Below are 449,144 nucleotides of genomic sequence, written 5' to 3' on the forward strand. Positions count from 1 at the left end.
CCGGCGAAGCGGCCGGCAGAGAGAGCAACAGCAGGGCAAAAGCGGTGATGCGCATGGGTCGGTCGGGATGGACAGGCCTGGAGGACCCGGGAAAGCCGGGTCCACGAAACGGACCTGACGGTACAACTCTGGCGAGACTGTGTTGGAATTTCGTTAAGCATGCCGGGAAAGCGAAAAATCCCCCCTTCCATGGCCGATTTCCCGCAATTTTAACGACATTTTGGTCTGGATAGGAACCGCGGGCCACCTAAAATGCCCGCTTTAAGGCCCTCTGCCGGAGAATCCAGATGACCCACAAGACGCTCGCCGCCGCACTCCTGTCCGCCCTGGCCCTGGCCGCGCTGCTGGCGCCCGGCGCGGCTCAGGCGCGGACCCACCGCCATCACCATTATCATCTGCATTCTTATGGGCTGCCCTACGACATCAGCTATCTGCACAATTACGGACCCGGCTCCGTGCCCGGCCGCTTCGCCTTTTACGACGGTCCCTCGAATAATTACTGCGCGCTGGGTTCGGCGGCTTATATCGGCCAGGACCATCGCAAATATCCCTGCTTCTGAGCGGTGCGCTGACAGGCGCCGCGAATGCCGATGGGGTGTCGTTGCCGGGCTTGACCCGGCAATCCATCTTCTTCGAAACCAACTTCTTTGCGAAGATGGGTGCCCGGATCAAGTCCGGGCATGACGAGTGTGTTTGCGTACACACCAATCACAATTTCAAACATCACGTATCTCGACCTTCATTGCGAGATACACCTTCGCGATCTCGCCGCAGGTGTGCGCGAGGTTTGGCCTGCACGTTCCGCCCCCTCATCAGGGCGCAGGGAATGCCGGGCGTCCGATGCGCCCGATAGCCGCGCGTGCAATGAGTGTGATAGAACGCACACGCGTTAGTCAGGTCACACCGGAAACGTCCGGCATTCCCCGCGCAATGGTTTTACGGCTTATTTCGTACTCTCCCCGGCGATCGGGCTTTCTTGTCACCGTCGCCTGCGGAAATCGCTTCCCGCAAACTTGACGCCAGCGTCGAGGCGTCAGGACCATACGACTTCGCCGTCCGCGAGAAAGCGCTCTCGTCTTTAGCGCTTCCAGCGTCCACCGCATCCCGCTCCGCGTTTCGTGACGTTGCGCAACGCCCCTCCGAGGAACGGGACGGCGACTATATGGACTGATTTGCTATTTCTGAAAATCAGAATATTTTTTCAAAAGGGGCTGGACAGAGGGGTTGATGAATCGCCCAGGTGATTTGCCCGTCGGGCCGGATCGCGCAGCTCCGCCACCGCTCCCTGGCCCGCCGCAGACTGGCACAACGGCGCCGCCACGACGCCCGCCTGTTTTTCGATTTGGTCTTGAGGTTCGAATTTTCGTCTTAGGGAAGGTGCCCGTCGCCGGCAGCGGCTTACGTCGAGCGGCTCGCGGCGGCGGCCGGCTGATCCTGCGCATTCAAGCCTTCACGCGTCAGCAAGAGATCGAACCGGTCGGCGGAATAGACATCCCCGCTTGGGGTCGTTATCGAAACCGCAGAGCCGTCGGCAACAAGCTTGCGGGCCAGGTCCACCGCGACGTCGGCCCGCGACCGGAAGTCGGTGGTGCGGCGCCGGTCTTTGATCGATTCGATAATGAACGTCATGTGATCCGCATTCCCATTCAACTGATGTCGCCGATCGCAGGCCATCGGGCCCGGATCGGCTTAAAATTTTCTCCGCGCGCCAAATCATGCACACGGTAATTTGCGCGATCTATCCGCGAAAATCGGATAGGCAACAAGCCCGCTATTGACCGCGCGGCACGGTGACCATACCCATATTGAGTAGGGCTCGAAATCTCCGGTTCGCGCCGGATAAAACGCAATTCATTTCGCTAAAAACGAAACCTTATTCGAAGCAGCTCGAACGCTCGAAGCCGTGAATGCTGGCTGATGCTTCTCGCGCAGATGGAGATTTAATGGCAGGCAAAAGTAAAGACGACAAGAACGCCGCGGATCGAATCCGAAGCATTTCCCGCCATTCGCTGGCCTATATGCTGTGCGCGATGAGCGAGATGCTCCGTTTTTACGACTTCGATCTCATCGATTTGCTGATCATCCACGCCGTCCTGAACGCCAACGTGATCCCCGTCATGAAGGACCCCGACCTCGATCGCCGCTTCGGCAGCGTCGAGACCGTCGAGCCCGACGCCATCAAGCAGGGCGTCTCCCGCGCCGCGCTCTCCCGCTTCCTGGCGATGCCGATCGAAACCGTCCGCCGGCGCGCCAATGCGCTGAAGAAGAAAGGCGTTCTTCGCGACACCAACGGGGGATTGATCGTGACCGAGGCTAATCAATTCAAGTTCGGCAACAACCACGTGCTGCAGAACGTCAATGTCCTGCTGGTGCGGAAATTCCTTCGCGACATGATGGAAGCGGGCATCGACGTTCCCGGCGGCATTTGAGGTGGACGCCGCAACGTCCTTGCCGCGCTCGTCTTACCAACATTTCATCCAGCTTTTCTGTTGAACCGGGCTGCACCGGCTCCATCTGGCGGGAATGAGTTTAGCTGATCTTTATCGTGATAATGCTGCTGACTGCGCCTTCCTAGCTGAACGAGCCGAAGACGAGGAGACTAAGGTTACCCTGATGCGGATGGAGGCCGCATGGCGTACTTTGGCCAGCCAACAGGAGCGGCTGGACACCAAAAGATGGAAAAGGCCGCCGGGGTGAGACGGCTCTTTCGAAGCACACCGGATGTTTGAGTAAGCGTTGCCGTCTTTCTCCGGCGCGGACGACATTCAAGGCTGTCTCGGCGTACCGATCGATGGCGAGCATCAATCGTTTGGACATGGTCGAAGCGAAACCCCTCTCGCGTACCCCACGTTCGGACGTTGGCCAGCGCCTCAGTCCACGGCGTTTTCCGCTTCGGTTCGTACTACTTCATTCCCTTGACCGTGGCCGAGAAGGGTAGGCCGCTGGACGTGAACTCCCTCACCAGTTTGGGCCGGGTCGCGTTTGAAGCCGCCGCAGCCTTCCTCGCAGCCCACGGGTCGTACAGCCCGATTACGAGTAAAACTTCGGTCGAGGCCGCAGGCTAAAACCCCTCTGAAACGCTCAAAAAGGCCCCTAAAACGCGAGTTTGGGGGCTTTTGAAGATCTACGCCATTCAGCGAATCGGCTAGCCTATGCCTTATCGCCCCTTCTGGAGGCTGCCATGGATGATGAAAATTCAGTACTTGAACAGACGACCGACGTGATGGCCGACGCGGCGCATGCTACAAAAGAACCCGCCAAATCGGCCTTCAGAAGTGTAAAAAAGACGGCCAAGAAAATGATGCCGAAGAAGGCGAAAGCAAAGGCCGCCGCAAAGAAAAAGACCACCAAGAAGGCTTCAAAGAAGTCGGCCAAGAAGGTTGCGAAGAAAAAGAAGGCGAGGAAGTCGAAGCGCTGACGGCCTCGGATTCGCTCTACACGCTCCTATGACGTTGCTCTCTATTGCGGGGGCATGGATCATGTCTCATGAGATCAATTTCTCCGTGCCAGCTAGCTTGAGAAAATACCCTTCGTTGCATGGAAGGCGGAATTCGGATGCGCGATACGCGAACCCCTACCTGCTGCTTGACGGAACATTGGACGAGTGCATCCAGCACTTCATGAGCAGGCCTGCTTCACAGCACCACTTATACGAGATTCATACCAAACCCCAGGCGCCATTAGTGACCGAGGTGCTGAAACCCGAGCACATAGTTGAATTGGCACGGTTGCGGGAGTTTCTCTGACGTGGGCGGCTTTCGCATCAGCAAATCCTCTTTATCGACCCGTTCCTGAATTGCGTCCCGTACAGACCAGTTTGATCAACTCATACGTTTCGCTCTGCGGCACCAACGACTGGGCGGCATTGGCGCGATAAAGCGTCTGCGATTATTTCAATAATGCCGCTACGAACGCTGCGAGTGCGGCAACGCAAAGAGCGACGGTGACGATCAGACCAATCCGATGGCGCCTGCCCGGCCCGGTGTAATCCCGCGGGGCCAGAATGCTTTGCGCTTCCAATGATTCCATAGTCGGAGTTATCAGCTGATAATTGTCGTTCGCCGGCACGAGTTTCTCATTCAGCTCCGGGTCAGGAATTTCAAATATCTGATTGTGCTTCATGGAACTCTCGGAACGCTATCGTCCTGCCCCATTCAACCATATGCAGGCCCGCGCGCAAGGGTTGTTATCCCCGCCCCAGCGCTGGGCCAAATGGAACCTTCGTTATATTTGGCTGATGGATACATCAGACGCAGGGAGATTGGGCGCGACAGCAACTAACAAGAAGCTCAGCAAAAAGCAGCGGAAAGCAAATGCTCGCAGGGCTGCAAAGGCACGCTGGGCCAAGCGGCTGGATTGCTTCTGGCGACTTGCAGCGGATTGTCGCTGAGAAAACCTCGTACGGTCCACAAAACGCTGGGCGCCGACTTCGAGAGCTGGCAGAGGAAGGGAAGCTGGACGTTATGTATGTCCGCAATCACGCGCATTACCGGTCAGCGCAAATCGGAGGGCGCAACTCTGCCCTGGAAGGGGGGCTTGCTCAGGACAGAGTTGCGCTAGCCGATGAAGGCTGACGTTAGGTTACAACGTTGCATCCCCAGTCGGAGTCAAAGTCTGGTGCCGGGTTATCACGTTCGAAGGAGCTAACGTTTCCATTGGTTACAAGATGAAAGGCCGTCCCTATCGCCGGAAGCCAAGTTTTGAACACTGTCGCGTTTGCGACCGAAAAGTTTTCGCTGACTATCCATATTGCGAGAAGCACAAGGAGATCTACGAAATTGCCAAACTCGAAACCAGGACGCACGACCTACCCCGACGCGGGGCTGGTGTCGACGGGGAAGGTCGTGCAAGCCAAAACTGTCCATAATGGCCTGCCAATCTAATTCCCAGGTTGTGAAAGTAGTTCCTCTAACCCTTAGGATATTTCGTCATTCTTCCCCCCGACGCCGCGGGGCTTGTTCAAAAAGAATTGCCGGTTGCCCAAGTCGGCTTCCGCATACCGGTCGATCGTGAGCATGATCGCCCGGACGTGCTCGAAAGAGTGCCCTTCCCGTGTCCCCCAGCCGTCAGACATCAGCCAGCGCCCTAATCCAGGGCGAGCTTTCAACCTGAAGATCGTACCACTTCAAATCCTTGGCCCTAGCCCATGAAACATTTGGAGAACGAAACGGCAGGCCGCCAGGTTTAGATGTGCCGCCACCCACCCGGACTGTGCGGTCCATCACACAAGAAGGAGGCGGTTAACCGGTCGTTAAGAAGTTGGTGAACAGTTTAGAGGTCCCCGCCGTCCAATTGGCAGGAGCATTCGAATGACCCGCGCCGAACGTCAAGAACTGGATCGAAAGCTACAGCAGGCTCGCAGGCTTGCGCTAGAGCCCACAGATCCGGTCACGAGAGAGCGACTAGCTCAGCTTATTGAAGAGTTGGAATCTCAACTGCAGGACCACCGCATGGTCGCCTAGCACCCCTCGGAGAAGTCTGGTATCCGATCTCAGCCAAAAATATTTTCGGCAGTCGTTTTCAGTGCCTGGTCGGTGCCTAAGAAATTAGGCGTCCGGCTAAACCATTGAAAAGACTCACGCGCTCGTAGCTCAGCTGGATAGAGCATCGGACTTCGAATCCGAGGGTCGGGAGTTCGAATCTCTCCGAGCGCGCCATTTCCCGATCGTATGATAGGGTGCGACCTCGCCTCCCATTGTAACGCGGCACACGCGCTTATGTCGCCGAATTCCCGCCGCGGTGTATAGACCCGGTACATGGAGCGCCCTCGACACCAAGCCGGGCTCGATCACCGGCCCAATCACGCGTTCATGTACCGTTGCTGCAATTTCGCGTCAAAAGAGGCAAGCAGCCGCGCCAGTGTTCAGCTTGTCGCGCTGGAACAGCATCAGCTCAAAGCCGTTCACCTGTTGAAGGGTCACACGTTGGGCTATCATTTCGGGATGGATTGCAGAACTACTGACGAGCTCATCGCCATGGCAGAGCACGACCGAAAGGTCAGTGACGAGCTGGCGGCGTCGGGAGCGCTGTACGAGGGCTATGATCCACGTATGGCCGCCGTTCACGAGAAGAATGCGCTGCGGCTCCGGGCGATCATGGCCCAGATCGGATGGCCGACGGAGCGCCTGGTCGGCAAACGAGCCGCGGACGCCGCCTGGCTGATCGCCCAGCACGCCATCGCGCACCCGGAATTTCAGCGCTCGTGCCTTAAGCTCCTTGCTGCGGCCGCGCACGAGCACTTGGTCCCAGCTTGGCAGCCGGCCATGCTGGAGGACAGGATCCGTGTGTTCGAAGGTAGGCCGCAGCTCTACGGCACCCAGCTTGAGCCCGACGCGCACGGCAACATGCGGCCCCACACGATCGAGGATCCGGACGGAGTGGACGAACGACGTCGCGCGGTAAGTCTCGAACCGCTCGCTGAAATACTTGCTCGTGCTAAACCGCAACCGCTGCCAGCCGACCGTAAACGGTTCGAGCACGACTATCACGAGTGGCTCATTGCGGTCGGTTGGCGCACACGCCCCCAGTCGTGGAGTAAGGGGCCAGCATGAGGCTTGCCCGAATACCCGTCCAGCAACAACCTCCATAGCCAGCCACTCATCGTCGACGTATTGGATCGTCGACGACCGATTGCGGTACAGGTGAGACCGTCCTTTTTTATGACAGCTATCTCATCGGCGGAAATCTGGGCCCCTCGGCTTCAATCCTCACGGCCGAACGCGTCACGGCTGCACAGTGTGGGATACGCCGGTCCGGCCGCGCGGCAAACTACTGGAAAAGGCCATACGTGCGACAAATTCGGCGATTCGGTCGTTGCCAGCGGACTGCTCACGAACTTACACGACACGCCGGCTGGATCGGACCAAGGTTATGACGGAGTAGTTCGAGCGCAGAGCCCGGGCGCAAGCGTGAAGTGGCTTGCCTTGACCATTAGCGACTTTGCGGTACGCTGCGCCAATCCGCCAAGTGGCTTTGTTCGACGGGAATTGCAAAGACATAGCCGACGCCGCGTTCGGTCTTGATGACACGTGGCGCCTTCGGGTCTGCTTCCAGTTTGCGCCGCAGCCGCAGCACCTGTACATCGATGCTGCGATCGAAGACGTCTTCGTCGTGAAGCCGGGTCGCCTGCAATAGATGCTCGCGCGAAAGCGGCCGCTCCGACGCATCGAGGAAGGCCAGCAGCAGAGCGTACTCGCCCTTGCTTAAGGCAACCAGCCGTTCCTGCGGATCGATCAGGCGCCGGCTGCGACGATCTAGCCGCCACCCGCCGAACTTGTATCCGCCCCGCTCCACCTCGCTGGTGCGCAATAACCCTCTGTTCACACGGCTCCGCCGCACGGCGCGAAACCGGGCATACAATTCGCGGATACCGAACGGCTTGGTGAGGTAGTCGTCGGCACCGAGTTCGAGTCCGACCACACAGTCAACTTCATCGCGGGAGCGACCTGACAGAAGAATGACCGGGACGTCCGAACTGGAACGAATTTCCCGGAGCAGATCGAGCCCATTGTCGTGGCCGAGGTGAAGGTCGAGAATGATCGCGCTTGTGTCCCCGCCAGCTAATTGACGGGCCACCCCCGACCGGCTCGTCGCCGAAACGGTCTGTATGCCGTACTGCCCGAAATAATCCGAGATCAGATGTCGGACCGCCGGATCGTCATCCACGACAAGGATATGGCTTGAGCTGCAGTCGGTGGCCACAATGCGGCTGGGCTCGACCTTGGTCAACATGTGATCCGGCGTCCGCATGGCTGCTGCGGACCGCGCAGAAGCAAAAATTGACACACGCGAAATCTCGGCGGTCGCCATGGCGGTACCTCACCCAACGGATAAATTCGGGAAATCTACGGCCAGGCAGTCGCGTGACGGAACGGTGGATCAGCGGAACTCCGCCATCGATGCAGGGCCGGCTGCGTCCCGCCCCGCTGCGGTCGACGCCAACAAGACTCTGTTAGCAGTCTAGACGATGAATGGATTGTAAGAATCGGCCATGCCCGGCGCCGCTTCCGTGCCGCGTAATCCCCACCGCAGTGTCGTACCGAAGAACTCGGCCGGCGTTCCGCCCACGATCGTGCCGAAATCATGGATCAAGTGCGCCTGATCGACAAAGCCGCAGGCATATGCGACATCCGCCCAACCTAGGCCGTTTTTCCGCGCGGCGACAACCTTTTCGATCCGTGCCAGTCGCGCATATTGTTTAGGGCTGGTGCCGAATGTCGCGCGAAAACCGCGTGACAGCTGCCGCTCGCTGAGATCCAATAGCGAGGCGAGTTTTCGTATGCGCAGGCCCGGATTGCGACGCAGCCACGAGGAAGCGCGGGAAAAAACCGGATCTTCGCGGTCCTGACCCAGATTCTGAAAGAGAAAACGTTCGACGCAGGCGATCCGTTCGCGGCTGCTGCCTGACTCCATCACCCTTTCCTCCAGCAGGGCGATATCGCGATCCCTGAAAATGTTGCGCAGTCCGATCTTGACGTTCATGAGCTCATGCATGGACGCCCGCGCCAGCCGGGAGGCCGCCTCGGGCTTGAGCCGGACGGTGATGACACCAAGCGGACCGCGAGGACTGATCGCAAAGCTTCCGCTCTGGGTCTGGGTCAGCACATGGCCGTAGTTTTTGTGATCGTAACTGTCGTCGCCAAGTTGCCATCTGCAATGCGTCAGCGTGCGGTATTGAACGACGAAATACGGCGCGGTGCTCGGCGGCACCTTGATCGTAAAGGCCGTCGCCGCATCGCTGTCCGGAATGTCCCAATCCCAGATTGCCTCGACGAGGTCGGCAACGGCGGCGGCGGGCCGGATGCTCCTCGAAAAGCCGTCGGGAACGATGTGTTCGCCGCCCGATTTGGGTGGCGGCTCCCGTTGCGGAAGCCAGAGAGGTGGTCCGGATACCACGAGGAAAGCTCCACTCTGCTGCAAGAGCCAGAACGGGCCGCCTAAGCCAGCGCGACGCCTCATTCGGTGTTAAGCGCACATTAGAAGTCGTCCGTGGCTTTTTCTGGCCACCATTATTACCGTTGAAACATCTCGCCACGAGGCAAGCGTTCGAAGAGACTACGGATGTCGTCCCATACCCCGTCCAACTGGGCAGCAAATATCATGACGGGAAACCTGCCAGCCGTTGAAGCGGTAGCACCCGGAAGCGGTAGCAGCCCGCTCCGCTGTTCAAAACGGCTTGACTATAGCCGTAAAGATATAGCCAACGCCGCGCTCTGTCTCGATTACACGTGGCGCATTCGGCTCGATCTCGAGCTTGCGTCGCAAACGCAAGACTTGGACATCGATGCTTCGGTCGAAAATGTCGTCGCGGACTCGCGTTGCTTGAAGAAGCATCTCCCGCGTGAGCGGCCGTTGTGGAGCTTTGAGAAACGCGAGCAGCAAGGCGTATTCGCTTTTGGTCAGCAAAACCGGCGCGCCGTCCGGATTGGCGAGGCGACGGGTGCGACGTTCAAGCGACCAGCCATTAAACCGGTACCCGCCCCTCTCCGGGTCGCGGGCTCGCGCTGCGCGGCCCGTTTCGTGCCGCCGTAAGACGGCGCGGACGCGCGCCAGCAACTCCCTGAGGCTGAACGGCTTCACCAAGTAGTCGTCCGCACCGAGTTCGAGACCCACCACGCGGTCCACCTCCTCACGGCTGTGGCCTGTCATGATGATGATAGGGACGTTTGAATGAGACCGGATCTCTTTCAAGACGTCCAGCCCGTCCTCTTGGCCGAGCCGCAGATCCAGAAGGATCAAGCTAGGATGTGCCTTTTCGAGGTGGCAGCTCAAGTCCTGCCGGCACGACACGGAAGCTGCCGGCACATTGTGTTCTTCCAAATAATTGGTGATCGTCTGCCGCACCATCGCGTCGTCATCGACTACAAGGATGTGGCCCACCTCGCCGGTGTCGCCGGGCATTCCTCCGCTCCTGGTTTCGATAGCTGACTGTTTGCCAGCCTAAGAACTCAGACAACCGAATGCAGCTTGAACAAACCTTTGGCTGTCCTTGGATCATGGGATTTGTCCGCAATTGGACTCAATTGTGGATTTCAAAATTCAGCCCATACCGCTTTGAGAGCATCGCGCCACCGCTGCGTAACGTCGGCGTCGAAGTCGCTAAATTCGGCGGCACTGCCTACGACAAGGCACCCGCGTTGCCTTCGAGGCCATGGTATCAGCTTTCCCGCCGGTCTTAAGTCCAAGACACGTTACGATCGTAACGAAGTTTTTCTGCACTGACACCGAGCCGCAACACGGCCCCCACATCTTCGGCAGCGGATGGCATAGAGTTTTGATATGGGACAGATCATCCGGAACCATGCCTACCCGACGATCGCATCACGGCCAACAGGATGATCGTCGTGCGCATCAACGAGAGCGTTTCGCCGTCGATCGAGACAAGTTCAGCGTCGTTGCCCCCACGGACGAACGTTACAGGATTGGGGCCAGGTGAGAAGTGACCCTTTTATCACGCCTATTCGTGTTGGTGGCTGTCGCGCTGCTGCCCGTGATCGCAATCCAAATGTACAATGAGTTCGACCTGCGCCGCGCGCGCCAGGTTGAAGTACAGGACCACGCGCTCAGCCTGGCCAAGCTCGCCGCGGCAGAACAGCAGCAGATCGTCCAGGGAATCCGTGAAGTCCTGATCGCGATGTCGGAGCTCCCGACGATAAAAACGAAGGACAGCCAAGCATGCGATGCTTACCTGGCTGCGTTGCAACAGCGATTTCCGGCGTTCGTTACCTTTCTCGTCGCCGAGTTGGATGGTCGATCCTTCTGTGACACGAACAGCGATCACAGGCCAATCAGCATCGCTGCGCGGCCCTACTTTGCCAACATCTTGAAGACGGGCACATTCACGGTCGGAGAATTCTCGGCAGGTCTGTCAACCGGTCGGAACGTCCTTCAGTTTGCGTTGCCGTTCTACGACGACAGTGGCCGCATGGGCGGTCTCATCGTAGCGGGTCTCAGCCTCGACTGGCTCGCTGACTACATTGCTCGAAAGGGCGTTCCGGAAGGAGCCGCGCTTGCCGTCACAGACCGCAACGGTATTTATCTCGCCCGCTACCCCTATAACGACCGGTTCGTCGGCACAAAGATGCCCGGTGGCAAATACCTGAAAATGGACGACCGCGGCGCGGTCGATATCCTAGACATCGACGGCGTGGAGCGGATCGAAGGCTACTCAGCCTTGCGGGCTGATCTCGGTGGGCTTGTTGTCAGCTTTGGCCTCAACAAGGCGCAGGCTTTCGCCGCGATTCAAGATCAGACGCAACGCGACATCCTCCTGATCGTCCTGGGCATCTCCCTGATGCTGGTCCTGACATCGTTGGGGGCCCGGCGGTTCATCCATCGCCCGCTTGGCCAATTGGTCGACGCCGCAAACCAATGGCGGCTCGGCGAATTCGCCCAACGTGTGAACATCCGGGATAAATCCGAAATCTCCCGGGTCGCCGACGCGTTCAACACCATGGCCGACGCATTGGAGCACCGCGAGCACGAATTGTCCGAGGCGAAGGAAAACGCCGAGGAAGCCGCGGCTCGGATCACGATGATCTTTGAGAGTACGACTGACAGCGTAATCATCGTCGATCGGGATTGGCGCATCAGCTATCTTAACGGACCTGCCTGGGTCGAAATCGCCGAAGGCCGCAATCTCATCGGCATTGACCTAGGGGAGGCCTTTCTCGAGGATCATTGCGCGCAAATTTTCAGTCAACTTCGGGAGGCCATGTCGGATCAACGGCCGGCCTCGTTCGAAGCGTTCTGCCGTCGCCGCGGTACCTGGTACGCGGTCAATGCGTTCCCCTCCAGCCAAGGCCTTGCGGTCTTCTTGCGAGACAACACCGAACACAAGCACGCCGTGGAGGCGCGCCGCTTGATCGAGGAGCAGTTCCACCAGAGCCAGAAGATGGAGTCCGTCGGCCAGCTCACCGGCGGCGTCGCGCACGACTTCAACAATCTGCTTACGGTTGTATCCGGAAACCTCGAACTCATCGAGGAAGCCGCGGATATTGGCAGGGTCCGTCAGTTCGCCACAGCCGCACGGCATGCCGTTGATCGGGGAGCCAAACTAACGGCGCAGCTTCTCGCCTTTTCCCGTCGGCAAAGACTGCACCCAAAACTGGTCAACGCGAACGAGCTGATTTCTGAATTCCAGGGAATCATCCGCCAAGCGGTCGGAGGGGGATGCGAAGTCAAGCTGCGGACCGATGAGCGACTGTGGCTGTGCCACGTCGATCCGCCGCTGCTGGAGACCGCTCTCCTCAACCTGGCCCTGAACGGGCGCGACGCCATGCCAGACGGCGGCGCACTTGAGATCGAGACGCGGAACGTCGTCCTGGATGAGGGAGCCGTGGCCGGGTGCTTGCCCGGATCGTATGTCAGGCTGTCCTTCAAGGACAGCGGCTGCGGGATGCCTCCTGAAGTACGGGATCGGGCTTTTGAGCCCTTCTTCACGACCAAGGAGGTCGGCAAGGGCACCGGACTCGGCCTCAGCATGGTCTATGGCTTTGTCCGACAATCCGGGGGCCATATTGCTATCGAAAGCGCGCCTGGAGCTGGGACCACGGTCGCTCTGTATCTGCCTAAAGCCACGCAAAAGCCTGATGCCGGGGTGGAAGCCATCCAACCGCAGGCCATCCCTGAGGGTTCGGAGCGAATCCTTGTGGTCGAGGACAATGAGGATATCCTGGAAGTCACGTCGGCAATGCTAACCACGCTCGGCTACCGGGCTCTTTGCGCCGGGAATGGTGCGGAGGCCATCCAGATCCTCGAGAGTGGCCAGGAATTTGAACTCTTGTTCAGCGATGTCGTGATGCCAAACGGAATGAATGGCGTTGAGCTTGCCCGCGAAGCGAGACGGCTACGCAAAGACATCAAGATCCTGCTCACCTCTGGCTACGCGCGGGATGTGCTGGAACGACATCAGGCGGTAGACGAGTTTCCGATCATCGACAAACCTTACCGCCAGGCAGACTTGGCGCGGCGGCTGTGGTCAATCCTGCACGAATCGCAGGATCCTCATGTCCCCTCTTTGCCTGCTCGCACGGGCACGGCCATCTGACATTTGCGAATGGTGACCATTTGACTGGCGATCCATTCCGCAGTCGGGTGTGCGGTGACCCCAAGCCACAGGATCTCTCGCCACTCGGGCCGCACAATCAACAAGCCATATAGCAGACGATCGATCGTAACGATCAAGCCAACGGGCGCGCCGAAGAACGAGTAATTCTTGGCGGTCCGGTTGGCGCGCGCCTCTATGTCCGTTTGCGCAATGCCGAGCGAGCCGTAAAACAGGCTTCCGAATTCCTGCCGGCGGCTCAAATACGGTTTCGGCAGAGCCCTGACCACCATTATCCGCATAGAGCGAGAACATATCGGTCAGAACACCGATCTTAACAGGTGCTTCTTGAGCTTCCGGCTTCTACAGCATCGTCTTGGCGTACTGGATGCCGACACCGAAGGCGCCGCCGAACTTCATCGCAATGTCGATTGTGATATCGTAGGTCTCGAGACGGGCCCAATCGCGTTGCAGCTCGAGAAGATAGGTGAGCGAGGTGATCGGACGCGCGCCTGCCTGTATCATGCGCTCGACTGCCCGCTCGTGGGCCTCAACCGAACAATCACCGCATGCATCAGTGACCACATAAACCTCGTAGCCCTGGTCCAGCGCTGACAATACGGGACCGTTGCAGCAGACAGAGGTCCATAGGCCGCAGATGACGAGGCGATCCTTGCCGATGGCGTTGACGCGGGCAATGAAATTCTCGTCCTAACAGGCATTCGAGGTCGTGCGGTCAGTGACTTCCGCGTTCGGGAATGCGTCCGTGATCTCGTCGAATAGCGGGCCGGCGAAACTGTCCTTTGAAATCGTCGAGAGGATCGTTGGGACGTTGAAGCCCTTCGCCGTATGAGCAAGGATTCCAGTATTCGTGCGCAGAGCAGTCACGTCGATTGACCTGGTGTTGAACGCCATCTGCGACTGGTGATCGATGAGCATAAGCGCGTGATCCTTGGGGCTGAGAAGACTTCTGGCAGGTTTGGCGACTGCTTTGATGCTCACGTTGGTTTCCTTTCTGGTGCGCCAGGATTTCCGGGATACCCTCGGCATGGTGATACGGAGCGTTGACTGTCCGACGATCTTCGGACCGTCAGGGAGTTAGGACGCAGGCATTCAAACCGCGAGCGGCATCGCTGCAAAAGTTCTTTTGCAAATTTGCAGCCGGCCGGCCGTCATCCACTCGTCGCAGCGACGGCGGGCTTTCCCATCGCTCACGGCGCCCGATGCTCCCTTCCCTCGATGAGAGCGCGCTGCCTCGATATGGACGCCATGCAATGGGCCATGAACGCACACACCCTTCCCGACTTACGAATGTCGGGATGGGTGAGTATCCACAATTCGTCACTCAGTTCCGGCTCCACAGGACCAACGCGCACAAGCCTGTCGGAGAGGTCACCGTGCATGCAGGGCAAAAATCCTACACCGAGGCCGGCAGCGATCGCTGCGGCCATGCCGGCAACAGAGTTGCTTCGATAGGCGATCTTCTCGCCCGGAACACGCTCCTCCACGAATTTGAACGCCCTCAGGCCGGAGAGGCTGCTTCCGTACGATGCCCATTGACGCTGATAAAGCTCGTCAGGACTTGGCATGCGCGCTGCAACGTCCGAGCGGCGGCCATAGGCGGCCCAGGCAATGGTGGCGGCCTTCCGTCCGAACAGGTTTTCCGGTGGCGCCGCGGTCACCGCCCGGATGGCGATATCCGACTCACCTCGCGCGAGGTTCAGCGAACTGTTTCCGACGATGACCTCGATCCGTACCTCGGGATTGGATGCCCTGAAGTCCGCGACGATCGGCGTGAGGAAATCGAGCAGCAGTGCATCACTCGTCGTGATGCGCAGGTCGCCAGCGTGGCCTTGCGCATGACCTGAAACGCGTTTTGCCACCCCGACAATGTCAACTTCAACTTGCCGGGCAAGCGCGATCAACTCGGCGCCAGAAGCGGTCGGCCGGTATCCCGTGCGACGCCGGTCGAAGAGAACGGCCCCCACCACTTGCTCGAGCCGCGACAGCCGCCGGGAAATGGTTGTATTGTTCAAGCCGAGCCTCATCGCGGCGGCCGCAAGACCGCCGCTCTCGCCGATTGCCTTTATGATCCGCAGGTCATCCCAGGAGAGCTTGTCCAGGGGATCACTCATATTTCCCTCGCTCCAGCCGAAGTCGTCCAACAGGCCTGGACGAAGCTCGACGTGCCGCAATGCGGCTATTGCCAATCCGGTCAGGTGCTCGCGGCAGTCGCCCTGCTCTCCTACCGGCGTTGTACCAATGTCATTGATCGGACCGAACCATGTCTGCCGCCTTTTCGCCGATCATGATCGTCGAAGGGTTTACGCGCGATCTAACTTGCGCGCTTCTCTCGTGAGACAGACGCTTTGCGCGATTCGATCTCACGTACCACCCGGATTAGGTTTCCGACAGGGACACGATTCATTTCGATCCCATCGCGCTCTAGAAATCGAAATCGCTGAGGTCGGGATGGTCGTCCGGCCTGCGCCCCAGCGGCCAAAGGAACATCCGGTCGGGTTCCGCGATCGGATGGCCGTTGATACAAGCGATGCGCCGTCGTATCAGGCCGTCTGGATCAATCTCCCAATTCTCGTTCCCGTAGGCCCTGTAGCAATTGCCGTTGACGTCGTGATATTCGTAGGCAAACCGAGCCGCTATCCGATTGTCGGTGAAAGCCCAGAGTTCACTGATGTGCCGGTACTCAAGTTGCTTGGCCCATTTGCGCGTGAGAAACGCCTCAATCGCCGCGCGCCCGGACAGAGAGTCGGTGCGGCTTCGCCAGAAACCGTCGATTGTGTAGCCAAGCGCCACGAGAGCGGGCTCTCGAGTATTCCAGCTGTCCTCGATGGCCCGGACCTTTTCTGTTGCGGCCTTCCAGGTGAAGGGAGGCAAAGGGGCGCGTGACATGATCGTTGTTCCGGCGAATATAGGGATCGTGCCGAACCTGAAGCAATGCCCGACTGGTGGCGAGTATATTGGTGTGAAGAAGTGTGAATGCTCTCGTTGGGCAAGGCCGCCCGTGCGGTATCCTGCGAAAAGACTGCCCTTCATAAAGCTATTGTTGGCTCCTCGGTATCGAGCCGTGAGAGGGGTGGCTGGTCAGCCGGGAGGAAGCAGCTCAACGATGTGAGGTCCGGGCCCCGGTTGCACGAAGCTGACGTTCCGCCTCACTCAGATCAGCAGTCTCGAACCCTTCCGTGAATCGCTCGTAGACGTCAGCAAGCAAAGTTCGTGCTTCGCCCCCGCGGCCATGATCCGTCCACAGGCGGCCCAATGCAATTGCCGCACGCAGTTCCCACCCGAGCGCGGACTGCTGCCGGGCGCAGTCGAGCGAGGCCATGAGCGAGGCCTCGGCCGCTGGCCAGTTCTCGCGCGACGTCGCCAACAAAACCTCCGCTCGAGCCCGCAGCAAGTTGGGTAATTCGAAGGTTCCGGAACCGCACGCGGCGCCCGCCACAAGCGCATCAATGATAGTGGTCGCTTCTGCTGCCTGCCCGCTGCGACCCAAGCCTTCGGCTAAGGCCCGAGAAAATGCGAACGAGAGGATATATTGCCGCTCCGTTTGCAGCGTCGACAGCGCAGTACGCAGGGCCTCGACACCAAGCTTTATCTCTCCTCCCGCTAACATAAGCTCACCCCGCAGACCCAGGCCGCCAGCATAGTACGGCGCGAGCGAGTACCTGGCAGCATAAGCGACGAGCCGTTCTATGAGGTCCTCTGCGATTTGCTGGTCTCCCCGCCATAGAAACACCGGCGTGGCATAAAGAAGGCAGATGCAAAGCGTGACGGGGTGCTCTTGTCGTCCAGCCACCTCAATGCCTTGCTGTGCAAGTTGAGCCGCCTGATCGGGGAAGCCTCGCAGCCACAATGTCCGTGCGTACCCGATTAATGCCCTCACCTGGTGATCATAGCCATAGAAGTGCAGCTGGCTTACGTCGGCTGCTGCAGCACGTGCGAAGCCGGTTTCATAGCTTTGCTGCGCCGAGGCTTGATTTCCCACCAGGTGCTGGCTCGCTCCCAACATCCACTCGGCCGCCACGATCTCTCGCGAACCGCCAAGTTCCTTAGCCGCAGCAGCGTAGCGCTCTGCGGCCGCCAGCGCGCCGCCGAAATCCGAAAGGCGAGTCCGAAAGAGATTGAGACCGGAGAGGAAGTGCAGTTGGTACTCGGTATCTCCCAAGGACTCGGCAAGGCTGAGGCCGCGCTCTAGCGCCGTCCCAACCTCGTCGCTGTTGCCGTGGACGTAGGTCGAGGAGATCGCCAGTGATAGTTGCAGAGCGAGTTCAAGCTTTGTTCCGCGATCTTCCTCGCCCAATGCAAATATCGTCTGCCGGCACCAGCGCAGGCACTCACTCAGCAACGACAGCCCGAGAAATAGTGGCACTGCCCCGGCGCCCAATTCCACACCGATCGAAGTGTCACCTGATGTTGAAAAACTCCATTCGAGCGCTGCTCTGATGTCGCCTATTTGCCGCGCGTAGGCCGTTAGATCACGATCCTTCAGGACATTCGCCTGAAATCCCACGAGGCGTTCCGCATAATGGAGTGCGTGCCGCCTCGCCGCTGTCTTCGCCTCTCCTCGCTCCTTTAATTTGATCGCAGCATACGCTCGGGTCGTATCGAGGAGCCGGTATGAATTTGCGCCTTCTGTCTGCGAAACCGAGATCAGCGACTTTTCGGCAAGGCTCGCTACGTCATTTGCAACTTGCGATCCGTCACGGTGCCGCCCGGATACAATGGCTTGCGCCATTTCCAACGTGAATGCCCCTGCAAAGACGGAGACCGCGCACAGAGCCGCCCTTTCGCGTTCCGACAACAGATCGTAGCTCCAGTCCAGCATTGCCTGCAGGGTCTGGTGCCTTGGCACGCTACGCCGCCTCTGCCAAAGCAGCATCAGGCGGTCGCCGATCAGTTGGGCCAGTCCGCTGATGCCATAGGTGCTCGCCCTGGTCGCTATCAGCTCGATTGCGAGCGGCATCCCGTCAAGTTGATGACATATGTCGGCAACAACCGGCGCCTCCCTGTCGGTGAGCTTGCCCCGGTAACCGCCGGCCGCGGCCCGCTCCATAAAGAGCTGTACCGCGGGAGAAGCCAGTGCCTGAACCGCCGTCAACTTCGGTTCGCTCGGTGGACTCTCGAGAGATTGAAGTAGATGAATGTTCTCACCTTCGACCCGCAACGCTTCGCGAGTGGTCGCAATCATGTGCACGAGAGGTGCTTCGCGGAAGAGATGCTCAGTGAGCACCGCGACTGACTCAACCACGTGCTCGCAGCTGTCGAGGACCAGGAGGATTCGCTTGTCCGCGACGAATGCCAGGAGACGCGGCAGGGAGTCTTGCGTCTGTTCAAGGCACCCGACAGCTGACGCAACCGCGGGAATAACAAGCGCATCGTCCTGCAGAGCACCGAGGTCCACGAAACAGATCGCGTCTTGGAAATCGGTCATCATCCCGTGCGCGACTGCGATGGCGACCGTCGTTTTGCCGACGCCGCCAGGTCCCACGATGCTGACAAACCGACGAGACGTGACCTCGGAGCGCAACGTTTCGACAATCCTGTCGCGACCGACCATCCGCTCCAGGCGCGCAGGCAGAGTCCGGAGTTGGCGGCGTCCCGCCGACACACCCGTGGGCGGGCCGTTTTGCCCCGAGCGTTGGACGGATCCAACGAAGCAATAGCCTCTGCCGGGCAGATTGGCGATGTAGCGCGCCTCGCCTCGACCATCACCAAGCGCTCTGCGGAGCCCGGCGATATGGACCCGAAGACTGCTTTCCTCGACGATGACGTCCGGCCAAACCCGCTTGACCAATTCCCTGTGGCTCACGACATCCCCTGCCCGCTCGACCAGAGCAATCAGTATGTCGAGAGCACGGCTGCCTAGCGCCACCGGCTCGTTCGCTTTCAGCAGCAATCTTTCGGGCGCGATCAGTCGGAACGGCCCAAATTGGAATGTCTCCGATTTACTGGATCGTTGCTGCACGGCAGCTGCCTCAAAAAATTAGCGCTTCTTCCTACGGTTCGATCGATGTGCGGGGTTTGCCGATCCTGCATTTACATCATATCTGCCCGGAAGGGGACCCCCAAAGGGGTTGGCGTGCTCCAAATTTGGCACATTCTGACCGCTTAAAGTAAGAGGATGCGGTGCATCCTCGTGGTCAAAGAATGAGCGCTCGCGACAACGGCGCGCGACTGCCGCGGGGAGCGAGTTTGTATTACGCAGAGGTTAAGGGACCGATCGGCTGGGCGACGCCGGCGGCGTTCGGGCCGCTGCCGCGTGTCCGCATCGACGCGTGCATGCTATTCGTGACCGGAGGATTTCCATCAATTCACGGTACAGGAGGTCAGCCAGTTTCGCGCAGCTTGGCTTGAAACTCATGTACTCAACAACGACGGTTACCTAATCGAGGGAATGCGCCGCAAGAATCCTGACATCGCGCATAGCTGCAGGAGAACGTGAAGTCCCTGTATCCGCTCGCGGCGAGGGCGACGGCGTCATTGTATGGCGACCAAAGCACTGGACACCAAGGAAGCGGCCCGCGAGCGCACAGGAGCGCGCAAATAGGGGCAGCTTGATGCCGGCGCTCCTCCGCTCGCTCTTGGCGTTAGACGATGTCCCCGCAATCTTTCAGATTTCAACAGCTTTGCTACCGGCCTGAGACCGTTCCACATGATCTCCCTTCACGCGTCTGCTACTAGCCCCGCGCATTCGTGCATCGACCCGTGTTGGTCGACTGTCGGTAAGCGCGTGGGGCCAGGATGGAGAACCTCGTTCCACGAGAGACAACGGAGCTCACGTCAACGCGATGTCCGAGCATGGCGATCGCTTGTCGCACGATGAAAAGGCCAATACCGAAACCGTCGCTGTGGTTGGAGTCGAGGCGAGTAAAAGCGTCGAATATCCTCGACATATCCTCATCGGAAATACCAATTCCCGTGTCGAAAACGTCAACGCGGATGCTATCCTGGAAATGACGGCACCCGAAAAGGATCTGTCCGCCCGGTTCTGTATATTTTATCGCATTGCTGAGCAGATTGCGAAGAACCGCACTGAAAAGAAAGGCGTCGCTCATCACCCGGGAAGCGGTCGATACCAGGCGAATTCGAATCCCTTTCTGAAGGGCTGTCCATTCATTCTCCCGGTAGGCTTCTTGCAGCATAGGCCCCAGATCGACTGGAGATAGCTGGATTGGCTTGGCATGTTCTCGGAGGCGAAGGGCGTTCAAGAGCTGATCGAGCTGTTCGGTCAATCGGTTAATCGCGCTTTGGCCCAATTGCAGCAGGTGCGGCTCCGGCCTGGTCCCGACGGCGCGGCCAAGGCTGTCGTGAACGTTCTGGATGATCTGGAGCGGCTGACGAAGGTCATGACCGGCCATCGCGAGAAGCAGTGTTTCGAATTCGCAATCGTCTTTCGGTGGTCCCGTCATTTTCACGCCCGTGCAGCAATGCGCTGAAACGGTGCGGCTGAAGCGGGTCGGGCCGGATCCGCAAGTTCAACAAAACGGGCGCGCAAATGTTCGGAGGCGCGTTTCAGCATCGCACGCAGCCACTCCTGCGGTGGATCAGCCGTGTTACGCTCATGCCAGAGAACGCCAACTTCCACTGACGTGGTTTTGTACGGCAACTCGTGCGTAGATAACGGGTGTATGCGGGCCAGTGACCTGGCAAGTGGTCGCGGTACGATTGCAGTCAGCCGCGCATTCTCGAGTAAGGAGGGAAGCGCGAGAAAGTGTTGCTTCATTGGCTGCTCTCCGTTCAATTCTCAGAAATCATTGGTGGCCGCGGTGGCCGCTCGGAGAAACTTGCGGGACCAGGCAGGAATTCGCGAGTTGATTGTATGGCTGTAACGCCCGGATCGCATCGGGGCCACGTTAAATTCCGGGAATCTGTGAGAGCTCTTGTGAAGCGGAATCGTGCGCCGACCGGACATGAAGTCACGCATCAGTCAGCGTTGAGAAAAAGTGTGATCAACGCCCAGACCGTCCAGCCTGAGCCGTCCCTGTTTGCGCGACGACTGCTGTGGGGGCTCCGGGAGGCCGCGGGGCTTTTGTCGCGGCGGCGTCAGAACATTTCGAAATATTCGCGCTGCTCCCATTCGGTGACCTCGGCCTGGAAGCGATCGATCTCCGCATTCTTGATGTGGACGTAATAATCGACTAGTTCCGCACCCATCGCCTCGCGGAAGAACGGATCCTCCTGCAGGGCGAACACCGCCTCACGCAGCGATTTCGGCAGCAGGCTTGCTTTGGTCTCGTAGGGCGTATCGGCAGAGGGACCGGGATCCAGCGCGCGATCGACGCCATCGAGGCCGGACAGGATTTGCGAAGCCATATAGAGGTATGGATTCGCGGCGGGCTCCCCTACTCGGTTTTCCAGCCGCGTCGCCTTATCATTGGCGCCGCCAAGCGCCCGGATCATCACGCCGCGATTGTCGCGGCCCCAGATTGCGCGGTCCGGCGCCAGCGAATAAGAGCGATAGCGCTTGTAGCCGTTGATGGTCGGCGTGGTGAAAACGGTTGCTGCACGGGCGTGTTGCAGCAGCCCCGCGAGATAGTGCTTTCCAAACGACGACAGCGCTTCGCCCGCAACCTTCGACATGAAGGCATTGTTGCCGTCCTTGCGCGAAACCAGCGATTGATGCAGATGCCAGCCGGACGACACCACGTTCGGGATACGCGGCCGGCACATGAACGTCGCGTGATAGCCATGGCGATGGGCGATCTGCTTCACGGCGCTGCGAAAAAGGACCATGGTGTCCGCCGGCGCGAGACCGACAGTCGGCTGGAAGGTAAATTCGGCCTGGCTCGGGCCGAACTCCACTTCCATAGAACGCAGCGGCAAGCCGAGCGCGACCACATCGCGCCGGATCAGCTCGAGCGCCGGCTCCATCTGATCGTAGCGCTGCTCGGTCAGATATTGGTAGCCGTGCGACAGCAGGCCAACTTCCGGTGGCTCGCCGGGCTGCCCGGCATGCTCCGGCTGCATCTTGGAATCGGTGACCTTGAAGATGTGAAACTCGACCTCAAGGCCCGCGACGAAATCATAGCCGCGCTTGGCAAGCTTCTCCAACACCAACTTGTAGAGACCGCGGGTAGCAAACGGCACCGGACGACCGTCGGCAAAATAAAGGTCGCACAACAACCACCCCGTGGTCGGCGCCCAGGGCAGCACCTTGAACGTGGTCGGGTCCGGGACCATCAGGACGTCGCAACCGCCCTGCATTTCGCTAATACCGAAGCCGCCGCCGGCGGTAAATACCGGAAATACCGTGCGGTGCGACGTGTCCTTTGCCAGCATCGTAGTCGTGATCGAGCAACCGCTCTCGAGCGAGTCCAGCGCTTCCGATGCAATCAGCGTCTTGCCGCGCAGGATGCCGTGCTGGTCCGGGAACGACAGCCTGATGGTCTCAAGCTTGCTGTCTGCGCCGACCCGCCGCAGACGGACCGCCGCTTCGCGTTGTTCATCGGACCACAGTCCGTGCTTCCTGATGAAACTCAAAGCAATTTCCTTGCCTAGCGCGGGAATCCGATTACTCGGCTGCGGTCAGATCAGACGACGCGATCTGCACCGGAACGGATGCCGCCCAGGGTGCTTCTCGGCGTCGCTTGACGTCGACTTCCATCCAATATGTCTCCCAACCCTTGGTCGGGCCGATACCGTCCATGGTCGGGGGACCCTGAATGCTCTTGGCATGCGCTTGGTCGAGGAACATGAAGGGCTTGCCGCCTTGCGTGACCTTCTCGATCTCCTGACGCAGCAGACGTCGATATTGAATGATCGCCTTGTCGGACTGGCCGAGATGCTCGCGCGTGCGATCCTGGATCGCGCCCATCGATTCCACGGCCCACTGGTCGTGCACGTTGATGTCGGCGCCCATGCCGGTGTAGGTATCGTGCGCCTGCTCATGCGGATCGAAGCCATAATCGTTCGACTTGTTCTTGCGCGAGCGATAGTCGGGAAGCTGATAGAGCTCGAGGCGCTGCTCGCGCATCTTCTTCTTGTCCATCGGCGCGGTGTAGCTGGTGAAGATCGCGTACCAATAGCAATGCGTATCATCGACGGGCACGTGCCACTGTGTGATCGTCATCTCGGTGCTCATCGGGATCACGAAGGCGTGCGGGAACAGCGCGTTGGTCACCCGCACATGGGTCCGCCTATCGTCAATTTCACGTAGCGCGACGAGCCGCAGGCCATATTCGGTTTGCTCGACATTGATAATCGGCCGATCGTACTCGCGAAGCACCTTCGTCATCGGTATTTCGCTATCGGCGGACGCGCCGCGAAACTGCTTGCCATACGCGATCGAGGTGTCCTCGTCCTCGAAGAAGCGGTGCAGGAACGAGGCATGCGCCGGATCAATTCCGACTTCGAAAGCCTGCAGCCAGTTACATTCGATCAGTCCCTTGAACGCGAAGGTGTAGGCATTGGGAGCTGCAAAACAGTCGATCTCCGGAAACGCGGGCGGCTCGCCTTCGCCGAGATAGGCCCAGAGGATGCCGCCCTTCTCCGTGACGGGATAGGCACGCTGCTTGATATTCTTGCAGAGCGAGGAGCCGACCGGCTCCGCTGGCGTCTCAAGGCACTGCCCCTTGACGTCGAACAACCAGCCATGGAATGCGCACCGCAGGCCGCCATTCTCGAGCCGGCCGAATGCGAGGTCGGCGCCGCGGTGCGGACAATCGCGATCCACCAAGCCGTAGCGGCCATTTTCATCACGGAACAAGACGAAGTTCTCGCCGAGCAACTTGACCGGCTTGATCGGCCGCTCGCCCTCCAGTTCATCGACCAGGGCTGCCGGCTGCCAGTACATCCGCATGAATTTGCCGGCGGGATCCGCAGGACCGATACGGGTGATCAGATCATTCTGCTGTTGGCTCATCATGGTGCGGGTCTCCTCAGGTCTTGTTCGACAGTGCTGCGGCTCAGCGCTGGAATACGACTTTGCCGCCGACCACCGTGATGGAAGCCTTGATGTCCTTGATCTGGTCTTCCGGCACGGTCATGTAGTCTGCCGAGAGCACCACCAGATCCGCCAATTTGCCCGGCTCGAGTGTGCCCTTTTTGGCTTCCTCGAACGTGTAGCGTGCGGCCGCACTGGTATAGAGACGCAGCGCCTGTTCACGGCTGATGGCCTCGGAAGCACCGTAGACGTTCCCGTTCGGATCCTTCCGCGTCACCATGATGTACATGTTGAGCAGCGGGTTGATCGGATTGACGGGGAAGTCAGTGCCGGCGCCGAGATTGTCGAGGCCCATTTTGTCGATCAACGTTTTGGTGGGCAAGGCGCGATCTGCGACGGCGCGACCGAGGAAGCGCTCCACCGTCGCCGCCTTGTCCCACATGAAGACATTCTGGAAGTCGATGCGGACGCCGAGCTTGTGGGCGCGCTCCATCTGTTCGGGCCGGATCAGGCTGGCGTGGATCAGGATAAAGCGGCGATCCCGGATGGACTTTTCCTTGTCGGCCGCCTCGAACGCGTCGAGGACCTGATCGATACCGAGATCACCGACGACGTGGACGCCGACGCGCCAGTTGTAGCGGTTACAGATCGAGATAAGCTGCTTCAGCCGTTCCGGCGTCTGTTGCGCGATACCGTGATAGTCATCGTGCGAGTCCGGATAGACATCGCGCATCAGCGCGGTCTTCAGCGTCATGCCGCCATCGTAGAAGATCTTGATCCCCGCAAATTTCAGCCAATCGTCACCGAAGCCGGACGACGCACCGTTGCCGGACATGATCGCCTCCCACGCCGCCATCTCCGCCGGCGGTTCCGGCCGGAACATCAGGCCGACACGAAGCGTCGCCTCTTTGGCGAGCGCGATCTTCTGCAGCGTCCGGATGTCACGCGCTTCCGTCGCGCCCTCGACCGCGCTGGTGATCCCGAAGCCGTTGAGCACGCTCTCTGCGAGTTTGAACTGCTGGATCTCGTCCTCGTCCGACCACGGCGGCACGGCTTTCTCGACCCGATCGATCGCGGTCTCGACGAGAACGCCGGTCAATTCCCCCGCGGCATCCCGCTCAAAGGAGCCACCGCCTGGATTGGCCGTGCTCTTGTCCACGCCCGCGCTCTGCAGCGCCATGCTGTTGGCCATCGAGAAATGGCCGACGGTGCGCAGATAGACCGGATTGCTCGGAGCGACGCTGTCGATTTCCTGCCGGGTAAGATACCGCTTCTCCGCGAGCTGCGATGGCGGATGCCACGCACCGCCGATAATCCATTCGCCCGGCTTCTTCTTGCCTGCGAACGTTCTGATCGCGTCGAGCGCCTCCGCGACAGTCTTCGCGCGGCTCATATTCACGACGTATTCAGCCATACCCGCCGCCTTGAAATGCGCGTGGGTGTCGATCAATCCGGGAACAACGGTCTTGCCGCCCACGTCGAATACGCGCGTCTGCGTGCCGATCAGCGCCTTAATCGATGCGCTGGTGCCGACCGCGAGGATCTTACCGTCCCTGATCGCAGTTGCCTCCGCGACTGAGGAACTGGCGTCCATGGTCAGGATTTTTGCGTTGATCAGAACCAAGTCGGGCGAGTTCAGATCCGCCTGCTGCGCGGCCGCATACGTGGCGCTGGCGAGATACACGCCCACCCCTAAAACCGACAAAGCCTTCAATTTCCCAAACATGGACATTGGCTCCATTTATCTGTTCGATAGACGAACATTGGTTCGAAGATTATAGAATGCTCCTAATTTCGTTTCCGTGCAAGTGTCCATTTTGCACACAGCGCCAAGTTTTGGATTGCCCAGGTGTCCCTTCCGAGACCAAGCCCTAATGCTGACCGGAAATCCTGCTTGATATATCCGTTATACGAACATACGTTCGTTAGTCGAACGAACGGAGAATGTGGAATGTCGAAGGTGAATTTCGTTCGCCAAGACGGCACGGCGTGCGTCGTCGAGATCGGATCAGGCGTCAGCGTGATGCTCGCCGCGGTCCGTAGCGGCATATCGGGAATCGAGGGTGAATGCGGTGGCTGCCTCGATTGCGCAACCTGCCACGTCTATGTCGACGACGCTCAGATCGGCGCACTTCCTTCGCCTGATGCGGAAGAGCTCGAATTGCTCGGCTCCGTCAAAGCTCCTCGAAAACCCAGCAGTAGACTGAGTTGTCAGCTCAAGCCGCCGTTCCCTATCGAGACGCTCACCCTCCACATCCCCGAGGTACAATCATGACTGCTCTTGTCGTCATCGGCGCTTCCTATGCCGGCATCCAGGGCGCACTCTCCGCACGCGATGCCGGCTACGCCGAACCGATCACCGTGGTAGCGGATGAAGCGTGGCTGCCATATCAGCGGCCTCCTCTGTCGAAGGATTTTCTGACCGAACTCGCGACGGAAGAAAGCCTCATGTTGCGCGACAAGGCTTTCTTCGCCAACAAAAGTATCGACCTCATGCTTGGCGTTCGCGCCACTGGCATTGAGCGGCGATCGCGAAAAATCCTGCTTGGCGGCCATTCCTCGCTAGTGTTCGACAAGCTCCTGATCGGGACCGGATCCCACGCGCGGAAACTCGCTGCTCCCGGAGCCGACCTCGATGGCGTCCACTACCTGCGAACGATGCAGGACGCCATCGATCTCAAGGCTTCGTTGCGCGAGGCGTCCGAAATTGTCATCGTCGGCGGCGGGTTCATCGGTCTCGAAGTCGCGGCTTCGGCGGGCAAACTCGGCAAGAAAGTCACTGTGCTCGAAAGCGCGTCCCGCCTGCTGGAGCGGGCCGTATCGCCCGTGGTCTCGGAATTCCTGCTCGATATGCATTTGCAGCATGGTGTGGATGTGATCCTCGGCGAGACCGTGGTGTCGATCAACGGACAAAACGGCCGCGTCACGTCGGTCAGTTGCGGGAACAACGCGAGGATCCGCGCCGACCTCGTCTTGGTCGGCGTCGGCGGCCTCCCCAATGACCAGATCGCAAAGGATGCGGGATTGGACTGCAGCAACGGGATTGCGGTCGACGAGCACGGCCGCAGCAGCGATCCCGACATCTTCGCAGCAGGCGATTGCGCCACGCACTACAATACCTTTGCGCGCGATTGGCTTCGTCTCGAATCCGTTCAGAACGCGCAGGATCAGGCTAGGGCCGCGGGTCTCGCAATCGCCGGCAGCACCGGGCCATACGACAGCGTGCCACGGTTCTGGTCCGATCAGTACGATGCCAAACTGCAGATCGTCGGAATATCGCGCAATTTCGACGATCAGGCGATCCGCGGTTCGGTCGAGGACGGAAAATTCTCGGTCTTCTACTACAGACAAGGCAGGCTGATCGCGGTCGACAGTGTCAACCGGTCCGGCGACCAGATGGCGGCCAGACGAATGATCGCCCGCAGAATCTCGCCAAGTCCGGACCAGGTCCGGGACGCCTCGTTCGACCTCAAATCGCTGCTCAACTCGGCTAACGGCGTTGGTGTATAATCGGGAGATTCGGCGGCATCTCGACGACCCAGGCCGAGTAACGGGGAACGGACAGCTCACACGAAATGCCAAAACTCAAGCGGACGGCTGAAGAAACAGAGGCCAGGCGAGAGGGTCCTGAATTCATCGAAAGCCTCGATCGCGGCTTGCGCGTCCTGCGATCCTTTGGGATCGATCGCCGGCCGATGACGCTCAGCGACATCGCGAAGGCCTGCAACCTGCCCCGTGCCACCGCCCGTCGCATACTGATGACCCTGCAAAAGTCCGGTTACGTGGTTGGCGATGAGCGGCTGTTCTCCCTGACGCCGCACGTCCTGACGCTGGCTTCAGCCTATCTCGCTTCCAATCAAATCAGCACCATCATGCAACCGCTGATGGACGAGGTTTCGGCCAAGGCCAAAGAGATCTGCTCACTGGCCGTGCTCGACGGCGACGATGCCGTGTTCGTGGCCCGGGCCAGCCCGGCGCGGGTGTTCCCCTCCGGCATCGACATCGGCTACCGGCTGCCAGCGTTTTGCACGTCGGTCGGACGCGTGCTGCTTGGTCGTCTTTCGAACGAGGAACTCGCGGCTGCAATCGACGCGACCTGCCTGAAGTCCCAGACGCCGGAGACGATCATGGACAAATCCCTGATCGTCGCGGCCATCATCATCGATCGAAGCAAGGGTTATTCGATGGTGGATCAGGAAGCCGAGGCCGGCTTCCGTTCGGTCTCGGTCCCGATCCATCGATATGACGGCGGGATCATCGCGGCCGCCAATATCGGGGCGCATGTCGATCGCATCACCACCGGCGAGATGATCGACCGCTTCCTTCCGCTGTTGAAAGAGATGGCTGTGACGGCAAAGCCCCTGCTGGTCTGAGGTCGCTGGCGTCTAGCCCCGCGAAACCCGTCGTTTGACAGCGCCTTTTTTCGCGGGCGCGCCAAGCTTGACCGTCTTGACGCTCAGGAGTTTCCGCATCGATCGGTCCAGCACCGCGATTTCCTGATCGGTCAAGCCGCTCTCGATCGTCACCTGCTCCACCACGCGAGCGATCTCGGCAATACCGCAGTCCGCCACCGCCAGTCCCTTCGCGGTCAGCCGCACCAGTTCCGATCGACCGTCGTCATTGGCCGAGACCCTCAGGATGAACCCCCCCTCCTGAAGCCGCGCGACGCGCTTGGTCATTGCGCCCGATGTCACCAGCAGCGCGCGGAACAGGTCGGTCGGACGCAATTCATAGGGTTTTCCGGAGCGACGCAACGCGAGCAGCACGTGCAGCTCACCGGTGTGCAGCCCGACCGTCTTGGAGATCGCCTGAACCCGGGCCTCGTGCAGATGATTGGCGCGCTCCATGCGCAGCAGGGTGCAGGCGACCGCGAGATTGAGATCTGGCCGTTCGGTCAGCCACGCCGATTCGATATCGTCGTAGATCGCATCAGGCTTTCGTCCCGCAGCTACCTTCGAGCCCGCATTGCCCTTCTTCATCCGGTCAGTCCTCAAGCGCAATTTAGCGACCTCCGAGCGTCCGACACGTGAATCCGGCCGCAGAAATCTTCTCAACGACTAGCATCAAACCCGAGCACTGTCCGCTCGTAAGTTGGGGGAGCCGGGGCTGGATCGCGACGTCGTCCCCGGTCGCTTGACAATTTACCTTCCTTGGAAGATATTTTATCGAATTAACAGCTTGCAGGGGTCCACGTTGATTAGTCCCAATCTGACACGTCGCTTGCGGTGGCTTACCCTTACGGCCATCGTGACCACCACGATACCGGCCGCGAACGGCGCCGATTCAGAGATAGTTCTGGGGCAGACCATGCCGTATAGCGGCGCGGCTTCGGCACTCAGTTCGGTCGGTAAGGTCCAGACGCGCTATTTCGAGATGATCAACGAGCGCGGCGGCATCAACGGACGCAAGGTCAGGCTGATCTCGCTCGATGACGGTTACAGCCCGCCCAAAGCCGTCGAGCAGACCCGCAAGCTGGTCGAGAGCGAAGAGGCGATCGCGATCTTTGGCAGCATGGGCACGGCGCAGAACTCGGCGGTGCAGAAATATCTCAACGCCAGGAAGATACCTCAGCTGTTCGTCTTCGCCGCCAGCGATCGTTTCGCGGACCCAAAGGTCAGTCCCTACAGCTTGTCGGGCATGACCTTGTTCAGCACGGAAGCGACGATCTACGCGGATATCGTTGCCGACACCATCCCACATGCCAGGGTCGCTGTACTCTACCAGAACGACGATTACGGCCGTGAATATCTGCGCAGCTTCAAGACCCAACTCGCCAAGCGCGATCCTGCTGCGGAGATCGTTGCGGCATCGGCCTACGAAGTGACGTCTCCGAGCGTCGAATCCCAAATTGTTGGGCTCGCCGCCACCAACGCCAATGTTTTCCTGAACGCCTCGACCGGAAAGTTCACCTCGCAGGCGATCCGCAAGGCCGGTGAGATCGGTTGGCATGCGCAGCAATTCCTCCCGATCGGCAGCAATTTCATCTCGACCATCCTGCGTCCCGCCGGCCTCGACTACGCCAAGGGCGCGATCTCGGCAACACCCACCAAATCGGTCGGCGACCCCGAATGGACCTCCGATCCCGGCTATCTCGAGTGGCTCGCCTTCATGAAGAAATACTACCCCGGGGGCGATCTCGAGGATCAGTTGAACTTCACGGGGTGGAATATCGCGGTCCTGATGGCGAAAGTGATCGAAGCCTGCGGGTCCGACGTCTCCTCCGCGAATTTGATGAAACAGGCGACGTCGCTTAACAGACTGGAACTCCCCGGCCTGATCCCGGGCATCACCGTCAATACCAGCGCCGACGATTATCGCCTGATCAAGACACTGCGTGCGGAACGTTTCGATGGCACCCACTGGACGCCACTCTCCGAGAAATTGTCGCTGCAATAACAGTAACCCGGTCGTGATACCGCACCGCCCCCGGCGGAGCCTTTCGGGCTCTGGTATCGCGACCAGGAGGCGGTCAGGTCGCGTCCGCGGTTTCGAGGTCGACAAACACCTCGCCATCCCTCACTTCCACCGCGTAGCTCCGGACGTCCTTATAGGTCGAGGTCTGGCACCGCCCTGACCTGACGTCGAACATCGCGCCGTGCAAAGGACACTCGATGACGTATTCCTCGAGAAAGCCCGTGGACAGCAGCGCATAGGCATGCGGACAGATGTCGTCCGTCGCGAACAACTCGCCGTTGACCCTATACAAGGCGACGCGCAGGTCGCCTAATTTGACCCCGACCGGCTCTCCTTCGGAAACCCTGGAGACCGGACACAAAGCTTGCCAGGCCGACATCTGGATATTCTCCTGATCCAATAGTGGGCGGCGCGGCGATCCTGCCGTCGCGCCCGATCGCCGGTTGCGCTACCGCGCGATTTGTCTCCAATCCTCGGACGCCGACGCCAGCCGACCGCCGACGGCGCGAATATCCCGGTACGACATCGTCTCGCATTGCGCGCTCTTCGGGGTCTTACCGGCCATGAATGCCTTGACCTCCTCGAGCAGTTGCCGCCGCACCCGGACGATCGCCTGGTCCGCCGAACACAAATACTCCTGCGAGCGGTCGACGATCGGCCCCATACTGACCATGACCACAAAATCCTCGAGCACGATTTCGAAGAAGCCGGTGTTGTTGCCGGCATCCATGATTTGGCGGTTCTGGCCCCAATTGGTGCTTTTGTCGCCGGGCAGCCCGCCCGCCATCGGCCATTGATTGGCGCGCTGGGTGCGGCGCCAGGAATCGACCGGCTTTTCGGGGTTGTAATAGATGTACCACTGGATCAGGTTTTCATCGTCGATCGGCACCGCGATGATGGCCGTCCTGTCCTGGTTCGGCCCGGAAAAAATCGGCGCGATCAACCCGTAGTACGGCATTACGAATTCCGTGACGCGCGCGATGCAGGATCCGTCTCGCGTTGACCGCAACGCCGCGGCACGAAAACCGTAAGCCTTCTTGTCGAATTCATAGGTGACCGCGGTGTTCTCGCGGGTCGCGCCGAAATCGGTGGCGGAATTGCTGGTCCAGCTCGTATGCAGCAACGCGACATGCGACGAGTCGATCGTGGCCTCGACCCCTTGCAGCCAGTTGGCGTTCAGTTCGATGCCGGCGGCGTAAACCTGCTCGGGCGGCAGATCCATCCATTCGAAGTCACAGCACGGCGGCGCCTCACCCTCGCCCAGCCACACCCAGATCAGCCCGGCGCCTTCGCGGACCGGATAGTGCTTCACCTTCACCGTCTTGGCGAACTCCTTCGGATTGTTCGGCTCATTTGGCACCTCCAGAACCTCGCCGGCCGAACTGATTTTCCATCCGTGGAACAGACATCGCAGCGAGCAATCCTCAACCCGCGCCAACGCGAGCGACGCGCCGCGGTGCGGACACGCCTCGTCAAGAAAGCCGACGTTGCCGTCAGCGCCCCTGAACGCGACAAAGTTCTGGCCGAACAATTTGACCCGTACCGGCGCTTCGCCCTTCCTGACGCGAACCGACAAAATCGCCGGCAGCCAGTAATGCTGTCGCAGCATCTTCCCCATCGGGGCATCGCCGGTGACCCGGCACAACAATTCGTTTTCTTCCCTGGTAACCATTTGGGCCTTCCCTCGATTGACGTTGACGTGAGGAAGCGATGACCGTAACATTATCTTCCTAGGAAGATTTATTGTCAATCCGTGCTTTCGCGGCTCGTTTTGCGACACAAACGAACCCGGCACTTTCGCGAGCAGGAGTTACCCATGTCCCGTAAACCTCTCGAAGGCTTCGTCGCGCTGGTGACGGGCGGCAGCCGGGGCGTCGGCAAGGGCGTCGCCATCGGGCTCGCGGAGTCCGGCGCGACAGTCATTGTAACTGCGCGAACCCGCAAGAGCGGCACCGCGGAATGGCCGGGCTCGCTCGACGAAACGATCGCGGAAATAGTGGAGGCGGGTGGCAACGGCTTCGGACTAGAGTGCGACCACAGCAACGATTTGGCCGTGCAAGACGTCTTTACACACATCCAGCGCGACCATGGCGGCCTCGATCTGCTGGTCAATAACGTGTTTGCCGCGCCGAACGTGATGCCGATCAATGTCCCGTTCTGGAAGGTCCCCGTCTCGGTCTGGGATCTCATGCATAGCGTCGGCCTGCGCTCACATTTCGTCGCAAGCCAGCACGCTGTTCCCTTGATGCTGGGTCGCCAGCGCCCGCTGATCGTGAACACCTCCTCTGGCGGAGGCATCCGGTATACTTTCAACGTGCCGTTCGGCGTGCAAAAGGCGGGCGTGGACCGGATGGCGCGCGACATGGCGCATGAGTTGAAGCCGTTCGGCATCGCCGCCGTCTCGATCTGGCCAGGCTATATCAAGAGCGAGAAGCTGGCCGCGCAACCCGACCGCGTTCCGCCCGCGCTTGCCAAGCTGATCGCGGAGCGCGGCGAGACACCGGTGTTTGTCGGCCGCGCGGTTGCGGCCTTGGCCAACGATCCCCGCGTGATGGAGAAGACCGGGCATATCCTGCTCGCGTCTGAACTAGCCGGGGAATACGGCTTCACCGATGTCGATGGACGGGTGCCGCCGGCGCCGAGCCGCGATCCAGCGCCGTTGTCCGTATTCAAGCCCGCCGGCTCCGATGCGCCATGACGCGCGACGCAAATCAACACATCTCGCTCTGACTCGACGAAAAGGAATGGCGCATGTCCGAGGAATTTGAAGTCACCGACCGCTCCAGGGTGCGGTTGTTCGGAAGCCGGGGCAGCCATCGGAAAGACGACATCTACGCCGCAATCGATGGCTCGCTCTATGGAACGATCGCCTATTCGATCGGCGACCAACCTTACGCGACACCGACGATGGTCTGGCGCCGTGGCGACTACATCTACTGGCATGGCTCCGCAGGGAGCCGAATGCTGAAGACCGTCGCCGCTGGCTGCAATGTCAGCATCACCTTCGTTCAGGTTGACGGTTTCGTTCTGTCCCGCCTGGCATCGGCGCACGCCATGAACTACCGCTCGGTGATGGTGTTCGGCAACGCCGAACCGGTCGAGAGCCTCGAGGAGCGTCGTGGTCAACTTGAATTCTTCCTCACGCGCCTGTTTCCCGGCCGTTGGGATGAGGTGAAACAACCTTCACTCGACGAGTTGAAGGGTATCATCATGGTCCGCATGAGGGTCCAGGAGGGCTCGTTGAAGAGGCGCGCCGGACTGCCCGGCGATGGCCGCCCGGTGTTCGGCGGCGAGAAGCTTTACGAGCAGTCCTGCTGGGCCGGCACGCTTCCGATGGCGACGTGCGTGGGATTAGCCGAAGACGCCAACCGGCTGAACGAGTCGGTCGGGCTTCCCGCTTATATCTCGAATTTTGCGCAACGCTTCGGAATGGGCACCAAGGCTGAATACCGGGAATCCAGTATTCGCGCCGAGGTCATCGACATTCGCCAGGTCGCCCGCTCCGTCAAACTCTTCAGGCTCAAACCGAGGTCGGGACGTTTCCCGAGGGTTGAAGCTGGAGCGCATCTGAGGGTCGGCGTGGTGCTGACCGACAGGACCAGGGATTACCGGCAATACACCATCGTAAATGCTGATCCAGATGGGCGCTGGTACGAGATCGCGGTGCTTCGGGAGGCCCGCGGGCGCGGCGGCTCGCTTTACATGCATGACGAGATCGATCTCAGGAAAACGGTGATCGTGTTGCCGCCTGAAAATGATTTTCCGCTGGATCAGGACGCAGCGCATCCGGTGCTTATCGCCGGCGGCATCGGCATCACCGCAATCCTTGCAATGGCGCGCGCACTCGAGGCTTCAGGACGAAGTGCGACGATGCATTACAGCGCCAGGGGCGCCGAAGAAGCTGCGTTTCTCGAGGAACTACGTGACTTCAAAACGGTGCGTAGCCAGTTCTACGACACCTCGCTCGGCCCGGACGGCCGGATGCGGCTTAAAAACGTGATTGGCCCCTTTGAGCCGGGCAAGCACATCTACGTTTGTGGCCCCCACCAGCTGATCGCTGACACGCTCGCCGTGGCCGGACGTCTTGGGTATCCGCCCGAAGTCGTCCATAGCGAAGCCTTCGCCGCCCCAGCGCCGCAAGCCAACGACGTGCCGGTCGAGATCAAATTCGCAAAGACCGGAAAGTCCGTCACGGTCTATCCGGGTCAGTCCATTCTCGATGTCGCCCTGTCGGAAGGTTTCGAGATCAGCCACAGCTGCAAACGCGGCGAATGCGGCCTTTGCACCACGATGGTCGTCGAGGGGGCGCCGGATCATCGGGATCGCTTCCTGACCGCCACCCAAAAACAGCAGGACGGCAAGATGTGCATCTGCGTGTCCTGGGCAAGATCGCCATCGCTGGTACTCGACCTGTAGGAAATCCCGCGCGGGACAACTTCCTTCCCCCGAAGATTAATGGACAAATGCGATGCCCAATCTGCTGCATATTTCGGCTTCCCCTCGCGGAGAACTGTCGCACTCCCGCGCCGTCGCCAGGGAGTTCCTGGACGATTATTGCGTGGCCAATCCCTCCCATGGCATCGACACGATCGACCTCTGGCATCACGATTTGCCGGCACTGGATGATGCCGCCATCGCCGCCAAGCATGCGGTGCTCCGCAAGCTTCCGCACAGCGACCTGCAGGCCGAAGCTTGGTCGTCGATCGTCGCAGAGGCGAGCCGGTTATTTTCCTACGACAAGCTGCTGTTCAGCGTGCCCATGTGGAACTGGAGTATCCCCTTCGTCCTGAAGCGGTTCATCGACGTCATCACCCAACCCGGCGTTCTCTTCGAATGGTCGCCGGCGACAGGTTACGTCGGCCTCCTGAAGAAGCCGGTCGCGATCATCTACAGCAGTTCGTTCGCCTACCCGGCCGACGGCGACATGCAGGGGTTCGACCACCAGAAGAGCTATTTCGAGCATTGGCTCAAGGTGATCGGCTGCAACGACATCTCAACGGTGACGATTGCACCGACGGCGGGTCCGGAAGCCGTGGTGTCGGCAGCCAGGGAAGCCGCGCGCCAACAGGCCAAGCATCTGGCCCTCGACTTCTGACCGCGTTCAGCCCTTCAAACGCTTCTTGTAAGCGTCGGGATCCATGTCGCGGATATCCACGCTGAGGCTATGGGTGTCCACAAGGAGCGCGACGAGCGCCTTGCGGATTTCCACGCTGAGCGTTTCCTTTTGCTGCGGCGTCCTGCGCGCTAGCATATAAAGAGTGACGTGGAAGAACGACTTCTGCTCGCCCGCCACGAGATAATCGTCGAACGACTGGGCGCGAAGTTTCAGATCCGCGGCCTTGACAACTCCGGTCGAGGCCGCCGCGTGATGCAACGCGAGCAGAATCTCGCGCATCGGCGGCATCTTCTGGCCGGCCGAATAATGATAAACTATATGCGGCAATGAATCTCTCCCTCGGGCAGTGCGTCGCGGAGAGCCGCGCGCCGATACAATCTATCAGAGATCGAAGGACACGGTCTCCCGATCACCCTGCAAAAGGCCGCATGCGGCTCGGCTCCGATTTTCAGGATGGCGCCTTGAAATCGTAGGAGATCCGACCGGCGGGAAGATAGAACAACGCGATCAGGGCACCGCCCTTCACTTCCGGATAATGGCGGCTGCCGGGATCGGGCGCCGTCCACCCCGGCCCCTGCCAACCCTGCAATCCCCTGAGTTCGGCGCCCTCATCGAGTGGGATCACCATGTTCAATTCACCATAGGGGTGCCCGTGATACTGGCCGCGCAGCACGACGTCGTCGTGCTCATCCTTGAAACGCCTGGGGTCCTTGCTGTCCATGTATACTGCGGTGATACTGAACTGGAGGGTCTCCGGCGAGGGCTCGGCGATCTTGCTGCGCCGATAATTCGGCCCGTCCACTTCCTGATTGGCAGCCCATCCTTCTTTCACCCCGAGCTTGATCAGCCTGGCGAGATCCTTGTAGAGATCGCTGTTCTCGCCGTATTTCTCGTTCAGCCATTTTTCCATCTGGGCGCTCGGAGTCATGTCCTTGACCTCCTGCAAAAACGGAATGCTGCGCTCGATGAGTTCTTCGCGATGTCCCATGTCGTCTCTCCCTTCGTTCGTTCAGTTTTCGAAACCCATGAATTGAGCGAATTCCTCGACGGCCACCTTCGGCATCAGACTTCCCGTATTCAGGCAATCGTCTTCGGCAAATCTGATTCGCGGAATATGCCTCTCTATCGGAGTAAATTAGCTCGCCCTTCGACGCAATTTCCCAAAGATCTGGGAATCTCCTGCGCGCAGCGCAGCAGAGGAGTGAGGGGGACTCCGACTTTTTTGTCCTAGCAAAGGACTATATTCGACTCACCGAGATCAAAATAGCCAGCCTCACGCATGACGCGATCAGCAGTATTCTGCGCTCGAGTAGGAACTTCGCGATCTGACGCCTCATTGCGGATCGCCCGACGGATCTCCTCGCCAAGAATTGCTTAAAGTATCAGGTGTTCCGGTACTGGCGGTCCAGGCCAGGACTTCAGAAGATTTCATTGGCGAGCCGATCTACCACGCTGACGATGGGCGATGTGGCCGCGGCCTCGGGGTCGGCGCCTACGCTAGAGGGGGCGCAACACGAACAGCATCCGGCTGCGGTGCGGCAAAGCCGGACGTGAGCCACCTTCACGATCACCGTGACCTCACTCAGCGGAGGAAATTGAAATAAAAAATTCCAAGAATAGCAAAATGTTACACTGCCAGTTCGAATCTCTCCGAGCGCGCCACTTCGGTGTTTTCACGGCGGTGAAGCCCGAGCCGCCGCGCGCGGATGTCGGCGGCGTACTTGGCGATGCATCATCCCGCCTTGCTCCATCAAGCTATACTGCCTACTCGAGCTTGCGGTAGTAGAGACGGACCAGCTCCTGCGGCGTCTTATCGGTCTTGATGGCGCCCGACTCGATCCGCGTCTTGAACGCCCGCTCGAGCGCGAGCGCCGGGTCGAGCTGGCTGTCGAAGCCGAGGCTCTTCACGGCCTTGACCGATGCCTCGACCGGGACTGCCGCGCCATAGTAGCCAGCCGCTTGTGCGGCGAGCACCGCCTCGCGCGGGTGCTGGCCGGCCCATTCCCGTGCGTGCCTGAATGCCCGTGCGATCTTGGCCGCGGTCTCGGGGTCGTTGTCGACGATCGCGCGCTTGATGACCGTGAGACAGCAATATTCGTTGTTGTACGTTGTATCGTTCTGGGTGACGAGCCGCCGAGCGATGTGCTTGTCCTCCATCAGCGATGGGCGTGGCTCTCCCACGGCGACCGCGGCGAACTTCCCCGTCTTGAACCCCTCCGCCACATAGTCGTTCAGACTCGGCAGCGCCTCCCAGGGCATGGTCATCAGTGTGATGTCTCTGGGAGCATCCAGCCCCGGTGCCTTCAGCCAATGATGAAGCCACATATGACCGTGCAGCAAGAACGGTTCGACGGCATATGGAAGGATCTCGATCGTCTTCCCCTTGAGGTCGGCGGGGGACTGGACCGGCGCGTCGGGCGCGACCATCACCGACCAGCAGCCGAAGTGGTTGCCGTCGACGATGTAATAGTCGACATTTCCGGCCACCATGTGATGAAGCTGGTCCGTGTCGAAATATCCGAAATCGGCCTCCGTGAGCCCCGCGTCGGTCTTCACCCAGAGTCGATGGGATCTGCCCTCGGAGACGGCAGTGCGATTGTCGAGCGCGGCGATGCCCCGGACCCGCAGGCCTTCTTCGGCGAAGAAGCCTTTCGCGAGAGCCGCATACTGGCCGAGGTGACAGGCCGGCCCCGTCGGGTCGTAGCCCATGATGAAAGTCTTCTCGTCCGCGACGCCATTAGGCGCCCCACATAACAAGTAAACGAGCCCCATGGTCATGATGACTGCAATAAAGCGTCTCATTGTCAGCTCCTTTATGTGGTCATGAGTACGTAACTCCCTTCTTAAAGAACTAATATCGGCGGGCTGCGCTCGGCTTCTTGCGGTGGCTCGGGTTATTGCAGCAGCCCCTCTATCGCCAGTCGGCTGTTCGCATCCAGCCAGTCCCGCGCACCGATTTCCTGGACAACTATGTTGCCGGCGCGATCGATGAGATACGTGGTGGGTAGACCAGCGACCCGATAGGTTCTGGCGATAGACGATGACGGATCCAACCCAACGCGAAACGTCGTCCCCAATTCACCCACCAACGCTTGCACCTTTGAAGTGGTGGCCGCATCGAGATTGACGGCCAGCACCTCGAGTCCACGATTTTTGTAACGCCGATATAGCGCATCGATGGTCGGCATTTCCGCCCGGCACGACCCGCACCACGTCACCCAGAAGTTTAGGAGGACCACTTTGCCGAGTAGATCCGAGAGGCGGACCGGCGCCCCCGACAGTGTGGGCAAGGTGAAGTCAGGAGCCGGGAAGCGCGTCAAATGAGGGGGCGGATGATCCCCGACCGGCTCGATCGTAACAATCACCCATTCAGTGCCACGAGCCTGAAGGGCGAATCGCACCAGCGCACCCGCCTGAAGTCCCACGAGTTGCTCAGCCCGCTGTACCGGAAAGGCCATTTGCATGGCCGGCATGAGACCCGAAATTGGACCGTGGTCCAAGGTCACTATGCCTTCGCTCTCGTCGAGTGCCACCACGCGGCCCTCTCCCTCGAAACGGGATTGGGCATGCCCAGAGACTAAAGCCAGATGCAAATTACAGCAGATGGCGGTTAAGACCAGCATTCGACGCCAAGGGCGCAGGCGATGCTTATCCATTGTTACGCCTCCAATCGCCAAGCAGCCATCGCCCCTTCCACAGCCGGGAACGAAGTCGGTGCGCGATTAGTTCTTATGAATGCGCCATCGATGCCGGCCTAACGCTTCGATCCGAAATGGTGAGACGTTCAGCGCGACCGTGGACAAATGGAACAACGACCATTGGCAGCAGCTCGCAATGACAAAGCCGAGCGCGAACACATCAATGTTTCGATCATGAACCGGGGCCTCCGATCCAGAACACCGCTGAGGAACGACACCACGCCGACTTGTCGTTGGCAACACGATAATCGTGGTGTCTGGGGTATCGGCGCTATTCCATTCCTGCCAGAACCGTGAGTCAAGCCAGGTTCACAGCACAATATCGCAGGCCGTCGCAGATTTACCGGTTGGAGCGCGTGCGAGGTTCCAGCATCAGAGCGCCACGGCGAAGCAATAGTGCCCATCTTCATCGGCCGCGGCGCGCCATTTGCCATCACTCAGAACAAGAACTGTGAACCCTTAGTGGATTGGGGAAAGGCGGCCCGCCCGTTCAATCTCCGACCGCCTTCCAGTTTGCCCTTTTGAGCGCTGCAAAAAATGCAGCGTATCAAGCAGGAGGCCATGTACAGGACGCGAATGCCAGAACGAGCGGACTTCTATCGTCCGCGGTTTCCTCCCGGGCGACCACCTGCCGGGCGACCACCTCCCGGGCGATTGCCGCCTGGACGGTTGATACCCGGGCGGTTGCCGCCTGGGCGATTAATTCCGGGCCTGTGAATCGGTCTATGCCAACCACGCCATCCGACCGGGCCGCCCCAACCAAAACCTCGGCGCCAATGATAGCCACACCAGTACCAGCCGGGGCCGCGCCAACCGTCATCGTACCAACAATAGCGCCGACCTTGCCAGACGAACTGAGCGGTCTTGATGACGGCCAATTCATCCGCCGCAATACGCAAGCCCGCCGAGGGGCCGATCACGGCAGCCTGAGCGGCACCGCCGACGTACGTAGCGGTAAGGGCCACGGTTGCGATGAGGAGCACGATTTGCTTTCGCATAGTATCCTCCCTCTGCGCCGTGAAAACGGAGCAGTCAGTGGTTGCCGTTCGCGCGGCCCTTGGCCGCGAGACCACAAAGCTCACAATGGTTTTTTGTTCCGCGCTTAAGGGGGGCGTCGTGATCGATGAAATGGCCGGGCGCCACTTTCACGTTCGAGCTGAAATAGGGATCGGCCGGTGCTGCGTTGACCCTGGTCCGTGTCAGCGATCTGAATTTCCAGCCATGCGGGAGCATGCAACCGCGATACCCTGCGGAGGGCATGCCGTACTGCGCGCCGGTGGCGTCGTTGGAGGTTTCCGTATCCACCTGAAGCTGGACGGCCTCTGCGCGCTGGTCATCGCGGGTTTGCGCATATAGGCGTAGTTCCCGGTGTAGTCGTAAGTCGCCGCGTTGGCGGCCGAGCTGACGACGAGCGCGGCGAACAGTGCAATATGCTGGACGGTCGTGTGTTTGCTGGCAACGTATTTCATGACGACCTCCTTTTTTGGATGAAAATTTGTCGCGGCCGCCGGAACTGCCGTTCGACACGGACGGATTACAAATAGGCAATCATGGTCGCGTGGCCGGCCGCGTCGAGGCGGTCTCCTCCGAGTGCGCCGCGACTCGCGAACGGGCCGACGAGATCGATCAATCTCTTCGCAAAATGCATACGGCCCACGCGGCAAGCTCGGTTGTCCTTCCGGGACAACAGGCCAATTAAAAACGCGGGGCGAGCCATGCTCTGCAACGACCGACGCATCCAGCACCGGTCGGGTGCACGGCTCAGTCGGGCGGAGACTTAGCCAGGGAAAAAACGCGAGGAAAAAAACGATGATCAACTACAAAACACTTGTTGCCGCATCTTTGATGTCGATCGCTCTGACGTCTGCGGCGTCGGCGCAGTGCGCGGACTGCGCAACCTATCCGGATCGCGATTACCTGAACAACGGCGCGCAGACGCCCGCCGCCAAGATGGGTCTGATGAAGCCGGGTGGCGCGGCAGGTTCACCTTCTACTGCGAACACGGCGAATTCCGCAAACGGTGCCAACAATGCACGCAATGCACGCGCCGAAGTCCGGCCCTCTCACCTGCGGCGATCCAGCCATGGAAGCGGCGTCAACGCCAATCGCGTGAAGTAAGGACGCCTGAAGCAAGGACCTGTGGAGTCCCCAGAGTCGGCTTCGCTGAAGAGTCGGCTTCGCTGACGCTCTCAATTGACCGCCGTTGCATCTTTGCAGCGGCGGTCGGGCCGATAGCAAAACCGCCGGTCGCGTCTCAGGTTGAAACCGAGCCGCCCGCGCTCGCTCCCCCGAACCCGGCACGCGATGCCGCCGATGTGACCGATCGTGAAGCCGCTCCAGATGGGGGCGGTGCCGGCGTCGCACCACATGGGAACTCACGGCAGTTCATGTGGAGCAGATTCGATGCGTTCGGTTTTGGCCTCTTCGGTTTTGGCCTCTTCGATTTCAGCCTTGGGCCTTTTGATCGGGCTGTGCGCGCCCGCCGGCGCCGCTACGGTGCATCATTTTCGCTCGCGCCATGATGTCATCGTTCGTCCCAGCCGGGATGTGCCCATTCCCCCGGGGTGGTACAAGTTTCCCGGCTATCCGCCGATACCGCCGGAAGAGAACAGAAATCTCGACCCGTCCAATATCGGAAGCGGTTGAGCTTCGTCAGGGCAGGAAGGGGCGTACCTCATCCTGTGATACGATCGGCACCAAGCCGTGTCTTCACTTCGGCCGCCGCGAATCCCTTGCCGGCTGCACCGGCGTGCGCGGCCCCGATGGTCGCGTTCAGCGTCGGCTTCGTGGCCGCACCGCATACCAAACGGCCCCGGCGCGGGGAATGGCGCCGAGGCCGTCTTGTCTGTGAAATCCGCAGGGCGGCTACGGCTTCCTTTCCCATCGAAACATGCGGCGCCCCGGCATCGCTGTTCCGTTTTGACCACTCTTGCCGGTTGTCCCCAGAAGAGGCAGATCGGGCGTCCCGACTACCGGGGTCGCGACGTAGCGGTCCGTTTGGTAGCTGATCGGCGACCAGGTCCTTGCGAACGCAAAAAAGCCCGGCAACTCCGGGCGCAGGTTTGTGCAGGTTCCCCTGGAACAACGGCAGCGGCGGATATCTCCACCTGACTGATGCGGTGCAAGGCTGGCTTGTGCCGGGCAAAAACCCGTTCGGTCTTTATCTTTACCTCGAGGACGTCGACGCTCTCGCCGCCGAATTCGGTAGCGAAATAATCGGGAAGAACGCACCGGAAGACAAACCCTGGGGCATGTACGAGTTCGCCCTTTCCGATCCGGACCAGACGCTGGTTCGGATCGGCTGGCCAACCCGGCTTCGACGATCAAAGTGAGCCGCCTCTCACGCCAACAGCTGCTTTTCGATCTCATGGACCGGCATCTTGACGAGGTCCTTGTGCAGCTCGCCATGAATGGCCTTGCGCAAAGCAGGCGAATAATCCGCCCTCATCATGCCGAGCGCGCGGGGCGACGCCACCATGGTCAGCCCGGTGGTTTCGCGAGGTTGAGCCGTCCCGCCAGCGTCTTGAGAAATGCGCGTTCGGATTCCTCATGCCAGTCGGTCTGCTCGATCGAACTCCGCGCCCCGCCCATCGATTGGTGCACGCTGCCGGGCGGAGAGCTTCCCTGCGCCGAGGTCGGCTGGTCCGGGTGTTCGTGCACTTCCCTGGTGTGCAGGTTGGGAAACATGCGGTCGCCGATATTTTCCAGGATAAGCGCCTTGCGGCCATCGCAGACCAGGATCCAGTCACCGGTGCCGATTTTTATTTTTTCCATCAAGGAGCTCCACAGAAAGTAAGTCTTGTGCGTCAGAATGGTTCAAAGGTGCTCTTCGAAATCCTCGAAGGATTTGCCGAACTGCGATAGCGCCTCTTCGAGATAGTCCGCGAGCATCGGCGTCCCGATCAGATAGGAGGCCGTCCGGTTGTTATGGACGCGCGAGGCCTCGCTGCGAAGATCGCGCCAATTGTCGAGATCGCCGTCGCCGCGGCCGAGCCACATCAGCGCGACGAGGTCGATCTGTTCGTCGACATTCAGCCCTCGAATGAAGGTGGAAAGCTCGGAGCGGTCGGTCTTCTTGCTGTGGTCCTCGAGCCCAAAGACGGCATCGTCGTCGCCGAGGCCGGAGGCCAGGTCCGACTCGGTGGCCTTGTCGTCGGTTTGACGCGCCTTGGCGACGATGAAAAACGCCTTTTCCGGCGAGATCGACAGGTTCGGAACTTTTCGCATGCCATACACCTCCTGAGAGCAGGCGTAAGTCTTCTTCCCGACCGCAGGGATCACCTAACGAAGTCCAGACTAGGAGTTCCCGGCAGGGGGCACCTTGCGCAAGATCAAGGCAAGGCCGGTCGATCCATCCCTGACCGGACGCGGATTCTCCCGATCTGCCCGCCCCGATTTTGCCGTGAGCGGTACTATGATGGCCCGCACGGTTCAATCACGAGAACGGCTCATATGATGCGCACAGCATTCTCCGCCCTGTTCGCGGCAGGCCTGGCCACGGCGCTGCTGACGGTATCGACCTGGTCAGCCGGTGCGCGTGGCCACGGATTCGGCGGTCACGGATCTGGGCATGGGCTCGGCGGTCACGCCGCCATGCACGGTGCCCAATTCGCCGGCGACCGCCGCCACGGCAACGACACCTATGTTAATGCGACCTCCGAGGAGCGTGACCGGCTCCTGGACAAGGAGATCAAGAGCATCTGCCGCGGCTGCTGAGGATTGGCAAACATCCCGCGGCATCAGCCACGGCCGCCGATCGACTCACCAGGTGCTGTTGCCGAACAGGCTGAATTGCGGCTGCTGCGCCACCAGCATCACCGGCGGGGCCATATGCCGCCTGGCGATCGTGCGTTTTCGCGGCACCGGCTTTCCCGGCTTCTTCGGCTCGGTCAGCTGGGCTTGCTTTTGCTGGGGCGGCTGCAACTGGGCGAAGGAGTTGCGTGCCTGGGCCGAAGCTTCTCCGGCCGCCGCGGGGACCGGGGCGCTGGCGAGCGTATTCGCGCCTGCCGCCGCTGGCACGATGGTCGCGCGGTTGGTGTCGAAGACAACGCGCTCAGGCCATTTGCGATCGGAGTGAATGCGGATCACCGGCAGCTCGGAATCCGCCCTCACCTCATCGGGCATTTTCGGAAAAAACGCACTGGTTACGAACAACAGCACGAGCAACGCGCCGCCCACAAAGACAAAATAACGCAATAAAGGCATTTCCCGACGCCGCTCCATCCGCGCGAACACACGGATCAAGCCGTTAACTGGGGATGGTGCGATTGGTTCCTAGGGCGGCATCGGCAAGATAACGAGGAAGTTACCGCTTCGTTACCGCGGTTATTCCGACATCAATCAAATGTGTCGCGCCGCAACCGGCGAGCATTTGGCCTTGCTGGCGTTGACGTTGACGAAACCGACATGCATGCGCGCAAAGGTTTTCCGGCTTCGCATGTTGAGAGTGTCGTGGATCACGCGCGAGCGGTCGGTCAAATGGCTCCCATCGCTGCGGCTGAAGGCGCAGGAGATCGCGATGTCCTTGACCGCGTAGTCGTTGGAGTTGCGCAGCGTAAACGTGACCAGGGCGTTCGACCCCAGCCCGCCCCTTCGCCAGTATTGCGACGAGATCTTCAGCCCGTCGACGGGCGCGGTTTCCTCCGGCACGATCGCCTCGCCCTCCGCCGTCGGTGGATTGAACGCGACCACGGGGGCCGCGGCGGGCGCGGGCGCGACGGCGGCCGCCAGCCGCACCGGTTCGCTCTCGGCAGGTTTGCCGGCATCCAAGGACAGCAGCGTCCAGGCGCCGAGACCCGCGATCAGCGCCGCCGGCAACCAGACAAACCGTGACCTCAGATATCTGACCGTTGATTTCTCCGGCGAACCCGACGGGTGGTCGTCGCTGAGCCCGGCCAATCCGATGCGGGAAAGCTCTACGCCCATCGTCATGCCACCGATAGGCGGCGAAACAGGCATTGCTTGCTGCGCCGCACCGTAAAAAAGCCGCGCGGGCGTTACACCGCACGGCTCCAAACACGACTGCCGATTGCGCGGTTCCGCCGCTTCCTCATTAATTGATGAGGCCGGCAATGGTTCCACCCAAACCGGACAATATTGGGACATGATCTCGCCCGGGTCTGGCCGAGGGATGGCCACGGGTAAACACGGCGGCTAAAACTGTCCCACGCCGCGATGAGGCGGCATGGCGTCAGGCGACGCCCAAGAAGCCAACGGGAGATCGAAATGCCGATAGTCACCTGGGATCACGTCCACCTGCGCAGTCCGGATCCGGAGGCGACCGCGGCCTGGCTCGAAGACGTGCTCGGCGGCGTCATCATCCGCGGCCCCGGCCGAATCGACGTCAAGCTCGGCGGTGCCAACCTGTTCATCGCGCCGGTGACCGCCGGCGACGGCGTCAACACGCCGCCGGTGACACCCTATCAGGGGCTCGACCATTTCGGGCTGACGGTAAAGGACATCGACGCGGTCGCCGCCGAGATCAAGGCCAAGGGGGTCGAGTTCACCAAGGAGCCGACGACGATCCGGCCCGGGGTCCGCATCTGCTTCATCCGCGGGCCGCAGGGCATCTCGATCGAGCTTTTGGAGCGCGACAAGAAATACGCGTGAGGTTCACTGCTTCCAATCGCTAGCCAGAGCACTGCAACGGTTTGGCCGAAGCAGATGCAGCGGGGGCCGGATCGGACAGCGCCTTAAGCGCCGCGGCCTGATCGACGATGCCGATGTCGGGACCGGTGTCCGGACGCTGCAGCGTTCCCCTGATGGCTTCCATCAACCTGGCAGGCTCTTTGATGCCGGAGCCCGAGGCAATATTGGCAATCGCCGCCGCCGCCGTGGCGGCGGCGAAGGGACTGCCGTAGGTGGTTTGCCACGTCCCGTCGGAGGTCAGCCTGGGAATGCGCATGCCCGGCGCCCAGATCGCCCCGGGATAACTCGCGATCGAATCGTCCGATGACAGCAGCCCGGCCTTGAACCTGCCATCGACATCAACGTTGGCGACGAACCCGGCAGGGATCGCGCTGACGTCCTCCTTGATGATCTTGCATTGATTGAGCCTGGAGGGCGCGGGCGACACGATCAACGCTTGCGACGCAAATTTCTTCGCTGTCGCAACCCGCATTTTCCAGGCATTTCCAAAAGCGAGATACGCTACCAACACGATATCCGCTTTTGCTTTGACGGCGGCGTCGACGGCCTGCGTTATTTCAGCTTCGTTGACCGTGAGGGCGAGCCCGCGGGAATGACTTTTGGGTCCCAAGGGGACGAACATCAGTTTCGCCGTGGGCGCCAATGTCGTCACGATCAGCCCGAGCGTATCCGCATAATTATCCAGACCATATTTTCCCGGAAACCAATCTCCGATCGATTTGAATTTGTAGCCGATGTTCTCACGCTGCGGGATTCCGCCGACAATGGCGATCGTGATCTCCTGTTTCGCTGCGATCGTGCCGACCTTCATGAGATCGCGATGCTTGGCAAAGGCATCTGCGAAAACCGTCTCCGCGGATGTTCCGGCATTGAGGAGTTCGACAGAAGACAGCGCATTACTCGAAATGACACGCTCGCGCTGTACCACGAGCGAATTGTATTTATTGAGAAACTTTCTCGCCAATTGGCCGGAATCATCCTCATCGGCGTCTCCGTCCTGGGTGTGCTGGGCGGCCGCCGACCGGCTGCGGTCGCGCTCCTCTCGTGCTTGGTCCAAAAACACCCTGGTCCGGTCCAGATAAGCGAGTGCGCGGTCGACATTTCCGGCCTTCATCGCGACTTCGGCCCCAAACGTCAAAAGCGACTCAACGTCAGGCGCTTTATCTATCAACGTTGCGATGTTCGCGTCGTGCGCCGTGTAATCCGCCCTCTTCGCCTGTGATCGCAAACGCGTGGCATCCAGGATAGTACGGTGTAGCAGCCGGACGTCACTCCAGTTCAGCGCCACGAAATCCGGTTGCTGGGCGATCAGGCGATCGCGAAGCTTGGAATAGGCGACCGCCGCGACGATCTCCTCGCTGCCCTTTACCTTGGCATAGATATGGGACCTCCCGTCCGGAGTGAGAGCCCCCGAAACCAGCGCGTCGCCGTCCGACTGTTCAGCGATGGTGATTTGCAGCGCGCGGCGCATCGCCAACCAGTTGACGATCCCGTTCAGGATTCCGCCGACGTCAACACCCTGAAATTTCAGATCCAGATCCAGCTTCTGATAGACATTCAGCGACTTGGACTCCGAAGTATCTTGGTCCGGAGCTTGGGTATCGGGATCGGCGACCGAATCCTGCCCCAGGATGTCGTCGAGCACGCTCGCGTGCTGAAACAATTCCGCCACTTGGGCCTGGTACGCCGCCGCAAGCGCCATCCCCCTCTGCTTGTCATCGCTGCCGCTGATGGCGAATGGCGCGATCGATGAAAATTCGCTGCTCGACCCGGCCCAAAAGAAGCCGATGATCGAGCCCACCACGATGCAGGTCACCAGCACACCGGCGATCGCGATGGCGTATCCGCGCACCTCGTCCAGCGAGGGCATATGGTCCTGCCAAAAATCCGAGATGCTCTGATCCTGGCTTCGCAGCCAGAAAAAGGCGATGATGGAAATGGCAAGACCCGCGGCCAGAACAACCACCCCTGAGTCCAGATTCTTGACCGAGGAGAACAGATCCCGCAGGCTGGATTCCTCGCTCTGCCATGCCGCTGCGAGGACCTTCCAGAGCGCGATCGCCACTACGACCGCGAACAGCGCGAGTCCGGCTATCATGGCGATTTGTTGGAGTTTGCCCAGCGACGGCCACGGGCCGGAATCGGCGACTGGACGAAACCGGAAAAAGTAGATTGCGATAGCGAGCGCCGCCAAAGCCAAGGCTAGAAATATAAACCCGGGAAAATTGCCCGCTGCCTTCGCATCGCTCATGATTCCGCCCCCCGCAATATTGCTGAGCGCTTGACGGCCGATGCCTGCTGAATTACGGCGCCGCGGCGCTTTTCTTAAAGTTGATTACTGAAAAAATCGCATCCGAAAGATGAGTATGTCATCCCGAATGGCGTCAGGCAATGCGCGGGGTCGGGATCGCGATGCCACGGCAGCACCGGGCGTCGCGCCGCAGGATCAGGTCATGCTGCCCGGCATGAAGCAGCGGATATAGAGCCCGCCCACGCCGTCCCGGATCGGCCAGACCATGGTTCGGCCGACGCGGTTCGGCTCGGTGATGACGGCTTCGTCAGGTACATTGACCCACTCGCCATCGATGCGGACGCGGTAGTGGCCGTTGCCGCTTTCCCAATCAGCGTCGCTGATCGCGCTTCCGTCGGCATCGGAGCAGCACGGCCCCTTGCCGCTTTTCAGGGCGTTGAACCACGCCCGCAAGTCGGGGTTGACGTTGGCAAATTGGCCGCGGTCGCGGGCGTGGCCGAGTTGCGATGCGAGCCCCGGCAGCAGCACCGCAAAGGCGATAATCAGCGCCGCTCTCCAGCGGCGCGCGGGGCCTTGCCGGTTTTCCGGGTCTCGGTTTTCCCAGTCTTCGTCAGTCCACGGAGGCGGCGCAGCGCCGCCGGAATCGATCCAGTTGCTCACCTGTCTTTTGCTCCAGCACCCACCGGCCAGTGCAATCTGATCCAAGCATTTCGCGTGCCAACTTTGCGGACGCGGAGTCCACTGTCATCCCAGCGTCACATAAGACATTGATCCAAGGTCAAGCTGCCGCGTTGACGCTGCATCCTGCTTTGGCATAACAAAACGCCGACCCCGCGGTGACGGCGTCGCAACCGGCTTGATCATGAAAAACGGTCTGTATTCGATCCATGTGAGCCTGCAGGACGGGCGAACGGGCAAGGGCAGCGGCGTGGTCATGTTCCGGGATGGCAAGATCCTCGGCGGCGACGCCTATCTGTTTTACACCGGCAGCTACACGACCAACGGCGACAGCTTCAAGGGCGAGGTGCTGGTGCAGCGCCACACCTCCAGCCCCGACGCCAATCCGCTGTTCGGCGGGCCGAGCCCGGTCGGTGTCGGCGTCTCCGGTACCATCACCGACAAGGGTGGCGTCATGAGCGGAACGGCGCTGGTTGGCAAGGCCAGCCAGATCTTTTCGGCGACCTTGCGCAAACTGGCCGACACGGATTGACTCGCTATTCCGCGGCCTGCTCCAGCGGCGCCACCCGCGGCAGGATGATCTGGATCCGCGTGCCGCCGCCCGGCTCGGAGTCGAGGTCGAGCCGGCCGCCCAGCCGGTTGGTCACGATCGAGTAGACGATGTGCAGGCCGAGCCCGGTGCCGCCCTGATCGCGGCGGGTGGTGAAGAACGGATCGAAGGCGCGGCGGCGAACGTCGAGCGACATGCCGCAACCATTGTCCGAGAAGATGATCTCGACATTGTCCTTGCCGCATTCCCGTACCTGGATATCGACCACACCGGCCTTGCCCTCCGGGAAAGCGTGCGCCACTGCGTTGAGGAACAGATTGGTGAGCACCTGGCCGTAGGGACCGGGATAGGAGTTCATGGTGAGGTTGGGCTGACAGTCGACGTTGAGTGACAAATTGTGCTTCCGCAATCCCGGCCGCAGGCTCAGCACCACCTGCTCGGTGAGGTCGCCGAGATCGAACACGCGCTGATCGGAATAATTGCGGTCGGCGGCGACCTGCTTGAACGAGGTGATCAGTTCGGCGGCGCGGTTGAGATTGGCCACCAGTTGCGAGGACGCATCGCGGCTGGCTTCGAGAAACTCGTTGAGACTGGATTTCCTGAGATCGCCGCGCGCCACATCGGCGGTGAACAAAGCGGTCTTGCGCTCCAGCGACGAGGCCACCGTCAGGCTGATGCCGACGGGATTGTTGACCTCGTGGGCGACGCCCGCCACCAGCCGGCCGAGGGCGGCGAGCTTTTCCGCCTCGATCAGCGATTGCTGGGTCTCCCGCAGATTGCGCAGCGCCGCTTCCGCGGCATCCTTGGCCTTGCGCATCTCGGCTTCGCCGCGCTTGCGCTCGCCGATGTCGAGCGCGACCGTGACAATGCTCTCGATGTCGCCGTCGGGGTCGAGCAGCGGAAGCTTGTTGACCAGCCAGTGCCGCATATTGCCGGCGGAATCCAGATATTCCTCTTCGTAGAATCCGAGCCCCGTGCCCGCCGCCAGCACCCGCTTGTCGTTCTCGTCGGTCTTTCGCGCGCCATAGCGCGACATCAAGTCGCTGGTGGTGCGGCCGATGGCTTCGCCCGGCTCGACGCCGAAGATACCGGCCATATAGCGGTTCATCAGGATATAGCGGAGCTGCTTGTCCTTGACGTTGATCACGGCGGGCACGGTGTCGATCACCTGCTGCAGCAGGCGGCGGCCTTCGGCGATCGCATCCTCGGCGCGCCTCTGATCGGTGATGTCGCGCACGGTGCCTTCATAGCGGATGATGTCGCCTTTTTCGTCGCGCACGGCGGTGGCGCTGTCGGAGAGCCAGAGCACCGTGCCGGCGCGCTGACGCACCTGATATTCGAACTCCCGCACCATGCCGTCGCGCTGCATCAACAACTGGTATTCCGCACGCGCCTCCGGATGCACGTAGATGGTCTGGCTGATGTCGCCGATGCCGCGGATCAACTCCTCCGGCGTATCGTATCCCATCATCCGCGCCAGCGCCGGATTGGCATTGAGCAGCGCGCCGGCCGGCGTCGTCACGTAGATCCCGTCGACCGAGCCTTCGAACAGCTTGCGGTAGCTTTCCTCGGCGAGCCGCTGCTCGGCCAGCGCATGAACCGCCGCTTCGCGCGCGGCATCGGCGTCGACCAAGGTGCGGCGGAACACTTCAGCGGCGCGCGCGATCTCGCCTATTTCGTTGTTGACATGGGTCAATGGGATCGAGGCGGCCTTCTCGCCACCGGCCAGCGCCCGTATCGAGGTCGCGATCGACGCCAGCGGACGCACGGTGCGGCGGACCACGAACAGCGCCGCGAATATCCCGATCAAGACGCCGGCCGTACCGAGCACGATGCTCTGCCACTTGGCCTCCGCCAGCGTCCGCGCGAAGTCGCGCGAGAGCACCTTTCCCCGCCGCGCGCTGAGTTCGCGCAGCAATTCGGTGACGCGCCCGATCAGCCGGCCTTCGGTGCCGAGGACTTCCTTGTCGAGCTTGGCGATCTCGGCCTCCGTCCCCGAAATCGTGGTGATCGCGCCGGCGTAGGCGTCGGCCGCCGCACGCAGCGAGGGATCGTCGATCGGCAGCGCCCGCATGCTCTGCGCGGAGCGCTCCGCCGCGTCGGGATCGTGCGCCAGAAGTGCGGCGGCAACCTGGTTCTGGGCGCGGAACAGGGCCCTGGCGGTGGTCCGGTCAGGCACCGCTGATATCGCCGCCTCAAACTTCTCGCGCACCGGCGGCAATGCCTCGATCAGTTCCGCGCGGCGCGCGATCAGGGCGGTCACGCGCTCGATCCCGCCGCGGTAGTTCTGCAGCCGCGCGCTGACGCCGTCGATCATGTCCTGCTGCTCGGGCGCGAGCTCGAGCCGGGTCTTTTTCAGGAGCGCGGTCAGGTCGGAAGCAACCTCGCCGACCCGGTCCGGCCGGGCGCCCTGGTCGGTGACGAAATCGCGCGCCGCCAGCCGCAGTTCGTTCATGCGCCGGTCGATCTCCTCGGCGAGGTCGCCCACGTCCTGCAACCGCTGCAGTTCGGCGAAAGTCGCATCGATGTGCCGGATCGCGATGACGCTCGCCATGCTGGTGGCCGTGATCACCGCCAGCAGCAACAGGAAGCTGCCAAAGGTCAGCTGACCGATCGAGAGTGAAAACGATCGTATCCTTGCTAGCAATGCCGCGAATGCAGGTGGCATGGTTATTGAGACCGGGCTCCAATCAGCCTCAATATATACGACGTTATGCATGTCAGGGGGAACATGCTGGCGACCGTCATATGGCCGGCGATACCGGCCCGGTTGTGCCGGCACGGCCTTTTGCCGTCATTATCTTGCCTTTTGGAGCCCGGATTCCCGGCATTTTACGGCCGCGGCGGGGCGTCGCCAGGCTGAAACATGACGTGGCCGCTGCCGCCGAGCGGGGCCACCTTCCTTGCCGGCAGCGTCATCGCGGCGACGCCGATCACCACGCAGCCGAGGCCGATCCATGCTGTCGGCGTCAGCTTTTCGCCGAGAAAGGCGACGCCGAGCGCAACGCCGATCGGCACCCGCAGATAAGCCTGCGCGGTGGTGCCGACCGAGCCGAGCGTCTGCACCAGCCGGAAATAGATCACAAAGGCGAGCGCCGTGGAGAACACCGCGAGCGCGAGCAGCGCCGATAGCGAGTTCATCGACGGCGCGAGCGTCCATGGCTGGTCCACCACAAGGCTGATAGGAACGAGGATCGCGGCGCCGCACAGCAGCGATCCTGCCGCCGGCGCCATCGGATCGAGGCCCTTGAAACCGCGGCTGAAGATGGCGCCGCCCGCATAGCAGACGGTTGCAACCACGGTGGCGATCTCGGCCGCAAGCTGCTCGCCGAGGCCGGCCAGCGCCTGCACGCCGACGATCAGGCAGATGCCGGCCATCCCGGCGGCGACGCCGAACAGCTTTCGGGCGCTGATCGCCTCGTGGCGCGTGACAGCCAGCGTCAGGAAGAATGCAAAGATCGGCGAGGTGGAATTGAGAATGGTCGCAAGCCCCGCGTCGAGCGAACGTTCGGCCCAGGCAATCAGCGTCCACGGGATCACGCTGTTGAGGCAGGCCTGGTACAGAAAGCGCCGCCAGGTCGCGGCGTCCTTCGGCAGGCGCAGGCCGCGGCCGTGCATCACGACCAGCAGCAACAATCCCGCGATCAGTGTCCGCGCCGCGATCAGCGTAATCGGCGGAATGGTCGCCACGCCGAGCTTGATGAAGGTGTACGATCCGCCCCAGAGTGTGGCGAGCAGCACGAGCAGCGCGAGTTCGATCGCGATGGTCTGAGTCTGTGGGTGGCTTGCTTCCGTGTTCATGGTTCCGGCTCTCGGGTTCGAGGCGGAACATAAAGGGTCGATATCTCAGATATTTCGTCGCTCGTCGAACTGTGAGATCGTCATTGCGAGGAGCGAAGCGACGAAGCAATCCAGCCTCCGCGCTCGTGGAGAAATGGATTGCTTCGCTGCGCTCGCAATGACGGAAATAGCGGCCCCGACAATCTTTGGAATAACAAGACAGGCGGATCACCCCACCGCGCCGACCTCGAACACCTCGCCGTCGTAGCCGGCTTCGAGCGGGATGCGAAGCTGACGGCCGCCGTTGAGTTTTGTCATCACCGGCATCACGGTCACGACCTTCTTGCCCCGGCTGTCGTCGAGCGCGGCCTGCACGCTTGCCTGTTTGCCGAGCCTGATCAGGTTGCGCGTGGTCGGAAACGGCAGCTTGAACCGCCCGCTCTCGCCGCCTTCCAGCGCCTCGCGCGGCGACACCCAGATCGAGTCGGTGGATTCCTTGCCGTCATGCGCGCCGGCCTGCTCCGGCGGGGCCGAGGCAAGGAAGAACCAGGTGTCGAACCGCTTCGGCATGCCCTCCGGCGTGATCCAGTGCGCATAGGGCACGAGTTCGTCGAGCGCCAGCAGCAGGCCGTTGTCGGTGAGCACTTTCAGAAACGTGATCTTGCCGTCACACAATTCCGTGCGATGCGCCACTTCGATCTCGGCGGCCCGCCTCGCATCGACCAGCGCGTTTGAACCACGCGGACGGGCAAGCAGGATGCCGCTCTCCTCAAACGTTTCGCGGATGGCGGCGATCCGGAAACTCAGATCGGCGGCATCGAGGCCCTCGCCGCCCGAATAAAGCGCAGGATCAGCGATGATTTCCTGATCGCCCTTGTCGACGCTGCCGCCGGGAAACACCAGCGCGCCGGAGTTAAAATCGATCTCATAATGACGCACCATCATGAAGACCTCGATTTCGTCGCGGCTCTTGCCGTCGACACGGGCGGCACTGTCGCGCAGCAACAGGATGGTGGACGCGGGACGCGGCGGTTTTGCGATATCGGTCATGAGATCAACCCGCCGCGCTGGATTGCGGCTGCAGATTGGCGCGGCGATCGACGCGCGCCACTCGCGACAGCAGATAGTCCACTTCGGCCTTCGCGGTCGCGGTGATGGTTGCCCCCGGCTTGCGCTGCGCGCTCGAGGCGATCACGCCACGCTTCTGCAGCACGTATTTGCGCACCGCCAGTCCCGCGCCGGGCTGCTGCTCGTAGCGGATCAGCGGCAGATGCGCGTCGAACAGATCGTGCGCGGCGTCGCGGCGGGCCTCCTTCGACAGCCTGACGACGTCGATCAGCAGTTCCGGAAAGGCGTAGCCGGTCATGGCGCCGTCGGCGCCGCGCTCCATCTCGAAGTCGAGAAACAGCCCGCCATTGCCGGTCAGGATCGACAAGGGCCGCAGCGAGCCGTCTTTCTGAAACGCGCGCAACGCGCTGATCTTTTCCAGCCCCGGCCAGTCCTCGTGCTTGAGCATCACGCAGGACGGAGAGTCCATCACGATCTTGCGGATCACCGCCGGCGTGAACACCACCGTCAGGGTCAGCGGATAATCCTGCAGCACCCAGGGAATGTCGTCACCGATCGCTTCCTGCGCCTGCTTGAAGTATCCGATGATCTGGTCGTCGGTGCGCAGATGCGGCGGCGGTGCGATCATCACCCCTGCCGCGCCGGCATCCATCGACGCTCTTGCCAGCGAGCGCATGGTGGCAAATCCAGGCGCAGAGACGCCGACGATGATCTGCATGTTTTTGGCGCGCTTGACGAAGCGGATCGCCACCTGCTCGGCCTCGGCGGCATCGAGCTTGGGCGCCTCGCCCAGAATGCCCAGCACGGTTACCCCGTCGCAGCCGACTTCGGCGTAAAAATCCGTCAGGCGGTCGATCGATTTCTCGTCGATGCGGCCGTCATCGTGGAACGGTGTCGGCGCGATGGCAAAGGTGCCGGCGGCCTTGGGGGTGAGTTTTGTCATGTGTTGCCTCTGTTCTCTTTCGTCATTCCGGGGCGATGCGCAGCATCGAACTCCGATGTACAATTGCACACCGGAGAATCTCGAGATTCCGGGTCTGGTCCTTCGGACCATCCCGGAATGACGAATTGCTAAAACCTTCGCGCGCCCATCTTGATCTCTTCCTCGGTGAAAAAGATCTCCTTGGCATGTTCGAGGATATCCTCTGCCTTCCATCCCGCATGTGGCGGTTTCCAGCCGGGCTTTTCCATCATCCGCATCTCGCGTACGCCGCGCGGGCCGGAGACGCCGAGCGTCTTGCCGGTCTGGTCGCCCGAGAGATCACTGACCATGTATAGCACGGCCGGCGCGATGCCGTCCGGTCCCAACGCCGCGCTGGGGTTCTCGATATAGCGCGGCAGGTCTGCGGTCATGCGGGTCAGCGCGCCCGGGGCCAGCGTCCAGATCCGGATGTTGTATTTGCGGCCCTCGATCGCCAGCACGTTGGACAGGCCCCAGATACCGCCCTTGGCGGCGCCGTAATTGCTCTGGCCAAAATTGCCGATCAGGCCCGAGGTCGAGGAGGTGTTGACGATGACGCCGCCGCCGTTCTCGCGCATCCAGCGGAACACCGGCTGGGTGACGCAGAAGGTTCCCTTCAGATGCACCTTCAGGACCTTGTCCCAGGCGGCATCGGTGGCCTTGGCAAAGGTCTGGTCGAGCAGGATGCCGGCATTGTTGACGAGAATATCGGCGCGCCCAAAATGCTTTATCGCATCGTCGAATACCGACCGGCCGCCCGCCAGCGTCGAGATGTCGGCGCCATTGGCGACGGCACGGCCGCCCTCCGCCAGAATCGCATCGACCACCTTCTGCGCCATCGAGACATCGGCGCCGGAGCCGTCGCGGGGGCCGCCGAGGTCGTTGACCACGACCGCCGCCCCCTCGCGCGCGAACAATCTGGCATAGGCCTCACCAAGCCCGCCGCCCGCGCCGGTGATCAGCGCTACCTTGCCGTCGAGTAATCCCATGGTGGTTTGCTCCCTTTGGTACCGTCATTCCGGAGCAGCCCGCAGGGCTGAACCCGGAATCCGGAGATAGTTAGCTCGAGATTCCGGGTCGGGTCCTTCGGACCATCCCGGAATGACGATTAACCCAGCACCGTCTTGCCGCTCTTGATGACGGCGACGCTGCGCGCCTTCACTTTGGCCTCGAACGAAATCACATCGCCGTCCTTCCACAGATCCATGGTCACGGTCTCGCCGGGATAGACCGGCGAGGAGAACCGCGCGGCGTGCTGCCTGAAGGCCGACGGATCGTAGTCGGCATAGGTCTGCAGGATGCCGCGGCAGGTGATGCCGTAGGTGCACATGCCGTGCAGGATCGGCTTTGCAAAGCCGGCGCGTTCGGCAAATTCGGGATCGCTGTGCAGCGGATTGCGGTCGCCGCAAAGCCGGTAAACCAGCGCCTGGTCCGGGCGCGTGGTGATGTCGACGGTCCTGTCGGGACTGCGCGTCGGCACCTTGTGCGGTTCGGGCTGGCCTTCCGAAGGCCCGCCAAAACCGCCGTCGCCGCGGGCGAACCGGGAAGCCACCAGCGTCGCCAGTTTCTCGCCCTGCTCGTCCCGGAGCACCGTCTGGTGCCGGATCACCGCGCCCTTGTCCTTGCCCTTGTCGAACACGTCAAGCACGGTCGAATCGGCGGTGATGCGCGCCGCGATCGCCAAGGGCTTGTGGAAGGTGATGTCGCGCTCGCCATCGACCACCATCACGCGGTTGAGATTCATTTCGCCGGGCCCCGCGCCCCACGCCGCAACCGACGCAAAGGTCGGCACCACTTTCAGCGGTCGCGGTGTCGCGACCGCCTCATTGACGAACGCCAGCTCCTTCCCGTCCATGGGATCGGCGCCCATGCCGATGCCATAGGCGTACAGCATGACTTCGCGATCGCCATAGGCATATTTCTGGCCGAGGTTTTTGAGCGCCATCAGCTCTTCGTATTTGATCGGCATGTCGTCAGCTTCTCCCGAATGTTCTTATCGTCACCCCCGCCACCCGGTCCGGCCGTTGGCCGGCCGGATGACAGGCTCCAGCGGGGGTCCAGTAATCACCGGCGTCTACTGGATCCCCGCCTTCGCGCGGATGACGACCTTTGCTCGGCGCGTTTCGCGCGCAACTTCATCCTCACACCGGCGTAAAGAACGGCAACGGCGGGCCGTCGGTGGTCTTGAACACCACCTTGACCTTCTGGCCGATCTTCAGGGCTTTCATGTCGCAGTCGACGAAATTGGTCAAAAGCGACGGGCCTTCCTTCAGCGTGACGTAACCGATCGCGTACGGCCCCGAGGCGGATTTGCGCATCAGGCTGAACGTGTAGATCTCGCCCTCGCCCGAGCTTTCCTCCCACACCGTCTTGTCGGAGAAGCAGAACGGGCAGATCGAACGCGGAAAGTAATGCGCTTCGCCGCAGGCGGTGCAGCGCTTTATCAGAAGCTTGCCTTCGACCGCTTGCTCCCAGAAATGCTTTGTCTCGGGATTGCCCTGCGGGGTCGGATATTTCACGGGATTGTCCATCACACGCGCTCCAGAATGCAGGTCGATGCGGCGTGGCGGACGCCGAGCAGGCCGCCAGTGCCGTGCGCGATGGCGAGATCGCAATTCGGCACCTGCACCTTGGGATGCGCCTCGCCGCGCAACTGCCGCACCGCCTCGATGATCTTCGTCATGCCGCCGCGGTTGACGGGATGATTGCTGCAGAGACCGCCGCCGTCGGTGTTGAACGGCAGCTTGCCGACGCCGGAAATCAGGTTGCCGTCGGCGACGAACTTGCCGCCCTCGCCTTTCCCGCAGAAGCCGAGGTCCTCGAGCTGCATCAACACCGTGATGGTAAAACTGTCGTAGATCGAGGCGTATTTGATATCCTTAGGGGTCACGCCGGCCTCTTCGAACGCGCGCGGCCCCGACCAGATTCCGGCGGAATAGGTCAGATTGAGATCCTGGCCGCCGCGCGGTCCCTTCAGCGCCTCGCCGTGGCCGATCATCCGTACCAAAGGCTTCTTCAGGCTCTTCGCGATCGCCTCTGAGGTAACGATCAGCGCGCCGCCGCCGTCCGTGACGACGCAGCAATCCATCCGGTGCAGCGGATCGGAAATCATCGGCGAGTTGAGTACGTCCTCCACAGTAACGACTTCCTTCAGCATCGCGTGCGGATTGTATTGCGCGTGATGCGAGGCCGCGACCTTGATCCAGGCCAGTTGCTCGCTGGTGGTGCCGAACTCATGCATGTGGCGCATGGCGCACATGCCGTAAACATTGTGGGTGGTGGCGCCGTACGCGGCCTCGAAATCGAGCTCGGCGCCGGTGGCGCGCGGCGGCATGGCGCCGGTGCGCGGCTTGCCGGCCAGCGTGATCAGCGCGATCGAGCATTTGCCGGCGGCGATCGCCTCGGCGGCATGGCCGAGATGGACCAGATAGGAACAGCCGCCGGTATCGGTGGAATCGAAATGGCGCACTTTCAGGCCGAGATAATCGACCATCGCCATCACCCCGCCCGGGGCGTCGCCGGCGCAGAAATAGCCGTCGATATCGGCTTTGGTCAGCCCTGCATCTTCCAGCGCGCCCTTGGCGACTTCGGCATGGAGCTGCGAGGTGGATTTATCGGGTGCATGCCGGGTGGGATGCTCGTAGATCCCGGCGAGGTAGGCCTTGCCCTTGATGCTCAACTCGTTCTCCGCTGGCGTTTTTTGTTCGCTAGCGGTTTTCTCGCCTTTCGGGGCTGCCTTGGCAAGCGTCCCGGCTGTCGAAATCGCCAAGGGCAATCCCGCGACACGGAATGGCGGCATGCGTCCACGGCCCCGCAGCGCATTTGCGCCCGAGCTTTGCCAAAAGTTTCCTTACCCTCTTGATCAGAGGGCGCAGGGAATACCGGGTGCACGCTGCACCCGCGGTCTCGTGTGCAACAGTGCACAAAGAAACGCACACGAGCATACAGGTTCAGCGGAGGCAATCCGGCATTCCCTGCGCAATGGTTTTACGGCTTATAGCGCGCTCTCCCTGGTGATCGGGCTTGTTTGACACCATCGCCTCGCGAATATGGTTTTGTCCGCCCGGTCGGGCTCGCAAAACCTCCGCGAGACTTGACGCCAACCGCTGAGGCGTCAGGACCACACGATTTTGCCGTACGCCGCCGTGCCGTTCGTCTGCGCGCCTGGGAAATCGCTCACGGATCGGTACGACCCACCCTGCGATCACTCTTGCGCGCGGGCACTGCCGCGTCCACCGCTCCCCGCCCCAACGTTCGTGACGATGGCCAACGCCCCTCTTTCGGAACGGGATGGCAAATCATAGCCTGATTTGCCACTTCGGAAAAACAGAAATATTTTTGCCCAGAGGACTGGACAGGGCAAATCACGTTGATCCGCCTCGACAAATTAGATTTTTGGCGCAACGCCGCACGCTCGCGCTGGAAGACTGATGGCAGCCCCGTCCGGGCAAATCAGTTTTTAGCTGTTGCCCAGAGGGAGCGCGGCCCCGTTGCTAAAGCTCTCGCGCTTTTTTTAAGCTATTTCCGCTTTCGGGGCTTTTCGGATGTGCCGGGTCGCCCTGACGATGTCAGTTCCTGGGGGAAGATCGGAAGTGGTCTGCCGGCGGCCAAAATGACGCGATTGATCCTTAGCGGACGCGAGCGTGATTCAGGTGGTGCTATTCAGCACCCCGAATGGACCTTCCGCGCGTGCGGTGATGTTGCCATCCCGCTCTGGGGAGCGGATGAATTTTGGTCGGAGGACAATCGCTAACGCCGCTCGCCAGACCGAGGCCACACTATCACCAGCCAGGCGAAGGCAGGACACTATCGTCGGAAGATTTCGAGCGACCATGCCGGCCGGTCGCGGCTTGCGCCCCTTTAGCCAATAGTTTTCATACCAGGAACTATCGACTTGAAAGACGCGCATCGCGAAGTCGAGGTCTCTCGGAAAGCGATGCGAATAACGGGCTGGCATGGCACTCTCCTTTGCATTCAGACGAGGTCCGTCATCGGGCCGCAAGTGACCCAATGCTGAAGTCGGTTCCGAGGCATGGTGCGTCTTGTCGTGCCCAATTCCGGCCATCCACCCGGTGCCAGATATCAGACGTTTATTCGGCGGATCGGATACCTTCGCGGTCGATACCTCGGTTCGAGGCGACATAGTCGATCTCGCCGCGCGTAGTACCGATATCCATGAGCTCCCTGTCACTTAGGTCGCACAATGTGGCTCGTAACCTCCGGCGCTTGCAACGTTCTAAAAACGCAACCCAATATCTCTTGAAAAAACTGGAGACGCGCGTCGATGCGGCCGTCTGTCCCAACCCTGTTGCACCGTAGGTCGTACTCATGGCGGCATCTCCTGAGTGTTGTTTCCACCCAGACGAGAGTGCCAAGGCATGAGGGAGCGCGCTTGACATCTGGCTTACATTTTCCTCACCGGCGGCTTATTCTTTGCGTTGCAACCGATGCTAGAGGCTCGACGATCCATGGCCACCTGAGGGAATGGCAACTTGCGCTACATCTTCGAGAACTACGCAATCGACACTGACCGGCGCGAGCTGCATCGCGGAGCGGACGTCGTCTCCGTCGCGCCACAGGTATTCGACTTACTCGACTACCTGATCCGCAACAGGGAGCGCGTCGTCAGCAAAGACAACCTCATCAACGCCATTTGGAACGGGCGCAGCGTGTCCGATGCAGCGCTGACCACACGCCTCAATGTCGCCCGGAGTGCAATCGGCGATTCCGGCGAGGAGCAGCGCCTCATCAAGACACTGCCACGTAAAGGCTTCCGATTCGTCGGTGCGGTCCGGGAAGAGCGCGCGCCGGCAACCGCGGCAGCAGCCGAGGGTCCGATAGAACCGCGCAAGCCAACCCTCGCGCTCCCCGACAAGCCCTCGATTGCCGTCCTCCCCTTCCAGAACCTTAGTGCCGACCCTGAGCAAGAGTATTTCGCCGATGGCATCGTGGAAGACATCACGATGGCACTATCGCGCTTTCCTTGGCTGTTTGTGATCGCACGCAATTCGAGTTTTACTTACAAAGGCCGACCCGTGGACATAAAGCAGGTCGGCCGCGAACTCGGGGTGCGCTACGTGCTCGAAGGTAGCGTGCGCAAGGCTGGAAATCGCATTCGTATCGCCGGTCAGCTTATCGATGGCGAAACCGGGGCACATCTCTGGGCAGACCGCTTTGATGGGGCGCTCGAAGATATCTTCGATCTACAGGACCAAGTGACCTCTACCGTCGTGGGTGCAATCGCGCCCCCATGCTGCAGCGCGAAGAAATCAAGCGAGCCAGGCGTAAGCCAACCGAGAATCTAGACGCATACGACTATTACCTGCGTGGGTTGGCGAGCGCTCGTCGGTGGACCAAGGATGCGAACAGCGAAGCGCTCCAGCTCTTTTGCAAGGCGATCCAACTCGACCCCGGTCTGGCGTGCGCCTATGGCATGGCCGGGTGGTGCTACATCCAACGCAAAGCGCGTCGCTGGATGATCGATCGTGTGCAGGAAAGTGCCGAAGCTACGCGGCTAGGCTGGAAAGCAGTGCATCTGGGAGCAGATGACCCGGCAGCGATGTGTATGGGTGCATATGTACTCGCCTTTATAGCCTATGAGTTCGATGATGCTATTGCTTTCGTGGATCGCGGACTTGCGATCAATCCGAACTTGGCGCAGGCTTGGAATCTTGGTGCCTGGGTTAGAGCTTTTAGAGGCGAGCCCGACCTCGCACTTGATTACGCTGCGCGTGCCATGCGCCTGAGCCCGATCGATCCTTCTATGTACGCCATACACGGAGCCGTGGCGTATGCTCATTTTCTGTCGGGCCGCTATGATATGGCGTCGTCATGGGCCGAAAAAGCATTGCGCGACAATCCGGATTTCCTGTTGGCAATCTGTATGTTCGCAGCCAGCAGTGCGCTCGCCGGGCGGCTTGAGCCAGCACAGAAAGCTATGGCACGGGCACTCGGATGCAGTCCCGTTTTGCGCGCCTCCAATCTAGAAGATCTAGCACCATTTCGTCGAGCGGAGGATCTAGCCCTTTTTGCCAAGGGTCTTCGCGAAGCAGGGCTTCCGGAATGATTGTGAGTTCGCGGCCACCCTAGCAGCAACTCGAACGAGGTAAGTGGGTCTCTGTGTGCGACACCCAAGGTCCGGTTTGGGGCAAAGGCAGACATCGATAAAGCCGCACCAATCAATCTCGATGATGAGTACGCGCCCCTAATGAGCGCGCGCCCTGGCACGCTGTGCCGCGCCTAGATTCACCGCGCACGTCTCTGGAATACTGGACGCCCGATCTTTGCGGAGGATGACAGTTGCACTTACCGAACGCACTGTCGCCGCACACACAGCCTCAGCAAATACCGACCTCATCCTGAGGAGCATCGCGCAAGCGACGCGTCTCGAAGGATGGATGCAGCGGCGGTGCTTGCTGCCATCCTTCGAGACGCTTGCTTCGCAAGCTCCTCAGGATGAGGGCGGAGATACATTCACAACCTCTCACGATAAGGTCGAAGATAAATTTGCGGATTCTCACCGTCGGGTCCGAGATTACTCCGCCGCGATCTGGCGCGGGGCCGGCGGCGGGTTGGCGAGGTCTTTCGCCAGCTGCGCGTAGCGGGCCTTGGCGTCCTGCACCGACTTCTCCTTCACCGGCCCATAGCCGCGGATGCGGTCGGGCAGCGAGAGAATCTCGATCGCGGTGTCCAAGGTCAGTGGCGACAGCACGCTCAGCACGTGGGCGACGTCCTTTTCGTAACCAGCGATCAGGTCGCGTTCGAGCCGGCGGTCGGGGCTTTGACCGAAGATGTCGAACGCCGTGCCGCGCAGATGGCGCAGCTTCGCCAGCAGCCGGAACACCGGCATCATCCAGGGACCGAACGCGCGCTTCTTCGGCCGTCCCAGCGCGTCCTTGCCGCCGCCCATGATCGGCGGCGCCAGATTGAACTTGATCTTGAAGTCGCCGTCGAACTGGTCGCGGATCTGCTTTTCGAAGCGGCCGTCGGTGTAGAGCCGCGCTACCTCGTACTCGTCCTTGTAGGCGAGCAGTTTTACATAATTGATCGCGACCGCCCGCGGCAGTTCCTCGCCGAAGCCGCCGTTCAGCGCCGCGTCGCGCACCTGCGTCACCAGCTTGCGGTAGCGCTCGGCAAGCTTCTTGTCCTGGTAATCCGTCAGCAGCGCGCTGCGGTGGGCGATGATCTCGTCGAGCGACATCGCCTCCAGCGTCTTCGGCGCGACCGTGTCGTCCTGGCCTTTCATCATCGCAACGATGCGCGCCGGATCGGCCGCGGCCAGGCGCCCGAGCCGGAACGCCTGCGTGTTCATCTTGATCGCGACGCCGTTGACCTCGATCGCCTGCTCGATTGAGGCCGCCGACAGCGGCAGCAATCCCTTCTGATAGGCATAGCCCATCATCATCATGTTGGTGGCGATGGAATCGCCGAGCAGGGTTTCGGCCGGCTTGGTGAAATCGAGGAACGAGGAATCCTTGCGCAACGCGGTTTCCAGTACATGATTGACCTTGCCGCTCTGGAAATTGAAATCGCGGTTGAGGATGAAATCGGCGGTCGGGATCACGTGGCTGTTGATGACGCCATAGGTGCGGCCGGATTCGCACAGCGTCATGGTCTCCTTGGCCGCGGCCACCACCTCGTCGGCGGCGATCACGAGATCGGCGGTGCCGGTGACGATCCGCGAACAGGTGACGTCGGCGGTATGCTCGGACAGGCGCACATGGCTCAGCACCGCGCCGCCCTTCTGCGCCAGCCCCGACATGTCCAGGATCATGCTGGCCTTGCCTTCGATATGCGCGGCCATGCCGAGCAGCGCGCCGATGGTCAAGACGCCGGTGCCGCCGACGCCGCCGACCGCGACGTTGTAGGACCGCTCCAGCGAGGGTTTTGTGGCCGGTTCCGGCAGCTCGTCGATATTGCCGAGATCGGCCGGCGCGCGGCGGCGCAGCTTGCCGCCGTCGATGGTGACGAAGGACGGGCAGAATCCCTTGACGCAGGAATAGTCCTTGTTGCACGTCGATTGATTGATGGCGCGCTTGCGGCCCATCTCGGTCTCCAGCGGCTCGACCGAGATGCAGTTCGACTGCACGGAGCAGTCGCCGCAGCCTTCGCAGACCGCCGAATTGATGAAGACGCGGCGCTGCGGATCCTCCAGCGTTCCCCGCTTGCGGCGGCGGCGCTTTTCGGCAGCACAGGTCTGCACGAACACGATGGCCGAGGCGCCCTTGACCTGGCGCAGCGTCTTCTGGACCTCGTCGAGCTGGTCGCGGTGCGCAGTCTTGGTGCCGGGCGCGATCTCGGAAGCCGGATAGGCGTCGGGATTTTCCGATACCAGATAAATATCGCGGATGCCTTCGGAGTGCAGCTGGAAGGTGATCTGCTGCGGCGACAATTCGCCGTCGACATGCTGGCCACCGGTCATCGCGGTGGCGTCGTTGTAGAGGATCTTGTAGGTGATGTTGGCCTTGGAGGCGACCGCCTGGCGGATCGCAAGGCTTCCCGAGTGGAAATAGGTGCCGTCGCCGAGATTGGCGAACACGTGTTCTTCCCTGGTGAAGGGCGCGACACCGACCCACGGCACGCCCTCGCCGCCCATATGGGTAAACGTTTCGGTGCTGCGATCCATCCACAGCGCCATGAAATGGCAGCCGATGCCGGCAAAGGCGCGGCTGCCTTCGGGCACCTTGGTCGAGGTGTTGTGCGGACAGCCGGAGCAGAAATACGGCGTGCGGGTGACCGGCGCCACCGCCTGCATCTGGGTGGCCTGGCGGCCATTGAACCAGTCGGCCTTGGCGCGCAGCATCGCTGCGATTTCGGGATTGAGATTGAGCCGCAACAGCCGCTCGGTCAGCGAGCTCGCCAGCGACGCGACGCTGAGCTCCTCGGCAAAGGGCAGGAAGCGCTTGTCGTGCTCATCCATCTTGCCGACGATGCGCGGACGGACGTCGTCGCGCCAGTTGAATAGTTCCTGCTTCACCTGGTTTTCGACGATCTCGCGGCGTTCCTCGATGATCATGATCTCTTCGAGGCCGACCGCGAATTCGCGCACGCCTTGCGGCTCCAGCGGCCACGGCATGCCGATCTTGTAAAGCCGCAGGCCAATCTTGGCGGCGACTTCCGGCGTCACATCGAGTTCGCGCAGCGCCTGGCGAATGTCCTCATAGCTCTTGCCGGAGGCCATGATGCCGAAGCGCGCGTTCGGCGAATCCATGGTGATGCGGTTGACCTTGTTGGCGCGGGCAAAGGCGATCGCAGCGAAGCCCTTGTAATCCTGCAGGCGGCGGTCCTGGTCAAAGCGGTCATCGGGCCAGCGCAGATTGAGCCCGCCCGGCGGCATCTCGAAATCGGTCGGGATGATGAAGGGCTTCATCTCGTCGGTGAGATCGACCTCCGCCGTGGTCTCCACGGTTTCGGTGATCACCTTCATGCCGACCCAGCAGCCGGAATAGCGCGACATCGCGATGCCCAGAAGCCCCATCTCGATCATTTCGTGGATGCTGGAGGGGTAAAGGTAGGGCATCAGCGCCGAAATGAACGCGTGGTCCGACTGATGCGGCACGGTGGAGGATTTCGCGCCGTGGTCGTCGCCGGCAAGGCACAGCACGCCGCCGTTCTTTGCCGAGCCCGCGGCATTGCCATGGCGGAACACGTCGCCGCAGCGATCGACGCCGGGGCCCTTGCCGTACCAGATCCCGACCACCCCATCGTGTTTGGCGCCGGGCGACAGGTTGAGCTGCTGCGAGCCCCAGATCGCGGTGGCAGCCAGGTCTTCGTTCACGCCGGGCTGGAATTTGACGTTGTATTGTTCGAGGTGTTTGCGGGCCGCGAACAGTTGCTGGTCGTAACCGCCAAGTGGCGAGCCGCGATAGCCGCTGATGAAACCCGCGGTGTTGAGGCCGTTGGCGCGGTCGCGCCGGATCTGGGCCATTGGGAGGCGAACCAGCGCCTGGATCCCGGTCAGGAAAACGTGGCCTGACCCTTGCGTGTATTTCTGGTCGAGACTGATCGGACCCTGGTTGATTCCCATTCCACCCTCTTCACGCCCTCGCGAGGCATTGGCCGTGACCGGCTATATTACGTAGCCATTCGACTCATCAGAACAAGGCTAAGGGCCTGGTCCCAAATCCGAACTTTGTCACTTTATGTCGATTATCGCTGCCCGCACATCACAAATCTCGGCAAGGGAGTCCTGCGCCCCCGGTTCGCAATTTCGTGCCCAGAAAGGCTGGCCCGTTTTTCGCTTTGTGTCGCCGCGGGCGGTAACGGCGAAACGACCTGACGTGCCGCCCTCTTCGTTTCGCGCTATACTGCCGCCGACAGGAGCGAAAATGGTGCAGGGACGACGCCACGCCATGCGGGTGATTCTCGCGACGCTGCTTTTGTGCACCGCATTCAGCGCTGCCCAGGCAGAGACCGAACCCTTGGCGGAAACTCTTGCGCGCGGCAAGGCGCTGACCATTGCCGGCGATTGCGGGGGTTGCCACACTGCCGACCCGGCAAAACCCCTCGCGGGGGGAAAACGCATCGACACCCCGTTCGGCGCGATCTACTCGCCGAACCTGACGCCGGACCGTGAAACCGGATTGGGCGCCTGGAGCGACGACGATTTCGTCCGCGCCTTCCGCTACGGAATGGCGCCCGACGGCTCGCACTACTACCCGGCTTTCCCCTACCCATATTTCACGAAACTGACCCGCCAGGATCTAACGGCGATCCGCACCTATCTCGCGACGCTTGCGCCTGTCCGCACGACGCTGCCGCCGTCGCAACTACACTGGCCGCTGAATTATCGCGTGCTGATGCGGGCCTGGAATTACTTTTTCTTCCGGCCCGGAATATTCGAGCCGAACCAGCAGAAAAGCGCGGAATGGAATCGCGGCGGCTATCTGGTCACCGCCGCCGCGCATTGCGGCGCATGTCACACGCCCAAGAACCTCTTCGGCGCCGCCAGGCAGAGCCAAGCCTTTGGCGGACGAACGGTCGGCGGCTGGTTCGCACCACGCCTCGATGGCGCCGAACGCAGCGGGCTGAAATCCTGGAGTGTCGACGACATCGTCGAGTACCTCGCAAGCGGTCGCAACGGCAAGAGTCACGTCAACGGGCCGATGGCAGGCGTCGTGGTGAACTCGACCTCCCAAATGAGCGACGCAGATATTCGCGCCATCGCGGTGTATCTGAAGGATCTGCCAGCCGGCGAACCGGAGCCGGCAGTCTCCCCGCCGCCGCCGGCGCCGGCGGAGATGGCCGCGGGCAAGGCGCTCTACGACCGCGCCTGCGTCGCCTGCCATGAAGCCGACGGCAGCGGCGCGCCGCGCATCTATCCGCCGCTGCCCGGCAACGCCAATTTGCAGTCCGCCGACCCCGCCAGCACGCTTCGCATCATCCTCGACGGCGCGCAGACAGTGACGACACCGCGTGCGCCCAACAAAGGCTCGATGCCGGGATATGCCAGGCAATGGTCGGATCAGGAGATCGCCGACGTCACCAATTATATCCGCAATTCCTGGGGCAACGCCGCGCCGCTGGTCAGCCCGGCGCAGGTCGCAAAGGCGAGGAAAGAGCGATAGAGCCATGCGAACATTGCTGTTTCACACGAATAATCAGGCCCGGAAATCGCTCAACGGCGATCCTCGTTGAAGACAAATTTCGGCATTTCCCACTTGTAGCGGATCGCCAACAGTCGAAACGACAGGCCGAGCACGAAGGTCAGGATCGTCCAGGCTTCGTCATTCAGTTTGAGGCCGAAGGCGGTGGCGTAGAACAGCCCGGTGACCACGGAAACGCTGGCGTAGAGTTCGGAGCGAAACAACAGCGGCACGTCGTTGCAGAGGATGTCGCGCAGCACGCCTCCGGCGCACCCGGTGATCATCCCCGACACGATCACGATCGGCAGCGACGCACCGGTTTGCCAGGCGACGTCGCAGCCGGCCATGGTGAAGACCACGAGGCCGATCGCGTCGAGCACGAGAAACGCGAGAGACAGGCGATGCACCGCGCGCGCGATCAGGACGGTCACCAAGGCCGCAATGGCCGTCAGCGCGAGATAAGAAGGGTTTTGCACCCAGACCAGCGGATAATGCCCGAGCAGGACATCGCGGATCGTTCCGCCGCCCAGCGCGGTGATGCAGCCGAGCATGCATACGCCTACCCAGTCCATGCTGCGCTTTCCCGCAGCCAGCGCCGCCGTCATCGCCTGCGCGGCGAGCGCCACCAGCGACAGCAGGTACAAGACATTAACGCTCGGAAGCAGGCCCCACATCGCAACCCCAAGGAACAGATTCTGCAATCTACGCCGGGGGTTCCCTTCTGAACAGAATGAAAGTGGGGCAACGGTCGCAGTTTGCGGGACGAGAAAGAGATCATGTTCCCGGAACCCGCATGGGTGCCGGCGGGTTGTCTTCCCGCATTGGAGGAACCCAATCATGGCCTACGAACGCAATTCGGACGATCCCTATCGCACCAATCGCGCCGACGATGAGTTTCGCCGCGCGCAGCGTCTCGACAATGAACTGCAGGTGGATCCTGAACTGGCCGAGGGCCGGGCCAGCACGGGCAGGATCGCGATGTTCGCGGTCGCCGTCGCTGTGATCCTTGGCGCGGTCTTTTACGGCCTGAACAATTCGAGCATCAACCAGGCCGGCACGTCGTCGACGGCGCAGAACACGCCCTCCTCGCCGCCCGCCGCCCCTCCGGGCATGCGTGACGTGACGCCGCGCGCCAACACTGATCAGGGCGTGACGACCGGTGCGGCTCCGGCGCGGCCGCAGACGCCGCCGGCTTCCGCCCCGACGGGCACCGACGTGAATCGCTCCGGCAATCCGCCAACCGGCAGCGCGCCGGCCAAGTAACGCCGGAAGTTTGTGAGGAAGTGATCGAACGCAGCGGGCACAGCCGGCCCGCTGCTTCCTTTTGTCAGCCAAACATCTTGTTCAACTCGCCGCCGGCATAGCCATTGCCTAGTTCGGTGAAAGTCCCCTTCTCAGCGATCTCCTGCGCCGCGCGCATAAAACCGCCCCAGGCGGCGCGCGCCAGCGAGCCGCCGACGCTGATGCGGCGAACGCCGAGTTCGGCGGCTTCCGCGACCGAGAGGCCGGGCCATCCCAGCAGGAGATTGACCGGCTTCGGATCCACCGCCTTCACGACCGCCGAGATCTGCTCTTTGGTACGGATGCCCGGCGCGTACAGGCAATCGGCGCCGGCCTCCGCATAGGCCTGCAGCCGGTCGATCACCATGGCGAGATCCGCCTGCCCGACCAAAAATCCTTCGCAGCGGCCGACCAGCAGCACGCCGCTGGTGTCGGCATCGATCGCGGCCCGCGCCGCCTTGATGCGTTCGATTCCCAGGGCGCGCTCGTACAGCGGTTTGTCCTTGTCGCCGGTGGAATCCTCGATCGACAATCCGGCGATTCCGGTCCTGACCGCGCGCGCGACATTTGCGCCGACCTGCTCCGGCTCTTGCGCAAAGCCGCTCTCGAAGTCGGCATTGACGGGCAGATCGGTAGCACTGCACAGCGCGGTGAGATGCGCGCAGACCTCATCGAGCGTGACGCGGTTGTCCGCCTTGCCGATCGACCAGGCAAAGCCGGCGCTGGTGGAGGCGAGCGCCTTGAAGCCCATGTGCTGCAGCGCCTGCGCACTGCCGATGTCCCAGGGATTCGGGATCACGAAACATCCCGACCCGTGCAGCTTGCGGAATGTCGCGCGTTTTTCTGCGGTCGTCAGCGGCATGGTCTCTCCCCTTTCGGTTCCTTGTTGGCGCGACAATAACCGCACCGGTCTTTCGGCGCCAGTGCGCGGCCGTATCAGGCGACCACCTTGCGCAGGAAGCTGCGTTCCTCCGCGAGGATGAATTTGTTCTCCTCGGCAAATGCGAAATTGGCCATGCCTTCCTCGTCGGTGCGAAGCCTTGCGCGATAATTTTCATAGGCCGCTAGATTTTCAAAGGAAATCAGCGCGAAGGCGATGTTGTTGGTGCCTTCATGCGGCATCCAGTAGCCGTGAAGGTCGCCGCCGCATCGGGGGATGATGGCAAGCCAGCGTTTCGAATATTCCTCGAACAGCGTGCGCTTGAACGGATCGATCTGGTAGCGGATGAAAACGGTAATCATCAATGGAACCTCCAAAGTTTCTTACTCTCGTCATTGCGAGCGCAGCGAAGCAATCCAGCTTTCTTTCTTGCTGCTCCATGGATTGCTTCGCTGCGCTCGCAATGACGGACCCTTCACACTGGAGTCGAACGCGAGAATACCCACTTGACGACGTCGATGCTTCGGCTATCATCGAAGCATGAAAGCAGGTCCGGATATCGCCATGGTCGCCTCGCTGGTCGGCGACCCCGCGCGCGCCAACATGCTCACCGCGCTGATGACCGGCCGCGCGCTGACCGCGAGCGAACTCGCGCACCAGGCCGGCGTCACGCCGCAGACCGCGAGTTCGCACCTTTCCAAGCTCGAGGCCGGCGGGCTGGTCGAGCTGGAAAAACAGGGGCGCCACCGCTATTACCGGCTCAGCGATGCTGATGTCGCCGGCGTGCTCGAAGGCCTTGCGGGACTGGCCGCGCGCGCCGGTCACATGCGCGTGCGCACCGGGCCGAAAGACCCGGCCTTGCGCCGCGCGCGGATCTGCTACGATCATCTGGCCGGCGATCTCGGCGTGCAGATGCTCGACAGCCTGAAAAGACAGCGGCTGGTGCGCCAGAAAAAGCAGGACATCGAACTGACCGCCGAGGGCGAACGGTTTCTGGAAAGCTCCCTGCAGATATCGGCAGACACGCTGGCCCATCCGCGGCGCCCGGTGTGCAAGGCCTGTCTCGACTGGAGCGAGCGGCGCCATCATCTGGCGGGCACGCTGGGGGCCGCGATCATGACCCGGTTCACCGAACTCAAATGGGCCGCGCGCGACGCCACCCCCGGCAGCCGCGTCATTAATTTCAGCCGCAGCGGCGAGAAGCGTTTCGAGGCGCTGTTCGGCGATCACGAATAGCGGGCGAACCTCCCTCATCACATTGTCGTCATGGCCGGGCTTGTTCCGGCCATCCGCGCCTTGCTTTGCTGCTATGCCGTCAGACGTGGATGCCCGGGACAAGCCCGGGCACGACGACTCAAGCCGGACCTGTCCAATGCAACGAATTTTCTGCGCGATCTCTGCCGCCCTCCTTTTCATCCAGCCATCCATCGCCGCCTCCGCCGCGGAACCTGCCCCACGCGAGCCCTACGGCATCGACCTCGAAGGTTTTGCCTATCCCTACCCCGTCAATCTCCTGCCGCTCACCAATGACGGCGAACAGTTGCGGATGGCCTATATGGACGTGGCGCCGGCGCAGCCGAACGGCCGCGTGGTGGTGCTGCTGCACGGCCGTAATTTCCCGTCGAGCTATTGGGCGCCGGTCATCAAGACGCTCAGCGAGGCCGGCTATCGCGTGATCGTGCCGGACCAGATCGGCTTCGGCAAATCCTCGAAGCCAACGGGCGAGCTGCATTTCGACACGCTGGCGCGCAACACCGTCGCCCTGCTCGATCATCTGCAAATCGCGAAAGCCGATATCGTCGCGCATTCGCTCGGCGGCATGCTGGGCGTGCGGATCGCGCGCGCCTTTCCCGACCGCGTCGCGCATTTGTTGCTGGTGGCGCCGATCGGGCTTGAGGACTACCGGCTCTATGTGCCGCCGACGCCGACCGAAAAGATCGTTGAAAACGAGGACAGACTGACCGCGGAAGGCTACCGCAAGCAGCTCGAGACCAACTATTCCCTCAGATTGCCGCCGGACCAGGTGACCCCGTTCATCGATGCCCGCTTCAACATCAAGGGCAGCGGCGAATATCCGCGCTGGCTGCGTGCCTTCGTCTCGTCCGCGCAGATGATCTATCGCGAGCCGGTCGTCCACGAAATCCCTGAGATCACCGAGCCCACGCTGTTCATCATGGGCGCCGACGATCACAACGCGCCGGGGAGGCCGAACGCGCCGGAGGCGCTGCGGCCGAAGATGGGACAGAACGCCGAGCTCGCCAAGGCGCTCGCAACAAAGATGCCCAATGCGCGCGCCGAGGTGATCGCCAATGCCGGGCATCTGGTGTTTCTCGATGCGCCGCAAAAATTCAACGAGCTGATGCTGGCGTTTCTCGGCTCCCGCTAGCGAGCTCGCTGCAAGTTCGGCGCAGGTTGCATTCACTCCGCGTTCAGGTCGTCGTGACTAGGTTCCCCGCAATTCGACGTGGCCGATAATTAACGGGTCGAATTGTATCTGGATCAATGTGAAACGCCGCACCGCGGCCCCAGGCAGGGAGAAGACATGAAATATTTTTTCGCAGCAGTCGTCGTAGCCAGCACCTTCGCGAGCTTCGGCGCTGCCAACGCCGCCGGCGGCTGCGGCCTCGGCTTCCACCGCGGCCCCTATGGCGGCTGCCGTCCCAATGGCGGCGCGGTGGTCGTGGCACCCGGCGCGGTGGTGGTCGAGCGGCCGGTCGTGGTGGTGCCCCGCGGGCGCATCTGTCCCGTCGGCTTCAGCTGGCGCTATGGGCGCTGCCGCCCGCTTTGAACGCGGGATCATCGTCAATGACGGCAAAACCCCGCATCATGCGGGGTTTTGTTTATCCGCCCTGAAACGCGCAGACCAAAACAAAAGGGCGGGAAAACTCCCGCCCTTTTCTCGATCCTTACCAGTTGCGGAAGCAGCGCCGGCCGAACGGGCCGGAATGCCAGCCGGGCGGGCAATTATACATCGGGCGGCATCCGCCATAGGGACCCCGGTGCCAGCCGGGTCCGCAGCCGCCGGCGACGCGGATGATGTCGACCGACGCAGCCTGATCGAGCGGGGCCAGCGGCATGGCCCGCGACCCGGAGACCGCCGCAAGGCTGAGGCAAATGGCAAACGCAGAAGCGACGAGTATCTTCATAGTCCTTCCTTCCTCCCAATTTTGCCGCTGCGCGGCAGTTGCTAACCTGACGCAAAGAAGGTGACAGTCCGGTACTGATAAAGGCATGTCACCAGTGACGGCGCTGCCAGCGGCGCCAGTGCCGGCGACGCCAGCCCCAATGACGGTGGCGCCAACCCCAGTGGCGGCGGTGCCAGCCCCAGTGGCGGCGGTGCCAGCCCCAGTGATGCCCGTGCCCGTGTCCCCAGCGGACCTGTTCGGGCTTGAGATGCTCGACCTCAGCCTCGGTCGTGACGGCGGAATGAATATCCTGATTCGCTGACGGCAGCCGTTCATCTAGGCCAAGCGGATGCGGCGACAGCGGCGCGGCCTGCGCGCCCGCGGTCAGCGCGGCGGCTCCGGCGGCAAATCCAACGGCGAGCTGCAAAAAGTGGCGGCGTTCCATGACATCTCCCTGTTCACGGTAATGGCGAGTGATGCGGGGAGAGTTTGAATGCGTCGAGATGAATAGCCGCTGAATTGCGCGTTCAGGTACAGGCATCCGTACAGATCTATCGTCGTCCCGGCGAACGCCGGGACCCATAACCACCGATGTCAGTTGTCAGCAAGGGCAATTGCCACAGCGCCATAACGAGAGGACACGGCGTATAGGTCCGGCCTTCGCCGGGACGACGCTGAGACCTGTTGTGCGCCATCAGGCCGCGAATTCCTCCGCCAGCACCAGCAACTCGCGCGTGCGCGTCACCTCGGGCCAGCAGCGGTCGAACTCGGCGACCAGCGTCTTCAATGCGCCGCCGCCCATGGCGCGATCGAGCGCGGCCTGATCGGCGAATTCGTACATCGCCACATGCAGCGAGGGATCCGACAGACTCCAGAACCGCCGCGCGGTGCTGACGCCAAACGCCTTTGCGGCGTCGGGCAGATGTTCGGTTCTGTACCATTCATCGAACGCCCCGCGTTTGGCGGGATCGGCAACGGTGGCGCGGACGACGAAATAGGCTGAAGGCATTGGCGTTTCTCCCGGTGCGTTTTTTCCAGTCGTCATTCCGGGGCATCACGTCAGCGATGAACCCGGAATCTGGAGATTGTAACGTCGAGATTCCGGGTTCGCGCTCACGCGCGCCCCGGAATGACGAAAGGAAGGCTACACCCATCCGCCCCGCGCCATGATGGCGGCACACAGCAGGATGATGACGATCGCAAACAGCTCGCCGTGGATAATCCCGGTCACCAGTCTGAGCTTCCTGGCGCCGATCACCGGGACCCGCCCCGCCGTCAGCGCCCCGCGCCACGACAGGAATTCCCTGGTCGGAATGATCGACAATAGTCCGATCACGACGAACAGCGAGAGTTTCCCGAGAAAGGCGTGGCTGTGAAAATAATAGCTCGCGCCCTTCTCGAAGAAGAACACCCGCAACAGCCCGATCACCAGCAGCGCACCCGCGGCGATCCCAAGCACGAGGTCCGTGACCTGCAGCCGCCGCGCCGAGGCAAGCGTCAGTTCCTGCCGGATCAGCGTCAACTCGATGGCCACCGCTGCCACCAACGTGAAGGCGCAGACGTGGTGGAGGAAGGCGAACAGCGTGGACATGGCGCGGGCTCCGGTCAGCTAGCCTGGCAGTTTGCCACCGACAGATTTGTAGAACTGAGCAAGCTGGTTTGCGAGTAGAGAACCCAAAAGCTCTTCCATCCTTGAAACGTCGATCCTTCCGTCGTGGAAGGCCAAATCTGCGGCATCCAGGGCGTCGAAATAGGGCTTACGGTTGTCAACAATTTGATCCGGAATAGTGGGAGTACCCGGCAAGATCGAACCTGCGCGGATTGACAGCACGACATAGGATGCGATGCGGGAGGTGCGCCCGTTGCCATCCGCAAACGGATGAATCCAGTTCAGTCGCCACATCACGTAAGCCGCAAGATGTATCGGCGTGCTGCCTTCCCAATGATCGTTGACGTAATCGCACATGTCCTCGACCAGTTCCGGCACCAAATGTGCGCCGACCGGTTCGTGCTTGCTGCCTTCAATCGCGACGCCGCCGGGACGATAATTCCCAGCATAGGAGCTGATTCCGGCAAGCGCTTCCCGTTGTAAACCAAGAATGAGCGAGGGACGCAGCTTGAACGAACCCCGCTCCAGTGCACTATGGATTGCGCCGATCGCCGCATCGTATTGTCGAAACCCGTTCCTGGCTTCGGCGACGGCCTTTGCTTGAGGGTCAACGATCAACTCAGGCTCGAGCGCTCGGCTATCTCGCCGGTTGCGCTCGTCACCTGTCATTTTTCATCCTTGGCCAGCTTCTCGGCCTCGCGGTCGATCATTTCCCGCGTAATCAGCTCGTTCTCGAAATGCGTATTGCCGTAGACGAAGCTTCGCCGTTGCTGCTCCTGCTGTTCCGGCGTCGGCTTGGCAGTCTTGGCAGCTTCAAGAAGTTTTTTGAGGGCGTCGGTCATGGGGACAATATAGTCGAGTCTGTCTAGGGATGCCATTATGTCTTGTTCAATTTTACCTACAACGGCAAATTATCGTGCTTCTTCATCGGCATCTCGACATGCTTGTCCTTCAGCATCGCCAGCGCCCGCGCGATGCGGCGCCGGGTCGAGTGCGGCATGATGACGTCGTCGATATAGCCGCGCTCGGCGGCGATGAAGGGCGACAGGAACCGGTCTTCGTACTCCTTGGTGCGGGCCGCGATCTTATCGGAATCGCCGATGTCGCTGCGGAAGATGATCTCCACCGCACCCTTGGCGCCCATCACGGCGATCTGCGCCGTCGGCCAGGCGTAGTTCATGTCGGCGCCGATTTCCTTTGACGCCATCACGTCGAACGCGCCGCCATAGGCCTTGCGGGTGATGACGGTTACCAGTGGCACCGTGCACTGCGAATAGGCGAACAGCAGTTTTGCACCATGTTTGATCAGGCCGCCATATTCCTGGGCGGTGCCGGGCAGGAATCCGGGAACATCGACAAATGTAACAATGGGAATGTTGAAGGCGTCGCAAAACCGCACAAAGCGCGCGGCCTTCCGCGAGGCGTCAGAATCGAGCACGCCGGCCAGCACCATCGGCTGGTTGGCAACAAAACCCACGGTGCGTCCGCCGATGCGGCCGAAACCGGTGACGATGTTTTTCGCAAACGCTTCGGAGATTTCGAAGAAGTCGCCCTCGTCCACCACCTTGATGATCAGTTCCTTCATGTCGTAGGGCTTGTTCGGATGGTCGGGGATCAGCGTATCCAGCGACATGTCGACGCGGCCGATGTCGTCGAAGCTCGGCCATTCCGGCACGCCGTCGGTGTTGTTGGAGGGCAGGAAGTCGATCAGCCGGCGCATCTGCAACAGCGTCTCGACGTCGTTCTCGAACGCGCCATCGGCGATCGAGGAGCGCGTGGCGTGCACCGAGGCGCCCCCGAGCTCTTCCGCCGTCACCACCTCGTTGGTGACGGTCTTGACGACGTCGGGCCCGGTGACGAACATGTAGCTGGTGTTTTTGACCATGAAGATAAAATCGGTCATCGCGGGCGAATAGACATCGCCGCCGGCGCAGGGACCCATGATGACGGAAATCTGCGGGATCACGCCCGATGCGATGACGTTGCGGCGAAACACATAGGAATAGCCGGCGAGTGCGGCGACACCTTCCTGGATGCGCGCGCCGCCGGCGTCGTAGAGCCCGATGATCGGCGCCCTCGCCTTCATCGCCATGTCCTGGATCTTTACAATTTTCTGTGCGTGGGTCTCGGACAGCGAGCCGCCGAACACGGTAAAATCCTTGGCAAAGACAAACGTCTTGCGGCCGTTGACGGTGCCCCAGCCGGTGACGACGCCGTCGCCCGGCACTTTTGTCTTTTCCATGCCGAATTCGGTCGAGCGGTGTTCGACGAACATGTCGAATTCCTCGAAACTGCCCTTGTCGAGCAGAAGCTCGATGCGCTCCCGCGCGGTCAGCTTGCCGCGGGCGTGCTGCGCCTCGATGCGCTTTTCGCCGCCGCCCAGCCGCGCGCCGGCGCGCCGCTCTTCGAGGGTTTCAAGGATGTCTTTCATCTGCCCCGCCCATCATTTGGCTTAAAGATTTGACCGGGTTCTAACATGGCATTTTCCGAACCGGAAACCGGCTTTCAACAGCCGAAGGCAGCCCAAATGGCGGTTCGAAGGGGTACAGTTACCGGGCTATTTTTCGAGGAGACATCCATGAACGAGACCACCGCAACCGAGGCCACCGGCGCCGCCACCGGGGGCTGCCGAACCCTGCTCCGGCTGGAGGGCCTGACGCTGTTTGTCGGCATGACCATGCTCTACGCGGTCTGGGGCGGGTCCTGGTGGGTCTATGCGGTGCTGTTCCTGGTGCCGGATGTGAGCTTCGCGGCCTATCTCGCCGGGCCCCGCGTCGGCGCCTTCGTCTACAATACCGCACAGCTACATGGCACCGATGGTGCTGATGACGACCGGGTTCGGGCTGGCCTCGCCGCTGACGCTCTCGATCGCGCTGATCTGGCTGGCGCATATCGGCATCGACCGCGCACTCGGCTACGGCCTGAAATATGTTGCAGGATTTGGCTTCACGCATCTCGGCCGAATCGGCAAGGATGCGAACGCGACCTAGGCCGCGACAAGGGAAACCGTCATTGCGAGCGAAGCGAAGCAATCCAGAAACAAAATGGATTGCTTCGTCGCTTCGCTGCCTTGCGCGAACGCTTCGCGTTTGTCGCAGGCAATGGCGAACTCGCGATTTTGATTCCTTCAGCCCTCGTCCGCCCTACTTCTCGCCAACCTTGAACGGCTCCTCCTTGCCGGGCGGCACGGTCTCCTCCGCCATCGCCAGCAGCATCGCCACCATCACGTAGTTGCCGGCGACCACGGTCAGGTCGACGATCTGTTGATCGTTGAACGCCTTCTTCGCCCGCGCATAGGTTTCGTCCGAAACCTTCTGCGTGGTCGTGAGCTCGGTGACGAAGTCGTAGACCACGGCCTCATCCTCGGCCATGTTCGACGGCCGCTTGCCGGCCTTGAGCTCGGCGATGATGTCGGCCGACAGGCCCGCTTTGGCCGCCAGCGGCGCGTGCGCGAACCATTCGACCTGCGAGCGCCACTGCCGCCCGATGACCAGGATCGCAAACTCGTTGAGCTTGGTCGGGACCGAGGTCTGCCAGCGCAGATAATAGAACAGGTCGTACAGCCGCTGGCCCAGCACCGGGCTGCGGATCATCGGATTGTACGGCCCGCCGAGACCGACGCTGGAGACCTTCATGATCTGCTCGCCGAGCGGCTTTTGCGCGTCGCTGAGCTGGTCCATGGTCAGTTGCGGAAAACGGGGCTCCTTGCCGGTCGCAGGAGCGGCGAACATCGTGGCGGCGAACCAGCCGCCGGCTGCGGCAACGGCGAGCGACGACATCCAGATGGCAGATTTCATGATTTCCTCCGGGCTTTTCTTGAGGCTTTTGTCAGCCCGGAGAGGCTAATCCAGCCGCGTTGTCAGCGCCAGTCCGCACCGCAACAGACGGCGGCCATCAGAGCGCGCCGATATCGCCGAGGCATTGCTGCGTGATCGCCATGCGGTCGGCGGTATGGCGCGGCTCGAGGCAATCCATGTTGAGCGCGAACACCGTCCGGGCGTCGCCCTTCTCGGCCCAGCCCACCATCCAGCCCAGCGACGGCTTGCCGATTTCGGCGCCGAGCAGGCCGCTCTTGGCGCGGATGACGGTGTCGCCGACCTTGGTGACCGGCAAGATATCGCGCACCAGATCCTGGCTGCGCTTCGACACCGGCAAAACGCCGCGCCGCAGCCGGTCGACGAAATCGACCTGCTGCACCGGGTCGATGCGCAAATTGCCGGTCAGCCAGAACTGGTCGATGCCGCCGCCGATGTCGCGGTTGCCGTATTCGAAGAGATCGAGATATTTCTGCATCCGCTCCGCGCCGATGCGCCGCGCGATCTCCTGATAGACCGGCACCGCGGACACGGCGATCGCGCTGCGCAGGGTATGGTCCTTGTTCCAGGCCTCGATGGGTCTTGCGACGCCGTCCCACTTGAAGACGTCCTTGTCGGGATCGGCGACCACGCCGGTCTCCAGCGCGATGATGGAATTGGGGATCTTGAAGGTTGAGGCCGGCAGCTTCGCCTCGCCCGAGCGGTTCTTGTCGCTGGCGATCACGAGATAGTCGTCGACCTTGTAGCCGACGAAGGTGCCGACCGTGCCGACATCGAGAAAATGCCTGGCGAGGCTTTCGCGAATTTCGCTGCGCTGGGGTGCGACGTCGGCAAAGCCTCTCGACGGCAACAGGGTCGCGGCGGCAAGAAGACCGAGCGCGTAGCGGCGATGGATCATGGACAGCATCCGATGTGGGGAACGACGACGGCGGCGACGATGCTGACGACATCGTGGTGAAACGATGACAAACGCGAAAACGCGCCAGAGTGGGATGACTTTTCTTCGAATCGTCATCCCACTCTGGCTTTGTATTTGAGCATGATCTCCGAGCAAACGCTTCGCGTTTGTCGAGGGAAAACCGGTTCCCACTTTTCCGGATCATGCTCTAGCGAATTCGCCCCGACAGCCGCAGCACGAAGATCAAAACCTCCGCCACCGCCTTGTAGAGCTCGGCCGGAATTTCGTCGCCGATTTCGACGTTGGAGAGCGCGCCAGCCAGGAGCTCGTTCTCCTCGATCGGGATGTCGTGGGCCTTGGCGACCTCGATGATCTTGGCGCCGATCGTGCCCTTGCCCTTGGCGACGACCCGCGGCGCGCCGGTCCTGTTGTAATGCAGCGCGACGGCGAGCTGGTTCCGTGTCTCCACGCTCATAGCGCGCGATCCAGGAAATGCCCGGCACGGGCCGGCACCGGTTGCGGCGGCACGCCGTCGCGGATCACGATATCGCCGGGCTTAAGTTCGGCCTTGCAGAGTGCCTGGCTGAGCTGCGCGGCGCCGGCGCGCAATTGCGCGGCGGTCGCGGGCCGTTCCGCCCACATCCGCACCGACGTCCGGTCGCCGACCAGCGACACCAGCGCGTGAACCGGGCCGGCAGGCTCGACATCGAGCGAAAACCGCGCCCGCCACACCTGCTTGGCCGCCGCGACCTCGTTGCCGCCGCCGTCGCGCGAAATCTCGAACTGCGCCATCGCCGTCCCCTGCGGCGTCACGAACGGGATTTCGAAATTCCAGCGTTGCGCCACTGGATCGACCCGTCCCGTCGCCGGGTCGGCCTGTCCGGGCAGCGAAGCGACCTGCAGCAGGGTCTGGCGCGCGATCGCGGCGTCGGTATCGGCGAGCAACCGGTGCATGGCCGATTCCGCCGGCGAATTCGACACCAGCGTGGCCGGCAACACCGGCTGGGCTGTCGGCAGCGCACCGCTGATCGGCGGCGGCGGCACGTTGGTGTGCGCCATCTCGGCTTCATCGACGACGGGCCGAGCACCGCCGCTCACCGCCGGCACCAGCGCCAGCATCTGGTTGTTTTCGAGCAAGAGCCCCGACGGATTGATTGGGATCAGCGGCGTGGCCTGGACGGCTTCCTGCAGCAAATTGAGGGCGGCGCTACTGGCGGCTGCAAGCGCGACCGCGCCGGCCGGCGTCGATGGCGGCAGGATGATCTGGCTGGCGACGCCGGTGTTGAAGACAACCTCCGCATTCGGCATCGCCGCGCCTTGAAGCGTAACGGATGTGACGGTCCCGGTCGAAAGCAGCGGGGCAAGCGCCGGCGATGCCGCCAGCGGCGTTTCCTGCACCGGGGTCGTGGTGACCGGCTGCGCGGCGACCGTCGCGGAGGCCAGCGTGCCCTGCTCGATCACCAGCGCCGCCGCCGTGCCCTGCGGCACCACCGCCGCTGCGGCCGGCGTGGTCGCTTGTTGCGCGACTACGGCCGTCCCCTGCGGTACCACCATTACAGCGGATGCGCTGCCTTGCAGCACCAGCGTTGCCGCTGGAATCGTACCCGGCGCGACCACCGCCGCAGGCGCTTGCGCGCCGTTGAGCGAGGTCGCCAGCACCTGGCGCAGCACGATCAGCGCCGCCTTCAGATCGGGCGTGGCGGCCGCCGACGACGGCGTTCCCGCCGCCAGCGAGGCCTCCAGGAACAGGCCGGAACTCTGGAACGCCTGCTTGATGTCGTTACCGGTGAGATTTTGATCGAGGCTGGTTCGCTGCGCCAGCACCTGCGCCACCGCCTGCTGGAGCTGCGGCGGAAGCCCGGCCAGCCCGGAGGCGACGGCCAGATTGGCAAACAGCGGCGCAAGGCTGGTTTGCTGGGTGGCCGCGGTCTGGGTGGCTAGCGCGACCGCGAGCGTCTCCTGGGCGGTCAACTGGATCTGCGGCGCCGCCACGGCAGGCGTCGTCTGCGGGGCGATGCTCGCCACCGCGCCCGGCGCCAGGGTGACGGTATCCGGCGTTACGGCCGCGTTGGCGGCCTGCGCCGGGGCTTGAGCGGCCGCAGCGGCATCCTGCGGATTGACCACCGCGAGCCTGACCGTGCCGTCATTGGCCTGAGAAACCGCAAGCTGCAGGGTCTGGCCGGCCTGCAGCGGCACCTGCGAGAGCACGTCGATCGACTGTCCGGCGATCGCAATTCGCACGATGTTGTTGGTCAGAACCTGCTGAACCCGGGCGCTGATGACGCTGCCGGATTGCAGCACGACGGGCGTCGCGGCTTGCGCGGCGGCGGGCTGAATCAGCGGCGTGATAACGATCGACATCGGACTGGCTTCACCGGGTCATGCCCGGCCGACGCTATCGATCTGTCGTAAACCTCGCGTTAACCGAGCACCGGATTCAGGGCCCCAACAATACGGGCGGCGGCCCTGAAATCGACCAGGCGCGCCGCGCGGCGTGCCGCGACCTCGTCGTCCACGCCCCATTTCTCGCTGTTCCAGTCCTCATCGACATGGGCGGCGGCCCAGACCTGATCCGGATCCACCCCCCCGTGCTGAAGCGCCAAAGCGAGCAGCGCCGAGCCGGTCAGGGTCGTGATCACGTAAAGGGCGGCGATCGACCAGGGATCTTTGGGCAGCGCCGCGCGTGCGGCCGCGACCGCGGTTTCGGGCTGGCGGACATGCACGATGCCCTCGGCGAGAATGAAATGCGCGCTCAGCGTATCGGCCGCCCAGAACACCACGGGATCCCACAGTGCTGCCTCGCGCGCGACCAGCGCCTCGGGATGGCCGGCACGATAGAACAGCAGATCGGACTGGAAATATTTCGCCAAATCGTCGGTGACCGCCTCGACCCTGTCGACGACTGCATCGACCACACTGTTGGCGAACCGGGTCAGCGGCATGGTCAGGGGTTCGATGAACTCCTGCTGCGCCTCCCATTCGGCGACGATGGCGTCGGCGATCTCCTTATTGGGTACTACCACCTGGCGGCCGGAAGGCGTGCGGATCGGCTTGTCGTCGAGGGTGATGGCAAATCCGTCCTTGCCTTCGGCAGCCCTTGCCCGGGCGTAAAAGCGCTTGCGCCGCGGCGTGCGCGTCGCCCGCCGCACCAACTCCTCCGGATCGAGCGGCGATTTTCCCGCCACTTCGTCGAACAATTCACGCATGCGTTTTCGGCTTCTGGCTGTCAGCGGTCATTATGTGCGAGAGTATGACAATAACAGGCGCAGATAAAGCTGTAGCGGCGATGACAAGGTTCCTTGCAGCCCTCCTGATTCTGCTGGCCGGTCTCGGCCTCTCGACCGCTTGGGCCGGATTCCGCTCGCCGGAATCGGTGGTCCGCAACGTCTACGCCTATTACGGCGAGGGATCGTCCGAGTTCTCCCGGGGACTGCCGCACGATTCCGCCACCGCGCGCCAGTTCTTCGATCCGAGCCTGCGCGAAGCCTGGATTGCCCTGAAGAACGAGCCCTACGATTTCCTGGTCCAGAGTTCGAGCTGGAAGTTAGGTGCGGTCGCGATATCGATCCTGCGCCGGCAGTACGACAAGACCTATGTCGCCGCCGCCTTCACCAATCACAGCCGCGCGGTGATGATGAATTTCATTCTCGTCAACGGTCCCGACGGCTGGGTGATTTCCGACGTCGAGAGCCCGCATGACTCGTTACGGATGTTTCTCGCCCAATACAGGAACTGACCTTGCGAACAACCGTCGCGCTCCCAACTGAAAAGCAATCCAACTGCGGAGTTCGACAAACATGAGTGACAGGGATGAGCCGGCAACCGCCAGAGTGTTGCTGTTGAACGACGACGAAACCACTATGGAATTCGTCGTCCACGTGCTCGAGAATGTCTTCGGAAAGACGCGCGAAGAGGCCCTCAAGCTGGTACTCGATATCCATCGGACTGGAAGCGGCGAATGTGGGGTCTACGCACTCGAACAGGCCACTATCCTCGCCGCGCGAGTAGCCGAGCTGGCGCGTCGGAATCTCTATCCGCTGCGGTGCATCGTCGGATCCGGCCCAACAGACTGATGACCGATACCGCGACCCCGCACCTATCGATTGGCGCAGTTGCGTGAATAATTGGAGCGCTCGCTCGGACCGAGCCCGCTGGCGGCGGCATCGTCGAGGCACTTGCTGATCCGCTCGCCGAAAGACGGGCCCGGTGTCGGCGCATAATTCGGCTGCGGCAGCGCGTCCAGCTGCGGCACGACCGGCACCTCAATCTTCGGCGGCGGTGGCGGTGCCGGCAGCGGCGGGTTGAACTGCGACCCGCCGGGCGGAATGACCTGCGCGGAGGCCGCGCTTGCGAAAACGAGCGCCAGAAGCACCGCGCAGACGACCGATGCGTGTTTCATGCAGGGTATGTCGTGATACCCCCGCCGGACCGCAACTAAATTATTCTTCAGGCGCGTTCTCGATCGGGTCGAACCGGTCGGCCTCGAGGCCGAGCAGGTTCCACGATTGCAGCATGTGCGGCGGCAGCGGCGCGGTAACGTCGATGACGCCGCCGCGCGGATGCGGGATCATGATCCGGCGCGCCAGAAGATGCAGCCGTTTCTGCAGGCCGCCCGGCAGTTCCCAGTTCTCCTTGTTGAAATATTTGGGATCGCCGACGATGGCGTGACCGATATGCGCCATGTGCGCGCGCAGCTGATGGGTGCGCCCGGTGACCGGCTTCAGCGATACCCAGGCGAGCTTCTGCGCGGACGTCTCCACCACGGCATAATAGGTCACGGCGTGGCTCGCGCCTTCGTCGCCATGGGCGGCGATGCGCATGATGGTGTCATCCTCGCTCTCTTCCTTGGCGAGATAGGTCGAAATGCGGCCCTGCTTCGGCTTCGGCACGCCCGCCACCATCGCCCAGTAGATCTTGCGCGCCGAACGATGGCGGAACGATCCGGTCAGCGCGGTCGCGGCAAAGCGGGTCTTCGCAACCAGCAGGCAACCCGCGGTCTCCTTGTCGAGCCGGTGCACCAGCCGCGGTTTCTGTCCCTTGGCATCGCGCATCACTTCCAGCATATCGTCGACATTTCGCGTGATGCCGGAGCCGCCCTGCACGGCGAGCCCCGCGGGCTTGTTCAGCACCATGACGTCGGCGTCTTCGAACAGGATCATGTCCTTGAGCGCGGCAAGCGTCTTGTTGGCGGCTTCCGAGAGCTCACCGGCGACCTTGGGCGCATCGAGCTTGAGCGGTGGAATCCGGACGTTCTGTCCCTCCTCCAGCCGGTCCTTGCTGTCGGCGCGCTTGCCGTTCACGCGCAGCTCGCCTTTACGGACGATGCGCTGGATGTGGGAGAACGACAGGCCGGGAAAGCGCGCCTCGAGAAAGCGGTCGACCCGCATGTTGTTCTCGTCCGCCGTCACCACCACGGTCTGCACTTTGGTCGGCAGCGGCGGCGGCTCGGCGACGATCTTTTCGGGTTCGGCGATGAAAGGCGGCGGCTTCGCCGCGCGCGGGGCGGAAAAGCGCGCGGGCTTGGCGCCCGGCCGGTGCAACCGCTCGGCCTGCGAGCCGCGGTACGGAGGCGCCCCCTTCGGGCGATCGCCCCGGGCTTTCAGGGGTCTCTTGACGCGACGGCTCATGATGCTTTTCCAGACTTGCGTAGCGTCGACCGGCCTATACGACGTGGCAGTGCCGCAATTTTCGCTCCAACTTCATTTTCCGCGAGACGCAACTCATAGAGTTGCTGCAAATTCATCCAGAACTGTGGCGCGGTGCCAAACCAGTGCCCAAGACGCAGCGCCGTGTCGGCCGTGATGCCGCGCTGGCCGTGAATGATGCCTGTGATACGATTCACCGGCACATCGATTTGGCGCGAGAGTTCGGCAGCCGTGATGCCAATCTCGCGCAATTCTTCGGCAAGATGCTCGCCGGGATGGATGGGAGTGCGGGGCATAATGGTCTTCCTTCAATGATAATCGACGATCTCGACGTCCACGGGGCCGGGTGATCCTTCAGGCCACCTAAAGCAGATCCGCCATTGATCGTTGATGCGAATCGAAGACTGTCCGGCACGGTCGCCCTTGAGCGCTTCCAGCCGGTTACCCGGCAGTGCCGCCAAATCAGCGAGGCTCGTCGCGACCTCGAGCCGGTCAAGACGCATCTCGGCCTGCCGCGCGAAACCCGAGAACTCTCTGACATGTCGTCCGGAGGCAAACCGCTCGGTGGCCTTGTCCCGATAACTGACAATCATGGCATCAAAGATAGCACGATTTACGATTTACGTAAATAGTAAATACGACCCCGTTGGCATGACCTAAGCCGCGCTAGCCCCGCTCCCTCCGCAGCTTGGCCCAGTAATCCAGCCGCTTGCGGATTTCGCGCTCGAAGCCGCGGTCGGGCGGATCGTAGAAGGTCTGGTGGCCCAGCGCGTCCGGGAAGTATTCCTGTCCGGAAAAGGCCTCCGGCGTGTCGTGATCGTATTGATAGCCGCCGCCATAGCCCTCCGACTTCATCAGTTTGGTCGGCGAGTTCAGGATGTGCTTGGGCGGCAGCAGCGAGCCGCCCTCCTTGGCGACGCGCATGGCGGCGCCGAACGCGGTGTAGGCGGCATTCGATTTCGGTGCGGTGGCGAGATAGATGACGGCCTGCGCGATCGCGAGTTCGCCCTCGGGAGAGCCGAGGAAGTCGTAGGCCTCCTTGGCGGCGTTGCAGATCACCAGCGCCTGCGGGTCGGCCAGACCGATGTCCTCGACCGCCATGCGGACCACGCGCCGCGCCAGGAACAGCGGGTCCTCGCCGGCGTCCAGCATGCGCGCGAGATAATACAGCGCCGCGTCCGGATCGGAGCCGCGCACCGATTTATGCAGCGCCGAGATCAGGTTGTAATGGCCGTCGGCCGACTTGTCGTAGATCGGCGCGCGGCGCTGCAGGATCTCCTGCAACTTCGCGGCGTCGAAAATCTCGCCTTCCCGCGCGGAGCGCCAGACCTCTTCGGCCAGCGTCAGCGCGGCGCGGCCGTCGCCGTCGGCCATGCGCACCAGCACGGCGCGGGCTTCCTCGTCGAGCGGCAGCTTTCTGCCCTCGATGTTCTCGGCATGGACGAACAGCTTTTCGATCGCCGCCGGGTCGAGCGAATGAAACACCAGCACGCGTGCCCGCGACAACAAGGCGGCGTTGAGCTCGAACGAAGGATTTTCGGTGGTGGCACCGACCAGCACCACGGTGCCGTCCTCCATCACGGGCAGAAACGAATCCTGCTGCGCGCGATTGAACCTGTGCACCTCGTCGACGAACAACAGCGTGCCCTCGCCGGTCTCGCGCCTGGCGCGCGCCGCGTCGAACGCCTTTTTCAGATCGGCGACGCCGGAAAAAACCGCCGAGAGCTGCTCGAAATGCAGTTCGGTGGCATCCGCCAGGAGCCGCGCCACCGTGGTCTTTCCGGTGCCCGGCGGTCCCCAGAAGATCAGCGAACCGAGCGTGCGCGTCGCCAACATGCGCGTCAGCGCGCCGTCGGGGCCGAGGATGTGATCCTGGCCGACGACTTCCGACAGATTGCGCGGGCGCAACCGGTCGGGAAGCGGATGCGGCGCATCCTGCTCCATCCCCGCGGCGGCGAACAGGTTGGCGGCCTCGCGTGGTCGCTTCGGGCTCATCCGCCGAGCGTAACGTTGATCTGCTGGCCGCCGCGCACCAGCGTGATGCGCCAGATCCGCACAGACTCGCGCGTCGCCTTTTCGAGATCGCTGGTCCTGGCGATTTTCTGGCTGTTGACGGTCATGATGATGTCGCCTTTCTGGAAGCCGACATTGGCGGCGGTGCCGCCATCGGCCAGATCAGTCACCACGACGCCTTCAGTGTCCGAATCCAGATGCAGTTCGTCGGCCACGGCCGGCGAGATATTGGCGACCTTCGCGCCCTGCAGCGGCGAGCGCCCGGTCAGAACCAGCTCGTCGCGGCCGGTATCGGGCGCGGTCTGCAGCGGGATCGTCAGTTTCACCGTCTTGCCCGAGCGCAGCACATCGACCTGCGCGGTGCCACCGAGCGGACGCGTCGCGAAGCGGTAATCGAACGCGTTGGGATCCTCCACTGCCTGGCCGTCGACCGCGACGATCAGATCGGAGGGTTTCAGCCCTGCCCGCGCCGCCGGGCTGCTCGATACCACACTGGCGACCAGCGCGCCGTTCGGAAGCTTGAGCCCGAGGCTGTCGGCGATCTCCGGCGTCACGGCCTGCAGCTTGGCGCCGAGCCACGGCCGCTTGACCGCCTTGCCGCCGCTCTTGGCGGAAGCGACGACGACGCGCACCATGTTGGCGGGGATCGCAAAGCCGATGCCCTGCGATCCCCCCGAGCGCGAGAAGATCGCGGTATTGATGCCGGCGAGCCGGCCGGCCATGTCGACCAGCGCGCCGCCGGAATTGCCCGGATTGATCGCGGCATCGGTCTGAATGAAGAACTGGTAGTCGGTGATACCGACCTGGGTGCGAGCCAGGGCCGAGATGATGCCGTGGGTCACGGTCTGCCCGACGCCGAAGGGATTGCCGATCGCCAGCACGACGTCGCCGACCTGCAATTCATCGGAGTTGGCGAAATCGAGCGTCGGGAATTTCTCATGGGCGCCCTTGAGCCGCAATACCGCCAGATCGCTGCGGGGATCCTTGAGCACGATCTCGGCCTCGAATTCCCGCTTGTCGGCGAGTGACACCTTGACCTCATCGGCCCCCTCGATGACGTGCACATTGGTCACGACCAGACCCGACGGGTCCACCATCACGCCCGATCCCAGCGAACGCTGCATCTGCTCCGGCTGCTGGCCGGGCACGCCGAAGAAGCGGCGGAAGATCGGGTCGTCGAGCAGCGGGTTGTGATCCCGCACCACCTTGGCGGCATAGACATTGACCACCGCCGGTTGCACCCGCTGCACGATCGGCGCGTAGGAGAGCATGACCTCCGCCGGCGAGGCCGGCACACGCCGGTCCTGGGCGACGGCAATCGGAAGACTACCCCAAAGGGTCACAGCCGATAGTGCGGCAAGCATGGCGGCGCGGATCGATCGATACATTCCTACCTCTCGAAGAAGACGTTGAAATATAAGCGTGTTCGCCCGGCAATCAAAGGGCGCCCTGCCCGTTATCCCGGCATCGCGGCGGCGGCCGGAAGGGCGCCGCCAGCGGCGGCCGCGCGCTCTGTACGGGGGCTGCCGGATTTGATATGACGATCGTCATGCAATAAAACCTGTTGCATCCGGACAACAAGCGGAACCGTTCACTTCAGTAACCCTGGCGTTAGACAGCCAGATATAGTTCCAGGGATTCGCAGGTGAATGGGGCGGTTAATTCAGCGAAAGGGGTAATCACATGACCAAGTCAAAACTCTTGGCTTCAGTGGCGTTCAGCGTGGCGGGCGCATTGATGGCATCGCAGGCGCACGCACAATCCGCCGGCGGCAATGACACGGAAATCGCGTTGCTGAAACAGCAGCTTCGATTGATGGAGCAAAAGCTCGAAAAGCTCGAGAAACAAACCGCCGCCAATACCTCGGCCGCGGCGAAAGCCAACGCCAAGGCCGACGCCAAGGCCGATCCCAAGGTCACCGTGGCGAGCGCCAACGCGGCCTATCCCGTCAAGGGTACGATTGCGCCGTCCGACGTGGTCGTGACCATGCCGAACAACCGGCCGACCATCTGCACCGCCGACAATCAGAACTGCATCGCGATCACAAGCCGCGTTCACTTCGACGTCGGCGGCTACGACTATCACCCCAACTCGGCCTCAACCGTACCGCAGCGCCTCGACAGCGGAGAAAATGTTCGCCGCGCGCGTATCGGCGTGATCGGCAAGTTCCTCGAGGACTGGAATTACGCCCTGATCTACGACTTCGGCGGCGCTTCGGACGGCTTCGGCGGCACCGCCGGGGTTAATGGAGCGGCCGTCGGATTCCTCCCGGGCGGCGCGGTGTCGGGCATCGAAAACGCCTATCTGAGCTACACCGGTATCAAGCCGTTCGGTGGCAAACTCGCGGTCGAAGGCGGCATCATGGACCTGCCCTACACGCTGGACGAGGCCTCCAGCTCGAACGACATCCCGTTCATGGAGCGTGCCGCTTCAGGGATCACCGCCACCAACATCGCGGCCGGCGACTTCCGTTCCACCATCGGCACGCGCTGGTACACCGACACGTTCTGGGCCGGCGCCTATGTAACGGGGCCCGCGACGGGCGCCATTCACTCCGCCTCGAGCGTCAACCCCAACGGCACCACCGAACAATACGGCACGTTCGCCCGTGTCGCGGGCCAGGTCGTCAGCGGCAAGGATTACTCGCTGCATATCGGCGGCGATGCCGAATGGCTGATCCAGCCGCCGCATAACCTGATCGCGAACACGCAAACGCTCACTTTGAGCGACCGTCCGGAGGTGCGCATCGACCCGACCACGCTGGTGTCGACCGGCGCGATCGCAGACGTATCCGGTGCTCAGGTCTACAGCGCCGAAGTGGCGGGGACGTACGGGCCCCTGTTCTTCCAGGGCGAGTATTTCTGGTACAATATCGACCGTACCGCTTTTGCCCCGCTATCCAGCCTGAGATTCCAGGGCGGCTACGCGGAAGCAGCCTGGGTCCTGACCGGCGAAACCCGCCTCTACAACCCAGCAAGCGCCTCCTACGGCGGTATCGTGCCGGCCAATCCGTTCTCATTGAGCGGCGGCGGCTGGGGCGCATGGGAGATCGCCGGCCGGTACAGCACGATCGACCTCAACGACCAGGTCGGCACGGCGGTCGGCGTCGCCGGGGGCCGGCAGACCATCTATACGCTGGCGCTGAACTGGTACGCCAATCGCAATGTGCGCCTGATGCTCGATTTCCTTCACGGCGACATTGCCAAGCAGCTGAGCCCCACCAACTTCACCGACACCGGCTCGAAGTTCAACGCGCTCGCGATGCGCACCCAGGTGGCGTTCTAGATCCAGGGCAGCCACTCCAGATCCAGGGCAGCCACGGCTGCCCGGGTGCCCCTGGGTCTTCCCCGCATGGCGTCTGCCAAGACCGCTGGTCGAGCGGTCTTTCGGATGATCGCGGGGTTTGGCAGCGATTTTGCCTTATGGAGGGAACAAGTCCTTGTCTCCAATGAGGCACCGGGACGCAGAAATCCTGTGGAGCCTTTGGGCAGCCGGTTATGGGCCTGATTCGGCTTTCGTCATCACATCAGGCCGCGGGCGTTGCCGCTCGTGCCCTCTGGTGCGTTGGTGAATGCCGAACAATCCGTCCCTGAAGCCTTCTCAGAAACGGAAGCGAAGCCCAACCGTCGGATCGATCGAGCTCCGATTGAGGAAGCCGTTCACCAGGCCGCCATTGAACTGCGAGAACATGATTCCGGCGTAGGCATCGAATTTCTTCGCAAACTGCCAATCGGCGACGAAGGAAACGGCGTCGAACGTCCCGTGGCAGTTTGCGAACGCCGAGGGGTTGGTGCAGTTGACGAATGCACCAAAGGTGGGCTGCGTATAATGGTAGTAAGCGCCCATCAGATCCAAATTGTCAGTGACGGCGTATTTTGCGCCGGTCCAGAATACGTGGAATAACTTGTCGCCGGCGTCGAAAGCCGTGTTGCTGATGTTCGTGCCGTTGATCGCAGTGCAGGCGGCGCAGACGAAGTCTCCCGCGATATCACTAAAACCAGTACCGGGGGCAAACCGATTGCTGGGGGGCGCATATCGAATGAATTCGTACCCGGCAAACAGCTTGAGTGGCCCGTTACTGTATTTGCCAACCAGCATCACGGCTGTATTGTCGGAGAGCGTCGCAGTGAGTACCTGCGGCAGGACCGCCGGCAGCGTGTTGCCGCCAAGCGCCAGCGACACGCCGTTCTGGACGAAGCTGCCAATCGCGTCGAGCGAAAGCGTGCCGCCGGCCAAATTGGTAACGTCCCCGCCGAGTTGGAGCTGGTAGGAACCAGTCGCGGCGTTGTTCAGCTCGTAGCCGCCGAATTGCCAGAGCGCCGCAACCCTGAACTGGCCAATCTCGACACGATACTTCACCGACGTGCTAAACCGGGTGTCCTGGGTGTTGCCCCCGCCGGCGGTAATTCCCTGCCAGCCGATCGGCGAGAAGGCGTACGAAGCGCCCATCGGGTCGTAGGCAAAAACGGCGTCCAAAGTCAGCGTGTTTTGCCGGAAAACGGTCAAGGTGCCATAGGGTGAGCTGACGCCCAAATAGCCCACGGAATTGTAAAATTGCCCGGCCCGGCTGGAGTCGGCGTACGAATCCTGGCTGGTGAGCGGCACGCCGATGTTCTGAAAATCAGAGTGCGGTCCGTTGGAGAGGTGCAGGGAATAAGGATCGAACCCGGCCTGCAGATCGAAGATAAAATCCCATCCCTCGGCGAGCGGCTCTTTCCCCTTGATCCCGATGTTTGAATTGCTCAAACCGTTGGGCGCGAGATCCCACCGCGGGCCCCTGCTGTACTTCTGGATAAGATAATCCACCCCGACGGCGGATGTGCCATTGAAGGGCGCTCCATGGCTCCGCCATGTCACCCCCCCGTCGATCGTGCCGTAGACGGTGATGCCATTCCAGCTCAGCGGGCAGGCAGTGAGGACAAAGTCCTCAAGGCTGCCACACGTCGCTGGCTGCGACAGAGCCTTCGTGGTCGCGGCGGGCGGGGCCTTCGTTGCCATGGTGTCGTCAGCCAAAGCAGCCGTTGCGTACGCCGCGCCAGCGAGTCCGAAAATCATCGATGCGAAAACACCAACCATTTTCATACCGCCCCCTCCCGAATCGACCGGTTCCGAAGCTGCGCCGCGCTTACATATACACCGACAATTGTACTCGGTAAATCGCCGAGTGCTGCGCAGACTGATCAACACAGGGTGGCCGTGTCTTCGCGTTCGAAGCGGTAGCCAAGGAGCGAGGTTGGAACTCACGTCTGAAAGCGAGTCACTTTGCCGACTTAGCGGGTTGCGCCGTCATTCCGATCGCGCGCCGGTCACTTCCGGTCGACGCCGATAAAGCAGACATTATCAGAGCCTGTCGTCACTTCACTCCACAACCAGAAGTGCACAACGGCGATCGGTTCATCTCGGCGCGTTCAAACCCCGCCAACCGAGGCGACCAAAAGAAAAGCCTGAAGCTTGGAGTTCTCGATTCCTCCGGCCGACTGTCGAGCATGGAAAGTGTCGAGCATAAAAAAGAGCGGCTTGAGCCGCTCCTTTTTGGTTTTATACGCAAGGACGCCACTGCCCATCGTCGCCCATATACTTTCCGGACGCCCGGTCGTAGTACGCCCAACGCTGGGCGCAATGGGTAGCAGCGGCCTCGCTCGGTACGAACGAGCCGGTGCTTGCTTGAGCACCGCCGAACCCGCCGACGTCCATCGGATCGCCACCACGGACGCCGTGAAGTTCCACGGCGAAGGCCGGGGTGGCAACTGCTAACGCGAGTAACAGGGCCGCAGCCCTTACAATTCCAAGTTTCAACATTGCGCTTCTCCATAGAGTCTAAATCAGGAACATCGCCGTGAGGCTTAAGTCTGATGTAGGTCAGCAATCGGCTGCGCTGTACGCCCCGTGCTGGGAATGATTGGTGCGGGGCGCGCAACGCGCCGCGATTGTCAGACGCTCTCTGAGCCGGCTTATTCGGTAACGTCGTGCGAGGTCTTTTGCCGGTCCTCTGTCCAATCAGGATCCCAGTAGGGCGGCTTGCCAAAGCGTTTCTGGGCAAAATCCAGAAAGGCCCGCACCTTCGGTGGCACCATGCGATGTGGAGGAAAGACCCCGAAGATGCCACCCGGCTTAGTGGCGATCATGGAGGACCACTCGGGAAGCACGTGCCGCAGGCGACCCGCCTTGATATACTCGCCGACCAGCCATGTCGGGAGCAGCGCGACCCCCACGCCGGCAACCGCCGCATCCCGCAGGGGCTCGGCGTCGTCGGCGCGCAACGTCCCGGTGACGGGTACTTGCTCGAAAGCATCGCCTGCCTCGGTCTGGTGACGAAAAAACCAGCGGTCGGTCGGCTGCAACGTATAGACAAGACAATTATGCTGCAGCAGGTCGAGCGGCTCGGCGATCGGCGGCGTGCGGTCTAGATAGGCAGGGCTCGCGCAGGCAATGCGCCGGTGCGGCGCGAGCTTGCGGGCGAGCATGCTGGAATCGATGAGCGAGCCGATACGGATCGCGAGGTCCGCGCCGACGGCCAGCAGATCGACTCGCACATCGCTTAATGAGACATCGAGACGAATATCGGGATAAGCGGCCAGGAAGTCCGGCACGAACGGCATGATGTGCAGGCGGGCGAAGCCGCCCGGGACATGCAGACGGATCAACCCCTGTGGCCGCCCCTCTATTGCCGAGGCCGCATCCCGCGCTTCCTCCAGGCCCCGCAGAACGCCGCGCGCGTGCTCGTAGAATGTGGCGCCCGGCTCGGTGAGATGCGCGCGGCGGGTGGTGCGATGAAACAGGCTGACACCAAGATCCTCTTCAAGGCTGGCGATCGCGCGCGAGACGGTAGATGTCTTGGTATTCGTGGCAATTGCAGCCTTCGAAAAGCTGCCGACCTCTACCGCTCGCACGAACATGCGCAGCGCGCCGAGATAGTCCATTTTGGCGCCTCCGTATCGCCCTTGCGACGAAACGTCGAGCACTCGCCCGATCAGCCCCTTCGTGCGACCTTCGGTATTCGGCCTCGGTCGATTTCGGCCGGCACTCCAACATTTGTTTGCATGTTTCGCAACAATCATTTCCGGCTGCGGGCCGACGCCGCGGCATGGTGGCGGGACAATTACCGACAGGGCAGCAGGCGAGGAATACAAGCATTGGTTCCGGGCGAAATTCCTGCAGCAGCTCCGCCTGTTCTTTCGCTATCAGCAAACAGAGGGCGCCAAGATCATGTGCTTGCCCGGGTAAATGATGACTCAACCTTGCGCGCCTACGAAAGCGCAAACGACGCCTACGCTGTCTTTCGAAAAATGCTGAAGCGCGGCAACCCACCTGATACGTGGAGGGAACTGCTGGCGGCGGCGTCGGGAGAGTCGGGTAAACGGCGACTGTCGCGATCGGCACCGAGGGGATAGGCTATGACCGGGATCAATTGCCGCGAACAACGGCATCCCCCAAAACCTGCAACGCTCCTACTCCGACTCAAGCCGGGCGGGCCAGTGGTTCAACGCCAAGGTTATGTCGGCGTCAGTTCTCCGACCTATGGCACAGCGCCCAGCGATACGCAGACCGCCTTCACGGATATCGCGGGAGACTTTCCTTGCCAGGGCTGCCAGGCATTCAACAACACGAATATCAATAATGCCGCGTTCGGCGTGAACGGCCTTGGTAACAGGGTCTTATACCAACGGCCCTAATTATTGACTGTTGCCCATGTTCGGGTGGTTATTGACGCGATGCGCTTTGGATCTTTTTCAAAGAAGTTCCAAGCGTCGCAGGCTTTATCGACGATGCCGTCGTAGTCGTCGAAGACGGTGATCGCGAGTTTGTTGCCGCGCAGATATTCCCAGACGTTTTCGATCGGATTGAGTTCAGGCGCGTAGGGTGGCAGACGCACCAGGGTGACGGCGCCATCGAGGACAAGAGCGGCGTGGCTACCTGCCGCCACCTTGCGGCCGATCGCTGTGAGATGCAGCGACATGGCCTCGGCGTTCGCCGCCGGCATGACCAGACCTGCTGCGACGCGACGCTGCGGACAGGCCGCGCCGAACAGGTAGGCCCAGTCGTAGCGCTGGTCGTGCGGTGCGCGGGGCCTCGTTCCACGCTTGGCCCAGACGCGGGTCAGCGTGCCCTGCTGGCCGATCCGGGCCTCGTCTTGGAACCAGATTTCGATCGGCTTGTCTTTGGCGTGCTCGGGAATTTGCGCCCTGACGGTCGCGGCGAAGTTTTTTTAAACGTCTGCTGGGCTTCTTCGTCAGCCTGCGGGTGGCGGGGCCTTACCGACAGTTTGCGGTAGCCGAGCTTGGCTAGAACCTTCCCGACCGAACGCTCGTGGAGCGTGACACCGAAGCGCCGCTGCAATTCGTCGCGCAGATCGACCCGCCGCCAACGCACTACCCCGTGCACCGCGGGGTCGGGGCCGGCCTCGACAAGCTCGGCCAATTCGGCCTGCTGCCGCACCGTGAGTTTTGATCCGGGACCTGGCGATTTGAGATTGCGAAGCCCGGCCAGTCCCGCGGCGTTGTAACGGTGCACCCAGTCCCGCAAGGTCTGACGGTCCATGCCGCAGGTTTCGGCCGCCGTTTTGCGGTCCGAGCCATCGAGCACCAGCGCAAGCGCGAGTATCCGACGCGCCGCGGCGCTATCCTTCTCTCCGCTCGCCGCCTTGCGAAGCGCCGAAGCCGTCAGATCAAGTCGGGTGATCGATACCGCCGCTCCCATCGATGCCGCTCCTCTCAAAGGCTAGCATCGAGTCAGAGTTTCCCTGATTTGGGAATCCCTAATGAGTCACAGTTTCGAGCCGTTGGTATTACAGGTCATGTGGACCGGTGCGAAATACGCCGTCACGGATGATCTGGATGTGATCGGCGCCTATTACCATTACATCCAGAATTCCTTTTTCGGCACCCCCACGGGAGGGCCCGCCTTCTGCTCCGACAGCTCGCACTCACAATGCGCCGGGACGTACGATGCGATTTCTGCCGCAGTGGATTGGAGATTTGCGCCAAAGTGGGATCTCTATTTTGGCATGATGTTCAACCAGGTGCATGGCGGGTTGGGCTTCGGCTTCTTCCAGCACAGCAACATCGATCCCACGGTCGGACTGCGGTTCCGCTTTTGAATCTCCAGGCCGCGAAGATATCCGGTCGTTTTCCGCGCGGTCGCGGGTCTCCAGCGCTCTCCGGGCGTACGCAGGCGGCACCGGTTAAAATTCAATTTAATGGTGTCGCCGGATTCCGGACCTACATGGGGGTTGGGTGGATCAGCCTTGAATTCCCCGTGCAAGCACAGGAACGCGCAACGATCGGCGGTCAGTGCCCAGCAATCAGCGGATTGGCGAGACAGGCAAATGCACACGCAAAGAGAATACCGACCCAGCAGATCGATCCCCGTAATAGTGGCCGTATTTGTCGCAGTCGTGGGTCAAGCTATCGTTCTTTTCAACGATTTCGCACCGGGCAACGATTCGCCAAGCGGCGGCAGCGCGACGATGATCACAGCGGCGGCACTGTCCAGGGCCGGCGCAATCGAGATTCCATCCGGGCCGCCCGCCGGCCGGCCGACGGCCTAAAGGCCCTCGGCGGCGGGTGGGACCACTACCCGGCCATTGCGCCCATCCGGACGCCGGAGCCCGCGATCGCCGCCGCGATACGGGAATCCAGCGGACTGCGTCCGGGTTCGACAGAACCGGGTCCGTCGCAATTCCAACCCTGAGGCGCCGATCGCCGGCTTTTTAACTCCGCGGCCGCCGGCCGCGGCTTGCAATTGCTGCGCTGGCGGGACAAGTAGCTGATAGGGTGCCGCTATCATGGAGACAACGGGCATGAAGGCCGTCGGATACAAAAAATCTCTTCCCATCGATGCCGCGGATGCACTGATCGATTTCGAAACAGCCAAGCCGGAGCCCGGGGGCCACGATATCCGTGTCGCCGTGAAGGCGGTCTCGGCCAACCCGGTCGATTACAAGGTGCGCAAGCGTGCAGCGCCCCCGGAGGGCGAGACCAAGATCCTGGGTTACGACGCCGCCGGGATCGTCGATGCCGTCGGCCCCGATGTCAGCCTGTTCAAGGCCGGCGACGAGGTGTTCTATGCCGGCTCGATCCAGCGCCAGGGCACCAATTCGGAATTTCATCTGGTCGACGCGCGCATCGTCGGCGCCAAACCGAAATCATTGTCGTTCGCGCAGGCCGCCGCCCTGCCGCTGACCTCGATCACCGCCTGGGAATTGCTGTTCGACCGCCTTGGGGCGGTGCCCGGCAAGAGCCTCGATCCGCGGACGCTCTTGATCATCGGCGGCGCCGGCGGCGTCGGCTCGATCCTGATCCAGCTTGCCCGCCGCCTCACCGGCCTCACCGTCGTCGCTACCGCCTCGCGGCCGGAATCGCAAAAATGGTGCCTCGATCTCGGCGCCCATGCCGTGATCGATCACGCCGGGCCGATGAAGGAACAGATCGAGAAGCTGAAACTTCCGCCGGTCGGATTGGTCGCAAGCCTCACCAACACCGACCAGCACTACAAGGCGCTCGCGGAGCTCATCGCCCCGCAGGGAAAATACGGCTTGATCGACGATCCCCCGGAATTCAACGTCAGCGTCTTCAAGGGCAAGGCGGTTTCGGTCCACTGGGAATCGATGTTCACGCGCTCCTCGTTCCAGACGCCGGACATGATCGCGCAACATCATCTGCTGAACGACGTCGCCGATCTCCTCGACAAGGGCGTGCTGCGTACCACGCTCGATCAGACGTTTGGGACCATCAACGCCGCCAATCTGAAGCGCGCGCATGCGTTGCTGGAGTCCGGCAAATCGCGCGGCAAGATCGTGCTGGAAGGGTGGTAGACGAGAACTCAGCCGTAGGGTGGGTTAGCGGAGCGTAACCCACCAATTCTTCTCGCCCTGACGCGCCGATCCGATGATGGTGGGTTACGCCTGCGACTAACCCACCCTACGGTCTTCGAACCGCCGAAATCGGAACGCCTCACGCAAGGGTCTGAATGATGCCGCCTTCGGCGCGCAACGCCGCGCCGTTGGTCGCGGAGGATTCCCTTGAGGCGACGTAGACCACCATGTTGGCGATCTCCTCGACGGTTGCAAAGCGCTGCAGCAGCGAGGTCGGCCGGAACTGTTTTACGAATTGCGATGCCGCCTGTTCGACAGACTGACCGTTTTGCTTCGCGAGATCCTTGACGAAGGTTTCGACGCCTTCCGACATGGTCGGCCCCGGCAGCACCGAATTGACGGTCACGGCGGTGCCGCGGGTCAGCTCGGCCAGCCCGCGCGACACCGCGAGTTGCGCGGCCTTGGTCATGCCGTAGTGGATCATTTCCTTCGGGATGTTCAGCGCGGATTCCGAGGAGATGAAGACGATCCGTCCCCAATTGCGCTTCAACATGCCCTGCATATAGGCCCGCGACAGCCGCACGCCCGACATCACATTGGTCTCGAAGAACCGGCTCCAGTCTTCGTCGGGCGTCTCGAAGAAGTCCTTCGGCTCGAAGATGCCGGCGTTGTTGATCAGGATGTCGACCTCCGGCAGCGTTGTCACCAGCGTATTGCAGCCTTCGATGGTGGAGACGCTGGCGGCGACGCCGTGGACCTTGGCGCCGTGCACCGCCTTGGCGATCGCGGAAACCGCTTGGTCGACCTTGGCTTGCGTCCGGCCATTGACCGTGACCTCGGCGCCCGCGGCGGCCAGTCCCTTGGCGATCGCATGGCCGATGCCGGTGGTCGACCCCGTCACCAGCGCCGTCTTGCCCTTGAGATCGATTTTCATGAAACATCTCCCGTCAATGATGAAGGAGATATCGGGAGCGATTCACGTGGACGCAATCGCCGGCGGCGCATGACTTGTGCCCAATAAAAAAGCGGCGCACCGGGCGCCGCTCTTTAAAGTGCGATTTGGAAATAAGACTTACGCGGCTTCCGCGGCCTTTTCCTGCACCGGGCCGGAATCCTGGCCCTTGGCATCGACGTCGCGGTCGACGAATTCGATCACGGCCATCGGGGCGTTGTCGCCATAGCGGAAGCCGGCCTTGATGATGCGGGTATAGCCGCCCTGGCGATCCTTGTAGCGGGCGGCCAGAACGTCGAACAGCTTCCTGACCTGGTCCTGGTCGCGCATCTCGGAGATCGCCTGGCGACGCATGGCGAGACCGCCCTTCTTGCCGAGCGTGACCAGCTTCTCGACGATCGGGCGAAGTTCCTTCGCCTTGGGCAGCGTGGTGACGATCTGCTCGTGCTTGATCAGCGCCGCGCACATATTGGCGAACATGGCACGCCGATGCTCGGCGGTGCGGTTGAGCTTCCGGTGAACCTTGCCGTGACGCATGATATTTTCCTCAATACTTGTTCTGTCGCGACGGCTCGTCGGACAATCTGCTCAGGTGGGCCGCCTGCGTTCGCCCTGAATCGCGAGTAGCGAATAGCGAGTAGTTCGCCTCCATTCGCTATTCGCCACTCCCTATTCGCTCAGTAGTGGTCTTCGAAGCGCTTGGCCAGCTCGTCGATATTCTCCGGCGGCCAGCCCGGCACTTCCATGCCGAGATGCAGACCCATCTGGGCCAGCACTTCCTTGATCTCGTTCAGCGACTTGCGGCCGAAGTTCGGGGTACGGAGCATTTCCGCTTCCGACTTCTGCACGAGGTCGCCGATGTAGACGATGTTGTCGTTCTTCAGGCAGTTCGCCGAACGCACCGACAATTCGAGCTCATCGACCTTCTTGAGGAACGCCGGGTTGAACGCGAGATCGGGAATGATCTCCTGCGCCACTTCCTTGCGCGGCTCTTCGAAGTTGACGAACACGTTGAGCTGATCCTGCAGGATGCGGGCGGCATAGGCCACCGCATCGTCCGGGCTGATCGCACCGTTGGTCTCGATCGTCATGGTCAGCTTGTCGTAGTCGAGGATCTGGCCCTCGCGGGTGTTCTCGACCTTGTAGGACACCTTGCGCACCGGGGAGAACAGGCTGTCGACCGGAATCAGGCCGATCGGCGCGTCCTCGGGCCGGTTACGCTCGGCGGCGACATAGCCCTTGCCGGCGGCGACGGTGAATTCCATGCGGATTTCCGCGCCCTCGTCCAGCGTACAAATCTGCAGATCGGGATTGAGCACCACGACGTCGCCGACGGTCTGGATGTCGCCGGCGGTGACGACGCCCGGACCCTGCTTCTTCACGACCATGCGCTTGGGGCCTTCGCCCTGCATCTTGATCGAGATGTCCTTGATGTTCAGAACGATGTCGGTGACGTCCTCGCGAACGCCCGCGATCGAGGAGAACTCGTGCAGCACGCCGTCGATATGCACCGATTGCACCGCGGCGCCCTGCAGCGAGGACAACAGGATGCGGCGCAGCGCGTTGCCGAGGGTCTGGCCGAAGCCGCGTTCGAGCGGCTCGGCGACCAAGGTCGCAAAGCGGTTCGCGTCGCTGCCCGGCGTTACGTGGAGCTTGTTGGGGCGGATAAGTTCTTGCCAATTTTTCTGGATCGTCACTGTTTCACCCATGGGCCAGTCAATTCTGCCATCTAAATCACTGGCGTTGGAGATCGCGGATCAGTCCGCGCTTCAAAATTCCCAAAATCATCACAGGGGCGGCAGAGCCGCCCGCGCGGTCGATGTATCAAACCCGCCGACGCTTGCGCGGACGGCAACCATTGTGCGGGATCGTCGTCACGTCGCGGATCGATGTGACGGTGAAGCCCGCGGCCTGCAGTGCGCGAAGCGCCGATTCGCGGCCCGAACCGGGCCCCGCGACCTCAACCTCCAGCGTGCGCATGCCGTGTTCCTGCGCCTTCTTGGAGACGTCTTCCGCCGCGACCTGAGCCGCATACGGGGTCGATTTGCGCGACCCCTTGAAACCCATCGTTCCAGCCGAGGACCAGGCGATGGTGTTTCCCTGTGCGTCGGTGATGGTGATGGTCGTGTTGTTGAACGACGAATTCACGTGCGCAACGCCCGATGCAATGTTCTTGCGCTCACGGCGGCGTACGCGGGTGGCTTCCTTGCCCATTCCAGAACCTTTCCTGACGATCTCAACGCCGCCGTAATGCCAGCGGCTACACCTGAAAAGCGAGTGGCGAATAGGGAGTAGCGAATGAAACCATTCGCCACTCCCTATTCGCCATTCGCCAAATTACTTCTTCTTGCCGGCGATCGACTTGGCCGGCCCCTTGCGCGTGCGCGCATTGGTATGGGTGCGCTGACCGCGCACCGGCAATCCGCGGCGATGGCGCAGGCCGCGATAGCAGCCGAGGTCCATCAGACGCTTGATGTTCATGCCGGTCTCGCGACGCAGGTCGCCTTCGACCATATAGTCGCGGTCGATCACTTCGCGGATCTGCAGCACTTCCTGATCGCTCAGCTGATTGACGCGGCGATCAACGGGGATCTTGACCTTCTCCATGATCTCGGCCGCATTCTTCTGGCCGATGCCATGGATGTACTGGAGCGCGATCAGCACGCGCTTGTTGGTCGGAATATTCACGCCGGCAATACGGGCCACGGACTTCTCTCCTGTTGCCGGTTTTCGACCGGCCATGTTCTAGCTATTTCGGGCAGGTGTCCGCAAACGCGAACACGACGCCCTTCCCCTTGATTACTCGGGGCCCGGCATCGTTGGATAACTATCCGACTGGATACGGGCCTTATTAAAGGATTCAACTTGGTTTCGTCAACCGTCGCTACGCCTTAGCTCGCTTTTTCGTGACCTTTTTGGTCGCTTTCGTGGCCTTGGCGACGGCGCGGGTCCTGGAACCCACAGACGCCTTGCGGGCGGTCCCTTTAACCCCCTTTTTGATACGTTTAGCGGCCGGTTTGGCCACCTTGGCGCCCTTCCCAGTGGCCTTTGAGCCCTTTTTGGCGCTCTTCCTAGCGACCTTGCCTCGCGATTTGGGAGCCGCTTCGGCCGCCTTTTTGGCGGTCCGCTTGGCCGCGCCCGCCTTCTTGGAGACCTTGGCTTCCACCGCGCCGATCGCGGACAGGATTCGGTCGATTTCGCGGGTAACGGCCTCGATGGTCATCATGCCGTCGACCGTCAAGAGCTTCCGCCGTTCCGAATAATAGTGAATCAGCGGCTCGGTCAGCGCCCGGTAGCTGGCCAGCCGCTTGGTCAGCACCTCCGGCGTGTCGTCGATGCGGACTTCTTCGCCGCGCTCCCGCATCTGCGCGACCCGGGTCTCGACCCGCTCCAGGAGTGCGCTTTCGTTGACGCGAAGCTCGACCACGGCGTCCAGCTTCAGGTGCTTCTTCTTCAAAAGCCCGTCCAGCGCCTCGGCCTGCGGCACCGTGCGCGGGAAGCCGTCGAGGATGAAACCGTTCCTGGCGTCGGGCTGATCGATCCTGTCGGAAATGATCCCGATCACGATGTCGTCCGGCACCAGGCCGCCGGAGGCCATGACATCCTTGGCCTTGAGGCCGACCGGCGTCTGCGCCGCTACCGCGGCTCGCAGCATTTCACCGGTCGAGAGCTGGATGATGTTGTAGCGGTGAACCAGCCGCTGGGCCTGGGTTCCCTTGCCCGACCCCGGAGGCCCGAGAAGTATCAATCTCATTTTGTTCGCCCCCCGGCTCGGTGCGCAATTGAACGCACACCTTCGTTTCAAAATCCAAACACCAGCGCCAACCCCGATCAGCGCCGAGCGCGGATAGCGAAAGCGATGCAACGTACTTCGAGAGCCTCGGCCTTGATCTAGATCAAAACCGAGGCTCCAAATTTTACCTTGCGCATCTTCCCCTGCGCGAACCGGTGCCCACTCCGCCATTCAGGCGCGGGACAGGCCCTCGCCCGAAAACAGCTTAGCCGGGCGTCAGCGGCGACGTCCCCGCAATTTCGATTTCCTGATCAGCCCCTCATACTGGTGGGCGAGCAGATAACCCTGAACCTGCGCCACCGTATCCATGGTCACGCTGACCACGATCAAGAGCGAGGTGCCGCCAAAGTAGAATGGCACCGAGGCGTAGGAAATCAGAATTTCCGGAATCAGACAGACGATCGCGAGATAGATCGCGCCCAGCACCGTGATTCGGGACAATACATAATCGATGTATTCGGCGGTCCGCTCGCCCGGCCGGATGCCCGGAATGAAGCCGCCATGCTTCTTGAGATTGTCGGCGGTCTCGGTCGGGTTGAACACGATCGCGGTATAGAAGAACGCGAAGAACACGATCAGCGCCAGGTAGAGAATCAGGAACAGCGGACGGCCGTGGCCGAGCTGCGTGGTGATCCACTGGAACCATTCCGGACCGCGGCCGGCGTTGAAATTCGCCACCGTGGTCGGCAGCAACAGCAGCGAGGACGCGAAGATCGGGGGGATCACGCCCGAGGTATTCAGCTTGAGCGGCAGATGCGAGGACTGGCCTTCGAACATCTTGTTGCCGACCTGGCGCTTTGGATACTGGATCAACAGCCGCCGCTGCGCACGCTCCATGAACACGATGAAGGCGATCACCGCGACCGCCATCACGATCACGACCAGAATCAGGCCGGTCGACAGCGCGCCCTGGCGGCCGAGTTCCAGCATGTTGGCCAGCGCCGAGGGCAGCTCCGCGACGATGCCGGAAAGGATGATCAACGAAATACCGTTGCCGATGCCGCGCGAGGTGATCTGCTCGCCCAGCCACATCAGGAACATGGTGCCGCCGGTCAGCGTGATCGCGGTCGAAAGCCGGAAGAACATGCCGGGGTCGCTGACGACGTTGCCGGCGCCCTCGAGCCCGACCGCAATACCGTAGGACTGGAACGCGGCCAGGAGCACCGTGAGATAGCGGGTGTACTGGTTCAGCGTCTTGCGGCCGGCCTCGCCCTCTTTCTTCAGTGCCTCCAGCTGCGGCGATACCGTGGTCAGGAGCTGAATGATGATGGAGGCCGAGATATACGGCATGATGTTCAGCGCGAAGATCGCCATGCGGTGGATGCCGCCGCCGGCGAACATGTTGAACATGCCGAGAATGCCGCCGGCCTGGGATTTGAACACCTGTTCCCAGATATTGGGGTCGATGCCCGGCAGCGGAATGTAGGTGCCGAGCCGGTAAACCAGCAGCGCGCCCAGAGTGAACCAGATGCGCTTCTTCAGTTCGTCGGCCTTGGCCAGCGCGCCGAAATTGAGGTTTGCCGCCAGTTGTTCCGCTGCTGAGACCATGTTTGGCTTTCTCCCGCCGCCCTCGCGCTGTCATGCCCCAAGAGGCCTTGGGACACTCAGCGGACGCCGGACATTATTTGGTGCTCGGCTTCGATAAGTCCATCGTCCTGTCGCTCAGATGCCCGCCGGAGGGCGGGCGATGACGCAGATGTTACGCCGCCTCGCCTTCGTCCTTCTTGACCGGCGCCAGGATCTTCACCGTGCCGCCCGCCTTCTCGACCGCCGCGATGGCGGACTTCGAGGCGCCGTGAACCTCGACCGTCAGCTTGGCCTTGAGCTCACCGCGGCCGAGCAGCCGCACGCCATCCCTGGCGCGGCGGATCACGCGGGCTTTCACCAGCGATTCGGCGTTGATGGTGGTCTTGCCGTCCAGCAGCTTGGCGTCGATCGCATCCTGGATACGGTCGAGATTGATCTCGGCGAATTCCAGCCGGAAGATGTTGTTGAAGCCGCGCTTGGGCAGGCGCCGGTGCAGCGGCATCTGTCCGCCCTCGAAGCCCTTGATGCGCACGCCGGAACGCGCGGTCTGGCCCTTGCCGCCGCGGCCTGCCTGCTTGCCCTTGCCTGAGCCGATGCCACGGCCGACCCGCATGCGCTTCTTGCGCGCACCGGCATTGTCGGCGATATCGCTGAGCTTCATCGCCCTGTCTCCTTATCTGTCTTACTTCTCGCCGACGATGCGGACGAGATGTTGAACCTTGGCGATCATGCCGCGAATTGCAGGCGTGTCCTGCAGCTCGGTGGTGCGGCCGATCTTGTTAAGCTTGAGGCCGATCAGCGTCTCGCGCTGCGAGTGGTGGCGGCGGATCGCGCTGCCGGTCTGCTCGACCTTGATCGTCTTTGCGGCCTTGGCCATCGTCTTGAACTCCGTAACGCGCCAAAAGCGCGGCTTGATTATTCAGCAACCACTTCGGCGTCGCCGCCGACCCGGCGCGACTGCAGCGTCGACACCTTGATGTTGCGGCGCGCCGCAACCGAACGCGGCGAATCCTGATGCTTCAGCGCGTCGAAGGTGGCGCGAACCATGTTGTAGGGGTTCGACGAACCGATCGACTTCGCCACCACGTCCTGGATGCCGAGCGTCTCGAACACGGCGCGCATCGGGCCGCCGGCGATGATGCCGGTACCCGCCGGCGCCGCGCGCAGATAGACCCTGCCCGCGCCGTGACGGCCTGCGATATCGTGATGCAGCGTACGGCCTTCGCGCAGCGCCACCCGCGTCAGGTTGCGCTTCGCCGATTCGGTCGCCTTGCGGATCGCCTCGGGCACTTCGCGCGCCTTGCCGTGGCCGAAACCGACACGCCCCTTCTGGTCGCCGATCACGACCAGCGCCGCAAAGCCGAAGCGCTTGCCGCCCTTGACGACCTTCGCCACACGATTGATGTGGACGAGCTTGTCGACGAACTCGCTGTCGCGTTCTTCCCGGCCGCCCCTGTGGCCGCCACCGCGTTCGCGTTCACCTGCCATGGTGTTTTCCGATCCTTAAAAGACTTGCCCCGAGAGGCCCTTTTGTCCGTTCAAACCAATTAGAAGCTCAACCCGCTTTCGCGCGCGGCATCCGCGAGCGCCTTGACGCGACCGTGATAGAGATAACCGCCGCGATCGAACACCACTTCGGTGACGCCGTTCTTCACGGCGCGCTCCGCCAAGAGCTTGCCAACCGCTTTCGCCGCATCGATATTGGCGCCGGTCTTGCCGCTCTCGCGCATCGTCTTCTCCAGCGACGAGGCCGAGGCCAGCGTCTCGCCCTTCAGGTCGTCGATGACCTGGGCGTAGATATGCTTCGACGAGCGGAACACCGACAGGCGCGGGCGACCGTTCGCCGAACGGCGCAACGATAACCTCACGCGCTGCTTGCGCCGGGCATTCGTAATCTTGAGTCTCGACATGACCGGCTCCGTTACTTCTTCTTGCCTTCCTTGCGGAAGATGAATTCGTTGGCGTATTTCACGCCCTTGCCCTTGTAGGGCTCCGGCGGACGGTAGCTGCGGATTTCCGCCGCAACCTGGCCGACGCGCTGGCTGTCGTTACCGACGATGACGATCTCGGTCGGCTTCGGCACCGTGATCGCGATGCCTTCCGGGATCGGATAGACGACGTCATGGCTGTAGCCGAGCGCGAGCTGCAGGTTCTTGCCCTGCAACGCGGCGCGATAGCCGACGCCGGTGATCTCGAGCTTCTTCTCGAAACCCTTGGTGACGCCCTCGACGAGGTTCGCCACTTGTGCGCGCGCGGTGCCGTACATTGCCTGCGCGCGGTTGGTCTCGACCCTTGGCGCGACCTTGATCGCGCCGTTCTCGAATTTCACATCGACATCGTCATGCACGATGAACTGAAGCTGGCCCTTCGGCCCCTTCATCTTCACCGTCTGCCCTTCAACGGTCGCCGTCACACCCGACGGGATCGTCACAGGTCGTTTGCCAACACGTGACATGGCTGATCCTTCCTCAGAACACCGTGAAGAGAATTTCGCCGCCCACGTTGGCGTCGCGCGCCTCGTGGTCAGCCATAATTCCCTTCGGCGTCGACAATACCGAAATGCCGAGACCGTTGTTCACGCGCGGCAGGTTCTTCACCGAGGCGTAAACCCGACGCCCCGGCTTCGATACCCGCTCGATCTCGCGAATCACCGGCTCGCCGTCGAAATATTTCAGCTCGATCTCGAGCTCGCTGCGCCCCGAGGAATGCTCGACGCTGGCGTAGCCGCGGATGTAGCCTTCGGTCTTGAGCACTTCGAGCACGCTGGCGCGCATCTTCGAGCCCGGAGTCGAGACCTTGGATTTGGAACGCATCTGCGCGTTGCGGATGCGGGTGATGAGATCGCTGATCGGATCGTGCGTTGACATGTCCGACCCTCCTTACCAGCTCGACTTCACAAGGCCTGGAATCAGGCCCTTGGAACCGAGTTCACGCAGCGCGATGCGGCTGAGCTTGTTCTTGCGATAGACCGAACGCGGCCGTCCGGTCAGTTCGCAGCGGTTGCGAATCCGGGTCGCGGACGAATTGCGCGGCATCTCGGCAAGCTTCAACGTCGCCGCGAAGCGCTCTTCCATCGGCTTGCTCTTGTCGGCGATGATCGCCTTCAGCTTGGCGCGCCGGGGGGCCGCGTTCTTGGCCATCCGCTTGCGCCGGTTGTTCTTCTCGATCGAACTCTTCTTTGCCATGCTTGGCTCCTGGGTTTCCGCGTTTGAGAGGCTTGTCAGCGTCTCACTGCCGGAACGGGAAATTGAATGCGGTCAACAGGGCACGCGCCTCGTCGTCAGTGGCCGCCGTGGTGCACACCGTGACGTCCATGCCCCACGTTTCCCCGGCCTTGTCGAAGTCGATTTCCGGGAAAATGATGTGCTCCTTGATGCCGAGCGAATAGTTGCCGCGGCCGTCGAAGCTCTTCGGGTTCAGGCCGCGGAAGTCGCGCACGCGCGGCAGCGCGACGTTCACCAGGCGATCGATGAACTCGTACATCTTGGCCTTGCGCAGCGTGACCTTGCAGCCGATCGGCTGGTTTTCGCGCAGCTTGAAGGTCGCGATGGCGACGCGTGAATAGGTCACGATGGCCTTCTGGCCCGCGATCAGCGCAAGATCGGTGGCGGCGAGTTCCGCCTTCTTGCGGTCATTGACCGCTTCGCCGACGCCCATGTTGAGCACGACCTTGTCCAGCCGCGGCACCTGCATGGAATTGGCATAGCCGAACTGTTCCGTTAGCTTGCTGCGGATGCTCTTGTCATATTCCGCGCGCAGACGCGGGGTGTATGCGGTCTCAGCCATCGATCTCTGCTCCCGAGCGTTTGGCAACGCGTACCTTCTTGCCATCCGCATGAATCTTGAAACCTACGCGGGTCGGCTTGCCGTCCTTGCCGACGATCGCGATGTTGGACAGGTGGATCGGCGCCTCCTTGGAGATGATGCCGCCTTCCTGCGCCTGGGTCTGCTTCTGGTGACGCTTGACGAGATTGACGCCGCGGACCAGCGCCTTGCTGTCGTCGGGACGCACCTCGAACACTTCGCCGGTCCGGCCCTTGTCGCGGCCCGACAGCACGATGACCTTGTCGCCCTTCCGGATCTTGGCAGCCATCACAGCACCTCCGGCGCGAGCGAAATGATCTTCATGTGGTTCTTGGCGCGCAGCTCGCGCGGCACGGGCCCGAAGATACGGGTGCCGACCGGCTCCGACTGGTTGTTGATCAGCACGGCGGCGTTGCGGTCGAAGCGGATGACCGAACCGTCGGCGCGGCGGATGTCCTTGCGGACCCGCACCACCACGGCCTTCATCACGTCGCCCTTCTTCACCTTGCCGCGCGGAATCGCTTCCTTGATCGACACGACAATAACGTCGCCCACGGTGGCATAGCGGCGCTTGGAGCCCCCAAGCACCTTGATGCACATGACACGGCGTGCGCCTGAATTATCGGCCACGTCGAGGTTGGTCTGCATCTGAATCATTGATGCACCTCGTCCTCTTTCTGATGCGCAAAGTCGCGCCTAAAATTTCCCGAAAACCGTCCGGCTAAGCCGAACCGACCTCAGGCCGTTTTCTTCTGTTCACCCCGGACCACAGTCCAGCGCTTCAACTTCGAGATCGGCTTGCTTTCCTCGATCCACACCTGGTCGCCCGGCTTGAACTCGTTGTTCTCGTCGTGCGCGTGGTAATTTTTCGAGCGGCGAATCGTCTTCTTGTAGATCGGATGGGTGAAGCGGCGATCGACGCGCACCACAACCGTCTTGGCTTGCTTGTCGCTGACGACCACACCCTGAAGCGTACGTTTTGGCATGTCGGCCCCTTACTTCTTCGCGTCGCGCTTCTGCGCGGCGATGGTCTTGATGCGGGCGATGTCGCGGCGTGCTTCACGCAGCCGCGAAGTGTTCTCCAGCTGCCCGGTGGCGCGCTGGAAACGCAGATTGAAGCGCTCCTTCTTCAGATTGAGGACGGCGTCGTCCATCTGATCGGGGCTCATCGCGCGGATATCGGCGGTTTTCATCTCGGCCATGACCACTTTTCCTATTCCGCAATGCGCGCGACGAAGCGCGTCTTGATCGGCAGCTTGGCGGCGGCGAGCGTCAGCGCTTCCTTGGCGGTCTGCACGGTCACGCCGTCGATTTCGAAAATCACGCGGCCCGGTTTCACCCGCGCCACCCACAGTTCCGGCGTACCCTTGCCGGAGCCCATGCGGACTTCGGCGGGCTTCTTCGACACCGGCACGTCCGGGAAGATGCGGATCCAGACCCGGCCGGCGCGCTTCATGTGACGGGTCAGCGCGCGGCGGGCGGCCTCGATCTGACGCGCGGTGAGGCGCTCGGGCGCCATCGCCTTCAGGCCGAACTGGCCGAACGACAACGTCGCGCCCGAAGTCGCGGTGCCGTGGATCCGGCCCTTATGCGCCTTCCGGAACTTCGTCTTCTTTGGTTGCATCATGGCTTTAAGCCCTCAAACCTTCTCTAACGCCTCAAGCAGCGTCGCGGCGCGGCCGCGTATTGTCGCCTTCGGCCATCTTCTTGTCCTGGGCCATCGGGTCGTGCTCAAGGATTTCGCCCTTGAAGATCCAGACCTTGACGCCGCATGTGCCGAAGGTGGTGAACGCGGTCGCCACCCCGTAATCGATGTCGGCGCGCAGCGTGTGCAGCGGCACGCGCCCTTCGCGATACCATTCCATGCGCGCGATTTCGGCGCCGCCGAGACGGCCCGAGCAGTTGATACGAATGCCCTCGGCGCCAAGACGCATCGCCGACTGCACCGCGCGCTTCATGGCGCGGCGGAACGCGACGCGGCGCTCGAGCTGCTGGGCGATCGATTCGGCGACCAGCGTGGCATCGAGCTCCGGCTTGCGGATCTCGACGATGTTGATGACGACGTCGGAAGCCGTGATGTCGGCAACCTTCTTGCGCAGCTTGTCGATGTCGGCGCCCTTCTTGCCGATCACGACGCCCGGACGCGCGGAGTGGATCGTCACCCGGCACTTCTTGTGCGGACGCTCAATCACGATCCTGGCGACGGCCGCCTGCTTCAACTCCTTGTGCAGGATCTCGCGGATTTTGACATCCTCGTGCAGCAGCTTGCCGTACTCGTTCTTGCCGGCGAACCAACGGGAATCCCACGTCCGGTTGATGCCGAGACGCAGCCCGATTGGATTGATCTTCTGACCCATCGTTCTCTCCCGCGCCCGGTTTAAGCGCTCGCCTCGACCTGACGAACGACGATCGTCAGCTGCGAGAATGGTTTAAATACACGGCCCGAGCGGCCACGGCCGCGCGGTGCGAAACGCTTCATCACGATGCCGTTGCCGACATGAGCCTCGGAGACGATCAGATCGTCGACATCGAGGTCGTGGTTGTTCTCGGCATTGGCGATCGCCGACTCCAGGCACTTCTTGACGTCGACCGCGATCCGCTTGCGCGAAAACTGCAGGTCGGCAAGTGCTGCCGAAGCCTTCCGGCCGCGGATCAGCTGCGCGACAAGATTGAGCTTCTGCGGGCTCACCCGCAGCATGCGGGCAACCGCCTTGGCCTCGTTGTCCGGGAGGGTCCGTTCGCGCTTTGGTTTGCTCATCGCTTAGATCCTCAAGCCTTCTTGGCTTTCTTGTCGCCAGAATGGCCATGGAAGGTCCGGGTCGGCGAGAACTCGCCGAACTTGTGACCCACCATTTCCTCGTTGACCGATACCGGCACGTGCTTCTGTCCGTTGTAGACGCCGAACACCAGGCCGACGAACTGCGGCAGGATGGTCGAGCGGCGGCTCCAGATCTTGATCACGTCATGACGGCCGGACGCGCGTGCGGCATCTGCCTTCTTGAGCAGAGAGCCTTCGACGAACGGGCCTTTCCAGACTGAACGAACCATGTCCGGCGTTCCTTACTTCTTCCGCTTGTGGCGGCTGATGAGAATGAATCTGTTGGTCGACTTGTTCGAGCGGGTCTTCTTGCCCTTGGTGGGCTTGCCCCACGGGGTGACCGGATGACGGCCGCCGGAGGTGCGGCCTTCGCCGCCGCCGTGCGGATGGTCGACCGGGTTCATGGAGACGCCGCGGTTATGGGGCTTGCGGCCGAGCCAGCGGTTGCGGCCGGCCTTGCCGATCGAAATGTTCATGTGGTCCGGGTTCGACACCGCACCGATGGTGCCGGTGCAGCGGCCGTGGACCAGACGCTGCTCGCCCGAGTTCAGGCGCACGATCACGTAGTCCTGGTCGCGGCCGACGATCTGGGCGTAGGTGCCGGCAGAACGGGCGAGCTGGCCGCCCTTGCCGATCTTCAATTCCACATTGTGGATGATGGTGCCGATCGGCATGTTGCCGAGCGGCATCACATTGCCCGGCTTCACGTCGACATAGTTGCCGGCGATCACGGTATCGCCCACGGCAAGGCGCTGCGGCGCCAGGATATAGGCCTGGGTGCCGTCGGTATATTTCAAGAGCGCAATGAAGGCGGTGCGGTTCGGATCGTATTCCAGCCGCTCGACGGTCGCGGGCATGTCGACCTTGGTGCGCTTGAAGTCGACGATGCGATAGGACTGCTTGTGGCCGCCGCCGCGGAAACGCACGGTGATGCGACCGGTCGAGTTGCGACCACCCGCGGAGTGCTTGCCCTCGGTCAGCGTCTTGACCGGCTTGCCCTTGTAGAGCGCCGACCGGTCGACCATCACGAGCTGGCGCTGGCCCGGGGTCGTGGGGTTGAATGTCTTCAATGCCATCGCTGTGTCGCCTTATAGCCCGGTGGTGACGTCGATGCGGTGGCCCTCTTCGAGGGTCACGATCGCGCGCTTCACGTCCGACTGCGAACCGAAATTGCCGCGGAACACCTTGGTCTTGCCCTTGCGCACCAGCGTGTTGACGCTCTTGACCTTGACGTCGAACAGCTTCTCGACGGCTTCCTTGATCTGCGGCTTGGTGGCCTTGCTCGCGACCTTGAACAGAACCTTGTTGTGTTCGGAGGCCAGCGTCGCCTTTTCGGTCACGACCGGAGAAACGATGATGTCATAGTAGCGCGGATCGATATTCTTCATTTGAAGCGCGCCTCCAACGCATCGATCGCCGCCTTGGTCAGGACCAGTTTCTGGCGGCGCAGAATGTCATAGACGTTGATGCCCTGGATCGGCAGCACGTCCATGTTCGGGATATTGCGGGCGGCGATGGCGAAACCGTTGTGCAGCTCGGCGCCGTCGATGATCAGCGCGTTGGTCAGGCCGAGGCCCGAAAAGTGTCCAACCAGCGCCTTGGTCTTGGCGGCCTCGAGCCTGGCGGACTCGATGACGATCAGATCGCCGTCCTTGGCCTTGGCGGAGAGTGCATGGCGCAGCGCCAGGGCACGAACCTTCTTCGGCAGATCGGTGGCATGCGAGCGCACCACCGGACCGAACGCACGGCCGCCGCCGCGGAACTGCGGCACCCGGGCCGAGCCGTGACGCGCACCGCCGGTGCCCTTCTGCTTGTACATCTTCTTGCCGGTGCGCCAGATCTCCGCGCGGCCCTTGGCCTTGTGGGTTCCGGCCTGACGCTTGTTGAGCTGCCACTGCACGCAGCGCTGCATGATGTCCTTGCGCGGCTCGAGACCGAAAATCTCGTCCGAAAGCTGGACCGAACCGGCTTCCTTGCCTTCAAGGGTTGTGACTTTCAATTCCATCTCACGCGCCCTCCTGCTCGGCCGGCGCTGCAGCTGCCTGCTCGCCGCCGCCATCGGCCAGGCGGAACTTGCCGGGCTTCGGCGCGTCTTTCGGCAGCGCCTTCTTCACGGCATCGCGCACCGCGATCCATCCGCCCTTGGAGCCGGGAACGGCGCCCTCGACGAGGATCAGGCCGCGCGCGACGTCCGTCTGAACCACGCGCAGATTGAGCGTGGTGATGCGATCGACACCCATGTGACCGGGCATCTTCTTGTTCTTGAAGGTCTTGCCGGGATCCTGACGTCCGCCGGTCGAACCGATCGAACGATGCGATACCGACACGCCGTGGGTGGCGCGCAGGCCGCCGAAATTCCAGCGCTTCATGCCGCCGGCGAAACCCTTGCCGACCGAGGTGCCGGTAACGTCGACGAACTGCCCGACCACGAAATGGTCGGCCTGGATCTCGGCGCCGACCGGGATCAGCGCGTCTTCCGACACGCGGAACTCGGTGACCTTGCGCTTGGGCTCGACCTTGGAGACGGCGAACTGGCCGCGCTCCGCCTTCGGCAGATAGACGGTCTTGCGCGTACCCGAACCGAGCTGCAGCGCGACATAACCGTTCTTCTCGGTCGTGCGGTGACCCAACACCTGGCAGTTGCCCAGCTTCAGCACGGTCACGGGGATATGTTCGCCGGTCTCCGTAAAGACCCGCGTCATCCCGACCTTTTGTGCGATCACTCCGGAGCGCATCGGCGTGCTTCCTGTTCTTTCTGTCCGCTTACGTTCGGACGGGCTTAAAAATTAGAGCTTGATTTCGACGTCAACACCGGCGGCCAGGTCGAGCTTCATCAGCGCGTCCACGGTCTGCGGCGTCGGGTCGACGATGTCGAGAAGACGCTTGTGCGTGCGCATCTCGAACTGCTCGCGGCTCTTCTTGTCGACGTGCGGCGAACGGTTGACGGTGAACTTCTCGATGCGGGTCGGCAGCGGAATGGGTCCGCGCACCTGGGCACCGGTCCGCTTCGCCGTGTTCACGATCTCACGCGTCGACGAATCGAGAATCCGATGGTCGAACGCCTTGAGACGTATGCGAATATTCTGGCCGTTCATTGCCGATGTCTTTCTTTAAGAGCGAGTGGCGAGTAGCGAACAGCGAGTGGATTTAAGCCATTCGCTGTTCGCCATTCCCTATTCGCTTATTCGATGATGCTTGCGACGACGCCGGCACCGACGGTGCGGCCGCCTTCGCGGATCGCGAAACGGAGCTTCTCTTCCATCGCGATCGGCACGATCAGGTGCACTTCCATCGCGATGTTGTCGCCGGGCATCACCATCTCGGTGCCTTCCGGCAGATGGACGACACCGGTCACGTCGGTGGTGCGGAAGTAGAACTGCGGCCGGTAGTTGGTGAAGAACGGGGTGTGACGTCCGCCCTCTTCCTTGGTGAGGATGTAGGCCTCGGCTTTGAACTTGGTGTGCGGCTTGACTGAACCCGGCTTGCACAGCACCTGACCGCGCTCGACTTCCTCGCGCTTGGTACCGCGCAGCAGCGCACCGATGTTGTCGCCGGCCTGGCCCTGATCGAGCAGCTTGCGGAACATTTCGACGCCGGTGACGATGGTCTTCTGGGTGGCGCGCAGACCGACGATTTCGATTTCCTCGCCGACCTTGACCACGCCGCGCTCGACGCGGCCGGTCACCACGGTGCCGCGGCCCGAGATCGAGAACACGTCTTCCACCGGCATCAGGAACGGCTGGTCGATCGGACGCTCCGGCTGCGGAATGTAGCTGTCCACCGCCGCCATCAGCTCCAGGATCGCATCGTGGCCGAGCTTCTTGTCCTTGTCTTCGAGCGCCGCCAGCGCCGAGCCCTTGACGATCGGGATCTTGTCGCCGGGGAAATCGTACTTCGAGAGCAATTCGCGGACTTCGAGCTCGACGAGTTCGAGCAGTTCCGGATCGTCGACCATGTCGCACTTGTTGAGGAACACGACGAGGGCGGGAACGCCGACCTGGCGCGCCAGCAGGATGTGCTCGCGGGTCTGCGGCATCGGGCCGTCGGCCGCCGACACCACCAGGATCGCGCCGTCCATCTGCGCCGCACCGGTGATCATGTTCTTCACGTAGTCGGCGTGACCCGGGCAATCGACGTGGGCGTAGTGCCGGTTCTTGGTCTCGTATTCGACGTGGGCGGTCGAGATCGTGATGCCGCGCGCCTTCTCTTCCGGCGCCTTGTCGATCTGGTCGTAGGCGGTGAACGTCGCACCGCCGGTTTCCGCCAGCACCTTGGTGATCGCCGCCGTCAGCGACGTCTTGCCGTGGTCAACGTGACCGATCGTTCCAATGTTGCAGTGCGGTTTATTACGTTCAAACTTTGCTTTGGCCATTTGACTCTCCGTTCAGTCGTTAACTGCCGTCAACGACAATCAGGCAAACTTCTTCTGGACTTCCGCCGACACGTTGGCCGGCGCTTCCGCGTAGTGATCGAACTGCATGGTAAAGGTCGCGCGACCCTGGCTCATCGAGCGCAGGTTATTCACGTACCCGAACATGTTCATGAGCGGCACCATCGCGTTGATGACGTTGGCGTTGCCGCGCATGTCTTGACCCTGGATCTGACCGCGCCGCGAATTCAGGTCGCCGATAACCGAGCCGGTGTAATCTTCCGGCGTCACCACTTCGACCTTCATGATCGGCTCGAGCAGCACCGACTTGCCCTTTTGCAGCGCTTCGCGGAATGCCGCGCGCGACGCAATTTCGAAAGCCAGTGCCGAGGAGTCGACGTCGTGGTACTTGCCGTCGACGAGCTGAACCTTGACGTCGACGACCGGGAAGCCGGCGACCACGCCGGAGGTCAAAACGCTGTTGAGGCCCTTTTCGACGCCGGGGATGTATTCCTTCGGCACCGCACCGCCGACCACCTTGGATTCGAACTCGAAACCCTTGCCGGGCTCGTTCGGCTCGACGATGATCGACACTTCGGCAAACTGACCGGTACCGCCGGTCTGCTTCTTGTGCGTGTACTTGACCTCGGCGCGCTTGGTGACGCGCTCACGGAACGCCACCTGCGGCGCGCCGATGTTGGCGTCGACCTTGTAGGTGCGGCGCAGGATGTCGACCTTGATGTCGAGATGGAGTTCGCCCATGCCCTTGAGGATGGTCTGGCCGGACTCCAGATCGGTCGACACCCGGAACGACGGATCTTCCGCGGCGAGCTTCGCCAGCGCGACGCCGAGCTTTTCCTGGTCGGCCTTCGACTTCGGCTCGATCGCGATCTCGATGACCGGCTCCGGGAATTCCATCTTTTCCAGGATCACCGGCTTGTTCGGGTCGCACAGGGTGTCACCGGTGCGCGCTTCCTTCAGGCCCGCCAGCGCGACGATGTCGCCGGCATAGGCTTCCTTGATGTCTTCGCGGTTGTTGGCATGCATCAGCAGCATGCGGCCGATACGCTCTTTGCGGTCGCGGGTCGAATTGATGACGCCGGTGCCCGACAGCAGCGTGCCGGAATAGATGCGGCAGAAGGTAATGGTGCCGACGAAGGGGTCGTCCATGATCTTGAACGCGAGCAGCGCCAGCGGCTCCGTGTCGTTCGGCAAGCGCACGACTTCGTTGCCGTCCTCATCGACACCCTTGATGGCGGGAACATCGACCGGCGACGGCAGATAGTCGACCACCGCGTCGAGCAACGGCTGCACGCCCTTGTTCTTGAACGCCGAGCCGCACAGCACCGGAAAGAACGCGCCGGTCAGCACGGCCTTGCGGATCAGCCTCTTCAGCGTCGGCTCATCGGGCTCCTTGCCGTCGAGGTAGGCGGCGAGAACCTCGTCATCGAGCTCGACGGCGGCTTCCAGCAGCTTCTCGCGATATTCCTTGGCCTTCTCGCGCATGTCCTCGGGAATATCGATGTCCACGAACTTGGCGTCGAGCTTCTCTTCTTCCCAGACCACGCCCTTCATGCGGACGAGATCAACCAGGCCCTTGAAATTATTCTCGGAGCCGATCGGGAGCTGGATCGCAATCGGCTTGGCGCCGAGGCGATCGACAATATCCTGCATGCATTTGTAGAAGTCGGCGCCGGTCTTATCCATCTTGTTGGCGAAGACGATGCGCGGAACCTTGTACTTGTCGCCCTGGCGCCAGACGGTCTCGGTCTGCGGCTCAACGCCCTGGTTGGAATCGAGCACGCATACCGCGCCGTCGAGCACGCGCAGCGAACGCTCGACTTCGATCGTGAAGTCGACGTGGCCGGGAGTGTCGATGATGTTCAGACGCTTGCCGCTCCAGAACGCGGTGGTCGCGGCCGACGTGATGGTGATGCCGCGCTCCTGCTCCTGCTCCATCCAGTCCATCGTCGCGGCACCTTCGTGCACTTCGCCGATCTTGTGGCTCTTGCCGGTGTAATAAAGGATGCGCTCGGTGGTCGTGGTCTTGCCGGCATCGATATGCGCCATGATACCGAAGTTGCGGTAGTCCTCTATGGCATGAACGCGGGGCATGGGTTGTTCCTTAAAGTCCTAGGTTTCGCCGTTACCAGCGATAGTGCGAGAAGGCGCGGTTGGCTTCCGCCATCCGGTGCACGTCTTCGCGCTTCTTGACGGCGTTCCCCCTGCCATTCGACGCGTCGAGCAGCTCGGCCGAGAGCCGCTCCGTCATCGTCTTTTCGTTGCGCTCGCGCGCTGCCGTGATGATCCAGCGAATGCCGAGCGCCTGCCGGCGCACCGAGCGCACCTCGACCGGCACCTGGTAGGTGGCGCCGCCGACGCGGCGCGACCGGACTTCGATGGTCGGCATCACGTTTTCCAGGGCCTGCTCGAATACCGGCAGCGGACCCTGCTTGGTCTTGGTTTCGATCAGCTCGAGCGCGCCATAAACGATCGACTCGGCGGCGGACTTCTTGCCGTCGTACATGACCGAGTTCATGAACTTCGTAATGACGATGTTCCCGAACTTCGGATCCGGGTTCACTTCACGCTTTTCAGCAGAATGGCGACGAGACATCTGATCGGTTCCCGATTATTTCGGACGCTTCGCGCCGTACTTCGAACGGCGCTGTTTACGATTCTTGACGCCCTGGGTATCGAGGACGCCGCGGAGGATGTGGTAGCGCACACCGGGCAAGTCCTTGACGCGGCCGCCGCGGATCATGACTACCGAGTGTTCCTGAAGGTTATGGCCTTCACCCGGAATGTAGCCGATGACCTCGAAGCCATTGGTCAGGCGCACCTTTGCGACCTTGCGAAGCGCCGAGTTCGGCTTCTTCGGGGTCGTGGTGTAGACGCGCGTGCAAACGCCGCGCTTCTGCGGCGATTGCTGCAGCGCCGGCACCTTCTTGCGCGACTTCTGTACAACGCGCGGACTTGCGATCAGCTGGTTGATCGTCGGCATGTCAGCCTTCACCCTTTAGTTCATGCGAAACCGCACATCGGCTCCGCAAATTCATTTGGGGCCACCTGCCCCACCCGGCCGCCTCGCGCGGCAAAACATCCACGCAAAGCGAAATCGCGCCAACTGCTCATCACTGAGCGGAAAGCGCTTCGACGCCACAGAGGACCGCAGTCGTAACTGATCAGCTTGCGCTGCTCAGTCGGCTACCGAGGTCATGCATCCGATATCAATCTCAAGAGAACTTGCTCAAGAGAACCAAGATCGTCCTGGCAGTGCCTAGCTATCATCGACAGCGTTTGAGCGGCATTCGTCGAGGTTGGTGCCCGTCTAAATCCTAGGGGATTAAGAGGGTGATCCGTTCCGACGTTGGCGTCACTCACCGCCTGTCGTCAAGTGCGCAGGTTGTATCGGCGGTAGATAGGCAAGTCAAGACGAAACGACAAGGCAAGAAGCGCCTGCGCCACTGGGGGATTCGTCATGCGCGTGAAGTTTGGCGGATGCCGAAGTCACGCGCTTCGACGGTGGTGACCGCGAATCTCGTGAGCGTTCCCAGCGCACCATCCGCGGCCGCCTTCGGCGAGATGGTCCCGAATCAGCTGAATGTCAATATTACCCGGATAATATAAGGCCGTCAGGGCCCGTGGGGCGCCGCCAGGCTCAGTTTTTTCGACGCCGGATGCGACGCCGCGTTACGGAGCCGGTCGCGCCAATACCGCAAATACCGGTAGCCGAGTTGGCGGCCGGCCTCCAGCCGGTAGGCAAGCGATTTCTCCGGGCCGACATCGACCAGCATATCCACCATGGTCCGTCGTCCGGCCCAGAGCTGGGCCATGAAGCTTGCTTCCGCCGCGCAGGAATTGATGGCCTGGATCTGGGAACCGGCGAACAGCTCCTCGGTGATCTTGTCGATCAGGAGCGCGCCCGGCGAGTACTTGCCGTAGGTGGCGTCGAACGCGGTTTTCCAGGTATAGGCCGTGGCCCCGCAATACATCAGCACCTGTGCGGCGATGGCCTCGCCGTTGACCCGCAGTAGTGCCACCGATGCATTCCCTTGCGCGGCGAGATTTTGCAGCAACCGCCGCGCGAAGGCGGCGTCGCGCGGATCCGACAGCAACGCGGTGCCCTTCACGCCCTTCCAGCTGGCTTTTTCGAGCGCGAGAAACGTTTCAAAGGCCTGCCCGGCACCAGCGGGTGTTCTATCATTGACTACCTCAACGGCGCCGAGCGCCGTCAAGCGTTTCCAGTCCTGCCGCAGCTTTTTCCGGGTGGCGCCGGAGCGCTTCACGCCGAATTCCCGGGTCACGACCGGGCGCGCGTCTTCGGCAAGCATCAACGGCGCGACGCCGCGGATGGCCAGTTCGCGCAGCATCGCGGCATAGCTGGGAGATTCCGCGTCCAGCGAATGCAGGCTCACGACATCGGGCAGCGACGGGCTCTTTTCGATCGCCGCAAAGAACGCCGGAATCACCGCATTGACATAGGCCGGGTCGACGACGGGGCTGGAAAGAAAGGCGTAGTTGTAGGGCAGCGCTTCCAGCATCATCGGCCAGAACGGCGCCATCCTCCGCAATCGCAGCGCCCAGACCCCGACAAGCTTTCGTCCCTCCGCCCCCTCCTCCCAGGCCAGCAACATTTGAATCCGCGCGAAGTCGGTGACGCAGGCGGCCTGCAGCGCAGCCGGGTTCATGAAGACGTTGGAGGATGCACGCCGGACGAGGTCGTCCCAATGCGGGCCGATGTCCATGTTAGATGAATCAATCGTTACCGAAATCATCGGACCAATGCTTTGAGCGACCGCGGCGCGGCGGCGATCTTGTTCGTGCCGGATTGCTTTTCGGTTAAGTCGGCAGCCGGCGCGGACCTGTTCAGACGGTCGGTTTCAAGATTTGTTTGCCTTTTCGGGCGCATTGATAGGGCTTCGGTCGAGAGGCAAGGCATGCGCTACACGGATGTTGCGATCGTCGGCGGTGGTCTGGCCGGTTCAATCGCGGCGGCGATGCTGGGACGCGACGGCATCGCGGCGATCCTGATCGACCCTCATACCGTCTATCCGCCGGAGCTGCGCTGCGAAAAGCTCGGCGGCGAACAGCTCAACCTGTTGCGCAAGACCGGCCTTGCGGATGCCACCCTGCGGGCGACCACGCTCGACGGTGAGGTCTGGGAAGCGCGTTTTGGCTATGTCGTCGCCAGAAAACCCAGCGATCAGCACGGTGTGATGTACGACACGCTGGTCAACACCGTGCGGATGCAAATCCCCGAAAATGTCGAGACGATCCACGCCAAAACCTCCGAGATATCCAGCAGCGCGGAACGGCAGAAGCTCGTTTTGTCGAACGGCGAGGAAATCTCGGCACGGCTGGTGGTTTTCGCCAACGGCCTGAATGTCGGCCTGCGCCAGACGCTCGGCATCAAGCGCAAAGTCATCAGCGCATGCCATTCGGTCACACTCGGATTCAACCTCGAACCGGTCGGCCGCGCGGCGTTCGATTTCCCGGCCTTGACCTATTGGCCGAAGCGGGCGAGCTCGCGCATGGCCTACCTCTCGATCTTTCCGATCAATGGGACGATGCGCGCCAATCTGATGGTCTATCGCGACATGACCGACCCCTGGCTGCCGGCGTTCAAGCAGGCGCCCGAGCGGGCGATGGTCGCGATCATGCCGGGTCTCGAGAACATGATGGACGCGTTCAGGGTCAGCGGCCCCGTCAAGATCCGCCCCGCCGATCTCTGCGTCACCGAAGGCCATATTCGGCCCGGGATGGTGCTGGTTGGCGACGCCTTTTCCACCTCCTGCCCGGCCGCGGGAACCGGCACCACCAAGGTCTTCACCGACGTCGAACGGCTGTGCAACGTCTACATTCCGCAGTGGCTCTCGACCGAGGGCATGGGCGCGGAGAAGATTGCAGCGTTCTACGACGATGCGGAGAAAAAGGCGTGCGAGGCGCGATGCCTCGCCAAGGCCTACCATCTGCGCTCGCTGTCAACCGACAATGGCCTGTCATGGCGGGCGCAACGCTGGGCGCGGTTCATCCTGCGTTTGGCGCAAGGCACGCGGCTGGCGATCGGCAGGCAGTTTGCCGGCGGATCAATGCCGCGAAGGCTGGCGGCGAAACAGGCCGCGCATCCCTGAGGCCGCGACCTCGGCGGCCTGCGCCTCAATCCTCATCGTCGGCATCATCATCGTCATCGTCGTCGGTCTGATCGGCCGTTTGATGCGGCTGGTGGCTCTGGTCGTCCCAGAGCTTTCGATACATGCCATTGGCCGCGAGCAGCTTGGCGTGTGAGCCGCGTTCGACCGCCTTGCCGCCCGCTATCACCACGATCTCGTCCATGTCGACCACCGACGTCAGCCGGTGGGTCGAGAAGAGCATGGTGCGGCCCTTGGCGAGCTTCCACAGCGTCTTGTTGATCGCGGCCTCCGTGGTCTGATCGAGCGCGGAGGTCGCCTCATCGAGTAGCAAGACCGACGGGTCGCGCACGATGGCGCGCGCGATCGCGATGCGCTGGCGCTGACCGCCCGATAGCGTGTCGCCGCGTTCACCGACCTGAGTGTCGTATTTCTGCGGCAGGCTCATGATGTAGCGGTGGATCTCGGCCTTGCGCGCGGCCTCGACGACTTCCTCGTCGGTGGCACCCTCCTTGCCGAGCCGGATGTTTTCCCGGATCGACATGTTGAACAGCATGTTTTCCTGGAACACCACCGCCATGCTCCGGCGCAGGGACTCTCGGGTCACCTTGCGGATATCGACGCCGTCGATCGTAACGCGCCCTTCGTCCGGCACATAGAGGCGCAGGATCAGGTTGAGCAGCGTGCTCTTGCCGGAGCCGCTGGGGCCGACGATGGCAATGCTTTTTCCGACCTTGAGCTTGAGGCTGAAATTGTCGAGCACCGGCGTCTGGCTGCCTTCGTATTGGAAGGTGACGCGATCGAAGGTGATGTCGTTGGTGATGCGCGGCAGGTCGGGCGCACCGGCGCGATCGGCGCCGCGGGTCGGCGCATCCAGAAACTCCTGAATGTGGCGTACCGCCGCTGCCGACTGGATCGACACCGGGATGAAATGCATGATATGGCCGATATTGTAGGATACCTCCCAGAACGCGCTCTCGAAGGTGACGAAGGTTCCGATCGTGATCTGGCCCTTGGTGGCGAGATAGGCGCCGATCGCGAGCACCACGAGGTGCAGCAACAGCACGGAGATCGTGACGGTGCGCTCGACCATGGTCGAGAGGAACGCGGCGGACGCGATCTTGCGGCGTGCCTCGTGGTTGCGCATCGTGAACCAGCCCAGCGTCCGGCGCTGCAGCATGAACGCCTTGATCACCGCCTGGGTGGCGACGTTTTCCTGCACCATGCCGAGCAGCGCGGATTCGTTAAGCTTCTGCTCGTAATTCGCCTGCACCGCCTTCGGCGTCAGGATGCGCGGACCGATCAGGGTGATCGGAAACACCAGCAGCGACACCACGGCGAGCTGCCAGTTCAGGAACAGCATCAGGATGATGCCCGCGATCAACTCGAAGAACGGCAGCGCGGCGCTGTTGGCAAAACCCTTGATCGAGCCTTCGAACGCGGCCATGTCGACCGAAAACCGCGACAGGATCTCGCCTCGCTTGGTGCGCGCGTAATAGGCCGCGGGCAGATTTTGCAGATGTTCGAACAGCCGCGTCCGGACGTCCGAAATCAGCGACGCGGCCAGTTTGGCGTCCCAGCGCTCGTACCAGACCGCAACGATCGAGGTGACGATGCCGGCGACCGCCAGAACCGAGAGAATCTTGATCAGTGCCTCGAAGTCTTCCTCGCCGAGCGCGTCGTCGATGAGGAATTTGAGACTGAGCGGCATGAAGACGTTGAACAGGGTCTCGACCAGGACGCCGAAGCTGACGAATGCCAGGATCTTCTTGTAGTTCTTCAGGAAGGGTTTGACGAACGCATAGACCGTCGCCAGCGCGCCGGCGGCCTCCTTCGCGGTGAAGACGACGAGATCTTCATCGTCCTCCTCGTCGTCGTCGAGCCCAAGCTCGTCATCGTCTTCTTCATCATCGTCATCGTCGGGCGGAGGCGTCGGCGCCTTGTCGCGGACGACGGGACTCGCGGCTTGCGCATCCGTCAACAGCTTTTCGTCGGCTTCCGGCGCGAGAGCATCCTCCGCGACGGCCTTGATCCGATCATCCGGCGATGGAGGCTTGCGCGCCATGAAACCAACCGATGCTGCACGGCCGGCATGACCGTAAAATCCGGGAAAGTGGCCGAACGAACCACCGCGCCGATCCTATGCGATTGGCCCGCTTTCAGCAAAGCTGACAGTCGAAAACTTTCCGCAGGAGCCTTGCCGCGCAGGCCGACACCGTTACCGGTGAATCCACCGGCTCAATCGTCGTCGGCTTCGACCTTGTCGAAGAACGAATAGCGCAGGCTGTCCGAGTCGGCATACCACTGGCCGGGCCCCTTGTTGGCGGCAAGCGTCGCCACCCACAATTCGTCGGTGCAGTCGCGGCGGTGCATCGACAGGTCGAAGCCGTTGGAGAAGAACAGCTCCGACCATTCCCACCAGGTGCCGAGCTTTTTGACCCCGCGCAAGAGGTCGTAGCGGTCGATCAGCGCGGGCGCCATGTCCGACGTCACCGATCCGAACACCAGCCCGGTCTTCACAACCCGGTTCAACTCGCGAATCGCCCGCGGGACCTGCTTTTCCGCGACGTGGCACAGGCTGGTCTCGAACACGAAATCGAACTCGCCGTCCTTGAACGGCATGTCGACGATCGATCCAAGCTTGTTGTACTTCTTTAATTCCTTTGGCGCGCTGGCATGGATCGCGCGATTGTTCTCGATGCCCCACGCATCGATGCCGCGCGCGCGCAGCGCCCCCACCAGTTCCCCGCTGGCGGATCCGGCCACCAGCAGCTTGTAACCCCTGGCCCGGTTCCAGACGATCTTGATGAGACTGGTCAGGTAGCCGGGATCGGTGAACTGGCTCCAGACCTCGCTGTAGGGACCAAGGCCCCGGTAATTCTCGAAATAGCGGCGGTCGATCTTGTCGGACGCAGGCTTGGCGCCGTCGCCGTGCGCGTGGCGCAGCCGCATCATCTCGGTGACGATGATGTCGGTGGCGGCGTCGGAGGAATCGAGCAGTCCGTTCAGCGTCGAATCGAACAAATAGTCGCCGACCACGACGAGGCCCGGATGCTGCTTCGGCTCCGGCCGGTGATTGGTCATGACGTCGCGTGCCGGCAAGCCGCCGGGAATCGCGTTCACCGACGACAGCCAGCGATAGGTCTTGCCTTCCATGAAATGCTCGCGGGCGTTGCCGAACGAAGCCGGCAGCGACTTCAGCGCGGCGTCGATCAGTTCCTGATCGCCGAGATTGGCGAAAGCCAGCGCGTCGGAACCGGCGATCAGCCAATTCAGCACGCCGTGTTTGCCGACGTCGTGACGCGCGCCCTCGTTGTAAACGCAGCAGCCGCCAAACGCCTCCGACATGAACCAGGCGCCGGGGATCTTCTCGCCCCAGAACGGCTCATCGAACAGGATCGAGACCCGCAGATAATGCGCGGGTCGGTCGAAATAGGCGACGTGCTTGACCATCGACTTGCGCAGCTGCTCGCCTTCCCACCCCATGGTCGAGAGCCAGGAGTGCGGCAGGCACATCAGCACCAGGTCGAAATCGCGCGTTTCGGGCCCCTTGCCGTTCATCATATTGAGCTGGTAGCGGCCGGCCTCGGTTTTGCCGACCTTGAGCACCCGGTGATTGAGCTGGATATCGGCGTCTACCTCGGAATGCAGGCACTCGATCAGCTGCTCATTGCCGTTCTGGATCGAGTACAGGCCGATATAGCCGTCGACATCCATCACGAAGTTCTTCAGCGCATTCAGACCGTTGGTATTGTGGGTCTCGGTGGCGATATCGGAGCGCGCCATCACCTTGAAGAAGCGCTTGGCGGTCGCGTCGTCCACTTCCCTGTCGAGCAGTTCCTCGGCGGTGATGTAGGCCCAGGGATGCTCGTTGTCGTGGGCGCCGACGCCTTCGTAATATTCGGCCGGCGATACCATCTCGGCGCAACGCTTGCGGAACGCTTCGATCGCGTTCGCGGTCTTGGCGCCGTATTTGCGCCGCATGCCCGGCACGTCGTTCAGGAGTTCGCCGTCGAGCTGGACCTGCTCGGCATCCATCGGAATCGTCTGCAGCCCGAAATGCTGGATCAGTTCGCGCAGCGGATCCGGCCCGGTCATCGAATAATCGTAGATCTCGGCGACGCCGGCCTCGTACATCGCCGGCGCCGAATCGAACTTGCGCGTCAGGATCTTGCCGCCCAGCCGGTCGGACGCCTCGTAAATGGTGACCCGGCAAAGGTCGCCCAGCTTCTTTTTGAGATACCAGGCGCTCATCAGGCCGCCTGGCCCACCGCCCACGATTGCAAGATCCAGCATGTGTCTTCCGTGATCCCCCGCCGCCCCTGTCACGGAGCATCCGGTTTCCTAAGAGTCAGCCACAGCGCGACAAGCTGCTTTTTGTCATTAATCGCGCTGCGAATGATTGATTTAGCGCATTGCCGTGCCGCGAAGCCGCCCCCGCCCGGGTCGAGACCCGAGGACGTGCTGTTGGCGCTTCAAGCCCTTAGCAGAAGCGCTTTTCAGCCTGAAGGAAAGATGAACGAAGCAAGACATCGACGCCACAATAGTCAAAAAAATAGTAAAAAGGCCGGCTTTCGCCGGCCTTTTCCGTAATTCTGCGGCTCGCGGCTTTATTCGGCCGGCGGCAGCGCCAAGGGTTCCACTTCCGGAGCCGCCGGCACGATCGTGGCCTGCTTCTCGCGTTCGTCGAGAATCAGCTTGTCGCGCTTGACGGCGACTTCGCGGATCTTGGCCATCGAGGCGCCGGTGCCTGCCGGGATCAGCCGGCCGACAATGACGTTCTCCTTGAGGCCTTCCAGCGGGTCCACCTTGCCGTTGACGGCGGCTTCGGTGAGCACGCGGGTGGTCTCCTGGAACGAGGCCGCCGAGAAGAACGAGCGGGTCTGCAGGCTCGCCTTGGTAATGCCGAGCAGCACCGGCGTTCCCGTGGCGGGCTTCTTGCCCTCTTCCTTGGCCTTGGCGTTGAGCACGTCGAACTCGATCTTGTCGACCTGTTCGCCCGAGATCATGTCGGTCTCGCCCTGGTCAGTGATCTCCACCTTCTGCAGCATCTGACGGACAATCACCTCGATGTGCTTGTCGTTGATGAGCACGCCCTGCAGGCGGTAGACCTCCTGGATTTCGTTGACCAGATAGGCAGCGAGTTCCTCGATGCCCTTGATCGCCAGGATGTCGTGCGGTGCCGGGTTGCCTTCGACGATGAAGTCGCCCTTTTCGACGATATCGCCGTCCTGCAGATGGATGTGCTTGCCCTTCGGAATGAGGTACTCGCGTGTCTCCTCATTCTTGTCCATCGGCTCGATCGCGATCCGGCGCTTGTTCTTGTAGTCGCGGCCGAACCGGATGGTGCCCGCGATTTCCGCGATGATCGCCGCGTCCTTCGGCTTGCGGGCCTCGAACAGTTCGGCGACCCGCGGCAGACCGCCGGTGATGTCGCGGGTCTTGGCGCTTTCCGTCGAGATACGCGCCAGGATATCGCCCGGCTTGACCTTCGCGCCGACGTCGACCGAAAGGATCGCGTCAACCGAAAGCATGTAGCGGGCCTCGCCGCCGCGCGCGAGCTTGAGGACCTTGCCGTCCTTGCCCTTGATGACGATGGCCGGACGCAGATCCGACCCGCCACGCGTGGTGCGCCAGTCGATGACGACCCGCTTGGCGATACCGGTGGACTCGTCGAGCGTTTCCGAGATCGACTGACCCTCGACCAGATCCTCGAAGCCGATGGTGCCCTCGACCTCGGTGAGAACCGGCCGCGTGTACGGGTCCCACTCGGCGATACGCTGGCCGCGCTTGACCATATCGCCCTCATCGACCCGCATGCGCGCGCCGTACTGAATGCGATGGGTCGCGCGCTCGGTGCCGTCGGCGTCCGCCACCGCGACCACCATGTTACGCACCATGGCAATCAGATGGCCTTCGCTGTTCTTCTGGATCGCCTTGTTCTTGATCGTCACCTTGCCGTCGAAATTCGACTCGATGAACGACTGCTCGTTGATCTGCGCCGCGCCGCCGATGTGGAACGTACGCATCGTCAGCTGGGTGCCGGGTTCGCCGATCGACTGCGCCGCGATGACGCCGACGGCTTCGCCGTGGTTGACCGGCGTGCCGCGGGCAAGATCGCGGCCGTAGCATTTGCCGCAGATGCCGTTGACGAGTTCGCAGGTCAATGCCGAACGGATCTTCACTTCCTGGATGCCGGCTTGCTGGATGGCATCGACATGCGTCTCTTCCATCAGCGTGCCGCGCTTGACCACGATCTTGTTGGTCGCGGGGTCGCGCAGATCCTCGCCGTTGGTACGGCCGAGAATGCGGGACGCCAGCGACGCGACAACCGTGCCGGAATCGATGATGGCGCGCATCTTGATGCCGAGCTTGGTGCCGCAATCATCGGCCGTGATGATGCAGTCCTGCGCCACATCGACCAGACGCCGCGTCAGGTAACCGGAGTTCGCCGTCTTCAACGCGGTATCCGCCAGACCCTTGCGGGCGCCGTGGGTCGAGTTGAAGTATTCGAGCACCGACAGACCTTCCTTGAAGTTGGAAATGATCGGCGTCTCGATGATCTCGCCCGACGGCTTGGCCATCAGGCCGCGCATGCCGGCGAGCTGGCGCATCTGGTCCTGCGAACCGCGGGCGCCGGAGTTCGACATCATGAAGATCGAGTTGATCTGGGCCTCGCCGCCTTTCGGGTTCTTCTTGACGGCGGAGATTTCCGTCATCATGTCTTCGGAGATCTTCTTGGTGCACTTCGACCAGGCGTCCACGACCTTGTTGTACTTCTCGCCGTGGGTGATCAGGCCGTCATTGTACTGCTGCTCGAATTCCTTCGCGAGCGTGCGGGTCTCCTCGACGATCTTCCACTTCGACGCCGGCACCACCATGTCGTCCTTGCCGAACGAAATGCCGGCCTTGAACGCGTTGTAGAAGCCGAGCGCCATGATGCGGTCGCAGAAGATCACGGTCTCCTTCTGACCGCAGTGACGATAGACCTGGTCGATGACGCCCGAGATTTCCTTCTTCGTCATCAGCTTGTTGATGACGTCGAACGGGATCTTCGGCGACTTCGGCAGTACGTTGCCGAGCATCACGCGCCCCGCGGTGGTCTCGATCCAGCGCCGGGCCTGCTTGCCGGTTTCGTCGACGCCTTCCCAGCGATACTTGATCTTGGTGTGGAGGTGGATGACCTTGGAGTGCAGGGCATGCTCGATCTCGGCCATTTCGCCGTAGAGCTTGCCTTCGCCCGGCAGGCCTTCCCGCAGGATCGACAGATAGTACAGACCGAGCACGATATCCTGCGAAGGCACGATGATCGGCTGACCATTGGCCGGATGCAGGATGTTGTTGGTCGACATCATCAGCACGCGCGCTTCCAGCTGCGCTTCCAGCGACAGCGGAACGTGCACGGCCATCTGGTCGCCGTCGAAGTCGGCGTTGAACGCCGCGCAGACCAGGGGATGCAGCTGAATCGCCTTGCCCTCGATCAGAACCGGCTCGAACGCCTGGATGCCCAGGCGATGCAGCGTCGGCGCGCGGTTCAACAGCACGGGATGCTCGCGGATCACCTCGTCGAGAATGTCCCAGACCTCGGGACGCTCTTTTTCGACCAGCTTCTTCGCCTGCTTCACCGTGGTGGACAGACCCTTGGCGTCAAGCCGCGAATAGATGAACGGCTTGAACAGCTCCAGCGCCATCTTCTTCGGCAGGCCGCACTGATGCAGCCGCAGTTCGGGACCGACCACGATCACCGAACGGCCCGAATAGTCGACGCGCTTGCCGAGCAGGTTCTGCCGGAAGCGGCCCTGCTTGCCCTTCAGCATGTCGGCCAGCGACTTCAGCGGCCGCTTGTTGGCGCCGGTGATGACGCGGCCGCGGCGGCCGTTGTCGAACAATGCGTCGACGGCCTCCTGTAGCATGCGCTTTTCGTTGCGGATGATGATGTCGGGCGCGCGCAGCTCCATCAGCCGCTTCAGGCGGTTGTTGCGGTTGATGACGCGGCGGTAGAGATCGTTGAGGTCCGAGGTCGCGAAGCGGCCGCCGTCGAGCGGCACCAGCGGACGCAGGTCCGGCGGAATCACCGGCACCACGGTCAGGATCATCCACTCCGGCTTGTTGCCGGAATAGCGGAACGCCTCGACGATCTTCAGACGCTTGGCGAGCTTCTTGTGCTTGATGTCGGACTCGGTCTCCTGCATCTCGACGCGCAGGCCGCCCTCGAGCTTTTCGAGATCAAGCCCCTTCAACAGCTCGCGGATCGCCTCGGCGCCGATCATGGCGGTGAACGAGTCCTGGCCGTATTCGTCCTGCGCCTTCAGGTACTCGTCTTCCGACAAGAGCTGACGATCCTTGAGCGCGGTGAGACCCGGCTCGAGCACGACGTAATATTCGAAATACAGGATCCGCTCGAGATCCTTCAGCGTCATGTCGAGCAGCAGGCCGATGCGCGACGGCAGCGACTTCAAGAACCAGATATGCGCCACCGGAGCGGCCAGTTCGATATGGCCCATGCGCTCGCGCCGGACGCGGGACAGCGTCACTTCGACCGAGCACTTCTCGCAGATGATGCCCTTGTACTTCATGCGCTTGTACTTGCCGCACAGGCACTCGTAGTCCTTGATCGGCCCGAAGATGCGGGCGCAGAACAGGCCGTCACGCTCCGGCTTGAAGGTGCGGTAGTTGATGGTCTCCGGCTTCTTGATTTCGCCGTAGGACCACGACAGAATCTTCTCCGGAGACGCGATCGAGATCCGGATCTGGTCGAAGACCTGAGCCGGCGTCGTCGGATTGAACAGATTCATAACTTCTTGGTTCATGGTCTTCTCCTCGCGTGCCGATCGTCACCGGCAGCAAATTCGAAATTCTTTTTTCAGCGACGCGCCCCGCTCAACGTCCGAGCGCAACACGAATACCCGGCGCGAAACGCGCCGGGTATGACGCTTGTTGTTATTCGGCGGCCTCGGATGTCGGCGTGACACCGAGCTTCGAGTTGTGCAGGTCCACGTTGAGGCCCAGCGAACGCATTTCCTTGACCAGCACGTTGAACGATTCCGGGATACCCGCTTCGAACGTGTCGTCGCCGCGCACGATCGCCTCGTACACCTTGGTACGGCCGGCGACGTCGTCCGACTTCACGGTCAGCATTTCCTGGAGCGTGTACGCCGCGCCGTAAGCCTCGAGCGCCCACACTTCCATTTCGCCGAAACGCTGTCCGCCGAACTGCGCCTTGCCACCCAGCGGCTGCTGGGTAACGAGCGAGTACGGCCCGATCGAACGTGCGTGGATCTTGTCGTCCACGAGGTGATGCAGCTTGAGCATATAGATGTACCCAACCGTCACCTTGCGGTCGAAGGCGTCGCCGGTCCGGCCGTCGTAGACGGTGGATTGTCCGGAGGCGTCGAGACCGGCAAGCTTCAGCATCTCCTCGATGTCGGCTTCCTTGGCGCCGTCGAACACCGGCGTCGCGATCGGAACACCGTGGCTGAGATTACGGCCGAGTTCCATCAACTCGCTGTCGTTGAGCGATTTGATGGTTTCCTCGTCGCCGTAGATCTTTTTCAGGGTCTCCTTCAGCGGCTTGATGTCCTGCCTCGCATAGTAAGCGTCCACGGTCTGGCCGATGCGCTTGCCGAGGCCCGCGCAGGCCCAGCCGAGATGCGTTTCGAGAATCTGCCCGACGTTCATCCGGCTCGGCACGCCCAGCGGATTGAGCACGATGTCGGCGTGCGTTCCGTCCTCCAGGAACGGCATGTCCTCTATCGGAACGATCTTCGACACCACGCCCTTGTTGCCGTGACGGCCCGCCATCTTGTCGCCGGGCTGGATCTTGCGCTTCACCGCGACGAAGACCTTGACCATCTTCATCACGCCGGGCGGCAATTCGTCGCCACGCTGCAGCTTTTCGACCTTGTCGAGGAAGCGCTGTTCAAGGCCCTTCTTCGATTCGTCGTACTGCTTCCGCATCGCCTCGATTTCGGCCATCAGCTTGTCGTTGGGGGACGCGAACATCCACCATTGCGAACGCGGATGCTCGTCGAGCACCGCGCGCGTGATCTTGGTGTCCTTCTTGAACCCCTTCGGACCTGCGATCCCCTGGCGGTTTTCCAGGAGTTCGGCGAGACGGCTGTAGACGTTGCGGTCCAGAATCGCCTGCTCGTCGTCGCGGTCCTTGGCCAGACGTTCGATCTCTTCCCGCTCGATCGCCAGGGCGCGCTCGTCCTTGTCGACGCCGTGCCGGTTGAAGACGCGGACTTCGACGATGGTGCCCTGCACGCCCGGAGGCACGCGGAGCGAAGTATCGCGGACGTCGGAAGCCTTTTCGCCGAAGATGGCGCGCAGCAGCTTTTCTTCGGGCGTCATCGGGCTTTCGCCCTTCGGCGTGATCTTGCCGACCAGGATGTCGCCGGCGCGGACTTCGGCGCCGATATAGACGATGCCGGCTTCGTCGAGGTTCTTCAGCGCTTCTTCCGAGACGTTCGGAATGTCGCGGGTGATTTCCTCGGGTCCGAGCTTGGTGTCGCGGGCCATCACCTCGAATTCCTCGATGTGGATCGAGGTGAAGACGTCGTCCTTCACGATTCTTTCGGAGAGCAGGATCGAGTCTTCGAAGTTGTAGCCGTTCCACGGCATGAACGCGACTAGCACGTTGCGCCCCAGCGCGAGCTCGCCGAGATCGGTCGAGGGACCGTCGGCGATGATGTCGCCCTTCTTGACGATGTCGCCGACCTTCACCAGCGGACGCTGGTTGATGCAGGTCGACTGGTTGGAACGCTGGTACTTCATCAGCCGGTAGATATCGACGCCCGACTTGGTCGGATCGAGGTCCTCGGTGGCGCGGATGACGACGCGGGTAGCGTCGATCTGGTCGATCACGCCCGAACGGCGGGCCGCAATTGCGGCTCCCGAATCGCGCGCGACCACGCCTTCCATGCCGGTACCGACGAACGGCGCCTCGGCGCGCACCAGCGGCACGGCCTGACGCTGCATGTTCGAGCCCATCAGGGCGCGGTTGGCGTCGTCGTTCTCGAGGAACGGGATCAGGGCCGCGGCGACCGAAACCAGCTGCTTCGGCGACACGTCCATGTAGTCGACCTTGTCCGGCGTGATCATCAGCACGTCGCCGGCATGGCGGCAGACCACGAGGTCGTCGGTGAAGCGGCCCTTGTTGTCGAGCGCGACATTGGCCTGGGCCACGTGATAGCGGCCCTCTTCCATCGCCGAGAGATAGATCACCTCGTCGGTGACGCGGCCGTCCTTGACCTTGCGGTAGGGCGTCTCGACGAAACCATACTTGTTGACGCGCGCAAAAGTCGCGAGCGAATTGATCAGGCCGATGTTCGGGCCTTCCGGCGTCTCGATCGGGCAGATGCGGCCGTAATGCGTCGGATGCACGTCGCGCACCTCGAAGCCGGCGCGCTCACGGGTCAGGCCGCCCGGGCCAAGCGCCGAGAGACGGCGCTTGTGGGTGATCTCCGACAGCGGGTTGGTCTGGTCCATGAACTGCGACAGCTGGGAGGAGCCGAAGAATTCGCGCACCGCGGCGGCCGCCGGCTTGGCGTTGATCAGGTCCTGCGGCATCACGGTGTCGATATCGACACTCGACATGCGCTCCTTGATCGCGCGCTCCATGCGCAACAGGCCGATGCGGTACTGGTTCTCCATCAACTCGCCGACCGAGCGAACGCGGCGGTTGCCGAGGTGATCGATGTCGTCGATCTCGCCCTTGCCGTCGCGCAGGTCGACCAGCGTCTTGATGACGGCCAGGATGTCTTCCTTGCGCAGCGTGCGATGGGTGTCGGGCGCATCGAGTTCGAGGCGCATGTTCATCTTGACGCGACCGACCGCGGACAGGTCGTAGCGCTCGCTATCGAAGAACAGCGACTGGAACATGCTCTGGGCCGAGTCGATGGTCGGCGGCTCGCCGGGACGCATCACGCGATAGATGTCGAACAGCGCGTCCTCGCGCGTCATGTTCTTGTCGGCGTGCAGGGTGTTGCGGATGTAGGCGCCGACGTTGACATGGTCGATGTCGAGCAGCGGCAGTTCCTTGTAGCCGTGCTCGTTCAGCGCCTTCAGCGACTTCTCGGTGATTTCCTCGCCGGCTTCCGCGTAGATCTCGCCGGTCTTGGGATTGACGAGGTCCTCGGCCAGGTAGTTGCCGACCAGTTCCTCATCCGACAGGCGCAGTGCCTTCAGCCCCTTCTCCTGGAGCTGACGGGCGCCGCGGACGGTGAGCTTCTTGCCGGCTTCCAGCACGACCTTGCCGGTGTCGGCGTCGATCAGATCGTTGATGGTCGAATAGCCGCGGAAACGGTTGGCGTCGAACGGCACGCGCCAGCCTTCCTTGGTCCGCTTGTAGAGGATCTTCTTGTAGAACGTGGACAGGATCTGCTCGCCGTCGAGACCGAGCGCGAACATCAGCGAGGTCACGGGAATCTTGCGGCGGCGGTCGATGCGCGCGAACACGATGTCCTTGGCGTCGAATTCGATATCGAGCCAGGAGCCGCGATAGGGAATGACGCGCGCGGCAAACAAAAGCTTGCCCGACGAATGGGTCTTGCCCTTGTCGTGATCGAAGAACACGCCGGGCGAACGGTGCATCTGGGAGACGATGACGCGCTCGGTGCCGTTGACGACGAAGGTGCCGTTCATGGTCATGAGCGGGATATCGCCCATGTAGACGTCCTGCTCCTTGATGTCCTTGACCGATTTGGCGCCGGTTTCCTCGTCGATATCGAACACGATCAGGCGCAGCGTCACCTTCAGCGGCGCAGCATAGGTCATGCCGCGCTGGCGGCACTCGTCGACGTCATATTTCGGCGGCTCGAACTCGTAGCGGACGAATTCCAGCATCGAGGTGCCGGAGAAATCCGAGATCGGGAATACCGAGCGGAACACCGCTTGCAGGCCCTCGTCCAGCCGCCCGCCCAGGGGTTCATCGACCATCAGAAACTGGTCGTAGGACGCCTTCTGAACCTCGATGAGGTTCGGCATCTCTGCGACTTCCTTGATGTGTCCGAAGAACTTGCGAACGCGTTTGCGACCGGTGAATGTCTGCTGCGCCATCGTGGCCTCTCATTTCGTCGCCCGGCGGGGCGAACCTTCCGAAGCGCGATTGGCATCGCCCCCGGGTTGAATTTCGATTCGTTCCTAAATCTGGAAGCCCGCCTCAGGATTTAAGTCCTGAATCTGATCACCAGACCTTCAAAACGCAAAACGACGCGCGGGGCGCTTAACCGCACCCGCCCGTCAGAACCCATCGCTTCACGGACTGAAAAAGCCCGAAATTGCTTATCTCCCAACGGCTTACGCAGAGACGTCACCGTTCCCGCCGCCAACCGTGCTTTCGTGCTGCCGTCCCAATATGGGAGAGCAATCGTGGAGATTCGAGAGCTAACTTCCCGAATCCCCACACATTTTTGTGTACAACCGGGCTCGAAGGGAACCTCCGGGCCAAGTCGTTTTCGCCGCGATACACTATCTCCGTCATGGCTGAGCTCAACCCGGCCATCCACGGTGACGCGATCCCCAGGTCTCGCTTTGCTCTCCCGGGGGAATTGCCGCAAGCTTCGCTTACTTCAATTCCACCTTGGCGCCGGCCTTTTCAAGCTGGGCCTTGATCTTCTCGGACTCGTCCTTGTTCACGCCTTCCTTGACGGCCTTGGGCGCGCCCTCGACGAGGTCCTTGGCTTCCTTGAGGCCCAGGCCGGTGATGGCACGGACTTCCTTGATGACTTCGATCTTCTTCTCGCCGGCGGCGACGAGCATGACCGTGAACTCGGTCTTTTCTTCAGCGGGAGCCGCGGCGGCAGCGGCCGGACCGGCAACCGCAACGGCGGCAGCGGCGGACACGCCCCACTTTTCTTCAAGCAGCTTTGCCAGTTCGGCAGCTTCGAGCACGGTGAGGCTCGAGAGGTCGTCAACAATCTTCTGTAAGTCGGCCATTGATCTGTTTCCTTAAGCGTATTTGGTTCGAACCAGGTTTGAATTTTGCGAAGGGGGTCAGGCCGCTTCGCTCTTTGAGGCATAGGCCTGGACCACGCGCGCGAGCTTGGCTGCGGGCGCTGTGGAGAGCTGGGCGATCTTGGTCGCCGGCGCCACCAGGAGGCCGACGATCTTGCCGCGCAACTCATCGAGTGACGGCAGCGAGGCAAGCGCCTTCACGCCGTTCACGTCCAGGACGGTTTTACCCATCGAACCGCCGAGAATGACGAATTGCTCGTTCGTCTTGGCGAATTCGATGGCAACCTTCGGCGCCGCTACCGGATCGTTTGAAGTCGCGATCACGGTCGGCCCCTTCAACAGGGAACCGATGGCAACGACGTCCGTGCCTTCAAGAGCAATTTTGGCGAGACGGTTCTTCGAGACCTTCACCGACGCGCCCGCCTGCTTCATCTGCATGCGCAGCTTCTGCATCTGGGCCACGGTGAGGCCGGAATAGTGGGCGACGACTGCCACGCTGGTGGTCTTGAACAGACCGTTCAGCGCCTCAACCGCGTCCTTTTTTGCCGCTCTTTCCACAGCAAGCTCTCTCCGGTTGGCGGCCTTTGCCTGTGGCAGGACCGCCGGGTTGCACCCATCGCCCTACCTGAACCTGACCTCGAGACATTCCAGTCTCAGGACATTTCGGGCAGAACGACATTGAAAAGCCTGCCCTCCCGGACCAAAAGGCCACGGGGTGTCGAGGTTCGAACCAAATACGCTCGATGTCGCATTTCGAGCGACGCAAAGCGAAATCCGGTCTTCACCCGTCTATGCAGGCCATACGATTAAGCCGTTGATGAAACTCTGGGATTTCACCGCGGGCGCCTGCAGTCTTGGACAGGATTCGAGGCCGTCCGGCTTGCACCGAAAAACCCCTGCCCACACCCCTCCAAAACGATGGGTTTTCATCCTTTCGAGCAATCCATGCGGATGTCCTGAAAGGAATGATCTCCTAGCGCATCTGGTTTTCGGAATGCGAGCACAGACGTGCCAGCAACGGCCAGCACACCCGGAAGGGGTTGTTTAACGAGTCTTTTCCGGCTTGCCAAGCGTTAAATCGCCAGAATCGCTTGACGCGCTTTCCCCGCGAAATTCAGGCCGAAACGGGCGTTTCAGGCGCCCCGGACCGCATAAGGCAGCGGCTCACCGGCGAAAAACGCCTCGAGATTGGCGATAACGCAGTCCTGCATCGCCGTATGCGACTCCAAGGTATGGCCGCCGATATGCGGAGTCAGCACGACGTTCGGAAACGCGGTCAGCGCGTCCGGCGCATGCGGCTCTTTCTCGTAGACGTCGAGACCGGCGCCGGCGATGGTCTCGTCCGTGAGCGCGGCCACCAGCGCCTCTTCGTCGATCACCGAGCCGCGCGAGATGTTGACGACATAGCCGTCCTTGCCGAGCTTGCACAGGATATTGGCATCGACGGCGTGATGGGTGTCCGCGCCGGCGCGAACCGCGATCATCAGCACGCCGCACCATTCCGCCAGCGCCTCGAGGCTCGGCAGATATCGATAGGACACGTCATGCCGGCTGCGGCTAAAATAGGCCACATCGGTCTCGAAAGCCGCAACGCGCGCGGCGATCTTGCGGCCGATCTCGCCCATGCCGTAGATGCCGACGCGGCGGCCGGGATTGCCCGGCTGCGGCCGCATCAACGGCGAGGGCTTTACGTCGGACCAGTTTCCGCTGCGGACATAATTGTCGGCCGGCAATAGCCGCCGCGTCACCGCCAGCATCAAGGTCACCGCAAGGTCGGCAACGGCCGCCGCGTTCGCCGCCGGACTGTGGCCGACCGCAATCTTGCGCTGCGCGGCCGCCGCGAGATCAACGCCGTCATAGCCGGTGCCGTAACAGACGATGGCACCGAGTTTCGGCATCGTGTCCATGATGGTCCCGCCGAGCGGCGTGCCGCCGGCCGTGATCATGGCGCGGACGTCGGCGAGCTGATCGGCCGTGAAAACCTCCGCCGGCGGCTTTCCGCCGCCATCCATCAGCTCGAAACGTTCCCCGATGCGCAGCATCATCGCCTTGGGAAAGCGCGAATAGATCAGGACTTTGTTGAGCATCAGCTGGTTCCCTAACCTCAAAGACAAAGGGCGGAACAGGTTTCCCCGTCCCGCCCTCGTACTCATTCCTTCGTGCCGCCAGCCTTAGCCGAGCAGCGTGCCCGGCTCGACCTTGACGCCCGGACCCATGGTGGAGGAAACCGCCACGCGCTGGATGTAGGTGCCCTTGGCGCCGGCGGGTTTTGCCTTGGCGACCGCATCCGCGAGCGCCTTTATGTTTTGCACCAGCTTCTCTTCCGAGAACGACGCCTTGCCGACGCCGGCCTGCACAATACCGGCCTTCTCGACACGGAACTCGACCGAACCGCCCTTGGCGCCCTTCACGGCCGAGGTGACGTCCATGGTCACGGTACCGATCTTCGGGTTCGGCATCATGCCCCGCGGGCCGAGCACCTTACCCAACCGGCCGACCAGCGGCATCATGTCGGGGGTGGCGATGCAGCGGTCGAAATCGATCTGACCGCCCTGCACCTTCTCGACCAGGTCTTCGGCGCCGACGACGTCAGCGCCCGCGGCCTTGGCCTCATCGGCTTTGGCGCCGCGCGCGAACACGCCGACGCGCAAAGTGCGGCCGGTGCCGTTCGGCAGGGTGACCACGCCGCGGACCATCTGGTCGGCGTGACGCGGATCGACGCCGAGATTGATCGCCAGTTCGATGGTCTCGTCGAATTTCGACTTGGCACGTTCCTTGACCATCTTGATGGCCTTCGCGAGCGGATAAAGCTTCTCGCGGTCAACCCCTTCGCGGGCCTTCTTCAAACGTTTTCCGATTGCCATGACCCGTTACCCCGCAACTTCAAGACCCATCGAACGGGCGGAGCCCTCGACCATCTTCATGGCCGACTCGATGGTATCGCAATTGAGATCCTTCATCTTCTTCTCGGCGATCTCGCGCACCTGCGCTTTGGTCACCGCGCCGGCCTTGTCGCGGCCCGGGGCTTTCGATCCGGACTGGATTTTGGCCGCCTGCTTGAGGAAGAAGGACATCGGCGGGGTCTTCATCTCGAAGGTGAACGAGCGATCGGCGTAGATCGTGATCACCACCGGAATCGGGGTGTTCTTTTCTTCCTTCTGCGTCTGCGCGTTGAACGCCTTGCAGAATTCCATGATGTTGAGGCCGCGTTGACCAAGCGCGGGTCCGATCGGGGGCGAAGGGTTCGCCGCACCGGCCGGCACCTGCAATTTCAGGTATCCGGTCACTTTCTTTGCCATATGTCACTCCTGTTGTGCCGACCGGGGCCGGCTGTTTCAGGTTCCGTGGTACGGATCAGAACGGTTGGCGACCGCCCCTCACCTCCCACGGCCTCTTTGGAGACGTCGCCGTCTCCAGTTTCATCGATCAGACCTTCTCGACCTGACCGAATTCCAGTTCGACGGGGGTGGCGCGTCCGAAGATCGACACCGCGACCTTCACGCGCGAGCGCGCCTCGTCGATTTCCTCGACCACGCCGGAGAACGACGCGAACGGGCCGTCGGCCACGCGCACATTCTCGCCGATCTCGAACGAAACCGACGCCTTCGGGCGTTCCACGCCTTCCTGCACCTGATGCAGGATCCGCATGGCCTCGGCCTCCGAGATCGGCATCGGCTTGTTTTCGGCGCCGAGGAAGCCCGTCACCTTCGGGGTATTCTTGATGAGATGAAAGGCTTCGTCGGTCAGCTTCATCTTGACCAGCACATAGCCCGGAAAGAACTTCCGCTCGGCGTCGACCTTGCGGCCGCGGCGTACCTCGGTGACCTTTTCGGTCGGCACCAGCACCTGCTCGAACAACTCCTCAAGCCCGCGCTGCTTCGCCTGCTCGCGGATCGATTCGGAGACCTTCTTTTCGAAGTTGGAATAAGCGTGGACGATGTACCAGCGCTTGTCCGTCGTCTGCGTTGCGGTGGCTGTCATCAGTGAATGCCGAGCAAAAAGGTGACGAGATAACGGATGATCTGATCCGCGGCGAAAAAGAAGATCGAGGCCAGCGCCACCATCACGAAGACCATGATGGTGGTGATCGTCGTCTCGCGGCGGGTCGGCCAGGTGACCTTGGCGGTCTCCGAGCGCACTTCCTGCAGGAATTTGAACGGGCTGAAAGCCATCCTTGATGTGATCCGCGTTGGTGGACGACGTTGTTAAGGCGATGAGATATTCGTGGGAATCCGAACAGCCCTCTTAGGCCCAGCCCTCTCTTGAAGGATGAGCCGGCAAGCGGGCTCGATTGTTCGGGGTTTTCAAAGCCGCGCCGGATATCCGCGACTAGCGGGCCGGCAGCAGGTGCCGGTTATGTACTGCGACAGCGGCCAAAGGTCAAGGTGGCGCCCCCCAACGGACCGGCCCGGCCCCTTATGGGCTCAATGGATCGGTCACGGCCGCATGCGCGGCCGGAAATACGCATAGCCGCTCCGTACGAAAGACGCCGTCGCCCCGCGCTGACGCCGGGTTGCAACGATCGATGACGTAATCGATGCCGTTGCGGTCGGCATAGGCAACCCGCTGGTCCAGAGAGTTCAAGGCCTCGACCTCGGCCAACCTGGTTCGCCAGGCCTGGTAATAAGAAGGCATCCACATCACGGCCGCCCCACGCTTGTAGTCGACCCAGACCCGGCGATGGGAGACGAATTCAAAGATCGAGGTTCTCGACAGCGCAAGCTCGGAAGGATCCGGTTCGGATGCACCGCTGCCGCGGGGTCTGGGCGGGACCAGGAACATGGCGGTCGGGGACGTCGAGGCTCGCGCCCAGTCGCCTACAGCCGTCCACTCCGGGATGCTCTCGGCAAATAACCGGTTGAACCTGACGTTCTGCCAAGCGGACAGCGGCCAACCGATCGCCAGGACTACCGCGAGCATCAGATAACCCAGGACGCGCCTGGAGAGGAACCCAGCTTGCTGCGTCGCCTGGAATTGCATTGGCCGGGTGAAATACATGCCCAAAATGATGGGAATGCAGACAGCAAATGCGAGATTGCCGAGGCTCAGGGACAGCACTATCAGGCAGCCAGGCAGAAAGGTCGGCTCCTCGTCGCGGCGAAGCCAGCTTGTCGCCACGGCAGCCGCGGCCAATCCGGCAAGCAGATGAATGATCGTGCTCGACCGCAGCAGATGCAGGTTGAGAACAATGGGAGCGCTGGTGGAGAAGGGAACGGCGATGCCAATCGCATAGAGCAGGATTGCACCGCAATAGGCGGCCTGCAACTCCCGTGCGCCAGTACCAAACCAGTACAGCGCAACCGCGCCAAGAACTGCAACAGCCGCCAGGCCGAACATGCTCGGGATCGGTATCGAACCGATCAGAACGTGCCCCGCGAAATACTCGTGAAGGTAAGTCACGAAATCGAAATCGAGCGGTTTGCCGAGTTCCGGATTGGAAGCGATATTACCGAGAACGGGACCGGCCAGAAGCACACAGGGCAAGAGGCCGACCAGGATCTGCCAACAGATCCCTCCCACTGTCGCCTTCCGCTCGCTCAGAAGACTGATCGCGATACAGACGAGCAGCGGCACAAGCCAGACCGCGATGAAGGCGTTGATGAACAACGTCACGCCAAGCGCGATCGTCGCGGCAGTGAACCGGCATCTCGCCGCAAAATAGATCGCCAACAGGACGGTGCCGTTGGCGATCTCCGAGTGGGTGAAATAGTTCAGGAACAGGCCGCCGGTGCCGGCGTAGCTATCGCCGTATAGGAAGGAGAAGAAACAAAGGATCAGGCTGAAGACGACCTTGTCGCGCCTGTCGACGACACCAAGAAGCGAGGCGCAGCATAAGAACCCAACGAAACAGAGCCATCGGGAAAGATAGGCCAGAACCAGAAACAGCGCCTGCGTATGGCCGAAATGCTTTTCGAAACCGCCCAATAGCAACCAGACGCCGGAAGAAAAATACCGCAGCGACTGAATAAAGACATCGTCGCGGTATTGCGGCTCGTCATAGAGACCGCCGACGATCGGCAAATGAAAAACGTTGTTCTCGATGCCGAACAGAAATCCCTTGTACGCCAACGACAATGCCGCCGCGATGGCGGCCAGGGCCAGAGTCTCGAGGAAGGTGCCCGGAATGCTGATCGCACGCCTGCGGGCGACAATACTGGACTTTATGGTGATTTCCGTCATTCAAATCGCCGCCAGCACGATGCACATCATCGCCAGCACGACGATCCGGCTGGCATTGTCCTTGAACGTGTAGACGATGGGATCGTCAGCCATCTCCCTGCGATGCGCCAGCATCAGGGCGCGGCCAATCCAATACAGCAGCAGCGGATTGAGTAACCACAACATCCAAGGCCGGCTATAGGCCTGCGCGACGACCGGCGATGAGACATACAGCGATAGCACGGTAATCGCATTCATGCCGCTTGCGGCGGCCATCGCCGCAACGATCTGGAGATCGCTGATCCTGTAGTCCCGATTGACCGGATTGGAGAGCCCTGACTCCTGGCGCATTGCGAGTTCGCTGTAGCGCTTGATCAGCGCCAGCGAGGTAAAAACGAACAGCGAGAAGACCATCAGCCATTCCGAAAGATAAACGCCGATGGCAACCGCTCCGCCGAGAATGCGGACGGTGTAGAGGCCAGCAAGCGTCACGATGTCGACCAGCATCTTCTTCTTGAGAAAGAGCGAGTAGGCCATCGTCGTCGCGAGATAGGCGCCGAGGATCGCAACGAACACGCTCGATATCGAGAGCCCGGCGACGGCCGATGCGATCCAGAGGATCGGAATGGCGATCAACGCCGTCGAGATCGGCAAGGCGCCGGACGCGATTGCGCGATACCGCTTGCTCGGATGCTGGCGATCCGCGGCGAGGTCGAAGAGATCGTTGAGCAGATAGGCGCTGGATGCGCAAGCCGAGAACGCCATGAACGCCAGAAACGCGCTTCCCAGCGACGCCAGGTTCACCTGGTGCGACGTCAGAGCCGGGACAAACACCAATGTGTTCTTGGCATATTGGTGAACTCGAAGCGCATTGAGCCATGTCCGCCAGGAGGTGTCGCGTCCGCCGATTCTCTTCAAGGAAGGGTTCAGGAGTTCAAGCCGCTTCGAAAGATGATCTGAGCCACCGACGACATAGGTTGTGCATGCCGCGCGCCAGACACTTTCCGGCGCCCGTCCGTTGCCGATGTAATCGAAGCTCCCGGCATCGAAAGGCGGCGCGGGATTGGCTCTATTGGTCGTTTCCGCGCCGGCGGTAAGGTCGGCTAAAGTGACGACGCCATCGAAACCAAGGTGGGAGGCGATCGCCGTCGCATGATCCGGGTACCGCGTGGCGGCGATGTATATTTTGCGCCCCTGGGCCCGGGCAGCCAGACCGAGGTTGAGAACGTCGGTGTCGTAAGGAAGATGGGCATAGTCAATCTCGGCCGCTGCCAGGACTTGGTCGAGCAAAGCGCCCTTTCCGCCGAGGACAGCGTCCCGAAGGCAAGCCAACGATCTCGCTGCATTACTGAAAAGCGCTTCTTGAGCGAGATCGGAACGGAGCAAGACTCCCTCCAAATCGACCACGAGCGCACGTCTTTCGGCCATCGCCACCTTCGGCGTCGTCGCAGCGCAGTCTCGCACCCGTATTTGCTGCTCCATTCGAAAGCGCTCTTCTGGTCCGGAATTGTTCGGGGCAATGCTTGCGGGAGCGTATCGGTATCCCTTAAACGATTGATTATCCGGGCACACCCTGGCCGCCGCCAAGACGGGAAAAGCGGCCAATGCTGCGGCGAAAATGAACCACCTTCGGCGAACGCTAATGACCGGTTAATGGCCCGCCTGCGGTGACCATGCCAATTTGATTACAACTGGCGCAAGGCAGCTCGCTTGGCGGAAGGTGTTCCGTCGCCCGGTAGCGCATCGGACATCCGGGGATGGCGCCACGCGCGGCTCCGGCAAAGTCGCGCCGCCAGCGGCGGGAACCGAGGCCTTCGGTTCGACTCGGCCGTAACAGGAACGGTCAAAATCAAGGGCTTAGCGGGCTGGACGCACTGGCAGGAGTGGCAGGGCTCGAACCTGCGACCCCCGGTTTTGGAGACCGGTGCTCTACCAATTGAGCTACACTCCTGTGAGGACCCTGCGTCGCCGCCGATCCGCGCCGTTTCAAGCATAGGGAATACCCCGATTGCAAGGGCGAAGCGCGGTTAGCACCCTGTTCAACCCCGCCATTCCGCGCCAGAGTTCAACCAAGCCAAGCAAGAGCAAAGGGAGAGACCCATGACCCCGCAGCAAGCCGCGACAAAACAGCCGGCCGCCCCGCAGACGCCCCCGCTCCCGCAGGCCAAGCCGGAATCGCTCGGGCTTTCGCCGCTGCGGCTGCAGCGGATGTCGGACGCCTTCAAGCGCGAGATCGACAAGGGAACCCTCCCCGGCGCGACCGTGATGGTGGCGCGGCGCGGTCAGATCGGCTGGTTCGAGGCGCTGGGCCGACAGAACCCGGCGACGTCCGCGCCGATGGCGCAGAATTCGATTTTCCGCATCTTCTCGATGACAAAGCCGATCGTGTCGGTCGGCATCATGATGCTGATCGAGGATGGCCATTTCCTGCTCAGCGACGCGGTCGCCAAATTCATCCCGGAGTTTGCCGACCAGAAGGTCGGCGTCGAGCACAACGGCAAGCTCGATCTGGTGCCGCTCAAGCGCGCGATGACGGTCCAGGACCTGCTGCGGCACACTTCGGGCATTACCTACGACCATACCGGTAACAGCCTGGTGCAGCAGCTTTATCAGCAGTCGCGGCTGCGCAGCCGCAAGATCAGCAACGCCGAACATGCGGCGCTGGTCGCAAGCCTGCCGCTGATGTGCCAGCCGGGCGCGGAATGGAACTACAGCCGCTCCACCGACATCCTCGGCCGCATCATCGAGGTCGTTTCCGGCAAGACGCTGAGCGCGTTCCTGACCGAGCGGATACTGGCGCCGCTGCAGATGGCCGAGACCGCGTTCCATACCGGCCCGGAAAACGCCGGCCGGCTCGCCGAGCCGTTCCTGATCGACCCCTGGAACGGTGAGAAGGTGCAGCTCTTCAACATGCTGGAACAGCCGGTGATGGAATCCGGCGGCGGCGGGCTGGTCTCGACCACCATGGACTACGCCCGCTTCTGCCAGATGCTGCTCAACGGCGGCGTGCTCGACGGCAACAGGCTGATCGGCCGCAAGACGCTGGAGCTGATGGCTTCCGACCATCTCGCCCCCGACGTCAAGGTCGACTCGCCGCTGATGCCGGCCGGTCACGGTTTTGGGCTCGGCTTCGCCGTGCGTACCCACCAGGGCATGGCGCCGTTCCCGGGCTCGCTCGGCCAGTTCTTCTGGAGCGGCGTGGCCGGAACCTTCTTCTGGATCGACCCCGCGGAAAACATGTTCGCGGTGTTCATGATGCAGGGCCCCGGCCAGCGCGAATACATCCGCACGCTGCTGCGCGACCTCGTCTACGCGGCGGTGGAGTGAGGCGAAGCCGCCACGCGCCACAGCCTCCGTCGTCATGCTCCGCGAAAGCGGGGCATCCAGTACGCCGTGACGCTTTTTGAGATTCGAGACGCCGGCGTTTACCGGATCGTCCGCCGGAGCCTGTCGTCCGGCCGGCCAAAGGCCGGACCGGATGGCGGACGATGACAGCCGAGAGGGTTGCCGCCCGCTCCATCTCAACTGATCGTGGCGCCGCCGTCGATCACCATGGTCTGGCCGGTCATGAAGTTGCCGGCCGCCGAGCCCAGGAACACCGCGGCCCCCGCGATCTCGTCGGGAATGCCGATGCGCAAGAGCGGCGAGCGCGAGGTCGAGGCCTTCAGGTTTTCCGGATTGTCCCATAGCGCTTTCGCAAAATCGGTCTTGATCAGGCCCGGCGCAATGCAATTGACGCGGACATTGTGCGGGCCGTATTCGCAGGCGAGATTCCGTGCGAGCTGCATGTCGGCGGCCTTCGAGATCGCGTAGGCGCCGAGGATGGTCGAGCCCTTGATGCCGCCGATCGAGGACACGATGATGACTGAGCCGTCCTTGCGCTCGATCATCTGCGGCACCACCATGCTGGTCAGCCAGTTGTTGGCGACGATGTTGTTGTCGAGGATCTTGCGGAACTGCTCGTCGGAGATGCCGGCGAGCGGGCCGTAATAAGGGTTCGATGCGGCGTTGCAGACCAAAACGTCGATCTTGCCGAAGGCGCGGTTGGATTCGTTGACGAGATTCTGCAGGTTTTCCTTGCTGGAAATGTTGGCCGCGATCGCCACCGCCGTGCCCTTGCCGAACTTGTCGTTGATTTCCTTACTGACGGAATCGCAGACGTCCTGCTTGCGCGAGGAGATCACCACCTTGGCGCCGTGCTCGGCCATCCGTTCGGCGATGGCGCGGCCGATGCCGCGGGTCGAGCCGGTGATGACGGCGGCTTTTCCGGTCATATCGAACAAGGTCATGTTTCTCTCCCAGAACTGGTTTTGATTTTCGAGTTCGAGCTAAGCAGCGTTCCCGGCCTTCGACAACCAGGCTTCACGCGAGCTTGGTCTCCGGCACGACTTCCGGCCCGGCCGGCTGATGCATGGCGGCATGCGAGGGGTCGGCGATCCAGGGCTGCTGGTTCACCATCGGAAGCCGCCAGACGTTGCGGCCGTCGGCTGCGACATGATCGAGCCGGGTCACCGAACAATTGTCGATATCGAAGGCGAGGCCCTTGTCCGGCTGGCCGCCGAGCGCAAGTCCGACCGCCGCCTTGATCGTGCCGCCATGGGCGACGGCGATCACGTCCTTGCCGGCCTGTTCGGTGGTGATCCGTTCGATCGCACCGCGCGCGCGGTTGTAGAGATCCATGAAACTTTCGCCGCCCGGCGCCGGCTGGTCGATATCGGCGAACCAGTGGCTGCCGGCCGGCTGGCTGGCGAGGAACGCGGCGCGGTTCATGCCCTGCCACTCGCCGAGATGCTGCTCGGCCAGCGCCGCTTCGTGCTGCATCGTGGCGGGCCTCGGAAAACCAGCGGCCCAGATCGCTTCAGCGGTTTGATGCGTCCGCTTCAGATGGCTGGCGTACCAGACCGCGTCGCGCGGCAGGATCTTGCCGACGGCTGTGAACACCACGCGATCGCTGGTATCGCAGCCGAGGTCCTTCTGTCCGTAGATGCAGCCATTGTCCTCGCGCACCGGCGCGTGGCGCACCCACCACCAGCGCGTTGTGACGGCCTTGCCTGGATTGGACATCGCGAACACCCTTCCCTACTGTCTGCTGTCGCTGTACGTCAGAGCTCACATCGTCTCAAGTGACTTGAACGCGACTTGAACGTTTAAAATCTTGTTTGAAATTCCGCACCACGGCAAGCAAGCGCCGGGTGCATCAGGACCAGGGAGAAACGCATGGGCCGCCTCGAAGGCAAATCCGTCGTCATCACCGGCGCGGGCAGCGGCATCGGCCGCGCGGCATCGCTGCTGTTCACCAAAGAGGGAGCCAAACTGATCGCGGTCGACCGCGCCGACGGCGTCAAGGAGACGGTGGCGCAGGTCCGCAAGGCCGGCGGCACCGCCGAAGCCGTGATAGCCGACGCCGGCCTCGAAGCGGACGTCAAGGCCTTCATCGACAAGGCGGTGTCGGCCTACGGGAAGCTGGACGCGATCTGGGCCAATGCCGGCATCAGCGGCGGGCTGGTGCCGCTCGCCGAGCAGACCGTGGAACACTGGCAGGAGATCCTGCGCATCAATCTGATCGGCCCGTTCCTGGCGATCAAGCATTCGATGCCGCACATGATCAGGCAGAAATCCGGCGCGATCGTCTGCACCGCCTCGGTGGCCGGCCTGAAGTCCGGCGCCAGCGGCCATCCCTATGCCGCGAGCAAGGCCGGCGTCATCAGCCTGGTGCAGACCACGGCCTATTCGCTGTCCGGGACCGGCGTGCGCATCAACGCGGTCTGCCCCGGCCTGATCGAAACCGGCATGACAAAACCGATCTTCGACAACGCCAAACAACGCGGCACCGACGGCAAGATCGGCCAGCTCAATCCCTTGAAGCGCGCCGGCCAGCCGCATGAGCTCGCGGCGATGGGACTGTTTCTTGCCAGCGACGAGGCGTCCTATGTCAACGGCCAGGCCATCCCAGTCGACGGCGGACTCACCGCCTCGATGCCGTATGCGGGCAAACCGATTTGAGGTCTCGTCATTGCGAGGAGCGAAGCGACGAAGCAATCCAGCTTCGCGCTTGCTGAAAGATGGATTGCTTTGCTCCGCTCGCAATGACGCAAATTGCGAGATCGTGCTTTTGACTCGAGAAGCTGAGGCCATGACTTCGCTTTCTCGCGGCGCTGACGCGTCCGAGTTGGTGAAGCGAACCACCCTCGAGAAACAAGAGGGCGCAGGGAAGGCCGGGCGCCGATTGCACCCGTGGGTCCCGTGCAAAAAAAGCACGGGGGTAGGACCACAGGTTCAACCGGATCGACCGGCCTTCCCTGCGCAATGGTTTTACGGCTTACTTCTTACTCTCCCCGGTGACCGGGCTTTTTTGCCACCGTCGCCTGCGGATGTTGCCGCAAACTTGACGCCAGCGTCGGGGCGTCAGGACCATACGACTTCGCCGTCCGCAAAACGCCGCTCGTCCGCGCAAAGGATAGCGCCCGGCGATTTACGTCCATCGCGTCCCGCGCCCAACGTCCGTGACGATCGCGATACGCCCCTCTTGGTGGGCACGGGATGGCAGAGGTTATAAAGCTGATTTGGGTCTTCGGAAAATCAGAATATTTTTGCGAATAGGGCTGGACAGGTTTTTTGATTTGCCCGTCGGGTCCGATTGGATACGCAGGACGACACGATCAGCCACCCGACCTGTTCATCTTCTTCACTTTGGCATCCGTTGCCTCGATCGACGCCGCCAGTTCCAGGATCGCCTTCGCCAAGAGGTCGGCGGCTTCCTTGGGGTCCTGCGACCGCTCGGCGCGAAGCGCATAATTCTTTGCTGAGGAGAGTGACATCGACGACCTTTCCCACGGAAAAACCCGCCGGGTTGAGGCGGCGGGTTTCCGTACGCGTTACTTCTCGTGGGCGGCCTAAGGGCAGTCCGCGATTAGCTCGACCATAGCGGTGCCTGGTTAAGAAATCCTCGCGATGGAAATGGAACCGTGGGGTTCCGAGTTGCACCCAACTCGTCGTGGCCGAGCTTGACCCGGCCAATCCATCTTCTTCGCAGGATTCTTCTGAAGGTTCTTCGCAAGACTCTTCTGAAGATCGATGGATACGCGGGTCAAGCCCGCGTATGACGAGTTGTTGTTGTGAAGCACTGCGCTTCGTCGACGGCACTGCATACCGGATCGCCCGCTTTCGCGGGCGATGACACTGTTTGTAAGTCGGCTTGTTGTGAATTGCCTTGCTACTTCGCGCCCGCCTTCTGCGCGTAGGCCCACGCGTCCTTTGACAGCGGCACGGTGCGCTTGGCGGATTCCATGGCCTTGGCGTTCGCGGCGGTGCCGTCGCGGATGCGGCCGGCGATACCCTGGGTGATGCCGGCGAGCCGGAACAGATTGTAGGAAAAATACCAGTTCAGGTCGGGCACGGTGCCGCCGGTGACGTTGCAGTAGATCTGCGCCGCCTCCTCCATGCTCGGAATGTTCAGCGCCTTGAGATCGGCATTGGCGAGGCCCGGCATGGTCCACTGCATCAGCAGATAAGTGAAATCGGCCATGGGATCGCCGAGCGTCGACAGTTCCCAGTCCAGCACCGCCAGCACCCGCGGCTCGGTGGGGTGGAAAATCATGTTGTCGAGGCGATAGTCGCCGTGGACGATCGACACGCGCTCCTGTTGCGGCACGGTCTTCGGCAGCCATTCGGCGAGTTTCTCGAATTCCGGAATGTGCTGGGTTTCGGAGGCGCGGTACTGCTTGGTCCAGCGGTCGACCTGGCGCGCGAAATAATTGCCGGGCTTGCCGAAGTCGCCGAGACCGATCGCCTGCGGATCGTAGGTATGCAACTTCGCCAGCGTCTCGATCTTGCTGGTGAAGATCTTGCGGCGATCTGCCGGGGTCTGGCTCGGGAGTGCCTGATCCCAGAACACCCGGCCCTCCTCCATCGACATGATGTAGAAGGCCGAACCGATGACGCCGTCGTCGGTGCATAGCGCATAGGCTTTGGCGACCGGAAATCCCTGCTTGCCGAGCGCGGCGATGACGCGGAATTCGCGGTCGACCGCGTGCGCCGACGGCAGCAATTTGCCGAACGGCCGGCGCCGCATCACATAGGATCGCCCGGGGGTGTCGAGCCGGTAGGTTGGATTGGACTGGCCGCCCTTGAACTGCAGGACGACCAGCGGTCCCTGATAGCCCTCGACGTGCTCGCGCATCCAGCCGTCGAGCCGGAGCTCATCGATTCGATGCCGCTCCTCGACGGGCCTGGTGCCCGAAAACTCCTCGTCGCTTCTGACGCCGTCGGCCACGATGACGCTCCCTTATTTCTTTGGGGAGCGCCAAGTTTGGTGGGCTCCCGTTAGTGCGTGGTGGGAGAGTTTGCATACTTCCGAAGTTCAAGTCTGGCAATGGCGCGGTTATGGACCTCGTCCGGACCGTCGGCGAGCCGCATCGTCCGCATCGAGGCATAGTCCCGGGCCAGACCCGCGTCGTCGGAGACGCCGGCGCCGCCGAAGGCCTGGATGGCGTTGTCGATGATCTTCAGCGCCATGTTCGGCGCCGCCACCTTGATCATGGCGATTTCAAGCTGCGCGGTCTTGTTGCCGACCTTGTCCATCATGTCGGCGGCCTTCAGGCACAGCAGGCGGTTCATCTCGATGTCGGTGCGGGCCTCCGCGATGCGCTGTTCCCAGATCGAGTGCTCGATGATCTTCTTGCCGAACGCGGTGCGCGACGACAGCCGCCGCACCATCTTCTCCAGCGCCTCCTCGGCCTTGCCGATGGTGCGCATGCAGTGATGGATGCGCCCGGGACCGAGGCGGCCCTGGGCGATCTCGAAACCCCTGCCCTCGCCGAGCAGGATGTTTTCGGCGGGAACGCGAACGTTCTCCAGGAGCACCTGGGCGTGGCCGTGCGGCGCATCGTCATAGCCGAACACCGGCAGCATCTTCTCGACCTTGATGCCGGGGGTGTCGAGCGGCACCAGGATCTGCGACTGCTGCTGGTGCTTGGCCTGGGTCGGGTCGGTCTTGCCCATCAGGATCGCGACCTTGCAGCGGGGATCGCCGACGCCGGACGACCACCATTTGCGGCCGTTGATGACGTAATGATCGCCATCGCGCTTGATGCTGGTTTCGATGTTGGTCGCGTCCGACGACGCCACCGCGGGCTCGGTCATCAGGAAGGCGGAGCGGATCTCGCCGTCCATCAGCGGCCGCAGCCATTTGCGCTTCTGCTCCTTGTTGGCATAGCGCATGAACACTTCCATGTTGCCGGTATCGGGCGCCGAGCAGTTGAACACTTCCGAGGCCCAGCTGATATGGCCCATTTCCTCGGCGAGCAGCGCGTATTCGAGGTTGGTCAATCCCGCACCGCGGAATTCGTCGTCCTCATGCGCGGACGGCGGCATGAACATGTTCCAGAGGCCCTCGGCCTTCGCCTTCTTCTTGAGGTCTTCGAGGATCGGGATCACCTTCCAGCGCGGGCCTTCCTCGTCCTGCTTGCGATAGATCGGCACCGCCGGCCGGACGTGCTTGGTCATGAAGGCCTGCACCCGTTCGAGCCATTCCTTTTGCTTGTCCGACAAATTGAAGTCCATGGGATGCTCCTCGCCTGTTCCAGGATTGTTGGCCGCAACTGTCTGCCCGCCGTCCGCGCGCCGCAAGGCCATTTATCGAGAGGCTCGCGGCAATGATGACGAAGGCGTGACCAGCCGGAGATGCGATGCGCATGCCGCGCGGATTGACATTTCCGGCCCTTCAAACGATAGTTTCATACAATTGTTTGAATTGCAACTCCATCCCACGCCTGTCATTCCGGGGCAGCCCGCAGGGCTGAACCCGGAATCCAGAGATTGCAGAATCGAGATTCCGGGTTCGCGCTTCGCGCGCCCCGGAATGACGGGAAAAGGTTTGAGGCCATGGCGTCGGATCATACCAGGACTGCCATCCTCGCCGCCGCCGAACGGCTTTACGCCGATCGCGGCTTTGGCGACGTCACGCTGCGCGACATCGTGGCGGCGGCCGACGTCAATCTGGCGGCGGTGAACTATCATTTCGGTTCCAAGGACGAGTTGATCGCCGAACTGTTCGTCACCCGCTCGATCGCGACCAACCGCCAGCGGCTCAACGAGTTGAAGGCCGCCGAGGAAGCCGGCGGCGGACGCGCCGGGATCGATGCCATCCTGCGCGCGCTGGTGGGGCCGCCGCTGCACGGCTGCCTCGGGCCCGACCGCGAGGGCTCGACGGCGGCGCGCTTCATGATCCGCGCCTCGATCGAATCGGTCCCGCCGATCCGCCGCATCAAGAATCGCGAAGTCGACCACTTGCGAAAATTCGCCGCGGCGATGCGGCGCTCACTGCCCGACCGCAGCGAGGTCGATCTCTATTGGGGCCTGCACTTTGCGCTCGCCATGGCCCACCACACCATCCGCGAAAGCGAGCGCTTGACGCGGCTGTCGGACGGAAAATGCGACCTCAATGACGTCCAGGCGATCATCGAGCGCATCGTCGCGGTGTCGGTGATGGCGCTGACGGGGGCTGAGACGGAAAAGAAGCCGCCCGCGAAGCTGGTGACGCGCGACGCGCGGTGAGCGCGGTCTCGCTACGCTGGCCTCATGGTTCGAGACGCGCGGCATTGCCGCGCTCCTCACCATGAGGGTCTACGACCTCATCCTGAATAAGGGGTTGGACCTCATCCTGAGGAGCATCGCCAAAGCGATGCGTCTCGAAGGTTGAAGCCAAACGGGGACTAAATCTCCAGCGCCTCGATGCCGAGGCGGCGGAACAGCGCGGCGTCGTGGTCTTCGCCGGGATTGCCGGCGGTCAGCAGCGTATCGCCGACGAAGATCGAATTGGCGCCGGCGAAGAAACACAGGGCCTGCATCTCGTCGGTCATGGCGCTGCGGCCGGCCGAGAGGCGAACAAAGGATTTCGGCATCAGGATGCGCGCCAGCGCGATGGTGCGGACGAAATCGATCGGCTCGATCGGGTCGGCCTGCGCCAGCGGCGTGCCCGCGATCGGGATCAGCATGTTGATCGGCACGCTTTCGGGATGCTCCGGCAAATTGGCCAGCGTCACCAGCATGTCGACGCGGTCGCCCGCCTCCTCGCCCATGCCGACGATGCCGCCGCAGCACACCTTGATGCCGCACTCCCGCACATGGGCCAGCGTTTGCAGCCGGTCGGCAAAGCTGTGCGTGGAGATGATGTTGCCGTAATGGCGTTCGGACGTGTCGATGTTGTGGTTGAAATAATCGAGACCGGCTTCGCCCAGCCGCGCGGCCTGCGCACCGTCGAGCATCCCGAGCGTCATGCAGGTCTCCATGCCGAGCGCCTTGACGCCCTCGACCATGGCGACGACGGCGTCCATGTCGCGGTCCTTCGGGCTGCGCCAGGCGGCGCCCATGCAATAGCGGGTGGCACCGGCGTCGCGGGCCTTGCGCGCCTCTGCCAGCACGCGTTCCACCTCCATCAGCCGGGACGCCTTGAGGCCGGACTCGTGATGGCTGGACTGGCTGCAATAGCCGCAATCCTCGGGGCACCCGCCGGTCTTGATGCTGAGCAGCCGGCTGAGCTGGACCTTGTTGGGGTCGAAATTCCGGCGGTGGATGGTCTGGGCCTGGAACAAGAGATCATTGAACGGAGCCTCGTAAAGCGCAAGCGCCTCTTCTTTCGTCCAATTCTGGCGGATGTCGCCGTATAGCGGTCTCGCCGAATTCATCTCGCTGGAGCGCGCTGCAATCGTCATATCCCCTCCGCTGGAGCACCGGGCCGCAAGCCGGCCGAACGGCGCGACTTAGCCCGATTGCCGGCTGCCTCGCAATGCCGGGCGTCCCTCGAAACAGGTTTCTGACGGGCAAGTGAACGAAGCGCGGAGAATTCCCTCATGCGGCAACTAGATCATCGCGACGCAGTCGATCTCGATGTCGAAGGGTCCGGTCCATTCCGGCACGCAGACGAAAATACGCGCCGGCGGGTTCTCCGGAAAATAGCGCGCATAGATCGCGTTGACGGTCGCGAAGTGCTTGGCCGAGGTGCAGTAGATGTTGCACTTCATGACGTTCTCGAGGCTCGTGCCCGCGGTTTCCAGGCACAGCTTCATCTGTTCGAGGATCAGCTCGGTCTGCCGCTCGATCGGCGCCGGCAGGATCTCGCCGGTCTCGGGATCGAACGGCGGCAGGCCCAAGACGAACACCATGCCGCCGCCACGCGTGACCGGCGAAACGGGTGCGTTCCACCGCGCCAGATAAGAGGAGATCGGCTCGACGCGGATGGCTTCTCGCTTCATGGCATACCCTTCGGTTCGGATCGATCCGATGCCCGAAGCTAGCACGCGCGGCGCCAGCCATGTTTCGACCGCGGTGGAAGCATTGATGCTTCCAGAGTTCGCTGCCGCCTAGATAATCCCCTGCTCTTTCAACGCATCGAGCTTTGCCTCGTCATAGCCGAGCTTCGAGGCCAGCACTTCCCGCGTGTCGGCCCCCAAAAGCGGCGGCGCGCGATAGTCCTTCACCGGGGTCCCGGAAAACGTGAGGGGATTGCGGATCAGCGACAGCGCATGCTCGAAGGGATGGTCGACCTTGATCTCCATGCCGCGCGAGCGCACATGCGGATCGGCGAACACCTGCTCGAAATTGTTGATCGGTCCGGAGGGCACGCCGGCCTTCTCCAGCTCTTCCAGCCAATGGGCCACGGAGCTCTTCAGGAACAGGCCGGCGAAGATCGCCATGATTTCCTTGCCGTGAACGACGCGATCGTTGTTCTTGAGGAATTTCGGATCGGCGGCGAGTTCGGGCTGACCGAGCACGGCGCAGGTGCGCGCGAACTGTCCGTCGTTGCCGACCACGAGCATCAACTCGCCGTCGGTGCAGCGGAACACGCCGGCCGGCATGCCGCCATTGCCCCAGGTGCCGCGCCGCGGCGGCGTCTTGCCGTTGACGAGGTAGATCTGCGCCCAATGCGACAGCGACGCGATCACGGTGTCGAACAGGCAGACATCGACATGCTGCCCCTCCCCGCCATTGGCCTTGCGGTGATAGAGCGCCGCCAGGATGCCGATCGATGTATTCATGCCGGTCATGTAGTCGACGATGGAGGGGCCGACCTTCATCGGCCCGGCGCCGGGCTCGCCGTCCATGTGGCCGGTGACGCTCATCAAGCCGCCCATCGCCTGCAGGATCGCGTCATACCCGGCGCGCGACGCATAAGGCCCGGTCTGGCCGAAGCCGGTCACCGAGCAATAGATGATGCCGGGATTGATCGCCCTAATCGTCTCGTAATCGAGGCCGTAACGCTTGAGATCGCCGACCTTGTAGTTCTCCATCATCACGTCGCAGGATTTTGCCAGTTCGCGGATGATCGCCTGGCCTTCGGGTTTTGCGATGTTGACGGTAACCGACTGCTTGTTGCGGTTGGCGCAGAGATAGAACGAGTTGTTGTTGTTCTCCCTGCCCTCAGGGTCGACCAGATAAGGCGGCCCGAAGGCGCGCGCGTCGTCGCCGCCGCCCGGCCGCTCGATCTTGATCACCTCCGCGCCGAGATCGGCCAGCATTTGCGCCGACAGCGGTCCCGCCAGCACCCGCGTGAGATCGAGGATTTTGATGCCTGAAAGGGGCAGACCCGACATGAACACTTCCTCCGGAACTCGCGGCCTTAAGGCAGCGGGAGCGACCCGCCGGCGCGAATGAAATCTGCCGATACACTATTTTGACACCCGCGAGCACTGCGTTGGCGGCATGCAGCCATCCTTCCGCCGCGCCCGCGCCACCCTGGACCGGGAGAATTGTCTCACGCGGGACACGGTGGTATGTACCGGGGATGAGGGGTGCCCAAGCATGAGAATTATCCGTGCCGTCGCGATGATCGCGTTGCTGGCCGCCCCGGCTTTCGCCTCCGCGCAAGGTTTCGGCCAGAACCAGGGTCACGTCCAGCAGGCCGGAGAAAAGCCCGCCGAGAAATCAAGACAAGAGATCGAAGCCGACAAGGAAGCGGAAAGGGCCTACCACAAATCGCTGAGTAACATTCCTGACCACGCCGTTTCCGACCCGTGGGGCAACGTGCGCAGCGAGACTGCACCCAAAGCCGCCGCGAAGCCCCCGGCGAAGCGAACCAAGATCGGCGATACCGCGCACTAACCGGACCCTGTCAGCCTCGGGATGCGAATTTGCGGCGCGGGATCAAGCGTTCCTCGATCCGATTGCGCTGCGTCATTCGCCGCGGACCGTGGCTGCGGCGACAAAGATTTAAGGACATTGGAGCGGGTGAAGGGAATCGAACCCTCGTATTCAGCTAGGAAGTCGGGAAATCTTGCAGTGTTTTCAACGTGCACCACTATCCCAGTCGATACATCACTTGAACGTTTGGTCACAGCCGATCCCGCAATCCAAATGATCCAGCATGATCTTATGCTTCTGCATAAATCAAAGTTGAGCCCCACAATCGCGGCTGATGCATCATCTCGGTATGAAGGCGCGAGGCGCCTGGCCAGGCGCTGGGAGACACGACAATGCCGGTCAGTCCAGCCGACCATGGGTACAATGCAAAATCGTCCTAACCTATTGCTAGCAATTAACTTTCTGACGTATCCCGTCTGGGTGGCTTTTGGGCCGCAGTTTCGGTAATCGCAGAGTAAGACTTAGGTTCGCGAATTTCGCGAGCCCGCACCCAAATACTCCCTTGCCACCTGTCCTTGGCTAACAAGCTGGTCGAATCGGTTTGATGCTCGCCTATAAGGACGTGGTTGGCGCTGGTGTAATAGTCCGTGACGCAACTATTTAAACGACGCGAGTGCACCAGCGAGGCGGTGGAGATCGTGTTTATGCGGAGGCAAGCCAAAGCGCAGCAGATCATCGGCCCACTCGAAACGCCGGCACCAGATGTACTGCGCAGCGAGCACCGCATGCATTTTCGTTGCATCGGGGTGCTGCACGAGCCGGAACAATCCAGTTCCCCCAAGAATCGTGAGTCCCGCAACTGCGAGTACGGTGTCGAGTTCACGCGTCCGGTGTTGAATCGCATTGCGCATGCAACGTGCCCATTCCTTGTCGCGCAACGCGGCGAGGCCGATGTTCAGAGCTGGTCCGGAGCAAGGCCAAGGACCGAGCGCCAGAGAGATGCGCTGGGCGACGTCCCGATGCGCGATAGCAAATCCCAACCTGAGCCCGGCGAGACCGTAAAACTTCCCAAAGGAGCGCAGGATCACGACGGGCAACTCAACGCACAACCCGACCGCACTGATTTCGGGTTCCATGTCCGCAAAGGCTTCATCTATGACCAGCCATCCGCCACGATCCTGCAGCAGCTCAGCGGCGCGTGCCAGCGCAGAGTGGCCGGTCACGCGTCCGTCGGGATTATTGGGATTCACGACCACTGCATGGCGGACAGCATCGGGAAGCTCATCGAGATTGGCGACTGCGATCACCTCATGACCAGCAATACGCCAGGCCAGTTCGTGTTCATGATAGGTCGGCCCGACAATCGCGACCGATCCTCTGCTCGCGAGTTGCGGCAGCCATTGGATCAACGACTGGGTTCCTGGAGCCACGACGACTTCGGCATCGGCAAGTACGGCGTAAGCATCACGCGCAGCCGCAATCAGGGCTTCCTCGGCAGCGCGCGACGGCAAGCGCTGCCACACGGCGCCGGGCAAATCAGCAGGGATCGGCCACGGCCAGGGACTAATGCCGGTCGACAGGTCGAGCCACATTTGCGGCGTCCCGCCATAACGCGCAATTGCCCCGGTCAGATCTCCGCCATGTTTCATCTGCGCTTCATGCCATTATCGGGACAAAAGCGCGAGAGGTTACGGCGCTCGCTGGGCGCCATCATGATGATCGTCAGCTACTTTGACCTGCAAGCTGCCGCTCGATCGGCCGATCTGCCGCGGATTGCGTCAATCAACGTCTGCACCGACCAGCTTCTGATGACCCTTGCCGACCCGCCCCAGATTTTGGGGCTAAGCCCATATTCGCGGGATCCAGGCCGCTCGTGGGGCGCCGCCACAGCCAGCCTATTTCCGCGGCTTTCGGGAACCGCAGAAGATGTTTTGATCCTGAAACCGGATGTCGTTGTCGCAGGCCGTTTCACCAAACTTGCGACCCGCGCGCTGCTGAAAGACCAGGGAGTTCGTGTTATCGAATTCGATGCCGCTCGGTCGCTGGACGATGTGAAGAAGCAGATTCGCTTAATGGGCGACATTACCCAGCATCCGGATCGCGCCTCCTTGGAAATTGGTCGGCTGGACGAAGCGATCGCGCATGCGCGTCAAGTTGCAGCGCGCAGACCTTATCGCGTGCTTGCGGTATCGCGGCGTGGGTGGGTTGCTGGCGGCGACAGCTTGACCAGTTCCCTACTTGCTAATGCCGGCCTATCCAACGCTGCGAGTGATCTTGGGCTCAAATCCGGTGGGTTTGCATCGCTCGAAGCCATTGTAAGTTTGAAACCGGATCTCATCCTGGTCTCGGAAAACAGCGGTGTAGCCGAAGACGAAGGGAGCGCCTTCCTGCTCCATCCGGCACTTGAGAGGCTTTATCCGGTCTCAAAACGCATCGTGATACCGGAACGGCTCACCGTCTGTGGCGGACCGATGCTGGCGGAAGCACTGGAGCGCCTGGCTTCCGAGCTTGAGCGCATGGACCATTGAGGTGCTGATCTCGGGCAGCGGGCTTTTCATTGTCATCGCGGCCCTGGCGTTCGACGCGTTGATCGGCGACCCCGACTGGCTCTGGCGGCGACGGGGACACCCCGTGGCCTTGATCGGAGCCCTGATCGAGTATCTCGATCGCAGGCTCAATAGAGAAGACCGGTCGCCGCAGCAGCGCATGTCAGCTGGGATCGCGAGTACCGCCATTATGGTCGTTATGGCTGGATCCGTGGGCGCTCTGATTCAGGCAGCGGTGCAGCAGCTTCCGGCTGACAACATCATACTCGCGCTGATCGCTTCCATCTTCATCGCGCAGCGAAGCCTCTACCAGCATGTCGCGGAGGTGCGCTCGGCGTTCGCCGAAGGCGGCCTCACTGAGGCACGTGACGCGGTGGCCATGATCGTCGGGCGCGATCCCGAGCAACTCGATGAAGCCGGCGTGTGCCGGGCAGCGATCGAATCTTGCGCTGAGAATTTTTCCGATGGTGTGGTGGCGCCGGTGTTCTGGCTGGCGCTGCTGGGGCTACCTGGATTGATCGCCTACAAGGCCATCAATACCGCCGACTCCATGATCGGGCATCGTACCGATCGATATGCGTCGTTTGGCTGGGCAGCGGCACGCCTCGACGATCTCGTGAATCTGGTCCCGGCGAGATTGTCGGCCTTGTTGCTGGCAGTCGCGGCGCCGATTGCGGGCGGATCGGTCGGCACGTCGTTGGGCGTGGTCAGACGCGATGCTTCCAAACATCGCTCACCGAATGCCGGTTGGCCGGAAAGTGCGATGGCGGGGGCGCTGGGACTGGCACTGGCCGGCCCGCGCCGCTACGCCGAACACGTGGTCGAAGATCCCTTTCTCAATGCCGAAGCGACCCGCCAAGCCGTACCTGATGATATCGGTCGCGCGCTCGATCTTTACACCGCCGCGTGTGTGATCGAGGCGGCTGGTTACGCCGCGCTAGCATTGGTGGTTTGACGGCTTCGCGCAATGCTCAGAATAGAATCGATATCCAGATGCGCTTCCAGATGATCGGCCAGCGCATCGAGCGCGGATTCGATCTGCGAGGTATAAGCGAGCGAAGAGGAAATTCCGAGATGGGCCAGCCACGCTTTTCGAAATGCGTCGCCGGTGAACAGCCCGTGCACATAAGTACCCTGCACCCGCCCGTCGGCTGTGCTCGCGCCATCGGGGCGTCGATCGATCGTCACCACGGGTCGTTCGCAGTCGCGGCCTTCACTTCTGCCAAGATGAATTTCATAACCCTCGATAGGCGTGCCTGTTGCGGAATGGATGCCTTGCACCAGCCTGGTGGATTTGTCCGCGCTCATGACCGTGGAGATATCCAGCAACCCGAGGCCTTCGACCGTCGCGGCGGGTCCCTCGATTCCTACCGGATCGGCAACGGTCCGCCCCAGCATCTGATAGCCGCCGCAAAGACCGAGCACATGACCGCCGCGACGAACATGGGCCTTGATGTCAATGTCCCAGCCTTGCGCCCGCAGAAATGCAAGATCGCCGACGGTGGATTTGCTGCCCGGCAGGATCACCACATCAGCGTTGCCGGGAATCGGCTCGCCGGGCCGCACGAACACCAGTTTGACACCGGGCTCCATGCCCAAGGGATCGAGATCATCGAAATTGGCGATGCGTGCGAGCACGGGCACCGCGATCACGCGCGGCGATGCCGATGGGTGGGTACGATCGAGATCGACGGCGTCTTCCGCCGGCAGCCATGCCGCCTGCGGCAGCCACGGCACCACGCCGAGCGACGGCCAGCCCGTCAATCGCGTCACCGCGGCGAGGCCCGGGTCGAACAAGCTGACATCGCCACGAAACTTGTTGATAATGAAGCCGCGGATGCGTGCGCGCTCATCCGGCTCCAAAACGAGATGCGTGCCGGCAAGACTGGCGATGACACCGCCGCGGTCGATATCGCCGATCAGCACTACCGGCACGTCAGCCGCGGCAGCAAATCCCATATTGGCGATGTCGCCGGCGCGCAAATTGATTTCGGCAGGACTGCCCGCGCCTTCGACCAGCACGATATCAGCATCACGTGCAAGCTGAGCAAAGCTGCCCATCACTGCCGGCAATAGTGCCGCCTTCTTGTCGAGATAGTTCTTTGCCCGCAGCGTGCCCCAGCGCTTGCCCTGCACGATGATTTGCGCGCCGCTGTCGGTTTCCGGCTTCAGCAGCACCGGATTCATGTGCACGCTCGGGACCATCCGCGCCGCGCGCGCCTGCACCGCCTGGGCGCGGCCGATCTCACCGCCCTCCACCGCAACTGCGGCGTTGTTCGACATGTTCTGCGGCTTGAAGGGTGCTACCTTCAATCCGCGCCGCACCAGCGCCCGCGCCAGCCCCGCGACCAATGTCGACTTACCGGCGTTGGAGCCGGTGGCCTGAATCATCAGCGCGGGCGTCGCGGAAGTCATCAGAACTCGACGCCTTTCTGCGCCTTCACGCCCTGGCGGAACGGGTGTTTTATCAGAGTCATCTCGGTCACGAGATCGGCCATCTCGATCAGGGAAGCATGCGCGTTGCGGCCGGTGATAACGACATGCTTGTCGGTCGGCTTCTCGTCACGCAGAAAATTCAACACATCCTCGATCGGCAGATATTCGTAGCGCAATACGATGTTGAGCTCATCCAGCAGCACCATGCGGTGACGATCGTCGCGGATGAGTTCTTTCGCGCGCTCCCAGCCCGCGGTGGCGGCGGCGATGTCGCGGGCGCGATCCTGCGTCTCCCAGGTGAAGCCCTCGCCCATGATGTGCAGCGTCACCAGCTCCGGAAATTTCGCCAGCACCCGCGCCTCGCCGGTGTCCCAGGCCGGCGACTTGGTGAATTGGACGACGCCGACGGGATAGCCATGGCCGATATGGCGAAACACCATGCCGAGGGCGGCGGAGGTCTTGCCCTTGCCGGTGCCGGTGTGGACGATCAACAGACCCTTTTCGCCAGTTTTTGTGGCCATGATCTTGTCGCGCGCGGCCTTGTGCTTGCGCGCTTTTTCCTTGTGGCGGGCGTTTTCCGCGTCATCGTTCTCGGTTGAAATCCCCGTCATGCGATTTCCCTTTGGGCTTCCGGCAAGAGTTCGGCGATCAGATAGGCGGCCCGGTTGGAGCGCGGCGTCCACATGCCGCGCCGGATCGCTTCGGCAAAACGCGCCGCCGTTTCACGCAGTGCCGCCGGATTGGCCGTTGCCATGAAATCCCGTACGCGCTCGTCTTCCAGATAGGATGCGAATAATTGATCAAAATGATGACTTGAGACCGCGTCGGTGCTGGCGGCGAACCCGAACAGATAATCGACCGTGGCGGCGATCTCGAACGCCCCCCTATAGCCGTGGCGCATCACGCCGGCGATCCATTTCGGATTCGCGGCCCGGCCGCGCACCACGCGGGAGATTTCGCGGGACAGCGGCCGTGACAGCGGCGCCTCCGGCCGCGACGTATCGACGTGCGCGATGCGCGGCGCTTTCCCGCGCAAGCTCTGCACCGTGGCGGCGAGGCCGCCGATGAATTGATAATAATCGTCAGAATCGAGAACATCGTGCTCACGGTTGTCCTGGCTCTGCGCGACGAGATCGATTGTGGCGAGCCGCTCGGCAAAATCGCCCCGCGCGGCCTCGCCCTGGACACCGCTGCCATAGGCATAACCGCCCCAGTCAAGATAGACATCGGCGAGATCGCCGCGATCATCCCAGCCTCCCTCGTCGATCAGGGCGCCCAGGCCTGCGCCATAGCCCCCCGGCTTCGAGCCGAACACGCGATAGGCCGCCTGCCGCTGCGCTGACTCACTGCTCGCACCGCCGGCTTCGAGCACCAGCCGCTTCGCCCTGACGTTCGCCGCAATCGGATTGGCGTCGTCGGGCTCGTCGAGTTCGGCGATGGCGCGGACCGCGCTGCCGATGATGTCCATCTGGGTAGGGAATGCGTCGCGAAACAATCCGGAGACCCGGAACGTGACGTCGATCCGCGGCCGCTTCAATTCAGAAAGTGGCGTAATGGCAAACCCGGTGACGCGGCCGGATGTTTCTTCCCACAGCGGTCGCGCCCCGATCAGCGCCAGCGCCTGCGCAACATCGTCGCCGCCGGTGCGCATGTTGGCGGTGCCCCAGGCCGACAGCGCGATGGCACGCGGCCATTCGCCGGCCTCCTGCCAATAGCCTTCGACCAGGCGCTCGGCAGCCAGCCGCCCGATCCGCCATGCCGATGGCGTCGGCACAGCGCGGACATCAACCGCGAAGAAATTCCGTCCGGTCGGCAGCACGTCAGGCCGGCCACGGGTCGGCGCGCCGGACGGACCGGGCCGCACGAACCGGCCGTCGAGCCCCTGCAACAAGGCAGCCATTTCGGCATCGCCACAGGCGTCGATGGCCGGACGCAGTCTTGCGTCGATCCAGTCCAGTACGGCTTTGGTGCGCTCCCACGCGGCGTCGCAGGGTTGAGCGCCTGACACCAATCGATGCGCAAGCAATTCGACCCGCTCCACGGTATCGCCTGACGTGCGCCATGCGGCCGCGCTGACTTGCGAGAGAACTTTAGGGCGAGGCCCCATAAAATCGTCGGCTAGGTCGCGGGTCAGCGGATCGAAATCGCGCAAGCCAAGATCGAGCGCCAGGGCGCGATGCAACGAGGCATCCTGCGGCTCGCTCTCGGAACGCGGTAGCCGCGCGATTGAGACCAGAAGATCGTTGCGCTGCGCGTCCTGCGGCGTTCGCCCGAAGATATGCAGGCCGTCCCGGATCTGCATTTCCTTGAGATCGCACAGATGCGCATCGAGCGCGCGCAAGGCGTCGTTGGTCGGGGTCTCGTGGGTCACGTTCACATCGGCATCGAGCCGTTGGGATCGGGCCAGCGACAGAATGTCTTCGGCAATCACGGCGGCGCGTTTGGGATCGAGATCGGCGGCCAGCGCGTACTCGTCGACCAATGTTTCAAGCCGTGCCAGATCGTCATGCAGTTCGGCGCGGGTCATAGGCGGCGTCAGATGATCGATGATCACGGCGGCGGAACGGCGCTTGGCCTGAATGCCTTCGCCGGGATCGTTGACGATGAAGGGATAAAGATGCGGCAACGATCCCAACACCGCATCGGGCAGGCAGTTCGCCGACAGACCAGTACTCTTGCCCGGCAGCCATTCGAGATTGCCATGCTTGCCGAGATGCACCACGGCGTGGGCGTCGAAGTGGCGCCTGATCCAGAGATAGAACGCCAGATAATAGTGCGGCGGCACCAGATCGGGATCGTGATAGGAGCCCTTGGGATCGATGTTGTAACCGCGCGCGGGTTGCACGCCGACGACGGCGTTGCCGAAGTGATGCAGTCCGAGACGAAAGCAACCGTTCACGACATGAGGGTCTTGCGCTGGGCCACCCCAACGGGCTTCGACGGCGCGTTGCACGGAATCGGGCAATTCCGCAAATGCGGATTGATAGTCGGCGATGCGCCATGACGCCCCGCCCGGACGGGCGCCGCGCTCGTCAAGCGCATTGGTCGGGCCCGCCTGCAGGAGATGCATCATCGATGCCACATCGTCAGGCATATTTTCAACGGCATAGCCCGCGGCGCGCATGGCGCCGAGCACGTCCATCAGGCTTTGCGGGGTATCGAGGCCCACGCCGTTGGCGAGGCGGCCGTCGCGGCTCGGATAATTGGCGAGAATCACAGCGACACGCCGCTGGTGGCTCGGCGTACGCCGCAGCCGCACCCAGGCCAGCGCCAGATCGGCGGTAGCGGCGATGCGGTCATCGACCGGGCGGAACGTGGTCGGTGCGAAGCCCGCTTCGGAATCACCGCGTTCCTTGAAAGCAATGGCGTGAGCGAAGATGCGCCCGTCGACCTCCGGCAGCACGACATGCATCGCCAGATCGCGCGGCGTCAGGCCTCGCGTCGAACTTTCCCAGTTCGCACGCGAATTACCGGCCTGGGCCACCTGCAGGACCGGACAGCCCGATACCGACAACACACCGGCATCGTCGTTGGCCGTCGCGGTGGCGAACGCCGTGGCGTTGATGATGATATCGGGTGGATGGGCCGCCAGCGCCGCGCGCAGGAAGGCCGCCGAGCGCTCATCCTTGAGGCTGATGACATAAAGGCAGACGGCATTGAGCCCGCGCGCGCCCAGAGCCGCGCGCAGCGCATCGATAGCGGCGGTGTCGCTGCCCGCGACCAGAGCGCGGTAGAAAATCACGACGGCGTTCGGGCAAGCGTCGATCGCGGGCTCGCCGCGCCAGAACCCGGCCGACGGCATCGGCCGCGCTGGTGACGGCAAGTCCCCCCGGCCGATCAGATGAGCGGCGAAGCGCAGCGCCAGTTGCGCGTTGTCCACGCCGCCTTCAGTACAGTAGCGCCACAACGCGTGGGTATCGCTGGCATTCAAGGTGCCGCGCGCGGCCAGCCCCGCGTCCCAGCTCAGCTCGCCGGGAATACAGGCCAACCACGTGCCGCGGCGCAGCGCGTCGCTGCGCAGGCTTTCGACGCCATGCGGCCAGTAGCCTTCGCCCCCGAGCATGCGCAGCACGACAATCTTCGCCTCGCGCAGCGTGCGCTCGACATAAAGATCGACCGATGCAGGATGACCGAGCGCCAACAGGTTGGTCAGCTGAACGCTCGGAAAGTCATCCGGCAACGTCGCATGCGCGGCGCCGAATGCAGCAAGATCGCTGTCGGCGGCCGACAGCACGACGATGTCGGCGGAAGTCTGCCCGAGGTCGCGGGCGACGTCGCCATCGTCGATGCTGCCGCTGTTGTCGAGCTTCAGATGCATGCGTGTTACTGACCGTTGCTATCCCGCCAAGGCGCGGCGAACCGCGTCACCATCAAAACCCTTGAGGCCGATGACGACCAGATGCTCGGCCTGCTTGACATCAGGGCGGCTGAACGACAGCTCGACGCGGCCGCCGACGGCCTGCACCACGATCGGCGCCGCCCGGTCGCTGATCCGCGCATGGCCCTTGACGCGCAATACGCCGGTCAAGCTCAGGGCATCGCTGACCCGAACGCGCATCGCGGCGACACTGGTGGCGGGAGACGGCCTCACCACGATGCTGTCGAAATCGTCATGATCGTGTTCTTCCTCCTCGCCGTGATGACCCGCCCGCGCGACCATGTCGTCTTCCGCGGCAGAGTTGAGGCCAATCAACACCGGCGGCGCCAGCGTGCCCTGCGAGCGCACGATCCGCACGCCCGGCCGCAATACCGCGGCGAGCCGCGCCTCGATCCCGGCCAACGCCTCGGGCGAAACCAGATCACTCTTCGACAGCACCACCAGATCGGCGCAGGCCAGTTGATCTTCGAATACCTCTTCGATCGGATCGTCATGATCGACGGAGGTGTCCGCCGCACGCTGTGCGGCGACCGCGTCCTCATCGAGGGTTACGCGGCCTTCCGACAGCGCCAGCGAATCCACAACAGTGACGACGCCATCAACGGTGGCGCGGGTACGCACGGCGGGCCACGCGAACGCCTTGAGCAGCGGCTGCGGCAGCGCCAGGCCGGAAGTCTCGATGACGATGGCATCGAGCGGCCGATCTCGCGACAGCAATTTGTCCATGGTCGGAACGAAATCGTCGGCGACCGTGCAGCAAATGCAGCCATTGGTCAGCTCGATGATATCGCCGGGGGCACAGGCCTTTGCCGCGCACTCCTCCACCAGCCCGCCGTCAAACCCGGCGTCGCCGAATTCGTTGACGATCACGGCGATGCGGCGGCCATCCGCCTGGGTCAACAGCGAGCGCAGCAACGTGGTTTTGCCGGCGCCCAGGAAACCGGTGAGCACAGTGACGGGAACGCGGGACATATCAGCTCTCCTGAAGGGATGAACGTTTGAGCCAGAGCGGAAGTCCGGCGGCGATGAACACGACGTTGGGCACGCAAGCCGCAACGATCTGATTGAGACGTCCCTGCGCGTCGCGAAAACGGCGGCCGAGCGGCGTGTCCGGCACCAGGCCAAGGCCGACCTCGTTCGAGACCAGAACGACGGGATATTTGGCCACAGCAAGAAATCGCGTCAGCCGACGTGCTTCGATATCGGGATCGCGCTCCGCCAGCATCAGGTTCGACAGCCACAGCGTCAGACAATCGACCAATACGACCCTGCCGTGGATCGCCTCCCGCGTCAGCGCATCGACCAGCGCCAGCGGCTCCTCGATCGTGGTCCAGCCTTCGCCACGCTGTACGCGATGATGCGCAATGCGTGCCTTCATTTCGTCGTCACCGGCGGCCGCGGTCGCCAGATAGATCCGCGCCAGACCGCTGTCGCCGATCAGCTTCTCGGCAAACGCCGATTTGCCGGAACGCGCACCGCCCAGCACCAACGTGGTCGCAAGTGCCGTCATTTCGGAGCGCGCCCGTCGTCAGGCGACCAGCGCATCGGGGGTACCCGCGCCACCATGCCTTTGCGCAGCACCTCGGCGCGCTCGCGCCATGGCACCAGACCATAGTCCGAATTTTGATAGGACTTGACGAACGACGCCAACGCCGCGGTGCCGCTCTCGGTCTGCAGGTCGCCGAACAAAAACGTGTAGCCGTCCGGGCTCGTGACCGCGACGGTCGCCGGGCGCTTGCAGACGCTGAGACATTGCACCGGCCGCACCACGACGTTTGGGTCGGCCTCCCCGAGCACGGCGCGCACCGCCGCAAACATCCCGGGGCCGACCACCGCGCTGCCGTCGGCTGTCTTGCAGGTCGTACAGACGCTGACAATGACCGGACCGCCCGGCCCATTTGCCTGCGGCAGTTCAGCCTGCGTCGAATCAGGGGAATGTTCGTCGGCGCCTTGGCGATCCATCATAGGCTCACATCCAGGCCGCTAGCGGCCGCGAGCTTTGTTGGATCGCGCCGATGGCAAACGCCATCCGCTCGCTCCCGTCCGGTGCACCCCGCCCCGACGACCTCCAAAGCACAGTTCGTGATGGCAGGTCTCCTGGCTCGCGGGTCGCTGCCATCAGCCGCCTTCCCGGGGATTTCCCAGTGGCACCGGCGAGGGCTCGTCGCTTACAGTTGCGGGGGCAGCGCCGGCGTTGAGAACTCTCGCACCGGCTTCCCTTTTCACCTTCCACGTGGAAGGACCATCGCGGATGACGCTAGCTGGCGCCTCAGCCGGGGTCAACCGTGCACAGGCGGTGTTGACCACATGCCCGCTGTTGCGTCAGGTAGGCCGTCCCGAAAGGGAACCCGATGTCGCCCGATTTGAAAGAATTTTGGCAGCTGCCGCCCATTGCGCCGGGCCGCGCTGTAATGCTGCTGAGGGCGCTCAGCGAACTAACATGGATCATGACGTACCGATCAGGCTCTATCGCTTGAAAATCATCCGCGCGACATCCAGCCGTTGCTGCCAGCGATGACGATCGAGTTCGGGGTCGAGATGCTCCTCCACCGGCCAGCCGATGCAGAGATAGGCGACCAGCGACCAGGTCTGCGGCACCTCGAGCACCCGATGAATGATGTCAGGCTCGAGAATGGAGACCCAGCCAAGCCCCAACCCTTCGGCGCGCGCCGCAAGCCACAAGGTCTGAATCGCGGCCACGACTGAATAGCGCAGAGTCTCCGGCATGGTGTGGCGGCCTAGCCCACTGCCCTCCTCCGCCGCCTCATCGGCGAAGACGGCGACATGGACCGGAGCGTTGTCGAGGCCCTCGAGCTTCAGCCTCGCATAATGCGCACGCGGTTCGCCGCAATAATTTTCCAGCGCCCGCGCATTGGCGCGCGCGAAGCTGGATTTCACTTCCTCACGACGATCAGTTGACTCGACGAGCACGAACCGCCAGGGCTGGCAATGTCCGACAGAGGGCGCGTGGCTGGCGAGTTCAAGCAGCGAATCCATCAACAAGGGATCAATGGGATCGCGACGAAACCGGCGGACGTCGCGGCGCCAGAGGATGAGGTCCCGGAATGACTGCCGAAATTCCTCGTTAAACTTTCGCGGAGATGGATCGGGCGTCTGCGTCATGCGGCCGCCCCGTCGATGACATGGAAAAACGTTCCCGTTGTCGAACCCTGCCGCGCACCTTGTTCAGGCACTTTTATCCCTGAAGCATCTCTGCAATCGACCAGCGAATCTCCATTGACCGAAACCGTGCTCGCGTAATGGAATTCATGGCCGAACACTTCCGTGCCGTTCGCACCGAGCGAACAGTCCCGCTGAAGCCGGGCGCGGCGATAGCCTAAATGGAGCTTACGCTCCAGGAAAGAGGTCTCGAGTCCAAGCAGTCCGGTCATCTCGTGCCTGCGCCCGTCGGCATCCTCGAGCCCGCGCCCCAGCACCATATAGCCCCCGCACTCACCGTGGATGGGAATGGAACGTTCGGCCAATGTGCGAAGACCTGCGCGAAAACTATGCGCCGACGCCAAAGTGCCGGCATGGAGTTCCGGATAGCCTCCCGGCAACCAGACCGCGTCGGCGCTGTCATCGGGAGCCTCGTCGGCCAATGGCGAGAACGGAATGATTTCCGCGCCAGCTCGGCGCCATTGCCGAAGCAAATGAGGATACATGAATGAAAATGCCCGATCCTGCGCCAGCGCGATGCGCTGCCCGGGCGGCGGCAAATGATGCTGCGACTCGTTTGACCGCTCGTCGCTGGTTGCGGGAAAAACCTTCGCGGACCTCGCCGATCGTCTGATCGCATCAACATCGACAGCGGCGTCGACGACATCGGCAAATCTGTCCAGATGCTGGTCGATCGCCGCGATTTCCCGCGCCTGAACAAGGCCGAGATGCCGTTCCGGTAAAGCGATCCGTTCATCGCGCAGTACCGCCCCGAAAACCGGCAACTTGATCCGCTCGAATGCCGGTGCAATCAGCCCAAGATGCCGCGCGCTCGCGACGCGGTTGAGAATCACGCCCGCGATATCGATGTCATCTCTATATCCGGCGCATCCGAGTGCGACGGCGGCAGCCGTTTCCGTCTGGCCGGTGACATCGAGCACGAGCACCACCGGCCACCCCAGCAGCGACGCCAGATCGGCCGTCGTGCCGGACCCAGATTGTCCTCGAGCCGCGGCGCCGTCGAACAATCCCATCACGCCTTCCACAACGGAAATCTCCGCATCCATCGATGCCGTCGCCGCAAGCGCTGCGATCAGGCCCGCACCCATCGCCCAGCTGTCCAGATTATAGCTCGGGTGACCGGCCGCGACCTCGTGGAAGGCCGGATCAATATAGTCCGGACCGCATTTGAAGGGCTGTACAGCGAGGCCGCGACGGCGAAGCGCGCGTAACAACCCGAGCGTGACGGTTGTTTTCCCGGCGCCGGAACGAGGCGCCGCAATGATGAGGCCTGGGGGACCGGCGGGACGGATCATGGCCGACCAACCATGTTGGCCAAGAGCTGCTGGCGCATCGACGCAATCGCACCGACGATCACGATGGCCGGCGCGACGATTCCGTGTCTCTCGGCATCGACGGCCGCCATCCCAAGCGACGTTTCGATAATGCGCTCTTCCGATGTGGTGGATGAACTGATGACCACAGCGGGGGTATCGTGCGCCATCCCGCCGCGCTCAAACGCACTCATGATGTCGGGCAAGTTGGCCATCGGCATATAGACGATGATCGGTTGTCCGACGCTTGCCATTCTCTCCCACTCGGCGACCGAGGTGCCATCGGCCGATCGACTGCCCGCCATCAGGATGATCGCATGGTTGGTATCCCGCATTGTCGCCGGAATACCGGCGAGTGTGGCTGCCGCAAGTCCCGACGTAATGCCCGGTATGATCCGAAATCGAAGACCGGCGCGCGTCAACGCCAAAACTTCTTCACCGCCGCGCCCCGAACACAAAGGGGTCACCGCCTTTGAGACGCAGAACGCGCCGCCGCATCCTGGCGCGTTCGATCAGAAGCTCATTGATATCGCCCTGCTGAGCCGATGGCTTTCCCCCGCGCTTGCCCGCAAAGATCAGTTTAGCCTGGCTGCCGGCAAGTTCCAGAATGCGTGGATCGACCAGAGCATCGTGAACGATGTCGTCAGCCGTCCTCAGCGCGTGGAGCGCATGGAGTGTCAGAAGTCCGGGGTCGCCCGGGCCGGCACCTGCAAGCCAGACCTCGCCCGGTGGAAAATCCGGGAAGTCAGGAAGGTTGTCGCCGCGAAGCTTCGTCTCCATCACGAGCCTCTCCCCCGGAACCGCCGCTGATAGGCGCTGTCGTACAGCGCGCTGTCGCGGAAATCCCGCGCGGCCAGCACCTCGCCGACGAGAATAAGCGCGGTACGATCGATGTTGGTTTTCTCGACTTCGACGACGATGGTGCCGAGCGTGGCGCGGATGATCCGCTCGTCCGGCCAGCTGGCACGAAACACCACCGCAACCGGGCAGGCCTCGCCATAGGCGGGAATGAGCTCTGCGACGGTTTTTTCAAGCGCATGAATGGAGAGATGAATGGCGAGCGTTGCGCGGGTCGCCGCGAACGCGGACAGGTTTTCGGTTTCGGGCATGGACGAAGCCCGTCCAGCGGTCCGGGTCAGCACGACGGATTGAGCGACTTCGGGCAGCGTCAGTTCCTTGGCCAGCGCAGCGGCGGCGGCGGCGAAGGCCGGAACGCCCGGCGTAACCGTGAAGGGAATATCGAGCGCTTCGAGCCGTCGCAACTGTTCGCCTAGCGCACTCCAGATCGACAGATCGCCGGAATGGAGGCGCGCGACATCCTGACCTTCGTCGGTCGCTCGTTTGATTTCGGCGACGATCTCGTCGAGCGACATCGGCGCCGTATCGACGATGCGCGCGCCGGACGGGCAGTATCCAAGAAGCGCCTTGGGCACGAGCGAGCCTGCATACAGGCAGAGCGGACAACTCGCGATGAGATCACGTCCGCGCACCGTAATGAGATCGGGCGCACCGGGTCCCGCCCCTATGAAATGAACCGTCACGATCCCTCACCGATGGCGATGGCGCAGGTTACCTTGTTGGCCGCGACCCGCGCTCCAAGCAGCCGGGCGTTGGGGCCAGCCGCGACGAGGGCTGACGCCTCCGCGATCGACGGAACCCCCTTGATCTCCTGAACGCGCAACGAGCGTGTCAAAACCTGGTCAGCGACCCGCCCCAGATCCGCAACCGGGCATCGCAGAATAGGAATCGACAGCGACTGGGCCGCGCTTGCGATGCCGCGCTCGTCGGCTTTCGAGGTTTCGGTCGCGATCGCCGTAAGGTTCTCCCGCGCGATGCCGAAATTCGAAAGCGCCACGAAAATCAGACTCACAATGTCTTCGGAGGAGGTTTCCCGTCCGCATCCAATGCCCGCAACGATCATGGCTTCCTCACTCGCCATTGCGTGACCGGCATCGCCGGTCGCCAGCCAGACATGGCGCCCACTCTATCGGCTCTTGCGACCTGCAGTCGAACGAGATCTCCGCCAAAATGCTGGAAATAGCCGGCCAGCCGCGCCTCGGTCTCCAGCGACACGGCGTTGGCAACGAGACGGCCGCCTAACTTCAGCGCGGACCACGCCGCGTCGAACACGCCGTCATCCATCATTCCGCCGCCGATAAAGACAGCATCCGGTCGCGCAAGCCCCGCGAGCGCCTCCGGCGCCCGGCCCTGCACGATCTCAAGCTCCGGCACGCCAAGTGCTGCGGCGTTGCGGGCCGCCCGGCCCGCACGGTCGCTGCGCGCCTCGATGCCGATCGCGCGCAGGGATGGATGCCGCAGCAGCCACTCGATTGCGACCGAACCCGCACCAAGCCCGATATCCCAGAGCAATTGACCCTGCAGCGGCTGCAGCGACGACAACGTCACCGCACGAACTTCCCGCTTCGTCAGTTGACCGTCATGCTCGAAAAAATCGTCGTCAAGGCCGGGCGCCAAAGGGATGATGATGGCTTCGAGTTCCGCGACCATCTCGATGGCGATCGTGTTGAGCGGCTGGATCTCTTCGATATCAAAATTCGAAGCCGTCGCGTGACGTATGCGCTCGCGAGCGCCACCCATGGCCTCAAGCACGGTCATTCGCGACTTTCCCATGCGATGCGTGGTGAGAAGTTCGGAAAGCTTGCGCGGCGTCGCGTTGTCCCAAGAGAGCGCCAGAACCCGCGCGCCGGGTTGCAGGTGCCGAATAATGCCATTGAGGGCGCGGCCGTGGAGCGTGACCAGCGAGACGTCCTGCAGCGGCCAGCCCATCCTCGCGGCGGCGAGACTGAAAGCGGAGGGTTGTGGCAGACAAATGAACTCATCGGCTTGGACAAAGGCCGCAATCTGCTTGCCGACGCCGAAATGAAAGGGATCGCCGCTCGCGAGAATCGCGACGGCACGCCCGCGATGGCGTTCGATCTCGGGGAACGCATCACTGATGGGGCTCGGCCACGCCAGACGCCGGCCTCGAATAAGTTCGCTCGCCAATTCCAGATGGCGCGCGCCGCCCACCACCAGTTCGGCCGAACGGATCAGTTGGAGGGCGACGGAGGAAAGTCCTTCCACGCCGTCCTCACCAATACCAACGATAGACAGCCAGCGCGGCCTTGTGCAAATTGCGGGCTCAGTCATCACGGAACAAGCCCCGATGCGTGTTCTCATCCTCGGAGGTACGACAGAGGCCTCCGGCCTGGCGCGTCTGCTTGCGGCCGACCCCCGCTTTGAAACGACGCTCTCGCTGGCCGGACGCACTTCGAAGCCACGGACGCAACCGGTTCGCACCAGGATTGGCGGCTTCGGGGGTCCCGACGGATTGGCCGCGTGGCTGGAACAAGAAGCCATAGCGGCCGTCATCGACGCGACGCATCCCTATGCCGATCAAATCTCGTCCAGTGCCGTGACCGCCTGTGAGCGGCTTGCGATCCCGCTCGCCACGATCATGCGGCCGGCCTGGCAACCCGAGCCGGGCGACACATGGCTGACGGTCGCAAGCGCGGGAGCGGCTTCCGATGCGCTCGGACCGAAGCCGCGCCGGGTTTTTCTCAGCCTCGGCCGTCTCGAACTCGGGGTCTTCGCGACCAGTCCTCACCACCACTATATCGCACGCATGATCGACCCGCCGGAGGGTGTCGTGCTGCCGCGCGATATCCGGTTGATATTCGACCGGGGTCCCTTCGACGAGCAGGCCGAAACGGCGCTCCTCATGGACGAGAAGATCGACGTCCTTGTCTCCAAAAATTCGGGAGGTGCGGCAACCTACGCGAAGATCACGGCGACGCGCCGGCTCGGTATTCCCGTTGTGATGATCACGCGTCCGTATAAGCCGCACAGACATGCCTTGGACAATGCCGAGGGCGCCGCCAAGTGGCTGGAACAGCGGCTCACTCATCGCGCAATCCCCGTTTCAGCGCGGGGTGTATAGACCCAGGGCCGCTGTCCGGTTCGGGGGATGAGCCGCGTTGCGGTGGCCCCGATGATGACCAGCGTACGCATATCGGCAAGCGCCGGATCGACTTCGGCAAGCGTTGCGACGATGACACGCGTTTCGGGTGTCGCTGCTTTTTGGACGAAGAGCACCAGGGTATGCGGCGACTTGATCGTTCGCAACAGATTGAATGCCTGCCCAAGCTGATGCGGACGGGCTTTTGACGCCGGGTTGTAGAGCGCGATGACGAAGTCACCTTGAGCCGCGGCCCGCAGGCGCCGTTCGATGGTCTCCCATGACTTCAGATTGTCCGACAGCGAGACCGCGCAGAAGTCACCCCCGAGCGGGGCGCCGACTTCGGCTGCGGCGGCTAGCATGGCGGTGATACCGGGCTCGACATGAATATCGAGTTCTCGCCACGCGGGGTCGCCAGCCTCGATCGCCTCGAAAACCGCGGCTGCCATCGCGAATACGCCGGGATCGCCGCCCGAGACGACGGCGACCTTCCTGCCTTCGCCGGCGAGCGTGAGTGCGTGACGTGCCCGGTCGATCTCGACACGATTGCCGGAGGAGTGACGGCGCTGATCCAAGTTGGCTTGCGGGACTCGATCGAGATAGGGCCCATAGCCAACCAGATCCGTCGCGGCCTGAAGGGCTCTGGCCGCCGCCGGTGTCAAAAGATCTGACGACCCGGGTCCAAGACCGACAATGACGAGCGAGCCGCTCACAGCCGCCTCCCCTGACCCGGGATCAGCACCATCGAAAAGTAAGGGCCGTTGCCGTCGGGGCATTCGGACAAAGGCATGATCTGCTCGCCTCGCATGGTGCCGCGCTCGACATAGAGCGCGCGGGAGAGCAATCCGGCCGCCTCGACAGCCCGGCGGACCTTTGCCAGGTTCTTGCCGACTTTCATGATGACGGCGGCGTCGGTCTCCGCGAGCCGGCGGGTCAATTGCTCCTCGCCCAAGGTCCCGGGCAGTACCGAAAGGATGTCATTGCCCCAGGTGATGGGCGCATTGGCGCGCGTCCAGCAGCCTGACATCCCCGTAACGCCGGGCACGACCTCAAGCGGAAAAATTGCTTCGAGACGGCGCCACATGTGCATGAAGGAACCGTAGAAGAACGGATCTCCTTCGGCCAGAAGCCCTACCGACTTGCCTTGCCGCAGCAGCGCGGCAAGCATCTCGACGCTTTCCTCATAGAACCGGCTGATCTGCTCCTGGTATGAAGGATCTTCGGGCGGGATCTCGTTGGTGACGGGATATTCGAGCCGCAGCTCATCGCGATGCGGCGCGATCAGGGGATCGACGATGCCTCGCGCATTTCCCTGCAGACCTCGCTTCGCAAAAAAAGCGATCACATCGACATCGCGCACCAATGCTGCAGCCCGTAGCGTCAGATAGCTGATATCGCCGGGTCCGACCCCGATGCCGTAGAGTGTTCCACCAAGGGCGGTTCCACCGATTGCGTCAATACTGCTCATTCATGCTCACTCGCCAGCGCGTTGACCGCAGCAGCAGCCATGGCGCTACCGCCCCTGCGACCGCTGACAACAAGGAATGGAACGCGGCTCTGCGCCGCAAGGGCATGCTTGGACTCGGCAGCCCCGACAAAGCCGACGGGAACGCCGATGATGGCGGCAGGAAGCGGCGCGCCTTCGTCGAGCATTTCGAGTAGCCGAAACAGCGAGGTCGGCGCATTGCCGATGGCGACAACAGCTCCTTCAAGATGCGGCAGCCAAAGCTCCAGCGCCGCCGCCGAGCGTGTGTTTCCAACCTCGGTTGCGAGCTGCGCCACAGTTGGATCGTCGAGAGTGCAGACGACGCTGTTGTTCCTGGGCAATCTGCTGCGGGTGATGCCGTGGGCGACCATCTTCGCATCACAAAGAACAGGCGCGCCGCGCAACAATGCTTCGGATGCACGCGCGGCAAATGTCGGAGACATCAAAAGGTCATCGGCGATATCGACCATCCCGCAGGCGTGGATGATCCGCACGGCTAACTTCTCCTCGTTCTGCTTGAATCGGGAGAGATTGGCCTCGGCGCGGATGATCGCAAACGAGTTGCGATAGATCTCGGCGCCATCCCGAATGTAGGAGCGCAATTCAGTCATGCCTGCCGCCTCGGTTCACATGGAAGATTTTGCCGGGATCGGCGGCAAGATCGGAGAAGGAAACGTGGCGCGCGGGACGATCCTGCGCCGTTCCGTTGCGCACAATGCCATAGCGACCCTCAACGCCGACAAGCACGAGATCGCTCGTCCCCGATTTCGCACACCCCTTGGCGCAGCCGGAGACGTGGATGGTCCCAGTGAAGCCAAACCGCGGCAGCAGTCGCGCCAGCCGGCGTCCATCGCCACGCGTATCGAGAGAGGTCGAATGACAGCCGGGGGCGCCGGGGCAAGCCTCGATCTGAAGCAGGGGATCGCCGGGATCAACGATCAAGCCGACGCTTGCCGCAGCCACGAGGGTGCTTTGCCCGGACTGCTCGCTGGGTACCTCGGCATAGAGCGCGCGCCAGGGCGAAAGCCTGATCTCCCTGACACCATGGGCCGCCATCGCGTCAGCGAGCATCCGGAACTGATTGGCCTCGACGCGTCCAAAGGGCGCTGCGAACCCTACCGCGAGCCGGCCAGCGCCCAGATCTATCAAGCCGGCGCGCTTGATCAACGGCGCATCGGCATTGCGCGGATTCTCGCGGAGCGCGTTGAGCCGCGGACCGATCGCGGATCGAATAGACGCAAGGCCTTCACGTGAGAGGTCGCGCATACGTTGCCGCTTTTCACGCGCCGCCACGCCGATGAAGGCAAGGCCTGTTTCGATGGCGGTGGCCGCCGCGGCGCCGGGAGAGCTTGAACCAAGCCACTCCACCCCGACCCGTGTTTCGAGGCCGACCGTAACCGCAGAGTCCGGACCATCTGCAATCGCGGCAAGCCGAACATCGCCGCGCTGCTCCGCGAGATCCAAAATACCACCGCCATCGACGATGAAGGCAAATTTGGCCGGCAATGCCCGGAGAGATTTTTCGGAAACGAGCAATCCTGCAAGTTCTCCACCGATGCTTCTGACATCAAGTACTTCGGCGGGATCGATTCCGGCGAGAGGATTGATCATCACGTTGCGCACGGCTTCACCGTCCGGACTGTCGTCGAGCAGGCCAAGTCGGGCGATCACCTCGTGCAGTTGCAGCAGAGTTGCTTCGCCGACACCGCGGATCTGCAGATTGGCCCGCCGCGTCAGATCGATGTGGCCGTTGCCGAAGCGGCGCGCCGCATCGGCAAGGGCAGCCAATTCGTCGAGGCCAAGTGTTGCGGATCGCGGGCGCACGCGCACGATCAATCCGTCGCCGCTCAGCATCGGTCGCAAAGCGCCCGGGCACCAGCCCTTCACCTCTATCGCTGCCGAACGATTCACGTTGCCCTTCGCATCAGGTAGCTATCCATGATCCAACCGTTGGCGCGCCTTGCGTCCGTCCTGACCCGTTCGATTTCACCTGCGACGTCCTTCAGCTTGCCGGACACCAGGATTTCATCGGGCATGCCGACATAAGCGCCCCAATAAATGTCGATATCCTGATCCGCGAACCGCTTGTAGGTGTCGCCGCCATCGAGCATCACGACGACGCTATCGGCGTTAGCGGGAAAGCCTCCCGCCATCTTCCGTCCCGTGGTGATTTCGATCGACTGACCGATGCGGTTGAGCGTTGTCTTGTGTTTCGCGGCGAGCGCCTGGACACTGCTGATGCCGGGAATGACATCATATTCGAGCTGGTGGCGACCGCTGCTCGCAATCATTTCGACGATACGGATCGTACTGTCGTAGAGTGTCGGGTCGCCCCATACCAGGAATGCGCCGCATTCGTCGTCGGCCATCTCCTCCGAGATCAGGCGCTCGAACAAGGTCTGCTTGTCGCGATTGAGATCATCGACGGTCGAAAAATAGTCCTCCGTATCCCGCGCCCATTCCGGACTGGTCGCGTCAACGAACCGATGGTCATTGCCCCTGATATAGCGCCGGCAAATCTCCTTGCGAAGCTCGATCAACTTGGTCTTGCTCGGTCCCTTGTCCAGGATAAAGAAAACGTCGGTCTCGTTGAGGGCGTCGACGGCCTGCATGGTGACATAGCCGGGGTCTCCCGCCCCGATGCCAATAATAAGTATCTTCTTCATCACAGGGTACTCCGAGCAACAGCACATCCACGGCGTTTCGACGTCACCGTCCCAAGTCCGGCCCAATTGCAGAAACGTGCAGTCTCATTCTGCGCGGCGCGCGCAAAACGTGACGCCGGATCATCATGATCGCCTGAATTTGACACGATAGCGCTCGACGGCGAAAAAACATCCGTCAGCGCGGTTGCTGCTCCATCCTGCCTTCGCCCGTGGCGGCAGATGCGACCAGCTACTCCTGCGACATCGAGGCACCCCGCCTGACGCGTTCGCGCATGACCATGACCGGCAGCAGGTTTCCTGGCTCGCGGGTTGTCGCCTCGGACCACCTTCCCAGGGAGCTTTGGAATCCCCAGTGGTATGTATGGTCGTCAGCTATCCGCCTACAGTTGCGGGGGCAGCCGCGGAATGGCCTGCCGGAGCAGGCGCACCGCATTCCCTTGGATAGCCCTTGCGGGCACCACCACCGCAAACCGTGGCATCTGACCGTGATGGCGTCAACAGCTCAATCGAGCAACATGCGCAAGCCACGGCACGGCAAAATCCGTTTTGGCGCAGCCTGCCATCCTTGCTAGATTGCGACCTTCGGCAAGCTTTCGCTCGCCGTGCAGACGATCAACCGATGCCTTACAGCAAGACCCCGATCTGGCGGGACGATATCGACGCGCTGGCGTTCCAGCCCGCCGATCACGCGGGCCTCTGCATGGTGCATCGTCGGGCGTTCCGGACGCTGTTGCGAACCGTCCCGTCGCCGCAGGAATGCGTGGACTTCTACCACACCCATAGCGACGCGTTTCAGGCGGCGGCCCGCGCCAAAGTGGTTCGCGCTGACGGGACTGACACCGCGAACTTTCACCTCACCAGCCGGGATGTGATCCGGCAGTTGAAAAAATAGGGTCGCGCCAGCGCGGGTTTTCGGCTAAGATACCGTCATCGCTTGCGAGGATCGAGATGCAACAGTCCCAGACCGCCCACCTGCCCGCTCTCGCCACCGATTCGAGCGTGGTCGTTCAAGCCGTGCTGGCGATGGCCCTTGGTCTTTTCATTGTCGGCGTCGTCGGCTTCTCGCACATCAGCGCCGTTCATAACGCCGCGCACGATGTCCGCCACGCCAATGCGTTTCCCTGTCACTGACCAAAAATGCCGGTTTTCAGATCTATTGTGTTTTCGGCAGCCCTTGCCGGGCTGTTGGTCGGCGCGGTGATTTCGGTCGCGCAATTCTTCGGGACGGTCCCGCTGATCCAGAAGAGCGAAGTTTATGAACGTAAGGCTGCAGCCGAGGCGCCGCCGGCTGGGCATGAGCAGCCTGGCGCCCCCCACGAGCACGGTGAGGCCCATAGCCATGATCGCGAATGGGAGCCCGAAGATGGGTTTCAGCGCAACGCCTTCACGGTAGCGGCCAACATTCTGACTGCGACCGGCTTCGCGCTGCTGCTCACCGGGGTCTATGCGATCCGGGGCCGGCCGGTGACGTGGCGGGAAGGCCTGCTATGGGGACTTGGCGGCTTTGTGGTGTTTACTGCGGCGCCCGGCCTCGGCCTGCCGCCAGAATTGCCGGGCTTGCCGGTGGCCGAACTGGCGGCACGGCAGACCTGGTGGATCGCCACGGCCGCAGCAACAGCCATCGGGCTTTGCCTGATGGCCTTCCGCTCCGCAGCATGGGCTGCGGTACTTGGCCTCGGTCTGATCGCCCTGCCGCATCTGATCGGCGCGCCCCTTGCGCCGGAGTTCCACAGCGAGGTTCCGGCCGCGCTGTCGCACAGGTTCATTGTAATGGTAACGCTCACCAGCCTGCTGTTCTGGGCATTGCTCGGCGTCTCCACCAGTGTTGCGTTCGGACGTATCTCGCGACCGCAAGCATAGAGACGGGCCGTCATCGCGCAGACGCTCCGCACGTTTCTCGCTTGCGACCCCAAGGCTGAAGTCGGCCGTGTGCTGCAACGCCCGTCATCTTCACGACGCCTGAAGAACATGATGTCTGGATGCCTGCGCCGTGAGACGAAACGATATGCACCCCGCATCCCAGGTTGGACTTGGTAGCGCCGAAGCTGGCCAAGCCTGCCCAACGCCCGCCCCCCGTTTCCCAGAGAAAACGCAATCCACCCCGGCGGTTAGATCGGGATGGTCAGTGAGTTATAATGAAAGTGGTTGCGGGGAGGCGCAACCACCGATGCCGACATTCGTTAGTAATTTCGATTTAATTAGCAGCGAGGGGGCGTCATCAGCAACGATATGCCCGCAAACCGCGAGCATGAAAAGCGAAGCACGCGGGATGTTCGTGAGCGTTGCCGAGCAACGAAGCCGGCTCTAAGAGCAACAATGCTGTGCGGATGATCGGCTTCAAAACCCTACCGGTGAGATGCGAACCTGTCGTCTCCGGATCCAGCGGCGGCGAAACGTCATCGTCTCGACCAACTTCTTGTGGCGGCGGCGACGCGTCGAGGACTGAATTCGCGCTGGTATTGAAAGAACGCCCAGTGGTCGCGCACCCCAGTTCCGGCGACGTGATGATCAGTGATGCGCTCTCCGGCGCGGCGATTGTGTCAGTCTTTGAAATTTGCTTATGGCGTGGGGCGGACCGATGCAGCCGCGCGGGCCGGTTCGTCGATTCGGTTAGTCTATCGACGGGCGGTACAGCCTTCTCATAATTTATCTTATCGACGCTGCGACCGCCAATGGCCTTCGCCGGTCCGAGCGCGTTGGCAACTGCCGAGGGACCTTCCGACGCAGTGATATCTGCTTTTACTGCGTCGCGAGACGCGGCATTGGCGTCTGGTCTCTTTGGATCGATTGTCGCGTCCGCGAGCCAGACCGGTGCGTCCGCAGCGGGCCTACCCGCGATGTACGGGTTTGCCAAATGGGACCCGATCACCGTCGCCAGGACGGAAAGAAGAATGTTCAGAAAGAACTTTGACGCGTATTTCAGCATTGCCGGCCTCTCTTCCCGCTCGCTAATTACTTTGCCGTTCAACAAATCCGGCTAGGTTAGCATTTTTCCATGGCTATCTCCAAAGGCTAGAACGGCGTCAGTCAGTCTGATGCTAAGGTACTCTTCTCCAATTCGCTGATTTGCAGATCAGTCCACCGATGATGCAGCCCGAGGTACTAAGGGTAGATCCTTCAATAGCCATTTTGCCCGAATAGATTGAGCCGTTGTCAGGATTGACGGCTCTGCCGGTCCAGGAGTTCGTACCATCGGGACGCATGTCGTAGAACAAACGCTGCCCGACTTTGGCTTTCGTATTCGCACCCGGCTTTAACCACGCGATGTTTCCGCAGATGGCATCGCCACACGTGTCAAATTTGACATGCACAGCGCCATTGTCGCGTGACCATGTACCCAAGACGTCGTCTGCAAGACTGGGACTCGTGGTCATCAGGAATGCCGTCAGAGCCAGGCGGAGACGCACAACGTTCATCACATTATCCCTACGTTATTACTTCCGATCAACGAACATCCGCGAGATGCATGTCGCTCAGGGTTGTCGAAAGGCTGCGTACGATGAGGTCCGTGATCGCTCTATGCAGGTTTTCATTTCGCACGGGTTCGCCGGTGCCTGGTGAGTAACTGTCGTCGACTTGCCTGGTGGGACCAGGAAGCTTGACCTCTACCGCATCGTCCAACGGCGGCGCGCTCCTTTTCTCAATAACATCGAACGTCTTTCCGTCGAAAACTCTGATTTCGTAGAGCGCATGGATCTGGTTGTAGGATGCCAGCACTGTCCCGTAGGTGACGAAGCCTATCCCTTCAACCTTTCGGGCACCGCGGCCGAAATTCGATTTTGCCTTGGTGATGACAATGTAGGCGTCGAGCCCTTGCGGGGACACTTCAGTCTGAACCAGCTTCTTGAATGGATCGGCACGAACGAGGTTGACGGGCGCAACCGGAGAATCCTTGACCGCCGCAAAGGCGGCTCGGTTGTAACTGACCGGCTGCACCTGAAAACGTCCGTTCAATGCCACAGTTGCTTGCTGGACAATCAGGTCATCGAGGCCCCAGGACCCGATCGGAAAGCTTTGGCTGGGGATGCTGTTGAGGCCGGTCAGCCCCGCCCTTGCAAAGCTCATCTCGCCGCCGACCGCCGAGATGATGCCGACGGTCTTGACCCCCTGCAGTTTCGTCTGACCGGTTTCAAACATCGCGCAAGCGCCGACGCTGACGGCAACAAGAAGAATCGTCACGAAGCTCACGCATCGGCTACTGCGGCGCATGGCGGTCCTATCGTATTTTGACGTCGAATGAATAGGAGGCGCCAATGCCGAAGGTCGTTTGGTTCGGCGAACCGCGAAGGGTCACGAGAGGGCTCGATGCAGCGTCGCCGAGCAGCCGCTCGTACTCGACATAGGAATGAACCTCCCATTGCGGATTGATCCGATAGGACACCTGTGCGCCGCCGCCGTAAGAGTGCGCGCCGCCCTTGGCGTTAAATACGGGCAGCCCGGAAGCCATCGCCTGCACGGCATCGATGCCAAAATAGGGTGAGGTCGCCTGGGTGCTTTCCCATGTGAAGCGTGGACCGGCCGAGATCGTGAGCCGCTGAATCACCGGCACGATGAAGTCCGCCGAGAAGTCGGCGACGGTGCCGTTGGGGCCGACCACGCCCTGGCGCAGTTCGACGCGTGTGCGGAACCAGTCGACGGGATAGTATTCGACGAAGCCGCCGAGTTCGACCGCGGCTTTAACATCGCCGAGGCCATTCAGTACGGAATAATTGTACTGCTTTCGTGCCGCCACGAACTTGGCGACGGGGCCGGCACGAAGGTCGCCGAAGTCGAGGAATGCGATACTTGCGCTGTCGCGCGGGCCACGAAACTGCTCCGTGGAGCCGGCACGGCGGATGGCAAAAATCGGGACCGGGCTGAGCAAGGCCCGATTGGCCCCCTCGAAGTCAGGTTTGTATTCGCCTCCCACGCCGACCATGACAGTCCAAGTGCCGGATACCGGCGGCACCATGGGTAATTCAAAGGGCGGAGCCGGCAACGTAAACGCAGTTTGGGCTGATGCGGAATCAAAGACCGCCCCGATGGTACCGAGTGCGGTAAGCAACGCGGGCAAGTGCGTCCGGTGCGCGCCCCCGCTCGGGGATGGGCGGAGACCGGCTTTGACGGCATGCTTCATGGAGGGCCTTCTGACCCCCGGGGCCATTTTGGCAGGGTCGGCTCGTGTGGTTCGGAGCGGCAAGATGGTGCGCTAACATTGCCCCTAGATTGCCTCCGGCAGACAGACCGGCACTCCTCGAAATGTTCTTGGGATGCTGTGAGGATGATCCCTGTTTTTCTCTCTCAAATGTTACCGAATACATTCCAGGGGCGGATATTCGCCATAATGCCCGCCGGATTGTATCCCCGCCGCCGACAGCTTCGACGGCCGTCATGCATGCGTCACCACGAACCAGCGCGCGCCATGTTTGCGTATGTCAAGAGCGATCGGTCTCGCTATCAATGCGGCAAGGGCTCGTCGAAATCGCCAGTTCAGCACACGCGATCATTAAGTTTGCACTTTGCTGGCGAGGCCGCTGAAGTCGCCGGAAGCGCAGCAGGCAAATATCTTGCAAGAATGGAAGCGTCGAGGATATCGACCACACTGTCGGGCAGCCGATTCCAGACTTCGTCACGTCCCAAAATCGAAATACCCATATACCCGCGAAGCGTAAGAGTTTGACCATTGGGATTGATAGCCATGTTCGCGCTGTAAATCTTGCCATCGCGCGGATCGAGGATGTCGCCACCCTCGTATTTCAAGCCGCTCCGCTTCATTCCCCTGATAAAGGTAAGGCCCAAGAGAGGCTCATTCCTGCGATCATCCACGCATTTCGTGCAGACCGCGCCGGAATCATCTCCCGGCTTGAGAAATCTCTTTGCAATGGCCCCTTCATAGGTGCCGCCGCGCTCGAAGATCAATACCCACACGACAGGCTTCCCAGCTTCAGTTTTCTCCCACAGACCACTGGCCGTTGGCTCATCTGCTCTCGCTGAATACGCCAATGCCGTGAGCGCCGCGAAGCTGGCAACCAGTAGCATGCTAAACTGAAGCCGGTTTGCGATCTTACGAATCATCATCGTAGTTCCTGTTGACCTGCGTTCACGCCTACAAAGTATAGTCAGAAGGCTGCGCCGATATTCCACGACTTTGAGTTCACCGCATGGTCGTGGCTCATAAGGTTCGAAGTTGGCGAGTGATCCTCCAACATTGCCCCAAGATTGCCTCCGCGAAGCCGAACCGTCACCTTCGCGCGAGCCGAAAGGACGTCCGATCCTCCATGGCTTGCGTTGGCGGGGCCGATTGCCGTAAGGGGAGGCTCCGGGCGGACCGACGTGTCAAATCCAGCGAAGCGGGGAATGCCGCGATCCCGCAACATCTATCCAGCCATAATCGGGAAGATCGATGCGCTCCCTTGTGATCGAAGACGAACCGCAGATCGGGGCCTATCTCGGTCGTTTGCTCGGGCAGTTGAACGGGATCGTCGACATCGTCGCATCCGTTTCGGATGCCCGGCAAGCGCTCAGCAATTTCAAGTATGATCTGGCGATCGTCGACCGGATGCTGCCTGACGGCGACGCGCTCGACATCGTCACAGCGTTGAGCCAATTGCCAGAAAGGCCGGCCATCATCATGCTGACGGCCAAGGATACCAAGGAAGACGTGATCGATGGCCTGAACTGCGGGGCGGACGATTATCTCGGCAAGCCATTCGAGCCGCAGGAATTTATCGCCAGGGTTCGGGCTGTGCTGCGGCGGCCTCGGCTCCTCGTTCCGTCGGTCCTGTCGTTCGGAAACGTCGAACTGCGCGTCGGCACCAACGAGGCCATTGTGGCCAACAACAAGGTTCTGCTGCGGCGGCGCGAAGCCTTGATCCTCGGAGCGCTGCTGATGCGAAGCGACCGCGTTGTCACACGCGCCGCCCTGATCGAGGAGATTTACGGGTTCGATGACGAGATCGAATCCAATACCCTCGAGGCGCAGGTATCCCGGCTCCGCAAAAAGCTGGCCGAACTTGGCGGCAACGTCGAGATCCGCAGCATGCGGGGTATCGGCTATATTCTCAGAACGACGCAGATCCGATGACGTCGATCACCAGGACACTGACGCTTTCGCTCAGCGTGGCTGCAGCGGCCATCTTCCTCGTCTTGCTTGGCACCGTGATCTGGCTGGATGTGGCACGTGAACGCGAGCAAGCCTTTTGCCAGGCAGCCGCGGCTATCCTCAGTCGCGCCACGGTCGTCGATCCGGGCCGGGGACTGACTATCCGTTCCATACACAGTATCGAGGATTTGAAATCCACTAGCCCAAACCTGTGGTACGTCGTGTCCTACGATGGCCTGACGGCCGAGTTCGGACGCGAACTCAGACCGGCCCTACCCTTCTCGCTACCCTATACCGGGCCGATCGGTTTCTCGGTCCTCAATACGCTTGACCAGAAGAGCGCCTTCTGCCTGGCCGTCGTCCGAAGGGGTACTTCCGAACTGGTTATGATGATCGGAGGTGCGCAAGTCGGAGTCGATCAGATCGCGAGATCGTTCGTCGTTCGTAACTTTTTCTCCATTTTTCTGCTGGCCATCGCCTTCGCGTCGACCGTCGCGGCCGGCGCATTCCTGTCCGCACGCTTCGTGGCGCGCAGCATCGAACGCGTGACGAGGCTGGCGCTCGCCATCGAACCGACGGCACCGCAGGCGTCGATTTCGCTCGATGAGGTCCCGGTCGAACTCAAGCCGCTAGCCAGCGCGCTCAACCGCGCTTTCCAAGAGATCGACGCCTACATCCAAAGGCAACGCCGGTTCCTCGGTAATGCGGCCCATCAGCTTCGAACCCCACTGACCCTGTTGCGCGCGAAGATCGAAGACGTGACCGAACCGGCCTTGAAGGGCGAACTTGTGCGTGATGTTCGTCGCCTCTCGTCATTGGTCTCAGCCATGCTGGACCTGGCGCGGTTACAAAATCATGCGATCGAAAAGCGGCCCATCGATCTGGCAGTTGTGACGCGGGACGTCCTTGCGGATTTCAGCCCCTCCGCGCTGGACAGCGGAATCGAACTCTCGCTGGAGCAGGTCGAGGAAGGCACCATCGTGGTGCACGGCGTCGAAGCTGCGGTTCGGAGTGCGTTGGCTAACCTGGTCGGCAACGCATTGGTCCATGCGCACGGCGCCGGACGCGTCGTGGCTAACCTCGATCGCGGGAGCGTGTCGATCTGCGACGACGGGGCTGGAATCTCTCCAAGCCCCGAGCGCATCGAGCCGTTCCAAACGGGCAACACCTCCAAGGAGGGCTATGGACTTGGCCTGTCGATCGTTCAGGAGATCATGGCGGCCCACGGAGGCGCGCTGATCGTCACATCGACCCCAGGACGCGGGACGACGGCCAGCCTTCGCTTTCCCGAAGCTTCTGAAGCAACGCCCGGCGAAATCCATATCCCGCAACGTTGAGGCAACGTAGTCGGAGCTCTGTGCTGACGGCGCGCGCGAGGCGCGAAGGCACCGAGAAAGGCTATACATGCACTTCAAGATCGTCCCGGCCATAGGGCCACGCTATTGGGTTAGTATCATGATCGCCAGCATCTGTGGAGCGAACATGGGTGATTTCATACCCGATGTGCTCAAGTTGAGCGACATAGGCGGCCTTTTGATGCTTGCACTGATTTTCGCCGTCATTGTGTTGGCAAATCAACGGAGCAGACGTGGAAATGAAGGCCTGTACTGGCTGGCAATCCTCGTTGTACGAGCCGCCGCGACCAACTTGGCCGACCTCGGAATCCACCGCACGCATCTGGATTACATCACGGTCTCGGCCTGCCTGGCCGCGCTCCTGGCTGCGATTCTAGCCTTGCGCCGCGCGTCATCCTTACAGCCGGTGACATGCGGGCTCCCACGCACGAATGGCCTCTACTGGTTGGCCATGCTGACAGCCGGAACGCTCGGCACTGTGCTCGGTGACGGCATAGGTCACATGATCCACCCGATCACGGTCGGAGTACCGATCTCCGCCATAATCGCGACCGTGGCCGTTGCCCTTATTCTCGCGCAGAAAACGCGCCTCGACATGGCATCCGCCGGGACCGCAAGCTATTGGGTCGCGATGGTGGCGATCCGCACCTGGGGCACCAATTTCGGCGATATCGCGGCTTTCTTTCTGTCGCTTCCCGCGAGCATGATGCTTAGCGGTCTGCTGCTGGCAGGCACGCTGATTGTGTGGCGCGAGCCGAGCAATCCCATAGTCTCGGCAGCCACCTAGCCCGCCTCCTCGGTCGCGCCGATAATCACGGCTCCGACTGCAGCTATCGACGTCAGCACCTCGACCGAAAAAGGCTTGCTGGCGTGGGCGGTTCGTCGTGCGATCGGTATCAGGCCGATCAGGATCGCAATCAAAAAAGCCCAATGTTCCGTTGCCGGGAAAAGCTCCCCACCTGTGACCTTCAGTTATGAGGCGATGTCCCGAGTCTTAGTTGCGATTGGTCAAATCCGAGCGGCTCAACTTCAGTTCCGGAAACCGAGGTAAATGGGCTATGCTCAATCAGCGGCGCGATGGCCTCAGCTGCATAGGGCGTGAATTTCTGTATTCCAAACCAAATAAAAATGGCCACCATAGACCATCGCAGCAACGCTAGTTGCCAATACGAGCCGCTGCTCTTTTCTGCTACCCGGAAATGAACTGTCATGGCTACTCTCCCTCCGTAGATCTTCAACACTAAACATTCGCCGACTAGCCCTGGTGGCCTGGCGTAAGCAGATTTGCGCTCACTTGGAGATGGTCAATTCCGAACTGGCTTTGCCGAGCCGTTGCAGCGGCCCGCTAGGAGACCGCCGCGTTGGCTTCGAGCCCAGTGGCAATATTGGCCGCAGCATCTGCATAGAAAGTGCGGTAGAGATCCTCGGTGAGGTAGCCGATGTGAGGCGTCGCCAGGGTGTTGTCCAGCTTCCGGAAGGGGTGATCGGGAGGCAACGGCTCCACGTCGAATACATCGACCGCTGCGCCGGCGATCCTGCGCGCCTGCAGCGCCTCGATCAGGGCCGCCTCATCAACGATCGGACCCCGTGATGTATTCACGAACCTGGCCGTCGGCTTCATCAGGGCGAACTCGGGCGCCCCGATCAGGCCTCTGGTGCGGCCGCTCAGGACGAGATGGATCGTGACGACGTCCGCCTCGCGGAACAGTGTCTGCTTGTCGACGAGAGTGGCGCCGGCAGCGCTGGCCTTCTCCTCGGTCAGGTTCTGGCTCCAGGCGATCACCTTCATCCCGAAGGCGACACCGATGCGCGCGACCTCTCTTCCGATATTGCCCAACCCGACGACCCCAAGGCTTTTGCCTCGCAGGTTTGAGCCGAGGCCCGTCTGCCATCCGCCGGCCCTCAGCGAGGCGGCCTCCCGGTCGATGCCCCGCATGCTCGCCAGGATCAGCGACCAGGTGAACTCGATGGTCGGAGTGGAGTCGTAGCCGGTCGCGGTCACCAGGATCCCGCGCTCTGCCGCGGCCAGCGTGTCGATCGAGGCGTTGCGAGGGCCCGTCGATGCGATCAGCTTCAGCCGTGGCAGCTGCTCGAGAATCTCCCTCGTGAGCGGAGTTCGCTCGCGCATCACGCAGACGGCATCGAAGGGGCGCAGCCGGTCTACGACCGCACCAGGATCATCCAGGTGGTCGTTGAACACGGTGATCTCGGCGTGCCGCCGGACGGCCGACCAGTCGGCAAGCCGCAGCGCCACGTTCTGGTAGTCGTCGAGGATCGCAACCTTCATCATGGGCCCCTCCTTTACTGCTTGGCGGCAAAGAACTCGGCCAGAGCTCTCGCAACGGCTTTGGGATCGTTTTCCATCGGAATGTGGCCTGCCGACTTGATCCGCACGAGCCTCGTTTCCGGAATCTCGCGTGCGTAGCGTTCGGCATAATCGACGGTCTGGAATTCGTCGTCCTCGCCCCAGACCAGGAGCTTCGGGGTCCTGGATTGGAGCAGGGCCGGCAGCATCTCCTGAGTATAGCGGTTGTCCGCCGCGCCCGCGAGCGCCAGCCAGGATCGAGCGACCCTGGGGTCGGTCCACGGATCGAGATATTCCGCGATCTCGGCTTCGCTTGCCGGACGCCCGAGCGCCTTCACGACGGACACGCGACGCGCGGCGAGAACATCGTCCCTCGTCGTCGCGGCGGCCACAGCCGGATCCCGGAAGCGGGCGACGCCAGGTACGGGCCACGAATCGTACATGATGCCGTTCACCACGGCCAGGCGCCGCACCTCCACCTCCTTTGCGAGCATCAGATGCTGCGCCACGCCTCCCCCGATGTCGTGGCCGGCGACCATGACCGGTCCCTTGTGCCCGAGCGCTTCGAGGAAGCCCACCAGCCAGGCGGAGAGACGAGGGACTGAAGCCTCGCTCACGGTGAGTTCACCTCCGGAGCGGCCGAAGCCGGGGAAATCGACCGCCACCGGGCGAAGGCCCGCCGCGGCGATACCGTCGAGGACGGGTTGCCAGACGCGGCTCCAATAGGTGCCATGAAGCAGCAACACCAAGGGACCATCCTTCCCCGCAGTCAGATAGCTGATCGGAACCCCGCTGACATTGACGGTCTGGCGCTTCGTCATCGGACGATCCTCTTCACATGGTCCTTGCCGAGCCCGACGGCTTCGTAGTGCCTGGTCGCGTGCTCGAGCTTGGTGAAAACATCCTCGTATCCGAGCGCCTCGCCGTAGGGATCGACGTAGGTGTACCCGCCGGTCACGTGAAAAAGCGTGGCCATTTCCTTTACGTCGTCCGGAACGACCAGCGTGTGCGTCTCGCCGGGCGGCTCAAACGCGTAGTCGCCCGGGGACGCGGCCCAGTCATGCTCGAGGTAGCGCCATCTTCCGCGGAGCGTGAAGGCGTGCACCGGTCCGGAATGGCGGTGGCGCGACAACACGCCCGAGGACCGAACCCTAAGAATGTTGATATAGTATCCCTGAGTCACGTTCAGGACGAGAGGCCTGAACGCAACTGTCGGCGACTGCGGGACCCATTCGTGTTCGTCCCCGTCAAGCTCCAGCGCGGAGCCGACGAATACATCCGGCACCATGCCTGCGGGCTGGGGTTTCTGATATGCGATCTTGCTCTGATCGATGGAACGGCGCTCGGGCGCCTGCTGTTGCTCCGATAAAGACGTGGTCATCATTTTACCCTCCAACACGCAAATGGGACGTCGGGAGATTTGCGGCTCTTTGTCGTCAGACTGCCGGCGCGCTTGCGGCGGTCTGTCCGAACAGTATCTTCTTCCCTTCCTCGGTGACGGCGGGACGGCTCGAATACGGCTCGCCTCTGGCGTAGGCCCGCTGCGTCCCGGGGCGCTCGTGCACCGTGTCGAACCAGCGCCGCAGGTTCGGGAAGTCATCCAGATTCTGCTGCTGGCGCTTCCAGGGAACGATCCACGGATAGGAAGTCATGTCGGCAATGCTGTAGCCGTCGCCGGCGACGAACGTGCGGTTTTCGAGATGACGGTCAAGCACGCCGTACAGACGGTTCGTCTCCTTCACGTAGCGGTCGATCGCATAAGGAATCCTGCTCGGCGCGTAGAGCCCGAAGTGGTGGTTCTGTCCGGCCATCGGTCCCAGCCCGCCAACTTGCCAGAACAGCCATTCCGTCGCGGTCTTGCGGCCGCGGACGTCCGTCGGCAGGAAGCGGCCGGTCTTCTCGGCGAGGTACAACAGGATGGCACCCGACTCGAACACGCTGATCGGCTCGCCGCCGTCGGACGGTGCCGTATCGATGATCGCGGGCATGCGGTTGTTCGGCGAGATGGCAAGGAAGTCGCGCTTGAACTGATCGCCGGCGCTGATGTCGACCGGGTGGATCGTGTAGTCCAGTCCCGCTTCTTCCAGGAACATCGTGATCTTGTGGCCGTTCGGCGTAGGCCAGTAGTAGAGCTCGATCATTTCGGTCTCCTCGGCTTGTCCGCCAAGTGCAGGGCTGCCGCCCCTGCCGGGGCAAGGGGCGGCCTCGATCGCGGATCAGGCGGCGGGCTTCAGCTTGCCCGGCGCGCTCCACTCGGCGCCCTTCATGAAGGCGTCGTTGGGCGTCTGCGCGAGATGGTTAGTGTAGTTCGAGATGAGCTTGGTCGCCGCGAGGACAAGGACGTCGAGCACCGCGCGATTGTCGTAGCCTGCGGCCTTGAAGGCGGCGACGTCGGCTTCGCTCACGAAGCCACGCTGGCGGGTGATCTTGGCCGCGAATTGGCGCAGCGCCTCGAGCTTAGGGTCTGCGATCGGTCGGCCCTCGCGTACCGCGGCGATAGCGCCGTCGTCGACTTTTGCCATGCGCGACAGATTGGTGTGGCCGGCCATGCAATAGGTGCACTCGTTTTCGTAGATAATCGCGAGATAGGCGATGTTGCGTTCCTGGGGCGTGAAGCCGGTCTTTTCCGCAATTCCCCACAGCGTGCCGTAGGCCTCGAGGGCAGCGGGGCTCTCGGCTAATACGCGGTGAAGGTTGGGCACAAAGCCCCACGCCTTTTGAACGCCGTTTAGAATCTCGGCCGAGGCTGGCGGTGCACCAGAGGTGTCGTGAAGCGTGAAGTCGTTGATCATTTGCGCTATCCTTTTGGCAAGCATCGAAGTGACTTCCGCAACTTGCTTCATTCCCCCTCGCATCGGCAGAGATGCCGAAGCGATATGAGTCATTCCCCCAAAGAATGGGTCAGGCAATCGGAAGATGGGTAAGGGTGCCTCCCCCCATTCGCCCCGCCGGTACCATTCCAAGCTGGAATAAGAGCTATGCCTACATCGAAGCTGGTTGGTATGGATCGCGCGTCATAGGAGCGGGAGCTGCGCACAAAGGCGCAGGGTCACAACGGCAGGAATTGCAATGGTTCTCCTAGTGACGAGCGCCTCAGGCGCGAACGGAGCCGGTTACGGCAAGCTGCTGTCGTTCAGTGAGGACGGAGAGCCGCTCGGACCGTTCAGCGAAGATGCTCGGATCGTCGATCCACGCGGACTCGGCGTCGATGGGGCTTTGCTCTTCGTCAACAGCGGGATGAACCGGATTCTGGCGCTCGACGGTAAGGGTCGTGTGGTGCGCGACAGCGGCGCGATAGCCAGGTTGAACCCGGGCGGCGGCAACTTCGGCCCCGATGGCCGGTACTATGTCGGATTGCGCGCTGCACGGACCGTTATGGCGTTTGCGCCGACGCTCGATGGGCCGGGCGACCCTGTGCTTCCGTCCGCTGTGGTCCCGTTTCCGCGCGGGTTTGCATTCGACCAGGACGACGCTCTCTTTCTCGCGTCCGGCATCGGTCCGGGCGGCGAAGGCGACAACACCATTTTGGCGTTCGGTCCGGAACGGAGGATCAAGTCGTCCTGGAAGGTCGAGGATCCGGAGCTCAGCCCGCTCGACCTCGCAATCGCGCCGAACGGAAACGTGGTCGTCGGCAGCGAGCATCCGTTCGGAGCTCCGGATGCGGTGACAACCATCCGCGAATACGATCGGACCGATGGTCGTCTCGTTCGCGTCCTCGCTCCGGGTCGCGGGATCGGATTCAGGAAGCCGCGCGGCCTACGCTTCGGGCCCGATGGCAAGTTCTACTGCGTGGCTCAAGACGAAGTCGTCGTCTTCGATTTCGTGAGCGGCAAATGCCTGGGCGCGGTTGTCAGGCTACCGGGCCTCAACGGCCAGGCTGTGATCTTCTTTGCATAAGGAGAAAAGGAATGGATGCATCGGGAGGAGCGCAGAGGTTCGCGCATGAGCAATGGCCATACGAGCCGAAATTCAAGCGCGTCAACGGCTGGCGCATGCACTACATCGACGAGGGCGCCGGCGACCCGGTAGTTCTCCTTCACGGCAATCCGGCATGGGGCTTTCTGTACCGGAAGTTCGTGAAGCCGCTGACCGCGGCGGGCAGGCGCGTGATCGTTCCGGACATGATCGGTTTCGGCCTGTCCGAGAAGCCCGTCCGCGAACAAGCCCACACTCTCGACGGCCACATCGCGAACCTGACCAGCCTGCTGCAACAGCTCGACATACGCGGCGCGACCATGGTCTGTCACGACTGGGGCGGGCCTACGGGTCTCGGGTTTGCGCTGTCCAATCCGGACCGCGTCCGCACTTTGGTTATCATGAGCACCTGGGCATGGCCGCTGCCTCCCGCCGAATTCCACAAGCGGATCTTCCCGTGGCGCATGATGCATGCGCCTGTCGTCGGTCCGTATCTTCTCGGGCGCCACAACGCGCTTGCTGGTCGCGGGATGTATCTTTCGGTGGTCGACCGGAAGAAGTTCAGGGCGGAGGCCCAGAGCGTCTACGAAGGCATCCTGCCGGATCTGGGATCGCGTCTCCTCACATGGACCTGGCCGCGTTGGATTCCGCTCGACAACAGCGCGCGCGGCTTCGCGCGTTTCGAATGGCTCGAGCGCGAACTGAGGAAGTCGAAATTCCCGACGCTTCTGGTCTGGGGCAGAGAGGACGAGGTGTTCGACCACAAGACGTTCGCGACCCGCTTCAAAGAGTTGCTGCCGCACGCCGAGGGACCCGAACTCGTCACCGGACGGCACTTCCTGCAGGAGGACTCCGGTGCCGAGATTGCCGAGAAGATCAACCGTTTCCTGGACCGCATCGACGGGAGGCAGTCATGACGCAGATTGAAGTAGTGGAGGCGCCCGGCCTCGACGGAAAAAGAAGGGCGCTGGTGCTGACGGAGGACCGCGTCGGACATTACCCGGAATTCCGAGAGTTCTTCGTCCGGCGCTTTGCCCTCGATTCGAACGGCCTGGCGCGGCCGGGGTATGTGCGGGCTCCCTCAGGAATGGTCTATGCGCTCGTCTTCATTGGAAGGAGCGGAGAGCCCTTTCCCGATGGGATCGAAATCTACGCGACGCCGGATGCGCTGGAGCCGTTGAACGAAGCGGACGTCGACAGCGATCTCTGGGCCTTGCTGAGGTGGATGATCGAGGGCGTCGGCGGCGAATGGCGGGTCGAGGACCTGGACGCGACGGGAAGGCTGTATCAGCTGAACGCCGCCGGGACGGGATAGCGGAGCAGCGGCGCTCGCACCCTCGTCAAATTCATTCGGCTGCGAGCGCCCTATACTCCGCGGCTTCGTGGAGGATGACCCCCGAGAGCGGATCGAACTGACCGACCCAGGGCTCGCGCTCGAGCACCGCCTTGGTGTGGGCGTAACCCGCGTCCCAGCGCTGCCTGATGCCGGCGGGACTGAAATCGACGTCCTTTGTGTGATCTTCGTGCGACAGCTGCGGTGCCAGTAACTGCACCACGTGCATCCGGGTCTGGCAGCCGTAGCTCATCAATTCCCTCACTTCGGGCCTGTCGCGTTCGGACTCCGGCAATCGTGCCGCGAGCTCGTTGATGACGTGGCGCAAGCGGTGCGCCTGCTGGTGGCGCGTGATCTGGCTGACGATCCGGCTGGAATACTGCACGTCCTTGTGGCGGTTGAGGACCTCCGCCATGGTGGTGGGCTCGGCCCCAACGGGATTCCACAGGTGGACGGTGAAGATGAGGGAGTCCCTGCGCGGATTATCGTCGAGCACCACTTCGGTCGGCGTGTTGGAGAGAATGCCGCCGTCCCAGTAGAGCTCGCCGTTGACGCGCGCGGCCGGAAATGCCGGCGGAAGCGCGCCGGAGGCCATGATATGCTTCACGTCCAGCTCGCAGCGGCGGCTGTCGAAATACGTCATCTGGCTGGTGCGCACGTGCGCCGCCCCGACCGTGAGGCGCGGGCTTCCTCTGTTGATCAGCTTGAAGTCGACGAGCTCGGAGAGAGTGGCCTCAAGGGGCGCTGTCGAGTAGTAGCCGGCGTGGTCTGCGCCTAGCGGGAATCCGTCGCCTGCGTGGGCCAGCGGGTTTGGTGTGAAGAAGCCGGGGATGCCGTGCGTCAGGGTCCTCCAGAAGGACCATTTGTCTCCGAACCCCGGCAGGACGCCGCGGAAGTCGCACTGAGGGGCGCGCTGCACCCTGCTCCAGAATTCATTCAGTCGCGGTAGCCGGTCCTGCGGCGCGTTTCCAGCAATGAGGCTGGCGTTGATCGCTCCGATCGACGTGCCGACGATCCAGTCCGGCTCGACACCGGCTTCCTGCAATGCCTGATAGACACCCACTTGATAGGACCCGAGGGCGCCGCCCGCCTGCAGCACGAGTACGACCTGGCCCGGGAGGCTGCCCGGTCCCGTGTGCGGCTCTGCGAGACAGCCGCCGTCTGACGTTCGATCGGTCGCTCCATGCGAGACCTCCTCCTTCCGTTTGCCGGAATGCGCCTGCCGCGCCTGATTCAATGTCCTGGCGAGGCCCTGTCAATCGCGGCAGGCGCCGTAGGCGGCCCGCGACCACTTATCCCCGGCCATGGAACATGCAGCGAAGCAGCATCTCCAGATGCGGCGTGGCGATGATGGCGAGGCTCGCCACGGCGCTGCCCGTCATCGCGTAGGCGAACAGGGCGTCCCTGACCGTCTCGCTTAGGGTCTGAACGGTTTCCAGGGCAACCGCTCTTGCGCGAGTCGTGGAACTCAAGCCTGCACCGGCGCTCCGGACCGGCATCGCGATCGGATGATCATGGGTGCTCATTGCTTCTCTCCTTTGCCGGGCAACCGCTCGGATGCGTCGAGAGATGGCCAATTCTCGCGCGGCGTGGCAGATAGGGCGGAGCGATATCGCTCATTCCTGCGGAGAATAGGATGGATCGTCTGGCTTCAATGGAGACGTTCGTGCGGGTTGTCGAAACGGGGTCTTTCTCCGGAGCGGCCCGGCAGCTTCGGGTCGGGCAACCGGCGGTCTCGAAGTCGGTCGCGCAGCTCGAGGAGTATCTCGGGGTCAAGCTGCTGACACGCTCGACGCGCGGGCTCACCCCGACGGAAGCCGGGCTCGGTTATCTCGAGCGCGCCAAGCGGGCCCTCGAGGAGGCAGCCGAGGCCGAGCTCGCCGCGCGGGGAGCCGGGGCCGGGCTCAAGGGGCGATTGCGGATCTGCGCTGCCGTCACCTTCGCCCGGATCCATCTCATTCCGATGTTGCCGAAATTCCTGGCGCAGAATCCGGACCTGGACCTGGAGGTCGTTCTGGACGACCGTCAGATCGACCTTGTCCAGGAGGGCATCGATGTGGCTCTCCGGATGGGAAAGATGATGGACTCGACGCTTACCGCCCGACGTATCGCAAGATGCAAGCGCCTCGTCTTGGGCACGCCAGCCTACTTCGATCGCGCGGGCACGCCGTCGACGCCAAGCGAATTGAGCAAGCATCAGGCCGTCGTCTATCTCCAGGGAGAGGGCAGCGTCTGGTCGTTCAGGCGCGAGACATCCGAATTGGCCGTCACCGTCCAAAGCAGATTGCGGGTGACCGCTGCGGAAGGCGTAAGAGCTGCGGTGCTCGCCGATGTAGGCCTTACCATCGCGTCGGAGTGGATGTTCAGCCCTGAACTGCGATCGGGCGCCGTGCGTGCGGTCCTGTCGGAATGGAGCCTCCCGGCCCTCGACCTGTGGGCCGTGCTTCCGACCGGGCGCGCCGCGACGGCCAAGGCACGGGCGTTCGTGGATTTCTTCGAACGTACGTTCAACGCATAGGCGAGAAAGCGGACCGACGTCGCGGCCGTGGGCGCGTGCGCAGCCGCTGATGAGACGAACGGGCATGTCTTCGATCCCGGGCGGCATTCACCGCTTCGGGTCGATGAGTACGGTGACACGCAACGGAGTTGCTCACCCCGAGCCTCCTGCCAAGGAGTGTCGCCATGTCCCTCATCTCGATCCTGAAGCGCTCGATCCGCACGGCCGCCGCAGGTCTCGTCTTTGTCGGCCTGGTTTCGCCGGCAAATGCGACGTATCAGCACGAGCCTGCTGAGATCTTCCCCGATCTGCCGGCCAGCGCGACTGCAGATCCTGCCTCGGCGGTGCCGACCTCGCACCTGCCCTGGCTTGCTCCGGTCGGCCATCGGCAACCGCATCGAGCCGACGTCCCCCAATACGAGGCCGTGTCGGCATGGGAGCGCCAGCAACGGCAATTCGACCAGGAGCTGGACCGCAAGCTGATGATCTGTCGCGGGTGTTGACCGGGTGCGCAGCGACCATTCCCGGCGGGAATAATCTCTAGTCCGACGACCCTGCTACCCGGCGCGGCGGTCTCCTTTAGCTTCCTGCACGTGACTTCAACAAACCGGGCGGCGCCGCCGTCCGCCACGCAAAGGCCCAAAGGAGAACCGTCATGTCGCTTCAAGCCAAGCTCGACGCTTTCAAAGCCGATTTCGAGGCCGGAAAGCCGCCCTACAGTGTTCCTCGCTCCGTCGTCGAGACGATGCACCGCGCCACCGCAGAACTGATCGAGTCAGGGGCCGCCCAACGCGCCAAGAAGGCCGGCGATGTCGCCCCGTCCTTCTCGCTGAAGGATCCGGAAGGCAACGTCGTCAACTCGTCGGATCTCCTGAAACGCGGCCCGCTGGTGCTCAGCTTCTACCGCGGCGTCTGGTGCCCGTACTGCAACATGGAGCTGCAGGCGCTCGAAGCCGCCAAACCGGAATTCGACAAATACGGCGCCTCCTTGGTCGCGATCTCGCCGCAGACCGCCCCGAACAGCCGCAAGTCGGTGCGCCAGAACAAGCTCAGCTTCCCGATCCTCTCGGACGCCAAGGGCAAGGTCGGCGCCGCGTTCGGGCTGCGCTTCAATCTGCCCGACTACCTGGTCGAGCTCTACCAGCAGCTGAAGAACGATCTGCCCACGTTCAACGACGATCCGAGTTGGACGCTGCCGATGCCGGCCCGCTACGTCATTGGACAGGACGGCGTGATCCTCTACTCCGAAGTGAACCCCGACTACACCCGCCGGCCCGATCCTGAAGACATGATCCCGGTCCTCCAGCGGGCGGCCGCCGTCAAGGCGTGACGGCGCATGAGGCGGCCGGTGGGGCGCAACTTCGTCGCGACGACCGGCCGCCGTCTTTCCCAACCAAGGCTATTCAAAGGAAGAGTGTGATGAGCAAGCTGTTCTCGACGACCGAAGTCGGTCCGTACCGGTTGTCCCATCGTGTGGTGATGGCTCCCTTGACGCGGATGCGGTCCGATCCGGGCGATATTCCGAGCGCCCTCATGGTCGAATACTACACCCAGCGCGCCTCCGACGGCGGTCTGATCGTCTCCGAAGCGACGCCGGTCTCGATCCGCGGCAACGGTTATGCAGGGGCGCCCGGCATCTACTCGGATCGTCAGATCGCCGGATGGCGGCGCATCACCGACGCGGTCCACGCCAAGGGCGGCCGCATCTTTCAGCAGTTGTGGCATGTCGGCCGGCAGTCGCATGTCGACTTGCAGCCGAACGGCGAAGCGCCGGTCGCGCCTTCCGCCATTGCGGCCAAGGGCTACGCTTACACCAAGCGCGGCGAAGCCCCGTTCTCAATGCCGCGCTCCCTCGAACTGCATGAGATCCCGGGCATCATCGAGGAGTTCCGATCCGGCGCCAAGCGCGCGCTGCGTGCGGGTTTCGACGGCGTCGAGATTCACGGCGCAAACGGCTACCTGCCCGATCAATTCCTGCAGGACGGGACCAACAAGCGCACGGACGAGTACGGCGGCCCGATCGAAAATCGCGCCCGCTTCCTGCTCGAGGTGACGCAGGCGGCCATCTCTGCTTGGGGCGCCGATCGTGTGGGCGTGCGCATCTCTCCGAGCGGCACGTACGGATCAATGTCGGATAGCAATCCGCCCGCAACCTTCGGCTACGCGGCGACCCAGCTCGATCGCTTGGGCATCGCCTACCTCCACGTCGTCGAGCCGCGCATCAAGGGCACCGAGGAGATCTCGCATGGCCAGGCGCCGGTCGCCGCCCAACATCTGCGGCCGAAATTCTCGCGGACCTTGATCGCGGCGGGTGGCTTCGCAGCGGATTCAGCGGAGGCTATCGTCGCGGCCGGGGACGCCGACCTCGTCGCATTTGGCCGTCACTTCATCTCCAACCCGGATCTGCCCGAGCGGCTGCGGCGCGGCCTGCCGCTCAACCGCTACGATCGATCGACCTTCTACGGCGGCGACGCGCGCGGCTACCTCGACTACCCGCCGGCTGAGGTGGCATCGGCAGCCTGACCGGCCGCTCGCCTCTCATCTCTCGGCCAGCGAGGGCGCATCGCCGTCCCTCGCTGGCCTATGCTCGTCAGTCGGATCCGCTTCGACGGTCTTCGCCGTCTTCGCGTCGGCAGGAGCTGCCGGCCTTGCGAAGACGTCCCGGCCGGACGGCTCCTGTATTTTGCGCCACTGCGCCGGAGTGACGCCCATGTGACTCTTGAAGGCGCGCTGGAACGCCGCTTCGGATTGGTACCCGACCGCCTCCGCCACGGCGCCGGTGGAAAGGGACGATCTCTTCAGTTCGTTCGCTGCAAGCGTCATCCGGATGTCGGTCAGGAGATCAGCAGCTGATCGCCCGAGCTTTTCCTGGAACTGGCGGGCGAGTGTCGCCCGCGACATGTTGCACAGACGTGCAAGACCCGGCAGCGACCATGCTCGCGCGGGCTCGTTGAACAGAGCCGCCACCGCCGGCGCCAGGCGCGGATTGCCGGCCAGCGCAAGGAGCCCCCGTGGCGCGTCGTCCGTCTCGCTGGCGAGCCGCAGCACAAGCGCGAACATCGCCGTCGACAGCGCGTTCAGCATCGCGCGGCCGCCCAGGTGATCGTCCCCCGACTCGCTCCGCATCAGGGAGACGAGGCCTGCGAGCTGCGCGGCGGTCTCCTTCTGCCCTGCCTGACCGCCGGCGTGCACGACCAGGCGTGGCGGGAGATAGCTGCGCAACAGCCGGTCGTGCGGGGGCGCGATCGCGAAGTGTCCGCACAAGAGGTCGAGCCGCTCGTCCGAACCCAGGTTTTCGCTGATCGTGAAGTTGAGGGACACGCGGTTGCGGGCCGGCAGGGGCGCGACCCCGCTGCCGTCGTGCATGACGTGCCGTGGGTTGCCGGGAAGCAGAAGGATGTCGCCGGCCCTCAGCTGCAGCGATCGGCCTCCCGCCGGATCCTCCAGCGTCGCGGAGCCGGCGAGCACGGCATGGTACGGAATTTCGTTGGCCTCACCGGGCCCCTGATCGATGCGCCAGGGGGCGCCGTAGTTGCAGCGCAGGTCGAGCCGCCCGCGCACCGGCATCATTTCGAACAGCCGGCTTAGCCAATCCATTGCGACCTCCTGAAAGCGTGCAGCATGAGACGATGAAGCATATAGTCGAGATCTAGCGACATTCAAAGTCTCAGGTCGAGGTCATACTGTCACTCCGCAATCGTTCACCAACCCCAACGAAGGAGTGCCACCATGTCCCGTCTTTCAGTTCCCAACCTCGAATCCAACACCGGCCCGTCGGGCCAGATCTATGCCCAGATCAAGAAGGCTATCGGCAGCGTGCCGAACACCTTCGCGGCCATCGCCGCCCACGGACCTGCCGCACTGAAGGCAGTGCTTGCTGCCGATGCGGCGCTTGCCTCTGGCAATCTGAGCAAGCGCGATCAGGAGACGATCAAGCTCGTCATCTCCGGCGTCGCCGGCTGCGACTATTGCGTCGCCGCGCACAGCCTGCTCGCCAAGCTCGCCGGGTTGAATCCCGAAGAGCTGAAGAACATCCGCGATGGCGAGCCGACCGGCGACGTCAAGCGCGATGCGCTGGTCCGCTTCGTTCGCAAGCTCGCGGCAACCAGCGGCACTGTGAGCGATGCCGATTTCGCCGCGATCAAGGATGCCGGCTACAGCGACGCACAGCTTGTCGACATCAGCCTCGCCTTCGCGACCACCGTCTTCACCAACGTCTTCAACCGCATCAACGACACGGAGATCGACTTCCCCGCAGTCGCGTGAAGCGGCCGCGCCCAGTCAGATCTCAAATGTGAAAGGATCACGACCATGACTACGCTTGCCAACACCACCCAGAGTCCGTTTGCCCGCGCGCTGCACAGGTCCGGCCTGCTTGCGGAGGATCTCGACTACCACGTCGTCCGGGCCGCAATGGTGATCATGTTCTTCTTCTTCGGTTACCAGAAGTGGTTTCCGTACGAATTCGAAAGACTGGTCCCGTTCATCAGCAACGGGCCGCTGATCTGGTGGCTGTATCCGGTGTTCGGCCACGCCGGCGCCAGCTATTTCCTGGGCGTCTCGGAGTGGACGTTCGGGTCCCTGCTCCTCGCGGGCTTCTGGGACAAGCGGCTCGGCGTTCTCGGCGCCCTCGGCTCGACCGGCACCTTCATCGCAACCGTCACGATCATTCCGTTCATGCCGGAGGGCTGGGACGTCGCCGCAGGAGGCTTCCCTGCGATGACGGGCAACGTGCCCTTCCTGATGAAGGACGTCGTTCTGCTCGCCGTCTCGCTCTACCTCCTGAGGCAGGACGTGGTTCGGCTGATCCGGCGATGAAGTCACGGATCCGAGTACAACTCGGCGACTCGCCGGCAAGTGCGAAGCTTGCCGGCGAGTTAGTTTATGAGCAAAATTCTGACCTTCACACCCGGAGCCGCTCGTGCGTCTCATGCGCTGCGATGTGAGGGACCACATCAATTAACGCAAAGGCCACCACCGACGCTCGCATCGATACTGCAGAGCCTTGCAGCGGCTGAGATCGCCAACATTCGACATTCGCGAGATTTTCGGAGCCCCTCGATTTTCGACTTTTTCAACAGTATCCGCCAACAACGGTCGTTCAAAAGCCAATTACTTTCAGCTGATCGCAATAATCGTTTAGTTTCGTGACGCAGCATCCAGAGAATCGAGCCAGGCCTCGACGGCGCGGATATGCCGAGCCACGGCTTCATCGATACCGACGCCGGAGCCGTCACTGCTAGAGAAGCTGACGCCATTGGTCGCGTCGATATCCACCCACATCGACGCCAGCGTCCCCGCCGGCAGCTCGTCGATTGCCGCACGCAGGTCCGACCGTCGATCCAGTTCTTCGGGATCGAGCTTTTCCAGCATGTCGATCATTTTTTGATACAACTCGCCGTATCGTTCGCTCATCTCGAAGAAAGGCGCGAGTTGCTGGTGATCGAGATAATCCTGAATGGTTCCCGAAATACCGTAGACGCCCTCGGTCTTGGGATGCGGCGTCAGGTGGCCGAACGATTCCCCGCCATCTGGTGAAACCCATCGCGCCAGCGGATAGATACGGCAAACCAGCGGTCGATCCGGATGAACACTGCAGCCGCGCTCGCCGAGGAAGCCGCAATCGCCGTTGTCCTTGGGCCGTAGGACTGTGCCGCCGGCCTCCGTGTGATTTTCGATGAACTGCGTCGTCGATATGCAGAGATATCTTGCAAGACGCAGTATGTCGTAGGGGCTGACGCGGATTGCCTTGTTGCGGCAACACCGGTTGCAGGCGTGACAGACGTAGGAGAAGACTGCCACGCTCCATGTCGAATTTGACGTGGGAGACCAGATCGCCGTAGGTCATGATATCGCCTCCAGAAGTGATGCGCGAATGGCGGACCCGCCCAATATCTGATTATTGCTTGACCGGGGCAGCCCGGATCTTGTCGACGATCTCCTTGGTCAGGTCGGCACTGAAATCGCGTGCCGTCATCTCTGTGTTAACCGACGGCGATCGGCGGTGATTGCGCAAGAACGGAAGCGAAAGAGCGGTAGAGGTTGGTGCAGTGAACTGATCGCAGGCATCACGGCGACAACGTCGTTCCCGGGACTGATAACACTGGCAAAAATTGGAACGGTGTTCAGCCTGATTGTCGGAATGATTGTCAGAATGAGATCGGAAAATTCGTGCTAAGCCATTGAAATTGCTTTGGAGCGGGTGAAGGGAATCGAACCCTCGTATTCAGCTTGGAAGTCCCCGGATTTCGCAATGTTTTCAAAACCCGTTCTGACGTTTCTCAGCTTTTTGGGCGATTGAGATCACTACAGAATTTCTCTTTGTCAGAATGGCGGCTGCGAGCGCCATGCGCGTCCTTTCAAGCCATTGACGGTGACTAGACGCGGTTTATGGACAAACTGCGCTTGATCACAGCCTGATGCCGTCAGAGCCAGTTCCACCACTTGCGTGACGTCCTCGGCCTTCATCGTCGTGCATTCCCTTGAATTCGTCAGGTCGTTTCGAATGAAGTTCCTAGCCGGATCCTCGAATGTTGCGCTGCACCTATCAGAGGCAACCAGCGGTCCTGTCCTCGACGCTGCAACGGATACTGACGAAGTTGTCGGACTTCGCGGATCGGCGATTCTCGACGCCAAGCCATCCTTAAGGGTTCCTTCGCCTGAAACGCACCAAGGTTGAATTCTCAAAGCGCTTCAAATGCTCCGGCTCCTCCTTTGCACCATCAGCCAAGAAGTATAGGCTGGGCCGCTTAGCGGCGCCGAAGAACCGCTTGTGGACTGGGAAGTGAACGCCGGATGGATTTTTGTCGGATGACGCCGTCGTCATCGCGGCAAGAGCGCCTGAAAAAGGTTCGACCGATCTAGGCCCCGCCGTTGAGGTGGCCGGAAGCGTTTGAATCTAGCGCTTTTGCGTGACAGCAACGGCTGTTTCGGCAATTGACCCATCTTACTGATTGATCGCGAGACTTGTTCATAGGCAAGTCGCGGACTTAGTCACGTCGCAGGAGCCGGGATGGACCAGCGAGAAGTGCGGGAGGCGTGGGAGAAATTCGTCGAGCGCGGAGCGCTGTCGGCGGATTTGAGATCGTCGGTCGCAGCGTCGTGGCAGAGATCCAAAAACCATCAGATCACGGTCGACCGCGCGAGGGCGCCGCTTGTTGCGGACGCTGAGTTGTTTCGTTACCGCTCCAAGCACGCTTCGCTCCGTCACGCCGCACGCTGCGCGCTCGAGAATTCGAAAACATTCCTGAGCGACGCGAATTCAATCATGATCCTTACCGACCCCACCGGACTGATCATCGATACCCAGGGCGATGACAGGGTCATTGACGCCGGTCGCACGGTTCATCTGGAACATGGAGGACGCTGGAGCGAGGCCGACATTGGCACCAACGCTATCGGCGCCGCAATAGCAGAATCGAAACCTGTCCAAATCCGCGGCGCGGAGCATTTTTGCTCGAAAGTGCAGCGATGGACCTGTGCTGCTGTTCCGGTTCACGATCCTACCGATGGCGAACTGCTTGGCGTAGTGGACATCTCCGGCCCGGCAAGCACCTTCAATCCGCAGAGCCTCGCTTTGGCCGTCTCCGTCGGTCATCACGTGGAAAGCGTGTTGGCGCAATCGGTCCGACAAGATCGAGAAGAGCTGCTGTGCCACTTTCTCGCCAAGAGATCGCTGTGGGTGAACGAGGAGTTTATCGTACTCGACCGTCGAGGCACGATCCTCCACGCCACGGAGCGGGCTCTGAATGTTCTCCAGAATAACCGTCACGGCATTGACGGCGATGCACCAACCCGCTTTTTGAAGGCGCTTCCCTTCGACGAGTGGCCAGGCAAATTGAAAGAACTGCTTCCGAACGCGAGTTTCGATCTCGTCGAGAACGAAACCTCCGGCATCGGCGCTATAGTGGTGCTGCCTGCACGGCGGCGTCTGTCAATTGCTGATCGCGAAGCTCAGAAGTTGAAACCCGCGCTAGAACGCCGCGAGACCGCGAGGTCGTCGCATTCTCGGAAAGATTCGACGCTGGAATTTCAGCATCTTGAGGGCAAGGTTGGGAGTACGACCTGCAGCTTTATCGCCCATGATCCGACGGTGCGGACCATTGTCCGTCAGGTCGAGACTGCGGCGGCGCGCAAGATGCCGATCCTCATCCGCGGTGAGACGGGTACCGGCAAGGAACAGCTCGCCCGCCACGCCCACGCCGCCAGTGGGCGGACCGGCGCCTTTGTCCCCGTCAATTGCACCGCCCTTCCCGAAAGCCTGATCGAGGCCGAGCTCTTTGGCTATGCCGACGGTGCATTCACCGGGGCGCGGCGCGGTGGCGCAATCGGACTCGTCAAAGAGGCCCACGGTGGCACACTTTTCCTTGACGAAATCGGCGACATGCCCGTCACGCTGCAAGCCGTGCTTCTGCGCCTGCTCGACGACTGGACGGTGCGCCCTGTTGGCGGCGCCAGAACCAAGGTCGATGTCTTCCTCGTCTCGGCTACCAACGCCACCCTCGACAAGGCCATCGCCGAAGGACGCTTCCGCCGCGACCTGCTCTATCGTCTCAATACCCTTGAGGTGACCCTGCCCAGACTCAATGATCGCATCGACTTCGAGGCCATCGTTCACCATCTACTTGGTGCCATCGATCCGAATTACGAAATCACATCTGCAACAATTGCCCATCTCGCCGCGCGTCCCTGGCCTGGCAACATTCGCGAGCTGCGCAATATGCTGGCACGTTTCACCCTGGTCGCGGCCGACGGCCTCACCGACGAGGCCGGATTGAAGGCCCTGATCGGTCAGGCCCAGCTAACGACAGCTGGATCGCTCCATGACATCCAGAATGCCAGAATTCTCGCGGTCCTTTCCGAAACCGCTGGAAACATAAGCGAAACCGCGCGACGTCTCGGTGTCTCCAGAAATACAATCTATCGAGCGCTCGGCCAAAAGGCGCCGAGATGACCTGCAAGTACTGGCCCTTATGACGTTTGCCGTCGTTTTATGCGAGATCAAAGCAACTCAGCGCCGCCGCCCCGGGCCGGTCCCGCCGTTGGATCATAGTCGTCCGGCTTCTTGGCGATCAGCGTTTGCGTCGTCAGGATCAGGCCGGCGACGGAGGCCGCATTGCGAACCGCGCTGTAGCAGACCTTGACCGGATCGATGATGCCGGCCTTCATCAGGTCAACAGATGCACCATTGCGTGCATCAAGCCCGTGACCGTTCAGGCCTTTGGCGACCTTCGTTACCTCGACTTCACCGTTCAGGCCGGCATTGGCGGCAATATAAAAAAACGGGCGGCTCAGCGAGCGTTGAAGCAGTTCCGCTCCCTGTTTGGCACCGCCTTTCAATCCTTCAATCAAGCCGTCGAGCTGTGGTGCTGCTCTGAGCAGAGCAACACCGCCACCCGGCACGATACCTTCCTCGATCGCCGCACGGGTCGCATTGATCGCATCCTCGATCAGCTGGGTGCGCCGCTTTTGCTCGACCGGCGTTGCACCGCCCGCAAGGATCATGGCCGTGCCACCGGACAGCTTTGCGATACGCTCCTGGAATTTGTCGCGTTCGATATTTTCCGGGGCTGCATCATATTGGCGCATGACCTGTTCGCGGCGCGCGGCGACCTTCTTCTGATCGCCACCGCCCGCCGTAATCAGCGTCTTCGAGGCCGAAATGCGCACCTGGCGCGCCGAGCCAAGATCGTGCAATTCCGCCTTTTCAAGCTTGCCGCCAAGGTCAACCGAAATCACGCGTCCTCCCGTGGTAATCGCGATATCCTCGAGCATCGCCTTGCGCCAATGCCCGAATTCGGGCGGATGGATCGCGGCAACCTTGAAATTGTTTTTCTCGCGGCGCGCCAGCAATTGCATAATCACCGGCGGTGCTACTTCCTCGGCAATGATCAGCAAGGGTCGGCCGCTCTTTTCAATAAGCGAGATCACGCCGGCGAGTTGCTCGCCGGTCTGAATTCTGTGATCGGTCATCAGGATGAACGGATTGTCGAGAACGACCTGCATCTTCTCTATATCCGTGACCATGTGATGCGAGAGATACCCGCGCTCGAACGCCATGCCCTCGATGATCTCCAGCGTCGTCTCAACGGTATTGCCAAATTCCACTGCGACAATCCCGTGATTGCCCGCCCGCTCAAAGGCATCGGCGACCATATTTCCTAATGCTGCATCGTTGGCCGCAATACTCGCAACGGCACGCAGACCAGCAGGACCCTGCAGGGCCTTGGCCGAGCGCTTCAATGCGGCGATGGTCTCGGTGACCGCCAGTTCGAGCCCTTCGACCAGTTCGACCGGATTGGTCCCTGCGGCGAGGCATTTCAGGCCGTCTTGCACAAGCACGTCGGCCAGGACCGTGGCCGTCGTCGTGCCGTCGCCGGCAACTTCATTGGTCTGCTTTGACACTTCGCGCAACACCTGCGCACCCATATTCTCGAACGGGCATTCAAGCTCGATTTCGCTGGCAATGCTGACGCCGTCCCGCGAGATGATCGGTGTACCGATCGGCCGGTCCATGATCGCGTTCATGCCCTTCGGACCCAATGTTCCGCGCACAGCCTTGGCGAGTTTGGCGACGCCCCTGCCCAGCGCTGCTCGCGCCGCTTCATCATGCAGCATGATTTTCGGCATTGGATATCCTCACCTTTTACTAACGAGTTTTCTTGCTTGGAATTATTCGCAGTCCGAAACTCTCGTGTTAGGGCACGTGTTCTGAGTCCAGCGTGTTCGACGAAGCCTTCGATTTTGGCACAAAGGGCGTTTCGAGATCGAAGCGCACGGAAAGCAGACCGCGGCAGAGAGCGCCGTTAAATTCGACGTTGATGCCGACGCGCCTCAGACCCGAAACGTAGGCGGCAAAGCCGTCGGCTTTCACCCGCGCTCCCTTTGCGTCAACAAAGGCGGGCTCATCGCCACGCAGCAGCCCAACGACAGCCCGTCGCTCAAGATAGCGTCGCACCAATTTTTCGCCTTCATCATCGACCGGCAGGCAACCAAGCTCCGTCAGCGTCAAGCTGACGATCGCTTGGGGCGAGTACCCCACCCCGATGAGATGGTTGAGCAGCGCTACCTGCCGGCGCTGAAATGCCTTGACCAGGAACGTTTGACGCAAATCATCCAGGTTGCCATCGGCTTCGGCACCGAAGGTCTCCTGAAACGACAGTCCTTGAGCAAGACCCGCGTTAATTTGGTCGGCATACATGTGCTCACCCAACACGACACTGACGCCCTCGACCCAGTCCAGCGCGTTCACGGCGCGGCGCATGTCGTCCGCCATCAAGAACGAGAAATTGGCGGCGCACCAATAGGTCGGCAGACGGAATTCGATGTGGACGCGATTCTCCGAATCCACATCGGCTTTTGAGACAAAGTTCAAGTCGGTAACCGACTCGTCGAGCTCCGGATCCATCACGCCTTCCAGGCAAGCCCATATTTCGGCTTGCCTGTCATGGTTCTGCCGGTGTTGCGACCGGTCGGCCCTTTCGGCACCATCTTTCATGGCTGTCACCTGGGCGCGTGGACGGCTTCGGGCAGATGGGCATAGCCCCCGCCCGACCTGATCTTCTTCTTCTGGGCCTCGACATCAATGCCATAGAGGCGGGCCGCATTGAGGCCGAGAATCTTGGCTTTCGTCTCCATCGACAAGACCGAACCGGTTTCCTTGGCAACGTCCGCGGGAATTTCGAACGCCATGAACTTGTCGATCAGCCACTTCGGCGTCCAGATGCCGTAGTCGCTGCCGTAGAGAATCTTGTCTGGCCCAACCCAGAACAAGAGCTCCGAAATGACATGGGCGAAATACCCCGGGCGCGTATGGATGAAAGGCAAAGCCACCGCGAGGCCGGCATAGACATTGGTTTCCTGGGTCGCGATCCAGCAAAAATCGTCAAGGCGCGGCAGGCCGCAATGCTCGACGATGAAATTCAAATCCTGGAACGAAGTCGCGACGTCATCGACATCGGCGACGTCGAACGCATCACGGTTGAGCGGGATGATGGTAGGGCCCTTGTGAACGTGGATATTCTTGATGCCAAGCTTTTGCGCCGCCTCGAGGTATTTGTAGGACGCCTTGTCGGTCAGCTTGTAGCCTTTGGATTCCCCGCGCCATTCGGCGGTGTAGAGCTTGACGCCCTTCAGCTTGTGCTGTTCGGACAAGGCATGCAAATTCTCGATACCTTTTTCGCCGTCGCGTGGATCGAAGGCGCCGTTCAGAATGAAGCGATCCGGATGGCTTTTCTTCATTGCCGCGTTGCGCTCGGTCGTGTTGAAGCCGTTCTTGTAGAAATCGGTCAGATAGGTCGGCTGCAGGATCGCCATGTCGTCATAGCCGGTCACGAACAGGTCGTCGAACATCGTCTTGGCGTCGTATTTCTCAAACTTTTCTAATTCCCACTTCTCCGACGGCGGACTGAGATTGGAGTGATAGGCATAGAAGCATTCGATGAACTGTTTGCCGTGGATGTTTTTCTGGTTGGCCGGGCTGCCGTCCCAGAAATGCGTATGTCCGTCGATGACGAATATCTCTTCGCCCTTGGCTGTCCTGTACATGGCGTTTCTCCTGCTCCCGCGTGAGGATTGAATGTTTTGAGGCTCGCCATTGGCGCAGCCGACCCGCTATGGCCGGCATCCAAACCGGCCATACGCCATTCGCCGTAAAATCTCAGACGATGTATTTCATCATCTCGTTCATGTCGCCAAACAGGATAACGGTGTTGTCATCCGTCATGACCATGCGGCCGTAATGCGTCGAGGTTGAAATCTCGAAAAGATGCGGAGTCATGACGCGACCCAGCTCCTCCGAAATCTCATCCATCTTGAATTCCATCTTGCCGTCGCCGTCGATGCGGATCATGGCGGGCATGTATGTCACCGTGATATGATCGTGGCGGCTCATGACGTCGGCAATGGCGCGTGCCTCGACGCTGTCGTTCATCGTGATCCCGCACTGGTGCGAAATCGTATCCTCGAACGTGATGTCTTTCATCGATTTGAAGATGTTGTCGTGCTCTTGCAACATGTCTGTCTCCTGAAGGGTCTGGTTAAGGGGCGTTGGGTTGGGTTACGATGCGAGATTAGCTGGAACCTGCAGGCCAAGCTCGGTAGCGATACCCTTGATGCGGTTCTTCGCATGCCCCAACGCGTCGCCGAATGTTGCGACCTTGACACGTGGCTGCGACCAGATCGGCTGCAGACGATTTGAGGCGTCAAGTGCGAGATCGGCATGCTTTACGAGCCACTTGTTGAACAGCGCAATATTATGAGCGCCATGCGTCGGATCCTCACCAAGGATATGGAACAGTTCAACGGTGTTGGCGAGATTGCGCTCATAATCCGCCTCTGCCGCGGAGACGACTGCAGGGGTGATGAAATCGTTCTGCGCCGCAGCCGCCTGCATCAGGAATCCTGAGCGGAACAGCTCGCCGAGAAGCGACTCGAATACGACGTTGGTCGCAAAGTATTGCTCAAGGTAGTCATTTGAGCCCATGATTGATTCAACCGACTTGCGCACGCCCTGCCAGATCGGATCCTCAAGCCAGTGCTGCTTGCCGGCGGCAACGTCGAAGTCCGGGAGGTCGAGAGCAATCTCGCTCAGATAAAGCGTGATGTCCTGCGCGAAGCGCATCTTGTAGGAAGAATTGGTCAGGATCGCGTTGTTGACCATCTGGGTGTAGCCATAACGCTGCGCCTGCATGGTGGAGGTGCCGAGACCGAATTCGGCGTGCTTGTAGGCGCCGAGATGGTTCTGCAATATTTTAACCCAGGCTGCGTCGAAGCGGGCGGGTGCGCCGGATTTCCGGCCGTTCTCGATGGTGTTCTGCACCATGCCGCAAATCGTCGACTGCCGCTGGTAGTGCGTGCGCTCCCATTCCTGGTCGACGGCGCGGAATTTGTGCCAGTTGGAGCTCTTTGCCGCCGTCCAATCCTTGCAATAAGTCGGCGTTCCGTCGGGAAAGGAGATGATCCAATCCTGCAGGAGATAACGTTCGGGATCGGGCTGAACATCGACCGTCATGTCTTCGTAGTGTGTCGCCTTGCGACCCTTGGGTTCGAAGTAGTTGTACTTGCGACTGTCGGAACCCGGAAACGTCGCTGCCCCCGCGGCCCCGGATTTGATGAATGCCGGCTTCGTGGCCGCTCTGCTCGATTGTGCGCTCATTGCTAACTCCCTTTTGCTTCTCTCTCCCTGCGACGAACTTTGAACGCCGTCATCGCACCGCCGGCGTAAACTTGTCGAAATAGATATGGTCGGGTTCGACGCCGTTCATTTGCAAGACCGGCAACACGGCATCGATCATTGGCGTCGGACCACACGCGTAGGCGTCGATCGCACCGGTCAGCTTCTCTTCCCGCAAATGGCGCAGGACGACCTCATGGATTAGCCCCGTCTCCCCGTCCCACGCGTCATCCGCGTCCGCGTGCGACAGCGCCGGTACAAATTTGAAGTCCTTTAGCTGCGCCGCGATTGCGGCCAGTTCCTCGAGGTAGAATAGATCGGCGCGCGTGCGGGCCCCGTAGAAAAACCGCACAGGCCTTTCTTCATCACTCGCCATGTGATCGGCCAGGATCGACCAAAGCGGCGACATGCCCGAGCCGCCACCGATCAACAACATGGGGCCTAGCCTCCCCTCCCGCCGGAAGCAGGTTCCATAAGGCCCTTTGGCAATCAGGGCGTCGCCGACGCTCAATTTTCCATCGAGTTGGGACGAAAACGCCCCATTTGGATATTTCTTGATGATGAAGCGCAGGCTTGTGTTTTCGCTGGGCGCGTTCGCCATTGAAAAGGCGCGGGTGATGGCGCCATTCCCAAGCGTCAGATCGACATATTGGCCGGCCCAGAATTTCAGGGGCATTTCGATTTCGATTTCCAATAGCCTGATGTCGGACGTCAACGCGCTGATCTTTGCGACGCGGCCATCAAATGCCTTTACCGCGATCGAACGGCTGAGCAGATCTTCATCGTAATTGAGCAATTCGAAACTGACGTCGCTGTAGGCGTGCGTGCGGCACAACAGGACGTGGCCGGTATCGCTCTCGTAATCGGGCAAGGCGAAGGTCGAATATTTCAACAGCTCGATGTCACCATCAATGAGCTTTGACTTGCAGCTGCCGCATTGTCCTTCCTTGCAACCATGCATGAGCGAGATGCCCTGACGAAACGCCGCGTTAAGCACGGTTTCGCCCTCTTCCACTTCCATCTCGATGCCCAACGGCTCGAACCGAACCTTGTGAACTTGCGCGTCCGTCATCATTTCGGCCTTGTCGTCGTCTTGGCGAACAGAATGGCGGGAGCATCTTGCCGCTCCCGGGCAAAAAGGGGCCGCCGAAGCGGCCCCTTCCGGTTGTTATGCTCAGTGACAAGGATTGATCTTGAAGCCCTTGCGATAATCGGCCACCGCGACCTCACGCTCGATCGGCGAGAGCGCGCGGAATCCGCGGAGCGGGCTGCCAAGCTGGTGTCCGCGCACATGATCCAGCGTCCACATGTCCCTGGCCTCAAAGCGCAGATGCGGCTGCGCGATGAGGGTTTTGCCGTCAGACCGAACGAATCCGAGGTCCTTGATCGCGTCGGCAACATCCCAGCCGTGGTAGCAGTCCTCCCATTCACGGCGACCGCTGAAGCGGCCCATCGCTGGGGTGGGGCGACCTTCGTACTCGGCGGCAAAGCCCACCTTGTGGGTCCAGCGGCAGCCTTCCGAGCAATAGGTGTACATCTTGCCGTCGACTTCGTCACAAACGAAGTCTTCGCGAATCAGGCAGGGAACCATGCAGCTCCAGCACCGGTGCGGGTACACATAGCCCACCTCGCTGTTGAAGAGAATGTTGGTTTCGCCGGGAACGCTGAGTTTGGCATGCCATTTCCAGAAGTCGCCGAACTCGGCGTACCAGCCTGGATACTTGTGCTCGAACCACTCGAAGTCCTTTTCGGTCTGGGCTTCGATGCGCCAGAAATTCACCGACCAGCCGACCGTGAAGAACTGCGCGGTCTTGTGGACGTAGTTTTTCTTAACGATCCGATCCCAGGCGGCGGCGACGTCGTCGTGATGGATCTTGATGCCGTACTTCTCGAGCGGCAGCATGTAGGTCCGATAATAGTCTTCGTAAATCCAGCGATGCCAGAGTTCGGCATAGGATTCCTTGTTCTTGTCGCGGTTCGTCGTGCCGTATTCAATGAAGGTCCCGATCGCGGCATCGACAATCGCGTGATTCTGCCAGAATGCATATTTCAGATCGCGCTCCAGCAACTGATGGTTCGACGGATCGTTGATCATGGCCATCAACATCGAGTGACCGTTGCCGATATGGCGCGATTCATCCGACTGCACCGACAGGAACACCGTCGGCAACGCATAGTCGCCGTTGCGCGCGGCCTCCGACGGCATCGCCACGAACAGCGTGTTGGTGAATGCGGTTTCCGCAACCACCGTCAGATAGACGTTGGCGGCGGTGATGGCGTCACCGGTCAGGAAGCCTTCAGCGAACTGACGGCCGATGGTGGTGGCGTAGCATTTGCCGAACGCAGCTTCCGTAATATCGAACCCGGCGGGATCGATATAGTTCTCCATGTACCATTTTTTGAGGTTCATCTGAATCGTCGAGTGCCGGAGCTCGTCGACCATCTGCATGGTAAACCCGGTGCGCAGCTCCTCGCCGGGCGCCAACCGACCGACCATTGCCATCGAACGCGCCGCCGAGATTTCCGGGAACGGGATGATCGCCAGAAACAGCTTCATCCACTCGACCCACCGCGGCTCGACGTTGCGGAACATATCGCCGCGCAAGGCCGCGTCCAACGCGCCGTAAACGCGGTTGTCCTTCTCTTCCTGCATGGGGAAATACGACCGCAGAACCTGTCTCATCGGGTCGCGCGGCGTCTTCGAGATTTTGTAGTCGGTGGGGAAGGTCATCGCTTCCTGGACGTAGCTTGGCGTCCAGCCGAGATCGGCGACGCGGCTTGCCGCTTCGGCAATGGTGATGCCTTTCTGGGCTGTAATCTTATTTAGCGTCAGACTTGCAGACATTTCTTTCTCCTTTGAACGTTGCATTTGCTTCAGCATTTTCGCTGTTTTCACCGGATCAAAAGAAAGCTCAATTGCCGATTCTCTCGATCGCATTCTCCAAATTCACGTCTGCGCAACAAACTTTAAGTCCGGTAAATGTACTTTGATTTGCGAAATCACCGTTCCACTTCAGACCGGTTTGACGGTGCTGACCGCCTAGCCACCCCCGTTGTTTCGGTTGATGAGTGGCTTGCCTTCAGCGATGAATTTCGCCGAAAGGACGAAAGCGCCAATTGCGAAATCCTTGCCGTGCCGAGCGATCATTGCCTCAGCGATTTCGGCTATTTGAACGAAGAAGGCGTCTTTCGAACTTTCTTCCTCGTTCAATTCCAATTGCTGAGGCGGCGCTCGTTCTTGTCCAGTTTGCGCGACATTTCCCGCAGCTTTAATCCCGATCTTGGTCATCACGAATGTCCCGAGCGTTGGTGTTCATTGGTCGAAGGACCGCTTTCAAATTCCAGCAATGACGCATTGAGCCATTCGCGTTCGGCGACGAGACGCTGATGCTCCTCCTTGAGCGCCTGCAGACGCGCAGTCGCCATTTCCAGTTCGGCTTGCGCTCCGGCTCCGGCATCTCCCTGCGCAACATCGCGCCGGGCGCATTCGAGTTCGATTTCCGCTCCGCCACGCGCACTTTCGTTTTTCAGTTGCATCTCATTATTCCGAATCATGCCTTCGATCAGCTTGTGCCGCGCGAGCATCCGTTCCCGAGCACGCTCGAGTGCAGCAGCTTCCTCGGCAGTAATTTGCGGTCCGCGCCCGCTGGCGTTCACTGTGATGACCTTCGTTCGATATCCCGTGCAGAGGATCATTTCTTTCGGCAGGATCGTTATGGGATCAGAACCGCGCGCCCATGGATGTGGCCATGGTGCAAGTCGTGCAGAGCATCGTTGGCCTGGTTCAATTTGTATTCTTTGGTGTAGAGATTGACGAGACCGCGATCCGCGAGCGCCATCAGCTCGACCAGTTCGGCGTAGGTGCCGACCAGATTGCCGACGATGGTCTTTTCCGTCGTGATCATGTCGAGGGTCGGCAACTCGATCTTGCCGCCGTAACCCACGATGTAGTAGTAACCGCCGTTCGCGGTCATCGACAGTCCTTTGGCAATCGCGTCGCCCTCGCCGACGAAATCAATCACGGCTTCGGCGCCGCGCCCGCCGGTCAGCGCCAACACCGCCTCGACTTCGTTGGCGTCGGCTTTCACGAGATGATGAGCGCCGCATTTCTTGGCGAGTTCAAGCGACTTGTCGGCGCGGTCGACAACAATGATCTCGGCCGCACAGAGCGCCGCGAGCACCTGAATTCCGATATGTCCGAGACCGCCGGCGCCGATCACCACGACGTATTCGCCCGGCAAAAGATGTCGCGACGCTTTCTTGGCAGCGCGATAAGCCGTCAGGCCGGCGTCGGTATAGGGGGCGACATCCTTCGGCGCCAGCGACTTGGGTAACTTGATGAGAGAGCGCTGGCCCGTCAGCAGGTATTGCGCGTAACCGCCGTTGGCGTTGATGCCGGGAAACGAACTGTCCAGTGCGTGCATGTCGTCGCCCCGCCGGCATGCGAGACAATGTCCGCTAGTCACCAGCGGATGACAGATGACGCTGTCGCCAACTTTTACGCCTTCGACGCCGGGCCCGATCGCCTCGACCCAGCCGGCATTTTCGTGACCCATGATGTAGGGAAGTTTTACGTCAACCTTGCTGCGCCAAATGCCTTCGACGATATGCAGGTCTGTACGGCAAACGCCCGCGCCACCGACCCGCACGATCACATCTGCCGGGCGCGTAATCTTTGGATCTGTCACATCTTCATATTTGACGAACTCTTTTGCCGTCAGCTTTTCGTCAAACGCATGGAGCACCGCGGCTTTCATTTATTTATCTCTCCCCCTCGGTGTTTTTTATTTCTAGTTGCAGCGCGAGCGCCATCTGACCAGCTAAGGCAGCAAGGGCTGTGCCAAGCCGATAACAGGTTGATCTTTTTTGACTTTCTCTGCATCTGGGTGTGATCGTCCCGCTCCGCATCGGACCAGATTTGACGGCCGTTTGTTCCGAGACGGAACACTTCGAAGACGACCAGGACGAGTAAAGAGGAATTTGGATTTTCAGCTATTTGATCTTATGATTACCAAAAGCGCGGATGCGCGAACGCGGATGCGCGAAGAAGACGCCATCCGGGCTATGACCAAGAGGAAATCGCCGAACATCAGTTCCGGGAGGAGCGATGATGCTGACTGCCAGCCGGCGCGTCGAGAATGCGTGGATGACGCTCGAGCAGCGCGGGGCGCCGCCGGCGGAACTTCTATCGGCCGATATCTATGACAGCTGGATGCGCTGTATTTCGTTCGGCCTCGACACGCTGCGCCCGCCGGCGCCCGAGTTCGTCAGTCCCGCAATCCTACGCCAGGAACAACAGCGTTGTTCGCTGGTCCGTGGCCTCGCGCTCGCTGAGATGCACACGCTGCATCAGCAGATCGCCGGTTCCAACTTCATGATTGCGTTTGCGAACCCGGACGGCTTGCTGCTCGACATCATATCCGATCCGAGCTTCAGCGACGCTTCGAACGCAGCGAGCATTCGTCCAGGTACTATTTGGAAGGAAAGCATTTGCGGCACCAACGGCCTTGGCACCGCAGCGCATCTCAAACGACCGATCGTCGTGCACGGGCGCGATCACTTTTTTTCGCGCTATAACAATCTTACCTGCATCGCCGCCCCGATCTTCGCGCCTGATGGCGAGTTGGCCGGAATACTGGATGCGTCATCGGATTGCGTATCGAGGCAGGCTCACACCCAGGCGCTCGTCGCCATGGCGGCGACGCAGATCGAGAACGGGCTATTCCGCGAACATCATCGCGGAAATATCCTGATCGCGTTCCACAATCGCGGCGAATATTTGCACACGTTGAGCGCGGGCCTGCTGGCCGTCGACAATGAGGGCAAGATACTCGCTGCGAACAGAGCCGCGGGCATCTTGTTGCACGGTTTGCCTGCCTCGCCCGGGCGTCGCTTCGCCGACGTCTTTCGTACGAAATTCAGCACGTATCTCGATGAAGGCCGGCGCAAGGAACGCCAGCGCCTTGAAGATGACGTCGGCAGCCAGTTTGTCTCGACAATCGAGAACACGCGCCAGTTCCCGATGATTCAGGGAGTTTCCAGACCTCGGCCCCCGCTGCCGAAAGAGGTCGCCCCGCAATTCGTATCCGATGATCCGACGGTCGCGGCAGTTGTGCGACGGGTCGAGACTGCAGCAGCCCGCAAAATGCCGATCCTGATCCGCGGCGAGACTGGTACCGGCAAGGAGCAACTCGCCCGCCATGCCCATGTCGCCAGCGGACGGACCGGCGCCTTCGTCCCCGTCAATTGCGCCGCGCTCCCCGATAGCCTGATCGAAGCCGAGCTGTTCGGGTACGCCGAGGGCGCTTTTACCGGCGCCAAAAAAGGCGGCGCTGGTGGATTATTCAAAGAGGCAGACGGCGGCACCCTGTTCCTCGACGAAATCGGCGATATGCCGGTGACGCTGCAAGCCGTGCTGCTGCGCTTTCTGGATGATTGGACGGTCCGTCCGGTCGGCGGCGTCAAACGCCAGGTCGATGTTCTCCTGGTGTCCGCCACGAACGCCAATCTCGACGAATCCATTGCAAAGGGCCGCTTCCGATCCGACCTCCTGTTTCGCCTCAACACGCTCGAGGTGACGTTGTCACCGCTGCGCGAACGTTCGGATTTCGCCAAGATTGCACGCCATCTGATCGAGAAGATTGATCCTTCCGGGGACTTGACCGAAAGCGCAATCGATCGACTGGCCGAACGGAATTGGGAAGGCAATATCCGCGAATTGCGCAACATCCTCTCAAGATTATCGCTGGCCGAGCCGGGACATCTGATCGATGAAACGTCAGTCGACAACCTTCTCGGGCCTGCCTGCGGCGAGCGGCACCCTGAAAGGGTGTCCGGCAGCGACGGACTCAAACACAGCTTGCATGAGGTTCAGCGTGCCCTTGTGCTGACCGCGTATGCGGAAACCGGCAACAACATCAGCAAGACCGCGCGACGGCTGGGCGTGTCGCGCAATACGATCTATCGCGCCCTCCGTGACAAGCAGAGCTAACACAATCGGCTGAGACAACGAGGGCTTCGGTGAAGCGGCGCGGCCGGTCCTTTACGGCAAGCACTGCACGCAGGCAATCCGATCCAGTATCACGTTCAATGGGAGGCCGCCGTGTTTGAGCCGGAAAACAGTCTCGAAGCCCTGATGCAGGCCGCAGCCAAGGATCCCGGTGTCGCTCCTGCATTCTATCAAGCGCTGCTTGAAACCGAGATTTATGTTCTGACTCCTGAAGCGGCAATGAAGCCTGGCCGCCGCCGATCGCTCAAATTTCAGGAAAAGATCAACATTGCCACAGTCGAATTCCAGGGCATGAAATGGCACCCTGCCTTTACCTCAAAGAAACGCATATCCGATTATGTAAAGGAACCGGAGACCTGTCTTGGGGCCGCCGCACGCAATCTGTTCGAAATGTTGCCCGACTCCAATTTCTGGCTCAATCCGCTGTCCGAGTGCCAGAAGCCACTCCCCGCGAGTGAAATCGCTCTTTTGATGAACGGCAAGATTTTCGAGACGCTAAAAAAGACGAGATAAGAGTCGCATTGCACTTTCCACCATTTCGCAGTCGAGCCATGCCAAACAAAACCAAGCTGAAAGTTCGGATCCCGTTCCTTTTGGACGCGGCGGCCGAAGGCCATCTTGCCATTGTTCTACTGTTTGCACTCGCGCTGGTAACGATCACTCTGATCGGGGTTTGGCGCTAGGGCTGACCGCGCCGAGCTTCGCCAGATCCCGCTCCGCCCTCGCCCGGTCCTCGTCGCCCTCAGCCTCCTTCACCCGATCGTTGAAGATCAGGATCAACTTTTCATTCAGCGGCATCTTGTCGTCGCCGTCGTCGGAGGTGCATTTGAGGAAAAGGATCATGGTACAAAAATACGGTCACGACGATTTCTGATGCCCTTACGGCCCTTTTCTGGCCTCAGCGCACACAGCAGCTCAGCAGCAACGGATAGTCATAGTCAGCCGAGAACTCGGTCAACCCCTCCATTTCGGTTTGCGAGGCCGCTTGCCGAACATGTGCTCAAACAGCAGCATCTCCCCTCGCCCGCTTCTGTGCACCGATGTCTTTAAAATCGGCGAACTTTCGTGATGCGCGGAGAAAAGGGCGAAGTGCGAATAGCTGCCAGACAATATCATCCGGTATCCAAATTTCGCGACGATCGTGTTGTAACGACGAATCTCATCTGGACGACGAAGGTCAAGATGGCGGAAATCACGCGAGCCAAACGAGGTATAGCCGCGCAACAGTAGCTTTGAGCTTATCGGAAAAAGCAGCTCTATTGGACCATGCGGTGGCGAGACGGTATAGGGCCTCACGATGTGCTCGGGGACGAGTGGATCGAAGTAGCAGACCGGACAATCAGTAGTCAAAAACTGGTCACCGGTTTCATTGTGTAAAATTTGATAGCTCAGCGCATCAATCACTCGACCAACACCCTTGGCGAGATCAGTCATCGCCAAGATCGATCGGTGAGGGTCGATCGATACCTCCAACATGTCTACGATATCAGGAAATTCCTTCGGTGGCGGCGGTAAGCGCCCAGCGCGATGTAAAGCACGGGCGGTCGCCTTGACTTGCTCGGCTAGCGAGAGCTCAACCATATCACGAGCCGCTGGTACTCGGACGCGCATCATTAAGACAAACGTGAGCAACTCCACGAGATCTTGAGGTGCGACGGACCACGCCGAAAGGCGAACGACTAGCGCGGGCCAACCAGTCTCGAATTTATTGAATGCGTCCTCGATCGCATTATTGTTGCGACCGCCGTCCGGCAGCGGCTGAGAATAGTAATAATTTTCAAAGCCAATCTCGTCCGGCTTCAGATGAATTTTGTCGTTAAGTGGCGCGTCTTTCAGAAATGCTCTGATCTTCTCGTCCTCATCACAAAACCCCTTCAGATAACCAACGGGTACGAAGTGATGGCGCTTTTTGTCATTCATGGCGGCTCTGAGCGAACTCATGCTTCCGTAGAAGCTATTGCTCTACTGACTTTTCAATGGCTTACGAAACCAGTGCGCCCGAGGAGCGCCCTAGAAAAAAATGGCGCAAAACTTTTGGGACTCTTGACTGACTCCGACCCCAATGTAACACATTGAATCGTAGGTGATTTTTGGGAGTTTGGACTGGAGCGGGTGAAGAGCCCCATTGGAGCGGGTGAAGGGAATCGAACCCTCGTATTCAGCTTGGAAGGCTGCTGCTCTACCATTGAGCTACACCCGCGCTGGCGATGAACTATCACGCCGCGCAGGCGGCCTCAACAGTCGATCCGCACCCCTCGCCCACCCGCGGGCTCTGTTCCGCGGCCGGCCGCCGCACCAAGTGCACCCCTTAACATGGGCCGATTCGGTGCCTATACTAAGCCTTCCACAAACAATGAAAGGAGGTGATCCAGTGTCTTACACCAAGCGCTGTCACCTCGCTGGGATCGCCCGCTGAGCTCTTAGGCTTCGCAAACAGGGCGCTCTCAGCGCCTGGACCAGCGAGTTTCAACAATCGGGACGCGGCGGGCACCATCCCGCCGCGTCTTTTGTTTGTGAATGTCGACTTGGCCGATCGGGGTTTTGCGGCGTCGGTTAGCTCACCATCCGGTGCGGCGTGAACAGCCGGCCCTTTTCCACCACCAGCACGACCGCCAGCGCCGCCAGCGTGCAGAGGAAAAATCCGGTCGCGAACGGCAGCAGCGTGCCGTCATAGTCCTGGCCGATCGTGGTGCCGATGCCGATGCCGAGCAGCGTCGTGATCGAGCCGTAGAGCGAGGAGGCGGTGCCGGCGATATGGCCCTGCGGCTCCATCGCCAGCGCGGTGAAATTGGCGAACATCAGCCCGAACGCAAACATCATCAGCGCCGCCAGCGCCAGGAACAGCGGCAGCGGCAGCATCTGCATCCTCGCCGCAAACAGCATGATTCCGGCCACCGCGACAAAGCCGACCAGGGCGCCATGCGAAATCACGCGCATGCCGAGCCGGCCGACGAAACGGGCGTTGAGGAAGCCGGCCACGGCGACACCGATCGCGACGCCTGCAAAGGCAACCGGAAAATAATGACCGAGCTTGTAGATCTCGGTGAACACCTGCTGCGAGGAGAACACGAATGCGAACAGCGAGCCCTGCACGCCGCCGGCGGCCAGCGCATAGCCGAGCGTCTGGCGGTTGGTCACGGTCTGGCGAAAGGCGCCGAGCACATCGGGAATCGCGAGCGACTTCCGCTCCGACATCGGCAGCGTCTCCGGCATCCGCAGCGCGCTCCAGATCAGCGCCAGCACGCCGTAGAGCATCAGCACGATGAAGATGCCGCGCCACTGCGTCAGCAGCATCACCGCCTGGCCGAACGACGGCGCGATCACGGGCACCGCGATGAACACCATCATCGCCAGCGACATCACGCTGGCCATGCGCCGGCCGGCATAGCAGTCGCGGACGATCGCGGTGGCGATCACACGGGTGGCGGAGGTGCCGAGCCCTTGCAGCGCGCGCGCCAGCAGGATCGTCTCGAACGACGGCGCGGCGATCGCGAGCACGCTGGCGATCACGTACAGAATCATGCCGCCGAGCAGCACCGGACGGCGGCCGAAGCGGTCGGACAAGGGTCCCATCACGAACTGGCCGACGCCAAAGCCGAGCAGGAACGTCGACAGCACCGCCTGCGGCCGGTTGGCGGCGGCGATGTGGAAGGCCGAGGCGATGTTGGGCAGCGCCGGCAGCATCATGTCCATCGCCAGGGGGTTCAGGGCCATGATCGAGGCGATGACGATAACGAATTCGGGAAAGCCCATCGGGCGGTGGTTCGATGAAACCCAGGCATCGGCATTGATGTCAGTCACGTAGCAAAATCCTCATTCACATCGCCTTTCTACCGGCCATGCTGCACTGCACAAGCGCTGTTTGGAGATGGCAGCCCCGCAGGGCCAACTCGAGGCCGCGCGGGACAATTGGGCGCACGTGCGCAGCCTCAAAAAGCGCCGAAAATGTCGGGATTGGCTCGGGCCAAACGTCCTGCGGGAGGTCCTGCGGGAGAAAGCCCGCTGCAACGAAAAGAGGCATCCATGCTTTACGCCCTTCTTGCCTATCATGTGGAAGCGCACGTCATGTCCTGGACTCCGGAGGAGGACTCGGCGGTGATGGCTAATCTGCATCGGGTCCATGACCGATTGAACGAAAAGGGCCGCCTCGGGCCGGCGGCGCGTTTGGGCGCGACAAAAAGAGCGCTCACCCTGCGCGGGCCGGGTGCAGGCCTGGTAGTCGATGGTCCGTTCGCCGAGACCAAGGAACAAATGCTGGGCTTCTACGTCGTGGACTGCGCCAGCGAAGACGCCGCCGTCGAGGCGGCGCGCGACCTGCGCCGCGTCAACCCCAGCGCGGTCTACGAGATCCGCCCGGTCTCGCTCTATCTGCCCGGCGTACCGTTTCCGGTGACGGAGGCAACGGCGGAGGCTCCCGCGCCGAGTGGGAAGCCATGACGCAAGAGCCGGAGTAGCCTCCGTCCAAGGGTAGCCCGTCAGCCACCGGACAGGCTGGTCAGCATTCTCAGCCCTTGAGCGCGGTGATCACAACCTCGATCAAGGCGCCGCCACCGAGATCGGCCACACCGACCGTTGCACGGGTCGGCAGATTGTCGCCGAAAAATTCGGTCCAGGCCGCGTCCATCTCCTTCTTCTTGGATAGATCCGTCACGAAGATCGAGGCGCTGACAACACGGGATGCATCCGTTCCGGCCTCTTTCAGGTAGCCGGCAATCTTGCCGAGGATGTTGCGGGTCTGCTCGCCCATCGAGACGCTGGTGTCGTCGGCGATCGTGCCGCCGACGAACACGAACCCGTTGGCTTCAACGGCGCGGTGCATGATCGGCGTACGGATGTTGCGGATGATGTTCATGATGTCCTCATCTTGGTTCTAGGGTGCGGAAGGGTGAAAGCGCTCGATGCCGAGATTGCCGATCGCGGTCTGGGTACCGCCGCCGACGATCAATTCCGTCATCACCGCGCCGGCACCGGGGCCGAGTTGGAAGCCATGCAGCGAAAAACCGAACTGGTGATAGAGCCCCAAGTGGCGGGCGCTCGGGCCGAGCACCGGCAGACCATCCGCTGTCCGCGCCTCGATGCCGGCCCAGGCCCGGACGATGGTGGCGTCGCGCATGATTGGAAACAGCTCGTACACGGTGCGCGCGCTGACAGCGAGGCCGCGCCAGTCCAGCACGGTCTCGTTGCGGTCTTGGTCCGGCGCCGCCAGATGACCGCCACCGATCAGCACCGTGCCGTTGGCGAACTGTTTGAAGGAGAGTTTGCGGCCGCGCAGGATCACCACCGGATCGATGAAATGCGGCACGCGCGAGGTGATCATCAGCATCGGCGCCACGGTCTCAACCGGCACCGCCTCACCGAGTGCGGCGGCGATACGGCCGGCCCATGCCCCGGCGGCGTTGACCAGCACGGGCGCGGCATAGGTATCGGCACCAACATCAACCCGCCACAGGCCGTCTTCCTTCCGAATGTTGGCCGCCGCCACGCCCTCACGGACGGTGGTACCGAGCGCGGCTGCCTTGCGGCGAAAGGCGGTCGTGGTACGGGCCGGGTTGGCCGCGCCGTCGCGTCGCGACACCACGCCGCCAGGGCAGCTCTCGGCGACGGCCGGCACCAGCCGCCGCAGCTCCGGGCCGTCGATCAGCTCCTCGTGGGTGAAGCCGAGCGCGTTGAGCTCGGCGACGCGCGCGCGACACGCATCGAATTCGGCGTCGTTCTCGGCCACCAGCACCTGGCCGTGGCTTTCGAAGCCGCAGCCATCGTCGACCAGCGCTTCGATCCGCTCCCAAATTCCCATCGCACGGATCGAGAGTGGGATCTCGGCGACAAGCCTTGCGAGTTGACGAACGCCGCCGGCATTCACGCCCGAGGCATGGCGGCCGGCATAATCCTTCTCGATCAATACCGGCTTCATTCCCGCGAGACACATATGAAGCGCGGTCGAGCATCCATGGATGCCGCCGCCCACGACGATGGCATCCGCAAGCTTCGTCATCCGCGCACCACCGCGTTAACATCGGCCTCTGTCTTCGGCATGGAAGCGAGCTCGGCCAGTGTGATCGGCTTCACCGGCGCGCGTAGCCGGTAATAGCCGATCTCCTGAGGATCCTTGCCACGGGCTTGCGCCATCAGCTCGGTAACGGTCAGGCCGCAGAGCCGGCCCTGGCACGGACCCATGCCGGTGCGGCGATAGGCCTTGAGCTGATTGGGACCGGTCGCACCGATCGCGACGGCATCGAGAATATCCTTGGCCGTGACCTCCTCGCAGCGGCAGACGATGGTCTCGCCCGAAGGAATGCGAAACCGCGGCGCGGGGCGGAACAGCGTATCGAGAAAGGCGCGGCCACGCTCAGCCCGGGCCAGGGATGCTCTGAACGTCGCCATCGGGGCGAGCTTTGTCGCGGCCGCGGGCGCCAGAGCCTCGACTGCGGCTCGCGCAGCGATGCGGCCGCGGACGATAGCGGCCGCTGCGCCGCCGATTCCGGCACCATCGCCGGCAACAGCGATGCCCGCGACCGACGTGTTGCCGTCGTGATCCAGCACCGGCGACCAGCAGAGCTGCATGTCATCCCAGCGATGCTCGATCCCTGCTGCCATCGCGAGATTGACGTTGGGCACCACGCCCTGGTGCAGCAGCAGCAGCTCGGTCGGAATCGTCTCCCGCCGGCTGCGGGCCGCATAGGTCACGGTCGCGAGCTGGCCGTCGCCGGCGGCAACGAGTTCGGTCACTCCCGTCACCACCGGCACTTTCGCCCGCACCTCCCTCATCATGGCAAGGCCCTTGGCGAAATAGGGCGAGGTCACGAAAGCGAAGGCGTGAGGCAGCGCGGCGAGATAGTTCGAGCGCTCGGTGGTATCGAGAATGCGGTCGATGCGACCGCCAAGGCGCAGGATCTGCGCCGCGAGCAACCAAAGCAGCGCGCCCTGGCCCGCGATCACCGTGCGCCCGTCCGGCACCAGGCCGGAGGACTTCAGCAGCGTCTGTGCGGCGCCGGCGGTCATCACTCCCGGCAGTGTCCAGCCGGGGATCGGAAACGGCCGCTCCAGCGCGCCTGTAGCCAGAATCACGCGCCGTGCCCTGACGAAAGCAGAGACGCCGCCCACGGAGATACCGGCCTCGAGATTACGGTCAAGGCTCCACACGGTTGCGCGCTGGATGATCTCGGCGCCGCTCGATCGAACCGCCTCAACAAGGTCCGCGCCCGCCCAATAGTCGGCACCCAAATGGTCGCGTTTCGTCACCGGAGTCGAGGCAATGGCGCGCCAGACCTGGCCGCCGGGGCCGGCATTCTCGTCGAGCAGCAGCGTCGACAGGCCGGCTTCGGCTGCAGTCGCAGCGGCGGCCAGCCCGGCAGGCCCGGCCCCGATCACCGCGACGTCGTAGCTCTCGCGCCTGGGAATCGCGTTCATCGGCCAATCTCCCGCTTGCCCTTCTGAATTTCGATCTGCATGCCCTCGGCGACAGGCACCAGGCAGCCCTGGCGATTGCCGACGCCATCAATGGTGACGAGGCAGTCGAAGCACACACCCATCATGCAATAGGGCAAGCGCGGCGCACCGCTTACCGCGGTCGCGCGGCGCACGTCACGGCCGGAGGCGAGCAGCGCCGCAGAAACCGTATCGCCCTCGCGCGCCTCGACTGCCGCTCCGTCCACGAAGATGTGCACGGATTGTCTGCTGTCCGGATCGGATCGTTTGAACATTGGATGCCTCTTGGCCCTTCCTCGCCCATTCGGGCCGTGTCGATGTCAGTAGTAGCCACTACTTGTCGCGGCATGGTTCGTGTCGAAGCGGCGGGCCGAGAACGCGCCGACGAGTTCCGGTTCAAGCGCGCCGACCGCGACCATCCGGGCAATCTCGAAGGCGTGGTTGGAGGCGAGCGTCACACCGGAATGACAGCAGGCGACGAAGGCGCCCGGCTCGCTCTCCGACTGGTCGTAGATCGGGAAGCCATCCTGCGGCATCACCCGGATGCCGGCCCAAGTCCTGATCACGTTGAGGCGCGCCAGATGCGGGAACGTGCGCTGCGCCCGATCCGCCATCACGGCGCTCACCGAATGGTTCAGCGCGCGATCGTCGAGCTGGTCTTCCTTGCTGTCCCCGATCATCACCGTACCCTCGTCGGTCTGGCGGATGGTGGTCAGCGGATACGGCAGGAACGGCAGGGTGCGCTCGGTTACCACGATCTGCCCGCGGGTCGGGCCCATCGGCGCCGACAGGCCGACCATCGGCGCCAATGTCTGGTTGGCGTTGCCGGCGGCAAGCACGACCTTCGCCGCACGGATCTCGCCCTGCCGCGTCGACAGCCGGAATTCGCCACCGCTCCGGGCGATCGCCGAAACCGGCCGCTCCGGGAAATAATCGACGCCGAGCAGTTTCAGCCCGGTGTGGAAGGCGCAGAAGGTACGCAGCGAATTCACGTGCCCATCCAGCGGACAGAAGCTGCCGCCCGACACCTCGGGGCCGATCAGCGGCAGCATCTTCTTGACGTCCGATGCCGACAACATCTCCATCTTGTAATCAGCCGCGCCAACCTGGTTGTGCATGCGCGTGACGAGCTGGCCGCGCTGCACGAACTCGTGTTCGCCGAGGGTCAGGTGGAAGCCGCCATTCTGCTGCAGCGCGACGTCGAGCCCGGTCTGATCTTTCAATTCGGCGGCGAGCCTGCTCCAGCTCTCGGTCGCCCGCACCGTCCAGCCGGTGTAGGCCGGCATGCCCAGTCCCTTGCTCTGTACCCAGATCAGGGCAAAGTTTGCCCGCGAGGCGCGCTTGGCGATGTCGCCCTCGTCGAGGACGACGACCTTCTTGCCGAGCCGGCCAAGACCCCAGGCGATAGCGGAGCCGAGCAGTCCGCCGCCCACGACAGCGACGTCATAATCCTTTGGCATGGGTTCTCCTAGCGCCCTGGGTCGCTCTTGCCGGCGAGCACGCGGTCGAGCCCGTAGAAACGGTCGAGCAGAATAAGGGCGGTCATGGTGATCGCGATCACGCAGGCCGACACGGATGTCACCAGCGGATCGATGTTGTCCTGGATGTAGAGGAACATGCGAACGGGCAGCGTCTCGGTGCCGGGCGCGGCCAGAAACACGGTCATGGTCAGGTCGTCGAAGGACTGTATGAAGGCGAGCGCCCAACCGCTGATGACACCCGGCAGGATCAGAGGCAAGGTTACGCGGCGGAACAGCGTCCAGCCGCCGGCGCCGAGCGAAACCGCGGCCATCTCGACCGAGCGGTCCATGCCGGTTGCGGCCGCCAGCGTCAGCCGCAGTGCGAACGGAAACACCACCACTACGTGAGCGACCAGCAGCGCCGGGAAGCTGCCGCCCATGCCGAGCGCCGTGAAAAAGCGCAGGAAGGCGATACCGAGCACGACATGCGGAATCATCAGCGGCGAGAGGAACAGTGCCGCGAGCGCCTCGCGGCCGCGGAAGCTGTAGCGCGCGATCGCAAGCGCTGCCGGCACCGCGAACAGGAGCGCCACGAATGAGGACAGCGCACCCAACCCGAGACTCACCCAGAAGGCGTGGACGAACTCGGGATAGTTCGCGATCGCCCTGAACCAGCGCAGCGAGAAATGGGTGGTCGGCATCGACAAATAACCCTCAGGCGTGAACGCGACGAGGCAGACCACCAGGATCGGCGCCAGCATGGCGACGACGAAGATCGTATGAAAGAGAAGCGCGAGCGGGCCGTTCGTCCTCATCGGAACACCTCGGCATAGCGTCGCTCGATCAGCGCGTTGCTGCCGACGACGATCAGCACGAGCGCCAGCAGCAGCAGCACCGCCACCGCCGCGCCGAGCGGCCAGTTCAGCGTATTGAGAAACTCGTCATAGGCCAGCGTCGCCGCGACCTTGAGCCGGCGGCCGCCGATGATGGCGGGCGTCGCGAAAGCGCTTGCTGACAGCGAGAACACGATGATCGCGCCCGACAATACGCCCGGCATGATCTGCGGCAGCACGATGCGGCGGATGATGGTGAGCGGGTTGGCGCCGAGCGACATGGCGGCGTTCTCGATCTGCGGGTCGACGCGCTGCAGCGCGGCCCAGACCGACAGCACCATGAACGGCATCATCACGTGTGCGAGTGCGACAACCATGCCGGTCTCGGTGAACATGAAGCGCAGGGGCGAGGCGATCAGCCCGAGTGACATCAGGAGCTTGTTGACGAGGCCATTGTTGCCGCCGAACAAAAGCGCCCAGCCGAGCGTGCGCGCCACCACCGAGATCAGCAGCGGACCGAGGATCACGAGCAGGAAGAAGCTCTTCCAGCGTCCGCTCATGCGGTTGAGGATGTAGGCCTCCGGCGCGCCGAGCATGGCCGTGATCAGCGTCACGAGCAGCGCGATGCGGAAGGTCCGCCAGAACATCTCGGCATAATAGGGATCGGTCGCGATCTCGCGCCAGTTCTTCAGGATGAAGACCGGCTCGATGCCCTTGTACTGGCCCCAGTCGTGGAACGAGAGCATCACCGTCATGGCGAGCGGAATCACCAGGACGCCGAAGAACAGCATCAGCGCGGGCGCGGACAGCGCCCACGCCGCGCGTGCATCGCGCGTGTCCGCCGCCGGTGCTGCGCTCGCCGGAACGTTGTCGATGGCCGCGCTCATGCGGGGGCTCCGGCGCCACGCAGACTCATATCCTCCGGCCGCCAGACGAGGCGGACGGCCTCGCCCTCCGCGGGCTGCGGCTGGCCGTCGTTTTGACGGATCACGATCGCGGGGCCGCATTCGCTCTCGCACTGAAACAACCAATGATTGCCCTGGAAAATGCGGGTGACGATCTTCGCCGCGAGGCCCGTGCTACCGAAGCCAATCCGCTCCGGGCGAATGCTGACCGTCACCGGACCTGCGAGGCCACCCGGTGCAGGCGCGCTCCAGGAGCCGGCGACCAGCCGCGCCGGAGCGGCGGCCCGGTCGATGGTCGCGGCGAAATCGTTGGTCTTGCCGAGGAACTGCGCCACAAAGGCGGAAGCCGGCCGCTCGTAGGTCTCCTGCGGCGTGCCGATCTGCTCGATGCGGCCCTGGCTCATCACCACGATGCGGTCGGACAGCGACATCGCCTCGTTCTGGTCGTGGGTGACGAGGATCGTCGTGGTGCCGAGATTGCGCTGGATCTGGCGCAGCTCGATCTGCATCCCCTCGCGCAGCTTGGCGTCGAGGTTCGACAGCGGCTCGTCGAGGAGCAGCACGCTCGGCCGAATCACGAGCGCCCGGGCAAGTGCGACGCGCTGCTGCTGACCGCCCGACATACGGCGCGGATAGCGCTCCTCGTAACCGGCAAGCCCAACCATGGCCAGTACGGAGCGGACGCGCTCCGCACGCTCGGCTCGCGGCACACGCCGCATCTCCAAGCCAAAAGAAACGTTCTCGGCCGCGGTCATATGGGGGAACAGCGCATAGCTCTGAAACACGATGCCGAGGCCGCGCCTGGCCGGCTGCACCGCGGTCAGGTCACGCCCCTCGAGCCGGATTGCGCCGCGCGAGGGATCGAGGAAGCCCGCGATCATCTGCAGCGTCGTGGTCTTTCCGCAGCCGGACGGACCGAGGAAGGAGACGAACTCCCCTTTGCCGACCGCGAGACTGAAGTCATCGACGACTGTCTGCGGGCCAAACTGTTTCCCGACACGGTCGAGTTCGAGAAAGGGCATGGATGTGCTTCCGGGTGCTGCTGTGGCAGGGGTCGATGGAGGGCTTACGACGGCGCGCAGAGACATCGCCGAAACCCGCCGGGCCTCAAAGCTCAGCGCTCGACCTCGCGATTCCACCGCTTGGTCCACTCCTCGCGCTTGTCGTTGATGATGCTCCAGTCAGCCGTATAGAGCTTCGCTGCGCGCTCGCCGATCGGCGCCATCTTGCCGAGTTCCGGCGGCACCACGACCGACTTCAGCACCGGGCCATAGCCGTAATCCTTCAGCATCACGAGCTGCAGTTTCGGTTCGAGCAGCGTCTTGATGAAGGCCGAGGCGAGCGGCGATGCGTTGGGCTTGGTGATCGGACAAGCGGTCGTCAGCAGCGTCGCTGCGCCTTCCTTGGGATAGACGAAGTCGACGGGGAAGCCGGTGTTGGCGAAGCTCTGGACGCGGCCGGAGCCCCACACCGCCAGCACCGCCTGGCCGGACTGGAACAGCTCGGTCATCTTGCCGGGCGAAGGCTCATAGGCCAGCACGTTTGGATTGATCTCGTTCTTGAAGATCTTGAAGCCGGCATCGACGTCGGATTCGCTGCCACCGTTCATCCGGGCGAGCATCAGCAACGCATGCAGGCCGTAAGTGTTGTTGATGGGCGGGATCACCAGCTGCTTCTGGTACTTCGGATCCTTGAGATCATTCCAGGAGGTCGGGGGCGCCCAGCCCTTCTCCGCGAAGACCCTGGTGTTGTACATCAAGCCGGTTGCGACCAGGCCAATGCCCACCGCGCGGTCGTCCTTGAAGCGTGCGGCCTCGTAGAGATCGGGAGGCACACCGTCGATGTTGCCGCAGAAGCCGAGCTGGATCGCCTGGTACATCGGACCGTCGTCGACGATGGCCACGTCGATCTGCTGATTGCCCTTTTGGGCCTGCAACTTGGCAAGCGTGTCGGTCGAATTGCCGGCGACGTATTCGACCTTGACGCCGTGGGCCTGCTCGAAGGCCGGCATCACCTCGTCGCGGATCGTCTTCTCGAAGGAGCCGCCGTAGCCCGCGACATAGAGCGTCTTCTGCTGCGCCAAAACCGCTGACGGGGCTAAGGCGAGCGCCGCGATGCTGACCACTGCCGCAAGGCCGAGATGTTTCATATCGATCGATCTCCAATACCGTTTGCACCCGGAGCGCATTCTCGGGCCGCCTCGCGCCCTCCGAACGAGGCACGCCCGCCCGTTGGTCATTATCGTCCGCTTGAGATTTTGGTCTTTACCGCCTCGCTCCGACCGGCTCCGCCCAAAAAACTGGCTAAATCCAGCCTTGATGAAAAAGATCGCAGTTAACACTTTTGTCGTCCAATTAATAATGGCACGCTCCACATGCCGAAATGTTATGGATGGGAACGGGGCATGGTTCGGATTAATTCGCGGCAGGTCGAAGCCTTCCGCGCGATGATGCTGACAGGCAGCGTGACAGACGCGGCGAAGCTGATGGCTGTGACGCAGCCGGCCGTAAGCCGGCTGCTGCGCGATTTCCAGGCGCTACTCAAAATGGAGCTATTCGAAAGACGCGGCAGCGGCCTGGCACCGACGGCATCCGCAACTGCGCTTTATATGGAAGTCGAGCGGTCTTTCGTGGGGCTCGAACGCATCGCGGCAGCGGCCGAAGAGATCCGCGGCCGCCGGACCGGTACGCTACGGATCGCGGCCCTGCCGGCGCTGTCCAACGGCTACCTGCCGCGGCTCGCAGGCGGTTTCCTGAAGGAGCGGCCGAACCTCAATTTGTCGTTTTTTGGCGTCATCTCGCCGCTCGTGATCGACTGGGTGCTGAACAACCAGTGCGACATCGGTTTCGCCGAGGTGCCGATCGCCCATTCCGGCCTGCCGAGCGTGCGGCTGCCGGCGCTGCCGCGCGTTGCAGTTCTGCCCGCCGGCCATCGGCTTGCAGCCAAGGCGACGCTGGAGCCACGCGATTTCGAGGGCGAGGCTTTTGTATCGCTGTCGGCGGGATCGACCAGTCGCCATCTGATCGACCAGGCCTTCAACCGCGATGACGTTCGCCGCGTCCTGCGGGTCGAGGCCAACCTGTCGGAGATCATGTGCGGGATGGTGTCGTCGGGACTCGGCGTGGCGATCTGCGATCCCTTCACGGCGCAGGAGTTCGAGGGCCGAGGCGTCGTCGTGCGCCGCTTCCTGCCGCGGATCGATTTCGAATTCGCCGCCGTTTTTCCAGCGCAGCGCAGTCCCTCGCCGGTGGCTTTGGACCTGGTGGAGGTTATGCAACAGGCGTTAAGCGAACTGAGCGGGCGGCCTGTGGGTCAAAACTGATGGCGGTGGTGGCCGATACCGACGGATGCCAAGGCTTCGGAGCTCGCGCCCAACGCCCGCCTTCGCCCTGCGGGCTTCGGCGCGGCAGCCTTGCTCGCTTCGCGAGCGAAGGCTGGTGGGGAAGGAAGGACTCGAACCTTCGAAGCCATGAGGCGGCTGATTTACAGTCAGCTCCCTTTGCCACTCGGGACACTTCCCCTCTCAACAGCGTCATTGGCCCACCCGCTGAAATGGCGGCAGGAAGGCCGTGGATGACGCTGAAACGCGGGGGCCCGATAACGGGCGCCCGGTCGGCGCGTTTATGGGCGAAGCCGCCCTCCAAAGTCAACCAAGGCCGGCCGCTAAAACGGGCCGCCGAGGGGCTCAAATTGCCATTATTCGGAACCCGTGACAGAAGCTTGCCATGAGCGATCGCGAGCGGAAACAGCATTTTGGGCGCAGCGGCGGCAAAGGCCGGGAAAAGCAGCGCGAATCCGGCCGCCGGCCGGCCTGGCGCGGCCGCGAGGCTAGTCCCGACGGCCCGGTGATTCTCTACGGCTGGCATACCGTGGCTGCGGCCTTGGCCAATCCGCAGCGGCACATCCGCAAGCTGATGCTGACCGAGAACGCCGCGCGGCGGCTGGCGGACGAAAATATCGCGATTCCGCTCACCCCGGAAATCGTCCGGCCTGCCCTGATCGACCAGCGGCTCGGCCCGGACGCGGTGCATCAGGGGCTGTTGGCGGAAGCCGATCCCCTGCCCTCGCCCGACATCGAAGACCTGCCCGAGACCGGCATCGTGCTGGTGCTCGACCAGATCACCGATCCGCACAATGTCGGCGCGATCCTGCGCTCGGCGGCGGCGTTCGCGGTCAAGGCCATCGTCACCACGGCGCGCCACTCGCCGGAGGCAACCGGGGTGCTGGCAAAGTCCGCCTCGGGCGCGCTGGAGCTGGTGCCGCTGGTCACGGTGCAAAACCTTGCCCGCGCCCTCACCGAAATGAATGACCGGGGCTTTCTGACCGTCGGCCTCGACAGCCAGGGCGGCGAAAATCTCGGCAGCGTGGCGTTGCGGCAGCCTTTGGCGCTGGTGCTCGGCGCCGAGGGCAAGGGCCTGCGGCAGTTGACGCGCGAAACCTGCGGCGTGGTGGCGCGGCTCGACATGCCCGGCGAGATCAAGAGCCTCAACGTCTCCAATGCCGCGGTGCTGGCGCTCTACATCGGCGCCAGCCGGCTCGGACTGATGGGATAACTCGAAACGCCAAGGAAAGAAAAGATATGAGAAAAATCATCGCCCGCTCGCGGGATGCGAGCGGGCGATGATGTCTCGAGTTAAGCCTTTTAGGCGCTGAGATCAATAATAGCGGCGGAGCACATGCTCGCGATAGCCGTAGTAGTGGTGCGGCATGCCTTAGTGCATGCTGTGATGAGCGTAGCCGTAGCGGTAGCCCGGATGCGTCGAATAGCCGTAGCCGTGATGACGGTAATAGGGGTGAGCCCGGTGGCCGTAGACGCGCGGACCGTAGGCGCCTTCATAATAGGTCGGACGAGGCGCGAAATCGCCGGGGCCGGTATAGGTCGGGCCCTGGTTCACGTAGTAATACTGGTGCCGCATCAGGGCGGCATAATACTGTGTCTCCGGCTCGACCAGCCGCTCATAGCCCCAGCCGCGGCCGCAGGTGTTGCAGCCGGAATAGACCGGCGCCGGGGGAACGTAGACCGGCGGCTGGTAAACTTGAGGCTGCGCGCACGGCTCGACATAAGCCTGTCCGCACGGCGAGCACGAACCCTGGAACAGCCCGCCTCCGCACGCCATCGCGGGCGCAGCCCCAGCAACCATCACGGCGAACGCCGCTACCAATCCTGAAATCGTCTGACGCATTATACCCTCTCCTGTGGCCGTTTTTTCGTTGGCATAACTCTAGCGTGGAACTCTGCGGGGCTTTCGATGCCCGGGATCCCAGTGCGGGCCTGCCGGGTCCCCGGGTATGCCGAGGTCGCCGCCCTGCGGAGCGAGAATGACCGGCGGCGGATAGAAGGGAACCTGCGGCTGCGGCGCCTGTGGGGTCGAATGCGCCGACCATGAATCGTGGTAGCTCTCCGCCGGCTGCGGCAGCTTGCGGTTGGCGGGCGGTTCGATTTCGAGGCGGCCATAGCCCGGCAGGTGCCCGCTGCTCGGATAATAATGGCCGACATTCGGCAAGGGATCGACGTAGCGCCCGCCATAGACAGTCGGCGTTACATGCGTGTTCTTGCTGAGGCCCCAATCGCCCTCGACGACCGCATAGGAGGCGTCGATGCCGTTGATGATGATGGGAACCCCGGGGCGGCCGGGAATGACCAGAACGGGCGCGGTGTCGGCCCAAGCCGCAGCGGTCGCTCCGATCAAAATGGCCAGTGCCAGCCCAGTACGCATTGTTGCAGGTCCCGATTACTCCGGACAACCTATCCGAAGGGGCCAGCCCAGAGGTTAAAGGGGTAGGCCAAAGTTCGGGTAAGCCTAACGCACAAGCGTTTATGCCCGCTCAATTGCCGATAATCGCGCTCAGGAAATGTTAACGGCGGGCGCCGGATCGAGCTCTACGCAAACACCGTCGCGACGATGGTGCGCACGCCGATCGACATCGTGATCACGCCGACCGCGCCCTGCAGTCCGCCATTGGCCCAGGTCAGCCAGCGCGCGGAGACCGCGAGCGGCACCGCAATCGCCGCCGAGAGCGCGCCCATCCCGACCATCGAGCCGATCCCGAACAGCGCGACATAGCCGAGTCCGGCCACCGCGCTGGAGGCCTGCGATACCGCCAGCACCAACAGCGCCGCGGAGCCGGCCATGCCGTGCATCAATCCCACCAGCAGCGTGCGCCAGCGGAAACCGTGCGCATGGGCGTGGGCGGCGCGGGCATGCGGCACGGTTTCGCCGGCATGGCTGTGGGCGTGGACATGCACGGTGCCGTCGCCATGGCCGTGGGCATGAAAGTGAATGCGGTCGCGCCACAGCCGCCACAGCACATGCGCCCCGAGGCCGACCAGCATGATGCCGACGGCGGTCTCGAGCGGCTGCGCGAAATGTTCGGGGATGGCGTGCCCGAGCAGGATGGCGACACCGGCGAAGGCGAACAGGGTGAGGGTATGCCCGAGCCCCCAGGTCAGACCGTGCTTGACGATGTCGGAGATGTCGGTGCGGCGGGCGGCGATCGAGGACACCGCCGCGACATGGTCGGCCTCGAGCGCGTGCTGCATGCCGAGCAGAAATCCAAGCCCCAGAATTCCAAACATGTGTGCCCTGTTCTTTACCGCTCATCATTGCGAGGGAGCGAAAGCGACGAAGCAATCCGCTCTTTCTTTGTGCCGGGAAATGGATTGCTTCGCGGAGTTTATCATCGGGCGGCGCTACGCGCCGACCCGTTGGCTCGCAATGATGTTACACCAATGACTGCCTTTGCAATATTCAGGCCTGACCCGTCAGGTATGAAAGGCCTCCTCAAACAGGCCGCGCATCGATGCCCAGGAGCGGCGGTCGGCCGTCTCGTTGTAGAGCGCGGCGCGCATGATCGAACCATCCGCCGTCGGATTGGTAAACCGTGCAGCGTGTTGCCGTAACTGACGACCTGCCAGTCCTGGACCCCGGCGCTGCGCATTTCTTCCTCGAATGCCCGGATATGTTCCGGCGGCGCCAGCGGATCGTCTGCGCCGGTGCAGACCAGCACGCGGGCCGTCAGCTTGCCGCGCACCGCCGGCATCTGGTTGGTGAGCACGCCGTGAAAGCTGACGACGGCCGCAAGATCGGCGCCGTCGCGCGCAAGCTCGAGGGCCACCGAGCCGCCGAAGCAGAAACCGATCGCGCCCAGCCTGCTTGTATCGACCTGCGGCAGCGCGGCGAGCGTCACCAACGCGGCACGCGCACGCGCGCGCAGGGTTTGCAGATCGTTGCGAAGGCCGCCGACCAGATGGGTCGCTTCCTGCAGACTGTGCGCCTGCCGGCGGTCGCCGAACATGTCGGCGGCGAACGCGACATAGCCAAGTTCCGCCAGCTTGCGCGCCCGCGCGATCGCAAAGTCGCCCAGTCCCAGCCCCTCGTGAAACACCAGCACGCCCGGCCGCGGGTCCCCGGCGGTTTCGTCGAAGGCGAGATGCCCCCGCAACGTGACTGCCTCGCTGCGGTAATCGATGTCCTGATCATGCATTGCGAAAATCGCCGGGTTTCAAAACAGCTGGAACCGGAACTTCCCACCGCTGCGCGGCGCGCACAAGGCCGGATCCGGAACATCGCAAAAAGCGAGAAGCGGCGGCGCCATCACATCTGTTTGAATCCTGCGTGAGGAACGTTTGGAACGTCCTCAGTTGCCGGCGCTTAGCCTTTGGATTGGATTACAGCAAGGGAGAAACGCATGACGAAATTCGCACTTCTTGCTACGGCCGCCATGGTTCTTTCATCCGCGCTGGCGGGACCCGCGATGGCGCAGCGGGTGATCGACAATCCCGGCCGTTGCGCTCATCCAAACGCCAATTGCCAGAACCTGGGGCCGGGAAATCCCTATACCAGCAACGGTGATCAGCGGCGGATGGCCTATCGCCATGGTGTCGACAGAAACCGCGCCGCCAACGGGAACGACAACACCTGGAACAATGGCTGGCACGACAGCTGGAACGACAACCGCCGCCACGATTCCGGCTTCTTGCCGGGCGATGCCGCGGCCGGCGTCGTAGGCGGCGCGATCGGCACCGCCGGCGCCATCGCCACAGCCCCCTTCCGCAACGATGCCTACGCCTATGACAACAGCGGCCGCTATGACAACAGCGGCTGGGACACTCGCAGCTACGCCGAGCGCAACGGCTTCGTTTGCCAGCCCGGCAAATGGTTCAAGGGCGAGGACGGCCGTCGGCATCTCTGCCGATAAGCCCTTTGCGTAACGAAAACGAATAAGGCGGCTGCGAGGCCGCCTTTTTTCCTGCGGGGCCGGGATTGCCCTCGGAGGTTCTGGCCCTTTGCCGGCAAGTCTGGTATTCGACCGGCCGCAAGATCGGCGGAATCGCGGGCTCGATTTCGACCATGCCTGATCTCTGCAATATGCCGGTTTAGCTCAGCGGTAGAGCAGCGGTTTTGTAAACCGAAGGTCGGGAGTTCAATCCTCTCAACCGGCACCACCAGTTTAGCCGACACTGAGTTCTTCACTATGGGGCCTGCCTTAGTCCCCGGCTTTGCCATGCCCGCCGCCGTAGCAGCCCCACCGGGCCCGCCAATCAAAGCTGTCAGGCGACCCCGGGTTTCGAGCCGGTACGGCTCCCCCGGCTTCCTAGCCATCACCACGACGCTATCTATAAGCTCTCGAAAACTGGCGGCGACTTGCGCGTCTATATGGCCTCCCGACCCTGAAATCTGCTCCAAGTTCTGCTTAAAGCGCTTGATCGCTGTCGGATGAAAATCGATGGACACGACCAGTGCATCCGCAGATTCCAGTTCGCGTTGTAGCCGGGCTTTTTCCGAGCGCTGAAGTTGCAGCAGCGATGCTATCTCTTCGGGCTCCAGAGTGCCCTTTTCAACGGCCCCAATTAGATTCTCTATACCCCGCTGGCACGTCGCAATCTGAGCGGTGATCTTTACCTTATCGCGGCGCGCGTCTGCCGAGAGCGCACGCCGTTCAGCCAAACGCTCGACTCCCATAAAGAGGAATCAAAATTGGCCAAGAAGAAAACAGCAGTTCGTCGCGCGTGGTCGAAGGAAGACTATCGGGTGCTAAAAACAATGGCCCGAGACAAACAGGGCGTGAAGAAAATCGCCAAGGCATTGAAGCGTTCGCCCGGCGCTACGAGCGTGATGGCTGCCACGCATGGGATATCGCTGAGCACACGGGGGTAATGGACACATTTTAATCCAAGGGTCTGTTGAGATTCACCTGGAATGAATGACGGCGGTGGCGAGGTAGATCATCGCCTCGAAACTGCTGTCTGTCTTGTCGCATCGCATTGCTACGCGCTTGAATTCCTTCAGCTTGCCGAAGAAGTTCTCGATCAGGTGGCGCCATTTGTAAATGTCCTTGTCGATGTCGAGAGGCTTGGCGCGCCTTTGATGCTGCGAGATTACGACCTTCGCCTTGCGCTCGTTCATGTCTTCGATGATCCAATTGGAATCAAAAGCCTTGTCAGCGATCAAGCCCCCGAATTCGAGGTCCTTGATCAGGGGCGCGACGCCGACGGTGTCAAAGCGATGGCCGGGGAGCAGGATGAACCGCACCAGGTTCCCAAGCGCGTCGGTCAGCGCGAGGATTTTGGTGGTCCAGCCGCCCTTCGACTTGCCGATGGCCTGATTTTTGGTCCCCCTTTTGCTCCCTGCGCGTGGCGGTGAACTTTGACGATTGTCGCGTCGACCATGGCAAACTCCATATCCGGATCATCCGATGCGGCATCGAAAATCCGCTTGAAAACGCCGGCCTTCACCCAATCGCGATAGCGCTTGAACACCGTATTCCAGTTGCCGAACGTCGGCGGCAAATCTCTCCATGGGCTGCCCGTGCGCGCGATCCAAAGCACAGCTTCGAGAAACAAACGGTTGTCACCCCCTGTGCGGCCAGGGTCCGTGGCCTTGCCCAAACAAAGCGGCTCCATCTTCGCCCATTGAGCGTCCGTCAAAACGAATCGGTGCATTCCAAACTCCTTTCGGAGCTTGAATCACGGCCATTCCAATCTGTGAATCCTGAATCTCAACAGACCCCAGCCCAAACCTGAATTATTTGTCACTAACTGACTAATTTGTCACTAGATGCCAGCCATCGCTCGCATTATTGCGACGCGATGGTTTACTTCTTTCACATCGTTGGTGGTTCAGAACTGTATCCCGATGAACTGGGACGTCGTCTGCCCACGCTTGAATCCGCAAAACGTCACGCTAAGGTCCTTGCTGACGAATTGAGGACGGGCGGCGACTTCTTCGGATCAAGTTTCGTTCGCGTCGTTGATGAGCACGGCAATACAGTCTTCGAATGCCCGGTATCGTGCCAATAAGCAAAAGAGCCAGAGGAAGGTACTAGAAATATTTGTCGACAGGATCGTGGGCGTCTTCGTCGTCAGGCAAGGCCACCTTGCTGGAGTCGGTTGGTGTTGCGCCCATTTGGCCGAGACATAGCCGAAGAAGGTTGAGGCCGTTCACGCTTACTTCGTCACCGCCAATAAGCTTGCCGCGAATCTCCGAAGCGATACCAGACTAATGCCTGGTGCAAGTGGTTCAACCAAGGCAACTCATCAGAGAAAGTTTTCCACGCTTCGATCTGATGCTTCTTGACCATCCATTTCGGTGGGCTACCGAGCGGCCCTTTTGATTTTGGTTCGCGGCGGTCTTTGAAACGGCTCGCGTGATTCTTGTCTTGACCTGTAACTTTCGCTTTGGCCAACGGCGTGCGTCGGCGGAGCATAATTGGAGTCCTTAAACTGTTTAATCTATCGATATTTCTGAAAAACTTGGAATTGGCTTTTTGCGTACGGTGGGACCATGCGGTTTTTGCTCCTACCACACTGCACCTCTTACATGCCCCCCTATGGGGTAGATTTTCTAGCAGATGGATTGTAAGTTGGGAGCGATACTTGCCGTAGACCCCTCGCTGGCCTGCCCGTTGTTACTTAACCAGCGCGCAGCCAGCGGATTAGGGCATTCGTCGCCGTTTGCGCAGCAAAAAGCCGCAGGCATTTACGCACTGCGGCTGACCGGGTTCGAAAATTGAATGTTTAAGAATGCCTACCCAGCCCCGGGTGAGAAAAGTTAAGGGCACGCTGCGGACCGCGTAAATTGAAATGCGCGGTTCCGATGCAGGAACAAAGCTCCTGTTGCCGCGTGGCCACAGAAACCGTGAGGCCACCGCGATTCCTAAAGGAACGATTTCCTTCCTGCTCGCTTACATGTCCGTGCCATTATCCAGCCCCCATGGCACGCCCCAACGACGGCCTCAGTTGCTCCCCCCGCACTGAGGCCGTTTCTTTGGGAATGCCCTGCCCTATCGGCGCTTTGACCTAGGGCGCGTCGGGATTATGGATTTCCCTGATTCGGACTAGATTCCGAAGCTAATGATTTCAACGGGATGCTGTCGGCTGGACTGAGTGAAGCACTCAACCGGCACCATTCTCGGACGAAGTTCGATCCACTCCGCACCTTGCCGCACGAGACGCGACTCAGTACCGGCGACCGGTTCGATCGTAGCACGAACAACGGCTGATCTTCGGTTGATCGCGGGCAGGTTGTATGATTGGTTCCCCGCCCATGCTCAGTTCAAACCAGCCGCAAATTTCCGTGCCTGAACCACCCCGCAGCCTTCAGGCCGCGGCTGCTCGGCTTGCCATCGGGCTCGGACGCTTTCCGCTCTTCGCCATCGTGTGCCTGGGTCTCGCGCTGCGTTGCCTTTGGTGGCTGAAATATCCGGACATCAATTCGCCGGATGCGACTGTTTACCTCAAGGAAGCGGACATTCTGTTCGCTACCGGCACGATGAAAACCATCGTTTATATGCCGCTCTACCCCCTCCTCATTCACATCGCCGGCGCAAACGGAGTCATCGTTCTTCAGATCGTCCTTTCGACGATCTCAATCTATCTCGGATACCGGATCGCCTCCGATATCTGGCGCAGGCAGTCTGCCGGGCTGGTCGCCGCCGCCATGATGGCGGTCCATCCGATGCTGATTTATTACAGTACTTTCCGGCTGACAGAGACGGTCTTCATTTTTCTGCTGCTGTCGGGTCTCGTTGCGCTCTATCGAAACCACGTCCTCGCCGCCGCACTCGCATTCACGCTCGCCAACCTGACGCGGCCCTCGCTGGATCTCTTTTTCCCGGTGATTATCGCCGCAGCCACGTTCGCGACGCAAAGCAGCCCTTCCGTTCGCGAAATCGGAAGACGTCTCGGCATATACGCTCTCGTCTACGTCGCGCTGATGTCGCCGTGGTGGTTGCACAATTACACGAAATACCACCGCTTCGTCCGTCTCGATCTGGCCGGGGGCATCACGATGATTTTGGAAAACAACGAACAATTCGAGCAATACGGGCTCGACTGGTCGAAATACGCGCCTTGGGCGCCGTTCGCGCATATCACCGATCCGGTGGAGCAAGACGAGGCGATGCGATCAGCGGCACTCGATTATATTCGGACCCATCCTTTGGCGTGGCTGCGCGGCGACGTCGATCGTGCAGAACGGTTCTTTACCCCCAGCGACCTCAACTACAGCAAGCTGCAGCGGATTGTTTCCGACGTGGTGGTGACGATCATGCTGATCGGCGCGTTGTTGTCGCTCACCTACTCCAGGATTCGCTGGAGGGTTCTTCTGCCGCTCTGGCTTCCGATCATCTTCCTCACGGCAATTCATCTTTCGTTTCACGCCACGGCGCGCTATCGCTTGCCGCTCGATCCGCTTCTGATCGCTTTGGCAAGTGGTGTCCTTGCTCGCGGGCAGTCGCCGAAGGATTTCATATCCGATAGACTGGTTTGGCGAGGCATCGGTTTGCGCCGGGCATGAATTCGCGCCTTGGGATCAACAGTTTTCGATCCGACTATATAATTCTTGTCAACCTGCCTGATTGTTTGGAGTCGAGATGGCCCGGCCTTGACGTCGCCCGCTGCGCGTTTCGACCGCACGCTCCTTGCCGCCATACTCGTTCTTGCGATCATCCTTAGGCTGACCGCCGCATATCTTCTGCCCGACCAGAATTTTCCCGATGCCGTCGGCTATCGGCAGGCCGGGCGCGACTTATGGTCGTCGGGTATGCTAGGCACACCCTACTGGATGCCGCTTTATCCGGCGCTGGTAGGGTTGACCGGAGCAGGCTGGGGACAATTGGCGCTGGACATCGCATTGTCCACATCTGCGGTTTGGTTGATACATCGCATTGTCCTGGCGGTGTTTGCTGATGAAGCAGCGGCGCTGTTGGCCGCTTTTATGATTGCGATCTATCCCTACTTCATTTTCTACGCGGTCGTCGGACTGAGCGAGAGCCTGTTCATCGCGCTGCTGCTCGGCGCATTTTTGTGCTGGTATCGTGGCTCGTTCGGCATTGCCGCTGTCCTCATCGTGCTTTCAATTCTCACACGGCCATCCATCGAACTACTGGTTCCGTTTCTCATATTGTATTTTGCGGTGGTCATTCATCGACTACCGACTATGTCGGTTGTCCGTAACCTCTTTGTCTATTCGATCGTTTACATTGCGCTCATGTCGCCCTGGTGGATGCACAATTATCGCGCCTACGGCAGCTTTGTCCGGCTCGATCTTGCCTCAGGCTTTGTATTTTATTCCGGCAACAATCCGCTTAACCGAACCGGCGGCGGCATCGCCGGGCAGGACTTCGACGAGAAGTTTCTGGATGGTGTCGCTGATCCGGTTGCCCGTGACCGGGCAATGTGGAACGCAGGCATGTCCTACGTTGCCGAAAACCCGCAACGTTTCCTTGAACTCGCTCGTCTCAAGTTCCTGCGGTTCTGGCGGCTGTGGCCCTACGTGCAAGACTATGCAACTCATCTTTATGTGGTCGCCTCACTTATAAGCTTCGTTCCGGTGCTGATTCTTTCCGCTATTTATCTCATCGTTTGGGGATGGCGGGAACACACCCGAATAGCGCCGATACTCGCCTGGGGAGCTTACCTGACGCTAATTCACATGATCTTCATCGGCTCATTGCGTTATCGACTTCCGCTCGAGCCCTTTATGATCATGTTTGCTGCTGTAGCGACCATGCGGCTCGGCCGATTGGCACTGAGCCGTTATGAAAGCGGCTCAAAAAATTACTAAGCCGGACCCCGCGTTTCCATGAAACGAAAATCGCCACCCGAGCCAACGACATGGAACGGCAAGGGTCAGCCGGCGCCGCTGGCCCGGCTGCCAGCGACATCGTGCGGGCGATTCCCCAGAGCTAGTCTTGCCGACGTTCGACCGACCGGCGCTCCCGGTCCCGCGATGGTCTCCTCCGGCGTGTTACAACCGTAACGAAGCTCTTCGCCGGCGACACCGAGTTGCAACATGGCGCCTGCATCGTCCGCGGCTGAGGCCCGGGGACATCCTGCTCGAGGTTCGTATCGTGGCCGGAATTCAGAGCGGTCGACGACCATTTGGCGTTGATCGACGCCAGCGTTGCATCGGCCCTTCAGCGGGCCGCGCATGACAGGGATCGAGGGTACCGAGAGGTGAACCTTTTATCACGGCTATTCGTCCTGGTGGCGGTAGCTTTGCTGCCGGCGATCGCGATCCAGGCCTATAACGAGTTCGAATTGCGGGCGGCGCGCCAGGTCGAGCTGCAGAACCAGGCATTGAGCCTGGCCAAGCTCGCCGCAGCGGAACAGCAGCAGATCGTTCAGGGAATCCATCAGGTCCTTGTCGCGCTCTCGGAACTTCCCGCAATCAAGGCGCGCGACAGCAACGCTTGCAATGCCTACCTTGCCACGATGAAGCAGCGGTTTCCGGGCTTCCTGACCTTCCTCGTGGCTGACCTCAATGGCCGGACCTTCTGCGACAGCAACACCGAGCATCGCGTTGTCGACATCTCCGCGCGGGCCTACTTTAACAACACGCTGAAGACCCAGGCATTTACCGTCGGGGAATTCTCGGTCGGCCTGTCGGTGCCGCAGAACGTGATTCAGTTTGCGCTGCCGTTCTACGGCGACGATGACCGCCTTGACGGCGTCATCATTGCGGCTCTCAGCCTCGATTGGCTCGCCCGCTATATTGCCGAGAAGGGCGTTCCGGAGGGAGCCGCACTCGTCATCACGGATCGCAACGGAACGTGCCTCGCCCGCTCCCCCCATAACAGCCGGTTCGTCGGCAAGAAAATGGCCGCCGACGAATACCTGAAACTCGACCATGGCACCGCGGCCGAGATCCTCGACCTCGACGGTGTGGCGCGGATTGTCGGCTTCGCCCCCATGGGGCCTGATTCCGGAGGACTTCTCGTCAGCTATGGCCTCGACAAGGCCCAGGCGTTCAAGACGATCCAGCACGGTACGCGGCGCGACATTTTCCTTATCGTGCTGAGCGCGGCGCTTGTATTGCTGCTGACGTCGTTGGGCGCCCGACGCTTCATCCATCGGCCGCTCGGCCTGCTGGTCGATGCCGCGAACCAATGGCGGCGCGGCGAATTCGCCCAACGTGTGAATATTCGGGAAAAGTCCGAGATCGGCCGGGTCGCCGACGCATTCAACATCATGGCCGATGCGCTGGAGCACCGCGAGCACGAACTATATGCGGCAAAGGAGAAGGCCGAGGATGCCGCGGCCCGGATCACGACGATTTTCGAGAGCACGACCGACAGCGTGCTCATCATCGATAAGGACTGGCGCGTCAGCTACGTCAATGAACGGGCCAGCATGCAGCTCTCCAGAGGACGCGACGTCATTGGTATGGACGTCTCGGAGGCGTTCGAGGACGCGGCCGACACGGAAGCGCTCAGGTTGCTTCGGGCGGCGATGCTGGATGGGCGCCCGGCCTCGTTCGAAGCGCTCTGCGCTCAGCGCCAAATCTGGTACTCGCTCAATGCGTTCCCCTCCGACCAGGGCATCGCTGTCTACTTCCGGGATATTACCGAGCACAAATACGCCGTGGAGGCACGACGCCTCGCCGAGGAGCAACTCCACCAGAGCCAGAAGATGGAGGCGGTGGGTCAGCTCACCGGAGGCGTCGCTCACGACTTCAACAACATACTTGCGGTGATATCCGGAAACCTGGAGCTCATCGAGGACATGGCGGGCCGCAGCAGGGTCCGGCAGTTCGCCGCGACCGCGCGCCGGGCCGCCGATCGGGGAGCAAAAATCACCGCCCAGCTTCTGTCCTTTTCCCGGCAGCAAAGATTGAACCCGGAACTGGTCAACGCCAATGCGCGCCTTGCGGAATTCGAGGGGCTGATCCGCCAGGCGGTCGGAGCAAAGTGCGAGGTGAGACTGCGAAGCGGAGAGCGGCTGTGGCTGTGCCTTGTCGATCCGGCGCTGCTGGAAGTCGCCCTTCTCAACCTCGTGCTCAATGCGCGCGACGCCATGCCGGATGGCGGCATCCTCGAGATCGAGACGCAGAATGTCGTTCTGGATGAATGCGCCGTCGCCGGAAACGCGTCCGGACGGTATGTCAGGCTGTCCGTCAAGGATACCGGCTGCGGGATGACGCCCGAAGTACGCGACCGGATCTTCGAGCCCTTCTACACGACCAAGGGGACCGGCAAGGGTACCGGGCTCGGCCTCAGCATGGTCTACGGCTTTGCCCGACAATCCGGAGGGCACGTTACCGTCGAGAGCACGCCGGCAGTGGGGACCACAATGAGCCTGTACCTGCCTGCAGCCACGCGAAAGCCGAATGCCCCGGCGAAAGCCGTTCAAGACCTGGACAACGTCCCGGCAGGATCCGAGCGCATCCTGCTCGTCGAGGACAATGAGGACATTCTGGAGGTGACATCGGGGATGCTGACTAAGCTCGGCTACCGCGTGCGTTCCGCGCCGAACGGTGCGGAGGCCATCCGGATGCTCGAGAAATGCCAGAATTTCGACCTCCTGCTCAGCGATATCGTGATGCCGGGCGGAATCAGTGGTGTCGAGCTTGCCCACGAAGCGAGGCGACTGCGCAAGGGCATCAAGATCCTGCTCACCTCGGGCTACGCCGGGGATGTATTGGAACGACACCGTTCGTTGGAACAGTTTCCGTTCATCCGCAAGCCGTTCCGGCGGGCAGACCTGGCGCAGCGCCTGCGATCGATCCTGCACGAATCCGAAAGCCCCTGATCCCACCGTCTTTGCCCGGGCGCTTGAGGCCGGGGCTACTTCGCGGCCACCAACGATCCCCTTGCCCCGATCTTCTCCAGCACCGGCAGCAGATAGTTGAAAAACTCCGCCGGGTTCTCGCTCATCGGGAAATGGCCGAGCCCCTTCATGATGGCCGCCTCGGAGCCGGGCACGCTCCTGGCGACGGCGAGCGTTTCCTCCGGCGTGCACGAATAGTCGTATTCGCCCGACAACAGAAACAATGGACAGCGGCTGGTGTCGATCTGCGCGACGCGGTCGCGGATGTCGCCGTCGAGCTTGTAGAAATAGAGGTCGCCTTTGAAGACGCCGGGGCCGCCCTGCATGTAATGCCACAACGTTTCCCAGCGCTCGTGATCGGGCGCATCGGGTCCGACCAGTCCGGAAACGACGGCGGCAGCGATCTCACCGCCGTGCACGTCGGGGCGGTGCAGGAAATTCAGGTCGTAATAGGGATCGACATGCGCACCGGCCTGCAGGCCGATGATGGCACGAAAGCGTTCGGGGTGTTCGAGCGCCAGATGCAGCGCGATGCGCCCGCCGATCGAGCAGCCGATCAGGATCGGCCGGTCGAGTTCGAGCGCGGTCATGATCGCGAGGATGATGGTGGTGTAGTGCGCCGAGGTGAGTTGGTATTCCTCATCGTGCCAGCCGGCAGGCGGCGAGGATTTGCCGTGCCAGGGCATGTCGAAGGCGATCACGCGGTGGCGCTGCGTGATGCGTTCGTCGTTCATCAGCGCCCGGTATTGGCGGCCGTCGGCGCCCGCGGTGTGGAGACACAGCAGCGGCGTGCCCTCGCCTGCCTGCTCGACATAGATGCGGTGTGTGCGCCCGAACAGATCGAGATGCATGTAGCGGCCGATGATCGGCTCGAAGCGCGCGCTCATGCCTCGACCCCCGCTTTGGCGCCCCCGGCGCGCAGCTTGGCGAGCGCCTCCTTGAAGTAGCGAAGATTGGCCATGAAGATTTGAAGGTCGCCTTCGGCCTTCAGGACGCGCCGCTTGATCAGCGCCATCAGGTCGTTCGAGCCGGGCGGCGGCCGCTTGCTCCAGAATTTCCGCCATTCTTCTTCCGGCGCGCGCAGCGCGAACGACGACGACGGCATCACGAACGGTCCGCGGGCCACCGACACGATCCGACCCTCGAAGATCGAAATCATCCAGGAGGTCGGGCCGACTTCCAGCAGGAATGTCGTCGTCAGAAAGCGCCCGCGCCGGACCAGCGCCTCGTCGCCGTTGACCCGCTGGGGAAGCGTCTCGATCATCCTGGGCCTCCCGCCCGCCATATCCGCAAGGTCGAGCGCCTCGCGGCGGCCTCGCTTTTGCCGGATATGATGCCGGGATCGGCGCGGCGTCAATCACCTCCACGCCGCGAAGCCGTGGCGCACTAGCCGCGCTCGGAAATCCTCCTCGGGCCGTCGGCCGCCTCCAGCACCGCGGCGCGCCATTCGCGCTTCACCGGCAGGATCGGGGGCATCGGCGCGAGTTCCGGTTCGGCCGTGGGTGGGGCGATCGATTCGATGTTCTCGGTCTGCGAGGCCTTGCGCATGAAGAGATTGTAGATCAGCCACTGCGCGCGATGCCGCGCGCCGCGCAGCGGAAACCGCCTGGCGATCGAGGACTTGGAATAGAAATTCTCGTAGGCGCTGCTCTGACCGAGCCGCAATTCGTCCGCCGACATTCCGGCCGGCTGGTAGACCACGTGACCCTGGTCGTACATGGTCCAGTCAAAGGACACGACGCGGCCGGCCTTTTTCATCTCGTACCAGGTGAGCGTGCCGGGATAGGGCGTCAGCACCGAATAGGCGCAGGCGTCGTACCTCGCCGCGACGTTGAAATCGACGGTTTCACCGAACACCGAGGTGTTGTCGCTGTCGAATCCGAACATGAACAGGCCGAACACCGAGATGCCGTAGGAATGCACCTTGTCGACCAGCGCCATGAAGTTTTCCGGCCGGTTGACGTGCTTGTGGACGCTCTTCAGCGTTTCCCGCGAGATGGACTCGAAACCGATGCTCAGCATGGTGCAGCCGCTTTGCGCTGCGAGTTCGAGCATCCGGTCATCCTGCGCGAGCTTCGAGGTAACACCGGCCTGCCATTGCAGTCCGCGCCCCCGCATCGCGCGCATTACTTCCTTCGGCCGGTCCGGCGTGCCGAAAAAATCGGCGTCATTGATCGAGATGGTGCGCGATCCGCAATTCTCCATCTCCTCGATCACTTCGTCGACGGGGCGATAGCGAAACTTCAGGCCGTTCATCAGCGGTTCGGCACAAAAGGTGCAGCCCTGGTGACAGCCGCGCGAGGTCTGGACAAAGGTGCGATTGACGTAGCGGTGTTTCTTCAGGAGGTCGTAACGGGGCATTCTCATCCCGGCCATCGGATGCAGCACGTCGGACTTGTAAAGTCCGCGCATCGCCCCATGCTCGAGGTCGTCCAAGAGCTTGTCGATCACGAGTTCGACTTCGCCGATCACTACCGCGTCGCAATGCTGAAGCGCCTCCTGCGGCATGAAGCTCGGGTGGACGCCGCCCATCGCGACCGGGGTGCCGCTGGCGCGAAACCTGTCGGCGATTTCATAGCCGCGGTTGACATAACTCGTCATCGCGGAAATCCCGACGAGGTCGGCCTTCAGCCCGAAATCGATGGTCTCGATGTTCTCGTCCGTCAGCACCACTTCGTATCGGTCGCCCGGGATCACCGCTGCGACGGCGAGCAAGCCGGCAAGCGGAGAATACAGCGCGCGATTGAGATAGATCGGGCGGGTCGTCAGTGAGTCGGTCTTGGGATTGATGAGATGGATGACGCGAGTACGCACGAGAACCTCCTGTTGCCTGAACGGGCGCCTCGCCAAGGCGCGGCATGGCCATGCAAGTCGGACTCATGACAGCTTGCGGCGCTGGCCCAAGAAAACTCAGCTCAAGAACACTCAACTCAGGCGTCCTTCATCGGTTGCAGGCGCGGATCGGAAGTCTGCCGGAATTTCAGGCTAGCTGAGTCCGGTCCCGGACCAAGCGCCCGGGGGTGCGCGGCGCGTGCCAGCCGTCCGCATCTACAGCCAGGAGCACACCAGCAACAGGTTCGCCGCGCATGCCGCCAGCAGCGCCACTGTCAGCGCCACATGCACGCGCTCGCCGGATGATTTGAAGGTCGTTCCCATGACGGCCAAAACATCCGGCGATTCTAGCCGGTGAGTCTCGGGGATTATTTTTCGTTCGATTCAGGACTCGTTTACGACTCAGGGATTCCTGGCCCGAACCCGCAAGACTCGGCCCGAAACGGCCGGAAAAACGAGGATACAAGCCTTCAATTGCGCGTGAACCGGCCGCGGCCGGGCTGAAACCCTGCCGCTGTCCGGCGCGTTGGGAGGTGTTTCCGCGGAGAGATCCAATGCCCTACGCGCTGTTCAGCAATGACGTCAAACTGAGCAAGGCCTATCCGACCGAGGCGGACGTCTGGAAGCACGCCCGGAAAAGCGGCCTGGTGGTTGACGTCATGTCCGACGATGACAGACCGGCGCCGCGGCCGGTGCTGGACAACGACTACGAAATCCGGCCCTGCCGGCCGGACCCGCACGAAGACCCGGCCCAAAACCAGGCCGATGCCGAGCGCGAAGAGCAGCAGGATTTCCAGCTGAACTCGTGAACGGACAATTCCGCCGCCCTCCCCGCATCCTTCGGCGAGCGCCGGGACCCCATGCGCCGGGTCTTGTGGTTTCACTACCGTGGGGAGATGCCATTTGCCGGCAAGCAGCGCCGGTTGTTATGGGACCCGGTGTTCCCCGACAGACCCAATGACGGGCTTGTGCGTCTTACCCTACGGCGTCGCCACGGCCAGCGACGCCTGATCGGAAGCGAGCGTCACGCAAGCCTTCTTGCGATGCAAGCCCCTGATCACGCCGGTGACCTTGAGCACCTTCCCGGCAGGACAGGAAGCATCCTGCACATAGGCGATCTCATAGGGCGCTAGCACCAGCGGCTCGGATCTCAGGATGTTTTGGGCAGGGCACGGCAAGGTAAGAGCGGAAAAGAACAAAACTGATAACCAGACACGCATTTTCATCGTCCACCAACCGGCAAGCCCATAATAGCCGATTACGGGCGCAAGTTCCCTAGACGGTAAGAATTATTTTTCGATTACCCCGAAGCACGGTCATAGCCCACGCCGGGAAAACGAAAAGGCCGGCGCGAGGCCGGCCTTCCCGTATCATGCAAGCGCAACTGCGTCAGTAACGCGGGGCGGTCGGGCCGCCCCAGCCGAAGCGGTAGTTGACGCCGACCTTGACGGTATGCTCGTCGTCGCGGAAACGGGAGCCCACGATCGGAGCCGGCCCACTAGTGAAGGTGGTGTTGCCGAAATTGTAATACTGGTACTCGGCCTTTGCCGACCAGTTCGGCGCAAACATGTATTCGAGGCCGGCGCCGACGGTGTAACCGTCCTTGTGACTGCCATCGGTCGTGAAAGCCGCCGGCACGCCACCGACGCTCACGCCGACATTGGGGTTGTCGCGCCAGGCGTAGCCGCCCTTGGCGTAGAGCAGTGCCGGACCCCAGGTGTAGCCGAGCCGGCCGGTCACCGAGCCGAGCTGGTTGTTGTTGGTGGTCACGAGCGTGCCGCCCGGGAAGACCGCGCCATTGTTGTTGTTGGCCAACCAGCTGTACTGAGCTTCCGCGCCGATCACCCAGTTGGTGGCGAACTGGTAGTCGGCGCCGCCCTGCACGCCGCCCAGGAACCGGCCGCCACTTCCTTCCAGGCTGTTATTGCCCGCGAACGCGCCGCCGATATGGCCGCCGATATAGAAACCGGTCCAGTCATAGACCGCCTGCGGCGCCGTATAGACCGGAGCCTTGGTGTAGGTACGCGCAGGCATGTCAGCCGCGAACACGGGAGCCGCGAATGCGATAAAGGCAGCTCCGCCGAGCAGAAATTTCTTCATAACTGGATCCCCGTGAGTGTCGTAGTCAGATCAATTCAAACAACATGGCGCCAATTTGGTTGCTCCGCGGCGGTGCCGGAGCTGTGATGGTTCGCAACTGTGACGGGGCAGCAACAATGGCCCTTTGTTCTACGCGAACGACTTTTTGCCCGAAAGGCAAGCATTTCTACACCTATGGTTCCGTCCATGCCGTTTGCGGCGAGGTTCAAGTCTCGCTGAAAAGTGATCGCGGTTCCCGCCCCCCTGATCAGCAGGCTTCGTCGTCCTCGTCGGCCCAGGCGGTTCGAGGATCCGGCACCGGATGCGGCAATGGCCCGCGATGCTCCGCGACAGCAAGCGGATCGCTTCGATCGAGCCAGCCCTGACAGCGCGGACAGCGCTCGAAACTCCCGGCATCGAACGACCGGACCTGAGCGGGACAATTGCGGCGGTCGGCCATGTCAGCGCCGGGAACCGAGGGCACGCCCCGGCCGCTCGCGCGCGTCAGCAGCGGCACGCCAGTGCGGCGCTTGTCCTTCCAGCCAAGCCTCGGTTTTTGCCAGTTCGCCGAGCGCGCGCGCGAACCGGCGTGCGGCGTGGCGTTCCGGCCCCGGCGGCATCGCGCGCGCCTTGCGCATGATCTCGAGCGCGGTGTGACGGTAGGCAAGGGAACGGCGGAAGAACAAGAGATTGCTCACGGGCTCAACTCCAATCAAACACGCGGTCATCATGGCCAAGTGGACCTGAACGCCGCCTGAAAGCCCTCTTGGCCTGCGGTTCACCTGCGGCACCCTCAATGATCCGGATGCCAGGGAACCGGGCATCGGTTGCGGCGTTTTCGTGGCGACAGGCCGCGGAGACGCCTATGCGGACGAAAAAACCGTCGGAGTTGGCTAGCCCGTCGGGGCTGCTGAGACTGGTGTGTCACACGGCCATGGGCGCGGCGATGGGTGCTGGCTTCGCGCTGATGCTGGTCCTCATCGATCCCGCTGAAATTGCGACCCTGATTGCGCATGGCGGAACCGAGGCGACGGCCGTGTTTGTCGGCACCCTCGTTCTGACCTTCGCGATCGGCGCGACCTTGAGCGGAGCGGTCTTCATCCTGACGGAAGACCACTGAGCGCACCGCAACATCAAACGGTCCGCCCCGTAGCTGACGGACCAATTCGCGTTGACGCGGGCTCAGACTTCCCTAGGTCATGCTGCCCGGCATGAAGCACCGGATCGATATCTGATTGTCGAAACGGATCGGCCAAACCATCGTACGCCCCGCACGGTTAGGTTCGGTGATCACGGCATCGTCGGGAACGTCGACCCAGCTATTCTCGAGGCGAACCCGATAATGACCGTCCTTGGATTCCCAATCGGGATCCGCGACGCTTTCGCCATCCGCCATCGAGCAGCACAATCCCTTACCGCTCGCCAGATGATCGAACCAGGGTTTGAGCGGTGAATTGGCGTAGCGGCCATCAAGGTCGCGCGCCCTTACGCCGCCAACAACGCAAGCAACCACCAGACTTAGGATCAGACCAAACACGATGCGCTTCATGTGCCACGCTCCTGAATGTCAAAACCCACCCCATGTCGTCTTAAGCAATGTTCGTGCCGCAACCTCTCTGCAACGCTGTGCGAATCGCGGTGCTATGATAGCTTGATCCTAGATAATGCGCGATTACGGCGGCCGATCGGCACGCGCTATTATACGCGTTCGATTGCGAAACGTCGTGCGATCGCGAAATCGCCGACGGCCGCATCCGACAGACGCATCAAGCACGATGGAGTGCATTGGTTCCGGCTGTTTTCGTCGCCGGTCACGCCGGCAAGACCGGTCGATCGCGGCGCGACGCTAGCGCGTCAGCTTCTCCAACTCGGGAAACGGCGCGTAGACCGCCCCGGCGCATAGTTCGCCGGCGTTCTCGGCCACGCGATCGAGCCGGCCGTTGACATAGAGAATGGCGCGTTCGCGCGGCTCGCGATAGCTGCCGTCGGATTCACGCGGCGCGAAGCGCAGGCAGCTGACATAGCGCATCCGCCCGCCGACGGTACGCTGCACCGGGTCAGCCATCACTGCACCATGTACGCCGACGGGATTGTTGAGATAGGTCCGCATGAACGCCAGCAATTCGGGGCGGTAATTATCTGGAAAAGGCTGGTTGGCGTTGCCGCCGCTGTCGATGTTGAACACAGCGTCCCGGTCCTCGCCTCCAGCACAGGCTGCAAGCGCGCTTCCCAGCAGCAGGATCACCACACATTTTGTTGTTATTCCCAAGTTCAACCCGTTCGAAGACCCGACGCCAATCGTTCCAGACCTCAGGTGCTTCTAGACCTTCCGCGGAGCAAATGGAATCCGCATTTCGATCCGCGTCCCCTTCTATGTTCACAACGATTCCGGCCCACACCACCGCATGATCCGCCAAAGTGTGAGCGGTTTGGCGACCGGATCATGCGCTCTTCTATAAAAGAGGGCGCGATCGGATGCAAAACCGGCTTCCACTTTTGCTGACCGTGGGACGCAATGGCGCGGGCCGGAGCTGATATCCGCGGGGAGCGGCGGGGGCAATGTGGACAACCACCCCCCGCGGATCAGTTTTAGCCGCGCTTGGTGGCGGGCGTAACGTGCTTGGTCGAAACCTTGGAGAACTTGTGCGACTTCAGCGAGCCGATGTGCTTGTGAAAGCGATGATGGCTGGCATGCCGGACATGATGGCGGCCCATCGTGGCGTTGGCGTTCAGCACGCTCGGCTTGGTCTTCACCTGCTCGGCCTTGATGACAGGTGTCTGCGCCGTCTTGGTGGCCTGATGGGTGGCTTGGCCAGCAGCCAGCGCGGGTGCGGCGAGAACGGAAACTGCAAGCAGGGCTGCGGAAATGGTCTTCAACATGGTCGTCTCCTCGTTCAGGGGATCACCAGGTGGCCGGTCGGATGGCCGGGCCCGTCGATCATGGCCGCGACCCTAGCGGCCGCGCGCTGAACCCATCGTGAAGCGCGGCGATGGACTTCGTTCATCGGGATGACATAATCGTCATGTTCGCTCGGGCATGCGCTGCGCACGAGGCTTGGCGGAGATGGCTGAAACAAGAACGGCTCAAATAAAGACCAATGTCCGGGAATGTTTTGATCCCCTGGGTGTTCAGGTCAAAGGCTCGGGTGCAGCATCAACTCACTGAAAATCGGGAGCGACGAATGAACAAACTTGCAATCAGGCTTTTGACGTTGGCCATGTTCACGATGGCGCTGGTCGTGGTGCCCCTGCTCACCCCGGCCCACGCCTCGGGCGACGAAAATCCTTCGCCTCCGGCATCGTCGGGCACCAAGAAGGGCAAGAAGGACAAGAGCTCCAGCCTCGAGGACGGCCGGTTCATCGCGGCCTATCATGCGGCCTACGCAACGGTCTACGACCGCAACGATTACACTGCCGCAATCGAGCAGTTGAAGGCGCTCGGCCACGACGACAACGCCTCCGTCGCGACCCTGATCGGCTATTCCTATCGCAAGCTCGGCGACTACAAGGTCTCGCAGATCTGGTACGAGCGTGCGCTGAAGTCCGATCCCAACCACGTCAAGACCTGGCAGTATTACGGGCTGTGGCAGGTCGAACAGGGCAATCGCGATCAGGCGCAATATCATTTGAGCAAGATCGCCGCTCTCGCCGGCACCGGCAGCGAGGAATATCGTTCGCTCGCCGCCGCGCTCGAAAAGCCGCCGGGCACCGGCCTCGTCTACTGAGTTCGACCGCTCCAGGGTTCAACCGGCGCAACCCAAAAAGGTTGCGCCGGTTTTGTTTTGTCCGGTGGCATCCGTCAACGATTTTGCCGAACAATCGAAATTTCATCGATCGTCATCCTCATCTGAATTTTCCGGAGACCGCTCCCGTGGAACCGTGGCTGCAACCCGCGACCGGCTACATTCACGACTGGATCGAATTTCAGGTGCGTGCGTCGCAGCAACCAGGCTGCATCGTCGCCATCGCACATCGCGGCAGGATCGTTACCGAATACGCATTCGGCCACGCCAACCTTTCGACCGGCGAAAAGCTGACGCCGCGCCACCGGTTTCGGATCGGATCGCATTCGAAGAGTTTCACCGCGGCCGGCATCATGAAGCTCCGGGAGCAGCGCAAATTGCGGCTCGACGATTCGGTCGGCCAATATGTCAGCGGCCTCCACCGCCAGGTTGCGGAAGCCACGATCGCGCAGCTTCTCTCCCACAGCGCCGGCCTCGTTCGCGACGGCACCGCCAGCGGGCAGTTTTCCGATTACCGGCCATTCCTTGCCATCGAGGAATTGATCGCCGATCTCAAGTCGCCTCCCCTGCTCGAACCCAATACGCGCTTCAAATATTCCAACCACGGGTTCGGGTTGATCGGCCTGCTGATCGAAGCGGTCACCAAACAGCCGTATCGCGTCTGGATCGAACGCGAGATCGTCGCCGCCGCGGGCCTGCGTGAAACTCAATCGGACATGCCGCTTGGCAGAGGCGTGCCTTTCGCGCGCGGCCATAGCCCCCGGCTCCCGGTCGGCCGCCGCCTCGTCATTCCCGGCGAGAACAGACTCAATGCCATTACGCCGGCCGGCGGCTTCGTCAGCACGGCTGCGGACGTGGCTCGCTTCTTCGCGCAACTGTCGCCTGATGGGAAGCGAAGCATGCTCTCCGCCCGCAGCCGCCGGGAGATGACCCGCGGACAATGGCGCAATCCGCAATCGAGCATCGAGGGCTTCTACGGCCTCGGAATCATGAGCGGCAATTTGGCCGGCTGGGATTGGTTCGGCCACAGCGGCGGACTGCAGGGCTACATTTCGCGGACCGTCGTGATCCCGGCTTGCGACCTGAGTGTCAGTATCCTGACCAATGCCACCGATGGCTGGGCCGGAGTCTGGGTCGACGGCGTCTTGCGTATCCTGCGCACCTTCGCCGACCGCGGCGCGCCGAAGCGGCGCGTCCGCGACTGGAGCGGACGCTGGTGGTCCCAATGGGGCGCGTTCGATCTCGTGCCCATGGGCAATCTCGTCGTGGTCGGCAATCCGCATGCCGTCAACCCGTTTATCGATGCCACGGAAATCGCCGTCGCCGGCCGCGATATGGGCCGGGTATCGTCCGCAACCGGCTATGCAAGCTTTGGCGAAACGGTGCGACGCCTGCGCAACAAGGCCGGCAAGGTGACAGAGATCTCGTTCGCCGGCGGTCGCGCCAAGGCCGAGAAAGCGGTCGCGGCGGACATGGAGCGCAGGTACGGGCCGCGCAAACGCCGCACCGCCCGCTGAGCGCCGCCCCTCACTTCATCAGCGCCTCGACCTCGGTCCGGAATGCACTCCGCGCGACGTCGCGCGAATAGAACATGTGGCCGCCCGGATAGACCACGAACTTGACGCGATCAGGCCCGGCAAAGGCCGGCAGCTGGTCGAGTTCGATCCTGGTGCCGAAATAGGGCGTCGCCAGATCGAACAGCCCGTGCCCCACCAGCAATTTCAGCTTGGGGTCGAGCGCGAGGATCTGCCGCAATTCGGAAATCGATTCCGGGGGATTGATGCCGTGGCCGAAATCCCAGGACTTTTCGACCTCGCCGTTGAGCAGATGGTAGGAGCCGTCCGGCCGCCAGTTGAGCTTGCGCGTCGTGAGGTCGACCACAGCACTGGTGAGCGGCGCCAGCAGCGCATCGCCCGAGGGATCGCTGAAATGAAAGAAGCTGGAGTCGGGAAAGGGATCGATCCCCATCACCGACGCATCGTAGCGCCCCGTCACCTTGCCGTTCTGGCGATCGAATTCCCGGCGGAATTCCATTCCGTCGAAGCGTCCGGCCAGCCGGCGGCTCAACGCCTGATCGATCCCTGTCAGTGCGGCCACCTTGTCGGCCAGCCGGCTGGTGGCGGCGGTGTCGGCTTGCCCTTTGGCGAGGTCGATCAGAAAATCGCCGCGCGCGTAATTTTCCACGTCGGCCATGTCGGCACGGCTGACCGCGCCCTTGGTCTCGCGCGCCACCGCCGCCATGGTAGGAAGGCTCGCCACATATTGCAGCATGCTGGAGCCTGAAAACTCGCGGAAGTCCAGCACCGGCGAAATCAGGATCAGGCCCTTCACGCCGACGCCCTGCTCGGTCTGCAAATTGTGAACGATCTTCGGGCCGCGGATGCCGCCATAGCTTTCGCCGGCGACGAATTTCGGCGACAGCAGGCGGCCGGACTTTTCCAGCCAGCGGCGGATCACAAGCGCGATCGAAGTGACGTCGCCGTCGATCGAGAAGAACCGCTTGCGCACGTCGTCGCCGGTCGCGACGAAGCGGCTATAGCCGGTGCCGACGGGATCGATGAAGACGAGATCGGTGAAGTCGAGCCAGGTCTCGGCGTTGGGCTGCAGATCGGGCGACGCGGAGGGAATTCCCGCATCGCCATTGATGGCAAGCCGCCACGGACCGGTGGCACCGAGCTGCAGATAGGCGGAAGCAGCGCCCGGCCCGCCGTTGAACAGGAACGTCACCGGCCGCGTGGCAGGATCCGCGCCGTCCAGCTGATAGGCGGTATAGGCGATATCGGCCTGCGGATCGCCCTTGCCGTCGAACAGGCGGATCGAGCCCGCGGTCGCGCTGAAGGAGAGCGTGCGCCCGGCGAGCGCCAGCGTCTGTTTGGTCGTGGAATCCGGCGGCAATCTGTGCTGCTCAGCCGCGGCGGGCGAAGCCGGCGTCGACGCGCGTCCGCCCTGCCCGCCCGATTTCTGCCCCGACACGGTCGCGGTGGGGTGATCCTGAGGCGGCGGCGCATCTTCCGCGCACGCCGCCGCCAGCACGGCGAAGGCAAGAAATGCCGCGGCGAAGCCTGGCGCGGCAAACCGAATGGCCATGTATGTTCCCTCTACCTGCTGCCCGCGTCGTCCGATACCGCCCCCATCACCGCATGAGATCTTCCCGGATTGCTGAGGGTTCTAGCGCAAAACTGCGACAGACTAGCGTTATCATGGTGATCGAGAACGATCACAATGTCGGGGGCCCCGATGATGGCTTGGCTGGCAACACGCACAAAACACCGTCGCCCGAATTGACGCTCTGATCCGTCCACGGCTCCGCTGTCTTCTACTTCCCTTCCAACGTGCTGACCGGATCCCAATCCGCACCGGGGGGATTGCTTCGAAACGCCTTCGCCCGGCCGAGAAACAGCGCGGACGGCTTGTCGATCCCGGCGACACGCTCGAAACAGGCTGCGGCGGCGTCAAATCCGCGAGCCCGCCAGTGCGCCAGCCCCTCGGCATAGGCCGCAGCGGACGTTACTTGCTTTGGTGTCTCCTGCCCCGTTTCGGCGAGAAGTTCGTAGATCTTGACCGGACCAGAGCGTCCGCGGACCCGGACGGCGTCAAGTTCGCGCCACGCGAATTTCGATCCGGTCAGCGCGACCGTCATTTCGGAAGCGACGATCGTGGTGCCATAGTATTTGTTGGCACCCTCGAGCCGCGAGGCGACGTTGACCGCGTCGCCCATCACCGAATAATTAAAGCGGCGCCGCGAGCCGATGTTTCCGACCAGCGCTTCACCGGAATTGAGCCCCATCCGGTGCGCTACTTCGTGGCCCCTAAAGGCCGCGGAACCCCGATTGAGTTCCGCCAGACGCGCACGGCAACCGAGTGCGGCATGCGCCGCACTGCTCGCATGGTCGCGATCGTCCGCCGGCGCACCGAACACCGCAACTATCGAGTCGCCGATGTACTTGTCGACGTAGCCGCCTTTGCTTTCGATGATTTCGGTCATGGCAGACAGATATTCGTTCATGAACGCCACGAGGTCCGCCGGCGTCATCTTTTCCGAGATGGCGGAAAAGCCCTCCAGATCCGAAAAGAACACGGTAACCTCGCGCGTTTCGCCGCCCAACACCGGCTGCTTGTTGGACGCCAGCATCTTTTCAATCACCTGCGGCGCAAGATAAAGGGCGAAGCTCTTCCGGAGCAATCGTTCCCCCTTGTCCGTGACGCCGAGGCGATATGCGACGATCGCAATCATCGATGAAAGCCCGGCGAGAAACGGCTCGCTGAGCGGCAACGCCAATGCCTTCGTGAATGCAAATGTCGCCACGCTTGTCCAGATCGCAAACAGGCCGAGAAAGACAAGCGCGGCAGCACCCGGCGCCAACATGCGTGCCGCGAGCGCGGCCAACACCGCAAAAGCGATCGCGATCAGGGTCGACGCCAGACGGCCGGGCTCGAAAAGCGCGTCGCGCGCCATCAGGTTTTGGACGGCCGTCGCATGAATATAGACGCCGGCGATCGAACTCCGTTTGAACTGCCCGGGAGACGGCTGCACCGGCGGCAGCGCGCACCTTGGCGCCCGCGGCCCATCGAGCCCGGTCGCAAAGCGCTTGGAGGTGATTTTCTGGTCCTCCGAACCCAGCAGCGTGCCGAAGATGACAATCCTGTCAGCGAATTCACGGCGGAAAAACTCCGTATCGTCGCGCTCGACACATGCACGCAGATCGGCAAACGAAAACGTCCGAACATCATTGGCGCCACCCTCGAAATTCAATGTCAGTGTATTCGGCACCGCGCTCGGAATGAGGTGGCCGGCAAGCGTCACGCTCTCATTTTCGGCGAGCACCGGTTCGGTGTTGAGCGCGCGCGCCGCAAGCTCCAGCGCCATCGAGGGTATTTTCTCCCCGTCAGTCCGGAACGTCAGCGGTACTCTGCGCACCACGCCATCGGGGTCGGAAACGACATTGAGCGCCCGGATGTTCTTCTGCTGACCGACGGCGATCCGTTGTCCGGGCGAAGGCCGGTCGCCGCTCAGGGTCTCACCCAGCACCACCTTGCCAGCGGAAGCGCCCCTCGCAAGAGATCGCAGGAAGGGCCGGTCGAAGCCGCGCATTCGCGCGCCCAGCAAATCGTCGCCAAAAGGAAGCTCGGACTGCTCGATCGACGTCGGAAACACGATATCGAAGCCCACCACTTTGGCTCCGCCGTCGATGACCGCGCTCAGGACCCGGCCGAGTTCCGTGGTCCAGGTCAGGGTCGGCGATCCCTTGAAGGGCGGTGTTTGATAGGTCTCCTCGTCGATCGCGATGACCGTGACCGGCGTAGTGGCGGGATCGCGGCGCGTGCCGAACGCCTCCCACCGCAAGGCCGTCAGCGCGTCGATCGACCAGCCATGAATCAGGTTGAACGGCGGAAGGGTGGAAACCACGCCACACGCCACGGCGACCAGAATGACAGCGACTGCATCGCGCTTGGTGAGGCCGCGCATGGCGCTATCCCGGCTCCGATTCGCCCCCTTATTCCACGCGCACCAGCCGCCCAATGATCGGGGTCGAGCCCGGTTCGGCGCCTTGATCGACCGAGAAAACGGTCCTTCGCGCGCCGACACTTGCGGCGTAAATCCCGCCCGGTTGCAGCGTCGTGCCGGCCTTGGCAAAGTCGTAGAACCTGGCCCGCGCAACGGAAGCCGCGGCGAGATCCACATCGTGGCGCTCGCCCTTCAGATCGAGCCTTTCAACGACCAGCTTGCCGCGGCCGCTGGTCTCGAAAATCGGCGAAAGGCCGTAGATCGTAAACTGCGGCGACATCGCCCCCTTTGAGGCCAGGCTGCGGACCACGGTCGCAGCACTTTCGCCGACTTCCCGATCGAGTAGCGAATGGCTGGAGTCGCACTTTACCTTGCCGGCCTTGACCTCGCTCAGATGGACCATGCTTTCCTCGGCGCCCACGATGACCGTGCCCACACCCGTGATCACTTCGCGCCAGCAGGATTTCATGTAGCTGAGCACGATCGAGCCGGGCTGCCCGAGCTTTATGACTTTTCCGGGAGCGACGTAGTCCATGAACTCGGCGCCGCTCACTTTTCCCTGCACGTCCTCGACGACAGCGACCGGCGCCTGCGCTGCAGCCAGTCCCGTAAAACCAACCATCGCGACAAGCGCGGCAAACATGGTCTTCATCCGGAAACCTCGCAGTTTCGAAAGTGACGATCTGGCAAGACTGCTATAACAAGTGCCGGTCGTTGCCAAATACTGATCGCCGCCGGGCGGACAAGATTAAGGTTTATCCGAAAAGCGTGTCGGGCGATCGCGTGAGCCGCCCCAAACTATGGTCTATCATCTCGACAAGGACAGCCAAGGTCGTATAGACGACCTTCCGCGCAACCCCGCTTCCCCCTTCGCGCAAAGAAGAGCCCGCGATCCCATGGACAGCCCCAAGCGATATCACCGGATCGCCTTCGTCGCGAGCGCCAGTATTGAAGCGCAAACGGCGCTGAAGCAACTCGCCGCGCTTTATGGCAATTGCGATCCCGCCGACGCCGACGTGGTGGTGGCGCTCGGCGGTGATGGCCTGATGCTGCAGACGCTGCATCAGCAGATGCGCACGGGCAAGCCGATCTACGGCATGCATCGCGGCACCGTCGGCTTTCTGATGAACGAGTTCTCGACCCACGACTTGCACGCCCGGCTCGCGGCTGCGAGGGAATCCGTGATTCATCCGCTTCTGATGCGCGCCACCGACGTGCACGGCGTGGTGCACGTTCACCACGCCATCAACGAAGTCGCGCTGTTCCGCCAGACCCATCAGGCGGCGCGCTTGCGGATCCTGATCGACGACCGCGAGCGCATGGCCGAACTGGCCGCCGACGGCGTGCTGGTGGCAACCCCGGCGGGATCGACAGCCTACAATCTTTCGGTGCAGGGGCCGATCATCCCGATCAATGCCCCGCTGTTGGCGCTGACCCCGATCAGCCCGTTCCGCCCTCGCCGCTGGCGCGGGGCGTTGCTGCCGAACACCGCCTTCGTCGTCATCGAGGTGCTCGAGAGCGACAAGCGTCCGGTGGCGGCGGTGGCCGACCACGACGAGGCGCGCGACGTCTGTCGCGTCGAGGTGCTGTCCGACAAGACCATCGCGATGCGGATGCTGTTCGACCCCGGCCACAGCCTGGAAGAGCGTATCCTGAGCGAACAATTCGGGGTCTGACCCCCGATTTCGACCCTGCCCCGGAGAGCGCCGCAACCTTTCGTTAACGGGGGCGCGATATGGTTAACGCCGGGTATACCGTTATCCGCGGTGCGCCCTCGGGGCCCGGCGATGTTTCGTATCGATTTCAACAAGCTGCGATTTCTCGTGTGCGACGACAATCCGCATATGCGCCGTATTTTGCGGACGCTGCTGCATTCGTTCGGCGCGCGCGAAGTCTATGAAGCCGAAGACGGCGCAACCGCGCTGGAAATGTACAGCCACTACGTTCCCGATATCGTCATCACCGACTGGTCGATGCCGATTTTCGACGGCCTCGAGCTCGCGCAGATGATCCGGCAGCCGGAATCGAAGGGCAACCCGTTCGCTCCCATCATCATGCTGACCGGCCATTCCGAGAAGCGGCGCGTCACGGTGGCGCGCGACGCCGGCGTGACCGAATTCCTCGCCAAGCCGATCTCGGCCAAGGGGCTTTATCAGCGCATCCTGAACGTCGTCGCCAACCCGCGCCCGTTCATCAAGACCAAGACCTATTTCGGGCCGGACCGAAGGCGCAATACCAGCACCGCCTATATCGGTCCCGAACGGCGCGTCGGCGGCGAGGTGGAAGTGCTGCAGCAGCCGTCGCTGCTCGACAAGGCCCGCTCCAGCGTCTAGCGCCGGCGAGGCGAGGAAACCATCATGGCGAGAGACAAGCGCGACATCGAGATCAAGGCCTTCGCCGATCATCACGTCATCACGCAGCCCAATCCCCTGCGCAAGGTGCTGCGGCGCGTCGACGACACCGATTCCGACGATCCCATTGCGCGCGCGGAAAAGGCGCTCGCCGGCCTGTCGGGCGAGTTCAAGAACTGGATGACGGTCGAGGCCGACCGACTGTCGGCCGCGCACGCCGCCATTCTCAAGAACGGTTATACCGACAACAATTGCCAAGAGCTGTTTCGCGCCGCCCACGACATCAAGGGCGACGCCGCCACCTTCGGATACCCTTCAGCCGGCGCCGCCGCCGACAGCCTCTGCCGGATCATCGAGCACGCGCCGGAGCTCGCCGAGGTGCCATCCGATCTGATCGCGCATCACATCAACGCCATCCAGGCGATCGTGCGCGAGCGCACCAAGCTCGACACCGTAGCCATGGCGACCATGTTGAGCCGGCACCTTCGCGGCGTCGCCGACGAATTTCTCATGCACGCCAATCGCGACCGCCCCGAACATCTCGAAGCGGTCCTCGCACCGAGCCTCGCGCCGGCGGATTGAAGCTGCCATGTAGGGTGGGCAAAGGCGCGATTGCGCCGTTCCCACCATCTGAGAATTCCGAACTCTTTGGCGAAAAATGGTGGGCACGCGGAGTTTATCATCGGGCGCGCATTCGCACGACCCGTTGGCTTTGCGCACCCTACAGATTCTGCATTCGCCGAGACACCGAGCCCGTTGATTTAAGCCGCGATCAGCTGGTCCGGCATCAGCGCGACGGCCTCCTCGGCCATCAGCTCGTCGCAGAACAAGCGGGCTTCTTCCCGCGCCGACTCGGTCGCAAAGCGTCGCAGCAGGATCAGGAGCGGCTCGGCGGCCAACGGATCGGTCTCGCAATGCGTCAGCACGCGCTCGACCATCCGGCGCCGCAATCTGGCGGCACCGCCGAGCGTGTCGACGAACCCGGTCTCATGGCAGACTTCGAGCGCGACGCGGAATGCGGCGAAGGTCGATTCCGGCAATCCGGCGCGCATCAGCAGCGCCTGCAGGCTGGCGCCGCCGCGTTCGTGCAACAGCGCGGAGACGCGCGCCTGCGGCAGGCCGGACAATTCCGACAGCGCATGGTCGAACAGCTCGAGATTGCCCGACAGCAATGCGCGCAGGATCAGGCCGGCGGTGAGCTGGCCGGTGGCGCGCAGATGCCGCACCAGGCCTCGCATGTCGTCACCGCGCGAGCGCGCAGCGATATTGACGGTCGAGCGCTCGCGCGCCTCGCTCGCGATCCGGCCGGCGCGATCGGGGCTCAGCCAGTTACGGGCGACCACGAATTGGGCCAGCGTGTCCGAGAGTTTTGCCACCAGCGCGAGCCGCGTGGCGGCGGGAAGATCCTCGAGCACCAGCATCGATTCCCGGATCGCGGCGAGATGGCCGTGGCGCTCGACGATGCGATCCCATGAAAATGACGCGAGTTCCGCATAGGCGTTCTCGATCAGCTCGAGCGCCGCCGCGGCGGAGCCGACTTCGGCGATCGCGGCGCAGACGGAAGGCGGCAAATTGATGCGGCGGGCGATGGCGCATTGCATCTCGTCATTGCCGGTAGCGACGATGTCGACGAGATCGGCGTCGATCAGCAGCGGGGAATGTTCGAGGACCGGCAACGCCACCGACGGCTGGTCGAGCGACAGCGCCTGCACGATGGCCGCGGGGGCTTCCGTGCTGCGGGCGAACACCTCCGCCATAGCCTGGCGCACCAGCGGCGAAGCGTCGTCCAGCAGCATCAAGAGCGCGCCCTCGGCGGCGGCGCGATCCTCCTCGGTGAGATCGGAAATCAACCAGGCCCGCGCCAACGACCGCGTTGCCTCTGCCCGCTCGCCTGCCGGAGCGGTACGTATCCAACTGATGAACTGCCGAACGATCATGTTCCTGCCGGCTTACGCAACCTGAAACGACACCGTGACGCGGTGCCACTAGAATAGAAAATAAACCACGACGCTTAACAAAGCGTTCACCATAAATGGCTGGTTCTATTGACGTTTTGTTAAGGCTGCGAGACCGGACCAGCCTGCGCGAGCCGCAAGGTCAGCTGAAGGTGCCGTTGCGGTCGCTGAAGAGATCGAGCGGTCCGGGGGCGCGGACCTCGGGCGTTTGGCTCAATGCCGGGCTTGCATCCGCAGCCGGCGCAGCATTTGCAATCGACGTCAGCGATGAATTCTTGCCCCATAATTCGCGAACCGTCGGTGAGATCGGCTGCGTGCGTTCGCCGCTAGCCTGAAACAGCGATCGGAAAATCGGATCGCTCGACGGCGCGGTGGAGGCGGAGGCCACCGTGACCGGCGTCACCGCGCGGACATCCGGAAAGCTCGAGAGATAGGCGGCGTTGTCGATCGCGGGCGCGGCTGGCGCGGCGCTGGCGAGTGCGAAATTGGGCGCAATGTCGCCGCCGACCGAGGCCATCGCGGTGCGCGTGGCCGGGGAATTGGCGGCGCCGGCGTAGCGCGCCGACAGCACCGAATAGACTTCGGACACCGTGCGCGCCTGCCCGGAGTGATCGTAGAAGATCGAGCGGTTGGCCGTGGCGGCGTTGGGAAACAGCTGCGCCGCCGAGGCTTGCGGATTGTCCTCGGCGTTCGAGATCAGCTTGGCCGCGCCGCCGACCCCCATGAAGTGCGCCATATAGAGTTCGCCGTCGGTCGGGCGCCGGCCGAGCTTGCCGGTGAGCTTGAAACTGTTGGACTGGGTCAGCACGCCGGCCATCGAGGAGGCGGCGGCCGGATCATCGCGCAGCTTCAGAATCGCATTTCGCGCGGCGGGATCGCTGACCGAATAGCCGCCGGAGCCGGTCTTGCTGATGGCGTCGGCATATTGGCCGTAGCCGAGCTGGGTGCCGGCTTCCTTCACAGTGCCAAGCCAGGTCTGGTCGATGAACTGGAACAGCCCGCGCGCCGACGACGTCGACGCTCCCGCGGTCGGATTGAAATTGGATTCCATCTTGGCGGTGGCGAGCAGATATTCGAAGCTGGTGCCAGTGGTGCTGGCGGCCTGCTTGATCGCGCCGGCTATCCGCGCGCGCGACGGATCGACACCTGCCGTTGCCGTGGCGTTTGAAGTGTCAACCGACATGTCTGGTCCTCGCTCCCCGCGAAATGACCCACCCTGGCCTGTTCGAGAGCTCCCACTGACGCCCAAGCCGACGTCACACTGCGGCAATTATGGTTAATGGCGGGTTAATCAGTTCCCAGCCTCCGGTCGTGATCCGGGATGCGCCGTCAGGCGCAGATCTCAGATGCGCAATTGCGCATCGGGGAATCTGGAGATTGTCGGCGCGAGATTCCGGGTTCGCCTTCGGCGCCCCGGAATGACAGGGACTATTTCCGATAAACCGTCTTCGGATCGAACAGCCTGTCCGCATCCACGAACGACAATCGCGCCCCATTCTCGCCGGCCTCGACCTTGCGGTAGAAGCACGAATGGCGGCCGGTGTGACAGGCGGCGCCGTTCTGCTCGACCCGGATCCAGACCGCATCCTGATCGCAATCCAGCCGCATCTCGACCACGCGCTGCGTCTGACCTGAAGTCTCGCCTTTCCGCCATAACGCGTTGCGGGAGCGGCTGAAGTACCAAGCCTCGCCGCTCGCGATGGTCTTGCGCAGGGCCTCCTCGTTCATATGGGCGACCATCAACACGTCACCCGTCGCCGCATCGGTCGCCACGCAGGTGACGAGTCCGGACGCGTCGAATTTGGGCCTGAACGTGAGCCCTTCCTCGATGTTATTGATGTCAGTCGATGTCGACACGGTCAGTTCTCGCGAATTCCATAGCGTTTTCGAGCGAGGTGGACGCCGGTTCGCGTGAAGAAAACGCGCCAAACCAAAATATACGCGAGGTTACCGCGACGTGCCTCGCACCATGGACAGGAAACGCGCCTGCTCCGCGGGATTGTCGCGGAACATGCCGGTAAAGCGGCTGGTGAAGGTCGAGGCGCCGTGCTTGGCGACGCCGCGCACCGACATGCAGGTATGCTCCGCCTCGATCATCACGGCAACGCCGCGGGGTTTTAGGACCTCGTCGATCGCGGCGGCAATCTGGGCGGTCAGATGCTCCTGGGTCTGCAGCCGGCGGGCAAAGATGTCGGTCAGCCGCGCCAACTTCGACAGCCCCACCACCCGCTCCACCGGCGTATAGGCGATATGCGCCTTGCCGTAGAACGGCATCATGTGGTGTTCGCATTGCGAGGTGAACTCGATGTCGCGGATCAGCACAAAATCGTCATAGCCGGCGGTCTCGCCGAAGGTGCGGTTGAGCACCTCGGCCGGACACTGATGATAGCCCTGATAGAGTTCGTCAAAGGCCTCGACCACGCGGCGGGGCGTATCGAGCAGACCCTCACGCTGGGGGTTCTCGCCGATGTAGCTGAGTAACGTGTGCACCGCCGCTTCCGCCTCGGAGCGCGACGGACGCGGCTGATCGGCGCGGACGGCGGCCGCCAGAAATTCGGAAGGATCGAGTTCCGCCGGACGCATGTCCGCGAGCTTCGCCTCCGCAGTTTTGCTGTCGGAAGGCTTCGTTTCGGAAGGCTTCAGTTCGGAAGGCTTGCCTGGGCGGATGGATTTGATCAATGCGTCCATGTCAACTCCGTTCGACCGATCCAGAATGGACCGGAGTGTCACCGGCAGACGGGGCGGTTTGCCGCCGGACGCCTGAGTCTCACAATAACATCATCGCGCCGGATCGGTTTCGATTCGGCCGATGGCCGGACTGTATTTCCGGCATCGGCTCCCATATATAGGACCGTCGCCCCCAGCCGCCAAGGGCGAACGTACCAGACAGCCCGAGACGTCAAGCCTATGCTGAACGACATTTACAACAAGCGGATCATCGAATTAGCCGGGAATATCCCCCGGCTGGGGCGGCTCGCCGCGCCGGATGCCAGCGCCACGGCGCATTCCAAGCTATGCGGCTCGACCGTCAAGGTCGACCTCAAGATGGACGGCATAGTGGTCACCGACTTTGCCCATGACGTGAAGGCCTGCGCGCTCGGCCAGGCCTCTTCCTCGATCATGGCGAGCCATGTGGTCGGCTCGACCGCGAGCGAACTGCGCGAATTACGCGAGACCGTGCGCAGAATGCTGAAGGAAAACGGCCAGCCGCCGCAAGGCAAATGGGCCGATATCGCCCTGCTCGAGCCGGTCCGCGATTACAAGGCCCGCCACGCCTCGACCCTCCTGACCTTCGATGCCGTGGTCGACGCCATCGGCCAGATCGAGGCCAAGGCAAAACAGCCGGCATCGGCGTAAGGGGTCAATACGCGGTCGCCATGCCCGCGAATGCGGGCATCTGGTACGTCGGGAAATCTCGATCAACCGCTGAAGCCGCGTCGTACTGGATCATCCGCTTTCGCGGATGATGACATCGTTTTTTGGGTCTATTGTCGCTACTTCGCCGGCGTCGCCACGATCCCGCCGGTCGGCGCGGCGGCTTCCGCCGTCCTGGTGGATTTCACGGCCTGCGGATTGATCGCGGCGTCTCCGGCATTGCCGACAAACCGATCCTGCACCGGCTTGGGCGCAAGCTCGGCCACTGGCACAATGGCGACGTCCAGCTTCGGCAGCACCTCGGCGACCGCATCGGTGGTCACGAGATTGGTCAGCCGCAGTTCTTCGTGCGACAATTCGTGCAGATCTTCCCACGGCGGCACGTTCAGCGACAGCGACAAAAGATCGCCCGCGCCGCCCATGTCGAAGGTGTACTTGGCAAGCCGCCCGATGTCGCGCTCGACGATCATCATGTCCTGCGCGGTGTAGCTGGCGGCCTTGGCGTCGTCGGCGCGGTCGCCCATCCAGATTTGATGGACCCGCACGTGCGCTGCCTCAGGCACGTAGCGCGTCTTGCCCGACAGCAGCAGGTAAACGCACATCGACTCGCAATAGGCCTCGGGATCGATGCTGGCCCGGCCGCCCTTCGCGGTGCGGGTCTGCACGTTGATGCCGACGGTGGTCAAGAGACCCAGACTGCGCCAGCGCCGTCCGAGCGTGATGGAATCGTTGACCGAACCGCCGCTGGAATCCAGCACGATCGTCGCGCCGCCGAGATCGCGTCCTTGCGCGAATTCATCGAAATCCCTGGGGCTGTCGGCGGTCACGATGCCGACCGCGCTGATCCAGCCGCCGCAATTCGGCTCGCAGGCGACCCAGCTGAAGCGCATCGGCATTTTGCGCTCTTCGAGGGTGGCGCCGGCATTCGCCGGACCGCCGGGCGCAGCCAGGCCGGGCAATGCAATGCAGAAGGCCATAGCGCCAAGCAGCGCCAAGCCGCGAAGATTGAGCGACCTCACGAGACCCAATTCGGTTCCTTCCCCACTGGCCCCAAAACGAACGGTGGCAACGGTCCCAGTCCAACGCCAATTGATTCTGTCATGCGGGCGTTATCAAAAGGGTAGCCGTCGCAAACTTCATCGTCCATAGAACCTTTGCTGCACCGCCACCCAAATCATTGATATTTCTCAAACTGTGGCACAATTACTTGCGACGACGAGTTCCATGCCCGGGAACTGCGCAGATCCCGCTTATGCTTGCAGCAAGCCGCCCATGAAGCATTCATCGTCACAACATTGTGTGGACTGCGCCAACGCGGCCGCCCGCCTGCCGCGCAATGCCGGGCGCGCCTTGATCTGGATTTACCGGCATACGCTCTCGCCGTTGGTCGGTTACAACTGCCGGCACCTGCCGACCTGTTCGCTCTATGGCGACGAGGCGATCGAACGGTTCGGATTGTGGGGCGGCGGATGGATGACGCTGGCTCGCCTGTTGCGCTGCCAACCCTGGGGCACCTCGGGAATCGACAATGTGCCGGCGACAACCCCACCGGGCGCGCGGTGGTATCTGCCGTGGCGATACGGACGCTGGCGCGGCGTCAACGCGCCGCCGGGTTGATCCAGGTCCGCCGAGCCGCGCTGCTTCGATCCTTCCCCGACAGCCGCGGCGGCGGAGCCCCTCTTCGCTGCAGTGCTTCCAAGCGAAAGGTGCATTGCTGCCGTGACGGGAACCGCGGCGCCGCAGTGACATTGATTTGGTAGCTTCGACTCGAGGCCCAATCAATGCGCTGGAAAATCAGCCCGTGGAAATTGAGCAATGGCGATCACCACGATCCCCGCCACCTTGATTTGATCGCGGCGCTTGCGCTCGTCATCGTGATCGTCGCGGTCTGCAGATTTGTGAGCGGCGGACACGAGCCGCCAAGCAAGGCAGCCTTCATCGTGCCGAGCCAAAGCGTTCGCTGGTGAGGTCGCAGGGGGCGTAAGATACTTTAGCGCGAAAACCAGAAGAAGGGTTGCGACTGGCCGATCGGAGCCGGCGGACGCGGCGCGCGCGAACGTCGCGGTTTGAATGACCCCGGTTCGACCGATGGGGCCGCCGACGAGGTGTCGACGCCGCCCTCATCATCGGAAGCCGTCCTGACCGCCAGCAGCAAGTTCGACTCATGCGAGCGCCAGCGATAGCCGATGCCGAAATCCATCGGCTGGGCCCGGCGGAACAGCTCGGCATATTGCGCCTGGTACATTCCGGGGAATTTGTCGATCGGACCGGCATAGCGACCGAACGGGAAGAACCGCCAACTCCTCGGATTGTAGTTGGCGAGCGGGATGCCGGAATCATCCTGGATAATGGTGGCGCTATGGGCGAGCAGGAAATTGCGGACGGTGGAGAAATTGCCGGAATGCAGCAGATAGGACGCGCTCTTGATCAGGCTGTTGCCGGGCCCAAGCGCCTCGCAAAACTTCAGGAATCCCCTGGCCTTGACGCCGGGATTGGAGAGATCGGTCGAGAAGTAATACAGCGTCTTCGGCTGGCCATCATGGCCTGAGAACACGATCCGCACCCCGCGGGTCGCGTTCTTGCCCGGATTTTCGCCTGCGGCATACGCCGCGCCCTTGTCGTCGAGCGCGACCGGACCGACCTCGCGGATGGTCTTGCCCGAACGCGCCAGGAATACGTAGAGGATCGGCAACGTGCCGCCGAGCTCTCCGGCGCGCAGATCGACCTTCATCTGCTTGGTAATGAAAAAGCTGAAGCTCAGGATCGAGCCCATCGAACGCTCGACATCGTAAATCGCGGCTCCCACCCCTCCCTGCGGCAATTTCGTCAGATCGGGCACTGAACCCGGCGGCTCCAGCGCGCTCAGCACGTAGGTTGTGGCCTTCGAATAAAACGCATCGGCGTAGAGGAAATCCGGCCCCGAAAACATGTAGAACATCGCAGGCTTCGGCGCGGCCAGATTGGCGGTTGCCCAGGCCCGGATCTTCGAAAGCTGGCGCTGCTCGAGTTCGGCGAACGCCGCATCGAAGAACTTCGCATGCCGCTGCCAGGAAGGGTCCCTGGTCAACGGCAGCAGCGGTGAATTGGCCGAGGGCATCATCCCCGCAAGGAACAGCGCCGTATCGTTGGCGGTGACGGCATCGGCCGCGCGCGAAGGCAGCGCGGCCACCAGGCACAGGGTTGCTGCAGCGAGCACAATTTTCGTGAACTGACGCATATCTATTCGCGGCCTGGAGCTGAAGTTGCAGATTCGTCGCGCTTGCGGAAAACGGCATAAATCAACAGGCCGGAAATCATGATCAAGCTACCGAGCGCCGACTGCAACGGCCGTTCCATTAGAAGATAGTACATCATGAAGGCGGTCACGAGCAGGAAAACCAAAGAGGTGATCGGGTATCCCCAGGCGCGATAAGGCCGCGGCGTGTCGGGCTGGGTGATGCGCAACTTGATCACGCCGAGCACGGTGAAGAACGAGCAGAACAACAGCGCGAACTGAATGAAATCGAGCACCGCCTCGAAACTGCGGGTGAACAGCATCAGGCTCGCCACCGCGAGCTGGAAAAGGATGGCGTAGGCCGGCGCGCCCTGGCTCGATTTGCGGGCGAAGACCCGCAACGCCGGGATGTCCTCCCCCATCGTCATCATCACGCGCGGGCCGATCCACATCATCGCGCTGATCGAGGAGATCAGCCCGATGCAGATCATGGCGCCGACGATGCGGCCGCCGATGTCGCCGAAGATGAAGCTGCCGGCGATGCGGGCGACGTCGAGCTGCCCGGACAACCTGTCGATCGGCGTGGTGTGCAGGAACACCGCGTTCAGCGCGACATAGAGCACCAGCACGATCAGCGTTCCTGCAAGGAGCGCGCGCGGCAGGTTCTGCTGCGGCGCCTGCATCTCGCCGATGATGTAGGTCGCCGCGTTCCATCCCGAGAAGGAATACATCACGAACACGAGCCCGATCGCGAACGGCGCGCTGGCGATGTGGGCGAAGTCGCCAGCCTGCGGCGCGAACGAGACCGGCTGCGGCGTGCCGACGACAAATCCGGCGATCAGGAACGCTGTGATCAGCACCACTTTCAAAATGGTCGAGATCAATTGAAACGTGCTGGAGTGCCGGACCCCGGACAGCTGCACGATCGACACCAGCCAGACCACGCCAACGGCGAGCGCAAGCGGCGGCGCTCCCGGCAGCACCGATTTGCCGTATTCCCCGAACGCCATCGCGGCCAGCGCCACGGGGGCCGCAAAGCCGACGGTTGCCGACACCCAGCCCGCCAGAAATCCGAACGCCGGATGAAAGGCGCGGCTGAGAAAATTGTATTCGCCGCTTGAGCGCGGAAACATCGCGCCGAGTTCGCTGTAGGAAAACACGCCGCACAAGGCGACGATACCGCCGACGGTCCACAGCAGCAGGATCGCAAAGCCGGATGGGATGTCCTTGACCTGAAAGCCGAGGCTGGTGAAGACGCCGACGCCGACCATGTCGGCGACGACGATGGCGGCCGCCACGATCACCGAAACGGTGGAACCGCCTCCGGGAAGCTGGGCGGGCCATGCCACTGTTCCCGTCTCTGATGCCGCCATGCCAGTCCACACTTGGGGCGTCGCGCCCGCTTGCTTCATCGTGCAGGCTCACCCGTATCAATTCAAGCAGGCTTAACAGTGATTTAGATCACGGCCCAGGTTCGGTATTTTCATACCGAACCTGGCTGCGGCATTGCGAAAGCAGGACGGCGGTCCCACAATCAGGACACGATTTTGTGTTCTTTGCCGGTTTCCGGATGGGGAGTTTTCCGGATGCTTAACGTCACCTCAACGTTAGCGAGCTGACATACGCCGGTCGCCGGTGGACATTGGGGCAGAGGGTGGATGGTCGGGGCGGAATTCCAGACATCTGATGGCGCAGGCCGGGTGCCGACACCGGGCGCGTCGCGCTGTGCGCGGCTGATAGTCCCTGCCCGCCGCGCCGGTTCGGATCGATGGCGCTGGATCGCCAGTCTGGCGGCGCTTGTGCCGCTGTCCTTGGTGCTCGCCCAGTGCGGCAAGGCGCCCGGCGCCGGCCAGCTCGCGGCCAATTCGCAGGCCGCGAGCGCTGACAATTTCGACGACCGCTTCCCACCACCTCAATTCAAGGATCGCTTCCCGAGCGCGGACGAGAGTTTTCAACCACTCAAACCCGCCGAGGCGCCGGCCAAACGAACGGCGCAAACCCAGCCCGCGCCCTATCGGGTTGCGTCGCTGGAGCCGACGGGACCTTACCAGCGCCCGCCGCGGGAAGATCTGACCACGCTGGTTGGCCTGAAATCCTCGGCCTTCCCCTATCTTGGCAACAATCCGCGTACTGACGCCCCGTTCCTGGACGTTGCCAAGGACGGACGCCGCGGCCACCGCAGCTATGGCGGCAGGGTTTACTGGCAGGACACGACCTACAACGACAACCGCGTTCTGATGCATGTCCCGGAGAATTTCGATATCCGCAAACCCGGGGTGATCGTCGTGTTCTTCCATGGCAACGGCGCTACGCTGGAACGCGACGTGCGCGACCGGCAGCTGGTGCCGCAACAGATTACGGATTCCGGTGTCAACGCCGTGCTGCTCGCACCGCAGCTTGCGGTCGATGCCGCCGATTCCAGCGCCGGCAAGTTCTGGCAGCCCGGTGGACTCAAACGCTTCATCGATGAATCGGCCGGTCATCTCGCCAGCCTCTATGGCGACCCGCGCTCCGCCAGGGAGTTCGCGAACCTGCCGGTCATCCTGGTCGGCTACAGCGGCGGCTTCGTGCCGACCGCCTGGAGCCTCGAAGTGGGCGGGCTCGGCAATCGCATCCGCGGCGTGTTCCTGCTCGATGCCGTCTATGGCGAATTGGACAAGTTTGCCTCCTGGATCGAGAATAACCGGTCGGGCTTCTTCGTCAGCGCCTATACGCACTACACCCAGCGGCACGACCAGGAGCTGATGCAGATGCTGCGGCAAAGGGGCATCGCCATCTCGGACGAGATGGATGGTCCGCTGCGGCCCGGCAGCGTGGTCTTCGTCAAGACACAGGATGGCGTGACGCATCGCGACTACGTCACGCATGCGTGGACGGAAAACCCGGTCAAGGAAGTGCTGCTCAAGATGGCGGCAACGCCGGCGCTGACGCGGGTTGTGGCCGGCGCTGCATCGTCCACGAGCCGCTGACCGCGCTCGGGACGGTCGCTTCATTATGGCCTGTTCGACTGATCAAGCCGCCTCTCGCCGGCGCGCCCTGCCCCCTTAGAATTTGGGAATTTTATCGGCAAACCCGTTGAAGCAGGTCAACCGGTCGTCCTCTTCCTTGCTGAAGCGGCAATCCGCGACGCCCTTCGCGGCCGGCGCCTTCGGATTTGGCTTGGGCGGGAAAATCGCATCGTAGCAATCGAGCCGGCCTTTAGTGCCATCGTCGATGTCTTGACAGGCCAGCAAACGCTTGGCGATCGACAGGTGCTCTCCCTTCGGCGCCGGGGTCCCTTTCGGCGTCGAACCGCGCGGCTGCACCTGGACCAGCGGCTTTCCCCCGACGGTCGGCGGTGGGCTGGAGTCGGCCGGTGCCGTGGCCTGAGCCAGGGCCGCGCCCGAGTAAAGGACCACGACGAGTGCGAGTATCGTTCTCATATCACTTCTCATTCCCCTTGCGACTGCGCCCGCCGATTTAGGGCAAAGCAAACTTCGAGTCGAGCCGCGTGGCGCCTCGGAGCGCGAAATTCCGGGGTAAAAGGCCATGCGCCGAAGCTGGCTTCCCGGCGCCGTGGGAGGTCTTGCTCTATGCGGGAGATCCCGCTTGTCGCCGTCGTCCGGTCGCGACCACCATCAGCAGCGCCAGCGCGACAAAACCCATCGACACATAGCCTTCGGCATAAAGCAGATCGCGCGCGAACAGCGTGCCGCCGATCGCCGAGCCGACGGCCTGCCCGATATACAGCACCGAGGTATTGAGCGACACCGACGCTGGCGCGAGCGCCGGCGCCGCGATCACCAGCCGGACCTGCTGCATCGAGTTGGTCGAGGCAAAACCAAGTCCCCAGATCGCGACCGATGCGGCCATCAACGGATAGCTGCCGGCGCTGAACGCCCATCCGGTGACTCCGGTCAGCAGTAGGCTCGTGAACAGAAGCGAGGTCTTGTAGGGCCCCCAGGAATCGACGATGCGCGTCGCGATCGCAATACCGACGAAGCCGCAGACGCCGTAGCACGCGAATACCAGGCCGACCGCGTCCGGACCGGCATGCGTCAGTTTGGTCAGCAGCGGCGCCATGAAGGTGAACACCACGAACTGGCCGGACATCTGCAATGTCGTGATCGACAGCAACAGAAGGACCATGCGGTTCCGCGAAAGCTCGGCCCAGGTCTTGAGATCAACGGGCGAACCGATCAATCCGCGCGGCAGCCGCCACGCCAGCAACAGGAAACTGCAGCAGCCGGTCAAGCCGATGCTGCCATAGACCGCGCGCCAGCCGTAGCGGCTGGCGATGAAGGTGATCAAGGGCAGACCGACCGCGGCGGCAAGCGACCAGCCGAGAAAGATATAGGCGATGGTGCTGCCGCGCCGTTCCGACGGCACAATCAGCGCGGCGGTACCCGCGGCCTGCGGCGTATAGAGCGCGCCGATCGCCAGCATGACCAGGCGAATGACCAGCAGGCTGGTGTAGTCCGCTGCAAACGCGGACGCTGCGTTGCTCAGCGCCAGCACCGCCAGCGTCGCGGTGAGCAGCGTGCGGCGCTCGATCCGGCTGGTCAGCCACGCCGTCACCGGCGAGCCGATGCACAGCATGATCGCGCCGAAGGTAATCAGGAGGCCGGCGTCGCGGATCGTAACGCCTAGTCCACTCGACAATTCGCTCAGCATGCCCGCCGGCGCCAGCACCGAACAGCCGGTGACGATGTTTCCGAGCATCAGGGCGGTGGGAGCGAAGCGGCGATGAACCGGGCCGTCGGTGGGCGGATTTTTCATGCAAATGCATGTATCGCAGATTCCCGCTGCAGGAAAGCGCTCGAGCCTGATTATTTCGCCCGGTCGTGTCGGACCGCGATGTCACGGCCCATTCAACGCCGCCGCAACATCATGGAAATACCGGGATCAGCAAAACGAGAACGGTTCCGGCACGGCAACGCTAGACAATGGATGGCGGCGCCGCAACCTCTGATGGCGCACGCGCCGCCTCCGCCCAAAGGCGCGTTTCCGCGCGCTCGAAACCGGTGCTTTTGCCAGTTGCGGCGGCCGAATCGCCTGCTATACCGCTGCATCCCGCTTACCTGCGCTCGTTCGCAGGAGTGAGCCACAGGAGACCGCCATGACCGACAAGAACGCGCCCACGTCAGGATTCCAGTACAGCCTCACGAATCTGAAGCCCGTCGAATCCTCAAAGATCACCCTCACTTTCCCCGATGGCGCCAGGCGCGAATTCCCCAAGCACACCACCGGCCTCGATATCGCCAAGGGCATCTCGCCGTCGCTGGCCAAGCGCACGGTGGCGATGGCACTCGACGGCACTGTGGTCGATCTCGCCGACCCGATCGAACATGACGCGAGAATCGATTTCATCGCCCGCGACGACGCCCGCGCGCTGGAACTGATCCGGCACGACGCCGCCCATGTACTGGCCGAAGCGGTGCAATCGCTGTGGCCGGGCACGCAGGTCACGATCGGTCCGGTGATCGAGAACGGCTTCTATTACGACTTCTTCCGCAACGAGCCGTTCACGCCGGAAGATTTTTCGGCGATCGAAAAGAAGATGCGCGAGATCGTCGCGCGCGACAAACCCTTCACCAAGGAAGTGTGGGATCGCGAGAAGACAAAACAGGTGTTCCGCGACAAGGGTGAGAATTTCAAGGTCGAACTGGTCGACGCCATCCCAGGCACCGAACCAATCAAGATCTATTTCCAGGGCGACTGGTTCGACCTGTGCCGCGGCCCGCACATGACCTCGACCGGCAAGATCGGCAACGCCTTCAAACTGATGAAGGTGGCCGGTGCCTACTGGCGCGGCGACAGCAACAATCCGATGCTGACGCGCATCTACGGTACGGCATTCGCGAAACAGGAAGACCTCGATGCGTACCTGAAACAGATCGAGGAAGCCGAGAAGCGCGACCACCGCAAGCTCGGCCGCGAGCTCGATTTGTTTCACTTCCAGGAGGAAGGTCCCGGCGTGGTGTTCTGGCACGCCAAGGGCTGGACCATCTTCCAGGCGCTGGTCGCCTATATGCGCCGCCGCCTGATCGGCGATTACAGCGAAGTCAACGCGCCGCAAATCCTCGACAAGGTGCTGTGGGAGACCTCCGGCCATTGGGACTGGTATCGCGAGAACATGTTCGCCGCCCAGTCGGCCGGCGACGAGGCCGAGGACAAGCGCTGGTTTGCGCTCAAGCCGATGAACTGTCCGGGTCATGTGCAGATATTCAAGCACGGCCTGAAGAGCTATCGCGACCTGCCATTGCGGCTGGCCGAGTTCGGCGTGGTGCATCGCTACGAACCGTCGGGCGCGATGCACGGCCTGATGCGGGTGCGCGGTTTCACGCAAGACGACGCGCATGTGTTTTGCACGGAGCAGCAGCTCGCCGAGGAATGCCTGAAGATCAATGACCTGATTCTCTCGACCTATGCGGATTTCGGCTTCGAGGGCGAACTCACGGTCAAGCTCTCGACCCGGCCGGAGAAACGCGTCGGCACCGACGAGATGTGGGATCATGCCGAACGCGTGATGGCGACCGTGCTCGAAGAGATCAAGGCCAGGAGCGACAATCAAAGCATCCGGACCGAGATCAATCCCGGCGAAGGCGCGTTCTACGGGCCGAAGTTCGAATATGTGCTGCGCGACGCCATCGGCCGCGATTGGCAATGCGGCACCACGCAGGTCGACTTCAACCTGCCGGAACGGTTCGGCGCGTTCTACATCGATGCCGACGGATCGAAGAAGGCGCCGGTGATGGTGCATCGTGCGATCTGCGGCTCGATGGAGCGTTTCATCGGCATCCTGATCGAGCACTATGCCGGCAACTTCCCGCTCTGGCTGGCGCCGATCCAGGCCGTCGTCACCACCATCACCTCGGAAGGCGACGAATACGCCAAGGTGGTCGCGGCCGCGGCGCGGCGCGCGGGCCTGCGCGTCGAGATCGACCTGCGCAACGAGAAGATCAACTACAAGGTCCGCGAGCATTCGCTGGCGAAGATCCCGGCACTGCTGGTGGTCGGCAAGAAGGAAGCCGAGACGCATTCGGTTTCGATTCGCCGGCTCGGCAGCGAGGGGCAAAATGTGCTGCCGACCGGCGAGGCCATCGCAGCGCTCGTTGAAGAAGCGACTCCGCCGGACGTGAAGCGGGCGAAACTGGAAACCTGATGGCCCAAGGACCGACTACCAACGAGCAGGAACTGCCGGCCTACCCGATCCGCGCCTACCAGTTGATCCCGGACCCCAACCAGCCGGCCGTGGTGGCGCTGGCGATCGAAACCGATCAGGGCCACAGCCTGTTTCTGGCGAGCCGGGAGATCCTGGAAGATCTCGGCAAGGATCTGCTGGCGCGGGCGGCGAAGATGCCGTTGAAGGTTCGGCCAAAATAGTCTCGCTCGCCGAGGCACTTCGAACGCCTCACGTAGCACTGCACGTCCGGCCGTGCGTTCCAGAGCGAGCGGGCTAGGCACCATGGCGCCGCCCCGTGCGGTAATTAGATAATGCGGTTAAAAGCTGTTGCCCGCCGGATACAGCCACAACCCTCCAAATTCCCTAGCATAAACCGAGGCATGCCATACCGCATACCGGGGACATATGTAACAGGGCTGCGTAAAGCGTGGTGGGCGTATCGGCGGGCTGATTTCAAGAAAAGCAATTGGGTAGCGACCTCCCGCCACCGTCCGGCACCGGATGGAGGTTAAGATGATTTTGTTTAACGGTGTTGCGACCACGGTTCGCGCGGTTGGTGACCTCGTGTTTCGGGGACTGCGATGCAAGCTAGCGGCCTTTCAGCCAAGCGGCAGTTCCTCCGAATTCCCCGCTCCGATCAGGAAAAGGCGCACGAGCCTCTCGATCTGCGGCCTGGCCATCGCCATCGCCGCCGGATCATTGCTCTTCCGGCCCGCCCATGCGCAATTCGTCTGCAGCGATGTAGCCTCAGGTACCGGACAGGGAGCTACCGCTGGACCCGGAAATCTGGCCTGCGGACAGGCGGCAAACGCTACCGGCACGGGGGCATCCAACAACGCCGCGGTAGGTGACATCAGCGTCGCAACCGGCAGCAACTCCGCGAACTCAGCCTTTGGGACGGCGGCAACGGCCTCGGGAGACAACAGCGTCAACACTTCCCTGGGAAGTCTCGCCAACGCGAACGGCGGCGGACCAAACCACGGGGCGCTTGTGGTCACCAACTCCAATACGGCGGTCGGCTTTGCAGCGAACGCATCGAGCAGTACGTCCAGTTCCGCGACCGGCAGCGCCAATATCGCGGTGGGCTGGTTATCCAACGCAAGCGGTGACGGGAGCCAGAACATCGCCATTGGCAACGGCGCCTCCGCAAGCGGGAATGGCCAGGCGAGCATTGCCCTTGGCTTTTCCGCCGCGGCAAGCGGCAGCAATGCCACCTCGGTCGGCCAATCAACCTTTGCCTTCGGTACCCAGGCCTCGGCCTTCGGCAGCGGCGCCAGCGCCTTCGGCGATTATGGCACCGCCATCGGCGCCCACACCAGCGCAGCGAGCGACAATTCCATCGCGATTGGCGGCAATTCGGCCACGGGGACGGGCGGCGGCGCCCTCGTCGCCAGCCTCGCCGCCAACGGAATCGCAATCGGCAATCAGTCGCGTGTGAATATCGGCAGCGCCAACAGCACGGCGGTTGGCTTCAACAACAGTGTCACCGGCACGAACAGCGGCGCGTTCGGCACCGGGCAGACCGTGAACGGCAACGGCAGCTACGCGATGGGCGATCCCAACACCGTCAACGGCAACAACTCCTTCGTGCTCGGCGACGGCAACACCGTGAACGGGCCCGCCACCGCCGGTAATGGCGACAACATCCAGGTGGTCGGATCGAACAATACGGTGGCCGGTACAGCGAGCGCCGCGGGCGCCTCGGTGCTCGGCAACAACAACACCGTGAACGCTGCCAATGCCGTTGCCGTTGGCAATGGCATCACGGTGACAGGAGCAAGCTCCGTGGCGATCGGCCTGGGCAGCAGCGCCACCGCGCTGAATTCGGTCGCGCTGGGCGCTGGCTCCGTGGCGAACGTCCCCAACACGGTATCGGTCGGCGCGGTCGGCAGCGAACGGCGGATCGTCAACGTCGCCGCCGGCACGCTGTCCCCGACCAGCACCGACGCCGTCAATGGCAGCCAGTTGCTCACCGCCAACCAGCGCGTCGCTGCTGCCTTCGGTGGCGGTGCCGGCCTCGACCTCAACGGGCAATTGACAGCGCCGGGCTACACGATCCAGAGCGTCGTCTACAACAATGTCGGCGGCGCGGTCGGCGCGGTCGATACGGCGCTAAGCGCGTTATCGGCAACCGGTAAATATGTGCGCGTCAACAGTGGCGGTCCGGCAGCGAGTGCCTCGGGCACCGACGCCATCGCGATCGGCAGCAACGCGCAGGCGACGCAATCCGGGTCGGTCGCCATCGGCCTCAACGCGTCGTCAACCGCCGCAAGTTCTGTCGCGATCGGCTCCGGTTCGACCAATACCGCGGCTAACACGGTGTCGTTCGGCTCCGCGGGCAACGAACGGCGGCTGACCAACGTCGCCGCGGGCATCAACCAAACCGATGCGGTGAATGTTGGACAACTGCAATCGACCGTCTCCGGTTTGCAAAACCAGATCACCTCCAACCAGCAGGAGGCGCGTCGCGGCATCGTCGCCGCCGTCGCCGTGGCGCCGGTGCTGATGCCGTCCGCGGCGGGCAAGACCACGGTTGCCTTCAACACCGGCTACTACCGCGGCGAGGCCGGCGTCGGCGTCGGCGTTTCGCACCGGTTGAATTTTGCCACGCCGACCGTGGTCTACGGCAGCTATTCCAATGGCGGCGGCAACGAACATATCGGACGGGCGGGTATGGCGGTCGAATTCTGACCGAGCTAGAAGCTTGACATGCTTCGATCGAATGACGCCGTGACGGCCTTCTCCTCCATCGCTTCGCGCCGCGCCGTGCTCGCGGCACTAGTCGCCGTGACGTGGTCCGCGGCGGCCAGCGCGCAGCAACAGCCGGCGCAACCCGTTCAGCAACAATTCCAGCCCTCGGCCGAATGGGGAAAGTTGCCGAAGATGGTGCTGGAGCGCCAGTTCGCGGGCCCGCTGCAGGATACCGTGATCCAGCGCTTGCGCGATCCCGTCGACGGAACCATCTGCTATCTCTATCTGCCGATCTCGGCGCCGCATTCGCCGCCGACCGCGACGGGGTTCGTCCAATACGGCCCCAACATCATCGGCAGCATCAATTGTGTGCCGGGTCCACCAAGCGCCACCGCACCAGTCCCGCGCAAGCCGTAACCCGCTCACAATCGATCTAAAAGGCGAGGGTTCGGCCTCGTGGACCGCCGCCTTGCATGCTATGCGAGAGCGAAATCATTCCCGACCAGAGAGACCGCCGTGCCCGATGCCATTGACCTCCTGAAAACGCGCCGCTCCGTCAAACCGCGCGAGATGAGCGAACCCGGCCCCTCGCCGGCTGAACTGGAGACCATCCTGACCATCGGCGCGCGGGTGCCCGATCACGGCAAGCTGGCCCCATGGCGTTTTATCGTTTTCGAAGGTGATGCGCGTATCCGTGCGGGCGAACTGATCGCAACAGTGTTCGCGCGGAAAAATCCGAACGCGACGCCTGCCGATATCGATGTCGAGAAGCACCGGCTCACTGACGCGCCGCTGGTAATCGGCGTGGTCAGTTTCACCAGGCCGCATCCCAAGGTGCCGCCGTGGGAGCAGGAATTATCCGCGGGCGCCAGCGCGATGAACATCGTCACCGCGGCGACCGCGCTGGGCTACGGCGCGTGCTGGCTGACCGGCTGGTTCGCCTTCGATCGCGACGCGCTCGACGCTCTCGGATTGAAGCCGGTCGAAAAGCTCGCCGGCCTCGTTCACATCGGCACCATATCGAAGCCGAGCGAAGACCGCCCTCGCCCGGCGCTCGCCAATATCGTGACGCGGTTCTAACTTTCGCGCCATTCGCGGTCTCGACGAAAGCCGGACGGCGCACGCTAGCCGATCCCGCAGCGCTTCACTGCCGTTAAGGGGCTTGCTGAAGCGCTCAGGCGAGCCAATTCTCCACCTTCAGCCCGCGGATGCGTTTGTACTCGCTGGTATTGGCCGTCACAATCGTGGCACCGGTCGCGTACGCATGGGCGGCAATTAGCAAATCGTTGCTGCCGATAGGTTTGCCGGCGGCTTCGAGTTCGGCCCGGATTCCGCCGTATTCTGCGTCGGCCGGAACATCAAACGGCAAAATGTTGATCTCTCCGAGCAGGTCTTCGATGGCTCCAAGCAATCGGCTCGAGCCGCTTTTCGCGCAACCATACCGCAGCTCGGCCGCTACGATGATGCTCGTGCAGATGTTGTCCTCGCCGACCCGCTCGATCCACTTTGCAGCTTTTCCTTTCGGATTTCGGATCAGGTCGGAGATAATGTTGGTGTCGAGCATATAAAGAGTCAAAGCACCTTCTCCGGAGAAGGAACGGGATCGTCGATTTCGGGAAATTCCTCTTGCAGAGGCTTCATCGTCCTGAGAAGTGCGGAGAGTCCACGCTTGCGCACTGGCTCGATGACGAGGCGATCGCCGTCGCGATGCATAATCGCCTCGCTACCCGGCAGTTCAAACTCGACGGGAATACGGACCGCCTGGTTGCGGCCGTTGCGGAATAATCTGACATGCCGCTGTTCGGACATTTGGCAACTCCCTCTTGGCATATGCCATTGACATATGCCAAAATAAGCATTTCCGCAAGGGCTTCCGGGTCCGGCCCCGCTAGCTCTCCGCCCTTCGACTACGGGTCCCGCACGGTCATTGTTGGCTTCACGCCGCCTGCGACGCGCGCGCGCCGAATTTGGCCAGCAGCCGTTCGATCTCGTCGGCGGGCCGGGCCGGGCTGAACAGGAAGCCCTGCACCTCGTTGCAGCCTTCGGCGCGCAGCCAGTCGAGCTGGTCCATGGTTTCGACGCCCTCGGCCGTCGTGGTGATGTTGAGACTGCGGCCAAGGCCGGAGATCGCCCGCACGATCGCGACGCAATCGGAGCGCTGCGCCAGGTCCTTGACGAAGGAGCGATCGATCTTGATCTTGTCGAACGGAAAGCTGCGGAGATAGCTCAGGCTGGAATAGCCGGTGCCGAAATCGTCCATCGAAATGCTGACGCCGAGTTCGCGCAACTGATGCAGGATCGCAAGATTGGCCTCGGTCTCCGCCAGAAAGAGCGATTCGGTGATTTCGAGCTCGAGCCGCGTCGGCGACAATCCGGAGCGCGCCAGCGCCGAGACCACGACCTGAACCAGATTGCGGCTGCGAAACTGCACCGGCGACAGGTTGACGGCGACCTTGATATCGGCAGGCCATTTCGCGGCCTCCGCGCAGGCTTCACGCAACACCCATTCACCGAGCGAAACGATCAGTCCGATGTCCTCGGCGACCGGGATGAAGTCCGCCGGCGAGATCATTCCCTTGTCGGGATGCCGCCAGCGCAGCAGGGATTCGAAGCCCGAGATCCGGTCGGCGGCGATGTCCACCAGCGGCTGATAATGCACCTCGAATTCGCCATTGGCGAAAGCGCGGCGCAGATCGAGCTCCATGTCGCGGCGCTTTTGCGCCTGGCGGTCCATCTCGCGCTCGAAGAAGCGGTGGACGCCGCCGCCGTCCGACTTCGCCCGGTACAGCGCCATGTCGGCGTTGCGCATCAGTTCCTCGGTGGTTTCGCCGTCGCCGGGCGAAAGCGCGATCCCGATGCTGGCGCCGATCACGACCTCGATGTCGTCGATCTCGTAACAGGCGCTCAAGGTCTTGATCAGGCGGGACGCGAAGTCGCTGGCCTCGTTCGGCGAGACGTCGGAGGCCAGGATGACCGCGAACTCGTCGCCGCCAAGGCGCGCGACCAGGTTGTTGCCGCGAACCTGCGACCGCAGCCGATCGGCCACCAGCCTCAACAGGCGGTCGCCCATCGGATGACCGAAGGAATCGTTGACGTTCTTGAACAGATCCAGATCGACGCAGAGCACGGCCACGCGCTTGTGCTCGCTTTCGCCTCTCTCCAGCGCCTCGCGAAGCCGATCCTGATAGAGTTCGCGGTTCGGCAGGTTGGTCAGGCCGTCATGATGCGCCATATAGGCGATCCGTGCCTCGGCCTTGCGCCGTTCGGTGATGTCGACGATAGCGACCAGATAGCCGTCGTGGCCCTCGAAATTGACGCGCCGTCCGAATGTCAGGACCTGGATTTCACTGCCGTCGGCCTTCAGATGCCCCCAGTTGCGTCCCGAATGATAGGTCTCGCCAGCCTGCTGCAGCGCCTCTGAATGGCTGATCCATTCATCCTCCGGCCAGATCTGGCGAAGCTTCATGCCCAGAAAGGTCTCCCGGCTGTAGCCATAGTGCTGCACCGCTGCGTCATTGACGCTAAGGAAGCCGGTGGTTTCGGCGTCGAACACCCACATCGGCATCGGATTGTTGTCGAACAATAGACGGAACGAGGCTTCGCGGCGCTTGAGCGCCGTCACATCCGAAATCGTCAGCGAGAGTATGTCGCCGAAGGCGGTCACGCCGAGTTTCAGGTTGCGTTGATCGGTGTCGATCTCGAATTGATCGCGGTTGCCGCTGTTGATGACGCCGAGCAATCGCGCAACCACCTCCGGCGAGCAAAGCAGGTTGCCGCCGGCCGAGAGCCGGCGCCACTGCAACTCGGTAGCCGGCAGTTTCAACAGCCTTGAAGCGCCCTGATTGAGGTGAACGATCTGGAAATCGAACGGTTGGCGGTCGGAATCGCGTATCGCCGCAAGCGACAACACGCCCTCGTCGGTGGTGGAGAAAATCGCGTCCAGCAAATTGTACTGCGTCGCCCGCTCGTTGACATAGGTTCCGATCAGCGTGCTGCCCCACCGCGACGAGGTCGGCAGCGCCAGGATGTCATAGGTCTGGACCAGGCCGTCGCGCACGCAATGCGCCACCGCTAGATGGGGACGGCCGTTGCGCATCGCGTTGATAGCGGCCTCGCTGAGCGCGGTGGCGCAATCGGGCGACAGCGCGCTCAGGGGAATGTCCCAGCGCTCGTCGCCCAGCCATTTCTGGATGTAGCGGCCGCTGCGCGATATTTCGAGAGTGTCGTTATCGTGCCTGAGCAGGGCGATGTGATCTGCCAGCCGGCCGAGGCTGCCCAACATCACATCCTCGTAGCGCGGCAGCTTTTCGCCGGGCCGAAGTGCCGCCTGCCACTTACGCTGCAGGACGGGAACGTCATCGAACATTTCGGTGTTGAATTTCCCGGATAGCTTCTTGGCGGCAATCATGCTTTCCCCGCAGCGCAAACGTTCAGCCCGACTGCATCCAATGCGAGGCGCCGCTTAATTCGTTGTAAAGATTGGGGATCGGTACCGGCAAACCGGCGATTATGACAGTTTAAAGTCGCCCGATGGTTAGTGTGCGTTAGCGACTGTGACAGTCGTCTAATGTTTTAAACTAATGCGCGACGACTTCGACCTCGCCGTCGACGCCGTTGACGACGTTGAAGGGACGCTCGTACACCTTGCCCTCGTTCTTGGCGATGGCGCGATACTCGCCCTCGGCCAGGATGACGCGGGGGAATGCGCCGATCGATTCCTTGATGACGTCACCGCCCGGCGTGATCACCGACCAGGCCGTGTTCGCCAGCGCCTCGCCGCCCCTGTCGCTGACCAGCTTGAGCGTGATGACGGCGGCGCGATGGGTGATGGTCACGTCGGTCAGCTTGCTCGCCTGAACCCGAATATCCGAGCGCACCACCGAATTGGCGTCGCCGTAGTTGGAAATGATGTAGTAGGTCCCTTCCGGCAGCAGCACGACGTCGCCGGCGGACACGTTCGGCACCAGCGAGGCGCGTTCGCCGACTTCAAACTGGCTGCCCTTGTAGATCGCGAACGAGATCTGGTTCTGCGGGATCTTGCTGGTGCCGACGCGGCCTTCGATGCGCAGGCCCCCCGCCGGCAGCAGGAAGGATTCGCGGTCGGTCTCGGCCTTCAGCGTCACCGAGCGAACCGCGCTGACCAGTCCGAACGCGACATGAACCACATAGCCGCCCGGCGGCAGCACGATATTGGGCGTCGCCCCCCGATCCTCTCGGACCAGCTTGAAGGTGCCGGTCTCGTCCGGCTTGTCGGCAAACACCCGCCACACCAGTCCATTGCCGATGACGGGCAGGTCCTTGCCGTAGCGCGCGGTCAGCGACAGCACCGCCTGGCCGGGTACCGTCGCGCCCTGCGGCGCGAGCACGGGCGGCACGGCGGCGATGGAAGGTTGCGTTAAAGAGGGTTGGGTCAACGCCGGGGGAAGGCTCGGAACCGAGGCCGGACCGGAAGGCGGCGCCAGATTCATCGCCGGCCCCGAAGGCTCCGGCACCGCGGCCGGTGGCACCGGTGGCGGGCGATCGCTGAACATCTGGGCGTCAGCCGGGCCGGCGATGGCCGAAATCAGGGCGCCCGCCAGCGCAAACGCCGGCAACAGGCGTCGCCTCCGCCCGAGTTGACAGATATCACCCCCTGAAATCATGACGCATGCTTTTCACTGAAAACGCGGCAAATTCAAGCCTGCCGGCCCCGTCGGATCCCGGGCCGGGAACCGCCGGCAAGGCCCGCGCCTTATTCAAAAGGTCGCGATCCCGGCATAATCCCTGCCTGGTCCATCCCGAAGCACGGCATAAACCATGCTTGTGATAGATACTGGCGGGCCTAAACCGGCGCGATTAGTTTCACGCCCAGGAGATACCAAGTGCTGGAAATTTTGATCGGACGCAGCCAGAACGGCGCTGATGGCCGCGACAAGGTGGGTCTCGGCAGCATCCGGCGGCCGGTGATCGGGCTGGCGCTGGGCGGCGGCGCCGCGCGCGGATTCGCCCATATCGGCATTGTCCGCACCCTGATCGCCCATGGCATCGTTCCCAATGTCGTGGTCGGCACCTCGATCGGCGCGGTGGTCGGCGGGGCCTATGCGGCGGGCCATCTCGACACGCTGGAAGAATGGGCGCGCAGCCTGCAGCCGCGCAACATTCTCGGCTATCTCGATATTCGCCTCAACGGCTCGGGCCTGATCGGGGGCGACAAGCTCGCGGCGCAGCTGGAGGCCGCAATCGGCCCGACCCTGATCGAGGACTTGCCGCTGAAATTCGCGACGGTCGCCACCGAAGTCCGCACCGGCCACGAGATCTGGCTGACCCACGGCCGCATGGTCGACGCGATGCGCGCCTCGTATGCGCTGCCTGGGATATTTTCGCCGGTGCTGGTAGGCGACCGCTGGCTGGTCGACGGCGCGCTGGTGAATCCGGTTCCGGTGTCGGCGGCCCGCGCGCTCGGCGCGGAAATCGTAATCGCCGCCAACCTTTCCAGCGATGTCTTCACCCATTCCACGACGATCTATTCGCACGGCGCGGCGGCGGGCGCGCCGGAGGCCGCGGTCGAGCCCGCGCCGCCGAAACGCGGCTTCGGCAAATTATTTTCGGCCGAGCGCACCATGAAGCGCGAGTTCTTCGGCAGCGGCGGTCGGCCGGGGATCTCCAGCGTCATGGTCGATGCCTTCAACATCATGCAGGACCGCATCACCCGCGCCCGGCTTGCTGGCGACCCGCCGGACATGTTGATCTCGCCCCGGGTCGGCCAGATCGGCTGGTTCGATTTCCACCGCGCCAACGATCTGATCGCGTTCGGCGCACGCGCGGCCGAACGCGCGATCGACTCGATCCAGGAGGCGATCCACATCCTTGCGCCGGCTTCGGGCCGACCTCGGCCGCTGGCCGACAGCAAGGCTGGGCCAGTGGCCGACCAAGAGCCGTGAGATAAGCCTCAGAGACGCTCTGGCCTAAGCTCTCTCGCGGCGTCGCTCAGGCGGTCTTGATGTACTCGCGCAGCGCTTCCTGCTCCATTTCGTATTCGCCGACGCGCCACTTGACGATGTCGCCGATCGAGATCAGGCCGACCACCTTTTCGCCGTCGATGACCGGCAAATGCCTGAACTTGCCCATCGTCATCATTTCCATGATCGCGGCAACCGTATCGGCCGGCCTGCAACTAACGACCTTGCGCGTCATGACGGCGCTGATCGGCTCGTCCAGCACGCCGGCACCGCGTTCGCCGAGCACGCGCACGATGTCGCGCTCCGACAGGATGCCTTCGATGCGGCCTTTGCTCATCGCCAATACGGCGCCGATTTTCCGCTCCGCCAGAACCTTGATCGCAGCGGAGAGCTTGGCGTCCGGCTCGACGCTCTGGATTTGGTGGCCTTTGGAATCGAGAATTGCTCGTACCGTCATTGTCGTCTCCCTGAAGCCGATCGCGCCCTCGAGCGAGCGCGATCTTTGTTCCTTCGAGTCTTCAATCAACAGTCTGGCGCCGCTTTTGTTGCAGCCGCTCGGCAGGCACGCGCATAAGCACGCCGGAGGGTTTATGCCCTTCTTGCCCTTTTGCCTTTTGACAATCGCGATGATGAATGAAATCGCGGTGCGCCGCAAGCAACGATCAGCTGCTGTGCGATGCGTCATGCGATGACGCATCTGCAGCATCGGCGGACGCACGCGGCACCGGATCGAACAGCGAAAACAGCAAGAGCCCCGCGAAAAATCCGCCGATATGCGCCTGCCAGGCGACACTCGCGCCATCGCTGCCGATCGCGATCGATCCGACGCCGAAGATGATGTTGACGCCGAACCAGACCCCGAGAAAACCGAGCACGCGCGGATTGCGCAGCGCGCGCATCAGCGAAAGCGCTGGAACCCTGGCCGCGGCATCGGCGTCGCCGCGGCTGAACGAGAGGAAGCTGCCCTGCACGAAGGCAAAGCGGATCGCGGCCGCCATCGTGCCGGACACCGATGCCGAAGCGCCGATCATCGGCGCCACCGCGTGCTCATGGGTGACGAGATGCGCCAGCGCGCCGGCAACCGCCGTCACCGCCATGAACAGGAAAAACCTGAGCGCGCCGAAGCGGCGCACCAGCGCGCTGCCGAACGGCAACAGCCACAGCACGTTGAAGCCGATATGGCTGAGATTGGCGTGCAGCAGCGAATAGGTCACGAAGGTCCAGACCTTGGCGCCGGCGCCGCCGGGAAAATCGATCGCCAGAAGCGTCGAATCGTAGCGCTTCGGGATGAACCCGAACACGTCGATGGTCCAGTTCTCCCATTCCGGCGGCAGCAGCACCCGTAGATGGATCACCGCCAGCAGCAGGATATAGGCGGTCAGCGCGCCCGGCAGCGTCAGCAGCGGCTCGCGCGGTGGTTGCGGCGGGATGTCCTCTGGCAATTCTGGTGGGGATTCCAAGGGCTCAAGACCTAAAGCGAGCGGCTCTCGCGAGCGGTTGCGCCCCATTAGAGCGTTTTCGGGCGAAGTGGAAGCGCTTCGCGTGAAGAATGCGCATCCGGCCGGCAGCGCAGAAAAAGGCCGGGCTTACGCCCGGCCCTTTCCAATTTGCACGACTATCGAGGGATGGCGGAAATCACCCCTTGGCCAGCGGAACCGCGACGAACCGGGTCGCGTCGGCGGATTTCACCTGCAGTAGCACGCTGTGCTTGCCGTTGGAGCCGGCATCGCTCAGCGCGGAGCGCACATCGCCGACACTGGCGACCGGCTTGCCGCCGACATTGAGGATCACGTCGCCGGTCTTGACGCCATGCTCCGCAGCCGGACCGTCCGGCTCGACAGAGGTGACCACGACGCCCTTTTCGCCGGCGCCCTGGACTTCGCTTGCGGGGGCGAGGCTGAGCCCGAGATGCGGCGTGCCGGCCGCCTCGTTCGACGGCTGCTCGCCGCCGGCATTGGCCCGACGGTCATTCGGCATTTCGCCAAGGGTCAGCGTCACTGGTTTGGATTCACCCTTGTGCAGAACGTCGAGCTTCACGGAAGTGCCCGGCGCCATCACGCTGATGGTGCGCGCCAGATCGCGCGAATCCTTCACATCGGTGCCATTGACCGAGGTGATGATGTCGCCCGCCTCGATGCCCGCCTTGGCGGCCGGGCTGCCGGATTGCGGATTGTCCACCATCGCACCCCTCGCCTGCTTCAGGCCGAGGCTGTCGGCGATGTCGGCCGTCACCGGCTGCACCTGGACGCCGAGCCAGCCGCGCGTGATGTAGCCCTTGTCCTTGAGCTGGGCGACGACGAGTTTGGCGGTGGCCGCGGGAATGTCGAAGCCGATGCCGACCGACCCGCCCGACGGCGAGTAGATCGCGGTGTTCACGCCGATCACATTGCCGTTCATGTCGAACGCCGGACCGCCGGAATTGCCCTTGTTGATGGGCGCGTCGATCTGGACGTAGTCGTCATACGGCCCGGCGCCGATGTCGCGGCCGCGGGCGGAAACGATGCCGGCGGTCACGGTGCCGCCAAGACCGAAGGGATTGCCGACGGCGACCACCCAGTCACCGATGCGCGACGGCTGGTCGGCGAATTTCACGTAGGAGAAATCCTTCTTGCCGTCGACCTTGATCAGCGCGAGGTCGGTCTTCTGGTCGGTGCCGACCACCTTGGCCGTATAGACAGTGCCGTCGTCGGTCGTGACCTGGACCGATTTGGCATGGTCGACCACATGATTGTTGGTCACCGCATAGCCATCGGGCGAAATGAAAAAGCCCGAGCCTTCGCCGGTGATGACCTGATGCTGATGCGGCACGCCGCCGGGGCCGCCGAAACCGCGGAAACCGAATTGCCTGAAAAACTGTTCGGGCGAACCGGATTGATCGGAATTCTCGTCGCTGTCGCGCTGCATCACCGCGGCGTTGCCGCCGTCTTCATCGATCTTGACGCGAACCGAGATCACCGCCGGTTTGACCTTGCTGACGAGATCGGCAAAGCCCGCAGGCCCCTGCCCCGTCGTCTCCGCCGCATGCGCCGATGCGGTCCAAGCGGGAAGATAGTTCGCCACGGGTCCTGCGGCGAGAACGGCCATGCTGAGGCCGGCGACGGAAGCCAGTAGCGCAAGCCGGCGCGGCCTGAAGATTCTTCGTGGTGTGGTGGGCGGGGTATTCGACTGATCGCTCATGTTGGCGTCTCCAATGTTGAGTAAGGGAAAGCTGAATGGAAATCCCTGTTCCAACATTGGCGAGCCCACATTACGAGGTCCTGTTCATCGGATTAATGTTTCGAAAGAACGACGCGACGGAGAGTCGCGGGGCAGTTGCGGCTGGCGGATATTCCGGCGGCGCCATCGACCGGCCCATTCAAAGAGCCACGCGCCGCGGCGGGCGGCCGCGGGTAAAAAGTCCGTGAGAAAATGCCCTCATCCCAATCTGGAATTCTAAATGAGGGCCAGAACGAATTTGCCCGCCGCGGCGTTGGTGGCGCGGTTCCTTTTTTGTTTACGGGAAGGCGCGGCCATGATCAATTCAGTGATTGTCCGGATCGTCGATACTTGCGCCAATTACAGGTGGACGACGATCATCGCCGGGACGCTGCTCATGCTCGGCGCCGGCGCGTTCGCCGCCGCAAAATTCTCCATAAACACCGACGTCGAAGGACTGATATCGCAGGATCTCCCCTGGCATCAGCGTCAGCTCAAGATGTCCGAGGCCTTTCCGCAAAACGGCATTTCGGTGGTCGTAAAGGCACCGACCACCGAGAATGCGGAATTGGCAACCAACGCGCTGGCCGAGCGCCTCGCCAAGCAACGAGACCTGTTTCCGCTGGTCGGCCAGCCCGACAGCGGCGAGTTCTTCGAACGCAACGGTTTGCTGTTCGGCTCCCCCGCCGAGGTCCGGAAAAGCGCCGAAGGGTTGACCAACGCGCAGCCCCTGATCGCGACGCTTGCCGGCGATCCGAGCCTGCGCGGCGTCATGAAGGCGCTCTCGTTTGGGGCGGAAGGAGTCCGTGGCGGCGGGATCAAGCTCGATCAGCTTGCCTGGCCGCTGTCGCTCGCAGACCAAACCCTCAGCGACGTTCTCGCCGGCAGGCCGGCGACGTTTTCCTGGCAGGAGCTGCTGCAGGGCCACAAGCTGCCCGCCGACCAGTTGCGCCATTTCATCGAGGTGCAGCCGACGCTCGATTTTTCGCAGCTGCAACCCGGGCATAGAGCGACCGAGGGCATTCGCCGTGCGGCATCCGATCTCGCCCTGAAGGACAAATTTGGCGCGACAGTCGAGTTGACCGGTCAGGTGCCGATGAATGACGATCAGTTCTCGGTGATCCGGCAAAGCGCCGTGCGCGACACCCTGACCGCGGTGCTCGGCGTCCTGATCGTGCTCTGGCTGGCGCTTCGCTCCCTGAAAATCATCGCCGCAGTGTTCTTCAGTTTGATGGTCGGACTCGCGGCGACGGCGGCGGTCGGGCTTGCCTTGGTCGGTTCCTTCAACCTGATTTCGATCGCCTTCTTCGTGCTGTTCGTCGGCCTCGGCGTCGATTTCGGCATTCAGTTCAGCGTGCGTTACCGATCCGAGCGGCACCAGCATCAAGGCCTGCGCGAGGCGCTGCGCTGGGCGGCCCGCAAAGCGGGCGATCCGCTGGCGCTGGCGGCCGCGGCTACCGCCGTCGGGTTCTTGTCGTTTCTGCCGACCAGCTATCGCGGCCTTTCGGAACTGGGGCTGATCGCCGGCTGCGGCATGCTGATCGCCTTCCTCTGCAGCATCACGCTGGTGCCCGCGATGCTGGCGCTGCTCGACCCGCCCGGCGAGGCCGCAGCGGTCGGTTTCCGCCGTCTCGCGCCGCTCGACGATCTTTTGCAGCGGCACCGCGTTGCCATCATCGCGGGCACCATCCTCGTGGTGCTCGCCGGCACGCCGCTGTTGTGGCATCTGCGGTTCGACTTCAACCCGGTCGATCTGCAGCCCCCGAACTCGCCGTCGGTCGTGACCTACCGGCAACTGCAGAGCGATCCACAGACCAGCGGCAATGATGCGGAAGTCCTGACGCCGTCGCTCGAACAGGCCGACGCCACGGCCAGGCGCCTGGCCGCGCTGCCCGAGGTCTCCCGCGTTCTCACGCTGAGCAATTTCATCTCGGCCGACCAGGATCAGAAGATCGCCGCCTTGAAGGCCGCATCGCGACGGCTTGGCGGCGCCCTCAATCCGCAGCGGCAGCAGCCGGCGCCGAGCGATCAGGACAACGTCGCCGCGATCCAGCGCGCGGCCGAGGATCTTGCCCAGGCGGCAGGCCATGCGACCGGCGCCAGCGCCGACTCCGCGCGGCATGTGTCCGACCTGCTCAAGCGTCTTGCCGCCGCCGACGCCGGCGTCCGCGCCAAAGCCGAAGCGGCACTGGTGCCGCCGCTCACTTACGACCTCGATTGGCTGCGCAAGAGTCTTGCACCCACCCCCGTGACGATCCAAACGCTGCCGCCAAATCTGGTGCGCGACTGGGTATTGCCCGACGGCAGGGCCCGGGTTCAGGCATTACCGAAGGGCGATCCCGGCGACATCAATGTGCTGCAGAATTTCGCGACCGCGGTGCTCCGCGCCGAACCGACGGCCACGGGCGCGGCGGTCAGCTATTATGAATCCGGCAGGGCCATCACCACGGCCTTCATCGAAGCCGCCATTCTGGCGCTCGCCGCCATCGCCATCCTGTTGTTCATCGCGCTGCGGCGCGCGACGGACGTGCTGTTGACGCTCGTTCCCCTCCTGCTCGCTGGTGCTGTGACTCTGCAGATCTGCGTGCTCGACGGCATCGCGCTCAATTTCGCCAACATCATCGCGCTGCCGCTGCTGCTCGGCGTCGGCGTCGCCTTCAAGATCTATTACATCATGGCCTGGCGCGCCGGGAAAACCGGCCTGCTGGAATCGGCGCTGACGCGCGCCGTGGTGTTCAGCGCCATGACCAACGCGATGGCGTTCGGCAGCATGTGGGCCTCGAACTATCCGGGCATGTCGAGCATGGGCAAGCTGATGGCGCTGGCTCTGCTATGCACGATGGCCGCCGCGGTGCTGTTCCAGCCGGTTCTGATGGGACGCCCGCGCCAAGTGCAAAAGCATTCGGACGAAGCCCCGGACTTACGCGAAGCCGCGGAATAGGTCCGATGCAATCGTATCCTTGACGCAGGCACCGCCGATCTGCCTCCTGCCCGATGAATACTGACCCGCATGCTATTTGTCGTCGCGAGCATGCTAAGCCGCGCAGCGGTTCGTGCAAATGGCGCTTTGGGTCAATCGCGCCGTTTCGACCGTCTGCCAGCCACTTCCGGTCATCCCCGAGGAACGGACATCGCCAGATCGGCCGAACTTGTCCGGTTCGTGCCCAATAGGCGACATCAAACGCAGTTCCGATATCATTATACGAACACACAAGCACCACCTGACTGACAAGCGGGAACCCGTGTTCCGGCGCAACCATTGGCTGCGAGCACCATTGATTCACTGTTAAACAAACAAAGGAGTTTTAGAATGTCGAATGCAGACCAGACCGCAAATCGGAATTTCGAGCAGCTTCTGGACGGCAAGGAACGGGATGCGTCGACCAATGCCTTCCCTGGCGGCTTTCAAGCGATCGCCACTGCTTACGGCGACTACACGAAGAAATCGTTTGAAGACACCAAGTCTTTTGTCGAGAAGCTCTCAGGTGTGAGATCGTTCGACAAGGCAGTGGAAGTTCAAACCGAATTCGCCAAGTCGACTTTCGAGACGTTCGTGACAGAGGCGCAGAAGATCGGCGCACTGTATGGCGATCTTGCCAAGCAAGCCTACAAACCATTCGGCGGCTTTCTTACAAAGATGACTCCGACAGCCTGATGAGAGGCTGCCCCGCAATGTTAGAGCAAATGCCCTGACCATTTGCGGGGCGCTTCGCTGCAACCCTGCGCTTGCACCTGCGTCTTGAAGGCGTCCGCTCAGGCGTTTCGAAAAAAGCGAAGAAGTGAGGTGGCCCGCCTCGGGGGCTGGGCGGTTCCCGGGGGTTCCCAGAAAACATCTCCGCCGTGCCGTCAATAGATCCGGAACGAAAGTCCGCGCTGCGATTTAAGAGTAGGAGACCGTCGCTCGCCGTTAACGACGGCGCATGTCGCGGGATAGCCAAAGGTCCCTTGCGGACCCGCTGTTCCAACCAAGCGCTCGCGCAGATAGCCAAATGCGCCGGTCTCCGCCCATCCCATTTGGACTGCGAGCCCCGCATCCGAATGCACGGCTCGTGTTGGAGCGGAGGGAAGCCATCGACCTTGGTATCGGGGTTAATTGGGGTTTCCGCGCGGGAACGGAGATTCCGTTATGCGAAACCGTATTGACATGGACTACTCACACAGCCGCGCAATTGTCCAAGAAATTGGCGAAAGACTGCGGGCGTCATTAGAAATGGATCGAGAGTTGCCGGCGAGCCTCAGAATGCAAATGGACCGGCTCTGCCAAATAGAAGGTCCGTCGCAGCCAAAAAACGTTACTAGGTCGACGCCGCGCTGGCGGACACGCAGCCCACGGACGCGAAGCTAGGCAGTTGCGAGGGTGAGCCATTTGATGTCGGCAGAGGGTCAATCACGAACCAGCGCTTCTCGTATTCTCAATCTCAAGCAGTGGTCTGCTCAATGCGCCGCGCACTCAGGGCAGACCCCGTCTGCTGCTTCGTCGAGCTGGCGGTTAATTTCTTTTTGCAGAGCTTCATGCTCCCATGTTGTGCCATCGCTTTTAATGACTTTAGCGGCACGAACATAGGCATGAGTTTCCGCAGCGTCATCACCGACGCGGATTGTTACATTGTCGTGGAACGGGCAAATCACTGTCGCGCGCGCCGTCGTCAGCGCATATCGAACGACAGAAGCGAGATCGTCGGTCCAGCTATCGACGGACATAAGGAGACCTCTTTCAGCCAGCTCAAGGTCTTTCCTTTAAAAGGCAGATCACAAAAATCATGGCGCACTTTGGTGCGGCTCAATGGTCAGTATCATAACAAACTATGATCTTCGGCGCAGCGCGGTGGATCGTCGCCGCGTTTGCCGTTCGGCCGCGAGAACGGTGGGAAGCTGATCACGTGCGCGACGCCGCGCTCTGCATCGCCAAATTGCCCAAGGCCGAACACGATGCCGATGAATGGCAGGCAGCAATGGAGGCCCTAATGCGAATTGCGGAACCTGAACGACCGCCCGACCTGTACATCCGAAGCCGGGCGGTCGCAGTTCCGCCGATCTCCCCGCGCAGCCTGAAAGCTATCATGACCGACAAATTGACCAAAAAAGGCCAGGGTAGCGAAAACAAATTTCGGCCAGTTTTGGCGCGGTCATAATCGACGCACCTCCCGCGTGGAGTTCCACGTCAGGCTCGCTGCTTCGCCGCATTGCAATATCAACTCGGTTTTTGGCCTGCCAGAAACGTTCCACTGTTACTCGAAAATTTTTGGCTGTGATTTTGTCGGAGACCGGGCAGACATTTGTAAGTTGGCGATCCTAAAATTATCAGCATTATGGGCTAAACTGAACGACCGAAGTGCCCCGGTTGCGGGGCCTATCTGATCCTCGCGCCACCTCCAGGCGGCAAAGGCAGGCGCACGTTCCAATGCTTTGACTGCGATGGCCCTGACCCGCTGAAAACGGATAAGGCTACGGGCTGGCTAAAGAGCGAATTGCAGCCCCCGAAGTAGTTCCAGTCTTGATCGCGCAGCACCCAAGCCACAATCGGACGCCGACCAACTAGAGCCGCCGCCGACCAGGCCATCGCGGCGTGCGGCGGTGATGCGCGCGAGACCGACAAGGCGCTGATCGGAAGGATTGGTACGTCTGAGATGGAGCGGTCCCCATGGCCGAGGTCACGTACTTTGTTGCGCTACCATACGTCGCAACCGATGACGGCGTTGCTGCTGGTGAGCCAATCGAACGCTTCAATCCGACCGCCGTGGTAATGAAAGCCGAAGCGCTATCTCGCAAGGATGGTCACGTCGGCGCGGTTGCGTTCAGTCGTACCGGTGATCCGGCTACCGGCGATTTTAGCGACGCCGAAGTGATCAGGAAGTTCGGTGACGTGCCTGATGACTTGAGCGCATTGTAAGTTGAGTGGGCCAAGTGCCGGGCGCTTAGGCGGCACGTCTGGCCCTTCTTCGACTTATTCAATCCGCAGTCCGCAGATTTCGCATCGTGAACTCGATCTGACCGTCGGGAAGCGGCCGCCAGTTTTCAACAATGACTATATAACCTGCCTGCGGAGCTTGCTTGATGATCTCGAGGGCCTTGCAGCGAGCGGCATCAATCGGCAGCCTAAATATTTCCGATTGCTGCCGGTCAGACATCCGGTCTGCTAAATCGCGAGGGTGAACGAACATGCCGCACCTCTCATTCTAAATCGTCGATTATGAGCGCCGAAACTTGAATTGAAGAACGGGCAACGGCGGCCCGGTTGCTGTTATCCCCGTAAGCCACACAGGACAGCGGCACTGACCTGATAGCGCCTAAGTCGCGTCGGATATCAATCGATGGATTGAGGAAGAGCAGGCCAAAGTGGCAGAAGCACGACCCCGCAGAGTTCAGTGGGATCAAGCGGAGCCGTGCTCCCATGCAAAAAACCGGAACGACGAAACTTGGATCACCGCTCGGTAGAATGCGGAAGCAAATCTAACCCGTCGGATTGTGAGCGAATTGATCTCGGACAATTGGTGCCGAGCGAACGTGCAATTGCTCGAAGAGGAAACGGCCTTAGGTTACCGATCAGATCACAAAGCCGTGGATTGCCGCGCACTAGCGCAGTGGTAGATTTTCGACAAGGCGCGCATCGCCCGTGAGCGCTCCTGATTGGGTTGGCCCCGCGCTTCGATTCCCCCTCCGAGGCCGGGGCTTCTTATTTCTGCCGGCATAAATTTCCCCGCCGGGGGCACCCATTTGAGAAAGCCAAGACGCTGCCGCGTGATCGGAAGGATTGGTATGATTGATGGTGATTAAGTCAGCACTTCTGACAGGAGCATCAAATGGCTCTCTTAAGACGAGAACTGTATCGTCAGGTAAAAGGCCCCGAGATCACCCATGCGGATTGTTGCACGCTAGTTTTCGATACCGACGCGAAAAATTTATACGTCGAGCGCGAAGTGGCACAGCTAGACACGACCGTTGCGGGCGCGATTGAGATACAAACGGCGACAATGGATATTGCGGACTACCTAAAGCAAGGCGGTCAGACCGCTGGGCACCGCGAGCTATGGCGGCTGCTGAGGACGCTTTTCAAAGAGGACCGTAATTCGGACGAGTTGGTCTGGTAGCCAGCTTGAGTTCGCTGCTTCAACAAGATCGCCCTCACCCGCCTTGTTCAGGTCCTCGTGGCGGTGCTGCCAGTGGCGCGGGATCGATAATTAACGGCCGAACGATGACCAACCGACAGGGCCGTCGCAGTGGGCTACGCGAGGTCACCTTGGCGAAGCGAGAACTAACGCCGAGTTGTCGGCCCTCGCTTAGGCCGACAAACCAAAATAAGAAAATCCCGGCAAATGACAGGCCGAAAAGCACGGCGGTCATTGCAAAGGCTTCCTGAGCATTTGACATGACGATCCTCCCAATAATTTTTGAATCGTTATGCTCGCCGGAAACGATCAAATCTCATTGCGATGGATCAATTCGGCTGTCTGATCTCTCGCAAAATTGGTGCGATGCGAACGTGCAGCTCGTCAGAAACGAAACGGCCTCAGGTTACCGATCCGGTCACGAATCCGTGGATTGTCCGCGGCCAGAGCGGTGATGGGTTTTTCGACAAGGTGCATTGCCCGTGCGCCGACTGACTTCTGATTGATTGGCCCCGCCCTTCGAGAATCCTATCCCCGAGGGCGGGGTTGTTATTTCGGCATCTGCGATCCGAACCAGTCTGTTTTGAGATTGGACCAAGCACCTCGTTCCAATTATTCACTTTCAGGTCCCTGACGGCGCGTCATTAGGGCCGGCGCATAAGTGTCGTCGGTCCCGCAATGGGGGCGTTGGAGCTTTACGGTTCGAAACTCCGGTTCTGGCTCTTCTTCGGGCGAAGGCGCTTCTGCGAACGGAATAGCCTTTCCGCATTTGGAGCAATCGACGGTGAAGTACCATTTGTTTTGGCTCAACCTGATTTGCCATGAGGAAAAACCCCTTAGCCGGAACCGCTTCGCCATGTCCCCATTATCGTCATTGGGCCACGTCAGCCCCTTTAGTCCGTGGCTCGGGCGCAGGTGCCTTCCAAGCCCCCCTAAAGCCCAAGGCGGGACCGTGCTTTGATCCTGCCAGCCGGTGCCGCTGGAAGCAGTAGTCGCTTAGTACGCTCCTAGAGTTTGCCCATCCATCCGTGGTTGCATGGTCCACAGACGACTTGAAGTCTACGACTACGCAGGTCACCGCCGACTGTTTTATGTCTCAACGGAATTTAGGTAGCAGTTCTCTCAGGCAGCGATATCATACCCCCATTGCCAGCGGGACGGTTCCTGACCCAGCATAGCAATTGCAATAACCAGCTCGCTTTCTGATGTTGGGGATATCAATGAGCAACGGGCGGCAAGTGTCGCGGAGAGCACGCGCCCCATTTCCGTGCGAGGTCGAGCGATTATCAAAACGGATCGCGGTTCTCGAACAGATGTTGTCTGTCTGGGCAGGGCGGAATTCCACACTGACGCCCCAAACCATAAATCTAGGATCAGCCTTAGGCGTGCAGCGTTTTGCGCCCGCCGCTCGATCGCCGGGCGCTACCAGACGCCGGCTGAATCCGGAAATCGTCGAGTGTCTTCCCGGACCTGAGCTGTGCAGTTACCCATCGTGGCTGCTTCCCGCGGCCCGCCCAGGTCTCTGCAGGATCGGCGGGATTTCGATACTTCGGGAACACCCGGGGATAAGGACGTCGTTCGCGCCGAACGATTTCGCTTGATACACCCCTTGACTGGAGATGCCGCAGCTGTTTTTCAAGTTTGGCTTTTTCCGCAGCTATCCTGCTCGCCAGAACAGATGCGATTTCCAAGTGAAGAGCCCAGAGCTCATCGACGGACATCGAATTAAAATCGTGTTTCATAGATTTAACCTTGCTGTCATTCTGAACTATCTCGACAGACCACCGATTCGAACTGGTCGGAAGACCGGAAGAATACCGACACGACAGTGGTCGTCTGATTGTCCGCCGGTGGTAAAAACAGCCGCACCGAACGCAGGTATCGCCGTAGAGGCGACACGCGGATCGCTCAATGCTCCGCTATCTTAATGCCGCTCGGATTGGCGAATTTAAGTATTCTCGTAGGCGTTTCAATGACGCAGGAATTTAATTCGGTCGAATTGACAAAATCACCCACGCGGATACCGGCGAGACGAAAACTGAGTTGCACGGGATGTTGCCTGAGGGCCGTCCAACACTCCACTGCCTACGGTCAGGGGGCTTCAGTTATCTCGGGAGACCGCAAAAATAACGGGAGCTCTTCGTCCTGGTCCAGCCCGCTAAGTGATTCAATCTCGGGCTCTGAAATAAGTGGTTCAATATTGGGCTGTGGAATTTTGTAGGACCTGCATTCCAAACGTGCCCATTTCAATGCCTGAGAATAATCCGGACAGCGGAGAATCATTTCCTGGCTCCGAACTAAAACCACGACATCGCAAACCTCGGACGCCGTATAGCGTCGGACGAAAACCTGCGGCGGAGCGAACTTCTCTGTCATTTTGCCGACGCGCGAGCTTAATCGGTCTTGCTATTGAGATTTTTCGGTTGAGTCAGCTTTTTGTCGCCATTGCAAAAATTGCTGAAGCAATTGCGGGGGCTGCTCGGGAATAGCTGGCTTGCTAGCCGGGGCCGACGCAAGGACGCCTTGAAATTCCGCAAGCGCGGGCTTCGCCCCGTTCTCTTCTTGGCTGGATTGAGGCAGGGCGGTTTTTATCGCTCCTGTGATCTCGGAAGCGGTCGAACTGGCATCGGATTTCCGTAAAGCAGGCGACACAAGGACGAAGAGCAGCGCAACAACCGTCACGAAGGCCGCGGCTGCGGCGAAGCGACCGGCCACGCCGAACAGTGCGGCTCGCCGCAGTTCACGCTCTAGACCAGCCGACCCGTGAATCACCTCGGGGGCGGGCGGCCGCCGCAAGTAAACCGGCGTCTTGAGCCGGATATCGAGCGAAGGGGCCTGGGCGATTGGGGTCCTGACGGGCTCCGATCTTGCTTCTTGGGAAAGGGATACCGACTTCGCTCGTTCGCGCAGTTCGCGCGGTGCATAGTAGCTGAGATCGTTGGGATTGCTGGGGTCTGGCTCACTCGGGATACTCATTGCAACTCCTCATACGCCTTTCCTCATACGCTTTGGCCTCGTGGCCAAAGGTTACCGCGGCAGCAACTGACCTTGGGGTGCATGGACTAGCTGCGCGCCTGCGAATGAGCGACCGCCGTCAGCCCCCTCCCCCTCGATTGCCCTTGCCTCTGGCAATGCCCGTCGTCAGCGGAAATAACCTACAGCAACCGGTCAGTGTCATCTAGGCCCCGGTTTTTAGGGAACCTAGACCTCTTCCCGACAGTGCTTAGGCAGCCCGGAACGGTGCTGCCGGCACGTTCTACGGCCAGGGCCTCTAGAGCACGCCCGCTCCGGATGATTCCCGGTAGAAATAGCGCTAGCTGGCCGAAAAGGTCAATAAAATCAACGAGGGAGGGCTCTGAGGAGCCCTCCCCCGTCTGTGCTGATCTTTGTCGCGCGCCCGGGTGACATCCCCACCCCTCCCCGCGCGATGACCAAACTGTTTGACGCCGCCTGTGTCTCAACCTCGCGGGCACCGGGAGAAAACCGGCGAAGTATTCGAGCACCACCACGCTATCCGGCCTCGTGGCGATCCCCAAGGCGTTAGTTAATTTAACCTTAACAACGCAAAGCCGCTCCCCCGGGGAGCGAAAATGCGTCTGCGGCATGGACGCTGCAAAGCCTCTCTTGCAAAACAGACAAGGGAATGCGCGTGCGCAAGACCGGGACAGAGTTGTCCCGCCGGGCGCGGTGCGGGGGCAAGAGAAGAATGAAACATCCGTCAACCCGGGAATTCTTCGCCTATTGGGACGAGAAGCGCGGCGGCGCGCGGGCGCCGGACCGCAGCGAGATCGAGCCCGGTGCGGTGCGCGAGCTGCTCGGCGACATCTTCGTCTTGGCCTATGACACGGCCTCCGGCTATCCATTCCGCGTCGCCGGCACCAGGGTTTGCGCCCTGCTCGGCTGCGACCTGAAAGACCGCAGCTTTTCGGCGCTGTTTACCCCGGACACCCGCCGCGAGATCGAGGACATCATCGCAGTCGTATCGGAGGAGCTGTTGGCCGCCGTGGCCGGCATCACCGCGACCGCGCAGGATGGCTCGCAGGCGCATCTGGAATTGCTGCTGTTGCCGTTCAACGCCCGCGCCCACGCGCCGGTGAGCCTGACCGGATTACTGGCGCCGCTCGAAAGCGACCCCAGCCTGCTGCGCGACTTCAAACTGAGCTCGTACCGCTATCTCGGCCATCAGCCGCCGCAAAAGCTCGTTCCCCGCGCGCTGCGCAAACTGGCGGTTGCACGCGGCTTCATGGTCTATGAAGGCCTGAGCTAGACGCGCCACCAATCCGGACGTCGGCGATTCACGCCGTTGATCACTCCGCAAGCTCCGGCCACGGCACGATGGTGGATTTCACCGTCTTCATCGCCATCGCGTCCGCTATCGCCTGGCCGATGCCGGCTTCCGAAAACGGATACAGCGTCTGCATCTCGAGCCAGGGATATTTGTTCCGCGTGCGATAGAGCATGTCGACGCCGAGCGGCAGATCGTTGCCGGTAAATCCCCAAGAGCCCAGTACGTTGAGGTCCTTGGTGCAGATGCGATGCCAGGACGTATTTATCGAGCCCGCGTCGGTGAACTGGCCCATCTCGACATAGGTGCCGCCGTCGCGCAGCATTTCAATCCCTTCGGGGCCGGCGCTGGGATGGCCCGAGCAATCCATCACGAGATCGGCGCCGAAGCCACCCACCATGTCGCGTACCGTCTTGATGCGCGCTTCCGGCGTTGTGATTTCTTCTATGTCGACAGTGGCTTCCGCGCCGAACTTGCGCGCCAGCTTGAGCCGCGGCGTCTCCGGCGCGCCGACGCAGATCACCCGGCCCGCGCCCATTTCCTGCGCGGCGGCGACCGCCAGAATTCCGATCGGACCGGAGCCCTGAATGACCACCGTATCGCCCCAGCTAAAACCGCCCGCCCGCGTCGCACGATTGAAGGCGCGTATGCAGGAGGTCAAAGGCTCCGACAGCGCGCCCAGCCGCAGCGACATGTCGTCGGGCAATTTATAGATCTTGGTGCCCGGGAGCATTTCGAGATCGACATAGACATATTCGGCCCACCCGCCCCAAAGATGCGGCGCTTTGTCGAAGCCGAGATAGCGGCCGTAATAGACCGGCGTCAGGCACTTGTTGGCGCTCTGCGGATAATGGATGCAATAATAGCAATGGCCACATGGCATTAGTGGCGGGATCATCACTTTCGATCCCACCTTCAGCGGCTTGCTCATGAAATCTTCAGTGAATTCGGAGCCAACCTCGACCAGCACACCGCCGATCTCGTGTCCGAGCGTGAACGGCCATGGCAGCGGCTTCGGCCAGTGGCCTTTCAGGATATGCAGGTCGGTACCGCACACTCCGCAGGCGCCGACTTTTATCAGCGCCGCCTTTTTCGGAATGGTCGGCCACGGCACTGTGCGAATGACCGGCTGCGCGCCAGGACCGTCATAGGTGCATACGCGGATTTGTTGCATGAGCTTCCTCCCCCGGCCCCTTGGCGATTGTTGATTTTGTTGCGTGGGCGGAAGCAAGCCTATGAGAAGCCGGTTGCAATGCCAATGCGTGGCCTGAGGCCCTAATTGTGCCGCGAGACAGGCGCGACGGCCCGCCTCAGGCTGCGGCGACTTCACGGGGGTGAGGCCTTGCACAATCGCTGGTTCATGCTTGCGGTCCTGTTCGTGGTCCGCCTCACCATGGCATTTCAGTTCCAGAGCGTTGCCGCGGTGGCGCCGCTGCTGGGCACCCAATTCGGCGTCAGCCTTGCCGACATCGGCGTCCTGATCGGCCTGTATTTCACGCCGGGCGTGGCGCTGGCCTTGCCTGGCGGCGCGATCGGAAAATGGTTCGGCGACAAGCGCACGGTTCTTGCGGCCCTGTTGCTGATGCTCGGCGGCAGCCTTGCGATGGCGGTGGCGGAGTCCTGGAGCGTGCAGATCGCGGGACGACTGGTCGCAGGCGGAGGCGGCGTCCTGCTCAACGTGCAGATGACCAAGATGGTGGCGGACTGGTTTGCCGGCAAGGAAATCGCGACCGCGATGGCGATCTTCGTCAATTCGTGGCCGGCCGGCGTCGCGCTCTCGCTGCTGACGCTTCCCCTGATCGGCACGGCCTACGGGGTGAGCGCGGTGTACCTCGCGGTGGCAGCCCTCGCCGCGGCAGGCTTCGTCCTTCTGGCCATCGCCTATCGCTCGCCACAGAATGTGGTGATGAATGCCACCGCCTCCGCTCGCCTCGACCGCAGCGCCGCGATCGCCGTGACCACGGCGGGCTTGATCTGGGGCCTCTACAATGTCGGCTTCGCGATGATCTTCAGCTTCGGACCGACGATGCTGGTCGAGCGCGGCTGGTCGATTTCGGCGGCGGCCTCGATCATCAGCATCGTATTATGGCTGGCAGTGGTCTCGGTGCCGCTGGGTGGCATTTTTGCGGATCGCACCGGGCGGCCCGAACTCGTTCTGGTCGCCGGCTGCATCGTGTTTGCGATGCTGATGATCGCGCTGCCGCGCAGCGGCGCGGTGGTCCTGACGGTCGTGGCGCTCGGCCTGGTCTGCGGGCAGCCGGCCGGGCCGATCCTGAGCCTTCCCGCGCGCGTGCTGCAACCTGGGACGCGTCCGATCGGCATGGGTATTTTCTACACCCTCTTTTATGCCACGATGATGCTGGGGCCGATCGCCGGCGGCGCCTGCGCCAAATGGACCGGAAGTGCTGCCGCCGCTTTCGATTTCGGTGCCGCCGTGCTCCTGACATGCCCGATCCTGTTGTGGGGGTTCAATCGGATTCCGGCACTTAATCCCCGCACAGCGTGAATGCCCTCTCTTGATGCAACCGCCGCTAACGGCTCATTAACCTTGCTGGCCGTAGGGTCAGGCGACACCGAGCAGCCGGTTGTCGGGTAGCTAGATGGCGTTTGCTAACAAAAAATCGATCCTTCCGGCCACCGAAGAGCGCCGGCGATTCCAGCGGGTGAAGGTTCACCTGCTCGGCCGTTATATGCTCCCCGACCGACGCGAGTTTCCCTGCCAGATCATCAATATGTCGCCCGGGGGGTTGGCGCTGCTGGCGCCCGGCATCGGCAATGTCGGCGACCGCGTGATCGCCTATCTCGACCATATCGGCCGGGTCGAAGGCAAGATCACCCGGATCATCGACAACGGTTTTGCGATGAGCATCGGTGCCACCGCGCGCAAGCGTGACAAGCTCGCAGCGCAGCTGACCTGGCTCGCCAACCGCGACATCCTCAATCTGCCGGAAGACCGCCGCCACGACCGTATCATTCCGCGCAACCCGATTGCGCTGCTCACGCTCGAGGACGGCACGAAGATGACCTGCCGGATCATCGACATGTCGCTGTCGGGCGCCGCCATCGCCGCGGAAAACCGCCCGCCGCTGAAATCCATGGTCATGCTCGGCAAGATCCAGTCCCGGGTCGTGCGAAACCTCGAGGAAGGCTTCGCGCTCGAATTTGTCCACCAGCAGATTGCTGAGACGCTCGAAGACAGCGTTACCGCGCGGTAAAGCGCCGTGAGCGACGGAGACGCAGCGCCGGCCTAGGACGCCCAACTTTGCCCCTCTACGAATTTTCTCTTCCAGAATTCTTGAAAGGTGGGGTCATCAATTAGAGCGTCAAAAAACCCTAGCCCGAGCAAAGTACGGTCCGTCAGCGTAATGGAATTTGGGTAATACCTCGAAACATCGTGCCCTATGCCAATGGCATGAAGTGAGATCCTTTTTGACAACTCGGTGATCACCGCCTCGGGGTGATTTTCAAGGTACGCCCCCGGATTAACGGACAAAGTGGAATCATCGACAGGCGCTCCGTCGCTGAATACAAACAGGATCTTTCTCTTTTGCTGGTTGATCCTGAAGGCGGGACGAAGCCCACAGGAGCGCTTCGCCGTCGATATTTTCCTTGGGAAGTCCGTCCAACGCCATCAAATTCGGAGCGGCCACTTCGGACGTTGTCGAAAACGATTTGTAAACGAGATGCCGTAAGTCATTTAGTCGGCCCGGGCGGGACGGCTTTCCGTCAGCAAACTAGGCCTCTCTGGATTGGCCGCCCTTCCAGGCGCGAGTAGTAAACCCCAATATCTCTGTGGGAATGCCTAATCGGTCCATCCCCTCCATGATTAAGAGGCACCACGCGGCGGTTTGGATAATTGGGGTGCCTCTCATGCTGCCGGAATTGTCGATTAGAATTGATACTGCGAGAGGATGTTCAGCAGATACTCTCTCGTACAAACCAAGCTTCGATGCCAACCTAGCACCATGAAGGTTTTTCAAATCGGCGGAGAGAGATGAGACATAATTATATAGACGCAACAATTCTGAGTCGCCGGCTAACTTCGCGGCGTCTATAACCTCATCGAAGGCCTTGGTGTAAGCGTAGTACGGCCTAGCTATTGTGATTATCTTGCCGCTTGCCTCACCCGGGGGTCTTGCTTCGGCAATTTCATAAATGGGATCTTGGGGCAGATCGCTTTTGCGACTTTGCTCGCTTGCGCCGATCGCAGGGAGTTCTTGCTTCGGCGTTATCGGACGCGCAGATGCTGGCCCAGAGTTTTCCTTTTCGGGACTCGATGCGGCTACCGCGATGGCATCAAGCTCCTTAATTGACGATTTCACCATGGTCGCCATTTTGGCAAGCTCTTTGGCGACTTGCTCGTCTTCGAAAGGTTTGAACCGAAAGACGCGCCAATCGGTCCAATTTCTCATTCGGAGAATGTCAACAATCTCGTCGGAGCCTGGGTCGTATCCATCGCCAAATTGATCGCACTCAACATAATACAATGGAAGAATAAGGCGATTTACTCCAAGTCTCTTTTCCTTCAGCGAAAAGGTTTGGAATTCTGAGCGACAAGCTCGGCTTCGAAAAAAGCTCGGACTGATGATCGGTATGAGAAATGCGACTTCTGATAGCGAATTATTTATTTGGTCTTCCCAGTGTTGCCCCCCAAGAAATGTCGTTGCGATCCTGAAAAATCTCAAATGCTTGCCCCGTTTGCATCCGCACTTCGCCTTCAAGTCTTTTGCGAAAAGCGGTTATTCGACCTCCATCGTGATCATCGTCCGACCGGACATAACTTAAAAATGCAATCAGTTGCCTTTCAGCCATGTGCGGATCCCCCTCCGGACAACGCCAATCCGATTTTGCGGTCAATCGTTTCGTTCATGCGCATTTTTCATGATTTTCAAAAGTGCGGTGCGATCAAATCGCGGCTGCTCATAGTGCTCGATGTTCCAAAAATCCATTCGCACGGCTATGGCGATTTGCTCGACCTCGGTGCGTAACTTTTTTTGTGTGTTCGTCAAAGCCATAGTCGGCCCCCATCAATTGCGCGATTAAGCAGTGTTGCTTAATGAGGCGTAGCGCAAGTTGCATCAACCACAATCGCGCCACGCCTAGCATCGTCGAATTGACATGGGAACAGAAAGTGAACATTCTCCCCAACATCCCAATCTGCCGATGAGTTTGCCAGAATGTCATCAGCTCCCAACCAGCAATCGGACGCCGACCAGCTAGAGGCCGCCGCCGATCAAGCAATTGCGGCCTGCGGCGGGGATGCCCGCGAGGCGGTCAAGGCGCCGGTCGTCGCGAACCTTTTTCTCGAAACCGATCTGGAAATACTGAAGGCGGCGGCCTCGACGGGCTACGCGCGCGGAAAGCTTATTGAAGAGGCCAGAACGCTGCCTCGTGATCGGAAGGATTGGTATGATTGAGCAATCTCCGGACTGACCTACTCCATCCTTTCCCTAGACCGACGGGCTATGTCCGTTACTAGACCGACGCCCCGGATGATTTGTTTTAATGTCGCCGCGCTGGGGGTCAGAGGATGGGGGGACATCACCATGACTGACAGCGAAAGTTGGAAGGAGCGCAGAAATCAGGTGGCTCGCTATCGAGCGATGGAGCAGGAGACCACTGATCCGCTCGCGGCACGTTTGCTCCACGACATCGTCCTAGACTTGGAAGCCGAGTTGGAGGAATCGCCGCAAGGCGTCGGCCTCAATGCTGCATGAGCATCGACGCATCCTAAATCCGGGTGTTCTAGCCCCAAGGAATTCATTCACGCTTTTCTAAGTGCGTCCTTATATCGCCGCTTTGTGCGGCCATCTCGTCGCAGCCGGAACCGCTTCGAAAAATCCCCATTATCCTGATTGGGCCACGACAGCCCCCTTTAGTTCGTGGCCCGGGCGCGGTCCTTCCTTACAAGCCCCCCTACAGCCCAAGGCTGGACCGTGCCTTGACCCTGCTAGTCGCTTCCAGCCGATCCTCCGAAGGCCGCGAGACGGCGAAAGGCCGTAGCGGCGGGCCCGATCCGTCGATATCGGACGGCTTAAGGAAGGTGCTCCGACATTGCGGAACGGTGCTGCCGGTGCGTTCCCCGGAGCGGGCCTTCCCGGAGTACCCTCTCGGAACAGGCCTCCCTAACGGCCTCCCGGAGACATGCCCCAGCCTCCCGCCCCCTTCCTAGGTGCCCCCGGAGGTGCCCCCAAAGGGAAATGCCAACCCTCGCTCAGTCAGAAGTGCCCGATTTTGCTGGGTTTCCGGTATAGCTAATGCGCGGTAAAGCGCGGGCTCCCTCCAATCCCTGCATTTCCCGGGTTCGAAGGCGGTCTCCACGTGGTGGAGGCCGCCTTTTCGCCTTCTGGCGCCGGCCAGGCGCGGTTAACGCGCCGCGCCTTTAGCGCCTCAAGTTCCGTGCCGGCAGGCTTTGCCGCGTTAATGCGTAAAATTTGAGTCAATTGCAGTTGTCTAAAATTATAGTCGTATTTTATTCAAGTATAGATCGAAATCATCGTTCCTTTTACCTGTATTCGTTTCAAATCTACTTGTCTTACTTAGCGGCAGCGAAGAACCTTTGTGCGAAACATGGTCCCAACAAGAAACGGGGGCCACAATGTTTGGGTTCAGGGAACAGGGAAAGGGATTGGCGGTCGCCGCCGTCCTGATCGGATTGAGCGCGACGGCGCATGCCGGCGATGAACGCCTTCTCTATGCCAGCCTTGGCGACGTCACGCGGGCGCCGATCGGCTGGGTCGAATTTTGCGCCGAGACTCCCGGCGAGTGTCGCGGCGGCCCGACACAGCCGCGCGACATCGTGATGTCGCAGACGGCATGGCGGGACCTCGTGCGGGTCAACAAATGGGTCAACGAGAGCGTCAAACCGATGACCGACATGGATCATTGGGGCGTGATCGAGAAATGGTCGTTGCCGACGGATGGCTACGGCGACTGCGAGGACTACGTGCTGTTGAAACGCAAGATGCTGATCGACGCCGGCTGGCCGCGCGAGGCGCTGCTGATCACGGTGGTGCGCGACAAGAAGGGCGAAGGCCACGCCGTGCTGACTGTGAAGACCGACAAGGGCGAGTTCATCCTCGACAACCAGAACGAGACCGTCGTGGCCTGGACCGAAACCGGGTACCGCTTCGTCAAGCGCCAGTCGCAGAGCGATCCGAATGAATGGGTCTCGCTCGGCGACAACCGCCCCGCGGTCGCCACTGCCAGCGCCCACTAGCAAAAAGAGACAACGGAGACACGCGACCCGGTCACATCCCCACCCCTCCCCGTCCCAGACCGGATCGCGCGCGGCCAGCTCTCCCCCAAGAGCTGGCCGCAACTTTTTTGACGGGCCTTAGCGCCGGGCACCGACGACCCACGGATTTCGGTAACGGGAACTTTCATCTTTACATCCCCCGCTTTCGCACGACTGGCGATTTTGCTGTAGAGACAGATGGAGAGATTGAGTTTTTTCTCGTACAATTCCGGCATGCCCGCGTCGCAACAGAAGTCGGCAATCCAGGTTTTCAATCTCTTCGGAGAATTCGGCGACCTGCCGGACGTTGTGCATTGCGAGACCATTGCGACGCGCTCGGTGCTGCACGACTGGAAGTTCGCGATCCACAGACACGCACGGCTGCATCAGGTGTTGATGATCGAAAGCGGCGGCGGAGAGGCGACGCTCGAAGGACGCGTTCACGAGCTCAGGCCGATGTGCGTGGTCAACGTACCCGTCGGTCAGGTCCACGGGTATTCGTTCGAGCCGGGAACGCAGGGCTGGGTTCTCACGATTGCCGCAGAGATCCTCGACGAAACCCTGCTGCCATCGGAAGGCCTCCGCGGCGTAATTTCGCAATCGGCGGTAGTTCGTGGAACGCAGCAGATTCGCGCCGTCATGAAGCAGATATTCGCCGAATATGCCGGCCGGGAGTTCGCCCGCGCCCACGTCCTGCGCGCCCTGTCAGCCGCCCAGATCGGGCTCGCGGCGCGACAGCTCGTCAACCGGCGCCAGAAAAGTGGCACGACGGATTCCAATCTGTTCCGCCGCTTTGAGGGGCTGCTGGAGCAGCATCACCTTGAGCGATGGGCCGTATCGGACTACGCCGCCGCCTTGTCGGTGACGCCGATACATCTCAACCGGGTGACACGCGTGGCGACCGGGGACACAGCCTCCCATCTCATCCTCAATCGGATGATCCGCGAGGCGCGGCGAAATCTCGTCTACACCAATATGTCGATCGCCAAGATCGCCTATACGCTTGGCTTTGACGACCCGGCGTATTTCAGCCGTATCTATGCGGCCGCGACCGGACTGTCGCCGCGCGCGTTTCGCGCGCAGATCCATGGCAAGGATGTGTGAGGTCTCGCCGCGGTTCTTGTCCGGTCCTTGCAGATTGCTAGTGAAGGTGTAGACAACCTTTCCTTCATGGTCGATTTCTCGATGTATTAATCGTCCAACAGAAAGCTTGAATCCTCCATCCACTCCGGTGGGTTGTTCCCTACACTGCCCTGAAGGTAACGGCAGCGCTTTCGGAAAGCTTAGAACCACATCAAGTGGTCCAGCACCGGGGAGGAAACGACTTGTCGATTTTACATCGCGCGCCCACGCGTGGGCGCAGCGCTGCTTGCCGGCTTGCCGCGCGCCGCGAACACATTCAAAATCATTTTGATCCTGCCGACGACCAGCGGCGAGGCGCCGATCGGCAGACCGATCGATATCATCACGCTTTGCATGAAGCAGGGCGGCGACACCTCGCTGGCTTGGCCGCGATGCGCCGGCCCACGGCAATTTCTTTTCGTACGTGTTGAACTCGCTAACAACAAACAGGGAGGGGCTTATGAAGTATTCGGGAGTTATTTCTCATTTTTGCGTGTTAATCATCTCACTCGCCGCCGCGGTCGTCGCATTAACAGATAGCGCCGCAGCTGCACCACCAGCATGCACGGGCCTCGCAACCAATCCGTTATATGAACTGGCAAATAATCCGGCGATCAAGTCGGTGACCAGCACCATCAAGACGACTGCTGCGCCCGCCAGCATCCACTACTGCAACGTCACCTTGGTCTACGGCACCAACGCGAACCAGAACATCACGATTGCCGTGGGCTTGCCTCTGAGCGCCGCCGACGGTGGATCCGGCGGAATTCAAGGCGCGTGGAACGGTCGCACCGAAGGCCTGGGCGGCGGCGGCTGCTCGGGAAATCTCAGCGTCGATGCCGCCGTGAACGCCGGTTACGTTGGGTCAGGCACGGATGGCGGCCACACCGGGGGCGACTGCAACCCGGGGGTGAACGCGGACCACACCTATAATCTCGAGTTCATCCAGGACTTCTTCCGCGTCGGACTCAAGCAGGAGATCTTGTGGTCGAAACGAATAGCGACGAGCTATTACGGCAGAACCCCCAGCTATAATTACTGGAACGGGTGCTCGACAGGCGGTCGTCAGGGCTACCTGCTGGCGCAGGAACTCGGCGACCAACTTGACGGCGTTCTCGCGAGTGCGCCGGCGATGTACTGGACGCGATTCCAGACGGCGCAGATGTGGGGCGAGCTCGCCATGTTCGACAAGGCGGGCGAGGTACCGCAGGGCCCGATCTCTCCAGCCAAGCTCGTAGCGGTGCAAAAGGCAGCCGTAGCGGCCTGCGATGCGAACGATGGGGTGGTTGACGGTATCATCGATGATGCCCGCACCTGCCACTTCAACGCCAAGGCCAACGTATGCGGACAACCAGGCGCACCAGCAGCACCGAATTGCCTGAGCGCGGACGAAGCTGAGGCCGTCAACAAGATTTGGCACGGACCGCACAACAAGTACGGCGACCGTATCTGGTTCGGGCTGGATCGCGGCAGCGACTTCTCCATCCTCGATGGACCCACGCCGTTCAGCCTCGGCGTCACGCAGTTTGCCTGGGACCTGACCGATCCCAGCTATTCGCCGCCGTCAACCAAGTGGAACACGGTCACCCTTGAGGGGCCAGGAATGTCATACCCCGAAGTGGCGCAAGCCGGCTCCCGCAATATCGCCGACGTGACTGACACGTTTGGTCCGCTCGACGGATTCAGGGCACGTGGCGGAAAGATGATCACGTTCGTTGGCGGGAACGATCAGTTCATCTACCCGCGCGGAGTACTTAATTACTACCGTCAAATGGCGGAACGCTACCAGAAGCATGACGATCGAACCGGCTTCGAGGGCGTGCAGAGCTTTTATCGCCTGTTCCGTGCGCCGGGCGTCGGCCACTGCGGCGCACCGGTCTTCAGCCTCGGCACGACCGGGCCCTGGCCGCAAGGCGGCGCTGACTTCGCTGCCCTCGTCAATTGGGTCGAGAAGGGCATCGCGCCCGGCCAGGTCTTGGGTACCAGCTCAGCACCGGCTATGACGCGCCCACTGTGTCCCTATCCGCAAACGGCGCAGTACAAGGGCACCGGCGACATTCACGCTGCCGCCAACTGGACCTGCGGCGGCAATCTGGAAACGCGCGAAGCCGTGTGCCCCAACGTCGTTGTGAAATACAAGGACGAGGTAGACGGGCCGCTCGACTATGCAGCAAACGGAGTCGACCCGGGCTTCTGCAAGGGCGGCCGCATGGCGCGCGACGACGATCACGATCATCACGATCATGATGATGGACGATCGCACCACGACGACTAAATAGTCGTCGTGGAGGGGCAAGGGGAGCGTGCGCGGTAACGCGCACGTTTTTCTGGATTCACATTGCCCGCAGTCTCTCGTTGTCTTGAACGCGAATGAGAGTGAAAGGACCCTCCAGGAGCGAGAACTCCAACATTTCTCTCCAAACGGTTAGCCGAGACTTTGTTGCGGTGCAGCATGCGCCGTTTTGGGCTGGGCCCCACACCGAAGGTTGTGGTAATTTCGTTAACCTTCGATTCCCGGTGGCCTTGACGTCCCATGATCGAAATCACATCGCGGCCTGCCAGCAGCGGCCAGCCGATCAGACTCGCCGCAGGCGCCCTGATCGTCATCCTGCTCGGCGTCGGCGGCATCACGCTTTGGCGAGCTTACTCCGGCTCGTCCCCTGAGCCGGACCGCGTCGCCGCCGCCCACCAGTTGCAGGTCCGGACCGCGCAGGCTTCCGAGCAGTTGGTCGAGAAGACCAAGGGTCTTGAAGTGACCCAGCAGGAATCGATCGACCAGCTGCAGGTGGTCCAGGACCAGTTGCAGACCGTCAAACGTCTTCTCGCCGCCCAGCAGGCCGATACCAAGCGGCTGTCCGAGCAGGTTTCCGGGCTGACCGAAGCGATCGTCGGCCTGAAGCAGTCCTTTGCCAGCGCCCAAGGTCCGGACGCAAACGCGGCGCCCTCGCCCCGCAACAGGTCGGTCCGAGCCAGGTCGCAGGCTGCCAGAAGCGCCCATCGCGGCCACGCCCGCACACCGGGCTGACACTTGGCCCTTTTTGCCGGCCGCCAGCGGCGAATTCGCCCCGAGGACACCTTCCGGAACTTTTTTACGCCGATTGTGAACTGGATCACATATGCCCGTGCAATTCCGGGGCATTCTGCACTTCACCGGATGGCGCAAGCCAATTTCAATATCCGGGGCTGGCAAGGCCGTTAGCGTTATACTGCGCCGACGGCCTTGTTCTTTTGTCCCCCCGTCAAGCGCGGGATGCGCTGTGGCACGTGACGAATCCCCGGCTGCTGTCGGCGCGCTCGGGTCTTCGGATTTACTCAATTCGCTGCGAAGCAATAGAACAGGCCCGCGCCGCCAACCCGCTGCAAGTTCGTTTGAGAACAGCCCGGCGTTTTATGTGAATAGTTCCAGAAATTTGGACCGTTGGTATTGCCGATCAGGTCGTGGTGACCAACGACCGCGCTGCCCTGACCGTCTGCGCTACTGGTCCAGTTGCTGCAAGTCGCATCGCCCGGCCCCTGTACGGCGGTTCCGTCCTGCTGCGTACCAGTCAGCATGTCATGTTGATTGGGCGTATCGATACGTCCCTTTACAACCATGCCGCGCTCGTCGAGCGCTGTTTCCTTGTTGATTTTGTTGTTGCTGTGCAGATCGGCAACATTTGATGCAATCTGGATTCCCTTGGCGTTGAACCAGGGCCCGTTGCCGATCCGATCTTTGGCATTGGCCCCGCCCCCACCCTGAGTCGAGAGATAGGCGTGCCATGTCTTTCCCCCCGCGCCGGCGGCTTGGGCGAGGCTTTGACAATGGCGGTCGGCACCATCAAGTCCGCCCAGGTCGCCTCCCTTCCCGAGCCCCACGCTGGTAATGAAAAAACTCATGGCATTTTGCTGAGCCTGCGCGAGCGCCGTCACGCCGATGCTGAAAAACACGGCAGACACGATTGGTCGTAAACCCCTCGCCTTAGCCATTCCAACCTCCACAGGCTTAACTGACTGGCGCATCAATAAGCGGTCTGGTCGACAAACATGTCGGCCCCCGCCAGGTCAAGCGGACCATACCTTGCATTCGCAAAACGCCTTTTCCTGACGGTCTTACGATACCACATCCGCATACAGTAGGATCGCATATCAGCTCTTTTTCAGCACGTGATATATTGGCGTCGAAACTGAGATTGGAAACTTGGCATGTCGGGATGTTTGGCGATTGAATAGTCTCGTGATAAAGTTTCCATACCTGATTTTGCCGACAGAAATTCGTTACAGACTGAATTGCCAAGATTCCATTGTGAATAATGTCCGGTCGGACCACGGCCAACAAGTCCGCCTGAATCACATCCACGACGCTAATGCGAGGCGGCCCTAGAGGTCTGCATGAGCAGGGCAAGTAGTTTGATAGCGTTCGCCATTGTGGCGGCGACTATTCCCGCGTTCAATCAGCTCACTCTGGCGCAAAACGCGCAGAGAATTGCTGACGAGCGGTCTTCAAAATCGCCGTCGGCCTCCCTCGCTGCCAAATTGCTGGAATTGCGCTTTGCGCGACCATTATCGCGCAACGAGGAGACGACGCTAAGGCCAATGGACCACTTCAAGGAATGTGAACTTTGTCCAGAGATGGTCGTGATCCCTGCCGGCCAGTTCTTTATGGGGGCGAGTGACGGAGAAGCCGGAAGTACCCCCGACGAGAGGCCACAGCACAGGGTAAGTTTCGCGCAGCCCTTCAGCGTGAGTCGCTTTCCCGTGACATTCAGTGAATGGGATGCCTGTGTAGCGGCAAAAGGCTGCGGCTACCAACCCGGCGACGAAGACTGGGGGCGCGGAAGACGGCCCGTGATAAGCATCTTATGGGAGGAAGCGAGGGACTACGTTAGCTGGCTTTCCCGCACTACAGGGAAAACCTATCGTCTTCTCAGCGAAGCGGAACGCGAGTATATCGCGCGCGCCGGGACCACGACAGCGTATTGGTGGGGCGACTTGTTCGAGCCTGCGCGGGCAAACTGCGACCCCGCCAATCGGAAACTGTCCGATACAGCCATTGGAGACCTGGAGAAATTCAACGCGAAAACGCAAACCCTGCCTGTTGAATCATTTTCTCCAAACCCCTGGGGGCTCTATCAGGTTCACGGAAACGTATACGACTGGGTCGAGGACTGCTGGAACGAAAGTTACGATGGAGCGCCTTCTGATGGTTCAGCCTGGACGAGCGGCAATTGCGAGCGGCATGTCCTTCGCGGAGGCGCCTTTAGCCGAAAGCCTCAGGCTGCGAGATCTTCGGCGCGAATCTGGTTCGGCTCGTCTAATCGCCTTGCCTACATGAGCGTTCGCGTCGCAAGGGCGCTGGACCGCTAAACTGGGTCCGGTCGGTGTTTTGCGGTCGCCGCGGCGCAAGTGGAGGTGCTCAAAGCCGCGCTGGCGGCGCACAAGGCCGCCGAGTTCAAACTCTATCCGGGCGCGCCACACGGTTTCCACGCTGCAACCGCCAGGAAGCCTCCAGTGTTGAGCTGAACCGCTCAAACATTGCGTGAGGCGCGCGACGCTTGCCGCGCTCCTCACGGAACAAAGACACCACTTCACCTAGCTGAACCGATTGCCGTTGCGGCGCGGCTTGGACACCTGCTGCTTGGACATTTGTTCCATCTCCCAGAGCATCCACACGAAGGCAGTGCCCAGGCCGACGACGACGCCCAAAAACAGCAACGTTAGATCGGGGGTTGTGATCATGCCGAGCATTCCCAAACTACTGCCAAAATGATGCAAGCGCCGTACCAACCGGCGACATCGGCAACGCGGCCTCGGCACCACAACCGAGGCCGCCCGCTTCTAAACGTCCTTCGCGGTCCTCAACTCCAAGCGCCCCGATCGAATTATTGCCACTGATCGGGGGACGAGGCGATCAGCTGCAGACCTGGACAGGGTGGTAACGCCAGCCGGCCTTGGTATGCACGCGGCGCTGCACGACGTAGCAGCCGCCATTGTCGTAATAGGAATCGTCGTCCGCGTAATACGGATAGCCATAGTCGTAGTCGTCGTAGGCGTACGGCCCGAAGCCGAAGCCTCGCCCACGAAACCCGTGATGGAAACCGTGCCCGTGGAAGCCGCCACCATGGAAACCATTGCTGGCGAGGCCTCCGCCGTGAAAGCCGCCGAAGCCGCCTCCATGGAAACCACCGCCGCCAAAGCCTCCACCATGGAAGCCGCCACCGCCGAAGCCGCCACCATGGCCGCCACCGAAGCCGCCGCCACCGAAGCCTCCGCCGCCGTGGCCACCGCCACCGCCACCGAAGCCTCCACCGCCGTGGCCGCCGCCACCTCCGCCTCCGCCGCCACCACCGCCACGAGCCATGGCGACGCCCGGCATCACCATGCCGACCGCGGCCACCGTCATCAGGGCTATCATTGTCTTGCGCAACATAACTTCACTCCGTGCATTAGCGCTCCCAGCGACGTCATGCGTCCCGGGAGAGATAGTCTGCGCTGCGGAGAAAGTGAGAGACCCGCAACAGAAGGCGCTTTAAATTCTTGTTTAAAGTCGGCGGGCGTACCCGCTCGCGTTGCGGTGATCGCGAGGTGATGGGATCGAAGCGTCGCCGGTGCTAGCAACCCCTGCAGATGCTCTCGAGCTTGCGGTCGATCGCCTTTTCTTCCTGGGCAATCGCATAGATGCCCCGCGATTCCATCACGATCGCATAGATCAGCGCGTTGATCCGTCCCAGGTTGACCGCGGTAGCCGCTGAAGCCGCAAGCGTGCGCCGATATTCAGTCTGCAGCCGGCCCGACTGAATCGACATCGCCATCATCAGGGCCATCACCACGACCAGCAGCGCGACAATGCCGGAAATCTTCTCCGCGATGCGAAGATTGCTGAGCGTGTAGACGAGATCGCTGCATAATTTCCGGGCGAGGCCGGCCTTTGCGGGTCGGCGCGATTCTATGTGCGGGATAGAGGGCATTGGCGAACTCTGTTCAGCGGACGGGCAAGACCACACGCCGCGCTACCGGGAACTTAAGCGCACGACCCGTAATATCCCGGGGGGCTTGCCCGCGCGCGAGCGCGGTTGAGCGCGATCCTTCTTTCGGCCTTGGTGCGGCAGGCCAACCGATGGTAATTTGGAACCATTGCCGTTGCCCGCGTTGATTGGGCGGGTCTCCGGCCGCTGCAGGAGCTGCCGTCCCATGCGCAAGCTGATCGCCTTCGACGATGATACATTCGACAAGCTGAAGCAGCTGGCGCGCGACCGAATGGGCACCCTTCAGGAATTGGCGGACGAGGCGTTCGCCGATCTCCTGAAGAAACACGGGATTCCGGTCGACCTGAAGGACGCGCTGCGCAAGAGCGCGGCGCTCACGAAGACGCCGGCCAAAAACAAGGCCGGATCGAGCCCACGAAGGAACAGCAATTCATGAGCGATCCAGATCCATTCGAGCAAGGCCAGCGCGCCGCGCGCAAGAACATTCCGGCAGAAGCCAATCCCTACCGGGACGGTACCGAAGAACACGCACTATGGGCCGCCGGCCACGAACGGGTCGCGGGCCAGGCCGAGGCCGGCGAATCCGAGGGCAGCTGAAAGGCCGCCTTCAGCCGATCTTCTTCAAGCCGTTTTTAAATCGCGGCCCGTTGGCGACATAGAACTTCGCCGCACTTCCCATCGCCGCGACCTGCGCGGGTTCGAGCGCGCGGATCACCCGCGCCGGCGCGCCGATGATCAAGGAGTGCTCGGGAAACTGTTTGCCCTCGGTGATGACCGCGCCCGCGCCGACGATGCTGCCGCGGCCGATCCTTGCGCCGTTCATGACGATCGAGCCCATCCCGACCAGCGCGCCATCCTCGAGGGTGCAGCCGTGCAGGATGACGTTATGGCCGACCGTGCAATTCTTTCCGATCGTCAGCGGATAACCCATGTCGGTGTGGCAGGTCGAGTTGTCCTGCACGTTGGAATTTTCGCCGATCTCGATCCACTCATTGTCGCCGCGCAGCACCGCGCCGAACCACACGCTCGCGGATTGGTGCAGGCGCACCTTGCCGATCACGGTTGCGGTCTCGGCGATGAAGTAGTTGCCGTCGGCGGGGAGATCGGGCGCATGGCCGTCGAGTTCGTAGATCGCCATATCTTGCAAATCTCCGGTTTCGCGGAGACTTTGGCACAGCAAAATCGTTCAGGCCAGCAGTCCGGCGGCGCGCAGGGTCATCAGGAAAAACGTGCCCGACATCATGCTCCAGAACCCAGCCAGCACGGTCGCCATCATCACGAATTCAAGGCGGCGGCGCTCGATCTTTGCGCCGCGCAGCGTGTTGCGCATGATGATGAAGGGTGCGGCGAACACCAGGAACGGCACCGCGGCGAACGTCTTCGGCGCCACCCCCTCTCCGAGCAGTCCGAACCCCGCCGGGCGCCGCACCAGCGCCTGGTAGCCGCTGGTCAGGGCGCCGGCCAGTGCGAAGCCGATGCAGAGGGAGAACAGGGAATTCAACGCTTCCGGCGACATCACTGGGACTTCCGCTACACGGGGACTATTGCTTCGCAAAATCGACCGGGCGCCGCCACATCATCCTTAAGAAAGGGTTAACGGCGGCGCCCGGAACCGCTGCCCGGGCATGGCTCGCGGCATAGGCAATCCGCGTGAAATCGTGCGGAAACGCTATATCGCTGGCATATTCAGCACTGATTCGGCTCCCGGGTGCCTTGTTCATGACGTTCTTATCGACCGCCCAGCACATCGCACGCAGTTCGCGCGGGCGTTCACACGGCCATCTGCTTCCGGTCCTGCTCGGCGGCACGATCGCCGTGGGCGCGATTGCGGTGGTGGCCTATTTGCTGTGGCCAACCTGGGGAGCGGACGGATCAAGCGCCCCGGTGCGGCTGCCGGTCAGTATCGGAGGCACCCTCTTCAACGTGCCGGCCGCGGCGATCCGGATGAAAATCCAGCGTCACTCCGGGCCGCAGGAACGCATCGATCTTTCCTTCAGCTATCCCTCGCTCGAGCCCGCCGATGCGCCGAAGCATGTCAGCGCCGATGCTGTCGCGGAGGAAGCGGTACAGCCGATCGACCGGATCTTCCTATCTATCGCGGCGCACCATGACACGCTGGCGCCGGATGCGCTCGTGCACACCATCTATCCGCGCTACCTCGATCAGGCATCGACACCCGCCGCGGACGGACTGGCACTGCGCGCGTTCCGCGACGGCACGCCCTACAGCGGCGAAGATCTGTTCGCAGCCGACGCCCCTAGCCTCACCGCGCGCTGCTCGCGCGACCGCAAGACTCCCGGAATGTGCCTGAACGAGCGCCGCATCGACGGCGCCGACCTGACGTTTCGATTTCCGCGAAGCTGGCTTGCGCAATGGCGCGACGTGGCCGACGCGATGGACCGCCTGGCGGTGCAACTGCACGGGCCGGGCGGATAGACGTCGCCGGCCTTCAGCCCTGCTCGACCAGATCGTCCTCGAGGATCGCCATCTGGAACTGGAACGAGCGGTCATCGTCTTCGTCATCGACGAACAGAACGCCGATGAATTCCTCACCGATATAGACTTCGGCCGAATCGTCTTTCTTGGGCCGCGGCACGACCCGGATCTTGGGATTAGCGAACACGCGCTTGAGATAAGCGTCGAGCTTCCTGACTTCCTGAACGTCCACGGCAGTCTCCAATCGGATCTGAGTTTTGAGGGAGTATTAGGACGAGACGACGCGCACCGCTAGCCTAACTTGCAGAAATCGCAACCACGCTTCAGAGGACTCTTTCCGGCGCCTGTCGCGGGCGGAACGCGCATATCCTATTTCGGCAGAATACGCCCTGGGCCATCAGAGTCCGATGGCGTTGAGCATCTGATCCATGGTGCGCGACGGCTCGGCGCAACCGGCCTCGCCGACGATCTTGGCGGGAACCCCGGCCACCGTCACATTGTGCGGCACCGGTTTGACCACCACCGAACCCGCGGCGATGCGGGCGCAATGGCCGACCTCGATATTGCCGAGAATTTTCGCGCCCGCCCCGATCAGCACGCCGCGGCGGATCTTGGGATGGCGGTCCTCGTTCTCCTTGCCGGTGCCGCCGAGCGTGACGCCATGCAGGATCGAAACGTCGTCTTCGATCACCGCAGTCTCGCCGCACACGAAGCCGGTGGCGTGGTCGAGGAAGATGCCGCGACCGATCTTCGCCGCGGGATTGATGTCGGTCTGGAACACCGCCGACGAGCGGCTCTGCAGATACCAGGCAAAATCCTTGCGGCCCTTGAGATAGAGCCAGTGCGCCAGACGATGGGTCTGCAGCGCATGAAAGCCCTTGAAGTAGAGCAAGGGATCGATGAAGCGCGAGGTCGCGGGATCGCGGTCGTAGACCGCCACCAGATCGGCGCGGAAGGCATTGCCGAGATCGGGATCGTCGCGCAGCGCCTCGTCGAAGGTCTGGCGGATCAGATCGCCCGATAGCGCCGAATGGTCGAGACGCTCGGCGATGCGGTGCACCACCGAATCCTCCAGCCGCTCGTGATGCAGCACGGTGGAATAGATGAAGGAGGCGAGCTCCGGTTCGCGACGAACGATGTCTTCCGCCTCGCCGCGCACGCGATCCCAGATCGGATCGAGTGCCGCCAGTTTGGCACCCTGCGGATTGATCTGATGCATGGCCATGTGCTGCTCCCGCAAGTTCTTCGAATTCCCGAGCCCGATTATAGCATGACGGGTGGACTTCTGTCCCCTCGCCTTCGCCACAAAGTGAACGCCCGCCTTCGCCCAAATTGTAGCCTAACACATTGAAGTAGCACATTTTCTTCACAAATATGCTGCCGACTCGTGCAAGGCGAAAGCCAGAGGTGGTCGGAAATTCCGGGAAATCAAGCCTTCCGGCGGGAGCAGCTACGCGCGCTCTGACAAAAATTCCAGCACCCCCGTCTTGTAGACCTTGTCGCCGACCGCACGCATGTGGTCGCGGTTGGGAATGTCGAGCACTTGCGCGTCCGGAATGATCTCGCCCAGCGCGTGCGCGGAACCCGCGATCTCGTCCGAGGTGCCGACCGCGATCAGAACCGGCACGGCAATGCGAGCGGCTTCTTCTTTGGTCATCAGCCGTCGCGTGCCGCGCAGGCAAGCGGCGAGCGCGCGGCGGTCGGAACGGGTCTGGTCCGCGAACGCGCGAAACGTCCGTCCCACCGGATCGGTGACATCATCGAGCGAATCCGCCTCCAGCGCCGCCGCGACGTTTTCGCCGGGACCGCCGCCCTCGATCAGGGCCATGCCGATGCCGCCGAAAATCGCCGAGCGCAGCCGCTGCGGCTCACGCAGCGCCAGGCAGGCCGTCATCCGCGCACCGAGCGAATATCCCATGACGTCCGCGCGCGCGATGTCGAGATGATCCATAAGCGCACTGACGTCACCGGCCATGGTCGGAATCGAATAGGCTTCCGCATCGTAGAGCTTGCCGGAATCGCCGTGGCCGCGATTGTCGAGCGCGATGACGCGGCGGCCGTTCTTCTTCAGTTCGGAAACCCAGGTCGGATAAACCCAGTTGACGTTCTTGGTTGAGGCAAACCCGTGCACCAGCACGATCGGCTCGCCCTCGCCTTCGTCGAGATAGGCAATTTCAACATCGCCGTTTTGAAAACTCGGCATCGATCATTCCGTAATTGTTCGTGGATCCTGGTTCCGCGGGAGGTGCGCCCCCTCTCCCGCAGGGATAGGGTCGGGGTGAGGGGTTACGGTCTATCGTGAGACTCTAACCCCTCACCCGACACTGCGAGCCGACCTCTCCCTTTGAGAGAGGTTAAATGAGCTCGCTGTAGATTCAGTATCAAATTCAATGATCCGGTTCCTAGCCGCTCGCGGCTGACATCGCCATTGCCGGCGGCGCCATGGCCATCTGCCGCCGCAGCCGCCGCGCCTTCCTGGCGTTGAGCCACGACTGGGTCAGCCGTTCGGTGGTGGCCTTGATCGACGACAACAGGCCGAACAGCGCGAACAGCGCGCCGAACACCCACATCGTGAGATTGAAGGCCCCGGCCGCCAGCAGCAGCGCGCCACGGCCGAAGATTTTCAGGAACGCGCGGGTCTGGCCGCCCTTGGATTCCGCCAGCCGCGCGGCGCGCGCGACGTCCTGCGGGTTCTCGGCGATCTTCAACGTGTCCTGCGCGGCGCGCATGCCGGCCTTCTCGCCGACGCGCCCGACATCCTTGGCGAGGCGCACCAGCGCGCCGGCTTTCTCGGCGCGAAACGCGGCCCTGATCGCGGTCATGGTCTGGCCCGGCCGCAGCACCGAGCCGGACGCGACGGCGTTCTGCAGCATCGGCGCATCGACCACCTCGCGCGCGGAGCGGCCGGCCCATTCGGTGAGCCCCTCGCCGAGCCGGCCGACCTTGCGGGCGTCCTTGACCAAAGTGAGGCCGGCGCGTACCGGCGCCACGCCGCCGACGGAGACGTAGGTCGCAGCGGTCACCACCAGGCCTGCGGCGGCGAGGCCCAGCACCAGCCGATCGGTGTCCTCGCCCATGGCGAGGTGCTTGCCTTCGCGCACGACATCGCGGATGTCGCCGAACACGAAGAGGTCGCCGGCAACGGTGCCCGACAGGCTCGCGACGTCGTCGGCATTGCCGGTGACGAGGCCCGAGGCAAAGCGCTTTGCAAAATGCGATGAGGAGCCTTCCTCCGTCACGGCATCGCTCACCCGCCGCGACAATTCTTCGCTCAAGGGAACGTTCTTCTCCCGCGCAAGCTCGGCAAAGCTTGCGGCCAGATCGGCGTCGCCGGAGGCCAGCGCCGCCTCGATATTGTCAGCGACGATGCCCGGGTTATTTCGCAGCGTAGAATTGAGCTGGAGGTCGGCGAGGTCAGCAGGGTCGTCCTGCGCCGCCAGAATGGCGCCGGCCTCGCGGGCATGGGGCCACAACAGCACGCACGCGATCGCGCACACCGCCATACCTGTGAGTGCCGAACCGATGCGCAGCCATTTCATCCCGAAAACCCGGTTTTCCCGCTTGCCTCAACATGGTGTGCCGTTTTTAAGACACAACGTCCCCGACGAAAGAAGGGCTTCTCGGGAACGACAATATTGTGTCGAATTTGCATGAGCAAATCAGCGTTCGGGGCACTAGGAATCACCGGTTCCCGCCAGTATGGTGCGCAGCGTTTCAATCGCGCTGTGGCGTCGCTCATGTCCGGCTCGATTGCCATCCAAGGTGAATGTTATGTCCGACCATGTGGTTCCGCACTTTCACAACGACGCCGGCGTCTCCGTGATCGAGATCGGCTCGCAGGAGTTCATGTGCGTCGGCGCCAATCCGCCTTTCGATCACCCGCATGTTTTTCTCGATCTCGGCAACGACAACGAGATCATCTGCCCCTATTGCTCGACGCTGTACCGTTATGCCGTCGACCTCAAGGCCGGCGAAGCACGGCCGCCCGAATGCGTCGTGAAGGATAAAGCCGCCTGAGCGGGCGGTGGCGGCGTCACGCACGGTCTTCATCGCTGGTGCCGGGATCGGGGGATTGACGGCCTCGCTGGCGCTCGCGGCAAAAGGTTTTCGCGTCGTCATCCTGGAGAAGGCCGAACGGCTCGAGGAAGTCGGCGCCGGGCTGCAGCTCTCGCCCAATGCCAGCCGCATCCTGGTCGATCTCGACGTGCGGGACGCCCTCGCCGGGCGCGCCGTCACCCCTGAAGCCATCAGCCTGATGAGCGCGCGCAGCGGCGGCGAAGTGATTCGGCTGCCGCTCGGCGAAGCCGCCACGGCTGCCGCCGGCGCGCCCTATTGGGTGGTGCATCGCGTCGATCTGCAGGCGGCGCTGCAGGCCAAAGTCAGGGAACATCACGATATCGAATTGCGGCTCGGCTGCCAGTTCGAGGACCTCGCCACCCACGCCAAGGGACTGACGGTGGTCAGCCGCGCCGCCATGAGCCGCCAGCAGGATCTGGCGCTGGCGCTGATCGGCGCCGACGGCATCTGGTCGAGCGTGCGCCAGCATCTGTTTCCGCACCTGCAGCCGCAATTCTCCGGGCTGATTGCCTGGCGCGGAACGCTGGAGGCCACCCAACTGCCGCGCGAATATGCCTCGCGAAGGGTGCAGCTCTGGATGGGGCCGAACGCGCATCTGGTCGCCTATCCGATCGCGGGCGCGCGCCAGATCAACATGGTGGCGGTGGTGCCGGGCACCTGGAACCGGCCGGGCTGGAGTGCGCCCGCCGACGGCAATGAACTGAAGAACATCTTCGGCTCGCCAACCTGGCCGGGCCCGGCGCGGATGATGATCGGCGCCGTCGACGGCTGGAAGAAATTCGCGCTGTTCACGCTGCCCGAGGGCAACGAATGGACCAAAGGAGCGATTGCGCTGCTTGGCGACGCCGCCCACGCCATGCTGCCGTTTGCCGCCCAAGGTGCGGGCATGGCGATCGAGGATGCCGCGGTGCTCGCCAAATGCCTCAGCGAAGCCGCGGGCGACAACGGCGCCGGCATCCCGGCCGCGCTGCAGCGTTATGCGCAAGCGCGCCGCGCGCGCGTGGCGCGGGTCCAGCGCACCGCAAGGCGCAACGGCATGATCTATCACCTCGCGGGACCAATGGCGCTGGCGCGCGATCTCGCGATCAAGGCGATGGGCGCAAAACAGATACTGGCGCGACAGGACTGGATCTATCAGTGGCGGGTGTGAGCTACAGGTTGTCATGCCCCGCCACCGGGTCTCGCCTTCGGCGAGCCCGATGACAGGCTCCGGCGGGGCATCCAGTACGCCGTAGCTTCTCGGCCTATGCATCACTGTCTCTGGAATACTGGATCGTCCGCCGGAGCCTGTCATCGGGCGGCGCGGCGCGCCGACCCGTTGGCGGATGATAACAACCGGGACACACCTTCGCGGTCTCGCCGCTTGTTTCGCGCGAGGTTTGGCTTGCTCGTTCCGCCCTCTCCAATCAGGGCGCAGGGAATGCCGGGCGTCCGATGCGCCCGATAGCCGCGCGTGCAATGAGTGTGGTAGAACGCACACGCGTTAGTCAGGTCACACCGGGAAACGTCCGGCATTCCCCGCGCAATGGTTTTACGGCTTATGTCGCGCTCTCCCCGGCGATCGGGCTTTCTTGTCACCGTCGCTTGCGAATGAATCCGCAAACTTGACGCCGGCGTCGAGGCGTCAGGACCACACGATTTTGCCGTCCGCGAGTTAGGCGCCCTCGTCTATGGCGCCGCTCGCGTCCACCGCATCCTGTCCCGCGTCCGTGACGATCTCGAGCCGCCCCTCTGTGGGACAGGACGGGCAAGGTTATACAGGTGATTTGGGTCTTCTGAAAATCAGAATATTTTTCACAAAGGGGCTGGACAGGTTTTCGGTGATTTGCCCGTCGGGTCGGATCACAGGACGCACACTCCCACGTGCCCGCTGCCTACGCGGTCTTCTGCAGGTGCTTCATCGTTTCGATCAGCCGTTGCCTCATCGCGCCGGTGTCGAACAGGAACTCTCCACCTTCAGGCCGATACATGGCGAGCATCTCTACGGTCTGCTGCACGTAGTCATCGTCCGGAAAGCGATCGTCCAAGGCCACCTCGATCTCATTCGCAGACTCGATCGACATATCCGTTCCCGAAACAAATCGCTCAACCAGTTGCTCAATCTCCGAGATCATCCTCATGCCTGCCTCGGACTGTATCACCATGATAACCCCTGTCGCGGCCTCCCGGGCGTGCGGGATTCGCCGGATTAATCGCTAATACACCGCGCTGCCCTAACGCGGCACCGGCGGCGCGCCCTTGGCAGGCTTCGCACCCGTCGCGCTGGCGATGGAAGCCGCGGTCGCCGCCGGTGTGGCGGCCGCCGTGGCTGGCGGCGATGGACGGCACTTGTTCTGCCGCCACGCCTCCTCGGCGAATTTCCGTTGGCCCTGGACCGAGATGGCTTCGTTGCGATAGGCGAGCTCAGCCACCACGGGACCTGCGACGCCGCCCTGGGCCTTCTCGATTAGCCCCTCCAATTCCGCAGCGCGCGTGTCGAGGCTCTTGCGCTCGGTCTCCAGCTGCTTGCAGTCGTAGAGCTGGTATTTGGCGGGATCGGCGAACGCGGTCGACATGCCGTCGCCCATGCTGGCGCAGCCGGCGAGCCCGGCGCCAGCCGCGAGCAGCGCCGCCGCGGCGGCGGCGCGCGACAGTGCCCTGCCCTGGAAAATGCAAACGATCATGCGCCCCTTGCTAAACCGACAATCTTGCGGTTGCGTAAAGCAGCCGCGCGTGACCGGATTGAGGCTTTGCCTGAGCCGGCGTGCCCAAGATACTGTATGGACGCATGAACTTGGCGCCAAACCGCTCACATTTCGGCGGCTCATGCGCTAGCCAAGGACCCCGCTTTTCTTTCAACCCGACCCAATTCCAATGCTGAAGGAAACGCGCTAAGTAGCTGATCTCGCGACTAAAGCGGACGTGGCGGAACTGGTAGACGCAAGGGACTTAAAATGCCTTGCGACTCCTGAAAACTCTCACCTTTTTTGGAAAACACGATCTCACCCTTGGCATCAACCTGCCGGAACGAAGCGAGATTTGGAAAACATTTTTGCGGGCCTCTGATGGTCCTTACAGTCGAAACGCTGCTTGCGCTCGGGGGTGTAGTTACTGGTCCGCTCGCACTTCCTTGCCAGCAGAAGGCTTCCCGCACGCCCGTAGTCCAAAAACCGTTTCGTCCACCAGACGCCAGTACGCTTCTGTTACCTTGGCATCTTCGGCCGATAGTCCACTCGTAATTTGCATTTCGGGTCCGAACCCCGAGAGCGTGGCGGTAAGGCTGACCATCATGTAGTGGAAGAGGATTGGATCGACTTTGGGAAGCAATCCTTGCTTCTGAGCCGCGACGATCTGAGGGATCAATCGTCCGAGCAGCGGCGCCAATACCGCTTCCGCGACCCACTTCAGCCGCGGGTTGCTGGTCAACGTTTCCTGCCGCATGAACCGATGAAATTCGGGAAATGCGACGGTATAACGGAAGAGCGTGGCATATTCCTCCCGCAATCGGGCAAGCGGAGACAGATCGGAATTTTCCGGCGCCGAGCTATCCCAACCCGCCCTGATCTGCGCGAATGCATGCTCGGCCGCCGCGCGCCAGAGAATGTCCTTGCTTCGATAGTGGTATGTGATCAGTGGATGCTGCAGACCGAGCCGATCCGCAATCGCACGAATGCTCGCCCCTTCGAATCCGCGCTCAGCGAATTCAGCTATCGCCGCGTTCAGGATCGAGGCACGCGTCTCGAGCGAGCGTTGCTGCTCTGCCCTCCTGCGTGGAGGCCGCCGCCCCGCGGTCGATGCCGCCTTCGCCGTCTTCGCCATTTTTATTGGCTAACACGATTGCAGCGGAGACGCCAAGGTGCTGAAATGCGCTGATCTGCAAACCCTTGGGCTACCAGTCCTCGCCGACGTTCAGGCGTTCGGCTCATTGTCCTTCAAACACCAACGTCGGCGGCTCGATATCCTTGTTGAAGGCTTCTGCCGTGTTGGCAAAGCCGCGCTGCGCATCCGGGCCGTTGTATAGCTCCATCGCCACATCGAGCATCACGAGATCGGCAGCCGCTACCCCTCCGCTCGACCAGGCCTTGAGCAACGTGCGCGTCGCGGCATACGACCTAGTCGGTCCGCTCGCCAACTGCTGCGTCAATGTGGCGGCTGCCGCTGCGAGTTCGTTCTCAGGCACCACGTGCGTCGCAATTCCGAGCGCACCGGCCTCGCGTCCGGAAATCGGCTCACCAAGCATGGCGAATCGCGATGCGCGAGCCCGACCGGCGCGCTCGGCGATCCGCTGCAAGGCTCCGGCGATCGGCAGCATCGCGGTCGTAACTTCGACGCAGCGAAGGGTCGCATTTTCGGCCGCGACAAGAAAATCACACGCCAACGCCAGCTCGAAACCGCCACCGAAGGCGATCCCCTGCACCACAGCCACCGTCGGTATCTTCAGCATCTCGATGGCGCGATAAGAAACGTTCACGTCCGCGACAAATGTTCGGAACCAGTTGACGTCCTTTCCCGGCCATTCACGTACCTCGCCGCCAAAGCTGAAGTGCGGCCCCTCGGAGCGAACCACGAGCACGCGTATGTCGCTTTCGCCGGCCTGGTGCACGGCGGCTCGCAAGGTTTCCGCGAAGCGCAGGTCGACGCGGTTGAAGGGGGGATCGGCCAGCACAATGTTTCCGATGGCGCCGTCTCGTTCAAATCGAATCGTCGTCATTGTAATTTTTCCTCCTTTGTGCCGACGTCAGGCCGGACGTTGAGCGGTGGGTTCAGGTATGATCGGCAGCAGCAGATGCGATGGCCGCTCGGCATCTCGATAGATCTTGTGGGTTACGGTCTTACTGCTGCAGACGTGGTACGGAATGTACTCGACATTGGTCATCGCTCCGGTGCCGGTCGGAACATCCATGCATGTGATATCGAGGCAGATCCGGTGACCCGCCTTGAATTGGTTCGCGGTGGCGAGGATCTGTATGCGGTACTCGGCCACTTCTCCCGGTTTCACGGGAGCGATTGAATCGCGCGTGAGCTTGTGGAACGGCTCCCAGGGCTTCGAGCGCTTCTCGTCGAGTGCCCGATAGGATGCCTTCAGCCAGCCTCGCGTCAGTTCGCGCTCGGGCAACGACGACGGGACATCGCGCTCACCCTCACGCGCGGTACGAACCGAAACGTCTGGCCCCACGTCCTTGAGCACGATGATCCAATTGGTGTCGTCCTGATCGATGGCCGCGTAGAGCGTCAGCGTGATTGGGCCGGCGACGGTGACATCATGCGGCAAGGGATCGGTCATGTAGCGCAGGCGCTCGACTTTCGTCGTCCTCGTCACCGGCATCTGCGTGAAGACGTCAGGCTCGCGCGCCGCAGCGCCAAGCTCCGTGGCAGGTCGCGGCGCCTCGGTCGACAGTGTCTCCCAATGGGAGAGATAATATTTTGTCCACAACGTCTCCGGCAGCGGCCAATCCGCGCCGGTGCGCCACTCGTTAGCGCCCATGAGCCAGTAGCGCACCGGCGGTTCGTCCATGATGCCGGTGTTCCGCCCCTTCAGCCAATGGTCATACCACCGGATGATCTCGTCATGATGTTGATGGAACGGCCGCTCCAGGTGAGCCGGCCCGGTAAACAGCAACTTCTTTGGCGCATCAACATTCTGAAAATAGTGCTGAGCGCCCAACCAATGGAGCTTGTAAGTGTAAGCGTAGGCTCCTGAGCCGGTATAGAATGGTATTTTGATTTTCTTGAAGATCTCTTCCGTGCGCTCGACCGCGCCGTCGAACTCCCAGGGGTGCGTCATCATGAGATACATGATGAACGTGCGCTGCCCCTTTTGAGTGAGAATGTTGAAGAGGTTGATGTACTGCTTGTAATCCGGGTTGCGCATGGCGAGGCGCCAGAGCTCTTCCTCTGCAGCCGGAAGCTCGCCGGGCCTGTCGCGAGACTCGTGAACCGTGCTGAAGACATCGAGCAGATACGGAAAGGTGTGCAGAACCCCGCCGGGATTGAAGTCGCGGAACCCGAACATGCCGCCATACGCACTGCACGCGTCATAAGGAAAGATGGCTTTCAGCGCGGGATGTCCCTGCGCGGCAGCGCGCCATTGTTCGCCGGCATAACCGGAGATGCCGACCATCCCGACCTTGCCGTTTGACCACGATTGTTGCGTGATCCATTCGATCAGGTCGTAGTGATCCGTATCCTCGTGGCCGTAGTGCCCTTCCGACTTGGCAGAGCCCCTTGGCTGCGCGATCACATGAACATAGCCATTGGCGATGAAGCGCCGCGTGTCGCCCGCCTCTATCGGACCAAACCAGAGAGGCGCGTGAGCCGGTTGCGGCGGCAATATGTCGGCGATGTCAGGGCCCTGAATGTCCTTGTTATGCAAGGCCGCGGCATAGAGCACGGGGTATTTGCCAGGCTTATCGGGTCGATAGACGTCTACCGCGAGCCGCGTACCATCTCGCATCGCGACACTGATGTCCCGCTCCTCGATCATCGCTTCGTCTCCGCCCGTTCTGCGGCGCTGACCGCCGACGTTTTGCAGTCGCGAGCGCAGCATCGACCGACTGTCGTCCACGCAGTGAGGCAGGACTATGCCACTTTACTTTACATTCGTAAAGTATAATATTGAGCCGAGGCCGCATGACGGCCATCCTGAAACGAAATCACATTCAACCCTACGAGGAGAGCTGAACATGGAAGGCACAAGATTTCTGCCGCTGCTTGGTCGCGTACTTATCGGTCTGCCGTTTCTCATGAGCGGTCTCGGCAAAGTCGCGAGCTATGGGGCGACGACAGCCTATATCGGCAGTGTGGGCTTGCCGTTGGCTCCACTCGGCTGGGCGATTGCCGTCGCCTTCGAGGTCGGCGGTGGGTTGTTGCTGGTTCTTGGTTTTCGTGCGCGGGGAGTGGCAACCGGTCTTGCGGCGTTCACTCTGGCGACCGCGATCTTCTTTCACAACAACTTCGCAGACCAAAACCAGATGATCCATTTTCTCAAGAACATCATGATCATCGGCGGGCTTTTGCAAATCGCGCATTTTGGAGCCGGACGCTACAGTCTGGACGCGCACAGAGCGCGCGATCCCAAAAAAGTAGCAAGTGCGACCGCTTAACACGCGCCGGAGGAAAACGTTTGCCGACCTGTGACGAAAAAGCTATGCAAAATCAATAAGGTGGACGTGGCGGAACTGATAGACGCAAGGGACTTAAATGCCTTGCGACTCCTGAAAACTCTCACCTTTTTTTGGAAAACACGATCTCACCTTCGGCATCAACCGGCCGGAACGAAGCGAGATTTGGAAGATAGAACATTCCTGTGCCGACCGGCTGGCGTAGAACGGACTACACAGATTGGCACGCCAAGCCCCACGGTGCCGGCGCCTCCGAGGCGAAGTCAGATGGTCTGAGCATCTCGGCCGCTGCAGGCTCAAATGGCAGATCGCCGCTCGCCCGTTAACAGTCTATTAACCAACGCAGCCCAGCCTGTGGTTATCGCCCGGTCATCATAAGCCGATTACCGCCAGGTTCGTTTTGGGAGAACAGCGATGTCCGTTGAGACCCTGACATATGCCGCTCTGGGTGCCCGCCTGAACATCTCGCCAGCGGCCGCTCGTTCGCTTGCCAAGCGCCTCCAGTTGCCGCGCTCACTTTCGGATGACGGCAAAGCCCTGGTGAGCGTTGATCTCGCTGAAATACGGCATACGCCCCGTCCACCAGTTGGTCGCCAGGCAGGCAACGTCGCCCTATTAGCGGCAAAGATCGAGGCGTTGCAGGCGGAGATCGCGTGGCTTGAAGCAAGGGCGGCCGATCACAGAGCAGATTTTGGGCGCGAGCGTGAGCGCGCCGATCGCGTGACGGTTGAGCTGTTGCAGGCGACTGCAGAGACGATGGCAGCCAAGGAGGCGGCGGCACGGCTTGAAGGTGAGGTCGCGGCTCTGCGGACCGGTGGCCGAGCCGGCGGCTCGATCGACAGCCACGGACAAGCCGCACGCCGACTGGGACATCTAGCCGCGACTATCGTGGAAGCAGACCGCAAGGCTTGTAGGTAGCAATCCGTGTCGTTTCCCAGCTTGCCGGAGCAATCATGAGGCAAAAATGTCCAACATCACCGATATTCGCGAGATGAAGGCGCGCATTATCGTGTTTGGGGTCGGTGGCGCCGGCGGCAATGCCGTCAACAACATGATCACTTCCGGGCTGCAAGGCGTCGACTTCATCGTCGCCAATACCGATGCACAGGCGCTCGCCACGTCGAAGGCCAAGCGCATCATCCAGATGGGCACCCAGGTAACCGGAGGCCTTGGCGCCGGCTCGCAGCCCGAAGTAGGGCGCGCCGCAGCCGAAGAGGCAATCAATGTGATCCGCGATCATTTGACGGGCGCACACATGGTGTTCGTTACTGCCGGCATGGGCGGCGGCACCGGCACCGGGGCGGCGCCCATTATCGCCAAGACCGCGCGTGAGCTTGGTATTCTCACCATCGGTGTAATCACCAAGCCATTCCACTTCGAGGGCCAACGCCGCATGCGCTTTGCCGAAGCCGGCATCGCGGAACTGCTGAAGGTGGTGGACACGCTGCTCATCATCCCAAATCAAAACCTGTTCCGGGTGGCCAATGAGAGGACCACATTCGCCGATGCCTTCGCCCTGGCCGATCAGGTGCTTTATTCGGGTGTGGCCTGCATCAGTGACCTTATAGTCAAGGAAGGTCTGATCAATCTCGATTTCGCCGATGTTCTCGCCGTAATGCGCGAGAAGGGCAAGGCCATGATGGGCAGGGGCGAGGCTTCTGGCGAGAAGCGTGTGCTCACCGCCGCTGTGGCCGCGATTTCCAATCCATTGATCGAGAACCCCTCGATCAAGCGCGCCAGTGGCCTCATAATCTCCATCACCGGCGGCAAGGACCTGATGTTATTCGAGGTCGACGAAGCTGCTACCCGCATTCGCGAAGAGGCCGACCCGGACGCCAACATCATTGTCGGCGCGTCTTTCGATGAAAGCCTGGAAGGTATTGTCCGCGTTTCGGTAGTGGCGACCGGCATCGATAATCTCGACCCGGCGCGCGAGACGCAAGCAGCGGAGAGCTCACTCACAGAACTCGCCGGCAGGCTGCGCAGCGACAGCCGTCGCATCACCGACGGGATCGAACGTAGTGCACCGCTGCCGCAATTTGAGAGTCCGCCGCTTCGCCCGATGGCCCGCCACCCCGAAGCGCGACTGGAAAAGCCACTTTCGGAATATGCGCGCCATGCGGCTCCGCAGGGCCTCGATCCGTACGGCCGCTCCTCTCCTGTGCACAATTCGATCGAGGAAACCGTTCTCGATATCCCGGCCTTCCTGCGCCGCAAGGCCAACTGAGCCGTCGCAAGAACCAAAGTAACTCGCCTCCAATGGCACGCGACTTCACCGAACCCTCTGCGACCGCTTCTAAGAGATTCACCAGGTGACAATCGCCGATCGGTATAAGCTGAGTTCGAAGGGGATTTTTCGTCTGGAACCGCTGCCGTGCGGCTAGTGGGTTAGTTCGATTGTGGCAGAGTTCCGAGCTGGAAAATCGACCGTCCGAAGCGCATATTCCGGGGATGGCGACAATTGTGCAGTGCAATTGCGGCGCCGAGTACAGACGCACTGAAGAGAAGTTCTTGGTACCGCATACGGGTGACGCGGTCTGCACGGTCTGCGGAGCTGCTCTCGAATCGTGGCGGGAAACTACCCACGTTCCCACTTACGAACTTATTGAACGTCCAGCGAGGAAGCCGGAATGACACTAGCCTAGTGCGCCTAACTTGATTCCGGCAGAAAGTTAATATTGAAAGTTCTGGCGCTTCTCACGATCAGGGCGCACACTTTGTCATCACCGCCCGGTCGCGTGGCAGCTGTCGGTGATGAGAACGCCGATCGCGCTCCCGCCAATCCTCAAATGGATGGAGCTGCGTATGCCAGAGCATCGCAGTTTCACACGAACTGCCTCCCTTGAAGAAAGCCTTGCCAAGGAAGCAACGCAGTTACGCAAGCAGGCTCAAGGTACCCCGCCGGGCGTTGAGCGCGACCTCCTGCTTCGCAAAGCCCGCCGAGCCGAGACAGCTTCTCATATGACGAAGTGGCCGGCCTCGGGCTACACGCACCAAGATAAGTTCAATTAGAAATGGCTATCTATCGCCTATTAAAGAACTCTGCCTTGGAGCCGGAAGAGATTAGGCGCATCACAGAGGCATACGAGCAAGCGTTGCATGCCCTCTGCGTCAAGGATCGCGACGACCCTCTAACGGAAATGATCGCGAAGCGAATCATCAAGATCGCGCAGACTGGGGTCCATGACGCGGCGCAGCTTTCGGCTCTGGCAGTCGCAGAACTACGCATCCGGTAAGGCCGCCTCTGTTGGCGGCCTCCCCCAGGGTGCACGCCCGAGGAGCAACAACATGACCCCACTCATTCCCGAGGAATCATCGACCAGATTGATTGACTGGAGTCCCTTCGTGATTATGGGCAACACGATGCCGCCCCGAGATCCTGATGAAGACGATGAGGACGAGGACGAAGAGGAAGAGGAGTCCGTCGACGAACCGCCGGTCGTGCGCGAGCCGGACGAAGATTAGTCCCGCACGATTATCGCCGCCTGCAGCCTGGACAATTTGTCTTCAGTGATCCAAAAAGAGTGTTGCAAACACTATCGGCACTTGGCCGACGCCAGCCGTTTGCCGAATGTCCGCTCCGCGCCAGAAGTGGCCGTCCGCGAGACAATAAAAAACAAAAGGCCACGCGGGCATTACACCGCATGGCCTTTGCGAGACTGTCCCTCCAGGCCCTCCAGAGATTCCGTCTCGTGGCGCATAGTGTGCAGGTGGAGGTGCCTGTCTAGGGTGTGATGGATTTACCCACAGGTCTTACCAACGAACAGCCGCAACCAAGCCGTCCGCTTCAAACAGCGTCTTTGGCAACCTTTAGGGGTGACGCCCTGACCGACTTGCTGGCTGGCTTGGCCGCGAACTCCATGGGCTCTTTCGTGAATGGATTTACGCCGCTGCGGGCTTCAGTAGCAGGCTTGTTCACGACCGACATTTTGGCAAAGCCAGGAATGACGAACTCGCCGGATTCATTCAGTTCTTTATAGCCCACAGTCGCCATCTGCTCGATGACGGCCTTTACGTCTTCTTTGGAAACCTGCGTTTCCGTTGCAATTGCATCTATCAGCTGATTCTTGGTCATCTTGGCCATGATGGATTCCTTTGTAGAGGCTCAGGACAATTTAAAGCGCATGAACCACGCTGGGTGCGTCGCTCTGTTTGAAACGCGGCAAAGCCACGCAGTTCGGTTCTCGTTCATGCCTATGGCGATGAAGTCACCGGGCTTAAAACCTATCGCAGCCTAAAACGCAAGGAGCAGCTCGGCGTGTGTTCCTTACCTTGGCTTCTATGTACCAGCAGTGCTTGGTCGAGAATTCTGTTTGGAAGCGAGAGCACAGTCCGGCATCTGGGGATTGAGGTGCATGACGCTTTAAATATCGCTGAGCAGATCGAGCTCTAATCGTCGGCCACCGGCATCATGCCGGTGGTCGGTTGCGCGCCACAGCTGACATGCAAATCCGGCCCGTAAGCCGACATTGACCAGCCGGCGAGTTCTGGTCTCTCAGCGCCCAATGAACCGACACGGTGGACGGATTCTGCCGACAGACTCAGTCCGTAGCAGGCACGGAGTGATGCTCGTGCGCGATGCGCCAGTCGCCATCGACCTTGCGCAGGCCCACAGTCAGTCGGAACAGAAAGCCGTCCTTGTCTATGGGATTGCTGGACGAGTCAGGGCCGCACCACATAATGGCGACCGCGAAGGCGACGTCCGCGCCCGCGGTAACGGCGAGTTCCCGAAAGTCGAAGGCCGCACCGGGCTTGTGGTAACGGAAAAACAGATCCCAGGTCTGTTCGTAGGCTTCGATGCCCTTGCATTGAAGTGGCGGCGGCAAGTCGAACATCACCATGTCCCCCTCGTGGTGCGCAAGAATGGCGGGAAGATCGTGCCGGCGGACAGCGTCCGCCCAGCCCTCGAGAAGGGCTTTGATCCTAGCTTCTTCGGCGTTGGCCTGTTCAGGCATGGTTTGGACTCGCTGTTGCCACCCTAGGACGAACGAAGGCTGGCAAATCCGACAACCCGTCTGTGCAAGCCAGTGACGTTCACAGCGCCTGTTTAGGGAATTTAGGCCATTTGGCGCTTGGCCGTTGCCTTTGCGCCATTTTGGGACCTTCGCTGACGGAAGGGTTTCAGGTCATTCGCCGGTAACGGCCGCGCGCAGAAGGTTCGGAGCGCGAAATCCCATGGCCAAAGAAAACGAGGTACGTTGTCGGGAGCCGCGCGGCTCGTTCGTCCTCTGGATGCAACGCGTAAGAACCGAATACCTAACCATGAGAACAATCGTCGTAATCACACACATCACTCTCGACAGCGTCATGCAATCACCCCGAGCCTTCAAATGACCCCCACCATCACAGCCTTTGAACGGTCGCCCGACCGCGGCAAGGGACAGGCACGTGACATGCGTGTTCGTTGGGCGCTCGAAGAAGTGGGCCAACCTTACGACGTTCGTCTTGTTTCGTTCAGCGAGATGAAGGAACCCGTGCATCGTGCGCTTCATCCTTTCGGGCAAATTCCGACCTATGAAGTAGGCGATCTCGCCCTATTCGAGTCGGGGGCGATCGTGTTCCATATCGCGGAGCGCCATGTTGGCCTGTTGCCAGACGATGCGAATGCCCGGGCGCGCGCGATCACGTGGATGTTTGCCGCGCTTAGCACGCTGGAGCCGCCGATCGTTGATCGGGAAATCGCCACGCTCCTGGAGCGCGACGAGACCTGGCACAAGCAGCGCCTGCCTATCGTCGAGGATCGCATCCGTGACCGGCTGGGCGAACTTTCCGATCGCCTGGGTGATGCCGACTGGCTCGATGGTGCGTTTAGCGCCGGTGACCTTCTGATGGTGGCGGTGCTGCGCAGGTTGAACGGATCGAGGATACTGAACGAATATCCGAATCTCTCGGCCTATGTCGCTCGCGGCGAAGCGCGACCGGCCTTCAGGCGGGCCTTCGATGCTCAATTGGCGGTTTTCACCGCCGCATCGACCGGCTGATGAGGGCCGCAAGCAACCGGAATCTTGCGCGGCACGGCAAGGGACGAATTAGCAAACGAGAGCCACAAGCATGGCGCAGGAGACAAGCGAACGTCCCCTTCGGCCAACACCGGTCTTACGCGACGACGATCCCGTCCGCGCAATCTGCGGAAGCCCGTGCCAGGGGAGATGCGCCCATCAGGCAAGCAGACAAACTGCTCTGCGAGAGCAGGAACGAGCGGATGTGGGCGGACCGCGAGCCGATCGATCCATCGCCGACTGTCGACCGGGCTATCAATGGCGCCTATCCGTGGCTCGATATCGAATGTTCGCGCTGCAAGGCGGGCGCGCGATGTTGACCTCGCGGCCCTGTCTCATCGGCCGACGCCGTTCGTCCACCACCCGGCCAGCAGGCTCCGATGCAGCGAATATGTAAAGGCCGGCCGCCGACCGCCCGCCACGCTGCTGCAGCTGACGCAGCCGCGGCACCCCCCGCCGGAGAACTGAACTCCGGGATTTCGGCCGAGCCTCAGAGCGTTACACGATCAGATCGTGCTGCGCATGGGTAACGAGGGCACTTCGCGTGGAAGATCTCGGCGTGATCCCGTGCTGAACATTCCGCAGCAATCTCAGCCATCAGCGCGAGGGTACGAGCGATCCGGCAGGAGCCGGCGGTCGAGGTGCCGACGGTGATTGCACAGCCGATGACTGCGCCCGGGGCTGCGGCGGCTTATGCGGCGGCGGGATCGAGACCGCCTGCTGGGAGGCGGGCGGAGGCGGTGATGACATCTTCTGTCTGATGTCTTCCTCGACAGCCTGCAGTGCTGCAATGTTCTGAACCATTTGTTCTTGCTTCGCGGCGAGTTGGTCTACACTGCGCCGCACGACATCGAGATTGGACGCCAAGGGCTGAAGCTGCTGCACCGGGTCAGGGACAATTACAGCCGCGGCTGGCGACTTCGTCGTCGAAACCGATAGCAACCAGGCCAGCGTCGGAACGCGGGATACCACCATCTCTCTTGCTGCATCACTGTGGGACTGCCAGGCAAGCGTGCCGCCGACACCGATGAGAACCGCAATAAGAAAGCGGGTAAGGGTGCGGAATACTCGGCTGCCAAACGATGGCCGGCCGCTGGAGACCTTGCCGCTGGAGACCCTATCGTCGCTCGAGGAGCGAGAAGGATCGATCGACGGCTTCATGGGCCGTCTGCCAATGCGCTGATCGGGCATGGCATCTAGATCACGCACTTCGGCCGTCAGCCACTCCTTCTCTGCAAGAGGTGGGCTTTGCGAGTAATGCATTGGATACCTCCACCGGCGGTTCGTCGCCGCTAATTATTATCGGAAGAGGCCGTCACAGCTTGACGGAAGCGAGGCAGGAGCGCAGCAGTGCCAAGGCGATTGTGAGATCGTCGCACGCAAGTGCAACGATAAGCACCATCGAATTCCCACATCATCTTTCCTGATCAATGGCGGGGCCATGGTATGTCGCCATGAGGCTGGTTCCCGCACCAGCTGGCGGGCGCAGGACTGCTGACGGTTTGCCGCAACTAGGAGAGAATATAAGCAGGGCCCCTCAATGAATCGCGGCGTACATGATCTTTTCCTCGGTTGCCGCGGCAGCGTCGAACTCGGCCACGATGCGCCCTAGGCGCGCCACCAGGATGCGGTCCGAGATGCTCAGCACCTCCGGCAGGTAGGACGAGATCACCACCACCGCCTTGCCCTCGTCGGCCAGCGCCCGGATCTGCGCATGAATCTCCGGGATGGTGCCGACGTCGACGCCACGCGTCGGCTCGTCGAAGATGACGATCGAGGGATCTTGCACCAGCGACTTGGCGATGACGACCTTCTGCTGGTTGCCGCCGGAGAGCTCGACGATCTTCGCCTTGCGCTGCAGCGCGCTGATCTTCAGCCGCTGCACCCAATAGCTGGCAAGCTTGTTCCGCATCAGGCCAGATAGCAGGAAGCGCCAGCCCGCCTTGGTGGCGAGCTTGCCGATATAGACGTTGTCGTCGACTACCATGGTCTCGAAGAAGCCGTTAAGTTTTCGGTCCTCGGTGATGTAGGTGATGCCGTCGTTGATCGCCTCTTTCGGCACGCGGTAGCGAATCGGCCGACCGCGCAGCTTGATGGTGCCGCCGTTGATCAGGTTCCGCTTCAAGGCGCCAAAGATGATCTTGGCGATCTCGGTGCGGCCGGAGCCGATTAAGCCGGCGATGCCGACGACCTCGCCGGCATAGACCGAAAACGACATGTTCTTGACCATGGTTCCCATGGTGACGTTTTCCACCGTTAGTACCTTCTCGCGCCGCTGGCGCCGGCGTTCGGCGTGGCCTTCCTTGTGCGCATAATAGGTCTGCGTGATGTCGCGGCCGACCATGTGGCGCACCAGCTTTTCCCGCGTCATTTCCGCGGTCTTGGCGGTAATCACCAGCTTACCGTCCCGCAGCACCGTGATGCGGTCGGAAATCTGCAAGCTTTCCTCGAGCGCGTGCGAGATGTAGATGATGGCGACGCCGCGGGCGCGCAGGTCGCGGACCAGGTTGAAAAAGTGGACGATCTCTTCTGGCGTCAGGCTCGCCGTCGGCTCATCGAAGATAATGATGCGGGCGTCGTTGTACACTGCGCGGGCGATCTCGACCATCTGCCGCTTGGCGGTGCCGAGCAACCCGATCGGTGTCGCCGGATCGATGTGGAAGTTCAGCGACTGCAGCAGCTGCTGCGCCTGGATGTTCAGCTTCTTGAAGCTGGTGATGAGCTTCTCGTTACCGAGCTCGATGTTCTGCGCCGCGGTCATGGTCGGCACCAGGCTGGTCTCCTGATAGACCATGCAGATGCCCGCAGCGAGCGCATCGCGCGGCCGCTCGAAATTGATCGGCTTGCCGTCGACGTAATACTCGCCCGACGTCAGCTTGATGGCGCCGGCAATGGCCTTGCAGAGGGTCGATTTGCCAGCGCCATTCTCGCCGACCAGCGCATGCACTTCGCCGGCATAAAGGTCGAAATTGATCGCTTCGATGGCGTGCACGCCGCCGTAAATCTTGCTGCCGCCGACGACCTGTAGCACCGGTTGCACAGCGGCCGATGGTGCGGCGGTCGCTAGTCTCGTCGTTGTCAGCGTCTCGCTCATACACCGCCTCCCGAACGATCCAGCAGCACGCGACCGCTGCCCCTCGACACAATCACCAAGCCCTGCGCCGTGTCGCGCGCGGCGGTGATGCCGTGATGCCGCCCGCCGACCCGGCTATGCAGGCTTTCCACCGCTTCGCCTTCCTGATCGATGCGGGCCAGCAGCCCGTAGGAGCGCGGCGGCGCCCAGGGCTTCTCGATCCCAAGCGCCTTGATCGAGCCGAACTGCATCGGCTCGTGGCAATGACCGCTGGTAGCGAGCGCGGGCGAGATCCAGAGGCCGGGCGGGATAGTCTCCATCATCTCTTGGCGGAAATCGTCCTCGCGTAGCACGAACTCGACCAGATGCGTGCGCACGGCGAAGACGCTGAGCCAGAACCCGCCCCCCGCGCAATATCCGAGCCGCGTCGGATATCCCGGCACGTTGCCGATGACCGTTTGCGGCGCCGCGATGTCGTGGCCGGAAATGGCGGCGCGGCTGATCTGGTGCTTCCAGCTTTCGGTAAACCAGAGCGTCTTGCCGTCGGCCGCAATGGCGACCCCGTGCGGATAATACAGATCACGCAACAGGCTCTTCGCGCCGTCGAGCCCTGCGCCGCACGCGACCAAACGGCCGAGGTGGTTCTTCTCCATGAGATCGCGCACCCAATCCTCGCGCACGTGCCGACTGCTGCCGTCGGTCATGAAGATGTTGCCGTCGGTCGCGACGGCAACGCTGGTGAGGCATTGCAGCGGCTGGTCTTCGACCTGATTGAGCCAGGACTGTCGGCCGCCAGCGTCGACCGCGGCCAAGCCGCGGCCGGTGACGCAGACCAGCAGGCGCCCATCGGGGTGAAAGACCAGACCACCTGCCGCGCCGTCGAACTCGGCGAAGACAGAGCGCGCCTCGTACCTGGCACCGGCTAGACGCAGCACCTGCTTGCCCGCAGAGACATAGATCGCGCCGTCGCCGCCTTCGGCGATATCGTCGGCCCCTGGAATCGGCGCCCCGATCGGGCTGAGCGCGTCCAACCGATCGTTCGGGGTATAGCCGCCGTCCATCGCCGGAATTGCATGCTGATCCCGGTTTGGAAACAGGATCTGCTCGAGATCACGCAGGAAATAGGTGAAGGCGCCCATGATCTATGCCCGGTCCCGTCGCTTATTACCCCAATAGGCCTCATATCCGGTCCAAGTCGGGTCCACGTTGTCGAGCTTGATGCGACCGATCCGGTTGTTCTCGAGCCCGCCGAGATAAAGATACCCCTTGTGCTCGCGCATCGAGGTCAAGGTCGAATGGGAGATGCCGGTGGGATCCCAGTAGGATTCCAGCACCTCGCCGCTTTCTGTGAATTTCAGCACGCAGCCATGGTTTAGCCCCGGCGCCAGCCATTCGTCGGTCGGCACCTGCTTCACCATGCGCAGCCGGAAGCCCGGCTTCTTCATGGCGAGATCGAAGACCGGCGTGCGGATGCCGACCAGCGCCAGCCAGTAGTTGCCGTCGGAGGCGCGGTTGATGTTGTCGCAATTGCCGGGCAGCTTATCGAGGATGACCTCCAGTTCACCCTTGCGCGGCCCTTCCAGCCAGTAGCGGAAGACCTGGCATAGCGAGGTGCTGGCGATCAGCACCGACTTGCCGTCGTGCGACACGCAGATGCCGTTCGGGAAGTAGAAATGATTAATCACCGTCCAGGTCTTCTTGGTGGCGGGATCGTAGACGACGAGACGGCCATTCGGCCGCCCTTCCATGATGTCGAGAGAATTGGTCGTCATCTCGTAGCGCGTGGTGCAATCGCTGAAATAGATCTTGCCGTCGGGCGCTATGTCGAGATCGTCCGCCATCCGCAACCGGCTGTCGTCGTTCAGCTTGTACCAGGTGCGGTTGGTCTCGTCGGTCACCTTGAACAGTGTGCCGTCCGGCTTGATGCCGTAGACGCCCATGCCGGCAACGGCGACGATGAGGTTCTCGTCCTGGTCGAACTGCATGCCGAGCGGCCGTCCGCCGATATGGGCGAAGACATCGCGCTGCTCGAAGTTCGGGCCGGAGAAACGAATGATGTTGCCGTCGCGGGTGCTGCCGTAGAGCCGGTCGTGCCGATCGAGAATGACGTCCTCGGGACCCTCCACCTGGTTGAGGCCGATGGCTTCAGCGTTGATCAGCCGGTCATTCTGGGCAAAGGGCGTGTTGCTGCCGCGCTCCAGCGAGGGCGAGTCGACAAGGGGCACAGCCGCCGGGTTGACGTAAATCTTCTGGATTGCCTTGCCGCGGTTCTTCGCCCACTTGACGTCGATGCCGACGGCCGCGAGCAGGATGATGCCGATGATCCCCGAGGTGATGTAGCCCGGGATGCCCATGCGGACCAGGCCGTTGGTGAGGACGAAGGTGATGACGCCGCCGAGCATGGCGCGCCAGATGGTGCCCTTGCCGCCGGCAAGCGAGACGCCGCCCAGGATGACGGCGGTCAGGGCCTGGAATTCCCAGAGATAGCCGGTGGTCGAATCCGTGCTGTTCTGGCGCGCGGCATAGAAGACGCCGCCGATCGCGCAGAGCATGCCCGACAGCGCATAGGTGAAGAGCAGCATGCGTTCGACCGGAATGCCGGCGTGGCGCGCCGCCTTGCGGCTGGCTCCAATGGCGGTCAGGTGCCAGCCGTAGCGCGAGCGGCTGAGAAAGATGTGTCCGATGATCAGCACGACAATAAGCGTCGCGGCATTGATGGGAACGCCGAGCGCATAGCCTTCGCCGAGGTAGTCCCAGGCATCGCTGTCGACCGAGTTGGTGGCGAAGACGGTGGCGAATTTCTCGTTCAGGATGTTGACCGAGGCGCGCAGGATGATCAGCGTCACCAGGGTGGTGAGAAACGGGCGCGCCTTGAGATAGCCGATCAGCAGGCCGTTGATGCCGCCGACTGCCGCGCCGACCGCCATCGTGCCGAGGATGACCAGCGGAACCGGCAGCTCGGCGACGTTGAGCAGGAACAGGGCGGTGAAGTTGCAGAGCGCGAAAATGGCGCCGACGCTGAGATCAATGCCGCCGGTGATCAGGCAGAACGCCATACCGCTGGCGACGAAGCCGAACTCGGCGTAGAGCCGCATCAGCGAAAGCAAATTCTCTAGTCCGGCGTAGTTGGGAATCGTCGCGGAGAACCAAAGCAGCAACGCGATCATCAAGGTGAAGGGGATCACCGGCTCGAACCACTGCTTCAGCAGCAGTTCCGAGAGCAGGAGCCGCGGCGACAGGCTGGCGCGCAACCGCGTGCCGAAGCTGGTGCCCATGGTGTTGGCCGACATCAACTCGCTCCCTGCAACTCCCGACTCCCGGTGGGCGACTGCCGCCGCGCGGCGGGAGTCGCGATCAACCTTGCTACTTCTTGTCGGTCGTTGGCGCCATCGGCACCGGCGAGGTTGCTGCCGTCTTCGGCAGGGCGAAACAATTGCCGCCACTGGCGTTGCTCTTGTCGAGCCAGATCGGCTGCGTGTAGTACGAATAGTGCTTGCCACCCGGCTTCTGGTTGTCTTCCAGCAAGGTGACGGCGGCGGAAACCAGGTCGTGGCCCTGCTCGGTCGCCTTGTAGCTCAGGAACTTGTAGAAGTTCCCCTGGTTGACCTGGTCGCAATCGAGCTGCGAGCCCTCGCCCGAGGCATAAACCTTTACCTGATCGATCTTGCCCGCGTTACGGATCGCCTGAGACGCTCCTGATTCCATGATGCCCCAAAAGCCGATGCTGGCGCAGAGGTCGGGGTTCTGCTGGATCACTGTCGAGGTAATGTTGAGCGCGGCATTTGCATCCCAGTTCGCTGCCTGGTTCGAGACGACCTTGATCGAAGGATCCTTCTTGAAGGTGTCCATGATGCCGCCGATCTGATCAACGCTGGCTGCGGCGGTGAGCTCGCCCTGCACGATCGAGACCTTGCCTGACTTGCCGCTGCCGGCGCCACATTCCTTGACAACGTCCTCGGCCAGCAGACGGCCGACCTCATACCAGTCCGCGCCGACGAAGGCGTCCGACTTGTAGTTGGAGGACATGTTCACCTGGATGACATGAGTGCCCTGGGCCTCGGCCCGCTTCAGCTCCTTCATCAGCAGCGTGACGCTCGGGTTCTGCACGATCAGCACATCCGGCTTGTCATTGACCAGGGCGGTCAGCGCCTGTTGCATTGCCGACGGATTATTGTTGGGGTCTCGCACCACATACTTCATGCCGCGCCAGGCCGCTTCGGTCCGCACCACGCGCTCCCATTCGTCCTGCAATGGCACACCGAGCGCGATCGGCAGGAAGGCGATGGTCTTGCCTTCGACAGCCTTATTGTAGCCGGTTCGAAGCTCATGCGCCGTCTTCGTGCCACCTTCCTCTTGCGCGAGCGCGATAAAGGGCGCCCCCGCCACCAGCGCGAAGCCGGCAAGTGTCAAGGCCGCCTTCGTCATGAATGATTTCTGCAACATTGTCGTCGTCCTCCCTCTTGTTTGTTATTAGTGATGGCTTGCTTGACTCCCGGGGGCGTCAATCGCCCTGCCGCGCGGTCTCCTCGTCCCGCGGATGCAGCCAATTGTCCAGAATGATGGCGGCGAGCAGAACCACCCCGCGGATGATGTTCTGCACTTCGCTGTTCACGTCCATGATGGTGAAGGCATTGAGCAAGGTGCCGATCAGTGCGCAGCCGACCACCACGCTAAACACGCTGCCGCGGCCGCCAATCAGGCTGATGCCTCCGAGCACGACCACGAGGATGACGTCGAAGACATAGGTGCCCTGTACCACCGCCATCTGGATGCTGCCGGTGGTGCCGACCCAGATCAGCCCGGCGATCCAGGCCAGGAAGGCCACGATCATGTATTCGAGGACGGTCAGCGGGCGGAGCGCGATTCCCGTCAGCCTGGCTGCCTCCGGATTGTCGCCCTGGGAGTAGATGAAGCGGCCGGTCGAGGTGTGCGACAGGAAGAGATGAACAATCAGCGCGCAAAGCGCAAAGACGAAGATCGGCATCGGCACGCCATAGAGATGTCCGGCGCCGAGGAAGAGCAGCGAATGCGCAGTCGGCGGCGCATAGACTACCCAGACCGGCGCGAACCAGAAGGCGCCGCCGTAGATCACCGAACCGGCAGCCAGCGTGACGAACAGCGCAGGCGCCTCGACGAACGCCACCATAATGCCGTTTATGGCGCCGATCGACAGCGCGACAGCGAGCGCCAGAACCGACGCCCAGAAGATCGGCATACCCATCTGCATCTCGATCAGCCCAACTGCCCAGGAACCCGCCATGATGGCGACCTCGCTGAGGTCGATGCCGCGGCTGATCACGATCAGGCCCATGCCGAGACCGAGGATCCCGAGAATGGAGATGCTGCGCATCAGGTTCAACAGATTGGCGACGCTCGAGAAGCCCGGCAGGGTCAGGCTGAACAGGATGAGCAGCGCGATCGTGATGAGCAGCACGATCTGTTCCTGCGACGGCTTCTTCAGAAATTGCGCCAGCAGACCGCCCGATGAACTACCAGGTTCCACGGCCGAAGCATCACTCGCCATGGCGATTGCTCCTCCCCATTTTTTTCGTTGTCCATCCGATATCCGGAAGGACTGCCCTGCGACACTCGATCGGGTTTGCCCAATTCTCTAACAAATAGGCTAAGGACTTGGCGACAAGCTGTCAATTACGCTCGTTCGCCCGCGCTCTTCGGCTCAGATCCACGGTCTTTTTCCATATTGAGGTGCGCCAACTCATGGCCGCGGCGAGAATCCATCCCGAACTCACATGTGGGCTTCCGATCGGTCTTCAACCACCGCTGTGCGACCTCGGCGTTCGTGGCACAGCGCTCGAGCCAGCGAGCCACGAGAAAATCAACCCGCGCGGCAACTCGCAGTTGGGCCGCTGCCAGCACAAGTCTCGCGTCCAAGCTCTGATCGGGTGGTCTCTTGACGTCGTTGTGGGCGTTCATCTTGCCCTCCTGCCGATTCGGCGGAGGGAGCGCCCCTGCGCCGGGAGTTACACTCTTGCTTTGCGGATCAGCCCCGCTTCGAGCTGAACATTCGGACCCCGTGTCATCACGGACATGCACGACCAATCGGCCAGCCGAATAAGCGGCCGGACGCGGACGGCAGTCTTTGCGATGTGTGTGCGAGCGTTGCGCATCATGGTCCTCAAGAGTGCAGGCAATTTTACCCGCGACGAATGTCATGATCTAAACGCAGAGAAAATTCACCGCGTCAATGTTTTATGTTCACGAGGTGCGGAATTTGTTGCGTGCTAGCAATTTTCGAACCTAGTCGGCCGCGCCGGCGTTCAAAAATTTCTGGCTATGGTCAATTGGCGGAAGGGGCAGTTTATTCGCCATCTCCGTCTGCCCTCGGAAGCAGACACCAATCGGAAGGGTCGGCATGTCCGCTGGGGGCCAAAACCGGTCCTGACAGTCAAGAAACGCCACTTTCAATCTACCCCGAGCAACGGACGTCGGCGGACCGCCCCGGCATGTCTCAAACGTGCCAAACCCGGAAGAATTCAGGGTGAGCAAATCTCGTCCGAGATGCGCTCAAGAGCAGACATCGAGACGGCCAGTCGTCGATCGGTGTCTCAAAAGCAACGCAGCACGGACGAGTCGGATCGCGGGTCCGCTCTTTGGGCGGAATTTGATCGGCACGCGGTCAGAAACCGAACACGCGGAGCTGTTGCTTGCTGACCGGGTCGGCCGGGTCGATCGATTGCGCCTTGCGGAAATCGGCGATCGCATCAGTGCGGCGGCCCAGCACTTCATTGGAGAGGCCGCGGTTGTTGTAGGCCTCGACATAGGACGGACCGAACTGGATCGCTTGCGTGAAATCCGTAACCGCGCGGTTGCTGTCACCCTTTGCGACCCAGGCTTTGCCGCGGGAGTTGAAAGCGTTGAAGTCCTTGGGGTTGATCGCGATCGCCTGGTCATAGTCGGCGATCGCGTCATCGATCTTGCGCAGCGCCATATAGGCATTGCCGCGATTCCAATACGCCACGCCGTTCCTTGGATCGATGCCGATCGACTGATCATAATCGGCGATCGCGTGGCGATAGTCCTTAAAGCCTTCGAGCGCCACGCCGCGGCAATTGTACCCGGCGGCATTTTTGGGTTCGCGCCTGACGACCTCGCTGCAATCGGTAACGGCGAGGTCGTATTGACGGTTGTTGCTGTAGGCAACGCCACGCGAGCTGTACAGCCAAAGCAGGTTTGGATCGAGCTTGATGGCCTCGATGTAGTCGGCGATGGCGGGCTCCCATCCGCCTTTCTTCGTGATCAACCTCTTCCTGAAGAGCGCCTGACCCCTTTGGCCGAAACCAAAGGCGTATTTCGGATCGATCGTGACCGCCTCGGTGAGATCGGCGATCGCCTGGTCGAATTCGCCCTTTTCCGTCCACGCCATGCCGCGGCGGGCATAGGCCCAGACGTCCCTGGAATCGACCCTGATCGCCTCGGCGTGGTCGGCCAGCGCAGCGTCGTATTCATGCAGGCCGTAGTAGGCGACGCCACGGTTGTTGTAGGCCCAGCCATATTTCGGATCAATCTTGATCGCCTCGGTGCAATCCGCAATGGCCGCGTCGTGGTCCTCTTTGCTCTCGTAAGCCTCGCACCGGTGCGCAAAGGCCCAGGCGTCCTTCGGGCTGAGCTTGATGGCCTCGCCGTAGTCGGCAATCGCGCGGTCGTAATCCTTCCCGTTGAAGAAGCCGCGGCCCCGGTTCTTGAAGGCCTTGACGCGTTCTGCCACCTGCTCGCTTGCATCGTCGATGATGCGGCTGCAGGGCGCGCCCCCGACGTCGGGCTTGTCGGCGCTGGCGGCGCACTCGCCCCGGTCGGCCGGCGTGGCGGCCAGCACCGGCATCGCAAGCAGGAAACCCAGGCAAAGAAGCAGTCCACCTGATCCGCGCGCTGCCATGCTGTTCCCCCTCCGCCTTGCGCTCCGACGCGACACGTACGGGCGTGATGACTTTGGCCCCAACGGCAGACATTCTGCCATCGCCAACCCAGGTCTGATATGGGTCCAAAGGCGAAATACTCGCTGCGAGTGTTTTTCGCTTTGGCCCCAACAACGGACATCGCTCAATAGGGTCGGCATGTCCGTTCGGTGCCACTTCCGGACTCATGCACCGCAGCAAATAGCAACTCTATTCGATCAAGCACGGGCGAAAAGCCGTGAAGCGGCGAGCGGCCGGCGGCCGTTTTGAAGAACCCAATCACCAGCAAAGAACGCGCGTTGACCCTCGCACCGCTCTGACATTCATGAGACGTTCACTCGACTTGCCAAGACTTTGTCAATTCGTCTGCCATCCAGGTCGACAATCTCAAAACGCCAGCCCTTGACTTCAATTTTATCGCCCACATTCGGAATGGCTCCGAACTCTTGAAGCAAAAATCCCGCGAAGGTTTGATACGGGCGCGAAGTAGGAAGCGGGATGCCGAGCAGTTCTGCAAATTCGACCGCGGGCACCCAACCCGAGATCAGATAAGACGCATCATCGCGCTTTACGAAGGCAGGCTCCGCTGGCCCTTCCGCGGTGTGAAAAGCGCCGACGATCGCCTCCAGAATATCCGCGCTCGTCACGACACCTTGAAAAACGCCATACTCGTCATAGACAAGGCCCATATGCACAGGCGAGTCCCGCAAGATCGCGACGACGTCTCGCGCATCGAGGGACTCAGGAATGATGGGAGCTTCCCGAATTAGCTGCCGAATGTCAGGCGTCTGTGCGGCTAAATAGGCATCGAGCATATCTTTGGCTTGCACAATTCCAAGGGCATGTTCCTGATTGCCTTCGAAAACCGCAAAACGTGAGTGATTGCTATGAAGCAAAGTCCGGTAGATCACCGGAGCCGGATCGGCCAGATCGATCATGCTTACTTCATGGCGAGGCGTCATGACGGCTCCCACCGGAAGATCACCCAATCGCATCACGCCAGCGATCATCTCTTTTTCTCCCGGCTCCAGCACACCGGCATTTTCGGCCTCGACAACAAGCGAGCGAATTTCATCTTCGCTGACCTTGTCTTCCGCTTCGCCACGCTGGCCTAGCAGCCACAGCAGCGCCTTGCCGGAACGATCCAATAGCCAGACCAGAGGCAACGATGACTTGGCCAGCATCACCATTGCCGGCGCAACCCTGACGGCCACGGCCTCGGGATAGCGTAGCGCAATCTGCTTTGGAACAAGCTCGCCGATAATTAATGAGGCATAGGTGATGACGGTCACGACAACGCCTACCCCGATCGTCTCTGCGACGCTGGGCGACAATCCGGCCTCGCTCAACCAAGATGCAAGACGCAGCCCTAACGTAGCGCCGGAGAAAGCGCCGGATAGCACGCCGATCAACGTGATGCCTATTTGAACCGTGGACAGGAATTTGCCGGGATTGGATGCAAGTGCGAGGGCGCGGCGGGACCCTTTGACGCCCTTTTCGACAAGACCGGCCAGCCTAGCCGGACGCGACGATACGATAGCCAACTCCGACATGGCGAGTAGGCCATTGAGGACAATCAGGATCGTGACGATCCCGAGTTCTAGATATAACACGCTTGAACCTTCTTCTGGGCGCGCAGCCGTACAGCTGCCACCCACTCGCCGCGGGATTCGCGCGCGGCGTTCCATAGCATGGAAAGACCCGCCGCCACACGAGCGCCGCAGCATATGTAATGTCCTGCCATGAGCACGCAAAGGAACCATCACGAGGAGAGCCGCATGCGGGATAGTCAGGATCGGGAAGGCCTGAAGAGCTTTCGAACGTTCGCCGTTATCGCTGTAGCATTCATTCTGGCGGTTGCTATCCTCACGTGGGGACCGTGGAGCACTACGCATGTTCCGCATAATCCCGGACCGAGCGGAATACCGGGATCGACGGCACTAGACCGGACCCCACCGCCAGCCGCCGGTCCCTCAGAGACAACCACCGGAGCGGCGCGCTGCCCCCCCTTTATCAGCCACTTGTCAGGGCGAGACAGCTCCCTCGATGGGGCGTGAGACGTCCTTGACGGCGAGCATTGAATGTCGCTTAGGGTCAAAAACGGTCCTGACGGCCCCGAAATGCCATTTCCGGGTTACCCCGAGGAACGGACGTCATCAGGTCGGCCCGCTTGGTCGGGTTCGTGCCAATAGCAGTTTCGACAAGCATACCGGGTTTTAGGTCAAGACCGCTCACGTTCTCGGTCCGGCCAACTTGCTGCGCGGCGACCGCAATCTACCTTCGCTCGATATACGGTAGCGGCCTCACCACCGGTACGGCACAAGTCATGTTGCCGCGCGATCAAAGCGCGCGCGACGAAACGTAGCATTGCATTTTTGCTCGCAGAGGCAGGTCCTTTCGACACATTGAGATTTTCGTGTAGGAAGAAGTTTGTTCAGTAAATTAACGGCGCCGGCATCGGTTAAGATGCCCTTATGCCAGGGGAACAAAATGATTGCTTATAATGCAAGCTAAGAGAAATGTTCCTTCGCTGGAATCTCTCGGCATACTCACGTTGTTGAGCGTGTTGATCGCGGCCCCCGCATTCCTGATGATCCGCTTGCTGGAACCCGGATTCGTCCTGCCTGCGTTCAGCATTCTGCTTTTCTCGGATGCAGCGATCGCCGCCATAATGGCCCGCGCAATCCACGCTCCCAGAAATTCGAAAAATGTAACGTTATGGGATATTGCCGGCGCATTCACCATGATGGGTTGCACAGCGGCGATTTTTAGCGAGCCGGATCAAGTGGTACGGCTTTTCGAGCAACTGTTCGAACATCATCCGGATACACCGCTGTAGGGAGATAGCCACCAGGCCGGGCCCCTCTGGCAGCCATTAGGCTGCGATGTCGGACTGGAGTTAAGTTGGAGTGGCCCTGTCTTGATATGCGGCACGGGATTGGGGCACGTATCGGTGAACCCCATTACACACATTGCCAAAAAATCCGCGCCGAAAGAGGGGCCATTCTCCCGGCAAGAAGGGGAGCGTGACCCGTGTTTGAATTTCTCAGCACAGATGTCCTGACTACATTATTTGAGATCGTTCTGATCAACCTCATGCTCTCTGGCGATAACGCCATCGTCATCGGCCTTGCTGCTGCGGGCCTGCCTCAGGCGCAACAAGGCAAGGCGATTCTGATCGGCATCGTCGCCGCGACGATCTTGCGCATTCTGTTCGCCGGGCTGGCGAGGCAAATTCTGCAGATCGTCGGCCTGCTACTCGCGGGCGGGATTCTGTTGTTGTGGGTTTGCTGGAAAATGTGGCGGGAGTTGCGCGCGTCCTCGGCAGTGGCCATAGAAGCGAAGGAGGCTACTGGAGCAGTCGCAGGAACATATGGCGAAGACAAGCCCCGCAAAACACTCGTCCAAGCGAGTTGGCAGATTATCGTGGCTGACGTTTCCATGTCGCTCGACAATGTCTTGGCCGTCGCAGGGGCGGCACGCGAGCATCCAGTGGTCATGATTTTCGGCCTGGGGCTTTCTATTGCGATGATGGGCGTGGCCGCTTCCCTCATTGCGCGCCTTCTGCAAAATCATCGATGGATTGCTTACGTTGGTCTGGCCGTCATTCTCTACGTCGCAGTTGAGATGATGCTTCGCGGAACATTGGATATCATAAAGGCTGCGTCGACATGAACATACCACCGCGTCGTTTCCTGCGGCGGTAGCGGACATCGTAAAAAGGCGCCACTTCCGCCTTGGGTCAATCGCGTCATATCGGCGACGTCCGCGCTACTTCCGCTTTACCCCTGAAAACCGACATCCAACTTAAGCGGCGGCACGTCTCAAAGGGTAGAGTCGAGGATGGGCGCGGTAGCTTGGGCCATTCGGCAACGCTCCGTTTCCCATCCCACCGGGTCGCCGGAGGCGGTCACCCGCCTCCGGCTCCCACAGAACGTGGCGTGCGGATTTCCCGCACCAGTTGGTTCACAGCTTTCACTGCTATCTGTTCAAGTTTCGTTTCCATGGTCAGCTGATCTTCTCACTGAGTAGAAGGCCGTAACTCCCGTTGAATGGAGCCCATGTCGCCCAAGAACAATTCAACTACCGCTGACCGCTTCCCCATGTGGCCGGCTCTCCCGTCCTCGGAGTACTACCAGTCAGTCTGACTTCCACTCGGTCATCAGGCCTCCCTCACCTTGTCGGCTTGTCGGGCCCTACAAACTTGCGTTTGAACCGAATGGATCTCCCTTGTTCACGTTGCTTCCTTTGGTTGCATGCTGGCGGTACCGAACCTCGGGAGCACCTCAGACCGCTCGCGTTGACGCGGTCTGCGATTCCGCCTTCCCCTTTGAGCGACGGGGTCGGCTACTCCGATCACGTTCGATTTCGGGGCTATATTCCCGTTCACTTCATTCCGGCCTACAACCTCCCTGTCTACGCTTCGCAACGGCCGTTACCGGACGTCACGCAAGACTCGGTTCGCGGCTGCTCGCTAGGCTTTGCCGCGGCCGTCATTGCAGACTGCAGACTTCAACGCGCTTGCAAGGCGCAACGCTCATCGAACCGGACGTGCCCGATTAAGGCATCCGGCTCTCCGACTGGCTTCACCGTGAGGCACACGGAGAGCAAACTAACCGCACGCGGCTTCCGCGCAGTGAGTAACTCTCCTTCGCCCCTCGACACAGCAATCTCCGGCGGCGCCTGTCGATAATGGTGTTTGCAGGCTCATCGCCAATCACCACGACCTCGCCATCTTCGAAAGCGCACCAGAAGTCGGGGCCCTTTCCTCAGCCAGCATTACCCGGCTTCAACGGTCATACGACCCCGTCCGACTCCCGCCATGGCCGCCGCCTTTCGCGACGTTGAGGCCGCTACCCTCACCCTTGACGGGTCTCCCCCGATTACCCGAACCACCTTTCCGACGTGCCGTGCCCACTACCCCGGCGGATCGAGCGGGTGCGCGTGTCGATTGCTTCCCCGCTCATACAGCCTTCCCCAAATGGCAGGAGGGTCGGCATCCGCATTGTCACTTTCGAGGCCTGCTCAGGCTTCACTCACGTTACGGCCCGCCGGATTGCTCAACCGCCTAAAAGCGGCCTTTGTCACGAGGCTCCAGCCCTGCCGGTTACCCGGCCGAACCGCTCGTCAGCTACCAGATCAATCGACAACTCTCTGGGTGGAATCTTCCTCCACTAGTGATCCGCGCCTTCGGGGCGCACTGCCAAAGACGGACGTAGATGGGTGCAAAATGTGGACACCATTACCACACAGCCATCTGCGAAACCGTGCTGGTCTTCAATGGCCCGGTCCCGGTAGACCACTTGGCCTGGGCCAATCTGATCGCAGGTTGTTCGGGTTATTTGGATCAACTAAGTCTTGTCTCAAAATGAAATCGCCCTTGGGGAAAACAATTGTCGGTGGAATTTTCCGAACATCGCTGATCGGCGTAGATTTCGTATCAGCGGTCTGCGCAAAAGCAATCGACGGGCCTGCCAAAGCACAAGCTACGATTAGCATCATTGCTCTATTCATTGTCCCTATCCTCGTACAAACCATTGAAGCATCTTGTCCCAGCACAGGCTAGCACATGTGAACAAAAGTTGCCACGTAGTTGAAGTCAGCTCAGGGTCAAACGCGGTCACTTTGCCCTTGCGCCGCTCACTTCCGGTCTTCCCCGGCGGTCGCTCCCATAACCACTTCAAAAACCGTTCATGGAGGACCGGCGGGCATTGCTTGATTGCCCTTCGGATCGAATACTGCAGCATTATTCATAATGCATGCTTCTCCCCCTCGCTCAATCGATGTTCTATAATGGATATTGAAGGAGGCGGCTGCATCGGTCGGACCAGACAGTCGGTCGCCCAAAAAAGGTCTGTCGAATTCAAGAGAGGCGCAGCATGCTGAAGTCGATTGATCCAATGTTGAATGCGGACGTCCTTTACGCGTTGCGGGCGATGGGCCATGGCGACGACCTCGTCATCTGCGACGCGAATTTTCCTGCCGACGCGGTCGCCCGTCAGAGCGTGCTGGGGCGGCTGCTGCGGATCGATAACGTAACGGCCGGCCGGGCGGCCCGCGCGATCCTTTCAGTGCTGCCGCTGGATTCCTTTGTCGACAAGCCGGCTTTGCGGATGCAAATCGTCGGCGAACCCGACGAGGTCCCTGTGGTGCAGATCGAGGTGCAGCATGAGATCGACGCTGCGCAGGGCGGCCATTTGCCGATGGGCTCGATCGAGCGATTTGCCTTCTACGAACTTGCGAAGAAATCCTATTGCGTGATCCAGACCGGCGAACGGCGCTTCTACGGCTGCTTCGTGTTCAAGAAGGGAGTGATTGGGCCCGACGCAGCCTAACGCTACGGGATCAACAAGCGCCGCACGCCGATATTGCGGCGCGGCATGCGCGTGCCGCGCGGCGCTCCTTCCCGCTGAGAATGATCTCCCGCCGCGAGAGTTCAATGCGCGGGTACCACGCTGCCCGCGGTTTCGTTGACATTGATCAAGGCTGTTGCATACTCGAACAGGCCTCTGTCACCACCTGTCCGGATGTCGCCAGTAAGAGCGGAGGACACATGAGTCCCCCGAAATTCTATCCGCTAGAATGATGGTGCTCAGGCAACCAAAACGCAGCATCAAGAAAACAAAGGGAGGTTTCGTGGTGAAACAGCAAGAGTACGATCAGCATCTGCGAATGCGACCGAACCGGCGTACGGTCCTCAAGGGAGTGGCCAGCGCGGCGGCCCTCGGTTCGGCCGGCGCTCTCGGCGCGTTTTCCGAGCGTGCGCTGGCACAAGATGATCTGCGTGCGCGGATCTTGCAGATTCCAGGCGTGGGCAAAGGCGCTCCAACCGACGCCGATTGGCAAAAGGTCGGCGAGCTTTGCCTCGGCCCGACCAAGGCGAACGTCAAGGAGGGCGAATTCAAGGGCGTCGAACTCTCCTTCATGGGATTGAACAACCAGAATCTACACAATTTGCTGTTTCGCGGTTTCCTGAAACCGTGGGAGGCCTATACGGGTGCAAAAATTTCCTGGATCGACCTCGCTCAGGCTGATTACAATCCACGACTGCAACAAGCGATCGCGACCGGCACGGTCGACTTCGACATCCTCGAAATGGGTGCTCCGTTCGAAGGCGATGTGTGCGGCAAGGGCCTGGCGTCGGAGATGCCGGACTGGGTCAAGAAGCAGATCGATATCAATGATTATGTGGACTATTTGAAGCCGCCGGTCGGCACCTGGAACGGCAAGACCTACCGGGTCACCATCGACGGCGACTGCCACAACTTCAATTACAGGACCGACGTTTTCTCCGACGCCAATCTGGCCAAGGCCTGGAAGGACGCTGGCAACCAGGGCGACTGGGGCGTGCCGAAAACCTGGCAGCAGGTCCAGGCCGTGACCAAGTTCCTCAAGGGCAAGAAATTCAAAGGCCAGAATGCGGTCGGCTACCTCGACGCGCCAAAACCCTGGGGTGGGTTCGGCTTCTATTTCCTCGGCAGCCGCGCCACGGCTTACGCGAAGCATCCGGACGACAAGGCCTGGCTGTTCGATGTCGACACGATGAAGCCACGCATCAACAATCCGGCTTGGGTTCGCGCCATTCAGGACGTCATCGACGCGCTGCCGTTCGAGCCGGCCGATCAGCTGAACGCCGATCCGAACACCACCGGCTTCCAGCAATTTTTGGCCGGCATCGGCTCGATGATCCCCTGGTGGGGCGATATCGGCCAGGTGGCGAAAGCGAGCGACACTTCCGTCGTCGGCGACGTCGTAGGCTTCGACATCCTGCCCGGATCGGACGACGTCTACAATTCCAAGACGGGCAAATGGGAAAAGCTCGCAAGCGGTCCGAACCATGCACCCAATTGTGCCTATCTCGGTTGGGGCATTTACGTCATGGCAAGAGTTGCCGGCGACGAACGCAAGCACAAGGCGGCGTGGAGCGCGGCCGCGCATGTCGGCGGCAAGGATCTGTCGCTCTGGACCGTGATGTATCCGTCTGGCTTCCAGGTTCACCGGACCAGCCATTCCAACATCGACGAATGGGTGGCCGCGGGCTACGACAAGAAATACATCACGTCTTATCTGAACTCGCAATTTGGCTCGTATAATCACCCGAACCGTGCCGTCGAGCCGCGCATTCCCGGTATTTTCCAGTACTACAGCATCGCGGAAGACGAGCTGACCAAGATCTTCGCCGGCCGGTACGACGCGCAGACCGGCGCCAATAACATCGCAGCCGCGTGGGAAAAGCTGACCGACCAAATCGGCCGAGAGAAGCAGATCGCGCTCTACAAGGCGTCGCTCGGGACGGTGTAATTTCCCCTCCAGACCCGGTCCGGCGGATCAACGGGTCCTCGGCAGGCGCCGCTCGCGGCGCCAGCCGAGGCTTTCCCTGGCAACCGGGTCAAGGTCCAAATCGGCAGAGTGCGATGTTGATGCAGAAATCATTACCGGTGGCGGATCACGGGCACCACAAGCGCACATCGCAGCGGCTCCCTGTCAGCCGGAAGAACGCAGGACAAGTGCTTGTTGTCCTTGTCTCGCTGGGGTCCCTGCTCGTGCTCCTGATCCAGATTCTGCACGCGACCGGAACGATCACGGCGGGGTTCGCCGATTGGCGCCCGATCCTCTATGCCTATCTCATCTGGGCCATAGCGCTCGGTATCGGGCAAGTCGTGGTCCGCGGCGAACGCGGTCTGCGAGCGCTATTTCTGCTGCCAGCGATTTTGTTCACCGTTGCGGTGGTGATTTTTCCGACGCTGTTCGGGATCTACATTGCTTCGCTGGATTGGAACCTGAGCTCGTTTGAAGGTCCGCACTTCAACGGCCTCAACAATCTGATCGGATTGTTTAATGATAATTACTACTGGAACGCGCTCGGCAACATGGTCTTCTACACGGTGGCGGTGCTTGGCGAGTATGCGGTTGCGTTTGGACTGGCTCTGTTGCTCAATGCCGAGATTCGAGCGCGAAAATTCTTTCGCGTCGTTTTCCTGCTGCCCCTGATGCTCAGTCCCGTTGCCGTGAGCTGGATGATCGGCAAGTCACTGATGGAGTATCGCTTTGGCCCGGCGGCCACGCTGGCGCGCTATCTGGGATGGGACGATCCAGCGTTCTTCGCATCCCCTTGGATCGCGCGCTTGAGCATCGAGGCGATGGATGCCTGGGTTTCCATCCCCTTTATCATGATCATGTTGCTCGCCGGGCTGCAGGCGATGCCCAAGGAGGTGCTGGAAGCCGCCAAGGTTGACGGTGCGAGTGCGTGGCAGTCGTTCTGGCATGTGACGTTCCCTCTCATGTTGCCGGTGAGCGTCACCGTCCTCATCATCAGGATCATTTTCAAATTGAAGCTCGCCGACATCGTCATCAACGTGACGGCGGGAGGACCAGGCGGCGCCACCGACACGGTGTCGAGTTTCATTTACCGCGTCTACCGCGATCGATCGAATGTCGGATACGGCACCGGGCTCGCGATGTTCTATCTTGTCATGATTATCGTCTTCCTCACGGTGTTGCTGCGCCTGTCTCATCGTTGGACGCAGAAAGTTGCATAAACCCCGAGTCGAAACAGGTTTCCAAAGGGAGTTGCTCGCTTGGCCTTTTTCACTTCGGCGTCGCAGCCGGTCCGCAGGCATCACGCGGCGTCCCGGGCCACCAGGGTTCTGAGCCGCGTGCTGATCTACGGCGCACTGCTGTTCTGGGCGTTTGTCTGCCTCTTTCCGATCTATTGGACGGTCACGACCTCGTTCAAGTCGGCGCTCGATGTGACGCAAGGTCACTTGATTCCCTGGCTGGACTTTCAGCCGGATTGGAAAGGCTGGCGTTCGCTCGGCCTGTCGCCGGATTCGATTCTCGGAACCTCCACCGCGCGCGCCGAGTTCGTGAGCCGGTTCGGAAACAGCATTATTACATCGGTCGGCGCATCTGTCTTGGCGCTGGTGCTCGGATCACTGGCGGCTTACGGCTTGAGCCGCTTCCGCTACAAATTCGGATGGATGCGCAACGACGATATCCTGTTCTTCTTCATGTCGCAGTTGATCTTGCCGCCCGTCGTCCTGGCTTTGCCATTTCTGGTTCTCTACAAGGCACTGTCGCTGCTTGACACGCGGTTCGGCCTGATCCTGCTCTACACCTTGACCGTGCTTCCGATCGTCATCTGGATCATGCGGGATCAATTCAACGCGATCCCGGTCGAACTCGACGAAGCCGCCTTCGTGGACGGCCTGTCGGTTTGGGGCTCCTTCTTTCGTATCATCTTGCCGCTCGCTATTCCCGGAATAGTCGCCGCATTCATTCTCTCGCTTGTATTGTGCTGGAACGAGTATTTCTTTGCGGCACTGCTGACGAGTACGGACGCGAAGACCCTGCCCGTGATGGTGGCCAGCCAAACCGGCTCGCAAGGCATCAACTGGTGGTCGATGGCAGCGCTATCAACTGCGGCGATCGCTCCGCTCGTGATCGTTGGAATTTTCCTCGAGCGCTACATTGTCAGTGGTTTGACCACAGGCGCGGGCAAGTAGGGAGTTGGTCGCTTCAACATGTCCGTCGTCCTCGGCCTGAGAGATAGATGCGCGCCGCGTTGCCGCCGAAGACATCTGCCTTTTCCTGCTCTGACAGATCAGCCAGTAGCGCTTCCGCGGCAGCAAACCATTTTGCATAACCTCCCGCCAGATTGACCACTGGCCAGTCGCTTCCCCACACCATGCGTTGCGGCCCGAAGCAGGCGCGGACATGATCCACCGCCTGGCGCAGATCCGCGATCTGCCAGTCGGGTGCAGCCTCTGTCACCAGCCCCGACAGTTTGCAGACGATGTTGGGGTGTTGGGCAAGCAGCGCAATGTCGCGTTGCCATGTGGCAATCTCGCCGGTCGAAAGCCGCGGTTTGCCGCAATGATCGAGCACGAATTCCAGGTCAGGATGGCGGCTGATCACTCGCAACAATCTCGGCAAATGGCGCGGCAGCACCAGCGCGTCGAACACCAGGCCGCTACGGGCCATGGCCGCCAGCAGGGGCGCCAATGCCGGACCCAACAGCCAATCGTCATCGTCGATGTCCTGCACCATCGGCCGCAGCCCCACTAGAAGATTCCGCGCTGCCAGCGCATCGATGCGCGCCACGCCATCGGCTGCGTCGAAATCCGTCCAGCCGACCACGCCGCGGACCACTTCTGCGTTTTCCGCGATATCGAGCAGAAACATCGTCTCGGCCTCGGTCGGCGCGGCCTGCACCAAGATCGTCCCCTCGATGTGGGTCGCGGAGAGATGCGGCGCCAAGTCCGATAGACAAAAGTCACGATAGATCGGCGCCAGATCGGGCGTCAGCCAGCCATAATCGCCCCGACCGAGAGTCCACAGATGATGATGCCCATCGATCCGCATCAGCCGGGCGCCGATGACGGAACCGGCGCATCCGCATCGAGCAGGTGCTGGGCCTTTAGATCGCTCCAAAGCTCAGACGGCACTTGACTGGAGAGTGCGGCTACGTTGCGCTCAACCTCGTGCGGGCTTTGCGCTCCCAGCACAACGCTGACAACGGCTGGATGGCCCAAGGCAAATTGCAGCGCCGCGGTTGGCAAGGCAACGCCATGGGCATCACAGACGCGTTCGATATCTGCGACCTTTGCCAAGATCTGAGGCGGCGCATCCTGATAGTTATATTTGGCGCCATGAACTACGCCGGTTGCCAGAATGCCTGAATTAAAAACGCCGCCGAGCAATACACCTATACCCTGCCGCTCGGCCAGCGGCAGGAAGTGCGTCAGCGCCGGTTGCTCCAGCAGCGAATAGCGCCCGGCGAGCAGCATCGTGTCGAACGATCCGGCCTGCGCGAAACGCACGCACATCTCGGCCTCGTTCACGCCGATCCCGATGCCGGCGACCACGCCCTCGGCGCGAAGCCGGTCGAGCGCCACATAGGCGCCAGCCATCGCTTCGCGAAACCGGTCCTCGATCGCATCGACTCCATGGGTCCAGACATCAACGTCGTGGATCAGCAGCAGGTCCAGCCGGTCGGTACCAAGCCGCAACAGCGACTGTTCCACCGAACGCATGGTACCGTCGTAAGAATAGTCGACCACGGCACAGTGCGGCTGCCCACCGACAAAGCCGGAACCGTTGCTGGGGCCGTGAAACGGGTCCATCCAGCGACCCACCTTGGTGCAGACCACAATGTCCTGGCGCGGCACGCGCCTGATTGCCGTCCCGCAGCGATGTTCGGACAGGCCGCGCCCATAAAGCGGCGAAGTGTCGAGAAGGTTGATGCCGAGCTCAAATGCCCGCTCCACCGCGGCGATGGCCGTGCCGTCGTCCAAATGCGCGTAGAGATCACCCAGCGGCGCGGTTCCGCACCCGAGAGCCGAGACCGAAAGTCCCGTCCGGCCAAGCACGCGGCGCGGCACTGCGGACACCGCAATCATATCGGACGAGTTCCTCCGGTCCGTTGTCCGGTCGCTCCCGTACTTGCTCTTTTGAGCTTGCCTGCCAAAAAACTATCTCCGTTGACTGTTACCCCAACGCAATCGCCAGCCGAAGGCACAGCCGTTGAGAGGTTGCTCTGGCGAGATACCGATTTTGCCACCGATAACATCCGAAAGGAAGCGGATCCAGCGAAGTCCGCCGTTCAAGGAAATTGCGGGCGATGCGCTGCGTAAACCTGGTGCGCAAGCAGACTGGTGTCGGTCGCTGCATGTCCGCTTCGCGCCAACAGCGGCCGTTACGAAGCGGCGTGTAGCTGTCGAAATTGGTGTTCTTCCTGACCTGCGGCAAACTCCGTCCATTCAAAACGCAAGGGATGCATGTGGAAAACATTTGCCGGCCTGGGAGGAAAAAGCTATGGAAATCAATAAGGCGGACGTGGCGGAACTGGTAGACGCAAGGGACTTAAAATCTCCCGGCGCCACTGAAATTACTCATCTTTCCGATCTAACGCGGGCAGGCAATCCGCACGAAGCGGGTGGAGACCCGGCCGTATTGTCTAACACGCCGCCGCCTCTTCTCTCTCCGGAAACACACTTTCGCATCACTGCAGCTTAGTCGCCGTATAGTCGCTCGGCTGTCGATCGAGTTCAGGAGCAGCCCCGAAGCGTCGATGTACGACTGCAGCGAAGGGCGGACGGCGGGGTTGGACGGATCGCTTAGTCACGTGGGTTCGTACCTAATCCGCGGATCCGCATCTGCCAGTTCCTCGCGATCAAGGTCAGAACACGTTGTCTTCGAGAAGATGTATCCGACCTCCACCGCCCCCATACCAACCTCGCTTTTCATCCGGGCAACAAGGTCCTTATCCTGAAGGTGATGCTCTTCGGTATCGAGGATCGCTCGAAAGCTTTAACCGGCCGGGCGCGAAGGTCTCGGAAGGCTTGCGGCAGGACTATTGGCGGCAGGGACAGGCAACCGGAGTGCTCGCCGCCTATCACGCGATCGGTGCTTTCTCGGAAACTGATTTCCGCGACGACCTCAAGCAGATCACCGTCCCCGCGCTGGTGGTGCACGGCAGCGACGATCAGATCGTCCCGCTGGAGATCTCTGCGAAGTTGACCGCCAAGCTCATCCCGCAGGCCAAGCTCGTGGTTTACGACGGCGGGTCGCACGGCTTGCTGCATGTTGACAAGGACCGGCTGAACACCGATCTGCTGGCGTTCCTTCGCAGCTGATACTGCATTTCGAAAGGTGGAGGACCGGGTCAGAACTCCGTCCCCCCCTCGCAGCGCTCAAATAGCCGTGTAGCGAGCAACGTGGCGCCGCCGTCCGTCAAAGCCGAGCCTTCGGGTAACCACGCACACGGGAAATAAAAGATGAGTTCGGACAAGTTTCTGGTCACCGGCGCGACGGGTGAGACCGGCCGCTGCACGGTCCAACGCCTTCTCGAAATGGGACGCGCTGTCCGAGCATTGGTGCATAAGGTGGATAACCGCGCCGAAGCGCTTCGGCGGGCGGGAGCGGAGGTCGTTGTCGGTGACCTCTTCGAGCACGATGATGCAATTCGGGCGACCGCCGGCACCACCGGCGCCTATTCTGCTACCCCGTTCGCCCCGGTATCATCCAGACGACGGCCTATTTTGCCGACGCGGCTAGGCGCGCCGGACTCAAGGCCGTGATCAACATGTCGCAGATCTCCGCACGGGAAGATTCCAAAAGCCATGCGGCACGCGATCATTGGATCGCCGAACGGATCTTGGACTGGTCAGGTGTTCCGACCGTGCACCTGCGACCGACCTTCTTCTCGCAATGGCTGCTCTATCCGTTTGCACGCAAGACGATTGTCGAGCAGAGCATCATCGATCTCCCCTATGGCGCTGGACGCCATGCCCCGATCGCGGCCGAAGATCAGGCACGTCTGATCGCTGCGATCCTGGTAGAGCCGGCCGCGCATGTCGGTAAGACCTACACGCTCCATGGCCCAACCGAGTTGGACCAGCCAGGCATCGCCGCCGCCATCAGCGACGTGCTCGGCAGAAAGATCAGCTATCAGCCGCTCACCATCCCCGAGTATCGCCAGCGCCTCGAAAACTTCGGCTTGCCCGAGTTTTTGATCCAACATTTCTGCGCGATTGCTGTCGACTATCAGAACGGCATCTTCTCGGGCGCCGACAAGATCATTGCCGAGGTGACCGGCGTGCCGCCCATGACCGTGCAGAACTTCGTCGCGTCGCATCGGGCCGCCTTCGATAGTCTCGGCGCGGCGGCGTGACGGCGACCTCGGCGGCCCCGAAGGCCGTGGATCCCTCGCCGTCGCTCAACCGCAACCGAACCTTCCAGAAGAAGCAGGTTGACGATGAACGACGCTTTCGCAATTCCACCAACCCAAACCAAGGAGCCCACATGACTGCTTCCATTGAAGCCTACGACAAGGCGATCGTTAACCGCCAACCAAATTTCGACGAGCGCAAGACCCGATCTGAATTCCGGAAGGTCATTCCCAATCTCATGACAATTGTGGTCCACTGCTTCGACCCGCGCGTGACAGGAGGTATAAGGCATTTGTAGATTTGAATCGCGCGCAGCTTTCCACGGTGAACGGCTAGGCGCCCCTTCCCCGAGCCTGATTCCCAACTGATAAGCGCTCTACTTATTCCCTGTCAGTCACGAGATGCTCTGTGCCTATGAACGGCCGCCAATAGCGGTCGTTCTTATCGGCGCAACAACGCTGATAGTGATGTGTGGTCTAACGATCGGCGGCCACCCCATCACTGATGACGCTTCCCGCAGCAACTGGTGGAAACTCGTCACGAGACGGATACTCCGCACCAGCGCATTAATACCTTCGCAAAGCCGAACGGCGCCGGCGCCGGGCATTGCTTGCGCAGTCTCGGCCCTCCGTTGTCGGTCTCGCCGAAAGCCGGCCAACATTTCGACTGACGCCCACGCGCCGTCTACTTTGCAATGCCCGACCCTTTTGAATTGCTGCCATGCCGGTCCAACGGTTTGACCGGGACCTTGCCCTGTGAAGCGCGAGCGTGCTGGCGGAGCCCATCTGCCAGGATCTTCAGATCCTTCGTCCGCCCGCTCACCAGCAGATCCGAAAACTCCCGCGCATCGATCGATGAAATCGCGCGCGTCTCGGGTGGCGGCATCAACCAACGCCTCCAGGCGCGCCGCATCAAACGAAAGAATACGCGCGGTTTCCTCATTTTACGTCCGACGCGGAAGCCTCCTTATGAGCGATCAGTGAGACGGGTGAGCCAGGACCGATCTTCTGCAGATTGCCTATAATGACACGGTCGTATTCGGCAATACCTTTGACGCTCACGGAATCTCCATCCGTCGGCCCCAGCGTGACTATCTTCTGTTCGGCTTTGCTGTCCGGGCCGACGATGTAGACATATTTTCCGAGCTGGCTCGATCCCAGGGCAACCTGCGGCACGAGGAGAGCGTCAGGTTCATCGCGAACGTGCAGGCGAACACGCACGTACTGGCCGGGTAGAAGCGTGAACTTCGGATTCGGCACGGTCGCCCTTGCCGTGATCGTTCCGGTCGTGCGGTCGACGCCGTTGTCGATGAAGGTCAGTTCACCCGAATAATCCATTGAGGCATCGTCGGGCAAGGACACTTTGGCAACCACCTTGTGAGCGCTACGCGCCGTCTGGATAACGCCGAGATCCCGTTCGCTCGGATTGAACGTGACGTAGAGAGGATCGAGTTGAACGAGCGTGTTGAGCGTGAAGCCGGATCCGCCAACCAGCGTGCCCACAGGAGCGCGATTGCGGCCGAGGCGCCCTGAAAATGGCGCGCGGATTTCCGTATAGGCGAGATTGATCTCGGCGGAGCGGACCGCGGCACTGTCCATTGCGACCGACGCCTCGCTTTGGCCCAACGTGCTGGCGCGCTGGTCGTAGTTGTCCTTGGCGAGGAAGCCGGTCTTCACCAACTCGTCACCGCGGTTGAAGTTCGAACGCGCGTATCCGAGCGCGGCCACATTGCGCTGCGCCTGCGCCTTGGCCTGGTCGAGAGCTGCCCGGTAATCGCGGTCGTCGATCTTGTAGAGCAGTGCCTCGCCCTTCACGTCGGCGCCGTCGGCCGTCGGTTGCGACTGGATGTATCCGGCGACCTTGGCCTGAAGCGAGACCTCGCGGATCGATTCCGTGCGAGCGGAGTATTCGAGGTAGACCGGAATTGTTCGCTTGACGACGGCCGCAACGGGAACCGGCATGGAGGGAGGGCCCGCCGGTGCCGCTGCGGCAACTTCCCCGGTGCGGACCGAATAGGCGGCGATGGCAGCGCCGACGCAAATGATGGCGGCGCCACCGAGCAAGAATTTCGAGGCTTTCATGGGATATTCCTGATTTTTTACTCGGCCGCGATTTTGTGCAGCTCGGATACATTGGAATTTTCGTCTGAATGGCCGCGCTCCCGCAGGCCTTCGATGACGGCGTAGAACACGGGCACGAACAGCAGCGTCAGGATCGTCGCGGCGAGCATGCCGCCGAAAACTGTCGTCCCGATGGATTGCCGGCTGGCCGCACCTGCCCCGCTCGCTATCATCAGCGGCACGACGCCGAGTATGAATGCGAATGCCGTCATCAGGATCGGCCGAAGCCGGAGACGGGCAGCTTCCATCGCGGCGTCCACGATGGTCAACCCTTCCTGGCGCCGACGCTTGGCGAACTCAACGATCAGAATCGCGTTCTTGGCGGAAAGGCCGATCAGCATGACGAAACCAATCTGAGAATAGACGTCGGTCTGCAGACCGCGCACGAAGAGCGCCAGGAACGCACCGAACAGCGCCAGCGGTACCGCGAACAACACCATAAACGGCATAGACCAGCTCTCATACTGCGCCGCCAGGATCAGGAACACGAAGACGATCGCCAGCACGAACACGACCGTGGCGATCGATCCCGCCTTCAGTTCCTGATAGGTAATGCCAGTCCATTCGAATGCGAAATCGCGAGGTAACGCGATCGCAGCGGCCCGCTCCATCGCCGTAACCGCTTGTCCCGAACTGTAGCCCGGCGCAGCGCCACCGTTTACAAGCGCGGAAGCGTAATTGTTGTAGTGCGGAACAGTCTCCGGACCGACGATGGGCTTGAGCAGGCCGAGTGTGCTCAACGGAACCATGCTGCCGCCGGCATTACGGACATAGAGTCGGTTAAGATCTGTCGCCGCCGCCCGCGAATCCTTGTCGGCCTGCAGGGTCACGCGGAAGGTACGCCCGAACAGGTTGAAGTCGTTTACGTAAAGGGATCCGAGGAATATCTGCAGAGTATTGAACACGTCAGGCACGTTAAGCCCGAGCAGTTTCGCCTTGGTACGGTCGAGGTCGTACTTGAACTGAGGCGTCGACGTTGAGAACGAACTGAAAAGCTGCTGAGGATTCAGTTCGGGCTGTTTGCGTGCTTCCGCGATCAACGCCTGCGTCGCTTGGTTCAGGGCAAAGCTGCCCCTGCCCGTCAGGTCCTCCACCTGAAACTCAAAGCCGCCTGTAGTACCAAGACCTGGAATTGACGGCGGATCAAAGCTGAGCACGAACGCCTCGGGAACCATGAGAAGCTTCATGCGGACATCGGCCACGATCCGTGAGGCCGTCTGGGAAGGCGGTCGCTCGTCCCATGGCTTGAGAATCCCGAACTCTACCGCCGAGTTCGACTGGGCCGCATTGGTGAGGAAGTTGAGACCGCTGATCGATCCGACTATGTCGACCCCGGCGGTACTTTCCAGGATTCCCCGCACCTTCTCGGCGACGGCATCCGTGCGCTGCAGGGAAGCGCCGTCTGGAAGCTGGATCACGACAAAGAAATAGCCCTGATCCTCGACCGGCAGGAAGCTCGATGGGATGCGCTGCGAAAGAAAGTAGGTTGCTCCCAGAACGGCGACGAACACTGCGAGGACGGCCCATCTCCATCCGATCAGCACTCTCACGAACTTTGCGTAACCGTGAGAAAGACGATCGAACCCGGCATTGAACCAGCGGAATGGCGCGAAATTGCCCGGCGACCGGTGGCGCAGGAACGCGGCGCTCAACGCCGGACTCAGCGTCAGCGAATTGAATGCCGAGATGCCGACCGAGATCGCAACCGTCAGAGCGAATTGATTATAAAGACGTCCGGTCACGCCGGGAATGAACGCCACCGGCACGAAAACCGCCATAAGCACGGCGGTCGTGGCGATGATCGGTCCCGTCACTTCGGACATTGCCGCCTGTGCGGCTTCCAGGGGTGAAAGGCCGTTTTCGAGCTGCCGTTCGACGTTCTCCACCACCACGATTGCGTCGTCCACCACCAGACCGATCGCCAGCACCATGCCAAGCAGGCTCAGCATATTCAACGAGAAGCCCATCACCTGCATGACGGCCAGGGTCGCAATCAACGAGACCGGGATGGCGATGGTTGGAATGAGCGTGGTGCGCCAGTTTTGCAAAAAGATGAAGACGACGAGGACAACGAGGGCCAGTGCTTCGCTGAGCGTTATGATCACGTCGCGTTTCGCCGCCTTGACGAATCGCGTCGTGTCATAATGCAGGCCGTACTCGATGCCTTTCGGGAAGCGCGTCGAGAGCTCCTCCATCTTGTCCTTGACGTGCTGCTGCAGGTCGAGCGCGTTCGAGCCCGGCATCTGGAATACGGCCAACACGACGGTCGGATCCTTGCCGAACACGGCGGTCGAGGAATATTGCAGCGCGCCGAGTTCGATACGGGCAATGTCCTTCATCCTGACTATCGCCCCGCTCGCGGGATCGGAACGCACCACGATATCGCCGAACTGATCGGGGTCGCTCAATCGGCCCGTCGCATTGACCTGCATCTCAAACGGGGTGCCTTCGGGCGCGGGGGATTGCCCGATCTTGCCGGCGGCGACCTGGACGTTCTGCTCGGCAACGGCCTGCTGGACGTCGACGGCGGTGATGCCCAGCTTGGCAAGCTTGTCCGGATCAAGCCAAATCCGCATCGAATAGCGCCTCTCGCCGAAGATTTGAACGTCGCCGACGCCGGGGACGCGCTTCAAGGGATCGACCACCTGAAGATAGGCGTAGTTGCTGAGCGCCACCGGATCGACGGAACGGTCTGGCGAGACCAGATTCACGATCAGGACGAAGTTCGGATTCTGCTTCTTGATGATGACGCCGCCCTGATTGACGATCGGCGGAAGCGAAGCCGCCGCTTGCGCCACGCGATTCTGCACGTCGACCGCGGCAATGCTGAGCGGATATCCGACATCGAACGTCACCGTGATGGTCGAGGAGCCGTCGTTGGAGCTCGAGGACGACATGTACGTCATCCCCTGCACGCCGTTGATCTGCTGTTCGAGCGGCGTCGTCACGGTGTCGGCAACGACCTGGGCGCTCGCTCCCGGGTACGCCGCGCTGACGACGACCTGGGGCGGCGTGATGTCGGGAAACTGCGAGACCGGCATCAGAAAATAGCAGATGGCCCCGGCCAGGACCATGATGACCGCGATCGACGAAGCGAAGATCGGACGATGAATGAAGAAGCCAACCATGGAACCGGCCCGATCTTGACCCGAACTATCGATAGATGTTACTCTTCGGTAACGGTGACATTACCGACCGGTAACACCGCGGTCAAGCGGGACGGCACGTCAATATTCCTTGAGGAAACCAGATGTCCGAAGCCCGTTCCGACGTTCTGCGGCCACGCGAGCGAATTCTCTTGGCGGCCAGGGATCTGTTTCATCGGCACGGCATCCGCGGCGTAGGAGTCGAAACAATCGCGGAGGCGGCCGGCACCAACAAAATGACTCTCTACCGTCACTTCGACTCGAAGGACGATCTCATCGTCGCCTATCTGCGCGGCGTCGCCGTCGAAGTCGATGAGATGTGGCGGGATTTCGAGCGCGACCATCCTGGCGACATGCAGGCTCAGTTGAAGGCCTGGCTGATCTGTGCGGAAGAGTGTGTGACATCAGACGAGCGCGGCTGCGATCTCGCAAATGCCGCCGTCGAACTAACCGCGGACGGTCACCCGGGGCGCCGCATCATCGAAGAATTGAAGACCGAGCACCGCAATCGCCTCGCTTCACTTTGCCGCCGCGCCGGCATCTCGCAACCGGAAGTACTGGCCGATACCCTCACCCTTCTCCTGGAAGGCGCCCGCGTCAGCCGTCAGGCCGCCGGCAGCAAAGGTCCGAGCGCTAAGTTCACCGCCACCGCAGAGGCCGTTATCGCGACCTTTCAATCCAGGACGAAGGTCGGTCCCAAATCGGGCCCGCGCAAGCGAACGAAGTGAACCGAGGTCCCGCACGCTAAAGCAGGCGCACTCCGGAGCGGACGTGGACGCGATTAAACCAGTTTTCTCGCTTCACCAACCACTCGGAGGTCGATCCTGTTAATCAGATCCGAACGGAGCCTCGGCGGCGCTCATTGCGGCCATCGTCTGTTGCAAGTACTGACGTTGGATCCGAGCGACACGATTCCGCCTAGCACCACGGCAATCGATCCGATCGCGACGACATGATTGGATCCGAATAGGCCGAGCATCGTAAAGAGCAGCAATGCGACGCCGCCAGCGATTGCCGCCTTGGAAACCAATATAATCTTTCGGCATCCTCGGAGACCTCGGCAAGCATCGAGAAATACTTCCAGGGGTTCGTGAACGTTCGGGATGGCGCGCTGCTCGGACCATGAAACCCTTGGCTTCGCGAGCCGAAGTTCGGCAAGCCGGTATGGGAATTGACTAAGGCGATGGTCTCGCAGCCATCACTCCCAGCGACGGTGCGCGAATTCGCCATACTGGCGACTGGCTCGCAGCCCGATAGCGATCGATGCCACCATTGCGACTGACTGCGGCTAACCCCTCAAGCCATCTTTCGAGGAACATCGTTCAACGACCGGGCTTCGCGACCGGAAATCGTCCAAGGCGTTAAGGAACTGGCTCCCGCTTGACCAATGCCCAATGACCGCCGAAGGGATCGGTAACGACTGTGACGGGATCCATCTGATGAGCTCTTGTAAGTCCGCTGCCGGCCTGCTGTGCGGCGCGAGCCATACAATCTGGATCTTCAACACGTAGTATGACCGCAACAAAGGCGGATCCAAACTCCTCAGCGATTGAAGAGAGCAAAGGCCGCTCAATATCGCCTTCCGAAGAGATAGCGAATCCAATACGTCCGATCGTGAAGCCCAGCCGAAACACCTTGCCGTTATGCGTTTCCTGCCGGAACGTTTCGTCAGCCCCGAAAACGCCTCGATAGAATTTACCCGCCTGCAGGACGTTCGGCACTCGGACTTCAAATCGTCGTTCGGGCCCCGCCCGTTCCCAATCGATCAGCATCCCGTTCAAACTCGCTTGGAGCATTGGGCATTGATCCTCCTTGTCGAGCGTCGTCCCTGATCGGACGCGTCGCGTAATGTTATAACATTACATACAAGAGATCAATCAGCTTGGGTGCGCCCTGGCATTGCTGGCTTCCGCAACTATTTCCATTATTCGATGGATTGATGGGGCATTGATGGGCAACCGAGCGTTCGCAAGGAGCGGCACCAATGGCCACATGTACCGAGAAACACCACGCCAACCACACTCACACGCATGGCGCGAACTGCGGACACACTGCGATTCGCCACGACGGTCATGTGGACTATCTGCACGATGGCCATCTCCACCACATGCACGAGGATCACGTGGATGAACATGTCATCGCGGTCAGCGCAACAAATCCCTTGCAATGCACGCCTCAAGTCCACTGCTCGCACGCGCACGGTCCAAACTGCGGACATCAAGCGGTGCCGCATGGTGACCATGTCGACTATCTTGTAGACGGCCGACTGCATCATCCCCATGGTGATCATTGTGATGATCACGGGCCCGTGCAGTTAGCCTGAGATATGGTGATCGAACCACCTGGCTTCATTTCGGTTTGATGGATTGCTCGCTGGTAGGCCGAAATGACACTTCGGCATGGGTCAGTTTGTGCTGCGGCCGTAGTAGCTTTTCAAGAGCCGATAGTGGCGTCCGGTCAAACCATATTCCTGGCGGAGGCAACTATCGCTCCTGCAAAATGTTGCACGCCCGTCACATCGCAGAAGTTCGAAGTGTAGCCTGATCAAGCGCGAATTTCGAAGAAGGTCGCAAAGTAGTGACCGGCGCGCGGTGAATGATCTTCACACATGCGGATGACAGCATTGCGAACCTCTGGCGGCAGACCTTCGATTCGCTCCGAATTCCAAGGATCGTCGCGGCCAATCGGACTGCCGCGAGCGAGTGCGATCGGTTGATTGCTAAAAGAAAGCAAGGCGACGCCGGCAGCGATTGCTGAATGTCGCATGTGAAAAAGTCCGCATGCCAGCACCCGTCCCCCGGAGGAAGGTTGCATTCGCAACGCATAGACTATCAGGGATGCCAACGACCGCTAGGGTCAATAAATTGTCCGATGGTATGTGCGGCGCATCAATTTGATCAACTTGCTGGCCGTTCCGGGTCATTCGCGTCATATGCAATGACGCGCACCCAAAGCCTGTGACCTGAGATTGGATACAAACAATGTTCGTTTCATTTTTCCCCCGCCCGAAACTGTTCTTTCTGTCGGCCATCATCTGGACGGCGCTGGCGATGGCGCTCTGGTATGGCTTTGCCAGCAATCTCATCGGGCCGTCTGCGAACGGAGGTGTCGGCGTGGAGATATTCTGGTCGGCACCGTCGCTTTGGTTCGACCTCTATTTTGCGCTTTGCGTCGCAATCTTCGCCGGCGCCTGGATGGTGTTCGCGCCGCATCGCTGGGCGCCGTGGTCCATCCTCGGTTCCGCGCTGATCCTGTTCACCTCCTATTTCCAGGTCCAGGTCAGCGTCGCTATCAACAGCTGGTACGGGCCGTTCTACGATCTCGTCCAGGCCGCGCTTTCGAAATCGAAGCCGGTCACAGTCGAGCAGTTCTACAGCGAGTTGTCGACCTTCGCTGGCATCGCCCTGGTCGCGGTCGTGGTCGGCGTGATGACGCGGTTCTTTGTCAGCCACTACATCTTCCGCTGGCGGACCGCGATGAACGACTTCTACATCGCACACTGGCCACAACTCCGCACCATCGAGGGCGCCTCGCAGCGGGTGCAGGAGGACACCATGCGGTTTGCGACCACTATGGAAGGTCTCGGCGTCAATCTGATCAGTGCCGTGCTGACGCTCTTGGCCTTCCTGCCGGTTCTCATGAGGCTCTCCAGCAATGTCACGGAGTTGCCGCTGATCGGCTCGATCCCCTATCCCCTGGTATTCGCCGCAGTGATCTGGTCGGTGCTCGGCACCGGCGCGCTGGCGCTGATCGGCATCCGGCTGCCCGGGATCGAGTTTTTCAACCAGCGGGTCGAAGCGGCCTTTCGTAAGGAGCTCGTGCTCGGCGAAGATGATCCGACCCGCGCCGATCCACCGACCGTGAGCGAGCTGTTCGGTGCCATTCGCCGGAACTACTTCCGGCTTTACCTGAACTTCATGTACTTCAATATCGGCCGCATCGTTTATTTGCAGACCGACGTCATTTTTCCCTACATCCTGCTCGGACCAACGATCATTGCGGGCAAGATCACGCTCGGTTCGATGAACCAGATCCTGAACGCCTTCACGCAGGTCAGAACCTCGTTTCAGTATCTTGTTAACTCGTGGAGCACGATCGTCGAACTGATTTCGATCTATCAGCGGTTGCGGGGTTTTGAGGCCAAGATCGGCGGCGAACCTCTGCCTTCGATTGAGACACGGACGGAGCCAAAGTCGTTGTGATAGTCGTAGGGTGGGCAAAAAAAGCTAATGACCGACCAAGCAGTTCGCCGAATTGCGATTGCGCGAAAGCCGCATGATTTGCCAAGTTTCGCTGTTGATCGGAAGAGCCTGCGCACCGGCAAGACAAGCCCTTGGCATAGAAACCAATCGAATGAGTTGCCAGCGGTGCGGGTGACGTTTTGCAGCCAAAGAGCTCTTTGGCTCCCAGCTTTGGATCATTGGGGTTAGGCAGCGGCTTCGGATCAACACTGCCTGTATCCTGGCAAGGAGCGGTCGTCGCGGTCAAATCCGCGATGGGCAAGGCCAGCTAACGCGAAGAGGCGTTGGTGCATCCGATTGACCTGATCACACCGAATATTTAGGGAAAACCTCAGGGAGGTAGCGCAGATAACGCAGCGGCCAGTTCGGCCATTTCAACTTCAGGAATGGCCTTGTGAATTCTCGCGATACGGGGACTCTGTCCCACCCTCAATATGGCAATAATCGTTTCGGTATCGGGGCAACCGGGTTCCCGACAGTTGAGTTCGGTCACCGAGACAGTTACGTCGTCGGAAAGCTCGAGACAGCTTCGTGTTTCGGCTTTGATGCGATCCACCGCCTCGCGATATCCAGGTTTAGGCCTGCGGGCGAGCGGGTTGAAAAATCCGGTCATTGCAGCCCTTCAACATTGAGGTAAACAAGCTCCGGTTTGTGGTACCGAAGCCGAACAAACATTCTGCGGAGGGCGAGATCGCTCACTGCGGCACTCGCTTTCGCGGGCATGGCCATCGCGCTCAAGCCCTGCACGCTTCAAATCCCTCGCGTAGGACATCCTTCGGCAGATTGCGGCCGATGAATACCAGCCGGCTTTGACGTTGTTCGGTGTCCTTCCAAGGCCGCTGGTGCCCTCCTCCATCAGCATATGCACCGCCTGAATGACAAACCGGTCGTCGTCGCCGCGCATGGCCAGAACACCCTTGGTGCGCAGAATATCGGGTCCCAGGCGCTGGATCACATCGGAAATCCAGTTCAGGAATTTCTCCGCAACGAGGGGGCGATCGCTCACCAATGACAGGCTACTGACATCGTCGTCATGATCGTGATCATGGAAATGATCGAGAAAATCAGGCCAACTCCAACCGCGAATGGTTCCAGGAAGGATGGAACTTCGCCCGCGAGAAAGCGCCGTTAGAGGTGCTGATCCCGATGATGCTCGTGCGGCATTGCGGCCTGCGACTTGACCGGCAAAGCCATGCGCTATTACGCGCGCGAGAACAAAAAGATCGTTATCCTCCCGATGATGCAGGAGCTGCAGGATTTCCTGGCCGAACTCAAGGTGCAGAGGGCTGACGGCATGATCACCGTCAGAGACGACGGAGCGCTCTGGCTTAGCGAGAAGGAGATGCAGACCCGAGTGAGCCATTGGCTGCGCGACCAGGAACGGGCTGGCCATGTCGGAAAGGGAACGACGCTGCACGGCCTCCGGGTATCCTACGCCGCATGGTGGCTGCGCAACGGCGCCACCGTTGCGGAGGTGACCGACCTGATCGGCGACCTGTCGGAACGCATAGGCAGGCACTACACCCGCCACGTCGAATCCGAGATCAACATCAACCGCGCCTTTAAGCGCGTTCAGGACAAGACGTGAACAGGCTTTCCACCGAAAGTGTCTAACGCGACGGATTGGCTGTCTAACATTTGCAGGTACGGGGCGAAAAGGCTATGGAAATCAAAGTCGCGGACGTGGCGGAACTGGTAGACGCAAGGGACTTAAAATCCCTCGATGGCAACGTCGTGTGGGTTCGAGTCCCACCGCCCGCACCAGAGGTTGGCTGGTCCAATGTCGCAGGTTCCGTGACTCGCAAGGCGCATCCGTGCAAGGCGATTTGCGAATGCCTCCGGGCAGCTCCCTCGGTGCAAGTCGAGGGGGCTTTTCTTGAGCTGATCCCGATGTGACGCGACCTATGATTTTTGCGCAATGCCATTTCGCTGAGCCGCGACCCAGCGTAATTCGCAATCAGAGTATGGCAGAAATTAACGCGACGGCACCGAAGCCGGCACCCAGTGCAGCCCATTCGTGCTTCGTGACAGCCATCGCAGCTACGACAACAAGGCAGCCGACAAGAGTTGGCCATCCCCCTTGCAAGGTAGCTGCAGCAATAAACGCTACGAACAGATTGCCAGGAGCCAGGCGCAATACAAGCGGCAAACGAGCGCTTTGCGGCAGGGCACTTGCCGCCAGAAAGCCACCGGCTCGCATCGCATAGCTCGCTGCTCCGATCGCGAAGACGATGACGAACAGCCACCACTCAGGCATCGTCGCTACCCCACGTACCAACCAGCGCACCTGCACCACCTCCTATCAACATCGCCCAACTTGGGCTAATCGTACTGGCTGCGGCAACTCCGACGGCTGCAGAAACGGTCCAAGGCAGCAAATTTTGCCAACCGCGCCATTGCGTGTGTAGGAGCGCAGCGACAAACGCGAGCGGTAAGAAGGCCGCCGCGACCGCCAACGGTCCATGCGGCTTCAGTGGCAAGGCATAGCCGAGAGCGGTCCCGCCAATCCAGCCGATGGCCATCGGCAAGCTGGCCCCCAGGAGATAACCAGCATCGCGTCGGCCGCGCTCGGCCTCGGCCACAGTCATCAACCACGATGCATCCGCCAGCAGGAACAATATCGGAAGCATCACGCGTCGGGGCACGTCTGGAAACAGTTGACGGAGATGTGCTCCCATCACGAGATACCGCGCGTTCGTCGCCACGCATGCGACGACCATCGCCGCGATCGGGGGCGGCAAGGCCCACATGCCCAGCGTTACAGCTTGTGCCGTCGCGGAATAGACGACCAAACTGAATAGCACCGCAGGTGTGAAGCCAAGTTCCAAGCCGCGATAGGCAACGCCCATGACAATCCCCGCTACCCCATTGCTCGCAATGAAAGGAAGTGCCGCCATGAAACCCCGCCGGAACGCGGTTACGGTGCACGGGGATTCGGATGAGGTTGCCATTCTTGTGGTCATGTCCATTCGATAATAAAATGTATCGAGAGCGCGCTCGACGGGCTCATGCGAAACGCAAATGCAAGAATAGCTTTTGTAGACTCTTCCGAAAGGTTGGACGATCAAGTCGTCGGGGCACGGCGCAGCGGGAGGAGGGCCCGCAGCCGGCCATCGCGCAGGTAGAGACCGCCCCAAGCAAGAACGCCGACATAGACCCCGAAGAGGACTTGGCTGAAAAGCGGATCCTCCAGCCGTACTTTGCTGGCGACCGCGCCGCCCAAAAAACCCGTCAGAAGGATGGCGCCGAGAACAGCGGTTCGTGGTATTGCGTACAGAATAGCGCAAGCAAGACATATAATTCCGAGGGGGCGTATGACATCCACCGGATAGCCAATTCCGACGGTGGCATTCACCACTGGCGTGATCATCATCAGCTTCGTGACGCCATCGAACAGGAGGAACACCACCACGATGCCGCTCATGATCCAGCCAATCCAGATCATTGATCTTGCACTTGTCGCAGTTTGAGATTTCGTCGTCATGCAAGTGCCCTTTGGTTGAGTCGTGCGTGATGAGAAGATGCTGGTTTGTGCGAAGTCATTTCACCTTGAGACGCTCTGCAATACGATCCGCGCCCATGCCGATCATCTTTGCGAAGCCCATGCTGACAGAGATGTCCCGTTCGGCGATCGAATCGAAGCGCGCGACGAGCGTCCACTTTGTCTGATTGCCATGCTCTTCAAGCGTAACCGTACTGACCGCCGTAGGCGGAGCCGGCTTGCGGTTCTCATCCTTGATCGTCTTCCATACGAGCCGTTCCGGCTCGACGACTTCCAGAAATACACTGTTGATTGTGAACTGTGCGCCGTTGGGAGCCTGCATGACGTGCCTCCAGATGCCGCCTGGCCGCAGGTCCATCTCGCATACCGGATTTGTAAACCCCGGGCCGCCGTACCAGTGCACGACGTGCTTGGGATCTGTGATCACATCCCAAACGAGGGTGCGGGGTGCATCGAACATGCGGGTGACGATGACCACGGGTTCATCGAGCGAACTGGCGTCAATAATGGATGTCACTGGGATGTTCCTTTTTTGATTCTATTTGCCGGGTGGCTCGCAGTGGCAGGGCTAGCTTCCTTCGTCTTTGAAGCCTTGCCGCTGCATGGACGTTAAATATTCGCCTAAGCTGTCGAGGCTTCGGTCCCAGAAGCGTCGATAGCCTTCAAGCCATTCGACGACACCGCGAAGTGGTGCAGCTTCAAGGTGGCAGGGGCGCCACTGAGCATCTCGACCACGCGAAATCAGCCCTGCCGTTTCGAGCACCTTGAGATGCTTTGAGATCGCCGCAAGGCTCATGTCATAGGGCTCGGCCAGTTCCGTCACGTTTGCGTCGCCAGTGGCCAAACGGGCAAGGAGCCCTCGCCGCGTCGGATCGGAGAGAGCAAATAACGTTGAGCTAAGCGGATCTGACGGCATGAATTTAACTCATTAGTTGATAACCTATAGGTTAAATACAGAAAATTGGTACTGTTTGCAAGGGGTAAAAAATTGTTCTTATGCAAAGCCCAATCTCCGCAGATTAAGCGGAGAATGGGGTTGCATTTGCGGAGATAGGCGCCAATGTTCTCCGCAAAAGGTGCGGAGAATGGCGAAATATATCCACGAACTAGCGAATTGGCCGGCTTTCAGGTGGGATCGGGATTTCCTGGCCCACCCTCTTGCGGCGGTCCGGTTGCGGCAAGGGACGCTTATCGGACGCATGCAAGCGCTGGGATTCCCGCAGCAGGAAGAGGCGGTTCTCGCCACCCTGACCGAGGACGTCCTCAAATCCAGCGAGATCGAAGGCGAAATCCTCGACAAGGACCAGGTCCGGTCATCCCTCGCCCGCAGGTTGGGGATGGAGGCCGGCGCATTGCCGCCCGCCGACCGCAATGTCGAAGGCGTCGTCGAGATGACGCTCGACGCGACGCAGAGGTTCAGGGCGGAGCTGACCCCTGAACGACTATTCGGCTGGCACACCGCGCTTTTCCCGACGGGACGCAGTGGCATGAGGAAGATCGTCGTGGGCGCGTGGCGCGACGGTTCGGCGGGGCCGATGCAAGTGGTCTCCGGACCGGCTGGGCGCGAGCGCGTGCACTACGAAGCGCCCGGGGCCGGCAAGCTCGAGGCGGCAATGAAAGCGTTCATCGAATGGTTCAACGCGCATGAGAAGATCGATCCCGTGATCAAGGCTGCGCTTGCGCATCTGTGGTTTGTCACCATTCACCCGTTCGAGGACGGCAACGGACGTATCGCGCGCGCCATCGCGGACATGTCGCTTGCGCGTTCGGAGAACAGCCCGCAACGCTTCTACAGTATGTCGGCACAAATCCGCATCGAGCGGAAAGCCTATTACGACATGCTCGAACGCACGCAAAAGGGCGATCTCGATGTAACGCCGTGGCTCGAATGGTTCCTGGGGTGCCTGGATCGCGCCTTCGATGGAGCCGAAACCATCCTTGCGGCGGTGCTGCAAAAGGCCGAATTCTGGCAGAAGCATCGCGGCGCCAAAATCAACGAAAGGCAACGCGATATGCTCAATCGCCTGCTAGACGGATTTGAAGGCAAGCTGACTTCGAGCAAATGGGCGCTCAGGGAGAAATGCTCGCCGGACACGGCGCTGCGCGACATCACCGAACTCGTCGCGCAGGGTATTTTGAAGAAGGACGAGGGAGGCGGGCGAAGCACAAGCTATTCCCTTGCCTGACGGATGCCTTCCGGGTTGGCTTCGCCAATCGCCCGCTACCCCTTCGCAAACACCACCACTCCGTTCGCCGGAATCACGATGGCCGCCGACGCGGCAAATCCGTGCATTCCCCTGCCCTCCGCAACGACGCCACCGCCATTGCCGGCGACGATCGGATTCACAAAATGGTCGTAGGCGTCGCTGTTGAAGCGCTCCTGCCAGAGGCCTTGTGACGGAAAGCCGATTTCGTAAGCGTACCACGTCGTCTCCGCGAAGGAGGCGACCACGATGATGTCGTCGCCGCTTCCCTCGCGCCAGCGGTGATAGGCGATCACGCGGTCGTGGTCGGAGCAATGGAAGGCGCGGACCTTGTCGCCGCGCAGCGCCGGCAGTGCGCGGCGCAGGTGGATGAGGTCTGTTGTGAATCGCAGATGATCCTGCATGGTGGAATCGGGATCGTCGAGGCCGCTCCAGGACAAAAGGTTCGGCCCATTCGGCAGCACGTCCCAGGGTTTTTCCTCCAAGAATTCCTGGCCCATGAAAATCTGGGGGATGCCGGGCGCGGTCAGCAGGATCGCATTCGCGACGCGGCTGCGGCTGCGTGCGTACCAGGATCGGTGATTGGAGCCGTCGGCGAGCGCAGGCAGCCGCGGATCGCGGCCGGCGAGCACGAGGTCATGGTTCTCGACGCAGGTCACCGCGCGCCAGCCGTGGTCGAAACCGGGCGGGTAAAGTGCGGCCGCGATCGCCGACATCGAAATGCCGGCATTCGCTCCCCCTGACGCCGCACCGACCGCGCCGCGCAGCGCGCCGCGAAGACCATCGTGCTGCACCACGTCGAAGCCCATGCCGCCGGATGCCGCTGCTGCCACGACCGGCGCGGCCGAGGCCGGAATGTCGGCAAAACGGCCGGGCCAGAATTCCGCGTTCTGCAGGATGCCGTTGCGCAAGGCCCGCAGGTTCGAGGTCAGCGCGCGGCAGAATTCCCAGCCGCTGCCCTGGCCGGTCGAGATCAGCGTCGAGATCTCGTCATAGCGGAAACCGTCGGCGTGAAACTCCCCGACATAATAGCGCGCATTGTCGATGAGGAAATTTGCCACGTCCTGGTTCCACAGCGCGAACGCGAGGCCGCCGGTGCCGCGGTCCTGGTCGGTGAAATAGAGGCTGTCGTTGTTGTTGCCGCGGTTGATGCGGCGGTCGATATAGTACAGGCAATTGTCGTCCAGCTTGCCGTCGACCGAGAATCCGCCAGCGTGGTTGTAGACCACGTCGAACGTCACGGCGATGCCGTGGATATGGCAGAGGTCGACCAGCGCCTTGAGCTGTCCCGGTCCGGACTGGATGTCCGCAAGCGCAAGACCGGGCTTTTGCTTCGTTGCATAGAGCGCGTTGAGTTTGGTCAGATACGCCGGCAGGTCCGAAACCGCGATATAGGGAAAGTCCGGCGAGAACAGGTCGGCGCCGCCATAGCCCATGTTCGGATTGCACTCCTGCTCGTCAATCGGCAGCGGCTGCAGCACATTGACGCCGAGACCGGCGAGATAGGGAATCTTCAAGGCGACGTCGAGGAAAGTCGAGCAGACGTTCGCCGTGGAAATCGCAAAGGTCCCGACATGGAGCTGGTAGACGACCATGTCGGAGAAATCCGGCGTCACGAAATCGCGGTCATGCCAGGGAAATCCATCGGCCGGGCGCACGATGCCAAAGCAATTCGGAAAGTTTGGCGGATCGAGTTCACGGGCACGCGGGTCGCGCTTGTAGCCCGAGGAGCCCTTGCCCTCGACCCAGAACCGATAGCGGTCGCCGTCGCGCGCGCCGTCCTGGAATCCCGTCCAATAGCCGCGCGCATCCTTCTGCAACAGACGGTCATCGCTGAGCGCTTCAAAGGCCTGTCCGCCAAAGATGCCGTGCAGATAGACAGCGTCGGCTTCCGGCGCCCACAGCCGGAAGCTGGCGCCGCCGGCGCCCAGCGTCGCCCCGGCCGGCGTCTGCGCGGAAATGTTGGCTTGCGAAAGCACGGCCTGCTCGAGTCACAAAAGTGTCATCACATCGTAAGGCTTTTCAGCGTCGCACAAGTGCGGGCTGCCGGCCAGCGCGACCTTGCTTTCGCCGGCGCCTGACATCAAAATTTCACTTTCGCCGGGTGGACCGCACGAGCACGCAAATCAGAGATCAAGCCATGGCCGCGCTGGAAAAAATCACCGTCGCTCCCGCCCTCACCTTCGACGCCCTCGTCGCGGGTGAGCCCGGCGCGCCACTGGCGCTGCTGCTGCACGGCTTCGCGGAATCCATGCATTGCTGGCGTGCGCAGGTCGAAGCCCTTTCGGCCGCGGGCTATCGCGTGGTCGCACCGAGCCAGCGCGGCTATTCGCCGGGCGCGCGGCCGGATCCGAACGATGCCGCCAGCTATCGCATCGAGCGGCTGATGGACGACGCGATGGCGATCGTCGACGCCGCCGGCTATGGCGGGCAGCGCTTCCATCTCGCCGGCCATGACTGGGGCGGCAGCATCAGCTGGGCGCTGGCGGATCGATTCCCCGACCGGCTCGCCTCGCTCACGGTGCTGTCGCGGCCGCATCCCAACGCCTTCAACCGCGCGCTGCTCGCAACCGATGTCGATCAGGCTCAGCGCTCGCGGCATCACACGGCGTTCCTCGAGCCCGACGCCGCCGATGTCGTGCTGGCCGACGATGCGCGATGGCTGCGCGAGCGCCTCGCGGCCAATGGCGTTCCGGCGGCCGCGATCGCGCAACACATCGACGTGCTCGGCAACAAGGCGGCGATGGAAGCAGCCCTCGCCTGGTATCGCGCGCGCGGCGCGATCCGTTCGCCGCTGGGACCAATCCGCGTGCCGACGCTCTATATCTGGGGCGACGCCGACGACACCGTCGGCCGCATCGCCGCCGAAGGCACGGTCGATTTCGTCGCCGCGCCCTATTCCTTCGAGGTGCTGCCCGGCGTCGGCCATTTCGCCGCGGACCAGGCGCCGGACCGCGTCAACCAATTGTTACTGCAGCATCTCGCGGCTTATCCGGTCTGACGGTTCGGCGCGCGGAACCTGGCCGTCGCCAAAATGTTGTCCCGCAGCAAACGGAGCAACACGACATGGCCAGCGACACCAGTCCCGAGCGCGCGGCGCCGGCGCGCGAACCGCGCAAGGGTATCCATTCCATCCCGGCGTCGCCGCAAGGCGGCCCGCCGAATTTCAGCGACGGGCCGGAATCGCCGCGCAGCAGCCACTGCTGAGCGGGCTCCCTCGCATCATCGTCGAAACGCTCACGCCGCTTTCGCCATCTCCGAGACGCGCTCCCACGTGGTCGCCTGCATGCTCGGCCGCGCTTCCATCCGCGCCAGCCACGCCGCGAGGTTGGCGTGCGGTGCGCCGAGTTCGGCCCATTCCGGCGTCAGGGTGAAGAAGGCAACAGCCGGTGCGACCAGCAGGTCCGCGAGCGAAATGCCCTCGCCTGTAAAGAAACTTTGGTCGCCCAGCAGCCGCGCCAATACCGCGAACACCGTACGTGCCTTCGGCATCGCGGCTTCGATGGCCGGCTCGTCGGGTTTGAGTCCCATCAGCTGCGGACCGATCACGCGGTGAAAGATGATGACGTTGCCGACGCCTTGAAAGAGATACCAGTCGTTGATATTCATCGCCTGGTCCATCCGCGCGGAGGCTTTCGGATCGGCCGGCGTCAGCGACGGCTCGGGCAGCACGCGATCGAGATAGCGCAGGATCGCCTGGGTCTCGTAGATCACAAAACCGTTGTGTTCGAACACCGGCACCCGGCCGAAGGGATGGCGAGCGAGATGCTCGGGCGAGCGCATGGTGCCCAGTGCGACCGGCGCGAGCCGATAGCGCGCGCCCTTCTCTTCCAGTGCGGCCAGCACGGCACGCGCAAACGGGCTTCCGGGAATGGTGTGGACCGTAAATTCCGACATGACAATCTCCTCTCCACGCTTGATTGCTGTTATTCGGCCTGGTTGCCGCGCTCGGCTTCCCGGGCAAAGCGCTCGATCAGGCCCGGCCAGCCGCGATCGACATCGTTGCGCAAGGAGGCGCCCGCCTCCGCGCCCATGGTCTCGAATTTGTGGTGCACGAGTTCGACCTCGGTCGCATCAGGCCCGTCGGCGGTGAAGCGCACGTCGACTTCCGATTTCATCGCGATGTCGGGCTTCCACTGCGCGTTGATCTGCCAAACCATCACCAGGCGATGCGGCGGCTCCCACAGCGTGATGGTGGCGACGCTCGTCTGCGTGCCGTCTTCCGAAATCTCCAGCCAGCGGCCCCCGAGCCGCGGTTCCATCAGCACCTTCTCGATCGGTCTCTTGCCGACGCCGAAATCGTGCGGCCACCAGCGCGTCAGACCGCTGGTGAAGACCTCGAAGGCGTGGGCGACCGGCGCCTTGACACGGACGGTTTTGCGCACGGGCGCGATGGCGGACATTTCATTCATTCCCTCAGCTCCTTCACTTGCTCTTTTTGGCCCTGTGGGATCGTTCAGCCTCCAGCCTGAAAGCCTCCAGCGCATCGCCCCAGAAACTGTCCAGCCATTCGCGCAATTCCATCAGACCCTCGCGCCTGAGCGAGTAGATCCGGCGCACGCCCTCGCTGCGCTCCTCGACTAATCCAGCGTCCTTCAATGCTTTCAGATGCTGCGACACCGCCGGCCGCGACACCGGCAATCCCGCGGCGAGCAGGTTCACCGGCCGGGGCCCGGCGCGCAGGCGCTCGAACACTTTTCGCCGGGTCGGATCGGCCAGCACCGCCAACGCATTTCCGTAAGCCATAGCTAACGGTAAGCTACAGCTTACACATATGTCAAGCCGGCTTTTCATCCGCCCGAACGCAAACGGCGCCGCCAAGGGAGCGACGCCGTCGGGCCGATAATCAATCAGGTGTCGGCGGCGAGCCGTGCCGCCGCCCTCACTCCGACTTGTCGATATTCCAGAAGATCGGCGTCGCCGGGCCGTCGAGCACGCCGGAAAGCGATTTCCGCCAGGCGCTCGGCGCGAGATATTGCCCGAGCGGGACATAGATCACCTGGTCGTAGGCCTCCTTCTGGATCTCGGCGGCGATCTTCTTCTGCTCGTCCGGCGAGCCCGAGCGCGCGAAGGTATCCTTCAGCTGCTCGATCTTGGGGTCTTCCGCCCAGCCGAACCAGCCGCCGTTCTTGCCGCGGCCGCCGATCGAGAAGTTAACGATCGGGTTGACCACGTCGGCGCCGACCCAGTTGGTGAAGAACATGTTCCAGCCGCCCTCCTTCGGCGGCTTCTGGCTGGTGCGGCGGGTGACCACGGTCTGCCAGTCGGTGGCCTGCACGTCGACCTTGAAGCCCGCCTCGCGCAACTGCTGCGCGACGACGATCGGCTGCGCTTTCAAGGTGACGACGTCGCCGGGCGCCATGATCACCACGGGCGTGCCGTCATAGCCGGATTCGGCGAGCAGCTTCTTGGCCTCCGCCAAGCCGTTGCCCTTCACCAGCGACTCCGAGCCTTCCTCGGTGGCAAGCGGTGTGCCGCAGACGAAGAACGCGCCGCAGAGCCGGTAATATTCGGGATTGCCGACCAGCGCGTCCAGCACCTCCTTCTGGTTGATGGCCTTCAGCGCGGCGCGGCGAACCTTTACATTATCGAAGGGCGGAAACAGGAAGTTCATGCGCCCCAGCGTCTGGAAGCCGAGCTTGTTCAGCGTCTCGACGTTGATGTCCGGGTTGGCGGCCAGCACCGGCAGAATATCGAACGACGGATTTTCCATGAAATCGATATCGCCGGACTGCAGCGCGTTCACTGCCGTCTGCGCGTCCGCCATGGTGATCCATTCGACACGGTCGACCTTCACCACCTTGCCGCCCGCGGTCCAGCTCGCCGGCTCCTTGCGCGGCACATAGTCGGTGTTCTTCACATAGACCGACTTCACGCCGGGCTGGAATTCCGACTGCACGAACTTGAAGGGACCAGAGCCGATCTGCTCCTTGATCTGCTGGCCGGGCGGGGTTTCGGCAAGGCGCTTCGGCATCATGAAGGGAACATAGGACGACGGCTTGCCGATCGATTCCAGCACCAGGCCGTAGGGCTCCTTCAGTTTCAGCGCGAAGCTTTTCTCGTCGATTGGTTCGATGCTGGCGGTAAAATCCATCAGCTTCTGGCCCATGCTGTCGTTGCGGCCCCAACGCTTTAGCGAGGCCACGCAGTCCTCCGCCGTCACCGGCGCGCCGTCATGCCATTTCAGGCCGTCGCGCAAAGTGAAGGTGTAGGTCAGCTTGTCGTCGGAGACTTTCCAGTCCGCCATCTGCGGCTGGATCTTGAAATTGGCATCGGTCGCCAGCAGCGTGTCATACACCATGTAGCCGTGATCGCGGGTGATATAGGCGGTGGTGAACCCGGGATCGATGACGCGCAGATCGGAATGCATCACCGCGGTGATGGTCTTGGCCTCCACCGGGGCCGACAGCGCCAGCGCCGCCGACAGCGCCAGCGCGGACAGGGTGGCGTTCGACGCGGCAGCGGAACGCTTCCAGCGCGAGAAGTGAAACATTCTGACTCTCCTGACGTGAAACTGGTCAAAGACCGATGATTTGTTATGCAAGCGGTGCGTTATTTAGGCGCATTAACATGCTGCAAATCCAAGGCTTTTGAGACTTGCACCAAGCATGCGGCGCGTCAATCGTGTTTTGACGCATAACGCGTGCGACCGGAAAGGACTAAACCTCCGCTGATGTTTCACTTTACAAATTCGCCGCCGATCATTCTCGTCAGCATGGCGCGATGCCAATCCTTAATATCCGTTCACAACTCGAGAGAAGTTACATGAACCCCGCCAACCTTCCCTTTGATTCCGAAGCCATGCTGCAGGGACTGCGCGCGTGGGTGGAGTGCGAAAGCCCCACCTGGGACGCGAATGCCGTGAACCGCATGCTCGACCTCGCCGCGCGCGACATGGCGATCATGGGCGCATCCATCGAGCGCATCGCCGGCAGGCAGGGCTTTGGCGGTTGCGTGCGGGCGCGGTTTCCGCATCCCAGACTGGGCGAGCCCGGCATCCTGATCGCGGGGCACCTCGACACCGTTCACCCCGTGGGCACGCTGGAGAAATTGCCATGGCGGCGCGAGGGCAACAAATGTTATGGCCCCGGCATCTTCGACATGAAGGGCGGCAATTACCTGACGCTGGAAGCGATCCGGCAATTGGCGGGCGCTTCCTTCAAGACGCCGCTGCCGATCACGATCCTGTTCACGCCCGACGAAGAAGTCGGCACGCCGTCGGTGCGCGACCTGATCGAGGCGGAAGCCGCGCGCAACAAATATGTGCTGGTGCCGGAACCCGGCCGGCCCAATAACGGCGTCGTCACCGGGCGTTATGCGATCGCCCGCTTCAATCTGGAAGCAATCGGCAAGCCGAGCCATGCCGGCGCCACGCTGTCCTCGGGCCGCTCCGCGATCCGCGAAATGGCGCGGCAGATCATCGCCATCGACGGCATGACGGGCGAGGACTGCACCTTCTCGGTCGGCATCGTGCATGGCGGCCAGTGGGTCAATTGCGTCGCCACCACCGCAACGGGCGAGACACTGAGCATGGCGAAACGCCAGGCCGACCTCGATCGCGGCGTTGAACGCATGCTGGCGCTGAACGGCACGGCGAACGATGTCACTTTCAAGGTGACGCGCGGCGTGACGCGGCCGGTGTGGGAACCCGATGCCGGCACCATGGCGCTGTACGAAAAGGCGCGCGGCGTCGCAGCTCAGATGGGCCTCGACCTGCCCCACGGCAGCGCCGGCGGCGGTTCCGACGGCAACTTTACCGGCGCGATGGGAATTCCGACGCTCGATGGGCTAGGCGTCCGGGGCGCCGACGCGCATACGCTCAACGAGCACATCGAAATCGACAGCCTCGCCGAACGCGGCTGCCTGATGGCGGGACTATTGGCGACGCTGGAGTGAGAGGCGCGATATCAGTGTCCGCCCAGAATACCGCCAATGGCACAGGAATTGCTCGCTAATACCCTACGGGCGGGAACATAATCCGCGATAACCCTGACCGATAAGATCGGCTTATGGGTTGCCGCACAAGCTTCTGATGGATGACGATGCTCGGATACCTCGTTCGCCGCGTTCTCGCCGCCATTCCCGTGATGGGCGTGGTGGCGCTGTTCGTGTTTCTGCTGCTGCGGCTGACGCCGGGCGATCCCGCCGCGATCCTCGCCGGCGACAATGCGACGCCGGAGCGCCTCGAGCGCATCCGCACCTCGCTCGGCCTCAACGAACCGCTCTACATCCAGTTCTTTACCTGGATAGGAAAGCTGCTGCATGGCGATCTCGGCGTGTCGCTGATCTCCAACGTCCCGGTGCTGAAGATGATCGGCCAGCGCGTCGAGCCGTCGATCTCGATCGCGCTGTCGACCATCATCCTCTCCATTGCGATTGCGGTGCCGCTCGGCGTGATCGCGGCGTGGAAACAGGGCACCTGGATCGACCGTTTTGTCATGGGCCTCAGCGTGGTCGGCTTCTCGGTGCCGGTGTTCGTGATCGGCTATGTCCTGATCCAGTTCTTCGCCATCGACCTGCGCTGGCTGCCGGTGCAGGGTTTTAAGAGCATCAGCGCGGGCTTTTGGCCGTTCCTCGAGCGCATCATCCTGCCGACCGTCACGCTGTCCTTCATCTACGTCGCCCTGATCGCGCGCATGACGCGGGCGGCGATGCTGGACGTGCTGGGCGAGGATTACGTGCGCACCGCGCGCGCCAAGGGTATCGGCGAGACCGCCGTGCTGCTGCGCCACGCGCTGCGCAACGCCGCCGTGCCCGTCATCACCGTGATCGGCACCGGATTCGCGCTGCTGATCTCCGGCGTCGTCGTTACCGAGAGCGTGTTCAACCTGCCCGGCATCGGCCGCCTCACCGTCGATGCGGTGCTGGCGCGGGATTATCCGGTCATTCAGGCGATGATCCTGCTGACCTCCGGCATCTATGTCGCGGTCAATCTCCTGATCGACGTCGCCTACACCCTGCTCGATCCTAGAATTCGTTATTGAGGTTAGGTACTGATGGCGATCGAAACCCTTCCCGAGCCGTCGATCCCAATCACCACCCCGTTCCGGCCGCGGCTCGGATTCCTCACGGCGAGCCCGATCATCGCCGCCGCCACCATCTGCCTGACGCTGGTGATCCTGTCGGCGATCCTGGCGCCGTGGCTGTCGGCGCACGACCCCTTGCTGCTGGCACCGGCGCAGCGGCTGAAGCCGGCAAGCACGCAATTCTTGCTGGGCACGGACGGCTACGGCCGCGACGTGCTGTCGCGCATTCTCTACGGCGGGCGCATTTCGCTGTTGATTGGCCTCGGCGCTGCCGTGTTCTCGATCGGCATCGGGCTCTTGATCGGCCTCGTCTCCGGCTTCTTCAAATGGGTCGACGCCGTGATGATGCGGGTGATGGATGGCTTGATGGCGATGCCGAGCATCCTGCTGGCGATTGCCGTGGTCTCGCTGTCCGGCGCCAGCCTGACGACGGTGCTGGTCGCCATCACCATTCCCGAAGTACCGCGCGTGGCGCGGCTGGTGCGCTCGGTCGTGCTGTCGGCGCGCGAGGAGCCCTATGTGGAAGCCGCGATCTCCGTCGGTTCCAGCCTGCCCAAGATCATGTGGCGGCATCTGATGCCAAACACGGTCGCGCCGTTGATCGTGCAAGGCACCTATGTCTGCGCCTCCGCCATCCTGACCGAGGCGATCCTGTCCTTTCTCGGCGCCGGCATCAGCCCGGAAACCCCGACCTGGGGCAACATCATGGCCGAGGGCCGCGCCTATTTTCAAATCAAACCGTCGCTGATCTTCTGGCCGGGCCTGCTGCTCTCGATCGCGATTCTCAGCGTCAATCTGATCGGCGACGCCGCCCGCGACGCGCTCGATCCCCGCATGAAGCAGCGGGAGGGAAGCAAGTGAAGATACTCTCGCCTCGTCGTTATTCGCCGTCATTCCGGGGCGATGCGAAGCATCGAACCCGGAATCTCGAGATTCCGGGTCTGGTGCTAGCGCACCATCCCGGAATGACGGAGTCCAGGTCGCTTCGCCGCCCTCCCAGCAACGACGGCGGGGAGCAAGCATGAAAAACATCGTTCTCGACATCAACGACCTCGTGGTCAGCCTCGGCAAGACGGCGCAGGGGCCGCGCGTCATCGACGGCATCTCGCTCAGGGTGAGCGAAGGCGAAACACTGTGCGTGGTCGGCGAAAGCGGCTCAGGCAAATCCGTGACGTCGCTGACGGTGATGGGCCTGTTGCAGAAGGGATCGCTGGCGCCGACCGCGGGAAGCATAAAACTGGTCGGCGAGGAACTGCTGACTGCCGGCGATCGCCGCCTGCGGCAATTGCGCGCCACCACCATGGCGATGATCTTTCAGGAGCCGATGACGGCGCTCAACCCGGTGGTGCCGGTCGGCCGCCAGATCGACGAAGTGCTGCGCGCCCATACCAATCTCGATGCCCGCGCGCGGCGCCAGCGCCTCCTCGCCATGATGGAACAGGTGCGGTTGCCCGAGGTCGAGCGCATTTTTGCCTCCTACCCGCACCGGCTGTCGGGCGGCCAGCGCCAGCGCATCATGATCGCGATGGCGCTGGTGCTGGAGCCGAAACTGCTGATCGCGGACGAACCGACCACCGCGCTCGACGTCACCACGCAAAAACAGATCCTCACGCTGATCCGCGACCTGCAGCGGGATCACGGCACCGCCGTGCTCTTCATCACCCACGACATGGGCGTGGTTGCCGAGATCGCCGATCGCGTCGCTGTCATGCGCCAAGGCCGGCTGGTGGAAACCGGCGCGCTCGACACCATCCTGCGCAATCCTACCATGGAATATACCCGCAATCTGCTCTCGGCGGTGCCGAGCCTGGTGCCGCGGGCGGCGCGCGCCGATTCGAAGGAACCGGTGGTGCTGGAGGCCAACGAGCTCGGCAAGGTCTATCGCGAGCGCTCGTTCCTCGGCGGCGTCCGCGAGGTCGCGGCCGCCCTGGATGTCACCCTCACCTTGCGCAAGGGCCGCACGCTTGGCATCGTCGGCGAAAGCGGCTCCGGCAAATCCACGGTCGCCCGCTGCATTGTCCGGCTGATCGATCCGACCTCGGGCGGCATCCGCCTGGGGGGCCGCGAAATCTCCGAGCTGTCGCGGCGGCTGCTGCAGCCGCACCGCAAGAAGATCCAGATCATCTTCCAGGACCCGTACCGCTCGCTCAATCCGCGCATCACCATCGGCGAGTCCATCGCCGAGGGCCCGATCAATTACGGCATGCCGCGAGCGGAAGCGCTTGCGAAAGCGCGCGAGCTGTTGGAACTAGTCGACCTGCCGCCGGACGCGATCTCGCGCTACCCGCACCAGTTCTCCGGCGGCCAGCGCCAGCGCATCGCGATTGCCCGCGCGCTGGCGCTCGATCCCGACGTGCTGGTGGCGGACGAAGCGGTCTCCGCGCTCGACGTCTCCGTTCAGGCGCAGGTGCTGGAACTGCTCAACGAAATCCAGCGCCGGCTCGGCATCGCATTGTTGTTCATCACCCACGATCTTCGCGTCGCCGCGCAAATCTGCGACGAGGTTGTCGTGATGCAGCATGGCCGCATCGTCGAACAGGGACCGGCGGCGCAAGTCCTGACCCATCCGCAACAGGCCTATACCAGGCAACTGCTCGAAGCTGCCCCGGGGCGGGACTGGGATTTTGCGAATTTCCGTCCGGTTGCGGCGGGCGAAGCGGCGGAATAAATGGCCTCCTCTTCGTCATTCCGGGGCGATGCAAAGCATCGAACCCGGAATCTCGAGATTCCGGGTCTGGTGCTAACGCACCAGCCCGGAATGACGCAGTCTACATCGCTGCGTAGCTCGTGTCGTTCAATGACCTGACGCCCATGCGGCATGCAAAAGCGGATTGCTTCGCAGCTTGCGCTTTGCGCAATGACGAGTCTAACGTCGCGCGCAAATCACTCGCCGAGACAGCCTTGATGACCCGTATCGCCGTTGGCGGCTTCCTGCACGAGACCAACACCTTCGCGCCGACGAAGGCGACCTATGACGATTTCGTGCATGGCGGTGGCTGGCCGGCGATGGCGTTCGGGCCCGATGTGCTCAAGACCATGCGCAACATCAATGTCGGGCTGGCCGGCTTCGTCGAGCAAGCGGAAGCCCGAGGCTGGGAGATGGTGCCGACGATTTCGTGCGGCGCCAGCCCGTCGGCGCATGTCACCGAGGACGCCTATGAGCGGATCGTCAAGGTGATGATCGACGGCATCAAGGCCGCAGGTCCCCTGGACGCCGTCTATCTCGACCTGCACGGCGCCATGGTCACCGAACATCTCGACGACGGCGAAGGCGAAATCCTCGCACGTGTGCGCCAGGTGATTGGCAAGGATCTGCCGCTGGTGGTCAGCCTCGATTTGCACGCCAATGTCACGCCGGAGATGGTCGAGCATGCCGACGCGCTGATTGCCTATCGCACCTATCCGCATGTCGACATGGCCGATACCGGCCGCGCCGCAGCGAAACATCTCGAACTGCTGCTTACGACGAAGCAGAAATTCGCAAAGGCATTCCGGCAATTGCCGTTCCTGATTCCGCTGAGCTGGCAATGCAGCAACGACCAGCCCACCAAGGGCATCTACCAGAAGCTCGCCGCGCTGGAGGACGACGCGGTGCCGACGCTGTCGTTCGCGCCGGGCTTTCCGGCCGCCGATTTCGCCCATTGCGGCCCGAGCGTATTCGCCTATGGCGCGACGCAGGCCGATGCGGATGCCGCAGCGGACACGGTCGCCGCGCTGATCGAGAGCCATGAAGACGATTTCGACGGCCGCATCTTCACGCCCGACGAGGGCGTGCGTCACGCCATGGAACTGGCGAAGACCGCGAACAGGCCGATCGTGATCGCCGACACCCAGGACAATCCCGGCGCCGGCGGCGATTCCGACACTACGGGAATGCTGCGCGCGCTGGTCCGCAACAGCGCCAGCAGAGCCGCGACCGGCGTGATCTACGATCCTGTTTCCGCCAAGGCCGCGCATGAAGCGGGCGTCGGCGCCACCGTGACGCTGGCGCTCGGAGGCAAATCGGGCATCCCGGGCGACGCGCCGTATCAGGAGACATTTGTCGTCGAGCAACTATCCGACGGACAATTTGTGGCCCCCGGCCCCTATTACGGCGGCCGCGACATGGACATGGGTCCGTCGGCCTGTTTGCGGATCGGCGATGTCAGGGTGGTGGTATCCTCGCACAAGGCGCAGCTCGCTGACCAGGCGATGTATCGCTATGTCGGGATCGAGCCGACCGAACAGGCGATCCTCGTCAACAAGAGCTCGGTGCATTTCCGCGCCGATTTCGAGCCGATTGCCGAACAACTCCTGATCTGCGCCGCCCCCGGCGCGATGCCCGCCGACACCGCGACGTTGCCGTGGACGCGGCTGCGCCCGGGCATCCGCATCAAGCCGAACGGGGCTGCTTTCGCTCCCGCCAACACTTTACGCTCAACCGGATAGAGGACCCATGCCCAATATCGACCGCATCGAAGGCTTTGCCGACGAACTCACCGCGATCCGCAGGGATCTGCATGCCCATCCCGAGATCGGCTTCGAGGAAGTCCGCACCTCCGGCATCGTCGCCGAAAAGCTGACGCAATGGGGCATCGAGGTGCATCGCGGCCTCGGCGGCACCGGCGTGGTCGGCGTGCTCAAGGGCAAGGGCACTGGCGGCAAGCGGATCGGCTTGCGCGCCGACATGGACGCGCTGCCGATGGAGGAGAACACCAATCTGAAATGGCGTTCAACCATTCCCGGCCGCTTCCATGGCTGCGGCCATGATGCCCACACCACCATGCTGCTCGGCACCGCGCGCTATCTCGCCGAGACCCGGAATTTCGACGGCACCGTGCATTTCATCTTCCAGCCGGCGGAAGAAGGCCTCGGCGGCGCCCGCGCCATGATCAAGGACGGGCTGTTCGAGAAATTCCCCTGCGACGAGGTCTACGGCCTGCACAACGCGCCCGACCTCAACCATGGCGAGGTAGCGATCCTGCCCGGCCCCGCGATGGCCGGCGCCGATTTCTTCGACATCACCATCACCGGCTACGGCGCCCATGGCGCGATGCCGAACTACTCCAAGGACCCTATCGTGATCGCGATGTCGCTGGGCCAGGCGCTGCAGACCATCGTCAGCCGCAACGTCAATCCCCATGAGCCCGCGGTGCTGTCGATCACCCAGATACACGCCGGCTCCGCCTACAATGTGATCCCGGGCGAGGCCAAACTCTGTGGCACCGTCCGCGCCTTCTCCGACGAGGTGCGGGCGCTGATCCGCGAGCGGATGCGCGCGCTGTGCGCCGGCATGGCCACCGCCTTCCAGGTCGAGATCATCGCCGACATCCGCGACACGTTCGGCGTGCTGGTGAACCAGGAGGAGCAGTCGCGGGTGGTCGAGGCGGTGGCGCGCACCGTGGTCGACCCCGCCAAGGTCATTACCCGGACCCAGCCGAAGATGGGCAGCGAGGATTTCGCCGACATGATGCAGGTGGTGCCCGGCGCCTATTTCTGGGTCGGCCACGATGGCTCGGTGCCCGTGCACAATCCCGGCTATGTACTCGACGACAAGATCCTGCCTATCGGCGCCAGCATGTTCGCGCGCATCATCGAAACCCGGCTTCCCGCAGGCACCCATGCATAAACCCGTACCGGATGAAACCGTTACGTCGCTGCACGACCTTTCCGCCGTCGACCTGATCGCGGGCTTCAAGGCCAGGCAGTTCACGCCGTCGGAAGTGCTGGAGGACGTGCTGTCGCATGTCGCGGTATGGGAGCCGCGGATCAAGGCGCTCTACGCCTTCGATCCCGACGGCGCGCGCGCGACCGCAAAAGCCTCGACCGAACGCTGGCAGAAGGGCGAGCCGATGGGGCCGCTCGACGGCGTCCCCGTGACGATCAAGGACAATATCGCCACCAAAGGCGTGCCGGTGCCGCTGGGTGCCGCCAGCGTCAAGCTGGTCCCCGCGCCAAAGGATGCGCCGCCGGCGGCGCGCCTGCGCGAAGCGGGCGCGGTGATCTTTTCCAAGACCACCATGCCCGACTACGGCATGCTGTCGTCGGGCCTGTCGAGTTTCCATGCCCTCGCCCGCAATCCCTGGGATGTCAGCAAGAATCCCGGCGGTTCCAGCGCGGGCGCGGGTGCTGCCGGCGCCGCCGGCTATGGCCCGCTGCATCTCGGCAGCGATATCGGCGGCTCGGTGCGGCTGCCGGCATGCTGGTGCGGCCTGGTCGGCCTGAAGCCGAGCTTGGGGCGGATTCCGATCGATCCGCCCTATGTCGGCCGCGTCGCCGGACCGATGACCCGCACCGTCGACGACGCCGCCCTGATGATGAGCGTGCTGTCGAAACCCGATCGCCGCGACGGTATGAGCCTGCCGCCCGACAGCATCCACTGGAAGGCGCTGGAGAAGCCGGTGCGCAAATTGCGCATCGGGTTGATGCTCAACCCCGGCGTCGGCCAGACCCTGGAAAAGGACGTGCGCGACGTGGCCGTGAAAGCGGCGAAGGCCTTCGAGGAGGCTGGCGCCGTCGTCACCGAGGTGCCTGCCGTGATGACGCGCGAGATCCTCGACGGGCTGGACAATTTCTGGCGCGCGCGGATGTGGGACGATCTCTCCAAGCTCACGCCCGCCGAGCGCGGCAAGGCGCTGCCCTATATCGTCGACTGGGCGGAAGCCGGCGCGAAGCTGTCGGGCGTCGATGTCATCAGGGGCTTCAACGCCACCATGACGATCCGCGCCGCCGTGGCAAAGCTGTTCTGCGATCTCGACTATTTGATCTCGCCGGTGTCGCCGGTGGTGAATTTCCCCGCCGAGTTCGCCTCCCCGGTCAACGATCCCGCAAGACCGTTCGAACACATCGCCTATACCGTGGCGTGGAACATGTCGGAAAATCCGGCCGTCTCGATCAACGGCGGCTACGACGGAAAAGGCTTTCCGATCGGCGTCCAGATCGTCGGCCGCCGCTTCGACGACCTCGGCGTGCTCGCCATGGCGAAAGCGTTCGAGGGCCTGCGAGGGCCGCAGAAGCCGTGGCCGAGCCCGAAAACATAATCTCCACCGTCATTCCGGGGAGTCGCGCAGCGACGAACCCGGAATCTCGAGATTCCGGGTTCACGCTTGGCGCGCCCCGGAATGACGGAACAACATCAAAAAAACAGCAACACGAGAGGAAACCAAGGGATGCCCTACGAGACCATTAAATACGAGGTGGCCGAGCAGATTCTCACGATCACGCTGAACCGGCCCGACAAGCTCAACGCCTTCAACGCCGTCATGCAAAAGGAACTGATCGACGCTTTCGATGCCGCGGACAATGACGACAATATCCGCGCCGTCATCGTCACCGGCGCCGGCCGCGGCTTCTGCGCCGGCGCCGATCTCTCCTCCGGCGCCGACACCTTCGACCGCGACGCGCGGCGCGGGCCGGTCCGACGGCTTCCCGACGGCAAGGTCGACTATAGCGACCACCAGGTGCGCGACGGCGGCGGCCAGGTGACGCTGCGCATCTTCAAGTGCCTAAAGCCCGTGATCGCGGCGGTGAACGGGCCGGCGGTCGGCATTGGCGTCACCATGCAGCTCGCGATGGATATCCGCATCGCGTCTGAGGCCGCGCGCTTCGGCTTTGTGTTTTCCCAGCGCGGCATCGTGCCGGAAGCCGCCTCGAGCTGGTTCCTGCCGCGCATCGTCGGCATCTCCCAGGCGCTGGAATGGTGCTACACCGGCCGCGTTTTCCCGGCGCAGGAAGCGCTCGCCGGCCGCCTCGTCAGCAAGGTGGTGCCGCCGGACCAATTGCTCCCCACCGCGCGGGCGCTGGCAAAGGAGATCGCCGCGAAGACCGCGCCGGTGTCGGTGGCGCTGATCCGGCAGATGATGTGGCGCATGCTCGGCGCCGACGACCCGATGGAAGCCCACAAGGTCGACAGCCGCGGCATCTACGCCCGCGGCCGCTCGGCGGACGTGAAAGAAGGCGTGGTGTCGTTCCTGGAAAAGCGCCCGGCCGTGTTCACCGACAAGGTGTCGTCCGACATGCCCGATTATTTCCCCTGGTGGCAAGAGCGGGAGTACGAGTAGCGGCATAGTCCCCGGCATCTTCTCAGTCGTCGTCACCCGCGAAGGCGGGTGATCCAGTAAACGCTGACGCCGGCGATTGAGTCGAGAGGCCGCGGCGTACTGGATGCCCCGCCTTCGCGGGGCATGACGAGCTATTGCATCACCAGCGCCACGCGGCCGATTGCCTTGCGGTCGATCAATAGCCGCATCGCCTGCGCAAAATCCTCCAGCGGCCGCCGGTGCGAGATGTGGGGACGGATTTTGCCGGCCTCCGCCCATTCCAACAGTTTCCTGATTCGCACCGCGCCGACTTCCGGGTTGCGCCGCACGGCCTCGCCAGCGCGGACGCCGAGCACGCTGGCGCCCTTGATCAGCAGCAGATTGGTGCGGGCGAGCCCGATGCCGCCGGTAAACCCGATCACGAGCAGCCGAGCACCCCAGGCGATGCAGCGGACGCTGTTTTCGAAAATTTCACCGCCGACGGGATCGAACACCACGTCCACCCCGCGGCCTTCGGTAATGCGCTTGACGGCGTCGCGGAACGGCTCGCGCGGATACAGCACGAGATGGTCGGCGCCCTTTTCCTGCGCCACAGCGAGTTTTTCTTCCGAGGACGCCGCCGCGATCACGGTCGCGCCGAGCATCTTGCCCATCTCGACCGCGGCGAGCCCGACGCCGCCGCCGGCGCCATGCACCAGCAGCACTTCGCCGGGCCTGAGCTGGCCGCGATCGACCAGCGCGTGATAGGCGGTGCCGTGGGCGGCAAGGAACGTCGCGCCCTCGGCGAAATCGAAGGCCTGTGGCAGCGGAATGGTCTGCGACGGGGTGACCACCGCCTCATCGGCATAGGCGCCGTGGCGCATCTTGACGATGACGCGGTCGCCGACTGCCGTGCCGTCGGCGCCGTTGACTTCAATCACCTCGCCGGCGGCTTCCACGCCCGGCGTGAACGGCATTTCCGGCTTGAGCTGATACTCGCCGGCCGCCATCAAGATGTCGGGAAAATTGATCCCGGCGGCATGGATGGCAACGCGCAGCTCCCCCGGCTTCAATGGCGCGGAGGCAAAAGTTTCCAGGCGCAGGCGCTCGGGCGGCCCAAGCTCGCGGCAAACGATCGCCTTCGGCATCAGGCGGCCCGTTCCTCGCGCCGGGCCAGCGCCTCGCGGAGCAGCGGCAGCCGGTCATTGCCGAAATACATGTCGGTCTTGTCGATGAAGATGGTTGGCGAGCCGAACCCGCCGCGCGCCATTACTTCATCCGTATTGGCCTTGAGCTGATCCTTGATCGTCTGATCGGAAATGCCTGCGAAAAACTTCGCGGGATCGATGTTGAGGCCCTCGCAGATCTCGGTCAGCACTTCATCCTTCGAGATGTCCTTGTCGGCGCCCCAATAGGACTCGAACACCGCGCGCGCGAACGGCACCATTTCTTTGCCCAAAAAGATGCAGCCGCGCATCGCCTTGACGCTGTTCACGGGAAACACCGTCGGCCGCATTTTTATCGCCAGCCCCGCCGAGCGCGCCCAGTCCGCCATGTCCTTTTTCTGGTAGGCGACCTTGGTCTCCACCGGATGTTCGCGCGAGGCGTAGACGCTCGGGTTGATGGTGTTGAAGATGCCGCCGACCAGGATCGGCCGCCAAGCGATCTCGGCGCCGAACTCTTTTGCCAATGGCTGGATGTTGTGAAAGGCGAGATAGGTCCAGGGACTGGAACAGTCGAAGAAGAATTCGATCATGGCGTTTCCTTTCGTTTCTTATGGTTTCGCTCGATGTCTATGCCGTCGTTGCGAGCGAAGCGAAGCAATCCATCGTGCGGCGGAAAGAAAGAATGGATTGCTTCGTCGCTTCGCTCCTCGCAATGACGGTGAGAATGCGGATTATTGCTTTATCGCCATCTCCTTCGCCCTCGCGCCAAACATGTTCTTGCGCGCCTCTTCGTCAAACGGCTCTTTCACGAACTTGCCGATCGCCAGCCCCGCCTGCACTTGCGGCCGGGCGCGCACGTCCGCGTACCAGCGCTTGACGTTCGGATAATCGTCGAGCGTAAATCCCTGCGCCTTGTGAGTCATGGTCCAGGGAAAGCAGGCGATGTCGGCGATCGAATAGTCGCCGGCGACATAGGCGCCGGTCTTGCCCAATTGGGTGTCGAGCACGCGATAGAGCCGCGCCGCCTCGTCGCGGTAGCGTTCGATGGCGTAGGGAATCTTCTCCGCCGCATAGAGGGCAAAATGTCCGTGCTGGCCGAGCATGGGGCCCAGCCCCGCCATCTGCCACATCAGCCATTGCATGACCACCGACCGCCCGCGCAGGTCTGCGGGGAGGAAGCGTCCGGTTTTTTCCGCCAGATAGATCAGAATAGCGCCAGTCTCGAACACCGGGAACGGCCTGCCCGCATCGGCAGGCAGCCAGTCCACGATCGCCGGAATCCGGTTGTTCGGGCTGATCGCCAGGAATTCCGGCTTGAATTGTTCCCCGCCCCGGATGTTGATGGGAATGACCTTATAGGGCAGGCCCAGTTCCTCCAGCATGATCGAGATTTTCCAGCCGTTCGGCGTCGGCGCGTAATGGAGGTCGATCATGGCCTTCCCCGGTGGGTCCCTGCCGTGGCCTTGGGTCCGGCCCGGGCGACTTTCGTTGTTCTTGTGGGCCGACCATAAGACATGGCAGACAGACGCTCAATCAAAACCCCGGGAGGCCCTCATGCTGTTTCCAACCACGATCGCCGGCTCCCTGCCGAAGCCGGAATGGCTGGCCGAGCCCAACAGACTGTGGGCGCCCTGGAAATCGTCAGGTGACGAGCTGGCGCGGGCCAAGCGCGACGCCACCCTGCTGGTCCTGAAACTGCAGGAGGATTCCGGCGTCGACATCGTCACCGAGGGCGAGCAGTCGCGCCAGCACTTTGTCCATGGCTTCCTGGAGAAGATCGAAGGCATCGATTTCGCCCACAAGGTCGAAATGGGAATCCGCAAGGACCGCTACAAGGCGATGGTGCCGCAGGTGGTGGCGCCGCTGCGGCTCAAGGGCCGCGTCCACGCCGACGAGGCCCGCGTCGCCCGCACCCACACCACGCGGAAACTGAAATTCACCTTGCCCGGCCCGATGACCATCATCGACACCATTGCCGACCAATATTACGGCGACCGCGTCAAGATGGCGTTCGCCTTCGCCGAACTGCTCAACGAGGAAGCAAAAGCCTTGCAGGCGGACGGCGTCGACATGATCCAGTTCGACGAGCCCGCCTTCAACGTCTACATGGACGAGGTCTCGGACTGGGGCATCAAGGCGCTGGAGCGCGCCGCCGAAGGCCTGACCTGCGCCACCGCGGTGCACATCTGCTACGGCTACGGCATCAAGGCCAATACCGACTGGAAGGAGACGCTCGGCGGCGAGTGGCGGCAATACGAGGATATCTTTCCCGCGATCGACCGCAGCTCGATCCAGCAGGTCGCGATCGAATGCCGCAATTCCAGGGTGCCGCTGGAGCTGGTCAGCCTGCTCAAGGGCAAGATCGTGCAGGCCGGCGTGATCGACGTCGCCAGCGACACCGTGGAAACCGCCGAGGACGTGGTCCAGGTGATCGACGCGGTGTCGAAATTCGTGCCGAAGAGCAACATCATCGCCACCACCAATTGCGGCATGGCGCCGATGCATCGCGATATCGCGGAAGCAAAACTGATGGCGCTCGGCGCCGGCGCGAAGCTGGCGCGGCAGCAGCTCGGCTGATGCCGGTCGCGCCGAAACTCGCGTTCCCGATCATGGTTGCGCTGCTGGCCGCGACGGCGTCGCCGGTGCGCGCCGAGGGCCGCGCCGAGTTCGTGAGCTGTCAGGCGATGGTCGAACGCACGAAACAGGCGGTCGAGGCAAATACGGGTACAGCCGGCGCCCGGCAGGACGAGGCGGCGCTGCGGCGCTGCCGGCAAATCGTGATCGACTGGACCTTGCGCGAATCCCGGATGAGCGTCGACGAAAATGGCCGGCCGCTGCGCTAGGTCAACGTTGCTCTGCACTCGCGTGCAGCACCGGCCGGTATCCCGCCGATAGCGCCCGAAGTGTCGAGGGTGGTGTCAGCAACAACGCGTCTTGAGGCGTGTTCTGCGCCGCGCGATAGCCGGCGGGCGACCACACGAGTGCCCGCCCCCGTACAATCGCAAAACTCTCGCTGCCCTGCTGCAGCATCGCGCCATCGGGCAATTTTGCCATTGGCGTCGGCAGCGGGTGCAGCTGCTTTGCCCGGCCATCGAGCCGCTCGCGATGCAGCACGGCGTCGATGTCGCGGGCGAGCAGATTTGCGCCGCCATTGCCCTCCTCCCAGGCCGCGCGAAACCGGTTGGCGTCGCCGCGGCGGCAGTAAAAGCAGGGCCGGTGCCCGGCCGCGAAAGCCGTTGCCTCATCGAGAAAGAACAGCTCGGTCCAGCTGCGCGTGCCCATCACGTCGCGCCGCCGTCCCCGGAATTCGCACACGCAAGTAAGCCAGGTCTGGCTCGCCCAGCGCCGCGTCAGGGTTTTGGTGGCGGGATCGTGGATGATGCCGCGGTTGCCGGTGAACATGCCGCGATGCGGCGTGGCGATGATGTCGCCGGTAGGGGTGACGCGGTTTTGCAGCGGCATGACGGGACGCCCGATGAGTCGGCTGGAGCCGTCATTGCGAGGAGCGAAGCGACGAAGCAATCCAGCTTGCTGCACGATGGATTGCTTCGCTTCGCTCGCAATGACGGCCAATACCCTATGCCGCGCCGTCGCGGATCGGCGGCTGGAACGACAGCGCGGTATCCCAGGGAAAGAAGATCCAGGTGTCCTGCGACACTTCGGTGATGAAGGTGTCGACCAGCGGGCGGCCCTTCGGCTTGGCATAGACGGTGGCGAAATGCGCGTCCGGTAGCATGTCGCGCACCAGGCGTGCGGTCTTGCCGGTGTCGACGAGATCGTCGACGATCAGCAAGCCCCTGCCGGTGCCGGCGCCGAGTTTCGCGGTGTCGGCCGACACGCTCTTCAGAACTTTCAAGTCGCCCTGTTTGGTATGATCGTAGCTGGCGATGCAAACGGTATCGATCACGCGCACGCCAAGCTCGCGCGCCACGATCGCCGCTGGCACCAGCCCGCCGCGGGTGATTGCGATCACCGCGTGGAACGGGCCGACTTCGTTCAGCCGCCAGGTCAGCGCCCGGCAATCCCGGTGGAACTGGTCCCACGAGACCGGAAAGGCCTTGCCCGCCCGCTCCTGCGCGCTCAGTTCCGGATGGTCCGCCATCAATCTGCTCCTACATCTTTCGGATCACGGCCGTGGCCGTTGCGGCCGCGACGATCTTGTCGTTCTTAAACAGTTCGCCGCTGAGCTGGCAAATTTCCTTGCCGCGCAATACCACGCGCCCCTTACCCGCCAATAGCCCCGCCTTGGCCGGCCGGTGAAACTGCACATTGAGATTTACGGTTGCCGCAAGTTCGCCGACATCCAACGTTGCCAACAGCGCCGGTCCCATGGTGTCGTCCAGCATGGCGGCGAGAAATCCACCCTGCACGTTACCGGCCGGGTTGAGGAATTCGGGCTTCGCCTCGAATTTGATTTCGACCGTACCGAGTTCGCCATCGATCTCCGCGAATTTGGTTCCCAACGTCATGGCGCAGGGCGGCAGCGGCAGCGTGCCGTCAACGACCTTCCAGAAAAAGGAATTCTTGTCCACGACGTTGTCCTTTTCTCACCCCCCACGACCTATCCGCTAACGGACCACGTTCAATCCCGCCAGCATTTCCTTCACCGCATTCATCGCGGCGGCCAGTTTCTCCGGATCGCGCGAACGCACCACGAGGTTGGTGTTCGGCTTCTGGTCCTCGTCGATGAAGGGGTAGCTGCCGATCACGGTGTCGGGATGGGCGCCTGCGATTTCGCGCAAGGGGCCGCCGATGTCGCCTTCCCGGGCATTGGCGCGCACGGTGTCCGACAGCATCCGCACCCCCGATTTCAGCTTCGGCGCGACGATGTCCATCATCGCCTGCATGATCGAGGGCACGCCCGCCATGACGACGACGTTGCCGATCTTGAAACCGGGCGCCAGGATGGTCGCGCTCTGGATCAGCTCGGCGCCGTCGGGAATCCGCGCCATCCTTAAGCGCGCCTCGTTCAGGTCCTGCGCGCCCCAGCGCTCGCGGAATCGCGCCACCACCTCCGGATGATGGTCGATGCCGACGCCGAACGCTTTCGCGACGCTATCTGCGGTGATGTCGTCATGGGTCGGCCCGATGCCGCCAGTGGTAAAGACGTAGTCGTAGCGTTTGCGCAGCGCGTCCAGCGCCGCAACGATATCCGCCTCGTCGTCGGCGACGACGCGGACCTCCTTGAGGTCGATCCCGATATTGGTCAGGTATTCGGCGATGAAGCCGATGTTCTTGTCCTTGGTCCGCCCGGACAGGATCTCGTCCCCGATCACCAGAATCCCCGCGGTGACGATCTCGCTCATATCCTCTCCTTGACCTTGCTCAACCCACCCCTTGAAGCCACCGGGCATTGCTAACGTAATAAGCACCCGGCAGCCGGTTTTTCAGGCAGCCGGAGAACCGATCCGCCCCCAAAAGCCCCCTCCAATGCATATCGCGCTGGCCCGGGCCTTGCTACCATCCCTTTAAGTCATGCACTGTCCCGCATGGCACGAGAAAACAGTCGGGGTATATGGCAGTTGCGTTCGATGAAATGAACGGGCCCGGCGGCGACGTCCGCCCGGCCTACCAGGAGCTCTCCCGCTGGCTCAAGGAGACGCCACCGGACGCCCTGGAATATCGTCGTCAGGAGGCGGAGCTGCTGTTCCGCCGGATTGGCATCACCTTTGCCGTCTATGGCGACGCCGAGGCCCAGGAGCGGCTAATCCCCTTCGACGTGATCCCCCGCATCATGTCAGGCAAGGAATGGGGGATCCTGGAAAAAGGCCTGAAACAGCGGGTGCGCGCGCTCAATATGTTCCTGCGCGACATCTATCACGGCCGCGACGTGCTGCGCGCCAATATCATCCCGGACGACCTGATCTTCCAGAATCCGGTATTCCGCCCCGAGATGAACGGACAGGAGGTGCCGCACGACGTCTATGTCCACATCGCCGGCATCGACATCGTCCGCGTCGACCCGGAAAACTTCTACGTCCTGGAGGACAATGCGCGCACGCCCTCGGGCGTGTCCTACATGCTGGAAAACCGCGAAATCATGATGCGGCTGTTTCCGGACCTGTTCGCCCGCCACCGCGTCGCGCCTGTGGAAAAGTATCCGGACGAGCTGTTGTCGGCGCTGCGGTCGGTGGCCCCGCTCAGCGCCGCGGCCGAGCCGACGGTGGCGCTGATGACCCCCGGGGTCTACAATTCCGCCTATTACGAGCATTCTTTCCTGGCCGACAAACTCGGCATCGAGCTGGTCGAGGGCCGCGACCTCATCGTCAAGAACGACGAGGTCTTCATGCGCACCACCGAAGGTTTGAAGCGCGTCGACGTCATCTACCGCCGGGTCGACGACGACTTCCTCGACCCCCTCACCTTCCGCCCCGATTCCGCGCTCGGCGTGCCCGGGCTGATGTCGGCCTACGCGGCCGGCAATATCACCCTGGCCAACGCCGTCGGCACCGGCATCGCCGACGACAAGGCGGTCTATTCCTACATGCCGGACATCGTGAAATTCTATCTCGGCGAAGAGCCGATCCTCAAGAACGTGCCGACCTGGCGCTGCCGCGAGCCCAAGGATCTCGCTTACGTGCTCGACAATCTCGGGGAATTGGTGGTCAAGGAAGTGCACGGCTCTGGCGGCTACGGCATGCTGATCGGCCCCGCTGCGACCAAAGCGACCATCGAGGCATTTCGCGATAAATTAAAGCGCGAGCCTGAGGGTTTTATCGCCCAGCCGACGCTGGCGCTGTCGACCTGTCCGACCTGCGTCCAGAGCGGGCTGGCGCCGCGCCATGTCGACTTAAGGCCGTTCGTGCTCACGGGGAGCAATCACGTCACCATCGTGCCGGGCGGGCTGACCCGCGTAGCGCTGAAGGAAGGCTCGCTGGTGGTGAATTCAAGCCAGGGCGGCGGCACCAAGGATACCTGGATACTGGACGAGTAGACGCATGCTGTCGCGCACCGCCGAAAACCTGTACTGGCTCGCCCGCTACGTCGAACGCGCGGAATATCTGGCGCGCACCATCGAGGCGACGCTGCGCGTCACCGCACTGCCCAACGCCTATGTCGGCAAGACCAATGAGTGGGATTCGGCGCTGCTTACCGCGGGCGTCAGCGCCAACTTCTATCAAGTTTACGAAGAGGCCAACGAGCGCAACGTCGTCGACTATCTGTCGTTCGCGCCGGAAAATCCCTCCTCGATCCGCAACTGCATCGAAAACGCCCGGCTGAATTCGCGCTCGGTGCGCACGGCGCTGACCGGCGAGATGTGGGACACCATCAACTCGGCCTGGATCGACCTTCAGGAAATCTGGAGCAAGGGCACCAAAACGCGCGAGGAGCTGACCAAATTCCTGCGCTTCGTGCAGGAAACCTCGCTGCGGTTCGACGGCTCGGCCTACCGGACCATGCTGCGCAACGACGCCTACTGGTTCTCGCGGCTCGGCGTGCACCTGGAGCGCGCCGACAACACCGCCCGCATCCTCGACGTCAAATATCACGTGCTGCTGCCCGAAGAGGAGCATGTCGGCGGTCCGCTCGATTATTACCAGTGGACCTCGATCCTGCGCTCGGTCTCGGCGCTGACCGCCTATCACTGGGTCTACCGGGAAACCCTGAAACCCTGGCTGATCGCCGATCTTCTGATCCTCAACGACTCGCTGCCGCGGTCGCTGGCGAGCTGCTACGGCAATCTGGTGCGCAACCTCGACCAGATCGGCGTCGCCTATGGCCGCCAGGGCCCTTCCCAGCGCCATGCCCGCGGGGTGCGCAACCGGCTTGAACACAGCCACATGGACGATATCTTCCAGCACGGCGTGCACGAATTCATCCAGGAGTTCATTTCGGATAATTCCCGGCTTGGCGAAATCATCACCAAGCAATATCTGATTTGAACACCGTCATGGCCGGGCATAGGCGAGTGGAAGCGACGCCGTCCTTCAGACGGCTATGCCCGGCCATCCACATCTTGCTTGAGGACGATCGATCAAGAAAGACGTGAATGCCCGGGACATCTAGCGCGAAGACGCGCTTCTGGCCGGGCATGACGATCTCTCTAGCTCTATGATGTAACAAGACTCCAGCACCGGTAACCCATGCGCCTGCGAATTGCCCATACGACAAGCTACCGCTACGAACCGCCGGCCAGCGGCGTTATTCAGACCCTGCGGATGACGCCCGGCAGCCATGACGGGCAATATGTCGCCGAATGGCAGATCGACGTCTCCACCGATTCCCGCCTGCAGGTGCACCAGGACGCGTTCGGCAATGTCACCCATGTCCTGACCGAGGGGACCACCGCCGATCTCACCATCAAGGTCGAAGGCCTGATCGAGACCCACGACACCGGGGGCGTGCTGAGGGGCACCGACGAGCGCTTTCCGCCGAGCCTGTTCCTGCGCTCGACCTCGCTCACCGAAGTCAATCCGGCGATGGCGAATTTCGCGCGCGATCTGCGCTTGGAGTCCGAAGAGGACGTGCTCGGATTCCTGCATGCGCTGATGATGCAGATCAACGAGCACATGACCTTCGACGAGGATCCCACCAACAGCGGTACCTCCGCGGTGGAAGCCTTCGGACTGAAGCGCGGGGTGTGCCAGGACTATGCGCATATCTTCATCGCCTGCGCGCGAAGCGGCCTGGTGCCGGCGCGCTTCGTGTCCGGCCATTTCCTGCGCTCCGACGGGATGGCGCATCAGGCGGCCGGCCACGCCTGGGCGGAAGCCTACGTGCCGGATCTCGGCTGGGTCGGCTTCGATCCGGCCAACGGCATCTGCACCACCGACGCCCATGCCCGCGTCGCCATCGGCCTGGACTATCTCGGCGCCGCCCCAGTGCGCGGTACCCGCTATGGCGGCGGCATGGAAACGCTGACGGTCGCAGTCAAGGTCGAACAGGCCGGCGGCCGTCAGGGGCAGTGGCAGAGCCAGTCGTAAGATAGTCGTTGTACTTCCGGCACACGGATTTTCGCGTCGATGTCGATGTCTGCTTTCGGGGGTAATACAGACATCCCGTTCTCAAGGCGTCAGGACCGTTTTTGACCCCATCGCGGACATCCGCCGAGAAATATAAGTCCCCGCTACCGACGGCGGGTGCAACGGCATTTCGCCAGACCCTTCCGGCATATCGAAACGTTTGGCGAACTGCAGTTCGGCCATGATCTTATCGCCCAATACTCTAAGCGGGCTGACCCTTGAGCTGCATCAAGCGCAGATCGCTCAATGGGACCATTTAGACGTTCCGGATCGAGGAGGCCAAAATGAAGCTTTCGATCGCTTTATCGGCGCTGCTGATCACTGGGTTCGTGGCCGCAAGCACTGAACAGGCCAGTGCCGTGGTGTACTGCCAATACGTTGCGTATCCGGCCGGGTGCGTCGTGAGGCCTGGCGTCGTGCTGCGGCCGCGGCCGGTCGCGCGGGCAGTGGTGACCCCCGGCGTCGGTGCCCGTGGTGTTGGAGTACGGCCTGGAACACCGATGAATCGTGGCGGTCCGGTTAATCGAGTCGGCAGGCGCTGACCGGCCATATTCGGAGCGTTGAGGTCGCGCGCCTTTTCTAAGTCAGAGTTGAAGTCCCCAGGTTCGGCCTACCGAAGTCCGAGCAACGAGCGGCGGTAACCGTTCCTGCGGGCTTCGTCCAGGCACACGAAGCTCCCGGTACTGCCCCGGGGGTAGCGTTTCTGCCGTTTGTGGTAATAGATCTCTTTTCGAAAATCGAGCCAGACTACAGTGTCAACAGGGCAATGTCGCTGCGCCTGAGCTTCGTAGCGAAACGGGCTGGCGTAGCGGCCGCACTGGTTGCAGAGCCTGCGACGATCAACGCCGTCAGCAAGCTGGGATCGAATAGAAAGCGCGACTTCCGGTGATACCGCAAACTGACATGCCTTAGATTGAGCTAAGTTGAACCAGTATCGTCCCCTCGTACAAAAGCGACTAACAAATCCCAAGCAACCGCCAGCACGATTGGGCCAACGAAAAGGCCGATGATTCCATTAGAAAGAGTGCCTCCAATGACGCCGACAATGATCACCAGCATCGGCGTCTTCAGGCCGCGGGCAAAGATGATTGGCCTAAGTATGTTATCTATCAAGTTCACCGGTACCATATAGGCGGTAAAGATCAGCGCCGTTAACGTTTCCATCGTCATCCAACTCCAGATGATGACGGGAACTATAATCACGGACGGGCCGATTTGAATAATTCCCAGGATGAGGACGCCGAACGCAATCAGGCTTGCGCCTGGCACGCCGACTGCCATCAGCCCGATACCCGCAAGAAGCGCCTGCAAGAGCGAAACGCCGATGACGCCTTGCGACACGTTTCGAATTGTTGCACCCGCCAGCTGCATGAATTCGTTGCCGCGCCTTGAAACGCGCCGATTTAGAAACACGGCAACGGTTTCGACCAGTTTCGGACCGGGCGAAAACAGGAATCCTGCGATGATCACGGAAGCCAAGAATTGAAGAATCGCGGTGCCAACGTTTCCGGCGGCTCCAAGCAGAGTGCCGCCAAGCGGCTTGAGGTGCGGAGCGATTTTGACAAGCGCCGCGCTAAGGTTGGTTGATGCGAGTTCCCAAAATTGGAATAATGGCTCGCCGATCAACGGCCAGTTTTTCACACTCTCGATAGGCGGAGGAACCGACAACGCCCCCGAGTCGAGGCGTGCGTAGATCATCCGCGGGACATCAACCAAATCCAGACCGAGCCAGGTCACAGGCCCAAAGACAATCAAGAGAAGCAGAATTGTGATCAGTGCCGCGGCTAATCTTCGACGTCCACCGAGCAACTTCGTGATCAGATCAAAAACTGGATACAGCGCCACGGCCCACACGACACTCCAGGCGATGGTCTCAAGAAATGGACTAATGATCGATAACGTCAAAAACAAAATGACGCCCAGGAACGAAAGACGAATGGCCAATCCGATGACCGTCTCGTTTAGCTTTTCAGTTTCAGTATCAATTTTGTGCTCTTTGGTCACATAAGCTTCCTAGAAACAATGCTGCACTGCTTGTGACAGCTTCTTGTAATTCATTCTTCCGGCTTTCGGTGTGCAGGCTCCGCTGCGCAGAGCACCATCGAATGTTTGGCAGGGAGCGATGCTCTTTACCACTACAAGCAATGATGGTTTCTCACGGAACCCGTGATCCGAACCCGTGGCCGAGTGACGCGGGGACGGAAGCTGTGATGGTTCGGCTGGCGAGCGTTTGCCTGACGGCTCAGCCACGAAAATTGTGAACAGCTCAATATCTTTCAGGAACGAAATTCTTGCCCTTTAGCGTCGATTGATCGTCGTATTTTCGCTTGTTTGAGCGCTTGGGCAGTTTGACCTTGGGGCGCGTCACTCCCTTGGCCGGGATCTGGTCGAGAATGTGCGAAATGCAATTGAGCCGCGCCCGCCGCTTGTCATCGGAGCGCACGATGAACCAGGGCGCGTGCTTGGTGTCGGTTATTCTTAGCATCATGTCTCGCGCCCGCGAGTAATCGTACCAACGATCGTACGATTCGATATCCATCGGGCTCAGCTTCCATTGCCGGAGCGGATCCTCGATGCGGGCCTCAAACCTCCGCCTTTGCTCGTCCTGTCCGACTTCGAGCCAAATCTTGATCAATATGAGGCCGCCGTCAGTCATGAAATTTTCAACCGGCGGGCAAAGCTCGAGGAAACGTTTGTGTTCCTGCTCACTGCAAAATCCCATGACGTGTTCAACGCCGGCTCGATTGTACCAACTGCGATCGAAGATGACGATTTCGCCGGCGGCCGGAAACCGTTCGATGTAGCGCTGCAAGTACATCTGGGATTTTTCGCGATCCGATGGAGCGGGGAGCGCGATAACGCGAAAAACGCGCGGACTAACCTTTTCAGTGAGGGCTTTGATGGTTCCGCCCTTGCCGGCGGCGTCCCGTCCCTCGAACACGATGACGACACGCAGGCCCTTCTCTTTCACCCAATCCTGCAGTTTGCAGAGTCGGACCTGCAGCTTGCGCATTTCGCGCTCATAGACCTTGCGCTTCATCTTCTCGAGATGGCTGTCTTTTGCCTTCACCTCGTCGGGAGCTTCGCGGTTGTCCTTGAGTGTCATTGCAATTGCCCTTCAATCGGCCGTCACTTTGCCGCATCAAAAAACTTTCCGAATCCGCGCATCCCTCCACGTTGATCAATCCTGCAGGCCGGAGAGCCGGCGAAACGCATTCAGTTCCAGCTCAGCGTCATGCCGATATCGCTCGGCCTGTCTCCCGAAAATTGCACGATTTCGGCCCGCAATTTATACCCGCGCGGTCGGAAGTACTTAGCCCAGGCATCATAGAGTTCTTTAGGCAACCCCGTCAGGGTGCTTTCCCAGCGCCGCTCCTGCTGATTGATGGCGCGGCCACGATCGGTGCAGACGTCGACTGGAAAACGAATAAACTCAACTTCGGTCTTCCCGTTGCGCACGGCACGCTCGATGATTGCCACCGCACGTTTAATTCGTTCATCGTCCGACACGCCCGACGGTCTCTCCAATTGCTCCAGCAATTTTCGCTTTTCGGCTTCGGCCATTTGTTGCTGGCGCGCCGCCTTTGCGGCCTCGTCCGCCTCGCTGATAGCGAGCTTCTTCATGAAATCTTTTGCATTGGCAACAGGTCATCAGGTTTGGACGGCATGACTTCCTCCATCAACCAATGCTCCCGGGGAGGGAAATCTTAAACTAATTCCTCCATTCGGCCAATCGTGCTGCGACAAAATGGCAGCCGCCCTAGCGGTCGTCACCACCGAGCAGACGATCGAGCCTCGCTACCCTGTCCAGCCCTCCGACCTTTTCAGCTATGCCGTCGGCTCGCAGCAGATCGCGCACCCATCCGTGCGCCCCGACGATGCGCAATGCAGCGCCCCGGGCGGCAAGTTCGCCGTGCAGCTGGTGCAGCATCCGCGAACCCCCTAGATCGACATAGGGCGATGCGGAAAGATCGCAGATCACCACGCGAACGTCGGACGCATCGACCGCTCGAACACGGCCCAGAACCGCTTCCAAGATAGCGTCGGCATTGACGTAGATCAGAGAGGCTTCGGGACGGAAGGCAATCGCGCCAGCCAGGACTTCGTTGTCGGGATGACGCGCGAGGTCCGAGTAGCTATTCGTGCCGGGAATACGGCCGAGGAACGCCACGTGCGGCTGCGATGCGCGCGCCAGCAACATCAGGATGGACGCGACTGCAGCGAGCAGGATGCCCTGCAGGATGCCCAGAAGCAGCACGGCGCCGAGAGCGATCGCCGCAGCATAGAAGTCGAGCCGGCTCACGCGCCACATCCGGAACAGGGCCGGAAAATCCAAAAGCCCCGATACAGCGGTCAGCACCACGGCCGCCAGCACCGCCTTCGGCAGGTTTTCCAGCAGCCCGGTAAGAAACAACAAGCACAGCGCAAGGGTTATCGAAGCAAAGACAAGGGAGAGTGGCGTGCGGGCCCCCGCCTTGTCATTCACGGCTGATTGCGATAGCCCGCCAGCCACGGGATAACCATGTCCCAGCGCGGCGGCGAGATTTGCCGCACCGATGCCGAGAAGCTCTTGCCGCGGATCGATATGATATCCGTGCTTTGCCGCGAAGGCGCGGCCCGCAGAGACGCTTTCGATATAGGCGAGCAGCAGGCAGCCGGCGGCCAGCGGCACAATGTCTTCGACATCACGCAGCCGCAGCGCAGGGCCTTCCAGGGTTGGCAGGCCGGCGGGAATATTTCCCGTAATGGGCACGCCAAGCGCGGGAAGCCCAAGCATCGTAACGGCGGTAATTGACAGAGCAACAACGCCGAGTGCGACGGGTTTTCCTGGCAGCAGGCGCTCGCCGAACACCAGCAGCATGATCGCGATGAAGCCGATGGCAAGTACGAGGTAGTTGGTCTGGCCGATTTGCCCGGCGAGTAGCGCGGCGCGCTCGAAAAAATTATGTCCGCCGCCGACGACGCCAATCAGACTCGGCAGTTGGGTCATCGCGATGGTCAGCCCGGCGCCGGCCTTGAACCCAACCAGGACGCTGTCGCTGATCAATTTTACCAGCGCGCTCAGTCGCAATAACCAGGCGATCACACAAAGCATCGCCACCGTGAAGCCGGCGAGGCTCGCGATCTGTGCATAGTGCGGTGCGTTTCCACCTGCCATGTCCACGACAGTACCGGCAATCATAAGCGAGATGGCGGAGGTCGGTCCGATTGCCAGTTGGCGCGATGACCCGAGCAGAGCATAGCCGAGTCCGCCCAATAGGTAGCCATACACGCCGGCCTGCGGAGGCAGGCCGGCAAGTCCCGCATAGGCGAGAGAAACCGGGATCGCGTAGGCCGCCAGCGTAACGCCGGCGATGATATCGCCGCGCAGCCACGCGGCGCGATATTCCGCCAACCAACGTGCCGGTGGCACTCGCCACATCGCTCCGTACCAGCTGGTCGCAGAATCCTTCATGCGGGCACCTTCATCCTCCAGAATCAAGCAGCGCGCGGCAGGTTGAACTCCCGCACTTAAAAGAGCTGGAGCGTCACATGCATAATGTCGGCTTCTCGTCTCGTAGTCGGGTGCAATCCGCTTTTCTTGAAAACTTTCACCATCGCAGTGTTCTCCGGCAAGACTTCGGCGATCAATTCCTTCAGCCCGGCATCCCGGGCGATTGCGGCAAGATGACGCATCAGTGCGGCGCCGATCCCTTGTCCCTGGTATTCGTCGATCAAGGCGAAAGCCACCTCAGCACGACCCGGCTCAAGGACGATGTAGCGTCCACCCCCCACGATGACCGGTCCTCGGCCTTCCTCAGCGACGGCGACCAAGGCTACATGGCTGACAAAGTCGATGTCCGAGAAGAATTCCATTTCCTGTTCGGAAAAATGGCGTCTTATCGAAAAGAAACGACGGCGGAGGGACTCAGCGCTGGCGCGGCTGACGGCTTGTTCAAGGCCGTTCCGATCCTCGTGCCTGAGCGCGCGGATTTCAACGCGGCGTCCATCGCGCAGTGTCTCAATCGCTGAAAATTTAGCTACTTCCGACATAGCCAGCAGTCCTTCACACGACACACCCAGGTGAGACGGTTGCGATGCGGCCGCCGATCAGGCCGCTTCCAGAACTGGCTCGACAAGATTACGCATGGTCCGAACGTCCGGCAATGCAAGCCTGACAATTCGAGCAAGCTCTCCGTTAATGGAGACTCTGAAGGCATCAAATCACCGTCAGTTGCCGCTGTGTCGCGGGTGGTAAGTTCGTTTGATGTCCGCTTGTGGCACGAAACGGAAGCGCTGCTCGCCCTGACGAATGTCCGCTTTTGCGGTAGCAGCTGACATCGAGCCCGCGGGCATGTTTTCTCAGTGCGCGGCCTGCACTTCAATCATTTTACTTGCCCTGAAATGAGACCCCGAGCACGGCTTTGGGCCTTTGCATTGCCCTGTTGGGCCATGGCGCGGAATACCTGCATCGCCGGCACGTAATCGCCGCGGTTATAGGCCGCCATGCCGTCTTCCCAGGGGCCCGCGAGGGCACCCGCCGCCGCCCAGAAGCTGCGCGGCCAGGATCAGGCCGCCGACCTTCATCCGCCTTTTCAGGTGCAGCCCCTGCCTTGGATTCAACGGATCGTTATCCAGCCGGTCACTATTTCCAACGCCATCGCCGAATTCGCGCGGTGCGCAGCGGGAATGCCCGAATGGGGTTGGAGGACCCCGCAAAATTGGCTAGTAATTCTCGCCGTGTGATGCGTTCGGGGACCCGGGAATGACCTATTGCTGCGGAGTTTTGGTGCGGGACGGCCTGGTCATGATCGCGGACACCAGGACCAATGCCGGCCTCGACAATGTCTCGACCTTCCGCAAGCTGCATATCTTCTCCAAGCCGGGCGAGCGCATCATGGCGATCGCCAGCGCCGGCAATCTCGCGATCAGCCAGTCGGTGCTCTCGACCCTGACCGAAGGGCTCGAGGACCCCCACACCGGCGAGCTCGAAACGCTGCTGAACGCCCCGACCATGTTCCAGGCGGCGCAGCGCATCGGCAAGGCGATCCGCAGCGTTCACGCCACCGAGGGCACCGCCTTGCAGTCCGAAGACATCAATTTCGACGTCTCGTTCCTGTTCGGCGGCCAGATCAAGGGCGCGCGGATGCGGCTGTTCATGGTCTATCCGGCCGGCAATTTCATCGAATGTACCACCGACACGCCCTATTTGCAGATCGGCGAGCACAAATACGGCAAACCGGTGCTCGACCGCGCCATGCATTACGACGTCGAATTGTACGAAGCGCTCAAGACCAGCCTGATCTCGATGGATTCGACGATGCGCTCCAATCTCGGCGTTGGGCTGCCGATCGACGTGCTGGTCGTGCGCTCCGACGTCTGCGACGCCGATCTCAATCACCGCATCGAGGCGGGCGAGCCGTATTTCCACGATCTGCGCTCGCGCTGGTCGGCGGCGCTGCGGGCGGCGCATCAGAACATTCCCAGACCACCCTATAAAACCGAAACCTGAACCAAGAACAAAAAAGCGAGGAAACATGACCGAGGCAGCAAACAGAATCGCGCTGGTGACCGGCGCCGGCACCGGCGTCGGACGCGCGGCGTCGCTGGCGCTGATGAAGGCCGGCTTCACCGTGGTGCTCGCCGGGCGGCGCATGGAAATGCTGCAGGAGACCCAGAAGCTCGGCGACACCATCGGCAAGAGCCTGCCGGTGTCCGCCGACATGACCGATCCCGGATCGATCGCAGCCCTGTTCGCCAAGGTGATGGACGTCTACGGGCGGCTGGACGTGCTCTTCAACAATGCCGGCATGGGCGCGCCGCCGGTGCCGTTCGAGGATCTCGGTCTGGCGCAGTGGCAGGCGGTGGTGAACACCAATCTGACCGCGCCGTTCCTGTGCACGCAGCACGCCTTCCGCATCATGAAGGACCAGACCCCGCGCGGCGGTCGCATCATCAACAACGGCTCGATTTCGGCGCACGCGCCGCGGCCGTTCTCCGCGGCCTATACCTCGACCAAGCACGCCATCACCGGCCTCACCAAGGCCACCAACCTCGACGGCCGCGCCTACGACATCGCGGTCGGCCAGATCGACATCGGCAATGCCGCGACCCCGATGACCGACCGCATGGTCGACGGCGTGCTGCAGCCTGACGGCAAGAAGATGCCGGAGCCGCGCATGGATGCGAAAGCGGTCGGCGACGCCGTGGCCTATATGGCGAGCCTGCCGCTCGACGCCAACGTGCTGTTCATGACGGTCATGGCGAGCAAGATGCCGTTCGTCGGGCGGGGGTAACCGTTCGCCGAGGCTCCAGTCCCTCATGGTGAGGAGGCGCAAAGCGCCGTCTCGAACCATGAGCCCGTGGCCCATCCTTCGAGACGCACGCTGGCGCGTGCTCCTCATGAGGTGAGTGGGCGGATAGATATCCGTTTCAGCCCTACTCCAGCCGCTCGACATTGCGCAGGGTCGGAAACAGTTTCATCCACAACAGCGCGATCGCGACCGTGCCGACGCCGCCCAGCACGGCGGCCGGCACGGCGCCAAACAGCGCGGCGGTGAGGCCACTTTCGAACTGGCCGAGCTGGTTGGAGGCGTTGATGAACAGGAAGTTCACCGCGCCGACCCGGCCGCGCATCTCATCCGGCGTGGCGAGCTGGACCAGGGAAAAGCGGATCACCACGCTGACGGTGTCGGCTGCCCCCATGATCGCCAGCGCCACCACCGATAGCGCCATCGAGCGGGAAACCGCGAATACGATAGTTGCCAGGCCGAACACGATTACGGCCTGAAACATCCGCATCCCGACGCGCCGGTGGATGGCATGTCGCGCCAGCACGGCGGTCATCAGCAGCGCGCCGACCGCGGGCGCGGCGCGCAGGATGCCGAGGCCGAGCGGACCGGTCTGAAGGATATCGCGCGCATAGATCGGCAGCAGCGCCGTGGCGCCGCCGAGCAGCACCGCGAACAGGTCCAGAGAGATCGTACCGAGGATTGCCGCATTGTCGCGGACGAACCTGACGCCGGCGAACAGGTCGGCCGGCGATGCGGCGTCCCTGACCACGGCTGGCTGGGTCGGCCGGATCGCACCCATCAGGAGCGTACCGGCAAGGCAGAACGCCACCATCAGCCCATAGGGCAATGCGGGCGCGACCGCATAGGCCAGGCCGCCAAGCGCCGGGCCGGTGATGGTAGCGATCTGGCCGACGCCGCTCGAAATTGCGGTGGCGCGCTGCAGTGAGCCTTGCGGCGCGACCAAAGGCAGCAGCGCGGAGATCGCCGGACTTTCGAACGCACCGGCCGTGCCCAGTACGGCCATGGCCACGAAGATCTGCAGCACCGTGAGCGAGCCCGTATAGGCGCCCCATGCCAGCAACAGCGCCGTCAGCGCCTCGACGAGCAGGCATATCTGTACGACCCGCTTGCGCTCGTAGCGATCGACCGCGTGTCCCGCCACGAACACCAGCAATGCCGTGGGCAGGAATTGCACCAGTCCGATCATGCCGAGATCGAACGCGCTGCCGGTCAGGTCGTAGATCTGCCAGCCGACCGCCACGGCGGCGATCTGGCCGGAGAAACGTGAGAAAGCGCGCGACAGCACGAAGAGCAGAAACGAGGGATGCTTGAGCAGGGCGCTGGAGCCCGCTTGGGTCAGGGACGACATCGATCAACCGGTTCTGCTTTACGTCGAATGGGAAGCAGTCGCCCTGCTCCAAGTCCGATGAGAGGCCGTGACCGACCCTCGGCTGATTGTCAATGCCGAGGTTCGCCCGTTCCGCGGAAACACGACCAAGACCGCCCCTTGGTATTGCACATGCAAGCCCGCCGCTGCCATAATCCTTGTGGCTTGGGGGTGTCGATGCTTCAACTGCAATCGGCGTTCGGCGTGTTCGCATTGCTCGCGATCGCCTGGGCGTTTGGGGAAAACCGCCGCAGCGTGTCGCTGCGGCAGGCGGCCGTCGGGCTTTTCGTCACCGTGCTCACCGCAATCATCCTGATCAAATTGCCGGTCGTCGCGCGCGCCTTCGGAATCATCAACGATGCCGTCGGCGCGATTTCGTCGGCCTCGCGCGCCGGCACGTCCTTCGTGTTCGGCTATCTCGGCGGCGGCGCACTGCCGTTCGACCTCAAGGCGCCGGGCGCGGATTTTATTCTCGCGTTCCAGGCGCTCCCCGTCGTGCTGGTGATGAGTGTGCTCACCACGCTGCTGTTCTACTGGCGCATCCTGCCGCCGATCGTGCGCGGCATGGCGTGGCTCTTGGAGCGCACGCTCGGCGTCGGCGGCGCGGTGGGACTTTCCACTGCCGCCAACATCTTTCTCGGCATGGTGGAGGCGCCGCTGTTCATCCGGCCGTACCTCGCACAGCTGACGCGCAGCGAATTGTTCCTGGTGATGACCGGCGGCATGGCCGGGATCGCCGGCACCGTGCTGGTGCTCTACGCCACGCTGCTGGCACCGCTGATTCCCGACGCCGCCGCACATTTTGTCATCGCCTCGGTGCTGGGCGCGCCGGCGGCGATCCTGATCAGCCTGATCATGGTACCGGAGACCAGCGACATCAGGACCGGCGGGGCGCTAAGCGATCCCGAGATGCACGCTTCCTCCACCATGGAGGCGATCGTCAAGGGCACCGTCGCCGGCCTCGAACTGCTCCTCAACATCGTCGCGATGCTGATCGTGCTGGTGGCGCTGGTCTATCTCGCCAACGCCATTTTGGGACTCCTGCCCGAGATCGGGGGGCCGATTTCGTTGCAGCGGGTGCTCGGCTACGCGATGGCGCCGGTATGCTGGCTGTTGGGCCTTCCCTGGCCGCAGGCGATCACCGCGGGCAGCCTGATGGGTACCAAGACCGTGCTCAACGAGCTGATCGCCTATGTCGATCTGTCGAAGCTCGGCGCCGACGCGCTCGATTCCCGCTCGCGGCTGATCATGCTCTATGCGATGTGCGGCTTCGCCAATTTCGGCAGCCTCGGCATCATGATCGGCGGCCTCGGCACCATGACGCCGGAACGCCGCGAGGAGATCAATGCGCTCGGACTGAAATCGATCGTCTCGGGCACGCTGACTACCTGTCTGATGGGCGCGATCGTGGGGGTGCTGACGTAACTTCCCCGTCATTCCGGGGCGCGCTGTTAGCGCGAATCCGGAATCTCGAGATTCCGGGTTCGACGCTCTGCGTCGCCCCGGAATGACGAGTTCAATCCCAGCAGCGGCGCCAGGCGGCCCATCACGTAAGAAGAGCCCTCCGCCGTGAGATGGGCGTGGTCAAACGACAACGGAATGCCGCCATCGATGGTGAGCGGGCATTGCCGTGCCGAACAGACCGCGGCGAGCACCGACACGTAAGAAAATTCGTTGCTCGCCGGCAGAGCGGCCTGCATGTTCTGGTCCAGGGCAAAGATATCGGGCAGAACGAAATCGTCGGACCGCGCCTCGACCTGGCGCAGATGCGCGCGCATCAGCATCGAGGGCAGCCTCGCCTTGAACTGCACGGCAGGGCCGAGCAGCGTCACCGGGATGCCGAGATCCCCGAGTTTCGCGATGGTTTGCCTGAGGTCGGCGATCATGCCATCGAACCGCGGCGGGCGGGCATATTCCAGCCAGTCCGCCGACAGGATGACGTGGTCGGGTTTGTGTTTGGCGAAGAATGCATCCATCTGCGCCGCAAAGCTGCGGCAGGAGGCGTTGCCCTGGGCCGCCGCGTTGAAGGTCGGCATGCATGCCGGCTCTGTCGCCTGCAGGATGTTCGTTGCCTGCGGATCGGTCATGCCAGCGAGCCCGTGAACATATTGCGCGGCAAAGCTGTCGCCCCACAGCAGCACATGGGCCTTGCCCGACGCGAAGCCGAGACAGGCATCGTCGAAACGGCCGCTGGCGGGCGCGAAACAACTGCCCTCGCGATACGGCACCCGGCGATCGTAGCCGTTGTAGACTTCAATTTTCAGCGCGAATAGGTCGGCGCCGGACGGCGTCTGGCTCAACAGCAAGCCGGCGGCGCTGCCGGCCAGCAGCAGCACCGACGCAAGCGCGGCGATGCGGAACGCGTCGCGCCGCGTCCGCGCCAGCGACTTGCCGCGGAACGGCTGCTCGACGAACCGCCACGACAGATAGGACAGCCCCAGCGTCAGCCCGAACAGCGCGATCTTGTCGCTCGTCTCGAGCACCAGGCTGCTCTTGGAGAACCGCGCGAAAGCGAATAGCGGCCAGTGCCAGAGGTATAGCGAATAGGAGATCTGGCCGACGAATCTTGCCGCAGCGAGCGGCGAATACCAGCTCCGCTCCTGCGTCGGCACGCCGATACCGCTCCAGATGAACAGCGCCGCGCCGAGGCAGGGTGTGAGCGCGTTGAAGCCGGGAAATCCCGGACCCGGGCGCAGCGAGAAGATCGGGATCGCGAGCAGCGCCAGCGCGATACCGCGCACAATGCCTTGCGCCAGGGCGTGGCGCAGCACCGGAAATCCCTGGACCGCAAGGAGCCCGCCGGCCAGGAATTCCCAGGCCCGCGGCGGGCTCATGAAGAAGGCGTTGGCGGAGCGGTCGCTCCCCATCAACCAGATCGAAAGCGTAAACGAGGCCAGTCCCAGCGCGCCGAGCACTGCCGGCAGCACCAGGCGGTGCCCTCGGGACAGTCGAAGCACCCCCCACAACAGGATCGGCAGCACCAGATAGAACTGCTCTTCGACCGCGAGCGACCAGGTATGCAGCAGCGGCTTCTCCACCGCCGCATGGCCGAAATAGCCGGTCTGAAACCAGAAGAAGAAATTCGAAGTGAAGGTGATCACCGACACGACCGAAAGGAAGAAGTCCGCCCGTTCCGAGGTCAGGAGATAATGAAAGGACGGGATCGCAGTCAGCGCCACCATCGCATACAGCGCGGGCAGCAGCCGTCGCACCCGTCGCTCGTAGAACCGCGCAAAGGAAAACGTGCCGGCCGCGACTTCCGACTGGATGACCCCGGTGATCAGGTAGCCTGAGATCACGAAGAAGATATCGACGCCGACGAAGCCGCCGAAGTTTGCCGGCGGCTCGAGATTGTGGAACGCGACGACCGCGAGCACCGCGATGGCGCGCAGCCAGTCGATATCTTCGCGATAGTCGCGCCTCACAATCGCTAAACCGCCCGAACCTGATTGAAAGAGGTCTGGCTGCCTAGCGCGCCCGCATGACGAAACGCGCGCCTCATGCCGAAAGTTCGGTGGTCTTGAACTCCGCGGGCAGGATCACTTCAAGCAATTCGACGTCGTCGGAATAGTCCATGATCAAATGCTTGATCCGGGGCGGCTGGGTCCAGCTGGAGCCCTCTTTCATCAAGGTTTCGCCCTGTCCTTCCATGTAGGTTTTGACCCAGCCTTTCAGCACGTAGACCATCTGGAAGTCGACGTCGTGGAAATGCAGTTTTGAGACTTCCGCCGGATCGCACGGTCCGATCAACCGGATCACGTGCGCCCGCGCCAGGCCCTGGCTTGCCTCGGCTATCCCGAGGTCGCGGTATTGCGCGTAGGAGCGCAGGCCGTCGGCTCTAAAATCCTCTTCGCGGTGATGGCTGATGGCGACGCGCTGTTTGGGACGGGCGCGCTTGACCGGCGCCGGCGCGCGGCCCTTGGCCTCGAGTTTCTTTCGCGCCGTGGTTTTGGCGGTGGTCTTCCTGGTTGTCTTGCCGGCGGCTGTGCGCGCGGGCGATTTCTTCTGCGCGGCGGTGCGGCTTGCTGCCCTCGATTTCGGCTTCTGCTTGGCCATCGACGTTCTCCCCTTCGGTGTCGTGGGAAAACGTTAGCACAGATCGCGGTGCGCAGTAATTTGTAGGGTGGGCAAAGGTGCGCTTGCACCGTGCCCACCATGCCGGCCGAGCGCGTTGTGGTGGGCTCGCCTTGCCCACCCTCCGAAGACCTGCTTGGCGTCAGTGCAGCCGGAAGACGCCGTCGACCGCACGCAGTTCGGCGGGCTTGATCAGCTTGGAATGCGCCACCGTGACCGAGAACAGCGGGCCTTCGAGTTTTTCCTGCCAGAAGGCGAGGAAATCCTTCAGCGCCGGGAATTTTGGAAACAGGTCGTAATTCTGCCAGACGTAGGTCTGCAGCAGCGAGGGATGATCCGGCATCCGATACAGAATCTGCGCCGTCGTCAGCCCATAACCCAGCACCTGCTTCCGGAAATCATCGGAAACAACCCCAACCCGCGAGACCATGCCAAACCTCCATTGCTGGAGCGCATTTCACGTGGTGGCCGCCAACCGGAGCCACCCCGGCGGAGATGCGCTCACATGAGAGAAATGTGACGCACGATACCAACACATCACAAGCCTAAATGTTTAACGGTTTGTTGAAAAATGGCGCGTTGGCAGCAGCTTACCGCAGGTGCTAATACGGGATTCGAGGGTCGGCCGGCCGGATTAATCATGATTAATGAAATTGGCAGGCGTCATATTTGAGTGCCAATTTTTCTGCTAAAAGCCCTTGTTCCCCGCAGAAGTGTGGACTATGTCCACTGAAGTCGCGCTGGCACTCGCTGGCATAGACTGCCAAAATCCAAAATTCGACAACATCTTCAGAAACTTAGGAGGACTGCATGAAATTCCGTCCGCTTCACGACCGCGTCGTGGTCAAGCGCATCGACGCCGAAGAGAAGACAGCCGGCGGCATCATCATCCCGGACAGCGCCAAGGAAAAGCCCTCGCAGGGCGAAATCACCGCTGTCGGCCCGGGCGGCCGTGACGAAGCCGGCAAGCTGATCCCGATCGATCTCAAGGTCGGCGACCGCGTGCTGTTCGGCAAGTGGTCCGGCACCGAGGTCAAGCTCGATGGCGAAGAGCTCCTGATCATGAAGGAGAGCGACATCATGGGCGTTCTGACCGACTTTCCCGCGACCAAGAAGAAGGCCGCCTAAGCGCCTTTTCCCCTCATAGATTTCAAGGAAGCAAAATATGTCAGCTAAAGAAGTCAAATTCGGCGTCGACGCGCGCGATCGCATGCTGCGCGGTGTCGACATCCTCGCCAACGCCGTCAAGGTGACGCTCGGCCCCAAGGGCCGCAACGTCGTGCTCGACAAGTCGTTCGGCGCGCCCCGCATCACCAAGGACGGCGTCACCGTCGCCAAGGAAATCGAGCTTGACGACAAGTTCGAGAACATGGGCGCCCAAATGGTGCGCGAAGTCGCCTCCAAGTCGGCCGACGCGGCCGGCGACGGCACCACCACCGCGACCGTGCTTGCGGCTGCGATCGTCCGTGAAGGCGCCAAATCGGTTGCCGCCGGCATGAACCCGATGGATCTGAAGCGCGGTATCGACATGGCGGTGGAAGCCGTGGTCGCCGACCTCGTCAAGAACTCCAAGAAGGTCACCTCGAACGAGGAAATCGCCCAGGTCGGCACCATCTCCGCCAACGGCGACGCCGAGATCGGCAAGTTCCTCTCCGACGCCATGAAGAAGGTCGGTAACGAGGGCGTCATCACGGTCGAGGAAGCCAAGTCGCTGGAAACCGAACTCGATGTCGTCGAAGGCATGCAGTTCGACCGCGGCTACATCTCCCCCTACTTCGTCACCAACGCCGACAAGATGCGCGTTGAGATGGACGACGCCTACATCCTGATCAACGAGAAGAAGCTCTCCTCGCTGAACGAGCTGCTGCCGCTGCTCGAAGCCGTGGTGCAGACCGGCAAGCCGCTGGTCATCGTCGCGGAAGACGTCGAAGGCGAAGCTCTCGCCACCCTCGTCGTCAACCGTCTGCGCGGTGGTCTGAAGGTCGCGGCCGTCAAGGCTCCGGGCTTCGGCGATCGCCGCAAGGCCATGCTGCAGGACATCGCGATCCTGACCGGCGGCCAGGCGATCTCGGAAGATCTCGGCATCAAGCTCGAGAACGTCACCCTCAACATGCTCGGCCGCGCCAAGAAGGTGATGATCGACAAGGAGAACACCACCATCGTCAACGGCGCCGGCAAGAAGGCCGACATCGAGGCACGCGTGACGCAGATCAAGGCGCAGATCGAGGAAACCACCTCGGACTACGACCGCGAGAAGCTGCAGGAGCGTCTGGCCAAGCTCGCGGGCGGCGTCGCGGTGATCCGCGTCGGCGGCGCGACCGAAGTCGAAGTCAAGGAGCGCAAGGACCGCGTTGACGACGCGATGCATGCGACGCGTGCAGCCGTCGAAGAAGGCATCGTTCCCGGCGGCGGCGTTGCGCTGCTGCGTGCTTCCGAGCAGCTCAAGGGCCTGCGCACCAAGAACGACGACCAGAAGACCGGCGTCGAGATCGTGCGCAAGGCGCTGTCCTGGCCGGCTCGCCAGATCGCGATCAACGCGGGCGAAGACGGCTCCGTCATCGTCGGCAAGATCCTCGAGAACAAGTCGTATGCGTACGGCTTCGACTCGCAGACCGGCGAATACGGCGATCTCGTCAAGAAGGGCATCATCGATCCCACCAAGGTGGTCCGTGCGGCGATCCAGAACGCGGCGTCCGTCGCGGCTCTCTTGATCACCACCGAAGCCATGGTGGCCGAACTGCCGAAGAAGAACGCCGGCGGCGGCGGCGGTATGCCCCCGGGCGGCGGCATGGGCGGCATGGACTTCTAAGCAGTCCATCTCGCTTCAGGCGATCATCCAGAAATGCAAAACCCCGGCAGCGATGCCGGGGTTTTCGTTTGGGCTGGATCGCGAGGCACGTCACAAATCTTGTCATTCGGGGCGCGGCTCTTTGCGCAGGCCTGGAGCCTGTCGTCGCGTGGCACAAAAGCGCCGACCCGGACGAAGGATGGCTTGTCCCATTCCTCCCTATCCCTTCGCAAATTCATGAAAGCAATCGCGCGCCCAATCGATCACGGCGCGCGCGGCGGGATCGCGCTTGAGGTGGTTCTGCACCAATAGCCAGACATCGCGGCGGCGGGGCAAGAGCGTGGCGCGCAGGCGGCGGTCGGCGAGCAAATCCGCGCAGGAGTGTTCGGGCAGGATGCCCAGGGCCTGATGGGACTGGATCAGTCCTCTGATGACGCGGACGTTGTCGGTGACGCAACGCGCGCGCTGCTGCAGTCCCCTCGCCTTCAGGAACTGCGATTCCGGGATCGAGCCGAGGTCCTCCGGATAGCCGCAGACCACCGGTTCGAAACCCGCAGCCGCGACGGGCTCGATGAAATACAACCGGACTTCCGCAAGCTTCGAAATGGTAAAATCGCCCTTGTCCGGCTTGCGCAGACGAATGGCAAGATCGGCTGCCCAGCGCGAGAATTTTACATTTTCGCTGGAGGTGAGGAATTGCAGGGCGAGGCCAGGGTTCCGCACCAGCAATGTGTTGGCGCGCGGCGCCAGCAGTTCTTCCGCCACCGCATTGGTGGAAGCGATCCGGAAACGCCCGCTCAGACCGGGCAGGCTCTCGCCGACCTTGCCGATCTCGGCGACATGCCCCGCCATCGCCTGGATATGCGCGAGCACCGTCTCGCATTGCCGGGTCGGCCTGCGCACGCCGTCGACGGCCTCGAACAATCTCCAACCCAGCGCACGCTCGATCCGCGCCAGCCGCCGCCCGACTGTCGTCTCGTCGATGCGCAGTCGCGCACTGGCGCCGGCGTAGGTACCCTCGTCGCGGACCGCCGTTACGATGCGAAGATCGTCCCAATTCATGCACCGGAGATACCACGAAGCCTGCGCTACCTGCAATAATGCAGCCATCGGCTGCAATAGTCCTGCGTGAAAGCAGGCTGCGGTTCGCTATGTCTTGGTCTTCGGCAACTTCACTCCGAGATCGAGGCCACCATGACCACCGCTAAAACCCTGCTTGAACTCGCTGGCGCCGACCTAAGCCTTCCCCGGCTGAGCGACGCCTGTCTGGTCCTGATCGATCTGCAGAACGAATATCTCGCGGGCCCGGTCGCGCTGCCCGATGCCGAAGCCGCGGTCGCAAGTGCCGCAAAACTGCTGGCGCGGGCGCGAAACCGCGGAACGTCGGTGTTTCACGTCGCGCACAGGGGGAAAGCCGGCGGCTTGTTCGATCGCGCCACAGAGCGCGGCGCCATTGTCGCCGCGCTGGCCCCGCTCGCCGACGAGCCCGTGATCGAGAAGGAATTGCCCAACGCCTTCGCCGGGACAGATCTGCAGGCGCGCCTCCAGGCTGCCGGGCACAGGAACGTCATCCTCGCGGGATTGATGACGCATATGTGCGTCAGCTCCACCGCGCGAGCAGCACTCGATCTCGGCTTTCGGATTACCATCAACGCCGACAGCTGCGCCACGCGCGACCTCCCCGACGGCCGCGGCGGGACGATTCCGGCGGCAACGGTCCATGACGTCGCGCTCGCCGAACTTTCCGACCGTTTTGCGATTATCGCGCGCGGCAGCGGCGCGCTGGTCTAACGCTGACGGAGGCCATGATGCTGCAGCTTTATTTCTGGCCGATGGCCTGCTCGCTCGCCAGCCGCATCACGTTGATGGAGGCCGGCATCGAGGCGCGCTATCATTTGGTGCATCTCTGGAAAAAGAAGGTGATCGAGGACGATACCGACTTCTGGGCGGTGTCACCGAAGGGCGCCGTGCCGGTGCTGGTGCTGGAAAACGGCGAGCGGCTGACCGAAAACGCAGCCGTGCTGCAATACATCGCCGATCTCCGTCCGGAGTTCGGGCTCGCGCCGCCACCGGGCGATCCCGACCGCTACCGGCTCCAGGAGTGGCTGTCTTTCGTCGGCACCGAGATCCACAAGGCATTCCTGTTTCCGACCTTCTGGTACAAAGACCAAGCGGCCAACGCGATTGCGCGCGAGCGGATCGGCAAAAACGTGTCGGTCGCCGCCGAACATCTCGATGACCGACAATACCTCGTCGGCGAGCGCTTCACCGTGGCCGATGCCTATCTCGCCTGGTCACTGCTGCTGCTCGGGCGCGGCGGCGTCGATGTCGCGTCGTGGCCGTCGTTGGTCAGCTATCTAGACCGCATCCAGGGGCGCCCTCGGGTGAAGGCCGCGATCGAGGCGGAGCGGCAGATCTACAAGACGCTGATGGCGTGAGGAGCTCGGCGCATCGCGCCGCCCCGGAATGGAGGATGATCGTTCGCCATGACCTCGCGATCAAATGCGATGACGCCCTCGTCTCACTCCACCCGTGCGACCACCGCAAGGCGCTTGATGCCCTGGTTGCGGTAGGCGTTCAGGAAGGCGTTGTAATCCCTGAAGGAGACGCAGCCGTTGGAATCGCCATTGGGCCCGAGCATGTAGGTGTGTGCGAGCAGGCCGCTGCGGCCGTAGATCGCGTCTTCGCCGCCGATCGGAGTCAGCCGCAGCGCCGGCACACCGTGAAACAGCGCCTCGCGCGGCTTCAGCTCGTAGATATGCGGCGGCGTCACGCCGCGCATCCGGATCCGCGCGGAGCGCGGATCGTCGAGCTCGGAGCCGAGGCCGGAATGCGCCTCGAGCTTGGTGCCGTCGGGCAAATAAACCGTGTGCGCGGAAATGTCGTAGACCGCGGTCGAGCGATCATACGGCGCCGAACCGCCGAGCGCCGGATTCTGGTTTTGCCCGAGGTCTGGTCCAAGATTTTGTCCAAGGCTACCGGTGACGCTGGCGTCGGCAGAGGCGTAGGCCAATAGCGAGCCACGCGAGGGCTGCTTGCCCCAGAGCTTTTCGGAAATCGACCGCCTCTCGTTCGAAGCGAGCGACATCACCGCGGCCTTGGCGCGCTGCGCCATGTCGCGCACGGCAGCCGCGGGCGATTTATCTGCCGGCGCATCGGCCGGACTCTGCGGCGGCAGCGCGGCGACCTGAACCGGCGCCTTCGCCTTCGACGCTTCCGCAAGCTTCGGCGCTTCGGATCTCGGCTTCGCCGCGTCCGCGAGTTTTGCTGTTTCGCGCTGCGGCTTCGGCGCCTCGGCGACCTTGGGGGTTTCAGGCTGCGACTTCGGCTCGACGCCTTGCGGAGCAGCGGCAGCGAAGCGGTCGTCGAACGTCAGCGTTGACGAAGGCGCAAGTGCTGCGGGTGCGGCCGCGGGCGGCGCCTGTTCGCGCAGCGCCGCAAACGCATCGCTCACGACCGTCTGCGCCTGGCGCGCGGCGACCGCCGGGCGCGTTACGACCGGCGCATCGAAATTGGCGCTGCCGAGTTGCGGATAGACGTCGGCGCGGAACACATTGGCGTAGACGGTCCACGCACTTCCCAGCACCAGGCCAGCGATGGCCGCACCGCCGAGAAAATTCTGAGGAACTGATTTCCGGGATGCGCGCTTGGGTTTGGACACCGCCGAAGAAGAATACGCAACTCTACTGTAACTCATCCGCCCTGCATCCAGACTGGTCCCACCTTGATCCCCTTCCAGGCTGCGCCCGACGATGCGCGTTCCCGCGACACGGTTCGAGCGCTGCCCGGCGCGCGATGAATCCCGCGGAAAGTCCGCTCGATCATCTCGCAGAGGTGCGGAGCGTCATTAAGGCGACTTTTAGTTAAATGCGGATTAAGTCGGGGCGGATGTTGGGCATGGTTAACGCGCGGTTTTCCCGTGCAATTGCGGGGAAGTTAAGCCCGATTTTGGCTGGTTTCTTCCATCATCGCGTTTCGGATACCAGTTGCGTTCGCGGCGCTCCGGCGTGACGTCGAGAATGGTCCGGATCGGCATCAAATCGGGCGCGCCGCTTGTCCCAATATCGGCCCGAAGCGCCCTTCATTTCGTCGCCCCAAAAATGCCTTATTGTGAAATCGTTCGCGTCGCGGCCGTTCACGTGAACACGCCGCTGCTGTCATCATCCGCGAAAGCGGATGATCCAGTATTCCAGAGACGTCTACGATAGAAGCGAGAAGCCGCGGCGTACCGGATACCCCGCCTTCGTGGGGTACGACGACGGAATTTGGCGCGACAGTGCAAGAACGTCTGGCAACGCCCCCGCCCCCTACTCCAGTTCCGGCGGCGGCGTCTGGTCGAGCACCGCGCCGGTCGGATCCTCAAGCAGGTCGAGCGCGTAGGTTTCAATGGTGAGCGGCCCGCGCATACGCTGGAGCTCCGCGACCCGTTCGATCCGCTTGAACGCGTCCTGCAGATACGGCCGGCCACCGGGCCGCAGCTCGTCGACGTAGAGCAGCTTGCCGGCGAGCAGCGCCGGATCCGGCTCGGGCATGTTGACCCAGCGGATGCGCTGCGTGGCCTGCACCACGCAATCCCCTTTGGGCAAATAGAAGGCGAGCCAGCCGGTGGTGCCGTAATCCGCCGCCAGCACGCAGGCGGCGCCGGTGCGAACACGCACCGCCTCGATGCCGGCGGCGAGGTCGCGCCAGCCGACGCCGACGCTGCGCACGGTGGCATCGCGGCGATAACCCGAAAGCCAGCCGGTGTTGGCCTGCACGATCAACAAGGCGAACATCACGATGCCGACCGGCGAGGCCCAGCGCAGGCAGAAATCGGAAAGCCGCTGCGCCCTCGCTTCCCATGGCACCAGATGGACTGCAACCGCGGCGGCGATCGCCAGGGGTGGATACACCGGCGCGAACCAGTTGGCCTCGACGCGGGCGTGCAGCGAGTGCCAGACGAAATAGGCGACGATGGTCCAGAACATCGCGTTGATCAGCGCCCGGGCCGCGAACGCGCCGGCATGGCGCCAGGCGAGCGCGTGAAGTCCCATCGCGCCGAGGATGAACACCAGCGGCGTTGCGAAGGCGATCTGGGTCGGGATCAATTCGGCGATGAAGACCGGCCTGAAATCCTCGATCCTGGCGCGGCCCATCTGCTTGATGAAGGACACCCAGTGGTGGTCGGCGTTCCACAGGATCACCGGCGCAAACAGCACGAGTGCTACGAGGCCACCGAGATAGGGCCAGGGCGTCAGCAGCCAGCGCCGCAATTTGGCGACGCTGACCAGCCAGATCAGGATCGCCGGACCGAAGAACAGCGCGGTGTATTTCGACAACAGCGCCGCGCCGACCGCGGCACCCACGGCAAGCCACCAGGCACCGCGTTCGGTCTCCAGCAGCTTGGCGAGAAAGAACAGCACGAAGCTCGAGGCCACCAGCAGCGGCGCATCCGGCGTGACGATCAGCGCGCCGACCGCCGCCATCAGGGTAACGTTGAGCAGGATCGTCGCGGTCGCCGCCACGCGCGCACTGCCGAACAGGATCTCGGCGGTGCGGAACACCGCAAAGCTCATCGGCAGCGCCAGCAGGATCGAGGCGAGCCGCACGCCCAGTTCAGTGTCGCCGGCAACCATGGTGCCGAGCCGGATCACGAAGGCGACCATCGGCGGATGATCGTAGTACCCGCCGGCCAGATGCTTCGACCACATCCAGTAATAAGCTTCGTCGAAGGTCAGCGGCGTAAAGGCGGCGGCCACCAGCCGCAACGCCACCAGCGCCAAAACCGTCAGCACGGTGTTACGGACGAGCCGCGCCTCGTTCGCGCTCATCGAAGCTTCACCGCTTGCGCCAGACGAACAGTCCCGACATCGCGTAATTCCACACCACGCCCATCAGCGCGCCCGCGGCGCCCGCCAGCCACCAGATCGGCTCCTGGTCATAGACCGAGAAAGCCACGCCGACATTGGCAAGCAGGCCGACGCTGCATACAAGATAGAACAGCAACAGGCCGCGCAGGATCGCAACCCCCTTCAGCCGCTGGTCGCGATAGGTGAGAAAATTGTTGAGGATGAAATTGCTGGTCATGGCGCAGAGCGCGGCAGTGCCTTGCGCATTCGGAAACGGCAAATCGAAAGCTTCGAGCGCGATATACAGTGCCGCGAAATGCACGAACAGGCCGATCGAACCCACCATCGCAAACAGCAGGAACCGCAGCGACACCACGTCGCGAGTCAGTTTCGCCAGCACTAGCCCCAGGAAATCCAGCGCCACCATGGAATCGAGCTTGCTCTCGCCGTGCAGCCGCGAACCGAAGGTAAAAGGAATTTCCTTGATCCGCAGTTCGCCGCGCGCGGTGGCGACGACATCGAGCAGGATCTTGAAGCCTTGCGTGGAGAGCTGCGGCGCCAGTTGTTCGAAGCGATCGCGGCGGATCATGAAGAAGCCGCTCATGGGATCGGCGATCTTGACGCGCAGCACGCGCTTTGCCACCTCGGTGGCGAGCTGACTGGCGCCGGCGCGCTGCTTGTTGAAACTGTCGGCGCTGCCACCCTCGATGTAGCGGCTGCCGATCACGAGATCGGCCCCGCCGGTCTCGAGCAGCCCCAGCATTTTCGGCAGTTGCGTCTCGTCATGCTGCAGGTCGGCATCGATGACTGCGGCGCACGGCGCGCTGGAGGCGAGAATCCCCTCGATGCAGGCGCCGGACAGGCCGCGCCGCCCGATCCGCCGGATGCAGCGAACGCGGGCATCCTGCCGCGCCAGGCCGCGCACCACGTCCCAGGTGCCGTCGGGGGAATTGTCGTCGACGAAAATGACTTCCCAGGCCCTGCCGGCGAGCGCGGTCTCCAGCCGGTGGAACAGCGTGGTGACGTTATCGCGCTCGTTGAAGGTGGGGACGACGACCGAAAGCTCCGGGGTTGCGATCGCCCGCGGCGGGCTTTCGGGGCCCGGTCTGATGGCTTCATTCATGCGCCAGCATATATCCGATAGGCTCGGGGGAAGCCAAGGAACAGTTGGGGCGGGAGCTGAGGCGCTGTCGGGGCCGGGAACGCTCAAAACGAAGCCAAAACAACCCCGGAAATGCCAACGACCACGAACAGAGGGCGCGCGTACATCCGGCGCAGCCTTACTATTCAGTGGCCGTCCCAGCGCCGGAGCTATGAAGCATCGACGTCGCCGTTCCTAGTCAAATGGGGATGGCCGTCGGGTTCCGCAAGGGGCCCCGGTCGTATGGTTGCAAGCTTACTGCGGCACCTCGCGCACCACCGGCCCCCGGGCGGCGGGTGGCGGCGGTGCTGTCGGCTGCGCCGCCGACTCAACCTTCTGGCCAGGATTGGGCGGTTTTCCGATCGGCCCATACAAGAACGCGATTACCAGCACCACGGCGGCAACGATCGCACCTAAAATACTAGCAAATTTTTCCGAATTCATCTCGATATCCCGGCGGTCTCACCACTGCCCTATCGCAGATTACAGCCAAAATGGCGAGTGGGGTTCAGCAGAACTTAATCTGCCGGTGCTGGGATGCGAGGACAAAATCGGACCTCGCTCATGCCTCCCGCCTTCATCGCCACCGTCTTCGGGCTTTTGGGCCTTGCCGCGATCTATGGCATCCGCAAGGACATCATCTCAGGCAGTGCCACCAGCCGCGGCTGGACCTGCACCATCGATGACAACCCGGTCGGCTTTTGCCTGATCGTTGCCATGAAGGGTGCCCTGATTGGTTTCGCCATCGCCGAAATCCTTTACGCGTGCGGGCTGGTCGGCGATCCCATCGCGCAGATTCAACACGCGCTGCCGTTCCTCGCCTCAGGGCGGGTCCAGAGATAGAGCGCATCCGGCTCCTTTTCTTCGTTATCTGCGCCATCGGTTTCCCGGAGCAGGGTGAAGCCCCTCGCCTCGTAAAACCTCCGCGCCGGCCGGTTGCGCTGGAACGTCAGGAGCTGCAACCGATCGAAAGCATCCTGCGCGACCTGAAGCAGGCCGGTGCCAACTCGGCGCCCTTGCGCCGCTGGCAGAACGTATAACTGGTCGATCCAGTCCTTGCGGAAGGCGATGATGCTCGTCATGGCCGCATCGTCGAAAGCCCCCCAGACCTCGCACGTCCGGAACACGCGCTCGCGGAAGAACCATCGATCTTCCCCGGGCGTATGAAGGCCTGCCAGCCACGGCAATGTGGAATCGTATGCCGCTCGATGAATCTGCGCGGCCTGGTCCATATCCGCCAGTTCAAGCCGCCTCAACATGCTACTTCGCCGCCGCCTTGTGATTGACGAAGGCGGTCACGACGTCCTTCTGGGCCGCGGCGATGGCTTGGTTGGCGGTGGTCATGTGGGCCCCGGAATCGACGTTGGGGTATTGCTGCGACAGAAAATCCACCAGCGCCACCCGGAAACTCTGCCGTTCGGAGGGACAGATGCTCGCGATCAGCGAGGTGAAATCCGGGCCCGACATGCCCTTGTTGCTTTCCCGCTGGTATTCCCGTGCCAGACAGTTCCAGTAGGAATCGCGTCCCGATACCGCGAGCCGGTGCGCCTCATCGACCTCATCGGCCAGTGCGGCGGAAGCCGTGATTGCCAGTGCCGCCGCAATAAGCATCCGCATCCTGTTCTCCTTTTTTACCGTCATCCTAACTTGAACGCCGGTGCAAGGGTAGCGGGAGTATTTTCGCTGGCGACCACGCATTCAAAATCTCACCACACCAGCGCCGCGCAACGAACAACGGGGAATCGCGATTCCGGCGTAAACATGGCGGAGGCTGATTCCTTGGGTTGAGGATTAGGGGAGATCAGGACTATGTCGAGCACAGACCAGAATACGCCAACGACGAAATCCGGCCGTCGCAGCCGGAAGGCGCCACCGCGGAACCCGAAACCGGAGCTGCCGCCAAGCCCGCAGGCGGATGAATTGCAGGCGGCCGAACCGCCGATCGACATTGCCGCCGCTCCCGCCGACGCGGAAATTGTGGAAGCAGCCACCGTCGTGGCTGCGACTGAAGCGACCGTCGACCCCGCTGAAATCGCGCTGGCCGAAGCCGTCATGGCGATAGAGGCCGCGCCGATCGAGGCGGCCGCTCCGGCAGACCCGGAACCGATTGGAACGGACGCCGCCCCTGCCGACGCAGACGCGCCGAGCGATACCGACGCGCCGGCCGAGCCCGCCCCGGTCAGCCTGCAGACCATCGCCAAGGCCTATGGCGACTACACCAGGAAATCGATCGAGGAGACACGGTCCTATGTCGAGAAGTTGCGCGATGTGCGCTCGCTAGACAAGGCCGTGGAGGTGCAGGCCGAATTCACCAAGCACGCTTTCGAACTCTTCGTCGCGGGGTCGCGGACGATTTACGGACTGCACAAGGAGCTTGCCAAGCAGACGCTGCGGCCGCTCGAGCATCTGGTGGACAAGCCGACCCGGGACCCGCGCTAGAGATCGCAACGACCCAGTGCGAAGCAGGCCGCTGCCGGGAGGCAGACGGCGGAAGGCGTAGGCCCCGGTTGTCCGGGGCCTTTTTTTGATCGGGCGGCAGTGTCACGAAGGCGTCGGGCGGCCGGCTTCGGCGAACTGGCCAACCGCGATCGATTTGACTAGGCTTGGACTGCGAGACCCCCCTCCTTCGTGACGAGAGCAGCCGGTGAGCAAGGCCCCCAAGAAGGCTTCGAAGTCCGCTTCCAGGGATTCAGGCAACATCTATATCGGCGTCGGCGGCTGGACCTTCGCGCCGTGGCGCGGGGTGTTTTATCCGGAAAAACTCACCCAAGCGAAGGAACTGGAATACGCGGCCTCGAAACTGACCTCGATCGAGATCAACGGCACCTATTACGGCTCGCAGAAGCCGGAGAGCTTTCGCAAATGGGCGCGCGAGGTGCCCGACGGTTTTGTGTTTTCGGTGAAGGGACCGCGCTTCGCCACCAACCGGCGCGTGCTGGCCGAGGCCGGCGACTCGATCAAGCGGTTTTACGATTCCGGCGTCCTGGAACTCGGCGACCGCCTGGGGCCCGTGCTCTGGCAATTCGCGCCGACCAAGAAATTCGACGAGGCCGATTTCGGCAAGTTTTTGGAATTGCTGCCGCGCAAGCTGGAGGGCCGCACGCTTCGCCATGTAGTCGAGGTGCGGCACGACAGCTTTTGCGCGCCCGATTTCATCGCGCTGCTGCGGAAATTCGAAACGCCGGTGGTGTTCGCCGAGCACGGCAAGTATCCGGCGATCGCGGATGTCACCGGCGATTTCGTCTATGCCCGGCTGCAGAAGGGCAATGACGACATCAAGACCTGCTATCCGCCAAAGGAGCTCGACGCCTGGGCCAGGCGGCTGCAGCTTTGGGCCGCGGGCGACGAGCCCGACGACCTGCCGCGCGCCGATGCGGCCAAATCGAAGAAAGCGCCGCGCGACGTCTTCGCCTATGTGATCCACGAGGGCAAGGTGCGGGCACCCGCCGGCGCCATGGAACTGATCGAACGGGTGAGCTGACGGGACCAGCATGGCCAAGGCCAGGAAGCTCTTCACCATCGGCTATGAACAGACCCCCGCCAAGGCGGTGCTCGACGAACTCGAGAACGCCGGGGTGAAATTGCTGGTGGACGTGCGGGCGGTCGCCGCGTCCCGACGGCCCGGCTTTTCCAAGAACCAGCTCGCCGCCGGCCTCGACGAGCGCAGCATTTCCTATTTGCATTTGCGCGGGCTCGGCACGCCGAAAGACGGCCGCGAGGCCGCGCGCAGCGGCAAGTTCGACCTGCTGCACAGGATCTATGCGAAACATTTGAAGACGCCGCAGGCCAAGGAAGAACTCGACGAGCTGGCGGCGCTGGTGAAGAAATCCGGCCCGGTCTGCATCCTCTGCTACGAGCGCGATCATCTGCATTGTCACCGGCAGTGGATCGCCGAGATCATCAGGGATCGCGACGGGGTGAGGGTGGAAAATCTGGCGGCGAAGCAGGTTTAGCCGTCATTCCGGGGCGATGCAAAGCATCGAACTACGATGTGCAATTGCACATCGGAGAATCTCGAGATTCCCCGATGCGCAATTGCGCATCTGAGGTCTGGTGCTGACGCACCATCCCGGAATGACCGAGTTGATCATATTGCCCCGTCCCTCACCCCTCTCCCGCCAGCGTGAACGTGCCCTCCATCATCGGCACGCAACCGCCGCCGACATGGGCGGAGACGATGCCGCCGTTCGCCTTGACGATTCGGGTCAGCAACAGGCTCGGCCGGCCCATGTCGACGCCCTGCCCGATCCGCAGTTTCAGCTCGCCGTCGCGTTCGCCGGCGAGATCGGCCAGCATGGCCGCGGCAGCCACCGTGGCGCTGCCGGTGGCGGGATCCTCGATAAGGCCGCTCGACCCGGGAAAGAACATCCGCGCCTGCAGCTCGAGCGGTTGCTCGGCCGGCGGCACGTCGCTTGTATAGAAGTAGACCGCAAAGGCGCCGTCGCACGGCAATGTCCGCGCGAACGCCGCAGCGTCAGGCCTGGCGCGCCGCAGCGCGTCCCGTGAGTTCAATTCCGCCACCAGGAACGGCATTCCGACCGAAACGACTTGCGGCGGATGCCGGTCGGTCCTGATGTCGGCCGCCGACAGCGAGCCACAGCCAGCGGCCTGTTCGGCGCTCAATTGCGTCGGCTTGCTCAGGGCTTGCGGCGCCGTGAGTTCGGCGCCGACGACCCTGCCCGCCTCCTGCAGGATCTCAACCGGCACGAGGCCGGCGCCCTCCTCGAACCGAAATCGCGCAGGCGGTTTTTTGGCCTGCGTCGCCAACACGAAGGCGGTGCCGACATTAGGGTGGCCCGCGAACGGGACCTCCTGCTTCGGGGTAAAGATGCGCACCTGCGCGTCATTGGCGCCGTCGCGCGGCGGCAGCACGAAGGTGGTCTCGGCATAATTGAACTCGGTGGCGATGGCCTGCATCTGGGCCGTCGACAGCCCGCCGGCATCGAGCACCACGGCCAGCGGATTGCCGCCGAATGCCCGGTCGGTGAACACATCCACAGTGACATAGCGACGTTGCATTTGAAGTCTCCGGTTTCGATTTCTACCCCAACTGCCACACCGTCATCGGCCGATCATAGCCCCTCACCGTAACCTCGCCGAGCGGCTTTGCGTCCGCGCAGTCTTCGCCGAGCGCGTCGCGGACCGCGGCCGAGACCAGAAGCTGCGAGTCAAATTCCTTGTTGAGCGCTTCGAGCCGGCTTGCAAAATTCACGGTGTCGCCGATCACGGTGTATTCCTTGCGCCGTGGCGAGCCGATATTGCCGGCGACCACTTCGCCGAAATGGATGCCGATGCCGATCCGCAATGGCCAGCTGGTCCTAAGGTTGGCGCGCTCGTTCGCACCCAGCATTTCTCGCGCGGCGGCGACCGCGTGCTGGGCAGCGTCCGGCGCCTCGAGCGGCGCGCCGAACAGCGCCAGGAACCCATCGCCGAGAAACTTGTTCACGATGCCGCCATGGCGGTCGAGGATGTCGACCAGGACAGCAAAAGCGCCGTCGAGGCGATCCACCACTTCCCTGGGCGAACGCGTGCTCGCGCCTGCGGTAAAACTGCGGAAATCGACGAACATCACCGCGACCCGGCGGATTTCGCTTCCCGCCGCGGCGCCCTCCGCCATCAGGCGTTCGACCACCTGCGGCGACACGTGCTGGCCGAACAAATTGGTGACGCGGTCGCGCGCGGTCGCCGCCAGAATGCTGGCCTCGAACTGCCGGCGCAACTGGACCCCGACCGCGCCCGCCAGCATGCCGCAGATCAGGACCACGACACTGCGCACCGAGTGATAATAGAGGTCCGGCGGCGGTTCGGTGCTGCCGGCGACTTGAAAGAACATCGCCATATAAAACAGCTCGGCCGCGGCGACGAAGCCGGTGAAGGTCGACAGCCAGAAATCCAGCCGCAGCGTCGAGAGAATGATGAAGATGAAATAAATGAAGGGCACCACGAAGCCGAGCGCCTCCACCCGCCCCATGCTGTCGATGTGCAGTGCCAGCACAATCGTCGGCATCGAGGTCTCGATCAGTGCGCCCAGATACCGCCTAACGGCCGGCACGTCACGGTCGAGCCGCAGGAAGCGCTTGATAACGCGGTGGATCCACAGCTCGAACAGGATGAACGGGATCAGGACAGCGTAGAGATAGGCCGGCGTCAGATGGCCATGCCAGAGATGATTGACTGCGTAGGGGTCGAACACGTAGAGGGCCGAAATCGAGAACCCCAAAACCGCCGCCGTCGTGATCAGCGCCTTGATGCGGATCAGCTCGGTGCGAAGCACCTGCCGCATCAGGGCATGGCTGAAGTCGGCCGGTACCGCCGCGCGATCGACTTTCTTGTTGCCCAATAACCCCAGCATGGCGTTTCCCTCGACGCCCATCCTGCCTCAATCGAGCGTTCGGCGGAAGCGCGTCACGGCGATGGTCATGGCAAACAGCATCAGGGCGAACAGGGCGATGGTGTCGTATTCCAGATTATGCAGGACCGCGCCCTTCAGCATGATGGCGCGGACGATGCGGATATAATGCGTCAGCGGCAGGCCCTCGCCGACATATTGCGCCCATACCGGCATGCCCGCGAACGGAAACATGAAGCCGGACAACAGGATGCTCGGCAGGAAGAACATCATCGACAGCTGCATCGCCTGCAACTGGTTCTGCACAATGGTCGAGAACGTGTAGCCGATCGAGAGGTTGGTGGTGATGAACAGTGTCGAGAGCAGCGCCAGCAAAGGCAGGCTGCCGAGAACCGGTACCCCGAACAGCAACACGCCGATGCCGATGATGAGCGTGCCCTGGAGGAAGCCGACCAGCACGTAAGGCATGATCTTGCCGAACATCACTTCCACCGGCTTGATCGGCATCGAAAGCAGACTTTCCATGGTGCCGCGCTCGGTCTCGCGCGTCACCGAGAGCGCCGTGAAGATCAGCATGGTCATGGTCAGGATGGTGCCGACGAGGCCTGGCACGATGTTCAGCCGCGACGACGCCGCCGGGTTATAGCGCGCATGCGCCCGGATCTCGAACGGCATCACCGGCGGGTCGCCGGTGAAGAGATCGTGCTCGAGCGCGGTCTGCACCAGGGTGCCGAGCGCGCCGAGCCCGGCGCCCGCGGCGACGGGATCGGTGGCATCGGCCGCGACCAGCAGCGCCGGACGGTCGCCACGGCGAACCGCCCGCTCAAAGCCGCGCGGGATTTCGACGCCGAACAGCACCTTACCCGACTGCAGGAGATCGTCGAACTCCGCGACATCGTGCACCTCATAGGTGAAGCGGAAATAGGCGCTGTTCTCCAGCGCTTTCAGGATCGAGCGCCCGAGATCGCTGTCCTCCTGCAACAGCACCGCCGTCGGCAAATTATGCGGCGTGGTATTGATGGCGTAGCCGAACAGCAGAAGCTGCATCACCGGCAGCATGACGATCATGGCGAACGAGACGCGGTCGCGCCGGAGCTGGATGAATTCCTTGATCACCATCGCGTAGCTGCGTCGCCAGAAGCCGAATCGCGGCTCCGGGATTTCGCCTCGATGGTTCGGTGCGCCGGTCATGCTCATTGGAAATTATCCTTCGAGCGGGTCATCAGCTCGATGAACACGTCCTCCAGCGACGGCTCGCCGTGCTGCCAGTGCCAGCCGTGGTTTTCGCGGTATGGGGTAATGCTGGCCTCCAGCGCCGCGCTGTCGCGGCCGGACACGTGCAGGCTGGTGCCGAACGGCGCCACCATGTCGATGCCGGGTTGGCCCGTGAGCTGGTCCTGCAGTCTATGGAGATCGTCGCCGGTGACGGTCCAGGTCGACAACGCCGAATTCGCGATCACTTCCTCCACGGTGCCGTGCGCCAGCAGATGACCATAGGCGATATAGGCGATCTCGTGACAGCGCTCGGCCTCGTCCATGTAATGGGTCGAGACCAGAACCGTCAGCCCATCGGCGGCCAGCGCGTGGATCTCGTTCCAGAAATCGCGACGCGCCTTGGGGTCGACGCCGGCGGTCGGCTCGTCCAGCAACAGCAATTGCGGATTGGGCAGCGTGCAGGCGCCGAGCGCCAGCCGCTGTTTCCAGCCGCCTGAAAGTTCGCCGGCGAGTTGTTCCTCGCGACCGCTCAAGCCGAGCCGCTTGATCATGTCGCGCGCGGCGCCTCGTGCATCGCGCATGCCATAGAGCCGCGCGACGAATTCCAGATTCTCGCGTACCGACAGGTCCTGATACAGCGAAAAGCGCTGCGTCATGTAGCCGACCTGGCGCTTGATCTTGTCGGAGTCGCGCCGGATGTCGTAGCCGAGGCACGATCCCTCGCCGCTGTCGGGCGTCAGGAGGCCGCAGAGCATGCGGATGGTGGTGGTCTTGCCACTGCCGTTGGGGCCGAGGAAGCCGTAAATGGTGCCGCGCTTCACCTGCATCGAGAGGTCATGCACCACCTCGCGGCCGCCGAACGATTTGGTCAGGCCCCGGACGTCGATCGCGATGTCGGGGGCGGAATCGGGCAGCCCGCTCATCGCTTGTCCGCCACCGGCGTCTTGGGATTGAGATAGACGCTGATCGGCTGGCCAACGCGCAGGGAGTCGGGCCGCGCGGGCCGCGCCTGGATCAGATAGACGAGCTTGTTGCGTTCATCGAGCGAGTAGATCACCGGCGGGGTATATTCGGCCGCGGTCGAGATGAAATAGATTTTCGCGGTGAGGTCGGCGGCGCAATTATCGCAGGTCACCTCCACCTCGTCGCCGATCGCAAGCTTCGGCAGTTCCGTCTCCGGCACGTAGAACCGTATCTTCATGTTGCCGGGCGGCATGATCGACAGCACCGGCCGCTGCGGCGGCACCGTCTCGCCCTCGCGGAAATAGATCTGCTGCACCTTGCCGTCGACCGGCGCAAAGCCGATGCGCCGCGCCAGCCGGGTCTGCGAGGTGTTGACGCGGGCTTCCGCGACGCGCAGCGCAGAAACGGCGGCGTCGAGGGTCGCCTGGGTGCCGGAGCCGGTCTTGCTCAGGGAGGCGGCGCGGTCATAGCTTTGCTGCGCGTTGGCCAGCGTCGCCCTGTTCTGGTTGAGGTCGGCCTGCTGCAGGTCGTCGTCCACGGAATAGAGTTGCGCGCCGGCCTTGACCTCGTCGCCCTCGCGGACATTCAGTTTGGTGACGCGTCCGAACTCGTCGGGGCTGACAAAGATCATGTCGGCTTCGACCCAGCCCTGATAGCCGGGATCGCGGTGGTCTTTGCAGCCGGTGAGCAGCGCCGCCAGCGCAACCGCCGCCAGGATCTTCAACGCCGTTCGCGACGAAGTCATGTCGTCATCCGTTCGCCAAAAATCAGGTCGAGATGGACACGCAGCATCTCGGTGACGTCCAGCGGCGCGTGCCTGCTGAACAGGCTTTGCCAGATCACCGCGATCAGCGCCGGCGCCACCATGATCTGCGGAAAGCGCGCCAGCTCCCCGTGCGCGATTTCGCCGCGCGCAACGCCGAGTTCGATCAGCGCGCGCATGCCGGCAAGTCCGCGCGATACCACCTCGCGATAGTAGAAATCGGCTACGGCCGGAAACCTCGGCCCTTCCGCGACGATCAGGCGCACGATTTCGCCTCGCTTCGTCGACGCGACCTCCGCGACGAAGGTCCGCGCAAAGCCCTCGACCGCATCGCGCACCGATCCGCCGATCGGCGGCGGGGCGTGCAGCCGGCCGATCAGCGGCACCAAAGCGGTGCGGATCAGCTCCTCGAACATCGATTCCTTGTCCTTGAAGTGCAGGTAGATGGTGCCCTTGGCGACCCCGGCCCGCCTGGCGACGTCGTCGAGCCGCGTCGCGGTGAAGCCGCGCGAGATGAACTCTTCCAGCGCCGCATCGATGATGGCCTGGCGCCGCTGCGCCGCGCGCGCGGCGCGCGCGGGTGGCTGGGACGGCTGCGGATTCGGCGTAACCGCCTCGCCCGAGGCAGCAGGCTCCCTGCGCCGGCGATTGGCCGGCTTTGAGGAGGCGTCTTCAGGGGGCCTGGATCGTGAGTTTGGCATAGAATTAATATGACTGACCGGTCAGTCAATGTCAATTGACCCCGGAGCGACCCCGAATTTCACATTGGCGTTATTTCGACCTGAGGAGGAATCCCCGCGCATTGATCTTCGTCATGCCTGGGCAGAAGCGCGAGGCGCGTCTTCGCGCCAGATCTCCCGGATATCCACGTCTTGGCAGCAGGCAAGAAGGTGTGGATGGCTGGGACGAAGCCCCCGCCGTGACCAAAACAGACAGCTGTACAGTCGGTTAGCTGTGAAACTTCAAACCGTCGATGATCGATCACCTTGCGCTCGGCGCGCATGGCGAGCCCGACCGCGCGACGGCAGCACCATCGACTATGTTTTGAAACGCCCGATCGTACTGGTCGGCTCTCCCTGACCGGGGGCGAGCAAGGGAAGTATCATGCAAATCGTCGTCCCCTTTCCTGGCGTGGAGACGAGCGTGATTCGACCGCCGAGCTGCTGTGTCACGATATTATGGACGATGTACAGGCCGAGCCCGGTGCTGCCCTGCACACGCCTGGTAGTGAAGAACGGATCGAAAACATGACGCTGAACTTCCTCCGGAATGCCGTTGCCGTCATCGGTGAAAGTGATCTCGACCTGTTCCATGCCGAGGCGAAGCGCCTTGATTAGTATGTGTCCGCCAAGCCCATCGGTGAAGCCGTGAGTGACGGCGTTGAAGATGAGGTTGGTCAGCACCTGCCCGTAGGCGCCCGGGTAGCTGTCCATGGTGATGTCGGAAGACATCTCGAGCGCAAGTGAACCTCGAGGTTTCGGCAGGCCCGGCCGCACACTGGCCACGATCTGCTCGGTCGCAAGTTTGAGGTCAAAGGTGCGCCGATCAGCATAGCTGCGATCGACGGCGACTTGCTTGAACGATTGAATCAGTTCTCCGGCGCGCTGGAGGTTCGCGGTGAGTTGGCTTGCAGCGTCGCGACAATCGTCAGAAAACTCGGCGAGCAGGGAACGGCGCACCGGGCCCGAGACGATCTGGTCGGCGAAGTTCGTGCAGCGGTGCGCGAGCGTCGAGGCCACCGTAAGGCTGATGCCGACCGGGCTATTGATCTCGTGAGCAACCCCCGCGACGAGACGGCCGAGTGCGGCGAGTCTCTCGGTTTCGATGAGATAGCGTTGCGTTTCGCTGGCTTGCAGAGCTGCTTCGGCCAACTTTCTCTTGTCCCGGATTTCGGCAAACAGCGCAGCAAGCACCGATGCACCGATCGTCACAAGTAGAATGCTGACCTGCGCCGCCTGGACGCGTTCGGCCATTGAAAGACCCGGATTACCGAAATAGCCGATGCCAAAGGTGGTCGTCCAAACGATCGAAAGGCTAACGATGAACGCGGCTGCAGCGGCGAAAACCGGCCGGCAACGAGCCGCAAGCCACAGCAGCGGCAAGAACAACACGGCGACCGGCCCAACGGTCGCCAAAAGGTCCGATCGCAGGAAAATAGCAAGTCCGCTCACCAGGGCCAGTGCCGCAACCGCCACAGCACCCTCGACGAGCTCGCTCAGCGGCGGCCGGTCACGTGAGGCTGAGGCAAGCTCTATCAGCAACGGTGCAACCGCGACGATTCCTAGTCCGTCCGATGCGAGCCAGTGCTGCCAAGTCGACCATATCGGCGTCGTCGTGCTGTGAAACAATTTGTATGCAATAGCGCCGCCGATCCCCGAGACAGCAGTCCCCATGAGGGCTGCCGCTGCCAATCCCAGCACGTTGCGCAGCTTGTTCAGTCTGAAATCCGGCCCGAAGTAATGGCCAATGAGCCATGCCGTGAGCAGGGCTTCCCCGGCATTGCAAAAGGCGAAGAGAACAGCGCTCCAGAGATTCCGGTCGCCAAAGAGATTCGCCACGATGGTTGCAACCATCGTGCCGACGACGACCGGCCATCGCGCCCGGGACCCGAGAGCGATCAGGACGCCGGCGGACACACCTGCGGCAGGCCAGAAAACGGCAACACCCTCAGGTTTGGTCAGCAGAGCAAGGCTGAGCCGTGCTGCCAGGAAATATACGATGCCGACCGCGACAGCGAGCCCCGTCGCGCCAATCCACCGCGTCTGGTCGACGCCGGTGGAGAGCTCAAGCTGAACCTGCGTTGCTGGAATTCGCCGCACCCGGTGCTCCCTCCCGCATGCTGCTTTCTAGCACAATTCTCGCGTGAACATCTTGCGCTGCCTACCGCTAAAGGTGAATTAGCCGGCCATAGCTGTGGCGAATTTTCGGCAGCCAGAGGGCTAATGAATTATGGGTCAAGCGACTGCATAATGGCAGCTCATGGCACTGACCTCACGCGAGGTCAGACTTGATTGCGGAATGCGCATCAAAGCGAGCGTCCGCCGACCGCTCTGAATCTGTCGGTCCGCGCGCTAGCTGTGAAACTTCAAACCGTCGATGATCTTGTCGATCACCTTGCGCTCGGCGCGCATGGCGAGCCCGACCAGGTTGAGATCGGCGCGGGCGACCACCCTCACCGCCTCGCGGTTGGCGGCGTCGTGCGTGGTCTTGAACATGTCCTCGGTATAGACTGCGGGCGTGACGTTGCGCGCCAGTGCCCGCTCCAGCGCGCGCGACAGCGCCGGCCGGTCGGCGCCGTAGATCAGGATCGGCTGGCCGATCAGCGATAAATATTTTGTGCCCGATCGATCTTCGTAGGGCTCCCCGATGCATTCGGGGAATGCGGCTGATATGCCCGAGGTCAGGAAGGAAGCGACGTTGAGCTTCTGCCATGCCTCAAGGTCGGTCCGGATCACGACCGCGATCTTGGTATCGAATTGCATGAATGGTTTTCCGCTGTCATTCCGGGGCGCGTCGAAGACGCGAACCCGGAATCTCGAGATTCTCCGATGTGCAATTGCACATCGTAGTTCGATGCTTCGCATCGCCCCGGAATGACGATAAAACCCGGATGCTGAAAAAATCTACCCCTTGGCGTCGCAGGCCCAGGCGCGGATTACGCATTCCTTGCCGCCGAATTCGTAGCATTTCCTGGTGGCTTCGTTGAGCGTGCCCGAAATATGCGGCTTGACCGCGTAGCCATGAGCGCCGCAGGGGTTGGCCATGTCGATCGCAAGCGCGGCGCAGGCCCGCTTCATGGTCACCGCGGTGCAGCCGCCGCCCTTGCACTGCCGGAGCGCCGCCTCGCGCGCCGCGTTCTCGGCCGGATAGTCAAAAGCCTGGCCATACGCGCCGCATTTGCCGACCGCAAAGGCACCCGCCGCCCAGGTTTGAGTCACGAAGCGGGTGCCGGCGATCGCCAACGTCAGTGCGAATACAAACAGCGCGCGGCGTTGCGCGACGGCAGTCGAAACGATCAAAATCCCCTCCCCCGAGGCCAGGCGGCGCGAACTTAAGGGAGAGGACGTTTCAACTTGGTGAACGGGAAATTGAAATTGAGCCGAGAGGATCTACGCCCGCCGCGCCGCCTCCAGCGCCTGCGGTGTATCGATGTCCAGAAACGCGCCGTGGCCCTCGACGGGGACTTCCGCCACCGCGTCACTATGCTTGGCGATCAAATGGCGGGCGCCGATGTCACCGTCGAGCGTCATCAATTCGTTGAAGAAGCGGCGCGACCACAACACCGGATTGCCGCGCCTGCCGTCGCTGACGGGCACCACGATCAGGTTGCCACGGTCGGGCGCGAAGCTTTCGACCAGTCGGTCGATCAGATGCGCGGAGATCAGCGGCATGTCGCCAAGGCAGATCACCGCGGCGTCGGCATTTTGAGGTACCGCCGCGATGCCGGCCTTGACCGAACCGGCGAGACCTTCGGCGAAATCCGGATTGTGCACGAAGGTCACTTTAAGTCCGTGCAGCGCTTTTTTGACCTCGTCGGCCTGGTGGCCGGTGACCACGATCACGCCTTGGGCTTTCGAGGCCAGCGCCTGCTCGGTTACGGTCCGCACCAGCGGCTTGCCGCCGAGTTCGGCCAAGAGCTTGTTGGGGCCGCCCATCCGGGTCGAACGTCCCGCGGCGAGAATGACCGTGGCGACATGGCGGTTGTCGTCGGCCGCAAGGCTCTCGCGCGGCTGCGGCCGCGTCACGATTTCCATCAGCAGGCCGCCGACCCCCATGCCGGTGAGTTCCGCGCGCGTCACCTTCAGTCCGGCCAACAGCCGCATCAGCACCCAGTCAAAGCCGTTCTCGACCGGCGAGCGCGCGCAGCCCGGCGCGCCCAGCACCGGCACGCCGCCGGCGCTGCCTATGAGCAGGAGATTGCCGGGATCGACCGGCATGCCGAAATGCTCGATGGCGCCGCCGATGCCGGAGATCGCCGCCGGAATCACGTCGCGCCGATCGGCGATCGCGGACGCCCCGAACACGATCACCAGTTCCGCACCCAGTTCGAGCAATTCCCTGATCGCCGTTTTGAGCGCCGCCTCGTCATGCGGCACGCGGCGCTCGGCCAGGATGGTGGCGCCGGCGGGCGCCAGCCGCTCCGCCGTGACCCGCAGGGTCTTCTCCACCACCTTCGGCGCCAGCCCCGGCAGCAGGGTCGAGACGATTCCGACCCGCTTGATGACGTAGGGCGCGATCCGCAGCGCGCCGCCTTTGGCAGCCTCGACCGCCGCGTCGCGCAGTTTTGCCTCCACCCCGAACGGAATGAGTTTTACGGTGGCGATCATCTCGCCTTCGACCACCGGCTTATAGGCAGCGAGCGTGGCAAAGGTGATGGCTTCATCGACGCCATTGATGCGGTCCACCCTGGCGCGGTCGACCACCAGCACACCGGCTTTGCCCGCAAACAGATTGGCGCGGCCGGTAAAGGCGCGTTCGACATTGACGCCCTCGCCGGCGACGGCCTGCGCGATGCTGGCGGCGGCGACATCCTCGGAGACGTCGCCCTGCTCCAGCCGCACCACCACGATCTCCTTGACGCCCGCACGGGTCAGCGCCTCGGCCTCGGCATGACCGATGGTGGTGCCTTTCTTCAGCACCAGCGAACCCTGACGCAGGGTGTGGACGGTGACCCCGCCGAGCGCCTCCATCGGACTGGCGGGGCCGAACTTCATGCCGCAGCCTCTTTGGCCTCTTTCGGCAGCCGGAGCTGCGCGGTGACCTCGGCCATGATGGCGACCGCGATCTCCGACGGCGACACCGCGCCGATCGGCAGGCCGATCGGGGCGTGGATGCGGGCGATATCGCTGTCCCGCGCGCCTTGCGCCCTCAGGCGCTCGCCGCGCTTGGCGTGGGTCTTTCGCGAGCCCAGCGCGCCGATATAAAAGCAGTCGCGCTCAAAGGCGTGCAGCAGCGCCGGGTCGTCGATTTTCGGATCATGCGTCAGCGCGACGAACGCGGTGTAGTGATCGATATTGAGCGGCGGCAGCGCCACGTCGGGCCATTCCGCGATCAGCGGCACATCGGGAAACCGCTCGGGGCTGGCAAAGGCGGTGCGCGGATCCACCACCGTAACGTCGTAATCCAGCGAACGCGCCAGCGGCGCCAGCGCCTGGCTGATATGGACCGCGCCGACGATCACGAGCTTGGCGGTCGGCGCATAGACGTTGAGAAACAGCTTCTTGCCGCCGGCCTCGATCATGCCGCTCTTGCCCATGCGCAACTGCTTGGCGAGATCAGTACGCAAGGGATCGGTGGCGAAGTCGGCGGCCTTGACCAGCCGCTGCTCGCCGCTTTCGGTGTCGGTGACGAGGATGACCGGGCGGCGCGCGGCGCGCTCGGCATTGAGCTGATGCAGCGTCTCGAGTTTCACGACTGGCCCACCTTTTCGACGAATACGCGGATAGTGCCGCCGCAGGACAGGCCGACATTCCAGGCGGTCTCGTCGGCGACGCCGAATTCGAGCATTTTCGGCTTGCCGCTGGCGATCACGTCCAGCGCCTCGGTCACGACAGCGCCCTCGACGCAGCCGCCTGACACCGAGCCCAGGAACGTGCCGTCATCGTTGATGACGAGGCTCGAGCCCGCGGGCCGCGGCGCCGAGCCCCAGGTCTCGACCACGGTGGCGAGTGCGACGCCGTGACCGGCCTTCTGCCAATCCTCGGCTGCCTTCAGAATGTCTTCGTCGCGATTGAGCATAGGAGCCTCTCTCAAGCTGCAGACCGGATCAGGCTGCGGTGGTGCACCGGCGGCACGGAGGACAGCGCCGCAATCAGTCCCTCGATTGAACTCAAATTATGTACCGGGCGGAATTCGTCAACGTGCGGCAACATCATTTTGATGCCCTGCGCCTTGGCCTCGAAGCCGTCATAGCGCAACAGCGGGTTGAGCCAGATCAGGCGCCGGCACGACCTATGCAGCCGGTCCATCTCGAACGCCAGCTTGGCGTCGGCCTCGCGCTCCAGCCCGTCGGAGATCAGAAGCACGATCGCGCCCTGGCCCAGCACCCGCCGGCCCCACAATTTGTTGAAGCTGTGCAGCGAGGTGCCGATGCGGGTGCCGCCGGCCCAGTCCTCCACCGTCGACGAACAACTCGCCAGCGCCTCGTCGGGATCGCGCGCCCGCAAGCTGCGCGTCACATTGGTCAGGCGGGTGCCGAACAGGAACACCGACACCCGCTTGCGCGCATCGGTGATGGCATGCAGGAAATGCAGGAACAGCCTGGTATATTCGCTCATTGAACCCGAGATATCGAGCAGCGCCACGATCGGCGCCGGCTTGTCGATCCGCCCGAGCCTGTGGATGTCGATGATGTCGCCGCCCGTGCGCAAGGAGCCGCGCAGCGTGCGCCGCATGTCGAGCCGCAAGCCCCGTGCGTCCGGCTGGTAGCGGCGGGTGCGCAATTCGGCTTGAGGCAGCCGCATCTTTTCGATCGCGCGGGTCACCTGCGCGATCTCGGCCGCGCTCATCTGCGCGAAATCCTTTTTCTGCAGCACTTCCTTGTCGGAGACCGACAGCCTGAGTTCCTGTTCCTGGGCCTGCGGCGTCTCGGTCATCCGCGGCTGCGCCAGCGCTTCCTGGACCCGGCGCGAGGCCGGCGGCGGTTTCTTTTTGGCGTGATCCGGCAGCGGCACCGAATCCAGCATGTGCTTCCATTCATCGGCGGCGCGGAAGAACAGGTCGAAGGCCTGCGCGAAGATCAACGCGTGCTCGTGGCGCTTGACGAAGATCGCCTCCAGCGTGGTGAAGACGTCGGCGCGCTTGCCGATCTCGATCACCTGCAGCGCGTTCATGGCATCGATGATGGCACCCGGCCCGACCGGAATCCCGGCCGCCCGCAATGCGCGGGCAAAGCCGATGACGTTGTCGGCCATTTGACCGGTCGGGGGCGAGAGATGATTGATGGCCATCGGAGTACCCGGTCTGTCACGGCCGTGATTCCGGGATGATGCGTCAGCACCGAACCCGGAATCTCGTCATTCTCCGATGTGCAATTGCACATCGTAGTTCACGCTTCGCGTGGCCCGCAATGACGGCCGTTTGTTACGACGCGGGAGCTAATCCTCGCTTGTCGCCTCTTTCAAAACCTTCTGCAAGCCGTCGCCCTGCATCCGCGCGATGTCGTCCTGGTATTTCAACAACGCGCCGAGCGTGTCGCCGACCACTTGCGGGGTCAGCGAGCGGGCGTCGAGTTCGGTCAGCGCGGTGGCCCAGTCGAGCGTCTCGGCAACCCCGGGCGATTTGTAGAAATCCTGATCGCGCAGCACCTGCACGAATTTGACCACCTGCTGCGACAGTTTCGCGGAAATTCCAGGCACGCGCGATTTGACGATCGCGAGCTCGCGCTCGGCCGTGGGATAGTCCACCCAGTGATAGAGACAGCGGCGTTTCAGGGCGTCGTGGATCTCGCGGGTGCGGTTCGAGGTGATGATGACGATCGGCGGCTGCGGCGCCTTCACGGTGCCGAGTTCGGGGATGGTCACCTGGAAATCACTGAGAATTTCCAACAGATACGCTTCGAACGCCTCGTCGGCACGGTCGAGTTCGTCGATCAGCAGCACCGGCGCGCCCGCGACATCCGGCTCCAGCGCCTGCAAAAGCGGCCGCTTGATCAGATAGCGCTCGGCGAAAATGTCGGAGGAAAGCTGCTCGCGGTCGGTGTCGCCGGCCGCTTCCGCGAGCCGGATCGCGATCATCTGCGCGGCGCTGTTCCACTCATAGACGGCGGAGGCAACGTCCAGCCCCTCGTAGCACTGCAGCCGGATCAGCTTGCGCCCCAGCGCCGCCGAAAGGACCTTGGCAATTTCGGTTTTGCCGACGCCGGCCTCGCCTTCGAGGAACAGCGGCCGGCCCATCCGCAGCGACAGATAGGTCACCGTCGCCAGCGACCGCTCGGCGAGATAGCCGCGCGAGCCCAGCAGCTCCAGCATCGCATCGACGGAAGTGGGCAGCGCCGTTGCGGTCATGGGAGAACCAATCTCGATGAGCCAGGAACCGGCAATGTCAGGCTTTGGCGGTCGCGGCTTCGACGGCGCGGCGCGCCAGCACCGCGATCAGATGCGCGCGATATTCCGCGCTGCCGTGCAGGTCGCTGTTCAAGCCCTCCGCGGGCACGGTCAGACCGTCCAGCGCCTTCGGCGAGAACCGCTTCTTCAGCGCCTCCTCGAAGGCGGCGACGCGGAACACGCCTTCGGAGCCGGCGCCGGTGACGGCGACGCGCACATCCGACGGACGCTTGGCGACGAACACCCCGACCAGCGCGTAGCGCGAGGCCTGGTTGCGGAATTTCACATAGGCCGCCTTCTTCGCCACCGGGAACATCACCTTGGTGATGATTTCGTCGCTCTCCAGCGATGTCGTGAACAGCCCCTGGAAGAATTCTTCCGGCTTCAGCCGGCGCTTGTTGGTGACGATGGTGGCACCGAGCGCAAGGCAGGCGGCGGGATAATCGGCGGTGGGGTCGTTGTTGGCGAGCGAGCCGCCGATGGTGCCCTTGTGGCGCACCGCGGGGTCGCCGATCAGGCCGGCGAGTTCGGCCAAGGCCGGGATTGCCTCGCCGACGACGGCGGAGGTCGCGACCGCATGGTGGGTCGCGGTGGCGCCGATCACCAGCGAGCGGCCCTTCATCTCGATGCCGTCGAGCCCCTCGATGTGGGAGAGATCGACCAGGTGCGGCGGGCTCGCGAGCCGCTGCTTCATGACCGGCAGCAAGGTGTGGCCGCCGGCGATCACCTTGGCGTCTTCATTCTTGATCAGGAGATTGGCGGCCTGCCGCACGGTCCCCGGACGATGATATTTGAATTCGTACATGAAAAATCCTTGATCGCCGTGCGCTGACGTTCGTTACGCGAGATCGGAGTTCGCCATCGCCTTGGCGCCGGCCGCGATCGACTGAACGATGTTCTGGTAACCGGTGCAGCGGCACAGATTGCCTTCGAGTTCTTCGCGGATGGTATGGTCAGAGAGATCGTGGCCCTTGCGGTGGACGATATCGACCGCGGTCATGATCATGCCGGGGGTGCAGAAGCCGCACTGCAGGCCGTGATGCTCGCGGAACGCCTCCTGCATCGGATGCAGCGGCGCGCCGTCGGCGGCCAGGCCCTCGATGGTCTTCACTTCGTGGCCGTCTGCCATCACCGCGAGCGTGGTGCAGGACTTCACCGCCTTGCCGTCGAGATGCACGACGCAGGCGCCGCATTGAGAGGTGTCGCAGCCCACATGGGTGCCGGTCAGCCGCAGATTCTCGCGCAGGAACTGCACCAGGAGGGTGCGGGGGTCGACGTTGGCGTTGACGGGATTACCGTTCACAATCAAGGAAATCTTGGCCATTCAGCACTCTCTTCATCTGCGCTGCCGCATTGCACGGCAGCGCAGTCATTGAAATCATTACAAGGCCATAATATGGGCCATCCCGGCAATGAGCAACCTCACCTAGGCTGTGGCCTGATATGACCTGATGACCCTTGGCGGCCTTGGCAGGACTGGCCTTTTAAGCCAGCCTTGAAGCCACCGGCGAAGCTAGCCCTGCACCGCCTTGGCGAAATTCGCGAAAAACTCGTCGGCCAGTTTCTTGGCTGCGCCGTTGATCAGCCGCTGCCCGAGCTGAGCCAGCTTGCCGCCGATCTGGGCCTCGACGTCGTAGCTTAACAGCGTGCCGCCATCCTTTTCGGACAGCCCCACCGTGGCGCCGCCCTTGGCGAAGCCAGCAACCCCGCCCTCGCCTTCCCCTGATATCTTGTAGCCATTGGGCGGATCGAGATCGCTCAGCGTCACTCGCCCCTTGAAGCGTGCCGACACCGGCCCGACCTTCATCTTGGCCACCGCGCGGAAGCCGTTGTCCTCGGTCCTTTCCAGCTCCTCGCATCCGGGGATGCAGGCCTTGAGCACTTCGGGATCGTTCAATTTGGCCCACACCGCCTCGCGCGGTGCCGCAAGTTGAACCTCACCATTCATCGTCATGGCCATTGGAGTGCCTCCCGGATCTGTTGTCTCCAAGTAAAGCAGGCTTGGCCCAAAAGGAAGGGGATGGATGGAGAATGAGCGATGCATATTCGCAGCGCAGCAGGCCCGCAGCCGATCCCTTGGGGCGTAAATAAGTTGATGGAAACTGGCGGTTCTGCCTTGGGAAGGTCATTCCCGGGCTTGACCCGGCAATCCTTCCCCTTGAATAGACACGTCAGATCGATGCGCGGCTAAAGCCCGCGCGCGACAACAAGGGTTTGCATCCATGCCAATGATCGATGCCGACGGTTGCCTGCTCAACGTATCGGTGGAAGGCCGCGACGGCGGACCGACCCTGATGCTGTCGAACTCACTTGGCTGCACGCTGCAGATGTGGGAGCCGCAGATGAAGGCGCTCACCCAAGTTTTCCGAGTGATCCGCTACGACCGGCGCGGCCACGGCAAATCCGGCGTGCCGCCCGAGCCCTATTCCATGGAGCGCTTCGGCCGCGACGTGCTCGCGATCCTCGACGACCTCAACATCGAGAAGGTGCATTGGTGCGGACTGTCGATGGGCGGCATGGTCGGACAATGGCTGGGGGCCAACGCGCCCGAGCGGTTCGGCAAGATCATCCTCTCCAACACCGCCTGCCATTATCCCGATCCGACCAACTGGCTGAACCGCATCAAGGCGGTCCGGGAAGGCGGCATCGCTGCCGTCGCCGATACCGTTATTGCCGGCTGGCTGACGGCGGATTTCCGGGAGCGCGAGCCGCAGATCGCGGCCAATCTGAAGGCGATGCTGCTGGCGACGCCGGTGCAGGGCTATCTTGCCTGCTGCGAGGCGCTGAGCACACTCGATCAGCGCGCGCTGCTGCCTAATATCAAGAGCCCGACGCTGGTCATTGCCGGGCGCCATGACATATCGACGCCCGTTGCGGCCGGCGAATTCATCCGCAGCCAGATCCCCGGCGCGGCCTTAACGATCCTCGACGCCGCGCATATTTCCAATGTCGAGCAGCCGCACGCCTTCACCGACGCGGTAGTCGGCTTCCTGACGCAGCGCTAACACGTCTTACGTCATTCCGGTGTGATGCCAAGCATCGAACTACGATGTGCAATTGCACATCGGAGAATCTCGAGATTCCCCGATGCGCAATTGCGCATCTGAGGTCTGGTGCTAACGCACCATCCCGGAATGACGAGGTCCGGATTGCCTCGCCGCTTCCGCCTTCGCTCGTTGCAATACGGTGAACAAGTCGCTCCTCGCAAATGACGCGAGACGTCAGCGATTGTTCAGGAGTCGCCGCTGATCGGGACCGAGCGCGTCT

Annotated in this window: 454 protein-coding genes, 6 tRNA genes, 16 pseudogenes and 2 riboswitches (2 of these 478 running past the window's edge); of the genes and pseudogenes, 161 read left to right on the top strand and 315 right to left on the bottom strand. The window is 62.0% G+C overall.

Translation table 11 applies throughout. The features are described from left to right. On the bottom strand, window positions 1-55 hold the start of the coding sequence (locus B5525_RS36750) for a hypothetical protein (RefSeq protein ID WP_079570869.1). Its footprint begins 392 nt before the window's first position; only the first 55 of its 447 coding nucleotides appear in the window; it begins with the start codon at window positions 53-55; the stop codon falls past the left edge of the window. A 232-nt stretch (window positions 56-287) separates the two neighbouring features. Here B5525_RS36750 and B5525_RS36755 point away from each other — a divergent pair, with 232 nt between their 5' ends. Next, on the top strand, window positions 288-560 hold the full coding sequence (locus tag B5525_RS36755) for a hypothetical protein (RefSeq protein ID WP_079570871.1): 273 nt from the start codon (window positions 288-290) through the stop codon (window positions 558-560). An 838-nt stretch (window positions 561-1,398) separates the two neighbouring features. On the opposite strand, the gene B5525_RS36760 is transcribed toward B5525_RS36755, so the two are convergent. After that, window positions 1,399-1,629 carry a hypothetical protein gene (locus tag B5525_RS36760; protein WP_079574282.1) on the bottom strand — a complete coding sequence of 77 codons (231 nt, stop codon included), beginning with the start codon at window positions 1,627-1,629 and terminating at the stop codon, window positions 1,399-1,401. 314 nt (window positions 1,630-1,943) lie between these two features. Between B5525_RS36760 and B5525_RS36765 the strand changes: the two genes are divergently transcribed. Together B5525_RS36765 and B5525_RS36775 are read left to right on the top strand one after the other, a co-directional pair. Then, complete coding sequence (locus tag B5525_RS36765; RefSeq protein ID WP_079570872.1) at window positions 1,944-2,429, top strand: hypothetical protein; 486 nt, start codon at window positions 1,944-1,946, stop codon at window positions 2,427-2,429. 752 nt (window positions 2,430-3,181) lie between these two features. Next, window positions 3,182-3,418, top strand: coding sequence for a hypothetical protein (locus tag B5525_RS36775; RefSeq protein WP_079570875.1), 237 nt, complete (start codon window positions 3,182-3,184; stop codon window positions 3,416-3,418). Between the two features lie 470 nt (window positions 3,419-3,888). Here the strand turns inward: B5525_RS36775 and B5525_RS36785 are convergent, their stop codons facing one another. Beyond that, window positions 3,889-4,122, bottom strand: coding sequence for a hypothetical protein (locus tag B5525_RS36785; protein WP_079570877.1), 234 nt, complete (start codon window positions 4,120-4,122; stop codon window positions 3,889-3,891). Between the two features lie 1,458 nt (window positions 4,123-5,580). Here B5525_RS36785 and B5525_RS36800 point away from each other — a divergent pair. Next, window positions 5,581-5,657, top strand: a tRNA-Arg gene (locus B5525_RS36800). Between the two features lie 318 nt (window positions 5,658-5,975). Continuing rightward, a complete protein-coding gene (locus tag B5525_RS48080; protein ID WP_425305340.1) occupies window positions 5,976-6,551 on the top strand; it encodes a DUF6624 domain-containing protein in 576 nt (191 codons plus the stop codon). 379 nt (window positions 6,552-6,930) lie between these two features. On the opposite strand, the gene B5525_RS36810 is transcribed toward B5525_RS48080, so the two are convergent. From B5525_RS36810 to B5525_RS36820, 3 genes are all read right to left on the bottom strand, one after another. Beyond that, window positions 6,931-7,731 (bottom strand): response regulator, encoded by an 801-nt coding sequence (locus B5525_RS36810; RefSeq protein ID WP_079574286.1) that lies wholly within the window; start codon window positions 7,729-7,731, stop codon window positions 6,931-6,933. A gap of 228 nt (window positions 7,732-7,959) precedes the next feature. After that, window positions 7,960-8,895: a helix-turn-helix domain-containing protein gene (locus B5525_RS36815; protein ID WP_172900045.1), complete on the bottom strand. Its 936-nt coding sequence runs from the start codon at window positions 8,893-8,895 to the stop codon at window positions 7,960-7,962. A 270-nt stretch (window positions 8,896-9,165) separates the two neighbouring features. Beyond that, on the bottom strand, window positions 9,166-9,900 hold the full coding sequence (locus tag B5525_RS36820) for a response regulator (RefSeq protein ID WP_079570882.1): 735 nt from the start codon (window positions 9,898-9,900) through the stop codon (window positions 9,166-9,168). A 59-nt stretch (window positions 9,901-9,959) separates the two neighbouring features. Between B5525_RS36820 and B5525_RS44975 the strand changes: the two genes are divergently transcribed. Together B5525_RS44975 and B5525_RS36825 are read left to right on the top strand one after the other, a co-directional pair. Continuing rightward, window positions 9,960-10,178: a hypothetical protein gene (locus B5525_RS44975; protein WP_154073679.1), complete on the top strand. Its 219-nt coding sequence runs from the start codon at window positions 9,960-9,962 to the stop codon at window positions 10,176-10,178. A gap of 260 nt (window positions 10,179-10,438) precedes the next feature. Beyond that, window positions 10,439-13,048 (top strand): ATP-binding protein, encoded by a 2,610-nt coding sequence (locus B5525_RS36825; RefSeq protein WP_079570883.1) that lies wholly within the window; start codon window positions 10,439-10,441, stop codon window positions 13,046-13,048. On the opposite strand, the gene B5525_RS46905 is transcribed toward B5525_RS36825, so the two are convergent. The 3 genes and pseudogenes from B5525_RS46905 to B5525_RS36840 all read right to left on the bottom strand — a co-directional run bounded on the left by B5525_RS46905 (window position 13,006) and on the right by B5525_RS36840 (window position 15,180). Next, window positions 13,006-13,308: a hypothetical protein gene (locus B5525_RS46905; protein ID WP_244567710.1), complete on the bottom strand. Its 303-nt coding sequence runs from the start codon at window positions 13,306-13,308 to the stop codon at window positions 13,006-13,008. The two genes, B5525_RS36825 and B5525_RS46905, sit on opposite strands and share 43 nt — an antisense overlap. A 100-nt stretch (window positions 13,309-13,408) precedes the next feature. Continuing rightward, window positions 13,409-14,041: pseudogene (locus B5525_RS36835) on the bottom strand (hydrolase). 215 nt (window positions 14,042-14,256) lie between these two features. After that, window positions 14,257-15,180: a LysR family transcriptional regulator gene (locus tag B5525_RS36840; protein WP_079574288.1), complete on the bottom strand. Its 924-nt coding sequence runs from the start codon at window positions 15,178-15,180 to the stop codon at window positions 14,257-14,259. Window positions 15,181-15,195: 15 nt separating this feature from the next. Between B5525_RS36840 and B5525_RS46910 the strand changes: the two are divergent. Further along, window positions 15,196-15,288 (top strand): annotated as a pseudogene (locus B5525_RS46910) (2Fe-2S iron-sulfur cluster-binding protein); the annotation flags it as partial. 202 nt (window positions 15,289-15,490) lie between these two features. Here B5525_RS46910 and B5525_RS36850 read toward each other — a convergent pair. From B5525_RS36850 to B5525_RS36875, 7 genes are all read right to left on the bottom strand, one after another. Continuing rightward, window positions 15,491-15,955 (bottom strand): DUF1348 family protein, encoded by a 465-nt coding sequence (locus B5525_RS36850; RefSeq protein WP_079570885.1) that lies wholly within the window; start codon window positions 15,953-15,955, stop codon window positions 15,491-15,493. 211 nt (window positions 15,956-16,166) lie between these two features. Then, window positions 16,167-19,028, bottom strand: a complete 2,862-nt coding sequence (locus tag B5525_RS36855) for an ATP-binding protein (protein WP_079570886.1) — start codon at window positions 19,026-19,028, stop codon at window positions 16,167-16,169. A gap of 712 nt (window positions 19,029-19,740) precedes the next feature. Next, complete coding sequence (locus tag B5525_RS36860; protein WP_079570888.1) at window positions 19,741-20,472, bottom strand: sensor histidine kinase; 732 nt, start codon at window positions 20,470-20,472, stop codon at window positions 19,741-19,743. Window positions 20,473-20,474: 2 nt separating this feature from the next. Further along, window positions 20,475-20,786: a hypothetical protein gene (locus B5525_RS44985; RefSeq protein ID WP_154073680.1), complete on the bottom strand. Its 312-nt coding sequence runs from the start codon at window positions 20,784-20,786 to the stop codon at window positions 20,475-20,477. 320 nt (window positions 20,787-21,106) lie between these two features. After that, window positions 21,107-22,543 carry a glutamine synthetase family protein gene (locus tag B5525_RS36865; RefSeq protein ID WP_079570889.1) on the bottom strand — a complete coding sequence of 479 codons (1,437 nt, stop codon included), beginning with the start codon at window positions 22,541-22,543 and terminating at the stop codon, window positions 21,107-21,109. Between the two features lie 31 nt (window positions 22,544-22,574). Beyond that, a complete protein-coding gene (locus B5525_RS36870; protein ID WP_079570891.1) occupies window positions 22,575-23,927 on the bottom strand; it encodes an aromatic ring-hydroxylating dioxygenase subunit alpha in 1,353 nt (450 codons plus the stop codon). Window positions 23,928-23,967: 40 nt separating this feature from the next. Then, window positions 23,968-25,671, bottom strand: a complete 1,704-nt coding sequence (locus B5525_RS36875) for an amidohydrolase (RefSeq protein WP_079574291.1) — start codon at window positions 25,669-25,671, stop codon at window positions 23,968-23,970. A 225-nt stretch (window positions 25,672-25,896) separates the two neighbouring features. Here B5525_RS36875 and B5525_RS36880 point away from each other — a divergent pair, with 225 nt between their 5' ends. The 3 genes from B5525_RS36880 to B5525_RS36890 all read left to right on the top strand — a co-directional run bounded on the left by B5525_RS36880 (window position 25,897) and on the right by B5525_RS36890 (window position 28,318). After that, window positions 25,897-26,220, top strand: a complete 324-nt coding sequence (locus tag B5525_RS36880; protein WP_079570892.1) for a 2Fe-2S iron-sulfur cluster-binding protein — start codon at window positions 25,897-25,899, stop codon at window positions 26,218-26,220. Then, on the top strand, window positions 26,217-27,455 hold the full coding sequence (locus tag B5525_RS36885; protein ID WP_079570894.1) for an NAD(P)/FAD-dependent oxidoreductase: 1,239 nt from the start codon (window positions 26,217-26,219) through the stop codon (window positions 27,453-27,455). The genes B5525_RS36880 and B5525_RS36885 overlap by 4 nt, the downstream gene beginning before the upstream one ends. Before the next feature lie 65 nt (window positions 27,456-27,520). Then, window positions 27,521-28,318 carry an IclR family transcriptional regulator domain-containing protein gene (locus B5525_RS36890; protein ID WP_079570896.1) on the top strand — a complete coding sequence of 266 codons (798 nt, stop codon included), beginning with the start codon at window positions 27,521-27,523 and terminating at the stop codon, window positions 28,316-28,318. A gap of 12 nt (window positions 28,319-28,330) precedes the next feature. Here B5525_RS36890 and B5525_RS36895 read toward each other — a convergent pair whose 3' ends face one another. Continuing rightward, window positions 28,331-28,924, bottom strand: a complete 594-nt coding sequence (locus tag B5525_RS36895; protein WP_079570897.1) for a MarR family winged helix-turn-helix transcriptional regulator — start codon at window positions 28,922-28,924, stop codon at window positions 28,331-28,333. 328 nt (window positions 28,925-29,252) lie between these two features. Here B5525_RS36895 and B5525_RS36900 point away from each other — a divergent pair, with 328 nt between their 5' ends. Further along, entirely contained in the window at window positions 29,253-30,341 is a 1,089-nt protein-coding gene (locus B5525_RS36900) for an ABC transporter substrate-binding protein (protein ID WP_079574293.1), read from the top strand. A 73-nt stretch (window positions 30,342-30,414) separates the two neighbouring features. On the opposite strand, the gene B5525_RS36905 is transcribed toward B5525_RS36900, so the two are convergent. Both B5525_RS36905 and B5525_RS36910 read right to left on the bottom strand, forming a co-directional pair. After that, window positions 30,415-30,738: a Rieske (2Fe-2S) protein gene (locus B5525_RS36905; RefSeq protein ID WP_079574295.1), complete on the bottom strand. Its 324-nt coding sequence runs from the start codon at window positions 30,736-30,738 to the stop codon at window positions 30,415-30,417. A 69-nt stretch (window positions 30,739-30,807) separates the two neighbouring features. Continuing rightward, window positions 30,808-32,031 (bottom strand): Rieske 2Fe-2S domain-containing protein, encoded by a 1,224-nt coding sequence (locus B5525_RS36910; RefSeq protein WP_079570899.1) that lies wholly within the window; start codon window positions 32,029-32,031, stop codon window positions 30,808-30,810. Between the two features lie 144 nt (window positions 32,032-32,175). Here B5525_RS36910 and B5525_RS36915 point away from each other — a divergent pair, with 144 nt between their 5' ends. Genes B5525_RS36915 through B5525_RS36925 form a run of 3 tightly spaced genes read left to right on the top strand, consistent with a single transcriptional unit; the run spans window position 32,176 to window position 35,454 of the window. Beyond that, window positions 32,176-33,057, top strand: a complete 882-nt coding sequence (locus B5525_RS36915; RefSeq protein WP_079570900.1) for an SDR family NAD(P)-dependent oxidoreductase — start codon at window positions 32,176-32,178, stop codon at window positions 33,055-33,057. 53 nt (window positions 33,058-33,110) lie between these two features. Next, the gene (locus B5525_RS36920; protein WP_079570902.1) at window positions 33,111-34,775 is read left to right on the top strand and encodes a pyridoxamine 5'-phosphate oxidase family protein; all 1,665 of its coding nucleotides are present in this window, start codon (window positions 33,111-33,113) and stop codon (window positions 34,773-34,775) included. Between the two features lie 52 nt (window positions 34,776-34,827). After that, window positions 34,828-35,454 carry an FMN-dependent NADH-azoreductase gene (locus B5525_RS36925; RefSeq protein ID WP_079570903.1) on the top strand — a complete coding sequence of 209 codons (627 nt, stop codon included), beginning with the start codon at window positions 34,828-34,830 and terminating at the stop codon, window positions 35,452-35,454. Window positions 35,455-35,460: 6 nt separating this feature from the next. Here the strand turns inward: B5525_RS36925 and B5525_RS36930 are convergent, their stop codons facing one another. The 5 genes from B5525_RS36930 to B5525_RS44990 form a co-directional block, all read right to left on the bottom strand. Next, window positions 35,461-35,754, bottom strand: coding sequence for a 5-carboxymethyl-2-hydroxymuconate isomerase (locus B5525_RS36930; protein ID WP_244567711.1), 294 nt, complete (start codon window positions 35,752-35,754; stop codon window positions 35,461-35,463). A gap of 169 nt (window positions 35,755-35,923) precedes the next feature. Beyond that, window positions 35,924-36,463 carry a DUF4863 family protein gene (locus B5525_RS36935; protein WP_079570906.1) on the bottom strand — a complete coding sequence of 180 codons (540 nt, stop codon included), beginning with the start codon at window positions 36,461-36,463 and terminating at the stop codon, window positions 35,924-35,926. A gap of 776 nt (window positions 36,464-37,239) precedes the next feature. Next, window positions 37,240-38,277, bottom strand: coding sequence for an ABC transporter substrate-binding protein (locus tag B5525_RS36940; RefSeq protein WP_079570908.1), 1,038 nt, complete (start codon window positions 38,275-38,277; stop codon window positions 37,240-37,242). A 92-nt stretch (window positions 38,278-38,369) separates the two neighbouring features. After that, the gene (locus B5525_RS36945) at window positions 38,370-39,131 is read right to left on the bottom strand and encodes a redoxin domain-containing protein (RefSeq protein ID WP_079570909.1); all 762 of its coding nucleotides are present in this window, start codon (window positions 39,129-39,131) and stop codon (window positions 38,370-38,372) included. 1,074 nt (window positions 39,132-40,205) lie between these two features. After that, window positions 40,206-40,700 carry a hypothetical protein gene (locus B5525_RS44990; protein WP_154073681.1) on the bottom strand — a complete coding sequence of 165 codons (495 nt, stop codon included), beginning with the start codon at window positions 40,698-40,700 and terminating at the stop codon, window positions 40,206-40,208. 282 nt (window positions 40,701-40,982) lie between these two features. Between B5525_RS44990 and B5525_RS36960 the strand changes: the two genes are divergently transcribed. Continuing rightward, window positions 40,983-41,291, top strand: a complete 309-nt coding sequence (locus B5525_RS36960) for a hypothetical protein (RefSeq protein ID WP_079570914.1) — start codon at window positions 40,983-40,985, stop codon at window positions 41,289-41,291. A gap of 905 nt (window positions 41,292-42,196) precedes the next feature. Further along, complete coding sequence (locus tag B5525_RS36975) at window positions 42,197-42,505, top strand: hypothetical protein (protein ID WP_244567712.1); 309 nt, start codon at window positions 42,197-42,199, stop codon at window positions 42,503-42,505. An 8-nt stretch (window positions 42,506-42,513) separates the two neighbouring features. Here B5525_RS36975 and B5525_RS36980 read toward each other — a convergent pair. Beyond that, a pseudogene (locus B5525_RS36980) lies at window positions 42,514-42,947 on the bottom strand (host attachment protein). A gap of 42 nt (window positions 42,948-42,989) precedes the next feature. Next, entirely contained in the window at window positions 42,990-43,400 is a 411-nt protein-coding gene (locus B5525_RS36985) for a DUF3775 domain-containing protein (RefSeq protein ID WP_079570919.1), read from the bottom strand. A 225-nt stretch (window positions 43,401-43,625) separates the two neighbouring features. On the opposite strand from B5525_RS36985, the gene B5525_RS36990 reads away from it, so the two are divergent. Beyond that, on the top strand, window positions 43,626-43,889 hold the full coding sequence (locus B5525_RS36990) for a hypothetical protein (protein WP_079570921.1): 264 nt from the start codon (window positions 43,626-43,628) through the stop codon (window positions 43,887-43,889). Window positions 43,890-43,934: 45 nt separating this feature from the next. Here B5525_RS36990 and B5525_RS36995 read toward each other — a convergent pair whose 3' ends face one another. Both B5525_RS36995 and B5525_RS37000 read right to left on the bottom strand, forming a co-directional pair. Continuing rightward, window positions 43,935-44,408 (bottom strand): hypothetical protein, encoded by a 474-nt coding sequence (locus tag B5525_RS36995; protein ID WP_244568116.1) that lies wholly within the window; start codon window positions 44,406-44,408, stop codon window positions 43,935-43,937. 105 nt (window positions 44,409-44,513) lie between these two features. Then, complete coding sequence (locus B5525_RS37000) at window positions 44,514-45,131, bottom strand: hypothetical protein (RefSeq protein ID WP_154073682.1); 618 nt, start codon at window positions 45,129-45,131, stop codon at window positions 44,514-44,516. 267 nt (window positions 45,132-45,398) lie between these two features. On the opposite strand from B5525_RS37000, the gene B5525_RS37005 reads away from it, so the two are divergent. Next, window positions 45,399-45,782, top strand: a complete 384-nt coding sequence (locus B5525_RS37005; RefSeq protein WP_079570922.1) for a VOC family protein — start codon at window positions 45,399-45,401, stop codon at window positions 45,780-45,782. Window positions 45,783-45,801: 19 nt separating this feature from the next. On the opposite strand, the gene B5525_RS37010 is transcribed toward B5525_RS37005, so the two are convergent. Together B5525_RS37010 and B5525_RS37015 are read right to left on the bottom strand one after the other, a co-directional pair. After that, window positions 45,802-48,072, bottom strand: a complete 2,271-nt coding sequence (locus B5525_RS37010) for a hypothetical protein (protein WP_079570924.1) — start codon at window positions 48,070-48,072, stop codon at window positions 45,802-45,804. 195 nt (window positions 48,073-48,267) lie between these two features. Beyond that, the gene (locus B5525_RS37015) at window positions 48,268-48,732 is read right to left on the bottom strand and encodes a hypothetical protein (RefSeq protein ID WP_079570926.1); all 465 of its coding nucleotides are present in this window, start codon (window positions 48,730-48,732) and stop codon (window positions 48,268-48,270) included. A 202-nt stretch (window positions 48,733-48,934) separates the two neighbouring features. Between B5525_RS37015 and B5525_RS37020 the strand changes: the two genes are divergently transcribed. After that, window positions 48,935-49,282 (top strand): GrlR family regulatory protein, encoded by a 348-nt coding sequence (locus B5525_RS37020; protein ID WP_079574300.1) that lies wholly within the window; start codon window positions 48,935-48,937, stop codon window positions 49,280-49,282. A gap of 4 nt (window positions 49,283-49,286) precedes the next feature. Here B5525_RS37020 and B5525_RS37025 read toward each other — a convergent pair whose 3' ends face one another. From B5525_RS37025 to B5525_RS37060, 8 genes are all read right to left on the bottom strand, one after another. Continuing rightward, the gene (locus tag B5525_RS37025) at window positions 49,287-51,968 is read right to left on the bottom strand and encodes a PAS domain S-box protein (protein ID WP_079570927.1); all 2,682 of its coding nucleotides are present in this window, start codon (window positions 51,966-51,968) and stop codon (window positions 49,287-49,289) included. A 164-nt stretch (window positions 51,969-52,132) separates the two neighbouring features. Further along, window positions 52,133-53,101: a DMT family transporter gene (locus tag B5525_RS37030; RefSeq protein ID WP_079570929.1), complete on the bottom strand. Its 969-nt coding sequence runs from the start codon at window positions 53,099-53,101 to the stop codon at window positions 52,133-52,135. A 207-nt stretch (window positions 53,102-53,308) separates the two neighbouring features. Further along, window positions 53,309-54,130 carry an NUDIX hydrolase gene (locus B5525_RS37035; protein ID WP_079570930.1) on the bottom strand — a complete coding sequence of 274 codons (822 nt, stop codon included), beginning with the start codon at window positions 54,128-54,130 and terminating at the stop codon, window positions 53,309-53,311. A 4-nt stretch (window positions 54,131-54,134) separates the two neighbouring features. Continuing rightward, on the bottom strand, window positions 54,135-55,091 hold the full coding sequence (locus tag B5525_RS37040; RefSeq protein ID WP_079570932.1) for a dihydrodipicolinate synthase family protein: 957 nt from the start codon (window positions 55,089-55,091) through the stop codon (window positions 54,135-54,137). Between the two features lie 128 nt (window positions 55,092-55,219). Further along, a complete protein-coding gene (locus tag B5525_RS37045; RefSeq protein WP_079570935.1) occupies window positions 55,220-56,098 on the bottom strand; it encodes an SDR family oxidoreductase in 879 nt (292 codons plus the stop codon). Window positions 56,099-56,217: 119 nt separating this feature from the next. After that, window positions 56,218-57,078: a MaoC/PaaZ C-terminal domain-containing protein gene (locus tag B5525_RS37050; RefSeq protein WP_079570937.1), complete on the bottom strand. Its 861-nt coding sequence runs from the start codon at window positions 57,076-57,078 to the stop codon at window positions 56,218-56,220. Between the two features lie 172 nt (window positions 57,079-57,250). Next, window positions 57,251-57,640, bottom strand: coding sequence for a Zn-ribbon domain-containing OB-fold protein (locus tag B5525_RS37055; RefSeq protein ID WP_079570938.1), 390 nt, complete (start codon window positions 57,638-57,640; stop codon window positions 57,251-57,253). Further along, window positions 57,640-58,788: a thiolase domain-containing protein gene (locus B5525_RS37060; RefSeq protein WP_079574301.1), complete on the bottom strand. Its 1,149-nt coding sequence runs from the start codon at window positions 58,786-58,788 to the stop codon at window positions 57,640-57,642. The genes B5525_RS37055 and B5525_RS37060 overlap by 1 nt, the downstream gene beginning before the upstream one ends. A 690-nt stretch (window positions 58,789-59,478) precedes the next feature. Between B5525_RS37060 and B5525_RS44995 the strand changes: the two genes are divergently transcribed. Then, window positions 59,479-59,862 (top strand): hypothetical protein, encoded by a 384-nt coding sequence (locus B5525_RS44995; protein ID WP_154073683.1) that lies wholly within the window; start codon window positions 59,479-59,481, stop codon window positions 59,860-59,862. 337 nt (window positions 59,863-60,199) lie between these two features. Here the strand turns inward: B5525_RS44995 and B5525_RS37065 are convergent, their stop codons facing one another. Next, complete coding sequence (locus B5525_RS37065) at window positions 60,200-60,439, bottom strand: DUF1127 domain-containing protein (RefSeq protein ID WP_079570940.1); 240 nt, start codon at window positions 60,437-60,439, stop codon at window positions 60,200-60,202. Between the two features lie 162 nt (window positions 60,440-60,601). Here B5525_RS37065 and B5525_RS37070 point away from each other — a divergent pair. Continuing rightward, window positions 60,602-62,175 (top strand): annotated as a pseudogene (locus tag B5525_RS37070) (winged helix-turn-helix domain-containing tetratricopeptide repeat protein). Between the two features lie 468 nt (window positions 62,176-62,643). On the opposite strand, the gene B5525_RS37075 reads toward B5525_RS37070, so the two are convergent. Then, window positions 62,644-66,135: an indolepyruvate ferredoxin oxidoreductase family protein gene (locus B5525_RS37075; RefSeq protein ID WP_079570941.1), complete on the bottom strand. Its 3,492-nt coding sequence runs from the start codon at window positions 66,133-66,135 to the stop codon at window positions 62,644-62,646. 325 nt (window positions 66,136-66,460) lie between these two features. Here B5525_RS37075 and B5525_RS37080 point away from each other — a divergent pair, with 325 nt between their 5' ends. Then, complete coding sequence (locus B5525_RS37080) at window positions 66,461-67,675, top strand: c-type cytochrome (protein ID WP_079570943.1); 1,215 nt, start codon at window positions 66,461-66,463, stop codon at window positions 67,673-67,675. A gap of 50 nt (window positions 67,676-67,725) precedes the next feature. On the opposite strand, the gene B5525_RS37085 is transcribed toward B5525_RS37080, so the two are convergent. Then, window positions 67,726-68,367, bottom strand: coding sequence for a trimeric intracellular cation channel family protein (locus tag B5525_RS37085; protein ID WP_079570944.1), 642 nt, complete (start codon window positions 68,365-68,367; stop codon window positions 67,726-67,728). A 163-nt stretch (window positions 68,368-68,530) separates the two neighbouring features. On the opposite strand from B5525_RS37085, the gene B5525_RS37090 reads away from it, so the two are divergent. Then, window positions 68,531-68,956, top strand: coding sequence for a hypothetical protein (locus B5525_RS37090; RefSeq protein ID WP_079570946.1), 426 nt, complete (start codon window positions 68,531-68,533; stop codon window positions 68,954-68,956). Window positions 68,957-69,020: 64 nt separating this feature from the next. On the opposite strand, the gene B5525_RS37095 is transcribed toward B5525_RS37090, so the two are convergent. After that, a complete protein-coding gene (locus B5525_RS37095) occupies window positions 69,021-69,836 on the bottom strand; it encodes an isocitrate lyase/PEP mutase family protein (RefSeq protein WP_079570947.1) in 816 nt (271 codons plus the stop codon). Window positions 69,837-69,910: 74 nt separating this feature from the next. Further along, complete coding sequence (locus B5525_RS37100; RefSeq protein WP_079574303.1) at window positions 69,911-70,219, bottom strand: NIPSNAP family protein; 309 nt, start codon at window positions 70,217-70,219, stop codon at window positions 69,911-69,913. A gap of 175 nt (window positions 70,220-70,394) precedes the next feature. Here B5525_RS37100 and B5525_RS37105 point away from each other — a divergent pair, with 175 nt between their 5' ends. The 3 genes from B5525_RS37105 to B5525_RS37115 all read left to right on the top strand — a co-directional run bounded on the left by B5525_RS37105 (window position 70,395) and on the right by B5525_RS37115 (window position 72,642). After that, on the top strand, window positions 70,395-71,090 hold the full coding sequence (locus tag B5525_RS37105; protein WP_079570949.1) for an ArsR/SmtB family transcription factor: 696 nt from the start codon (window positions 70,395-70,397) through the stop codon (window positions 71,088-71,090). Window positions 71,091-71,226: 136 nt separating this feature from the next. Next, on the top strand, window positions 71,227-72,240 hold the full coding sequence (locus tag B5525_RS37110) for an alpha/beta fold hydrolase (RefSeq protein ID WP_079570950.1): 1,014 nt from the start codon (window positions 71,227-71,229) through the stop codon (window positions 72,238-72,240). Window positions 72,241-72,396: 156 nt separating this feature from the next. Beyond that, complete coding sequence (locus B5525_RS37115) at window positions 72,397-72,642, top strand: GCG_CRPN prefix-to-repeats domain-containing protein (protein WP_079574305.1); 246 nt, start codon at window positions 72,397-72,399, stop codon at window positions 72,640-72,642. Window positions 72,643-72,760: 118 nt separating this feature from the next. Here B5525_RS37115 and B5525_RS37120 read toward each other — a convergent pair whose 3' ends face one another. From B5525_RS37120 to B5525_RS37145, 7 genes are all read right to left on the bottom strand, one after another. Next, complete coding sequence (locus tag B5525_RS37120) at window positions 72,761-73,000, bottom strand: GCG_CRPN prefix-to-repeats domain-containing protein (RefSeq protein WP_079570952.1); 240 nt, start codon at window positions 72,998-73,000, stop codon at window positions 72,761-72,763. Window positions 73,001-73,088: 88 nt separating this feature from the next. Further along, complete coding sequence (locus B5525_RS37125; RefSeq protein WP_079570953.1) at window positions 73,089-73,424, bottom strand: twin-arginine translocation signal domain-containing protein; 336 nt, start codon at window positions 73,422-73,424, stop codon at window positions 73,089-73,091. Window positions 73,425-73,673: 249 nt separating this feature from the next. Continuing rightward, window positions 73,674-73,988: a hypothetical protein gene (locus B5525_RS37130; RefSeq protein ID WP_079570955.1), complete on the bottom strand. Its 315-nt coding sequence runs from the start codon at window positions 73,986-73,988 to the stop codon at window positions 73,674-73,676. Between the two features lie 135 nt (window positions 73,989-74,123). Further along, a complete protein-coding gene (locus B5525_RS37135) occupies window positions 74,124-74,570 on the bottom strand; it encodes a DUF2214 family protein (RefSeq protein ID WP_079570957.1) in 447 nt (148 codons plus the stop codon). An 18-nt stretch (window positions 74,571-74,588) separates the two neighbouring features. Beyond that, window positions 74,589-75,257 carry a Fic family protein gene (locus tag B5525_RS37140; protein ID WP_079570958.1) on the bottom strand — a complete coding sequence of 223 codons (669 nt, stop codon included), beginning with the start codon at window positions 75,255-75,257 and terminating at the stop codon, window positions 74,589-74,591. Beyond that, complete coding sequence (locus tag B5525_RS45655) at window positions 75,254-75,430, bottom strand: hypothetical protein (protein ID WP_172900046.1); 177 nt, start codon at window positions 75,428-75,430, stop codon at window positions 75,254-75,256. The genes B5525_RS37140 and B5525_RS45655 overlap by 4 nt, the downstream gene beginning before the upstream one ends. A gap of 56 nt (window positions 75,431-75,486) precedes the next feature. Then, window positions 75,487-77,019 (bottom strand): acyl-CoA carboxylase subunit beta, encoded by a 1,533-nt coding sequence (locus tag B5525_RS37145; protein ID WP_079570960.1) that lies wholly within the window; start codon window positions 77,017-77,019, stop codon window positions 75,487-75,489. A 147-nt stretch (window positions 77,020-77,166) separates the two neighbouring features. Between B5525_RS37145 and B5525_RS37150 the strand changes: the two are divergent. Continuing rightward, window positions 77,167-77,578, top strand: a pseudogene (locus tag B5525_RS37150) (DUF4260 domain-containing protein). 153 nt (window positions 77,579-77,731) lie between these two features. On the opposite strand, the gene B5525_RS37155 reads toward B5525_RS37150, so the two are convergent. From B5525_RS37155 to B5525_RS37175, 5 genes are all read right to left on the bottom strand, one after another. After that, entirely contained in the window at window positions 77,732-78,385 is a 654-nt protein-coding gene (locus B5525_RS37155) for a carboxymuconolactone decarboxylase family protein (protein ID WP_079570961.1), read from the bottom strand. A gap of 97 nt (window positions 78,386-78,482) precedes the next feature. Beyond that, entirely contained in the window at window positions 78,483-79,301 is an 819-nt protein-coding gene (locus tag B5525_RS37160) for a penicillin-binding transpeptidase domain-containing protein (protein ID WP_079574307.1), read from the bottom strand. Window positions 79,302-79,509: 208 nt separating this feature from the next. After that, on the bottom strand, window positions 79,510-79,776 hold the full coding sequence (locus tag B5525_RS37165) for an EscU/YscU/HrcU family type III secretion system export apparatus switch protein (protein ID WP_079570962.1): 267 nt from the start codon (window positions 79,774-79,776) through the stop codon (window positions 79,510-79,512). Further along, window positions 79,773-81,662, bottom strand: a complete 1,890-nt coding sequence (locus B5525_RS37170) for a flagellar hook-length control protein FliK (RefSeq protein ID WP_079570964.1) — start codon at window positions 81,660-81,662, stop codon at window positions 79,773-79,775. Before B5525_RS37170 ends, B5525_RS37165 begins: the two co-directional genes overlap by 4 nt. Window positions 81,663-81,721: 59 nt before the next feature. Further along, a complete protein-coding gene (locus B5525_RS37175) occupies window positions 81,722-82,507 on the bottom strand; it encodes an ATP12 family chaperone protein (protein WP_079570965.1) in 786 nt (261 codons plus the stop codon). A gap of 80 nt (window positions 82,508-82,587) precedes the next feature. Between B5525_RS37175 and B5525_RS37180 the strand changes: the two genes are divergently transcribed. Together B5525_RS37180 and B5525_RS37185 are read left to right on the top strand one after the other, a co-directional pair. Beyond that, window positions 82,588-83,037 (top strand): hypothetical protein, encoded by a 450-nt coding sequence (locus B5525_RS37180; RefSeq protein ID WP_079570967.1) that lies wholly within the window; start codon window positions 82,588-82,590, stop codon window positions 83,035-83,037. Between the two features lie 61 nt (window positions 83,038-83,098). Continuing rightward, the gene (locus tag B5525_RS37185) at window positions 83,099-83,374 is read left to right on the top strand and encodes an ATP-dependent Clp protease adaptor ClpS (RefSeq protein WP_079570968.1); all 276 of its coding nucleotides are present in this window, start codon (window positions 83,099-83,101) and stop codon (window positions 83,372-83,374) included. Window positions 83,375-83,397: 23 nt separating this feature from the next. Here B5525_RS37185 and B5525_RS37190 read toward each other — a convergent pair whose 3' ends face one another. The 6 genes from B5525_RS37190 to B5525_RS37215 form a co-directional block, all read right to left on the bottom strand. Then, on the bottom strand, window positions 83,398-83,700 hold the full coding sequence (locus B5525_RS37190) for a hypothetical protein (RefSeq protein ID WP_079570969.1): 303 nt from the start codon (window positions 83,698-83,700) through the stop codon (window positions 83,398-83,400). Between the two features lie 40 nt (window positions 83,701-83,740). After that, complete coding sequence (locus tag B5525_RS37195; RefSeq protein WP_079570971.1) at window positions 83,741-84,928, bottom strand: RluA family pseudouridine synthase; 1,188 nt, start codon at window positions 84,926-84,928, stop codon at window positions 83,741-83,743. Next, window positions 84,925-85,242 (bottom strand): HigA family addiction module antitoxin, encoded by a 318-nt coding sequence (locus tag B5525_RS37200; RefSeq protein WP_079570972.1) that lies wholly within the window; start codon window positions 85,240-85,242, stop codon window positions 84,925-84,927. Before B5525_RS37200 ends, B5525_RS37195 begins: the two co-directional genes overlap by 4 nt. Before the next feature lie 12 nt (window positions 85,243-85,254). Then, window positions 85,255-85,539, bottom strand: coding sequence for a type II toxin-antitoxin system RelE/ParE family toxin (locus tag B5525_RS37205; RefSeq protein WP_079570974.1), 285 nt, complete (start codon window positions 85,537-85,539; stop codon window positions 85,255-85,257). 73 nt (window positions 85,540-85,612) lie between these two features. Beyond that, window positions 85,613-86,941 carry a replication-associated recombination protein A gene (locus B5525_RS37210; protein ID WP_079570976.1) on the bottom strand — a complete coding sequence of 443 codons (1,329 nt, stop codon included), beginning with the start codon at window positions 86,939-86,941 and terminating at the stop codon, window positions 85,613-85,615. Further along, on the bottom strand, window positions 86,938-88,323 hold the full coding sequence (locus B5525_RS37215) for a DegQ family serine endoprotease (RefSeq protein ID WP_425305341.1): 1,386 nt from the start codon (window positions 88,321-88,323) through the stop codon (window positions 86,938-86,940). The genes B5525_RS37210 and B5525_RS37215 overlap by 4 nt, the downstream gene beginning before the upstream one ends. A 319-nt stretch (window positions 88,324-88,642) precedes the next feature. Between B5525_RS37215 and B5525_RS37220 the strand changes: the two genes are divergently transcribed. Further along, entirely contained in the window at window positions 88,643-90,244 is a 1,602-nt protein-coding gene (locus tag B5525_RS37220) for an OprO/OprP family phosphate-selective porin (protein WP_079570979.1), read from the top strand. A gap of 315 nt (window positions 90,245-90,559) precedes the next feature. Here B5525_RS37220 and B5525_RS37225 read toward each other — a convergent pair whose 3' ends face one another. Together B5525_RS37225 and B5525_RS37235 are read right to left on the bottom strand one after the other, a co-directional pair. Then, a complete protein-coding gene (locus B5525_RS37225) occupies window positions 90,560-92,041 on the bottom strand; it encodes a porin (protein WP_079570980.1) in 1,482 nt (493 codons plus the stop codon). Window positions 92,042-92,910: 869 nt separating this feature from the next. Beyond that, entirely contained in the window at window positions 92,911-93,879 is a 969-nt protein-coding gene (locus B5525_RS37235; RefSeq protein ID WP_079570983.1) for a LysR family transcriptional regulator, read from the bottom strand. Between the two features lie 196 nt (window positions 93,880-94,075). On the opposite strand from B5525_RS37235, the pseudogene B5525_RS37240 reads away from it, so the two are divergent. Then, window positions 94,076-94,350 (top strand): annotated as a pseudogene (locus B5525_RS37240) (type II toxin-antitoxin system YhaV family toxin); the annotation flags it as partial. Window positions 94,351-94,628: 278 nt separating this feature from the next. On the opposite strand, the gene B5525_RS37245 reads toward B5525_RS37240, so the two are convergent. Next, window positions 94,629-95,656 (bottom strand): IS630 family transposase gene (locus B5525_RS37245; RefSeq protein WP_197687881.1). Its coding sequence is split into 2 segments (ribosomal slippage): window positions 94,629-95,167 and window positions 95,167-95,656, totalling 1,029 coding nucleotides; the frame shifts between segments, so codons are not numbered across the junction. A 61-nt stretch (window positions 95,657-95,717) separates the two neighbouring features. Between B5525_RS37245 and B5525_RS37250 the strand changes: the two genes are divergently transcribed. Beyond that, entirely contained in the window at window positions 95,718-96,056 is a 339-nt protein-coding gene (locus tag B5525_RS37250; protein WP_154073686.1) for a hypothetical protein, read from the top strand. A gap of 702 nt (window positions 96,057-96,758) precedes the next feature. After that, window positions 96,759-97,772 (top strand): zinc-binding alcohol dehydrogenase family protein, encoded by a 1,014-nt coding sequence (locus B5525_RS37255; RefSeq protein ID WP_079570986.1) that lies wholly within the window; start codon window positions 96,759-96,761, stop codon window positions 97,770-97,772. Between the two features lie 139 nt (window positions 97,773-97,911). Here the strand turns inward: B5525_RS37255 and B5525_RS37260 are convergent, their stop codons facing one another. The 32 genes from B5525_RS37260 to rpsL form a co-directional block, all read right to left on the bottom strand. Beyond that, window positions 97,912-98,706: an SDR family NAD(P)-dependent oxidoreductase gene (locus B5525_RS37260; protein ID WP_079570987.1), complete on the bottom strand. Its 795-nt coding sequence runs from the start codon at window positions 98,704-98,706 to the stop codon at window positions 97,912-97,914. Between the two features lie 138 nt (window positions 98,707-98,844). Beyond that, window positions 98,845-99,261: a 50S ribosomal protein L17 gene (gene rplQ / locus B5525_RS37265; protein ID WP_079570989.1), complete on the bottom strand. Its 417-nt coding sequence runs from the start codon at window positions 99,259-99,261 to the stop codon at window positions 98,845-98,847. Window positions 99,262-99,401: 140 nt separating this feature from the next. Beyond that, entirely contained in the window at window positions 99,402-100,433 is a 1,032-nt protein-coding gene (locus B5525_RS37270) for a DNA-directed RNA polymerase subunit alpha (protein WP_079570990.1), read from the bottom strand. Between the two features lie 115 nt (window positions 100,434-100,548). Then, a complete protein-coding gene (gene rpsK / locus B5525_RS37275) occupies window positions 100,549-100,938 on the bottom strand; it encodes a 30S ribosomal protein S11 (protein ID WP_007603045.1) in 390 nt (129 codons plus the stop codon). 123 nt (window positions 100,939-101,061) lie between these two features. After that, entirely contained in the window at window positions 101,062-101,430 is a 369-nt protein-coding gene (rpsM, locus tag B5525_RS37280; RefSeq protein WP_079574309.1) for a 30S ribosomal protein S13, read from the bottom strand. Window positions 101,431-101,608: 178 nt separating this feature from the next. Beyond that, on the bottom strand, window positions 101,609-102,478 hold the full coding sequence (locus tag B5525_RS37285) for an adenylate kinase (protein ID WP_079570992.1): 870 nt from the start codon (window positions 102,476-102,478) through the stop codon (window positions 101,609-101,611). Window positions 102,479-102,733: 255 nt separating this feature from the next. Next, entirely contained in the window at window positions 102,734-104,065 is a 1,332-nt protein-coding gene (secY, locus tag B5525_RS37290) for a preprotein translocase subunit SecY (RefSeq protein ID WP_079570993.1), read from the bottom strand. A 151-nt stretch (window positions 104,066-104,216) separates the two neighbouring features. Beyond that, the gene (gene rplO / locus B5525_RS37295) at window positions 104,217-104,705 is read right to left on the bottom strand and encodes a 50S ribosomal protein L15 (protein WP_079570995.1); all 489 of its coding nucleotides are present in this window, start codon (window positions 104,703-104,705) and stop codon (window positions 104,217-104,219) included. A gap of 21 nt (window positions 104,706-104,726) precedes the next feature. Beyond that, complete coding sequence (rpmD, locus tag B5525_RS37300) at window positions 104,727-104,921, bottom strand: 50S ribosomal protein L30 (protein WP_079570997.1); 195 nt, start codon at window positions 104,919-104,921, stop codon at window positions 104,727-104,729. A 38-nt stretch (window positions 104,922-104,959) separates the two neighbouring features. Next, window positions 104,960-105,532 (bottom strand): 30S ribosomal protein S5, encoded by a 573-nt coding sequence (rpsE, locus tag B5525_RS37305; protein ID WP_079570998.1) that lies wholly within the window; start codon window positions 105,530-105,532, stop codon window positions 104,960-104,962. 59 nt (window positions 105,533-105,591) lie between these two features. After that, window positions 105,592-105,954, bottom strand: a complete 363-nt coding sequence (gene rplR, locus B5525_RS37310) for a 50S ribosomal protein L18 (RefSeq protein WP_079571000.1) — start codon at window positions 105,952-105,954, stop codon at window positions 105,592-105,594. An 11-nt stretch (window positions 105,955-105,965) separates the two neighbouring features. Further along, window positions 105,966-106,499 carry a 50S ribosomal protein L6 gene (rplF, locus tag B5525_RS37315; RefSeq protein WP_079571002.1) on the bottom strand — a complete coding sequence of 178 codons (534 nt, stop codon included), beginning with the start codon at window positions 106,497-106,499 and terminating at the stop codon, window positions 105,966-105,968. A 13-nt stretch (window positions 106,500-106,512) separates the two neighbouring features. After that, the gene (gene rpsH / locus B5525_RS37320; RefSeq protein ID WP_079571003.1) at window positions 106,513-106,911 is read right to left on the bottom strand and encodes a 30S ribosomal protein S8; all 399 of its coding nucleotides are present in this window, start codon (window positions 106,909-106,911) and stop codon (window positions 106,513-106,515) included. Between the two features lie 12 nt (window positions 106,912-106,923). Next, window positions 106,924-107,229, bottom strand: a complete 306-nt coding sequence (gene rpsN, locus B5525_RS37325; protein ID WP_079571005.1) for a 30S ribosomal protein S14 — start codon at window positions 107,227-107,229, stop codon at window positions 106,924-106,926. Between the two features lie 43 nt (window positions 107,230-107,272). Then, window positions 107,273-107,830 (bottom strand): 50S ribosomal protein L5, encoded by a 558-nt coding sequence (gene rplE, locus B5525_RS37330; protein ID WP_079571008.1) that lies wholly within the window; start codon window positions 107,828-107,830, stop codon window positions 107,273-107,275. Next, complete coding sequence (gene rplX, locus B5525_RS37335) at window positions 107,823-108,137, bottom strand: 50S ribosomal protein L24 (protein WP_079571009.1); 315 nt, start codon at window positions 108,135-108,137, stop codon at window positions 107,823-107,825. The genes rplE and rplX overlap by 8 nt, the downstream gene beginning before the upstream one ends. Next, complete coding sequence (gene rplN, locus B5525_RS37340; RefSeq protein WP_011473865.1) at window positions 108,137-108,505, bottom strand: 50S ribosomal protein L14; 369 nt, start codon at window positions 108,503-108,505, stop codon at window positions 108,137-108,139. The genes rplX and rplN overlap by 1 nt, the downstream gene beginning before the upstream one ends. A gap of 80 nt (window positions 108,506-108,585) precedes the next feature. Continuing rightward, window positions 108,586-108,834, bottom strand: coding sequence for a 30S ribosomal protein S17 (gene rpsQ / locus B5525_RS37345; RefSeq protein WP_079571012.1), 249 nt, complete (start codon window positions 108,832-108,834; stop codon window positions 108,586-108,588). Between the two features lie 9 nt (window positions 108,835-108,843). Beyond that, window positions 108,844-109,050, bottom strand: coding sequence for a 50S ribosomal protein L29 (rpmC, locus tag B5525_RS37350; RefSeq protein WP_079571014.1), 207 nt, complete (start codon window positions 109,048-109,050; stop codon window positions 108,844-108,846). Window positions 109,051-109,061: 11 nt separating this feature from the next. After that, window positions 109,062-109,475 (bottom strand): 50S ribosomal protein L16, encoded by a 414-nt coding sequence (gene rplP / locus B5525_RS37355; RefSeq protein WP_079571015.1) that lies wholly within the window; start codon window positions 109,473-109,475, stop codon window positions 109,062-109,064. Between the two features lie 31 nt (window positions 109,476-109,506). Further along, window positions 109,507-110,205 (bottom strand): 30S ribosomal protein S3, encoded by a 699-nt coding sequence (gene rpsC, locus B5525_RS37360; protein ID WP_079571017.1) that lies wholly within the window; start codon window positions 110,203-110,205, stop codon window positions 109,507-109,509. 20 nt (window positions 110,206-110,225) lie between these two features. Next, window positions 110,226-110,606 (bottom strand): 50S ribosomal protein L22, encoded by a 381-nt coding sequence (rplV, locus tag B5525_RS37365; protein WP_079571018.1) that lies wholly within the window; start codon window positions 110,604-110,606, stop codon window positions 110,226-110,228. A gap of 11 nt (window positions 110,607-110,617) precedes the next feature. Further along, window positions 110,618-110,896, bottom strand: a complete 279-nt coding sequence (rpsS, locus tag B5525_RS37370) for a 30S ribosomal protein S19 (protein WP_027536815.1) — start codon at window positions 110,894-110,896, stop codon at window positions 110,618-110,620. Between the two features lie 12 nt (window positions 110,897-110,908). After that, window positions 110,909-111,742, bottom strand: coding sequence for a 50S ribosomal protein L2 (gene rplB / locus B5525_RS37375; RefSeq protein ID WP_079571020.1), 834 nt, complete (start codon window positions 111,740-111,742; stop codon window positions 110,909-110,911). A gap of 12 nt (window positions 111,743-111,754) precedes the next feature. After that, complete coding sequence (locus B5525_RS45955) at window positions 111,755-112,054, bottom strand: 50S ribosomal protein L23 (RefSeq protein ID WP_079543874.1); 300 nt, start codon at window positions 112,052-112,054, stop codon at window positions 111,755-111,757. Next, window positions 112,051-112,671, bottom strand: coding sequence for a 50S ribosomal protein L4 (gene rplD, locus B5525_RS37385; RefSeq protein ID WP_079574311.1), 621 nt, complete (start codon window positions 112,669-112,671; stop codon window positions 112,051-112,053). The genes B5525_RS45955 and rplD overlap by 4 nt, the downstream gene beginning before the upstream one ends. Before the next feature lies 1 nt (window position 112,672). Further along, complete coding sequence (gene rplC / locus B5525_RS37390; RefSeq protein WP_079571021.1) at window positions 112,673-113,401, bottom strand: 50S ribosomal protein L3; 729 nt, start codon at window positions 113,399-113,401, stop codon at window positions 112,673-112,675. 51 nt (window positions 113,402-113,452) lie between these two features. Then, window positions 113,453-113,761: a 30S ribosomal protein S10 gene (rpsJ, locus tag B5525_RS37395; RefSeq protein WP_011473876.1), complete on the bottom strand. Its 309-nt coding sequence runs from the start codon at window positions 113,759-113,761 to the stop codon at window positions 113,453-113,455. 86 nt (window positions 113,762-113,847) lie between these two features. After that, window positions 113,848-115,038 carry an elongation factor Tu gene (tuf, locus tag B5525_RS37400; RefSeq protein ID WP_079571024.1) on the bottom strand — a complete coding sequence of 397 codons (1,191 nt, stop codon included), beginning with the start codon at window positions 115,036-115,038 and terminating at the stop codon, window positions 113,848-113,850. Between the two features lie 39 nt (window positions 115,039-115,077). Then, window positions 115,078-117,150 carry an elongation factor G gene (gene fusA, locus B5525_RS37405; RefSeq protein ID WP_079571025.1) on the bottom strand — a complete coding sequence of 691 codons (2,073 nt, stop codon included), beginning with the start codon at window positions 117,148-117,150 and terminating at the stop codon, window positions 115,078-115,080. Window positions 117,151-117,181: 31 nt separating this feature from the next. Next, complete coding sequence (gene rpsG, locus B5525_RS37410; RefSeq protein WP_079571027.1) at window positions 117,182-117,652, bottom strand: 30S ribosomal protein S7; 471 nt, start codon at window positions 117,650-117,652, stop codon at window positions 117,182-117,184. 15 nt (window positions 117,653-117,667) lie between these two features. Next, window positions 117,668-118,039 carry a 30S ribosomal protein S12 gene (gene rpsL, locus B5525_RS37415; protein WP_011473880.1) on the bottom strand — a complete coding sequence of 124 codons (372 nt, stop codon included), beginning with the start codon at window positions 118,037-118,039 and terminating at the stop codon, window positions 117,668-117,670. A gap of 350 nt (window positions 118,040-118,389) precedes the next feature. On the opposite strand from rpsL, the gene B5525_RS45000 reads away from it, so the two are divergent. Continuing rightward, the gene (locus B5525_RS45000) at window positions 118,390-118,665 is read left to right on the top strand and encodes a hypothetical protein (protein WP_154073687.1); all 276 of its coding nucleotides are present in this window, start codon (window positions 118,390-118,392) and stop codon (window positions 118,663-118,665) included. A gap of 5 nt (window positions 118,666-118,670) precedes the next feature. Here the strand turns inward: B5525_RS45000 and B5525_RS37420 are convergent, their stop codons facing one another. Next, entirely contained in the window at window positions 118,671-119,579 is a 909-nt protein-coding gene (locus B5525_RS37420; RefSeq protein WP_338075246.1) for a GNAT family N-acetyltransferase, read from the bottom strand. A gap of 396 nt (window positions 119,580-119,975) precedes the next feature. Here B5525_RS37420 and B5525_RS37425 point away from each other — a divergent pair, with 396 nt between their 5' ends. Next, the gene (locus B5525_RS37425; protein ID WP_079574312.1) at window positions 119,976-121,169 is read left to right on the top strand and encodes an FAD-dependent oxidoreductase; all 1,194 of its coding nucleotides are present in this window, start codon (window positions 119,976-119,978) and stop codon (window positions 121,167-121,169) included. A 25-nt stretch (window positions 121,170-121,194) separates the two neighbouring features. Here the strand turns inward: B5525_RS37425 and B5525_RS37430 are convergent, their stop codons facing one another. The 14 genes from B5525_RS37430 to B5525_RS37495 all read right to left on the bottom strand — a co-directional run bounded on the left by B5525_RS37430 (window position 121,195) and on the right by B5525_RS37495 (window position 143,232). Continuing rightward, window positions 121,195-123,231: an ABC transporter ATP-binding protein gene (locus B5525_RS37430; protein ID WP_079571030.1), complete on the bottom strand. Its 2,037-nt coding sequence runs from the start codon at window positions 123,229-123,231 to the stop codon at window positions 121,195-121,197. Between the two features lie 173 nt (window positions 123,232-123,404). Beyond that, entirely contained in the window at window positions 123,405-125,462 is a 2,058-nt protein-coding gene (locus B5525_RS37435; protein ID WP_079571031.1) for an FAD-dependent oxidoreductase, read from the bottom strand. 314 nt (window positions 125,463-125,776) lie between these two features. After that, window positions 125,777-129,976: a DNA-directed RNA polymerase subunit beta' gene (gene rpoC, locus B5525_RS37440; RefSeq protein ID WP_079571034.1), complete on the bottom strand. Its 4,200-nt coding sequence runs from the start codon at window positions 129,974-129,976 to the stop codon at window positions 125,777-125,779. A gap of 130 nt (window positions 129,977-130,106) precedes the next feature. After that, window positions 130,107-134,225, bottom strand: a complete 4,119-nt coding sequence (gene rpoB / locus B5525_RS37445) for a DNA-directed RNA polymerase subunit beta (protein ID WP_079571035.1) — start codon at window positions 134,223-134,225, stop codon at window positions 130,107-130,109. A gap of 507 nt (window positions 134,226-134,732) precedes the next feature. After that, window positions 134,733-135,104 (bottom strand): 50S ribosomal protein L7/L12, encoded by a 372-nt coding sequence (rplL, locus tag B5525_RS37450; protein ID WP_079571038.1) that lies wholly within the window; start codon window positions 135,102-135,104, stop codon window positions 134,733-134,735. Window positions 135,105-135,161: 57 nt separating this feature from the next. Next, window positions 135,162-135,680 carry a 50S ribosomal protein L10 gene (rplJ, locus tag B5525_RS37455; RefSeq protein WP_079571039.1) on the bottom strand — a complete coding sequence of 173 codons (519 nt, stop codon included), beginning with the start codon at window positions 135,678-135,680 and terminating at the stop codon, window positions 135,162-135,164. A 575-nt stretch (window positions 135,681-136,255) separates the two neighbouring features. Continuing rightward, a complete protein-coding gene (locus B5525_RS37460; protein ID WP_079571042.1) occupies window positions 136,256-137,209 on the bottom strand; it encodes a 2-hydroxyacid dehydrogenase in 954 nt (317 codons plus the stop codon). An 84-nt stretch (window positions 137,210-137,293) separates the two neighbouring features. Next, on the bottom strand, window positions 137,294-137,986 hold the full coding sequence (rplA, locus tag B5525_RS37465) for a 50S ribosomal protein L1 (protein WP_079571043.1): 693 nt from the start codon (window positions 137,984-137,986) through the stop codon (window positions 137,294-137,296). Window positions 137,987-137,992: 6 nt separating this feature from the next. After that, entirely contained in the window at window positions 137,993-138,421 is a 429-nt protein-coding gene (gene rplK / locus B5525_RS37470) for a 50S ribosomal protein L11 (RefSeq protein WP_045008228.1), read from the bottom strand. A gap of 127 nt (window positions 138,422-138,548) precedes the next feature. Next, entirely contained in the window at window positions 138,549-139,103 is a 555-nt protein-coding gene (gene nusG / locus B5525_RS37475) for a transcription termination/antitermination protein NusG (protein ID WP_079571046.1), read from the bottom strand. Next, window positions 139,103-139,294 carry a preprotein translocase subunit SecE gene (secE, locus tag B5525_RS37480; RefSeq protein WP_029584578.1) on the bottom strand — a complete coding sequence of 64 codons (192 nt, stop codon included), beginning with the start codon at window positions 139,292-139,294 and terminating at the stop codon, window positions 139,103-139,105. The genes nusG and secE overlap by 1 nt, the downstream gene beginning before the upstream one ends. A gap of 244 nt (window positions 139,295-139,538) precedes the next feature. After that, window positions 139,539-141,302 (bottom strand): DUF6798 domain-containing protein, encoded by a 1,764-nt coding sequence (locus B5525_RS37485; protein WP_079571047.1) that lies wholly within the window; start codon window positions 141,300-141,302, stop codon window positions 139,539-139,541. After that, window positions 141,303-142,763 (bottom strand): UbiA family prenyltransferase, encoded by a 1,461-nt coding sequence (locus B5525_RS37490; protein ID WP_079571049.1) that lies wholly within the window; start codon window positions 142,761-142,763, stop codon window positions 141,303-141,305. It lies immediately after the preceding gene. Window positions 142,764-143,156: 393 nt separating this feature from the next. Then, window positions 143,157-143,232: transfer RNA gene (locus tag B5525_RS37495), tRNA-Trp, on the bottom strand. 149 nt (window positions 143,233-143,381) lie between these two features. Here B5525_RS37495 and B5525_RS37500 point away from each other — a divergent pair. Further along, window positions 143,382-144,608 (top strand): serine hydrolase domain-containing protein, encoded by a 1,227-nt coding sequence (locus B5525_RS37500; RefSeq protein WP_079571050.1) that lies wholly within the window; start codon window positions 143,382-143,384, stop codon window positions 144,606-144,608. A gap of 194 nt (window positions 144,609-144,802) precedes the next feature. Here the strand turns inward: B5525_RS37500 and B5525_RS37505 are convergent, their stop codons facing one another. Both B5525_RS37505 and B5525_RS37510 read right to left on the bottom strand, forming a co-directional pair. Further along, window positions 144,803-145,570, bottom strand: a complete 768-nt coding sequence (locus B5525_RS37505; RefSeq protein ID WP_079571052.1) for an SDR family NAD(P)-dependent oxidoreductase — start codon at window positions 145,568-145,570, stop codon at window positions 144,803-144,805. Window positions 145,571-145,643: 73 nt separating this feature from the next. Then, window positions 145,644-146,345: a histidine phosphatase family protein gene (locus B5525_RS37510; RefSeq protein WP_079571054.1), complete on the bottom strand. Its 702-nt coding sequence runs from the start codon at window positions 146,343-146,345 to the stop codon at window positions 145,644-145,646. 153 nt (window positions 146,346-146,498) lie between these two features. Here B5525_RS37510 and B5525_RS37515 point away from each other — a divergent pair, with 153 nt between their 5' ends. Then, a complete protein-coding gene (locus B5525_RS37515) occupies window positions 146,499-147,284 on the top strand; it encodes an SDR family NAD(P)-dependent oxidoreductase (RefSeq protein WP_079571055.1) in 786 nt (261 codons plus the stop codon). Window positions 147,285-147,940: 656 nt separating this feature from the next. Here the strand turns inward: B5525_RS37515 and B5525_RS45665 are convergent. The 3 genes from B5525_RS45665 to B5525_RS37525 all read right to left on the bottom strand — a co-directional run bounded on the left by B5525_RS45665 (window position 147,941) and on the right by B5525_RS37525 (window position 150,842). Further along, window positions 147,941-148,099, bottom strand: coding sequence for a hypothetical protein (locus tag B5525_RS45665; RefSeq protein ID WP_172900047.1), 159 nt, complete (start codon window positions 148,097-148,099; stop codon window positions 147,941-147,943). A 395-nt stretch (window positions 148,100-148,494) separates the two neighbouring features. Beyond that, the gene (locus B5525_RS37520) at window positions 148,495-149,553 is read right to left on the bottom strand and encodes a phosphotransferase family protein (protein WP_079571057.1); all 1,059 of its coding nucleotides are present in this window, start codon (window positions 149,551-149,553) and stop codon (window positions 148,495-148,497) included. A 50-nt stretch (window positions 149,554-149,603) separates the two neighbouring features. After that, window positions 149,604-150,842, bottom strand: a complete 1,239-nt coding sequence (locus B5525_RS37525; RefSeq protein WP_079574314.1) for an acyl-CoA dehydrogenase family protein — start codon at window positions 150,840-150,842, stop codon at window positions 149,604-149,606. Between the two features lie 321 nt (window positions 150,843-151,163). On the opposite strand from B5525_RS37525, the gene B5525_RS37530 reads away from it, so the two are divergent. Continuing rightward, window positions 151,164-151,835: a TetR/AcrR family transcriptional regulator gene (locus B5525_RS37530; RefSeq protein WP_079571059.1), complete on the top strand. Its 672-nt coding sequence runs from the start codon at window positions 151,164-151,166 to the stop codon at window positions 151,833-151,835. A 158-nt stretch (window positions 151,836-151,993) separates the two neighbouring features. Here B5525_RS37530 and bioB read toward each other — a convergent pair whose 3' ends face one another. The 3 genes from bioB to B5525_RS37545 all read right to left on the bottom strand — a co-directional run bounded on the left by bioB (window position 151,994) and on the right by B5525_RS37545 (window position 154,870). Then, window positions 151,994-152,965 (bottom strand): biotin synthase BioB, encoded by a 972-nt coding sequence (gene bioB, locus B5525_RS37535; protein ID WP_154073922.1) that lies wholly within the window; start codon window positions 152,963-152,965, stop codon window positions 151,994-151,996. Between the two features lie 174 nt (window positions 152,966-153,139). After that, window positions 153,140-153,532, bottom strand: a complete 393-nt coding sequence (locus B5525_RS37540) for a RidA family protein (protein WP_079571062.1) — start codon at window positions 153,530-153,532, stop codon at window positions 153,140-153,142. 108 nt (window positions 153,533-153,640) lie between these two features. Next, on the bottom strand, window positions 153,641-154,870 hold the full coding sequence (locus tag B5525_RS37545; RefSeq protein WP_079571064.1) for a CaiB/BaiF CoA transferase family protein: 1,230 nt from the start codon (window positions 154,868-154,870) through the stop codon (window positions 153,641-153,643). Window positions 154,871-155,102: 232 nt separating this feature from the next. Between B5525_RS37545 and B5525_RS37550 the strand changes: the two genes are divergently transcribed. Beyond that, the gene (locus B5525_RS37550; RefSeq protein WP_244567713.1) at window positions 155,103-155,378 is read left to right on the top strand and encodes a hypothetical protein; all 276 of its coding nucleotides are present in this window, start codon (window positions 155,103-155,105) and stop codon (window positions 155,376-155,378) included. A 635-nt stretch (window positions 155,379-156,013) separates the two neighbouring features. On the opposite strand, the gene cobD is transcribed toward B5525_RS37550, so the two are convergent. Further along, a complete protein-coding gene (cobD, locus tag B5525_RS37555; RefSeq protein WP_079571067.1) occupies window positions 156,014-157,006 on the bottom strand; it encodes a threonine-phosphate decarboxylase CobD in 993 nt (330 codons plus the stop codon). Window positions 157,007-157,072: 66 nt separating this feature from the next. Here cobD and B5525_RS37560 point away from each other — a divergent pair, with 66 nt between their 5' ends. Further along, a complete protein-coding gene (locus B5525_RS37560) occupies window positions 157,073-157,885 on the top strand; it encodes an ABC transporter substrate-binding protein (protein WP_079574316.1) in 813 nt (270 codons plus the stop codon). Between the two features lies 1 nt (window position 157,886). Next, window positions 157,887-158,858: an adenosylcobinamide-phosphate synthase CbiB gene (gene cbiB / locus B5525_RS37565; RefSeq protein ID WP_079571069.1), complete on the top strand. Its 972-nt coding sequence runs from the start codon at window positions 157,887-157,889 to the stop codon at window positions 158,856-158,858. Here cbiB and B5525_RS37570 read toward each other — a convergent pair. The 13 genes from B5525_RS37570 to cbiE form a co-directional block, all read right to left on the bottom strand. Continuing rightward, window positions 158,831-160,318 carry a cobyric acid synthase gene (locus B5525_RS37570; protein WP_079571071.1) on the bottom strand — a complete coding sequence of 496 codons (1,488 nt, stop codon included), beginning with the start codon at window positions 160,316-160,318 and terminating at the stop codon, window positions 158,831-158,833. The two genes, cbiB and B5525_RS37570, sit on opposite strands and share 28 nt — an antisense overlap. Next, window positions 160,318-160,950: a cob(I)yrinic acid a,c-diamide adenosyltransferase gene (gene cobO, locus B5525_RS37575; RefSeq protein WP_079571073.1), complete on the bottom strand. Its 633-nt coding sequence runs from the start codon at window positions 160,948-160,950 to the stop codon at window positions 160,318-160,320. Before cobO ends, B5525_RS37570 begins: the two co-directional genes overlap by 1 nt. Continuing rightward, on the bottom strand, window positions 160,947-164,657 hold the full coding sequence (gene cobN, locus B5525_RS37580) for a cobaltochelatase subunit CobN (RefSeq protein WP_079571075.1): 3,711 nt from the start codon (window positions 164,655-164,657) through the stop codon (window positions 160,947-160,949). Before cobN ends, cobO begins: the two co-directional genes overlap by 4 nt. 18 nt (window positions 164,658-164,675) lie before the next feature. Next, the gene (gene cobW / locus B5525_RS37585; RefSeq protein ID WP_079571076.1) at window positions 164,676-165,689 is read right to left on the bottom strand and encodes a cobalamin biosynthesis protein CobW; all 1,014 of its coding nucleotides are present in this window, start codon (window positions 165,687-165,689) and stop codon (window positions 164,676-164,678) included. Between the two features lies 1 nt (window position 165,690). Then, on the bottom strand, window positions 165,691-166,227 hold the full coding sequence (gene cobU, locus B5525_RS37590) for a bifunctional adenosylcobinamide kinase/adenosylcobinamide-phosphate guanylyltransferase (protein WP_079571078.1): 537 nt from the start codon (window positions 166,225-166,227) through the stop codon (window positions 165,691-165,693). Continuing rightward, complete coding sequence (locus tag B5525_RS37595) at window positions 166,224-166,682, bottom strand: DUF1636 domain-containing protein (protein WP_244567715.1); 459 nt, start codon at window positions 166,680-166,682, stop codon at window positions 166,224-166,226. Before B5525_RS37595 ends, cobU begins: the two co-directional genes overlap by 4 nt. A gap of 105 nt (window positions 166,683-166,787) precedes the next feature. Then, a riboswitch (cobalamin riboswitch) is annotated at window positions 166,788-166,979 on the bottom strand. Window positions 166,980-167,183: 204 nt separating this feature from the next. Continuing rightward, window positions 167,184-167,840 carry a 5,6-dimethylbenzimidazole synthase gene (gene bluB, locus B5525_RS37600; RefSeq protein WP_079571083.1) on the bottom strand — a complete coding sequence of 219 codons (657 nt, stop codon included), beginning with the start codon at window positions 167,838-167,840 and terminating at the stop codon, window positions 167,184-167,186. Then, a complete protein-coding gene (locus B5525_RS37605) occupies window positions 167,837-169,189 on the bottom strand; it encodes a cobyrinate a,c-diamide synthase (protein WP_425305342.1) in 1,353 nt (450 codons plus the stop codon). The genes bluB and B5525_RS37605 overlap by 4 nt, the downstream gene beginning before the upstream one ends. Then, a complete protein-coding gene (locus B5525_RS46915) occupies window positions 169,189-169,638 on the bottom strand; it encodes a uroporphyrinogen-III C-methyltransferase (protein ID WP_244567716.1) in 450 nt (149 codons plus the stop codon). Before B5525_RS46915 ends, B5525_RS37605 begins: the two co-directional genes overlap by 1 nt. Before the next feature lie 7 nt (window positions 169,639-169,645). After that, a complete protein-coding gene (locus tag B5525_RS46920; protein WP_244568117.1) occupies window positions 169,646-169,990 on the bottom strand; it encodes an SAM-dependent methyltransferase in 345 nt (114 codons plus the stop codon). Further along, on the bottom strand, window positions 169,990-170,751 hold the full coding sequence (gene cobM / locus B5525_RS37615; RefSeq protein ID WP_079571087.1) for a precorrin-4 C(11)-methyltransferase: 762 nt from the start codon (window positions 170,749-170,751) through the stop codon (window positions 169,990-169,992). The genes B5525_RS46920 and cobM overlap by 1 nt, the downstream gene beginning before the upstream one ends. After that, the gene (locus B5525_RS37620; protein ID WP_244567717.1) at window positions 170,748-171,080 is read right to left on the bottom strand and encodes a cobalamin biosynthesis protein; all 333 of its coding nucleotides are present in this window, start codon (window positions 171,078-171,080) and stop codon (window positions 170,748-170,750) included. The genes cobM and B5525_RS37620 overlap by 4 nt, the downstream gene beginning before the upstream one ends. Before the next feature lie 47 nt (window positions 171,081-171,127). Continuing rightward, window positions 171,128-172,360: a precorrin-6y C5,15-methyltransferase (decarboxylating) subunit CbiE gene (cbiE, locus tag B5525_RS37625; protein ID WP_079571090.1), complete on the bottom strand. Its 1,233-nt coding sequence runs from the start codon at window positions 172,358-172,360 to the stop codon at window positions 171,128-171,130. Window positions 172,361-172,376: 16 nt separating this feature from the next. Here cbiE and B5525_RS37630 point away from each other — a divergent pair, with 16 nt between their 5' ends. Further along, complete coding sequence (locus B5525_RS37630; protein WP_079571093.1) at window positions 172,377-173,150, top strand: cobalt-precorrin-6A reductase; 774 nt, start codon at window positions 172,377-172,379, stop codon at window positions 173,148-173,150. Here the strand turns inward: B5525_RS37630 and cobJ are convergent. Genes cobJ through cobF form a run of 5 tightly spaced genes read right to left on the bottom strand, consistent with a single transcriptional unit; the run spans window position 173,114 to window position 177,320 of the window. After that, window positions 173,114-173,881, bottom strand: coding sequence for a precorrin-3B C(17)-methyltransferase (gene cobJ, locus B5525_RS37635; protein ID WP_079571094.1), 768 nt, complete (start codon window positions 173,879-173,881; stop codon window positions 173,114-173,116). The two genes, B5525_RS37630 and cobJ, sit on opposite strands and share 37 nt — an antisense overlap. Continuing rightward, entirely contained in the window at window positions 173,878-174,636 is a 759-nt protein-coding gene (locus tag B5525_RS37640) for a precorrin-2 C(20)-methyltransferase (protein WP_079571095.1), read from the bottom strand. The genes cobJ and B5525_RS37640 overlap by 4 nt, the downstream gene beginning before the upstream one ends. After that, window positions 174,633-175,265 (bottom strand): precorrin-8X methylmutase, encoded by a 633-nt coding sequence (locus tag B5525_RS37645; protein WP_079571096.1) that lies wholly within the window; start codon window positions 175,263-175,265, stop codon window positions 174,633-174,635. The genes B5525_RS37640 and B5525_RS37645 overlap by 4 nt, the downstream gene beginning before the upstream one ends. After that, window positions 175,258-176,565: a precorrin-3B synthase gene (cobG, locus tag B5525_RS37650; RefSeq protein WP_154073690.1), complete on the bottom strand. Its 1,308-nt coding sequence runs from the start codon at window positions 176,563-176,565 to the stop codon at window positions 175,258-175,260. Before cobG ends, B5525_RS37645 begins: the two co-directional genes overlap by 8 nt. Further along, entirely contained in the window at window positions 176,562-177,320 is a 759-nt protein-coding gene (gene cobF / locus B5525_RS37655) for a precorrin-6A synthase (deacetylating) (RefSeq protein WP_079571099.1), read from the bottom strand. Before cobF ends, cobG begins: the two co-directional genes overlap by 4 nt. Before the next feature lie 270 nt (window positions 177,321-177,590). Continuing rightward, window positions 177,591-177,803: riboswitch (cobalamin riboswitch) on the bottom strand. Window positions 177,804-177,939: 136 nt separating this feature from the next. Here cobF and B5525_RS37660 point away from each other — a divergent pair. Genes B5525_RS37660 through B5525_RS37670 form a run of 3 tightly spaced genes read left to right on the top strand, consistent with a single transcriptional unit; the run spans window position 177,940 to window position 179,180 of the window. Continuing rightward, entirely contained in the window at window positions 177,940-178,212 is a 273-nt protein-coding gene (locus B5525_RS37660; protein ID WP_079571100.1) for a hypothetical protein, read from the top strand. A 56-nt stretch (window positions 178,213-178,268) separates the two neighbouring features. After that, a complete protein-coding gene (locus tag B5525_RS37665; protein WP_079571102.1) occupies window positions 178,269-178,451 on the top strand; it encodes a CbtB domain-containing protein in 183 nt (60 codons plus the stop codon). Window positions 178,452-178,457: 6 nt separating this feature from the next. Then, entirely contained in the window at window positions 178,458-179,180 is a 723-nt protein-coding gene (locus B5525_RS37670; RefSeq protein ID WP_079571104.1) for a CbtA family protein, read from the top strand. A gap of 358 nt (window positions 179,181-179,538) precedes the next feature. Here the strand turns inward: B5525_RS37670 and B5525_RS45005 are convergent, their stop codons facing one another. The 5 genes from B5525_RS45005 to B5525_RS37695 all read right to left on the bottom strand — a co-directional run bounded on the left by B5525_RS45005 (window position 179,539) and on the right by B5525_RS37695 (window position 183,374). Next, window positions 179,539-180,246 carry a hypothetical protein gene (locus tag B5525_RS45005; protein WP_154073691.1) on the bottom strand — a complete coding sequence of 236 codons (708 nt, stop codon included), beginning with the start codon at window positions 180,244-180,246 and terminating at the stop codon, window positions 179,539-179,541. 112 nt (window positions 180,247-180,358) lie between these two features. After that, on the bottom strand, window positions 180,359-180,736 hold the full coding sequence (locus B5525_RS37680) for a DUF2147 domain-containing protein (protein ID WP_244567718.1): 378 nt from the start codon (window positions 180,734-180,736) through the stop codon (window positions 180,359-180,361). Window positions 180,737-180,764: 28 nt separating this feature from the next. Beyond that, window positions 180,765-181,508, bottom strand: coding sequence for a hypothetical protein (locus B5525_RS37685; protein ID WP_338075247.1), 744 nt, complete (start codon window positions 181,506-181,508; stop codon window positions 180,765-180,767). Window positions 181,509-181,536: 28 nt separating this feature from the next. Then, complete coding sequence (locus tag B5525_RS37690) at window positions 181,537-182,436, bottom strand: MipA/OmpV family protein (protein WP_079571108.1); 900 nt, start codon at window positions 182,434-182,436, stop codon at window positions 181,537-181,539. Window positions 182,437-182,789: 353 nt separating this feature from the next. Beyond that, window positions 182,790-183,374: a DUF2147 domain-containing protein gene (locus B5525_RS37695; RefSeq protein WP_079574320.1), complete on the bottom strand. Its 585-nt coding sequence runs from the start codon at window positions 183,372-183,374 to the stop codon at window positions 182,790-182,792. A gap of 328 nt (window positions 183,375-183,702) precedes the next feature. Here B5525_RS37695 and B5525_RS37700 point away from each other — a divergent pair, with 328 nt between their 5' ends. The 3 genes from B5525_RS37700 to B5525_RS37710 all read left to right on the top strand — a co-directional run bounded on the left by B5525_RS37700 (window position 183,703) and on the right by B5525_RS37710 (window position 186,543). Next, window positions 183,703-184,383 carry a response regulator transcription factor gene (locus tag B5525_RS37700; protein WP_079571111.1) on the top strand — a complete coding sequence of 227 codons (681 nt, stop codon included), beginning with the start codon at window positions 183,703-183,705 and terminating at the stop codon, window positions 184,381-184,383. After that, on the top strand, window positions 184,380-185,738 hold the full coding sequence (locus B5525_RS37705) for a sensor histidine kinase (RefSeq protein WP_079571114.1): 1,359 nt from the start codon (window positions 184,380-184,382) through the stop codon (window positions 185,736-185,738). Before B5525_RS37700 ends, B5525_RS37705 begins: the two co-directional genes overlap by 4 nt. Before the next feature lie 118 nt (window positions 185,739-185,856). Then, window positions 185,857-186,543 (top strand): hypothetical protein, encoded by a 687-nt coding sequence (locus B5525_RS37710; protein WP_172900049.1) that lies wholly within the window; start codon window positions 185,857-185,859, stop codon window positions 186,541-186,543. On the opposite strand, the gene B5525_RS45010 is transcribed toward B5525_RS37710, so the two are convergent. The 7 genes from B5525_RS45010 to B5525_RS37740 form a co-directional block, all read right to left on the bottom strand. Then, window positions 186,540-186,677: a hypothetical protein gene (locus B5525_RS45010; protein ID WP_154073693.1), complete on the bottom strand. Its 138-nt coding sequence runs from the start codon at window positions 186,675-186,677 to the stop codon at window positions 186,540-186,542. The genes B5525_RS37710 and B5525_RS45010 overlap by 4 nt on opposite strands. A 47-nt stretch (window positions 186,678-186,724) precedes the next feature. Continuing rightward, window positions 186,725-186,967, bottom strand: a complete 243-nt coding sequence (locus B5525_RS37715) for a DUF417 family protein (protein ID WP_079571117.1) — start codon at window positions 186,965-186,967, stop codon at window positions 186,725-186,727. A gap of 134 nt (window positions 186,968-187,101) precedes the next feature. Beyond that, the gene (locus B5525_RS37720) at window positions 187,102-188,046 is read right to left on the bottom strand and encodes a D-2-hydroxyacid dehydrogenase family protein (protein ID WP_079571119.1); all 945 of its coding nucleotides are present in this window, start codon (window positions 188,044-188,046) and stop codon (window positions 187,102-187,104) included. A gap of 11 nt (window positions 188,047-188,057) precedes the next feature. After that, window positions 188,058-188,882 carry an alpha/beta fold hydrolase gene (locus B5525_RS37725; RefSeq protein WP_079571121.1) on the bottom strand — a complete coding sequence of 275 codons (825 nt, stop codon included), beginning with the start codon at window positions 188,880-188,882 and terminating at the stop codon, window positions 188,058-188,060. Then, a complete protein-coding gene (locus B5525_RS37730) occupies window positions 188,879-189,442 on the bottom strand; it encodes a 2,4'-dihydroxyacetophenone dioxygenase family protein (RefSeq protein WP_425305343.1) in 564 nt (187 codons plus the stop codon). The genes B5525_RS37725 and B5525_RS37730 overlap by 4 nt, the downstream gene beginning before the upstream one ends. 55 nt (window positions 189,443-189,497) lie before the next feature. Continuing rightward, the gene (locus B5525_RS37735) at window positions 189,498-190,202 is read right to left on the bottom strand and encodes a glutathione binding-like protein (RefSeq protein WP_079571123.1); all 705 of its coding nucleotides are present in this window, start codon (window positions 190,200-190,202) and stop codon (window positions 189,498-189,500) included. A gap of 75 nt (window positions 190,203-190,277) precedes the next feature. After that, window positions 190,278-190,853: a carboxymuconolactone decarboxylase family protein gene (locus tag B5525_RS37740; protein WP_079574324.1), complete on the bottom strand. Its 576-nt coding sequence runs from the start codon at window positions 190,851-190,853 to the stop codon at window positions 190,278-190,280. A 277-nt stretch (window positions 190,854-191,130) separates the two neighbouring features. On the opposite strand from B5525_RS37740, the gene B5525_RS37745 reads away from it, so the two are divergent. From B5525_RS37745 to B5525_RS37755, 3 genes are read left to right on the top strand one after another with little or no spacing between them, the layout of a single operon-like run. After that, complete coding sequence (locus tag B5525_RS37745; protein WP_079571124.1) at window positions 191,131-191,958, top strand: hypothetical protein; 828 nt, start codon at window positions 191,131-191,133, stop codon at window positions 191,956-191,958. 11 nt (window positions 191,959-191,969) lie between these two features. Continuing rightward, window positions 191,970-192,893, top strand: a complete 924-nt coding sequence (locus B5525_RS37750) for an alpha/beta fold hydrolase (RefSeq protein ID WP_172900050.1) — start codon at window positions 191,970-191,972, stop codon at window positions 192,891-192,893. Further along, window positions 192,890-193,291 carry a hypothetical protein gene (locus B5525_RS37755; RefSeq protein WP_079571128.1) on the top strand — a complete coding sequence of 134 codons (402 nt, stop codon included), beginning with the start codon at window positions 192,890-192,892 and terminating at the stop codon, window positions 193,289-193,291. Before B5525_RS37750 ends, B5525_RS37755 begins: the two co-directional genes overlap by 4 nt. Window positions 193,292-193,322: 31 nt before the next feature. Here B5525_RS37755 and B5525_RS37760 read toward each other — a convergent pair whose 3' ends face one another. Together B5525_RS37760 and B5525_RS37765 are read right to left on the bottom strand one after the other, a co-directional pair. After that, entirely contained in the window at window positions 193,323-194,408 is a 1,086-nt protein-coding gene (locus B5525_RS37760; protein WP_244567719.1) for a patatin-like phospholipase family protein, read from the bottom strand. 193 nt (window positions 194,409-194,601) lie between these two features. Next, the gene (locus tag B5525_RS37765; RefSeq protein ID WP_079571132.1) at window positions 194,602-194,835 is read right to left on the bottom strand and encodes a hypothetical protein; all 234 of its coding nucleotides are present in this window, start codon (window positions 194,833-194,835) and stop codon (window positions 194,602-194,604) included. Window positions 194,836-194,945: 110 nt separating this feature from the next. Here B5525_RS37765 and B5525_RS37770 point away from each other — a divergent pair, with 110 nt between their 5' ends. The 4 genes from B5525_RS37770 to B5525_RS37785 all read left to right on the top strand — a co-directional run bounded on the left by B5525_RS37770 (window position 194,946) and on the right by B5525_RS37785 (window position 198,329). Further along, entirely contained in the window at window positions 194,946-195,827 is an 882-nt protein-coding gene (locus B5525_RS37770) for a LysR family transcriptional regulator (protein ID WP_079571133.1), read from the top strand. Between the two features lie 164 nt (window positions 195,828-195,991). Further along, window positions 195,992-196,309: a hypothetical protein gene (locus B5525_RS37775; RefSeq protein ID WP_079571135.1), complete on the top strand. Its 318-nt coding sequence runs from the start codon at window positions 195,992-195,994 to the stop codon at window positions 196,307-196,309. Window positions 196,310-196,461: 152 nt separating this feature from the next. Then, on the top strand, window positions 196,462-197,136 hold the full coding sequence (locus B5525_RS37780; protein WP_079571136.1) for a peroxiredoxin-like family protein: 675 nt from the start codon (window positions 196,462-196,464) through the stop codon (window positions 197,134-197,136). Window positions 197,137-197,225: 89 nt separating this feature from the next. Beyond that, complete coding sequence (locus tag B5525_RS37785) at window positions 197,226-198,329, top strand: alkene reductase (RefSeq protein ID WP_079571138.1); 1,104 nt, start codon at window positions 197,226-197,228, stop codon at window positions 198,327-198,329. Between the two features lie 15 nt (window positions 198,330-198,344). Here B5525_RS37785 and B5525_RS37790 read toward each other — a convergent pair whose 3' ends face one another. Beyond that, window positions 198,345-199,403: an AraC family transcriptional regulator gene (locus B5525_RS37790; protein WP_079571140.1), complete on the bottom strand. Its 1,059-nt coding sequence runs from the start codon at window positions 199,401-199,403 to the stop codon at window positions 198,345-198,347. 132 nt (window positions 199,404-199,535) lie between these two features. Between B5525_RS37790 and B5525_RS37795 the strand changes: the two genes are divergently transcribed. Both B5525_RS37795 and B5525_RS37800 read left to right on the top strand, forming a co-directional pair. Continuing rightward, window positions 199,536-200,072 carry a carboxymuconolactone decarboxylase family protein gene (locus tag B5525_RS37795; protein WP_079571141.1) on the top strand — a complete coding sequence of 179 codons (537 nt, stop codon included), beginning with the start codon at window positions 199,536-199,538 and terminating at the stop codon, window positions 200,070-200,072. Between the two features lie 45 nt (window positions 200,073-200,117). Beyond that, complete coding sequence (locus B5525_RS37800; RefSeq protein ID WP_079571143.1) at window positions 200,118-200,624, top strand: YkgB family protein; 507 nt, start codon at window positions 200,118-200,120, stop codon at window positions 200,622-200,624. Between the two features lie 321 nt (window positions 200,625-200,945). Here B5525_RS37800 and B5525_RS37805 read toward each other — a convergent pair whose 3' ends face one another. Both B5525_RS37805 and B5525_RS45015 read right to left on the bottom strand, forming a co-directional pair. Beyond that, window positions 200,946-201,608 (bottom strand): YkgJ family cysteine cluster protein, encoded by a 663-nt coding sequence (locus B5525_RS37805; protein WP_172900051.1) that lies wholly within the window; start codon window positions 201,606-201,608, stop codon window positions 200,946-200,948. A 522-nt stretch (window positions 201,609-202,130) separates the two neighbouring features. Next, complete coding sequence (locus B5525_RS45015; protein ID WP_154073694.1) at window positions 202,131-202,274, bottom strand: hypothetical protein; 144 nt, start codon at window positions 202,272-202,274, stop codon at window positions 202,131-202,133. A 544-nt stretch (window positions 202,275-202,818) separates the two neighbouring features. On the opposite strand from B5525_RS45015, the gene B5525_RS37810 reads away from it, so the two are divergent. Continuing rightward, a complete protein-coding gene (locus tag B5525_RS37810) occupies window positions 202,819-204,759 on the top strand; it encodes a sigma-54-dependent Fis family transcriptional regulator (protein ID WP_079571146.1) in 1,941 nt (646 codons plus the stop codon). Window positions 204,760-204,806: 47 nt separating this feature from the next. Here the strand turns inward: B5525_RS37810 and B5525_RS37815 are convergent, their stop codons facing one another. The 10 genes from B5525_RS37815 to B5525_RS37860 all read right to left on the bottom strand — a co-directional run bounded on the left by B5525_RS37815 (window position 204,807) and on the right by B5525_RS37860 (window position 214,736). Next, window positions 204,807-206,435 (bottom strand): molecular chaperone GroEL, encoded by a 1,629-nt coding sequence (locus tag B5525_RS37815; protein WP_079571148.1) that lies wholly within the window; start codon window positions 206,433-206,435, stop codon window positions 204,807-204,809. A gap of 67 nt (window positions 206,436-206,502) precedes the next feature. After that, entirely contained in the window at window positions 206,503-207,303 is an 801-nt protein-coding gene (locus tag B5525_RS37820) for a metal-sulfur cluster assembly factor (protein ID WP_079571150.1), read from the bottom strand. A gap of 5 nt (window positions 207,304-207,308) precedes the next feature. Then, on the bottom strand, window positions 207,309-208,352 hold the full coding sequence (locus tag B5525_RS37825; RefSeq protein WP_079571152.1) for an amidohydrolase family protein: 1,044 nt from the start codon (window positions 208,350-208,352) through the stop codon (window positions 207,309-207,311). Window positions 208,353-208,464: 112 nt separating this feature from the next. After that, window positions 208,465-208,821, bottom strand: a complete 357-nt coding sequence (locus B5525_RS37830) for an MmoB/DmpM family protein (protein ID WP_079571153.1) — start codon at window positions 208,819-208,821, stop codon at window positions 208,465-208,467. A gap of 42 nt (window positions 208,822-208,863) precedes the next feature. Next, the gene (locus B5525_RS37835) at window positions 208,864-209,961 is read right to left on the bottom strand and encodes an aromatic/alkene monooxygenase hydroxylase subunit beta (RefSeq protein ID WP_079571155.1); all 1,098 of its coding nucleotides are present in this window, start codon (window positions 209,959-209,961) and stop codon (window positions 208,864-208,866) included. Window positions 209,962-210,010: 49 nt separating this feature from the next. Next, window positions 210,011-211,054, bottom strand: coding sequence for an FAD-binding oxidoreductase (locus B5525_RS37840; RefSeq protein WP_079571157.1), 1,044 nt, complete (start codon window positions 211,052-211,054; stop codon window positions 210,011-210,013). 99 nt (window positions 211,055-211,153) lie between these two features. After that, a complete protein-coding gene (locus B5525_RS37845) occupies window positions 211,154-212,824 on the bottom strand; it encodes an aromatic/alkene/methane monooxygenase hydroxylase/oxygenase subunit alpha (protein WP_079574326.1) in 1,671 nt (556 codons plus the stop codon). Window positions 212,825-213,019: 195 nt separating this feature from the next. Continuing rightward, a complete protein-coding gene (locus tag B5525_RS37850) occupies window positions 213,020-213,268 on the bottom strand; it encodes a hypothetical protein (RefSeq protein ID WP_079571159.1) in 249 nt (82 codons plus the stop codon). Further along, a complete protein-coding gene (locus B5525_RS37855; RefSeq protein ID WP_154073695.1) occupies window positions 213,268-213,675 on the bottom strand; it encodes a hypothetical protein in 408 nt (135 codons plus the stop codon). Before B5525_RS37855 ends, B5525_RS37850 begins: the two co-directional genes overlap by 1 nt. A gap of 17 nt (window positions 213,676-213,692) precedes the next feature. Further along, window positions 213,693-214,736, bottom strand: coding sequence for an NAD(P)-dependent alcohol dehydrogenase (locus B5525_RS37860; protein ID WP_079571160.1), 1,044 nt, complete (start codon window positions 214,734-214,736; stop codon window positions 213,693-213,695). A gap of 353 nt (window positions 214,737-215,089) precedes the next feature. On the opposite strand from B5525_RS37860, the gene B5525_RS37865 reads away from it, so the two are divergent. Together B5525_RS37865 and B5525_RS37870 are read left to right on the top strand one after the other, a co-directional pair. After that, window positions 215,090-216,970: a sigma-54-dependent Fis family transcriptional regulator gene (locus B5525_RS37865; protein ID WP_079574330.1), complete on the top strand. Its 1,881-nt coding sequence runs from the start codon at window positions 215,090-215,092 to the stop codon at window positions 216,968-216,970. 111 nt (window positions 216,971-217,081) lie between these two features. Then, complete coding sequence (locus B5525_RS37870; RefSeq protein ID WP_079571162.1) at window positions 217,082-217,501, top strand: SseB family protein; 420 nt, start codon at window positions 217,082-217,084, stop codon at window positions 217,499-217,501. Between the two features lie 144 nt (window positions 217,502-217,645). On the opposite strand, the gene B5525_RS37875 is transcribed toward B5525_RS37870, so the two are convergent. From B5525_RS37875 to B5525_RS37890, 4 genes are all read right to left on the bottom strand, one after another. Further along, a complete protein-coding gene (locus B5525_RS37875; protein WP_079571163.1) occupies window positions 217,646-217,831 on the bottom strand; it encodes a hypothetical protein in 186 nt (61 codons plus the stop codon). Window positions 217,832-217,942: 111 nt separating this feature from the next. Continuing rightward, a complete protein-coding gene (locus B5525_RS37880; protein ID WP_172900052.1) occupies window positions 217,943-218,908 on the bottom strand; it encodes a DUF4238 domain-containing protein in 966 nt (321 codons plus the stop codon). Between the two features lie 206 nt (window positions 218,909-219,114). After that, a tRNA-Gly gene (locus B5525_RS37885) sits at window positions 219,115-219,188 on the bottom strand. Between the two features lie 353 nt (window positions 219,189-219,541). Beyond that, entirely contained in the window at window positions 219,542-220,789 is a 1,248-nt protein-coding gene (locus B5525_RS37890; protein ID WP_079571166.1) for a multidrug effflux MFS transporter, read from the bottom strand. Window positions 220,790-221,011: 222 nt separating this feature from the next. On the opposite strand from B5525_RS37890, the gene B5525_RS37900 reads away from it, so the two are divergent. Then, entirely contained in the window at window positions 221,012-221,425 is a 414-nt protein-coding gene (locus B5525_RS37900) for a YciI family protein (protein WP_079571169.1), read from the top strand. A 67-nt stretch (window positions 221,426-221,492) separates the two neighbouring features. Here the strand turns inward: B5525_RS37900 and B5525_RS37905 are convergent, their stop codons facing one another. From B5525_RS37905 to B5525_RS37945, 9 genes are all read right to left on the bottom strand, one after another. Then, window positions 221,493-221,840 carry a RidA family protein gene (locus tag B5525_RS37905; protein ID WP_079571171.1) on the bottom strand — a complete coding sequence of 116 codons (348 nt, stop codon included), beginning with the start codon at window positions 221,838-221,840 and terminating at the stop codon, window positions 221,493-221,495. A gap of 18 nt (window positions 221,841-221,858) precedes the next feature. Continuing rightward, complete coding sequence (locus B5525_RS37910; protein WP_079571172.1) at window positions 221,859-222,980, bottom strand: NAD(P)/FAD-dependent oxidoreductase; 1,122 nt, start codon at window positions 222,978-222,980, stop codon at window positions 221,859-221,861. After that, entirely contained in the window at window positions 222,977-224,395 is a 1,419-nt protein-coding gene (locus B5525_RS37915) for an NAD(P)/FAD-dependent oxidoreductase (RefSeq protein WP_079571174.1), read from the bottom strand. The genes B5525_RS37910 and B5525_RS37915 overlap by 4 nt, the downstream gene beginning before the upstream one ends. After that, a complete protein-coding gene (locus B5525_RS37920; RefSeq protein ID WP_079571175.1) occupies window positions 224,392-224,688 on the bottom strand; it encodes a (2Fe-2S)-binding protein in 297 nt (98 codons plus the stop codon). The genes B5525_RS37915 and B5525_RS37920 overlap by 4 nt, the downstream gene beginning before the upstream one ends. A gap of 45 nt (window positions 224,689-224,733) precedes the next feature. Beyond that, entirely contained in the window at window positions 224,734-225,873 is a 1,140-nt protein-coding gene (locus B5525_RS37925) for an NAD(P)/FAD-dependent oxidoreductase (protein ID WP_079571177.1), read from the bottom strand. 8 nt (window positions 225,874-225,881) lie between these two features. Then, the gene (locus B5525_RS37930; RefSeq protein WP_079571178.1) at window positions 225,882-226,688 is read right to left on the bottom strand and encodes an ABC transporter permease; all 807 of its coding nucleotides are present in this window, start codon (window positions 226,686-226,688) and stop codon (window positions 225,882-225,884) included. After that, entirely contained in the window at window positions 226,685-227,593 is a 909-nt protein-coding gene (locus B5525_RS37935; protein WP_079571180.1) for an ABC transporter permease, read from the bottom strand. Before B5525_RS37935 ends, B5525_RS37930 begins: the two co-directional genes overlap by 4 nt. Next, a complete protein-coding gene (locus B5525_RS37940) occupies window positions 227,590-228,633 on the bottom strand; it encodes an ABC transporter ATP-binding protein (protein ID WP_079571181.1) in 1,044 nt (347 codons plus the stop codon). Before B5525_RS37940 ends, B5525_RS37935 begins: the two co-directional genes overlap by 4 nt. Window positions 228,634-228,725: 92 nt before the next feature. Next, on the bottom strand, window positions 228,726-229,760 hold the full coding sequence (locus B5525_RS37945; protein WP_079571183.1) for an ABC transporter substrate-binding protein: 1,035 nt from the start codon (window positions 229,758-229,760) through the stop codon (window positions 228,726-228,728). 255 nt (window positions 229,761-230,015) lie between these two features. Between B5525_RS37945 and B5525_RS37950 the strand changes: the two genes are divergently transcribed. Further along, entirely contained in the window at window positions 230,016-230,933 is a 918-nt protein-coding gene (locus B5525_RS37950; RefSeq protein ID WP_079571184.1) for a LysR substrate-binding domain-containing protein, read from the top strand. Window positions 230,934-231,046: 113 nt separating this feature from the next. On the opposite strand, the gene B5525_RS37955 is transcribed toward B5525_RS37950, so the two are convergent. After that, window positions 231,047-231,132, bottom strand: a tRNA-Tyr gene (locus B5525_RS37955). A 204-nt stretch (window positions 231,133-231,336) separates the two neighbouring features. On the opposite strand from B5525_RS37955, the gene rlmB reads away from it, so the two are divergent. Next, complete coding sequence (gene rlmB / locus B5525_RS37960) at window positions 231,337-232,164, top strand: 23S rRNA (guanosine(2251)-2'-O)-methyltransferase RlmB (protein WP_079571186.1); 828 nt, start codon at window positions 231,337-231,339, stop codon at window positions 232,162-232,164. A 159-nt stretch (window positions 232,165-232,323) separates the two neighbouring features. Here the strand turns inward: rlmB and B5525_RS37965 are convergent, their stop codons facing one another. The 4 genes from B5525_RS37965 to B5525_RS37980 all read right to left on the bottom strand — a co-directional run bounded on the left by B5525_RS37965 (window position 232,324) and on the right by B5525_RS37980 (window position 235,096). Beyond that, entirely contained in the window at window positions 232,324-232,794 is a 471-nt protein-coding gene (locus B5525_RS37965) for a hypothetical protein (protein WP_079571187.1), read from the bottom strand. 39 nt (window positions 232,795-232,833) lie between these two features. Beyond that, on the bottom strand, window positions 232,834-233,328 hold the full coding sequence (locus tag B5525_RS37970; protein WP_079571189.1) for a hypothetical protein: 495 nt from the start codon (window positions 233,326-233,328) through the stop codon (window positions 232,834-232,836). Window positions 233,329-233,492: 164 nt separating this feature from the next. After that, on the bottom strand, window positions 233,493-234,188 hold the full coding sequence (locus B5525_RS37975; protein ID WP_079571190.1) for an urease accessory protein: 696 nt from the start codon (window positions 234,186-234,188) through the stop codon (window positions 233,493-233,495). 101 nt (window positions 234,189-234,289) lie between these two features. Beyond that, entirely contained in the window at window positions 234,290-235,096 is an 807-nt protein-coding gene (locus B5525_RS37980) for a dienelactone hydrolase family protein (RefSeq protein ID WP_079571192.1), read from the bottom strand. 204 nt (window positions 235,097-235,300) lie between these two features. On the opposite strand from B5525_RS37980, the gene B5525_RS37985 reads away from it, so the two are divergent. From B5525_RS37985 to B5525_RS37995, 3 genes are all read left to right on the top strand, one after another. Continuing rightward, complete coding sequence (locus B5525_RS37985) at window positions 235,301-235,810, top strand: hypothetical protein (RefSeq protein ID WP_079571193.1); 510 nt, start codon at window positions 235,301-235,303, stop codon at window positions 235,808-235,810. Window positions 235,811-235,982: 172 nt separating this feature from the next. Next, a tRNA-Thr gene (locus B5525_RS37990) sits at window positions 235,983-236,057 on the top strand. A 532-nt stretch (window positions 236,058-236,589) separates the two neighbouring features. Continuing rightward, window positions 236,590-236,769: a hypothetical protein gene (locus tag B5525_RS37995; protein ID WP_079571194.1), complete on the top strand. Its 180-nt coding sequence runs from the start codon at window positions 236,590-236,592 to the stop codon at window positions 236,767-236,769. Window positions 236,770-236,802: 33 nt separating this feature from the next. On the opposite strand, the gene B5525_RS38000 is transcribed toward B5525_RS37995, so the two are convergent. Further along, window positions 236,803-237,554, bottom strand: a protein-coding gene (locus B5525_RS38000; protein WP_154073696.1) for an IS5 family transposase whose coding sequence is annotated in 2 segments (ribosomal slippage) — window positions 236,803-237,218 and window positions 237,218-237,554 — 753 coding nt in all. Because the reading frame shifts where the segments join, the coding sequence is not laid out codon by codon here. A 147-nt stretch (window positions 237,555-237,701) separates the two neighbouring features. On the opposite strand from B5525_RS38000, the gene B5525_RS48085 reads away from it, so the two are divergent. Next, window positions 237,702-237,911 carry a DUF6894 family protein gene (locus B5525_RS48085; RefSeq protein ID WP_425305235.1) on the top strand — a complete coding sequence of 70 codons (210 nt, stop codon included), beginning with the start codon at window positions 237,702-237,704 and terminating at the stop codon, window positions 237,909-237,911. A 155-nt stretch (window positions 237,912-238,066) separates the two neighbouring features. Here B5525_RS48085 and B5525_RS38005 read toward each other — a convergent pair whose 3' ends face one another. Next, complete coding sequence (locus tag B5525_RS38005; RefSeq protein ID WP_244567721.1) at window positions 238,067-238,318, bottom strand: hypothetical protein; 252 nt, start codon at window positions 238,316-238,318, stop codon at window positions 238,067-238,069. Between the two features lie 869 nt (window positions 238,319-239,187). Here B5525_RS38005 and B5525_RS38010 point away from each other — a divergent pair. From B5525_RS38010 to B5525_RS38020, 3 genes are all read left to right on the top strand, one after another. Then, a complete protein-coding gene (locus B5525_RS38010) occupies window positions 239,188-240,408 on the top strand; it encodes a phospholipid carrier-dependent glycosyltransferase (protein ID WP_172900053.1) in 1,221 nt (406 codons plus the stop codon). An 87-nt stretch (window positions 240,409-240,495) separates the two neighbouring features. Then, window positions 240,496-241,677, top strand: a complete 1,182-nt coding sequence (locus B5525_RS38015) for a hypothetical protein (protein ID WP_079571197.1) — start codon at window positions 240,496-240,498, stop codon at window positions 241,675-241,677. A 422-nt stretch (window positions 241,678-242,099) separates the two neighbouring features. Then, the gene (locus B5525_RS38020) at window positions 242,100-244,643 is read left to right on the top strand and encodes an ATP-binding protein (protein ID WP_244568118.1); all 2,544 of its coding nucleotides are present in this window, start codon (window positions 242,100-242,102) and stop codon (window positions 244,641-244,643) included. Between the two features lie 35 nt (window positions 244,644-244,678). On the opposite strand, the gene B5525_RS38025 is transcribed toward B5525_RS38020, so the two are convergent. From B5525_RS38025 to B5525_RS38035, 3 genes are all read right to left on the bottom strand, one after another. After that, window positions 244,679-245,548, bottom strand: a complete 870-nt coding sequence (locus tag B5525_RS38025) for an alpha/beta fold hydrolase (protein WP_079571201.1) — start codon at window positions 245,546-245,548, stop codon at window positions 244,679-244,681. Beyond that, the gene (locus B5525_RS38030) at window positions 245,545-245,925 is read right to left on the bottom strand and encodes a hypothetical protein (RefSeq protein ID WP_079571202.1); all 381 of its coding nucleotides are present in this window, start codon (window positions 245,923-245,925) and stop codon (window positions 245,545-245,547) included. The genes B5525_RS38025 and B5525_RS38030 overlap by 4 nt, the downstream gene beginning before the upstream one ends. 122 nt (window positions 245,926-246,047) lie before the next feature. After that, complete coding sequence (locus B5525_RS38035; protein ID WP_079574332.1) at window positions 246,048-247,475, bottom strand: B12-binding domain-containing radical SAM protein; 1,428 nt, start codon at window positions 247,473-247,475, stop codon at window positions 246,048-246,050. Window positions 247,476-248,047: 572 nt separating this feature from the next. On the opposite strand from B5525_RS38035, the gene B5525_RS38040 reads away from it, so the two are divergent. Continuing rightward, window positions 248,048-248,302: a hypothetical protein gene (locus tag B5525_RS38040; RefSeq protein ID WP_079571204.1), complete on the top strand. Its 255-nt coding sequence runs from the start codon at window positions 248,048-248,050 to the stop codon at window positions 248,300-248,302. A gap of 171 nt (window positions 248,303-248,473) precedes the next feature. On the opposite strand, the gene B5525_RS38045 is transcribed toward B5525_RS38040, so the two are convergent. The 4 genes from B5525_RS38045 to B5525_RS38060 all read right to left on the bottom strand — a co-directional run bounded on the left by B5525_RS38045 (window position 248,474) and on the right by B5525_RS38060 (window position 250,270). After that, window positions 248,474-248,629, bottom strand: coding sequence for a hypothetical protein (locus tag B5525_RS38045; RefSeq protein ID WP_244567722.1), 156 nt, complete (start codon window positions 248,627-248,629; stop codon window positions 248,474-248,476). Window positions 248,630-248,882: 253 nt separating this feature from the next. Next, window positions 248,883-249,593 (bottom strand): outer membrane protein, encoded by a 711-nt coding sequence (locus B5525_RS38050; RefSeq protein WP_079571206.1) that lies wholly within the window; start codon window positions 249,591-249,593, stop codon window positions 248,883-248,885. A gap of 247 nt (window positions 249,594-249,840) precedes the next feature. Beyond that, window positions 249,841-250,032 carry a hypothetical protein gene (locus B5525_RS38055; protein ID WP_079571208.1) on the bottom strand — a complete coding sequence of 64 codons (192 nt, stop codon included), beginning with the start codon at window positions 250,030-250,032 and terminating at the stop codon, window positions 249,841-249,843. A gap of 1 nt (window position 250,033) precedes the next feature. Next, window positions 250,034-250,270, bottom strand: a complete 237-nt coding sequence (locus B5525_RS38060) for a hypothetical protein (protein ID WP_154073698.1) — start codon at window positions 250,268-250,270, stop codon at window positions 250,034-250,036. A 167-nt stretch (window positions 250,271-250,437) separates the two neighbouring features. On the opposite strand from B5525_RS38060, the gene B5525_RS38065 reads away from it, so the two are divergent. Then, window positions 250,438-250,692: a hypothetical protein gene (locus B5525_RS38065; protein ID WP_079571209.1), complete on the top strand. Its 255-nt coding sequence runs from the start codon at window positions 250,438-250,440 to the stop codon at window positions 250,690-250,692. A 72-nt stretch (window positions 250,693-250,764) separates the two neighbouring features. Here B5525_RS38065 and B5525_RS38070 read toward each other — a convergent pair whose 3' ends face one another. The 3 genes from B5525_RS38070 to B5525_RS38080 all read right to left on the bottom strand — a co-directional run bounded on the left by B5525_RS38070 (window position 250,765) and on the right by B5525_RS38080 (window position 252,452). After that, a complete protein-coding gene (locus tag B5525_RS38070) occupies window positions 250,765-251,121 on the bottom strand; it encodes a hypothetical protein (RefSeq protein ID WP_079571210.1) in 357 nt (118 codons plus the stop codon). Window positions 251,122-251,418: 297 nt separating this feature from the next. Then, window positions 251,419-251,841 carry a hypothetical protein gene (locus tag B5525_RS38075; RefSeq protein ID WP_079571212.1) on the bottom strand — a complete coding sequence of 141 codons (423 nt, stop codon included), beginning with the start codon at window positions 251,839-251,841 and terminating at the stop codon, window positions 251,419-251,421. Between the two features lie 320 nt (window positions 251,842-252,161). Continuing rightward, window positions 252,162-252,452 carry a His-rich protein BRANT gene (locus B5525_RS38080; RefSeq protein ID WP_154073699.1) on the bottom strand — a complete coding sequence of 97 codons (291 nt, stop codon included), beginning with the start codon at window positions 252,450-252,452 and terminating at the stop codon, window positions 252,162-252,164. 302 nt (window positions 252,453-252,754) lie between these two features. On the opposite strand from B5525_RS38080, the gene B5525_RS38085 reads away from it, so the two are divergent. Then, on the top strand, window positions 252,755-253,297 hold the full coding sequence (locus tag B5525_RS38085) for a tetratricopeptide repeat protein (RefSeq protein WP_079571214.1): 543 nt from the start codon (window positions 252,755-252,757) through the stop codon (window positions 253,295-253,297). A 146-nt stretch (window positions 253,298-253,443) separates the two neighbouring features. After that, window positions 253,444-254,832, top strand: a complete 1,389-nt coding sequence (locus tag B5525_RS38090) for a serine hydrolase domain-containing protein (protein ID WP_079574338.1) — start codon at window positions 253,444-253,446, stop codon at window positions 254,830-254,832. A 10-nt stretch (window positions 254,833-254,842) separates the two neighbouring features. Here the strand turns inward: B5525_RS38090 and B5525_RS38095 are convergent, their stop codons facing one another. From B5525_RS38095 to B5525_RS38105, 3 genes are all read right to left on the bottom strand, one after another. Continuing rightward, complete coding sequence (locus B5525_RS38095; RefSeq protein WP_079571215.1) at window positions 254,843-256,402, bottom strand: S10 family peptidase; 1,560 nt, start codon at window positions 256,400-256,402, stop codon at window positions 254,843-254,845. 229 nt (window positions 256,403-256,631) lie between these two features. Further along, complete coding sequence (locus tag B5525_RS38100) at window positions 256,632-258,782, bottom strand: adenylate/guanylate cyclase domain-containing protein (RefSeq protein WP_079571217.1); 2,151 nt, start codon at window positions 258,780-258,782, stop codon at window positions 256,632-256,634. A gap of 28 nt (window positions 258,783-258,810) precedes the next feature. Then, window positions 258,811-259,473: a hypothetical protein gene (locus B5525_RS38105; RefSeq protein WP_079571218.1), complete on the bottom strand. Its 663-nt coding sequence runs from the start codon at window positions 259,471-259,473 to the stop codon at window positions 258,811-258,813. A 244-nt stretch (window positions 259,474-259,717) separates the two neighbouring features. On the opposite strand from B5525_RS38105, the gene B5525_RS38110 reads away from it, so the two are divergent. The 3 genes from B5525_RS38110 (at window position 259,718) to B5525_RS38120 (ending at window position 261,754) form a co-directional block, all read left to right on the top strand. After that, window positions 259,718-260,497, top strand: coding sequence for an NAD kinase (locus B5525_RS38110; RefSeq protein WP_079571220.1), 780 nt, complete (start codon window positions 259,718-259,720; stop codon window positions 260,495-260,497). A 111-nt stretch (window positions 260,498-260,608) separates the two neighbouring features. Beyond that, on the top strand, window positions 260,609-261,154 hold the full coding sequence (locus tag B5525_RS38115) for a response regulator (protein WP_079571222.1): 546 nt from the start codon (window positions 260,609-260,611) through the stop codon (window positions 261,152-261,154). A gap of 24 nt (window positions 261,155-261,178) precedes the next feature. Beyond that, on the top strand, window positions 261,179-261,754 hold the full coding sequence (locus B5525_RS38120; protein WP_079571224.1) for an Hpt domain-containing protein: 576 nt from the start codon (window positions 261,179-261,181) through the stop codon (window positions 261,752-261,754). 179 nt (window positions 261,755-261,933) lie between these two features. Here the strand turns inward: B5525_RS38120 and B5525_RS38125 are convergent, their stop codons facing one another. The 4 genes from B5525_RS38125 to folE form a co-directional block, all read right to left on the bottom strand. After that, window positions 261,934-263,109, bottom strand: coding sequence for a DUF2336 domain-containing protein (locus B5525_RS38125; RefSeq protein ID WP_079571225.1), 1,176 nt, complete (start codon window positions 263,107-263,109; stop codon window positions 261,934-261,936). A gap of 160 nt (window positions 263,110-263,269) precedes the next feature. Continuing rightward, the gene (locus tag B5525_RS38130; protein WP_079571227.1) at window positions 263,270-264,310 is read right to left on the bottom strand and encodes a transglycosylase SLT domain-containing protein; all 1,041 of its coding nucleotides are present in this window, start codon (window positions 264,308-264,310) and stop codon (window positions 263,270-263,272) included. A gap of 245 nt (window positions 264,311-264,555) precedes the next feature. After that, window positions 264,556-264,990, bottom strand: coding sequence for a phosphoribosyl-AMP cyclohydrolase (hisI, locus tag B5525_RS38135; protein WP_079574340.1), 435 nt, complete (start codon window positions 264,988-264,990; stop codon window positions 264,556-264,558). Window positions 264,991-265,074: 84 nt separating this feature from the next. After that, entirely contained in the window at window positions 265,075-265,815 is a 741-nt protein-coding gene (gene folE, locus B5525_RS38140; protein ID WP_079571229.1) for a GTP cyclohydrolase I FolE, read from the bottom strand. Between the two features lie 219 nt (window positions 265,816-266,034). Between folE and B5525_RS38145 the strand changes: the two genes are divergently transcribed. Beyond that, window positions 266,035-266,484, top strand: a complete 450-nt coding sequence (locus B5525_RS38145) for an iron-sulfur cluster assembly scaffold protein (protein WP_079571230.1) — start codon at window positions 266,035-266,037, stop codon at window positions 266,482-266,484. Window positions 266,485-266,621: 137 nt separating this feature from the next. On the opposite strand, the gene B5525_RS38150 is transcribed toward B5525_RS38145, so the two are convergent. After that, window positions 266,622-267,530, bottom strand: a complete 909-nt coding sequence (locus B5525_RS38150) for a hypothetical protein (protein ID WP_079571232.1) — start codon at window positions 267,528-267,530, stop codon at window positions 266,622-266,624. A gap of 244 nt (window positions 267,531-267,774) precedes the next feature. On the opposite strand from B5525_RS38150, the gene yidD reads away from it, so the two are divergent. Together yidD and B5525_RS38160 are read left to right on the top strand one after the other, a co-directional pair. Then, complete coding sequence (gene yidD, locus B5525_RS38155; protein ID WP_079571233.1) at window positions 267,775-268,119, top strand: membrane protein insertion efficiency factor YidD; 345 nt, start codon at window positions 267,775-267,777, stop codon at window positions 268,117-268,119. A gap of 164 nt (window positions 268,120-268,283) precedes the next feature. Further along, window positions 268,284-268,469: a hypothetical protein gene (locus B5525_RS38160; RefSeq protein ID WP_079571235.1), complete on the top strand. Its 186-nt coding sequence runs from the start codon at window positions 268,284-268,286 to the stop codon at window positions 268,467-268,469. 23 nt (window positions 268,470-268,492) lie between these two features. Here the strand turns inward: B5525_RS38160 and B5525_RS38165 are convergent, their stop codons facing one another. Further along, a complete protein-coding gene (locus B5525_RS38165; protein ID WP_079571237.1) occupies window positions 268,493-269,719 on the bottom strand; it encodes a hypothetical protein in 1,227 nt (408 codons plus the stop codon). A 2-nt stretch (window positions 269,720-269,721) separates the two neighbouring features. Beyond that, window positions 269,722-271,089 carry an APC family permease gene (locus tag B5525_RS38170; protein WP_079574342.1) on the bottom strand — a complete coding sequence of 456 codons (1,368 nt, stop codon included), beginning with the start codon at window positions 271,087-271,089 and terminating at the stop codon, window positions 269,722-269,724. A gap of 285 nt (window positions 271,090-271,374) precedes the next feature. Between B5525_RS38170 and B5525_RS38175 the strand changes: the two genes are divergently transcribed. After that, window positions 271,375-272,685, top strand: a complete 1,311-nt coding sequence (locus B5525_RS38175; RefSeq protein WP_244567723.1) for an alpha/beta hydrolase — start codon at window positions 271,375-271,377, stop codon at window positions 272,683-272,685. Window positions 272,686-272,760: 75 nt separating this feature from the next. On the opposite strand, the gene B5525_RS38180 is transcribed toward B5525_RS38175, so the two are convergent. Together B5525_RS38180 and B5525_RS38185 are read right to left on the bottom strand one after the other, a co-directional pair. Continuing rightward, window positions 272,761-273,138, bottom strand: a complete 378-nt coding sequence (locus tag B5525_RS38180) for a hypothetical protein (RefSeq protein ID WP_079571238.1) — start codon at window positions 273,136-273,138, stop codon at window positions 272,761-272,763. Window positions 273,139-273,286: 148 nt separating this feature from the next. Further along, window positions 273,287-274,474 (bottom strand): MFS transporter, encoded by a 1,188-nt coding sequence (locus B5525_RS38185; protein ID WP_079571240.1) that lies wholly within the window; start codon window positions 274,472-274,474, stop codon window positions 273,287-273,289. A 340-nt stretch (window positions 274,475-274,814) separates the two neighbouring features. Here B5525_RS38185 and thrS point away from each other — a divergent pair, with 340 nt between their 5' ends. The 5 genes from thrS (at window position 274,815) to B5525_RS38210 (ending at window position 280,652) form a co-directional block, all read left to right on the top strand. Next, a complete protein-coding gene (thrS, locus tag B5525_RS38190; RefSeq protein ID WP_079571241.1) occupies window positions 274,815-276,860 on the top strand; it encodes a threonine--tRNA ligase in 2,046 nt (681 codons plus the stop codon). Then, the gene (locus tag B5525_RS38195) at window positions 276,860-277,081 is read left to right on the top strand and encodes a hypothetical protein (protein WP_079571243.1); all 222 of its coding nucleotides are present in this window, start codon (window positions 276,860-276,862) and stop codon (window positions 277,079-277,081) included. The genes thrS and B5525_RS38195 overlap by 1 nt, the downstream gene beginning before the upstream one ends. Before the next feature lie 313 nt (window positions 277,082-277,394). Further along, entirely contained in the window at window positions 277,395-279,572 is a 2,178-nt protein-coding gene (locus tag B5525_RS38200) for a YadA family autotransporter adhesin (RefSeq protein WP_154073700.1), read from the top strand. 18 nt (window positions 279,573-279,590) lie between these two features. After that, window positions 279,591-279,989, top strand: coding sequence for a hypothetical protein (locus B5525_RS38205; RefSeq protein WP_079571246.1), 399 nt, complete (start codon window positions 279,591-279,593; stop codon window positions 279,987-279,989). Between the two features lie 99 nt (window positions 279,990-280,088). Beyond that, window positions 280,089-280,652, top strand: a complete 564-nt coding sequence (locus B5525_RS38210; RefSeq protein WP_079571248.1) for a nitroreductase family protein — start codon at window positions 280,089-280,091, stop codon at window positions 280,650-280,652. A 94-nt stretch (window positions 280,653-280,746) separates the two neighbouring features. Here the strand turns inward: B5525_RS38210 and B5525_RS38215 are convergent, their stop codons facing one another. The 4 genes from B5525_RS38215 to B5525_RS38230 all read right to left on the bottom strand — a co-directional run bounded on the left by B5525_RS38215 (window position 280,747) and on the right by B5525_RS38230 (window position 285,214). Continuing rightward, complete coding sequence (locus B5525_RS38215) at window positions 280,747-281,136, bottom strand: type II toxin-antitoxin system VapC family toxin (RefSeq protein ID WP_079571249.1); 390 nt, start codon at window positions 281,134-281,136, stop codon at window positions 280,747-280,749. An 8-nt stretch (window positions 281,137-281,144) separates the two neighbouring features. Beyond that, entirely contained in the window at window positions 281,145-281,381 is a 237-nt protein-coding gene (locus tag B5525_RS38220) for an antitoxin (RefSeq protein ID WP_079571250.1), read from the bottom strand. A 127-nt stretch (window positions 281,382-281,508) separates the two neighbouring features. Further along, window positions 281,509-283,980 (bottom strand): EAL domain-containing protein, encoded by a 2,472-nt coding sequence (locus B5525_RS38225; protein WP_079571252.1) that lies wholly within the window; start codon window positions 283,978-283,980, stop codon window positions 281,509-281,511. Window positions 283,981-284,149: 169 nt separating this feature from the next. Further along, a complete protein-coding gene (locus B5525_RS38230) occupies window positions 284,150-285,214 on the bottom strand; it encodes a hypothetical protein (RefSeq protein WP_079571253.1) in 1,065 nt (354 codons plus the stop codon). Window positions 285,215-285,433: 219 nt separating this feature from the next. On the opposite strand from B5525_RS38230, the gene B5525_RS38235 reads away from it, so the two are divergent. Next, on the top strand, window positions 285,434-286,492 hold the full coding sequence (locus tag B5525_RS38235; RefSeq protein ID WP_079571255.1) for a patatin-like phospholipase family protein: 1,059 nt from the start codon (window positions 285,434-285,436) through the stop codon (window positions 286,490-286,492). Window positions 286,493-286,538: 46 nt separating this feature from the next. Here the strand turns inward: B5525_RS38235 and B5525_RS38240 are convergent, their stop codons facing one another. From B5525_RS38240 to B5525_RS38250, 3 genes are all read right to left on the bottom strand, one after another. Continuing rightward, window positions 286,539-286,967, bottom strand: coding sequence for a CBS domain-containing protein (locus B5525_RS38240; protein ID WP_079574345.1), 429 nt, complete (start codon window positions 286,965-286,967; stop codon window positions 286,539-286,541). Window positions 286,968-287,172: 205 nt separating this feature from the next. Next, window positions 287,173-288,018, bottom strand: a complete 846-nt coding sequence (locus B5525_RS38245; RefSeq protein ID WP_154073701.1) for a rhomboid family intramembrane serine protease — start codon at window positions 288,016-288,018, stop codon at window positions 287,173-287,175. A 127-nt stretch (window positions 288,019-288,145) separates the two neighbouring features. Further along, complete coding sequence (locus B5525_RS38250) at window positions 288,146-289,687, bottom strand: Do family serine endopeptidase (protein WP_079571258.1); 1,542 nt, start codon at window positions 289,685-289,687, stop codon at window positions 288,146-288,148. Window positions 289,688-290,021: 334 nt separating this feature from the next. On the opposite strand from B5525_RS38250, the gene B5525_RS38255 reads away from it, so the two are divergent. Both B5525_RS38255 and B5525_RS38260 read left to right on the top strand, forming a co-directional pair. After that, the gene (locus B5525_RS38255; RefSeq protein ID WP_079574347.1) at window positions 290,022-292,646 is read left to right on the top strand and encodes an MMPL family transporter; all 2,625 of its coding nucleotides are present in this window, start codon (window positions 290,022-290,024) and stop codon (window positions 292,644-292,646) included. A 369-nt stretch (window positions 292,647-293,015) separates the two neighbouring features. Beyond that, a complete protein-coding gene (locus B5525_RS38260) occupies window positions 293,016-293,360 on the top strand; it encodes a phasin family protein (RefSeq protein ID WP_079571260.1) in 345 nt (114 codons plus the stop codon). 779 nt (window positions 293,361-294,139) lie between these two features. On the opposite strand, the gene B5525_RS38265 is transcribed toward B5525_RS38260, so the two are convergent. Further along, window positions 294,140-294,406, bottom strand: a complete 267-nt coding sequence (locus B5525_RS38265; RefSeq protein WP_079571262.1) for a hypothetical protein — start codon at window positions 294,404-294,406, stop codon at window positions 294,140-294,142. Window positions 294,407-294,510: 104 nt separating this feature from the next. On the opposite strand from B5525_RS38265, the gene B5525_RS38270 reads away from it, so the two are divergent. Further along, window positions 294,511-294,837: a hypothetical protein gene (locus tag B5525_RS38270; RefSeq protein WP_079571263.1), complete on the top strand. Its 327-nt coding sequence runs from the start codon at window positions 294,511-294,513 to the stop codon at window positions 294,835-294,837. A 509-nt stretch (window positions 294,838-295,346) separates the two neighbouring features. Beyond that, on the top strand, window positions 295,347-295,595 hold the full coding sequence (locus B5525_RS38275; protein WP_079571265.1) for a hypothetical protein: 249 nt from the start codon (window positions 295,347-295,349) through the stop codon (window positions 295,593-295,595). Window positions 295,596-295,653: 58 nt separating this feature from the next. On the opposite strand, the gene B5525_RS38280 is transcribed toward B5525_RS38275, so the two are convergent. Continuing rightward, window positions 295,654-295,833 carry a hypothetical protein gene (locus tag B5525_RS38280; protein WP_425305236.1) on the bottom strand — a complete coding sequence of 60 codons (180 nt, stop codon included), beginning with the start codon at window positions 295,831-295,833 and terminating at the stop codon, window positions 295,654-295,656. A gap of 672 nt (window positions 295,834-296,505) precedes the next feature. Between B5525_RS38280 and B5525_RS38285 the strand changes: the two genes are divergently transcribed. Then, window positions 296,506-296,793 carry a hypothetical protein gene (locus B5525_RS38285; protein WP_079571268.1) on the top strand — a complete coding sequence of 96 codons (288 nt, stop codon included), beginning with the start codon at window positions 296,506-296,508 and terminating at the stop codon, window positions 296,791-296,793. A gap of 1,397 nt (window positions 296,794-298,190) precedes the next feature. On the opposite strand, the gene B5525_RS38290 is transcribed toward B5525_RS38285, so the two are convergent. Next, a complete protein-coding gene (locus tag B5525_RS38290) occupies window positions 298,191-298,553 on the bottom strand; it encodes an H-NS family nucleoid-associated regulatory protein (RefSeq protein ID WP_079571270.1) in 363 nt (120 codons plus the stop codon). A gap of 664 nt (window positions 298,554-299,217) precedes the next feature. Beyond that, a complete protein-coding gene (locus B5525_RS38295) occupies window positions 299,218-299,787 on the bottom strand; it encodes a hypothetical protein (RefSeq protein WP_079571271.1) in 570 nt (189 codons plus the stop codon). 730 nt (window positions 299,788-300,517) lie between these two features. Between B5525_RS38295 and B5525_RS38300 the strand changes: the two genes are divergently transcribed. Further along, the gene (locus B5525_RS38300) at window positions 300,518-301,078 is read left to right on the top strand and encodes a PAS domain-containing protein (protein WP_079571273.1); all 561 of its coding nucleotides are present in this window, start codon (window positions 300,518-300,520) and stop codon (window positions 301,076-301,078) included. A gap of 40 nt (window positions 301,079-301,118) precedes the next feature. Here the strand turns inward: B5525_RS38300 and B5525_RS38305 are convergent, their stop codons facing one another. Beyond that, on the bottom strand, window positions 301,119-302,270 hold the full coding sequence (locus B5525_RS38305; protein WP_079571274.1) for a zinc-binding dehydrogenase: 1,152 nt from the start codon (window positions 302,268-302,270) through the stop codon (window positions 301,119-301,121). A 168-nt stretch (window positions 302,271-302,438) separates the two neighbouring features. On the opposite strand from B5525_RS38305, the gene B5525_RS38310 reads away from it, so the two are divergent. Together B5525_RS38310 and B5525_RS38315 are read left to right on the top strand one after the other, a co-directional pair. Then, on the top strand, window positions 302,439-303,602 hold the full coding sequence (locus B5525_RS38310; protein WP_079571276.1) for a CynX/NimT family MFS transporter: 1,164 nt from the start codon (window positions 302,439-302,441) through the stop codon (window positions 303,600-303,602). Between the two features lie 94 nt (window positions 303,603-303,696). Continuing rightward, window positions 303,697-304,311, top strand: a complete 615-nt coding sequence (locus B5525_RS38315; RefSeq protein WP_079571277.1) for a PilZ domain-containing protein — start codon at window positions 303,697-303,699, stop codon at window positions 304,309-304,311. A 32-nt stretch (window positions 304,312-304,343) separates the two neighbouring features. Here the strand turns inward: B5525_RS38315 and B5525_RS48090 are convergent, their stop codons facing one another. The 4 genes and pseudogenes from B5525_RS48090 to B5525_RS45025 form a co-directional block, all read right to left on the bottom strand. Then, a complete protein-coding gene (locus tag B5525_RS48090) occupies window positions 304,344-304,589 on the bottom strand; it encodes a cobaltochelatase CobT-related protein (protein WP_425305237.1) in 246 nt (81 codons plus the stop codon). A 7-nt stretch (window positions 304,590-304,596) separates the two neighbouring features. Then, window positions 304,597-305,781, bottom strand: a pseudogene (locus B5525_RS47390) (cobaltochelatase CobT-related protein). Further along, on the bottom strand, window positions 305,717-305,908 hold the full coding sequence (locus B5525_RS45670) for a hypothetical protein (RefSeq protein ID WP_172900054.1): 192 nt from the start codon (window positions 305,906-305,908) through the stop codon (window positions 305,717-305,719). The pseudogene B5525_RS47390 and the gene B5525_RS45670 overlap by 65 nt, the downstream one beginning before the upstream one ends. Window positions 305,909-305,949: 41 nt before the next feature. Beyond that, the gene (locus B5525_RS45025; RefSeq protein ID WP_154073702.1) at window positions 305,950-306,111 is read right to left on the bottom strand and encodes a hypothetical protein; all 162 of its coding nucleotides are present in this window, start codon (window positions 306,109-306,111) and stop codon (window positions 305,950-305,952) included. Window positions 306,112-306,273: 162 nt separating this feature from the next. On the opposite strand from B5525_RS45025, the gene B5525_RS38330 reads away from it, so the two are divergent. From B5525_RS38330 to B5525_RS38355, 7 genes are all read left to right on the top strand, one after another. Next, a complete protein-coding gene (locus B5525_RS38330) occupies window positions 306,274-306,513 on the top strand; it encodes a hypothetical protein (RefSeq protein WP_079571280.1) in 240 nt (79 codons plus the stop codon). Between the two features lie 129 nt (window positions 306,514-306,642). Then, a complete protein-coding gene (locus B5525_RS45675; protein WP_172900055.1) occupies window positions 306,643-306,813 on the top strand; it encodes a hypothetical protein in 171 nt (56 codons plus the stop codon). A gap of 881 nt (window positions 306,814-307,694) precedes the next feature. Beyond that, on the top strand, window positions 307,695-308,315 hold the full coding sequence (locus tag B5525_RS38340; protein ID WP_079571283.1) for a transglutaminase-like cysteine peptidase: 621 nt from the start codon (window positions 307,695-307,697) through the stop codon (window positions 308,313-308,315). A gap of 252 nt (window positions 308,316-308,567) precedes the next feature. Then, a complete protein-coding gene (locus B5525_RS38345; RefSeq protein ID WP_244568119.1) occupies window positions 308,568-309,437 on the top strand; it encodes a helix-turn-helix domain-containing protein in 870 nt (289 codons plus the stop codon). 249 nt (window positions 309,438-309,686) lie between these two features. Then, the gene (locus B5525_RS45030; protein ID WP_154073703.1) at window positions 309,687-309,995 is read left to right on the top strand and encodes a hypothetical protein; all 309 of its coding nucleotides are present in this window, start codon (window positions 309,687-309,689) and stop codon (window positions 309,993-309,995) included. Then, window positions 309,916-311,730, top strand: coding sequence for a tannase/feruloyl esterase family alpha/beta hydrolase (locus tag B5525_RS38350; RefSeq protein WP_079571287.1), 1,815 nt, complete (start codon window positions 309,916-309,918; stop codon window positions 311,728-311,730). Before B5525_RS45030 ends, B5525_RS38350 begins: the two co-directional genes overlap by 80 nt. Before the next feature lie 258 nt (window positions 311,731-311,988). Further along, window positions 311,989-312,480 (top strand): hypothetical protein, encoded by a 492-nt coding sequence (locus B5525_RS38355; protein ID WP_079571289.1) that lies wholly within the window; start codon window positions 311,989-311,991, stop codon window positions 312,478-312,480. A gap of 287 nt (window positions 312,481-312,767) precedes the next feature. Here B5525_RS38355 and B5525_RS38360 read toward each other — a convergent pair whose 3' ends face one another. After that, window positions 312,768-313,421 carry a hypothetical protein gene (locus tag B5525_RS38360; protein ID WP_079574349.1) on the bottom strand — a complete coding sequence of 218 codons (654 nt, stop codon included), beginning with the start codon at window positions 313,419-313,421 and terminating at the stop codon, window positions 312,768-312,770. Window positions 313,422-313,823: 402 nt separating this feature from the next. On the opposite strand from B5525_RS38360, the gene B5525_RS38365 reads away from it, so the two are divergent. Both B5525_RS38365 and B5525_RS45035 read left to right on the top strand, forming a co-directional pair. After that, entirely contained in the window at window positions 313,824-314,798 is a 975-nt protein-coding gene (locus tag B5525_RS38365) for a formylglycine-generating enzyme family protein (protein WP_244567724.1), read from the top strand. 24 nt (window positions 314,799-314,822) lie between these two features. After that, a pseudogene (locus B5525_RS45035) lies at window positions 314,823-314,921 on the top strand (dienelactone hydrolase family protein); the annotation flags it as partial. Between the two features lie 102 nt (window positions 314,922-315,023). Here B5525_RS45035 and B5525_RS45680 read toward each other — a convergent pair. From B5525_RS45680 to B5525_RS38375, 3 genes are all read right to left on the bottom strand, one after another. After that, window positions 315,024-315,170, bottom strand: coding sequence for a hypothetical protein (locus tag B5525_RS45680; RefSeq protein WP_172899789.1), 147 nt, complete (start codon window positions 315,168-315,170; stop codon window positions 315,024-315,026). A gap of 172 nt (window positions 315,171-315,342) precedes the next feature. Continuing rightward, window positions 315,343-315,861 carry a hypothetical protein gene (locus tag B5525_RS38370; RefSeq protein WP_154073704.1) on the bottom strand — a complete coding sequence of 173 codons (519 nt, stop codon included), beginning with the start codon at window positions 315,859-315,861 and terminating at the stop codon, window positions 315,343-315,345. A 181-nt stretch (window positions 315,862-316,042) separates the two neighbouring features. Then, on the bottom strand, window positions 316,043-316,399 hold the full coding sequence (locus B5525_RS38375) for a hypothetical protein (protein ID WP_079571291.1): 357 nt from the start codon (window positions 316,397-316,399) through the stop codon (window positions 316,043-316,045). Between the two features lie 223 nt (window positions 316,400-316,622). Here B5525_RS38375 and B5525_RS38380 point away from each other — a divergent pair, with 223 nt between their 5' ends. After that, the gene (locus B5525_RS38380) at window positions 316,623-316,853 is read left to right on the top strand and encodes a hypothetical protein (RefSeq protein WP_079571292.1); all 231 of its coding nucleotides are present in this window, start codon (window positions 316,623-316,625) and stop codon (window positions 316,851-316,853) included. After that, on the top strand, window positions 316,850-317,014 hold the full coding sequence (locus B5525_RS45685) for a hypothetical protein (protein WP_172900056.1): 165 nt from the start codon (window positions 316,850-316,852) through the stop codon (window positions 317,012-317,014). Before B5525_RS38380 ends, B5525_RS45685 begins: the two co-directional genes overlap by 4 nt. 10 nt (window positions 317,015-317,024) lie before the next feature. Here the strand turns inward: B5525_RS45685 and B5525_RS38385 are convergent, their stop codons facing one another. Both B5525_RS38385 and B5525_RS38390 read right to left on the bottom strand, forming a co-directional pair. Then, entirely contained in the window at window positions 317,025-317,555 is a 531-nt protein-coding gene (locus B5525_RS38385; RefSeq protein WP_079571294.1) for a gamma carbonic anhydrase family protein, read from the bottom strand. Between the two features lie 48 nt (window positions 317,556-317,603). Next, entirely contained in the window at window positions 317,604-317,933 is a 330-nt protein-coding gene (locus B5525_RS38390) for a DUF6949 family protein (protein WP_079574354.1), read from the bottom strand. A gap of 203 nt (window positions 317,934-318,136) precedes the next feature. Here B5525_RS38390 and B5525_RS38400 point away from each other — a divergent pair, with 203 nt between their 5' ends. Beyond that, window positions 318,137-318,853, top strand: coding sequence for a hypothetical protein (locus B5525_RS38400; protein ID WP_079571297.1), 717 nt, complete (start codon window positions 318,137-318,139; stop codon window positions 318,851-318,853). A 13-nt stretch (window positions 318,854-318,866) separates the two neighbouring features. On the opposite strand, the gene B5525_RS38405 is transcribed toward B5525_RS38400, so the two are convergent. From B5525_RS38405 to B5525_RS38420, 4 genes are all read right to left on the bottom strand, one after another. Next, window positions 318,867-319,085: a DUF3126 family protein gene (locus tag B5525_RS38405; protein ID WP_079574355.1), complete on the bottom strand. Its 219-nt coding sequence runs from the start codon at window positions 319,083-319,085 to the stop codon at window positions 318,867-318,869. Window positions 319,086-319,250: 165 nt separating this feature from the next. Beyond that, the gene (gene cysE, locus B5525_RS38410) at window positions 319,251-320,078 is read right to left on the bottom strand and encodes a serine O-acetyltransferase (protein WP_079571298.1); all 828 of its coding nucleotides are present in this window, start codon (window positions 320,076-320,078) and stop codon (window positions 319,251-319,253) included. Between the two features lie 225 nt (window positions 320,079-320,303). Beyond that, entirely contained in the window at window positions 320,304-321,056 is a 753-nt protein-coding gene (locus B5525_RS38415; protein WP_079571300.1) for an alpha/beta fold hydrolase, read from the bottom strand. 199 nt (window positions 321,057-321,255) lie between these two features. Further along, window positions 321,256-322,392, bottom strand: a complete 1,137-nt coding sequence (locus tag B5525_RS38420) for a hypothetical protein (RefSeq protein ID WP_079571301.1) — start codon at window positions 322,390-322,392, stop codon at window positions 321,256-321,258. 232 nt (window positions 322,393-322,624) lie between these two features. Here B5525_RS38420 and B5525_RS38425 point away from each other — a divergent pair, with 232 nt between their 5' ends. After that, complete coding sequence (locus tag B5525_RS38425; protein WP_079571302.1) at window positions 322,625-322,870, top strand: zinc-finger domain-containing protein; 246 nt, start codon at window positions 322,625-322,627, stop codon at window positions 322,868-322,870. Between the two features lie 7 nt (window positions 322,871-322,877). Then, entirely contained in the window at window positions 322,878-324,080 is a 1,203-nt protein-coding gene (locus B5525_RS38430) for an FAD-dependent monooxygenase (RefSeq protein ID WP_079571303.1), read from the top strand. A 724-nt stretch (window positions 324,081-324,804) separates the two neighbouring features. Here B5525_RS38430 and B5525_RS38435 read toward each other — a convergent pair. The 5 genes from B5525_RS38435 to B5525_RS38455 form a co-directional block, all read right to left on the bottom strand. Further along, window positions 324,805-325,050: a hypothetical protein gene (locus B5525_RS38435; protein WP_154073705.1), complete on the bottom strand. Its 246-nt coding sequence runs from the start codon at window positions 325,048-325,050 to the stop codon at window positions 324,805-324,807. A gap of 93 nt (window positions 325,051-325,143) precedes the next feature. After that, window positions 325,144-325,593 carry a twin-arginine translocation pathway signal gene (locus tag B5525_RS38440; RefSeq protein ID WP_079571306.1) on the bottom strand — a complete coding sequence of 150 codons (450 nt, stop codon included), beginning with the start codon at window positions 325,591-325,593 and terminating at the stop codon, window positions 325,144-325,146. A 424-nt stretch (window positions 325,594-326,017) separates the two neighbouring features. Further along, window positions 326,018-326,728: a TetR/AcrR family transcriptional regulator gene (locus B5525_RS38445; protein WP_079571308.1), complete on the bottom strand. Its 711-nt coding sequence runs from the start codon at window positions 326,726-326,728 to the stop codon at window positions 326,018-326,020. 103 nt (window positions 326,729-326,831) lie between these two features. Further along, entirely contained in the window at window positions 326,832-327,620 is a 789-nt protein-coding gene (locus tag B5525_RS38450; protein WP_079571309.1) for an enoyl-CoA hydratase/isomerase family protein, read from the bottom strand. 27 nt (window positions 327,621-327,647) lie between these two features. Further along, window positions 327,648-329,456 carry a CocE/NonD family hydrolase gene (locus B5525_RS38455; RefSeq protein ID WP_154073706.1) on the bottom strand — a complete coding sequence of 603 codons (1,809 nt, stop codon included), beginning with the start codon at window positions 329,454-329,456 and terminating at the stop codon, window positions 327,648-327,650. A 136-nt stretch (window positions 329,457-329,592) separates the two neighbouring features. Between B5525_RS38455 and B5525_RS38460 the strand changes: the two genes are divergently transcribed. From B5525_RS38460 to B5525_RS45690, 5 genes and pseudogenes are all read left to right on the top strand, one after another. Further along, on the top strand, window positions 329,593-330,012 hold the full coding sequence (locus tag B5525_RS38460; RefSeq protein WP_079571312.1) for a DoxX family protein: 420 nt from the start codon (window positions 329,593-329,595) through the stop codon (window positions 330,010-330,012). Between the two features lie 432 nt (window positions 330,013-330,444). Further along, window positions 330,445-330,948: a hypothetical protein gene (locus B5525_RS38465; protein WP_079571313.1), complete on the top strand. Its 504-nt coding sequence runs from the start codon at window positions 330,445-330,447 to the stop codon at window positions 330,946-330,948. Between the two features lie 46 nt (window positions 330,949-330,994). Further along, window positions 330,995-331,945 (top strand): annotated as a pseudogene (gene ftsZ, locus B5525_RS38470) (cell division protein FtsZ); the annotation flags it as partial. Between the two features lie 1,099 nt (window positions 331,946-333,044). After that, a complete protein-coding gene (locus B5525_RS38480) occupies window positions 333,045-333,266 on the top strand; it encodes a hypothetical protein (protein WP_079571317.1) in 222 nt (73 codons plus the stop codon). Between the two features lie 52 nt (window positions 333,267-333,318). Continuing rightward, the gene (locus B5525_RS45690; RefSeq protein WP_172900057.1) at window positions 333,319-333,495 is read left to right on the top strand and encodes a hypothetical protein; all 177 of its coding nucleotides are present in this window, start codon (window positions 333,319-333,321) and stop codon (window positions 333,493-333,495) included. Window positions 333,496-333,817: 322 nt separating this feature from the next. Here the strand turns inward: B5525_RS45690 and B5525_RS38485 are convergent, their stop codons facing one another. Together B5525_RS38485 and B5525_RS38490 are read right to left on the bottom strand one after the other, a co-directional pair. Further along, the gene (locus B5525_RS38485) at window positions 333,818-334,114 is read right to left on the bottom strand and encodes an HU family DNA-binding protein (protein ID WP_079571318.1); all 297 of its coding nucleotides are present in this window, start codon (window positions 334,112-334,114) and stop codon (window positions 333,818-333,820) included. Window positions 334,115-334,571: 457 nt separating this feature from the next. Continuing rightward, window positions 334,572-334,985 (bottom strand): YybH family protein, encoded by a 414-nt coding sequence (locus B5525_RS38490; RefSeq protein ID WP_079571320.1) that lies wholly within the window; start codon window positions 334,983-334,985, stop codon window positions 334,572-334,574. Window positions 334,986-335,360: 375 nt separating this feature from the next. Between B5525_RS38490 and B5525_RS38495 the strand changes: the two genes are divergently transcribed. After that, on the top strand, window positions 335,361-336,011 hold the full coding sequence (locus tag B5525_RS38495) for a glutathione S-transferase family protein (RefSeq protein ID WP_079571321.1): 651 nt from the start codon (window positions 335,361-335,363) through the stop codon (window positions 336,009-336,011). Window positions 336,012-336,139: 128 nt separating this feature from the next. Next, window positions 336,140-336,497, top strand: a pseudogene (locus B5525_RS46935) (hypothetical protein). Window positions 336,498-336,626: 129 nt separating this feature from the next. Here the strand turns inward: B5525_RS46935 and B5525_RS38505 are convergent. The 9 genes from B5525_RS38505 to B5525_RS38545 all read right to left on the bottom strand — a co-directional run bounded on the left by B5525_RS38505 (window position 336,627) and on the right by B5525_RS38545 (window position 348,628). Then, entirely contained in the window at window positions 336,627-337,292 is a 666-nt protein-coding gene (locus tag B5525_RS38505; protein WP_079571323.1) for a hypothetical protein, read from the bottom strand. A gap of 274 nt (window positions 337,293-337,566) precedes the next feature. Next, window positions 337,567-339,123: a sugar ABC transporter ATP-binding protein gene (locus tag B5525_RS38510; RefSeq protein ID WP_079571324.1), complete on the bottom strand. Its 1,557-nt coding sequence runs from the start codon at window positions 339,121-339,123 to the stop codon at window positions 337,567-337,569. Further along, complete coding sequence (locus B5525_RS38515; protein WP_172900058.1) at window positions 339,120-340,163, bottom strand: SMP-30/gluconolactonase/LRE family protein; 1,044 nt, start codon at window positions 340,161-340,163, stop codon at window positions 339,120-339,122. Before B5525_RS38515 ends, B5525_RS38510 begins: the two co-directional genes overlap by 4 nt. Window positions 340,164-340,244: 81 nt before the next feature. Next, window positions 340,245-342,392: an ABC transporter permease gene (locus B5525_RS38520; protein ID WP_244567725.1), complete on the bottom strand. Its 2,148-nt coding sequence runs from the start codon at window positions 342,390-342,392 to the stop codon at window positions 340,245-340,247. A 73-nt stretch (window positions 342,393-342,465) separates the two neighbouring features. Then, window positions 342,466-343,545: a sugar ABC transporter substrate-binding protein gene (locus B5525_RS38525; RefSeq protein WP_079571328.1), complete on the bottom strand. Its 1,080-nt coding sequence runs from the start codon at window positions 343,543-343,545 to the stop codon at window positions 342,466-342,468. Window positions 343,546-343,603: 58 nt separating this feature from the next. Next, window positions 343,604-344,626, bottom strand: coding sequence for an ABC transporter permease (locus B5525_RS38530; RefSeq protein WP_079571329.1), 1,023 nt, complete (start codon window positions 344,624-344,626; stop codon window positions 343,604-343,606). Window positions 344,627-344,751: 125 nt separating this feature from the next. Continuing rightward, window positions 344,752-345,036, bottom strand: a complete 285-nt coding sequence (locus B5525_RS38535; protein ID WP_079571331.1) for a hypothetical protein — start codon at window positions 345,034-345,036, stop codon at window positions 344,752-344,754. 703 nt (window positions 345,037-345,739) lie between these two features. Continuing rightward, window positions 345,740-346,996, bottom strand: coding sequence for a tetratricopeptide repeat protein (locus B5525_RS38540; protein ID WP_172900059.1), 1,257 nt, complete (start codon window positions 346,994-346,996; stop codon window positions 345,740-345,742). 342 nt (window positions 346,997-347,338) lie between these two features. Continuing rightward, window positions 347,339-348,628: a hemolysin family protein gene (locus tag B5525_RS38545; RefSeq protein ID WP_079571336.1), complete on the bottom strand. Its 1,290-nt coding sequence runs from the start codon at window positions 348,626-348,628 to the stop codon at window positions 347,339-347,341. An 890-nt stretch (window positions 348,629-349,518) separates the two neighbouring features. Here B5525_RS38545 and B5525_RS38550 point away from each other — a divergent pair. The 6 genes from B5525_RS38550 to B5525_RS38575 all read left to right on the top strand — a co-directional run bounded on the left by B5525_RS38550 (window position 349,519) and on the right by B5525_RS38575 (window position 357,520). Then, a complete protein-coding gene (locus tag B5525_RS38550) occupies window positions 349,519-349,854 on the top strand; it encodes a hypothetical protein (RefSeq protein WP_244567726.1) in 336 nt (111 codons plus the stop codon). Between the two features lie 194 nt (window positions 349,855-350,048). Continuing rightward, window positions 350,049-350,690 carry a TerC family protein gene (locus B5525_RS38555; RefSeq protein WP_079571338.1) on the top strand — a complete coding sequence of 214 codons (642 nt, stop codon included), beginning with the start codon at window positions 350,049-350,051 and terminating at the stop codon, window positions 350,688-350,690. Between the two features lie 2,204 nt (window positions 350,691-352,894). Continuing rightward, window positions 352,895-353,350 (top strand): RbsD/FucU family protein, encoded by a 456-nt coding sequence (locus B5525_RS38560; protein ID WP_079571339.1) that lies wholly within the window; start codon window positions 352,895-352,897, stop codon window positions 353,348-353,350. Between the two features lie 337 nt (window positions 353,351-353,687). Continuing rightward, window positions 353,688-355,316, top strand: coding sequence for a sugar ABC transporter substrate-binding protein (locus tag B5525_RS38565; protein ID WP_425305344.1), 1,629 nt, complete (start codon window positions 353,688-353,690; stop codon window positions 355,314-355,316). A 119-nt stretch (window positions 355,317-355,435) separates the two neighbouring features. Continuing rightward, entirely contained in the window at window positions 355,436-356,554 is a 1,119-nt protein-coding gene (locus tag B5525_RS38570) for a carbohydrate ABC transporter permease (RefSeq protein WP_079574364.1), read from the top strand. Between the two features lie 108 nt (window positions 356,555-356,662). Continuing rightward, a complete protein-coding gene (locus tag B5525_RS38575) occupies window positions 356,663-357,520 on the top strand; it encodes a carbohydrate ABC transporter permease (RefSeq protein ID WP_244568120.1) in 858 nt (285 codons plus the stop codon). Between the two features lie 13 nt (window positions 357,521-357,533). Here the strand turns inward: B5525_RS38575 and B5525_RS38580 are convergent, their stop codons facing one another. Continuing rightward, on the bottom strand, window positions 357,534-358,379 hold the full coding sequence (locus tag B5525_RS38580; RefSeq protein ID WP_244567727.1) for an amidohydrolase family protein: 846 nt from the start codon (window positions 358,377-358,379) through the stop codon (window positions 357,534-357,536). After that, a complete protein-coding gene (locus B5525_RS38585; protein ID WP_079571343.1) occupies window positions 358,379-359,416 on the bottom strand; it encodes an aldo/keto reductase in 1,038 nt (345 codons plus the stop codon). Before B5525_RS38585 ends, B5525_RS38580 begins: the two co-directional genes overlap by 1 nt. A gap of 415 nt (window positions 359,417-359,831) precedes the next feature. On the opposite strand from B5525_RS38585, the gene B5525_RS45040 reads away from it, so the two are divergent. From B5525_RS45040 to B5525_RS38600, 4 genes and pseudogenes are all read left to right on the top strand, one after another. Next, complete coding sequence (locus B5525_RS45040) at window positions 359,832-360,032, top strand: hypothetical protein (protein ID WP_154073707.1); 201 nt, start codon at window positions 359,832-359,834, stop codon at window positions 360,030-360,032. Between the two features lie 365 nt (window positions 360,033-360,397). Next, window positions 360,398-360,652, top strand: coding sequence for an alpha/beta fold hydrolase (locus tag B5525_RS38590; protein ID WP_244567728.1), 255 nt, complete (start codon window positions 360,398-360,400; stop codon window positions 360,650-360,652). A 141-nt stretch (window positions 360,653-360,793) separates the two neighbouring features. Further along, window positions 360,794-361,689: pseudogene (locus B5525_RS38595) on the top strand (NmrA family NAD(P)-binding protein). After that, window positions 361,686-361,985: a hypothetical protein gene (locus B5525_RS38600; RefSeq protein ID WP_079571344.1), complete on the top strand. Its 300-nt coding sequence runs from the start codon at window positions 361,686-361,688 to the stop codon at window positions 361,983-361,985. Before B5525_RS38595 ends, B5525_RS38600 begins: the two are co-directional and overlap by 4 nt. A gap of 386 nt (window positions 361,986-362,371) precedes the next feature. Here the strand turns inward: B5525_RS38600 and B5525_RS38605 are convergent, their stop codons facing one another. Genes B5525_RS38605 through B5525_RS38615 form a run of 3 tightly spaced genes read right to left on the bottom strand, consistent with a single transcriptional unit; the run spans window position 362,372 to window position 366,935 of the window. Further along, window positions 362,372-362,572, bottom strand: coding sequence for a hypothetical protein (locus tag B5525_RS38605; protein WP_154073708.1), 201 nt, complete (start codon window positions 362,570-362,572; stop codon window positions 362,372-362,374). A 53-nt stretch (window positions 362,573-362,625) separates the two neighbouring features. Beyond that, entirely contained in the window at window positions 362,626-363,768 is a 1,143-nt protein-coding gene (locus B5525_RS38610; protein ID WP_079571348.1) for an efflux RND transporter periplasmic adaptor subunit, read from the bottom strand. A 17-nt stretch (window positions 363,769-363,785) separates the two neighbouring features. Beyond that, window positions 363,786-366,935, bottom strand: coding sequence for an efflux RND transporter permease subunit (locus B5525_RS38615; RefSeq protein WP_079571349.1), 3,150 nt, complete (start codon window positions 366,933-366,935; stop codon window positions 363,786-363,788). Between the two features lie 122 nt (window positions 366,936-367,057). Between B5525_RS38615 and B5525_RS38620 the strand changes: the two genes are divergently transcribed. After that, window positions 367,058-367,681 carry a TetR/AcrR family transcriptional regulator gene (locus B5525_RS38620; RefSeq protein ID WP_079571351.1) on the top strand — a complete coding sequence of 208 codons (624 nt, stop codon included), beginning with the start codon at window positions 367,058-367,060 and terminating at the stop codon, window positions 367,679-367,681. A 53-nt stretch (window positions 367,682-367,734) separates the two neighbouring features. Here the strand turns inward: B5525_RS38620 and B5525_RS48095 are convergent. After that, window positions 367,735-367,998, bottom strand: a pseudogene (locus B5525_RS48095) (hypothetical protein); the annotation flags it as partial. Between the two features lie 30 nt (window positions 367,999-368,028). Between B5525_RS48095 and B5525_RS46945 the strand changes: the two are divergent. After that, window positions 368,029-368,199, top strand: a pseudogene (locus tag B5525_RS46945) (carboxymuconolactone decarboxylase family protein); the annotation flags it as partial. A gap of 115 nt (window positions 368,200-368,314) precedes the next feature. Here B5525_RS46945 and B5525_RS38630 read toward each other — a convergent pair. The 3 genes from B5525_RS38630 to B5525_RS46950 all read right to left on the bottom strand — a co-directional run bounded on the left by B5525_RS38630 (window position 368,315) and on the right by B5525_RS46950 (window position 369,719). Beyond that, the gene (locus tag B5525_RS38630) at window positions 368,315-368,749 is read right to left on the bottom strand and encodes a VOC family protein (protein WP_079571353.1); all 435 of its coding nucleotides are present in this window, start codon (window positions 368,747-368,749) and stop codon (window positions 368,315-368,317) included. A gap of 128 nt (window positions 368,750-368,877) precedes the next feature. Next, a complete protein-coding gene (locus B5525_RS45695) occupies window positions 368,878-369,255 on the bottom strand; it encodes a hypothetical protein (RefSeq protein WP_172900060.1) in 378 nt (125 codons plus the stop codon). A gap of 242 nt (window positions 369,256-369,497) precedes the next feature. Beyond that, a complete protein-coding gene (locus B5525_RS46950) occupies window positions 369,498-369,719 on the bottom strand; it encodes a hypothetical protein (protein ID WP_244567729.1) in 222 nt (73 codons plus the stop codon). Between the two features lie 215 nt (window positions 369,720-369,934). Between B5525_RS46950 and sbmA the strand changes: the two genes are divergently transcribed. Beyond that, complete coding sequence (gene sbmA / locus B5525_RS38645; RefSeq protein WP_079571356.1) at window positions 369,935-371,155, top strand: peptide antibiotic transporter SbmA; 1,221 nt, start codon at window positions 369,935-369,937, stop codon at window positions 371,153-371,155. A 51-nt stretch (window positions 371,156-371,206) separates the two neighbouring features. Here the strand turns inward: sbmA and B5525_RS45045 are convergent. The 3 genes and pseudogenes from B5525_RS45045 to B5525_RS46955 all read right to left on the bottom strand — a co-directional run. Beyond that, window positions 371,207-371,462 (bottom strand): annotated as a pseudogene (locus tag B5525_RS45045) (penicillin-insensitive murein endopeptidase); the annotation flags it as partial. Window positions 371,463-371,525: 63 nt separating this feature from the next. Next, window positions 371,526-371,807 carry a nitrate reductase gene (locus tag B5525_RS45050; RefSeq protein WP_154073709.1) on the bottom strand — a complete coding sequence of 94 codons (282 nt, stop codon included), beginning with the start codon at window positions 371,805-371,807 and terminating at the stop codon, window positions 371,526-371,528. A gap of 121 nt (window positions 371,808-371,928) precedes the next feature. Continuing rightward, a pseudogene (locus tag B5525_RS46955) lies at window positions 371,929-372,200 on the bottom strand (GTP-binding protein). A gap of 171 nt (window positions 372,201-372,371) precedes the next feature. Here B5525_RS46955 and B5525_RS46965 point away from each other — a divergent pair. After that, window positions 372,372-372,782, top strand: a complete 411-nt coding sequence (locus B5525_RS46965; RefSeq protein WP_079571357.1) for a tyrosine-type recombinase/integrase — start codon at window positions 372,372-372,374, stop codon at window positions 372,780-372,782. A gap of 89 nt (window positions 372,783-372,871) precedes the next feature. Further along, a tRNA-Leu gene (locus B5525_RS38660) sits at window positions 372,872-372,958 on the top strand. Window positions 372,959-373,151: 193 nt separating this feature from the next. Here B5525_RS38660 and B5525_RS38665 read toward each other — a convergent pair. The 5 genes from B5525_RS38665 to B5525_RS38685 form a co-directional block, all read right to left on the bottom strand. Further along, window positions 373,152-373,451, bottom strand: coding sequence for an AzlD domain-containing protein (locus tag B5525_RS38665; RefSeq protein ID WP_079571359.1), 300 nt, complete (start codon window positions 373,449-373,451; stop codon window positions 373,152-373,154). Continuing rightward, window positions 373,444-374,043 carry an AzlC family ABC transporter permease gene (locus tag B5525_RS38670; protein WP_172900062.1) on the bottom strand — a complete coding sequence of 200 codons (600 nt, stop codon included), beginning with the start codon at window positions 374,041-374,043 and terminating at the stop codon, window positions 373,444-373,446. Before B5525_RS38670 ends, B5525_RS38665 begins: the two co-directional genes overlap by 8 nt. Before the next feature lie 215 nt (window positions 374,044-374,258). After that, window positions 374,259-374,636 (bottom strand): DoxX family protein, encoded by a 378-nt coding sequence (locus tag B5525_RS38675; protein WP_197687984.1) that lies wholly within the window; start codon window positions 374,634-374,636, stop codon window positions 374,259-374,261. 97 nt (window positions 374,637-374,733) lie between these two features. After that, a complete protein-coding gene (locus tag B5525_RS38680; RefSeq protein WP_244567731.1) occupies window positions 374,734-375,213 on the bottom strand; it encodes an SRPBCC domain-containing protein in 480 nt (159 codons plus the stop codon). A gap of 51 nt (window positions 375,214-375,264) precedes the next feature. Further along, the gene (locus B5525_RS38685) at window positions 375,265-375,612 is read right to left on the bottom strand and encodes an ArsR/SmtB family transcription factor (protein ID WP_079571364.1); all 348 of its coding nucleotides are present in this window, start codon (window positions 375,610-375,612) and stop codon (window positions 375,265-375,267) included. 169 nt (window positions 375,613-375,781) lie between these two features. On the opposite strand from B5525_RS38685, the gene B5525_RS38690 reads away from it, so the two are divergent. Then, window positions 375,782-376,882 carry a Fic family protein gene (locus B5525_RS38690; RefSeq protein WP_079571366.1) on the top strand — a complete coding sequence of 367 codons (1,101 nt, stop codon included), beginning with the start codon at window positions 375,782-375,784 and terminating at the stop codon, window positions 376,880-376,882. A 35-nt stretch (window positions 376,883-376,917) separates the two neighbouring features. Here the strand turns inward: B5525_RS38690 and B5525_RS38695 are convergent, their stop codons facing one another. After that, window positions 376,918-378,879, bottom strand: a complete 1,962-nt coding sequence (locus B5525_RS38695) for an alpha amylase C-terminal domain-containing protein (RefSeq protein ID WP_079571367.1) — start codon at window positions 378,877-378,879, stop codon at window positions 376,918-376,920. 161 nt (window positions 378,880-379,040) lie between these two features. On the opposite strand from B5525_RS38695, the gene B5525_RS38700 reads away from it, so the two are divergent. After that, window positions 379,041-379,901, top strand: coding sequence for an alpha/beta fold hydrolase (locus B5525_RS38700; RefSeq protein ID WP_079571369.1), 861 nt, complete (start codon window positions 379,041-379,043; stop codon window positions 379,899-379,901). 65 nt (window positions 379,902-379,966) lie between these two features. Next, a complete protein-coding gene (locus tag B5525_RS45060) occupies window positions 379,967-380,107 on the top strand; it encodes a hypothetical protein (RefSeq protein WP_154073711.1) in 141 nt (46 codons plus the stop codon). A gap of 30 nt (window positions 380,108-380,137) precedes the next feature. On the opposite strand, the gene B5525_RS38705 is transcribed toward B5525_RS45060, so the two are convergent. From B5525_RS38705 to B5525_RS38720, 4 genes are all read right to left on the bottom strand, one after another. Continuing rightward, on the bottom strand, window positions 380,138-380,797 hold the full coding sequence (locus B5525_RS38705) for a glutathione S-transferase family protein (protein ID WP_079571371.1): 660 nt from the start codon (window positions 380,795-380,797) through the stop codon (window positions 380,138-380,140). Window positions 380,798-380,826: 29 nt separating this feature from the next. Next, a complete protein-coding gene (locus B5525_RS38710; RefSeq protein ID WP_079571372.1) occupies window positions 380,827-381,312 on the bottom strand; it encodes an SRPBCC family protein in 486 nt (161 codons plus the stop codon). A gap of 13 nt (window positions 381,313-381,325) precedes the next feature. Next, window positions 381,326-381,646, bottom strand: a complete 321-nt coding sequence (locus tag B5525_RS38715; protein ID WP_079571374.1) for an ArsR/SmtB family transcription factor — start codon at window positions 381,644-381,646, stop codon at window positions 381,326-381,328. A 136-nt stretch (window positions 381,647-381,782) separates the two neighbouring features. Next, window positions 381,783-383,393 carry an ABC transporter substrate-binding protein gene (locus B5525_RS38720; protein WP_079571376.1) on the bottom strand — a complete coding sequence of 537 codons (1,611 nt, stop codon included), beginning with the start codon at window positions 383,391-383,393 and terminating at the stop codon, window positions 381,783-381,785. A 272-nt stretch (window positions 383,394-383,665) separates the two neighbouring features. Here B5525_RS38720 and B5525_RS38725 point away from each other — a divergent pair, with 272 nt between their 5' ends. The 8 genes from B5525_RS38725 to B5525_RS38760 all read left to right on the top strand — a co-directional run bounded on the left by B5525_RS38725 (window position 383,666) and on the right by B5525_RS38760 (window position 393,965). After that, entirely contained in the window at window positions 383,666-384,796 is a 1,131-nt protein-coding gene (locus B5525_RS38725; RefSeq protein ID WP_079571377.1) for a M20/M25/M40 family metallo-hydrolase, read from the top strand. Window positions 384,797-384,942: 146 nt separating this feature from the next. After that, on the top strand, window positions 384,943-385,884 hold the full coding sequence (locus tag B5525_RS38730; protein ID WP_079574370.1) for an ABC transporter permease: 942 nt from the start codon (window positions 384,943-384,945) through the stop codon (window positions 385,882-385,884). A gap of 12 nt (window positions 385,885-385,896) precedes the next feature. Further along, window positions 385,897-386,787, top strand: a complete 891-nt coding sequence (locus tag B5525_RS38735) for an ABC transporter permease (RefSeq protein ID WP_079571379.1) — start codon at window positions 385,897-385,899, stop codon at window positions 386,785-386,787. 160 nt (window positions 386,788-386,947) lie between these two features. Next, complete coding sequence (locus B5525_RS38740) at window positions 386,948-388,594, top strand: ABC transporter ATP-binding protein (RefSeq protein ID WP_079571380.1); 1,647 nt, start codon at window positions 386,948-386,950, stop codon at window positions 388,592-388,594. 236 nt (window positions 388,595-388,830) lie between these two features. Next, window positions 388,831-390,354: a M81 family metallopeptidase gene (locus B5525_RS38745; protein ID WP_079574372.1), complete on the top strand. Its 1,524-nt coding sequence runs from the start codon at window positions 388,831-388,833 to the stop codon at window positions 390,352-390,354. Between the two features lie 7 nt (window positions 390,355-390,361). After that, window positions 390,362-391,534 carry a M20 aminoacylase family protein gene (locus B5525_RS38750; protein WP_079571382.1) on the top strand — a complete coding sequence of 391 codons (1,173 nt, stop codon included), beginning with the start codon at window positions 390,362-390,364 and terminating at the stop codon, window positions 391,532-391,534. Beyond that, window positions 391,527-392,945, top strand: coding sequence for an amidase (locus tag B5525_RS38755; protein WP_079571383.1), 1,419 nt, complete (start codon window positions 391,527-391,529; stop codon window positions 392,943-392,945). The genes B5525_RS38750 and B5525_RS38755 overlap by 8 nt, the downstream gene beginning before the upstream one ends. 129 nt (window positions 392,946-393,074) lie before the next feature. After that, window positions 393,075-393,965, top strand: coding sequence for a crotonase/enoyl-CoA hydratase family protein (locus tag B5525_RS38760; RefSeq protein ID WP_079571385.1), 891 nt, complete (start codon window positions 393,075-393,077; stop codon window positions 393,963-393,965). Between the two features lie 131 nt (window positions 393,966-394,096). Here B5525_RS38760 and B5525_RS38765 read toward each other — a convergent pair whose 3' ends face one another. The 3 genes from B5525_RS38765 to B5525_RS38775 all read right to left on the bottom strand — a co-directional run bounded on the left by B5525_RS38765 (window position 394,097) and on the right by B5525_RS38775 (window position 396,522). Next, window positions 394,097-395,071: an NADPH:quinone oxidoreductase family protein gene (locus B5525_RS38765; protein ID WP_079571387.1), complete on the bottom strand. Its 975-nt coding sequence runs from the start codon at window positions 395,069-395,071 to the stop codon at window positions 394,097-394,099. Beyond that, window positions 395,071-395,679: a 2-hydroxychromene-2-carboxylate isomerase gene (locus B5525_RS38770; RefSeq protein ID WP_079571388.1), complete on the bottom strand. Its 609-nt coding sequence runs from the start codon at window positions 395,677-395,679 to the stop codon at window positions 395,071-395,073. The genes B5525_RS38765 and B5525_RS38770 overlap by 1 nt, the downstream gene beginning before the upstream one ends. Before the next feature lie 141 nt (window positions 395,680-395,820). Then, window positions 395,821-396,522, bottom strand: a complete 702-nt coding sequence (locus tag B5525_RS38775) for a glutathione S-transferase N-terminal domain-containing protein (protein WP_079571390.1) — start codon at window positions 396,520-396,522, stop codon at window positions 395,821-395,823. Window positions 396,523-396,643: 121 nt separating this feature from the next. Between B5525_RS38775 and B5525_RS38780 the strand changes: the two genes are divergently transcribed. Together B5525_RS38780 and B5525_RS38785 are read left to right on the top strand one after the other, a co-directional pair. Then, window positions 396,644-397,666: a methionine synthase gene (locus B5525_RS38780; RefSeq protein ID WP_079571391.1), complete on the top strand. Its 1,023-nt coding sequence runs from the start codon at window positions 396,644-396,646 to the stop codon at window positions 397,664-397,666. Next, window positions 397,666-397,932 carry a hypothetical protein gene (locus B5525_RS38785; RefSeq protein ID WP_079571393.1) on the top strand — a complete coding sequence of 89 codons (267 nt, stop codon included), beginning with the start codon at window positions 397,666-397,668 and terminating at the stop codon, window positions 397,930-397,932. The genes B5525_RS38780 and B5525_RS38785 overlap by 1 nt, the downstream gene beginning before the upstream one ends. A gap of 1 nt (window position 397,933) precedes the next feature. On the opposite strand, the gene B5525_RS38790 is transcribed toward B5525_RS38785, so the two are convergent. From B5525_RS38790 to B5525_RS38805, 4 genes are all read right to left on the bottom strand, one after another. Beyond that, window positions 397,934-398,551 (bottom strand): hypothetical protein, encoded by a 618-nt coding sequence (locus tag B5525_RS38790; RefSeq protein ID WP_079571394.1) that lies wholly within the window; start codon window positions 398,549-398,551, stop codon window positions 397,934-397,936. 115 nt (window positions 398,552-398,666) lie between these two features. After that, window positions 398,667-399,191, bottom strand: a complete 525-nt coding sequence (gene gpt / locus B5525_RS38795) for a xanthine phosphoribosyltransferase (protein WP_079571396.1) — start codon at window positions 399,189-399,191, stop codon at window positions 398,667-398,669. A gap of 10 nt (window positions 399,192-399,201) precedes the next feature. After that, a complete protein-coding gene (locus tag B5525_RS38800; protein WP_154073712.1) occupies window positions 399,202-399,621 on the bottom strand; it encodes a PaaI family thioesterase in 420 nt (139 codons plus the stop codon). A gap of 36 nt (window positions 399,622-399,657) precedes the next feature. After that, the gene (locus tag B5525_RS38805; RefSeq protein ID WP_079571398.1) at window positions 399,658-400,395 is read right to left on the bottom strand and encodes a competence/damage-inducible protein A; all 738 of its coding nucleotides are present in this window, start codon (window positions 400,393-400,395) and stop codon (window positions 399,658-399,660) included. Window positions 400,396-400,604: 209 nt separating this feature from the next. Here B5525_RS38805 and B5525_RS38810 point away from each other — a divergent pair, with 209 nt between their 5' ends. From B5525_RS38810 to B5525_RS38820, 3 genes are all read left to right on the top strand, one after another. Beyond that, window positions 400,605-402,023, top strand: a complete 1,419-nt coding sequence (locus tag B5525_RS38810; RefSeq protein ID WP_079571399.1) for a circularly permuted type 2 ATP-grasp protein — start codon at window positions 400,605-400,607, stop codon at window positions 402,021-402,023. Window positions 402,024-402,027: 4 nt separating this feature from the next. Then, window positions 402,028-402,972, top strand: a complete 945-nt coding sequence (locus B5525_RS38815; RefSeq protein ID WP_079571401.1) for an alpha-E domain-containing protein — start codon at window positions 402,028-402,030, stop codon at window positions 402,970-402,972. 201 nt (window positions 402,973-403,173) lie between these two features. Then, window positions 403,174-404,013: a transglutaminase family protein gene (locus tag B5525_RS38820; protein WP_079571402.1), complete on the top strand. Its 840-nt coding sequence runs from the start codon at window positions 403,174-403,176 to the stop codon at window positions 404,011-404,013. 81 nt (window positions 404,014-404,094) lie between these two features. Here the strand turns inward: B5525_RS38820 and B5525_RS45070 are convergent, their stop codons facing one another. Further along, window positions 404,095-404,235, bottom strand: a complete 141-nt coding sequence (locus B5525_RS45070) for a hypothetical protein (RefSeq protein ID WP_154073713.1) — start codon at window positions 404,233-404,235, stop codon at window positions 404,095-404,097. A gap of 101 nt (window positions 404,236-404,336) precedes the next feature. On the opposite strand from B5525_RS45070, the gene B5525_RS46970 reads away from it, so the two are divergent. Beyond that, entirely contained in the window at window positions 404,337-404,594 is a 258-nt protein-coding gene (locus B5525_RS46970; protein WP_079571404.1) for a hypothetical protein, read from the top strand. Between the two features lie 68 nt (window positions 404,595-404,662). Here B5525_RS46970 and B5525_RS48100 read toward each other — a convergent pair. From B5525_RS48100 to B5525_RS47395, 7 genes and pseudogenes are all read right to left on the bottom strand, one after another. Next, a pseudogene (locus B5525_RS48100) lies at window positions 404,663-404,854 on the bottom strand (hypothetical protein); the annotation flags it as partial. Window positions 404,855-404,970: 116 nt separating this feature from the next. Next, window positions 404,971-406,056: an AI-2E family transporter gene (locus tag B5525_RS38835; RefSeq protein WP_244567732.1), complete on the bottom strand. Its 1,086-nt coding sequence runs from the start codon at window positions 406,054-406,056 to the stop codon at window positions 404,971-404,973. Window positions 406,057-406,318: 262 nt separating this feature from the next. Next, window positions 406,319-407,092 (bottom strand): polyphosphate kinase 2, encoded by a 774-nt coding sequence (gene ppk2, locus B5525_RS38840; RefSeq protein ID WP_079574379.1) that lies wholly within the window; start codon window positions 407,090-407,092, stop codon window positions 406,319-406,321. Between the two features lie 176 nt (window positions 407,093-407,268). Further along, the gene (locus B5525_RS38845; protein WP_079571405.1) at window positions 407,269-407,676 is read right to left on the bottom strand and encodes a hypothetical protein; all 408 of its coding nucleotides are present in this window, start codon (window positions 407,674-407,676) and stop codon (window positions 407,269-407,271) included. A gap of 136 nt (window positions 407,677-407,812) precedes the next feature. Then, window positions 407,813-409,507: a SulP family inorganic anion transporter gene (locus B5525_RS38850; protein ID WP_079574381.1), complete on the bottom strand. Its 1,695-nt coding sequence runs from the start codon at window positions 409,505-409,507 to the stop codon at window positions 407,813-407,815. A 56-nt stretch (window positions 409,508-409,563) separates the two neighbouring features. Then, window positions 409,564-410,085 (bottom strand): GNAT family N-acetyltransferase, encoded by a 522-nt coding sequence (locus tag B5525_RS38855; RefSeq protein ID WP_079571407.1) that lies wholly within the window; start codon window positions 410,083-410,085, stop codon window positions 409,564-409,566. Window positions 410,086-410,417: 332 nt separating this feature from the next. Then, the gene (locus B5525_RS47395; RefSeq protein WP_276328820.1) at window positions 410,418-410,540 is read right to left on the bottom strand and encodes a hypothetical protein; all 123 of its coding nucleotides are present in this window, start codon (window positions 410,538-410,540) and stop codon (window positions 410,418-410,420) included. A gap of 257 nt (window positions 410,541-410,797) precedes the next feature. Here B5525_RS47395 and B5525_RS38865 point away from each other — a divergent pair, with 257 nt between their 5' ends. Both B5525_RS38865 and B5525_RS38870 read left to right on the top strand, forming a co-directional pair. After that, complete coding sequence (locus B5525_RS38865) at window positions 410,798-411,544, top strand: peptidase (RefSeq protein ID WP_079571410.1); 747 nt, start codon at window positions 410,798-410,800, stop codon at window positions 411,542-411,544. Between the two features lie 25 nt (window positions 411,545-411,569). Further along, window positions 411,570-412,328: an SDR family oxidoreductase gene (locus B5525_RS38870; RefSeq protein ID WP_079571411.1), complete on the top strand. Its 759-nt coding sequence runs from the start codon at window positions 411,570-411,572 to the stop codon at window positions 412,326-412,328. Between the two features lie 142 nt (window positions 412,329-412,470). Here B5525_RS38870 and B5525_RS38875 read toward each other — a convergent pair whose 3' ends face one another. Then, a complete protein-coding gene (locus tag B5525_RS38875; RefSeq protein WP_079571413.1) occupies window positions 412,471-413,694 on the bottom strand; it encodes an MFS transporter in 1,224 nt (407 codons plus the stop codon). 195 nt (window positions 413,695-413,889) lie between these two features. On the opposite strand from B5525_RS38875, the gene B5525_RS38880 reads away from it, so the two are divergent. Continuing rightward, on the top strand, window positions 413,890-415,137 hold the full coding sequence (locus B5525_RS38880) for a NupC/NupG family nucleoside CNT transporter (protein WP_079571415.1): 1,248 nt from the start codon (window positions 413,890-413,892) through the stop codon (window positions 415,135-415,137). A gap of 26 nt (window positions 415,138-415,163) precedes the next feature. Here the strand turns inward: B5525_RS38880 and B5525_RS38885 are convergent, their stop codons facing one another. From B5525_RS38885 to B5525_RS38895, 3 genes are all read right to left on the bottom strand, one after another. Then, on the bottom strand, window positions 415,164-417,137 hold the full coding sequence (locus B5525_RS38885) for an acyltransferase family protein (RefSeq protein ID WP_079571416.1): 1,974 nt from the start codon (window positions 417,135-417,137) through the stop codon (window positions 415,164-415,166). Between the two features lie 73 nt (window positions 417,138-417,210). Then, on the bottom strand, window positions 417,211-417,768 hold the full coding sequence (locus B5525_RS38890) for a cupin domain-containing protein (protein ID WP_079571418.1): 558 nt from the start codon (window positions 417,766-417,768) through the stop codon (window positions 417,211-417,213). A gap of 160 nt (window positions 417,769-417,928) precedes the next feature. Then, window positions 417,929-418,216 (bottom strand): usg protein, encoded by a 288-nt coding sequence (locus B5525_RS38895; protein WP_079571419.1) that lies wholly within the window; start codon window positions 418,214-418,216, stop codon window positions 417,929-417,931. A 380-nt stretch (window positions 418,217-418,596) separates the two neighbouring features. Between B5525_RS38895 and B5525_RS38900 the strand changes: the two genes are divergently transcribed. Together B5525_RS38900 and groL are read left to right on the top strand one after the other, a co-directional pair. Beyond that, on the top strand, window positions 418,597-418,914 hold the full coding sequence (locus B5525_RS38900; RefSeq protein ID WP_079571421.1) for a co-chaperone GroES: 318 nt from the start codon (window positions 418,597-418,599) through the stop codon (window positions 418,912-418,914). A 37-nt stretch (window positions 418,915-418,951) separates the two neighbouring features. After that, the gene (gene groL, locus B5525_RS38905; protein WP_079571422.1) at window positions 418,952-420,595 is read left to right on the top strand and encodes a chaperonin GroEL; all 1,644 of its coding nucleotides are present in this window, start codon (window positions 418,952-418,954) and stop codon (window positions 420,593-420,595) included. 198 nt (window positions 420,596-420,793) lie between these two features. Here groL and B5525_RS38910 read toward each other — a convergent pair whose 3' ends face one another. Beyond that, on the bottom strand, window positions 420,794-421,636 hold the full coding sequence (locus B5525_RS38910; RefSeq protein WP_079571424.1) for a LysR family transcriptional regulator: 843 nt from the start codon (window positions 421,634-421,636) through the stop codon (window positions 420,794-420,796). Window positions 421,637-421,768: 132 nt separating this feature from the next. Here B5525_RS38910 and B5525_RS38915 point away from each other — a divergent pair, with 132 nt between their 5' ends. Further along, window positions 421,769-422,365, top strand: a complete 597-nt coding sequence (locus B5525_RS38915) for a cysteine hydrolase family protein (RefSeq protein ID WP_079571426.1) — start codon at window positions 421,769-421,771, stop codon at window positions 422,363-422,365. Window positions 422,366-422,382: 17 nt separating this feature from the next. Then, window positions 422,383-423,012, top strand: a complete 630-nt coding sequence (locus B5525_RS38920; protein ID WP_079571427.1) for a glutathione binding-like protein — start codon at window positions 422,383-422,385, stop codon at window positions 423,010-423,012. Between the two features lie 83 nt (window positions 423,013-423,095). Here B5525_RS38920 and B5525_RS38925 read toward each other — a convergent pair whose 3' ends face one another. From B5525_RS38925 to B5525_RS38940, 4 genes are all read right to left on the bottom strand, one after another. Beyond that, complete coding sequence (locus tag B5525_RS38925) at window positions 423,096-424,271, bottom strand: DUF2778 domain-containing protein (RefSeq protein WP_079571429.1); 1,176 nt, start codon at window positions 424,269-424,271, stop codon at window positions 423,096-423,098. A 610-nt stretch (window positions 424,272-424,881) separates the two neighbouring features. Next, window positions 424,882-426,384 (bottom strand): glycosyltransferase family 39 protein, encoded by a 1,503-nt coding sequence (locus B5525_RS38930; RefSeq protein WP_079571431.1) that lies wholly within the window; start codon window positions 426,382-426,384, stop codon window positions 424,882-424,884. A 7-nt stretch (window positions 426,385-426,391) separates the two neighbouring features. After that, window positions 426,392-427,525 carry a glycosyltransferase gene (locus B5525_RS38935; protein WP_079571432.1) on the bottom strand — a complete coding sequence of 378 codons (1,134 nt, stop codon included), beginning with the start codon at window positions 427,523-427,525 and terminating at the stop codon, window positions 426,392-426,394. 273 nt (window positions 427,526-427,798) lie between these two features. Beyond that, entirely contained in the window at window positions 427,799-427,987 is a 189-nt protein-coding gene (locus B5525_RS38940) for a hypothetical protein (protein WP_079571434.1), read from the bottom strand. 120 nt (window positions 427,988-428,107) lie between these two features. On the opposite strand from B5525_RS38940, the gene B5525_RS38945 reads away from it, so the two are divergent. Then, complete coding sequence (locus B5525_RS38945; RefSeq protein ID WP_079571436.1) at window positions 428,108-428,386, top strand: hypothetical protein; 279 nt, start codon at window positions 428,108-428,110, stop codon at window positions 428,384-428,386. Here the strand turns inward: B5525_RS38945 and B5525_RS38950 are convergent. Beyond that, window positions 428,341-428,775, bottom strand: a complete 435-nt coding sequence (locus B5525_RS38950) for a GNAT family N-acetyltransferase (RefSeq protein WP_338075249.1) — start codon at window positions 428,773-428,775, stop codon at window positions 428,341-428,343. The two genes, B5525_RS38945 and B5525_RS38950, sit on opposite strands and share 46 nt — an antisense overlap. A 28-nt stretch (window positions 428,776-428,803) precedes the next feature. Further along, entirely contained in the window at window positions 428,804-429,160 is a 357-nt protein-coding gene (locus B5525_RS38955) for a hypothetical protein (protein ID WP_079571439.1), read from the bottom strand. A 303-nt stretch (window positions 429,161-429,463) separates the two neighbouring features. Between B5525_RS38955 and B5525_RS38960 the strand changes: the two genes are divergently transcribed. From B5525_RS38960 to B5525_RS38970, 3 genes are all read left to right on the top strand, one after another. After that, window positions 429,464-429,982, top strand: a complete 519-nt coding sequence (locus B5525_RS38960) for a phasin family protein (protein ID WP_244567733.1) — start codon at window positions 429,464-429,466, stop codon at window positions 429,980-429,982. Window positions 429,983-430,187: 205 nt separating this feature from the next. Next, window positions 430,188-431,024, top strand: a complete 837-nt coding sequence (locus tag B5525_RS38965) for a DUF72 domain-containing protein (RefSeq protein ID WP_079571441.1) — start codon at window positions 430,188-430,190, stop codon at window positions 431,022-431,024. A 10-nt stretch (window positions 431,025-431,034) separates the two neighbouring features. Continuing rightward, on the top strand, window positions 431,035-431,496 hold the full coding sequence (locus tag B5525_RS38970; protein WP_079571443.1) for a DUF488 family protein: 462 nt from the start codon (window positions 431,035-431,037) through the stop codon (window positions 431,494-431,496). 151 nt (window positions 431,497-431,647) lie between these two features. Here B5525_RS38970 and B5525_RS38975 read toward each other — a convergent pair whose 3' ends face one another. The 17 genes from B5525_RS38975 to B5525_RS39055 form a co-directional block, all read right to left on the bottom strand. Continuing rightward, complete coding sequence (locus tag B5525_RS38975) at window positions 431,648-432,562, bottom strand: PhzF family phenazine biosynthesis protein (RefSeq protein ID WP_079571444.1); 915 nt, start codon at window positions 432,560-432,562, stop codon at window positions 431,648-431,650. A gap of 22 nt (window positions 432,563-432,584) precedes the next feature. Continuing rightward, the gene (locus tag B5525_RS38980) at window positions 432,585-433,895 is read right to left on the bottom strand and encodes an adenylate/guanylate cyclase domain-containing protein (protein WP_079574385.1); all 1,311 of its coding nucleotides are present in this window, start codon (window positions 433,893-433,895) and stop codon (window positions 432,585-432,587) included. A 27-nt stretch (window positions 433,896-433,922) separates the two neighbouring features. Further along, on the bottom strand, window positions 433,923-435,089 hold the full coding sequence (locus B5525_RS38985; RefSeq protein ID WP_079571446.1) for an ABC transporter permease: 1,167 nt from the start codon (window positions 435,087-435,089) through the stop codon (window positions 433,923-433,925). Then, window positions 435,086-436,030, bottom strand: coding sequence for an ABC transporter ATP-binding protein (locus B5525_RS38990; RefSeq protein ID WP_079571448.1), 945 nt, complete (start codon window positions 436,028-436,030; stop codon window positions 435,086-435,088). The genes B5525_RS38985 and B5525_RS38990 overlap by 4 nt, the downstream gene beginning before the upstream one ends. Next, window positions 436,027-436,815: an HlyD family secretion protein gene (locus B5525_RS38995; protein WP_079571450.1), complete on the bottom strand. Its 789-nt coding sequence runs from the start codon at window positions 436,813-436,815 to the stop codon at window positions 436,027-436,029. The genes B5525_RS38990 and B5525_RS38995 overlap by 4 nt, the downstream gene beginning before the upstream one ends. Further along, on the bottom strand, window positions 436,812-437,534 hold the full coding sequence (locus B5525_RS39000) for a TetR/AcrR family transcriptional regulator (RefSeq protein WP_079571451.1): 723 nt from the start codon (window positions 437,532-437,534) through the stop codon (window positions 436,812-436,814). The genes B5525_RS38995 and B5525_RS39000 overlap by 4 nt, the downstream gene beginning before the upstream one ends. A gap of 336 nt (window positions 437,535-437,870) precedes the next feature. Beyond that, entirely contained in the window at window positions 437,871-439,652 is a 1,782-nt protein-coding gene (locus B5525_RS45975) for an MASE1 domain-containing protein (protein ID WP_079571453.1), read from the bottom strand. A 252-nt stretch (window positions 439,653-439,904) separates the two neighbouring features. Further along, complete coding sequence (locus tag B5525_RS39010; protein WP_079571455.1) at window positions 439,905-440,315, bottom strand: DUF2000 family protein; 411 nt, start codon at window positions 440,313-440,315, stop codon at window positions 439,905-439,907. A 141-nt stretch (window positions 440,316-440,456) separates the two neighbouring features. Next, the gene (locus tag B5525_RS39015; RefSeq protein WP_079574386.1) at window positions 440,457-440,849 is read right to left on the bottom strand and encodes a DUF4189 domain-containing protein; all 393 of its coding nucleotides are present in this window, start codon (window positions 440,847-440,849) and stop codon (window positions 440,457-440,459) included. 93 nt (window positions 440,850-440,942) lie between these two features. Further along, window positions 440,943-442,547, bottom strand: a complete 1,605-nt coding sequence (locus tag B5525_RS39020) for an NTP transferase domain-containing protein (protein WP_079571456.1) — start codon at window positions 442,545-442,547, stop codon at window positions 440,943-440,945. Then, window positions 442,544-443,245, bottom strand: coding sequence for an XdhC family protein (locus B5525_RS39025; RefSeq protein WP_079571458.1), 702 nt, complete (start codon window positions 443,243-443,245; stop codon window positions 442,544-442,546). The genes B5525_RS39020 and B5525_RS39025 overlap by 4 nt, the downstream gene beginning before the upstream one ends. Next, window positions 443,242-443,571 (bottom strand): XdhC family protein, encoded by a 330-nt coding sequence (locus B5525_RS39030; RefSeq protein WP_079571460.1) that lies wholly within the window; start codon window positions 443,569-443,571, stop codon window positions 443,242-443,244. Before B5525_RS39030 ends, B5525_RS39025 begins: the two co-directional genes overlap by 4 nt. Window positions 443,572-443,582: 11 nt before the next feature. Next, a complete protein-coding gene (locus B5525_RS39035) occupies window positions 443,583-444,782 on the bottom strand; it encodes a vWA domain-containing protein (protein WP_079571461.1) in 1,200 nt (399 codons plus the stop codon). 147 nt (window positions 444,783-444,929) lie between these two features. Further along, window positions 444,930-445,838, bottom strand: a complete 909-nt coding sequence (locus tag B5525_RS39040) for an AAA family ATPase (RefSeq protein ID WP_079571463.1) — start codon at window positions 445,836-445,838, stop codon at window positions 444,930-444,932. Window positions 445,839-445,875: 37 nt separating this feature from the next. Further along, window positions 445,876-446,682, bottom strand: a complete 807-nt coding sequence (locus tag B5525_RS39045) for an FAD binding domain-containing protein (protein ID WP_079571465.1) — start codon at window positions 446,680-446,682, stop codon at window positions 445,876-445,878. A 33-nt stretch (window positions 446,683-446,715) separates the two neighbouring features. Beyond that, on the bottom strand, window positions 446,716-447,201 hold the full coding sequence (locus tag B5525_RS39050; RefSeq protein WP_079571467.1) for a (2Fe-2S)-binding protein: 486 nt from the start codon (window positions 447,199-447,201) through the stop codon (window positions 446,716-446,718). 189 nt (window positions 447,202-447,390) lie between these two features. Continuing rightward, window positions 447,391-447,837 (bottom strand): SRPBCC family protein, encoded by a 447-nt coding sequence (locus B5525_RS39055; protein ID WP_079571468.1) that lies wholly within the window; start codon window positions 447,835-447,837, stop codon window positions 447,391-447,393. 262 nt (window positions 447,838-448,099) lie between these two features. Between B5525_RS39055 and pcaD the strand changes: the two genes are divergently transcribed. Continuing rightward, entirely contained in the window at window positions 448,100-448,882 is a 783-nt protein-coding gene (gene pcaD, locus B5525_RS39060; RefSeq protein WP_079571470.1) for a 3-oxoadipate enol-lactonase, read from the top strand. 216 nt (window positions 448,883-449,098) lie between these two features. Here pcaD and B5525_RS39065 read toward each other — a convergent pair whose 3' ends face one another. After that, a protein-coding gene (locus B5525_RS39065) for a hypothetical protein (RefSeq protein WP_079571471.1) crosses the window boundary here: on the bottom strand, window positions 449,099-449,144 show its 3' end. Its footprint extends 482 nt past the window's final position; the window shows 46 of its 528 coding nt (coding positions 483-528); the start codon falls outside the window, past its right edge — the gene reads right to left on this strand; it ends in the stop codon at window positions 449,099-449,101.

Origin of the sequence: Bradyrhizobium erythrophlei, assembly GCF_900129505.1 — a bacterium.
In the GTDB taxonomy this organism is placed as follows: Bacteria; Pseudomonadota; Alphaproteobacteria; order Rhizobiales; family Xanthobacteraceae; genus Bradyrhizobium; species Bradyrhizobium erythrophlei_D.

Excerpts from the sequence above, each read along its gene's own strand:
- B5525_RS38425 (WP_079571302.1), top strand. The coding sequence starts at position 322,625 with ATGTCCGACCATGTGGTTCCGCACTTTCACAACGACGCCGGCGTCTCC.
- B5525_RS37075 (WP_079570941.1), bottom strand. The coding sequence starts at position 66,135 with ATGGGAATCAACCAGGGTCCGATCAGTCTCGACCAGAAATACACGCAA.
- B5525_RS36945 (WP_079570909.1), bottom strand. The coding sequence starts at position 39,131 with ATGGATAAGCATCGCCTGCGCCCTTGGCGTCGAATGCTGGTCTTAACC.
- B5525_RS38790 (WP_079571394.1), bottom strand. The coding sequence starts at position 398,551 with ATGCCGCTGCAAAACCGCGTCACCCCTACCGGCGACATCATCGCCACG.
- B5525_RS38910 (WP_079571424.1), bottom strand. The coding sequence starts at position 421,636 with ATGAATTGGGACGATCTTCGCATCGTAACGGCGGTCCGCGACGAGGGT.
- B5525_RS36990 (WP_079570921.1), top strand. The coding sequence starts at position 43,626 with ATGATGCGCACAGCATTCTCCGCCCTGTTCGCGGCAGGCCTGGCCACG.
- B5525_RS38300 (WP_079571273.1), top strand. The coding sequence starts at position 300,518 with ATGAAACATCCGTCAACCCGGGAATTCTTCGCCTATTGGGACGAGAAG.
- B5525_RS37860 (WP_079571160.1), bottom strand. The coding sequence starts at position 214,736 with ATGAAAGCCGCGGTGCTCCATGCGTTTGACGAAAAGCTGACGGCAAAA.
- B5525_RS38415 (WP_079571300.1), bottom strand. The coding sequence starts at position 321,056 with ATGCCGAGTTTTCAAAACGGCGATGTTGAAATTGCCTATCTCGACGAA.
- B5525_RS38705 (WP_079571371.1), bottom strand. The coding sequence starts at position 380,797 with ATGTCGGAATTTACGGTCCACACCATTCCCGGAAGCCCGTTTGCGCGT.
- B5525_RS36930 (WP_244567711.1), bottom strand. The coding sequence starts at position 35,754 with ATGCGCGAGATTCTGCTCGCGTTGCATCACGCGGCGGCCTCGACCGGA.
- rplE (WP_079571008.1), bottom strand. The coding sequence starts at position 107,830 with ATGGCTGAGACCGCATACACCCCGCGTCTGCGCGCGGAATATGACAAG.
- B5525_RS37900 (WP_079571169.1), top strand. The coding sequence starts at position 221,012 with ATGCTTTACGCCCTTCTTGCCTATCATGTGGAAGCGCACGTCATGTCC.
- B5525_RS37220 (WP_079570979.1), top strand. The coding sequence starts at position 88,643 with ATGACCAAGTCAAAACTCTTGGCTTCAGTGGCGTTCAGCGTGGCGGGC.
- B5525_RS38490 (WP_079571320.1), bottom strand. The coding sequence starts at position 334,985 with ATGCCTGAACAGGCCAACGCCGAAGAAGCTAGGATCAAAGCCCTTCTC.
- B5525_RS37460 (WP_079571042.1), bottom strand. The coding sequence starts at position 137,209 with ATGCTCAACAAAGTCCTGATCTATTCGCGCTTTCCCAAGGCGATGATG.
- B5525_RS36755 (WP_079570871.1), top strand. The coding sequence starts at position 288 with ATGACCCACAAGACGCTCGCCGCCGCACTCCTGTCCGCCCTGGCCCTG.
- B5525_RS37970 (WP_079571189.1), bottom strand. The coding sequence starts at position 233,328 with ATGCGTACTGGGCTGGCACTGGCCATTTTGATCGGAGCGACCGCTGCG.
- B5525_RS37270 (WP_079570990.1), bottom strand. The coding sequence starts at position 100,433 with ATGGGTGAAACAGTGACGATCCAGAAAAATTGGCAAGAACTTATCCGC.
- B5525_RS37710 (WP_172900049.1), top strand. The coding sequence starts at position 185,857 with ATGATCGCCAGCATCTGTGGAGCGAACATGGGTGATTTCATACCCGAT.
- B5525_RS36935 (WP_079570906.1), bottom strand. The coding sequence starts at position 36,463 with ATGGGACATCGCGAAGAACTCATCGAGCGCAGCATTCCGTTTTTGCAG.
- B5525_RS38420 (WP_079571301.1), bottom strand. The coding sequence starts at position 322,392 with ATGAAATGGCTGCGCATCGGTTCGGCACTCACAGGTATGGCGGTGTGC.
- B5525_RS38610 (WP_079571348.1), bottom strand. The coding sequence starts at position 363,768 with ATGAAAGCCTCGAAATTCTTGCTCGGTGGCGCCGCCATCATTTGCGTC.
- B5525_RS37705 (WP_079571114.1), top strand. The coding sequence starts at position 184,380 with ATGACGTCGATCACCAGGACACTGACGCTTTCGCTCAGCGTGGCTGCA.
- B5525_RS45680 (WP_172899789.1), bottom strand. The coding sequence starts at position 315,170 with ATGATCACAACCCCCGATCTAACGTTGCTGTTTTTGGGCGTCGTCGTC.
- B5525_RS37485 (WP_079571047.1), bottom strand. The coding sequence starts at position 141,302 with ATGACGGAAATCACCATAAAGTCCAGTATTGTCGCCCGCAGGCGTGCG.
- B5525_RS37725 (WP_079571121.1), bottom strand. The coding sequence starts at position 188,882 with ATGACGAAGCGCCAGACCGTCAATGTCAGCGGGGTTCCGATCAGCTAT.
- cobF (WP_079571099.1), bottom strand. The coding sequence starts at position 177,320 with ATGAAGAAGATACTTATTATTGGCATCGGGGCGGGAGACCCCGGCTAT.
- rpsL (WP_011473880.1), bottom strand. The coding sequence starts at position 118,039 with ATGCCGACGATCAACCAGCTGATCGCAAGTCCGCGCGTTGTACAGAAG.
- B5525_RS45665 (WP_172900047.1), bottom strand. The coding sequence starts at position 148,099 with ATGTCACTCTCCTCAGCAAAGAATTATGCGCTTCGCGCCGAGCGGTCG.
- B5525_RS38165 (WP_079571237.1), bottom strand. The coding sequence starts at position 269,719 with ATGCGTCAGTTCACGAAAATTGTGCTCGCTGCAGCAACCCTGTGCCTG.
- B5525_RS38440 (WP_079571306.1), bottom strand. The coding sequence starts at position 325,593 with ATGATCGTTTGCATTTTCCAGGGCAGGGCACTGTCGCGCGCCGCCGCC.
- B5525_RS37050 (WP_079570937.1), bottom strand. The coding sequence starts at position 57,078 with ATGCCGATCAAATACGAAGAGCTGATGGCGCTCAAAAACCTCGGCCAG.
- B5525_RS38275 (WP_079571265.1), top strand. The coding sequence starts at position 295,347 with ATGGCCGAGGTCACGTACTTTGTTGCGCTACCATACGTCGCAACCGAT.
- B5525_RS37980 (WP_079571192.1), bottom strand. The coding sequence starts at position 235,096 with ATGCATGATCAGGACATCGATTACCGCAGCGAGGCAGTCACGTTGCGG.
- B5525_RS38725 (WP_079571377.1), top strand. The coding sequence starts at position 383,666 with ATGAACCCCGCCAACCTTCCCTTTGATTCCGAAGCCATGCTGCAGGGA.
- B5525_RS45025 (WP_154073702.1), bottom strand. The coding sequence starts at position 306,111 with ATGGCTTTGACGAACACACAAAAAAAGTTACGCACCGAGGTCGAGCAA.
- B5525_RS38445 (WP_079571308.1), bottom strand. The coding sequence starts at position 326,728 with ATGGCGAAGACGGCGAAGGCGGCATCGACCGCGGGGCGGCGGCCTCCA.
- B5525_RS38510 (WP_079571324.1), bottom strand. The coding sequence starts at position 339,123 with ATGAGCGAGACGCTGACAACGACGAGACTAGCGACCGCCGCACCATCG.
- B5525_RS36890 (WP_079570896.1), top strand. The coding sequence starts at position 27,521 with ATGCCAAAACTCAAGCGGACGGCTGAAGAAACAGAGGCCAGGCGAGAG.
- B5525_RS37720 (WP_079571119.1), bottom strand. The coding sequence starts at position 188,046 with ATGATGAAGGTTGCGATCCTCGACGACTACCAGAACGTGGCGCTGCGG.
- B5525_RS38270 (WP_079571263.1), top strand. The coding sequence starts at position 294,511 with ATGATCTTCGGCGCAGCGCGGTGGATCGTCGCCGCGTTTGCCGTTCGG.
- B5525_RS45050 (WP_154073709.1), bottom strand. The coding sequence starts at position 371,807 with ATGACCGGATTTTTCAACCCGCTCGCCCGCAGGCCTAAACCTGGATAT.
- B5525_RS37855 (WP_154073695.1), bottom strand. The coding sequence starts at position 213,675 with ATGATCCTCTGCACGGGATATCGAACGAAGGTCATCACAGTGAACGCC.
- B5525_RS38390 (WP_079574354.1), bottom strand. The coding sequence starts at position 317,933 with ATGTCGCCGGAAGCGTTGAATTCCCTGTTCTCCCTCTGCATCGGCTTC.
- B5525_RS45040 (WP_154073707.1), top strand. The coding sequence starts at position 359,832 with ATGGAAATCAATAAGGCGGACGTGGCGGAACTGGTAGACGCAAGGGAC.
- B5525_RS37110 (WP_079570950.1), top strand. The coding sequence starts at position 71,227 with ATGCAACGAATTTTCTGCGCGATCTCTGCCGCCCTCCTTTTCATCCAG.
- B5525_RS37740 (WP_079574324.1), bottom strand. The coding sequence starts at position 190,853 with ATGATCAACGACTTCACGCTTCACGACACCTCTGGTGCACCGCCAGCC.
- secE (WP_029584578.1), bottom strand. The coding sequence starts at position 139,294 with ATGGCTTTCAGCCCGTTCAAATTCCTGCAGGAAGTGCGCTCGGAGACC.
- cobD (WP_079571067.1), bottom strand. The coding sequence starts at position 157,006 with ATGAAACATGGCGGAGATCTGACCGGGGCAATTGCGCGTTATGGCGGG.
- B5525_RS38085 (WP_079571214.1), top strand. The coding sequence starts at position 252,755 with ATGAACAAACTTGCAATCAGGCTTTTGACGTTGGCCATGTTCACGATG.
- B5525_RS38185 (WP_079571240.1), bottom strand. The coding sequence starts at position 274,474 with ATGAAAAATCCGCCCACCGACGGCCCGGTTCATCGCCGCTTCGCTCCC.
- B5525_RS38810 (WP_079571399.1), top strand. The coding sequence starts at position 400,605 with ATGGCAGTTGCGTTCGATGAAATGAACGGGCCCGGCGGCGACGTCCGC.
- B5525_RS38525 (WP_079571328.1), bottom strand. The coding sequence starts at position 343,545 with ATGTTGCAGAAATCATTCATGACGAAGGCGGCCTTGACACTTGCCGGC.
- B5525_RS38895 (WP_079571419.1), bottom strand. The coding sequence starts at position 418,216 with ATGGTCTCGCGGGTTGGGGTTGTTTCCGATGATTTCCGGAAGCAGGTG.
- B5525_RS37820 (WP_079571150.1), bottom strand. The coding sequence starts at position 207,303 with ATGAAAGATGGTGCCGAAAGGGCCGACCGGTCGCAACACCGGCAGAAC.
- B5525_RS37775 (WP_079571135.1), top strand. The coding sequence starts at position 195,992 with ATGTCCCTCATCTCGATCCTGAAGCGCTCGATCCGCACGGCCGCCGCA.
- B5525_RS37035 (WP_079570930.1), bottom strand. The coding sequence starts at position 54,130 with ATGACCGATATCGCAAAACCGCCGCGTCCCGCGTCCACCATCCTGTTG.
- B5525_RS45060 (WP_154073711.1), top strand. The coding sequence starts at position 379,967 with ATGGCCAGCGACACCAGTCCCGAGCGCGCGGCGCCGGCGCGCGAACCG.
- B5525_RS38580 (WP_244567727.1), bottom strand. The coding sequence starts at position 358,379 with ATGCGGATCGATGGGCATCATCATCTGTGGACTCTCGGTCGGGGCGAT.
- B5525_RS37730 (WP_425305343.1), bottom strand. The coding sequence starts at position 189,442 with ATGACCACGTCTTTATCGGAGCAACAGCAGGCGCCCGAGCGCCGTTCC.
- rplQ (WP_079570989.1), bottom strand. The coding sequence starts at position 99,261 with ATGCGTCACGGCAAGGTTCACCGGAAGCTCAACCGCACCGCCGAGCAT.
- B5525_RS38755 (WP_079571383.1), top strand. The coding sequence starts at position 391,527 with ATGCATAAACCCGTACCGGATGAAACCGTTACGTCGCTGCACGACCTT.
- rplF (WP_079571002.1), bottom strand. The coding sequence starts at position 106,499 with ATGTCACGTGTTGGCAAACGACCTGTGACGATCCCGTCGGGTGTGACG.
- B5525_RS47395 (WP_276328820.1), bottom strand. The coding sequence starts at position 410,540 with ATGGCGGCCTATAACCGCGGCGATTACGTGCCGGCGATGCAGGTATTC.
- sbmA (WP_079571356.1), top strand. The coding sequence starts at position 369,935 with ATGTTCGTTTCATTTTTCCCCCGCCCGAAACTGTTCTTTCTGTCGGCC.
- B5525_RS38080 (WP_154073699.1), bottom strand. The coding sequence starts at position 252,452 with ATGTTGAAGACCATTTCCGCAGCCCTGCTTGCAGTTTCCGTTCTCGCC.
- B5525_RS38480 (WP_079571317.1), top strand. The coding sequence starts at position 333,045 with ATGGCTATCTATCGCCTATTAAAGAACTCTGCCTTGGAGCCGGAAGAG.
- B5525_RS37490 (WP_079571049.1), bottom strand. The coding sequence starts at position 142,763 with ATGGAGCAGCAAATACGGGTGCGAGACTGCGCTGCGACGACGCCGAAG.
- rplL (WP_079571038.1), bottom strand. The coding sequence starts at position 135,104 with ATGGCCGACTTACAGAAGATTGTTGACGACCTCTCGAGCCTCACCGTG.
- B5525_RS38025 (WP_079571201.1), bottom strand. The coding sequence starts at position 245,548 with ATGAGCGCGCGCTTCGAGCCGATCATCGGCCGCTACATGCATCTCGAT.
- B5525_RS36760 (WP_079574282.1), bottom strand. The coding sequence starts at position 1,629 with ATGACGTTCATTATCGAATCGATCAAAGACCGGCGCCGCACCACCGAC.
- B5525_RS38435 (WP_154073705.1), bottom strand. The coding sequence starts at position 325,050 with ATGAGGATGATCTCGGAGATTGAGCAACTGGTTGAGCGATTTGTTTCG.
- B5525_RS37700 (WP_079571111.1), top strand. The coding sequence starts at position 183,703 with ATGCGCTCCCTTGTGATCGAAGACGAACCGCAGATCGGGGCCTATCTC.
- B5525_RS38900 (WP_079571421.1), top strand. The coding sequence starts at position 418,597 with ATGAAATTCCGTCCGCTTCACGACCGCGTCGTGGTCAAGCGCATCGAC.
- B5525_RS37105 (WP_079570949.1), top strand. The coding sequence starts at position 70,395 with ATGAAAGCAGGTCCGGATATCGCCATGGTCGCCTCGCTGGTCGGCGAC.
- rpoC (WP_079571034.1), bottom strand. The coding sequence starts at position 129,976 with ATGAACCAAGAAGTTATGAATCTGTTCAATCCGACGACGCCGGCTCAG.
- B5525_RS37215 (WP_425305341.1), bottom strand. The coding sequence starts at position 88,323 with ATGCTTGCCGCACTATCGGCTGTGACCCTTTGGGGTAGTCTTCCGATT.
- B5525_RS37785 (WP_079571138.1), top strand. The coding sequence starts at position 197,226 with ATGAGCAAGCTGTTCTCGACGACCGAAGTCGGTCCGTACCGGTTGTCC.
- B5525_RS38710 (WP_079571372.1), bottom strand. The coding sequence starts at position 381,312 with ATGAATGAAATGTCCGCCATCGCGCCCGTGCGCAAAACCGTCCGTGTC.
- B5525_RS36940 (WP_079570908.1), bottom strand. The coding sequence starts at position 38,277 with ATGAGACGCTTTATTGCAGTCATCATGACCATGGGGCTCGTTTACTTG.
- B5525_RS37515 (WP_079571055.1), top strand. The coding sequence starts at position 146,499 with ATGGGCCGCCTCGAAGGCAAATCCGTCGTCATCACCGGCGCGGGCAGC.
- B5525_RS37190 (WP_079570969.1), bottom strand. The coding sequence starts at position 83,700 with ATGAAACACGCATCGGTCGTCTGCGCGGTGCTTCTGGCGCTCGTTTTC.
- B5525_RS38935 (WP_079571432.1), bottom strand. The coding sequence starts at position 427,525 with ATGAATGAAGCCATCAGACCGGGCCCCGAAAGCCCGCCGCGGGCGATC.
- B5525_RS38890 (WP_079571418.1), bottom strand. The coding sequence starts at position 417,768 with ATGGCCAAGCAGAAGCCGAAATCGAGGGCAGCAAGCCGCACCGCCGCG.
- B5525_RS38260 (WP_079571260.1), top strand. The coding sequence starts at position 293,016 with ATGTCGAATGCAGACCAGACCGCAAATCGGAATTTCGAGCAGCTTCTG.
- B5525_RS36905 (WP_079574295.1), bottom strand. The coding sequence starts at position 30,738 with ATGTCGGCCTGGCAAGCTTTGTGTCCGGTCTCCAGGGTTTCCGAAGGA.
- B5525_RS38945 (WP_079571436.1), top strand. The coding sequence starts at position 428,108 with ATGCCTCCCGCCTTCATCGCCACCGTCTTCGGGCTTTTGGGCCTTGCC.
- B5525_RS38340 (WP_079571283.1), top strand. The coding sequence starts at position 307,695 with ATGTTTGGGTTCAGGGAACAGGGAAAGGGATTGGCGGTCGCCGCCGTC.
- rpmD (WP_079570997.1), bottom strand. The coding sequence starts at position 104,921 with ATGGCCAAGGCCGCAAAGACGATCAAGGTCGAGCAGACCGGCAGCGCG.
- B5525_RS38375 (WP_079571291.1), bottom strand. The coding sequence starts at position 316,399 with ATGCCCTCTATCCCGCACATAGAATCGCGCCGACCCGCAAAGGCCGGC.
- B5525_RS38450 (WP_079571309.1), bottom strand. The coding sequence starts at position 327,620 with ATGACGACGATTCGATTTGAACGAGACGGCGCCATCGGAAACATTGTG.
- B5525_RS38735 (WP_079571379.1), top strand. The coding sequence starts at position 385,897 with ATGGCGATCGAAACCCTTCCCGAGCCGTCGATCCCAATCACCACCCCG.
- B5525_RS37115 (WP_079574305.1), top strand. The coding sequence starts at position 72,397 with ATGAAATATTTTTTCGCAGCAGTCGTCGTAGCCAGCACCTTCGCGAGC.
- B5525_RS37755 (WP_079571128.1), top strand. The coding sequence starts at position 192,890 with ATGACGCAGATTGAAGTAGTGGAGGCGCCCGGCCTCGACGGAAAAAGA.
- B5525_RS38370 (WP_154073704.1), bottom strand. The coding sequence starts at position 315,861 with ATGTTGCGCAAGACAATGATAGCCCTGATGACGGTGGCCGCGGTCGGC.
- B5525_RS37630 (WP_079571093.1), top strand. The coding sequence starts at position 172,377 with ATGCGTGTTCTCATCCTCGGAGGTACGACAGAGGCCTCCGGCCTGGCG.
- B5525_RS38215 (WP_079571249.1), bottom strand. The coding sequence starts at position 281,136 with ATGCTCGACACCAACATTATCTCCGACCTGATCCGAAATCCGAAAGGA.
- B5525_RS38530 (WP_079571329.1), bottom strand. The coding sequence starts at position 344,626 with ATGGCGAGTGATGCTTCGGCCGTGGAACCTGGTAGTTCATCGGGCGGT.
- B5525_RS37500 (WP_079571050.1), top strand. The coding sequence starts at position 143,382 with ATGACCCCGCAGCAAGCCGCGACAAAACAGCCGGCCGCCCCGCAGACG.
- B5525_RS38065 (WP_079571209.1), top strand. The coding sequence starts at position 250,438 with ATGCGGACGAAAAAACCGTCGGAGTTGGCTAGCCCGTCGGGGCTGCTG.
- pcaD (WP_079571470.1), top strand. The coding sequence starts at position 448,100 with ATGCCAATGATCGATGCCGACGGTTGCCTGCTCAACGTATCGGTGGAA.
- B5525_RS37165 (WP_079570962.1), bottom strand. The coding sequence starts at position 79,776 with ATGAGCGTGGAGACACGGAACCAGCTCGCCGTCGCGCTGCATTACAAC.
- B5525_RS38920 (WP_079571427.1), top strand. The coding sequence starts at position 422,383 with ATGCTGCAGCTTTATTTCTGGCCGATGGCCTGCTCGCTCGCCAGCCGC.
- B5525_RS37795 (WP_079571141.1), top strand. The coding sequence starts at position 199,536 with ATGTCCCGTCTTTCAGTTCCCAACCTCGAATCCAACACCGGCCCGTCG.
- B5525_RS37210 (WP_079570976.1), bottom strand. The coding sequence starts at position 86,941 with ATGAGCCCGAAGCGACCACGCGAGGCCGCCAACCTGTTCGCCGCCGCG.
- B5525_RS45005 (WP_154073691.1), bottom strand. The coding sequence starts at position 180,246 with ATGCTGAAATACGCGTCAAAGTTCTTTCTGAACATTCTTCTTTCCGTC.
- B5525_RS38685 (WP_079571364.1), bottom strand. The coding sequence starts at position 375,612 with ATGCCGTCAGATCCGCTTAGCTCAACGTTATTTGCTCTCTCCGATCCG.
- B5525_RS36900 (WP_079574293.1), top strand. The coding sequence starts at position 29,253 with ATGCCGTATAGCGGCGCGGCTTCGGCACTCAGTTCGGTCGGTAAGGTC.
- B5525_RS39020 (WP_079571456.1), bottom strand. The coding sequence starts at position 442,547 with ATGAAGTTCGGCCCCGCCAGTCCGATGGAGGCGCTCGGCGGGGTCACC.
- B5525_RS38765 (WP_079571387.1), bottom strand. The coding sequence starts at position 395,071 with ATGCCGAAGGCGATCGTTTGCCGCGAGCTTGGGCCGCCCGAGCGCCTG.
- B5525_RS45690 (WP_172900057.1), top strand. The coding sequence starts at position 333,319 with ATGACCCCACTCATTCCCGAGGAATCATCGACCAGATTGATTGACTGG.
- B5525_RS37065 (WP_079570940.1), bottom strand. The coding sequence starts at position 60,439 with ATGAGTACGACCTACGGTGCAACAGGGTTGGGACAGACGGCCGCATCG.
- B5525_RS36895 (WP_079570897.1), bottom strand. The coding sequence starts at position 28,924 with ATGAAGAAGGGCAATGCGGGCTCGAAGGTAGCTGCGGGACGAAAGCCT.
- B5525_RS37130 (WP_079570955.1), bottom strand. The coding sequence starts at position 73,988 with ATGCCTTCAGCCTATTTCGTCGTCCGCGCCACCGTTGCCGATCCCGCC.
- B5525_RS37025 (WP_079570927.1), bottom strand. The coding sequence starts at position 51,968 with ATGCCACCTGCATTCGCGGCATTGCTAGCAAGGATACGATCGTTTTCA.
- B5525_RS38385 (WP_079571294.1), bottom strand. The coding sequence starts at position 317,555 with ATGGCGATCTACGAACTCGACGGCCATGCGCCCGATCTCCCCGCCGAC.
- rplB (WP_079571020.1), bottom strand. The coding sequence starts at position 111,742 with ATGGCATTGAAGACATTCAACCCCACGACCCCGGGCCAGCGCCAGCTC.
- B5525_RS37045 (WP_079570935.1), bottom strand. The coding sequence starts at position 56,098 with ATGGGATTACTCGACGGCAAGGTAGCGCTGATCACCGGCGCGGGCGGC.
- B5525_RS37940 (WP_079571181.1), bottom strand. The coding sequence starts at position 228,633 with ATGCCCTTTCTCGAACTCGACCGTGTCGGGAAACAGTTTGGCCCGCAG.
- B5525_RS36860 (WP_079570888.1), bottom strand. The coding sequence starts at position 20,472 with ATGACGGGACCACCGAAAGACGATTGCGAATTCGAAACACTGCTTCTC.
- B5525_RS38760 (WP_079571385.1), top strand. The coding sequence starts at position 393,075 with ATGCCCTACGAGACCATTAAATACGAGGTGGCCGAGCAGATTCTCACG.
- B5525_RS37225 (WP_079570980.1), bottom strand. The coding sequence starts at position 92,041 with ATGAAAATGGTTGGTGTTTTCGCATCGATGATTTTCGGACTCGCTGGC.
- groL (WP_079571422.1), top strand. The coding sequence starts at position 418,952 with ATGTCAGCTAAAGAAGTCAAATTCGGCGTCGACGCGCGCGATCGCATG.
- B5525_RS38355 (WP_079571289.1), top strand. The coding sequence starts at position 311,989 with ATGATCGAAATCACATCGCGGCCTGCCAGCAGCGGCCAGCCGATCAGA.
- B5525_RS45675 (WP_172900055.1), top strand. The coding sequence starts at position 306,643 with ATGACTGACAGCGAAAGTTGGAAGGAGCGCAGAAATCAGGTGGCTCGC.
- B5525_RS38570 (WP_079574364.1), top strand. The coding sequence starts at position 355,436 with ATGCAGAAATCATTACCGGTGGCGGATCACGGGCACCACAAGCGCACA.
- B5525_RS38040 (WP_079571204.1), top strand. The coding sequence starts at position 248,048 with ATGCCCTACGCGCTGTTCAGCAATGACGTCAAACTGAGCAAGGCCTAT.
- B5525_RS38125 (WP_079571225.1), bottom strand. The coding sequence starts at position 263,109 with ATGATCGTTCGGCAGTTCATCAGTTGGATACGTACCGCTCCGGCAGGC.
- B5525_RS37145 (WP_079570960.1), bottom strand. The coding sequence starts at position 77,019 with ATGAAAGACATCCTTGAAACCCTCGAAGAGCGGCGCGCCGGCGCGCGG.
- B5525_RS38950 (WP_338075249.1), bottom strand. The coding sequence starts at position 428,775 with ATGGACCAGGCCGCGCAGATTCATCGAGCGGCATACGATTCCACATTG.
- B5525_RS37750 (WP_172900050.1), top strand. The coding sequence starts at position 191,970 with ATGGATGCATCGGGAGGAGCGCAGAGGTTCGCGCATGAGCAATGGCCA.
- B5525_RS38120 (WP_079571224.1), top strand. The coding sequence starts at position 261,179 with ATGGCGAGAGACAAGCGCGACATCGAGATCAAGGCCTTCGCCGATCAT.
- B5525_RS37770 (WP_079571133.1), top strand. The coding sequence starts at position 194,946 with ATGGATCGTCTGGCTTCAATGGAGACGTTCGTGCGGGTTGTCGAAACG.
- rpsN (WP_079571005.1), bottom strand. The coding sequence starts at position 107,229 with ATGGCAAAGAAGAGTTCGATCGAGAAGAACAACCGGCGCAAGCGGATG.
- B5525_RS37540 (WP_079571062.1), bottom strand. The coding sequence starts at position 153,532 with ATGAAGCGAGAAGCCATCCGCGTCGAGCCGATCTCCTCTTATCTGGCG.
- cobN (WP_079571075.1), bottom strand. The coding sequence starts at position 164,657 with ATGCATCTGAAGCTCGACAACAGCGGCAGCATCGACGATGGCGACGTC.
- B5525_RS37205 (WP_079570974.1), bottom strand. The coding sequence starts at position 85,539 with ATGATTGTCAGTTATCGGGACAAGGCCACCGAGCGGTTTGCCTCCGGA.
- B5525_RS37830 (WP_079571153.1), bottom strand. The coding sequence starts at position 208,821 with ATGTTGCAAGAGCACGACAACATCTTCAAATCGATGAAAGACATCACG.
- rpoB (WP_079571035.1), bottom strand. The coding sequence starts at position 134,225 with ATGGCGCAGCAGACATTCACCGGTCGCAAACGCGTTCGCAAGTTCTTC.
- B5525_RS38970 (WP_079571443.1), top strand. The coding sequence starts at position 431,035 with ATGGCCAAGGCCAGGAAGCTCTTCACCATCGGCTATGAACAGACCCCC.
- cobW (WP_079571076.1), bottom strand. The coding sequence starts at position 165,689 with ATGTCCCGCGTTCCCGTCACTGTGCTCACCGGTTTCCTGGGCGCCGGC.
- B5525_RS37235 (WP_079570983.1), bottom strand. The coding sequence starts at position 93,879 with ATGGACTATCTCGGCGCGCTGCGCATGTTCGTGCGAGCGGTAGAGGTC.
- B5525_RS37595 (WP_244567715.1), bottom strand. The coding sequence starts at position 166,682 with ATGATGGATCGCCAAGGCGCCGACGAACATTCCCCTGATTCGACGCAG.
- rplA (WP_079571043.1), bottom strand. The coding sequence starts at position 137,986 with ATGGCAATCGGAAAACGTTTGAAGAAGGCCCGCGAAGGGGTTGACCGC.
- B5525_RS36915 (WP_079570900.1), top strand. The coding sequence starts at position 32,176 with ATGTCCCGTAAACCTCTCGAAGGCTTCGTCGCGCTGGTGACGGGCGGC.
- B5525_RS38160 (WP_079571235.1), top strand. The coding sequence starts at position 268,284 with ATGCGCTGGAAAATCAGCCCGTGGAAATTGAGCAATGGCGATCACCAC.
- B5525_RS38540 (WP_172900059.1), bottom strand. The coding sequence starts at position 346,996 with ATGGCAGCGCGCGGATCAGGTGGACTGCTTCTTTGCCTGGGTTTCCTG.
- rplC (WP_079571021.1), bottom strand. The coding sequence starts at position 113,401 with ATGCGCTCCGGAGTGATCGCACAAAAGGTCGGGATGACGCGGGTCTTT.
- B5525_RS36820 (WP_079570882.1), bottom strand. The coding sequence starts at position 9,900 with ATGCCCGGCGACACCGGCGAGGTGGGCCACATCCTTGTAGTCGATGAC.
- B5525_RS38350 (WP_079571287.1), top strand. The coding sequence starts at position 309,916 with ATGAAGTATTCGGGAGTTATTTCTCATTTTTGCGTGTTAATCATCTCA.
- B5525_RS37950 (WP_079571184.1), top strand. The coding sequence starts at position 230,016 with ATGGTTCGGATTAATTCGCGGCAGGTCGAAGCCTTCCGCGCGATGATG.
- B5525_RS37790 (WP_079571140.1), bottom strand. The coding sequence starts at position 199,403 with ATGGATTGGCTAAGCCGGCTGTTCGAAATGATGCCGGTGCGCGGGCGG.
- B5525_RS37195 (WP_079570971.1), bottom strand. The coding sequence starts at position 84,928 with ATGAGCCGTCGCGTCAAGAGACCCCTGAAAGCCCGGGGCGATCGCCCG.
- B5525_RS36880 (WP_079570892.1), top strand. The coding sequence starts at position 25,897 with ATGTCGAAGGTGAATTTCGTTCGCCAAGACGGCACGGCGTGCGTCGTC.
- B5525_RS38985 (WP_079571446.1), bottom strand. The coding sequence starts at position 435,089 with ATGAGCATGACCGGCGCACCGAACCATCGAGGCGAAATCCCGGAGCCG.
- rplP (WP_079571015.1), bottom strand. The coding sequence starts at position 109,475 with ATGATGCAACCAAAGAAGACGAAGTTCCGGAAGGCGCATAAGGGCCGG.
- B5525_RS38775 (WP_079571390.1), bottom strand. The coding sequence starts at position 396,522 with ATGATCGACCTCCATTACGCGCCGACGCCGAACGGCTGGAAAATCTCG.
- B5525_RS44975 (WP_154073679.1), top strand. The coding sequence starts at position 9,960 with ATGCAGCTTGAACAAACCTTTGGCTGTCCTTGGATCATGGGATTTGTC.
- gpt (WP_079571396.1), bottom strand. The coding sequence starts at position 399,191 with ATGGCGGACCATCCGGAACTGAGCGCGCAGGAGCGGGCGGGCAAGGCC.
- B5525_RS38550 (WP_244567726.1), top strand. The coding sequence starts at position 349,519 with ATGCAAGCTAAGAGAAATGTTCCTTCGCTGGAATCTCTCGGCATACTC.
- B5525_RS38520 (WP_244567725.1), bottom strand. The coding sequence starts at position 342,392 with ATGTCGGCCAACACCATGGGCACCAGCTTCGGCACGCGGTTGCGCGCC.
- B5525_RS37660 (WP_079571100.1), top strand. The coding sequence starts at position 177,940 with ATGCCTTACAGCAAGACCCCGATCTGGCGGGACGATATCGACGCGCTG.
- B5525_RS38115 (WP_079571222.1), top strand. The coding sequence starts at position 260,609 with ATGTTTCGTATCGATTTCAACAAGCTGCGATTTCTCGTGTGCGACGAC.
- B5525_RS37125 (WP_079570953.1), bottom strand. The coding sequence starts at position 73,424 with ATGGAACGCCGCCACTTTTTGCAGCTCGCCGTTGGATTTGCCGCCGGA.
- B5525_RS38995 (WP_079571450.1), bottom strand. The coding sequence starts at position 436,815 with ATGACTTCGTCGCGAACGGCGTTGAAGATCCTGGCGGCGGTTGCGCTG.
- B5525_RS38110 (WP_079571220.1), top strand. The coding sequence starts at position 259,718 with ATGGACAGCCCCAAGCGATATCACCGGATCGCCTTCGTCGCGAGCGCC.
- B5525_RS39030 (WP_079571460.1), bottom strand. The coding sequence starts at position 443,571 with ATGCTCAATCGCGACGAAGACATTCTGAAGGCAGCCGAGGATTGGCAG.
- cobU (WP_079571078.1), bottom strand. The coding sequence starts at position 166,227 with ATGACGGCACTTGCGACCACGTTGGTGCTGGGCGGTGCGCGTTCCGGC.
- B5525_RS37935 (WP_079571180.1), bottom strand. The coding sequence starts at position 227,593 with ATGAGCGCGGCCATCGACAACGTTCCGGCGAGCGCAGCACCGGCGGCG.
- rpsK (WP_007603045.1), bottom strand. The coding sequence starts at position 100,938 with ATGGGCAAGGAAGCCACCCGCGTACGCCGCCGTGAGCGCAAGAACATT.
- rplN (WP_011473865.1), bottom strand. The coding sequence starts at position 108,505 with ATGATTCAGATGCAGACCAACCTCGACGTGGCCGATAATTCAGGCGCA.
- B5525_RS37745 (WP_079571124.1), top strand. The coding sequence starts at position 191,131 with ATGGTTCTCCTAGTGACGAGCGCCTCAGGCGCGAACGGAGCCGGTTAC.
- B5525_RS39050 (WP_079571467.1), bottom strand. The coding sequence starts at position 447,201 with ATGGCCAAGATTTCCTTGATTGTGAACGGTAATCCCGTCAACGCCAAC.
- B5525_RS48085 (WP_425305235.1), top strand. The coding sequence starts at position 237,702 with ATGGTTTACTTCTTTCACATCGTTGGTGGTTCAGAACTGTATCCCGAT.
- B5525_RS38515 (WP_172900058.1), bottom strand. The coding sequence starts at position 340,163 with ATGGACGGCGGCTATACCCCGAACGATCGGTTGGACGCGCTCAGCCCG.
- B5525_RS38220 (WP_079571250.1), bottom strand. The coding sequence starts at position 281,381 with ATGTCCGAACAGCGGCATGTCAGATTATTCCGCAACGGCCGCAACCAG.
- B5525_RS38780 (WP_079571391.1), top strand. The coding sequence starts at position 396,644 with ATGCTGTTTCCAACCACGATCGCCGGCTCCCTGCCGAAGCCGGAATGG.
- rpsC (WP_079571017.1), bottom strand. The coding sequence starts at position 110,205 with ATGGGTCAGAAGATCAATCCAATCGGGCTGCGTCTCGGCATCAACCGG.
- B5525_RS37810 (WP_079571146.1), top strand. The coding sequence starts at position 202,819 with ATGGACCAGCGAGAAGTGCGGGAGGCGTGGGAGAAATTCGTCGAGCGC.
- B5525_RS38855 (WP_079571407.1), bottom strand. The coding sequence starts at position 410,085 with ATGTCGGAAGTAGCTAAATTTTCAGCGATTGAGACACTGCGCGATGGA.
- B5525_RS37420 (WP_338075246.1), bottom strand. The coding sequence starts at position 119,579 with ATGCTGGAAGCGCTGCCCTACAACTACGCCTTTCTTTCCAGCCCCGTC.
- ppk2 (WP_079574379.1), bottom strand. The coding sequence starts at position 407,092 with ATGAAGCGCAAGGTCTATGAGCGCGAAATGCGCAAGCTGCAGGTCCGA.
- rplD (WP_079574311.1), bottom strand. The coding sequence starts at position 112,671 with ATGGAATTGAAAGTCACAACCCTTGAAGGCAAGGAAGCCGGTTCGGTC.
- B5525_RS45670 (WP_172900054.1), bottom strand. The coding sequence starts at position 305,908 with ATGGCTGAAAGGCAACTGATTGCATTTTTAAGTTATGTCCGGTCGGAC.
- B5525_RS37550 (WP_244567713.1), top strand. The coding sequence starts at position 155,103 with ATGATCGCGTTGCTGGCCGCCCCGGCTTTCGCCTCCGCGCAAGGTTTC.
- B5525_RS37560 (WP_079574316.1), top strand. The coding sequence starts at position 157,073 with ATGATCGTCAGCTACTTTGACCTGCAAGCTGCCGCTCGATCGGCCGAT.
- B5525_RS38100 (WP_079571217.1), bottom strand. The coding sequence starts at position 258,782 with ATGCGCGGCCTCACCAAGCGCGATGCAGTCGCTGTCATTCTGGTCGCC.
- rpsG (WP_079571027.1), bottom strand. The coding sequence starts at position 117,652 with ATGTCTCGTCGCCATTCTGCTGAAAAGCGTGAAGTGAACCCGGATCCG.
- B5525_RS38485 (WP_079571318.1), bottom strand. The coding sequence starts at position 334,114 with ATGGCCAAGATGACCAAGAATCAGCTGATAGATGCAATTGCAACGGAA.
- B5525_RS38875 (WP_079571413.1), bottom strand. The coding sequence starts at position 413,694 with ATGTCGTCCCTGACCCAAGCGGGCTCCAGCGCCCTGCTCAAGCATCCC.
- B5525_RS37055 (WP_079570938.1), bottom strand. The coding sequence starts at position 57,640 with ATGGACAATCCCGTGAAATATCCGACCCCGCAGGGCAATCCCGAGACA.
- B5525_RS37170 (WP_079570964.1), bottom strand. The coding sequence starts at position 81,662 with ATGTCGATCGTTATCACGCCGCTGATTCAGCCCGCCGCCGCGCAAGCC.
- B5525_RS37845 (WP_079574326.1), bottom strand. The coding sequence starts at position 212,824 with ATGTCTGCAAGTCTGACGCTAAATAAGATTACAGCCCAGAAAGGCATC.
- B5525_RS38360 (WP_079574349.1), bottom strand. The coding sequence starts at position 313,421 with ATGGCTAAGGCGAGGGGTTTACGACCAATCGTGTCTGCCGTGTTTTTC.
- B5525_RS36785 (WP_079570877.1), bottom strand. The coding sequence starts at position 4,122 with ATGAAGCACAATCAGATATTTGAAATTCCTGACCCGGAGCTGAATGAG.
- B5525_RS39035 (WP_079571461.1), bottom strand. The coding sequence starts at position 444,782 with ATGGCCATCAATCATCTCTCGCCCCCGACCGGTCAAATGGCCGACAAC.
- B5525_RS37505 (WP_079571052.1), bottom strand. The coding sequence starts at position 145,570 with ATGACCTTGTTCGATATGACCGGAAAAGCCGCCGTCATCACCGGCTCG.
- B5525_RS38180 (WP_079571238.1), bottom strand. The coding sequence starts at position 273,138 with ATGAGAACGATACTCGCACTCGTCGTGGTCCTTTACTCGGGCGCGGCC.
- B5525_RS37850 (WP_079571159.1), bottom strand. The coding sequence starts at position 213,268 with ATGACCAAGATCGGGATTAAAGCTGCGGGAAATGTCGCGCAAACTGGA.
- B5525_RS38700 (WP_079571369.1), top strand. The coding sequence starts at position 379,041 with ATGGCCGCGCTGGAAAAAATCACCGTCGCTCCCGCCCTCACCTTCGAC.
- B5525_RS38980 (WP_079574385.1), bottom strand. The coding sequence starts at position 433,895 with ATGCTGGGGTTATTGGGCAACAAGAAAGTCGATCGCGCGGCGGTACCG.
- B5525_RS38815 (WP_079571401.1), top strand. The coding sequence starts at position 402,028 with ATGCTGTCGCGCACCGCCGAAAACCTGTACTGGCTCGCCCGCTACGTC.
- yidD (WP_079571233.1), top strand. The coding sequence starts at position 267,775 with ATGAAGCATTCATCGTCACAACATTGTGTGGACTGCGCCAACGCGGCC.
- B5525_RS37030 (WP_079570929.1), bottom strand. The coding sequence starts at position 53,101 with ATGAACACGGAAGCAAGCCACCCACAGACTCAGACCATCGCGATCGAA.
- B5525_RS38460 (WP_079571312.1), top strand. The coding sequence starts at position 329,593 with ATGGAAGGCACAAGATTTCTGCCGCTGCTTGGTCGCGTACTTATCGGT.
- B5525_RS38720 (WP_079571376.1), bottom strand. The coding sequence starts at position 383,393 with ATGTTTCACTTCTCGCGCTGGAAGCGTTCCGCTGCCGCGTCGAACGCC.
- B5525_RS38345 (WP_244568119.1), top strand. The coding sequence starts at position 308,568 with ATGCCCGCGTCGCAACAGAAGTCGGCAATCCAGGTTTTCAATCTCTTC.
- B5525_RS38585 (WP_079571343.1), bottom strand. The coding sequence starts at position 359,416 with ATGATTGCGGTGTCCGCAGTGCCGCGCCGCGTGCTTGGCCGGACGGGA.
- rplV (WP_079571018.1), bottom strand. The coding sequence starts at position 110,606 with ATGAGCAAACCAAAGCGCGAACGGACCCTCCCGGACAACGAGGCCAAG.
- B5525_RS37000 (WP_154073682.1), bottom strand. The coding sequence starts at position 45,131 with ATGCCTGTTTCGCCGCCTATCGGTGGCATGACGATGGGCGTAGAGCTT.
- B5525_RS37285 (WP_079570992.1), bottom strand. The coding sequence starts at position 102,478 with ATGAGATTGATACTTCTCGGGCCTCCGGGGTCGGGCAAGGGAACCCAG.
- B5525_RS38915 (WP_079571426.1), top strand. The coding sequence starts at position 421,769 with ATGACCACCGCTAAAACCCTGCTTGAACTCGCTGGCGCCGACCTAAGC.
- B5525_RS37815 (WP_079571148.1), bottom strand. The coding sequence starts at position 206,435 with ATGCCGAAAATCATGCTGCATGATGAAGCGGCGCGAGCAGCGCTGGGC.
- B5525_RS36910 (WP_079570899.1), bottom strand. The coding sequence starts at position 32,031 with ATGGTTACCAGGGAAGAAAACGAATTGTTGTGCCGGGTCACCGGCGAT.
- B5525_RS37920 (WP_079571175.1), bottom strand. The coding sequence starts at position 224,688 with ATGTTCAAACGATCCGATCCGGACAGCAGACAATCCGTGCACATCTTC.
- B5525_RS38330 (WP_079571280.1), top strand. The coding sequence starts at position 306,274 with ATGTCATCAGCTCCCAACCAGCAATCGGACGCCGACCAGCTAGAGGCC.
- B5525_RS46920 (WP_244568117.1), bottom strand. The coding sequence starts at position 169,990 with ATGGAGACGAAGCTTCGCGGCGACAACCTTCCTGACTTCCCGGATTTT.
- B5525_RS39055 (WP_079571468.1), bottom strand. The coding sequence starts at position 447,837 with ATGGCCATGACGATGAATGGTGAGGTTCAACTTGCGGCACCGCGCGAG.
- nusG (WP_079571046.1), bottom strand. The coding sequence starts at position 139,103 with ATGACAGCCACCGCAACGCAGACGACGGACAAGCGCTGGTACATCGTC.
- rplR (WP_079571000.1), bottom strand. The coding sequence starts at position 105,954 with ATGTCGAGACTCAAGATTACGAATGCCCGGCGCAAGCAGCGCGTGAGG.
- B5525_RS37155 (WP_079570961.1), bottom strand. The coding sequence starts at position 78,385 with ATGAAATCTGCCATCTGGATGTCGTCGCTCGCCGTTGCCGCAGCCGGC.
- B5525_RS37825 (WP_079571152.1), bottom strand. The coding sequence starts at position 208,352 with ATGTACAGGACAGCCAAGGGCGAAGAGATATTCGTCATCGACGGACAT.
- rpsQ (WP_079571012.1), bottom strand. The coding sequence starts at position 108,834 with ATGCCAAAACGTACGCTTCAGGGTGTGGTCGTCAGCGACAAGCAAGCC.
- B5525_RS37800 (WP_079571143.1), top strand. The coding sequence starts at position 200,118 with ATGACTACGCTTGCCAACACCACCCAGAGTCCGTTTGCCCGCGCGCTG.
- B5525_RS36870 (WP_079570891.1), bottom strand. The coding sequence starts at position 23,927 with ATGATGAGCCAACAGCAGAATGATCTGATCACCCGTATCGGTCCTGCG.
- B5525_RS38005 (WP_244567721.1), bottom strand. The coding sequence starts at position 238,318 with ATGCTCCGCCGACGCACGCCGTTGGCCAAAGCGAAAGTTACAGGTCAA.
- secY (WP_079570993.1), bottom strand. The coding sequence starts at position 104,065 with ATGGTCTCAGCAGCGGAACAACTGGCGGCAAACCTCAATTTCGGCGCG.
- B5525_RS38200 (WP_154073700.1), top strand. The coding sequence starts at position 277,395 with ATGATTTTGTTTAACGGTGTTGCGACCACGGTTCGCGCGGTTGGTGAC.
- B5525_RS36840 (WP_079574288.1), bottom strand. The coding sequence starts at position 15,180 with ATGAGTGATCCCCTGGACAAGCTCTCCTGGGATGACCTGCGGATCATA.
- B5525_RS37135 (WP_079570957.1), bottom strand. The coding sequence starts at position 74,570 with ATGTCCACGCTGTTCGCCTTCCTCCACCACGTCTGCGCCTTCACGTTG.
- B5525_RS38630 (WP_079571353.1), bottom strand. The coding sequence starts at position 368,749 with ATGCTCCAAGCGAGTTTGAACGGGATGCTGATCGATTGGGAACGGGCG.
- B5525_RS37865 (WP_079574330.1), top strand. The coding sequence starts at position 215,090 with ATGCTGACTGCCAGCCGGCGCGTCGAGAATGCGTGGATGACGCTCGAG.
- B5525_RS37690 (WP_079571108.1), bottom strand. The coding sequence starts at position 182,436 with ATGAAGCATGCCGTCAAAGCCGGTCTCCGCCCATCCCCGAGCGGGGGC.
- B5525_RS38205 (WP_079571246.1), top strand. The coding sequence starts at position 279,591 with ATGCTTCGATCGAATGACGCCGTGACGGCCTTCTCCTCCATCGCTTCG.
- fusA (WP_079571025.1), bottom strand. The coding sequence starts at position 117,150 with ATGCCCCGCGTTCATGCCATAGAGGACTACCGCAACTTCGGTATCATG.
- B5525_RS37250 (WP_154073686.1), top strand. The coding sequence starts at position 95,718 with ATGAGTCACAGTTTCGAGCCGTTGGTATTACAGGTCATGTGGACCGGT.
- B5525_RS38505 (WP_079571323.1), bottom strand. The coding sequence starts at position 337,292 with ATGCATTACTCGCAAAGCCCACCTCTTGCAGAGAAGGAGTGGCTGACG.
- rlmB (WP_079571186.1), top strand. The coding sequence starts at position 231,337 with ATGAGCGATCGCGAGCGGAAACAGCATTTTGGGCGCAGCGGCGGCAAA.
- B5525_RS38770 (WP_079571388.1), bottom strand. The coding sequence starts at position 395,679 with ATGATCGAATTCTTCTTCGACTGTTCCAGTCCCTGGACCTATCTCGCC.
- B5525_RS36920 (WP_079570902.1), top strand. The coding sequence starts at position 33,111 with ATGTCCGAGGAATTTGAAGTCACCGACCGCTCCAGGGTGCGGTTGTTC.
- B5525_RS38820 (WP_079571402.1), top strand. The coding sequence starts at position 403,174 with ATGCGCCTGCGAATTGCCCATACGACAAGCTACCGCTACGAACCGCCG.
- B5525_RS38805 (WP_079571398.1), bottom strand. The coding sequence starts at position 400,395 with ATGAGCGAGATCGTCACCGCGGGGATTCTGGTGATCGGGGACGAGATC.
- B5525_RS38030 (WP_079571202.1), bottom strand. The coding sequence starts at position 245,925 with ATGATCGAGACGCTTCCCCAGCGGGTCAACGGCGACGAGGCGCTGGTC.
- bluB (WP_079571083.1), bottom strand. The coding sequence starts at position 167,840 with ATGACGCAGACGCCCGATCCATCTCCGCGAAAGTTTAACGAGGAATTT.
- rplO (WP_079570995.1), bottom strand. The coding sequence starts at position 104,705 with ATGAAGCTCAGCGATATCGCCGACAATGCCGGTGCGCGCAAGAAGCGC.
- B5525_RS38365 (WP_244567724.1), top strand. The coding sequence starts at position 313,824 with ATGAGCAGGGCAAGTAGTTTGATAGCGTTCGCCATTGTGGCGGCGACT.
- B5525_RS36960 (WP_079570914.1), top strand. The coding sequence starts at position 40,983 with ATGATCAACTACAAAACACTTGTTGCCGCATCTTTGATGTCGATCGCT.
- B5525_RS38295 (WP_079571271.1), bottom strand. The coding sequence starts at position 299,787 with ATGAGTATCCCGAGTGAGCCAGACCCCAGCAATCCCAACGATCTCAGC.
- B5525_RS38225 (WP_079571252.1), bottom strand. The coding sequence starts at position 283,980 with ATGATTGCCGCCAAGAAGCTATCCGGGAAATTCAACACCGAAATGTTC.
- B5525_RS39000 (WP_079571451.1), bottom strand. The coding sequence starts at position 437,534 with ATGCCAAACTCACGATCCAGGCCCCCTGAAGACGCCTCCTCAAAGCCG.
- B5525_RS37435 (WP_079571031.1), bottom strand. The coding sequence starts at position 125,462 with ATGCTGGATCTTGCAATCGTGGGCGGTGGGCCAGGCGGCCTGATGAGC.
- B5525_RS38740 (WP_079571380.1), top strand. The coding sequence starts at position 386,948 with ATGAAAAACATCGTTCTCGACATCAACGACCTCGTGGTCAGCCTCGGC.
- cbiE (WP_079571090.1), bottom strand. The coding sequence starts at position 172,360 with ATGACTGAGCCCGCAATTTGCACAAGGCCGCGCTGGCTGTCTATCGTT.
- folE (WP_079571229.1), bottom strand. The coding sequence starts at position 265,815 with ATGGACGCATTGATCAAATCCATCCGCCCAGGCAAGCCTTCCGAACTG.
- B5525_RS37160 (WP_079574307.1), bottom strand. The coding sequence starts at position 79,301 with ATGATCCATCGCCGCTACGCGCTCGGTCTTCTTGCCGCCGCGACCCTG.
- B5525_RS37880 (WP_172900052.1), bottom strand. The coding sequence starts at position 218,908 with ATGAATGACAAAAAGCGCCATCACTTCGTACCCGTTGGTTATCTGAAG.
- B5525_RS37175 (WP_079570965.1), bottom strand. The coding sequence starts at position 82,507 with ATGCGTGAATTGTTCGACGAAGTGGCGGGAAAATCGCCGCTCGATCCG.
- B5525_RS38230 (WP_079571253.1), bottom strand. The coding sequence starts at position 285,214 with ATGATTTCAGGGGGTGATATCTGTCAACTCGGGCGGAGGCGACGCCTG.
- B5525_RS37425 (WP_079574312.1), top strand. The coding sequence starts at position 119,976 with ATGCGCTACACGGATGTTGCGATCGTCGGCGGTGGTCTGGCCGGTTCA.
- B5525_RS46970 (WP_079571404.1), top strand. The coding sequence starts at position 404,337 with ATGAAGCTTTCGATCGCTTTATCGGCGCTGCTGATCACTGGGTTCGTG.
- B5525_RS37120 (WP_079570952.1), bottom strand. The coding sequence starts at position 73,000 with ATGAAGATACTCGTCGCTTCTGCGTTTGCCATTTGCCTCAGCCTTGCG.
- rplX (WP_079571009.1), bottom strand. The coding sequence starts at position 108,137 with ATGGCTGCCAAGATCCGGAAGGGCGACAAGGTCATCGTGCTGTCGGGC.
- B5525_RS38465 (WP_079571313.1), top strand. The coding sequence starts at position 330,445 with ATGTCCGTTGAGACCCTGACATATGCCGCTCTGGGTGCCCGCCTGAAC.
- B5525_RS37140 (WP_079570958.1), bottom strand. The coding sequence starts at position 75,257 with ATGACAGGTGACGAGCGCAACCGGCGAGATAGCCGAGCGCTCGAGCCT.
- B5525_RS38245 (WP_154073701.1), bottom strand. The coding sequence starts at position 288,018 with ATGGGGCGCAACCGCTCGCGAGAGCCGCTCGCTTTAGGTCTTGAGCCC.
- B5525_RS36765 (WP_079570872.1), top strand. The coding sequence starts at position 1,944 with ATGGCAGGCAAAAGTAAAGACGACAAGAACGCCGCGGATCGAATCCGA.
- B5525_RS37260 (WP_079570987.1), bottom strand. The coding sequence starts at position 98,706 with ATGAAAATCGATCTCAAGGGCAAGACGGCGCTGGTGACGGGGTCGACC.
- B5525_RS37180 (WP_079570967.1), top strand. The coding sequence starts at position 82,588 with ATGACAAGGTTCCTTGCAGCCCTCCTGATTCTGCTGGCCGGTCTCGGC.
- cysE (WP_079571298.1), bottom strand. The coding sequence starts at position 320,078 with ATGGCCATGCATCAGATCAATCCGCAGGGTGCCAAACTGGCGGCACTC.
- B5525_RS37735 (WP_079571123.1), bottom strand. The coding sequence starts at position 190,202 with ATGATCGAGCTCTACTACTGGCCTACGCCGAACGGCCACAAGATCACG.
- B5525_RS37010 (WP_079570924.1), bottom strand. The coding sequence starts at position 48,072 with ATGAGCGATGCGAAGGCAGCGGGCAATTTTCCCGGGTTTATATTTCTA.
- B5525_RS37945 (WP_079571183.1), bottom strand. The coding sequence starts at position 229,760 with ATGAAACATCTCGGCCTTGCGGCAGTGGTCAGCATCGCGGCGCTCGCC.
- bioB (WP_154073922.1), bottom strand. The coding sequence starts at position 152,965 with ATGAATTCGGCGAGACCGCTATACGGCGACATCCGCCAGAATTGGACG.
- B5525_RS38070 (WP_079571210.1), bottom strand. The coding sequence starts at position 251,121 with ATGAAGCGCATCGTGTTTGGTCTGATCCTAAGTCTGGTGGTTGCTTGC.
- B5525_RS39010 (WP_079571455.1), bottom strand. The coding sequence starts at position 440,315 with ATGCAATTCGATACCAAGATCGCGGTCGTGATCCGGACCGACCTTGAG.
- B5525_RS39040 (WP_079571463.1), bottom strand. The coding sequence starts at position 445,838 with ATGACCGCAACGGCGCTGCCCACTTCCGTCGATGCGATGCTGGAGCTG.
- rpsS (WP_027536815.1), bottom strand. The coding sequence starts at position 110,896 with ATGGTTCGTTCAGTCTGGAAAGGCCCGTTCGTCGAAGGCTCTCTGCTC.
- B5525_RS44985 (WP_154073680.1), bottom strand. The coding sequence starts at position 20,786 with ATGAAGCAACACTTTCTCGCGCTTCCCTCCTTACTCGAGAATGCGCGG.
- B5525_RS45015 (WP_154073694.1), bottom strand. The coding sequence starts at position 202,274 with ATGAAGGCCGAGGACGTCACGCAAGTGGTGGAACTGGCTCTGACGGCA.
- B5525_RS37985 (WP_079571193.1), top strand. The coding sequence starts at position 235,301 with ATGACGAAATTCGCACTTCTTGCTACGGCCGCCATGGTTCTTTCATCC.
- B5525_RS38130 (WP_079571227.1), bottom strand. The coding sequence starts at position 264,310 with ATGTCGGTTGACACTTCAAACGCCACGGCAACGGCAGGTGTCGATCCG.
- B5525_RS48080 (WP_425305340.1), top strand. The coding sequence starts at position 5,976 with ATGGCAGAGCACGACCGAAAGGTCAGTGACGAGCTGGCGGCGTCGGGA.
- B5525_RS37780 (WP_079571136.1), top strand. The coding sequence starts at position 196,462 with ATGTCGCTTCAAGCCAAGCTCGACGCTTTCAAAGCCGATTTCGAGGCC.
- B5525_RS38975 (WP_079571444.1), bottom strand. The coding sequence starts at position 432,562 with ATGCAACGTCGCTATGTCACTGTGGATGTGTTCACCGACCGGGCATTC.
- B5525_RS36775 (WP_079570875.1), top strand. The coding sequence starts at position 3,182 with ATGGATGATGAAAATTCAGTACTTGAACAGACGACCGACGTGATGGCC.
- B5525_RS37910 (WP_079571172.1), bottom strand. The coding sequence starts at position 222,980 with ATGACGAAGCTTGCGGATGCCATCGTCGTGGGCGGCGGCATCCATGGA.
- B5525_RS45070 (WP_154073713.1), bottom strand. The coding sequence starts at position 404,235 with ATGGCCGAACTGCAGTTCGCCAAACGTTTCGATATGCCGGAAGGGTCT.
- B5525_RS37645 (WP_079571096.1), bottom strand. The coding sequence starts at position 175,265 with ATGACTGAATTGCGCTCCTACATTCGGGATGGCGCCGAGATCTATCGC.
- B5525_RS38990 (WP_079571448.1), bottom strand. The coding sequence starts at position 436,030 with ATGAGCGGGCTGCCCGATTCCGCCCCCGACATCGCGATCGACGTCCGG.
- B5525_RS37835 (WP_079571155.1), bottom strand. The coding sequence starts at position 209,961 with ATGAGCGCACAATCGAGCAGAGCGGCCACGAAGCCGGCATTCATCAAA.
- B5525_RS37090 (WP_079570946.1), top strand. The coding sequence starts at position 68,531 with ATGGCCTACGAACGCAATTCGGACGATCCCTATCGCACCAATCGCGCC.
- B5525_RS36875 (WP_079574291.1), bottom strand. The coding sequence starts at position 25,671 with ATGTTTGGGAAATTGAAGGCTTTGTCGGTTTTAGGGGTGGGCGTGTAT.
- B5525_RS37695 (WP_079574320.1), bottom strand. The coding sequence starts at position 183,374 with ATGATTCGTAAGATCGCAAACCGGCTTCAGTTTAGCATGCTACTGGTT.
- B5525_RS37255 (WP_079570986.1), top strand. The coding sequence starts at position 96,759 with ATGAAGGCCGTCGGATACAAAAAATCTCTTCCCATCGATGCCGCGGAT.
- B5525_RS38255 (WP_079574347.1), top strand. The coding sequence starts at position 290,022 with ATGATCAATTCAGTGATTGTCCGGATCGTCGATACTTGCGCCAATTAC.
- B5525_RS38850 (WP_079574381.1), bottom strand. The coding sequence starts at position 409,507 with ATGAAGGATTCTGCGACCAGCTGGTACGGAGCGATGTGGCGAGTGCCA.
- B5525_RS37005 (WP_079570922.1), top strand. The coding sequence starts at position 45,399 with ATGCCGATAGTCACCTGGGATCACGTCCACCTGCGCAGTCCGGATCCG.
- B5525_RS38565 (WP_425305344.1), top strand. The coding sequence starts at position 353,688 with ATGCGACCGAACCGGCGTACGGTCCTCAAGGGAGTGGCCAGCGCGGCG.
- B5525_RS38715 (WP_079571374.1), bottom strand. The coding sequence starts at position 381,646 with ATGGCTTACGGAAATGCGTTGGCGGTGCTGGCCGATCCGACCCGGCGA.
- B5525_RS38865 (WP_079571410.1), top strand. The coding sequence starts at position 410,798 with ATGACCTATTGCTGCGGAGTTTTGGTGCGGGACGGCCTGGTCATGATC.
- B5525_RS38560 (WP_079571339.1), top strand. The coding sequence starts at position 352,895 with ATGCTGAAGTCGATTGATCCAATGTTGAATGCGGACGTCCTTTACGCG.
- cobO (WP_079571073.1), bottom strand. The coding sequence starts at position 160,950 with ATGACGGGGATTTCAACCGAGAACGATGACGCGGAAAACGCCCGCCAC.
- B5525_RS38615 (WP_079571349.1), bottom strand. The coding sequence starts at position 366,935 with ATGGTTGGCTTCTTCATTCATCGTCCGATCTTCGCTTCGTCGATCGCG.
- B5525_RS37905 (WP_079571171.1), bottom strand. The coding sequence starts at position 221,840 with ATGAACATCATCCGCAACATCCGTACGCCGATCATGCACCGCGCCGTT.
- B5525_RS37765 (WP_079571132.1), bottom strand. The coding sequence starts at position 194,835 with ATGAGCACCCATGATCATCCGATCGCGATGCCGGTCCGGAGCGCCGGT.
- B5525_RS38845 (WP_079571405.1), bottom strand. The coding sequence starts at position 407,676 with ATGAAGAAGCTCGCTATCAGCGAGGCGGACGAGGCCGCAAAGGCGGCG.
- B5525_RS38455 (WP_154073706.1), bottom strand. The coding sequence starts at position 329,456 with ATGCTGCGCTCGCGACTGCAAAACGTCGGCGGTCAGCGCCGCAGAACG.
- B5525_RS38940 (WP_079571434.1), bottom strand. The coding sequence starts at position 427,987 with ATGAATTCGGAAAAATTTGCTAGTATTTTAGGTGCGATCGTTGCCGCC.
- B5525_RS37510 (WP_079571054.1), bottom strand. The coding sequence starts at position 146,345 with ATGTCCAATCCAGGCAAGGCCGTCACAACGCGCTGGTGGTGGGTGCGC.
- B5525_RS38280 (WP_425305236.1), bottom strand. The coding sequence starts at position 295,833 with ATGTCTGACCGGCAGCAATCGGAAATATTTAGGCTGCCGATTGATGCC.
- B5525_RS36885 (WP_079570894.1), top strand. The coding sequence starts at position 26,217 with ATGACTGCTCTTGTCGTCATCGGCGCTTCCTATGCCGGCATCCAGGGC.
- B5525_RS37545 (WP_079571064.1), bottom strand. The coding sequence starts at position 154,870 with ATGTCGGGTCTGCCCCTTTCAGGCATCAAAATCCTCGATCTCACGCGG.
- B5525_RS37085 (WP_079570944.1), bottom strand. The coding sequence starts at position 68,367 with ATGTGGGGCCTGCTTCCGAGCGTTAATGTCTTGTACCTGCTGTCGCTG.
- rpsH (WP_079571003.1), bottom strand. The coding sequence starts at position 106,911 with ATGTCAACGCACGATCCGATCAGCGATCTCATCACCCGCATCCGCAAC.
- B5525_RS38930 (WP_079571431.1), bottom strand. The coding sequence starts at position 426,384 with ATGAGCGCGAACGAGGCGCGGCTCGTCCGTAACACCGTGCTGACGGTT.
- B5525_RS37020 (WP_079574300.1), top strand. The coding sequence starts at position 48,935 with ATGAAAAACGGTCTGTATTCGATCCATGTGAGCCTGCAGGACGGGCGA.
- B5525_RS38955 (WP_079571439.1), bottom strand. The coding sequence starts at position 429,160 with ATGCGGATGCTTATTGCGGCGGCACTGGCAATCACGGCTTCCGCCGCA.
- B5525_RS38250 (WP_079571258.1), bottom strand. The coding sequence starts at position 289,687 with ATGAGCGATCAGTCGAATACCCCGCCCACCACACCACGAAGAATCTTC.
- B5525_RS37925 (WP_079571177.1), bottom strand. The coding sequence starts at position 225,873 with ATGCCAAAGGATTATGACGTCGCTGTCGTGGGCGGCGGACTGCTCGGC.
- B5525_RS37200 (WP_079570972.1), bottom strand. The coding sequence starts at position 85,242 with ATGCCCCGCACTCCCATCCATCCCGGCGAGCATCTTGCCGAAGAATTG.
- B5525_RS36810 (WP_079574286.1), bottom strand. The coding sequence starts at position 7,731 with ATGTTGACCAAGGTCGAGCCCAGCCGCATTGTGGCCACCGACTGCAGC.
- B5525_RS37715 (WP_079571117.1), bottom strand. The coding sequence starts at position 186,967 with ATGACAGTTCATTTCCGGGTAGCAGAAAAGAGCAGCGGCTCGTATTGG.
- B5525_RS37525 (WP_079574314.1), bottom strand. The coding sequence starts at position 150,842 with ATGGACTTCAATTTGTCGGACAAGCAAAAGGAATGGCTCGAACGGGTG.
- tuf (WP_079571024.1), bottom strand. The coding sequence starts at position 115,038 with ATGGCCAAAGCAAAGTTTGAACGTAATAAACCGCACTGCAACATTGGA.
- B5525_RS38745 (WP_079574372.1), top strand. The coding sequence starts at position 388,831 with ATGACCCGTATCGCCGTTGGCGGCTTCCTGCACGAGACCAACACCTTC.
- B5525_RS38380 (WP_079571292.1), top strand. The coding sequence starts at position 316,623 with ATGCGCAAGCTGATCGCCTTCGACGATGATACATTCGACAAGCTGAAG.
- B5525_RS38305 (WP_079571274.1), bottom strand. The coding sequence starts at position 302,270 with ATGCAACAAATCCGCGTATGCACCTATGACGGTCCTGGCGCGCAGCCG.
- B5525_RS46950 (WP_244567729.1), bottom strand. The coding sequence starts at position 369,719 with ATGCGACATTCAGCAATCGCTGCCGGCGTCGCCTTGCTTTCTTTTAGC.
- B5525_RS37670 (WP_079571104.1), top strand. The coding sequence starts at position 178,458 with ATGCCGGTTTTCAGATCTATTGTGTTTTCGGCAGCCCTTGCCGGGCTG.
- B5525_RS45655 (WP_172900046.1), bottom strand. The coding sequence starts at position 75,430 with ATGACCGACGCCCTCAAAAAACTTCTTGAAGCTGCCAAGACTGCCAAG.
- B5525_RS38665 (WP_079571359.1), bottom strand. The coding sequence starts at position 373,451 with ATGCCTGAGTGGTGGCTGTTCGTCATCGTCTTCGCGATCGGAGCAGCG.
- B5525_RS38175 (WP_244567723.1), top strand. The coding sequence starts at position 271,375 with ATGGTCGGGGCGGAATTCCAGACATCTGATGGCGCAGGCCGGGTGCCG.
- B5525_RS36985 (WP_079570919.1), bottom strand. The coding sequence starts at position 43,400 with ATGCGAAAAGTTCCGAACCTGTCGATCTCGCCGGAAAAGGCGTTTTTC.
- B5525_RS38620 (WP_079571351.1), top strand. The coding sequence starts at position 367,058 with ATGTCCGAAGCCCGTTCCGACGTTCTGCGGCCACGCGAGCGAATTCTC.
- B5525_RS37975 (WP_079571190.1), bottom strand. The coding sequence starts at position 234,188 with ATGTTTGGAATTCTGGGGCTTGGATTTCTGCTCGGCATGCAGCACGCG.
- B5525_RS38265 (WP_079571262.1), bottom strand. The coding sequence starts at position 294,406 with ATGTCCGTCGATAGCTGGACCGACGATCTCGCTTCTGTCGTTCGATAT.
- B5525_RS37095 (WP_079570947.1), bottom strand. The coding sequence starts at position 69,836 with ATGCCGCTGACGACCGCAGAAAAACGCGCGACATTCCGCAAGCTGCAC.
- B5525_RS37530 (WP_079571059.1), top strand. The coding sequence starts at position 151,164 with ATGGCGTCGGATCATACCAGGACTGCCATCCTCGCCGCCGCCGAACGG.
- B5525_RS37665 (WP_079571102.1), top strand. The coding sequence starts at position 178,269 with ATGCAACAGTCCCAGACCGCCCACCTGCCCGCTCTCGCCACCGATTCG.
- B5525_RS37875 (WP_079571163.1), bottom strand. The coding sequence starts at position 217,831 with ATGATCCTTTTCCTCAAATGCACCTCCGACGACGGCGACGACAAGATG.
- rpmC (WP_079571014.1), bottom strand. The coding sequence starts at position 109,050 with ATGGCCGAGATGAAAACCGCCGATATCCGCGCGATGAGCCCCGATCAG.
- B5525_RS38925 (WP_079571429.1), bottom strand. The coding sequence starts at position 424,271 with ATGAGTTACAGTAGAGTTGCGTATTCTTCTTCGGCGGTGTCCAAACCC.
- B5525_RS38145 (WP_079571230.1), top strand. The coding sequence starts at position 266,035 with ATGCTGAACGACATTTACAACAAGCGGATCATCGAATTAGCCGGGAAT.
- B5525_RS37915 (WP_079571174.1), bottom strand. The coding sequence starts at position 224,395 with ATGAACGCGATTCCCAGGCGCGAGAGCTACGACGTCGCGGTGATCGGG.
- B5525_RS37680 (WP_244567718.1), bottom strand. The coding sequence starts at position 180,736 with ATGAACGTTGTGCGTCTCCGCCTGGCTCTGACGGCATTCCTGATGACC.
- B5525_RS39045 (WP_079571465.1), bottom strand. The coding sequence starts at position 446,682 with ATGTACGAATTCAAATATCATCGTCCGGGGACCGTGCGGCAGGCCGCC.
- B5525_RS38535 (WP_079571331.1), bottom strand. The coding sequence starts at position 345,036 with ATGAACGCCCACAACGACGTCAAGAGACCACCCGATCAGAGCTTGGAC.
- B5525_RS37840 (WP_079571157.1), bottom strand. The coding sequence starts at position 211,054 with ATGATGACGGACGCGCAAGTTCACAAGGTTCGGTTCGAGCCGTTGGGC.
- B5525_RS38785 (WP_079571393.1), top strand. The coding sequence starts at position 397,666 with ATGCCGGTCGCGCCGAAACTCGCGTTCCCGATCATGGTTGCGCTGCTG.
- B5525_RS45955 (WP_079543874.1), bottom strand. The coding sequence starts at position 112,054 with ATGAAGAATATCGATCCGCGCTACTATGACATCATCGTTTCTCCGGTC.
- rpsE (WP_079570998.1), bottom strand. The coding sequence starts at position 105,532 with ATGGCAGGTGAACGCGAACGCGGTGGCGGCCACAGGGGCGGCCGGGAA.
- thrS (WP_079571241.1), top strand. The coding sequence starts at position 274,815 with ATGACCGACAAGAACGCGCCCACGTCAGGATTCCAGTACAGCCTCACG.
- B5525_RS38290 (WP_079571270.1), bottom strand. The coding sequence starts at position 298,553 with ATGAAACACGATTTTAATTCGATGTCCGTCGATGAGCTCTGGGCTCTT.
- B5525_RS37040 (WP_079570932.1), bottom strand. The coding sequence starts at position 55,091 with ATGACAAAACTCACCCCCAAGGCCGCCGGCACCTTTGCCATCGCGCCG.
- B5525_RS37430 (WP_079571030.1), bottom strand. The coding sequence starts at position 123,231 with ATGGCGCGCAAGCCTCCATCGCCGGATGATCGGATCAAGGCCGTCGCG.
- B5525_RS38240 (WP_079574345.1), bottom strand. The coding sequence starts at position 286,967 with ATGACGGTACGAGCAATTCTCGATTCCAAAGGCCACCAAATCCAGAGC.
- B5525_RS38170 (WP_079574342.1), bottom strand. The coding sequence starts at position 271,089 with ATGGCGGCATCAGAGACGGGAACAGTGGCATGGCCCGCCCAGCTTCCC.
- B5525_RS45685 (WP_172900056.1), top strand. The coding sequence starts at position 316,850 with ATGAGCGATCCAGATCCATTCGAGCAAGGCCAGCGCGCCGCGCGCAAG.
- B5525_RS37930 (WP_079571178.1), bottom strand. The coding sequence starts at position 226,688 with ATGAGGACGAACGGCCCGCTCGCGCTTCTCTTTCATACGATCTTCGTC.
- B5525_RS38730 (WP_079574370.1), top strand. The coding sequence starts at position 384,943 with ATGCTCGGATACCTCGTTCGCCGCGTTCTCGCCGCCATTCCCGTGATG.
- B5525_RS38105 (WP_079571218.1), bottom strand. The coding sequence starts at position 259,473 with ATGAAGACCATGTTTGCCGCGCTTGTCGCGATGGTTGGTTTTACGGGA.
- B5525_RS38055 (WP_079571208.1), bottom strand. The coding sequence starts at position 250,032 with ATGGCCGACCGCCGCAATTGTCCCGCTCAGGTCCGGTCGTTCGATGCC.
- B5525_RS38285 (WP_079571268.1), top strand. The coding sequence starts at position 296,506 with ATGGCTCTCTTAAGACGAGAACTGTATCGTCAGGTAAAAGGCCCCGAG.
- B5525_RS38750 (WP_079571382.1), top strand. The coding sequence starts at position 390,362 with ATGCCCAATATCGACCGCATCGAAGGCTTTGCCGACGAACTCACCGCG.
- B5525_RS38870 (WP_079571411.1), top strand. The coding sequence starts at position 411,570 with ATGACCGAGGCAGCAAACAGAATCGCGCTGGTGACCGGCGCCGGCACC.
- B5525_RS37185 (WP_079570968.1), top strand. The coding sequence starts at position 83,099 with ATGAGTGACAGGGATGAGCCGGCAACCGCCAGAGTGTTGCTGTTGAAC.
- rplK (WP_045008228.1), bottom strand. The coding sequence starts at position 138,421 with ATGGCAAAGAAAGTGACCGGATACCTGAAATTGCAGGTGCCGGCCGGT.
- B5525_RS36925 (WP_079570903.1), top strand. The coding sequence starts at position 34,828 with ATGCCCAATCTGCTGCATATTTCGGCTTCCCCTCGCGGAGAACTGTCG.
- B5525_RS36850 (WP_079570885.1), bottom strand. The coding sequence starts at position 15,955 with ATGTCACGCGCCCCTTTGCCTCCCTTCACCTGGAAGGCCGCAACAGAA.
- B5525_RS38400 (WP_079571297.1), top strand. The coding sequence starts at position 318,137 with ATGACGTTCTTATCGACCGCCCAGCACATCGCACGCAGTTCGCGCGGG.
- B5525_RS37080 (WP_079570943.1), top strand. The coding sequence starts at position 66,461 with ATGCGGGTGATTCTCGCGACGCTGCTTTTGTGCACCGCATTCAGCGCT.
- B5525_RS37965 (WP_079571187.1), bottom strand. The coding sequence starts at position 232,794 with ATGCGTCAGACGATTTCAGGATTGGTAGCGGCGTTCGCCGTGATGGTT.
- B5525_RS38690 (WP_079571366.1), top strand. The coding sequence starts at position 375,782 with ATGGCGAAATATATCCACGAACTAGCGAATTGGCCGGCTTTCAGGTGG.
- B5525_RS38050 (WP_079571206.1), bottom strand. The coding sequence starts at position 249,593 with ATGAAGAAATTTCTGCTCGGCGGAGCTGCCTTTATCGCATTCGCGGCT.
- B5525_RS38880 (WP_079571415.1), top strand. The coding sequence starts at position 413,890 with ATGCTTCAACTGCAATCGGCGTTCGGCGTGTTCGCATTGCTCGCGATC.
- B5525_RS38605 (WP_154073708.1), bottom strand. The coding sequence starts at position 362,572 with ATGCCGCCACCCGAGACGCGCGCGATTTCATCGATCGATGCGCGGGAG.
- B5525_RS37640 (WP_079571095.1), bottom strand. The coding sequence starts at position 174,636 with ATGAGCAGTATTGACGCAATCGGTGGAACCGCCCTTGGTGGAACACTC.
- B5525_RS38095 (WP_079571215.1), bottom strand. The coding sequence starts at position 256,402 with ATGGCCATTCGGTTTGCCGCGCCAGGCTTCGCCGCGGCATTTCTTGCC.
- B5525_RS38495 (WP_079571321.1), top strand. The coding sequence starts at position 335,361 with ATGACCCCCACCATCACAGCCTTTGAACGGTCGCCCGACCGCGGCAAG.
- B5525_RS37570 (WP_079571071.1), bottom strand. The coding sequence starts at position 160,318 with ATGACTTCCGCGACGCCCGCGCTGATGATTCAGGCCACCGGCTCCAAC.
- B5525_RS38670 (WP_172900062.1), bottom strand. The coding sequence starts at position 374,043 with ATGGGCGTTGCCTATCGCGGCTTGGAACTTGGCTTCACACCTGCGGTG.
- B5525_RS38315 (WP_079571277.1), top strand. The coding sequence starts at position 303,697 with ATGGCGTTTGCTAACAAAAAATCGATCCTTCCGGCCACCGAAGAGCGC.
- B5525_RS38195 (WP_079571243.1), top strand. The coding sequence starts at position 276,860 with ATGGCCCAAGGACCGACTACCAACGAGCAGGAACTGCCGGCCTACCCG.
- rpsJ (WP_011473876.1), bottom strand. The coding sequence starts at position 113,761 with ATGAACGGCCAGAATATTCGCATACGTCTCAAGGCGTTCGACCATCGG.